At 66.4% G+C, this 460,077-nt stretch carries 438 protein-coding genes, 1 tRNA gene, 2 pseudogenes and 5 riboswitches (2 of these 446 cut by a window edge); of the genes and pseudogenes, 170 read left to right on the forward strand and 271 right to left on the reverse strand.

Annotated features, from left to right (window positions below; translation table 11 throughout):
- The 5 genes from ACZY0X_RS01945 to ACZY0X_RS01965 all read right to left on the reverse strand — a co-directional run.
- Positions 1-312, reverse strand: the 5' portion of a protein-coding gene (locus tag ACZY0X_RS01945) for a type II toxin-antitoxin system VapC family toxin (protein ID WP_463767910.1). Its footprint begins 78 nt before the window's first position; 312 of the gene's 390 nt are visible here — the first part of the coding sequence; it begins with the start codon at positions 310-312; its stop codon lies off the left edge, out of view.
- Positions 312-566, reverse strand: coding sequence for a type II toxin-antitoxin system VapB family antitoxin (locus ACZY0X_RS01950; RefSeq protein ID WP_463767911.1), 255 nt, complete (start codon positions 564-566; stop codon positions 312-314). Before ACZY0X_RS01950 ends, ACZY0X_RS01945 begins: the two co-directional genes overlap by 1 nt.
- Before the next feature lie 205 nt (positions 567-771).
- Positions 772-1,899, reverse strand: coding sequence for a hypothetical protein (locus ACZY0X_RS01955; protein WP_463767912.1), 1,128 nt, complete (start codon positions 1,897-1,899; stop codon positions 772-774).
- A 172-nt stretch (positions 1,900-2,071) separates the two neighbouring features.
- Complete coding sequence (locus ACZY0X_RS01960) at positions 2,072-2,455, reverse strand: type II toxin-antitoxin system VapC family toxin (protein ID WP_463767913.1); 384 nt, start codon at positions 2,453-2,455, stop codon at positions 2,072-2,074.
- Positions 2,452-2,667, reverse strand: coding sequence for an antitoxin (locus ACZY0X_RS01965; RefSeq protein WP_463767914.1), 216 nt, complete (start codon positions 2,665-2,667; stop codon positions 2,452-2,454). The genes ACZY0X_RS01960 and ACZY0X_RS01965 overlap by 4 nt, the downstream gene beginning before the upstream one ends.
- A gap of 109 nt (positions 2,668-2,776) precedes the next feature.
- Here ACZY0X_RS01965 and ACZY0X_RS01970 point away from each other — a divergent pair, with 109 nt between their 5' ends.
- Positions 2,777-5,329 carry an SEC-C metal-binding domain-containing protein gene (locus ACZY0X_RS01970; protein WP_463767915.1) on the forward strand — a complete coding sequence of 851 codons (2,553 nt, stop codon included), beginning with the start codon at positions 2,777-2,779 and terminating at the stop codon, positions 5,327-5,329.
- A 197-nt stretch (positions 5,330-5,526) separates the two neighbouring features.
- Here the strand turns inward: ACZY0X_RS01970 and ACZY0X_RS01975 are convergent, their stop codons facing one another.
- The gene (locus tag ACZY0X_RS01975; protein WP_463767916.1) at positions 5,527-5,916 is read right to left on the reverse strand and encodes a hypothetical protein; all 390 of its coding nucleotides are present in this window, start codon (positions 5,914-5,916) and stop codon (positions 5,527-5,529) included.
- A gap of 76 nt (positions 5,917-5,992) precedes the next feature.
- On the opposite strand from ACZY0X_RS01975, the gene ACZY0X_RS01980 reads away from it, so the two are divergent.
- Positions 5,993-6,361 carry a hypothetical protein gene (locus ACZY0X_RS01980; protein WP_463767917.1) on the forward strand — a complete coding sequence of 123 codons (369 nt, stop codon included), beginning with the start codon at positions 5,993-5,995 and terminating at the stop codon, positions 6,359-6,361.
- Positions 6,362-6,377: 16 nt separating this feature from the next.
- Here ACZY0X_RS01980 and ACZY0X_RS01985 read toward each other — a convergent pair.
- A pseudogene (locus tag ACZY0X_RS01985) lies at positions 6,378-6,476 on the reverse strand (antitoxin); the annotation flags it as partial.
- Positions 6,477-6,590: 114 nt separating this feature from the next.
- Between ACZY0X_RS01985 and ACZY0X_RS01990 the strand changes: the two are divergent.
- Complete coding sequence (locus ACZY0X_RS01990; RefSeq protein WP_463767918.1) at positions 6,591-8,516, forward strand: ABC transporter ATP-binding protein/permease; 1,926 nt, start codon at positions 6,591-6,593, stop codon at positions 8,514-8,516.
- A 52-nt stretch (positions 8,517-8,568) separates the two neighbouring features.
- A complete protein-coding gene (locus tag ACZY0X_RS01995) occupies positions 8,569-9,189 on the forward strand; it encodes a cutinase family protein (RefSeq protein ID WP_463768731.1) in 621 nt (206 codons plus the stop codon).
- Positions 9,190-9,230: 41 nt separating this feature from the next.
- Here ACZY0X_RS01995 and ACZY0X_RS02000 read toward each other — a convergent pair whose 3' ends face one another.
- The 12 genes from ACZY0X_RS02000 to ACZY0X_RS02055 all read right to left on the reverse strand — a co-directional run bounded on the left by ACZY0X_RS02000 (position 9,231) and on the right by ACZY0X_RS02055 (position 32,812).
- A complete protein-coding gene (locus ACZY0X_RS02000; RefSeq protein WP_463767919.1) occupies positions 9,231-10,040 on the reverse strand; it encodes a hypothetical protein in 810 nt (269 codons plus the stop codon).
- A gap of 72 nt (positions 10,041-10,112) precedes the next feature.
- Positions 10,113-10,640, reverse strand: a complete 528-nt coding sequence (locus ACZY0X_RS02005; protein WP_463767920.1) for a hypothetical protein — start codon at positions 10,638-10,640, stop codon at positions 10,113-10,115.
- A riboswitch (SAM riboswitch) is annotated at positions 10,597-10,708 on the reverse strand. It overlaps the preceding gene by 44 nt.
- Positions 10,709-10,739: 31 nt before the next feature.
- On the reverse strand, positions 10,740-12,389 hold the full coding sequence (locus ACZY0X_RS02010; protein WP_463767921.1) for an ATP-binding domain-containing protein: 1,650 nt from the start codon (positions 12,387-12,389) through the stop codon (positions 10,740-10,742).
- A 407-nt stretch (positions 12,390-12,796) separates the two neighbouring features.
- Entirely contained in the window at positions 12,797-13,894 is a 1,098-nt protein-coding gene (locus ACZY0X_RS02015) for an EcsC family protein (protein ID WP_463767922.1), read from the reverse strand.
- A gap of 412 nt (positions 13,895-14,306) precedes the next feature.
- The gene (locus ACZY0X_RS02020; protein ID WP_463767923.1) at positions 14,307-17,687 is read right to left on the reverse strand and encodes a TM0106 family RecB-like putative nuclease; all 3,381 of its coding nucleotides are present in this window, start codon (positions 17,685-17,687) and stop codon (positions 14,307-14,309) included.
- Between the two features lie 87 nt (positions 17,688-17,774).
- The gene (locus tag ACZY0X_RS02025) at positions 17,775-20,867 is read right to left on the reverse strand and encodes a type III restriction-modification system endonuclease (RefSeq protein WP_463767924.1); all 3,093 of its coding nucleotides are present in this window, start codon (positions 20,865-20,867) and stop codon (positions 17,775-17,777) included.
- A gap of 5 nt (positions 20,868-20,872) precedes the next feature.
- Entirely contained in the window at positions 20,873-22,738 is a 1,866-nt protein-coding gene (locus tag ACZY0X_RS02030; RefSeq protein WP_463767925.1) for a site-specific DNA-methyltransferase, read from the reverse strand.
- Positions 22,739-22,741: 3 nt separating this feature from the next.
- Positions 22,742-23,407 (reverse strand): DUF4391 domain-containing protein, encoded by a 666-nt coding sequence (locus ACZY0X_RS02035; RefSeq protein WP_463767926.1) that lies wholly within the window; start codon positions 23,405-23,407, stop codon positions 22,742-22,744.
- Positions 23,404-26,667 carry a helicase-related protein gene (locus ACZY0X_RS02040; protein WP_463767927.1) on the reverse strand — a complete coding sequence of 1,088 codons (3,264 nt, stop codon included), beginning with the start codon at positions 26,665-26,667 and terminating at the stop codon, positions 23,404-23,406. The genes ACZY0X_RS02035 and ACZY0X_RS02040 overlap by 4 nt, the downstream gene beginning before the upstream one ends.
- 761 nt (positions 26,668-27,428) lie before the next feature.
- Entirely contained in the window at positions 27,429-28,979 is a 1,551-nt protein-coding gene (locus ACZY0X_RS02045) for a serine/threonine-protein kinase (protein ID WP_463767928.1), read from the reverse strand.
- A 335-nt stretch (positions 28,980-29,314) separates the two neighbouring features.
- A complete protein-coding gene (locus ACZY0X_RS02050; RefSeq protein ID WP_463767929.1) occupies positions 29,315-31,168 on the reverse strand; it encodes a serine/threonine-protein kinase in 1,854 nt (617 codons plus the stop codon).
- Positions 31,169-31,267: 99 nt separating this feature from the next.
- Complete coding sequence (locus tag ACZY0X_RS02055) at positions 31,268-32,812, reverse strand: alkaline phosphatase D family protein (protein WP_463767930.1); 1,545 nt, start codon at positions 32,810-32,812, stop codon at positions 31,268-31,270.
- Between the two features lie 184 nt (positions 32,813-32,996).
- Between ACZY0X_RS02055 and ACZY0X_RS02060 the strand changes: the two genes are divergently transcribed.
- Positions 32,997-33,473, forward strand: a complete 477-nt coding sequence (locus ACZY0X_RS02060) for a hypothetical protein (protein ID WP_463767931.1) — start codon at positions 32,997-32,999, stop codon at positions 33,471-33,473.
- 1 nt (position 33,474) lies between these two features.
- Here the strand turns inward: ACZY0X_RS02060 and ACZY0X_RS02065 are convergent, their stop codons facing one another.
- From ACZY0X_RS02065 to ACZY0X_RS02115, 11 genes are all read right to left on the reverse strand, one after another.
- Complete coding sequence (locus ACZY0X_RS02065; RefSeq protein WP_463768732.1) at positions 33,475-34,827, reverse strand: alpha/beta hydrolase domain-containing protein; 1,353 nt, start codon at positions 34,825-34,827, stop codon at positions 33,475-33,477.
- Between the two features lie 130 nt (positions 34,828-34,957).
- Positions 34,958-35,686, reverse strand: coding sequence for a hypothetical protein (locus ACZY0X_RS02070; protein ID WP_463767932.1), 729 nt, complete (start codon positions 35,684-35,686; stop codon positions 34,958-34,960).
- Positions 35,687-35,739: 53 nt separating this feature from the next.
- A complete protein-coding gene (locus tag ACZY0X_RS02075) occupies positions 35,740-36,405 on the reverse strand; it encodes a hypothetical protein (RefSeq protein ID WP_463767933.1) in 666 nt (221 codons plus the stop codon).
- Positions 36,406-36,515: 110 nt separating this feature from the next.
- Positions 36,516-37,898, reverse strand: coding sequence for a WXG100 family type VII secretion target (locus ACZY0X_RS02080; RefSeq protein ID WP_463767934.1), 1,383 nt, complete (start codon positions 37,896-37,898; stop codon positions 36,516-36,518).
- 3 nt (positions 37,899-37,901) lie between these two features.
- Complete coding sequence (locus ACZY0X_RS02085) at positions 37,902-38,186, reverse strand: type VII secretion target (RefSeq protein ID WP_463767935.1); 285 nt, start codon at positions 38,184-38,186, stop codon at positions 37,902-37,904.
- A gap of 130 nt (positions 38,187-38,316) precedes the next feature.
- Positions 38,317-39,198 (reverse strand): formylglycine-generating enzyme family protein, encoded by an 882-nt coding sequence (locus ACZY0X_RS02090; protein ID WP_463767936.1) that lies wholly within the window; start codon positions 39,196-39,198, stop codon positions 38,317-38,319.
- Positions 39,199-39,235: 37 nt separating this feature from the next.
- A complete protein-coding gene (gene stpK7 / locus ACZY0X_RS02095) occupies positions 39,236-41,041 on the reverse strand; it encodes a serine/threonine protein kinase StpK7 (RefSeq protein ID WP_463767937.1) in 1,806 nt (601 codons plus the stop codon).
- 182 nt (positions 41,042-41,223) lie between these two features.
- Positions 41,224-42,744 carry a purine-cytosine permease family protein gene (locus ACZY0X_RS02100; protein WP_463767938.1) on the reverse strand — a complete coding sequence of 507 codons (1,521 nt, stop codon included), beginning with the start codon at positions 42,742-42,744 and terminating at the stop codon, positions 41,224-41,226.
- A gap of 10 nt (positions 42,745-42,754) precedes the next feature.
- Positions 42,755-43,432 (reverse strand): gamma-glutamyl-gamma-aminobutyrate hydrolase family protein, encoded by a 678-nt coding sequence (locus tag ACZY0X_RS02105; RefSeq protein WP_463767939.1) that lies wholly within the window; start codon positions 43,430-43,432, stop codon positions 42,755-42,757.
- Complete coding sequence (locus ACZY0X_RS02110; RefSeq protein WP_463767940.1) at positions 43,429-44,811, reverse strand: glutamine synthetase family protein; 1,383 nt, start codon at positions 44,809-44,811, stop codon at positions 43,429-43,431. The genes ACZY0X_RS02105 and ACZY0X_RS02110 overlap by 4 nt, the downstream gene beginning before the upstream one ends.
- 62 nt (positions 44,812-44,873) lie before the next feature.
- Positions 44,874-46,133, reverse strand: coding sequence for a YlbE family protein (locus ACZY0X_RS02115; protein WP_463767941.1), 1,260 nt, complete (start codon positions 46,131-46,133; stop codon positions 44,874-44,876).
- A 217-nt stretch (positions 46,134-46,350) separates the two neighbouring features.
- On the opposite strand from ACZY0X_RS02115, the gene ACZY0X_RS02120 reads away from it, so the two are divergent.
- The gene (locus ACZY0X_RS02120; RefSeq protein WP_463767942.1) at positions 46,351-47,406 is read left to right on the forward strand and encodes a LacI family DNA-binding transcriptional regulator; all 1,056 of its coding nucleotides are present in this window, start codon (positions 46,351-46,353) and stop codon (positions 47,404-47,406) included.
- Here ACZY0X_RS02120 and ACZY0X_RS02125 read toward each other — a convergent pair.
- From ACZY0X_RS02125 to ACZY0X_RS02150, 6 genes are all read right to left on the reverse strand, one after another.
- Entirely contained in the window at positions 47,403-47,918 is a 516-nt protein-coding gene (locus ACZY0X_RS02125; protein ID WP_463767943.1) for a hypothetical protein, read from the reverse strand. The two genes, ACZY0X_RS02120 and ACZY0X_RS02125, sit on opposite strands and share 4 nt — an antisense overlap.
- A 165-nt stretch (positions 47,919-48,083) precedes the next feature.
- The gene (locus ACZY0X_RS02130) at positions 48,084-48,416 is read right to left on the reverse strand and encodes a hemophore-related protein (RefSeq protein WP_463767944.1); all 333 of its coding nucleotides are present in this window, start codon (positions 48,414-48,416) and stop codon (positions 48,084-48,086) included.
- Between the two features lie 250 nt (positions 48,417-48,666).
- Positions 48,667-49,137, reverse strand: a complete 471-nt coding sequence (locus ACZY0X_RS02135; RefSeq protein WP_463767945.1) for a GreA/GreB family elongation factor — start codon at positions 49,135-49,137, stop codon at positions 48,667-48,669.
- Between the two features lie 78 nt (positions 49,138-49,215).
- Positions 49,216-50,469, reverse strand: coding sequence for an NAD(P)/FAD-dependent oxidoreductase (locus tag ACZY0X_RS02140; protein WP_463767946.1), 1,254 nt, complete (start codon positions 50,467-50,469; stop codon positions 49,216-49,218).
- Between the two features lie 82 nt (positions 50,470-50,551).
- Positions 50,552-52,066: a PucR family transcriptional regulator gene (locus ACZY0X_RS02145; RefSeq protein ID WP_463767947.1), complete on the reverse strand. Its 1,515-nt coding sequence runs from the start codon at positions 52,064-52,066 to the stop codon at positions 50,552-50,554.
- 90 nt (positions 52,067-52,156) lie between these two features.
- The gene (locus ACZY0X_RS02150) at positions 52,157-53,506 is read right to left on the reverse strand and encodes an MFS transporter (protein WP_463767948.1); all 1,350 of its coding nucleotides are present in this window, start codon (positions 53,504-53,506) and stop codon (positions 52,157-52,159) included.
- A gap of 262 nt (positions 53,507-53,768) precedes the next feature.
- Between ACZY0X_RS02150 and ACZY0X_RS02155 the strand changes: the two genes are divergently transcribed.
- The 6 genes from ACZY0X_RS02155 to ACZY0X_RS02180 all read left to right on the forward strand — a co-directional run bounded on the left by ACZY0X_RS02155 (position 53,769) and on the right by ACZY0X_RS02180 (position 60,326).
- Positions 53,769-54,641 carry a DeoR/GlpR family DNA-binding transcription regulator gene (locus tag ACZY0X_RS02155; RefSeq protein WP_463767949.1) on the forward strand — a complete coding sequence of 291 codons (873 nt, stop codon included), beginning with the start codon at positions 53,769-53,771 and terminating at the stop codon, positions 54,639-54,641.
- The gene (locus ACZY0X_RS02160) at positions 54,638-55,732 is read left to right on the forward strand and encodes an alcohol dehydrogenase catalytic domain-containing protein (RefSeq protein ID WP_463767950.1); all 1,095 of its coding nucleotides are present in this window, start codon (positions 54,638-54,640) and stop codon (positions 55,730-55,732) included. The genes ACZY0X_RS02155 and ACZY0X_RS02160 overlap by 4 nt, the downstream gene beginning before the upstream one ends.
- Before the next feature lie 51 nt (positions 55,733-55,783).
- Positions 55,784-56,626, forward strand: coding sequence for a class I fructose-bisphosphate aldolase (locus ACZY0X_RS02165; RefSeq protein ID WP_463767951.1), 843 nt, complete (start codon positions 55,784-55,786; stop codon positions 56,624-56,626).
- Between the two features lie 63 nt (positions 56,627-56,689).
- Positions 56,690-58,252, forward strand: a complete 1,563-nt coding sequence (locus ACZY0X_RS02170; RefSeq protein WP_463767952.1) for a xylulokinase — start codon at positions 56,690-56,692, stop codon at positions 58,250-58,252.
- A 5-nt stretch (positions 58,253-58,257) separates the two neighbouring features.
- Positions 58,258-59,208 carry a 2-hydroxyacid dehydrogenase gene (locus ACZY0X_RS02175; RefSeq protein WP_463768733.1) on the forward strand — a complete coding sequence of 317 codons (951 nt, stop codon included), beginning with the start codon at positions 58,258-58,260 and terminating at the stop codon, positions 59,206-59,208.
- On the forward strand, positions 59,205-60,326 hold the full coding sequence (locus ACZY0X_RS02180; RefSeq protein WP_463767953.1) for a glycerate kinase: 1,122 nt from the start codon (positions 59,205-59,207) through the stop codon (positions 60,324-60,326). The genes ACZY0X_RS02175 and ACZY0X_RS02180 overlap by 4 nt, the downstream gene beginning before the upstream one ends.
- 87 nt (positions 60,327-60,413) lie before the next feature.
- Here the strand turns inward: ACZY0X_RS02180 and ACZY0X_RS02185 are convergent, their stop codons facing one another.
- Both ACZY0X_RS02185 and ACZY0X_RS02190 read right to left on the reverse strand, forming a co-directional pair.
- Entirely contained in the window at positions 60,414-61,817 is a 1,404-nt protein-coding gene (locus tag ACZY0X_RS02185; RefSeq protein WP_463767954.1) for a hypothetical protein, read from the reverse strand.
- Between the two features lie 797 nt (positions 61,818-62,614).
- Complete coding sequence (locus tag ACZY0X_RS02190; protein WP_463767955.1) at positions 62,615-63,607, reverse strand: acrylyl-CoA reductase family protein; 993 nt, start codon at positions 63,605-63,607, stop codon at positions 62,615-62,617.
- 144 nt (positions 63,608-63,751) lie between these two features.
- On the opposite strand from ACZY0X_RS02190, the gene ACZY0X_RS02195 reads away from it, so the two are divergent.
- The gene (locus ACZY0X_RS02195; protein ID WP_463767956.1) at positions 63,752-65,818 is read left to right on the forward strand and encodes an acetate--CoA ligase family protein; all 2,067 of its coding nucleotides are present in this window, start codon (positions 63,752-63,754) and stop codon (positions 65,816-65,818) included.
- Between the two features lie 47 nt (positions 65,819-65,865).
- A complete protein-coding gene (gene kal, locus ACZY0X_RS02200) occupies positions 65,866-66,273 on the forward strand; it encodes a 3-aminobutyryl-CoA ammonia lyase (RefSeq protein ID WP_463767957.1) in 408 nt (135 codons plus the stop codon).
- A gap of 3 nt (positions 66,274-66,276) precedes the next feature.
- Here kal and ACZY0X_RS02205 read toward each other — a convergent pair whose 3' ends face one another.
- From ACZY0X_RS02205 to ACZY0X_RS02245, 9 genes are all read right to left on the reverse strand, one after another.
- Positions 66,277-67,899, reverse strand: a complete 1,623-nt coding sequence (locus ACZY0X_RS02205) for a PucR family transcriptional regulator (RefSeq protein WP_463767958.1) — start codon at positions 67,897-67,899, stop codon at positions 66,277-66,279.
- 46 nt (positions 67,900-67,945) lie between these two features.
- Positions 67,946-69,445 carry a gamma-aminobutyraldehyde dehydrogenase gene (locus ACZY0X_RS02210; RefSeq protein ID WP_463767959.1) on the reverse strand — a complete coding sequence of 500 codons (1,500 nt, stop codon included), beginning with the start codon at positions 69,443-69,445 and terminating at the stop codon, positions 67,946-67,948.
- 115 nt (positions 69,446-69,560) lie between these two features.
- On the reverse strand, positions 69,561-70,274 hold the full coding sequence (locus ACZY0X_RS02215) for a YoaK family protein (protein WP_463767960.1): 714 nt from the start codon (positions 70,272-70,274) through the stop codon (positions 69,561-69,563).
- Between the two features lie 7 nt (positions 70,275-70,281).
- Positions 70,282-71,886, reverse strand: coding sequence for a gamma-glutamyltransferase family protein (locus ACZY0X_RS02220; RefSeq protein ID WP_463767961.1), 1,605 nt, complete (start codon positions 71,884-71,886; stop codon positions 70,282-70,284).
- 84 nt (positions 71,887-71,970) lie between these two features.
- Positions 71,971-72,675 (reverse strand): ABC transporter ATP-binding protein, encoded by a 705-nt coding sequence (locus ACZY0X_RS02225; protein WP_463767962.1) that lies wholly within the window; start codon positions 72,673-72,675, stop codon positions 71,971-71,973.
- A complete protein-coding gene (locus ACZY0X_RS02230) occupies positions 72,675-74,576 on the reverse strand; it encodes a branched-chain amino acid ABC transporter ATP-binding protein/permease (RefSeq protein WP_463767963.1) in 1,902 nt (633 codons plus the stop codon). The genes ACZY0X_RS02225 and ACZY0X_RS02230 overlap by 1 nt, the downstream gene beginning before the upstream one ends.
- 2 nt (positions 74,577-74,578) lie before the next feature.
- Positions 74,579-75,481: a branched-chain amino acid ABC transporter permease gene (locus tag ACZY0X_RS02235; RefSeq protein ID WP_241401007.1), complete on the reverse strand. Its 903-nt coding sequence runs from the start codon at positions 75,479-75,481 to the stop codon at positions 74,579-74,581.
- 45 nt (positions 75,482-75,526) lie between these two features.
- A complete protein-coding gene (locus ACZY0X_RS02240; RefSeq protein ID WP_463767964.1) occupies positions 75,527-76,603 on the reverse strand; it encodes an ABC transporter substrate-binding protein in 1,077 nt (358 codons plus the stop codon).
- 68 nt (positions 76,604-76,671) lie between these two features.
- The gene (locus ACZY0X_RS02245; RefSeq protein WP_463767965.1) at positions 76,672-77,175 is read right to left on the reverse strand and encodes a RidA family protein; all 504 of its coding nucleotides are present in this window, start codon (positions 77,173-77,175) and stop codon (positions 76,672-76,674) included.
- Between the two features lie 239 nt (positions 77,176-77,414).
- Here ACZY0X_RS02245 and ACZY0X_RS02250 point away from each other — a divergent pair, with 239 nt between their 5' ends.
- Positions 77,415-79,142: a PucR family transcriptional regulator ligand-binding domain-containing protein gene (locus ACZY0X_RS02250; protein ID WP_463767966.1), complete on the forward strand. Its 1,728-nt coding sequence runs from the start codon at positions 77,415-77,417 to the stop codon at positions 79,140-79,142.
- A gap of 6 nt (positions 79,143-79,148) precedes the next feature.
- Here ACZY0X_RS02250 and ACZY0X_RS02255 read toward each other — a convergent pair whose 3' ends face one another.
- The 3 genes from ACZY0X_RS02255 to ACZY0X_RS02265 all read right to left on the reverse strand — a co-directional run bounded on the left by ACZY0X_RS02255 (position 79,149) and on the right by ACZY0X_RS02265 (position 80,977).
- Positions 79,149-80,414: a type II toxin-antitoxin system HipA family toxin gene (locus ACZY0X_RS02255; protein ID WP_463767967.1), complete on the reverse strand. Its 1,266-nt coding sequence runs from the start codon at positions 80,412-80,414 to the stop codon at positions 79,149-79,151.
- Positions 80,411-80,701 carry a helix-turn-helix domain-containing protein gene (locus ACZY0X_RS02260; RefSeq protein ID WP_463767969.1) on the reverse strand — a complete coding sequence of 97 codons (291 nt, stop codon included), beginning with the start codon at positions 80,699-80,701 and terminating at the stop codon, positions 80,411-80,413. The genes ACZY0X_RS02255 and ACZY0X_RS02260 overlap by 4 nt, the downstream gene beginning before the upstream one ends.
- Before the next feature lie 193 nt (positions 80,702-80,894).
- Positions 80,895-80,977, reverse strand: a tRNA-Tyr gene (locus ACZY0X_RS02265).
- Between the two features lie 107 nt (positions 80,978-81,084).
- Between ACZY0X_RS02265 and ACZY0X_RS02270 the strand changes: the two genes are divergently transcribed.
- The 3 genes from ACZY0X_RS02270 (at position 81,085) to ACZY0X_RS02280 (ending at position 85,519) form a co-directional block, all read left to right on the forward strand.
- Positions 81,085-81,576, forward strand: a complete 492-nt coding sequence (locus ACZY0X_RS02270; protein ID WP_241401021.1) for a YajQ family cyclic di-GMP-binding protein — start codon at positions 81,085-81,087, stop codon at positions 81,574-81,576.
- A gap of 69 nt (positions 81,577-81,645) precedes the next feature.
- Complete coding sequence (locus ACZY0X_RS02275) at positions 81,646-82,671, forward strand: NAD(P)H-dependent glycerol-3-phosphate dehydrogenase (RefSeq protein WP_463767970.1); 1,026 nt, start codon at positions 81,646-81,648, stop codon at positions 82,669-82,671.
- Positions 82,672-82,723: 52 nt separating this feature from the next.
- On the forward strand, positions 82,724-85,519 hold the full coding sequence (locus ACZY0X_RS02280) for an AAA family ATPase (protein ID WP_463767971.1): 2,796 nt from the start codon (positions 82,724-82,726) through the stop codon (positions 85,517-85,519).
- 1 nt (position 85,520) lies between these two features.
- Here the strand turns inward: ACZY0X_RS02280 and ACZY0X_RS02285 are convergent, their stop codons facing one another.
- From ACZY0X_RS02285 to grcC1, 4 genes are all read right to left on the reverse strand, one after another.
- Positions 85,521-87,260, reverse strand: a complete 1,740-nt coding sequence (locus ACZY0X_RS02285) for a hydroxysqualene dehydroxylase (RefSeq protein ID WP_463767972.1) — start codon at positions 87,258-87,260, stop codon at positions 85,521-85,523.
- Positions 87,261-87,331: 71 nt separating this feature from the next.
- A complete protein-coding gene (locus ACZY0X_RS02290; protein WP_463767973.1) occupies positions 87,332-87,871 on the reverse strand; it encodes a hypothetical protein in 540 nt (179 codons plus the stop codon).
- A 69-nt stretch (positions 87,872-87,940) separates the two neighbouring features.
- Positions 87,941-88,822 (reverse strand): zinc metalloprotease HtpX, encoded by an 882-nt coding sequence (gene htpX / locus ACZY0X_RS02295; protein WP_241401026.1) that lies wholly within the window; start codon positions 88,820-88,822, stop codon positions 87,941-87,943.
- Positions 88,823-88,900: 78 nt separating this feature from the next.
- Entirely contained in the window at positions 88,901-89,908 is a 1,008-nt protein-coding gene (gene grcC1, locus ACZY0X_RS02300; protein ID WP_463767974.1) for a nonaprenyl/(2E,6E)-farnesyl/geranylgeranyl diphosphat synthase, read from the reverse strand.
- A gap of 20 nt (positions 89,909-89,928) precedes the next feature.
- On the opposite strand from grcC1, the gene menJ reads away from it, so the two are divergent.
- Together menJ and ACZY0X_RS02310 are read left to right on the forward strand one after the other, a co-directional pair.
- Positions 89,929-91,179 (forward strand): menaquinone reductase, encoded by a 1,251-nt coding sequence (menJ, locus tag ACZY0X_RS02305; RefSeq protein ID WP_463767975.1) that lies wholly within the window; start codon positions 89,929-89,931, stop codon positions 91,177-91,179.
- 153 nt (positions 91,180-91,332) lie between these two features.
- Positions 91,333-94,086 carry a helix-turn-helix transcriptional regulator gene (locus ACZY0X_RS02310; RefSeq protein ID WP_463767976.1) on the forward strand — a complete coding sequence of 918 codons (2,754 nt, stop codon included), beginning with the start codon at positions 91,333-91,335 and terminating at the stop codon, positions 94,084-94,086.
- Positions 94,087-94,095: 9 nt separating this feature from the next.
- On the opposite strand, the gene ACZY0X_RS02315 is transcribed toward ACZY0X_RS02310, so the two are convergent.
- Positions 94,096-94,782: a demethylmenaquinone methyltransferase gene (locus ACZY0X_RS02315; protein WP_463767977.1), complete on the reverse strand. Its 687-nt coding sequence runs from the start codon at positions 94,780-94,782 to the stop codon at positions 94,096-94,098.
- A 94-nt stretch (positions 94,783-94,876) separates the two neighbouring features.
- Here ACZY0X_RS02315 and ACZY0X_RS02320 point away from each other — a divergent pair, with 94 nt between their 5' ends.
- Positions 94,877-95,701, forward strand: coding sequence for an SDR family oxidoreductase (locus tag ACZY0X_RS02320; RefSeq protein ID WP_463767978.1), 825 nt, complete (start codon positions 94,877-94,879; stop codon positions 95,699-95,701).
- A gap of 59 nt (positions 95,702-95,760) precedes the next feature.
- Here the strand turns inward: ACZY0X_RS02320 and ACZY0X_RS02325 are convergent, their stop codons facing one another.
- Positions 95,761-96,888: a glycosyltransferase family 4 protein gene (locus ACZY0X_RS02325; protein ID WP_463767979.1), complete on the reverse strand. Its 1,128-nt coding sequence runs from the start codon at positions 96,886-96,888 to the stop codon at positions 95,761-95,763.
- A gap of 105 nt (positions 96,889-96,993) precedes the next feature.
- Here ACZY0X_RS02325 and ACZY0X_RS02330 point away from each other — a divergent pair, with 105 nt between their 5' ends.
- The gene (locus ACZY0X_RS02330; protein ID WP_463767980.1) at positions 96,994-97,686 is read left to right on the forward strand and encodes a DsbA family protein; all 693 of its coding nucleotides are present in this window, start codon (positions 96,994-96,996) and stop codon (positions 97,684-97,686) included.
- Here ACZY0X_RS02330 and ACZY0X_RS02335 read toward each other — a convergent pair.
- From ACZY0X_RS02335 to ACZY0X_RS02370, 8 genes are read right to left on the reverse strand one after another with little or no spacing between them, the layout of a single operon-like run.
- Positions 97,647-98,183 (reverse strand): DUF3592 domain-containing protein, encoded by a 537-nt coding sequence (locus tag ACZY0X_RS02335; RefSeq protein WP_463768734.1) that lies wholly within the window; start codon positions 98,181-98,183, stop codon positions 97,647-97,649. The genes ACZY0X_RS02330 and ACZY0X_RS02335 overlap by 40 nt on opposite strands.
- The gene (menD, locus tag ACZY0X_RS02340; RefSeq protein WP_463767981.1) at positions 98,183-99,832 is read right to left on the reverse strand and encodes a 2-succinyl-5-enolpyruvyl-6-hydroxy-3-cyclohexene-1-carboxylic-acid synthase; all 1,650 of its coding nucleotides are present in this window, start codon (positions 99,830-99,832) and stop codon (positions 98,183-98,185) included. The genes ACZY0X_RS02335 and menD overlap by 1 nt, the downstream gene beginning before the upstream one ends.
- Before the next feature lie 34 nt (positions 99,833-99,866).
- Positions 99,867-100,649, reverse strand: a complete 783-nt coding sequence (locus ACZY0X_RS02345) for an alpha/beta fold hydrolase (protein WP_463767982.1) — start codon at positions 100,647-100,649, stop codon at positions 99,867-99,869.
- A 54-nt stretch (positions 100,650-100,703) separates the two neighbouring features.
- Positions 100,704-101,441, reverse strand: a complete 738-nt coding sequence (locus tag ACZY0X_RS02350; protein ID WP_463767983.1) for a DJ-1/PfpI family protein — start codon at positions 101,439-101,441, stop codon at positions 100,704-100,706.
- 13 nt (positions 101,442-101,454) lie between these two features.
- Positions 101,455-102,468, reverse strand: coding sequence for a GlxA family transcriptional regulator (locus tag ACZY0X_RS02355; RefSeq protein ID WP_463767984.1), 1,014 nt, complete (start codon positions 102,466-102,468; stop codon positions 101,455-101,457).
- Positions 102,469-102,484: 16 nt separating this feature from the next.
- Positions 102,485-103,717, reverse strand: coding sequence for a TetR/AcrR family transcriptional regulator (locus tag ACZY0X_RS02360; RefSeq protein ID WP_463767985.1), 1,233 nt, complete (start codon positions 103,715-103,717; stop codon positions 102,485-102,487).
- Between the two features lie 34 nt (positions 103,718-103,751).
- Positions 103,752-104,711 (reverse strand): o-succinylbenzoate synthase, encoded by a 960-nt coding sequence (locus tag ACZY0X_RS02365; RefSeq protein WP_463768735.1) that lies wholly within the window; start codon positions 104,709-104,711, stop codon positions 103,752-103,754.
- Positions 104,712-104,765: 54 nt separating this feature from the next.
- Entirely contained in the window at positions 104,766-105,863 is a 1,098-nt protein-coding gene (locus ACZY0X_RS02370) for a tartrate dehydrogenase (protein WP_463767986.1), read from the reverse strand.
- A gap of 132 nt (positions 105,864-105,995) precedes the next feature.
- Between ACZY0X_RS02370 and ACZY0X_RS02375 the strand changes: the two genes are divergently transcribed.
- A complete protein-coding gene (locus ACZY0X_RS02375; RefSeq protein WP_463768736.1) occupies positions 105,996-106,886 on the forward strand; it encodes a LysR family transcriptional regulator in 891 nt (296 codons plus the stop codon).
- Between the two features lie 29 nt (positions 106,887-106,915).
- Here the strand turns inward: ACZY0X_RS02375 and pdxS are convergent, their stop codons facing one another.
- From pdxS to gcvP, 6 genes are read right to left on the reverse strand one after another with little or no spacing between them, the layout of a single operon-like run.
- The gene (pdxS, locus tag ACZY0X_RS02380; RefSeq protein ID WP_463767987.1) at positions 106,916-107,815 is read right to left on the reverse strand and encodes a pyridoxal 5'-phosphate synthase lyase subunit PdxS; all 900 of its coding nucleotides are present in this window, start codon (positions 107,813-107,815) and stop codon (positions 106,916-106,918) included.
- Between the two features lie 11 nt (positions 107,816-107,826).
- Positions 107,827-109,212 carry an L-serine ammonia-lyase gene (locus ACZY0X_RS02385; RefSeq protein ID WP_463767988.1) on the reverse strand — a complete coding sequence of 462 codons (1,386 nt, stop codon included), beginning with the start codon at positions 109,210-109,212 and terminating at the stop codon, positions 107,827-107,829.
- A gap of 4 nt (positions 109,213-109,216) precedes the next feature.
- Complete coding sequence (glyA, locus tag ACZY0X_RS02390) at positions 109,217-110,485, reverse strand: serine hydroxymethyltransferase (protein WP_463767989.1); 1,269 nt, start codon at positions 110,483-110,485, stop codon at positions 109,217-109,219.
- Positions 110,482-110,883 carry a glycine cleavage system protein GcvH gene (gene gcvH / locus ACZY0X_RS02395; RefSeq protein ID WP_463767990.1) on the reverse strand — a complete coding sequence of 134 codons (402 nt, stop codon included), beginning with the start codon at positions 110,881-110,883 and terminating at the stop codon, positions 110,482-110,484. Before gcvH ends, glyA begins: the two co-directional genes overlap by 4 nt.
- 34 nt (positions 110,884-110,917) lie before the next feature.
- Positions 110,918-112,030, reverse strand: a complete 1,113-nt coding sequence (gene gcvT, locus ACZY0X_RS02400) for a glycine cleavage system aminomethyltransferase GcvT (RefSeq protein WP_463767991.1) — start codon at positions 112,028-112,030, stop codon at positions 110,918-110,920.
- A complete protein-coding gene (gene gcvP / locus ACZY0X_RS02405) occupies positions 112,027-114,834 on the reverse strand; it encodes an aminomethyl-transferring glycine dehydrogenase (protein WP_463768737.1) in 2,808 nt (935 codons plus the stop codon). Before gcvP ends, gcvT begins: the two co-directional genes overlap by 4 nt.
- Before the next feature lie 259 nt (positions 114,835-115,093).
- Positions 115,094-115,184, reverse strand: a riboswitch (glycine riboswitch).
- A 282-nt stretch (positions 115,185-115,466) separates the two neighbouring features.
- Between gcvP and lipA the strand changes: the two genes are divergently transcribed.
- On the forward strand, positions 115,467-116,390 hold the full coding sequence (gene lipA, locus ACZY0X_RS02410; protein WP_463767992.1) for a lipoyl synthase: 924 nt from the start codon (positions 115,467-115,469) through the stop codon (positions 116,388-116,390).
- Positions 116,391-116,402: 12 nt separating this feature from the next.
- Here lipA and ACZY0X_RS02415 read toward each other — a convergent pair whose 3' ends face one another.
- The 3 genes from ACZY0X_RS02415 to ACZY0X_RS02425 form a co-directional block, all read right to left on the reverse strand.
- Positions 116,403-116,564 (reverse strand): SDR family oxidoreductase, encoded by a 162-nt coding sequence (locus tag ACZY0X_RS02415; RefSeq protein WP_463767993.1) that lies wholly within the window; start codon positions 116,562-116,564, stop codon positions 116,403-116,405.
- 173 nt (positions 116,565-116,737) lie between these two features.
- Positions 116,738-118,330 carry a long-chain-fatty-acid--CoA ligase gene (locus tag ACZY0X_RS02420; RefSeq protein WP_463767994.1) on the reverse strand — a complete coding sequence of 531 codons (1,593 nt, stop codon included), beginning with the start codon at positions 118,328-118,330 and terminating at the stop codon, positions 116,738-116,740.
- Between the two features lie 30 nt (positions 118,331-118,360).
- The gene (locus ACZY0X_RS02425) at positions 118,361-119,968 is read right to left on the reverse strand and encodes an amidohydrolase (protein ID WP_463767995.1); all 1,608 of its coding nucleotides are present in this window, start codon (positions 119,966-119,968) and stop codon (positions 118,361-118,363) included.
- Between the two features lie 140 nt (positions 119,969-120,108).
- On the opposite strand from ACZY0X_RS02425, the gene ACZY0X_RS02430 reads away from it, so the two are divergent.
- Complete coding sequence (locus tag ACZY0X_RS02430) at positions 120,109-120,561, forward strand: YciI family protein (protein ID WP_463767996.1); 453 nt, start codon at positions 120,109-120,111, stop codon at positions 120,559-120,561.
- A 110-nt stretch (positions 120,562-120,671) separates the two neighbouring features.
- Positions 120,672-122,273, forward strand: coding sequence for a fatty-acid--CoA ligase FadD8 (gene fadD8, locus ACZY0X_RS02435; protein WP_463767997.1), 1,602 nt, complete (start codon positions 120,672-120,674; stop codon positions 122,271-122,273).
- Here the strand turns inward: fadD8 and ACZY0X_RS02440 are convergent.
- Together ACZY0X_RS02440 and ACZY0X_RS02445 are read right to left on the reverse strand one after the other, a co-directional pair.
- Complete coding sequence (locus ACZY0X_RS02440) at positions 122,270-123,109, reverse strand: GNAT family N-acetyltransferase (RefSeq protein ID WP_463767998.1); 840 nt, start codon at positions 123,107-123,109, stop codon at positions 122,270-122,272. The two genes, fadD8 and ACZY0X_RS02440, sit on opposite strands and share 4 nt — an antisense overlap.
- A 43-nt stretch (positions 123,110-123,152) precedes the next feature.
- Positions 123,153-123,821 carry a FadR/GntR family transcriptional regulator gene (locus tag ACZY0X_RS02445; RefSeq protein ID WP_463767999.1) on the reverse strand — a complete coding sequence of 223 codons (669 nt, stop codon included), beginning with the start codon at positions 123,819-123,821 and terminating at the stop codon, positions 123,153-123,155.
- A gap of 107 nt (positions 123,822-123,928) precedes the next feature.
- Here ACZY0X_RS02445 and ACZY0X_RS02450 point away from each other — a divergent pair, with 107 nt between their 5' ends.
- From ACZY0X_RS02450 to ACZY0X_RS02460, 3 genes are read left to right on the forward strand one after another with little or no spacing between them, the layout of a single operon-like run.
- Positions 123,929-125,140, forward strand: a complete 1,212-nt coding sequence (locus ACZY0X_RS02450) for a CynX/NimT family MFS transporter (protein ID WP_463768738.1) — start codon at positions 123,929-123,931, stop codon at positions 125,138-125,140.
- A gap of 16 nt (positions 125,141-125,156) precedes the next feature.
- Complete coding sequence (locus tag ACZY0X_RS02455; protein WP_463768000.1) at positions 125,157-126,419, forward strand: RNA polymerase sigma factor; 1,263 nt, start codon at positions 125,157-125,159, stop codon at positions 126,417-126,419.
- Positions 126,416-127,096 (forward strand): HAD family hydrolase, encoded by a 681-nt coding sequence (locus tag ACZY0X_RS02460; protein WP_463768001.1) that lies wholly within the window; start codon positions 126,416-126,418, stop codon positions 127,094-127,096. The genes ACZY0X_RS02455 and ACZY0X_RS02460 overlap by 4 nt, the downstream gene beginning before the upstream one ends.
- A gap of 13 nt (positions 127,097-127,109) precedes the next feature.
- On the opposite strand, the gene ACZY0X_RS02465 is transcribed toward ACZY0X_RS02460, so the two are convergent.
- The gene (locus tag ACZY0X_RS02465) at positions 127,110-127,385 is read right to left on the reverse strand and encodes a hypothetical protein (protein WP_463768002.1); all 276 of its coding nucleotides are present in this window, start codon (positions 127,383-127,385) and stop codon (positions 127,110-127,112) included.
- Positions 127,386-127,486: 101 nt separating this feature from the next.
- Between ACZY0X_RS02465 and ACZY0X_RS02470 the strand changes: the two genes are divergently transcribed.
- The 7 genes from ACZY0X_RS02470 to ACZY0X_RS02500 all read left to right on the forward strand — a co-directional run bounded on the left by ACZY0X_RS02470 (position 127,487) and on the right by ACZY0X_RS02500 (position 132,836).
- Positions 127,487-128,413 (forward strand): 1,4-dihydroxy-2-naphthoyl-CoA synthase, encoded by a 927-nt coding sequence (locus tag ACZY0X_RS02470; RefSeq protein WP_463768003.1) that lies wholly within the window; start codon positions 127,487-127,489, stop codon positions 128,411-128,413.
- 105 nt (positions 128,414-128,518) lie between these two features.
- On the forward strand, positions 128,519-128,953 hold the full coding sequence (locus ACZY0X_RS02475; RefSeq protein WP_463768004.1) for a hypothetical protein: 435 nt from the start codon (positions 128,519-128,521) through the stop codon (positions 128,951-128,953).
- 64 nt (positions 128,954-129,017) lie between these two features.
- The gene (locus ACZY0X_RS02480; protein WP_463768005.1) at positions 129,018-129,893 is read left to right on the forward strand and encodes an SDR family oxidoreductase; all 876 of its coding nucleotides are present in this window, start codon (positions 129,018-129,020) and stop codon (positions 129,891-129,893) included.
- 30 nt (positions 129,894-129,923) lie between these two features.
- Complete coding sequence (locus ACZY0X_RS02485) at positions 129,924-130,886, forward strand: ATP-binding cassette domain-containing protein (protein ID WP_463768007.1); 963 nt, start codon at positions 129,924-129,926, stop codon at positions 130,884-130,886.
- The gene (locus ACZY0X_RS02490; RefSeq protein WP_463768008.1) at positions 130,883-131,626 is read left to right on the forward strand and encodes an ABC transporter permease; all 744 of its coding nucleotides are present in this window, start codon (positions 130,883-130,885) and stop codon (positions 131,624-131,626) included. Before ACZY0X_RS02485 ends, ACZY0X_RS02490 begins: the two co-directional genes overlap by 4 nt.
- Complete coding sequence (locus ACZY0X_RS02495; RefSeq protein WP_463768009.1) at positions 131,623-132,414, forward strand: ABC transporter permease; 792 nt, start codon at positions 131,623-131,625, stop codon at positions 132,412-132,414. The genes ACZY0X_RS02490 and ACZY0X_RS02495 overlap by 4 nt, the downstream gene beginning before the upstream one ends.
- 35 nt (positions 132,415-132,449) lie before the next feature.
- Complete coding sequence (locus tag ACZY0X_RS02500) at positions 132,450-132,836, forward strand: VOC family protein (protein ID WP_463768010.1); 387 nt, start codon at positions 132,450-132,452, stop codon at positions 132,834-132,836.
- Between the two features lie 12 nt (positions 132,837-132,848).
- Here ACZY0X_RS02500 and ACZY0X_RS02505 read toward each other — a convergent pair whose 3' ends face one another.
- Genes ACZY0X_RS02505 through ACZY0X_RS02515 form a run of 3 tightly spaced genes read right to left on the reverse strand, consistent with a single transcriptional unit; the run spans position 132,849 to position 134,752 of the window.
- Complete coding sequence (locus ACZY0X_RS02505) at positions 132,849-133,154, reverse strand: DUF3349 domain-containing protein (protein WP_463768011.1); 306 nt, start codon at positions 133,152-133,154, stop codon at positions 132,849-132,851.
- Between the two features lie 11 nt (positions 133,155-133,165).
- Positions 133,166-133,450 (reverse strand): hypothetical protein, encoded by a 285-nt coding sequence (locus tag ACZY0X_RS02510; protein ID WP_241401080.1) that lies wholly within the window; start codon positions 133,448-133,450, stop codon positions 133,166-133,168.
- 36 nt (positions 133,451-133,486) lie between these two features.
- Entirely contained in the window at positions 133,487-134,752 is a 1,266-nt protein-coding gene (locus ACZY0X_RS02515) for an anion permease (RefSeq protein ID WP_463768013.1), read from the reverse strand.
- A 252-nt stretch (positions 134,753-135,004) separates the two neighbouring features.
- On the opposite strand from ACZY0X_RS02515, the gene ACZY0X_RS02520 reads away from it, so the two are divergent.
- The 7 genes from ACZY0X_RS02520 (at position 135,005) to ACZY0X_RS02550 (ending at position 141,230) form a co-directional block, all read left to right on the forward strand.
- A complete protein-coding gene (locus ACZY0X_RS02520) occupies positions 135,005-135,313 on the forward strand; it encodes a DUF3349 domain-containing protein (protein WP_463768014.1) in 309 nt (102 codons plus the stop codon).
- 50 nt (positions 135,314-135,363) lie between these two features.
- Positions 135,364-136,461, forward strand: a complete 1,098-nt coding sequence (gene menE / locus ACZY0X_RS02525; RefSeq protein WP_463768739.1) for an o-succinylbenzoate--CoA ligase — start codon at positions 135,364-135,366, stop codon at positions 136,459-136,461.
- A gap of 7 nt (positions 136,462-136,468) precedes the next feature.
- Positions 136,469-137,083 carry a pyridoxamine 5'-phosphate oxidase family protein gene (locus tag ACZY0X_RS02530; protein WP_463768015.1) on the forward strand — a complete coding sequence of 205 codons (615 nt, stop codon included), beginning with the start codon at positions 136,469-136,471 and terminating at the stop codon, positions 137,081-137,083.
- Between the two features lie 138 nt (positions 137,084-137,221).
- Positions 137,222-137,377: a hypothetical protein gene (locus tag ACZY0X_RS02535; RefSeq protein WP_170314468.1), complete on the forward strand. Its 156-nt coding sequence runs from the start codon at positions 137,222-137,224 to the stop codon at positions 137,375-137,377.
- Between the two features lie 14 nt (positions 137,378-137,391).
- Positions 137,392-138,516, forward strand: a complete 1,125-nt coding sequence (locus tag ACZY0X_RS02540; protein WP_463768016.1) for an AI-2E family transporter — start codon at positions 137,392-137,394, stop codon at positions 138,514-138,516.
- Positions 138,517-138,639: 123 nt separating this feature from the next.
- Positions 138,640-139,749, forward strand: a complete 1,110-nt coding sequence (locus tag ACZY0X_RS02545; protein ID WP_463768017.1) for an Rv2629 family ribosome hibernation factor — start codon at positions 138,640-138,642, stop codon at positions 139,747-139,749.
- Between the two features lie 32 nt (positions 139,750-139,781).
- On the forward strand, positions 139,782-141,230 hold the full coding sequence (locus ACZY0X_RS02550) for a lipase maturation factor family protein (protein ID WP_463768018.1): 1,449 nt from the start codon (positions 139,782-139,784) through the stop codon (positions 141,228-141,230).
- A gap of 27 nt (positions 141,231-141,257) precedes the next feature.
- Here the strand turns inward: ACZY0X_RS02550 and ACZY0X_RS02555 are convergent, their stop codons facing one another.
- On the reverse strand, positions 141,258-141,566 hold the full coding sequence (locus ACZY0X_RS02555; protein ID WP_463768019.1) for a hypothetical protein: 309 nt from the start codon (positions 141,564-141,566) through the stop codon (positions 141,258-141,260).
- A gap of 130 nt (positions 141,567-141,696) precedes the next feature.
- Between ACZY0X_RS02555 and ACZY0X_RS02560 the strand changes: the two genes are divergently transcribed.
- The 3 genes from ACZY0X_RS02560 to ACZY0X_RS02570 all read left to right on the forward strand — a co-directional run bounded on the left by ACZY0X_RS02560 (position 141,697) and on the right by ACZY0X_RS02570 (position 144,170).
- Entirely contained in the window at positions 141,697-142,692 is a 996-nt protein-coding gene (locus ACZY0X_RS02560) for an NAD(P)/FAD-dependent oxidoreductase (protein WP_463768020.1), read from the forward strand.
- A gap of 73 nt (positions 142,693-142,765) precedes the next feature.
- Positions 142,766-143,449 carry a phosphate signaling complex protein PhoU gene (gene phoU, locus ACZY0X_RS02565; protein WP_463768021.1) on the forward strand — a complete coding sequence of 228 codons (684 nt, stop codon included), beginning with the start codon at positions 142,766-142,768 and terminating at the stop codon, positions 143,447-143,449.
- Between the two features lie 163 nt (positions 143,450-143,612).
- Positions 143,613-144,170, forward strand: coding sequence for a hemerythrin domain-containing protein (locus ACZY0X_RS02570; protein WP_463768022.1), 558 nt, complete (start codon positions 143,613-143,615; stop codon positions 144,168-144,170).
- Positions 144,171-144,192: 22 nt separating this feature from the next.
- Here ACZY0X_RS02570 and ACZY0X_RS02575 read toward each other — a convergent pair whose 3' ends face one another.
- Positions 144,193-144,837, reverse strand: a complete 645-nt coding sequence (locus ACZY0X_RS02575) for a PAS and ANTAR domain-containing protein (RefSeq protein WP_463768023.1) — start codon at positions 144,835-144,837, stop codon at positions 144,193-144,195.
- Positions 144,838-144,924: 87 nt separating this feature from the next.
- A complete protein-coding gene (locus ACZY0X_RS02580) occupies positions 144,925-145,710 on the reverse strand; it encodes an endonuclease/exonuclease/phosphatase family protein (protein WP_463768024.1) in 786 nt (261 codons plus the stop codon).
- A gap of 48 nt (positions 145,711-145,758) precedes the next feature.
- On the opposite strand from ACZY0X_RS02580, the gene ACZY0X_RS02585 reads away from it, so the two are divergent.
- Positions 145,759-146,319: a hypothetical protein gene (locus ACZY0X_RS02585; protein ID WP_463768026.1), complete on the forward strand. Its 561-nt coding sequence runs from the start codon at positions 145,759-145,761 to the stop codon at positions 146,317-146,319.
- Positions 146,320-146,326: 7 nt separating this feature from the next.
- On the opposite strand, the gene ACZY0X_RS02590 is transcribed toward ACZY0X_RS02585, so the two are convergent.
- On the reverse strand, positions 146,327-147,853 hold the full coding sequence (locus ACZY0X_RS02590; protein WP_463768027.1) for an FAD-dependent monooxygenase: 1,527 nt from the start codon (positions 147,851-147,853) through the stop codon (positions 146,327-146,329).
- A 209-nt stretch (positions 147,854-148,062) separates the two neighbouring features.
- On the opposite strand from ACZY0X_RS02590, the gene ACZY0X_RS02595 reads away from it, so the two are divergent.
- The gene (locus ACZY0X_RS02595; RefSeq protein ID WP_463768028.1) at positions 148,063-148,260 is read left to right on the forward strand and encodes a hypothetical protein; all 198 of its coding nucleotides are present in this window, start codon (positions 148,063-148,065) and stop codon (positions 148,258-148,260) included.
- Positions 148,261-148,295: 35 nt separating this feature from the next.
- Here the strand turns inward: ACZY0X_RS02595 and ACZY0X_RS02600 are convergent, their stop codons facing one another.
- Positions 148,296-149,477, reverse strand: coding sequence for a zinc-dependent alcohol dehydrogenase (locus tag ACZY0X_RS02600; RefSeq protein WP_463768029.1), 1,182 nt, complete (start codon positions 149,475-149,477; stop codon positions 148,296-148,298).
- Between the two features lie 220 nt (positions 149,478-149,697).
- On the opposite strand from ACZY0X_RS02600, the gene ACZY0X_RS02605 reads away from it, so the two are divergent.
- The gene (locus ACZY0X_RS02605; protein ID WP_463768740.1) at positions 149,698-151,017 is read left to right on the forward strand and encodes a hypothetical protein; all 1,320 of its coding nucleotides are present in this window, start codon (positions 149,698-149,700) and stop codon (positions 151,015-151,017) included.
- Here the strand turns inward: ACZY0X_RS02605 and ACZY0X_RS02610 are convergent.
- Genes ACZY0X_RS02610 through ACZY0X_RS02630 form a run of 5 tightly spaced genes read right to left on the reverse strand, consistent with a single transcriptional unit; the run spans position 150,943 to position 154,462 of the window.
- Positions 150,943-151,410, reverse strand: a complete 468-nt coding sequence (locus ACZY0X_RS02610) for a hypothetical protein (RefSeq protein WP_463768030.1) — start codon at positions 151,408-151,410, stop codon at positions 150,943-150,945. The two genes, ACZY0X_RS02605 and ACZY0X_RS02610, sit on opposite strands and share 75 nt — an antisense overlap.
- The gene (locus ACZY0X_RS02615; protein WP_463768031.1) at positions 151,410-152,516 is read right to left on the reverse strand and encodes a molybdopterin-dependent oxidoreductase; all 1,107 of its coding nucleotides are present in this window, start codon (positions 152,514-152,516) and stop codon (positions 151,410-151,412) included. The genes ACZY0X_RS02610 and ACZY0X_RS02615 overlap by 1 nt, the downstream gene beginning before the upstream one ends.
- A complete protein-coding gene (locus ACZY0X_RS02620; protein ID WP_354524930.1) occupies positions 152,513-153,139 on the reverse strand; it encodes a class I SAM-dependent methyltransferase in 627 nt (208 codons plus the stop codon). The genes ACZY0X_RS02615 and ACZY0X_RS02620 overlap by 4 nt, the downstream gene beginning before the upstream one ends.
- A gap of 1 nt (position 153,140) precedes the next feature.
- On the reverse strand, positions 153,141-153,809 hold the full coding sequence (locus ACZY0X_RS02625; protein WP_463768032.1) for a TIGR04282 family arsenosugar biosynthesis glycosyltransferase: 669 nt from the start codon (positions 153,807-153,809) through the stop codon (positions 153,141-153,143).
- A complete protein-coding gene (locus ACZY0X_RS02630; protein ID WP_463768033.1) occupies positions 153,806-154,462 on the reverse strand; it encodes a glycosyltransferase in 657 nt (218 codons plus the stop codon). Before ACZY0X_RS02630 ends, ACZY0X_RS02625 begins: the two co-directional genes overlap by 4 nt.
- 102 nt (positions 154,463-154,564) lie before the next feature.
- Between ACZY0X_RS02630 and ACZY0X_RS02635 the strand changes: the two genes are divergently transcribed.
- Both ACZY0X_RS02635 and ACZY0X_RS02640 read left to right on the forward strand, forming a co-directional pair.
- The gene (locus tag ACZY0X_RS02635; RefSeq protein ID WP_463768034.1) at positions 154,565-155,254 is read left to right on the forward strand and encodes a response regulator transcription factor; all 690 of its coding nucleotides are present in this window, start codon (positions 154,565-154,567) and stop codon (positions 155,252-155,254) included.
- The gene (locus ACZY0X_RS02640; RefSeq protein WP_463768035.1) at positions 155,241-156,269 is read left to right on the forward strand and encodes a sensor histidine kinase; all 1,029 of its coding nucleotides are present in this window, start codon (positions 155,241-155,243) and stop codon (positions 156,267-156,269) included. Before ACZY0X_RS02635 ends, ACZY0X_RS02640 begins: the two co-directional genes overlap by 14 nt.
- Positions 156,270-156,276: 7 nt before the next feature.
- Here ACZY0X_RS02640 and ACZY0X_RS02645 read toward each other — a convergent pair whose 3' ends face one another.
- The 3 genes from ACZY0X_RS02645 to ACZY0X_RS02655 form a co-directional block, all read right to left on the reverse strand.
- Positions 156,277-157,404 carry a nitronate monooxygenase gene (locus ACZY0X_RS02645; protein WP_463768036.1) on the reverse strand — a complete coding sequence of 376 codons (1,128 nt, stop codon included), beginning with the start codon at positions 157,402-157,404 and terminating at the stop codon, positions 156,277-156,279.
- 76 nt (positions 157,405-157,480) lie between these two features.
- The gene (locus ACZY0X_RS02650) at positions 157,481-158,512 is read right to left on the reverse strand and encodes an NAD-dependent epimerase/dehydratase family protein (protein ID WP_463768037.1); all 1,032 of its coding nucleotides are present in this window, start codon (positions 158,510-158,512) and stop codon (positions 157,481-157,483) included.
- The gene (locus ACZY0X_RS02655; protein ID WP_463768038.1) at positions 158,509-159,303 is read right to left on the reverse strand and encodes an S-methyl-5'-thioadenosine phosphorylase; all 795 of its coding nucleotides are present in this window, start codon (positions 159,301-159,303) and stop codon (positions 158,509-158,511) included. Before ACZY0X_RS02655 ends, ACZY0X_RS02650 begins: the two co-directional genes overlap by 4 nt.
- Before the next feature lie 69 nt (positions 159,304-159,372).
- Here ACZY0X_RS02655 and ACZY0X_RS02660 point away from each other — a divergent pair, with 69 nt between their 5' ends.
- A complete protein-coding gene (locus ACZY0X_RS02660) occupies positions 159,373-160,245 on the forward strand; it encodes a 1,4-dihydroxy-2-naphthoate polyprenyltransferase (RefSeq protein WP_463768039.1) in 873 nt (290 codons plus the stop codon).
- A 125-nt stretch (positions 160,246-160,370) separates the two neighbouring features.
- Here the strand turns inward: ACZY0X_RS02660 and ACZY0X_RS02665 are convergent, their stop codons facing one another.
- The 3 genes from ACZY0X_RS02665 to ACZY0X_RS02675 form a co-directional block, all read right to left on the reverse strand.
- Positions 160,371-160,937 (reverse strand): Clp protease N-terminal domain-containing protein, encoded by a 567-nt coding sequence (locus tag ACZY0X_RS02665; RefSeq protein ID WP_463768040.1) that lies wholly within the window; start codon positions 160,935-160,937, stop codon positions 160,371-160,373.
- A 2-nt stretch (positions 160,938-160,939) separates the two neighbouring features.
- The gene (locus tag ACZY0X_RS02670; RefSeq protein WP_463768041.1) at positions 160,940-161,155 is read right to left on the reverse strand and encodes a helix-turn-helix domain-containing protein; all 216 of its coding nucleotides are present in this window, start codon (positions 161,153-161,155) and stop codon (positions 160,940-160,942) included.
- Positions 161,156-161,284: 129 nt separating this feature from the next.
- Positions 161,285-161,593: a DUF4229 domain-containing protein gene (locus tag ACZY0X_RS02675; protein WP_241401112.1), complete on the reverse strand. Its 309-nt coding sequence runs from the start codon at positions 161,591-161,593 to the stop codon at positions 161,285-161,287.
- 49 nt (positions 161,594-161,642) lie between these two features.
- On the opposite strand from ACZY0X_RS02675, the gene ACZY0X_RS02680 reads away from it, so the two are divergent.
- Positions 161,643-161,804 carry a hypothetical protein gene (locus ACZY0X_RS02680; RefSeq protein ID WP_463768042.1) on the forward strand — a complete coding sequence of 54 codons (162 nt, stop codon included), beginning with the start codon at positions 161,643-161,645 and terminating at the stop codon, positions 161,802-161,804.
- 3 nt (positions 161,805-161,807) lie between these two features.
- Here ACZY0X_RS02680 and ACZY0X_RS02685 read toward each other — a convergent pair whose 3' ends face one another.
- From ACZY0X_RS02685 to ACZY0X_RS02720, 8 genes are read right to left on the reverse strand one after another with little or no spacing between them, the layout of a single operon-like run.
- Positions 161,808-162,959: a MinD/ParA family ATP-binding protein gene (locus tag ACZY0X_RS02685; protein WP_463768043.1), complete on the reverse strand. Its 1,152-nt coding sequence runs from the start codon at positions 162,957-162,959 to the stop codon at positions 161,808-161,810.
- A 1-nt stretch (position 162,960) separates the two neighbouring features.
- Positions 162,961-163,944, reverse strand: coding sequence for a c-type cytochrome biogenesis protein CcsB (ccsB, locus tag ACZY0X_RS02690; RefSeq protein WP_463768044.1), 984 nt, complete (start codon positions 163,942-163,944; stop codon positions 162,961-162,963).
- A complete protein-coding gene (locus ACZY0X_RS02695; protein ID WP_463768741.1) occupies positions 163,941-165,455 on the reverse strand; it encodes a cytochrome c biogenesis protein ResB in 1,515 nt (504 codons plus the stop codon). Before ACZY0X_RS02695 ends, ccsB begins: the two co-directional genes overlap by 4 nt.
- Before the next feature lie 56 nt (positions 165,456-165,511).
- Positions 165,512-166,315: a cytochrome c biogenesis CcdA family protein gene (locus ACZY0X_RS02700; protein ID WP_463768045.1), complete on the reverse strand. Its 804-nt coding sequence runs from the start codon at positions 166,313-166,315 to the stop codon at positions 165,512-165,514.
- Complete coding sequence (locus ACZY0X_RS02705; protein WP_463768046.1) at positions 166,312-166,911, reverse strand: TlpA disulfide reductase family protein; 600 nt, start codon at positions 166,909-166,911, stop codon at positions 166,312-166,314. The genes ACZY0X_RS02700 and ACZY0X_RS02705 overlap by 4 nt, the downstream gene beginning before the upstream one ends.
- Before the next feature lie 4 nt (positions 166,912-166,915).
- Entirely contained in the window at positions 166,916-167,530 is a 615-nt protein-coding gene (locus ACZY0X_RS02710; RefSeq protein WP_463768047.1) for a histidine phosphatase family protein, read from the reverse strand.
- Complete coding sequence (gene hemL / locus ACZY0X_RS02715; protein WP_463768048.1) at positions 167,530-168,846, reverse strand: glutamate-1-semialdehyde 2,1-aminomutase; 1,317 nt, start codon at positions 168,844-168,846, stop codon at positions 167,530-167,532. The genes ACZY0X_RS02710 and hemL overlap by 1 nt, the downstream gene beginning before the upstream one ends.
- 58 nt (positions 168,847-168,904) lie before the next feature.
- Positions 168,905-169,291 carry a nitroreductase/quinone reductase family protein gene (locus ACZY0X_RS02720; RefSeq protein ID WP_463768049.1) on the reverse strand — a complete coding sequence of 129 codons (387 nt, stop codon included), beginning with the start codon at positions 169,289-169,291 and terminating at the stop codon, positions 168,905-168,907.
- 22 nt (positions 169,292-169,313) lie between these two features.
- Between ACZY0X_RS02720 and ACZY0X_RS02725 the strand changes: the two genes are divergently transcribed.
- The gene (locus ACZY0X_RS02725; RefSeq protein WP_463768050.1) at positions 169,314-169,697 is read left to right on the forward strand and encodes a nitroreductase family deazaflavin-dependent oxidoreductase; all 384 of its coding nucleotides are present in this window, start codon (positions 169,314-169,316) and stop codon (positions 169,695-169,697) included.
- Positions 169,698-169,731: 34 nt separating this feature from the next.
- Here ACZY0X_RS02725 and ACZY0X_RS02730 read toward each other — a convergent pair whose 3' ends face one another.
- Both ACZY0X_RS02730 and ACZY0X_RS02735 read right to left on the reverse strand, forming a co-directional pair.
- Positions 169,732-169,974 carry a hypothetical protein gene (locus ACZY0X_RS02730; protein ID WP_463768051.1) on the reverse strand — a complete coding sequence of 81 codons (243 nt, stop codon included), beginning with the start codon at positions 169,972-169,974 and terminating at the stop codon, positions 169,732-169,734.
- 44 nt (positions 169,975-170,018) lie between these two features.
- Positions 170,019-170,426: a hypothetical protein gene (locus tag ACZY0X_RS02735; RefSeq protein ID WP_463768052.1), complete on the reverse strand. Its 408-nt coding sequence runs from the start codon at positions 170,424-170,426 to the stop codon at positions 170,019-170,021.
- A gap of 814 nt (positions 170,427-171,240) precedes the next feature.
- On the opposite strand from ACZY0X_RS02735, the gene ACZY0X_RS02740 reads away from it, so the two are divergent.
- A complete protein-coding gene (locus tag ACZY0X_RS02740) occupies positions 171,241-172,770 on the forward strand; it encodes a hypothetical protein (RefSeq protein WP_463768053.1) in 1,530 nt (509 codons plus the stop codon).
- A gap of 150 nt (positions 172,771-172,920) precedes the next feature.
- On the opposite strand, the gene ACZY0X_RS02745 is transcribed toward ACZY0X_RS02740, so the two are convergent.
- The gene (locus ACZY0X_RS02745; protein ID WP_463768054.1) at positions 172,921-173,355 is read right to left on the reverse strand and encodes an ester cyclase; all 435 of its coding nucleotides are present in this window, start codon (positions 173,353-173,355) and stop codon (positions 172,921-172,923) included.
- Between the two features lie 99 nt (positions 173,356-173,454).
- Here ACZY0X_RS02745 and ACZY0X_RS02750 point away from each other — a divergent pair, with 99 nt between their 5' ends.
- The gene (locus tag ACZY0X_RS02750) at positions 173,455-175,665 is read left to right on the forward strand and encodes an AAA family ATPase (RefSeq protein WP_463768055.1); all 2,211 of its coding nucleotides are present in this window, start codon (positions 173,455-173,457) and stop codon (positions 175,663-175,665) included.
- On the opposite strand, the gene ACZY0X_RS02755 is transcribed toward ACZY0X_RS02750, so the two are convergent.
- The 5 genes from ACZY0X_RS02755 to ACZY0X_RS02775 all read right to left on the reverse strand — a co-directional run bounded on the left by ACZY0X_RS02755 (position 175,652) and on the right by ACZY0X_RS02775 (position 179,833).
- On the reverse strand, positions 175,652-176,494 hold the full coding sequence (locus tag ACZY0X_RS02755; protein ID WP_463768056.1) for a bile acid:sodium symporter family protein: 843 nt from the start codon (positions 176,492-176,494) through the stop codon (positions 175,652-175,654). The two genes, ACZY0X_RS02750 and ACZY0X_RS02755, sit on opposite strands and share 14 nt — an antisense overlap.
- On the reverse strand, positions 176,494-177,507 hold the full coding sequence (locus ACZY0X_RS02760) for a hypothetical protein (RefSeq protein ID WP_463768057.1): 1,014 nt from the start codon (positions 177,505-177,507) through the stop codon (positions 176,494-176,496). Before ACZY0X_RS02760 ends, ACZY0X_RS02755 begins: the two co-directional genes overlap by 1 nt.
- On the reverse strand, positions 177,504-178,841 hold the full coding sequence (locus ACZY0X_RS02765) for a Dyp-type peroxidase (RefSeq protein WP_463768059.1): 1,338 nt from the start codon (positions 178,839-178,841) through the stop codon (positions 177,504-177,506). Before ACZY0X_RS02765 ends, ACZY0X_RS02760 begins: the two co-directional genes overlap by 4 nt.
- Positions 178,838-179,398, reverse strand: a complete 561-nt coding sequence (locus ACZY0X_RS02770; protein WP_463768060.1) for a hypothetical protein — start codon at positions 179,396-179,398, stop codon at positions 178,838-178,840. Before ACZY0X_RS02770 ends, ACZY0X_RS02765 begins: the two co-directional genes overlap by 4 nt.
- Before the next feature lie 210 nt (positions 179,399-179,608).
- Positions 179,609-179,833, reverse strand: a complete 225-nt coding sequence (locus ACZY0X_RS02775) for a hypothetical protein (RefSeq protein WP_463768061.1) — start codon at positions 179,831-179,833, stop codon at positions 179,609-179,611.
- Between the two features lie 274 nt (positions 179,834-180,107).
- Positions 180,108-180,172, forward strand: a riboswitch (guanidine-III (ykkC-III) riboswitch).
- An 11-nt stretch (positions 180,173-180,183) separates the two neighbouring features.
- Between ACZY0X_RS02775 and ACZY0X_RS02780 the strand changes: the two genes are divergently transcribed.
- Positions 180,184-180,501: a DMT family transporter gene (locus tag ACZY0X_RS02780; protein ID WP_463768062.1), complete on the forward strand. Its 318-nt coding sequence runs from the start codon at positions 180,184-180,186 to the stop codon at positions 180,499-180,501.
- Between the two features lie 24 nt (positions 180,502-180,525).
- Here ACZY0X_RS02780 and ACZY0X_RS02785 read toward each other — a convergent pair whose 3' ends face one another.
- The 15 genes from ACZY0X_RS02785 to ACZY0X_RS02855 form a co-directional block, all read right to left on the reverse strand.
- The gene (locus ACZY0X_RS02785; protein ID WP_463768063.1) at positions 180,526-180,885 is read right to left on the reverse strand and encodes a DoxX family protein; all 360 of its coding nucleotides are present in this window, start codon (positions 180,883-180,885) and stop codon (positions 180,526-180,528) included.
- 91 nt (positions 180,886-180,976) lie between these two features.
- Positions 180,977-181,549, reverse strand: coding sequence for a TetR/AcrR family transcriptional regulator (locus tag ACZY0X_RS02790; protein WP_463768064.1), 573 nt, complete (start codon positions 181,547-181,549; stop codon positions 180,977-180,979).
- Positions 181,550-181,612: 63 nt separating this feature from the next.
- Positions 181,613-182,098 (reverse strand): pyridoxamine 5'-phosphate oxidase family protein, encoded by a 486-nt coding sequence (locus tag ACZY0X_RS02795; protein ID WP_463768065.1) that lies wholly within the window; start codon positions 182,096-182,098, stop codon positions 181,613-181,615.
- A gap of 29 nt (positions 182,099-182,127) precedes the next feature.
- On the reverse strand, positions 182,128-182,370 hold the full coding sequence (locus ACZY0X_RS02800; protein WP_463768066.1) for a hypothetical protein: 243 nt from the start codon (positions 182,368-182,370) through the stop codon (positions 182,128-182,130).
- 42 nt (positions 182,371-182,412) lie between these two features.
- A complete protein-coding gene (locus ACZY0X_RS02805) occupies positions 182,413-183,006 on the reverse strand; it encodes a TetR/AcrR family transcriptional regulator (protein WP_463768067.1) in 594 nt (197 codons plus the stop codon).
- Entirely contained in the window at positions 182,993-183,862 is an 870-nt protein-coding gene (locus ACZY0X_RS02810; protein ID WP_463768068.1) for an oxygenase MpaB family protein, read from the reverse strand. The genes ACZY0X_RS02805 and ACZY0X_RS02810 overlap by 14 nt, the downstream gene beginning before the upstream one ends.
- A 52-nt stretch (positions 183,863-183,914) precedes the next feature.
- Entirely contained in the window at positions 183,915-184,154 is a 240-nt protein-coding gene (locus ACZY0X_RS02815; protein WP_463768070.1) for a hypothetical protein, read from the reverse strand.
- Positions 184,151-184,639 carry a DUF3093 domain-containing protein gene (locus ACZY0X_RS02820; protein WP_463768071.1) on the reverse strand — a complete coding sequence of 163 codons (489 nt, stop codon included), beginning with the start codon at positions 184,637-184,639 and terminating at the stop codon, positions 184,151-184,153. Before ACZY0X_RS02820 ends, ACZY0X_RS02815 begins: the two co-directional genes overlap by 4 nt.
- Entirely contained in the window at positions 184,636-185,031 is a 396-nt protein-coding gene (locus ACZY0X_RS02825) for a hypothetical protein (RefSeq protein WP_463768072.1), read from the reverse strand. Before ACZY0X_RS02825 ends, ACZY0X_RS02820 begins: the two co-directional genes overlap by 4 nt.
- 11 nt (positions 185,032-185,042) lie before the next feature.
- A complete protein-coding gene (locus ACZY0X_RS02830) occupies positions 185,043-185,468 on the reverse strand; it encodes a hypothetical protein (RefSeq protein WP_463768074.1) in 426 nt (141 codons plus the stop codon).
- On the reverse strand, positions 185,465-186,397 hold the full coding sequence (gene hemB, locus ACZY0X_RS02835) for a porphobilinogen synthase (protein ID WP_463768742.1): 933 nt from the start codon (positions 186,395-186,397) through the stop codon (positions 185,465-185,467). The genes ACZY0X_RS02830 and hemB overlap by 4 nt, the downstream gene beginning before the upstream one ends.
- A 66-nt stretch (positions 186,398-186,463) precedes the next feature.
- On the reverse strand, positions 186,464-188,116 hold the full coding sequence (locus ACZY0X_RS02840; RefSeq protein ID WP_463768076.1) for a bifunctional uroporphyrinogen-III C-methyltransferase/uroporphyrinogen-III synthase: 1,653 nt from the start codon (positions 188,114-188,116) through the stop codon (positions 186,464-186,466).
- Between the two features lie 3 nt (positions 188,117-188,119).
- On the reverse strand, positions 188,120-189,082 hold the full coding sequence (gene hemC / locus ACZY0X_RS02845; RefSeq protein WP_463768077.1) for a hydroxymethylbilane synthase: 963 nt from the start codon (positions 189,080-189,082) through the stop codon (positions 188,120-188,122).
- Positions 189,083-189,085: 3 nt separating this feature from the next.
- Positions 189,086-190,453 carry a glutamyl-tRNA reductase gene (locus ACZY0X_RS02850; RefSeq protein WP_463768078.1) on the reverse strand — a complete coding sequence of 456 codons (1,368 nt, stop codon included), beginning with the start codon at positions 190,451-190,453 and terminating at the stop codon, positions 189,086-189,088.
- Between the two features lie 77 nt (positions 190,454-190,530).
- Positions 190,531-190,785: a glutaredoxin family protein gene (locus tag ACZY0X_RS02855; protein ID WP_463768079.1), complete on the reverse strand. Its 255-nt coding sequence runs from the start codon at positions 190,783-190,785 to the stop codon at positions 190,531-190,533.
- A 33-nt stretch (positions 190,786-190,818) separates the two neighbouring features.
- Here ACZY0X_RS02855 and ACZY0X_RS02860 point away from each other — a divergent pair, with 33 nt between their 5' ends.
- Positions 190,819-191,688, forward strand: a complete 870-nt coding sequence (locus ACZY0X_RS02860) for an HAD family hydrolase (protein ID WP_463768080.1) — start codon at positions 190,819-190,821, stop codon at positions 191,686-191,688.
- 62 nt (positions 191,689-191,750) lie between these two features.
- A complete protein-coding gene (locus ACZY0X_RS02865; RefSeq protein WP_463768081.1) occupies positions 191,751-192,341 on the forward strand; it encodes an FAS1-like dehydratase domain-containing protein in 591 nt (196 codons plus the stop codon).
- 35 nt (positions 192,342-192,376) lie between these two features.
- Here ACZY0X_RS02865 and ACZY0X_RS02870 read toward each other — a convergent pair whose 3' ends face one another.
- From ACZY0X_RS02870 to ACZY0X_RS02910, 9 genes are all read right to left on the reverse strand, one after another.
- On the reverse strand, positions 192,377-193,444 hold the full coding sequence (locus ACZY0X_RS02870) for a lysophospholipid acyltransferase family protein (RefSeq protein WP_463768082.1): 1,068 nt from the start codon (positions 193,442-193,444) through the stop codon (positions 192,377-192,379).
- A 53-nt stretch (positions 193,445-193,497) separates the two neighbouring features.
- On the reverse strand, positions 193,498-194,613 hold the full coding sequence (locus ACZY0X_RS02875; protein WP_463768083.1) for an SDR family oxidoreductase: 1,116 nt from the start codon (positions 194,611-194,613) through the stop codon (positions 193,498-193,500).
- A gap of 29 nt (positions 194,614-194,642) precedes the next feature.
- A complete protein-coding gene (locus ACZY0X_RS02880) occupies positions 194,643-194,744 on the reverse strand; it encodes a 30S ribosomal protein bS22 (RefSeq protein ID WP_003402602.1) in 102 nt (33 codons plus the stop codon).
- 128 nt (positions 194,745-194,872) lie between these two features.
- Entirely contained in the window at positions 194,873-195,151 is a 279-nt protein-coding gene (locus ACZY0X_RS02885) for a helix-turn-helix domain-containing protein (protein WP_241401149.1), read from the reverse strand.
- A gap of 138 nt (positions 195,152-195,289) precedes the next feature.
- Complete coding sequence (gene proC / locus ACZY0X_RS02890; protein WP_463768084.1) at positions 195,290-196,162, reverse strand: pyrroline-5-carboxylate reductase; 873 nt, start codon at positions 196,160-196,162, stop codon at positions 195,290-195,292.
- Between the two features lie 23 nt (positions 196,163-196,185).
- Positions 196,186-197,028: a thioesterase family protein gene (locus ACZY0X_RS02895; RefSeq protein ID WP_463768743.1), complete on the reverse strand. Its 843-nt coding sequence runs from the start codon at positions 197,026-197,028 to the stop codon at positions 196,186-196,188.
- Between the two features lie 65 nt (positions 197,029-197,093).
- On the reverse strand, positions 197,094-197,939 hold the full coding sequence (locus ACZY0X_RS02900; protein ID WP_463768085.1) for a sugar phosphate isomerase/epimerase family protein: 846 nt from the start codon (positions 197,937-197,939) through the stop codon (positions 197,094-197,096).
- A gap of 19 nt (positions 197,940-197,958) precedes the next feature.
- Positions 197,959-199,044 carry a hypothetical protein gene (locus ACZY0X_RS02905; RefSeq protein WP_463768086.1) on the reverse strand — a complete coding sequence of 362 codons (1,086 nt, stop codon included), beginning with the start codon at positions 199,042-199,044 and terminating at the stop codon, positions 197,959-197,961.
- The gene (locus ACZY0X_RS02910; protein WP_241401153.1) at positions 199,041-200,027 is read right to left on the reverse strand and encodes a Ppx/GppA family phosphatase; all 987 of its coding nucleotides are present in this window, start codon (positions 200,025-200,027) and stop codon (positions 199,041-199,043) included. Before ACZY0X_RS02910 ends, ACZY0X_RS02905 begins: the two co-directional genes overlap by 4 nt.
- Before the next feature lie 78 nt (positions 200,028-200,105).
- Between ACZY0X_RS02910 and ACZY0X_RS02915 the strand changes: the two genes are divergently transcribed.
- Positions 200,106-200,900 carry a DUF3109 family protein gene (locus tag ACZY0X_RS02915; RefSeq protein WP_463768744.1) on the forward strand — a complete coding sequence of 265 codons (795 nt, stop codon included), beginning with the start codon at positions 200,106-200,108 and terminating at the stop codon, positions 200,898-200,900.
- Positions 200,901-200,906: 6 nt separating this feature from the next.
- On the opposite strand, the gene ACZY0X_RS02920 is transcribed toward ACZY0X_RS02915, so the two are convergent.
- The 6 genes from ACZY0X_RS02920 to ACZY0X_RS02945 form a co-directional block, all read right to left on the reverse strand.
- A complete protein-coding gene (locus tag ACZY0X_RS02920) occupies positions 200,907-201,593 on the reverse strand; it encodes a response regulator (protein WP_463768087.1) in 687 nt (228 codons plus the stop codon).
- Entirely contained in the window at positions 201,590-202,801 is a 1,212-nt protein-coding gene (locus ACZY0X_RS02925) for a sensor histidine kinase (protein WP_463768088.1), read from the reverse strand. Before ACZY0X_RS02925 ends, ACZY0X_RS02920 begins: the two co-directional genes overlap by 4 nt.
- 154 nt (positions 202,802-202,955) lie before the next feature.
- Complete coding sequence (locus ACZY0X_RS02930; protein WP_463768089.1) at positions 202,956-203,705, reverse strand: phosphoglyceromutase; 750 nt, start codon at positions 203,703-203,705, stop codon at positions 202,956-202,958.
- 17 nt (positions 203,706-203,722) lie between these two features.
- The gene (locus ACZY0X_RS02935) at positions 203,723-204,250 is read right to left on the reverse strand and encodes a type III secretion system chaperone family protein (protein ID WP_463768091.1); all 528 of its coding nucleotides are present in this window, start codon (positions 204,248-204,250) and stop codon (positions 203,723-203,725) included.
- A complete protein-coding gene (gene mshA, locus ACZY0X_RS02940; RefSeq protein WP_463768092.1) occupies positions 204,247-205,554 on the reverse strand; it encodes a D-inositol-3-phosphate glycosyltransferase in 1,308 nt (435 codons plus the stop codon). The genes ACZY0X_RS02935 and mshA overlap by 4 nt, the downstream gene beginning before the upstream one ends.
- A 46-nt stretch (positions 205,555-205,600) precedes the next feature.
- Positions 205,601-206,806 (reverse strand): ROK family protein, encoded by a 1,206-nt coding sequence (locus ACZY0X_RS02945; RefSeq protein ID WP_463768745.1) that lies wholly within the window; start codon positions 206,804-206,806, stop codon positions 205,601-205,603.
- 298 nt (positions 206,807-207,104) lie between these two features.
- Between ACZY0X_RS02945 and ACZY0X_RS02950 the strand changes: the two genes are divergently transcribed.
- The gene (locus tag ACZY0X_RS02950; protein WP_463768093.1) at positions 207,105-207,854 is read left to right on the forward strand and encodes an SDR family NAD(P)-dependent oxidoreductase; all 750 of its coding nucleotides are present in this window, start codon (positions 207,105-207,107) and stop codon (positions 207,852-207,854) included.
- Here ACZY0X_RS02950 and ACZY0X_RS02955 read toward each other — a convergent pair.
- Both ACZY0X_RS02955 and ACZY0X_RS02960 read right to left on the reverse strand, forming a co-directional pair.
- Positions 207,838-209,133 carry a L,D-transpeptidase gene (locus tag ACZY0X_RS02955; RefSeq protein ID WP_463768746.1) on the reverse strand — a complete coding sequence of 432 codons (1,296 nt, stop codon included), beginning with the start codon at positions 209,131-209,133 and terminating at the stop codon, positions 207,838-207,840. The genes ACZY0X_RS02950 and ACZY0X_RS02955 overlap by 17 nt on opposite strands.
- Before the next feature lie 21 nt (positions 209,134-209,154).
- Complete coding sequence (locus ACZY0X_RS02960; RefSeq protein ID WP_463768095.1) at positions 209,155-210,210, reverse strand: UDP-N-acetylmuramate dehydrogenase; 1,056 nt, start codon at positions 210,208-210,210, stop codon at positions 209,155-209,157.
- A 26-nt stretch (positions 210,211-210,236) separates the two neighbouring features.
- Here ACZY0X_RS02960 and ACZY0X_RS02965 point away from each other — a divergent pair, with 26 nt between their 5' ends.
- Genes ACZY0X_RS02965 through ACZY0X_RS02980 form a run of 4 tightly spaced genes read left to right on the forward strand, consistent with a single transcriptional unit; the run spans position 210,237 to position 213,341 of the window.
- Positions 210,237-210,746 (forward strand): DUF2505 domain-containing protein, encoded by a 510-nt coding sequence (locus ACZY0X_RS02965; RefSeq protein WP_463768096.1) that lies wholly within the window; start codon positions 210,237-210,239, stop codon positions 210,744-210,746.
- Positions 210,747-210,781: 35 nt separating this feature from the next.
- Positions 210,782-211,564 carry a class I SAM-dependent methyltransferase gene (locus ACZY0X_RS02970; RefSeq protein ID WP_463768097.1) on the forward strand — a complete coding sequence of 261 codons (783 nt, stop codon included), beginning with the start codon at positions 210,782-210,784 and terminating at the stop codon, positions 211,562-211,564.
- Positions 211,565-211,584: 20 nt separating this feature from the next.
- Complete coding sequence (locus ACZY0X_RS02975) at positions 211,585-212,412, forward strand: carbon-nitrogen hydrolase family protein (RefSeq protein WP_463768098.1); 828 nt, start codon at positions 211,585-211,587, stop codon at positions 212,410-212,412.
- On the forward strand, positions 212,409-213,341 hold the full coding sequence (locus ACZY0X_RS02980; RefSeq protein WP_463768099.1) for an LmeA family phospholipid-binding protein: 933 nt from the start codon (positions 212,409-212,411) through the stop codon (positions 213,339-213,341). The genes ACZY0X_RS02975 and ACZY0X_RS02980 overlap by 4 nt, the downstream gene beginning before the upstream one ends.
- A gap of 13 nt (positions 213,342-213,354) precedes the next feature.
- Here ACZY0X_RS02980 and deoC read toward each other — a convergent pair whose 3' ends face one another.
- From deoC to ACZY0X_RS03010, 6 genes are all read right to left on the reverse strand, one after another.
- Positions 213,355-214,041: a deoxyribose-phosphate aldolase gene (gene deoC / locus ACZY0X_RS02985; RefSeq protein WP_463768100.1), complete on the reverse strand. Its 687-nt coding sequence runs from the start codon at positions 214,039-214,041 to the stop codon at positions 213,355-213,357.
- The gene (locus ACZY0X_RS02990; RefSeq protein WP_463768747.1) at positions 214,041-214,436 is read right to left on the reverse strand and encodes a DUF2599 domain-containing protein; all 396 of its coding nucleotides are present in this window, start codon (positions 214,434-214,436) and stop codon (positions 214,041-214,043) included. The genes deoC and ACZY0X_RS02990 overlap by 1 nt, the downstream gene beginning before the upstream one ends.
- Before the next feature lie 31 nt (positions 214,437-214,467).
- A complete protein-coding gene (locus ACZY0X_RS02995) occupies positions 214,468-214,758 on the reverse strand; it encodes a DUF2516 family protein (RefSeq protein WP_354524852.1) in 291 nt (96 codons plus the stop codon).
- Between the two features lie 87 nt (positions 214,759-214,845).
- Complete coding sequence (locus ACZY0X_RS03000; RefSeq protein WP_463768101.1) at positions 214,846-215,466, reverse strand: heparin-binding hemagglutinin; 621 nt, start codon at positions 215,464-215,466, stop codon at positions 214,846-214,848.
- Between the two features lie 77 nt (positions 215,467-215,543).
- Positions 215,544-215,960, reverse strand: coding sequence for a helix-turn-helix domain-containing protein (locus ACZY0X_RS03005; protein ID WP_463768102.1), 417 nt, complete (start codon positions 215,958-215,960; stop codon positions 215,544-215,546).
- Between the two features lie 87 nt (positions 215,961-216,047).
- Positions 216,048-217,358 (reverse strand): DUF445 domain-containing protein, encoded by a 1,311-nt coding sequence (locus ACZY0X_RS03010; RefSeq protein WP_463768103.1) that lies wholly within the window; start codon positions 217,356-217,358, stop codon positions 216,048-216,050.
- A gap of 108 nt (positions 217,359-217,466) precedes the next feature.
- Here ACZY0X_RS03010 and ACZY0X_RS03015 point away from each other — a divergent pair, with 108 nt between their 5' ends.
- Entirely contained in the window at positions 217,467-218,171 is a 705-nt protein-coding gene (locus ACZY0X_RS03015; RefSeq protein ID WP_463768104.1) for a TetR/AcrR family transcriptional regulator, read from the forward strand.
- 4 nt (positions 218,172-218,175) lie between these two features.
- Positions 218,176-219,039, forward strand: coding sequence for a polyphosphate kinase 2 family protein (locus ACZY0X_RS03020; RefSeq protein ID WP_463768105.1), 864 nt, complete (start codon positions 218,176-218,178; stop codon positions 219,037-219,039).
- A gap of 24 nt (positions 219,040-219,063) precedes the next feature.
- On the opposite strand, the gene ACZY0X_RS03025 is transcribed toward ACZY0X_RS03020, so the two are convergent.
- The 4 genes from ACZY0X_RS03025 to ACZY0X_RS03040 form a co-directional block, all read right to left on the reverse strand.
- The gene (locus ACZY0X_RS03025; RefSeq protein WP_463768106.1) at positions 219,064-219,936 is read right to left on the reverse strand and encodes a cyclopropane mycolic acid synthase family methyltransferase; all 873 of its coding nucleotides are present in this window, start codon (positions 219,934-219,936) and stop codon (positions 219,064-219,066) included.
- A gap of 105 nt (positions 219,937-220,041) precedes the next feature.
- A complete protein-coding gene (locus tag ACZY0X_RS03030; protein ID WP_463768107.1) occupies positions 220,042-220,899 on the reverse strand; it encodes a 3-hydroxybutyryl-CoA dehydrogenase in 858 nt (285 codons plus the stop codon).
- Positions 220,900-221,046: 147 nt separating this feature from the next.
- A complete protein-coding gene (aceA, locus tag ACZY0X_RS03035; RefSeq protein WP_463768108.1) occupies positions 221,047-222,333 on the reverse strand; it encodes an isocitrate lyase in 1,287 nt (428 codons plus the stop codon).
- Positions 222,334-222,582: 249 nt separating this feature from the next.
- Positions 222,583-223,359 (reverse strand): acyl-ACP thioesterase domain-containing protein, encoded by a 777-nt coding sequence (locus ACZY0X_RS03040; RefSeq protein WP_463768748.1) that lies wholly within the window; start codon positions 223,357-223,359, stop codon positions 222,583-222,585.
- 134 nt (positions 223,360-223,493) lie between these two features.
- On the opposite strand from ACZY0X_RS03040, the gene ramB reads away from it, so the two are divergent.
- Both ramB and ACZY0X_RS03050 read left to right on the forward strand, forming a co-directional pair.
- Positions 223,494-224,909 carry an acetate metabolism transcriptional regulator RamB gene (ramB, locus tag ACZY0X_RS03045; protein WP_463768109.1) on the forward strand — a complete coding sequence of 472 codons (1,416 nt, stop codon included), beginning with the start codon at positions 223,494-223,496 and terminating at the stop codon, positions 224,907-224,909.
- 10 nt (positions 224,910-224,919) lie between these two features.
- On the forward strand, positions 224,920-225,498 hold the full coding sequence (locus ACZY0X_RS03050; protein ID WP_463768110.1) for a carboxymuconolactone decarboxylase family protein: 579 nt from the start codon (positions 224,920-224,922) through the stop codon (positions 225,496-225,498).
- A 16-nt stretch (positions 225,499-225,514) separates the two neighbouring features.
- Here the strand turns inward: ACZY0X_RS03050 and ACZY0X_RS03055 are convergent, their stop codons facing one another.
- Genes ACZY0X_RS03055 through ACZY0X_RS03075 form a run of 5 tightly spaced genes read right to left on the reverse strand, consistent with a single transcriptional unit; the run spans position 225,515 to position 228,502 of the window.
- Positions 225,515-225,784, reverse strand: a complete 270-nt coding sequence (locus ACZY0X_RS03055; protein ID WP_241405852.1) for a hypothetical protein — start codon at positions 225,782-225,784, stop codon at positions 225,515-225,517.
- 16 nt (positions 225,785-225,800) lie between these two features.
- Positions 225,801-227,195 carry a dihydrolipoyl dehydrogenase gene (gene lpdA, locus ACZY0X_RS03060; RefSeq protein ID WP_463768111.1) on the reverse strand — a complete coding sequence of 465 codons (1,395 nt, stop codon included), beginning with the start codon at positions 227,193-227,195 and terminating at the stop codon, positions 225,801-225,803.
- Positions 227,196-227,225: 30 nt separating this feature from the next.
- On the reverse strand, positions 227,226-227,699 hold the full coding sequence (locus ACZY0X_RS03065) for a hypothetical protein (RefSeq protein WP_463768113.1): 474 nt from the start codon (positions 227,697-227,699) through the stop codon (positions 227,226-227,228).
- Entirely contained in the window at positions 227,692-227,970 is a 279-nt protein-coding gene (locus ACZY0X_RS03070; RefSeq protein WP_463768114.1) for a putative holin, read from the reverse strand. Before ACZY0X_RS03070 ends, ACZY0X_RS03065 begins: the two co-directional genes overlap by 8 nt.
- 28 nt (positions 227,971-227,998) lie before the next feature.
- The gene (locus ACZY0X_RS03075) at positions 227,999-228,502 is read right to left on the reverse strand and encodes a DUF779 domain-containing protein (protein WP_463768115.1); all 504 of its coding nucleotides are present in this window, start codon (positions 228,500-228,502) and stop codon (positions 227,999-228,001) included.
- Positions 228,503-228,550: 48 nt separating this feature from the next.
- Here ACZY0X_RS03075 and ACZY0X_RS03080 point away from each other — a divergent pair, with 48 nt between their 5' ends.
- On the forward strand, positions 228,551-230,578 hold the full coding sequence (locus ACZY0X_RS03080) for a prolyl oligopeptidase family serine peptidase (protein WP_463768116.1): 2,028 nt from the start codon (positions 228,551-228,553) through the stop codon (positions 230,576-230,578).
- A 4-nt stretch (positions 230,579-230,582) separates the two neighbouring features.
- Here ACZY0X_RS03080 and ACZY0X_RS03085 read toward each other — a convergent pair whose 3' ends face one another.
- A complete protein-coding gene (locus ACZY0X_RS03085) occupies positions 230,583-231,632 on the reverse strand; it encodes an NAD(P)H-dependent amine dehydrogenase family protein (RefSeq protein WP_463768117.1) in 1,050 nt (349 codons plus the stop codon).
- A gap of 68 nt (positions 231,633-231,700) precedes the next feature.
- Between ACZY0X_RS03085 and ACZY0X_RS03090 the strand changes: the two genes are divergently transcribed.
- Entirely contained in the window at positions 231,701-232,030 is a 330-nt protein-coding gene (locus tag ACZY0X_RS03090; RefSeq protein WP_463768118.1) for a hypothetical protein, read from the forward strand.
- A 44-nt stretch (positions 232,031-232,074) separates the two neighbouring features.
- A complete protein-coding gene (locus ACZY0X_RS03095) occupies positions 232,075-232,974 on the forward strand; it encodes a crotonase/enoyl-CoA hydratase family protein (RefSeq protein ID WP_463768119.1) in 900 nt (299 codons plus the stop codon).
- On the opposite strand, the gene ACZY0X_RS03100 is transcribed toward ACZY0X_RS03095, so the two are convergent.
- From ACZY0X_RS03100 to ACZY0X_RS03125, 6 genes are all read right to left on the reverse strand, one after another.
- Entirely contained in the window at positions 232,954-233,943 is a 990-nt protein-coding gene (locus ACZY0X_RS03100) for a DUF2889 domain-containing protein (RefSeq protein WP_463768121.1), read from the reverse strand. The two genes, ACZY0X_RS03095 and ACZY0X_RS03100, sit on opposite strands and share 21 nt — an antisense overlap.
- Before the next feature lie 82 nt (positions 233,944-234,025).
- A complete protein-coding gene (locus ACZY0X_RS03105; RefSeq protein ID WP_463768122.1) occupies positions 234,026-234,874 on the reverse strand; it encodes a hypothetical protein in 849 nt (282 codons plus the stop codon).
- A gap of 55 nt (positions 234,875-234,929) precedes the next feature.
- Positions 234,930-235,793 carry a polyphosphate kinase 2 gene (ppk2, locus tag ACZY0X_RS03110; protein WP_463768123.1) on the reverse strand — a complete coding sequence of 288 codons (864 nt, stop codon included), beginning with the start codon at positions 235,791-235,793 and terminating at the stop codon, positions 234,930-234,932.
- Between the two features lie 79 nt (positions 235,794-235,872).
- Positions 235,873-237,402 carry an aldehyde dehydrogenase family protein gene (locus tag ACZY0X_RS03115; protein ID WP_463768124.1) on the reverse strand — a complete coding sequence of 510 codons (1,530 nt, stop codon included), beginning with the start codon at positions 237,400-237,402 and terminating at the stop codon, positions 235,873-235,875.
- A 9-nt stretch (positions 237,403-237,411) separates the two neighbouring features.
- A complete protein-coding gene (locus tag ACZY0X_RS03120; RefSeq protein ID WP_463768125.1) occupies positions 237,412-237,984 on the reverse strand; it encodes a phosphatase PAP2 family protein in 573 nt (190 codons plus the stop codon).
- Positions 237,981-238,502: a mycothiol transferase gene (locus ACZY0X_RS03125; protein ID WP_463768126.1), complete on the reverse strand. Its 522-nt coding sequence runs from the start codon at positions 238,500-238,502 to the stop codon at positions 237,981-237,983. The genes ACZY0X_RS03120 and ACZY0X_RS03125 overlap by 4 nt, the downstream gene beginning before the upstream one ends.
- A gap of 30 nt (positions 238,503-238,532) precedes the next feature.
- Between ACZY0X_RS03125 and ACZY0X_RS03130 the strand changes: the two genes are divergently transcribed.
- Both ACZY0X_RS03130 and ACZY0X_RS03135 read left to right on the forward strand, forming a co-directional pair.
- Positions 238,533-238,988: a hypothetical protein gene (locus ACZY0X_RS03130; protein WP_463768127.1), complete on the forward strand. Its 456-nt coding sequence runs from the start codon at positions 238,533-238,535 to the stop codon at positions 238,986-238,988.
- Between the two features lie 66 nt (positions 238,989-239,054).
- On the forward strand, positions 239,055-239,558 hold the full coding sequence (locus ACZY0X_RS03135; RefSeq protein WP_463768128.1) for a ClbS/DfsB family four-helix bundle protein: 504 nt from the start codon (positions 239,055-239,057) through the stop codon (positions 239,556-239,558).
- A gap of 12 nt (positions 239,559-239,570) precedes the next feature.
- On the opposite strand, the gene ACZY0X_RS03140 is transcribed toward ACZY0X_RS03135, so the two are convergent.
- Positions 239,571-239,960: a VOC family protein gene (locus ACZY0X_RS03140; RefSeq protein WP_463768129.1), complete on the reverse strand. Its 390-nt coding sequence runs from the start codon at positions 239,958-239,960 to the stop codon at positions 239,571-239,573.
- A gap of 47 nt (positions 239,961-240,007) precedes the next feature.
- On the opposite strand from ACZY0X_RS03140, the gene ACZY0X_RS03145 reads away from it, so the two are divergent.
- The gene (locus ACZY0X_RS03145) at positions 240,008-241,738 is read left to right on the forward strand and encodes an N-acyl-D-amino-acid deacylase family protein (protein WP_463768130.1); all 1,731 of its coding nucleotides are present in this window, start codon (positions 240,008-240,010) and stop codon (positions 241,736-241,738) included.
- A gap of 62 nt (positions 241,739-241,800) precedes the next feature.
- Here the strand turns inward: ACZY0X_RS03145 and ACZY0X_RS03150 are convergent, their stop codons facing one another.
- A complete protein-coding gene (locus tag ACZY0X_RS03150) occupies positions 241,801-243,153 on the reverse strand; it encodes a hypothetical protein (RefSeq protein ID WP_463768131.1) in 1,353 nt (450 codons plus the stop codon).
- Positions 243,154-243,275: 122 nt separating this feature from the next.
- Between ACZY0X_RS03150 and ACZY0X_RS03155 the strand changes: the two genes are divergently transcribed.
- The gene (locus ACZY0X_RS03155; RefSeq protein WP_463768132.1) at positions 243,276-243,650 is read left to right on the forward strand and encodes a pyridoxamine 5'-phosphate oxidase family protein; all 375 of its coding nucleotides are present in this window, start codon (positions 243,276-243,278) and stop codon (positions 243,648-243,650) included.
- 75 nt (positions 243,651-243,725) lie between these two features.
- Entirely contained in the window at positions 243,726-245,051 is a 1,326-nt protein-coding gene (locus tag ACZY0X_RS03160) for an MFS transporter (RefSeq protein WP_463768133.1), read from the forward strand.
- A 74-nt stretch (positions 245,052-245,125) separates the two neighbouring features.
- Here ACZY0X_RS03160 and groL read toward each other — a convergent pair whose 3' ends face one another.
- Positions 245,126-246,751 (reverse strand): chaperonin GroEL, encoded by a 1,626-nt coding sequence (groL, locus tag ACZY0X_RS03165; RefSeq protein WP_463768134.1) that lies wholly within the window; start codon positions 246,749-246,751, stop codon positions 245,126-245,128.
- Positions 246,752-246,965: 214 nt separating this feature from the next.
- Between groL and ACZY0X_RS03170 the strand changes: the two genes are divergently transcribed.
- Together ACZY0X_RS03170 and ACZY0X_RS03175 are read left to right on the forward strand one after the other, a co-directional pair.
- The gene (locus ACZY0X_RS03170; protein WP_463768135.1) at positions 246,966-247,793 is read left to right on the forward strand and encodes a DUF5995 family protein; all 828 of its coding nucleotides are present in this window, start codon (positions 246,966-246,968) and stop codon (positions 247,791-247,793) included.
- A 30-nt stretch (positions 247,794-247,823) separates the two neighbouring features.
- On the forward strand, positions 247,824-248,327 hold the full coding sequence (locus tag ACZY0X_RS03175) for a cupin domain-containing protein (RefSeq protein ID WP_463768136.1): 504 nt from the start codon (positions 247,824-247,826) through the stop codon (positions 248,325-248,327).
- Between the two features lie 9 nt (positions 248,328-248,336).
- On the opposite strand, the gene ACZY0X_RS03180 is transcribed toward ACZY0X_RS03175, so the two are convergent.
- Entirely contained in the window at positions 248,337-250,886 is a 2,550-nt protein-coding gene (locus ACZY0X_RS03180) for an excinuclease ABC subunit UvrA (protein WP_463768137.1), read from the reverse strand.
- A 184-nt stretch (positions 250,887-251,070) separates the two neighbouring features.
- Between ACZY0X_RS03180 and ACZY0X_RS03185 the strand changes: the two genes are divergently transcribed.
- Entirely contained in the window at positions 251,071-252,759 is a 1,689-nt protein-coding gene (locus tag ACZY0X_RS03185) for a DEAD/DEAH box helicase (RefSeq protein ID WP_463768138.1), read from the forward strand.
- A 13-nt stretch (positions 252,760-252,772) separates the two neighbouring features.
- On the opposite strand, the gene ACZY0X_RS03190 is transcribed toward ACZY0X_RS03185, so the two are convergent.
- Positions 252,773-253,249 (reverse strand): SRPBCC family protein, encoded by a 477-nt coding sequence (locus ACZY0X_RS03190; protein ID WP_463768139.1) that lies wholly within the window; start codon positions 253,247-253,249, stop codon positions 252,773-252,775.
- Between the two features lie 136 nt (positions 253,250-253,385).
- Here ACZY0X_RS03190 and ACZY0X_RS03195 point away from each other — a divergent pair, with 136 nt between their 5' ends.
- Positions 253,386-254,735 (forward strand): FAD-dependent oxidoreductase, encoded by a 1,350-nt coding sequence (locus tag ACZY0X_RS03195; RefSeq protein ID WP_463768140.1) that lies wholly within the window; start codon positions 253,386-253,388, stop codon positions 254,733-254,735.
- Positions 254,736-254,744: 9 nt separating this feature from the next.
- Here the strand turns inward: ACZY0X_RS03195 and ACZY0X_RS03200 are convergent, their stop codons facing one another.
- From ACZY0X_RS03200 to ACZY0X_RS03210, 3 genes are all read right to left on the reverse strand, one after another.
- Positions 254,745-255,554 carry an HAD-IIA family hydrolase gene (locus ACZY0X_RS03200; RefSeq protein WP_463768141.1) on the reverse strand — a complete coding sequence of 270 codons (810 nt, stop codon included), beginning with the start codon at positions 255,552-255,554 and terminating at the stop codon, positions 254,745-254,747.
- 74 nt (positions 255,555-255,628) lie between these two features.
- Positions 255,629-257,050, reverse strand: a complete 1,422-nt coding sequence (locus ACZY0X_RS03205) for a PH domain-containing protein (protein ID WP_463768749.1) — start codon at positions 257,048-257,050, stop codon at positions 255,629-255,631.
- Between the two features lie 32 nt (positions 257,051-257,082).
- The gene (locus tag ACZY0X_RS03210) at positions 257,083-257,565 is read right to left on the reverse strand and encodes a PH domain-containing protein (protein ID WP_354524936.1); all 483 of its coding nucleotides are present in this window, start codon (positions 257,563-257,565) and stop codon (positions 257,083-257,085) included.
- A gap of 25 nt (positions 257,566-257,590) precedes the next feature.
- Between ACZY0X_RS03210 and ACZY0X_RS03215 the strand changes: the two genes are divergently transcribed.
- From ACZY0X_RS03215 to ACZY0X_RS03235, 5 genes are read left to right on the forward strand one after another with little or no spacing between them, the layout of a single operon-like run.
- On the forward strand, positions 257,591-258,508 hold the full coding sequence (locus tag ACZY0X_RS03215; protein ID WP_463768142.1) for an SDR family NAD(P)-dependent oxidoreductase: 918 nt from the start codon (positions 257,591-257,593) through the stop codon (positions 258,506-258,508).
- A gap of 2 nt (positions 258,509-258,510) precedes the next feature.
- Entirely contained in the window at positions 258,511-259,698 is a 1,188-nt protein-coding gene (gene moeA / locus ACZY0X_RS03220) for a molybdopterin molybdotransferase MoeA (RefSeq protein ID WP_463768143.1), read from the forward strand.
- A gap of 40 nt (positions 259,699-259,738) precedes the next feature.
- A complete protein-coding gene (locus ACZY0X_RS03225) occupies positions 259,739-260,455 on the forward strand; it encodes a phosphatidylserine decarboxylase (protein ID WP_463768144.1) in 717 nt (238 codons plus the stop codon).
- Positions 260,452-261,336: a CDP-alcohol phosphatidyltransferase family protein gene (locus ACZY0X_RS03230; protein WP_463768145.1), complete on the forward strand. Its 885-nt coding sequence runs from the start codon at positions 260,452-260,454 to the stop codon at positions 261,334-261,336. Before ACZY0X_RS03225 ends, ACZY0X_RS03230 begins: the two co-directional genes overlap by 4 nt.
- Before the next feature lie 56 nt (positions 261,337-261,392).
- Positions 261,393-263,579 (forward strand): AAA family ATPase, encoded by a 2,187-nt coding sequence (locus tag ACZY0X_RS03235; protein WP_463768750.1) that lies wholly within the window; start codon positions 261,393-261,395, stop codon positions 263,577-263,579.
- A 22-nt stretch (positions 263,580-263,601) separates the two neighbouring features.
- Here the strand turns inward: ACZY0X_RS03235 and ACZY0X_RS03240 are convergent, their stop codons facing one another.
- The 3 genes from ACZY0X_RS03240 to ACZY0X_RS03250 all read right to left on the reverse strand — a co-directional run bounded on the left by ACZY0X_RS03240 (position 263,602) and on the right by ACZY0X_RS03250 (position 265,750).
- Complete coding sequence (locus ACZY0X_RS03240; RefSeq protein ID WP_463768146.1) at positions 263,602-264,654, reverse strand: methyltransferase domain-containing protein; 1,053 nt, start codon at positions 264,652-264,654, stop codon at positions 263,602-263,604.
- 71 nt (positions 264,655-264,725) lie between these two features.
- Positions 264,726-265,166 carry an SRPBCC family protein gene (locus ACZY0X_RS03245; RefSeq protein WP_463768751.1) on the reverse strand — a complete coding sequence of 147 codons (441 nt, stop codon included), beginning with the start codon at positions 265,164-265,166 and terminating at the stop codon, positions 264,726-264,728.
- Between the two features lie 5 nt (positions 265,167-265,171).
- The gene (locus tag ACZY0X_RS03250) at positions 265,172-265,750 is read right to left on the reverse strand and encodes a TetR/AcrR family transcriptional regulator (protein WP_463768147.1); all 579 of its coding nucleotides are present in this window, start codon (positions 265,748-265,750) and stop codon (positions 265,172-265,174) included.
- A gap of 21 nt (positions 265,751-265,771) precedes the next feature.
- Here ACZY0X_RS03250 and ACZY0X_RS03255 point away from each other — a divergent pair, with 21 nt between their 5' ends.
- The 8 genes from ACZY0X_RS03255 to mnhG all read left to right on the forward strand — a co-directional run bounded on the left by ACZY0X_RS03255 (position 265,772) and on the right by mnhG (position 272,907).
- Positions 265,772-266,146, forward strand: a complete 375-nt coding sequence (locus ACZY0X_RS03255; RefSeq protein WP_463768148.1) for a hypothetical protein — start codon at positions 265,772-265,774, stop codon at positions 266,144-266,146.
- Positions 266,143-266,667: a hypothetical protein gene (locus ACZY0X_RS03260; protein WP_463768149.1), complete on the forward strand. Its 525-nt coding sequence runs from the start codon at positions 266,143-266,145 to the stop codon at positions 266,665-266,667. The genes ACZY0X_RS03255 and ACZY0X_RS03260 overlap by 4 nt, the downstream gene beginning before the upstream one ends.
- Positions 266,668-266,775: 108 nt before the next feature.
- Positions 266,776-269,646, forward strand: coding sequence for a Na+/H+ antiporter subunit A (locus ACZY0X_RS03265; protein WP_463768150.1), 2,871 nt, complete (start codon positions 266,776-266,778; stop codon positions 269,644-269,646).
- The gene (locus ACZY0X_RS03270) at positions 269,643-270,107 is read left to right on the forward strand and encodes a Na(+)/H(+) antiporter subunit C (protein WP_463768151.1); all 465 of its coding nucleotides are present in this window, start codon (positions 269,643-269,645) and stop codon (positions 270,105-270,107) included. Before ACZY0X_RS03265 ends, ACZY0X_RS03270 begins: the two co-directional genes overlap by 4 nt.
- Positions 270,104-271,711, forward strand: a complete 1,608-nt coding sequence (locus ACZY0X_RS03275; RefSeq protein ID WP_463768152.1) for a Na+/H+ antiporter subunit D — start codon at positions 270,104-270,106, stop codon at positions 271,709-271,711. Before ACZY0X_RS03270 ends, ACZY0X_RS03275 begins: the two co-directional genes overlap by 4 nt.
- Positions 271,708-272,256, forward strand: coding sequence for a Na+/H+ antiporter subunit E (locus ACZY0X_RS03280; protein WP_463768153.1), 549 nt, complete (start codon positions 271,708-271,710; stop codon positions 272,254-272,256). The genes ACZY0X_RS03275 and ACZY0X_RS03280 overlap by 4 nt, the downstream gene beginning before the upstream one ends.
- Positions 272,257-272,287: 31 nt before the next feature.
- Entirely contained in the window at positions 272,288-272,569 is a 282-nt protein-coding gene (locus tag ACZY0X_RS03285; protein WP_463768154.1) for a monovalent cation/H+ antiporter complex subunit F, read from the forward strand.
- Complete coding sequence (gene mnhG, locus ACZY0X_RS03290) at positions 272,566-272,907, forward strand: monovalent cation/H(+) antiporter subunit G (RefSeq protein ID WP_463768156.1); 342 nt, start codon at positions 272,566-272,568, stop codon at positions 272,905-272,907. Before ACZY0X_RS03285 ends, mnhG begins: the two co-directional genes overlap by 4 nt.
- Positions 272,908-272,931: 24 nt before the next feature.
- On the opposite strand, the gene ACZY0X_RS03295 is transcribed toward mnhG, so the two are convergent.
- Genes ACZY0X_RS03295 through ACZY0X_RS03315 form a run of 5 tightly spaced genes read right to left on the reverse strand, consistent with a single transcriptional unit; the run spans position 272,932 to position 276,211 of the window.
- Positions 272,932-273,567, reverse strand: coding sequence for an LON peptidase substrate-binding domain-containing protein (locus ACZY0X_RS03295; RefSeq protein WP_463768158.1), 636 nt, complete (start codon positions 273,565-273,567; stop codon positions 272,932-272,934).
- Positions 273,568-273,571: 4 nt separating this feature from the next.
- Complete coding sequence (locus ACZY0X_RS03300) at positions 273,572-274,708, reverse strand: glutamate--cysteine ligase (RefSeq protein WP_463768159.1); 1,137 nt, start codon at positions 274,706-274,708, stop codon at positions 273,572-273,574.
- A complete protein-coding gene (gene sodC / locus ACZY0X_RS03305) occupies positions 274,689-275,381 on the reverse strand; it encodes a superoxide dismutase[Cu-Zn] (protein WP_463768160.1) in 693 nt (230 codons plus the stop codon). Before sodC ends, ACZY0X_RS03300 begins: the two co-directional genes overlap by 20 nt.
- 10 nt (positions 275,382-275,391) lie before the next feature.
- A complete protein-coding gene (locus ACZY0X_RS03310; protein WP_463768161.1) occupies positions 275,392-275,862 on the reverse strand; it encodes a LytR C-terminal domain-containing protein in 471 nt (156 codons plus the stop codon).
- Positions 275,863-275,902: 40 nt separating this feature from the next.
- Positions 275,903-276,211 (reverse strand): DUF3263 domain-containing protein, encoded by a 309-nt coding sequence (locus ACZY0X_RS03315; RefSeq protein WP_241405858.1) that lies wholly within the window; start codon positions 276,209-276,211, stop codon positions 275,903-275,905.
- Between the two features lie 124 nt (positions 276,212-276,335).
- On the opposite strand from ACZY0X_RS03315, the gene ACZY0X_RS03320 reads away from it, so the two are divergent.
- From ACZY0X_RS03320 to ACZY0X_RS03330, 3 genes are read left to right on the forward strand one after another with little or no spacing between them, the layout of a single operon-like run.
- On the forward strand, positions 276,336-276,929 hold the full coding sequence (locus ACZY0X_RS03320) for a peptide deformylase (protein WP_463768162.1): 594 nt from the start codon (positions 276,336-276,338) through the stop codon (positions 276,927-276,929).
- A 2-nt stretch (positions 276,930-276,931) separates the two neighbouring features.
- Positions 276,932-277,828, forward strand: coding sequence for an N-acetylglutamate synthase, CG3035 family (locus tag ACZY0X_RS03325; protein WP_463768163.1), 897 nt, complete (start codon positions 276,932-276,934; stop codon positions 277,826-277,828).
- A 3-nt stretch (positions 277,829-277,831) separates the two neighbouring features.
- On the forward strand, positions 277,832-278,632 hold the full coding sequence (locus ACZY0X_RS03330; protein WP_463768164.1) for an exodeoxyribonuclease III: 801 nt from the start codon (positions 277,832-277,834) through the stop codon (positions 278,630-278,632).
- Between the two features lie 73 nt (positions 278,633-278,705).
- On the opposite strand, the gene ACZY0X_RS03335 is transcribed toward ACZY0X_RS03330, so the two are convergent.
- Positions 278,706-279,032 carry a hypothetical protein gene (locus tag ACZY0X_RS03335; RefSeq protein ID WP_463768165.1) on the reverse strand — a complete coding sequence of 109 codons (327 nt, stop codon included), beginning with the start codon at positions 279,030-279,032 and terminating at the stop codon, positions 278,706-278,708.
- A gap of 67 nt (positions 279,033-279,099) precedes the next feature.
- Here ACZY0X_RS03335 and ACZY0X_RS03340 point away from each other — a divergent pair, with 67 nt between their 5' ends.
- Both ACZY0X_RS03340 and ACZY0X_RS03345 read left to right on the forward strand, forming a co-directional pair.
- Positions 279,100-280,695 carry an HNH endonuclease signature motif containing protein gene (locus ACZY0X_RS03340; protein ID WP_463768166.1) on the forward strand — a complete coding sequence of 532 codons (1,596 nt, stop codon included), beginning with the start codon at positions 279,100-279,102 and terminating at the stop codon, positions 280,693-280,695.
- 122 nt (positions 280,696-280,817) lie between these two features.
- Positions 280,818-281,030, forward strand: a complete 213-nt coding sequence (locus ACZY0X_RS03345; RefSeq protein WP_463768167.1) for a hypothetical protein — start codon at positions 280,818-280,820, stop codon at positions 281,028-281,030.
- A gap of 30 nt (positions 281,031-281,060) precedes the next feature.
- Here the strand turns inward: ACZY0X_RS03345 and ACZY0X_RS03350 are convergent, their stop codons facing one another.
- Positions 281,061-282,818, reverse strand: coding sequence for an MFS transporter (locus ACZY0X_RS03350; RefSeq protein ID WP_463768168.1), 1,758 nt, complete (start codon positions 282,816-282,818; stop codon positions 281,061-281,063).
- A 115-nt stretch (positions 282,819-282,933) separates the two neighbouring features.
- Positions 282,934-283,045: riboswitch (TPP riboswitch) on the forward strand.
- Here ACZY0X_RS03350 and thiC point away from each other — a divergent pair.
- The 8 genes from thiC to ACZY0X_RS03390 all read left to right on the forward strand — a co-directional run bounded on the left by thiC (position 283,037) and on the right by ACZY0X_RS03390 (position 291,133).
- Entirely contained in the window at positions 283,037-284,623 is a 1,587-nt protein-coding gene (gene thiC, locus ACZY0X_RS03355; protein WP_463768169.1) for a phosphomethylpyrimidine synthase ThiC, read from the forward strand. It overlaps the preceding riboswitch by 9 nt.
- Positions 284,620-285,459 (forward strand): bifunctional hydroxymethylpyrimidine kinase/phosphomethylpyrimidine kinase, encoded by an 840-nt coding sequence (gene thiD / locus ACZY0X_RS03360; protein WP_463768170.1) that lies wholly within the window; start codon positions 284,620-284,622, stop codon positions 285,457-285,459. The genes thiC and thiD overlap by 4 nt, the downstream gene beginning before the upstream one ends.
- On the forward strand, positions 285,449-286,063 hold the full coding sequence (locus ACZY0X_RS03365; protein ID WP_463768171.1) for an alpha/beta hydrolase family protein: 615 nt from the start codon (positions 285,449-285,451) through the stop codon (positions 286,061-286,063). Before thiD ends, ACZY0X_RS03365 begins: the two co-directional genes overlap by 11 nt.
- Positions 286,064-286,093: 30 nt before the next feature.
- Positions 286,094-286,765, forward strand: a complete 672-nt coding sequence (locus tag ACZY0X_RS03370) for a septum formation family protein (protein ID WP_463768172.1) — start codon at positions 286,094-286,096, stop codon at positions 286,763-286,765.
- 35 nt (positions 286,766-286,800) lie between these two features.
- The gene (locus ACZY0X_RS03375; protein WP_463768173.1) at positions 286,801-288,285 is read left to right on the forward strand and encodes a flavin-containing monooxygenase; all 1,485 of its coding nucleotides are present in this window, start codon (positions 286,801-286,803) and stop codon (positions 288,283-288,285) included.
- A 16-nt stretch (positions 288,286-288,301) separates the two neighbouring features.
- Positions 288,302-288,574, forward strand: a complete 273-nt coding sequence (locus tag ACZY0X_RS03380; RefSeq protein WP_463768174.1) for a DoxX family protein — start codon at positions 288,302-288,304, stop codon at positions 288,572-288,574.
- 57 nt (positions 288,575-288,631) lie between these two features.
- Positions 288,632-289,777 carry an APC family permease gene (locus ACZY0X_RS03385; protein WP_463768175.1) on the forward strand — a complete coding sequence of 382 codons (1,146 nt, stop codon included), beginning with the start codon at positions 288,632-288,634 and terminating at the stop codon, positions 289,775-289,777.
- A gap of 42 nt (positions 289,778-289,819) precedes the next feature.
- A complete protein-coding gene (locus tag ACZY0X_RS03390) occupies positions 289,820-291,133 on the forward strand; it encodes a uracil-xanthine permease family protein (protein WP_463768752.1) in 1,314 nt (437 codons plus the stop codon).
- Positions 291,134-291,150: 17 nt separating this feature from the next.
- Here the strand turns inward: ACZY0X_RS03390 and ACZY0X_RS03395 are convergent, their stop codons facing one another.
- From ACZY0X_RS03395 to ACZY0X_RS03405, 3 genes are read right to left on the reverse strand one after another with little or no spacing between them, the layout of a single operon-like run.
- Entirely contained in the window at positions 291,151-292,731 is a 1,581-nt protein-coding gene (locus ACZY0X_RS03395) for a diol dehydratase reactivase ATPase-like domain-containing protein (RefSeq protein ID WP_463768176.1), read from the reverse strand.
- On the reverse strand, positions 292,728-293,087 hold the full coding sequence (locus ACZY0X_RS03400) for a diol dehydratase small subunit (protein ID WP_463768177.1): 360 nt from the start codon (positions 293,085-293,087) through the stop codon (positions 292,728-292,730). Before ACZY0X_RS03400 ends, ACZY0X_RS03395 begins: the two co-directional genes overlap by 4 nt.
- On the reverse strand, positions 293,084-295,366 hold the full coding sequence (locus ACZY0X_RS03405) for a propanediol/glycerol family dehydratase large subunit (RefSeq protein WP_463768753.1): 2,283 nt from the start codon (positions 295,364-295,366) through the stop codon (positions 293,084-293,086). Before ACZY0X_RS03405 ends, ACZY0X_RS03400 begins: the two co-directional genes overlap by 4 nt.
- Positions 295,367-295,594: 228 nt before the next feature.
- Here ACZY0X_RS03405 and ACZY0X_RS03410 point away from each other — a divergent pair, with 228 nt between their 5' ends.
- Both ACZY0X_RS03410 and ACZY0X_RS03415 read left to right on the forward strand, forming a co-directional pair.
- Positions 295,595-297,025, forward strand: a complete 1,431-nt coding sequence (locus ACZY0X_RS03410) for an APC family permease (protein ID WP_463768178.1) — start codon at positions 295,595-295,597, stop codon at positions 297,023-297,025.
- 126 nt (positions 297,026-297,151) lie between these two features.
- Positions 297,152-298,219, forward strand: a complete 1,068-nt coding sequence (locus tag ACZY0X_RS03415; protein WP_463768179.1) for a PucR family transcriptional regulator — start codon at positions 297,152-297,154, stop codon at positions 298,217-298,219.
- A 29-nt stretch (positions 298,220-298,248) separates the two neighbouring features.
- Here the strand turns inward: ACZY0X_RS03415 and ACZY0X_RS03420 are convergent, their stop codons facing one another.
- The 8 genes from ACZY0X_RS03420 to thiO form a co-directional block, all read right to left on the reverse strand.
- Positions 298,249-299,685 (reverse strand): M28 family peptidase, encoded by a 1,437-nt coding sequence (locus ACZY0X_RS03420; protein ID WP_463768180.1) that lies wholly within the window; start codon positions 299,683-299,685, stop codon positions 298,249-298,251.
- On the reverse strand, positions 299,682-301,178 hold the full coding sequence (locus ACZY0X_RS03425) for a M28 family metallopeptidase (RefSeq protein ID WP_463768182.1): 1,497 nt from the start codon (positions 301,176-301,178) through the stop codon (positions 299,682-299,684). The genes ACZY0X_RS03420 and ACZY0X_RS03425 overlap by 4 nt, the downstream gene beginning before the upstream one ends.
- 14 nt (positions 301,179-301,192) lie before the next feature.
- Entirely contained in the window at positions 301,193-301,960 is a 768-nt protein-coding gene (locus ACZY0X_RS03430; RefSeq protein ID WP_463768183.1) for an ABC transporter permease, read from the reverse strand.
- Complete coding sequence (locus ACZY0X_RS03435) at positions 301,957-302,868, reverse strand: ATP-binding cassette domain-containing protein (protein ID WP_463768184.1); 912 nt, start codon at positions 302,866-302,868, stop codon at positions 301,957-301,959. Before ACZY0X_RS03435 ends, ACZY0X_RS03430 begins: the two co-directional genes overlap by 4 nt.
- 13 nt (positions 302,869-302,881) lie before the next feature.
- Entirely contained in the window at positions 302,882-303,652 is a 771-nt protein-coding gene (locus ACZY0X_RS03440; protein ID WP_463768185.1) for an SGNH/GDSL hydrolase family protein, read from the reverse strand.
- Complete coding sequence (gene thiG, locus ACZY0X_RS03445; protein ID WP_241405863.1) at positions 303,649-304,356, reverse strand: thiazole synthase; 708 nt, start codon at positions 304,354-304,356, stop codon at positions 303,649-303,651. The genes ACZY0X_RS03440 and thiG overlap by 4 nt, the downstream gene beginning before the upstream one ends.
- A gap of 88 nt (positions 304,357-304,444) precedes the next feature.
- Positions 304,445-304,642: a sulfur carrier protein ThiS gene (gene thiS / locus ACZY0X_RS03450; protein WP_241401250.1), complete on the reverse strand. Its 198-nt coding sequence runs from the start codon at positions 304,640-304,642 to the stop codon at positions 304,445-304,447.
- Positions 304,633-305,685, reverse strand: a complete 1,053-nt coding sequence (gene thiO / locus ACZY0X_RS03455) for a glycine oxidase ThiO (RefSeq protein ID WP_463768754.1) — start codon at positions 305,683-305,685, stop codon at positions 304,633-304,635. Before thiO ends, thiS begins: the two co-directional genes overlap by 10 nt.
- A gap of 9 nt (positions 305,686-305,694) precedes the next feature.
- Positions 305,695-305,807, reverse strand: a riboswitch (TPP riboswitch).
- Between the two features lie 27 nt (positions 305,808-305,834).
- On the opposite strand from thiO, the gene thiE reads away from it, so the two are divergent.
- Entirely contained in the window at positions 305,835-306,497 is a 663-nt protein-coding gene (gene thiE / locus ACZY0X_RS03460) for a thiamine phosphate synthase (RefSeq protein WP_463768755.1), read from the forward strand.
- Here the strand turns inward: thiE and ACZY0X_RS03465 are convergent.
- Positions 306,481-306,987 (reverse strand): NUDIX hydrolase, encoded by a 507-nt coding sequence (locus tag ACZY0X_RS03465; RefSeq protein ID WP_463768186.1) that lies wholly within the window; start codon positions 306,985-306,987, stop codon positions 306,481-306,483. The two genes, thiE and ACZY0X_RS03465, sit on opposite strands and share 17 nt — an antisense overlap.
- A 133-nt stretch (positions 306,988-307,120) precedes the next feature.
- Between ACZY0X_RS03465 and glnX the strand changes: the two genes are divergently transcribed.
- The 3 genes from glnX to ACZY0X_RS03480 all read left to right on the forward strand — a co-directional run bounded on the left by glnX (position 307,121) and on the right by ACZY0X_RS03480 (position 311,678).
- Positions 307,121-308,440 (forward strand): protein kinase G-activating protein GlnX, encoded by a 1,320-nt coding sequence (gene glnX, locus ACZY0X_RS03470; RefSeq protein WP_463768187.1) that lies wholly within the window; start codon positions 307,121-307,123, stop codon positions 308,438-308,440.
- Between the two features lie 41 nt (positions 308,441-308,481).
- Complete coding sequence (locus tag ACZY0X_RS03475; protein WP_463768756.1) at positions 308,482-309,396, forward strand: glutamate ABC transporter substrate-binding protein; 915 nt, start codon at positions 308,482-308,484, stop codon at positions 309,394-309,396.
- 95 nt (positions 309,397-309,491) lie between these two features.
- The gene (locus ACZY0X_RS03480) at positions 309,492-311,678 is read left to right on the forward strand and encodes a serine/threonine-protein kinase PknG (protein WP_463768757.1); all 2,187 of its coding nucleotides are present in this window, start codon (positions 309,492-309,494) and stop codon (positions 311,676-311,678) included.
- Here the strand turns inward: ACZY0X_RS03480 and ACZY0X_RS03485 are convergent.
- The gene (locus tag ACZY0X_RS03485; RefSeq protein WP_463768188.1) at positions 311,675-312,808 is read right to left on the reverse strand and encodes an acetate kinase; all 1,134 of its coding nucleotides are present in this window, start codon (positions 312,806-312,808) and stop codon (positions 311,675-311,677) included. The genes ACZY0X_RS03480 and ACZY0X_RS03485 overlap by 4 nt on opposite strands.
- Positions 312,809-312,828: 20 nt before the next feature.
- On the reverse strand, positions 312,829-314,922 hold the full coding sequence (gene pta, locus ACZY0X_RS03490) for a phosphate acetyltransferase (RefSeq protein ID WP_463768189.1): 2,094 nt from the start codon (positions 314,920-314,922) through the stop codon (positions 312,829-312,831).
- A gap of 255 nt (positions 314,923-315,177) precedes the next feature.
- Between pta and ACZY0X_RS03495 the strand changes: the two genes are divergently transcribed.
- Positions 315,178-318,258, forward strand: coding sequence for an ATP-binding protein (locus tag ACZY0X_RS03495; protein ID WP_463768191.1), 3,081 nt, complete (start codon positions 315,178-315,180; stop codon positions 318,256-318,258).
- A gap of 6 nt (positions 318,259-318,264) precedes the next feature.
- A complete protein-coding gene (locus ACZY0X_RS03500; RefSeq protein WP_463768192.1) occupies positions 318,265-319,503 on the forward strand; it encodes a glycosyltransferase in 1,239 nt (412 codons plus the stop codon).
- Positions 319,504-319,511: 8 nt separating this feature from the next.
- Here ACZY0X_RS03500 and fgd read toward each other — a convergent pair whose 3' ends face one another.
- Positions 319,512-320,522 carry a glucose-6-phosphate dehydrogenase (coenzyme-F420) gene (fgd, locus tag ACZY0X_RS03505; protein WP_463768193.1) on the reverse strand — a complete coding sequence of 337 codons (1,011 nt, stop codon included), beginning with the start codon at positions 320,520-320,522 and terminating at the stop codon, positions 319,512-319,514.
- 63 nt (positions 320,523-320,585) lie between these two features.
- Between fgd and ACZY0X_RS03510 the strand changes: the two genes are divergently transcribed.
- The gene (locus tag ACZY0X_RS03510) at positions 320,586-321,314 is read left to right on the forward strand and encodes an MBL fold metallo-hydrolase (RefSeq protein ID WP_463768194.1); all 729 of its coding nucleotides are present in this window, start codon (positions 320,586-320,588) and stop codon (positions 321,312-321,314) included.
- Between the two features lie 244 nt (positions 321,315-321,558).
- Here the strand turns inward: ACZY0X_RS03510 and ACZY0X_RS03515 are convergent.
- The 4 genes and pseudogenes from ACZY0X_RS03515 to ACZY0X_RS03530 all read right to left on the reverse strand — a co-directional run.
- A pseudogene (locus ACZY0X_RS03515) lies at positions 321,559-322,047 on the reverse strand (LLM class flavin-dependent oxidoreductase); the annotation flags it as partial.
- Positions 322,044-323,177 (reverse strand): LLM class flavin-dependent oxidoreductase, encoded by a 1,134-nt coding sequence (locus ACZY0X_RS03520; RefSeq protein ID WP_463768195.1) that lies wholly within the window; start codon positions 323,175-323,177, stop codon positions 322,044-322,046. The pseudogene ACZY0X_RS03515 and the gene ACZY0X_RS03520, both read right to left, overlap by 4 nt.
- Entirely contained in the window at positions 323,174-324,085 is a 912-nt protein-coding gene (locus ACZY0X_RS03525) for an LLM class oxidoreductase (RefSeq protein ID WP_463768196.1), read from the reverse strand. Before ACZY0X_RS03525 ends, ACZY0X_RS03520 begins: the two co-directional genes overlap by 4 nt.
- Entirely contained in the window at positions 324,082-324,597 is a 516-nt protein-coding gene (locus tag ACZY0X_RS03530; protein ID WP_463768758.1) for a GNAT family N-acetyltransferase, read from the reverse strand. The genes ACZY0X_RS03525 and ACZY0X_RS03530 overlap by 4 nt, the downstream gene beginning before the upstream one ends.
- 131 nt (positions 324,598-324,728) lie before the next feature.
- Here ACZY0X_RS03530 and ACZY0X_RS03535 point away from each other — a divergent pair, with 131 nt between their 5' ends.
- A complete protein-coding gene (locus ACZY0X_RS03535) occupies positions 324,729-325,583 on the forward strand; it encodes an SDR family oxidoreductase (protein WP_463768198.1) in 855 nt (284 codons plus the stop codon).
- Here ACZY0X_RS03535 and ACZY0X_RS03540 read toward each other — a convergent pair.
- Genes ACZY0X_RS03540 through ACZY0X_RS03565 form a run of 6 tightly spaced genes read right to left on the reverse strand, consistent with a single transcriptional unit; the run spans position 325,580 to position 329,534 of the window.
- Positions 325,580-325,990, reverse strand: coding sequence for a hypothetical protein (locus tag ACZY0X_RS03540; protein WP_463768199.1), 411 nt, complete (start codon positions 325,988-325,990; stop codon positions 325,580-325,582). The two genes, ACZY0X_RS03535 and ACZY0X_RS03540, sit on opposite strands and share 4 nt — an antisense overlap.
- Positions 325,991-327,235, reverse strand: coding sequence for an O-succinylhomoserine sulfhydrylase (locus ACZY0X_RS03545; protein ID WP_463768200.1), 1,245 nt, complete (start codon positions 327,233-327,235; stop codon positions 325,991-325,993).
- The gene (locus ACZY0X_RS03550) at positions 327,232-327,645 is read right to left on the reverse strand and encodes a rhodanese-like domain-containing protein (protein ID WP_241401268.1); all 414 of its coding nucleotides are present in this window, start codon (positions 327,643-327,645) and stop codon (positions 327,232-327,234) included. Before ACZY0X_RS03550 ends, ACZY0X_RS03545 begins: the two co-directional genes overlap by 4 nt.
- A gap of 19 nt (positions 327,646-327,664) precedes the next feature.
- Positions 327,665-328,120 (reverse strand): Rv0361 family membrane protein, encoded by a 456-nt coding sequence (locus ACZY0X_RS03555; protein ID WP_463768201.1) that lies wholly within the window; start codon positions 328,118-328,120, stop codon positions 327,665-327,667.
- A complete protein-coding gene (locus ACZY0X_RS03560; RefSeq protein WP_463768202.1) occupies positions 328,117-329,202 on the reverse strand; it encodes an ATP-grasp domain-containing protein in 1,086 nt (361 codons plus the stop codon). Before ACZY0X_RS03560 ends, ACZY0X_RS03555 begins: the two co-directional genes overlap by 4 nt.
- Entirely contained in the window at positions 329,199-329,534 is a 336-nt protein-coding gene (locus ACZY0X_RS03565; RefSeq protein WP_463768203.1) for a UBP-type zinc finger domain-containing protein, read from the reverse strand. The genes ACZY0X_RS03560 and ACZY0X_RS03565 overlap by 4 nt, the downstream gene beginning before the upstream one ends.
- Positions 329,535-329,602: 68 nt before the next feature.
- Between ACZY0X_RS03565 and ACZY0X_RS03570 the strand changes: the two genes are divergently transcribed.
- The gene (locus ACZY0X_RS03570) at positions 329,603-331,201 is read left to right on the forward strand and encodes a Na+/H+ antiporter (protein ID WP_463768204.1); all 1,599 of its coding nucleotides are present in this window, start codon (positions 329,603-329,605) and stop codon (positions 331,199-331,201) included.
- Positions 331,202-331,210: 9 nt separating this feature from the next.
- Here ACZY0X_RS03570 and ACZY0X_RS03575 read toward each other — a convergent pair whose 3' ends face one another.
- Positions 331,211-331,729 (reverse strand): MarR family winged helix-turn-helix transcriptional regulator, encoded by a 519-nt coding sequence (locus tag ACZY0X_RS03575; protein WP_463768205.1) that lies wholly within the window; start codon positions 331,727-331,729, stop codon positions 331,211-331,213.
- A 100-nt stretch (positions 331,730-331,829) separates the two neighbouring features.
- On the opposite strand from ACZY0X_RS03575, the gene ACZY0X_RS03580 reads away from it, so the two are divergent.
- The 4 genes from ACZY0X_RS03580 (at position 331,830) to ACZY0X_RS03595 (ending at position 335,945) form a co-directional block, all read left to right on the forward strand.
- Positions 331,830-333,881, forward strand: a complete 2,052-nt coding sequence (locus ACZY0X_RS03580; protein ID WP_463768206.1) for an MMPL family transporter — start codon at positions 331,830-331,832, stop codon at positions 333,879-333,881.
- Positions 333,882-333,963: 82 nt separating this feature from the next.
- The gene (locus tag ACZY0X_RS03585; protein ID WP_463768207.1) at positions 333,964-334,431 is read left to right on the forward strand and encodes a DUF222 domain-containing protein; all 468 of its coding nucleotides are present in this window, start codon (positions 333,964-333,966) and stop codon (positions 334,429-334,431) included.
- A 100-nt stretch (positions 334,432-334,531) separates the two neighbouring features.
- Positions 334,532-335,737, forward strand: coding sequence for a cytochrome P450 (locus tag ACZY0X_RS03590; RefSeq protein ID WP_463768208.1), 1,206 nt, complete (start codon positions 334,532-334,534; stop codon positions 335,735-335,737).
- A 19-nt stretch (positions 335,738-335,756) separates the two neighbouring features.
- The gene (locus tag ACZY0X_RS03595) at positions 335,757-335,945 is read left to right on the forward strand and encodes a ferredoxin (RefSeq protein ID WP_463768759.1); all 189 of its coding nucleotides are present in this window, start codon (positions 335,757-335,759) and stop codon (positions 335,943-335,945) included.
- On the opposite strand, the gene ACZY0X_RS03600 is transcribed toward ACZY0X_RS03595, so the two are convergent.
- Positions 335,908-336,645 (reverse strand): hypothetical protein, encoded by a 738-nt coding sequence (locus ACZY0X_RS03600; RefSeq protein WP_463768209.1) that lies wholly within the window; start codon positions 336,643-336,645, stop codon positions 335,908-335,910. The two genes, ACZY0X_RS03595 and ACZY0X_RS03600, sit on opposite strands and share 38 nt — an antisense overlap.
- Before the next feature lie 385 nt (positions 336,646-337,030).
- Here ACZY0X_RS03600 and ACZY0X_RS03605 point away from each other — a divergent pair, with 385 nt between their 5' ends.
- Positions 337,031-339,634 carry a helix-turn-helix transcriptional regulator gene (locus tag ACZY0X_RS03605; RefSeq protein ID WP_463768210.1) on the forward strand — a complete coding sequence of 868 codons (2,604 nt, stop codon included), beginning with the start codon at positions 337,031-337,033 and terminating at the stop codon, positions 339,632-339,634.
- 18 nt (positions 339,635-339,652) lie between these two features.
- Here ACZY0X_RS03605 and ACZY0X_RS03610 read toward each other — a convergent pair whose 3' ends face one another.
- The 3 genes from ACZY0X_RS03610 to ACZY0X_RS03620 form a co-directional block, all read right to left on the reverse strand.
- The gene (locus tag ACZY0X_RS03610) at positions 339,653-341,773 is read right to left on the reverse strand and encodes an Ig-like domain-containing protein (protein WP_463768211.1); all 2,121 of its coding nucleotides are present in this window, start codon (positions 341,771-341,773) and stop codon (positions 339,653-339,655) included.
- 445 nt (positions 341,774-342,218) lie between these two features.
- Entirely contained in the window at positions 342,219-342,869 is a 651-nt protein-coding gene (locus tag ACZY0X_RS03615) for a PaaI family thioesterase (RefSeq protein ID WP_463768212.1), read from the reverse strand.
- 34 nt (positions 342,870-342,903) lie between these two features.
- The gene (locus ACZY0X_RS03620) at positions 342,904-344,199 is read right to left on the reverse strand and encodes an adenylosuccinate synthase (protein WP_463768213.1); all 1,296 of its coding nucleotides are present in this window, start codon (positions 344,197-344,199) and stop codon (positions 342,904-342,906) included.
- 120 nt (positions 344,200-344,319) lie between these two features.
- Here ACZY0X_RS03620 and ACZY0X_RS03625 point away from each other — a divergent pair, with 120 nt between their 5' ends.
- From ACZY0X_RS03625 to ACZY0X_RS03635, 3 genes are read left to right on the forward strand one after another with little or no spacing between them, the layout of a single operon-like run.
- Positions 344,320-344,997, forward strand: a complete 678-nt coding sequence (locus ACZY0X_RS03625; RefSeq protein ID WP_463768214.1) for a peptidase M50 — start codon at positions 344,320-344,322, stop codon at positions 344,995-344,997.
- A gap of 25 nt (positions 344,998-345,022) precedes the next feature.
- Positions 345,023-345,802 carry a site-2 protease family protein gene (locus tag ACZY0X_RS03630; RefSeq protein ID WP_463768215.1) on the forward strand — a complete coding sequence of 260 codons (780 nt, stop codon included), beginning with the start codon at positions 345,023-345,025 and terminating at the stop codon, positions 345,800-345,802.
- Positions 345,803-345,847: 45 nt separating this feature from the next.
- Complete coding sequence (locus tag ACZY0X_RS03635) at positions 345,848-346,747, forward strand: cation diffusion facilitator family transporter (protein WP_463768217.1); 900 nt, start codon at positions 345,848-345,850, stop codon at positions 346,745-346,747.
- 9 nt (positions 346,748-346,756) lie between these two features.
- Here ACZY0X_RS03635 and ACZY0X_RS03640 read toward each other — a convergent pair whose 3' ends face one another.
- Entirely contained in the window at positions 346,757-347,173 is a 417-nt protein-coding gene (locus ACZY0X_RS03640) for a DUF3151 domain-containing protein (protein ID WP_463768218.1), read from the reverse strand.
- 99 nt (positions 347,174-347,272) lie between these two features.
- Between ACZY0X_RS03640 and ACZY0X_RS03645 the strand changes: the two genes are divergently transcribed.
- Positions 347,273-348,070, forward strand: a complete 798-nt coding sequence (locus ACZY0X_RS03645; protein ID WP_463768219.1) for an Rv0361 family membrane protein — start codon at positions 347,273-347,275, stop codon at positions 348,068-348,070.
- A 64-nt stretch (positions 348,071-348,134) separates the two neighbouring features.
- Here the strand turns inward: ACZY0X_RS03645 and fbaA are convergent, their stop codons facing one another.
- Together fbaA and ACZY0X_RS03655 are read right to left on the reverse strand one after the other, a co-directional pair.
- On the reverse strand, positions 348,135-349,172 hold the full coding sequence (fbaA, locus tag ACZY0X_RS03650) for a class II fructose-bisphosphate aldolase (protein WP_241401286.1): 1,038 nt from the start codon (positions 349,170-349,172) through the stop codon (positions 348,135-348,137).
- Positions 349,173-349,247: 75 nt separating this feature from the next.
- On the reverse strand, positions 349,248-350,267 hold the full coding sequence (locus ACZY0X_RS03655) for an alcohol dehydrogenase catalytic domain-containing protein (RefSeq protein ID WP_463768220.1): 1,020 nt from the start codon (positions 350,265-350,267) through the stop codon (positions 349,248-349,250).
- A gap of 124 nt (positions 350,268-350,391) precedes the next feature.
- Between ACZY0X_RS03655 and ACZY0X_RS03660 the strand changes: the two genes are divergently transcribed.
- Positions 350,392-351,048: a VTT domain-containing protein gene (locus ACZY0X_RS03660; protein WP_463768760.1), complete on the forward strand. Its 657-nt coding sequence runs from the start codon at positions 350,392-350,394 to the stop codon at positions 351,046-351,048.
- Here the strand turns inward: ACZY0X_RS03660 and ACZY0X_RS03665 are convergent.
- The 3 genes from ACZY0X_RS03665 to ACZY0X_RS03675 are packed head-to-tail and all read right to left on the reverse strand — an operon-like array spanning position 351,045 to position 354,087.
- The gene (locus tag ACZY0X_RS03665; protein ID WP_463768221.1) at positions 351,045-351,950 is read right to left on the reverse strand and encodes an LLM class F420-dependent oxidoreductase; all 906 of its coding nucleotides are present in this window, start codon (positions 351,948-351,950) and stop codon (positions 351,045-351,047) included. The two genes, ACZY0X_RS03660 and ACZY0X_RS03665, sit on opposite strands and share 4 nt — an antisense overlap.
- 9 nt (positions 351,951-351,959) lie before the next feature.
- Positions 351,960-353,039, reverse strand: a complete 1,080-nt coding sequence (locus ACZY0X_RS03670) for an NAD(P)H-dependent amine dehydrogenase family protein (protein ID WP_463768222.1) — start codon at positions 353,037-353,039, stop codon at positions 351,960-351,962.
- 7 nt (positions 353,040-353,046) lie between these two features.
- Positions 353,047-354,087 (reverse strand): Rieske 2Fe-2S domain-containing protein, encoded by a 1,041-nt coding sequence (locus ACZY0X_RS03675; RefSeq protein ID WP_463768223.1) that lies wholly within the window; start codon positions 354,085-354,087, stop codon positions 353,047-353,049.
- Between the two features lie 108 nt (positions 354,088-354,195).
- Here ACZY0X_RS03675 and ACZY0X_RS03680 point away from each other — a divergent pair, with 108 nt between their 5' ends.
- A complete protein-coding gene (locus tag ACZY0X_RS03680; protein ID WP_463768761.1) occupies positions 354,196-354,807 on the forward strand; it encodes a TetR/AcrR family transcriptional regulator in 612 nt (203 codons plus the stop codon).
- Here ACZY0X_RS03680 and ACZY0X_RS03685 read toward each other — a convergent pair.
- On the reverse strand, positions 354,798-355,565 hold the full coding sequence (locus tag ACZY0X_RS03685) for an IclR family transcriptional regulator (RefSeq protein ID WP_463768224.1): 768 nt from the start codon (positions 355,563-355,565) through the stop codon (positions 354,798-354,800). The two genes, ACZY0X_RS03680 and ACZY0X_RS03685, sit on opposite strands and share 10 nt — an antisense overlap.
- Before the next feature lie 213 nt (positions 355,566-355,778).
- Between ACZY0X_RS03685 and ACZY0X_RS03690 the strand changes: the two genes are divergently transcribed.
- The gene (locus ACZY0X_RS03690) at positions 355,779-356,546 is read left to right on the forward strand and encodes a CoA transferase subunit A (protein WP_241401291.1); all 768 of its coding nucleotides are present in this window, start codon (positions 355,779-355,781) and stop codon (positions 356,544-356,546) included.
- 47 nt (positions 356,547-356,593) lie between these two features.
- Positions 356,594-357,214: a 3-oxoacid CoA-transferase subunit B gene (locus ACZY0X_RS03695; RefSeq protein ID WP_241405870.1), complete on the forward strand. Its 621-nt coding sequence runs from the start codon at positions 356,594-356,596 to the stop codon at positions 357,212-357,214.
- Between the two features lie 8 nt (positions 357,215-357,222).
- Here ACZY0X_RS03695 and ACZY0X_RS03700 read toward each other — a convergent pair whose 3' ends face one another.
- From ACZY0X_RS03700 to clpB, 6 genes are all read right to left on the reverse strand, one after another.
- Positions 357,223-358,434, reverse strand: a complete 1,212-nt coding sequence (locus ACZY0X_RS03700; RefSeq protein ID WP_463768226.1) for a glycoside hydrolase family 76 protein — start codon at positions 358,432-358,434, stop codon at positions 357,223-357,225.
- 15 nt (positions 358,435-358,449) lie between these two features.
- Positions 358,450-359,103, reverse strand: coding sequence for a TrmH family RNA methyltransferase (locus tag ACZY0X_RS03705; protein WP_463768228.1), 654 nt, complete (start codon positions 359,101-359,103; stop codon positions 358,450-358,452).
- Positions 359,096-359,998, reverse strand: a complete 903-nt coding sequence (locus ACZY0X_RS03710; protein ID WP_463768762.1) for a hypothetical protein — start codon at positions 359,996-359,998, stop codon at positions 359,096-359,098. The genes ACZY0X_RS03705 and ACZY0X_RS03710 overlap by 8 nt, the downstream gene beginning before the upstream one ends.
- 10 nt (positions 359,999-360,008) lie before the next feature.
- Positions 360,009-360,785: an SDR family NAD(P)-dependent oxidoreductase gene (locus ACZY0X_RS03715; protein ID WP_463768229.1), complete on the reverse strand. Its 777-nt coding sequence runs from the start codon at positions 360,783-360,785 to the stop codon at positions 360,009-360,011.
- A gap of 71 nt (positions 360,786-360,856) precedes the next feature.
- Positions 360,857-361,660, reverse strand: a complete 804-nt coding sequence (ttfA, locus tag ACZY0X_RS03720; protein ID WP_241401295.1) for a trehalose monomycolate transport factor TtfA — start codon at positions 361,658-361,660, stop codon at positions 360,857-360,859.
- A 148-nt stretch (positions 361,661-361,808) separates the two neighbouring features.
- A complete protein-coding gene (clpB, locus tag ACZY0X_RS03725; RefSeq protein ID WP_463768230.1) occupies positions 361,809-364,355 on the reverse strand; it encodes an ATP-dependent chaperone ClpB in 2,547 nt (848 codons plus the stop codon).
- A gap of 161 nt (positions 364,356-364,516) precedes the next feature.
- Here clpB and ACZY0X_RS03730 point away from each other — a divergent pair, with 161 nt between their 5' ends.
- The gene (locus ACZY0X_RS03730) at positions 364,517-365,158 is read left to right on the forward strand and encodes a CYTH domain-containing protein (protein WP_463768231.1); all 642 of its coding nucleotides are present in this window, start codon (positions 364,517-364,519) and stop codon (positions 365,156-365,158) included.
- Positions 365,159-365,187: 29 nt separating this feature from the next.
- Here ACZY0X_RS03730 and ACZY0X_RS03735 read toward each other — a convergent pair whose 3' ends face one another.
- Entirely contained in the window at positions 365,188-366,099 is a 912-nt protein-coding gene (locus tag ACZY0X_RS03735) for an alpha/beta fold hydrolase (RefSeq protein ID WP_463768232.1), read from the reverse strand.
- A gap of 86 nt (positions 366,100-366,185) precedes the next feature.
- Between ACZY0X_RS03735 and ACZY0X_RS03740 the strand changes: the two genes are divergently transcribed.
- From ACZY0X_RS03740 to ACZY0X_RS03760, 5 genes are all read left to right on the forward strand, one after another.
- Positions 366,186-366,917, forward strand: a complete 732-nt coding sequence (locus ACZY0X_RS03740; RefSeq protein ID WP_463768233.1) for a hypothetical protein — start codon at positions 366,186-366,188, stop codon at positions 366,915-366,917.
- The gene (locus ACZY0X_RS03745) at positions 366,914-367,540 is read left to right on the forward strand and encodes a winged helix-turn-helix transcriptional regulator (RefSeq protein WP_463768234.1); all 627 of its coding nucleotides are present in this window, start codon (positions 366,914-366,916) and stop codon (positions 367,538-367,540) included. The genes ACZY0X_RS03740 and ACZY0X_RS03745 overlap by 4 nt, the downstream gene beginning before the upstream one ends.
- A 97-nt stretch (positions 367,541-367,637) precedes the next feature.
- Positions 367,638-368,462 carry an FAD binding domain-containing protein gene (locus ACZY0X_RS03750; protein WP_463768235.1) on the forward strand — a complete coding sequence of 275 codons (825 nt, stop codon included), beginning with the start codon at positions 367,638-367,640 and terminating at the stop codon, positions 368,460-368,462.
- On the forward strand, positions 368,459-371,179 hold the full coding sequence (locus ACZY0X_RS03755; RefSeq protein WP_463768236.1) for a molybdopterin-dependent oxidoreductase: 2,721 nt from the start codon (positions 368,459-368,461) through the stop codon (positions 371,177-371,179). Before ACZY0X_RS03750 ends, ACZY0X_RS03755 begins: the two co-directional genes overlap by 4 nt.
- A gap of 2 nt (positions 371,180-371,181) precedes the next feature.
- On the forward strand, positions 371,182-372,153 hold the full coding sequence (locus ACZY0X_RS03760; protein ID WP_463768237.1) for an antibiotic biosynthesis monooxygenase: 972 nt from the start codon (positions 371,182-371,184) through the stop codon (positions 372,151-372,153).
- A 31-nt stretch (positions 372,154-372,184) separates the two neighbouring features.
- On the opposite strand, the gene ACZY0X_RS03765 is transcribed toward ACZY0X_RS03760, so the two are convergent.
- Together ACZY0X_RS03765 and ACZY0X_RS03770 are read right to left on the reverse strand one after the other, a co-directional pair.
- Entirely contained in the window at positions 372,185-375,355 is a 3,171-nt protein-coding gene (locus tag ACZY0X_RS03765) for a multicopper oxidase family protein (RefSeq protein ID WP_463768238.1), read from the reverse strand.
- A gap of 108 nt (positions 375,356-375,463) precedes the next feature.
- The gene (locus ACZY0X_RS03770; RefSeq protein ID WP_463768239.1) at positions 375,464-376,345 is read right to left on the reverse strand and encodes an alpha/beta fold hydrolase; all 882 of its coding nucleotides are present in this window, start codon (positions 376,343-376,345) and stop codon (positions 375,464-375,466) included.
- Positions 376,346-376,586: 241 nt separating this feature from the next.
- Here ACZY0X_RS03770 and ACZY0X_RS03775 point away from each other — a divergent pair, with 241 nt between their 5' ends.
- Together ACZY0X_RS03775 and ACZY0X_RS03780 are read left to right on the forward strand one after the other, a co-directional pair.
- The gene (locus ACZY0X_RS03775) at positions 376,587-378,938 is read left to right on the forward strand and encodes a GGDEF domain-containing protein (RefSeq protein ID WP_463768240.1); all 2,352 of its coding nucleotides are present in this window, start codon (positions 376,587-376,589) and stop codon (positions 378,936-378,938) included.
- 488 nt (positions 378,939-379,426) lie between these two features.
- Positions 379,427-380,497, forward strand: a complete 1,071-nt coding sequence (locus ACZY0X_RS03780) for a GGDEF domain-containing protein (protein WP_463768241.1) — start codon at positions 379,427-379,429, stop codon at positions 380,495-380,497.
- A gap of 132 nt (positions 380,498-380,629) precedes the next feature.
- Here ACZY0X_RS03780 and ACZY0X_RS03785 read toward each other — a convergent pair whose 3' ends face one another.
- A complete protein-coding gene (locus ACZY0X_RS03785) occupies positions 380,630-381,916 on the reverse strand; it encodes a hypothetical protein (RefSeq protein WP_463768242.1) in 1,287 nt (428 codons plus the stop codon).
- A gap of 101 nt (positions 381,917-382,017) precedes the next feature.
- Between ACZY0X_RS03785 and ACZY0X_RS03790 the strand changes: the two genes are divergently transcribed.
- A complete protein-coding gene (locus ACZY0X_RS03790; RefSeq protein ID WP_463768243.1) occupies positions 382,018-383,043 on the forward strand; it encodes a polysaccharide deacetylase family protein in 1,026 nt (341 codons plus the stop codon).
- A gap of 9 nt (positions 383,044-383,052) precedes the next feature.
- On the opposite strand, the gene ACZY0X_RS03795 is transcribed toward ACZY0X_RS03790, so the two are convergent.
- Positions 383,053-384,333 carry a carbohydrate-binding domain-containing protein gene (locus ACZY0X_RS03795; RefSeq protein ID WP_463768244.1) on the reverse strand — a complete coding sequence of 427 codons (1,281 nt, stop codon included), beginning with the start codon at positions 384,331-384,333 and terminating at the stop codon, positions 383,053-383,055.
- Between the two features lie 772 nt (positions 384,334-385,105).
- Between ACZY0X_RS03795 and ACZY0X_RS03800 the strand changes: the two genes are divergently transcribed.
- On the forward strand, positions 385,106-385,621 hold the full coding sequence (locus ACZY0X_RS03800; protein ID WP_463768245.1) for a hypothetical protein: 516 nt from the start codon (positions 385,106-385,108) through the stop codon (positions 385,619-385,621).
- Between the two features lie 43 nt (positions 385,622-385,664).
- On the opposite strand, the gene ACZY0X_RS03805 is transcribed toward ACZY0X_RS03800, so the two are convergent.
- The 5 genes from ACZY0X_RS03805 to ACZY0X_RS03825 all read right to left on the reverse strand — a co-directional run bounded on the left by ACZY0X_RS03805 (position 385,665) and on the right by ACZY0X_RS03825 (position 392,467).
- Positions 385,665-386,810 (reverse strand): glycosyltransferase, encoded by a 1,146-nt coding sequence (locus ACZY0X_RS03805; RefSeq protein ID WP_463768246.1) that lies wholly within the window; start codon positions 386,808-386,810, stop codon positions 385,665-385,667.
- Positions 386,807-388,732 carry an O-antigen ligase family protein gene (locus ACZY0X_RS03810; RefSeq protein ID WP_463768247.1) on the reverse strand — a complete coding sequence of 642 codons (1,926 nt, stop codon included), beginning with the start codon at positions 388,730-388,732 and terminating at the stop codon, positions 386,807-386,809. Before ACZY0X_RS03810 ends, ACZY0X_RS03805 begins: the two co-directional genes overlap by 4 nt.
- A gap of 74 nt (positions 388,733-388,806) precedes the next feature.
- A complete protein-coding gene (locus tag ACZY0X_RS03815) occupies positions 388,807-389,301 on the reverse strand; it encodes a hypothetical protein (RefSeq protein WP_463768248.1) in 495 nt (164 codons plus the stop codon).
- A 271-nt stretch (positions 389,302-389,572) separates the two neighbouring features.
- A complete protein-coding gene (locus ACZY0X_RS03820) occupies positions 389,573-390,832 on the reverse strand; it encodes a glycosyltransferase family 4 protein (RefSeq protein WP_463768249.1) in 1,260 nt (419 codons plus the stop codon).
- A gap of 72 nt (positions 390,833-390,904) precedes the next feature.
- Positions 390,905-392,467 carry a sugar transferase gene (locus ACZY0X_RS03825; protein ID WP_463768250.1) on the reverse strand — a complete coding sequence of 521 codons (1,563 nt, stop codon included), beginning with the start codon at positions 392,465-392,467 and terminating at the stop codon, positions 390,905-390,907.
- 399 nt (positions 392,468-392,866) lie between these two features.
- On the opposite strand from ACZY0X_RS03825, the gene ACZY0X_RS03830 reads away from it, so the two are divergent.
- The 5 genes from ACZY0X_RS03830 to ACZY0X_RS03850 all read left to right on the forward strand — a co-directional run bounded on the left by ACZY0X_RS03830 (position 392,867) and on the right by ACZY0X_RS03850 (position 398,599).
- Positions 392,867-393,940: a GNAT family N-acetyltransferase gene (locus tag ACZY0X_RS03830; protein WP_463768251.1), complete on the forward strand. Its 1,074-nt coding sequence runs from the start codon at positions 392,867-392,869 to the stop codon at positions 393,938-393,940.
- Complete coding sequence (locus ACZY0X_RS03835; protein WP_463768252.1) at positions 393,937-394,767, forward strand: JmjC domain-containing protein; 831 nt, start codon at positions 393,937-393,939, stop codon at positions 394,765-394,767. Before ACZY0X_RS03830 ends, ACZY0X_RS03835 begins: the two co-directional genes overlap by 4 nt.
- Positions 394,764-395,831, forward strand: a complete 1,068-nt coding sequence (locus ACZY0X_RS03840; RefSeq protein ID WP_463768253.1) for a GNAT family N-acetyltransferase — start codon at positions 394,764-394,766, stop codon at positions 395,829-395,831. The genes ACZY0X_RS03835 and ACZY0X_RS03840 overlap by 4 nt, the downstream gene beginning before the upstream one ends.
- Positions 395,828-397,300 (forward strand): lipopolysaccharide biosynthesis protein, encoded by a 1,473-nt coding sequence (locus tag ACZY0X_RS03845; RefSeq protein WP_463768254.1) that lies wholly within the window; start codon positions 395,828-395,830, stop codon positions 397,298-397,300. Before ACZY0X_RS03840 ends, ACZY0X_RS03845 begins: the two co-directional genes overlap by 4 nt.
- Before the next feature lie 66 nt (positions 397,301-397,366).
- On the forward strand, positions 397,367-398,599 hold the full coding sequence (locus tag ACZY0X_RS03850) for a glycosyltransferase (RefSeq protein WP_463768255.1): 1,233 nt from the start codon (positions 397,367-397,369) through the stop codon (positions 398,597-398,599).
- An 18-nt stretch (positions 398,600-398,617) separates the two neighbouring features.
- On the opposite strand, the gene ACZY0X_RS03855 is transcribed toward ACZY0X_RS03850, so the two are convergent.
- The 4 genes from ACZY0X_RS03855 to ACZY0X_RS03870 all read right to left on the reverse strand — a co-directional run bounded on the left by ACZY0X_RS03855 (position 398,618) and on the right by ACZY0X_RS03870 (position 404,365).
- Entirely contained in the window at positions 398,618-399,805 is a 1,188-nt protein-coding gene (locus ACZY0X_RS03855) for a glycosyltransferase family 4 protein (RefSeq protein ID WP_463768256.1), read from the reverse strand.
- A 39-nt stretch (positions 399,806-399,844) separates the two neighbouring features.
- Entirely contained in the window at positions 399,845-400,879 is a 1,035-nt protein-coding gene (locus ACZY0X_RS03860; protein ID WP_463768257.1) for a hypothetical protein, read from the reverse strand.
- Positions 400,860-402,305 carry a lipopolysaccharide biosynthesis protein gene (locus tag ACZY0X_RS03865; protein WP_463768258.1) on the reverse strand — a complete coding sequence of 482 codons (1,446 nt, stop codon included), beginning with the start codon at positions 402,303-402,305 and terminating at the stop codon, positions 400,860-400,862. The genes ACZY0X_RS03860 and ACZY0X_RS03865 overlap by 20 nt, the downstream gene beginning before the upstream one ends.
- A gap of 170 nt (positions 402,306-402,475) precedes the next feature.
- Entirely contained in the window at positions 402,476-404,365 is a 1,890-nt protein-coding gene (locus ACZY0X_RS03870) for a hypothetical protein (RefSeq protein WP_463768259.1), read from the reverse strand.
- Between the two features lie 403 nt (positions 404,366-404,768).
- Here ACZY0X_RS03870 and ACZY0X_RS03875 point away from each other — a divergent pair, with 403 nt between their 5' ends.
- Both ACZY0X_RS03875 and ACZY0X_RS03880 read left to right on the forward strand, forming a co-directional pair.
- Positions 404,769-405,785 (forward strand): alkane 1-monooxygenase, encoded by a 1,017-nt coding sequence (locus ACZY0X_RS03875; RefSeq protein ID WP_463768260.1) that lies wholly within the window; start codon positions 404,769-404,771, stop codon positions 405,783-405,785.
- A 64-nt stretch (positions 405,786-405,849) separates the two neighbouring features.
- Positions 405,850-406,500 carry a GAP family protein gene (locus tag ACZY0X_RS03880; protein ID WP_463768261.1) on the forward strand — a complete coding sequence of 217 codons (651 nt, stop codon included), beginning with the start codon at positions 405,850-405,852 and terminating at the stop codon, positions 406,498-406,500.
- Positions 406,501-406,503: 3 nt separating this feature from the next.
- Here ACZY0X_RS03880 and ACZY0X_RS03885 read toward each other — a convergent pair whose 3' ends face one another.
- The 16 genes from ACZY0X_RS03885 to ACZY0X_RS03960 form a co-directional block, all read right to left on the reverse strand.
- On the reverse strand, positions 406,504-407,133 hold the full coding sequence (locus tag ACZY0X_RS03885; RefSeq protein ID WP_463768262.1) for a TetR/AcrR family transcriptional regulator: 630 nt from the start codon (positions 407,131-407,133) through the stop codon (positions 406,504-406,506).
- A gap of 17 nt (positions 407,134-407,150) precedes the next feature.
- The gene (locus ACZY0X_RS03890; RefSeq protein WP_463768263.1) at positions 407,151-408,338 is read right to left on the reverse strand and encodes a M20 family metallopeptidase; all 1,188 of its coding nucleotides are present in this window, start codon (positions 408,336-408,338) and stop codon (positions 407,151-407,153) included.
- Entirely contained in the window at positions 408,335-409,246 is a 912-nt protein-coding gene (locus ACZY0X_RS03895) for a DUF1028 domain-containing protein (RefSeq protein WP_463768264.1), read from the reverse strand. Before ACZY0X_RS03895 ends, ACZY0X_RS03890 begins: the two co-directional genes overlap by 4 nt.
- A gap of 4 nt (positions 409,247-409,250) precedes the next feature.
- Complete coding sequence (locus ACZY0X_RS03900; RefSeq protein WP_463768265.1) at positions 409,251-410,063, reverse strand: alpha/beta fold hydrolase; 813 nt, start codon at positions 410,061-410,063, stop codon at positions 409,251-409,253.
- The gene (locus ACZY0X_RS03905) at positions 410,060-410,518 is read right to left on the reverse strand and encodes a Cif family virulence factor (protein ID WP_463768266.1); all 459 of its coding nucleotides are present in this window, start codon (positions 410,516-410,518) and stop codon (positions 410,060-410,062) included. The genes ACZY0X_RS03900 and ACZY0X_RS03905 overlap by 4 nt, the downstream gene beginning before the upstream one ends.
- A 38-nt stretch (positions 410,519-410,556) precedes the next feature.
- Positions 410,557-411,576 (reverse strand): LLM class flavin-dependent oxidoreductase, encoded by a 1,020-nt coding sequence (locus tag ACZY0X_RS03910; RefSeq protein WP_463768267.1) that lies wholly within the window; start codon positions 411,574-411,576, stop codon positions 410,557-410,559.
- Positions 411,557-411,775 (reverse strand): ferredoxin, encoded by a 219-nt coding sequence (locus ACZY0X_RS03915; RefSeq protein ID WP_463768268.1) that lies wholly within the window; start codon positions 411,773-411,775, stop codon positions 411,557-411,559. The genes ACZY0X_RS03910 and ACZY0X_RS03915 overlap by 20 nt, the downstream gene beginning before the upstream one ends.
- Before the next feature lie 12 nt (positions 411,776-411,787).
- On the reverse strand, positions 411,788-413,029 hold the full coding sequence (locus tag ACZY0X_RS03920; protein WP_463768269.1) for a cytochrome P450: 1,242 nt from the start codon (positions 413,027-413,029) through the stop codon (positions 411,788-411,790).
- Between the two features lie 196 nt (positions 413,030-413,225).
- Positions 413,226-414,677 carry an MCE family protein gene (locus ACZY0X_RS03925; RefSeq protein WP_463768270.1) on the reverse strand — a complete coding sequence of 484 codons (1,452 nt, stop codon included), beginning with the start codon at positions 414,675-414,677 and terminating at the stop codon, positions 413,226-413,228.
- A 1-nt stretch (position 414,678) separates the two neighbouring features.
- Positions 414,679-415,809, reverse strand: a complete 1,131-nt coding sequence (locus tag ACZY0X_RS03930; protein WP_463768271.1) for an MCE family protein — start codon at positions 415,807-415,809, stop codon at positions 414,679-414,681.
- Entirely contained in the window at positions 415,806-417,068 is a 1,263-nt protein-coding gene (locus ACZY0X_RS03935; protein ID WP_463768763.1) for an MCE family protein, read from the reverse strand. The genes ACZY0X_RS03930 and ACZY0X_RS03935 overlap by 4 nt, the downstream gene beginning before the upstream one ends.
- Positions 417,068-418,312: an MCE family protein gene (locus ACZY0X_RS03940; protein WP_463768272.1), complete on the reverse strand. Its 1,245-nt coding sequence runs from the start codon at positions 418,310-418,312 to the stop codon at positions 417,068-417,070. Before ACZY0X_RS03940 ends, ACZY0X_RS03935 begins: the two co-directional genes overlap by 1 nt.
- Positions 418,309-419,337, reverse strand: a complete 1,029-nt coding sequence (locus ACZY0X_RS03945) for an MCE family protein (protein ID WP_463768273.1) — start codon at positions 419,335-419,337, stop codon at positions 418,309-418,311. The genes ACZY0X_RS03940 and ACZY0X_RS03945 overlap by 4 nt, the downstream gene beginning before the upstream one ends.
- Entirely contained in the window at positions 419,334-420,662 is a 1,329-nt protein-coding gene (locus ACZY0X_RS03950) for an MCE family protein (RefSeq protein ID WP_463768764.1), read from the reverse strand. Before ACZY0X_RS03950 ends, ACZY0X_RS03945 begins: the two co-directional genes overlap by 4 nt.
- A 2-nt stretch (positions 420,663-420,664) precedes the next feature.
- Positions 420,665-421,519 carry an ABC transporter permease gene (locus ACZY0X_RS03955; RefSeq protein ID WP_463768274.1) on the reverse strand — a complete coding sequence of 285 codons (855 nt, stop codon included), beginning with the start codon at positions 421,517-421,519 and terminating at the stop codon, positions 420,665-420,667.
- A complete protein-coding gene (locus ACZY0X_RS03960; protein WP_463768765.1) occupies positions 421,516-422,226 on the reverse strand; it encodes an MlaE family ABC transporter permease in 711 nt (236 codons plus the stop codon). Before ACZY0X_RS03960 ends, ACZY0X_RS03955 begins: the two co-directional genes overlap by 4 nt.
- Positions 422,227-422,671: 445 nt before the next feature.
- On the opposite strand from ACZY0X_RS03960, the gene pdhA reads away from it, so the two are divergent.
- From pdhA to ACZY0X_RS03985, 5 genes are read left to right on the forward strand one after another with little or no spacing between them, the layout of a single operon-like run.
- The gene (gene pdhA, locus ACZY0X_RS03965) at positions 422,672-423,757 is read left to right on the forward strand and encodes a pyruvate dehydrogenase (acetyl-transferring) E1 component subunit alpha (RefSeq protein WP_463768275.1); all 1,086 of its coding nucleotides are present in this window, start codon (positions 422,672-422,674) and stop codon (positions 423,755-423,757) included.
- Entirely contained in the window at positions 423,754-424,773 is a 1,020-nt protein-coding gene (locus ACZY0X_RS03970) for an alpha-ketoacid dehydrogenase subunit beta (protein WP_463768276.1), read from the forward strand. Before pdhA ends, ACZY0X_RS03970 begins: the two co-directional genes overlap by 4 nt.
- A gap of 15 nt (positions 424,774-424,788) precedes the next feature.
- The gene (locus ACZY0X_RS03975; protein WP_463768277.1) at positions 424,789-426,000 is read left to right on the forward strand and encodes a dihydrolipoamide acetyltransferase family protein; all 1,212 of its coding nucleotides are present in this window, start codon (positions 424,789-424,791) and stop codon (positions 425,998-426,000) included.
- A gap of 31 nt (positions 426,001-426,031) precedes the next feature.
- Positions 426,032-427,402 carry a dihydrolipoyl dehydrogenase gene (gene lpdA / locus ACZY0X_RS03980; RefSeq protein ID WP_463768278.1) on the forward strand — a complete coding sequence of 457 codons (1,371 nt, stop codon included), beginning with the start codon at positions 426,032-426,034 and terminating at the stop codon, positions 427,400-427,402.
- Between the two features lie 34 nt (positions 427,403-427,436).
- Positions 427,437-428,522, forward strand: a complete 1,086-nt coding sequence (locus ACZY0X_RS03985) for a Glu/Leu/Phe/Val dehydrogenase dimerization domain-containing protein (protein WP_463768279.1) — start codon at positions 427,437-427,439, stop codon at positions 428,520-428,522.
- Between the two features lie 13 nt (positions 428,523-428,535).
- On the opposite strand, the gene ACZY0X_RS03990 is transcribed toward ACZY0X_RS03985, so the two are convergent.
- Genes ACZY0X_RS03990 through hxlB form a run of 3 tightly spaced genes read right to left on the reverse strand, consistent with a single transcriptional unit; the run spans position 428,536 to position 432,161 of the window.
- Positions 428,536-430,863: an ATP-binding protein gene (locus ACZY0X_RS03990; RefSeq protein WP_463768281.1), complete on the reverse strand. Its 2,328-nt coding sequence runs from the start codon at positions 430,861-430,863 to the stop codon at positions 428,536-428,538.
- A gap of 42 nt (positions 430,864-430,905) precedes the next feature.
- Complete coding sequence (gene hxlA / locus ACZY0X_RS03995) at positions 430,906-431,535, reverse strand: 3-hexulose-6-phosphate synthase (RefSeq protein ID WP_463768282.1); 630 nt, start codon at positions 431,533-431,535, stop codon at positions 430,906-430,908.
- Between the two features lie 44 nt (positions 431,536-431,579).
- A complete protein-coding gene (gene hxlB, locus ACZY0X_RS04000) occupies positions 431,580-432,161 on the reverse strand; it encodes a 6-phospho-3-hexuloisomerase (protein WP_463768283.1) in 582 nt (193 codons plus the stop codon).
- 158 nt (positions 432,162-432,319) lie between these two features.
- Between hxlB and ACZY0X_RS04005 the strand changes: the two genes are divergently transcribed.
- Complete coding sequence (locus ACZY0X_RS04005) at positions 432,320-433,561, forward strand: helix-turn-helix transcriptional regulator (protein ID WP_463768766.1); 1,242 nt, start codon at positions 432,320-432,322, stop codon at positions 433,559-433,561.
- A gap of 134 nt (positions 433,562-433,695) precedes the next feature.
- Positions 433,696-434,700, forward strand: a complete 1,005-nt coding sequence (locus ACZY0X_RS04010; RefSeq protein ID WP_463768284.1) for an ABC transporter permease — start codon at positions 433,696-433,698, stop codon at positions 434,698-434,700.
- Positions 434,701-434,739: 39 nt separating this feature from the next.
- Here ACZY0X_RS04010 and ACZY0X_RS04015 read toward each other — a convergent pair whose 3' ends face one another.
- On the reverse strand, positions 434,740-436,011 hold the full coding sequence (locus ACZY0X_RS04015) for a hypothetical protein (protein ID WP_463768285.1): 1,272 nt from the start codon (positions 436,009-436,011) through the stop codon (positions 434,740-434,742).
- 200 nt (positions 436,012-436,211) lie between these two features.
- Here ACZY0X_RS04015 and ACZY0X_RS04020 point away from each other — a divergent pair, with 200 nt between their 5' ends.
- From ACZY0X_RS04020 to ACZY0X_RS04030, 3 genes are all read left to right on the forward strand, one after another.
- On the forward strand, positions 436,212-436,379 hold the full coding sequence (locus ACZY0X_RS04020) for a hypothetical protein (protein WP_463768286.1): 168 nt from the start codon (positions 436,212-436,214) through the stop codon (positions 436,377-436,379).
- Between the two features lie 76 nt (positions 436,380-436,455).
- The gene (locus tag ACZY0X_RS04025) at positions 436,456-437,610 is read left to right on the forward strand and encodes an FAD-binding oxidoreductase (RefSeq protein ID WP_463768287.1); all 1,155 of its coding nucleotides are present in this window, start codon (positions 436,456-436,458) and stop codon (positions 437,608-437,610) included.
- Positions 437,611-437,628: 18 nt separating this feature from the next.
- Positions 437,629-438,531: an aldose 1-epimerase gene (locus tag ACZY0X_RS04030; RefSeq protein WP_463768288.1), complete on the forward strand. Its 903-nt coding sequence runs from the start codon at positions 437,629-437,631 to the stop codon at positions 438,529-438,531.
- Here the strand turns inward: ACZY0X_RS04030 and ACZY0X_RS04035 are convergent.
- From ACZY0X_RS04035 to ACZY0X_RS04060, 6 genes are all read right to left on the reverse strand, one after another.
- Positions 438,528-438,917: a heat shock protein transcriptional repressor HspR gene (locus ACZY0X_RS04035; protein ID WP_463768289.1), complete on the reverse strand. Its 390-nt coding sequence runs from the start codon at positions 438,915-438,917 to the stop codon at positions 438,528-438,530. The genes ACZY0X_RS04030 and ACZY0X_RS04035 overlap by 4 nt on opposite strands.
- On the reverse strand, positions 438,917-440,092 hold the full coding sequence (gene dnaJ, locus ACZY0X_RS04040) for a molecular chaperone DnaJ (RefSeq protein WP_241401352.1): 1,176 nt from the start codon (positions 440,090-440,092) through the stop codon (positions 438,917-438,919). Before dnaJ ends, ACZY0X_RS04035 begins: the two co-directional genes overlap by 1 nt.
- A gap of 188 nt (positions 440,093-440,280) precedes the next feature.
- Positions 440,281-440,886 (reverse strand): nucleotide exchange factor GrpE, encoded by a 606-nt coding sequence (grpE, locus tag ACZY0X_RS04045; RefSeq protein ID WP_463768290.1) that lies wholly within the window; start codon positions 440,884-440,886, stop codon positions 440,281-440,283.
- The gene (gene dnaK, locus ACZY0X_RS04050; protein ID WP_241401354.1) at positions 440,883-442,739 is read right to left on the reverse strand and encodes a molecular chaperone DnaK; all 1,857 of its coding nucleotides are present in this window, start codon (positions 442,737-442,739) and stop codon (positions 440,883-440,885) included. Before dnaK ends, grpE begins: the two co-directional genes overlap by 4 nt.
- Before the next feature lie 46 nt (positions 442,740-442,785).
- Entirely contained in the window at positions 442,786-443,295 is a 510-nt protein-coding gene (locus tag ACZY0X_RS04055; RefSeq protein ID WP_463768291.1) for a hypothetical protein, read from the reverse strand.
- 36 nt (positions 443,296-443,331) lie between these two features.
- The gene (locus tag ACZY0X_RS04060; protein WP_463768292.1) at positions 443,332-443,670 is read right to left on the reverse strand and encodes a hypothetical protein; all 339 of its coding nucleotides are present in this window, start codon (positions 443,668-443,670) and stop codon (positions 443,332-443,334) included.
- A gap of 615 nt (positions 443,671-444,285) precedes the next feature.
- Between ACZY0X_RS04060 and ACZY0X_RS04065 the strand changes: the two genes are divergently transcribed.
- The 3 genes from ACZY0X_RS04065 to ACZY0X_RS04075 all read left to right on the forward strand — a co-directional run bounded on the left by ACZY0X_RS04065 (position 444,286) and on the right by ACZY0X_RS04075 (position 449,696).
- Positions 444,286-445,686 (forward strand): hypothetical protein, encoded by a 1,401-nt coding sequence (locus tag ACZY0X_RS04065; protein ID WP_463768293.1) that lies wholly within the window; start codon positions 444,286-444,288, stop codon positions 445,684-445,686.
- 604 nt (positions 445,687-446,290) lie between these two features.
- Positions 446,291-447,733, forward strand: coding sequence for a hypothetical protein (locus ACZY0X_RS04070; protein WP_463768294.1), 1,443 nt, complete (start codon positions 446,291-446,293; stop codon positions 447,731-447,733).
- A 214-nt stretch (positions 447,734-447,947) separates the two neighbouring features.
- Positions 447,948-449,696, forward strand: a complete 1,749-nt coding sequence (locus ACZY0X_RS04075) for a hypothetical protein (protein WP_463768296.1) — start codon at positions 447,948-447,950, stop codon at positions 449,694-449,696.
- Here ACZY0X_RS04075 and ACZY0X_RS04080 read toward each other — a convergent pair.
- Positions 449,693-450,202 carry a hypothetical protein gene (locus ACZY0X_RS04080; protein WP_463768297.1) on the reverse strand — a complete coding sequence of 170 codons (510 nt, stop codon included), beginning with the start codon at positions 450,200-450,202 and terminating at the stop codon, positions 449,693-449,695. The genes ACZY0X_RS04075 and ACZY0X_RS04080 overlap by 4 nt on opposite strands.
- A 6-nt stretch (positions 450,203-450,208) precedes the next feature.
- Complete coding sequence (locus ACZY0X_RS04085) at positions 450,209-450,514, reverse strand: type VII secretion target (RefSeq protein WP_463768298.1); 306 nt, start codon at positions 450,512-450,514, stop codon at positions 450,209-450,211.
- A 204-nt stretch (positions 450,515-450,718) separates the two neighbouring features.
- On the opposite strand from ACZY0X_RS04085, the gene ACZY0X_RS04090 reads away from it, so the two are divergent.
- Complete coding sequence (locus ACZY0X_RS04090) at positions 450,719-450,946, forward strand: hypothetical protein (protein WP_463768299.1); 228 nt, start codon at positions 450,719-450,721, stop codon at positions 450,944-450,946.
- Positions 450,947-450,964: 18 nt separating this feature from the next.
- Here the strand turns inward: ACZY0X_RS04090 and ACZY0X_RS04095 are convergent, their stop codons facing one another.
- The 3 genes from ACZY0X_RS04095 to ACZY0X_RS04105 form a co-directional block, all read right to left on the reverse strand.
- Positions 450,965-451,645 (reverse strand): helix-turn-helix transcriptional regulator, encoded by a 681-nt coding sequence (locus ACZY0X_RS04095; RefSeq protein ID WP_463768300.1) that lies wholly within the window; start codon positions 451,643-451,645, stop codon positions 450,965-450,967.
- Between the two features lie 261 nt (positions 451,646-451,906).
- Positions 451,907-452,713, reverse strand: a complete 807-nt coding sequence (locus ACZY0X_RS04100; RefSeq protein WP_463768301.1) for a class I SAM-dependent methyltransferase — start codon at positions 452,711-452,713, stop codon at positions 451,907-451,909.
- Between the two features lie 58 nt (positions 452,714-452,771).
- On the reverse strand, positions 452,772-453,797 hold the full coding sequence (locus ACZY0X_RS04105; RefSeq protein WP_463768302.1) for a LacI family DNA-binding transcriptional regulator: 1,026 nt from the start codon (positions 453,795-453,797) through the stop codon (positions 452,772-452,774).
- 118 nt (positions 453,798-453,915) lie between these two features.
- Here ACZY0X_RS04105 and ACZY0X_RS04110 point away from each other — a divergent pair, with 118 nt between their 5' ends.
- From ACZY0X_RS04110 to ACZY0X_RS04145, 8 genes are all read left to right on the forward strand, one after another.
- Positions 453,916-455,229, forward strand: a complete 1,314-nt coding sequence (locus ACZY0X_RS04110) for an aryl-sulfate sulfotransferase (RefSeq protein WP_463768303.1) — start codon at positions 453,916-453,918, stop codon at positions 455,227-455,229.
- A 2-nt stretch (positions 455,230-455,231) separates the two neighbouring features.
- A complete protein-coding gene (locus ACZY0X_RS04115) occupies positions 455,232-455,996 on the forward strand; it encodes an ABC transporter permease (protein WP_463768767.1) in 765 nt (254 codons plus the stop codon).
- 1 nt (position 455,997) lies between these two features.
- Positions 455,998-456,777 carry an ABC transporter ATP-binding protein gene (locus tag ACZY0X_RS04120; RefSeq protein WP_463768304.1) on the forward strand — a complete coding sequence of 260 codons (780 nt, stop codon included), beginning with the start codon at positions 455,998-456,000 and terminating at the stop codon, positions 456,775-456,777.
- Positions 456,774-457,733: an ABC transporter substrate-binding protein gene (locus ACZY0X_RS04125; RefSeq protein ID WP_463768305.1), complete on the forward strand. Its 960-nt coding sequence runs from the start codon at positions 456,774-456,776 to the stop codon at positions 457,731-457,733. Before ACZY0X_RS04120 ends, ACZY0X_RS04125 begins: the two co-directional genes overlap by 4 nt.
- A gap of 105 nt (positions 457,734-457,838) precedes the next feature.
- A complete protein-coding gene (locus tag ACZY0X_RS04130; protein ID WP_463768306.1) occupies positions 457,839-458,555 on the forward strand; it encodes an oxygen-binding di-iron domain-containing protein in 717 nt (238 codons plus the stop codon).
- 61 nt (positions 458,556-458,616) lie between these two features.
- Complete coding sequence (locus ACZY0X_RS04135; RefSeq protein ID WP_463768307.1) at positions 458,617-459,165, forward strand: hypothetical protein; 549 nt, start codon at positions 458,617-458,619, stop codon at positions 459,163-459,165.
- A gap of 29 nt (positions 459,166-459,194) precedes the next feature.
- Entirely contained in the window at positions 459,195-459,818 is a 624-nt protein-coding gene (locus ACZY0X_RS04140; protein WP_463768308.1) for a TIGR03085 family metal-binding protein, read from the forward strand.
- A 10-nt stretch (positions 459,819-459,828) separates the two neighbouring features.
- Positions 459,829-460,077 carry the beginning of a TIGR03560 family F420-dependent LLM class oxidoreductase gene (locus ACZY0X_RS04145; protein WP_463768309.1) on the forward strand. The gene runs 684 nt beyond the window's last position, so only the first 249 of its 933 coding nucleotides appear in the window; it begins with the start codon at positions 459,829-459,831; its stop codon lies off the right edge, out of view.

Consider the following 460,077-nt stretch of genomic DNA (forward strand, 5'->3'; position numbering starts at 1 on the left):
CGCGTAGGAGAAACAGTCGCCGTAGTTCAGGCCTGCTCGATGACGGCCTTTGCCATAGCGCCGGTAGGCCGCTCGGGCGACCTCGGCTTGGTCGGCGTCGACGGCGACAAGACTCACCGAGGCCCGGTGCAGCCACAGGTCCAGTTCACGGCCACCGGATTCGCCGAAGCGGCTCTCGATCACGATGGCGGTCTCCAGGTATGACGCCGTGGACATGGTCCGCACGGGATCGTCTGCCACCCTCGCCTCGAAAAGCTCGGCATCAGGGGCGTCGGTCAGCATGGCGACCAGCGCGGAGGTGTCGATGACCATCAGGACGGCAGCCCGCGGTCGTCATAGCCCACGATCTCCTCCGCGGACCGGTCGTCGGCGACCGGCAGCGCCGCGCACCGACGACGGATCACCGCGAGTTCGTCGCGCAGGGGGATCACTGCGGTGCGACCGGCCTGGCGCGCCAGTCGCTCACGCAATGCGACCATCACCGCCTCGGTCAGCGTCTCCCCGGTTCGCGCGGCGAGTTCCCGGGCAAGGCGGTCAGCCTCGGGATCCTTGATACTAAGAGCCATATCTAGATTATAGATAGGTGTAGTGATTCTAGAAACCGTCATCTGCACCTTCCCGGTCAGGGCTGGCCATTGAGCGGGCAATCGACCCGATTTTCTGCGCGCCCTCACCGGCCAGACCGAGGCGACTTCCTCCATGATCGGTGCCGATCTTGTTCTCGACGAACTGGAGGATTCTCGGGATGCGGATCGCTGCGGCGGTGCGGCGCTAGACCACGTCGTCGAGGCCCCAGTACTTGGCGTGCCTCAAGACCTCCCGCTTGTAGCTCGTCCTCAGACCCTCGACCATAGCGAGCGTTCGCGCCGTCAGTTCGTCGCGAATCCCACTCTGCGCGTGAGCGTATGGGATGAACGCGCGAAGTAGATCGGGAGCGTCTAGCGCGACCTCCAACGGAATGCTGTACTCGCTGTGAGGCGTGCCGCCGATCGCCTGTTCGACGCGCGCCGCGCTCCACCGCAATGGGTCACCCGTACCAGTCTCGAAGAGTTCCAGCAACAGCCCCCGATGGCTGGAGTCGGTGAACGGCGCCGCGGAACTGGTCGCGAAGAACCCATCGCACAGCTCCTTGTCCGACTTCCAATCCCCGAGCGGTGACCGGTGTTCACCACCTTCGGGTAGCCGACCTACCAGCCACCGAACCAGTGCCCGGTAGAGCGGCCATTCATCGGTCATCGGCGAGAGTGTCGGCTTGTTGAGGGCATCCTCGGTCCACACCCGCGCGTCGGCAAGCGTCATCTCGAAAATGTCGGTGTCGGTGCTGGTTTCGGCGACCTTGGCAAGCGCTTCGTCGATCGGTTCCGGTACAGCGGCTGCATCGGTGACGGTCGAGAGCATGTTGTGATCGATCCCGATGGCGACGGTCAGCTCGTGGCCACCGTCGAGTCGCATACCGATGACTACTTCGTCGACGTCACGGAACACATGGGTTCTGCGGACCGCGCGGTAGACGTCGACCTTCGACAGTGCGGTGATCCATCGCGGTAGATGCTCGCCACGTTCGGCCACTTCGCGGCGGCATCGGAGCTGTCGCGCTGGATCGTCGACGAGAAGTTCGGCGACGACGGCCAGTAGCACCGTCGTCTCCCGATTCCGTACACCGATCAATCCGGTCAGGATGTTGTCCAGGTGCGTCTCATCGCGGCGCCTGTCAGGTTTTCCCACGTGGATCACCATGCTGGCCATAGTGAGCAGGTTGAGTGGATGCCCACCCGCCAGCGCACTGCGTATCGCGTCCGTGAGTTCCGTGTCGGAAGAAGTTCCCGCGGTGCGCTTCTTCGCCCGCCGCGCGTCACGTCGGGCCTGTTTGGCCCTGTGTGCTCGTCGCTTGTCACTCATATCGCGGACGCTACTGACGGGGAGTGACAAACGCCGCCCGCGGTTCAGAGCTTCTTCGCGTTCAGTGCCTTCATCAGCGACGGTCGCCGGTTGTCGGCTCGTTCACACGAACCCAGTCCCCCTCGAGCGCCGCGGCCCGTCGATGGGTTCCGGCGTCGACCCCGCTCGGCTTTCACCGTGGCACGACAGTGATGGCACAACGCGGACCGCTTGCCCTAGCCAACCGCGAGTCGGCAGTCGTCAGCGCGCAGCCGAGATTCTCCGCGAGGGCGACATACATTGCGTCATTTGGAGTTACGGTGGCTCGAAGTTCCCAAACGCGTTCCAGCAGCGGCGGTGCGGCGTAGCGAATCAGCCCCAACTGTCTCCAAACATCTATGGCGCGGTGTGCATCCTCGGCCGTCAACACGCCGCCGAGAACCTGTCGCCTCACGGCGCTCACCACTTCGATATCCACAAGGTGCGGGACGTGGATGGTCTCGGCAGCGACCAGGCGGCGAGCCTGACCGTCGTTCAGAAGTGCCGACACCGCCGCCGAGGCATCGAGAACTATCACCTGCGATCGGCGCCGACGTGCTCGGCAATCGCGTCCACCGCGATGTTCAGGTCGGGCAGGGTGGCGATCAACGCGGCGTTGTCCACTCTGCGCGTCGCAGCGTCGAGTTCGCGGATGGCGACGGCGGTGACTGACGTGCTCGCGGCACGCGCCAGCCGCTCGAGCCGGTCCATCACGTCGTCGGGCACATTGCGCAGATGCAGAGTTCGCATGACACGATTGTATGCGGCAAGCTTGCGAGGTGCTAGCGCTCAGCTAGCTGAAGGGCCGAGGGGTCGGGACATCGCGAATCCCGCCACCCCGCCACATAGGGTGGTCGCCATGGCAGATGCATCCGATTCGATGCCGACCCTGGCGAGCATCCTGGCCGAGCATGGCCCACTGCCCGAGGTCGACGTCATAGCGCGGCTCGAGCAGGCCGGCGTGGCGGACGCAGACGACACATTCGGCGAGCTCATCAGCGAAACCGGCTGCGCAGCAGTACAGCTGAACGACGATCGGTGGGTCTGGCTGCCGACGCTGCTCACCGGGAGGGTGTTCACTCACTGGCTCAGCGCCGACGAGTTGGCCCACGACATGCTCACGGTCACCCCCGACCTGAACCCGGTCACCATGATGTGCGAGGACGCGCAGTACGCCCGGTTCGCCGACGGATCGCCTGTGGCTATCGCGCTGCCCAGGTTCGACGACGAGGTGCTCGACGAGCGACAGATCCCACCGGAGCTGGTTGACGATTCTGGGGCGTTGCTGCTCGCGCCGGGCACGCTGGCCGCGTTGGATGTGGCCGAGGGCGACCTGGTCGGGCTGCGCCTGACCGCACAGGGATTGGCGCTCGAGCCGGTCGACGCGATCGCCGATGCCGCGGTCGGCGCACGGTTCTCCGCGATGCTCGACGCCGAGCAGCCGTCATTGTTCGACGGCGTGGTGTGGACGGCATGCGCCGAGGATCCGGAACTGTTCACCCAGCCGCTGGCACCTCTGAGCGAGATCGCCGACGCCGCCGGTCTGCAACACCACGGGGACTGGCTTGCGCCAGCGGGTTTCGACTTCGACGTCTGGCGGTTCAAACTCAGGAGCGCTCGGCTGGTCCAGCGATATGACGTCGACCCCGACGACGCCGCCGCGCTCAGCATCCTGCTCAAAGTGCATGCCCAGACGGCGCTGATGCTCGAAAGCGCCGAACCCGACGAACCGCTGGAAGAGACATCGCCCACCCGCGAGGAAGCTGTGGCGAAAACGGGTCTGGGCGAACTGACCGCTGAAGTCGGTGGCATCCTCGCCGACCCGGTGTTGGCGGAGATCCTGGTGGCCGAGGCGGCCGGTGATCGCATCGGCGCGGCCGCACTCGGCTTGATGGCTGAGACGCTGGAGCCCAGAGTCCCCCGCCCCGCACGGGTGGCATATCGCTGGCTGCGCGCGATCGCGTTGGAACGCACCGGCCATGTCGAGGAAGCCGAACAGGAGCTGCTGGCCGCCGAGTCGATGGATACCGACTGGGCACCAACACTATTCGATCTGGCACGCTTCGCATCCGATCGGAGTGACGCCGAGCGTGGGCTGTCGCTGCTGCGCCGCGCCGGCGCACCACCGGACGACGGGATGGTCCGGCTTCTGGAGCGACACCGGGCCAACCCACGCTCGGACGTTGGCCGCAACGACGTCTGCTGGTGCGGGTCGGGCCGCAAGTACAAGAAATGCCACCTCGGGCGCGAGCAGCTGCCGCTGGCCGAGCGAGCCGACTGGCTGTACTCCAAGGCCGCTCAGCACGCCCTGCTGAGCGGCTGGGAGGAGCTGCTCGACGAGGTGGGCCTCGAGCGCATCCGCTACTTCGACGACGATGACGACCCCGATATCGCCGGGCTGGCCGACCCCCTCGTGATCGATGCGGTGCTGTTCGAAGGCGGTGCATTCGAGGACTTCCTGGCGGTGCGCGGTGCGCTGCTGCCCGAGGACGAGCGGACGCTGGCCGAGCAGTGGGCCCTCACGGACCGGTCGGTGTTCGAGGTCGACGCCGTGCACCGCGGCCAGGGCGTCACCGTGCGCGACGTGCGCACCGGCGACCGGCACGAGGTGCGTGAACGCACCGGCAGCGGTCAACTCAAACCCGGACAGCTGATCTGTTCCCGCGTTCTGCCGGCCGGGGACACCATGCAGTTCTTCGGCGGCATCGAGCCGGTGGCGTTGCACGAGCGCGACACCCTGATCGCCCTCCTCGACGCCGACCCCGACCCGGTCGAGCTGGTCGCATTCCTGAGTCGACGGTTCGCACCGCCGACGCTGGTCAACACCGAGGGCGACCCGCTGGCGATCTGCCAGGCCACCGTGCGGGTCGGAGATCCGGACGGGATCGAGTTCGCGCTCGACGACGCCTACGACCGGCTCGACGGTGAGGAGCCGCCGCACTGGCTGGAACATGTTGTCACGCACGGTATGCCACGGGTCCGCGCCACACTCGTGCTCGACGGAGGCACCCTGCGGGTGGAGACCAACAGCGAGAAGCGGATGGACCGAGTGCTGGCCACCGTGGCGCGTGTTGATCCGGCGATGACGGTGCTCGACGACACCCGCCAACCAATGCGTGACACTCGTGAGGCTGCCGAGTTGGCCAAGCGGATGCCCGGTGGCGGCGGTGGCGGGCTCGACCCGGATGACCCCGAGGTGGCCGCCATGCTCAACGGTTTCATCCACGAGTACGAGACGAAGTGGCTCGACGAGCAGATCCCCGCGCTCGACGGCCACACGCCGCGCCAGGCCGCCAACGACCCCACCCGGCGTGCCGACCTGATCAGGCTGCTCGACAGCTTCCCCGCGGGTGAGTCCGCCCGCGACGGCATGGACGCCGACCGGTTACGCGCGGCGCTCGGGTTGACGTAGCCCGCGGAGCCTCTCCGCGGATCGAGTGCGGTCAGCGCGCATTTGAAAGTCTCGGTCGGGGCGACAGCCGGCTCACCTGTCAGGAGCTGCTGATCGAGCAGGCCGTCGAGCGCTACACCGACGGCGTGCCGCTCTCCGAGCACTATTTGGCGGTGCGGGACGTGCGGCGAGACAGGCGCCACAAGACCTGCTGCAGCCTAGTCGGATTCCTGCCGCAGGCCGATCAACGCCTGAATGCGTTCCCCAGTGACGAGCTTGCGCTGCAGAGATCGAAGCGCGGGTAACGCTCGATCATCGGACAGGTTCGTGCCGAACTCGCTCGCCGCACCGAGAATGTCGCTGGCCCAACAGATTTCAGTGAGCATCAAAGCGCGCACCCAGTCCAAACCGGATAACGGTTGACCGTTCCTGATCGCCGCACCCAGCCGATCGGTGAGCTGAAAGAACGCGTCCGCGTCTTTCGCGCCGACGAGCGGGGCCAGTACCCCCGCACCGGCGGCCGGGCCGCCGTATTCCATTAGTCCGGCCAGCAGCAGCCGACGTTCGTCGTCGGTGAGATCGACATCCGCGAGGTCGCTGGTCGTCATCGTGAGACCCTATCGACGTTGGCCGTGCGAGGGATCGTAGACAACGAGTGATCAAAATCGGTATAGCTTTCATCCCATGACCGAGCAAACTGAGTGGCGTCCTATGTCACCCGAAGAGGCCGGGGTCATCCAGGCAATCGTGTCGGCTGCCGGCGTCCGCCGCGGCGACGCACTCATCGAAGACCTCGACGGCGCACTCGTCTCCAACTCGCCTTGGCTTCTCGACGTGAAGACATCCGGGACGGGCGAGGGATCCAAATTGCCTGACGGCCCTTTTCCCGCACGGGCATTCGTGCCCAGCAGTGCGGCTTACCAAGGCGAGATCCTCATCTGGCTCACTGATGGGCACGTGTCCGGGCTTGAATACGCGTGGATCACCGACGAACCGCCCACCAGATGGCCGCGACCCGACGAGATGGAAGTAGTGTCCGAAGCTGGCCTCTGATCAACGCGACGTCCACGGAGGATGACCCGCGGTCGTGATAGCCGACGATCTCGTCTGCAGATCGGTCGCCTGAGGCCGGTAGCGCCGCGCACCGGCGGCGGATCGCCCCCGTTTCTGAATATTCGACAGGTTTAAAGACTCCAGAAGCCCCGTTGGCCTCCGATTTCCTGGCTCCCTGCGGTAGCTTTCGCCGCGAGCGTGTCCGCTGACGCAGGACTGGGGGTTCTGAATGGACGAGCTGAAACCGTTCTCGCCGTCGATCGACTGGAGCCACGGCCTTGTCGATTCGCTGATCTGGATCGGCGAGGCCTGGGCGATCACCGCGCTCGGCGCGCTGGCAGTGCTGACGCTCATCGCCCGGTTCACCGTCTGGGGCCGACAGTTCTGGGCGGTCACCGGCGCCTACTTCACCGGACGGCACAGCATCAAGCCGTGGATGTCGTTGAGCGCCATGCTGTTGTCGGTGATCATCGGGGTGCGCCTGAACGTTCTGTTCAGCTATCAGAGCAACGACCTGTACTCCGCCGCGCAGATCGCGGTGCAGGGTCACGCGGTCGGCAACCAGGCGGTGAAAGACTCTGGCGTCTGGGGATTTTGGCTGTCGCTGATGCTCTTCGCGCTGTTGGCGGCGATACTCGTCACCCGCATCATGATCGATCTGTTCATCACCCAGCGCTTCATGCTGGCCTGGCGGGCGTGGCTGACCGACCGGCTCACCGGCGACTGGCTGGACGGGCGGGCCTACTACCGCGGCCGGTTCATCGACCAGACCATCGACAACCCGGATCAGCGCATCCAGTCCGACATCGACGTCTTCACCGCCATCTCCGGGCCACAACCGAACACCCCGCATCAGACGAGCAACGGCACACTGTTGTTCGGGGCGATCTCGTCGATCGTGTCGGTGGTCTCGTTCACCCAGATCCTGTGGAACCTCTCCGGTTCCGTGTCGCTCTTCGGTGTCGAGCTGCCGCGCGCCATGTTCTGGACGGTGTTCGTCTACGTGGCGGTCGCGACCGTCGTCGCGTTCTGGCTTGGCCGTCCGCTCATCCGGCTGTCCTTCAACAACGAGAAGTTCAACGCCGCGTTCCGTTACGCGCTTGTGCGGCTGCGGGATGCCGCCGAGGCCGTCGCCCTCTACCGCGGCGAGAAGCCCGAGCGCCGTCAGCTGCGCAGCCGGTTCGAGCCGGTGCTGTCCAACTACAAGCGGTTCATCAACAGGACCATGGTGTTCACCGGGTGGAACCTGTCGATGAACCACATCATCCTTCCGCTGCCGTGGCTGCTGCAGGCGCCCCGGCTGTTCACCGGCCAGATCCAGCTCGGCACGGTCATCCAGTCGGGGGCGGCGTTCGGCTCCATCCAGGAGGCGCTGTCGTTCTTCCGCAACTCCTACGACGTCTTCGCCGGCTACCGCGCGTCCATCCTGCGCCTGCACGGGCTGGTGACCGCCAATGAACAGAGCCGAGCGCTGCCCAAGCTGACCGTCGCCGCCGATGCGGACGGTGCGGTCGAGCTCGACGCCGTCGAGGTCCGCGACCCGGCCGGCGCGCAGTTGATCAGCGACCTGCAGCTGCGGCTGGATCCCGGTGAGTCGCTGATCATCACCGGGAAGTCGGGCACCGGCAAGTCCACGCTGTTGCGCAGCCTGGCCGAGCTGTGGCCGTACACCTCGGGCACAATGCGCTACCCGGGTGGCGAGCACGAAACGATGTTCCTGTCCCAGCTGCCGTACGTTCCGCTCGGCGACCTGCGGACGGTGGTGTCCTATCCGCACGAGCCCGGCGAGATTCCCGACGATGTGCTGCGGGCCGCGCTGGAGGCGGTGGCGTTGCCGCGCTACACCGACCGGCTCGACGACGAGGCCGACTGGGCCAAGGTGCTCTCCCCCGGCGAGCAGCAGCGCATCGCGTTCGCCCGGGTGCTGTTGACGAAGCCCAAGGCGGTGTTCCTCGACGAGGCGACCTCCGCCCTCGATGAACCGCTGGAGTTCATGATCTACAGCCTGGTGCGCCGCGAACTGCCCGACACCGTGTTCGTCAGCGTCACCCATCGCAGCACCGTCAACCGGCATCATCGACAACACCTGGAGCTGCTGGGCGAGGGAGCGTGGCGGCTGGGTCTCGTCGACGGCGCCGAGCCGATGCCGGTCTGACGTCCGAGTTCCGTGTGAGGATGCAGGCGTGATCCTTCGCTTCGTCGCCGCCATGGCCATCAGCGCTGCTGCCGTGATCGGTGTGCCGGCGACGCCGGCGTCCGCCGATCCGTGTGCCGATGTCGAACTCGTCTTCGCCCGCGGCACGGCGGAGCCGCCCGGCCTGGGACGGGTGGGCGACGCGCTGGCCAACACGCTTCGACCGCAACTCGGCGGCCGCACCCTGGGCACCTACGCGGTGAACTACCCCGCGAGCTACAACTTCCTGTCCACCCGAAACGGAGCCGACGACGCGGCGGGCCACATCGCCTGGTTGACGGAGCAGTGCCCGGCCACCCGAATTGTGCTGGGCGGCTTCTCCCAGGGTGCGTCCGCGGTGTCGATGCTGGCGGGGGTGGCGCCCGTCGGGGATCGCATCGGCTCGATCGGGTCGGCCCCGCCGCTGCCCATAGAACTCGCCGGCAATGTCGCTGTCGTCGCGGTGTTCGGAAACCCCGGGGCACGGTTCGGCAGCCCGTTGTCGACGACCGGCCAATTCGCGGGCCGCGCAATCGACCTGTGCAGTCAAGGGGATCCGATCTGCTCGGCGGGCCGAGATCGGTCGGCGCACAGCAATTACGAGCTTCCTCCCTACCCGGATGAGGCTGCGCGGTTCATTGCGGGGCTTGTGTAGGGCGGCAGGTTTGCGCCGTTAGCCGTGCCGCGGTCAGAAAGTCACCATTTGTGGTAACAAGCTCCGCAGCACCATCTTTCGGGTGAGATACAGCATCCTCCGGCATGCGACCACGGTGGGATGTTCGCGTGATCTGAAGGCATCCCGTAGAAGGTCTCACAGGTGCGGCGCTCGCCACACTCCGGGCACATCGGATGCATCGCGAACTTGAAGGCCACGACGCTCGTGTAGCCCTCGCCAGCCATACGATCGTGACAGTGGAGGCACAACACCGCCGGCCAGTCGGCAGCATCCGTCCATGCGGATTCGGGCTCAGGCCTCACGTACGAATCGACGGTGTGCACGAACACCTCGTCGCGAGCATTCGGGACCGTGAGATCGATGTCCTGCTCGCAGCCGTCGCATTGCCCGTCAGAGCGAAGCAATGTGCGCGCGGCGGCCATCGAGTTGTGGCCGAAGCGGCTATCCGGGTCGCAGCCATATCGGCATTCGGCGAGCGCGAATTCCAGCTTGATGGCGTCGTCTCCATCGAAACGCCATCCTTTTGCGGCTAGCCACTGGAGGTCGAGCAACTTCGCCAAGGTCGACAACTCCACTAGGTTCGGCTGGCGAAGCTCTCGTTCAAAGGCTGCGGTCCGCGGGTGACCGCCGGTCTCGACGTGCGCGAAGTCGGCTAGCACCGAGGGTGGGTCCGTGTTCAGAACGAATGCCACGGTGTCGCCCGCTTCGGCCTCAGCCGTCCCGTAGCGCCACGGCTCATGTCGCGATCGCGGCTCGATGAGTGCGATCACCGCGTCTTTCCAGTCAGTCGATTGGGCGATGTGCAGCCGATGACTCAGAGGTTGCTCCATCGGACAATTATCTTAGGAGGGTATGACAATTCATTGATCTAGATAGTTGCTGGAGTGACCCACCAGTTTGAATCATCCAGTCGACTTCGAGTCACAGCCACCGTTCTCATGCTGTCGTGCGATCGCGGTCGCCAGGTCGCGCGAGATCGCCAACTTCATGGATGAGCCCGGCGTGGCGAGCCACTGGCAACCTAGGCATGCCGGGTGAGCCACCCACCGGGCCGATTCAAGCACCACACCTGGGTGACGAGCCGGCCACTTCTCGGGGTCGTCGCCGTGAGAGGCTTCGTAGTCGAGACGCATGGCTTCACGTTCGTCCCACAACCTGCGAGCAATGGTCACGCCAGTGGTCATGCGTTTGAACTTGATCCAGGGGGTGACGCGTTGGGGCTGAAAGAAGGCCTCGTAGTACGGCCCCCAGGATTCCAAGAGGCCGCGCCCCGGCACCCAGGCATCGACCAGCTCACTATTCGAACGCGGTCCGCCGGGGCCCCAATTCAGGGAAGTAGACGCAACATCTCTCATTGGTCCGGTCCATTCGCCGGCCTCCGCCGCGGAGGCGCTCTTGCCGACGACGGTTGGCGTCGACCGCTTCGTCATCCGAGCCACCCCCGAGCGTGGGGTTGGCGCACCGTCAAGTCGGAGCTTGGCGACGGCGTCTCGTGAAGCTGATGTCAGACTAGCGCGGTCGACTGACAATCACATGACGCCGAATCGTCGTGCGAGATCCGGGCCGCCCACCTCCCGGATGAAATCGGGGTCACCGCAGACGATCAGTTGATCCCTGGCTCGGGACAGTCCGACGTAGAGGCGTTCGCGGGAGCGTTCAAACGCGCGTTCCTCGTTGACCACGACCACCACCGCACGCCGCTCGAGGCCCTTGAACCCCAGGACGTGGCCGTAGAAAACCTGGTCAGTATCCCAGAAGGTGTCCCAGTAGGCCTTGTGCCCATCACGCTGACGCTCAGTCTGCTCGGGATGACGGCTACCGGTGGTCAACAACGCGACATCCTCTGGCCGCCAACCCTGCTCGAGGATAAGGTCGATCTGATCGTCGCCCTCCCCCAAGGCCTCACCGCTGGAGCAGGGCACGAATGTCACCGCGGGGCCTTCGCCGCCGAGGAATCGCATTGGATGGTCGACGAGGGGTTGGAAGGCGTTGGCGATCTGGCGGGTGTTGCGAAGGTTGTGGTCGAGGATCAGCGGGACCAGAGGCACCGGCGGCGAGCCGTGCCGGTTGAAGACGCGCTGGCCCTCATCGCTAAAGACATAGATGCCGCCCTCGACCGGGTCCTTCAACGCGGCCAACAACGGATCCCACCAGGCATCGGCGAAATCCTGAGCCTCATCGACGACGATGGAGTCGAACCGGTGACCGGGTTCGAGTTGAGCGGCGAGATCGGCCATCTGCAGCGGGAGATCGTGCTCCCAAAACTGGACCGTCTGATCGGTGCGCAGCGACTCGTCCGGTCCAGCGGGGGCACCCCACCGCTTGCCGAGATCGTGGAACTCACCGACGTACGCGGGCTGGTGTCTGCGCGGCCAAGTGTCGGCGATGCGCTCCAGGTAGGACGCCAGCCCGTGCGAGTAGCAGACCAACGCGACACGCTGACCGCGTTGGGCGAGCCGGCGGGCCTGCTCCATCGCGAGGAAGGTCTTGCCACTGCCGGCGCCGCCACGGATCTCTACACGGTTGAGCAGCCTGATGGCGTCGAGGACGACGGCCTGGTGCTCGGTGAGCGCATCGGCGGCATCGTCATTGGCCAGCGCGCGGGCGACGACGTCGCGCTGCGGTAATCCCCTGCCGCTCATGGCCGTTGCGAGCTGCTCGATACCCTGTTGGCTGAGCAGCGGCCGGTCGAGTTCCTGCCTGACCAGGATCTCGCGGAGCCTGTCGACTAGGTGGGGCAGGTCGGTGCGGTCGATGACCTTCCAGCGGGGGCAGTCGGGCAGGTCGAAGTCGGCAGGCAGCTCGGTATGGGGCAGGACGATGACGTGGTCCCAGCGCAGCCGACCCTGCGTCCAACGCGGGTCCTTCTCGATGAAGTCGCGCAACGCGTAGCAGGCTTCGCGGGCCTGACGAGCCGGCTCGATCGGATGGTCCCTGCCGCCTCGCTTCTGCCACCATCCGTTGCCGTCGTGCCAGACCTCGCCGCCCTTGACCTCCAGACACATGATGCCCGCGCCCTCGATACCCGCGACGAAGTCGACCTCATGATCCTTGAGGTGATCGGTGACTCGCTGACCCGGCACCACCAGGTCGTTGGGTTCGAGCTGGTCGACCAGGGCCCGCCACGTGCTGCGTTCGCTGCTGTTGAGGCGCGGTGTCTCGGTGACGGTGATGGTCATGAGTGCTCTCCGGAAATCATCAACGCCATTCCTCCCCTGGTTGAGTCGACCTCGAAGGGAAGGCTAACGCCACCGACTGACGAACCAGCCGATGTTGGGTTACACCCCGACCACATCGCTTGACGTTCAGTTCGTCGAGTAATTCAACCTGGCTCAACCTCATGTTCCTACGCACACGCTCCCACGCCACCGCAATCCTCCACGCCGGAATGAGCTTCGGACCCGAGCCGCTCGCCATAGGTCGTTCGGTTTCCCCATATTCCGGTGCGGCCGATCGCGGTGATGTAATTGGGGCGCTTGACTCTTAGTGTCCGGACCTCGTCACCAGGCTGGGCCACGGCAACGATCCGCTCGAACAGGTCGTCATCAAATTCAGCCGCGTTCGCACAGCACGACAGCCAAATCGCTCACGCGTCGGCCCCTCTCGTATCGGTCCGAGTTTCACCGTTACTTGCGCCGAGGTCGATCCCCTCAGATTTCAGAATGCCTAGAACATCGATCGTCGCATCGGTATCGCCAAAGCCCTCGGCGCCTTCAGTATCTTCCGCAATCTCTACATCGATTACGGTCATCGCCGCGTTCCCGTCCTTGCCCAAGAGGAACCGCTCGCGGTAAGCCCAGTAGGCGGCATCAGCGATGTCACTGACAACCTTCCAGTTCAACGCTGCACCCAGGCCAATGCCCGCAACCGGGACAAATTGTCCGAGCTTCTTTTTCGTCAACTTCTGGCCGAACTGAGTCGCGAATTTCTGAGCGACCTTGACGAACGTCTGCTGATTCAACTGCCGCCAAGCTGCGTTCGTCGCAAGACTGCGTGTTAGAACGGCTAGCTGTTGGTACGCGGCGGCCTTCGCAGGCGCAGTAGTGGCGAGTCCTAGCCCAATGATCTGCATCATGAAGACTTCTTCCGCGGGATCGCGGGGGTCGTAGCCGTAATACAGGGCATCGTGGGCCACCACGCGACTGCAAAGTGTAAGCAGTGCCGCGGCGTCAACACCCATCGCAGCGGCGATCGTGCCCAAGCCAGGAGCTGCGCCAGCGCCCGCACCCACAACTCCTCCTGCAACAACGACCGCCTGGCCGCCAGCGACTGCAAGCCCGGCTGCCGCGCCTTCTGCTGCCGCCGACAGCGAGTACGCGTAGTGCAGACGACTGAAGGAGGCGACGTTGTCAATCGACCGGAGATCGAGCGTTCTAATGTCATCAAGATGCTCTACGGAGTGGCCCTTCTTGACGTACGCACGAACCACCCGGGTATCAGATGTCGTGAGCTGACCCGTCCGGGTCATGGCCTTTCCGGCGCCCTCGGCAGCCGCCCCAAAAACCGCTGCACCGGCATCTCTTGCTTTGTCTACCCCCGGCACCGTCTGCAGCCTGCCGAAGATGCTCGCACCTCTTGCCTGGACAGCCGCTGGAACCAACCGCCGCGGTGACCGGCTGAGGGCGCGCTCCTTATGAGCGTTCACCTTGTCCAGCTGTTCCCGCTCGTACTCGGACAATCCCATATTGCACTACCTCCTGGCGATGTTCAGCAACATCAGAGCACATACCTCCGACGGCCAAGTGCGATATGCCGTACTCCTGAGCGTCCTCGGCCTGGTGCCGTGCACCATCGCGATCCAGCATGCCGACGATATCCGGCACGTAGCCGTCCCTCACTCGTCGAGTCTCAGACCCCGATGTCGAAGAAGACTCGCGCGCGTATGCCCTTCGGGATAGCCGTACAACGGTACGCACGTTTCGGACAGCGGTTGCGGGACTCAGGAACTCAACGTCCAAGCCTCAGCGACCGAGCGAATTCGTTGAATCAGTCTCCAAAGGCGTCGAGGCTGTACCGAACGTCGGCGTTTGTGCATGGGTTGCCGATCAGCGTCAAGCTCTGCAGGATGCCATCGACGCCTTTCATTCCCGTCCCAGTCATTTCCCCGCCCCCGCTACCTCGAAGCGTGCAGTCTGAGTCTCGGCGTGCTCGACGAAGGCGTTGAGGGTCGCAAGCAGTCTCATGCCTGCGACCGTGCGCGCACGCGTATTAAGCAGCTGCTCCGTGCACACCAAGTAAGCGAGGCAGCGAGCACGACTGACGGCCACGTTCAGGCGGTTGCGCGAGAAAAGGAATTCCATTCCGCGGACAACATCTTCGCCGCTCGAAGTCGTCATGCTGAAGAAGACGACCGCTGCCTCCTTGCCCTGAAAGTTGTCCACGGTCCCAACAGGTACCCGCGCTATTCGGGGGTCCACGGCGAGGCGCTCCCGGATGGTGCGGACCTGATCGTTATAGGGCGCGACCACCATGAAATCGATGGCAGTCAATTCCTTCTCGACTCCCTCGAAGTCGACCCAAGTGGTACCGACAAGCTTAAGCAGTTGTTCAGCGACCAAGTCAGCTTCCTCGACGGAGAAGGTCGTGTTCCCGACGTGCTTGGCCCGCAACCAGCGCAAACCCGTTCCTGCGGCAGTTGTTTGGCGGGCGCAGTCTGGGTGGTAGGTCAGCCGCCCCTCGTAGATCTGTTCGGAGATGAAGCCGCACACGTCGGGGTGCATCCGCCACGTCGTCGACAGGAACACTCCACGGTCATCTGCAAGGGTGACGCCCTCTCCCACGATGTGCTCGAGGACGCTGCGTCCGCTGTCCCGTGGGTGCGCAGCCTGCGCGACCTGAGGCAGCTGCAACGGGTCGCCCAGCAGAATCAGATTGTGGGCTGCACGCGACGCGGCCAGTGCGTCGGCGAGTGACAACTGACCGGCCTCGTCGATGACGAGAACGTCGACCGGCGCGTCTGCCATCGCATTGGACGAAAACAGCCATGTCGTTCCGGCGACGAGGTTGAATTCCCCTCGTGCGCATGTCAGATTGTCGCCTGCGCGAGTAACCCCGGCAGGCACCGCGACGCCCTCTGCCGGTTTCTGAACAGCACGGAGGTCATCGCTGTGTCCGAATTCGGCGAACACCGCGATCACCTTCTCCAAGAGATGTGTGATGGCCACATGACTGGTCGCCGTGATCCCGACTCGCCGCCCAGCGGTGATCAAGGTGTAGATCAGGTGTGCCGCGTTGTGTGTCTTTCCGGCACCGGGTGGCCCCTGGATAGCGACGAAACTGTGGTCGAGCTGGGTCACCCACTGCGTCATCTCGTCGAGGTCGTCGCTGAAGACGCCACCCGCGGGTCCGGCGCCCAGGAACCGCGGCAACTGACAGTCAAGCAAGGAGAATGTTAGGGGGTTGGGTGGACGTCCGTCGAGAACGTCGTCCGCAAAGGCCTGCAGGGCAAGAGCCTTCGGCGTCCCGTCCACCCATTCGTCAAGCACGACCGACCCTGGAGTGTCGGGCAGCTCACGCAACTTTTCACCCCAGACCAACTCGACCTCGTTGCCTATCCGATCAAGTCGCTCGATGGTGGAATAGAGCCGATTCCCATCCTGATCAACGAGGATTACCCGGCCACCGTCGCGAGGAAACCGCTCCAAAGTCTGGCTTGGGAACCTGAACCGCATCAGCGGGCTAATGGGCTGGCCGCGTTTTCCCGTCCGCTCGATCTGGTCAACGACGGCCAACTCCGCCAACACCTCGGGGTCCGCCAGTAGGTCAGCAGGGTCGGCCTGCAGTTTGAGCGTCCGCGGGACGATGTAGGCCTGCCACTCTCTCCACCAATAGCCCAGCAGGTCGCCAAGGAAGAACTTGGCTGTTTCCTCGCCAAACTCATGAAGCCGCACAACGCGTTCGTTTAGTTCCGGGATGCCCGGCTCGGGCTCGGTGACGGCATCGCGGAAGGGCATGTCGGCGGGGCGCTGCGATAACAACCAGTCCCGCAGGGCAAGCGTGGCTCGGACGTCGTCTTCGTTGTACGCGGCGATTGCCCCGAGTTCATGTTCGTCGCATTCAGTCATGTAGCGCTCGTACTGGACCACCGCACCTGCGCCTTTGTCGATGTCGTGGCTGCGCTGGAACTCAGTTAGTCGCTCCACTGATTTCAGCCCGTAGGATTCGGTGCCGATCTGAAAGCCATTGAGGATTACGAGATAAAGGTCAACGAACCCACCCGTGCTGACCAACTCGTCAAGTTCAGACTCGACGACCCCATGTGATGCCGCCATGCGCTGCAATGCTGAACGCTCGGTGTGGTTGTAGTGGTACACGTGCATGCTCGGCCACTTGTCACGGCGCCGAGAGAGGTATCTCACCAACTCTCGGACGGCATCCGACTCCTGCTCGAGGTTGTGCGCCCACCACGCGTGATACACCCACACACCGTTGTCGCCGCGCTCGATCAGTCCGAATAGAAAGAACAGACCAGCGTCGGCGCGCCAAAAAGGATGGCCTTCGAAATCCAGGAAGACGTCCCCATCGTCGGGTGCTGGCAGCTGCTCGAGGCCTCGACCCCAGACTGGCTCCTCACTAGCGTCGACAATCGAGAACGGCGGCGGAATAACATGATTGGCACGTGCCTGGAGCTGAAGCGCCGCCTGAGTGACCAGCCGAGCAAGCCTTGTTGCGTGCATTCCGTCAATAGGTCCTGACGCGCCTGCCAGCTGAGTCAGGGTCGGCAAGTCGGCACCCACCACTGTCGCGATCTCGAGTTGGCGGATGCCGGCGACATAGATCAGCGAGTCTTCACTGCGCCAGCGCTCCTCGCAGACGCCGTTGAACTCACAGAACGGGCAATGCGCGCACGGCTGCGGGATGGACGCCGCATCAGGTCCGACATCGATGGCAGCGGGTAACTGGGTTCGGAGCCGACGCCAGTACGGTCGAAACTCGTTTACTCGCAGGGTCTCTACTTCACCGGATCCCAACCAGATGTGCATTCGCTCGACGGGAGTTCCAGTCAGTGCTTCGATGGCTTCGGCGTAGAAGCAAAGCTGCAACACGTGGCCCGGCTTGGCCTCGGTGCGGGTCAGCTTCGCATCAACGGGCTCATACGTTACGGCGCCGGACTCTGAGTCGCGGACGCGGATGACGAAGTCCGCGATCCCTCGAATACCGTCGTGAACGAAGGGCATCTGGTAGAGCACGTCGAAGTCGCCATCGAGCGGATTGCCTATGCGACAAACCCAATCGGAGAACAGCTCGCCCTTGGGCCGATCCTCGATCTCGAGGATGGAGAGGCTGTCCCGCCGGTAACCCTCAAGGCAGTCCCGCTCATGAGCTAGTCCCTTGTCGGCGAGGAGTCGGGCGAACGAGCTAAACACCGGCTTGGGGTCATCGATGATTCCGGCATCGACTTGGCCGCGCAACGTTAGGTAGTGGGGACATTCAAGCCACGCAGTTACCTTCGATGGTGTCATCAATCGTTGTGGCATATGCCTCCCTTGACAATCGCCTTCTGGGAAAGCTAGCCAATCGGCCGAGCGCCCAGCATCTCATCCGTCATGTGGTCACTCCTTCACTCAAACTGTTACGAGCTGCATCAGCTTGGTGTAGTCGGTAACAACGTCGTATTTGACGTCCTCACCGTTCCTTTCGTTCACCGCAGCGAAGAACTTCTTGGCGCATTCGATCTTGGCATCCTCGGCTCCCTTGAGTTGAAGAGACGAGAGTGAACCCTTGGTTTCGGCGACGAAGTAGATGTGCTTTACGGTCCCCTCGGTGAAGGCGATCGCCCAGTCAGGGTTGTAGTCACCGACGGGGGTAGGGATAAAGAACCCTCGTGGGAGTTTGGCGTAAACGGCAACCTCTTCACTTGTGTCGATCTCGGTTACGAAGGCTCGCTCCACCTTCGAGTCAGTGACGACGTAGTCGTAGATGTGCTTCGTCAGTTTCTTGCCGGCTTGGGTGAGATCTTGCTTGGTCTGGTTCTCCGTGAAGATGGCTGTGTCGAACCGGTCCTCAAGTGTGTCGTAGGTCAGGTGCTCGATGATCGCCGTTGCCTTCTGCTCGTTAATGAGTCGAGCGGCCTCCGTGATGAATTGCTCCGGATTGAGCCGGAACCTAGCGAATGTCTCCGGCGTGACTCCGCTGAGGATCGCCGCTGCGGTACTTCGGGTGAGCTTGGTCTTCTCGGTGATTTCACCAAGCAAGTCGTACTTGACCTGCGAGCCGGACGAGACCGTCTCGGTGTGGGTGGCCATGCTCGTCACGTCAAATCCGGTTCCGGAGGTGAGGTCTTCGGCTTCCAGCGAATCGCGCTGGGTGCCAGCTTGGACTACATACTGCATCGCCGCGACGTTGAGGTGCTTATCGAGCGCGTGAATGCTCTTACGGATTAGCTCAGATGAGTCGAACTTGACCTGATAGACAGCCTTGTGGTTGATCCGGCTCCATAGGGTCTGGAACTCTTTCTTGGCGAAGTTGGCTTCATTAAGCGGGATCCTTTTGGGCTTGCGGGCATCGGTCGGATCCGGGAGATTGCTGTACAGCGAGTCGACCAACGGCAAGACGAACTCGAGCAACGGTTTCAGAGCCTCAGATGTAGGCTCGGCGAGACTTCCTGTCTCCCTGGCTTTCTTGTACACCTCGGAGAGGGTGTCATCCTCGTTGACGTAGTCATTCTTGACGAGATACTTGTAGAGCGCCTGCGCGAGCCCTTCCTCCACGACAGACTCGCCGTCTTCCGTATTGAATGTCTTGCCAGTGAAGAATTTGACGCTCGCCTTGCGTGGCCGGGCGGCGAGGGACTCGGAGATTTCTTTCTGGAGCCCGTCCACAAAATCGGTGTAGGACTCGTCGGTGACGACGGTTAGTTCGTTGATGTCGTGCACCGTAACGGGGTTGTCCATGCGTTCGCCGTGCTGGTCGACTGCCAGACGTAGGCCGCGGCCGATCTCCTGGCGCCGGGACACGGTGTTGTCGCTCTTCTTAAGCATGCCCATCACGAATACGTTGGGATTATCCCAGCCTTCGCGAAGGGCGGAGTGCGAGAAGATGAACCGGACGGGTTCGGCGAACGAAAGCAGGCGCTCCTTGCGCTTGAGGATCAAGTCGTACGCTGCGACGTCCTTCGACTGGCCCTTCTCGTCCCCCGACTTGTGCACTTCTCCGTCGATCGCTCGTGTGGTCTTCTTGTCGATGGAGAAGTAACCCTGGTGTACCGCACGTACGTCATCGCGACGCAGGTAATCCTGGTACGCCGCGGTAGCGGCATCGAGTATGAGTTCACCGAGGATCTCCTCGACGATCGCGACGTATTCCTCTTCAAAGACCCGCGCATAATCGCCGAGGGTGTCTTCGCGTTCGTAGTCTCGATACTTCGCGACCTCGTCGATGAAGAACAGCGACAGGACTTTGATGTCCTGTGCGAACAACTCCCGTTCCTTGTCGAGGTGTGCGCGGACCACCTCGCGGATCTGGATGCGACGCTTCGTTTCCTCGGTGACGTCCCGGTCTGCGAGCTGACCAGCGGTGACGATGTCACCATTGCTTAGCTCGATGACGTCCCGGTTGGCGTCGATGTCAGTGACGATAAGCGGGCGCCCGTCAGGTTTATACGCTTCAATTCCGTTTGAGAGCGTATGGAGATTGGTTCCTTGGTCAACGCGTTTGACCTGCCGCCTGATCGGACCACCCTTCGTCTGCACCTCAATCTCAATGCGGGCATGGGGTTTGGCGCCCTTGGCGATCTCGATCGCATCGAGGTACAGATACGCCGTCGAGCCGGCAAGTCCTTTCACCGTGATGCCGCGTACCGCGATTTTCTTAACCAGCTTCTGGTTATAGGCGTCGAGCGCATCCAGGCGGTGAACCTTGGTGTGCTCAACCTTGTGGGTAGCCGAGTAACGCAACACCATGAGCGCGTTGAACCGCGACAGCGCCTCCAACGACTTGGGCGCGCCGATCTTTTGGGGTTCATCGATGATCACGATGGGCCGATTCGCCCTGATGACATCAATCGGCCGGCGCGACTGGAAGTCGTCGAGGACGTCGTAGATCCGACGGTTGTCCTTGCCGGTGGCATTGAACGCCTGGATGTTGATGACCATCACCTGCACCCCCGCATCGGAGCTAAACCGCTCCACCTCATGGAGTTGCGATGAGTTGTAGATGAACGTCCGCGGCTTGGTGCCGTACATCTGCTGGAAGTGTTCGGCCGTTACGTCGAACGACTTCTTGACGCCCTCGCGGATCGCAATTGACGGGACCACGATGATGAACTTCGACCAGCCGTAACGCTTGTTCAGCTCCATGATCGTCTTGATGTAGACGTAGGTCTTGCCCGTGCCGGTTTCCATCTCGATGTCGAGGTTCGGGGCGCCCGGGGCCGCCTTGCTGTCCTCCAACTTGTTGGATAGCGGCAGGTTTCGGGAACGCTGGACCTGATGAACATTGTCGAGCCTTTGCATCGACGTCAGCGCGATCTCAGCGTTCCGCAGACCCGCATCCGGTGTCGCGCTCGTCTCGAACAGCGCGGGGGCCGTAGGTGGCTTCTCCTTACCCGGATCGATCCGGTAGGAAATACCGTCATGCTTCGGCTGCCCGGCAAAGACCTCCACCACAGCATCAACTGCATCAGTTTGATACTGCTGGACCTTGAACTTGAGCTTCATCTGCGTCAGATCGCCTTTACGTCCGTGGACGGGGAAATCTCGCGGAAGATCTGCTCCGCGTTGATCCGAGCGGCATCAGATTCAAAGCCGGAGTCGCGGAACACCGCCCGCAGCGGCTGACGCTTTGCGATGGCCCGCACCAACTCAGCGCTCACCTCCGAATCGAAGCAGGCGACAAGCGCATTATCTTCGACGACCAAGACCTCCTGACCTTCGAGCCTCTCGACCGAAAGAGGCATGGTCAATTCGAGGCCCCAGTCCAGCAGCACCTGGAACAGCAGATCTTCGCCCGATCTTCCAGGTTTCACGCTGTTCTCAAGTTCAGTGAGTGCTTGCTGGCCAGTATCGTCCGGGGTTCGCAGGACGTCCGCCATGTTGGTTGTGTCTACCCGGAGACTTCGGAAGCCGACGTCGAGAAGACCGCCTTCATACCCTGCCTCTTCAACAGTCCTCTTCCCGCCGCGTCGAAGGCGTTCCCGCGCGATAGCGGCGATTGATGCATGACCAGCCGCCGCCGCCTCGGATTTCTCATTCGGCTTCTCGTCCAGCTGCACGAGAATGAATCGCCGGGACCCTCCATCCTCGGCGTTTAGCTTCGCCACCGCGTGACCGGTAGTTGCCGACCCCGCGAAGAAATCCAAAATAATGGAATCGCGGTCCGAACCCTGTTGGATCAGTTGCTTGATTAGCCCACTCGGTTTAGGGAATGTGAAGACCCCGTTGCCCAACAAATCCCGACTTTCCTGGGTGCCATCGGAAGTGTGTATTCCGTCGATAATAGACCGGAACGCAATGAAGTCGGCCTGCATATCGGATCGGAATTTCTTCTCGCGCGGCCGCCCGCCTTCACGTGAGGGGAAGATTATTCGGCCTTCAGACACCAGCCCTACCATCTTCTCGCGGGAGTATCGCCAGCCAGTGCTGGGGTTTGGCGGATAGACGATGCTGGTACTGGGGTCAATTAAGTCATAGTGAAGATTTGGTCGCTGTTCTCGCGTAGCAAGACCGAGGATGCTGCGGCTCATCCATGGACCGCGCGGATCAGTGTCCGGGTTGGTGAATTTGGACTCGTCGCGTTCAACTCCCCGGAGTGTAAGTTCCGAACTCCTTGAGTACGCTAAAATATACTCGTGATCGGTTGAAACGTTCGTAGTTGCTCGCGCATCTGTAAACTTACGCGCTCTCCAAACGAATTGTGCGGTGAAGTTCGCCTCACCGAATATCTCATCGCACAGCTTCCGCAGGTTGTCGACCTCGTTATCATCGATCGAAATAAAGATCACCCCGTCGCGTGTAAGCAGGTTCCGGGCGAGCTTCAGTCGCGGATACATCATGCTGAGCCAGTCTGAGTGGAAGCGCCCATTAGCCTCTGTGTTAGCTATTAGACGATTTCCAGCGTTGTCGATCTGGCCGGATTTAGCCAAGTACGCAGCAGTTGTTTCCGCGAAGTCATCGTCATAGATGAAGTCCCCGCCGGTGTTGTACGGCGGATCGATGTAGATGAGCTTGACCTTGCCGAGGTACGACTCTTGGAGCAACTTCAGGGCTTCAAGGTTGTCGCCTTCAATGAACAGGTTTTGGGTGGTGTCGAAGTCGACTGATTCCTCACGAATTGGTCTGAGGGTCTTAGCGATCGGTGCGTTGGCAGCGAAGGCTGCCTCTCTCTTGCCGGGCCAGTCGAGCTGGTAGCGCTCCTGCGGCCCTTCGACGACGTGGTCAGACAACTCCTGGCGCAACAAATCGAAGTTAATTGCCTTCTTGGGGGTGCCGTCGGCGTCGAGTGTCTCGGTGACGACGCTGGGAAACAGCTCGGCGAGCTTGTCGATGTTAGTGTCGGCCAGATTAAGTGACGTCATGCGAAGTTTCTCCACCGGTTACCTTTGCTGTTCCAGTTCTGCTTTCTTGGCTTTCAACGTGCGTCGTAGCTCGACCTTGCGGTTGAGTTGCGCCTCGGTGCGTAGCTTCCGCTCCAGCATGGCGACCTCGCGTTCGAGCTTGCGTATCGCGTCTAGTCGTGCGGCAACCTCCGACACGTCTTCCCCCGGGCGGGCCGATACCGGAGTAAGCGGCTGCAGGAGCGCCGTGTACAGGGCGGGGAGGGCAATAGCCGCCGGAAGTGGTTGCCGCTCGACGTCTTCTGGTTGCCAGCCGGTCGTGTAATACGCGCCAATTCTGAGCGCGGTGGACGCGACCTGCTTGTGCGCTGCAGTCATACGTGTTCGCCGGTCGGCATCCACACCCACCACAATCTCGAAGATAATTGGCGTCTTGACGGCCTTGTCAATGGCGGCAAGCACGGGCTCGCTGACGTCCGTGCCCTTCGCATCGATCTGGAAGACCTGGATCTCCGGTACAGCAGTGTTGCCGGGCAGATTGATCGTGGCTTCGGCAAGCTTGTGGGTCCAGGTAATCCGATGGACCTCCGCGACGAACCTCTCGCGCACAGCAGCCGAAACGGTGCCGTGCTCATAGAACTTAGATTTTGGGACTACGCGTCCAAACGCAGAGGCCGCAGGCCATCCATATAACAAGTCTGTCATGCGTCCCCCGTGTCGGGGTCAACGATCACGATGAACGCAGTCAATTCGAAATCGTCCAGGCCGGCGATCGTTTGGGTGAGCGCGGTTGTCCCCCCGCCAGTGAAGAGGCTGTCGATGTCACGCTCCTCGGTGACGTCAATCATCGAACCGATTGCCGCCGTGAGCAGTTGGGAGTACTTACCCATCTCTGCACCTTCCCTTGTGGCGGCGTTAAAAATGGTGGTGACTTCGGCGACGGGCTCGTCGCGAGGTCGGCAACCTGCCCGGATCAGATCGAGCAGGTGCTTGACCTTGGTGTAGTCGGCGATGACGTTGCCGTCGTCGTCAAGGTAGATGAGGTAGTGCGGGTGGAGACGGTTGCCGCGGTTGATGTTTTCGTCGGCATTGATGTTGCGGAGCGCAAAGAGCACACCGGGGCACAGTCCCTTTGCGTGGTCAGCGGGTACAACGGCATGGAGACCCTTTGGGGCGGTCGCGAGGTCGCCGTACTCATTGAGGTAGCCCAAGAGGTCCATCCGGAAATCGTTGAGACCGAGGTCTGTGATGGAGACACCGGTGCGGACGTCCTCGAGTTCGATGACGTCGTCCTGGAGCTTGCGGAGCTGTTCCTTGCGGAACGCAGCATCGCTGCTCTCGGGAGTGAGGACATTGTCATCGGCGGTGCCGGCGAGATCAGCGATAACCATGCGGTTCTCGACGCGTTCCTTGAGGTTGATGTACTCGTCGAGAGAGATATCCGGCCAGAAATTCACCAGCTGTATCTGCGCATTAGTTGAGCCGATGCGGTCGATGCGGCCGAAGCGTTGGATGATCCGCACCGGGTTCCAATGGATGTCGTAGTTGACGACGTAGTCGCAGTCCTGAAGGTTCTGCCCCTCGCTGATGACGTCGGTGCCGATGAGCACATCCAGCTCAGCGGTTTCCTTCGGCATGGTCAGGTGACGCTGCTTGGACTTCGGAGAAAACAGTGTCAGGACTTGCTGGAAGTCGTAGCCGGTGCCCAGAGTGGTCCTCGCAGCTTGGCTGCCGCCGGTGACGAGGGCGGTCTCCAGTCCGACAATGGTCAGGGACGGCGCCAATTCGCGGTATAGGTAGTGGGCGGTGTCGGCAAAGGCAGAGAAGATCAGTGCCTTCCGGTTGCCAGGATTGATGGGATTGGCGGTCTTTGCCTCGATGAGCCGCTTCAGCGATTGGAGCTTGAGGTCTCGTTCGGGCGTGACTTTGCGCATCTCATTGAGGAGCTCTCGCAGGGTCTCGCGATCATTCCACAAATCGCGTTGCCAGGACTCGATGTCGATGTCATCGAGGTCGATCTTGATCTTGTCTCCAAACGAGAACGCCTCGACATTGGCGTCGTCTTCGTCGTCGACGTCCAAGTCGAGCCCGGTGAAGTCGAGGTCGGTCAGGGGTCCGGTGCGCGATTCGATGCGGCTCAGTGTCTCGTTGACCGTTCCTTCAATCTTGCCGAGGGTGAGCCGGAATGCCTCGACCGAACTCTCCAAGCGCTTGAGCAGGTTGACGGTCATGAGCTTCTTCAAGCCCTGCTCACGGCCGAACTGCCCGAGGTTGGAGCGTGCTGTGCCGCCCTTGACGTTGTACAAGTCTTCGTACTTGCTAACCCGGCTCGGGAACACATAGGCCAATGGGGTGTAGACCGCGAGTGTGAGTGCCTGGAGCTGCTCGAAGATTTCGTCGAAAGCGGGCACGTTGGGCAAGTCAGAGAGGGGCTCGCGGATCGACTTTGGTGGCAACCTTTCTGGGAACGCACCGATCTCACTGGTGTCATAGAACGCCTGGATGTGTTTGCGGGACCGCGCGATGGTGACCGAGTCGAGCAGCTCGAAGAAGTCGAAGTCGAGCATCTGCAAGATGCGGTCCGTGGTGCGCGACTCGGGCGGGAGCTTGGACCACTCGTTGAAAACACGCTGCGCGTCGCTGAAAACCTTCTCAACGGTGGTGGAGAGGTTGAGCTGCTGTGCGAGGTTCTCCGACTCTCCCTCATAGGCGAGCTGGAGCTGGTTCTTCAAGTCGTTGAACCGGTTGTTGACCGGGGTGGCCGACAGCATCAACGCCTTGGTCTTCACGCCCTCGCGGATCACTCGACGCATCAGCCGCTGGTAACGCGACTCCTTCTCGTCGGCGTAGTCCGCATTCCGGAAGTTGTGTGACTCGTCGATCACGACCAGGTCGTAGTTGCCCCAGTTGATACGGTCGAGCCGCAGTCCCATTGACTCGCCCCGCGTACGCGACAAATCGGTGTGGGCAAGGACATCGTAGTTGAACCGGTCGTGGGCAAAGATATTCGTCGTCAGGTTGGCGTTGTAGTTCGTCCAGTTCTCGGCGAGCTTCTTGGGCGCCAGGACGAGGACCGACTTGTTGCGTAGTTCGTAGTACTTGATGACCGCCAGCGCTGTGAATGTCTTACCCAGGCCGACGCTATCGGCGAGGATGCAACCGTTGTAGGTCTCCAGTTTGTTGATGATCCCCGTCGCGGCGTCGCGCTGGAAGTTGTACAGGCTCTGCCAGACCTGCGTCTCCCGATAGCCAGTGCGATCATTGGGCAGGACGTCCTCGCTAATGTCATCGAGGAACTCTGAGAACAAGTTGTACAGAATCAGATAATAGACGCGCGCCGGTGAATTCTCCGCGTACACAGTCGCGATGTGGTCATACACCATCTGTGTAACGTCTTCGAGCTGATCGGGGTTGTTCCAGATCTGGTCGAACAGCGCGGCGTACTGCATGGCCAGGGGCGACTCGTCCAGCTTAGTGACGATGTTCGACACCGCGTTCCCGCGCTCGTAGCCGAGATCAGCCGAAGTGAACCCCTGAATTGGCTGGTAGGCGGCCGCCTCGTCCACGACCGCGAACTGCTGCATCGGAGCGCCGGTCCGGTTCGAGCGGAAGCGAACCTTACGGCGCACCCAATCGGCGCACTCCCGGGCGATGGCCCGCTGAGTCAGTTTGTTTCGCAACCGAATTTCGAACTGTGAACCATAAAGGGCTGATTCCCCATTCATGCCGGATGGAATGAAGAACTGCCGACGCTCCTTCGGCAGCTGATCCGTGGCCTTCGTGGCGACAAACGACGGCGAGGTGAAGACAAACTGAAGCTCCTCGACACGCTCCAACTCCTTGTGTAGCGCCTCGAACGCAAAGATTGAAAACGTGGCGGCCGCGATGCGTAACTTCGTTCCCGGTCGCACCTCGGCCTTCAGGTCGTCACCCAAGAGATCATTGATGTTGTCGATGATCTTCACGTTCAACCCTTTGGTCGTGTCATCGGAAATCTCTCCTCAGCAACGAGCCCGATCGCGACGTCAACGCGCTGACCAGATTGCCTCATAGTTCGGGGAGGTCCCCGAACCACATAGTTTTCTTGAAAGAGTCCATGGTGTGGACGGGCTCCGCGAGCAGCTGCTGGGTCCAACCCAGGAAGGTAATGGGGTTGACCTGTCGGCGCACCAGCCGCTGTTGTCGGACTCTTGCCCCGCACCCATCGATCCCCCTCGCATGACCTCTTGTAGGCAATGGACGGGATGTTAGCCGCCGCCCCCGTCAATTTGGCTCGATTGTTGTCCAAGTGCTCGACATCTCAGCAAATCTCTCTACCAAAGTTGGTCAAGCCGGCCTGACCTCTGAGGAATCGCAATCATCGTCGCGCCATACGGATGCTGTCACGGGTCTCGTCAGCTAGTAGACGTCACCGAACAGCACGGCCACGTTCCGAAGCCACCAGTCGACCCAAGCGGGCGGTGTTCCGCTGGCGGTGTGTCCGTCCTGCCCGGTGGGCTGATGCAGCGGTCCCAGGCTCAGCTCAGGCAGTTCCCGGACCCAGGCCGGCGCCCGGCACAACAAGAGTCACGTATATCGATCAAGACAGGGCAGTGTCGCAAGACCAGACCGAAGTTAGGTACTCAAGCTTCGCCCATCGACGCCGATCTCAATCTCTCTAGCTGCCGGAAGTGTTTGACGCGATGGTCAAGTCGCCAAGTAGCCGCGAGGCGCACGCCCGCAACCACTACCGCGACCCGTACTCCAAAGCAGGGTCCGTCTCAGACCCCCGACTACTCGAGATCGTCAACTGGTCCGGCCGCACCTGATACCGCGAACCATCGTCCGGATTCAAGGCGTCAAACCCACCGCCGGCGGGCACCGCGTTCTGCAGCACCAGCTGAGCCCCGTCGCGCAACCGCTCGCCGCGGTAGTAGTAGCTGCCCGGCGACGTCTCGCACACGATCGCCAGGGAGTTTGCGGTCTTGATCATCGCCGCGGGCGAGCTGCCCGCGTCGCAGCGCGCCGAGTGACCGACGAACCCCTGCGAATCGATCCCCGACAGGCCCGCGATCGGCGCCGAACTCGTCGTCGTCGTGGGTGACGTCGACGTGGTGGACGGCGTCGTGGTCTCCTCCGACGCCGACGGCGCAGGCTCTTCAGAAGACAATGGCGGCGGCACGGCCAGCGTGCTCCGCGGCTCGGAGCCCCCGCCACTGCCTCCAGTGGACGCCACCACCGCGGCCAGCACCCCTGCCAAGGCGAACATCGCGGCGATCCCCGCCACCAACGCCAACTGCGTCCGGCTGAACCGCGACTTCCGGACCGGCGCCGAAGGCGGAATCGGAGCATGCGGCACGTAGCCCGTCACGGACGGCCTCGGATCGACCGCCGTGAACTGCCGCGTCGGGGGCGGCGAACTCGGCCGAGCGGGTGGGGCCGGCGCCGCGGCCACCGGCCGCTCGTGCGCGGCGGCCGTCGCGGCCCGAGCCAGCTCACCCGCCGACGCGTATCGCTTGGCGGGGTCCTTGGCCATGCCCTTGGCGACGACGTCATCAAACGTTGACGCGATCCCGCGGCGCATAATGCTCGGCCGCGGCGGCGGTGAGAACAGGTGCGCGCTCATCACCTGCCGCAGGTCGCCTGCCTCGAACGGCGCCCGACCCGTCAGGCACTCGTACAGCAGGCACGTCAACGAGTACACGTCCGACGCCGAGCCACCGGACTGTCCGTTCAACCGCTCCGGCGCCATGTAGGCGCACGAGCCGATGACCAGACCCGTCTTCGTCACCGTCGCCTCACCGCCGCCGTAGGCGATGCCGAAGTCCACCAGGTAGGCGAAGTCCTCCGGCGTGAGCAGCACGTTCTCGGGCTTGATGTCGCGGTGGACCAGGCCGCTGGCGTGCGCGGCGTCCAGCGCGGACGCGACCTGGCCGATGATCGCCGTCGTCCGGGCTGGCGGCAGCGCGCCGTTGACCCGCAGCTCGTCCTTCACGCTGGTGCCCTCGACCAGGCGCATGTCGATGTAGAGGACACCGTCGATCTCGCCGAAGTCGTGCACGGGGATGACATGCGGCTCCTGAAGGCGCGCCGCGATGCGCGACTCGCGACGGAAGCGCTCCTGAAAGCTCGGGTCGGCCGCCATGTCGGGCCGCAGCACCTTGAGTGCCACCTCGCGCTCACGCACGGTGTCGTACGCGCGATAGACCTCGCCCATCCCGCCGACACCGATCAACGAGTGCAGCTCATAGGAGCCGAATCGCGAGCCCAGACGCGGGCCGACATCCGGAGAACCCATATGCGTTCGTCCTGCCCTTCCGCGATAGATCTCATGGTGACCGCGCAGGTCACACCGTCAACCCTGACGGTGTTCCCGCATGCTGCTGCGCTCAACCCGCTCCCCGCGGCAGGCGACCTGCTGTGACACCGAAGTCACAGCAGCACAAGCCAATTGCTCGCAAGCCAGAGTACACACGTCGTCACGCTGCAGTTGATCGACGACGACGGTGACGCTACCTCGCCCACCTACGTTCTTTGCCGCGTGGCACTCGACGGTGGCCCGGGGACCGGCGGGTGTAGCCGCCGTCCACGCCACTCGTGACACCGCTCACAAATCGGATTCCAGCGACGCCACTATGGGTTCAGCTTCGTGCTTCCCTCGATGGGGTGCGTCGTACTGACGATCTTCGCGATGCAGTTGTCCCTGTCGAAGCCCTGATCGGTACACCACCCGAGGACTTGGTAGGGGTTGTTGGAGAACAGCCCGACGATGGTGACCCAGAAGTTGGGACCGTCGTAAGTCGACCAGTCCCCCGACCACAACAGTCGAACGTCGGGATAGATATTGCGTAGCCGCAGATGTTCCTCGAGGATCGCCTGGTTGTCCCAGATGATGCCTTTGGCCTCGATGCCGACGCGCTTCGAGCTGATCTGCGGAACCCAGATATCGGCGAGGCGGGCGGCGACGTAGCCGCGATCTTCGCCCGCGAGGTTCTGCAGCCTGGTCAGGCTCATCTTCTCCACGTCCGGCGTCGGCGACACCGAGACCGTCCGCGTGGGTGTGGACGGTCTCGGCCGCGGGGTGGGCGTCGGATCGTCGGTGCCTCTCATGAGGAACTCGACGCCGGCCTTCGCCTCCTCCTCCGTGAAGCTCATCTCGTGGCCCTCTCCCACCTGTACGCGGTAGAACCGAGCCCCCGCGGGGACGTCGCCGACCTCGAACTGCATGACGCAACCGTCGTCGCTGCTACTGCTCTTCTGGATGCTGCCCTTGGCCAGAAGCTTGCCCGACTCATCCTCGACGGTGATCGGGGAGTTGGGCGCGATGTCGCCGAAATCCCTTGCTCCAGCGCACTTGTAGCCGGTGGGCAGGTCGACCGTCTTGATGATGTCCTTGGTCAGTTGCACCTTTCCCGCGAGCGTGAACGCGTCGCCAGGAGGCGCCTCGTTGGCGGGCCCCAGCGCGAAGTACGCGACCAGGGCGATCGCCAAGACGATTGCCGCCGCTCCGATCAGGAGGGCACTCCGACGGCGACGGTTACCAGGCACTGACGCTTCCGGTGTACGCGCAGCGGGAGTGACCACGGGCGCCACCATGGTGTCAGCGGTGTGCAGAGTGGGTGTCGTCACCGATTCGTCTGGTGTCTCGGTGGGCGCCTCCAACGCGCTGACGAACTCCATGCACGTCGCGAATCGATCCTCTGGGTCCTTGGCCAGCGCCCGCGTCAGCGCCGCGTCCAACGCCGCCAACTCGGACCGGATGTCGCCAAGCTTGGGCGGCATCGCGTTGAGTTGGTTGCTGATCACCACGGCCGGATTCGAGTGCTGGAATAACTGCGTTCCGGTCAGCAGGTGATAAGTCGTTGCCGCCAGCGAGTATTGGTCGGCTCTGCCGTCAACGGGGAGTCCCATCAGCTGCTCGGGCGCGGCATACGCCGCCGTCCCGACGGTCATGTTGGTGGCCGTGAGCCCGCCGCTACTATCCTCGGCTAGGTCGCGTGCGACACCGAAGTCGCCGAGAAGGATTCGTCGTTCCCCATGCTCGGCGTCGGCCACCAAGATGTTGGCAGGCTTCACGTCACGGTGCAGCAAGCCCTTTGCGTGGGAGTAGTCCAGCGCCGATGCCACCGCCTTGGCGATGGCGAGGGCATCGTGAAGCGGCATGCCATCGGGATACTGCTCCTGAAGCAGACGGGCCACGTCGGTGCCGTCGACGAAGTCCATCGTGATCCACAGTCGCCCGCGGTACTTGCCGCGGTCGAGGATCCCGACGATGTGCGGGTGCCACAGCTTGGACGCCAGATCTGCTTCCCGATTGAACCGCTCCATGTAGTCCGGGTCCGACGAGATGTCGGACCGCAGGACCTTGATGGCGTCGTGCCGGGGCAGCCTGGGGTGCTGGGCGAGGTAGACCTCGCCCATCCCCCCTGAGCCAAGCCGCCGCTCAATGGTGTAGCCGGCAAACTTCGCACCGTTGGCAAACGGCATAGCCGGACGGTACCCAGGAGTCGAGCGCTTGATACCCCGAATGCGGGTACTTCGGTGCCTGCGCCAACCCGGCGTTCGACCGTCCCGCGACCCCCACCCTCACAAGGACCGAAGCACCGGCTCCCGATCCGTCACCACGAACGACGCGTCGGTGCGCACCGGCGCCCCCGGCCGCGACACGTACGGCACCACCCGGAAGTCCGCCCGCATCTCGTCGGGTGTCACCCGCGCCCGCACATATCCGCGCCGATTGCTGAAGTACCGGATGTGCGGGTTCTCCGGCAGTACCGCCTCAATTTCGGCCCGGGTGTCCGATCCGTCACCGCCCGACGTGATCGAGGACGTCACCAGCTCCGTCGCGACCACGGGTGACGACGGGTCACCGACCCGCTCGCGCACCTCGGCGGCCCAGTGCGAGTGCACGTCGCCGGTGAGCACCACCGCGTTGCGCACCGGCGAGTCGACCAGCCCGGCGATGATCCGCTCCCGATTGGCGGTGTAGCCGTCCCACCCGTCGGGGTTGATGCCGTCCTCCGGTCCGGGTTTCAGCTCTACCCCACCGAAGAACACCTGCTGTCCCAACACATCCCACCGCGCCGACGACCGCGCGAACCCGTCCAGCAGCCACCGCTCCTGCTCCGCCCCGGTCAGCGTGGCCGCCGTATCGAACCGCTGCGCGCAGTCAGATTGAAACTTGTCACCACACGGCTGATCGGTGCGGTACTGCCGGGTGTCGAGCATGTGGAACGTCGCCAACCCGCCCCACGACACCCGCCGGTAGAGCTGCATGTCGACACCCCGCGGCCGCGCCGACCAGCGCAGCGGCATGTTCTCGTAGTACGCCTGCAGTGCCGCGGCGCGTCGGGCTAGGAAACCGGGCTCGGGTTTCGCGGGCACGTCGTCGGCCCAGTTGTTGGCCACCTCGTGGTCGTCGAACACCACCAGCCACGGCGCCACCGCGTGCGCGGCCTGCAGGTCGGGATCGGTCTTGTACTGCGCATACCGCTGCCGGTAGTTGGCCAGCGTCACCGTCTCGGGCCCGATGTGATCGCGCACCCGCTCCCGACTCTGCCCGGTGGCGTACTCGTACTGGTAATCCCCTAGGTGCACAACCAGATCCGGCTGATCCTCGGCCATGCGCCGGTACGCAGTGAACCAGCCCTGCTCGTAGTGCGAACACGACGCCACACACATCGTCAGCGGCCTCAGCGACCCCAATTCCGGTGCGGTGCGGGTGCGTCCGTCGCGTGAGAGATGACCGCCGGCACGGAACCGGTAGAAGTACTCCACACCGGGACGCAGCCCCTCGAGTTCGATGTGCACGCTGTGCGCGGCCTCAGGCACCGCCGTGGCACTCCCCCGCCGCGCGATCCGCGTGAACGACTCATCCTCGGCGAGTTCCCATTCCACGTCGACCGGCCGCGCCGGCATGCCGCCCAGACCGTCGTCGGCCAGCGGGTCGGGCGCCAGCCGCGTCCACAGCACCATGCCGTCCGGGGCGGGTTCACCGGAGGCCACACCCAGGGTGAACGGGTCCGATGACAGGAGGCCGCGTCGGCGTTCCCCGGAGAATCCCACGACGGGCAGAACAGCCAGGACGGCCGCTCCCTTGAGTACGGCGCGGCGACTCGGACGATGAGACACGGCCGAGTGTCCGAGCCCCACCTTTCCAGTCGGTGACGGACAGCGGTCCGGTGTCTCCCCGGAGCCAGGACATCAGCCGAACAGGTTGTGTACGTGGCGTTTCCTGATGGAGGCCAGCGCGTGTCTGACCTCTACTTTTGCAAACCCGAACTGAAAGGACGCGGCCCGTGCTTACTGTGGCGACATGCCTGCTGCCATAGAGATGTCCCATCCTCCCGAGGCGCTGCTGCGCGCCGTCAACCCCGCCCTGCGAGTCCTGATCGGTGTCCCCGGGGTCGGCTCGGCACTCAAGGACTTCATGGTCGTCGAGTTCACCGGCCGCAAGTCGGGGCGACACTTCGCCGTGCCCGTCAGCGCGCACCACCTCGACGGCGACCTGTACGCGATCCTCGAAGCCGGGTGGAAGTACAACTTCGCCGACGGAGCACCCGCTGAGGTGGTGCACGCCGGCAAGAAGACGCCCATGCAGGGTCAACTCATCAAGGATCCGGCGACCGTCGCCGACATCGCCCACCGCGTCGCGACCGCCTACGGTGCCAAGAAGGCGCAGCGCTCGATGGGCTTCAAGTTCACCACCGGAACGGTCCCCTCACTCGCCGAGTTCACCGAGGCCGCCACGCGCCTGAAGATCGCGGCGATTCGGCTGACCCCGCGCGCCTGACCTACGGGTACGCCGCGGCGGCGAGGTCCAGAATCTCCAGACGATCCGCCGCCAGCAGGAAGCCCGCCTCGATCGCCGCATCCAACGACCGCGTGAACCTTTCGAGGTACTCGGCGGCACCACCCGGGTAGAGCCGCCCGAGGGTGTCGGCGTCGAAGACCTCACCGGACCCGAAGAGCATCGCCATCAGCGGTTCCGCGCTGCCGATGCCCGAGGTCCGGGCGATCGGCACGTCGACCCACGGCGTGCGCACCCCGCCCGTCGCGAGGCCGTTCGCGTCGAGCACCAGCTGTGGTGGCTCGGCGTCGGTCAGATCCATCCGCTCAGCGGTCGGCGGCAGCGCGCCCGTGCGGACCCACGCGACGAGACCCACCAGTGCGGCCTGCAGCACGTAGTGGTGCTGCGGCGCGAAGTTGATGCAGTGCGGCAACTCCTGGCCCATCAGGGTGGTGGTCGGCTGGTAACCCGCGACGAGGTCGGCCAGCGGCGCCGAGCCGGAGTCGATGAACCCCACCTTGATCGTGTAGTTGTCGGCGTGCGCGGTGCCCGCGACCTCCCAGGCGCGCAGCCGGTCCCCGTCGGGCTGCCTGGCCAGGTGATAGCCCGCCCGCACCCCGCCGACGAGGTCGGTCTCGGTGATGACCGTCATAACCGGCACCCGCAGGTCCTCGGCGAACGGCACGGGTTGCGGATCGGCGGAGTCGTCGTCGAAGATCGACGAGCCGTCCAGCGGCGCGGCGGGCCCGAATCGGGAGTGCACCAGGAACCCGTCGTACACCTGCGCGAGCGGATCGACGACGTTGACGTAGGTCGTCAGGAACAGCGCCGACTGCGATTCGCCAGTCGCCAGAACAGTTTCCGGCTGGAGGCCGCCCAGAAGGTCATCAGCGCGGTCCCGGACCAGTCGGCCGACCTGGGAGTAGATGTCGTAGGAGTACGCGTCGCCGGGATGTTTCAGCGCGCCGTAACGCGCCGCGTCGAGCGTCTTCAGCGACATGTCCATGCCCATGCTGGCGCCGCCCTCGATGCCGACGCGCTGCGCCGAGACCGCGACGTAGGCGTGGCCCGCGCGGACGATCTCGCGGTGCGCCATGAACCACACTGCGGGAGCGTCGATTCCGCCGCTGACGTTGAGCCACTCGACGACGACCGTGCCACTGAACCGCGCCGGATCGGTCGGCGTCATGACCACGATGCGCGTCGCGTACTCCGCGGTGGACGGCTGCGCCACGTGACTGGTCGCGGTTCCGGAGAGGAAGTACTCCTGGGCCGCGTAACCCAAAGTTGACGCGTCGTAGGCGCCGAGCAGAAGGTTCGGCGTGCCTGGCACGCGCTCAATCGCCGGACTGGTCACTTGATCGCGTACTGCATCATTGGCCACCGGCCCACCGTACGTCGCCGACCTGAGGGACAGTGGCGTTGTCGCTCAGAGGTGGGCAAGTGCAACATGAGCTCGGCGGCACATCCCCCCTCGGCGCGAGAGGTCAGGCCTTGGAATCGCCCGTCTCGACGTCGAATCGCCCGGCCTTCAACCGCTCCAACGCCCGCCCGTCAACAAGTTCGGTTCGATCGTCCGGATGGAGCCAGTAATGCCGGATCATCCAGTACAAGCCGACTCCCCTAGGCACATAGAAGTCCAGCCCATCGATGACTCTCTCGCTGCCGTCCCTCAGACTGAGTACGGCCGCTTTGCGGCTTTTCTTCTCCTCGGAGTGGTCGGCCACCTTGACGACGTCGTCCCACTCGACGATGTCGTTGGCGATGATGTTGGCGATGTCCAAGCCGGCCGGCGTGAGCTTGACGTAACCGACGCCGCCGCGCTTGTACGCGGTGAGCAACCCGCGAACCGCGAAGATCACCGCGGGCACAAGCGCGATGGATGTGGCGAGTCGCCAACCGCGGGTGGCGGAGAGGTCGATCATGTCCCGCGGCAGGAAGATCGCGAGCACCGCTCCTCCGACGATGAACAAAGCAAGACCGAAGTACCCGCACCATTCGAAGATCTTGTCGGCAACCAACTTCGTTCCAGTCGCATCACGTCTCGCACGCAGCGAAGTCCATCCCGCCGCAACGTATCCCAGCACGCCAACGAGCACGATCGGGAAACCGACGAACGAGCCCACTCCAACAGCCGTCAGGTAGTCACCTCTGACAGCGGCACGGCCGGCCACGTAGACGAACCAGGCCACGAAGGCCACAGTTCCGAGGCTCAACCACGCCAAACGGTGCCAGCTATCACGCCAGTTCAGCGGCTCCGGCAACGGCATCACATTCGCGAATCGTCCGTGTCATCGACATTGAACCGCCCGGCCTTCAACCGCTCCAACGCCCGCCCGTCGACAAGTTCGGTTCGATCGTCGGGATGTAGCCAGTAATGCCGGATCATCCAGTACAAGCCGCCGCCGGGAACGTAGCCGGTTAGGCCCTCAACGATCTCTTCATCACCATCCCTCAGACACAGCACGGCTGCTTTTCGTGTTGGCTTCTCTACGGAATCCTTGACGCCGATCACGTCATCCCATGCCACGAACGTTGTGACTTTGGCATTTGCGTTCTCGAGACCGGACGGGCTCAAGCGAAGGAACCCCGCACCTCTGCGACGGACGATCGAAATGAGGCCACTAACAACGATGAACAACGCACAGGCCATCAATATCGGCGAGAAGAGTTGCATGCCGCGCGACATTGGTATGTCGAGCGCACCGCGAGGAGCGAAGATCACGAAGAGTGCGGCAGAAGGCACGAAGAACGCCGCCGCCACAGATAAGGCGATTCCCATTCGGATATCTGCCCTAAATGTCGTGCCGGTCGGGTCGACACGCGGCCGCAACGCAGTAGGTCGCCACGACACCCAGGCAAGTGCAACGAGTGGTATCCAGAAAGTCGCAATCCATCCCGCCAGGACAGCAGTCGTCAGGTAGTTACCACTCATTGTGGCCTGGGTACCCCGGAAGAGCATCCATGCCGTAGCCACAATCAAACCGACCACGGACCACATGAGTTTGCGCTGGCCGCTCTTCCAGCCGTGCGGTTCAGGGACAGTTAGTACGGACACACAACCTCCCCTACAAACTTGCCCAGATCTGCGCCGAGGACTGCTCCGATGACCCCGCCCGCGAACGCACCAACGGGCACCGACAAGGCCAAAAGGGGAGGAACAGCGGCCCCAACCGCTGCGCCTCCCGCCGCACCGAGTTCCGCTCCGCCCCAACCGCCACCGCCACCGGCAACACCAGCGACCAATGCGATACAGCGATCCTTGCCCGAGTCCGCCATCGCCATGTCGAACACCGTCGTCGCAACACCGAGCGCGGGCCCTCCGAACTTGGCGGCCTTGCCGATGTCGTCGATCGACGAGGCCGTGATCATGGGCAGGCTCCCGCCGTTCACGATGTGCTTCTCCAGCCCTGAAAGTCCGGCTCCCGACACCAATGAGATGTTATCGATGAGCTCCACAGGCACAGCCGAATGCCTGCCATCGGCCGTCGTGAAACCGGCGGTCCGATATCCGGTCGGATCCATCGACATCGTCCAGTGCGATCCGTCAGGCCAAGAGACGGTCGTGTAGTCGCAGTCAGTTCCGAAGTCATGCCACGAACTGGATTCCGACACCTCGTTGCCGTTCTTGTCGAACTGCTCGACGGTGATGAAGTTCTGCTTGCTAGGCCAGTCGAACGGATCGCGCTTGGTGATGACCTGCCTGCTGCCGTCCTGCATGTACACGGTCGTCACCTCCTCGCCGTAGGAGTTCTCGGACTCGACGACCTCGCGAACCGCAATCGACATGTCCCCGTTGCGAATTGCCTCCTGCGCGACCACACCTACTGGGTCGCGGGGATTCGGCACCTCATCGCCGGGACGCTGCGCGACCGGGACCATCATCGAGCCCAGGTCCGTCGGCGGGCCAGCCTCGACGAAGCCGAACTCGGCTCCCGCCGCCACCACCGCGTTGGCCGTCGTGTCATCGGCATCACCGACGGCCATCAACATGCGATTGATCGTCTCCTGCTCCGAACGCGCCAGCTTCTCGAGTTCAGCCATGTCCTCGGCCGACATCTTGACCGGGTCGATCAGGACCACCCACTGGTCGGTGACATTGAGCGGACCCGCGTCGACCTGGTCTGCCGCGTTGAGCAGTGCAGTTCGCGCCGGTCCGATCGCATCGGCACCGGTGCGCAGCGCCGACGCGACGCCATTCGCGTACGCGGAGAACGTCGACGCCTGACGGCTCGCCCGGCCGAACATCGCCGACGCCGCGTCATGCGCACGCCCCGACCATGCCTTGGTCTCGGGCATGCGCTGGCACGCGTCATCCATGCCCGTCACCGCATCCGACACCGCGCGGGCCTTGGCCGTGATCGACTCGGCCGACGTCGTCAGGGAGTCCGGGTTCCACCCCCGCAGGGTGGGACGCGACGGCAGCATCGCTCAGAACAACCCGTCCAGGGTGCCCGCCAACGCGTCATCGGTCACCTCGTAGGTGTCACCGGCACCGCGCACGGCCTGCCCGAGCTTGGTGACATTCTGCGCGAGTTGATCTGCCACGGTGGAGAAGTGCTCGCCGACGGCGCGCACCCCCCACTGTGTCGTGGAGCCGGGCAGTCCCTCGGCGGCCTTGGATGTGGTCCCACCGACATCGGCCGCGGTGATCACCCCGGCGGCGCTGTCGACCTGGCCGGCCAACGCTCGCAGTATCTCCGGATCTACCTGCACCTGTCCCCCTCAAGCACTCCCTCACCCCATTCTGCTGCATGCAGAGAGTACGGATGCGCACGTCTTTTAGGGCCAAGGTGAGGAAATCCCCGCGCCAAGTGTTCCGACCATCACCGGCCGCAACTGCCCCTCAGGCGATGCAGCGAAACCCGATGTGGGTGGTGGCACTGTCCTGGGACTGCGACGAGCGCGCGGCAGGGCGGTAGCGGTGGCAGTACTCGGGCGCGCACAGGTGTGACCCGCCCTTGAGCGCCTGGTTGATGGCCGGGTCCCCGGACGGCGACGGCGGCGGGGGCGGCGGACAGCAGGCGGGCTGGTCCGTCCGGTGTAGTGGCGTGTAGCGCGTGGTGGTCCACTCCCAGACGTTGCCGATCATGTCGACCAAGCCGAATCCGTTGGGCGGGAACGTCCCCACCGGGGAGGTGCCGACCCACCCGAGGGCGCCGTCGTTGCGGTACGGGAACCGGCCCTGCCAGGTGTTGGCCATCAACTGGCCATCGGGTGCCACCTCGTCGCCCCACGCATAGGCGGTCTCAGCCCCGGCCCGCGCGGCGTACTCCCACTGCGCCTCACTGGGCAGGCGTCGCCCCGCCCAGGCCGCGTACGCGGCGGCGTCCGGGTAGGCGACCTGCACCACCGGGTGATCGAGTCGATCCTCGATGGAGGACTCCGGCCCGAACGGGTGCCGCCACGACGCGCCGGGCGCCCAGGTCCACCACTGCCGCCAGTTGCGCAGATCGACCGGTCCGTCCGTGGGCTGGAAGACCAGCGCCCCCGGAAGCAGATCGGCGGGTGGAACACCCGGGAAGTCCGCTGGGTCCAACGGACGCTCGGCGACGGTGACATGGCCGGTGTCGGACACGAACTCGGCGAACTGCGCGTTGGTCACCGGATGACGCTCGATGGAGAAAGCCGCCACCGACACCGAGTGGACGGGGGCCTCCTCGGGATAGAAGTCGGTCGAGCCCATCCGGAATGAGCCGGCCGGCAGGTCCAACAGTTCGGTGAGCATCAAGCCAGGCTAGATCCACTTCCCGGCGAACGTCGGACTACCCGCGCGCCCCGTTCACGACAGGTGTGTCGATCATGCCCTTCTCAACACCCCACATCGTGGCGATGGTGCGGTACTCGCCGGTCTTCATCAGGTGCTCGAGCGCCAGTCGCAGCGACTCCGACAGCGCCGAACCCTTCGACACCGGCCAGCCGTAGGGCGCCATGTCGAAGATCTCGCCCGCCGTATCGAGTTCTCCCGCACTGAGTTTCACCGTGAACCCGGTGACCGGCGAATCCGCCGACATGGCCTCGATGTCACCGGCGATCAGCGCCGCGGTCAGGTCGTCCTGCCGGGTGTAGACCACCATGTCGATCGGTGCCAGACCCGCCGCGACACACGTGGCGCTCTTACCCGGAACCTCGGTGGTCTCCTGGATCGTCGCGAACGTGACCCCAACCCTCAAGCCGCAGGCCGCATCCGGGTCCACCGCACCGCCGGCACGCTTGGCCCACTGCGTGCCCGCCTGGAAGTAGGTCACGAAGTCGACGGCCTTCTCCCGCTCGGCGGTGTCGGTGACCGACGACATGCCGACGTTGAAGCTCCCGCCGGTCACCGAGGGAATGATGCTCTCGAACCCGGTCTCGCGATAGTCGGGCGACAGACCCAGGACACGGGCCATGGCGTTCATCAGGTCGACGTCGAAACCGACGATCTTGCCGGAGGAGTCCTTGAACTCGTTGGGCGCGTAGGGCGTATTCACGCCGACCACCAGCCGACCAGTCGAGCGAATATCAGGGGGAACCGTCGCCGCGATCTCGGGCACCTCGCCGTCGGGCGTGCCCGGCGGGACCGTGGACTCGGCCACGCTCACTGGCCGCGCGCCGTCGCGGCCCGGCGGTCCCCACACCTGCCACGCCCCGAACGCGCACAACCCGGCCAGCACCACCGCGGCACTGGAGGCGGCCAGCGCCCGCCAGGGCACCCGCCTCGTCGACGTGACCGGACGTGCGATGTGCCGTCCGCTGGTCCGGCCCGACCGCGGCACCGGCGCGGTCAACGCCCGCCGCGCCGCCCCGGCCAGCTCGGCCGCGGTCTGATAGCGCTTCTCCGGCTTCTTGGCCATGCCCTTGGCGATGACGTCGTCGAACGCCCCCAGCCTCGCGGCGGTGGCCGACGGTCGCGGCGGCGGCGACATCATGTGCCCGGCGATCTGCTGCTCGAGGCTGTCCGCCTGATACGGCCGCACCCCGGTCAGCAGTTCGTAGAGCACGCACGTCAGCGCGTAGATGTCCGCGCGGGAGTCGATGGGCCCGCCCTCGAACCGCTCCGGGGCCATGTATCCCAGCGTGCCCAGCGTGTTGCCCGCCGTCGTCATACCGGCCTCACCGGCCGTGCGGGCCAGCCCGAAGTCGATCAGATACGCGAAGTCGTTCGGCGTGAGCAGGATGTTGGACGGTTTGACGTCGCGGTGGATCAGACCCGCCTTGTGCGCGGCGTCCAGCGCACCGGCGACCTGTTCGATCACCGCCACCGCCGACGCCGGATCCAGCGGCTTCTTGTCCTCGGCCAGGATCTCGCCCAGCGTGCGACCCTCGATGAGCCGCATGTCCAGGTAGAGCCTGCCGTCGATCTCGCCGTACCCGTGAATCGGCACCACGTGCGGATCGTTCACACCGGCAGCGGCCTGCGATTCGCGGCGGAACCGCTGCTGAAAGACCTCGTCGGTGGCTAGGTGTGGCGGGAGGACCTTGAGCGCGACGATGCGATCGGTGTTGGTGTCGTAGGCCTGGTAGACCTCGCCCATTCCGCCCCGGCCCAGCAGCTTCTGCAGCTGGTAGTGCCCGAAAGGTGTCGCATCCACCGTGAACTCCTCGGCTGCGGCCAGTCGGTGTGTGTCGCATGCAAGTTACCGCACCATTTGCACGATTGACGAAAAATGTCGGCAGACGATGCCAGTTTTGTGCGGCTTCACGCAGTCCACCGCCCCACGACCGGGTGGTCATGGGGCGGTGGCCCGGGGTGCCGGTACGGCGGGGGACGGTGCTATCCGACCGTCTCCGACTCGGGGCTCGGTACGGCTTCCTTCACGCTCCGGGGCTCAGCCGCCGGACCGAAGATCTCGGGCCGATCCGGCCACAACCTGTCGATTATCGGACAACCAATGAGCGCGGTGAGACCCGAGGCGACGAGCCCACCGTCGATGCCGCCCATCAGCGGCACCAATGCGCCGGTGAAGGCGTCGTTGAGTGAGAACAACATGCCGATCGCCGCCGAAAGGGTCCACAGGGCCAGCGTGCGTGGGTTCAGCCCGCGCCGGTACCAGTAGATGCCGCCCTTCTGCCGGCGGTTGAACACCTGCAGATCGTCGACGTTGTAGTAGCCGCGGCGACGCAGGTGGCCGTAGACGATGATGACGACCCACGGAATCGAGAAGCACACCAGCAGTTGCAGATAGACAGCCATCCCGCTCTCAACTGCGTCATAGAAGTGCCCAACGTAGACCAGCACGGTGGCCAGGGCGCAGGCGAGCAGAGTCGCCTGAACACGGTTGAACCGAGGAATGATGGCGCTGGTGTCCAGCCCGGTCCCGTAGGTGTTGATGACGGCCTGCGTCGTGCCCGATGCCAGTCCCAGGTACAGCAGGAACGGGATGTACCACAGCGGCACGATCTCGACGATGCCGAAGACGAATGGGGTTTCGGCGTCGGCGGCCGCGGCGTTGAACGCGGCGGCTGATGTGAAGGCACCCCACAGGAAGCACACGCCCATACCGAAGATGCCACCCATGAACAGCGTGAACACGATCCGGCGGTCGGAGAACTTCTTCGGCGAGATGTGCCGCGTCCAGTCACCGGAGTAGGCGGCATACGACGACACGGTGGCCGCGCACAGCAGCGCGGAGATCAGCCACGTGACCAGGTGCGAGTCGAACGCGTAGCTCCCGGTACCTTGGTACGAGGCGTCGAAATCCTTGCTGTAGACGAACAACCCGATGATCATGCACAGCCCGGCTGTGGGCAGGATGAACTTCAGCGAGCTCATCATGATGTGGTGGCCATAGACGGAGATCACGGTGACGATGATGCTGAGAACCGCATACGCGCCCAGTCGTACCGCCTCGTTGTCCTGGATGGCGAAGTAGCGGATCAACGCCGACGCCAGGGCGTCGCCACCGGTCCAGATCGAGATGGCCGCGAACGCCAGGCTCGCCGTTGCCTCGAGGAACGAGCCGATCAATCGCCCCGCGACCCCGAAGTAGGCACCGCTGGACACCGGGTTGTTGGTTCCCGAATGTGGGCCCATCAGGCCGGACAGCCCAAGGAATACCGCTCCCACGGCTGAGCCGAAGACGATGGACGTCGCCGCCGACCACCATCCCAAACCGAAGGCGATCGGGTACCAGCCGATGATGAACAATCCGAACGTCATGCTGCCGCCAAGCAGCAGGACGTACAAATTGCTAGGGCGGGAACGTCGCTCGTCTTCGGGGATGTACTCGATCCCGTGCTTCTCTACTTGTAAGAATCGGTCCTTGATCGCAGTCTCGACGCCTTTGTCTTCCATGCCGTTGTTGTCACTTTCGGACGAGCCATTCGAATGGCTTGAGGTGTTCTGAATTTTCGGTGTAGATCAGTTCGGGATGCCACTGCACACCGAAACAGTTCTCGCCTTCGACTGCCTCGACAACTCCGTCGGGGCTCCACGCGGTCGCCAGCAGCGAACCGGTGTCAGAGATGCATTGATGGTGCTGCGAATTCACTTTGGTGAGATTGGGGAAGATCGAGCTGGCGAGAGTGCCCTCCTTGATTTCAATGGGGTGAATTATCGATGCGTACTCACCGTCGATGGTGTCGACCATGTGCTTGTTCATCCCGAGGGCCAACAGGTCCTGGGCAAGCCGGCCCCCGTGCGCGACCGCGAGTAGTTGCGCCCCACGACACACTCCAAAGGCCTTTATCCCCCGTCGCATTGCCGCCTGCGCGATGGCTAGCTCGACGCCGTCGCGTTGCTCGTCGACGCCGTGCAGAGTGGCACGTACTGTGTCGCCGTAGCGGCGGGGATGAATATCCCCGCCGCTAAGCAACAGCAGGGCGTCGATTCGCTCGGTCAGCTTCAACGCGTCGTCCGGATCCACCATGGCGGGGATCATGATCGGTGAACCACCGACAGCGACGATCGCATCGATGTAGTTCCGGTGGCTCATCAGGAAGCCATCGGGACCCAACCCAGAGACAACGCCGACGACTGTCATAGCTCCAGCAGGTACCTTCCGCGCTCGGCGTCCGACACCAGCAGGTGGTCGCCCTCCCACTCCTTGAGCTTCATCTCGGTGTACTCGCGGACGAACGCCGCCGGGAACGTGTCGTGCACCAATGGATCTTTCTGGAACGCCTCGATCGCCTCGAGAAGCGTCCGCGGCAGTGACGGCGCGTCGGTGTTATGCGATGCGTTCTCCATTGGCGCACCGGGATCGAGGCCCTCCCGGATTCCCTCGAGCCCCGCGGCGATCATCAACGCCGAGGCGAAGTGGTAGTTCGCGGCGCTGTCTGCGGCGCGGTACTCGATGCACGGCCGGTTCTGTGGCAGGCGGACCGTGCAGGAGCGGTTGTTGGAGCCGTAGCTGACCCGCGTTGGCGCCCAGGAGATCTGACCATCCGCCAGCCGCGGGGTCAGCCGGCGGTAGGAGTTGGTGGTCGGATTGCCCAACGCGGTGAAGGCCGGTGCGTGCTTGAGCACCCCCGCGACGAACTGGTAGGTCTCCTGAGTCCACTGCCCGGCGGTGTCGTCAGCGCGGAATGCGTTGCGACCGGTGTCCAGGTTGACCAGGCTCATGTTGAGGTGCGCGCCCGATCCCCACATGCTGGCATATGGCTTGGGCATGAAGGTCGCTAGCAGTCCGCATTCCTTGGCGACCTGTTTGACCGCGAACCGGAATAGGGTCATCCGGTCGGCCATCTCCATGACCGGCGCGTGTCCAATGCTGAGTTCGTACTGACCGTCACCGCCTTCATGGCCGAATGCGTAAACGCCGAAGTCGAGTTCGCTTAGGTAGCCGACGAGCTTGTCCAGGAATTCCGAGGCATCCAATGTCGCCTCGACGTCATAGGCTGGCGACGGCTTGAGCGAACCGCTGGGCGAGATCGGGATGAGACGGTCGTTGTCGCCCTCGAGTGACTCCGGGCGGAACACGTAGAACTCCGGTTCCACCCCGAGATGCACGGAGTAGCCCATCTTGGCGGCCGCCTCGACCTGTGACCGCAACGCCGCACGAGGGCACAGCGCGAATGGTTCACGCCCACCGAAGCTCATATCGGCGAGCATCCAGGCGTACTGCCGATCCCAGGGGAGGATCTTCAGCGTGCTGAGGTCCGGCACCGCGATGACCTCATCCTCGGTGGGGTTCATGCTGCCGATACCACCGAACCCACGTGGCGTATAGCGCTCGGCACCTGCGACCAGATCCGCGAAGTGGGTCAGCGGCACGATCTTGGACTTTGGCCGGCCGAGCACGTCAATCCAGTTCGCCATCGCGTACTTGACGCCCTTGGCACGGAGCTCCTCCGCGACCCGCGTGTGCTCCGGGTCAAGGCCATACAGCGTGTCGTTACGTTCGAACACGGTGTCAGTCATGCAGCTATCTCCTTGTGATATCGAGTCCCACAGCGATGTGGCTGAGGGCATTGCTGAATTGGCTATTGCTTGGCGAGCGCCTCGGCTGCCAGTAGGAACGGCTCAAGCGGCGCGCGAGCGACGCCACCGCCGATCTGTCCTCCGCCCACACCGGCGATCCCGATGTCGAGGACGGGGGTAATGCCCGTCTCGGCGATCACACGAACGTCGAAACCCACTGGTGTACCGCGATAGTCGAGCACTGGGATGCGAAAGTCGGGATGCTCGGCGACGCAGATGTCATACATCTGGGTCGTCCGCGCGATCATTGCTGCGGCACTGCCTCCGCTGGATCGCTGCAGCGGAAGTGCCGCCGCCTGCGCGACTCCGCCTAGCCCGACGACCTCGGTGATGACACTCTCGCCACCCATGAACTCCATGTCATCCGCGGTGAAACCCGGTTGGAGCTTGGTCGCCTCGAAGGTGGGAAGCGGACCGCAGAACCACTGATCCCCGGTGCCGGCGACTTGGACGCCAAACTCCGCACAGGAGAACGCCATCGCGGTGACCACACTGGAGCCGCGAACCCCGCGCATGGTGTTGGCCATGACCTTGGCCGCGGCCATCGCGAGACGCAGGAAGAAGTAGTCGCCAGTGAAGAGGTACCGGGCGAGTACGCGGGCATCGTCCGCAGACAGGTCGGCGAGCACACCAAGGAGTTCGCGGACGAAGAGCGTAGTGGCTGCGGTGTTGCGGCTGTGCAGTTCATCGCCCATGGTCAGTGCGCGGGCGATGATCGGATTGAGTTCGACGCCCCCGCGCATCCGGACCGCACGGTCGAGGGCCGGCCCGACGTGGTCGTGCAGGTAGTCCAGATTCTCGCGGGTGGCCGCGGTGTAGACGCCGTAATTCAGGCGGTCAACCGCATCGCCCTCATACAGCGTGCAATAGGCCCGGTCGCCGGTCATCGGATCCTCGACGACCACAACCGGCATGGACGCCGTGGTCACCCCGGCCAGTGAGCCGACCGCACCGAGTTGCTGACAACCGCTGACCACGACTTCACCAGCGGCGTAGGCACGTTCGGCTTCGGCACGGTTGGAGGCGTATCCCTCGTAGATCGCCGCGCCGAGCAGGGCTTCGCGTTGCCCCCCGGTGTAGCGCTCGAACGGCAACGTCGGACCTGACGTCAGGACCTGGTTGCGCTGCATCCCCGGGATGGCGTGCAACGCCGATTCCACGGCGACGAGCCGCGGCTGGCAGGCAAAGAGCCGGCGCACTGCCTCGGTGTTCGCATCCAGCGCCGGCACGGTGTGGCCGCTCACGCTGATCCCACTGCTCATCACGTCGCTCCTCAAGTTTGGCAAAACCTTTTGGCATCGGCCAGAAAAAGAGGTCCGCATTCGACTGACACCACTAGGGGCCGGTTGCGGACCGACTGACGAGACGGAGTTTGACAAAAGGTTTTGGCTCTGCTGGTATGAAACCATAATGCAGTGATCTGATGCGGGTCAAGACCCAAATGTGACGACGAGCACCAGAGCGGATTCAGGGAGGCACGTGGCGAACATCAAGGACGTGGCACGCGAGGCCGACGTCTCAATGACAACGGTGTCCCACGTGCTCAATGGCCGTGGCCGCGTGGCAGACAAGACGCGCAAGCGTGTCCTCGAGGTCGCCGAGCGGCTCGGGTACACCGCCAATCCCCATGCCCAACAATTAGTTACGCGCCGCAGCCGAATCCTCGTCATCCAGATGCCCGATCTCGACGGTGACGCTGGAAGTGGTGGCCTGGTGCCGACATCCGAGTCGGAGTACTTCCTGGAACTGATCAACGGTGCCGCCGCGGCCGCCGCCGCCGCCCGGTACGCGTTGATCGTGACGTCGGCGGGCGTTGACCCCTCGTCGCTGGGCGGATTCGGGCTCGACGGCATGATCATCGTTGACCCCAAGGGCTCCGAACAGGCGCTGCAGTCCTCCTTCGCCGCCAAATACCCGGTCGTCACCACCGGTGAGCCTGTGGTCGCAGCGGGCGCCCCCTCGTTCGTCATCGACAACGACCATGCGAACGCCACCCGGGAGGTTATGAATCACTTTGTGGCCCAGGGTTGCTCGCGTCCCGCGCTCATCATCGACACGTCCTCACGGTCCTTCATCCGCGATATCGTCGACGCTTACGGTCAGTGGTGCACCGAGCACGAGGTGCCCCCGGCCGTGTTCGCGGTGTCGGACATGTCGCCAATGGAGATGGACCGAGCACTGGATTCGCTGCGTGCCGGGCCGTTTCCGGCAGACGCCGTCTACACCAGCTCGGATGGCTGCGCGATCGCGCTACTCAACGCGGCGCGGGCGGCTCACGTGTCGGTGCCCGGCGATCTTGCCCTGGCAAGCGCAGTCGACAGCACGATCCTTCGCGTCACGAACCCACCGGTGACGAGCGTTCATCTGCATCCGAGGGATATGGGCGCTCAGGCAGTGCGCATCCTCACCGAACTGATCGCCCGCGAGGAGCCAGACTGCGATCTCCCTCCGTTGGAGGGCACCCGTCTGCTGATCCCCACCCGGCTCATGCTGCGTGCGTCGTCGGCAACCGAACCCGAACCCGCACAGACCTAGAACAGGCGGCAGTTGGGCTTCATACCGGAGAAGTGCACCGCGGGCATGCCGTCGATGGTCACGAAGTCGGTTCCGACATCCCACGTCGTGTCGGGTTTGATCCACGGGGGCACGCCATCCGGATAGGCGATGGTCATATCGGTGTAGAACAGGAACCCGCGTGGGCACTTGGAGGAACTGGCTGCCGGCTGCGGGTTCCACGCGTGCACGACGACGGGGTTGGTCAGTCGGGTGCCCTGCGCGCAGTTGGGCTGGCACTCCAACGAGTCGTCGGTACCCTTACCCTTGGCGCCCTTGGCATCCCACGACGTCCACACCATGTCTTGCAGCACACCGGTGCTGTCGCAGTTGTAGTCGAATCGCTCGGGCTCGGGCTGAGCGGGCTGTTCGGCGGTGATGCACTTGCCGATGGCGTAGGTGGTGGGCCTGGGTTGCGGATCTGCCGCTGCGATCACCGCGCTCGACATCGCGATTGCGGCGACAGTCACGGAAAGTGCCAGAGCGCGGAGCACACGGCTCTCCTTCGTCACGGGTGGGCGGCAATTGCGATGTTATCGGACGCAAATATCCCCGAAGTGGCCACATAGCGCACCCGGACAGCGAAACGCGCCCGGCAGCGTCGTCAAGTATGACGACGCCGCCGAGCGCGCATCAGCACTCAGGCGTGGAACTGCCTGTCAGAAGTTGTTGCAGGAACCCGCGACCGAGTTGATCAACCCGGTGTAGGAGTTGAGCTGCGGGTACGCCTGGATCTGCGCGATCATGCTGCGACGACCCTCCGGCGGCGAGGCAACGAGCTTCTGCAAGAAGCCCACAGCCATCGGGCTACCGGTGAGCTGGCCCGCCGCGGCGGGATCCTGCGACTGCAGCGCCGCCATCACCTGCGGGTAGGTGCATGTGGAATTCACGATTGCCTCGACATCGGGGGCCGCGGAGGCAATTCCTGCACTCGCGAACACCGACACCAGCGCGCCGCCACAGCCAACAATGACCTTCGTCGTCAACGACATTCTCTATCACCCTCCGACGGCACCGCCGACATTCAGCGAAGTCTCGTCACTCGTTTGGCAGCGACGTTATTCGCCGAGCCTCTGCGTTACAACAGTAAGACAAGCTAAAAGCTTACCCGTTCCCGTTGCGGGAAAAGTTTGTCTCTCCCCTGGCTTAGTCTTCGCTCGGCGCTCGCTGCGCGTTACTGCGCATGCGATGTGAGCGTCGTCTCAGCCCACCGCGTGACGGCCTCACCACGGAAAACCCACGCTACGCCGAGCGCGGGCCCGCGGTGTCGTGCAGCCCGTACGGCACCGCCCGCAGCAGTGTGACGTCCTGTGTCGCCAGGTTGGGCAGCTGATAGCTGCGGGTATCGCCCACCCGCGCACCATTGATCGCCGCCCCCAGCGGGGAGTTCAGCGAGTACACCTCGATATCGCCGTAATCCGCGCCGCGGGTGCCGAGCAGGAAGGTGTCGGTGTCGTCGGTGCCGGCGTAGCCCACCGTCACGACCATGCCCGGTTCGGCGATCCCGTCGTTCGGCGGCTCCTCACCGATCACGGCGCTGACCAACATCTCGTGAATCTGCTGGATCCGAGCCTGCTGCGCACGCCGTACCGCGACCGCATCGGTGTCGGCGGAGTCGGTGACGTCGACGGCCCACTTCTGCAGCGTCGTGAGTTCTTCGCGCAGGCGATCGTGTGCCGCGGGGGTGAGCCAGACGCCTTGAGCAGTGGTCATTGAAATCTCCTTGTTGTAGGGGTTTGCCGTCAGGGGCGGGTGTTGTGCACACCGCCCCTGACAGCTGTGGGTGAGGTCCTACCGGAGGGGCTCGAACGCGGCGAGCGCGTCGGACTGCTTTCCGGTGGTGATTTGTTCGGCCAGTAGACGGCCGGTGATCGGGCCGTGCGCCAGGCCCCACATGCCGTGGCCGCCTGCGACGTAGACGCCCGCGTCCACCTGCCCGATCACTGGCAGGCCGTCGGTGGTGACGGGTCGTGGGCCGACCCAGACGTCGTGCATATCGTCCCAGCGCACGCCCTCGAGCAGCCCGGCGGCCGAATCGGCGATGGCACGGACCCGCGCCGGCATCACCGGGTCGTCGGGGTCGCGGAACTCCATTGTTCCCGCCACCCGCAGGGCGCCCTGGTACGGCGTGCAGGCCACGCGCACGGTGGGCAGGTAGACCGGTCCAAGCATCGGGCGGTCGACGGGCACCGTGAAGGAGTAGCCGCGGCCGGCCCGCACCCCCACTCGCACCCATCGCCGCGCCAGTGCCGGCAGCCACGCTCCGGTCGCGATCACGGCGGCGTCGGCATGCAGCGTCGCTCCGCAGAGTCCGTGCACGGCGACTCGATTGCCGACCGGATACACATCGGTGACCTGCAGCTGGCGGATCTCGGCACCGCGTTCGGCGACCGCGTCTCCGAGCGCCGTCACGAACCTGCCCGGGTCGACGAAGCGTTGATGGTCGATGGACAGCCCGACGTTGACCGCACCCGAGGCCAGCGGAACCCGTTCGCGCAGTTCATCTTCCGTCAGCTCGGTGACCTCGACGGACTGACCGGCGTGCCGCAGGTCCTGCAGCTCACGGCGCAGCTCGTCGGCCTGGTGGTCGTTCTCGAACAACGCGGTGATCGACGCCTCGGTCCGGGGCGCGTCGACACCGTTGTTGGTGAGCACGTCGAAGGCCTCGAAGCACTCCTCGTTCAGCGGCAGGTTGGCGCGAATCACCTGTTCAGCGCGTGAGGTCCGGCAGTTCAGCGCGAAGCGGCCAAGGAAGCCGGCCAGCCCAAGGTCGGCCTTGAGCGGAATGTGCAGCGGCGCAGCGGGATCCAGCAGCGAGCGCAGTCCATGTCGCAGCACCGCCGGCTGGTTGAGCGGAATCGTCAGCGCCGGTGACAGCCAGCCCGCGTTACCCCAGGACGCACCCGCGGCCACACCCGCGCGATCGACGACCGTGACCTCGACGCCACGCTCCTGCAGGAACCACGCCGTCGAGAGGCCCACGATGCCCGCGCCCACCACGATTACCGACCGGGGTCCCCCGTCGATACGCTCGGCGCCCGCCACCACGAACCTCCCTGTTCAGCCAGTACTCCTTCCAAACCATGATGGTCCTAGTTGAGCAACGCCGACTGGGCTGGAGCGACAATCAGGCGGTGGGGTTTTGTGGCGATGCCACAGTTGCGAGCTGGATGATCATCGCGAGCCGCTTGTCCGGGTCATCGAGGTCCAGCGGAGCGATCTCCAACATCTTGCGCAGCCGATTCCGCACGGTGTTCTCGTGAACACCCAGCCGGATGGCGGCCTGCGCGGCGTCACCCTGAGCCTCCAGCCAGCCCCGCAGCGTCGCGACGAACAGCGTGCCGTGCTCCTCGTCGTAGCGGACCAGCGCGGCGACCGGCCCACGCGTCGGGCTGCGCCCAGATCCCGCCGCCGTCCGTAGCCGCTGCAGCAGGATGTCGTCCCACGACTCGTCATAGGCCGGCGGATCGATGCGCGAGGAGTTCGCCTCGTGCAGGCCCAGGCACTCGTCGGCCTCGCGACGCGCGGTGGCCAGTTCGACCGCCGTCGCCTCGCCGCTGATGCCCGCACACAACGTCGCAGCCGGGGGCAGCGCCGTCGCCAGTCGCGTGGTCCAGAGCCGGGCCTGGGTGGCGGACTCCGCAGGCAGCACCGTGTAGACGGCGTTGTCGACAACCGCGCTGCGACCGGGTCGCGACCACCCGAAACCCGCCGTTGCCTGCTCGAATGCCACCAGCAGCGCGGTGTGCGGCTCGGCGGCGATGCGGGGCCGCACGGCGATCACCCGCAGCCGCTCCTGCGGCAGCCCCAGCCTGCTGACCACGGTGGCGGCGTCCGCGGCGCCCTCCAGGAGCCGGATCACCGATTCGGACTCGACCTGGCGTTCCAGGTCCGCGCTGGCCCGCGAGCGCAGCAGATGCAGGGCGACCGTGCGCGCACCGTCGGCCAGCGCGGTGCGCGGCGTGCCGTCCAACTCCGCCGAGCACGTCACCCACACCGAGCCGAGCAGTTCGCGCCCGACGCGCGCCGCGACCACCATGCGTCCGGTCAGCCCATGCTCGGTGACGGGTTCGACGAAGAAGGGTTCGTCCGACGTCGACAACCGGGTGTCGACGCCGCGCCGTTCCAGCGCCGCGCGCAACGGTTCGGGTGTCGCCCGCGCCAGGATCGTCTGGATGCGGGCGAGGTCGGCATCGGTCTGCATCCGCGAGTACGCCAGCACCCGGGCGCGGCGGTCCTCGATGACCACCGCGCCGCCGATCGCATCGGCGAGGCTGTCGGCCAGGGCGAACAAGTCGGTGGGCCCGCGGCCCGATTCGGTCTCACGACCCTCGAGGACCAGGCCGTAGACGACGGCCGCCAACTCACTCCACGGGACGGCCGGGTCGACGTACAACACCGCGACGCTGGTGGCTGGCGGTTGATCGGCGGCGCGGACCAGTACCGCCTTGGCACCCGCGGCCACCGCCCACTGCAGCGCCTCCTCCACCGTCCGCGCCCCGATGCCCAGCACGACGTCCCCGAAGACGCCGGCCTCGGGGATCACGACGCTGCGCAGCTCGGTCGATCGCGGCACCGAACCCAGCTGCGATACGACGCCGTACCCACCCAGCACGTTGACGAGCCGGTCCAGGGTGATCACGATCGGAGCCTATCGACCCGCCTGGGAAGACCTAGACAAGACGACGGCCCCCGCCACAGGGCGAAGGCCGTCGTCCACTCTTTGTCAGCTTCAGGTCGTCGCGGCGTCCCACTCGGGGCGACGGATCGGCTCGACCTTCTTGATCATCAGGCCGAAGCACAACGCACCGGCGACGACGACCGCGGCGGTCAGCAGCAGTGGCACCGTGAACGATCCGGTGGCGCCGTAGAGCGCACCGATCACGATGGGGCTCAGCGCACTTCCGATGTTGGAGAAGAAGTTCTGCGTCGAGCCGAGGCTGGCGACGGTGCTGGAGTCGACCACGTCAGCGGGCAGGCACCAGATGGAGACGATGGTGAATGCCGCCGCCGCATACGAGATCGACATCAGCACCAGCGCCTGCCACGCCTCGGGTGCGACCGCGGCCAGCGCGATCACCGAGCAGACGAGCATGCCGCCCACCAGGCAGGTCTTGCGAACCTTGTTCAACGACCATCCCCGTTCCAGCAGGTAGTCGCCGACCAGTCCGCCGGCCCAGCTGCCCAGGATGGCGGCCAGTGGCGGGATCATGCCGAAGGCGCCGAGCTTGAGGAGGTCGAATCCGCGCTCCTCCACCAGGTATGACGGGAACCAGGTGAGGAAGAAGGTGATCATGAAGTTCAGGCAGAAGAAGCCGAGCATCATGCCCCACACGGTGCGCTGCTTGAACAGCTCGGCGATGCTCATCGGTTTGGCGTCGGGGTTCAGGTTGTTGGCGCTCTGCTCGCGGTGGCTCTCGTGGATGATCTCCATCTCGAGTTCGTTGACCCCGGCCTTGTTCTCCGGCCGCCGGTACCAGGCCCACCAGCCGATCGCCCACAGAATGCCGATTCCACCGGCGAAGAGGAACGCCGCTTGCCAGTTGAACACGCCGATGATGAGCGCGATGAGCGGCGTCGCCGCGGCGCTGCCGATGCGGGCACCACTGTCGTAGACCGAGGTGGCACGGCCACGCAGTCGCAGCGGGAACCATTGCGACACAGTCTTGGCGGCGGCCGGGTAGGCACCGGCCTCGCCCACGCCCAGGCCGAGCCGCAGGCCAAGCAGTGCGGCGAAGCTCGAGACGCCCGCGGTGGCGGCGGTGAACAGCGACCACACCAGGACCGAGGCGCCGAACATCACGCGCTCGCCGAACCTGTCGATGAGCCGGCCCGCCGGAATCTGCATCAACGCGTAGCTCCACGAGAAGGCGCTCAGGATGAGGCCCTTCTCGGTGGGCGTCAGATGGAAGTCCTCGGTCATGAACGGCAGGCTGACCGAGATCGCCGACCGGTCGATGTAGTTGATCGCGAGGCCGACCGCGCAGAACACCGCGACAGCCCACCGCACCTTGGTGGCGCGGGTCATGCCTGCGGGGCCGGGGTCGGCGGGTTCCGATTTCGTAGCGGGAATGCTAGTCATCTGTGTCTCCAAGTTGGACTGTTTGATTGTTTCGCTCACCGCGGGGTGAGAAGCGGACGCTGGTTGAGCGTGGCTGTGGTGCGCGACACAATCAGGATCCTCGTCGTACATGATTGAACCAATCATTTCTATTGTCAAGACCCGATCTTTTGCGTGCTTGCATGCGCACTCGATCACAAGGTGGGGGCTTCGTGTTCACAAGATGATCGATTCACGCATCTAAGGTTGACTTGCGCACATCGCGCATGTAACTTCGGTCACTGTGAGCAACGAGGATCTGACGAACGACACGGGTGACGACGAACTGGTCGCGCGTCGCCGGGATGTCCGCGGCGCGAAGCGGCGGGAGCAGATCCTTCAGCTGCTGCAGACCGTCGAGTCCGGCGCACTCAGCGTGGAGGAGATCGCCGACCGGTTCGGCGTCTCGTTCGCCACGGTCAGGCGAGACCTGAGTCGGCTGCACCAGGACCGCCACATCACCCGCACCTACGGCGGTGTCGCCCTGACCGGCCCGGCCGAGCTCTCGATTCACCAGCGGCATCTGGAGTTCACCGCCGAGAAGGACGCCATCGGCCGGCACGCCGCCGAACTGGTCGACGACGGCGCCGTGGTGATCCTCGACGCCGGCACCACGACCGAGTTCGTCGCACGCCACCTCGACGCCGCGGACGTCACGGTGTTCACCAACGGCATCGGAGCCATCAACGTCCTGCTCGGCAACGAGGACGTCTCGGTCGTCGTCCTCGGCGGACGGCTGCGCGCCGTGAACCAGACAGTCAGCGGACCCGAGGCCGAGCACATGCTCGGTTCCGTCGTCGCGGACTACGCCTTCATCGGCGCCGACGCCGTGCATCCGGAGTACGGCGTCGCATCACGAACACTCGAGCAGAGCCGTCTCAAGACCTTGATGATGCAGCGGGCGCGCCAGATCGTGGTCGTCGCCGATCGCCGCAAGGTCAGCACCGACCAGTTCAACTACTGGTCACCGACACCGGCGCGGTGGCGCTTGATCACCGACGACGACGCCGACCCGACATCCCTCGACGAACTGCGCAAGACCGGGGCACAGGTCGAACTCGTCCAACCCCTGCGAGCTCTCGCCGAGCCCACCAATGTGAAAGGCAACCAACCGTGACCACCACGTCGGACACCGCCACCGCAACGCAGTCGGCGCCGCTCTCCGGGCAGACGACGATGCGCCAGGCCGTGCTGCACCAGCCGAACGATCTGCGGATCGAGGAGGTGCCGGTCCCCACCCTGGAACCCGGTGACGTTCTCCTTCGCGTCGACGCTGCACTGTTGTGCGGCACCGACGTTCGCATCTACGAGGGCCGCAAGCAGAAGAACGTCACCTTCCCGACCGTGTTGGGTCACGAGTTCGCCGGCACCGTGGTCGACGCGAACGGCCCGCTGCCCGACGGTGTGGCGATGGGCGATCAGGTCGCCGTCTACCCGTTGGTCACCTGCGGTGAGTGCGCGGCCTGCCGCAAGGGACACGAGAACATCTGCCGCAACCGAAAGGCGTTCGGCTACCAGCTCACCGGCGGCCTGTCCCAGTTCGTCCACGTGCCGGCCGTCGCACGACAGAACCTGGTCCCGGTCCGCGGCGTCTCGGCCGCTGAGGCCGCGATCATCGAACCCGTCGCGTGCGCCTACAACGGACAGAAGCTCGCGAACATGTCGCGCGCCGAGACCGCGCTGATCGTCGGCTGCGGCCCGCTCGGACTGATCCACACCGGGCTGGCCAAGAGCTTCGGCGTGGAGAGGGTCGCCGCCATCGACCCGATCGCCGGGCGACGCGCGATGGCAACCCGTTTCGGAGCCGATCTGGTCCTCGAGCCCGGCCCGGACGCGGCCGAGCAGCTCAACGCGTTCAGCGACGGCGGTATCGACGTGTTGGTCATGGCGATCGGCCGAATCGATGCGCTGACACCGTATCTGGGCTGCTTGGCACCCGGCGCCAGCGTGTCGGTCTTCGCCGGGTTCGGCGCCGACGCCGACCTGGCCGTCTCGGCCAATGATGTGCACTACAACGAATGGAACATCGTCGGCGCCTCGTCGTGCCGACTCGACGGCTTCCACGCCGTCGCGCCCATGGTCGCAACCGGACAGCTACCGGTCGCCGAACTGATCGGCACCCAGCTGCCGCTCGACCAAGCCGTCGAGGCCCTCACCCTCGCAGGCTCCGGCGCTGACATGCGTGTCGGCGTCAATCCCTGGGCCTGACCCGCAGACCCAACCCTCGGCCCGTCCCACCACACAAGGAGAGCAGTAGGCATGACCGCCACCTTCACCCCCGCCTTCGACATCAACCCGACGGGAACCACCGCCGGACTCGGACGAAACCTCCGGCTGCGCCGGCTCTTCGCCGCAGACGGCCGCACCGTCACCGTCGCCCTCGACCAGGCCGTGCCCCGCGGCGTCGCGCCCCGGCTGGCCACGATCGGTTCGACCTTCGCCAGCATCGCCGACGGTGAGCCCGACGCCGTCACCATCACCAAGGGCCTGGCCGGTCCGCTGCTCGGTGGCAACCGCGCTCCCCTGCCCTGGATCCTCAAGGCCTCGATGTTCTCCGTCGAGTTCCACCCCACCTACGACGCCACGATCGCCACCGTGCAGGACGCCGTGCGACTCGGTGCGGACGCCGTCGCGGTCGGCATCTCGGCCGGTTCCTCCAACCAGGTCGCCATGTTCGAGATGCTCACCCGCGTCGTGGAGGAGGCGCACACCTGGGGCCTTCCCGTCGTGTGCCACGCCTACCCCTCGGGCGAGATGTGGGGTGACCGCAAGGGTTCCACCGAATCGGTGCTCTACGCCTCCCGCGCCGCGGCCGAGCTCGGCACCGATATCGTCAAGACCTGGTACACCGGCTCCACGGCCGAGTTCGCCAAGGTCGTCGAGGGCACCCCGGCCATCGTGGTCGCGGCCGGCGGCGCGCCCGCCAACAGCCCCCTGGACGTGCTCAAGCAGGCAGCCTCCGTCGTCGAGGCTGGCGCCCACGGTATGACCGCAGGCCGAAACATCTGGCAGGCACCGGATCCCGGCAAGATGGTCGCCGCACTCAAGGCCGTCATCCACGGTGGCGACAGCCCCGAGGTCGCCGCCAAGCTGCTCGACTGACCGAAAGCCATTTCCGCACAGCCGATCAGAACCGTGCGCAACCCTCGAAGGAGTGGGTTTCGAATGCCTTGGGAACAGCATCATCAGGACGCCGATCCGGTGACATACCTCGGAATCGACGTCGGCACATCGGCCACCAAGGCTGTGGTTCTCGCCTCTGACGGCACGGTTGTCGCCCGGTCCCGGGTCCCGCATCCCGCAGCACGCGGGGCCGGGGCCGGGCGGGCCGACCCGTCGGCATGGCGAACCAGCGTCACTGCAGCGGTACGCGAACTGGCCCCACACACCGCAGACGTGCGCGGTGTCGGGATGGACACCCACTGCCCGACCGCGCTGCTGCTCGACGCGGCCGGCGAGCCACTGGTCGCCGGCGTCACCTGGGATCACCCCGGGCTCGCCGAGCCCACCGAGCAGCTCATCGCCGCGCTGTCCCCCGCGCATCGTCGGCTGCTGGGCAATCACCTGATGCCCGCCACCGCGATGGGGGCGGCGCACCGACTGCTCCAGAGCATCGAGCCCCAAGCTGCCGCAGCGGCAGCCACATTCGGCCTCGCCGGCACCTGGCTCGGGCAGTGGTTGACCGGGCAGCGCGCGATCGACCCCACCCAGGCCTCCTACACCGGGCTGATGGCCAGCACCGACGGATCCTGCCGCTGGCTGACCGATGTGGTTGCGCAGCTGGGAATTCCACCCGAGCAACTACCACCGGTGCTGCCGTCGCTGAGCGTTCTGGGCCCGCTGACCGCTGCTGCCGCCGCGAGGCTGGGCCTGCCCGAGAGCATTCCCGTGCTCGTCGGGTCCGGCGACACCCCGGCCGCGTCCTATGCGCTGGGAACGGAGCCCGGGGGCCGCCCGCTGCTCATCATGGGCACTACACACGTGGTGTCCAACGCGCTCGCGGTTCCCGACCCCCGCGCCAAGGCGCTGCAACGCGTCGACGTCCGGGCCGGCCGGTGGCTCATCAACGGTGTCATCAACGGCGGCGACGCGCTGGCCGACGGCGCCGCACGACTGGGCTACGGCCAGGGCGATATCGCGGTGGCGGCGTTGGTGGGGACCGCCTTCGGAGCCCGCCCCGATCAGATGGCCGACGCCCCCGTCTTCATCCCGCACACCCGCCCGGAACGCGGCCCACTGTGGTTCGCCGAGCCCCGAACCGCGATGCGCGGTGACATACCCGATCCCGCGACACCGGCCGCCGCCCGCGGTGTCGTCGAGGGGGTGTTGTTCGCCGACAGGATGATCGTCGAGTCGTGTATCGGGGACCAGCAGCGCACGCTGTACGCCAGTGGCGCCTTCGGCTTCGAACCCGAACTCCCGCAGCTACTCGCAGACGTGCTGGACCGCGACATCCTCGTTGTCGACGAGAGTCACCTGCCCGCCATCGGCGCGGCCGCGATGTGCGTCGAGATGCTCGAGGGCACCGTCGTCGCGCCACCGCAGGCCCGGCTGGTGCGCCCCCGCCCGGAATGGCGGCCCATCGTGGCCCAGCGCTGGCAGCACTACCGACAGGTCTGGTCCGACGTCACGGGGACGGTGCCGCTGAGCACCCTGGATGAGTCCATCGACACGTTCGCACCGTCGACCCAGAAACCACGAAGCACTACAAGGAGAGTCCTCACGTGACCGGAATGATCTATGTGTCACGGCTTCTCACCGACCGCGCGATGGATCACCTGCACTCACTCGGAGCGCCGCTGCGGATCGGGGCCGAGGCGCCGCCGAGCCGCGCAGAACTCGAGGCGGGTATCGCGGGCGCCAGTGCCGCCGTCATCACCCTGACCGAGCGCGTCGACGCGCAGCTGCTCGCCGCAGCCGGACCGCAACTGAAGGTCATCGCCAACGTCGCGGTTGGCTTCGACAACATCGACCTGGCGGCCACCGATGACGCGGGTGTCATCGTCACCAACACTCCCGGGGTCCTCGACCGCGCGTCGGCCGATCACGCCTTCGCGTTGATACTCGACTGCACCCGCCGAATCAGCGAGGGCGACAGGCTGATCCGCAGTAAGCAGCCCTGGGTGTGGGGTCCGCGAATGCTGGTGGGCCTCGACATCAGCGCAGGCGCCACGCTCGGCATCCTCGGTTACGGCCGGATCGGTCAGGCCGTCGCGCGCCGCGCGCAAGCGTTCGACATGAGGGTCATCGCGTCGGCGCGCAGTCGAACCCCCGGCAGCGTCGAGAACGGTGTCACGTTCGTCGACAACGCAACCCTGCTGGCCGACAGCGATATCGTCACCGTCCACACACCGCTCACACCCGAGACCCGCCACCTGATCGACGCCGCCGCGCTGGCCGCCATGAAGCCCACCGCGTACCTGATCAACACCGCCCGCGGTGGCGTCGTCGATGAGGCCGCGCTGATCGAGGCCCTGCACTCCGGCCAGATCCGCGGTGCCGCACTGGATGTCTTCGAGGGTGAGCCGCAGGTGAACCCCGCCCTGCTGGACGCGCCGGGGCTCGTTCTGACCCCGCACACGGCCAGTGCGGGTGAGGCGACCCGCGACACCATGGGCATCCTCGCGGTCGACAATGCCGCCGCGGTGCTCGCCGGTGAACCGCCACTGACCCCCGTCCGGTGAAGTTCGTCCTCGCTCCCGACTCGTTCAAGGAGTCCATGAGCGCGGCGCAGGCCGTCAGCGCGATGCGCAGCGGCGTCCTGTCCGCCATCCCGGACGCGGAATGTGTCGGCGTGCCGATGGCCGACGGCGGAGAGGGCACCGTGGACGCCGTGGTCGATGCGCTCAACGGCGAACGTGTGACGGTGGAGGTCCGCGATCCACTGGGGCGCCCCACACCCGCCACGTACGGCTACATTCCGCACCGCCGCCTTGCCGTGATCGAGATCGCGGCTGCCGCCGGGATTGCGCTGGTCGCGCGGCATGAGCGAAATGCTCTCGACGCCAGCAGCTTCGGTGTGGGTGAGCTGGTGATCTCGGCGCTGGATCACGGTGCAACCGACCTTCTCATTGGCCTTGGCGGATCGGCGACCAATGACGGTGGCGCGGGCATGCTGTCGGCGTTGGGCGCCGAGTTCACCGAAGCCGACGGCACTCGCCTCGCTCCGGGCGGCGTCGCCCTGGAGCACCTCCACCGGATCGATCTGGATGGGCTGGACCCGCGACTCGCGGACACCCACATTCGGCTTGCCTGCGACGTCACGGCCCCGCTCCTCGGCCCCGACGGGGCGAGCAGCGTCTTCGGGCCGCAGAAGGGTGCGAGCCCGGCCGACGTGGATCGTCTCGAGGCGGCATTGACGCGGCTGGCGGATGTCACCTCCGTGACCCTCGGCAGTGCGCGACCGCAGCGTGCCGGCGCCGGAGCCGCCGGTGGGCTGGGGTTCGCGTTCCTGGAATACCGGGGGGCTGACGCCCGACCCGGCGTCGAGGTCGTCGCCGAGACCGTCGACCTCGACGGGTTACTCGCCGACGCCGACTGGGTCTTCACCGGAGAGGGCAGCGTCGATGCCCAAACCGTGCTCGGAAAAACACCTTTCGGCGTCGCGCAGGTCGCGCGCCGCCACCACACGCCCGTCGTCATCTTCGCGGGCCGCGTCAGCGCCGACGCCTCAGTCCTGCTCGACCACGGCGTCGCCGAACTCATCGAGATCACGCCCCGCGGGACGCCGATCGAACAGGCCCTTCGCGGTGGGCCCGCCGCTCTCACTCGCGCAGCCCACGAGTTCTGCAGCCGGCTCTGAAAACGACACGGTCGCCGCAACCTCTCATATCGAGAGTGTTGCGACGACCGCGTCTACCCGCCAAGCGGGACTAATCGATTCCTGGTGTCAGCTGTCGCCTCCTCCGCCACCGGTATTGCTGCCGCCACCGGTGTTGTCGCCGCCTCCGGCGCCGGCACCCGCATCACCCTTGGGCGCTTCGTTGGCGTCGACATTGACGGCCGGGTCGCCTGCGGTGGTGGGGGTGGTGGTGACCTGCGACGGATCGTTGTCCTGGCGAGTGGACGTCGTACCGGTCTTGCCGGGCTCCGCTTTGTTGCCCTTGGTCAGGTCGGTGCCACCGCCTGGCTTGCCCTTGACCTCGCCCTCGTCACCGGCGTCGCCCTCAGGCGTGCCGGCACCTTCGCCAGCGCCTTCACCGGTTCCGTCACCCTCGCCAGCGCCGCCACCGAGGTCGGTGCCACCTCCGGGCGTGCCGGCGCCCTCGCCACCGGCACCAGCATTATCGCCAGCGCCACCGTCAGCGCCGCTCTCCTCAGCCGCAGGTCCCGCCGGCGCATCGACGGCCGGACCGGATTCGGATTCGAGGGACGCGTTCTTGGCGTCGAACGACGCTGCGCCACTCAGCTCGTCAACCCCGCTGCGCAGAGCCGCACCGGAGAAGGGCACTTGAGAAACCGGTGCCAACTGCTGCGCGATGAGCTTGCGAATCGCCAGGGCTGCGGCAATAGGACCGGAACTATCGACAGCGGACAGAATGCCCGGAGCTGGGATGTAGCCCAGCAGTAACGGCCCGTATCCCCCGTTGAGGAAGCCGTCGACGACCACTCCGGGAGCGTTGACGAACGCTTGGACGACCTTCACGATGTCGCCGGTCCCCGCGGCGTCGATGACGCCCTGTACCGCCGTACCAATTGCGCCGATGGTGCTGATCACCGGACCCATGATGGCGATGGCGCCCGCAAGAATGATCGTGCCGGGCGTGTTCTGAATGACGTTGTTGATCCGGTCTGCCGCCAGCATGATCGGCGTGACGATCGCGTCATAGATCGTGTCGAGAATCGGGAACGCAAGTGCGGCCGGGATATCCAGAAGAGCGTTCACCGCGCCCTCGACATCGCCATTGGCGAGAGCGGCGGACGCCGTGCGGAGCTGTTGGGGAATCAACACGGTCACGGCATACGCGAGGTTGCCAGCGCCTTCGGCCAACCTGAGGATGAGAGCATTGGCATTCGCGACCTGGTTCTTAATGACCTGGGTGAGGATCGGCGCTGGGTCCCCGATTAGGGTGCCGGCGAGCGTCCCAAGGTTGACGGTCGTCCGCGAGAACACCTCGGTGTAGAAGTCGACCGGACTCGCCACCAGGTTCACCGCGGCCGACGACACGGCGTGCGCAGGTGCGTAGATGTCCGGTAGCGCCGTCGACACCGGGCTGATCGGACTGATGGCGATGGCGCTGGCCCCCACCAGTGAGATCCCCGCCGTGACATATGGACGCAGCATTGCGTGCATGAACCACTCCCTCAAAGTTGTGCTGTTGTGACGCTTTTGTGATGTACGACGAAGAGGAACGTAGCCTGAGAGCAATCTGAGCGGAGTCATTTTCCGCAAACAATTGACGCTGCCGTCGAGGTAGCGAATCCCGCCCCTGCACATTTGTCAGGTAATTGCAGATCAAATAATCGATGAAGCGTCGCCAGCAAACGCAGTCGATGCGGTAGGCGCTTGCTAATGCAACTAATATTTTCCAGTTTTAGAACTTGTTTCATACTTTGCCAGCACACGGCGAATCGTTGATAACGGCGCGCTTACGTGCCCAGATCAAGAAATTTACCTTTGCTCACGGAGCAGTAGACAAATATTCTTCGGTGTCTACTACTGGTAGCCGAGTGAGCTTTGGGAATACCAGCGACGATGTTGCGGGCAAGTAAGTTCGACCTAAGCCCCTCGCCAACCCACTGGTTGATTTAGCCTGTTCGCCGAGCCACAGAGCCGGGCGCTAGCCTCTGGCAAATTTAACCCGACTTGCCTATTCGTCGCCCTGGAGCGAATGCTCCCGCTGCTGCGTCCGTCATGTGATGCCGAGGCCGATGGCCTGTCGGCGCCACGGCCCTCCCGAGAGCGCAACACGCCCACCGCGCCAGGGAGATGCTTGGCATAAGTGACCAAAGTGACTGGCCGACAACGACATCCTGCACAACGCGTTGACTGAGGCCGGCAGCCGACTGTGATCGGACACCTGTGAGGGATTCTCCGCGTGCGGCGGTCGGCCATAGCAGCCGACCGCCGCACGTGCGGGTGTGCGTGTGTCAGCCGACGCGCACTACCGTGCGTCCCACGGTCTTTCCTGCCAGGACCTGCGACAGGGCAGCCGGCACGTTGTCCAGCGTCGTCTCCTCGGTACCGATGGTGCTCAGGGTGTCGGAGTGCAGATCGGTCGCCAGCCGGTTCCAGATGTGCTGGCGCCGCGACATCGGGCATTGCACTGAGTCAATACCCAGCAGTGCCGCACCGCGGAGAATGAAGGGAAAGACGGTGGTGGAGAGGCTGGCGCCGCCGGTGTTTCCGCTGGCCGCGACCGCGCCGCCGTATCGCAGTGTGCTGAGCACGTAGGCCAGCGTGTCGCCACCGACGCAATCCACTGCGCCAGCCCACTGTTCCTTCTGAAGCGGCTTGGCTGCGGCCGCGGTCTGGGAACGCTCGATCACCTCGTGCGCACCGAGTTCAAGCAGCCAGTCGCGTGCGGACGCGGTGCCCGTCGAGGCCACGACCTGGTATCCGAGGTGTGCGAGCAAGGCGACAGCGGTACTGCCGACACCGCCGCTGGCGCCCGTCACCAACACCTGGCCCTGGTCGTTGCGCAGGCCGTGCGCTTCGAGCGCATCGACGCTGAGCGCTGCGGTGAACCCCGCCGTCCCAATGCTCATCGCCTCGCGCGCGCTCAATCCGTCCGGCAGACGTACCACCCAATCTCGTGGCACGCGCGCGTATTCGCTGTAGCCACCGTGGTGCGCCACACCCAGTTCATAGCCGTGCACCACCACCGGCGTCCCAGCGACCAGATCGGTGTCCCCCGCGTCGACAACCGTGCCGGCCAGATCAATCCCGAGCACCAGTGGCGAGATGCGGGCCACCTTGCCATCTGGCTTGGACGCCAACCCGTCCTTGAAGTTCACGCTCGACCAACTCACCTTGATCACGACGTCACCGTGACCAAGCTGATCGACGCTCAACTCTCGGACACCTGCGCCAGTCTCACCATCGACGACATACGCACGGAAGCTCTCCGGAATCGCGTTCATAACAACCCTTCTCGACTTGGACATTCCTTTGAAGCTTGCTGGGCGCACCCGGGTGTGACCATGGGCACTGTGTCCACTCTTGCCGTTTCGTGTTGACACGTTGACGCTGTACTCCCCTCGACAACCGCGGCAATCATTGTCGGCATGTCGCTTTCATCGATATTGCGTCCGCGGTCGATCGCGGTCGTCGGAGCGTCGCCGCGCACGTTCGTCGGTCAGATCGCCATCCGCAATTGCAGGCAGACCGCCTTCACAGGTGCGTTGTACGCCGTCAACCCAAAGCCCAGCGTCATTGACGGAATGAACACAGTCGCCAGTTTGTCTGCACTGCCAGAGGTTCCAGACGTAGTACTGGTACAGGTTGCGACCGAACGCGTTAGCGCGGTGGTGGAGGAGGGCCTGCGCATCGGCGTCGGCGGATTCATCATCCCCGGTGGGGGGCACACCGATTCAGGGGCGGACGCCACGGCATTGTCGTCTCACCTGTCGCAGCTACGCAAACGGCACGACTTCGAGGTCATCGGGCCCAACTGCATGGGCGTGCTGGATCTCGTGACCGGCGCTGCGCCCTATATCGGCACTGTGCCGGCTGAGGCCCGCCGCGGTTCGGTCGGCGTGGTCGCCCAAAGTGGCGCGATCATCGAGGCTGTCATCAATTCCGGTGGAAGGGTGCCACTTTCGACGGCAGTATCCTCGGGTAGCGAGGTGACCACGTCACTCGGCCAGATTCTGGACTTCTTTGCCGTGGACACCGAGACCACCGCCGTATTGGCCTTCGTCGAGACGGTGACCGACGCCGACGCAACGCTATCCGCGGCGCGCCGGCTCGCCGCCGCCGGCAAGCGACTGGCGGTGTGCATCGTCGGCCGTTCGCCGACGGCATGCGAGGGTATCGCGGCGCACTCAGGCAAGTTGGCATCCGGCGCGCGCGTGACCGCTGCGGCGTTTCAGCAGGCCGGGGCCATCATCGCCCAGGATCTCGACGAGTTGCTCGCCATTGGCGAACTGTTCGGCGCCGAGCGACCCCTGCCGCGCGGGCGCCGGGTGCACGTCATCACCAATTCCGGTGGCGAGGGCAACTTGATCGCGGACATCGCTCACGACGTCGGTCTGGAGTTGCCTGCGGTGAGCGAGGCGGGAACGGCAGCCCTGAATCGGCAATGGCCACGTTTCCAGGTCCGAAATCCGTTGGATCCGTGGGGAACCGACGATTACACCAAGATCTATCCGGCAGCGCTCGCCCAGGTGGCTCAGGAATCCGGTGACACATTGCTGGTCTCCATCGACAGCCAACGGACATCTGGCGACCATGAGAAGCAACTCGCACTCGACCTGGCCCGGTATCTGGTGGATGCGGTGTCCGGGTCCAGCAGGTTCCCGGTCATGGTGAGCCCGACCAGTCAGGATCCCGACCCGCTCCTGATGGACTTCTGTCGCTCACACCGCGTCCCGCTGCTCCGGGGCGTCCGCACCGCGTTGTCGGCATTGGCCGGTGTCTCCGCTGCGCCATCGGCACTGGCGGTCACAGCAGCTCACGGTGCCGTGCCACAACTCGCCGACCTTCACAGCGAGGACGCCATCCTCGCTGCGCTGGCGTCTCTCGGCGTGACGACGCCGCGTTGCATTCGAGCCCGCAGCGCTGCCGAGGCGGCTGCCGCGGCGCGCGAAATCGCTGCTCCGGTGGTACTGAAGGGCAGCGCGGCCGGCGTGCTGCACAAGACCGAACTCGGGCTCGTCCGCACGAACCTCGTCGATCCGGAAACCGTTCGCGGAGAGGCACAACGAATGCTCGACTGGGCCGCGAGCGCCAGCGTGGACTTGGAGCTGCTGGTCGCCGAGATGGTGCGCGGCGAACTCGAGGTCATTGTCGGCTACAAGCGCGACGCGGTGTTCGGGCCGACCACCCTGGTCGGTCTGGGTGGGGTGTGGGCCGAGTTCTTCGACGACGTGGTGCTCCACGTTGGGCATCTCGACAGGGCAGCCGCTGCCGAACTGATAGGTCGATCCCGGGTATCGGACATGATCAGTCGATCTCGTACTGGGGCGCTGTGCCTGGAAGGCGTCGTGACCGCGTTGTGCGCGGTCTCCGCGCTTGGCGCCGGCAACCCGGACGTACTGAGCATCGACATCAACCCCCTCATCGTTGGCGTCAGTCACGCCACGGCGGTCGACGCGGCGGTGGAGCGCACCTGCGCACTCCAATCCGCGTGACCAATCCATCAACACCAAACACAACACCAAACACCAAAGGAGAGAACATGTCAGAGAACATCACGGCCACCTTGCGGGTTCGTATCGGCCAGGAGGAGGCGCACTACGGCGGCAACTTGGTTGAGGGCGCCCGGATCCTCAAGTTGTTCGGTGACATCATCACCGAGATCGCCATCCAGACCGACGGCTCAGAGGGGTTGTTCGTCGGTTACTCGACGATCGAGTTCCTCGCGCCGGTCTACGCCGGTGACTTCATCGAGGCCACCGGAACAGTGGTCCGCATGGGTAAGACGAGCCGCACCGTGGAGTTCGAGGCCCGCAAGGTGATCGCCTCGCGCTACGGCATCGCGCCCGACGCCGCCGACGTGCTCGATGAACCGATCGTCGTGGTTCGGGCCACCGGCACTACCGTCATTCCCGTCGAGAACTCCCGCGGGTCGGCGGTCAGCGCCTGAGTGCTACGCGGCACCGTCGAGGCCCATCAGCGCCGCGTGCAGTGACGTGCACACCTCCGCCGATTCGAGGTCGACAGCCAGGATGCGCTCGATCGTGGCCAGTCGCTGATAGAAGGACTGTCGGGACACATGGGCAGCGCTGGCCGCCCCGGACTTGTTGCCGCGGTGCTCAAGATAGATGCGCAGAGCGCCGACGAGATCTGTGTCATTGCGGCTGTCGAAGTCCAGGAGTGGTCCGAGCATGCGTTCGACGAACGCCTGCAGCCGCGGATCGTCTGCCAGAGTGTAGAGAAGGCCGCGCAGTTGCACATCGGGCATCTCGAAGTAGCCGCGGCAGACATTGAGAGCACGTGCCGCGGCCAGGACGTGTCGAGCCTCGGCGAAGGAGCGCGGTAGGTCCTGCAGCGACAGGACCGGTGAGCCGACCCCGATAAGCACCGCCTCCGCCGAGGACTTCTGCAGCGCTTCGGCCAGCACGGTCAGCACGGCGTCCTTGTTGGCAGTGGCGTCAAGCGTGACCAGGACGTCAACGACGCCGTCTGAGGCCGTGGACGCCAGGTTCGGCACACCGGAGGCCCGGATCATCGCGGCGATCCGGTCGGCGTCTCTACTTGAGCGGTATGGCCTACCTCCTCGGCGACCGCGGTCGTCTTGGCGTTGCACTGCCACACCGAGCAATGTGCGCCGCGCCGTCGGGACGCCGAGCGCCGCTGTGCGGACATGCATTTCGCGTTCGTTGGGATATCGCCGTTCAACGATGTCCGACAGTAGAGACGCGTGTGCGCGGCCCTCGAGGACGGCGCCGTCACGGGCCAGCAGTCGGCTCAGAGTCAACGCGGTGGCTGCCCGCTCGGCGATCATCAGCTGCTCATTCGTCAGCGAGTCGCGGGCGACGACGATGAGCCGGCCGAACAGCTCGCCGCGCGCCTCGACCGAGGTGACTGCCCACCCCTCCGGCTCGGCGAATCCGCTGCGCTGCCCGACCCGCACGGCGCGTGACCGATTGGCCCAGTTCGCCAACAGATCGGCCAGCGGGACGTCGAGGGCGTCGTAAGCCAGCACGCGGTACATCAGATCCTCGAACACCACTGGTGCATCGACCATCTTGGCGGTCTCACGGACGATCTCCTCGGCCCCCGCACCATCGATGCTGAGTGCTGTGAAGACCTCGTGCGCACGCTGCAACGTAGTCAGCGCGCCGAACTGCTTCTGCACGATGTCCGCGTGGACTGCCTCGGTGAGTTCAACGAACGGCAGCTGACGGCGCAGCTGAACCAGGGGCAGGCCAGCCCGGTCACACGCCCGGATCATCGCCTCGGGCACTTCGGTGAAGCGCCGCCCGGTCTCGATCAGCAGGCCGCTGGCGTCAGCGTCGACCAGCGCGTCGACGTATGCCCGCAGACGAGACGCGTCGTCCGGCAGGCCAATACCGGTAGTCAGGATCAGCTCGCCGCCACGCAGCAGAGTGGTGATGTCCTCCAACTCCAGCACATGCAGCCACCGCACCAGACGGTCGAGTCGATCACGACCCGCGAGCACCAGCGGGCGCCCGGACTGCAGCGCAGGCATGGCGAGCACGTTGGCGACCGTGGGCAGCGGCCCACCCATGGCAGCCAACGGCGTCATGGGCTATGCGGTGCGGGCACGACGCGCTCGCTGGGACCTCCCAGTGCTAGCCGCGGAAGATGGTGGAGTGCCATGGCTTTCGGGCCTCGCCGGTGATCTCGGACATCACGTGTTTGACATTGGTGTACTCATCGAAGGAGTACTTGGACATGTCCTTGCCGTAACCGGACTGCTTGTACCCGCCGTGGGGCATCTCCGAGGCCATCGGGATGTGGTCGTTGATCCACACACAACCAGCCTGGATCTCACGAGACGCGCGCTGCGCCCGAAGGATGTTCGACGTCCACGCCGAGGCAGCCAAGCCAAACGGTGTGTCGTTGGCCAGGTTGATGGCCTCATCGTCACTGTCGAAGGGATGGACCACCAGCACCGGGCCGAAGATCTCGGTCTGCATGATCTCACTGTCCTGGCTGGCATCGGCGATCAGCGTCGGCTCGTAGTACGCGCCATGCTTGAGCGACCCACCGGGCACCGAACCGCCGGTGACAATCTTCGCGCCGGTGCTACGCGCCCGCTCGACAATCGCCGACACGCTCTCCTGCTGACGCCGCGAGATCAGCGGACCCAGATCGGTGTCCGGGTCGGTCGGCTCACCCAGACGCACCGTCTCCATCAGCCTGGCCACACCGTCGAGGAAGTCGGAGTAGTACGCGCGGTGCACGTAGGCGCGGGTGGCTGCCGTGCAGTCCTGCCCGGTGTTGATCAGCGAACCCGCGACCGCACCCCGAATCGCGGCCTCGAGGTCGGCGTCGTCGAACACGACAAACGGCGCCTTGCCACCCAGTTCGAGATGCACGCGTTTGACGGTCTCGGCTGCGGTCGTGGCGATGCCCTTGCCCACACTCGTCGAACCCGTGAACGACACCATCCGCGGCACGGCATGACGCATCATCGCCGCACCGACCGAGCGCCCGGGTCCGTTGAGAACGTTGATGACGCCGGCGGGAACCCCCGCCTCGACCGCGGCCTGTGCCAGCATCAGCGACGTCAGCGGCGTGACCTCGGCGGGCTTGAGGACGATCGTGTTACCCGCGGCGATCGCGGGCAGGATCTTCCACCCCGCCATCTGCAGCGGGTAGTTCCACGGCGCGATCGAGGCGATCACACCGAGGGGCTCACGCCTGATCGACGACGTGTGCTGACCGGAGTACTCCGCACTCGCCGCACCCTCCAGATGGCGTGCCGAACCGGCGAAGAAGTCGGCGTTGTCGATCGTGCCGGGCACATCGAACTCACGCGACAACCGGATCGGCTTACCCGCCTGCGCGGTCTCTGCCTGCGCCAGTTCCTCCGCGATGACCCGCATCCGGGCCGCCAGTGCATGAATGACGGTGGCCCGCTCACCCGGTGTCGCGCGCGACCAGTCGCCGAAGGCATCCTGAGCTGCCGTCATCGCGGCGTCGACATCGTCTGACGATGCCGCCGGGAACCTCACCAATACCTGATCGTTGGCGGGGTTGACCACCGTCGTGAAGGTGTCCCCGCGGCCCTCGCAGTACCGGCCCCCGATGAATTGGCCACCCTCAATAGTCCCGTACACCGTCATGTCTGCCTTCCGTTTCCGTCACCGTTCAGCCTCAGCCATCGAACCGTCGACGACAAAGGGACACTGTGTAGCTTTTTGGGCCCGCCTCTTGACACATTGCTTGCGGGACGTCCTACTAACCAGCACGTTCCCAATAGATGTGGCCGACCGCGGCAACCACCGCGGTCGTGGCAGCCGACAGGTACACCGGCACGCTGATGTGGAGCTTCATCAGCAGCGCACCTGCGACGGCGCCGCCCAGAATCGCCAGGATGGCCCACAGGCGTCGGTGGGTGAACGGTTTGCGACCCCGCTGATGAAGCGTCTCGCTCGCATAGGCGGTGATCGTCGACGTCACGACGACGGTGGTCATGTCGGTCACCGACAGGAAGCGTGCGTTGGCGGCCTGCGCTCCCATCACCGCAGCGATCGTCGCAGCGATCGCAATGCCGACGGCAGATCCGCCTCGGATGTCGACGACCGCGAGAGCCGTCGCAGCCGCGGCAAGAAGCGCGGCGCTGGCCGCAAAGGCCGCCGTCACGGTTGTGTTCCAGGCTCGCTGCCGACCGCGCAACAGCCGGCCGATGATCGCCGCGCCCACCACATACGCCCCAAGCGCGACCAGAGGGCCCGCCACCGGCAGACTGTCCTCCCCGGCTACACCCATCCCGAGGATGACGATGTTGCCCGTCATGTTGCCAGTGAAGATTCGGTCAAGACCGAGATACCCGACGGCGTCCAGGGCGCCCGTGACGAACGTGAGCACCATCATCAGCCAGAGCCGCAGGTGTCCGGCAACCAACGGTCTGACTGCTGCGGCACGGCGCCGGACAGCGTTTGGCGATTGCACTGTGCCCCTAGCCATTTCCACGGTGGCGGGCAAACTGGGCCACGACGGCCGCACCGTCTGCGCGTGGATCGGACGCTGCGGTCATCGCACCGTCCGTGCCGATGAACACCACGTTGGACTGCCCCAGGCCCTCAGTGTGTGGCGGTACGTCAAACACTGGCAGGCTGCTCGACTCGAGCGACCGCCGACCGAGGGCGGCGACGTCGGCCTCAACCGCGACCGAGTCAGGGGTGCACCCGTAGACCTGCTTGCCCACGATCGCACGCGGAGCACTGACAGCGGCCTCCGCGCTTGCACCCGTGACCGCGCGCAGAAGCAGCTGGGCGATGATCTGCGGCTGCCCTTGGCCTCCCATCGTCGACAGCACGTGCCGGACCCGGCCATCGTGTGTCGTCATCGAGGGCATGAGGGTGTGCAGCGGTCGCTTTCGCGGCGCGATGACGTTCGGTACGGCGTCATCAAGCGAGAAACTGGTACCGCGGTTGTGAAACAGAATGCCCGTCTGCGGGTCGATGAGTCCGGACCCGAAGGCGAAGAAGACACTCTGGATCAGAGACACCGCGTAACCGTCACTATCCGCGGCGGCAATGCCCACGGTGTCCCCGTGCGGCACCGCGCGAGGGCCGGCCGAGTCGGCGCCACCCACCTCGGCCAGCTCGCGGAGCCCGCCGTGCACCAGGGCGTCGACGTCCACCGCAGCCAACCGCGGATCGGCCAACGCGTTGGCGCGCAACTGATTACCTCGGTGGAAGATCCGCATCAGGGTCGCAAGGTCCGCGCCCACGGGATCATCAACCCCGAGTTCCTCGATCGCGTGCAGTGCGCGCAACAACAGGAAGCCATGCGTGTTGGGCGGACTCGTCAGCACCGTCAATCCCCGGAAGGACGCTGCCAGCGGGTCCGTGATCTCCACCTCGAACTCCGCGAAGTCGCTGGGCTGCAGAATCGATCCGTGCGAGCGCAGATACTCGACGATCCGGTCGCCGAGCGCGCCCGTGTAGAAGGCGTCAGGTCCCTGCTCACGAAGAACACCGAAGGTGTGCTCGAGTTCACGTTGGCGCAGTTCATCACCGATCTGCAGAGCACACCCGTTCGGACGGAAGACGCGGTCGAAGTCCTCGGTGCCGAACAGGTCTCGGTTCTCCGGGTCCGCGACGTGCGCCGCCAGCGACGCAGGCACCGGTACGCCATGACCAGCAGCATGCTGGGCGGGCTGCAGCGTGCGCTCCCAGGACAGCTGAGAGCCGAAGCGACGCAGCGCCTCCCAGCCTCTGACTCCACCGGGGACGGTGACGGTCTGCGCGCCTCGCAGTGGCAGGGAGTCACCGCATCGGGCTCTCAGCGCCGTCGCATCGACGGCCGGGCCCGCCCACCCCGACGCGTTGACACAGTGGACCGTGCCCTCGGGGGTGCGGACCAGCGCGATCAGATCACCGCCCAACGCGACGTTGTGCGGGTAGATGACGGTCAGCAGCGCCGCAGCGGCGATGGCGGCGTCGATCGCGTTGCCGCCGTCGCGATACACCTGTATACCGGCCTCAGTGGCCAGGGCATGCGGCGTTGCCAGTGCGGCGGTGAATGAGGTCGAACTTGATGACGCCGAAGGCGACATGTGCGTGCTCCTAAACAGATTCATGACGACAGCACAGTCGGACCGATAGGTGTGACGCTGTGCCGACCGCGGCGTCGGCCGCGCCTACGAACTGCGCTTGCCCAGGTACTTTGCTTGCAGATCGGTGCTGTCGAGAAACTCTGCGGCTGAGCCACCACCTGACGTCTCGCCGTGCTCCATAACGTATGCGCGGTCAGCTATCTGCAGTGCTCGAGTCGCGTTCTGCTCGACCAGAAGGACGCTGGTTCCTCGGCTGTGCACTTCGGCGATCAGGTCGAAGATCTGTCCGACGATGATGGGAGCCAGCCCCATCGACGGCTCATCGAGCAGCAGCATCGACGGGTGCCTGATGAGGGCACGTGCGAGCGCCAGCATCTGCTGCTCTCCCCCGGACAGGGTGCCGGCCATCTGGCGCGCGCGCGTCTTGAGGATCGGAAACAGGTCCAGCACATAGTCTGCCTCCTGTTTGAAGGACTTCCCCGACGCCCATGTCGCGGTCTGCAGGTTCTCGGTCACCGTCATTCGCGCGAAGACTCGGCGCCCCTCGGGGACATGGCACAGACCTGCCCGCACCCTCTTCTCCGCTGGCAACCCGCTCAGGTCGCGCCCGTCGAACTCCACGAGACCGGTGTAGTCGTGCAAGCCGGACACGGCGCGCAGGAGAGTCGTCTTGCCCGCGCCGTTGGCGCCAACCAACACCACCAGCTCGCCCTTGGCGACCTCGAGCGACGCCTGGCGAACCGCAGCGATGGGTCCATAACGAACTTCCACCCCGGAGATCTTGAGCATTACCGTTGCTCCTGTCCCAGATACGCCTCGATGACGCCGGGATCTGACCGGACATCGTCGGGTGTGCCGTCGGCGATCACCTTGCCGTAGTTCAATACAACGACCCGCTCGGAGACTGACATCAGGATGTCCATGTCGTGTTCGATGATGATGACGGCGATACCGGCCCGACGAATCTCCATGACAAGCTGCCCCAACTCTCGGGACTCCGATTCGTTCATACCCGCGGCGGGTTCGTCGAGAAGCAGCAACGACGGGTTCGTCATGAGCGCTCGCGCGATCTCGAGCCTGCGCTGATAGCCGTAGGACAGCGTCGCCGCCTCTCGGTCCCGAAACTCGTCCAACCTCACGAACTGCAGGATCTGGTTGACATCGTTCATCGCGGCCTGCTCACGGTGTCGAAAACCCGGACTGCGCAATATCGTTTGGCCAACACCCGCCGCAACACGCCGGTGTGCGCCGACGAGGAGGTTCTCGCTCACAGTCATGCGCCCGAACAGCCGGACATTCTGGAAGGTGCGCGCGATGCCGTGCGCGTTGACGGCTGCGGCATCCTTGCCGGTAACGCAGGCCCCACCCACCGTCACCGTCCCCGACGATGGGGGGATGACGCCGGAGATGATGTTCAGCAGAGTGGATTTCCCCGCACCGTTCGGACCGATCAGTCCGACGATCTCACCCTGGTCGACGTGAAACGAGGCGTCGTCGATGGCGCACACGCCGCCGAAGGACTTGGTCAGGTTGCGACACTCCAGCAGGTGCTGTCCTGCCACGGCTGGCGGTTTGAGAACCGAACCGACCGCTCCATTGGTATCCGTTGCCGTGTCAGTGTCCCTTGAAACGGCAGTGTCCCTTGAAACGGCAGCGGCCTTCGGGATGGTGCGGCTCAACTTCGCCTTACTACTCACCAGCCCCGCCGGCCGCAGAATCAGAACGAGGATGACCACCAGCGCGAGGATGGCCGGCTGAATCTCCGGATGACTCTGCACGATCGGTTGATCCCGCGACCAGTTCGACAGGAAGATCCAGACCACAGCACCGACAACGGGGCCCCAGAATGTACCCGCGCCGCCGACGATCACCAGGCTCAGGATGATGAAGTTGTCTTCCAGTGTGAAGTTGTCGGGGTTGATGAACTGCTGCATGTGGGCGAAGACGACACCGGCGGCGCTGGCGATGCTCGCCCCGCAGACGTACGCCAGGAGCTTGTAGCGTCGCGTCCGAATGCCAACCGATTGGGCCACCAACTCGTCTTCACGCACTGCCACCCAGGCCCGCCCGATCGAGGACGCCACGATCAGCGTAATCACCAGCAGCAGAACGGCTACCACCGCCAGCACCGTGTAGTACACCGATGTGGGTTTGACGAACTCCGCGCCGAGCAGCCCCAGCGGACTGATCTCCCGGATGCCGGCCGTCCCGCCCGTCACCCCGGTGGCGTTGATCACGACGATGCGGATGATCTCGCCAAACGCCAGGGTCATGATCGCCAGATAGTCGCCCCGCGCACGCAGCGTCGGATAGCCGAGGACAACCCCGAACGCCATCGCCACCGCAATGGCGACCGGCAGCGTGCCGATCGCGATCCATTGCGCGACCGAGACGCTGGCCATCTCATTGGTGCCGAGGATCTTCACGCTCAGTATCGACGTCGTGTACGCACCGACGATGAAGAACGCGATGTAACCCAGATCCAGCAGTCCGGTCATGCCGACCAGAAGGTTCAGACCGCTGGCCAGCGCCACGTAGATCAGCGCGACAGCGCCGACTCTGATCCACTGCCCTTCGGCGACGATGAACGGGAAGAGCAGCGCCACAAGAAGTACCGCGATGGCGACAATTGGACGGTGGGCGAGTCGCTGCCGGGCGGTGCTGGCCCACGAACCGAGTGAGAGTTGCACGGTTACACCTTCTCCACTTCACGTCGTCCGAGGAGCCCCTGCGGTCGAAGCCAGAGAATCAGCGCGAGCAGGGTGAACGCGACAACGTCGCGATAGGCCGATCCCTGCGGCACGTAACTTGCCGCGAGTTCCTCGGTGACGCCGATGAACAGCCCGCCGAGAAAAGCCCCGGGAATACTCCCGATACCGCCGAGGACCGCAGCGACCAGCGCCTTGAGTGCCGGGAGGAATCCCATGGTGGCGGCGGCGTACCCATACCGCTGTGAGAACAACGTGCCCGCCAAGGCGGCCATCAGTGATCCCATCAGGAACGTCGTCGCGATCATGCGGTCGACGCCGATGCCCATCAGACGTGCGGCGTCGCGATCCTCGGCCAGCGCCCGGATGGCTCGGCCGGTCGACGATCGCTGAACGACGAACGCGAAGGCGATCGTCGCGGTGATCGCGATCGCCAGGATCACGATGTCGAGCCGCTGGATGGTGACGCCGAATGCGACGATCGCCCCGCCCATCGCTGGGGGAACACCGGTCTGGGCCGCACCGAACAGAAACTGTCCCACCGCCCGCAGCAGCATCGACACCGCGATCGCGGTGACCATCATCGACAGAATCGGAGCCGATCTCAGTGGCTTGTAAGCGAAGCGCTCGATCAGTACGCCCAGCGCGCCGCCGATCACGCAGCCGATGACAGCGGCCACCCATGCGGGCAATTCCGGCATGGGTGTCGGGTAACCCGCGATCACTGCATTGGCTTGCGAGAACAGAAAGGATCCGAACGCGCCGAACATGAATACTTCACCGAACGCGAAGTTGACCATTCGCAGCACGCCGTACACGACGCTGAATGCCACCGCGAGCAGACCGTAGATGCCGCCCAGGGCCAAGCCGTTCATAAGTGTTTGCATCGTCATCTCCTGCAGAAGCGGAGGGCGGGGACCAGGTAGCGGTCCTTAGGGATTGAGCACCGCGAACTCGCCGTTGTCGACCCGCATGAAGACCAGTCGACCGAGTCGATCGCCGTGATCGTCGAAGGAGACCGGACCGCTGGCACCCTCGATACTGACCTTCTTGAGGCCACTGTCGATCTCCTCGCGGCTCGTTCCACCACCGGCGGTCGCTGCTTCCTTGATCGCGTACACGGCGTCGTACGCCAAGGCGGCCCACGACGTCGGCTCCTTGTTGAACTTCTTGCGGAACGCGGCAACGAAGCTCTGTGCCCGGCCCGCAGGCGAATTCGGTGCGAACGCGGCGTAGAAGGTCAGACCGTTGACAGCTTGTTCGCCGATGCCGACCAGGTTGGGGCTCAGCGCACCGTCGGATGCATAGATGGGCAGCTGGGAGCCAGCTGACCGGGCCTGTCGGGCGATCTTGGCGATCTCGGTGTAGAACCCACCGATGAAGATGGCCTGCGGCGCACCGGCGTTGGCGTTGTTGAGAAGGGTATCGAAGTTGTAGGTGCCGAGGTGGTACGCCTGCGAACTCGTCACCTTCGCCCCACCCGATTCCAGAGCCTGCTTCACCGCGTCGGCGACGCCCTGACCGTAGTCATCCTGTTGGTACATGACCGCCACCGACTTGATGCCCTGATCCAGCAGGTACTCACCCATCTGCGTGCCCTGGAACTTGTCGGTGAACGACGTGCGGTAGAAGTACGGGCTGATGCCGGTGAGCTGTGGCGAGGTGACCGACGCCGCGACCACCGGCAGCTGACACTGCTCCAGGACGGGCGCCGCCGACAGCGCGACGCTAGAGAAGCTGAATCCAAGAACAGCGTTAATCGAACTGCTGTCACAGAACTTCTGGGCGATGACTGGGCCATTCGCCGGTTTGCCCTGGTCGTCTTGAGACTCCAGCACGACCTTCTTGTTTAGGATGCCGCCGGATGCGTTCACCTCGTCGAGCGCGACATCGATGCCCTCGCGCATCTCCAGGCCGAAGCTGGCGAAATCGCCGGTGAGGGTGGCCACGTAGCCGAGCTGGAGTTCACTGTCGTCTGCCGTCGTTCCACACGCGGTGGTCGCCAGCACGGTAACCGCCAGAACCGCACCAAGAAGTGGTGCGAGTGGCGGCCTTCGCCGCCACTCAACCCCTTTCATCACAATGAGTCGACCGTTTCGACGACCATCCAGTTCTCGAAGCAGTGATTGTGGGCAAGCGACGTCACGCCGATGGTGGCCCGTCCACCCAAACCTGCCGCGTCCCCGAACACCTCCTTGAACAGATCCGTCGCGCCGCTGGACACCTTGTTGACATCAACGAAGTCCGGCGCGGACACCACGAAGTTGAGCGAGTTGACCAAGCACTTGACGTTGTCCAGGCTGCCGACCGCCAGTCGCATGGTCGCGAGGCAGTTGATCGCGGTGATCCGCGCCGCCTCGTAGCCCTCCTCGATGGTGACCTCGGCGCCCAGCTTGCCTGCGTGGATCGGCGGATCCTCACGACCGGGGATGTCCGGGACGTGGCCCGACAGGTACAGAGCGGTTCCCAGCCGGTGGTACGCCTTCATCGAGCCGTAGTTGAGGCCGTGATACGAACCATCGGTGTAATCGGGGACCTCCAGCCCGAGTTCGCGGACTTTGTCTTCGGGCGATTTTGACATAGGGGTGTCCCTTCCTTTTTGCTACTGCTCGGATGCGTGTGATGCCCTTGACCTGCCGCGATGCGCGGCCGGCCGGCTAGGCACAACAGAAGTATTGCGTGGCGCCAGCGCCTGCGTTGGGGTCACAATGTGCGTCTTAAACCCGTAATGTGACCAACATGTGCAAATCACTCCGGTGTGAGGGCTGACACAGAAAACGATGCGACACTCAGTCCCTTGCCGCCCCCTAGGAGGTTGAAATGGCACCAGAAGAAGGCCTCCCTCCGGTGCCGCTGGGGCTGAACTCCACGCTCGCCCAGATCCTCGAACTGCCCGAAGCGCGGGTCGGTAAGCCGGAGGTGGTAGCTGCCGGCGACCTATTGGACCGCTGCGTGCGCTGGGTACATGCCTCCGACTCACCAGAACTGGCCACCCAGCTGGAGGGTGGCGAACTCATCGTGACGACGGGCGCCGCAATCGGAGACTCAGCCACAGACCAGCACAACTACGCGAGGAGTCTCGCCGCGGCCGGAGCGGTCGGAATTCTGTTGGAGCTGGGCAACAAGTTCGACAGCCCGCCGGAAGGACTCACCACGGCGTGCACGCGAGAGCATTTGCCCCTCATCGTCTTTCGCCGCCCGGCCTCGTTCGTAAAGTTTGTCGAAGCCGCGCAGTCAAACCTGATGACACAGCAACTTTCCGACCTGCGCTTCGCCGAGTTCGTGCACCACACCTTCATGCATCTGTCGCTTGAAGAGGCGACGATGTACAAGATCGTCAAGACCGTCTCGGGGTTGGCGGGGTGTCCGGCGGTCTTGGAGAATCTGATGCACCGCGTCTTGGCCTACGAGCCGACGGCCGACGTCTCGACCGAGGTTCTCCTCTCCAGCTGGGAGGCGCGTTCCCGTGCGGCTCCCATGTCTCAGACCACCGAGGTCGTGGGCCGTGAGGCCTGGTTGACCACGCCGGTGGTCGTGCGCACCGCTCCCGTCGGCCGACTCGTCCTGCTGACCAAGAACGCCCCGACACCGACCCAGATCAAGGTGCTGGAGCGTGGCGCGTCTGCACTGATGATCCGGCTGTCCTATCAGCGCACCCCGGATCAATCCGAGGGTGACGCCGACAAGGCCGTTATCTACGACCTGATCCACCGCCGACACTGCGGGGAGCGGCAGATGTCCACCCGACTGGGGGCGCTCGGGCTACCTGTGCGACATCGCAGCCTCGCCGGGGTGATAGTCGAAATACGCAGCGGCGGTGAGAATTTGAGCTGGAAAGGCCTGGAGGAGAACGCTTTGTCGATCGTGCGCACCTGCAGCTCCGTGCACGACGCGAAGGTCGTGGCGGCAACCCTGCCCGACAGCCGGCTCAACATCGTGGCGAGCGTGCCACCCAGGTCGACTCCCGACAAATTCCTGGATGCCGTACACCACAAGCTCAGTGAGCTTCTGCCTCAGGCCAGAGTGATCATCAGCCTCGGTCCGCCTGCCGAGGACATCACCGGAATCTGCCGTTCCCTCGAAGAGGCCGCGCAAGTGGCAAAATCAATAACCGATCATACTGTCGAACGAATTTACTACAGCACCAATGATATTCAACTCCGCGGATTGTTCGCACTGCTTCGAGACGATCCCGAGGTCCACACCTTCATCGAACGCACCATCGGGGCCCTGCTTGACTACGACATCCGAAACGGCAGTGAGCATCTCGCCATCCTGCATCTGTACCTGAACAACGGCCGCAACAAGGTACTGGCCGCACAAGCCGCTGGTATCTCCCGACGAACCGTGTACGAACGGCTGTCTGTCGTCGGCCGGATCCTTCAGGCGGACCTCAGCGACGACGAGACATGCACGTCAATCCACGCCGCGATCATCGCGCGTGAGTCAGTGATGGCCAACCACCACGGTCCGACAAGAGTTCCCCAAGCACTGCGTGTGACGCACCCGACACGCGGCACGACATTCGCACCACCGCAAGCCATCTGACTCTCCTCAGCCGGCGGCGTCCCCTGACTCTGGCTCAGGGGCGCCTTTCAGGCTGGCGATTCTTTTTCGGAGCATCTGCGCAAGAAGCTGGGTTTGTCGATCATCGAAGCCGATCTGATCGCACCGCTCCGGCCAGACGCCTGCGGCGTCGACAAGAGCGTCGATCATCGCGACTGTCGCGCGTGGCCGTAAACCGAGGCGTTCGCCTGCATCGATCCAAATCGCGCGAGTTAGCTTGTTCGCACGTCCGAAGAGGTTGAGCGCCATCGGGTCCTTCCAACCTGCATAGGGCTGGGTGCAGAGCAAGTCGTAGGCCGGAGTCGGTTGCCATATCCCGTTCGGGTTGTAGACCGACAGATTCTTACCGTGCAGATCACCGTTTCCGATAAGCCAGGAGAAGACAACGGTTTTGAACAGCTCTGCGACGGCGGCCACTCTGGAACCACCACCGCGGGCGCACGCCTCGGCAAGGTCGGTGATGGCCGTCTCAGTTGTGATGCGGTACTTCGAGGCGGGATAGACATCTGCGACTTGGCATGCGTCTTCTTGTGCGATGCGTGTCTGTCCCTGACGGTCGAAGCGGGTTACGAGTAATGCGCTTCGACCGTCAGCATCGTGAAGCAACGACGTTTTGGCAACCCTCAAACCGCATGCGGCAGCCATCGTCATGAAGAAGTGCTCATTTTCGGCAAGCAGCGGGAGACGCACTGGAGCGAGTTTCAGGATGGCTGGTCCCGATCGTGTCTGCGTGGGCGTCGACAGCACGCCGGCACTGACTTTGGGTTGCACGCCCGCCAGACCGACGGGGTCGGCGTCTACGGAGCCAGTCAACTTCGCAAAGACTGCGCGGAAGTCAGTGTCGCGCTCGGGTTCAAAAAGCGGTAGCGGTTGAACCGGAGCGACTCCGGTCGGGAACACCCGGACGTTGCCAATCGTGTCGGCACCGATCGCAAGCAGCAGAGTGAGGTGATCGTCGGCAGAGGTTTTCGTCGATGATGTCACCACTCCAAGCCGGACCCCCTCCGGAAGAAGCCCCGCGAAGCAGGAAGGAACGGCGCCACCTGTCGTGGTCACTGGATATTCGCCGGAGCGCAACAGTGACCATGAGACCGATCGGTCACGCACGCGACGATCTGTCGGATGTGCGTCGCCGACATAGTCGAAGCTAACGTTGTCGCCGCGTTGTCGTACGAGGTGAGCAGCGAGCTCGTCGCCGATATAGACGTCGGCTTCACCGATGCCCCGTAAGTCGAGCCTGCCCGGATCCGTCATTCAGTCGCCGCGCTCACGTCGATGTGCAGGCCCAAAACGTCAGCTATCTCGATGACGGAGCCGAACTTGATCGAACCGCTCCCTCGCTCGAGTGACTGGACGCTGGAGCGGGACACGCCCGCCAAGTCGGCCACGGTTTGTTGCGTGAGTCGCAGTGCGATCCGCCGCTCAGCGAAGACATCCCCTATGCGTGCAATTTCAGGCATAGGCTCTTCGCGTTGCACCCTCCTTCGCCTTGGACCCACCACTCGCTCCTTATGCTTGCAATCACATGCATTAAGTAGCATGCTGCACACATGGGCGAGCCGTCAAGCCCCTATGCTTGATAATTCGTGCTTAAGCAATCGTCTAAGTATCTGACTTTGACACCCTCTCGGTGGCGGACATGGATCACGCCCCAGCAGCCTGTACAGCGCGGTGAAGATCATTGGCGTCCCCACAAACGCAGTCAGGCCCCCTCGAAAGGGGGCCTGACGTGTGTGGCAGATGCAGGATTCGAACCTGCGTAGGCGTAAGCCGACGGATTTACAGTCCGCTCCCATTGGCCGCTCGGGCAATCTGCCGGGGTGCATCCATTCCCTACCCGGGTTTGGACCGTAAGCAGGGTACAACGAGGATGGTCCCAAGACGAAAACGCACCACCAACGTGCACCGACAGAAGGAGGGTCCAATGGCGGATTCAAGTTTCGACGTCGTCAGCAAGGCCGATCGTCAAGAGGTCGACAACGCGCTCAACCAGGCCGCCAAGGAGCTGTCCACCCGCTTCGACTTCCGCGGCACCGACACCACCATCGAGTGGCAGGGCGAGGAGGGCATCATCCTGGTCTCCTCCACCGAGGAGCGCGTCAAGGCCGCGGTCGACGTGTTCAAGGAGAAGTTGATCCGTCGCGACATCTCGATGAAGGCGTTCGACGCCGGCGATCCGCAGCCTTCGGGCAAGACCTACAAGGTCATCGGCAGCATCAAACAGGGCATCGACAGCGAGAACGCCAAGAAGATCACCAAGCTCATCCGCGACGAGGGGCCCAAGGGCGTCAAGGCGCAGATCCAGGGCGAGGAGATTCGCGTCAGCTCCAAGAAGCGTGACGACCTGCAGGCCGTCCAGGCGCTGCTGCGGGGTGCCGATCTCGAGGTCGCGCTGCAGTTCGTCAACTACCGCTAGGTCGACACCGCGGCAGCGCGGCTCCCAAAGCAGCCTTTCGACACGTCCCTCGGCCATACCCTGAACGGCATGGCAGCAGCGCAACGCGAACCCAACGTCGTCGTCCTCGGTGGAGGGTCCTGGGGCACCACCGTCGCCTCCATCTGCGCCCGGCGCGGGCCGACGCTGCAGTGGGTGCGCTCGGAGGAGACCGCCGCCGATATCAACGACCATCACCGCAACCGCCGCTACCTCGGTGACGACGTCGAGCTGAGCCCCACGCTGCGCGCCACCAACGACTTCTCCGAGGCCGCCGAGTGCGCCGACGTCATCGTCATGGGTGTGCCGTCGCACGGCTTCCGCGGTGTGCTGCAGCAGCTGGCCAAGGAGCTGCGGCCGTGGGTCCCGGTGGTGTCGCTGGTCAAGGGGCTCGAGCAGGGCACCAACTACCGGATGAGCCAGATCGTCGACGAGGTGCTGCCCGGCCATCCGGCGGGCATCCTGGCCGGTCCCAACATCGCCCGCGAGGTCGCCGAGGGGTACGCCGCCGCGGCCGTGCTCGCGATGCCCGACACGAAGCTCGCCGCTGATCTGGGAAAGCTGTTCCGCACCAAGCGCTTCCGCACGTACACTACCGACGACGTGGTGGGTGTCGAGATGGCGGGCGCCCTCAAGAACGTGTACGCCATCGCCGTCGGCATGGGCTACTCGCTGGGCATCGGCGAGAACACCCGCGCCATGGTCATGGCCCGCGCCGTGGCCGAGATGTCCAAGCTCGGCGTGGCGATGGGCGGGCACCGCGACACCTTCGCGGGCCTGGCCGGCATGGGCGACCTCGTCGTCACCTGCACGAGCCAGCGCAGCCGCAACCGCCACGTCGGTGAACAGCTCGGCCAGGGCAAGACCATCGAGGAGATCATCGCCTCGATGAACCAGGTCGCCGAGGGCGTGAAGGCCGCCAGCGTCGTCATGGAGTTCGCCGAGAAGTACGGCATCACGATGCCGATAGCGCGCGAGGTCGACGGCGTCATCAACCACGGCTCCACCGTCGAGGACGCCTACCGCGGACTGGTCGCCGAGAAGCCCGGTCACGAAGTACACGGCTCGGGATTCTGATGGCACCGCTCCCGACCGACGCGACGGTCTCCACGCTGCGATGATCTAGCGCATGGACGCGGGGACGTTGAAGGGCCGGGCTGCCGAACGCAGCGCCTGCACCGACCTGCTCACCGCTGCCGAGACCGCGCCCGCCGCCCTGATCCTCGAGGGCGACGCGGGCATCGGCAAGACGACGCTGTGGCGCTCGGCCGTCGAACAGGCCTCGCGGCGCGGCTTCCGCGTGCTGAGCGCCGCGGTGGGTGAGGCCGAGACGGTCCTGGCCTACACGGCCGTCGGCGATCTGCTCGGCAATATCGAGTCCGACGTGCTCGACGCGCTGCCCGGCCTGCAGCGTCTCGCCGTCGATCGCGTCCTGCTGCGCGCAGGTAGCGACGGCCAGGTCACCGACCAGCGGGTGGTCGCCGCGGCATTCGTGTCGGTCGTCGAGACGCTCGCCGCGCACGGACCGGTGCTGCTCGCCATCGACGACGTGCAGTGGCTGGACCCCTCCAGTCACACCGTCATCGCCTTCGTCGGGCGGCGCCTGCGCGGACGCGTCGGTGTCCTGCTCAGCGAGCGGTCCGACCCCGACAGAGGCGCCGCGGCGTCGCTGCTGCAGCTCGGCCGACCCGAGGACGTCCGCCGGATTCGTGTTGGCCCGTTGACCCCCGGCCGCCTGCACGAGGTCGTCTCGGCGAGGCTCGGCCGCGGTCTGTCGCGGCCCATCATGGGGCGTATCAGCGAGATCTCAGGCGGCAACCCGTTCTACGCCCTCGAGTTGGCCCGCGCGATGGCCGGCCGCCCGCTGAGTCCCGAACCCGCATTGCCAGGTTCCCTGGCCGAGCTGGTGCGGTTGCGCATCGGAGGCATCGACGGCGACGTTCGCGACGTGCTGCTGGCCGTCGCCTCCGTCGCGGCCCCGACGGTGGAGCTACTAGCCCAGGTCCGGCAGACCACCACCGAGCAGATCGTCGACGCGCTCGAGGCAGTCGAGACGGCAGGCATCGTCGGCATCGACGGTAACCGCGTCCGGTTCACCCACCCGCTACTGGCCCGCGGCGTCTACAACGATGCGACCCCGGCCAGCCGCCGCGCCATGCACCGCGCGCTGGCCGAAGTCGAGACCGAGCCCGAACTCAAGGCCCGCCACCTCGCGCTGGCCACCGCGAGCACCGATGACGCCACGCTGGCCGCGCTGGACGCCGCCGCCGACTCCGCCCGCAGCCGCGGCGCACCGGCCGCCGCCGCCGAGCTTCTGGACCTCGCCATCGGCCTCGGCGGCGACAAGTCGTGGCGCCGCGTCCGAGCCGCGGGAGATCACTTCCAGGCAGGCAACACCGAGCACGCCCGCAGCCTGCTCGAACCCCTGATCGATGAACTGCGCCCCGGCATGCTTCGTGCCATCGCCCTGAACCTTCTCGCCGCGATCTTCATGTACGAGAACAACTTCAAGCAGGCCAACGACCTGCTGACCCGTGCCGTCGAGGACGCCGCGGACGTCCCGCCGGTGCTCGTCACCACGCTGATGAACCTGTCGTTCACCCAGGGCCTGGGATCCTTCGCCGAGGGCACCCCTGAGTCGGGCATGCTCGAGGAGTCGCTGAACAGCGCGCACCAGGCGATGCTCGTCGCCGACGAGGTGGGCATTCCCGCGCTGCGCAGCCAGGCCACCGCCATCTGGGTGCACGCCAAGTTCAACTTCGGTCATGGCGCCGACTACGAGGCGCTGGCCCGTGCGGTGGAGCTGGAGAACACCGCCGACGATGTGCCGATCCCCTTCAACGCCAGCGCCGTCGAGGCCCTCATCTACGCCTACACCGGGGACCTGGACCGAGCCCGCGCCAAGATGCACGCACTGCGCGAGCGCTGCCTCGAGCGCGGCGCCGACCGAAACATGATGGGAGTCTCGGGATATAGCGCGCTGATCGACATGTGGAGCGGAAACTACCCCGCCGCCATACGGTTCGCCGACGAGGCGGTCGAGCGCGCCCGGCAACTCGGCAGTGGCCACGTCGACATCATCGCGCTGTCGATTCGGTCCGCCGTCCACGCGCACGCAGGCCGCGACGCCGAGGCCCGGGCCGACGCCAACGAGGCACTGGCGGCCACCCAGGTGTGCGACGCGCCCCGGATGGCGGAGTGGCCGATCATGTCGCTGGCCTTCCTGGAGGTGTCCCAGGGCCGGTTCGCGCAAGCCCTGGACACGTTGGCGCCCATGCTCGCCCGCTTCTCCTACGTGCCGGGCACCGAGGTCATGAGCCACTGGTACATGCCCAATGCCGTCGAGGCCATGATCGCGCTGGACCGCCTGGACGAGGCCGAACCGTTGATCGCGGCCCTGGAGACCAACGGGGCGCGGCTGGACCGGACGTGGAACATCGCCACGGGTGCGCGATGCCGGGCCATGATGCAGGCCGCGCGTGGCGATGTGGAATCCGCCATCGAGTCGGCCCATCACGCGATGGCCGCCCACGAGCGGCTGCCGATGCCGTTCGAACGGGCCCGCAGCAGGCTGCTGCTGGGCAAGCTGCAACGTCGCCGTCGGCTCAAGGACGCTCCGACCAGGACGCTCACCACAGCGCTGGCCGAGTTCGAGACCATCGGAGCACCGTTGTGGGCCAAACAGGCTCGCGACGAGCTGGCGCGCACCAACGTCCGCCCCACCCACACGTCCGAACTCACACCGTCCGAGCAGCGGGTGGCCGAACTCGCCGCGTCCGGGATGTCCAACAAGGACATCGCCGCGACGCTGTTCGTCGGCACCAAGACCGTCGAACACAACCTGACCCGCGTCTACGCGAAGCTCGGCATCCGCTCCCGCGTCGAACTCGCACGGCGCATCGACCACGCGGACGAAGGCCCCTGACTCAGCCGGGCAACACCCTCGACGCCAGTCGCAGGCTCAGCGCTAGCACCGACGAGATCGGATCCGTGCCCGCCAACTCGCCCGCGTCGTTGAGCGTGAACGGCGAGCGCCTCCGCCCGCGCCTGCCCATCCGCCACGCGATCGCATCGGCGACCCGCAACGGCTTCAACAACGGCGGCTCGTCGAGATCGAATACGTCGCAACGATCCTCGGGGTCGAACTCCTCCTGCACGAGGATCCCGTTGACCGCCCTTCTGGCTGCCTCGTTGGCACCCTCCATGGTGGCCAGGTCGGTGTTACTGCGGACGAAGTCCGACGCGATGAAGAAGTTCGGGATGCGGGTCACGGCGTCCGGTCGATGACGCCACGAGCGCTTGGTGTTGATCAGCAGCGGCTCGTCGTTGCCGAGGTTCGCCGGATCGCGAAAGTCGATAGCCGGATCGAGGAACCGGTGCAGCAGGTTCTCCTCGGCGATCTCACCTTGCTCGAGATGGTCGGCCAGCTGCTCCCAGACCTCGTCGAGGATCTCCCTCTCGCTGCACTCGCGGGCCGGCCTGCCGAGCCGCGGACTGGGAGTGTCCCAATCCGAGATATCTACGGAGAGGACATCTCTCACGCGTCCGTCGCCCCGGTCGGTGAGCTTGACGTCCTTCCAGAACTGCCCCTGGGCGATCGACGTCAGCGCCCACTCGGAGTCGACGTAGATGGCATGGCCGCGCGGGAAGTCGGTCAGCTCCTTGTCGAAGTAGAACATCGCGCCGGTCATCCACCGCGTCGTCAACCTCTCGAGGTATCCCAGCCGGGGTTCTGCGGCCCGAAGTTGGTCGGTGAGTAGGCGGTTGAGCTTCTCGACCGGTATCGCGGCGATGTAGTAGTCAGCCGTGACGGGTTTGAGCCGGTCCCCGATCGAGACGCCCGTGATGGTCTGGCCGTCGCAGTGAATCGCTGTCACCGGAGAGCCGCCCTCGAACGTGACGGCCGTCTTGGACGGCGTTGCCCCGCGCAGGTACTCGATCCAGGGGTCTATCCACACCTCGCTCGTCGGGCCGTTCAACACGCGGTCGACCTTGCCGTCGACCTGTGCCATGTCCTGCATGAGCTGCGTCAGGATGGCGCATCCGGTCTTGGCCGACATCTCCTCGGCGCGGGCGGCCACCAGTGAGCGCGTCATCCCCTTGGCGAGGAACTTCTGGAACTGGCTGGAGCGGTGCTCGGCGTCGACGAAGTCCCACCAACTCTGTCCCTCGAACTCGGCCAGGCGGCGTTCGTCGCAGGCTGTGAGGTAGGCGAGGATCCGCTCGACGAAGGCCGCGTACTCGGGCAGTGGGACGGCGAGGTCGACGGCGATCATGCGCATGAACCGGACCATCTTCACGATGTCACCGACGCTCGACGGGAACTTCATGGGCGCGATGATCTCGTTCTTCGACCCGGCCGCCTGCGCCATCAGCATGTCGGTGGCCAGCACCAGGTTGTCCTTCACCCAGCCGCCGCCGAACGGGATCTCGGCCATCGTGGCGTCGATGTGCCGGTAGAACCCGGGGAAGAACCGGAAGCCGTGCTCGCCGGGCAGGTCTGGTCTGCCACCCTTGCCGGTCCCGGGCACGGGTATCGAGCGGGCCTTGCCGCCGAACACCGCGCGCGCCTCGTAGACGGTTACGTCGAATCCCCGCTTGGAAAGCTCGTGGGCGGCACTCAGGCCGCCGATCCCACCCCCAAGCACCACAACGGATGCCCCCATGGGCCGATCATATGACTGGGGGTCGGGTTTCGGCAGGCAGAAGGTGCGCCGCGGTTAGTTGAAGGTCGCGGTTAGTTGAAGTACGGGTTCGTGCCCTCGGGGCGATCCAGCAGCGGGTTGGTCGCGTTCAGGATGTGGCTGCCGGCCGGGCTCAGCACGAAACCGGCCTGATCGAAGTTGTTCTGACACGTCGTGATGACGCCGTCGAACCCGCAGGTGACGTTGCGGAAGCTGATCCGTGAACCCGGGGGTAGCGGCTTGGCATCCGCGGTGACGCCGGCATAGATCGGTGCGGCAGCGTTGGCGAAGCCCGGTGCACCCACCTGGCCACCGCTGACGGTGTTCGCACCGTTGGGGGCCGCGGGGATCGCACCGCTGCATCCATAACCGCCGGTTGAGCGGCTCATCACGCAGGTGACGCCGTCAGCGACGGTGAATGCGTAGAAGGTGCCGTCCTTGGAGGAGAACTCCGAGGGCTTGACCGACACGAAGGTGTTGACGTTGGGCGGGGGTGGTGGCGGCACCGGTTCCGGATCGGCGACCGCCATGGCGGACGTACCGATCGCAGCTGCCCCCGCAGCAACCAGGCCGATCAGGATTCTGCTCAGCACGGGCTCAGCGTAGAGCAGGTGTTTGCTGAGTGCATCACTGCGGTGGAAACCGCAGGTCACACGGGCCGCTCAATACTGGCCCGGGCCGCGACCGGCCATCTGCTCCAACCGCGCGATGCGCTCAGCCATCGGCGGGTGGGTGGAGAACAGCTTGCCGATCTTCTCGCCGGCCCGGAACGGGTTGGCGATCATCAGGTGCGCCTGGTCGGCCAGCTGCGGCTCGGGCGGCAGCGGGGCCGCCTCGACACCACTGCTGATCTTGCGCAGCGCGCTGGCCAACGCCAGCGGGTCGCCGGTCAGCTCGGCACCGGACTGGTCGGCCTGGTACTCCCGCGACCGCGACACCGCCATCCGGATCACCGTGGCCGCAATCGGGCCCAGCATCGAAACCAGAAGGATGGCAAAGGGATTGGCTCCACCGTCGCGATTTCCGCCGAACGCGCTCATGATGAACGCGATATTGGCCAGTGCGGTGATCACCGAGGCCATGGCGCCGGCCACGCAGGAGATGAGGATGTCGCGGTTGTAGACGTGGCTCAGCTCGTGCCCGAGCACCGCGCGCAGCTCGCGCTCATCGAGGATGCGCAGGATCCCGGTGGTGCAGCACACCGCGGCGTTGCGCGGGTTGCGGCCGGTGGCGAAGGCGTTGGGCGCATCGGTGTCGCTGATGTAGAGCCGCGGCATCGGCTGGTGCGCGGCGTTGGCCAGTTCTCGCACGATCCGGTACATCGCCGGGGCCTGCAGCTCGGTGACGGGCTGGGCGTGCATCGCCTTCAGCGCCATCTTGTCGCTGTTGAAGTACACGTACGCGTTCATGCCGAGCGCGAACAGGACGGCCAGCCCGAGGATGGCGGTGCTTTGGAACAGTGCGCCGATGAAGACGATCAGCGCAGAGAAACCCGCCAGCAACAGGAACGTCTTGAATCGGTTCGCGTGCGGATGCCAGGTCATTGGTTTGCTTCTTCCTACGAAACTCTCGGAGTCATCGCTGATACCAACGCCCGGGGAGGCCCCCCGGGTTCCAACGCGTCAACCGTGACGGTGGACGGTGTAGTCGATCAGGCCGAGCAGGGCGTGCCGACCCGGACCGTCGGGCAGCTTCTCCAGCTCAGCGCGGGCGTCGGCGGCATACTTGCTGACGGTCTGCTTGGCCTCCACGATGCCGCGTGAGGAACGCAACAGCGCCAACGCCTCGGCCAGCTCGTCGTCGTCCTCGACGGGACCCGCCAGCAGCACCCGCAGCCGGTCAGCCTCGGGGCCGCTCTCGCGCAGGGCGTACAGCACCGGCAGGGTGTGCACGCCCTCGCGCAGGTCGGTCCCGGGAACCTTGCCCGACTCGTCGGGGTCGCTGTCGATGTCGATGATGTCGTCGGAGATCTGGAACGCCGTGCCGACAATGCCGCCGATCCGCGCCAGCCGCTCGATCTGCTCGTCGTCGGCGCCGGAGAACGTCGCTCCGAAACGGCCAGATGCCGCGATCAGGCAGGCCGTCTTCTCGTAGACCACCTTGAGGTAGTGATCCACGGAGTCGACATGCTCGACCGAACCGCGCGTCTCGCGCATCTGGCCCGTGACCAGTTGCGCGAACGTGTCGGCGATGATGGCCACCGCGTCCGGGCCAAGGCGCGACACCAACCGCGACGCCGTCGCGAACAGGTAGTCACCCGCCAGGATCGCGATGTTGTTGCCCCACCGGGCATTGGCACTCTGTGCGCCACGGCGAATCTGCGCCTCGTCCATGACGTCGTCGTGGTAGAGCGTCGCGAGGTGCACCAGCTCGATCACGGCGCCTGCGACGGTGACCTGCCAGGCGTCCGGCTCGGGCCCGAGCTGCGCGGAGAGCACCGTGAACAGCGGTCGGAACCGCTTGCCGCCCGCCTTGAACAGGTGCGAGACGGCCTCGGCCATCAACTCGTCGGCCTTGCCCAGCTCGGTCGACATCAGGTCCTCGACCCGTGCCACTCCATCGCGCACTTGCGCGGCGAAGTCGGGGTCGCCGAAGTCCACGCCCGCGACCACAGTCGCTGGTGTCTGCATTGCTCCAACATACTGGGTAGGTGGAACCGGATACGGAGGGCAGGAGCGTAGCGACCCGATCAGCTGATGTGCTGGTGATCGGGGCGGGACCGGCCGGTTCCGCGGCCGCTGCCTGGGCGGCTCGTCGTGGCCGCGACGTGCTGGTCATCGACTCCGCCGAGTTCCCCCGGGACAAGGCATGCGGAGACGGCCTGACACCGCGTGCGATCGCCGAACTGCGCCGGCTGGGCCTCGGCCAGTGGCTCGACGGCCGGATCGCCCACCACGGGCTGCGGATGTCGGGCTTCGGCGCCGACGTCGAGGTGCCCTGGCCCGGCCCGTCGTTCCCGTCGACCAGCAGCGCGGTACCGCGCACCGAACTCGACGACCGCATCCGGTCGGTCGCCGCCGACGACGGCGCCAAGATGTTGTTGGGTACCAAGGCCGTTGGCGTGCGCCACCATTCGGATGGCCGTGTGGCTGCGGTCAAACTCGATGACGGCACCGAGGTCACGTGTACGGAGCTGATCGTCGCCGACGGCGCCCGCTCCACGCTCGGGCGGGCCCTCGGGCGGGCCTGGCATCAGGAGACCGTGTACGGCGTCGCGATCCGCGGCTACATCGCCTCGCCCCGCGCCGCGGAGCCGTGGATCACCTCGCACCTGGAACTGCGCGCGCCGACGGGTGACGTGCTGCCCGGCTACGGCTGGATCTTCCCGCTGGGCAACGGCGAGGTGAACATCGGCGTCGGCGCGCTGGCCACCACCAAGCGTCCCGCCGACACCGCGCTGCGCCCCCTGATGTCGTATTACACGAGCCTGCGCCGCGACGAGTGGGGCTTCGACGGCGAGCCACGCGCCGGGCTGTCCGCGCTGCTCCCGATGGGCGGCGCGGTGTCGGGGGTCGCCGGACCCAACTGGATGCTGATCGGTGACGCCGCGGCGTGTGTCAACCCGCTCAACGGCGAGGGCATCGACTACGGGCTGGAATCGGGCCGGCTCGCCGCCGAGATGCTCGGATCGGGCGACCTGACGCAGGCGTGGCCAGCCGAGCTGCGCGCGCACTACGCCCATGGCTTCTCCGTCGCCCGCCGGCTCGGACTTCTGTTGACGATCCCCCGGTTCCTGCCCGCCGTCGGCCCGGCCGCGATGCACTCGCGGTTCCTCATGGGCATCGCTGTGCGGGTGATGGGCAACCTGGTCACCGCCGAGGACGCCGACTGGATCGCCCGCGTCTGGCGCCGCGCCGGCGCCGGTTCCGCGCGCCTGGATCAGCGCCCGCCATTCAGCTAGCGCCACCGCAGTAATCCCGTCGCACGCGTTACCGAGCGCGTCGTTGACGCTTACGATAATTTCTCGTCCTATAGGCATGGCGACTTCATCGGCGGACACTTGACATAGCTGCCCATTTGTTTGCCGAGAGAATGGAGGGGGAACATTGCTGGGGTGGTGCACCGTGTCGCGGAATTACGCGCCGTTGCCGAATTCCTGAAATCCGCCCAAGTACATCCGGCGGTGCTGGTCATCGAGGGTGAGGCCGGCATCGGTAAGACGACGATGTGGCGGGAGGCTGTGGAGCAGGCACGCGAGCGCGGATTTCGCGTGCTCACAGCACGGGCTGATCAGGCCCAGTGCGGCCTCGCGTACAGCGCGCTCGCCGATCTGCTGGACGGCATCGAACCCGAGATCCTCGACACCCTGCCCCGTGTGCAACGGGTGGCCTTCGATCGCGTGCGGTTGCAAAAGGACGACGGGCACACAATCAGGCCCGCCACCGACGAACGTGTGGTTGCTGCGGCGTTCCTGACGCTGGCCGAACGGCTGTGCGCTCATTCGCCGGTGCTCGTCGCACTCGATGACGTGCAATGGCTGGACCCGGCGAGCCGGTCGGTCGTCGCGTTCGGGGTGCGCAGGCTGAGGGGCCGCATCGGGGTCATGGTGGCCGACCGCATGGACCCCAAGGCCGGCTACAGCGCCGCCTGGCTGCAACTCAACGGCCTCGACGGTGTGGAACGTGTCCGGATCCAGCCGTTGAGCGAGACAGGCCTGCGCTCGGTGCTGCGTGAACACCTGGGTCGAGCGCTACCGCGGACCGCGCTGACGCGCATCACAGAGCTGTCCGGCGGCAATCCGTTCTACGCGCTCGAACTGGCCCACGCCATGGACGAGCAGCCCGTCACCGCCGACTTCGGCCTACCGGGATCGCTGGCTGACCTGGTTCGGTCACGTCTCGATCGGATCAGCGGCGCCGGCCAGGACGTGTTGCTCGCCGCCGCCTCGGTCGGCGCACCCACGGTGGACTTCCTGGCCGAGGCCACTTCGCGCAGCACCGACGTGGTCGTCGAACTGCTCGAGGAAGCAGAGAACGACGGCATTGTGGTGATCGAGGGCAACCGGGTCCAGTTCACCCACCCGCTCCTGGCCCGTGGCGTGCACGGCATGGCCAGCATCGACCGGCGGCGTGAGATGCACCGGAGGCTGGCCGACCTCGTCGAGTTACCCGAGCTTCGGGCCCGCCACCTCGCGCTGGCCTCCGCGCATGCCGACGCCGCGACGCTCGAGGCGCTCGACGACGCCGCCGAGAACGCCCGGTCCCGAGGCGCACCGTCAGCGGCGGCCGAACTCCTCGACCTGGCGATCAGCCTCGGCGGCGACACCCCAACGCGACGAATCCGTGGCGCAGAGCATCACTTTCGAGCGGGCGACTCCGAACAGGCCTACCAGCTGCTCGGCCCCGTGATCGAGGCCCTGCCGACGGGTCCATTGCGCGCCGAGGCCGCCAATCTGCTTGCCGCCATCCACACCGTCGACGATCGTTTCGTCGAGGCCACGGCCCTGCTCGACGGAGCCCTGATCGACGGCGCGGAGGACCCCGCGCTGGTGGTGCAGAGCCTGCTCCTGCTGTCGTACGCACATTTTCAGGAGGGCGACTTCACCGGCTCACAGCGCCGTGTCCGCGAGGCCGTCGACATCGTCAACACACTGAAGGCTCCCGGGTTGACCAGCCAGGTCCTTGCGATGTCGGTGATGTCGGAATTCATGGCGGGCAATGGATTCAGCGAGGACACGATGCGACGTGCGCTGGAGCTCGAAGACCGCGACACCGACGTCCCAGTTCAGTTCCAGGCCAGTGCCGTCAACGCCATCGTGCTGGGCTGGATGGGTCGGCTAGACGAGGCACACGCCGGCGCCGCCGAGGTCAGACAGCTCAGCTCCGAACGCGGCGCCGAGAGCGATATGACGGCCGCGGCGGGCCATGCGGCGTTCATTGCCGTGTGGCGCGGAGAGTTCGAGTCGGCGGATCAACTCGCCGACGAGGCTGTGGAGCGCGCCATCCTGGCGGGCGGTCAACACATCAGGATGACCGCGCTCGTCATACGGGCCGTCGTATCGTCTCACCAGGGCAGAATGGATCGGGCGCGAGCCGAGGCGAACGAGGCCATTGCCATCGCATTGCACTGCGGCTCACCGCAGTTCGCAGTGTGGCCGACCGCGGTTCTCGGCTTCATCGAGGTGTCATTGGGCCGTTACGCGGAGGCACTGTCCTTCCTCGAGCCCTTCATCGGGGTGTTCGATCAGCTACCGGGCAGCGAGATCACCACCATGTGGTACGTGCCGGACGCCGTAGAGGCGATGATCGGCTCAGGCCGCAGTCACGAGGTCGAACCACTCATCGCGAGGCTGGAGGACGAGGGGAACCGGCTCGACCGGGCCTGGCTCATCGCCACCGGCGCCCGCTGCCGCGCGATGTGGCTGGCGGCGCAGAACGACCTGCCGGGCGCGGTCCGCGCGATCAATCGCGCGATGACCGAACACGACCGTCTGCCAATGCCGTTCGAGCGTGCCCGCACCCTACTCGTGCGCGGACAGCTGCTGCGGCGTCGACGGCTGATCTCGGCCGCGGCGCAGACGTTCAGCGAGGCGTTGCAGGCGTTCGAGCAGATGGGCGCGTCGGTGTGGGCAGACCGGGCGCGTGCCGAGCTGACCCGCACACCGTTGGGCGGCGGCGCCACCGGGCTCACCGCCGCCGAGCGCCGAGTCGCCGAGTTGGCAACGTCGGGTATGACGAATCGTGATGTCGCACAGACATTGTCTGTCAGTCACAAGACCGTCGAGGCGAATCTGACACAGATCTACCGCAAGCTCGGCATCCGGTCGCGGGCCCAGCTCGCACAGCGGCTGCGCTCGTCGGGGTGGTAGCGCCGGCGATCAGGCCTTGACGGCCGCGTGCAACGCGACAATGCCGCCGGTGAGATTACGCCACCGCACCGATGACCATCCCGACGCCGAGATTCGCTGCGCCAGTTCGGCTTGGTCAGGCCAGGCACGGATCGACTCGGCGAGATAGACATAGGCATCGGGGTTGGACGACACCGCTGTCGCCATCCTCGGCAGCGCCTGCATCAGGTATTCCTTGTAGATATTCGCGAACATCGGGTTCGTCGGCGTCGAGAACTCACACACCACCAGTCGGCCGCCGGGCTTGGTCACCCGTGCCATCTCGCGTAGTCCGGCCTCGTGGTCAACGACGTTGCGCAACCCGAAGCTGATGGTCACGGCGTCGAACGTGTCGTCTGGGAACGGCAGTTTGGTGGCATCCCCCGCGACCTTCGGCACCGGGCGTGATGCACCGGCGGCCAACATCCCGACCGAGAAGTCACACGCCACGCACCACGCACCGGAGCGTCCCAGCTCCACAGTCGAGACCGCGGTGCCGGCGGCCAGGTCGAGCACCATGTCCCCCGGTCCGATGCCGAGGGCCGATTTGGTGGCCCGCCGCCATGACCGGTCCTGCCCGAGCGACAGCACTGTGTTGGTGACGTCGTAGCGTCGCGCGACGCCGTCGAACATCGACGCGACCTCGTGCGGGTCCTTCTCCAACGACGCCCTGCTCACGACATTAAAGCTACCTGTGAGGTTTTGCCTTGTGGGAATGGGTCGACGTGATCGACGTTGAACAGCGCAGGCACCACGATGAGGAGAAGACGACATGGCAGGAAAGACCTGGTTCATCACCGGAGCGTCACGGGGGTTCGGCCGCGAGTGGACCATCGCGGCCCTGGAGCGCGGGGACAGGGTGGCGGCGACGGCACGCGACACAGCGACGCTCGACGACGTGGCGGCCAAGTACGGCGACGCGCTGCTGCCGATCAAGCTGGACGTCACCGACCGCGAGGCCGACTTCGCCGCCGTCAAACAGGCACATGAGCACTTCGGGCGGCTCGACATCGTCGTGAACAACGCCGGGTACGGGCAGTTCGGCTTCATCGAGGAACTGTCGGAGGCCGACGCCCGGGATCAGATCGAGACGAATGTGTTCGGCGCGCTGTGGGTGACCCAGGCGGCGCTGCCGTTCCTTCGCGAACAGCGCAGCGGCCACATAATCCAGGTGTCGTCGATCGGCGGCATCACGGCATTCCAGAACGTCGGCATCTATCACGCGTCGAAGTGGGCGTTGGAGGGCTTCTCGCAGTCGCTGGCGCAGGAGGTCGCATCGTTCGGCATCCACGTCACGCTTATCGAGCCCGGTGGCTTCTCCACGGACTGGGCCGGGTCGTCGGCCAGGCGCGCGACCCCGCTGCCCGCCTACGCCGAGGCGCACGCCGAGGCCGACCGCATCCGCGGTCAGCGCTCCGCAGATCCCGGCGACCCGAACGCCTCGGCCGCGGCGATCCTGAAGGTCGTCGACGCCGAGAAGCCGCCGCTGCGGGTGTTCTTCGGCTCGTTGCCCTTCTCCCTGGCCAAGGCCGACTATGAGAGCCGGCTGGCGAACTGGGAGGAATGGCAACCCGTCGCCGAGTTGGCCCAGGGCTGAGCGATTTCGGCGCGTTTTCGTTCGGTGAGCGACGGTTAGCGCGCCGAAATCGCGGGGAGTTAGGCGGCCTTGGCGCTGCGCGTGCCCAGCACTGCGTCGTAGTGATCGACCAACTGCGCGCAGACCGCGGGCCAGGTGCGGCTCAGTACGCTGCGGCGTGCGGCGACCGAGTAGCGGGGGCGCTCGGCGAGCAGGTGTGCGACGGCGGCGGGAAGCCTCGCCTCGAAGTCGTCGACCTCCAGCAGCAGGCCGGTGTGCATCGGGGACACCAGATCCCGGGGCCCGCCCGCGTTGGGCGCCACCACCGGAAGCCCCGAGGCCATCGCCTCCTGCACGGCCTGGCAGAACGTCTCGTGCTCACCGGGATGGACGAACACATCCATGCTGGCGTAGCCGGCGGCCAGCTCGGCGCCGTACAGTGCACCGGTGAAAACCGCTGAGGGCATGAGGGTTTGGAGTCTGCCTCGGTCGACACCGTCGCCGATGACCACGACCTGCAGGTCATCGCGGCGGGCCAGCGCCGCGAGCCGCTCCACGTGCTTCTCCGGTGCGAGCCTTCCGACAAACCCGACGATGGGCTTACCCGCAGGCGACCACGCCGCTCGCAGCACCTCATCGCGCGCCGACGGGACGAAGCCCGTGATGTCGACGCCGCGTCCCCAGTGATGCACGCGCGGCACGCGGTGCGCGACCAGATTCTGCATGGCCGACGTCGACGGGGCCAGCGTGCGGTCGGCCATCGCGTGCAGGTGACGTGTCCACGCCCACGCGGCGCGCGATGTCACGCCGACGCCGTAGCTCTCGGCGAATCCGGCGATGTCGGTCTGGAACACCGCCACGGTCGGCACATCCAGGTGGCGGGCCGCGTGCAGGCCGCCGTAGCCGAGCAGTGCGGGCGAGGCCAGGTGCACGACATCGGGTGCGAACCCGCGCAGCACGCCGACCATCCGCGGGCGCGGCACCCCCAACGGCAGCGATGTCACCTTCGGGAACATCCGCGAGGGCACCCGGTGGATGCGGACACCGTCGTGCACGCGGTCGGCGGGGGCCTGCTTCCTCGGAGTGTCCGGGGCGATGACGAGAACCTCGTGGCCGGTTCTGCGGAGATGCTCGATCACCCGAAGCACCGAGTTGGTGACGCCGTTGACATTCGGGAGGAAGCTCTCTGTGACGATCGCAACGCGCACATCAGGAGCGTGGCAGTGGCGCCTGTCCACGAGGTTGCGGGCAGGCATACGCAACGCGAAAACGTGACGATCACCGGTAGGCTGACGTCCTCGGAAGGGGGCCTCATGCGGCGATGGCGCAGCGCACTGGTCGCGGTGGCCCTGGTGTCACTGACATCGTCGGTGGCCGGGTGCACCAAGGCCGTCACCGGCAACGCACAACCCGATCCGGCCACGGCGGCCGTCGAGATCACCGAGGACGGCTACGGCATCCGCGCGGGCTTCGACGATGCGCCCGTCGAGATCGAGATCTTCACCGAGCCGCAGTGCAGCCACTGTGCCGACCTGCAGACCGATTTCGGCGACCAGATCGCGTATTACATCGCCGCTGGGCAACTGGCCGTCACCTACCGACCGGTGACGTTCCTGGACAGCGTGGCCGACGGACACTCGGCCCGGGTGTCCAATGCGATGTTCGTCGCCGCCTCACCGAGTCCCGACGGCGATACACCGACCGGGCCGGCGTTCCAGCGGTTCGTCGAGGAGCTCTGGGCCGCACAGGATCCCGGCGGATCCGGCCCCTCCGATGACGAGATGGCCGATATGGCAAGGACGGCTGGCATTCCCGACTATCAGGCCGGCGAGATCGCCTCGGGGGATCTGACCTTCGACACCGCCGCCATGTCGGACACCAACCTGATCTATCTACTCGACATCGATCCACTCGAAAGCGGCACACCTACGGTCTACGATCTGACCAACGATGAGAAACTCGATGTCTACGACAACGACTGGCTCTCAACGCTGATGGCCTCCTGAGCTGCCACCCTTCGCCCCAGGAACGCCAGCACCGCCAGCAGGAGGCCGGCAATCAACCAGCCCAGCACCGCTATCGACCCGGCGGGAATCAACGCCAGCGCCGCGTTTCGGTCCCGAACCCGAACCACATCGGGATCGTTCTTGTCGTACTCAACGTAAATCCGCATGCCCGTGTCCAATTCGGACGGATAGAGCACGCCGAGTTCCGGCCGATAGGTGACCCTGTCCGGCGTGACGAACTCGATTGTCGAACGTCGCGGACCCGCGTCGAGAACCTCGGCCGCGGCCACTCCCATATTGCGCTCGATCTGCTGATCGTTGCGCCACGCTCCGGCGACGAGTAGCACCGACATCAGTGTCACCAGGCAGGCGAACAGGACCACGCCGAGGCGCGTCCAGCGCAGGATGCGTTGCCTGCGTGACTCGTTCGGCTCGCCGTACAGGTGCGGGAAGAGAACCCCCCAGAAGGCGTTGGCGCGCCGGATGATCGACGCGATCACGGGGCGTCCCTCAGTGCCGTGCGGATCGACGCGTGCAACGCCCGCAGCGATGAACGGTCGGCCTTCACCTCCAACACGCGCATGCCCTCGAACGGCTGGGCCAGAACCTCGGTGAGGTTCTCGGCCTCCACCTGCGCGCAGTCGATGTGATACGCCCGGCACAGTGCCGCGATGTCGACATCGTGCGGCGTACCGAAGATCCGCGCCGACACGTCGGAGAATCGCGGGTCGCCCTGCTCGAGCAGTTCGAAGATGCCGCCGCCGTTGTCGTTGGACACCACGATGGTCAGGCTCTTGGGCCGCGGTTCGGTGGGCCCGATCAACAGCCCGGAGCTGTCGTGCACGAACGTCAGGTCGCCGATCAGCGCGACGGTGCGGCCACCTGTGCGGTCGTGCGCCAGCGCGGCACCGATCGCCGTCGACACCGTTCCGTCGATACCCGCGACGCCGCGGTTGGAGCGCACCCTGATACCGGGCCGATTCAGGCCGACCAGTGCCGCGTCGCGCACCGGGTTGGACGCGCCGAGCACCAGCTGGTCACCGTCGAGCAGACCGCCCACGACACCCGCGGCCACGTGCAGCCCAGTCGTCAGCGGATGCGCGGCGAGCTGGGCGCGAACCGTCTCGACGGCGGCCTTGTTGGCCGCGCGGCAGCGGCTCAGCCAGTCCGGATCCGATGTGCCGTGCAGTACCGCCCGCGTGCCGGTGGCCTGCGAGTTCCCCGAGACGTCAGGCCAGCGCGGGCCCGTCGTCAGCGCGTACACCGGCACCGCAGGGTCAGCCAGCAGCGCCGAGACACCCCTGTGCAGCGTCGGCCGGCCCAGCATGATCACCTGACGCGGGGTCACCGATGCCAGGGCCAGCGGATGCAGCGGGTTGGCCGGCGGTGGCGCGGTGGGCTCGGCGACCGTCGGCAGGTGCGCGAGGTTGGGGTGCGCACCGGCGCCGTGCCCCGCGATCACCACCGTGTCGGCCGTGACGTCGATGTCCAGCGGCTGGTCGAACGTGACGGGCGGGGTGTAGGTCCACGGCATGCCATCGGGTCGGCCCGGCGGGGTGTCGTCGTCCCCCGGCGCGTCGACGTCGGGCACCAGCGGCTCGCGCAGTGGGATGTCGAAATGCACCGGGCCGGCATTTGCGCTACGAGATCCCTTGGCGGCCACCAGAACCCGGCACGTCGCCGAACGCCACTGGCCGTTGATCGCGTCGATCCGGTCGGGTGCGTGCTCGGCAAGGCCGAGGCTGATGGTGGCGCGCACCTGGCTGCCGAAGTAGCCGAGCTGTTCCATCGTCTGGTTGGCCCCGGTGCCCAGCAGTTCGTACGGCCGGTTGGCGCTCAGCACGATCAACGGCACCCGGGCGTAATTGGCCTCGATCACCGCGGGTCCGAGGTTGGCCACCGCGGTGCCCGACGTCATGGCCACGCACACCGGCGCCCCGGCCGCGACGGCCAGGCCCACGGCCAGGAAGCCCGCCGTGCGCTCGTCGATGCGCACGTGCAGCCGCAGCCGTCCCTGCCGGTCGGCGGCCTCCAGCGCGAAGGCCAGGGGCGCGTTGCGGGAACCGGGGCAGAGCACCACATCGTGGACGCCGCCGCGGATGAGTTCGTCGACGACGACGCGTGCCTGAGTCGTCGACGGGTTCATCGGTCCTTCACTACTACAGCCTGTCACACGCGAACTAGACGCCAGCGGCGAAGAACTCCAGCGCCGCAGCGTTGACGGCCTCGGGGCGCTCGATGAAGCCGAGGTGACCCGTATCGGGAATGCGCAGGTAGCGGCCGTTCGGCATGGCGTCGGCGACCTCGCGGCCCAGATGTGGCGGGAGCATCATGTCGTCGGCGAAGCCGATCACCAGCGCCGGCGCCGCAATGCCGCGGTAGGCGGGTAGCCGGTTGCCCTCGGGCGCGACGTCGATCTGGGCCAGCACGCCCGGCGTCAGCTTGTTGGGCCACATGGTGAACATGTCGATCCAGTCGCGCACGGCCGCGTCGTCATTCAGCGTCTTGGGCGAGAAGTTCTCCAGCAGCCGGTTCTTCGCGTCGTAGGCGGGCGGCAGCTCGATACCCGCCGCGATGAGATCGCGTTCCGCGCTGCGGCAGAACTCGCGGGTGCGGTCCTCACGTCCCCGGGTGGCCATGAGCACCGCCGATGACACCAGCTCCGGGCGGGCCAGCATCAGTTCCTGGGCGATGAATGACCCCATCGACACCGACATGATCCGCACCGGGCCCAGATCGAGCTTCTCGATGAGCGCGGCGGTGTCGGCGACCATCTGTTCCGTGGTGAAGCCCGTCGCGTTCTCCGTCGCGCCGATACCGCGATTGTCGAACGTGACGACGCGGTAGCCGGCCTTCTGGAACGCCGGGACCTGGTGCAGGTGCCAGGTGCGGCCCGCGCCCCCACGGCCGGCGATGAACAGGACGGGCTCACCGGAGCCGCGGTCTTCGTAGGCCAGGTTCACGCGGCCGACCCTACCGAGTGCGAGTTCGGCGCGCTAAGGCGCGGTGGGCGATCCTCAGCGCGCCGAAGTCGCGCTCTTGCGGGTGCCGCGCCCGCGGGCAACGTCGATCGCCCGGTCCCACAGCAGCCGCACCGGAGCGGTGAGCTGACCCGCCTTGACCATGTCAGCAGTGAGGAAGGCCGCGGCCGTCGCCTTGGTCGCCGCGGACGCCTTGGACATGTGGCCCGAGTCGAACGGCGGTTGCGGGTCGTACTCGATGGCGAGCTGGATGGCCTTGGCCCTGGCCTCCCCGCCGATCTGGCCTGCCAACCACATCGCCATGTCCAGCCCCGCCGACACACCTGCGGCCGTCACGAGCTTGCCCTCGTCCACGATGCGCTCGTCGCCGACCGGGGTGACGCCGAAGGCCTTGAGCATCGGCAGCGTCCCCCAGTGCGATGTGGCGCGCTTCCCCTTCAGCAGACCGGCGGCCGCGAGAATCAGCGAACCCGAGCACACCGAGGTGGTCCACGTTGACGTCGCGTCGGCCCGGCGCACCCAGTCGAGCACCCTCTCGTCGCGCGCGTGCTCCATGGTCGACGGCCCCCCGGGCACGAGAATGACGTCGGGCGAGGGGGTTTCGTCGAACGAGTGCGTGGCGCCGACGATCAGCGCGCCGGAGTCGGCGGTGACGGGGCCGGGCTCGTGCCACACGAATCGGACCTCGGTGTCGGGCAGGTTGCGCAGCACCTCATACGGTCCGATGAAGTCCAGTGCGGTGAAACCGGGATAGAGCACTATGGCGAGCTGCATTGCTACTCCTCTGTCAGGTGAATGATCTGCGGTACTGGTCGGGCGAGATGCCCATCCGGCGAACGAAATTGCGTCGCATGGTCTCGGCGGTGCCGAACCCGCAGCGCGCGGCGATCACGGTGACGGTGTCGTCGGTCTCCTCGAGCTGACGCCGCGCCGCCTCGGTGCGGACCCGTTCGACGTAGGCACCGGGCGCCTCGCCGACCTCGCCGGTGAAGACGCGGGTGAAGTGGCGCGGGCTCATCGCCGCGCGGCGCGCCAGATCTGTGACACCGTGCGCGCCACCGGGTTCGGACTCGATTTCCTCCTGCACGGCGCGGATGGGTTCGCGTTTGGCGCGCGGCATCCACACCGGTGCGGCGAACTGTGTCTGCCCGCCGGGCCTGCGCAGGTAGAGCACCATCCAGCGGGCCACCGTCTGCGCCACCTCGGTGCCGTGATCGGCCTCGACCAGGGCCAGCGACAGGTCGATACCCGCCGTGACCCCTGCCGCGGTCCAGACGGTCTCCGAGCTCCGCACGAAGATGGGCTCGGGATCGACGTTGACGGCGGGGAACTCGTTGGCCAGTTGCGCCGCGAACGCCCAGTGCGTGGTGGCCGTGCAGCCGTCGAGCAGACCGGCCTGCGCGGCGAGCAACGCCCCGTTGCAGACGCTGACGACGCGGCGGGCGGTCTTGGCGACCGCCTGGATCCAGGCGATGACCTCGGGGTCGCGGCGTGCGGCGTCGGTGCCGAACCCGCCCGGGAGCACGACGGTGTCGATACCGCGCCGCGGATCCGGCAACAGGTGGGTGACGAGCTCCAGGCCCGTGCCGGTGCTGACGGGACCACCGCGCAGCGATACGACGCGCACGTCGTAGCCCTCGTCGACTTCGCCGTGGGACAGCAGGATGCCCGTCGCCGCGTTGAGCACGTCGAACGGACCCACGAGGTCCAGGGCCTGAACGCCGTGGAAGCCGAGGATCACCACCGAGCGCTTCACGTGTTCAGTGTCGGCTCCCGTGGCGATGGCGTCTATGCCATGCATCCCACAGATCAGGACATCACGGGTTGTGTGCGGCGCCGAGCAGGGTGATGCGCAGCAGCTGGCGTACCACCGCCTGGGACTGCTCGGTGTACTCGTAGCCCATGAGTCGGCCCAGGTCGACCACGAGGGCGAACGCGGCGTGCACGGCGAACCGGGCCTCGGCCGGGGTGATCTCGGGCACCGCCTCGCACACCTGCCCGCCCCAGGCCTCCGTCGTCGCGCGTTGGATGTTGTGCAACGCCGCCTGCTCCTCGGCGGGCACGTTCATCCGCTCCGCGTAGTAGACGTAGGCGATCTCCGGATTGGCGAACGACCGACGGACATACGCGTCGACCAGGCGGCTGACGGCGTCGGCGGGGCCGTCGGACTCGGCCAGGACCGTCGAGACGTCACCGGACACCCGGTCGGCGGCTCGCCGATACGCCGCGGCCAGGATCGCGCCCTTGCCCGTGAAGAACCGGTACAGGCTGGTGGTGGGCAAACCGGCGGCGGCCGCGATGTCATCCATTCCGGTGTCCCGGTAGCCCCGCTCGTCGAACAACAGCATCGCCGCGCCCAGGATGCGCTCGTAATCCCCCGCTGCCGGCCCCACCACGGTCCGACTGAACACGCGATCCCGCGGTCCCGCCTCAGCCGGCAGGTCGGTGTCCCGGATGTCACGGGCGATCCGGGTCAGCGTGGCGTGAATCTCGTTGGCGGGCAGTTGAGCCCGGTGATCGGTGATGCTGCCGATGACGCTGAGCACGGCCGAGGACAGCGTCCAGCGCTGCCGAGAACTGAGCTTCGGCCGCAGCAGCGACAGCGGGCGTTGCAGTCTGCGGTTGACCAGCTTGATCTGCGAGTTGAGGACCACCTGGTCATCGTCGGTGAGATAGCGGCCCTCCCACCGGTACAGGCCGCCACTGGTCCGATTGCGCAGCGTCGTGTCGATGAGTTCGGTGACGATGCGGTCCCACAGCTGCTCCGGGTCGGCACCGGGCTCACCCTCGGACACGTCGTCGACGAATGCCGTGCACTCCACCAGTTGCTGGCCCAGACCCAGCACCGCGACCCGAAACAGGTCGTACTTGCGGGAGTAGTGCCGATACAGCGACGCGGCCGTGACGCCGACGCGGCCGGCGATGTCCTCCATGCTCACACCGTGATAGCCGAGTTCGCTGAACGCCTCGGCGGACGCCCTGGCGATCTGCTCCTTGCGATCCTTGGGCCGCCTGCGCCGCTCCGCGCCCACCTCTGGCGTTGCTGGCATGCCGTCAGACTAGGTCAGCGAGGTCGTGCTCTGCTCAGCGTGCCAGCGGTAGACACTCGGCGATGCGGTCGATCCACCACTGCCGCCGATCGGGCGTTGCGGCCAGCGCGTGCAGGCGGGCGGGGTCGGGCACCGTCGGGCCGACGGGCAGATGACCGTCCACCCCGGCGAGCGGTTCGGCGACGTCCTCGGTGAACAGTCCGCCGGTGCCCAGGCCGCACGCATAAGGCAGGTCGGGGAGGCAGGCCGCGGCCAGCAGTCCACGCGACATACCCACCGCGGAGTCCAGCGCACTGGAGACCACGATCGGAATGTCGATCTGGGCTGCGATGTCCAGCAGCGGCCGCACCCCACCCAGCGGTGCCACCTTGACCACCGCGACGTCGGCGGCCCTGGCCCGCACCACCCGCAGCGGGTCCTGCGCCTTGCGGATGCTCTCGTCGGCGGCGACCGGCACGTCGATGAGCTCTCGCAGTTCGGCCAGCTCCGCCACCGAGGCGCAGGGCTGCTCCAAGTACTCCAGCGGGCCGTCAGCGGTCAGCGCGGCCGCTGCGGCGACGGCCTGCCGCACCGTCCACCCGCCGTTGGCGTCGACCCGCACGGTCGGAATCAACGCGCGCACCGCGCTGACCCGCGCGACGTCATCGGCCAGGGTCTGCCCCGGCTCGGCCACCTTGACCTTCGCGGCGCGGGCGCCGGGAAACCGCGCCAGCACCTCGGGGACTCGAGCCGCGTCGACGGCGGGCACGGTCGCGTTGATGGGGATGCGGTCGCGCAGCGGGGTCGGGGGTTGGGTGTAGGCCGCCTCGATCGCCGAGGCCAGCCAGTGCGCCGCCTCGTGCGGACCGTATTCGAGGAACGCACCGAACTCGCCCCAGCCGCAGGGCCCCTCGATCAGCGCGACCTCGCGAACCTCGATACCGCGGAACCGCACCCGCATGGGGAGCGCGACGACGTGCAGACCGTCGAGAACGTCATCGATGCTTGGCTGCACGCCTCCATACTGCCCCGTGGCGCTCGTCACGATTCAGACGGTGGGCGACTCCTGTCAGGCACCGGACATCGAGGTGGCGCGGACGAGTTCGTCGCGCACGGCGTCGCCGAGGTCCGAGGTGCTCGACGACCCACCCATGTCGGGGGTGAGAACCGAACCGCCGCGAGCCAGCACAGTTTCGACTGCCTGCAGCACCGCTACGCCCGCCTCGACCTCGCCGAGATGCTCGAGCATCATCGATGCGCTCCAGATCTGTCCGACCGGGTTGGCCACGCCGCGCCCCGCGATATCCGGCGCTGATCCGTGCACCGGTTCGAACAGACTCGGAAACTGCCGTCCCGGGTTAATGTTCCCGCTCGGGGCGATGCCGATGGTGCCGGTGCACGCTGGCCCTAGGTCCGACAGGATGTCACCGAACAGGTTGCTCGCCACCACCACGTCAAACCGGTCGGGATGCATCACGAAGTTAGCCGCCAGGATGTCGATGTGGTACTTGTCGACGCGCACGTCGCCGTACCCCGCAGCCATCGCCTCCACACGTTCGTCCCAATAGGGCATCGTGATCGAGATTCCGTTGCTCTTCGTTGCCGACGTGAGATGCCTCTTTGGCCGGTTCTGGGCAAGATCGAAGGCGTACTTGAGGATTCGATCCACGCCGGTGCGCGTCATCACCGTCTCCTGCATGACGATCTCGCGGTCGGTGCCTTCGAAGATCTTGCCACCGATGCTGGAGTACTCGCCCTCCGTGTTCTCCCGGACCACGTAGAAGTCGACGTCACCCGGTTCACGGCCGGCCAGCGGGCTGCGCACTCCCGGAAGCAGTTTCACCGGACGCAGGTTGACGTACTGATCAAAGTGACGCCGGAACTGCAGAAGGCTGCCCCACAGGGAAACATGATCAGGGACCACGGCGGGCCACCCGACCGCTCCGAAGAAGATGGCATCGAATGCCCTCAGTTCGTCGAACCAGCCGTCGGGCAGCATCTGCCCCGTCTTGCTCCAATAGTCCGCACTTGCGTAGTCGAACTGCTCGATGTCGACGGCGAAATCGAATGCTGAGGCCGCGGCTTCGAGCACCTTGACGCCCTCGGGCACGACTTCCTTGCCGATGCCATCACCCGCGATGGTGGCGATTCGATGGGTTGCACCCATGGTGTTGCGCTCCGATCTCGGCCGTACCGTGTTGTCGATTACCACCGTATTCGGCAACAAGCCAGAGCGATAGGACGCCGAGTGCAAGATAAAGTTGCCTGATACGACATAAGCCGAGGAGCCGCAGTGAGCATGTCCGATGACGTCGGGTTCTTCGAGGTCGTCGCCCGATCACCCAGTCTCACCGAGGTGGGCCGGGAGATGGGGATCTCGGTCTCGTCGGTCAGCAAACGACTGGCGCACCTCGAGAAGCGGCTCGGCGTGCGCCTCGTGCAGCGCAGCACCCGACGGCTGACCCTCACGATGGAAGGGGAACGGTACGCCGCCGGCGCGGCGGTGATCGCAGCGCAGCTGGCCGAGCTCGAGGAGTCCGTCACGGGTAACTTCTCGCAACTGCGTGGGCGCATCCGGATTCATTCGTCGGTCGGCCTTGGCAGAGCGCATATCGCTCCACTGCTGGCGGAATTCGTCGAGCAGAACCCGCTCGTCCAGGTCGACGTCGAACTATCCGCCAAACCCCTCGCCATAGCGGGTACGCCATTCGACATTGCGATTCGCGTTGGTGCTCTGCAGGACTCGCGGTTGACGGGAAGGAAGCTGTACCCGAACCGACGGGTCGTATGCGCGTCCCCGGAGTATCTGCTGCGAAACGGAACTCCTGAGTCGATCAGCGACCTCGAACACCACAACTGCATCGTCCTGCGTCAGGATGACGGCGACTTCGCGTTATGGCGGTTCGGCAGCGAGGGGAACGAGATGTCAATTCGCGTGGCGGGAAACATGATCAGCAACGACGGTGACGTCACGACGCAGTGGTGCCTGGAAGGTCGCGGTCTGTTGATGCGCTCCTTGTGGCACGTTCAGCCGATGCTCGACGCCGAAACGCTCGTCCAGGTGCTTCCAGACCTCGAGACACCGCCCGCCGACATCCACGCCGTCTACTCGGCCACCCCGGAACCACCCCGCAGAGTGCGAGCGGCGGTGGACTACCTGCAGGACCGGCTCTGTGACCGCCTCCGCTGACAACGTGGATTCCGCTGCCGCACACACACTCACCAGCCGCGTTCGGCGAGCCGGTGCGGCTGCGCGATGTCCTCGACGTTGATGCCGACCATGGCCTCACCCAGCCCGCGCGACACCTTGGCCAAGGCGTCGGCGTCGTCGTAGAAGGTGGTGGCCTTCACGATTGCCGCGGCCCGGGCGGCGGGGTCACCGGACTTGAAGATGCCCGAACCGACGAAGACACCCTCGGCGCCGAGCTGCATCATCATCGCGGCATCGGCCGGGGTGGCGATGCCGCCAGCGGTGAACATCGTGACGGGCAGCTTGCCCGCGCGAGCCACCTCGACCACCAGGTCATAGGGCGCCTGCAGTTCCTTTGCGGCGACGAACAACTCGTCGGTCGACAGGGAGCTGAGCCTGCGGATCTCACCGAGGATGGTGCGCATGTGGGTGGTCGCGTTGGAGACATCGCCCGTGCCGGCCTCACCCTTGGAGCGGATCATCGCCGCCCCCTCGGTGATGCGTCGCAGCGCCTCGCCCAGGTTGGTCGCGCCACACACGAAGGGAACCGTGAACTTCCACTTGTCGATGTGGTTGGCGTAGTCGGCCGGGGTCAGCACCTCGGACTCGTCGACGTAGTCCACCCCGAGGCTGCCCAGGATCTGCGCCTCCACGAAGTGACCGATGCGGGCCTTGGCCATCACGGGGATGGTGACCGCGGCGATGATGCCCTCGATCATGTCCGGATCACTCATCCGCGATACGCCACCCTGGGCGCGAATATCGGCGGGCACACGCTCAAGCGCCATGACAGCGACCGCGCCAGCGCCCTCGGCGATGCGCGCCTGCTCAGGGGTGACGACGTCCATGATGACCCCACCCTTGAGCATCTCGGCCATACCACGCTTCACACGTGCCGAGCCGACTGTCTTATCCTCTGTAGCAGTCATTTTCACCCTCATCAGCATTCGACGAAACTCACCGGAACATTGATCGCAAGTCCTCCGGTGGAGGTCTCCTTGTACTTAGTGAGCATGTCCGCTCCCGTGCTGCGCATGGTCTCCAGAACCTGGTCGAGACTCACCCGATGGGTACCGTCCCCGCGCAGCGCCATCCGGGCGGCGTTGATGGCCTTGCCCGCCGAAATGGCGTTGCGCTCGATGCAGGGCACCTGGACCAGTCCGGCGATGGGGTCACACGTCAGTCCGAGGCTGTGTTCCATGGCGATCTCAGCCGCGTTCTCGGTTTGTTGAGGCGTGCCGCCAAGTATTTCGGCCAACCCGGCGGCTGCCATCGACGCCGCCGAGCCGACCTCGCCCTGACAGCCGACCTCTGCTCCGGAGATCGACGCCCGTTCCTTACACAGGGAACCGATCGCGCCGGCGGTCAGGAGGAAGCGCACCGCGGTGTCGTCCGGGTTGCGGCGGCCAGACTCGGTGTAGTGCAACGCATAGTGCAGTACTGCGGGGATGATGCCCGCCGCGCCGTTGGTCGGCGCGGTGACGATGCGACCGCCGGAAGCGTTCTCCTCGTTGACCGCCAACGCGACCAAGTTGACCCAGTCCTCGGCGAACTCGGGCTTGCGGTCGGGATCCTCGGCCTGCAGTTGTTCGAACCACCGGTGGGCCCGGCGGCGCACCCGCAGTACGCCCGGCAGCAGTCCGTCGCGTTGCATACCGCGGTTCTGGCACTCGACCATCACGTCACGGATGTGTAGCAGCCTGTCGCGAATCTCGGTGTCGGTGCGCAGCGCACGCTCGTGTTCGAGCATGACGCTGCTCACCGAGGATTCGTGTGTCTCGGTGAGCGCGAGCAGTTCTGCGGCGGACCCGAACGACACGGCGTCAGCGCTCGGTGCGGCGGGCTGCTGATCACTCTCCGTCTCGGTGACGACGAATCCGCCACCGACCGAGTAGTACGTCTGCCGATGCATCTCGGCGTACTCCCCCGAGTAGGCGGCGAGACGCATCCCGTTTGGGTGAAACGGCAGACAGGTCAGCGGGTGCAGTGTGATCTCGTCTTGGGCCAGGGCGATCGAGCGCGCGCCGCCCAGCATGACCCTGCCGCTGTTTCGCATGGCCTGCAGACGCAGTTCCATGTCGTCGGTGTCGATCTCCTCTGGACGGCAGCCCTCGAGGCCGAGCAGGACCGCAGGCATGGTGCCGTGTCCGGCGCCCGTGGCTGCAAGCGATCCGTACAGATCGACGCTCACGCAGGTGACGTCGTCGATTGCCGCCATGACCCGTAGATCGTCGACGAACCGCGCCGCTGCGCGCATCGGGCCCACGGTGTGGGAGCTTGATGGCCCGATGCCCACCGAGAACAGATCGAACACACTGATGGTCATGGCCTTACAGCTCCGGATAGAGCGGATAGTCGTCTGCCAGCGATCGCACTCGAGCGGCGAGATCGGAAGTGTCGGTGCCCTCCTCGGCGACGAGTGCCTGCGCGATCAGGTCTGCGACGATCGTGAAGCCGTCGGCGCCGAAGCCCCGGGCAGCCAGCGCGGGGGTGCCGATACGCAAACCCGACGTCACCATTGGCGGGCGGGGATCGAAGGGCACCGCGTTGCGGTTGACCGTGATCCCGATGGCGTCGAGGCGATCCTCGGCCTGCTGTCCATCGATGGCGGCGTCTCTCAGGTCGACCACGACCAGATGGACGTCGGTGCCGCCGGTGACCACGCTGACCCCGGCCTCCTTGGCGTCGGCGCCGCTGAGGCGTTCGGCGATGATCTTCGCCCCGTCAAGGCAGCGTTGCTGCCGTTCGACGAACTCGGGCTCGGCGGCCATCTTGAATGCCGTTGCCTTGCCGGCGATCACGTGTTCCAGAGGCCCTCCCTGTTGGCCGGGGAACACCGCCGAGTTGATCTTCTTGGCGATGTCGGCGTCATTGGTCAGGATAATGCCGCCGCGCGGACCGCCGAGGGTCTTGTGCGTCGTGGAAGTGACCACGTGCGCATGGGGCACCGGCGAGGGATGCAGACCAGTGGCGACCAGGCCCGCGAAGTGGGCCATGTCGACCATCAAGTAGGCGCCGACCTCATCGGCGATCTCACGGAACCGGGCGAAGTCCAGATGTCGGGGGTAGGCCGACCAGCCAGCGATGATGAGCTGCGGGCGCCGTTCGCGCGCCACGGCAGCGACCTCGTCCATGTCGATGAGATAGTCCTTCTCCGAGACACCGTAGGCCGCGACGTCGTAGAGCCTGCCGGAGAAGTTGATCTTCATGCCGTGGGTGAGGTGGCCACCGTGTGCCAGGGACAGGCCCAGAATTGTGTCGCCGGGCTTGATCAACGCGTGCATCACCGCAGCGTTGGCGGTGGCGCCCGAGTGCGGTTGCACGTTGGCGTACTCGGCGCCAAAGAGTGCTTTGACGCGGTCGATCGCGAGTTGCTCGATACCGTCGATGTGTTCGCAGCCGCCGTAGTAGCGCCGGCCCGGGTAGCCCTCGGCGTACTTGTTGGTCAGCACTGAACCTTGTGCCTGCATGACCGCCAGCGGCGCGTGATTCTCCGACGCGATCATCTCCAGGCCGGTGCGCTGGCGCTCCAGTTCCTTGTCGATTAGCGAAGCGACGTCGGGATCGTATTCTGCCAGTGGTTGATCCAGGACGCTCATGCCGTCGCCTCGTTCTTGGCCGCGTACTCGGCGGCGGTCAGCAGCGTTCCGGTGGCGGTTGCGTCGACGGTGAACAGCCAGCCCTCGCCGTACGGGTCTGCGGTGATGATGCTGGGGTCGTTCTGCACGGCTTCGTTCACCTCGGTCACCCGGCCGCTGACCGGCGGATACAGTTCAGACACCGTCTTGGTGGACTCGACCTCCCCGCACGACTCGCCCGCGACGATCTCACTACCCACCTCGGGCAGCTCGACGTAAACGAGTTCGCCGAGAGATTCCGCCGCGACCGAGGTGATTCCGACCCTGACCGGCACATCCGGCAGATCGGCGCCAGGCAGCAGCGAAACCCATTCGTGCTCTTCGGTGTAGCTACGGTCGTCGGGAATGGTGTTGGACATGCGGTCTCCTTGAAGGGGTTGTGGACGTCGGTCGTCAGGACCGGCGGTAGAACGGGGTGCGCACGACGGTGAAGGGCTGCCTGGCGCCGCGGATGTCGACGCTGATTTCGGTGCCGGGTTCAGCGAGCGCGGTGTCCACGTAGGCCAGTGCGATGGGGTAGCCCAGTGTCGGGGACAGTGCGCCCGACGTCACGGTGCCGGCCGGCGCGTCGCCGCTGCCGAACACCGAGTAGCCGGCGCGCGCGGCGCGCCGGCCAGTGCCAGTGAGCCCGACGAGTCTCTGAACGATCGGCGCCTCGGAGGCTTGCTGCAATGCGTCCCTGCCGACGAATGGCTTGTCCAGCTTCACCACTCGCCCCAGTCCGGCTTCGAAGGGGTTGGTGTCGCGGGTCAGTTCGTGACCGTAGAGCGCCATGCCTGCCTCCAGGCGGAGACTGTCGCGGCACGCGAGCCCTGCCGCGGTGCCACCGTGCTTGGTGGTGGTCGCCAGCAGTGCCTGCCACAGCGGGACCGCCTGGTGGTTAGGCACGTACAACTCGAAGCCGTCTTCGCCGGTGTAGCCGGTGCGGGCCAGCAGGACGTCGATCCCGGCCACCGTCGCCGGTGTCGAGGCGTAGTACTTCAGGTCTCCGACGAGCTCCGCCTGCTCCGACGGCATGAGTTGGGTGACGATGTCCTGGGACTTCGGCCCCTGCACCGCCAGCAGCGCGGTCTGGGACGACTGATCGTCGATCTCGGCCGCGAACCCCTTCACCCGGTCGGCTAGTTCAGCGGACACCACGGCGACGTTCGATGCGTTTGCGACGACGAGGAATTCGTCGTCGGCCAACCGGTAGACGACGAGATCGTCGACGACTCCGCCCGCGGCGTCGCACAGCAGGGAGTACTTCGCCCTACCGACGGCGACCTTGGACAACTCACCGGCCAAGGCGTGGTCGAGCATGGCGTCGGCTTGGGCGCCCCGGATGTAGATCTCGCCCATGTGCGACAGATCGAACAACCCTGCGGTGGATCGGACGGCTCTGTGCTCGGCGAGCTCGCTGACGTACTTCAACGGCATCTGCCAGCCGGCGAAGTCGGTGAAGTGGGCGTTCAGCGCCTGGTGTTCGGCGAGCAACGGGGACGCTGGTGAGGTACTAGTGGTCATACGAGGACTTCCTCGAGGTCAGAGGTCGGAGTCGAAACGGTATTGCTCTCAAACGCTTCCGGCGCCGGGCAGGAGCAGACCAGGTTGCGGTCGCCGTGCACGCCGTCGATGCGCCGCACCGGCGACCAGTACTTCGCTGCCCGCAAGGACGTCACGGGAAAGGCGGCGAGTCGGCGCGAGTACGGCAGATCCCAGTCATCGGCCACGATCTGCTCCGCGGTGTGAGGTGCCTGCCGCAGGGGGCTGCGTTCCAGTGGCCACACGCCATCCCCGACGCTGTCGATCTCGCCGCGGATCGAGATCATGGCGTCGATGAACCGATCGAGCTCGCCGAGATCCTCGGACTCGGTGGGTTCGACCATGAGCGTCCCGTTCACCGGGAAGGAGAGCGTCGGGGCGTGGAACCCGTAGTCGATCAGCCGCTTCGCTACGTCCTCGGCGGTGACGCCGGTCTGCTTGGTCAGTGCGCGCAGATCCAGGATGCACTCGTGCGCCACCAGACCGGTGGGCCCCGTGTAGAGCACCGGGAAGTGTGGATTGAGCCGCGCGGCAACGTAGTTGGCGGTCAGCACCGCCATCTTCGTCGCGTCGGTCAAACCGCCCGCGCCCATGAGCGCGATGTAGGCCCATGTGATGGGCAGAATGCCCGCCGAGCCGTGGTTCGCCGCCGAGATCGGACTCCCCGCAGTGCCGTCGCCCAGCGGGTCTCCAGGCAGGAATGGGGCCAGGTGCGCGCGCACGGCAACCGGGCCCACGCCTGGTCCACCGCCGCCGTGGGGTATGCAGAACGTCTTGTGCAGGTTCAGATGTGACACATCGCCGCCGAACTGACCCGGCTTGGCCAGACCCACCAGGGCGTTGAGGTTGGCCCCGTCGACATAGACCTGCCCGCCGGCCCGGTGGACGAGATCACAGACGGTGCGGACGTCCTCTTCGTAGACTCCGTGCGTCGACGGGTAGGTCAGCATGATCGCCGCGACGCGGCCCTCGCTAGCGGCAAGTTTGGCCTGCAGGTCGTCCGAGTCGATGTTGCCGTTGGCGGCGGTGGCCACCACGGCGACCCGCATTCCGGCCAGGACCGCCGAGGCGGCGTTGGTGCCATGCGCCGACTGCGGGATGAGGCACACGTCCCTGTCGAATTCACCACGGCTGTCGTGGTAGGCCTTGATCGCCAGCAGCCCGGCGAGTTCGCCTTGCGAACCGGCATTCGGCTGCAACGACACGTTGTCGTATCCGGTGATCTCGGAAAGCCAGGTCTGCAGGTCGGCGATCAGCTTCTGGTAGCCCAGCGTCTGATCCCGAGGTGCATGCGGGTGAACACCGGCGAAGCCCGGCCAGCTGATCGGCTCCATCTCGACGGCGGAGTTGAGTTTCATCGTGCACGAGCCCAGCGGGATCATCGTCCGATCCAGCGCGAGGTCCTTGTCCGACAGCTTCCTCAGGAAGCGCATCATGGCGGTTTCGGAGCGGTGTGCGTGAAACACGTTGTGCTGCAGGTAGGCCGTGGTGCGAAGCGCGGCGCTCGGCAGCTGCCACTCCGGGGCGAGCGGCTCGCGGCCACCGAACACGGCGTTGACCTTGGCCACGACCTGATCGGTGGTGCACTCGTCGCAGGCGATCGCGACGTGGTTCGCATCGACCAAACGCAGGTTGATACCGGCGAGTTCGGCACGTTCGACGATGTCACGTGCCTGGCCGGCCACGCGAACCAGGACGGTATCGAAGAACGCGTCGTGCACGATGTCATGTCCCGCAGCATGCAGGCTCGTCGCGATCGACCTAGCATGGTGGTGCACCCGTTCAGCAATGGCGCGCAACCCTTCTGGGCCGTGGTAGACCGCGTACATCGCCGCCACGTTGGCCAGCAGGGCCTGCGCGGTGCAGATGTTGCTGGTCGCCTTGTCACGTCGGATGTGCTGTTCGCGAGTCTGCAGAGTGAGCCGGTAGGCCGGGGCTCCGTCGGCGTCGATCGAGACACCCACCAGCCGTCCTGGCAGCATCCGCTCAAGACCGTCGCGCACCGCCATGTAACCCGCGTGCGGTCCACCGAAGAACAGCGGCACACCGAAGCGCTGCGCTGAGCCCACCGCGATATCGGCGCCCTGTTCGCCGGGCGGGACCAGCAGGGTCAGCGACAGCAGATCGGCGGCGACGGCCGTCAGCGCGCCACGCTGGTGAGCAGCGGTGATCAGCGGCTCGAGGTCTCGGACCACCCCGCTGGCACCAGGAGCCTGCAGCACGAGGCCGAACAGGTCCCCATCGGGTAGGCCGTCGCCGAGGTCGGCGACGTGGACATCGATGCCGACGGCGGCGGCTCGGCCACGGACCACGGCCAACGTCTGGGGCAGGCATTCGGCGTCGACGACGACCCGGGCCACGTTGGATTTGGCCTTGTTGGCGCGACGCATGAGCAGGATCGCCTCCACCACGGCGGTCGCCTCGTCGAGCAGCGATGCTCCCGCCAGCGGCAGTGCCGTCAAATCCTCGATGACCTGCTGAAACGTCAACAGTGCCTCGAGGCGGCCCTGCGAGATCTCCGGCTGGTACGGGGTGTAGGCGGTGTACCAGGCCGGCGATTCCAGCATGTTGCGTCGAAGAACTGCCGGGGTGATGGTGTCGTGATAGCCCAGCCCGATCATCTGCACGCGGGAGCGGTTCTGCTCGGCCAGTGCGCGCAGATCCTCCAGGACCTGCTGTTCTGATCGCGCCGCGGGGAGGTGCATGACCTCGCGGTTTCGGATCTGCTGAGGTACGGCGGCGTCGATCAGCTCATCGAGGGACGGGTAGCCCAGCGTGTCGAGCATGTAGTGCGTCGCCGACGCGGACGGACCGATGTGCCGGGAGGGGAAATCGCCTGATGAGGCGGTTATTTGCGCCGTGTGGCGAGAACTGGCTGACACGAGGTGGCTCCGGTTTCGACAGTGCCCGGACCGCACCGGACATCGCTAAAAGGACACCTCCCCGCTCTGTCCTGAAACCTGAGAGTCTGCGCGCGCCGTCTCGGCGGGCTCTACACCTTCGGTAAGTACCGGCCGTGAGACCGGTGCTGTTCTCCAGAGTTGCCTCTGCGCGGCGGTGCTGGGGCCTGAGAGATTCCTGGGGAGGAAATTGCTCCTACGGCGCCTCCCGAAGGAGGTTCTCCCGCTGCGCATCAACGGCGTATTCAGTTGTGGTGCGTGACGCTACACACCCCGCCATAGTTTGTCACTACCGAACTTCAGACACCGTCGACGCTGCGCCCAACCTTGCCAAGAACGTTGATCGTTTGGCATCCTGCATGGTGTCGTCGCCGTGACCGCACACGCGCGATCTTCCTAGGGCCCCTCTGGCAACCGTGTGATGCCCCGCCCAATTCAACTGTCTCGCTGAGACTTCCAATCCCGATGACGTGCGCCCATTCGACGTCCGCCACCACATCTTCCGCGCAAGGAGCACCATGTCGGTCAACAATGAAGGGCGTCGACTTCTGCGCCTGGAGGTCCGCAACGCCCAGACACCCGTCGAACGCAAGCCCCCGTGGATGAAGGTAACGGCACGCACCGGCCCGCAGTACCAAGAGCTGATGAGCCAGGTGAAGGAGCGCAAACTCAACACCGTGTGCCAAGAAGCGGGTTGCCCCAACATTTTCGAGTGCTGGGAGGACCGCGAAGCGACGTTCCTGATCGGCGGTGACCAGTGCACCCGGCGGTGTGACTTCTGCCAGATCGATACCGGCAAGCCGACGACGTTGGACCTCGACGAGCCCAGACGCGTTGCCGAGTCGGTGGCCACCATGGGCTTGCGCTACGCCACCGTCACCGGAGTTGCGCGCGACGACTTGCCCGACGGCGGCTCTTGGCTGTACGCCGAGACGGTCCGACAGATCAAGAGGCTCAACCCCGGAACCGGTGTCGAGTTGCTGATCCCCGACTTCAACGCCATCCCCGAACAGCTCGGAGAGGTCTTCGATTCACGTCCGGAGGTATTGGCACACAATGTCGAAACCGTGCCACGCATCTTCAGGCGGGTACGGCCTGCCTTCCGCTACCAGCGCAGCCTCGACGTCATCACCGCTGCCCGCGACTTCGGCCTGGTCACCAAGAGCAACCTGATCCTTGGCATGGGTGAGACCACCGAGGAGGTGATCCAAGCCTTGACTGACCTGCACGGGGCGGGATGCCAACTCATGACCATCACCCAGTATCTGCGCCCCTCGGTGCGCCACCATCCGGTGGAGCGGTGGGTCACACCCGACGAATTCGTGATGCTCGAGTCGGCCGCGCGCGAGATCGGCTTCCTCGGCGTGATGTCGGGCCCGCTGGTCAGATCGTCCTATCGCGCAGGTCGCCTCCACGCGCAAGCGGTAGCCGCGATGCAGTGACGTCGTCCGTGTTCAACGCGCCAAGTATCCGCCGTCCACAGCAAGGACTGCTCCGGTGGTGAAGGAGGCATCGTCCGAGGCCAGATAGACAACGGCACCGGAGATCTCGGATACATCGGCACGGCGCCCCATCGGGGTGCGCTCGAGGACGCTGCCCCGTGGGTCTGGAAGCACGGCTACTCATCCGCGGCCAGTGGCGCGAGGCAGAGTTCAATAAGACTCTGACCGGCACGCCGCAACAATCAAGAATTTTCAGCGTCACCCGGATGACGCTGATGAATAGCTGCCAGGCACTGACGGAGGTGCAGGGTCAGCGTCGGTCCGAATCCCCGTTATCTCAACGTGATTCAGATGGTGGCGCGGTCGCGGCCCTCCCAGTGCCGCTTGCGGAGGTCCTTCTTGAGGATCTTTCCGGTGGGGTTGCGCGGCAGCGCATCGACGATGTCGACGGTCTTCGGGCACTTGTAGGCGGCCAGTCGCTCGCGCGCCCAACCGATGATCTCCTGATCGGTCGCCTCACCCTCAAGTGCGACAATGGCTTTCACCGCCTCGCCCCACTTGTCGTCGGGCACACCGATCACCGCGACCTCGACGATGGCGGGATGCTCAGCCAGCACGCGCTCCACCTCGATGGAGTACACGTTCTCGCCACCGGTGATGATCATGTCCTTGAGCCGGTCCTCGACGAAGATGAAGCCGTCGGCATCGACCCGGCCGATGTCACCGGTGCGAAACCAGCCCTCGGATGTGATCGCCTCAGCGGTCGCCTCCGGCTTACCGTGGTAACCCTTCATCAACTGCGGTGTCCGGAACCATAATTCGCCTTGGGCACCATCGGCGACATCCTCGAGAGTGTCGGGGTCGACAACCCGAACCTCCGCGCCGGAGATGACCTTGCCCGCGCTGACCATCCGGTCCTCGTCCCCGGAGCGGTGGTCGTCGCCACCGAGAAGGCTGATCACGCCGGACACCTCGGTGAGCCCGTACACCTGGATGAACTCGGTGTCCGGCCACGCCTGCAGCGCGGAACGCAACAGCGGCAACGGCATCGGCGACGCGCCGTAGGCGTAGGTCTTCAACGCGCCGAAGAGCTTCACCGCGTCCTCACCCGACTCCAGCACCTTCGCCAGCACGGCGGGAACCAGGAACGTCCGGTTGGCGCCAGCCAGGATGCCGCCAGCCAGTGCGGCGCCGTCGACGTCACGCGTCATGTACGTCGGCGCGCCGTTGTGCAGGCCGAACTGCATGTAGGAGGTGCCGCCGACGTGGAACAGCGGCATCGCGACGAGGCTCTTGTCCTCGGGCCCCAGCGTCCAGCCCTCGAACGCGTTGATGGTGTGCGCGATGACGTTGGCCTGGGTCAGCGCAACACCCTTCGGCCGGCCTGTGGTGCCCGAGGAGTACATGATGATGGCGACGTCATCGGACTGCACGTCGGGTGAGCGATCGACCGGTGTTGCCGCCGCCAGCATCGCCTCGTACCCGTCGCCGTCCTCACCCTCCGGGCTCACCACCACGATCTCGGTCACCGCCGTGAGCTTGTCGCGAATCCTGTCGATGCCCTCCGCGAACTCCGACCCGACGATAAGCAGCTTGGCGCCGGAATCGTTGAGCACGTAGTCCATCTCGTCGGCCGCCAGCCGGAAGTTGATGATGGCAGTGGCCGCGCCGAGCGAGGCCGCGGCGATCGTCAGCTCGACGCAGGCGGGGTGGTTCTTGTCGAGGAATGCCACGACGTCGCCACGCGAGATGCCACGCTGCGCCAGCGCACCCGCGAGCCGCCGGATGCGGTCGTGGAACTGCGACCACGTCCACGTGCGACCCAGGTAGGTGATCGCGTCGTCATCGGGTTTGGTCTTGGCCCAGTGGGCCACGCGCTCATCGAGGAATCGGGGTTCTGGGAGCGCACGCGAGGAGCAGTTTGGGTCCACGTCCGACATGGCCGAGAGCGTGCCAGAACTACGTCGCGATCAGGCGGTTTTAGCAAAAACCTGTTTGCCCGCGAGGTAGGTCGCGACGACGTCGAGATCGGCGATGTCCTGCGCAGGCACCGCGCGCGGGTCGGCCGACAGCACCACCAGATCGGCGTACTTGCCGACCTCCAGGGAGCCGAGGACGTCATCGGCGAACAACTGCCACGCCGCGTCGATCGTCTGCGCACGGATGGCCTGCTCGACGGTGATGCGCTCTTGCGGGGCCAGCACCCGCCCGCTCGGCGCCAGCCGGGTGACGGCGACGCTGATATTGCGCAGCGGCTCCTCAGGTGTCACCGGCGGATCGTTGTGCAGTGAGATCCGCATGCCGGTGGCCACGGCCGAACCCGCCGGCATCCACGTCTCTCCGTGCTCGGGACCGAACAGCCCGTCGACGAGAACGTCGCCCCAGTAGTGAATGTGGTCGACGAAGATGCTGCACGTGACACCGAGGTCGTGCGCGCGCTGCAGCTGTGCGGGCGTGATGGCGCCGACGTGTTCGAGGCGCAGCCGATGGTCGTCACGCGGGTGCTTGGCGATGGCCTGCTCGTACACGTCGAGGATGGTGTCCACGCCACGGTCACCGTGCACGTGGCACGCCATCTGCCACCCGAGCGGGTAGTAGGCGGCGACGATCTCCTCCAACTGCTCGCGGGTGTAGTTGGCGTGCCCGCACGATCCGGGCGTCACCCCGATGGTGCGCACGGCGTCGGTGTCGAGGTAGGGGAACGTCAGGTCGATGTTGCCGATCCACGGCGACCCGTCGACCCAGATCTTGATGCCGATCTGCTTGACCATGTCGTCACCGTTGGCCAGTGCCTCGGTGGTCGTCATCTGCTCCGTCGACATCTCGTAGGTGCGCAGCCGCACCGTGACATCGCCCCGCAGCTTCGCCAGCATCGGCCGGAACATCGGATCGAAGGCCATCTCCGAACACGTCGTCAGCCCGGCGCGGTTGAGCCGCGCGCACTCGGCGAGCAGCATCGCCGGGTAGCCGTTCGGGTCGACCGCGTCACCGATGAGTGAGAACACCGCGCCGGTCTCGATCGCCGTGCCGTCGAGTTCACCGTCGGCATCGCGTCCGAACGACGCGCCCTTCGGGTCCGGGGTGTCGCGGTTCAGTCCGTTGCGCTGCGCGGCCGCGGAGTTGAAGTACGCCTTGTGCCCGGAGTTGTGCACGATCACGAGCGGGGTGTCGGGTGCCTGCCCGTTGAGCCACGCCAGCGTCGGCTCTGGCAGACCCTCCTGCAACAGCGGATCCCAGCCGTTGAGGTAGGCGCCGTCCGCCCCGCGGGCGGCGACCTCTCGCGCGATGGCGGCCACGACGTCATCAGCGCGCGCCATCGTGACGGGCCGGATGTCGACGATGCGGTCGGCGAGCACGATCGCCTCCATCAGCGGGTGCCCGTGCGCCTCGACGAACCCCGGCATCACGCACCGCTGGCCCAGGTCGACCACCTCGGTGTCGGGGCCAACCAGGTTCTCGACGTCCGCCCGCTCCCCCACCGCCACGATGCGGCCGTCGGTGACAGCGAGCGCCTGCGCGGTCGGTCGGGCGTCGTCGACGGTGAGCACGGTACCGAATAACACCAGGTCAGCGGGCATTGGGTGATCCTATCGGCGGCATTGGGAAAATCCTTGCGAAACAAAGTTCACCGCCGTGTCGATTTCGAGTGTTGCCGTTCGACGTAGTCACGAGGGCACGATGGAGATGCCCCTTCAACCGAGCAGAAGGAGACAGAAGAATGTCGCGCTACATGCTGATCATGCGGTCCACCCCCGAGGCCGAGGCCGCCTACGAGAACGTCGACTTCAACGAGATCATCGAGTCGATGGGCCGCTTCAACGAGGAACTCGTGAAGGCCGGTGTGCTGCTGGCCGGTGAGGGTCTGACCGGACCCGAGGAGGGTTTCGTCGTCGACTTCAACGCCGACCCGCCTGTCATCACCGACGGCCCCTACACCGAGGCGAAGGAGCTGTTCAACGGCTTCTGGATCCTTGACGTCTCCTCGAAGGAGGAGGCCAAGCAGTGGGCGCGCAAGGTGCCGCTGGGCCCCGGCGTGAAGCTCGAGGTGCGTCGGGTGTCGGAGACCGACGAGTTCCCGATGGACAACCCGTGGATCGAGAAGGAGATCCAGTGGAAGGCCGACCTGGCCGAGAAGATCGCCGTCCAGGCTCGCAAGGCTGCCGGTCGCTGAGTGATTTCGGCGCGCAAACCCGCGGTGAGCGCGGGTTTGCGCGCCCAAGTCGACGTCTGACGCGGGGCGGCCCTTGTAACTATTTCTGTAACACGTTCTAATCTGAAGCCATGACCGACGCGTTGCTGAGACATCCCCTGCACTCCGGACACCTCACGGTCGGCGCGCTCAAGCGCAACCGGGACAGGCCGGTCCTCTTCCTCGGCGACACCACGCTCACCGGCGGACAGCTCTCCGAGCGCATCAGCCAGTACATTCAGGCATTCGAGGCGCTCGGCGCGGGCACCGGAACCGCGACGGGTCTGCTATCGCTGAACCGCCCCGAGGTCATCATGATCATCGGTGCCGGCCAGACGCAGGGCTACCGCCGCACCGCACTACACCCTCTCGGTTCGCTCGACGACCACGCGTTCGTGCTCTCCGATGCGGGCGTCACGTCGCTCATCATCGACCCGACCCCGATGTTCACCGAGCGCGCGCTTGGCCTGCTGGAGAAGGTGCCCTCGCTCAAGCAGATCCTGACCATCGGCCCCGTGCCGCAGGCGCTGGCCGGTGTGGCCGTCGATCTGGCGGCCGAGGCGGCCACCTACGAGCCCCAGCCACTGCAGGCCGCGGACCTGCCGCTCGACCACATCGGCGGTATGACCTACACCGGCGGCACCACGGGCAGGCCCAAGGGCGTCATGGGTACGACGCAGTCGATCACCACGATGACCACCGCTCAGCTCGCCGAGTGGGAGTGGCCGGAGAACCCGCGGTTCCTGATGTGCACGCCGCTGTCGCACGCGGGCGCGGCGTTCTTCACGCCGGTCATCGTCAAGGGCGGCGAGATGATCGTGCTCTCCAAGTTCGACCCGGCAGAGGTGCTGCGGACGATCGAGGAGCAGAAGATCAGCGCCACGATGCTGGTGCCGTCGATGATCTACGCGCTGATGGACCACCCCGACAGCCACACCCGCGACCTGTCGTCACTGGAGACCGTCTACTACGGCGCATCCGCGATGAACCCGGTGCGCCTGGCGGAGGCGATCCGGCGGTTCGGGCCGATCTTCGCCCAGTACTACGGCCAGTCCGAGGCACCCATGGTCATCACCTACCTGGCCAAGGGCGATCACGACGAGAAGCGGCTCACCTCGTGCGGGCGCCCGACGCTCTTCGCGCGGACCGCACTGCTCGGCGAGGACGGCAACCCGGTACCCCAGGGCGAGGTCGGCGAGATCTGCGTCTCCGGGCCGCTGCTGTGCGGCGGGTACTGGAAGCTGCCCGAGGCCACCGCCGAGACGTTCCGCGACGGCTGGATGCACACCGGCGACCTCGCCCGCGAGGACGAGGACGGGTTCTGGTACATCGTCGACCGGACCAAGGACATGATCGTCACCGGCGGGTTCAACGTGTTCCCGCGGGAGGTGGAAGACGTTGTCGCCGAACACCCCTCGATCGCACAGGTCTGCGTGATCGGCACACCGGATGAGAAGTGGGGCGAGGCCGTCACTGCCGTTGTGGTGCTCCGCCCCGACGCGGCGACCGACGACGCGGCCGTCGCGATCATGACCTCCGAGATCCAGGCCGCCGTCAAGGACCGCAAGGGTTCGGTGCAGGCGCCCAAGCAGGTGATCGTCGTCGACTCCGTGCCGGTGACCGCGCTGGGCAAGCCCGACAAGAAGGCCGTCCGCGCGCAGTTCTGGGAGGGTTCCGGCCGCGCGGTGGGCTAGTGCGCTTCGGGCGCCTTGACCATCACGGCGCGGGTGTAGAGCAGCTGGAAACCCTTGTTCTGCACGTTCTTCTGCGACCGTGAGCCCGGGGCGGTGGTGACCACGGCGATATCGCACTCCGCCGCAGCGGCGTCGCGCAACCTCGCGGTCAACAGCGCTGACTGCGCACCACGGCGCCGAAACGCCGGAGCGGTGGCAGCACCGGTGAGCTGAGCGATGCCGTCGGTCAGACGCACGCTGCCGACTCCGGCGATCACCCCATCGCACAGCGCGACATAGTTTGTCGCGCCTGCCTTCTCGATGTCGCGCATGGCATTCGCGACGACATCTCGGGGGAAATCGTCGAGGTCGGGCACGCCCTCGCCGTCAGGATTGGCGAAGCCCTCGGTGAAAATGGCGACCCACGCGTCGAATTCATCGTCGGTGCGCTTCCGCACGTCGATGTCGAGTGGCGCCTCCGGCTCGATCAGCAGGGAACGCCCGAGTACGTTCTCGAACCCGATCAACCGGTAGCCGCGATCGGACAGCACCGCTGCGACCTCGGGGTCGGCGAGATTGGACAGCTCGACCTGGACGGGAACGCCACAATCGGACAGCGTCCGTTCGATCTGATCCAGCTCCGCGGAGTCGGGAACTCCGTTGAAGCCCACGCCGACGACCTTGTTCATCGGCGAGCCGTCATCGGCGAAACACGCGAAGCCGCCGGCCACGGGCAGCACCATCCCCTGGGCGCCCCGCCGGCCCGCGGCCTCGGTCGCGGCGACGATGAGCTTGGCCTCGGCTACTTCGATGCGCTGCGCGAGTGCCGTGCCGCAAAACAGGGATGTGTTGTTCACGCGCCGATTGTCCACGCTGGACACGCGGCGGGAAACTGATTATTCAGGCGCCGCAGAGCCCCGCGAGGATGCAGTCGAGCAGCTCCCCCGCCGTGTGGGCGGCCAGATCCACGTCGCCGCCCACGATGTGGTCGAGCAGCACGCCGTGGTCGACGATATGCACCGGCGTCTCCTGTGTGCTCGCAATGCTGGCCGTGATGACCTCTATCAGCCCGCGGTACAGCTCGGTCAGAATCGGGTTGTGCGAGCTGGCGACGACAGCCAGATGGAACTCCACGTCGGCGCGCGCGAACTCGTCGGTGCGCCCGTCGCGTACGCACTCGTCGCGGTAATCGAGCAGGGTCCGCAGTTGCGCGATGTCGGCGTCGGTGCGGTTGGCCGCGGCGAGTCTGGCGCCCTCGACCTCAAGGCCACGACGCACCTGGAGGACGTCGCGCAGTTCGGCGCCGCAGAGCCGGCGCAGCGCGCCCGACACCTCGCTCGTGGCCCTGACGTAGGTGCCGTCACCCTGTCGGACCTCGAGGATGCCCGCGTGCGCCAGGGCCCGGACCGCCTCACGCACGGTGTTGCGGCCCACCCCGAGGGACTCGACCAGCACGGCCTCGTTCGGGATGCGCCCGCCGACCGGCCACTCCCCGGCGGCGACCGTCTGCCGAATCTGCTCGATGACCTGGTCGACCAGGCCCGAACGGCGCGCAGTGCTCAATGCCACAGGGACATCCTTTCAACCAATCATGGGATGTATGCGATCCTAGCAGCGTGCACGGTGACAAGCAGGGCAAAGGGACAGACGGCGGTCACGACGACTACGCGACCGAGCTGACCCTCCAACTCGACGGTGCCTCGGAGATCGAGACCAGCCGGGTCCCCGCCATCGCCGGCGGCGTGCTGCTGGCCGTCGCCGTCGTCCTCACCGCACTGAACTTGCGACCCGCCGTCACGAGCGTCGCACCGCTGCTCGACGATATGCGCGCGGACTTGGGCGTCTCGGCGACGTGGGCGGGCCTGCTCACCACGCTGCCCGCGCTGTGCTTCGCCGCCGCAGGCCTCGCCGCCCCCTGGCTGTCGTCACGGATCGGCCTTGGCCGCACCATCTCGGCGGCGCTGGTGGCACTCTCCACGGGCCTGGCATTGCGCGTCGCCGACGGGCCGCACCTCATGATCGGCGCGACGCTCATCGCATGCGCGGGCATCGCCCTGGTCAACGTGCTGATCCCCGTCGTCATCAAGGGATCTTTTCCCGCCCGGGTCGGGCTGATGACGGGCATCTACACCGCCGCCCTACAGGGTGGTGGCGCGCTCGGGTCCGCGGTGACACCCGGTCTGGAGGAACCGGTCGGCGGTTGGCGCCCAGCCCTGGCGCTCTGGGCCGTCGTCGCAATCATCGCCCTGGTGGCGTGGATACCGGCCTCGCGACGCCACCGCGGCGCGTGGGTCCTCAGCACCCAGCCGTCAGGTGAGCGCCGGTCGCTACTGCGCAGCCGGCTGGCCTGGACCGTGACCCTGTTCTTCGGCTGCCAGTCCTTCATGGCCTACATCGTGATGGGTTGGCTGCCACAGGTTTTCATCGACAACGGGATCGACAAGTTGCAGGCGGGAATCCTGGTAGGCCTGTCATCGCTGATCGGGGTGCCGGTCGCGTTGGTGCTCACGCCGCTGGCCGCGCGCAGCTCCAGCCAGAGCGGATGGATCCTCGGACTCGGCGCACTCGGCATCTCCGGGGCCGTCGGCCTGATGATCGCACCGGCGGCACAACCGATCCTGTGGAGCATCCTGATCGGCATCGGTATGAGCGTCTTCTCGATGGCACTGGCGGTGATCGCGCTGCGCTCGCGAAACGCCGGGGACACCGTGCAACTGTCCGGAATGGCACAGGGATTCGGCTACCTGATCGCGGCCATCGGCCCCTTCCTGTTCGGCCTGCTTCATGACGTCTCACACGGGTGGACGCTGCCCTGGGCGATGTTCCTCTCGGTCTACGTCGTCCAGATGTGCGCAGGCGCCCTGGCGGGACGCAACCGGTACGTCTAACCGCCTGCGCGGCACAATGGTGGGCGTGAGCGCCGCCGACGTCCAGCAGACCGTGGACGCGGTGTGGCGCATGGAGGCGGCCAAGATCGTCGCAACGCTGACCCGCGCTGTCGGCGACGTCGGCCTCGCGGAGGACCTGGCTCAGGAAGCGCTCGTCGACGCGCTCGCGCAATGGCCCACATCCGGCGTGCCGCGCAATGCGGGTGCCTGGCTGACCACCGTCGCCAAGCGCAAGGCCGTCGACCAGTGGCGCAGGCAGGATCGCCTGGATACCAGGTACACCGCGCTGGCCCGCGACCTGCAAACGCAAAGCCACACGGAACTGGCATGGGATCCCGACCGCATCGACGATGACGTGCTGCGGCTGATCTTCATCTCGGCGCACCCGGCGCTGTCGCGAGAGAATCAGATCGCGCTGACGCTGCGCGTCGTCGGCGGTCTGACCACTGAGGAGATCGCGCAGGCATTCCTGGTGCCGAAGGCGACCATCGCCCAGCGCATCGTGCGGGCCAAGAAGACCCTGCGCGACGCGGGCGCCCCGTTCGAGGTGCCCGACCCATCGGAGTACCCGACACGATTGTCGGCTGTCCTGAGCGTCATCTACCTCATCTACAACGAGGGCTACTCGGCGTCCTTCGGCCAGCGCTGGATTCGCGACGAATTGTGCACCGAGGCACTGCGTCTGGGACGTGCACTCGCCGCCCTGGTACCCGAGCGCGCCGAGGCGCAGGGACTGGTCGCGCTGATGGAGTTCCAGTCCTCACGGTTCGCCGCCCGCACCGATGCCGGTGGCAGGCCGATCCTGCTCGAGGATCAGGACCGCACCAGGTGGGACCGCGCGCAGATCAACCGGGGCGTGGCGGCACTCGAGCGGGCCGCTACGGCGTTGCAGCGCAACGGCACCGGCTGGGGCCCCTACGCACTGCAGGCCGCACTGGCCGAGTGTCATGCCGTCGCACCGACCACGGCCGACACCGACTGGGCGCGCATCGTCACACTGTACGACGGCCTGCTGCAGATGTCGCCGTCCCCGGTGGTCGAACTGAACCGGGCGGTCGCCGTCGCGATGGACTCCGGCCCCCAGACCGCGCTGGCGATCGTCGACGGCATCACCGGACTCGACGGCAGCTACCTGCTGCCCAGCGTCCGGGGCGAACTACTGGCGCGCATCGGACGACGCGATGAGGCCGCCGCCCAGTTCGACGCGGCAGCGGCGCTCACCGACAACGAAGCGGAACGAGACATCTTGGCGGACAAGGCGAATAGGGCAAGGGCATGATCAGCGCGGTACTCTTCGACTTCTCTGGAACGCTCTTCCGACTTGAGGAGGACGACAGCTGGTTCGCCGGCATCAAGGTCGATGAGCAGGTCGTCGACGGTCATGTGCAGGCCGAGTTGATGCGGCGGCTGACCGCACCCACCGGACGCTCCGTCGACATGAACGATGAGCAGTACCGCAACTGGATGAACCGGGATCTGGAACCGCATCTGCACCGCGAGGCCTACCTGCATGTGCTTCGCGAGTCCGGGGTCGCCGATCACCAGGCCGAGGCGCTCTACGAACTTCTCATCGACCCGGCCAGCTGGACGGCCTACCCCGACACCGCCACGGTGCTCACCGGCTTGCACCGCAAGGGCATCCGGATCGCGGTGGTGTCCAATATCGCCTTCGATGTGCGGCCGGCGTTCGCGCGGCTCGGCGTGCTCGAGGTCGTCGACGAGTTCGTGCTGTCATTCGAAGGGGGTGCAGTCAAGCCGAATTCGGAGATCTTCCAGACGGCACTCACGGCGCTGGGGGCGCCAGCGCAGGACACGCTGATGGTCGGTGACAGTGAGGAGGCCGACGGTGGCGCCCGCGCGCTCGGCTGCCGGTTCGCACTCGTCGACCCCCTGCCCACCGATCAGCGACCCGACGGCCTCGTCAGGGCGCTGACCTCGGCGGGCATCGCACTCTAGCCCCGGCCTGCACTCAGAGGTGCGGGGCCTCCTTGATGGTGCTGTCCTGCTTGCCGGTCGTCTGACAGAACGCCTGAACCGACAACCGTGTGCCGGTGATCTCCAGCGATGCCGGGTCCGCACCCTTCTCGTCCTTCAGCATCTTGTTGATCGCCTCGTTCTGGGTCTTCTCGTCGGCACCCACGAAGTCCTTGCACTTGGTGTCTCCACCCTGGACCGACGGCGAGCATCCCACCAGCATCAGGCCGGCAATCACGCCCGAAACCAATACCCCTGCTGACCGCTTCATCCTGGTCCTCCTAGTTCGTGGCGCGACGTACGCGCCGTTGCGGCCAGTTAGTACCCCTAGGAGCTTCCTGTGAAACCCGGACGGCCCTTAAGGTCGTCTTCGTGAGCGACACCGCAGGCACCGACAATCCGTTCGACCCGTCACAGTGGCGACCCGTCGCAGGTTTCGACCTGACCGACCTGACTTACCACCGGCACGTCGCCGACGGCGTCCCGCAACCGACGGTCCGCATCGCGTTCGACCGCCCCGAGGTGCGCAACGCGTTTCGGCCGCACACCGTCGACGAGCTCTACCGGGTGCTCGACCACGCCCGCATGTCACCGGATGTCGGCGTGGTCCTGCTCACCGGCAACGGCCCGTCGCAGAAGGACGGCGGCTGGGCGTTCTGCTCGGGCGGCGACCAACGCATCCGCGGCCGCACCGGCTACCAGTACGCGTCGGGCGAGACCGCGGAGACCGTGGATCCCGCCCAGGCCGGCCGGTTGCACATCCTCGAGGTGCAGCGCCTCATCCGGTTCATGCCCAAGCCGGTCATCTGCCTGGTCAACGGGTGGGCCGCCGGCGGCGGGCACAGCCTGCACGCGGTGTGCGATCTGACGCTGGCCAGCCGCGAGCATGCCCGGTTCAAGCAGACCGACGCCGACGTCGGCAGTTTCGACGGCGGCTACGGCAGCGCCTACCTGGCCCGGCAGACCGGTCAGAAGTTCGCCCGCGAGATCTTCTTCCTGGGCCGCCCCTACACCGCCGAGCAGATGTTCGCGATGGGCGCGGTCAACGAGGTGGTCGATCACGCCGAGCTGGAGAACGTGGCGCTGCAATGGGCCCGCGAGATCAACGGCAAGTCGCCGCAGGCGATCCGGATGCTGAAGTTCGCGTTCAACCTTCTCGACGACGGCCTGGTGGGCCAGCAGATCTTCGCCGGGGAGGCGACCCGGTTGGCCTATATGACCGACGAGGCCGTCGAGGGCCGGGACGCGTTCCTAGAGAAGCGTGACCCCGACTGGTCGCAATCACCCCGCTACTTCTAGCGATTTCGGCGCGGTTTCGTTCGCGGAGCGACGGAAAACGCGCCGAAATCGCTCCAAGCTTGGAAGGGTCCGAGCATCGAAATCGAAACCACCGTCACCAAGTGGGTGATCGCCGTCCTCGGCGTGGCCATCATCGTCGCGGGCATCGCGCTGCCGTGGTTCCACGCCGCCGGGGTCAACGGCTCCGCCGACATGGCGGGGTGGGGCGCGTGGACGCGCTCGGGTGAGGTCGACGCGAGCCTGCGACCGCTGCCGCTGGCGCTGCTGGTCCTCATACCCGCGGCCGTCATGATCTGGGGAGCACTGCGGGAGTCGTTCGGCATCGCGGTCATCGGTTCGATGGCCACGTTCGCCGGCGGACTCATGCCGTTCATGCTGATGCCCGTCGCGGACCGGCGTGCACCCGGCCGTGATGCCGTGGGCATCGCGGTCGCGTCGGGGCCGCAGGTCGTCGTCGCGATCGCCCTGGTTGTCACGACGATCTGCTGGATTGGCTACGCGCGCTGCGTGTTACGTCCCGCACCGCGCGCCGAGTCATGACGGTGCGCCGCTGGCGGGCACCGCGAGCAGGTGGTCACGGCCCAACGGCCTAAGCTCGGTGGCCGTGAGCAAGAACCCGCTGCGCCGCCTCTCCGAGAGCCTGCTGCTGACCAGCATGCGCCCTTCGATCACCGAACAACTGCTCGGGCCAAGACGCGATATCGAACTGGCGGGCAAACGCATTCTTGTCACCGGCGCCTCATCGGGTATCGGCGAGGCGGGTGCGCGCAAGCTGGCGCAGACGGGTGCCACCGTGATCCTGGTGGCCCGCCGTCAGGAACTTCTCGACGGCGTCGTCGATGACATCACCGCCGCGGGCGGTCAGGCGTCGGCGTATGCGTGTGACCTGTCCGACCTCGACGCCGTCGATGACCTGGTGGCAGGAGTCGAGAAGCGCTATGGCGGTATCGACGTGCTGGTGAACAACGCCGGCCGCTCCATCCGCCGGCCGCTGGCCGAGTCGCTGGAACGCTGGCACGACGTCGAACGCACGATGACGCTGAACTACTACAGCCCGCTGCGCCTGATCCGGGGGTTCTGCCCCGGTATGCGGGAACGCGGCGACGGCCACGTCATCAACGTCTCGACATGGGGCGTGCTGAGCGAGTCCTCTCCCCTGTTCGCGGTGTACAACGCCTCGAAGGCCGCGCTGACCGCCGTGAGCCGGGTGATCGAGACCGAGTGGGCCGCCGACGGCGTGCACGCCACCACGCTGTTCTATCCGCTCGTGAAGACGCCGATGATCGCGCCGACGCGTGCCTATGACGGGCTTCCCGGGCTGAGCGCGGAGGAGGCCGCCGACTGGATGGTGACCGCGGCGCGACACCAGCCGTTGCGGATCGCACCGCGGATGGCGCTCACCGCGGGCATCGTCAACAGCTTCGCGCCCGCCGCCGTCGACGCGGTGATGAAGCGCCAGCGCGTCCAGCCCGGGGGATGATTAGTTAGGTTAGGCTGCCATACTCTTCGCGTGCCTGACCTAGCGATCCAACTCGACGCCGTCACCAAGCGGTTCGGCGACCATCAGGCTCTTCGCGGCGTCACGTTCTCCGCGCCGATGGGTTCGGTCCTCGGCGTGCTTGGTCCCAATGGCGCGGGCAAGACCACCACGATCAACATCCTCTCGACATTGACCCAGCCGTCCGGCGGTACGGCCACGGTCGCCGGGTTCGACGTCGTGAAGCAGGCCAAGAGGGTCCGTGCCGCTATCGGCCTCACCGGTCAGTACGCCGCCGTGGACGAATTGCTCACCGGCCGCGAGAACCTCGTCCTGTTCGCACGGCTGCGCGGTATGGACCGCCGACAGGCCCGCGAACGCGCCGACGAGATGCTGGCGACGTTCAGCCTGTCCGACGCCGGCGATAAGCGCGTGACGACGTACTCCGGCGGTATGCGACGGCGCGTCGACATCGCCTGCGGGCTGGTCGTGCCGCCGAAGGTGGTGTTCCTCGATGAGCCGACCACAGGCCTGGATCCCCGGAGCCGCCGCGAGGTCTGGGACCTGGTCGGCTCGCTGTCCGACCAGGGCATCACCACGCTGCTGACGACGCAGTACCTCGAGGAGGCCGATGCGCTGTCCGACAGCATCGTCGTCATCGACCGCGGCCAGGTCATCGCCGACGGCACCCCCGAGGAGCTCAAGAACAAGGTCGGCGGCACCTTCTGCCAGGTCACCCCGGCCAACCTCGCCGACGTGCCGCGCATCGCCACCGCGCTGGCCGGCTTGGGGGTCGCAGGGGCCGGGCTGGAGACCGACGAGGACGGCGGAACCGTGTCGGTGCCCGCTCCCGACGGCGTCGCGACGCTGACCGATGTGCTGCGGCGGGTCAACGACATTGGCGTCGAACTCAACGACGTGTCGCTGCGTAAGCCATCGCTGGATCAGGTGTTCTTCACGTTGACCGGGGCGCCAGTGCAGGACACAGGAGCGTGAGCGCTCTTCGCGCCCTGACCGAGCGGTCGGTGCTCGACACCGTGCGCGACGGCGACCTGATCTTCGCCATAGGCGGTCCGATCGCGTTCTTCCTGTGCTTCAACGTCACGCTGCGCAACGTCATCGATACGGGCGACATCGGCTACCCGCAGTACATCCTGCCGGTGATCGTCGTGCAGGCGATGATCTTCACCGCGATGACGACGGCCGACCGGGCCGCGCGAGATCATCTGAGCGGCATGGGCATTCGACTGCGCAGCCTGCCCATCTCGGCACTGGTCCCTGTCACCGCGCGGATGCTGTCGGCGCTGATCCGCGCGAGCGCCGCACTTATCGCGTCGATTGCCATCGGCTACGTGTTCGGCTTCCGGTTCGAGGGCCACCTCGGGCACGCCCTGGCGTTCTGCGCCATCGCCCTTGTGCTGTCGTTGGCGCTGTCACTGGGCGCCGACGCGCTGGGATCGGTGGCCACCAATGCCGAGGCTGCCGGGCAGACTCTGCTGATCCCGCAACTGCTGCTGGTGATGCTCTCGACGGGTATCGCACCCACCGCGGCCTTCCCGGGCTGGCTGGGATGGTTCGTTTCCTACCAACCGGTCTCGAAGATCGCGGGCACTTTGCGCGATCTGGCTGGGGGCGATGTGCAGGGCGGCGCACTGCTCGTCACCCTGGCGTGGTGCGCAGGCCTGCTGGTGGCATTCGGCGGGATCGCGCTACGGATGCAGCGGAGGAACGTGTGAGCACCCAGACCGAGTACGCGAGCACGTTCGCCCAGCAGAATCGCCTGCAGGCCGGCCGGCTGCTGCGTCGCTGGACACGCGAACCCGTCGTCCTGGTGCAGGCGCTCATCTTCCCGACGTTCCTGTTGGTCGTCTACAAGTTGGTGATCGGCGAGTCCGTCATCAACCTCACCGGCAGCAACAGCCTCTACGGGCTGGTGCCCATGTGCGCGATCGTCGGCGCGATGTTCGGTGCGATCGGCGCGGGTGCATCGCTGCCCGACGAACGCAGCTCGGGGCTGATGAGCCGGCTGTGGGCGCTGCCGGTGCACCGGGCCAGCGCACTGTCGGGTCGCCTGCTGGCCGAGGCGGGACGCGCGCTCGTCGGCGCGATCGCCATCACCGCCGTCGGTATCGCAATGGGGCTGCGCCTGAACCAGGGTTGGCTTGCCGCAATCGGATTCGTGCTCATCCCGGTGCTGATGGTGATCGGCTTCGCGACGGTCATCATCGCCGTCGGTGTGCAGGCGGGCGGCAAGAACATCATCACTGGCCTGTCGGCGGTGTGCTTCCTGCTGCTGTTCTTCAACTCCGGCATGGTGCCGATCGATGTGTTCCCCGGCTGGTTGCAGCCGGTGGTGGCCGCTCAGCCGATGTCGCCGGCCATCGAGGCGATGCGCGGCCTTTCCGAGGGCGGGCCGACGCTGTGGCCCGTGCTGCAGTCGGTGGCCTGGGTTATCGGGCTGATGGCGGTGTTCGGGCCAATCGCGGTGCGGGGCTATCGCATCGCCGCCGAATCCGGAGCCTGACACGCGAGCCGCGACCGTGTGTTAGAACCGACGGTGTGGAGATTCTCGCCAGTCGCGTCCTGTTCCGGCCGGCGGACTACCAGAGGTCGGTGACGTTCTACCGCGACGACATCGGTCTGGCCATCGCCCGCGAATACGGTGGCGGCACGGTGTTCTACGCCGGGCAGTCGTTGATCGAACTGGCCGGCCACGGTGAGCACAACCACGACGCAGGACCGTTCCCCGGCGCGCTGTGGCTACAGGTGCGCGACGTCTACGCGACGCAGACCGAACTACAGAGCCGCGACGTGCCGATCGCCCGGGAGGCCCGCCAAGAACCGTGGGGTCTGCACGAGATGCACGTGACCGACCCCGACGGCGTCACCCTGATCTTCGTCCAGGTCCCCGAGACCCATCCGCTGCGACGCGACGCCAGGAGCTGACCGGGAAAGTGCTCAGCGAGCGGGCGTGGCCAGCGGCCATCCCACCGAGGCGAGCCGCGACGCGACCTGATGGATCTCCTCGGGGTTGGGTTCCTTCTCGATAACGGCGTGCACGGCCCTGCGGATCTCGGCCTCGGTGACGGTGTCGGCGTCGGTGGACCTCAGAATCGACTGCGCCGCACTGATGACCTCATCCTCCGTCAGCGACCGCTTCAGCAGCGCGAGCAACGGGAAGTAGTCCTTCTGCGGCACACCCTCCGGATAGCCCTCGTGCAGCCACGCGAGCACGTTGTCCATGAGGCCCTGGTTGTCTGCCATCGATTACGCCTTTACTTCGCCGGGATGAAGGGGACGGGATTGAATCCGAAGTGGTGCTCGATGGTGGTGCGTGTGATCCACAGCAGCGCGATCACGATGACCGCCGCGACCAACGCGAACAGCAGCAGCCCCAAGTACTTCAGCACCGGGTTGGGAGCGTGTGTGGTGCCGTCGGCGTCGGTATTGCCCGCACCCGCCGAATAGGCCACCAGGCCGTAGGCGAACATCGCCGGCAGCCCCGCCCCGAGGATCAGGCCCACCACGAGCACCGTGAAGACGCTTTCCAGATAGATCACTTCAACGCTTCCTTCATTAGTGGGTGGTCAGCCGGATCAGACGGCGGCCGAGTCCTTCGGCGTGACGGCGGGGTCCTTGGGCGGGACGGCGGCCTCGCGGACATCGGCGGGGATCACCGAGTTGGTGGAGTCATCCCAGTCGGCGTTGACGTTGGAGCTGTCCACCTTCTGCTGCTGGGCGCGCCACCACATGTAGAACGACAGGCCCACCAGGATGAGGAAGATCAGCCCGTCGCCCACCAGCTGCGTGGTGAAGCCGGCCACCGAGTGCGACAGCCAGAAGGCCAGCGCGCCGACGATGCCCGCGGCGGGCAGCGTGACGAGCCAGGCCAGCGCCATGCGGCCGGCGACGGCCCAGCGCACCTGGGCGCCGGGCTTTCCGACTCCGCTGCCCAGGATCGAGCCGGTCGCCACGTGCGTGGTGGACAGCGCCATACCCGCGGCGCTGGAACTCAGGATGATGGCCGCGGAGGACGCCTCGGCGGCGAAGCCCTGCGGGGACTCGATCTCGACGAGCCCCTTGCCCAGCGTGCGGATGACGCGCCAGCCACCGAGGTAGGTGCCGAGTCCGATGGCCAGCGCGCAGGACGCGATGATCCAGAACGGCAGGCCGTCCTCCTTGACATCACCCGTCAGATGGCCGGTGGTGATGAGCGCGAGCGCGATGACGCCCATGGTCTTCTGCGCGTCGTTGGTGCCGTGCGACAGCGCGACCAGCGATGCCGTGGCGATCTGCCCCCAGCGGAAGCCATCCTCACGGCGCTTCTTCACGACCTTGCGAGTGATCCGGTAGACCAGCCACGTGCCGCAGGCCGCGACGAGGCCGGCGATCAGAGGGGCCGCGACGGCGGGGATCAGCACCTTCTGAGTGACGCCCGCCCAGTTGACGCCGGCCAGCCCGACGGCGGCCATACCCGCGCCGATGAGGCCGCCGAACAGGGCGTGCGACGAGCTCGAGGGGATGCCGAACAACCAGGTCAGGAGGTTCCACAGGATGCCGCCGATCAGGCCGGCGAAGATGATCGTCAAACCCGTCGAGGCATCGATGTTCGGCAGCAGCGTGCCGGTCTTGGTGTCCTGGATCCTCAGCACCGAGGTCGTCACGGTCAGCGCCACCTCGACGGAGAGGAAGGCGCCGACGAGGTTCAGCACGCCGGCGAGCAGGACCGCCGTCTTCGGCTTGAGCGCACGCGTGGCGATCGACGTCGCCATGGCATTCCCCGTGTCGTGGAAGCCGTTCGTGAAGTCGAAGGCCAGTGCCGTGGCGATCAACAACACGAGGATGATCAGCTCTGCGCTCATGGCGCTCATTCTGTGCGATTCTCAGCAAGTTTGACCAGCCGACAGGCGGGCAAGTTCGACGGGTTACCTGGGCAAACGCCGGCTGACAGAATCCGTTCATCCACTGTTCATCTAGGCGGCCCGATGCGTTCGCCGATTGCGCTGCCTTTCGTCGGCCCGCAGCGCTCGAGGAGGCCCATCCTCGGGGTCACCATTACGATCGATCTGTCATGAAGCCGGGCGGAACCGCCGCCCGGCGGGGAGTTCTGAGAAGTGAACGGATTTCTCGCCAAGATCGTGGCGTGGCTCAATGCCGGGTACCCCGAGGGAGTGCCCGGCGCCGATCGGGTGCCGCTACTGGCCCTGCTGACCCGCAGGCTCACCAGTGACGAAGTCAGGACGGTGGCCCAGGATCTGATGGATCGTGGTGAGTTCGACCACGTCGACATCGGCGTCCTCATCACCGGAATCACTGACGAGTTGCCGCTGCCGCAGGACGTCGAGCGGGTCCGGGAGCGCCTGGCCGTCGCCGGCTGGCCACTGGACGATCCGCGTGACGATGAACCGGAGACCTCGCCATAGCTGTCCTACGCGCCGTCGTCGTACCGCCCGCGCCGTCGGCCGCCGCGCTGATCGCCGCCCTCGAGGGCGTCCTGGACGGCCGGGAGTCCGGGATCGCGCTGGTGCCCGCCGCCCAACAGGAGGCCGAGCTGCTCACCACGGCCCTGCGGGTGGGCGAGGATGTCGACGACGACGTCGCGGTCATCGTGTCGACATCGGGCACGACGGGAATTCCCAAGGGGGCCATGCTGACCGCGGCCGCACTGATCGCGAGCGCGGATGCCACTCACGAACGGCTCGGCGGTCCAGGCACGTGGCTGCTGGCATTGCCGGCCCACCACGTCGCCGGGCTTCAGGTGGTGGTTCGCAGCATCATCTCCGGGACCGTTCCCGTCGTGCTGGACCCGAGCTTCACCGCTGCCGAGCTGCCAGCGGCTATCGACGCCATGGGATCCGGACGCCGGTATGCCTCGCTGGTGGCCGTGCAACTGGACAAGGCACTGAGCGATCCGGAGGCGACGTCGGCGCTGGCGAAGTTGGACGCCGTGCTGATCGGCGGCGGGCCGCTGCCCGGGACGATTCGCGAAAGAGCAACGGCGGCAGGTATTTCAATAGTTCGCACCTACGGCATGAGCGAGACCGCGGGCGGATGTGTGTACGACGGCGTGGCGCTGCAGGGGGTCCGGGTACGGGTCGGCGACGACGGCCGCGTGGCGCTCGGCGGCGACACCATCGCCAAGGGCTACCGGAATCCGACCGATCCCGACCCGTTCGCCGAGACCGGCTGGTTTCAGACCGATGATGTTGGTGTGCAGGATGATTCGGGCGTACTGCAGATAGTCGGCAGGATCGACGACGCCATCAGTACCGGCGGGCTCACGGTCATGCCCACGCTGGTCGAGGCCGCACTCGCCACTCATCCCGCCATCGCCGACTGTGCTGTGTTCGGCGTCACCGACGCGCGCCTCGGGCAGCGGGTGGCGGTCGCGGTGGTGCTGGCCACAGGCGCGGGTGCGCCGACGCCCGCCGAACTGCGCGCGCATGTCACCGCGACGCTGGATGCCACCGCGGCGCCGCGCGAGGTGCACGTCGTCGACCAGGTGCCACGCCGGGGCATCGGCAAGGTGGACCGACGGGAGCTCACAAAACGATTCGACACCGGTGGATGATGGAATCATGCGCCGTGACGTCACCACCGCCGAGGAACTCCGCGCGATCGTCGGGCAGCCCGTGCCCGCCGTCGCGAACAAGGTGAAGAGCAGGCTCTCAGCCGCACAGCAGAACTGGCTGTCGCACTCACCGCTTGGCTTCATCGCCACCACCGACGCCGACGGCCGCGTGGACGTCTCCCCCAAGGGCGATCCGCCGGGTTTCGTGCACATCATCGACGACGTCACCATCGCGATTCCCGAGCGGCCCGGCAACAAGCGCGTCGACGGCTACCTCAACGTGCTGCAGCGCCCGCACGTCGGCACGGTGTTCGTAATACCCGGCCGCGGGGACACCCTGCGGATCAACGGCACCGCACGGGTCCTGGCCGACGCCGACTACTTCGACCAGATGGTCGTTGACGGCAAGCGGCCGATCCTGGCATTGGAGATCGCCGTCGAGGAGGTGTTCTTCCACTGCGCCAAGGCCTTTCTGCGCTCAGACGCGTGGAGGCCCGACACCTGGAACCCGACCGCGGTGCCCAGCGTGGCGCAGCTCGCCAAGGCCATCAAGCCCGATATGAGCGACGAACAACTCGAGGAGTACTACGCCGAGGACAATTTGCGCAGGATCCTCTACTAGGGGCCGGTGCCCCAGGACGCGAAGGAGAGCGCTGAGCTTTCTGTGAAACCAGATAACCAGCGCGGGTTTGAATTTGACGGATTGGGTAATTCCGTCATGGCAAAACGCAACTCATCACGTCTAACGATAGGAACGGCCATGATCGTCCTTGGCGTCATTCTCCTCCTGATCGGCTACTTCACCAGCCTGTCAATCCTGTACACGATCGGCGCGATCCTCGTCGTCGTGGGCGTAGTCCTCTGGATCCTGGGCGCGGTCGGCCGTCCCGTCGGCGGCCGAAAGGTCTGGTTCTAGCGCAGCCCCCTGATATGACCACCGCCGCGGGGCGCGACGATCGGGCGGTCAGCCCGATCGTTCGCGCCGCCGCGGCTTGGTCGTGGCGACTGCTGGTCATCGCCGCGGTCGCACTGGTCGCCCTGGAGGTCATCAGCCGCCTTGGCGTCGTCTTCGTCCCCATCGCGCTCGCCCTCGTCTTCACCTCACTGTTGTTACCCGCCGTCGACTTTCTCGACCGGTACGGCGCGGCGCGCGGGGGCGCCGTTGCGTTCGTCCTCGTCCTCGGCCTCGCCGTACTGCTCGGGGTCCTCACCTTTGTGGTGAACCAATTCATTGACGGTGCACCACAACTCGTCGACGAGGTCACCCGAAGCATCGACAGCACGCGGGACTGGCTGATCAACGGTCCCGCCGACTTGAGTGCTGACCAGATCAATCGCGCCGGTGACACCGTCATCGACGCGCTGCAGAACAATCAGACGCAGCTGACGTCAGGGGCGCTGTCGACCGCGGGCACCATCGCCGAGATCCTCACCGGCGCACTGCTCTGTCTTTTCACCGTCATCTTCTTCCTCCTCGGCGGCCGCGGCATATGGGAGTTCGTGACCCGGCTGATCCCACGCGATCAGCGATCCCGTGTTCGGGAGGCTGGAGCGGCCGGATTTCGCTCGCTGACCGGTTTCGCACGAGCGACATCACTGGTGGCCCTCGTCGATGCTGTCGCCATTGGCAGCGGCCTCGCGATCATGGGGATTCCCCTCGCGCTGCCGCTGGCCTCGCTGATCTTTCTCGGCGCGTTCGTCCCCGTGGTCGGCGCGTTGGTGACTGGATTCCTGGCGGTTATCGTCGCGCTACTGGCCAAGGGACTGGTGTACGCGCTGATCACGCTTGCCCTGATCATCGCCGTGATGCAACTCGAGGCTCACGTCCTGCAACCACTGGTGATGGGGCACGCGGTGTCACTGCACCCACTGGCCGTGGTCATCGGCATCACCGCCGGTGGCGTTCTCTACGGTGTGATCGGCGCACTGCTCGCGGTGCCCGCCATCGCCTTCTTCAACAGCTTCGTGCGCGTCCTGGTCGCCGAGGACCCCGATGCACGGGCCGAGGCTCTCGAAGCCGATGACGGTCCGCTCGTCGATGCCGACGCGGGTTGACGCTCGAAGCGCCAAACGCCCCGCCACCCGCGTCTCTCGGCCAGCCGTACAGCGCCCCCAAACCCGGTTTGTCCGGGCAGCGAGCGGGCACCCATCAGGGGTTAAACGAGATGAGGCAGAGACATGAAATCCGATCGCTTCCGGATGCTCGCGAAGGCGCAGGGACCGTTCGCGTCCGTCTATTTCGACGACTCACACGACACCCCGGACGCCCGCGCCCGCCTGGAGCTGCAGTGGAATCACCTAGAAACCCAGCTCACCCGTCACGGCGCCCAAACGGCACTGGTGCGCCGCATCCGCCGGGCCTATGACGGTGTCCCGTCAGCTGTGGGCAGAAGTGGCATGGCCATTGTCGCCGGCGATGACGTCATGGTCACCCAACGACTGGACCACGTTCCGGAGTACATGACCGTCCGCGTCGCCGAGTGGCCGTACCTGATCCCGATCGTCGAGCATTCCGCGGCGCCGGCGACCTACCTCGTGGCGATCGTCGATCACGTCGGCGCCGATATCGCCGTCCACCACGCGGGGCAGGTTCACACGGAGAGCATCGAGGGCGGTGAGTACCCCGTCCACAAGGCATCGGGAGCGGAGACCCCCGGCTTTGGCGATCCACAACCACGCGCCGAGGAGGCCGCACGGAGAAACATCCGCACAGTCGTCGAGCGTGTCACCACCCTGGTCGACGAGTTCGATCCCGAGGCGGTGTTCGTGGTTGGGGAGGTGCGCTCGCGCAACGACTTCGTCACCGCGTCGCCCAAACGCGTCGCCGAGCGCGCCGTCCAGGCGAACATCGGCGCACGGCACGGTGTCGACAACGCCGTGTTGAACGAGTTCGTCACACAGTACTTCGAAATGGACCACGCCGAGTCCGATGACGCTGTACTGCAACGCTTTCAGGCGGAACTCCACCGTGCCTCCGGCTTGGCGACCGAGGGCATCCCCGGGGTATGCGCCGCGCTGCGGGACGGTGCGGTTCAGACCCTGCTCATCGGCAATCTTGGCGATGCGACCGTGCTGGTCGGAGACTGCAGGTCCATAGTGGCGCCGGACGCGGACGTGCTGTCGGAGCTGGGTTCGAAGTCCGCGACGACTGTTCGCGCCGACGAGGCGCTGCCGCTCGCCGCCATCGCCATCGACGCAGATCTCGTCGCGGTGGGCGACAGCGCGACACCGCGAGACGGCATCGGCGCGGTGCTGCGATACGCGCCCCGGACCTCGGCGGCGACGTGATGTCCATCATCGGGGAGACCCGGGGTTGACCGATGGACTGGCTCGCGGCGCCGGAGTCATGGTGGGCCAGACTCGTCATGGAGCGAGGTATCGCAGCCGTGTACGTCGTCGCGTTCCTGTGCGCCGCGCTCCAGTTCCGGGGCCTGATGGGCAGCCACGGCATGACACCGGTGCCGAGATTCCTGTTGCACCGACGCTTCCGCGCCACGCCGAGCATCTTTCACCTGTTCTACTCGGACCGCTTCTTCGCGACCGTGTGCTGGACGGGTGTTGCCGTCTCCACCGCCATGGTCCTGGGCCTGGCTGACGCGGTGCCGCTGTGGGCGGCGATGGCACTGTGGCTGGCCCTCTGGATGGCGTATCTGTCGATCGTCAACGTCGGGCAGGTGTGGTACTCGTTCGGCTGGGAGTCGCTGCTGTTGGAAGCCGGGTTCCTCGTGATCTTCCTCGGCAACGACGAGACGGCGCCTCCTGTCCTCGTGCTGTGGCTCGCTGCGTGGCTGTTGTTCCGCGTCGAGTTCGGCGCGGGCATGATCAAGGTCCGCGGCGACAGATGCTGGCGTGATCTGACGTGTCTGTACTACCACCACGAGACCCAGCCGATGCCGGGGCCGCTCAGCTGGTTCTTTCACCGGATGCCGAAACCGTTGCACCGCATCGAGGTTGCGGGAAACCATGTGGCGCAGTTGGTAGTGCCGTTCGGTCTCTTCTTCCCGCAACCCGTGGCTACCGCGGCGGCGATCGTCATCGTGGTCACCCAGTTGTGGCTGGTGGCGTCGGGGAACTTCGCCTGGCTCAACTGGGTGACGATCATCCTGGCATTCAGTGCGATCGATGATGGGTTCTTCGCCACCGTGCTCGGGGCGACACCGCCGCCCGAGCACCCGGAAGCTCTGCCGACCTGGTTCGCCGTGGCGGTCATCGCCTACACCGCGCTAGTGGCGGTGCTGAGCTGGCGTCCCGCCCGAAACCTGGTGTCACGTCGGCAGCGGATGAACAGCACGTTTGACCCATTTCACCTGGTGAACGCCTACGGCGCGTTCGGGAGCGTGAGCAAGGTCCGCCGGGAGGTCGTCTTCGAGGGCACCGTGAGCACCCACATCGACGGGCACACCGAATGGCGAGAGTACGGGTTCAGAGGCAAGCCCGGCGACGTCGCACGGACACCGCGGCAGTGGAGCCCCTACCACTTGCGACTGGACTGGTTGATGTGGTTCGCGGCGCTCTCTCCGTCCTACGCCGACCCCTGGATCGGACGCTTCTGCCAGGGCCTCCTGACCAATGCCACCGACATCGTGAAACTGCTGCGCGACAACCCCTTTCCCGACGACCCGCCGACATACGTCCGCGCCGTTCTCTACAGGTATCGCTTCACCACAGCGCGCGAGTTGATCGAGGAGCGCGCCTGGTGGCACCGCGAACCAATAGGCGAATACCTCGCACCCGTCGGCATCGACGAGTTACGGAGGTTGGTGCCGTGACGGCTCCCGGCCAGCCGCTCATGCCACCTATCCGAGAATGGCCGCCGCGGGAACCCCGAACGTCAGCATGGACGCCGTGAGAAGAAACCAGCCGGCGCCCTGCCAGATGGGCCACGTGCGCTGCGCCCGCCAGTCCCGATACGTCTTGACGAATGCCCCCAGCGCCCCGAGGAACAGGACCGCGGGCGTAGCCACCGCGACAGCGATCCGGTCGCGATCACCGAGCGCGTAGATGGCGAAGACGACGCAGGCGCAGGCCACAACCGTCGCCACATAAGTGATCGCCGACCCCACCGCGTGGGGATCGTGCCATCGCTTCTCGACATCATTGGTCACCTAACACCACCACCTCGATGGTGTGCAGCGTCGACGAGGGCGTCGACTAGAGAAGTCACTGACTGATCCATGTTCATCGGATACCCGACTGGCATCGTTATGAAGCCCCACCTCGGGGTACCCGCCAGCCATGCCGGTTCCTGGATTGATCGTCATCGGCAGCGGGCCTGCGGGGGTCGCTGCCGCGGAAGCCTTTCGCGACGGCGACCCCGACACCCACCGCGTGATGATCGACGGCGTGCCCCGCGAGTACACGGCGCTGGTGCTGGCCACCGGGTCGGCTCCCACACCGCTGCCGGTGCCCGGCGGCGAGCACGCGCTGTCACTGCGGTCCTTGGCCGACGCTCGTCGACTGCGCCAGTCGGCGATGTTCGCGAAGTCGGCAGTTGTGATCGGATCCGGTTTCATCGGCTGCGAGGCCGCCGCATCGCTTGCCATGCAGGACATTCCGGTCACGGTGATCGCACCCGAGCGGCTACCCCAGCAGAAACGTCTCGGTGCCGCGGCCGGAGATCGGCTGCGCCAACTCGTCGAGCAGGCGGGCGCGCGTCACGCGGGCGGCGCCTCCGTGCAGGGAATCGAGCGGAGAGATGACCGGCTGGTGGTCAGTGTGAGCGATGGCGTCACGATCGACTGCGAGTTGGTGCTCGCCGCCACCGGAGTGCACCCGCAGTCCGGCCTCGCGACGTCAGCGGGGCTGAAGGTCGACGACGACGGCCGGATCGTCGTCGACGCCGACGCCCGCTCGTCGGCGCCTGACGTGTATGCCGCCGGGGACGTCGCGCTGATGGGAAACGATGCGGCGGGCCGTCACATCGCGGTCGAGCACTGGCAGGACGCCGAGGATCAGGGTGCGATCGCGGGGACTAACGCGGCCGGCGGGCAGCGGCGCTGGGCGGACGTGCCCGGCTTCTGGTCCACCATCGGCGACGCGACCATCAAGTACCACGCCTGGGGCGACGGGTATGACGCAGAACGCCTCGTCGACCGCCACGACGGGTTCGCCGTCTGGTACGTGCGGGGCGGGGTCGCCGTGGGCGTCCTCACCTGCAATTCCGACGACGATTACGACGAGGGCGAAGCACTCATCCGGGTGGGCAAGCCACCGCCGCTGGCGGTCTCGTGATTGTCGCTGTGATCGACGTTTGAAATGGGGCGCGGCGGGTACCTTCCGCTATCACGGCACAGACGGGAGGCTCATGCGTACCGAATTCCATGCCGAGCTGGACCGTCTGACGGCCGAACTCGGTGAGATGTGCGGCGCAGCGGGCACCATCATGCAGAGTGCGACCGTGGCGCTGGTGGACGCCGACCTGCCATCCGCGGAACGGGTCGACCGCGAACTCGCGCACCTTGACGTTTTGGACGCCCGGGTCCAAGACCGCGCGTTCGCGTTGCTGGCGCTTCAGGCGCCCGTCGCGCGGGATTTACGGACCATCGTGTCGGGGATCCAGATCGCCGCGGACGCGGACCGCATGGGCGGCCTCGCTGCCCACGTGGCCAAGATCGCGCGGCGGCACCACCCCGCGTCGGCCGTGCCGCACCCTGCCGGCGAGTACTTCGTCCAGATGGGCGGTATCGCAGTCGGATTGGCCGAGCGCGTGCAGACCGCGGTGTTGACCGGGAACGTCGAGCAGGCCCGTCTCATCCAGGAGGGCGACGAGGTCATGAACGACCTGCATCGCCGCCTGTTCGGCGTGCTGACCGACCATCGGTGGCCGCATGGCATCGCGGCGGCGGGCGACGTCGTGCTGCTCGGCAGGTTCTACGAACGCTTCGCAGACCATGCCGTGGCGATAGCGCGGCGCATCGAGTTTCAGACCACGGGTCGCACGCCCAATCGTTTTGACGACACCTCACCCGTTGTCCAGATCCACCGCTGACAGGGAGAACCACGCCGACTCGGAATACGTTGCGGCCGCGATATTTTGCACTTTGGGCCTCACTTCGGTTTCCGCCGCGACGCTCGCGGGTAACTCGGCAGATGTCGGTACACAACTCGGTGCCGCTCACCAAACATCACCGCCCGCGGGAGGAAGATCTGCCATGGCCATCACCACGCCCGGTGACGTTGTCACCTATCTCACGGATCAGCACGAGGCGATCAAGGCGCTGTTCATACAGACACTCGACGCGAAGAACGCAGCAGATCAGCAGGCGTCGTTCACACGGTTGCGCACACTGCTGGCCGTGCACGAGACGGCCGAGGAGATGATGATCCACCCCCGCGTCCGGCGCAAGATCGAGGGTGGCGAAGCGGTGGTCGCAGCCCGACTCACCGAGGAGCACGACGCCAAGATCGCTCTCGGCAACCTGGAGCGAATTCCGTGCGGCACCGCCGAGTTCAGCAAGGAACTCATTCACCTGCAGAGAGCTGTGATCGAGCACGCCGAACGCGAGGAAGCCGAGGAGTTCACCCTGCTGGGCGAGCAGCTCGACGCCGACGAACTCGCCAAGCTCACGACCGCCGTCCAGGTCGCAGAACGTATCGCGCCGACACATCCGCATGCCGGCGTGGAGTCCGGCTTCGCCAACTTCGCGGTAGGCCCCTTCGCATCACTAGTCGACCGGGCCCGCGACGCGCTACGCGGTAGTGCCGTCTGAGTTCCGGCCTGCGCTGGATGGGTCAGTCTGGTGTCCGCTCGTGCACCGTGAGCAGCACGTGATCGACGGCCGATCTCGTTCTGCGATCCATGGGCTGCTCGCAGAGTTCCTGAACGAACCCCTCCGCGATCTTTCGGAGCTTGACGTTGGTCACCTGCGAGCGCCAGGTCAGCACCTTGAATGCCTGATCGGCTGACACCCGATAAGCCATCCGGATGATGCCGATCGCCTGGTTGATGATCGCGCGGCGCTCCTCGACCTCAGCGACAGCCTCCGTGACCGAGCGTTGCACATCGGCGTCCAAACTCTCGGTGATGTCGATGTAGAAGCCCGTCGTCCCGAGAACCTCGCCGGACGCGCCGCGCAGTTGATCGCCCACCACCACGACGACGTGCTCGTTTCCCGCCGTGTCGATGATGCGGTGCCTGCTGCTGAAGGCCGCTCCGTGCTGCAGGACCCGGTCGATCACCTCTGCCACGGCAGGCTTGTCGTCAGGATGCTTGTGGGACAGGATCAGCTCGGTCGTCGGAGTGATCTCACCTGGCGCATAACCGTGCATGCGGGCCACCGCGTCCGACCACTCCCAGCGCCCGGCAGCCGTCAGGTATTGGAAGCTTCCGACGCGTGCGAATCCATCCGTGTCGGAATTCGACGATCCGTTGCCCACGGCAGAAGCAATACCACATCGACCTGGGCACCATCCGCGATCGTGTTTACCGGCGGTAGCTCGGGCCCCATCGCAGCACCCCGCTGCTCAACCCGAGGTGCTCGACCGAGAGGGAGACAAAACGTCGACGATGAGTGGCCGGTGATCGGAGATCGGCATCAGCGGTGCGGTGCAGCCCGCAGCGACGAACCTCGGGTCGTCGGTCAGCACGTGATCGAGTTGGCGGTTGGGTTCGTTGGCGGGAAATGTCGGCGCCGTGGCCAGGGCCCGCATACCCGACCAGCGCGTCACCGACCCCTCAGTCATATTGAGATCGCCCACCAGCAGGCGCGGCCCCGGCATGCCGCGTAGGTCACGGACGAGGCTGCGCAGCTGACGGCGGTTCCACCCCGGGACGAACGACAGATGCGTGTTGGCCACTGTCACCGGGCCGATCGGGGTCTCGAACTGGCCGATAACCGCAGCGCGCGGCTCCTCGTCGACGATCATCACCCGACGCGGCCCGGGCAGATACATCGGGAACCTCATCGGTATCCGCGGCAACCGCACCACCTGCCACGACGCTGCAGGGTGGCGCGACAGCAGCGCTATGCCATAGGCGGCCGTGCCGGGCTGCTCGTCCCCGGTGGCTGCCATCCAGGTGGCGCCGGGTGTGCCGGAGATGGCGGCGACGAAGCGATGGCTGGTCGCACCCATCGCCTCGGCGGCGACGGCCGTGAGGTCCGCCATGCCGGACCGCTCCTGCACATGGTCAACCTCTTGCAGGGCAAGGATGTCGGCGTCAATTCGGCGCACACAGTCGGCCAGCCTGTCGACGTCGACACCGTCACCGACGGTTCTGCCGTGAAGGATGTTGAATGTCGCGATCCGCACGGGGTATTACGTACCCACGATGACGCCGACACACCCTCGGGAGACACGATGCTCGCCCATGAAGACGCCCTTCGCGACGCCCTGCGCCTAGCGGCGTCCGCACTGCGCGCCCACGGTCCCGAGTTCGCATTGGCGGGCAGCTACGCCCTGTGGGTGCACGGCGCACCGGAGCCCGTCCACGACGCCGACGTCGTGGTGGCCGAGGCCGACGTGGAACACGCCGTCGCCACACTCGCCGACGCCGGCTTCGAGATCATCCGCACACCCGAGGACTGGTTGTTCAAGGCCACGATGAACTCGGCACTCGTCGACGTGCTGCACCGCGTGAACGGGGTCGTCGTGGACTCCGCCCTTATCGCCGCGGCCGACGTCCTCGACGTGCTCGCCATCCCCATGCACGTCCTGCCACCGACCGTCGTCCTCACGCAGAAGCTGAAGTCATTGCACGAACACCACTGCGATTTCGAAGCGCTACTGCCCGCTGCGCGTGCGGTCCGCGAACGGGTGGACTGGTCGACTCTGCGGGCCGAAACCAAGGACAACGACTTCGCGTCCGCGTTTCTGTTTCTGCTCGACCGTCTCGGCATCACCGAAATGCCGCCCGGCTGAGGCTCCTTCAGCCCACTGGGGCGCCGAACCAGTCCGACAACGCCTGCCGCAGTGACGGCACTGCGGTGACTGTGGCTTCGCCTGTGCCTGCGGCCCAGGCGATCTGGGCATCCGGCCGGATCAGCAGCGCATCAGCCGGTCGACCATCGGACGGCGCCGGGTGCAGATCAACCCGATGCGCCCAGTCCCCTGCGGCCTCGCGCAGGTCCGCGCGGTCGGCGAAGTCGACGAGAACGGGCCGCGTCGTGCGCACCAGTTCGGCGACGCCGGTGGTGTCGGGCCCGAACGTGCCAGCCAGCGCGTGGTGACCGGATCCGGGCACCGGATAGCGGACGTCGCATCCCGCAAGGAGGGCGCTCATCCGGTGCAGTGGCGCTTCGTCAACGAGCAACTCGGAGAAGAGATCCCGCAGCGCCACGGCGGCTGGATCGTGTCCACGCCGCAGCGCCACCTGGGCCTGGGTGTGCAGCAGCGTGCGGGTGCCTGCGAGATGACGCTCGTCGTGATAGGTGTCCAGCAGTCCTGCGGGTGCCCAGCCATCGATGTCGGCGGCCAGCTTCCAGGCCAGGTTGACCGCGTCCATCATGCCCGCGTTGACCGCCACGCCCGGTGCCGGGAACAGATGGGCCGCATCGCCTGCCAGAAATATCCTGCCGTCGCGGTAACGCTGCGCGTGCCGGGCATGGAAGGTGAAGCGCGTCAGCCGAGTCGGCTCGCCAAGGGGCACGTCTGCCCCGAGCACCCGGCGGATGCTGTCCCGGAATTCGGTGACTGTCATCGGCGTGTCTGTCTCATCCTCCGCGGCATAGTCGCGGTTGTCCTCCTCGTTGGTGTAGACGCCCAGATCACCTGGTGTGTAGGAGGCGATCGCGAACTCACCGCGCTCCGTTCGGGTGAAGCCCGAACGGAGCCGGCCGAGACCTGGGATGTCATAGTCGCCGTCGTCGCGCAGCGTCACCGAATCGGGCATGGTGAACTGGCCCAATCGGTTCACCTCCGGATAGGTGAGGCCAGGAAACCCGATGCCGACCATCTCGCGTACCGGGCTGTGCGCGCCGTCGCAGCCCACGAGATAGCGCGCGGTCACCCGGTATGGGCCATCAGGCCCACGTACGTCCGCGATCACCGCGTTCGCGTCCTGGTTCACCGCGACCACCTCATGCCCACGACGGATGTCGGCGCCGAGTTCGGTGCCGATGTCCGCGAGCAGCCGTTCGAGATCGGGTTGCGGGAGACGCAGCGCCTGCATCGGGGACTCGGTGAGCGAGGTGAAGTCCATGTGCAGACCGCCGAAGGGGAATCGGGGAGTCGGGCGGGGATGTCCACTGGCGGCCTCGAAGCGCTCGATCAGGCCTCGATAGCGCAGCAGTTGCAGAATCTGCCCGCCCAGACCGCCGGCCTTCGGGACCTCTCGGACCCGGGGCAGCCGGTCCAAGACCAGCGGCCGCACACCCGCCGCGCCCAGTTCCGCTGCCAACGTCAGGCCGGTCGGGGCCGCGCCCACGATGATCACGTCGGTATCGAAATCTGGCATTCACACACTCCATTTCCGCAGGTTCTGGCTTCGGCGTGCGATTCTGCGGCACAACCGGGGTCTTGCCGCAAGCCCCCCGGTGAGCTATAAGTTGAAGGTGAGGGCAAGACAGCTCCGCCCCCGTACCCCGTTTCTGCACCGATTGACAGGCCGCGAAACGGGGTAATCGGAGCCCACATCAGGCCGTGAGGCCAGGGAGGGCGGAAGCTATGACCACGAGAGGCACAACGGTCACCGTCGAGTACGGCATTCAGACACCGAACAGCAAGACAGTCCTGGTGGTCACCGAGGATCTCAGCGAGGCTGTGAGCACCCTCAATATGCTCGGATCCGGCACACTCATCCGGCGCACGGTCCGATGCAGCCCGTGGCGCGCCGTCGACGACGGGTTGCACGAAGCGGTCTGAGATCTGCTGCGTTCAGCCCGAACCCACTGTCGTGGTTAGGGTCTGAGCATCACCTTGACCGCGCCATCGGCCTTCTTCTGGAAGATGTCGTAGCCGTGGGCGGCATCGTCGAGCGGTAGAACATGACTGGCGAACGTGTCAACGCCGAGCGGGTCCTCATCGGTCAGCAGCGGCATGATGTCATCCACCCACCTCTTGACGTTCGCCTGACCCATCCGCAGTTGTATCTGCTTGTCGAACAACGTGAGCATGGGCAGCGGGTCGGCCATCCCGCCGTACACGCCGATGAGTGAGATGGTTCCGCCGCGACGGACGATGTCGATCGCGGAGTAGAGGGCGTCGAGGCGGTCTACGCCCGCCTTCTGCAGCATGGGCTTGGCGAGGGCGTTGGGGAGCACGGACGTGAGCTGCTGGGCCGCCTTGGCGATCGGCGAGCCATGCGCCTCCATCCCGACCGCGTCAATGACCGAATCGGTTCCCCGCCCGTCTGTCATGTCCCTGATCACATCCCCGACCGGGGCATCGAGTGATCTCAGGTCGAGCGTGCAGATACCGAATGCCTCTGCCCGGGTCAGCCTTTCGGTCACCCGATCCACCGCGATGACGCGGTACCCGAGGTGGTGAGCGATACGGGCCGCCATATCCCCGATCGGGCCGAGCCCCAAAACCGTGACGGACCCGCCATCGGGAACGTCGGCATACGCGACCGCCTGCCACGCGGTCGGAAGCACGTCGGAGAGATACACGTACCGCGCGTCGGCCGGCCCGACCGGAACCTTGATGTGGGTGAACTGCGCCTGCGGGACGCGGAGCAACTCCGCCTGCCCGCCGGGCACTGAGCCGTACAGCTCCGAGTAGCCGAACAGCGCGGCGCCCATGCCCTGATCTCGCACCTGAGTCGTCTCGCACTGGGTGTACAACTGCATATCGCACATGAAGCAGTGGCCACAGGACATCTGGAACGGGATTACCACGCGGTCACCAACCTTTAGGTTCTCCACGTCAGACCCCACGTCGGCAACGATGCCCATCGGTTCGTGTCCGAGGATGTCACCGGGACGCATGAACGCCCCCAGTATCTCGTACAGGTGCAGGTCGGACCCGCAGATGTTGGTCGATGTCACCTCGATGATGGCATCGGTGCCCACTTCGATCTTGGGGTCCGGCACCGTCTCGACACGTACATCGCGTTTCCCGTGCCAGGTGACTGCCCTCATCATGCGCTCCTGTCCTTCGGTCGGCACCTCACAGGTCGCCATACCCGGTGCGGGGCAACGCAAACAGCCTTGACTCGCCCGCCCAACGTGAAGACGATCGCGAGATCGGTCGAGTTCTTCGCAAACGAGCTCACGCTCGGCTTGGTCCTACTCAACCTAGGGTGAGGGTGTGAAGCACTCCGGCCGCGCATTCGCCCGCCGCGACGTCGTGGCCGTCACGATGGCCCTCCTGCTGGTGGTGGCGGCGTTCGTCGTACCCCATCTCAACCTGGGCATCGTCACGCCTTTGATCAATGCCACACCCCAGCGATTGCGGGCCTTCGCAGACACCGCCCCGATTTTCGGCTGGTGGAACGCCCACGTCGGATGGGGCACCGCGCCTGCGATCGTGATCGGTGCGGCCGCCGTGCTGGCCGGCCAGTCGGTCGCGCAGCGACTGCCCTGGCGCACCGTGCCCTGGGTGACGTGGGCGACGTCGTGCGCGTGGGCGTTCTCGCTGGCGATGATCGACGGCTGGCAGCGCGGATTCGCCGGCCGCCTCGCCGCCCGCCACGAGTACCTGCGCCAGGTCCCGACTGTCGACGATATCCCCGAGGCGGTCCGCACCTTCGCCGGCCGCATCCTCGACTTCCAGCCGGACTCGTGGATCACCCACGTATCCGGTCATCCCCCCGGCGCACTGCTGACATTCGTCTGGCTGGACCGCATCGGCCTCGGTGGTGGAGCGTGGGCGGGTGCGCTGTGCCTGCTGGTCGGCTCCAGCGCGGCCGCCGCAATCGTGGTGGCGGTGCGAGCGCTGGCAGATGAGTCCACCGCCCGGCTGGCAGCGCCTTTCGTCGCCGTTGCGCCGACCGCCATCTGGATCGCGGTCTCGGCCGACGGCTACTTCGCGGGCGTTGCCGCCTGGGGTCTCGCACTGCTGGCACTGGCCGTCCGCGGCACGACGCGCCTGCCGGTGCTCACCGCCGCGGGCGCCGGCCTCCTTCTGGGCTGGGCCATCTTCCTCAACTACGGCATCGGCCTCATGGCACTGCCCGCCGTCGCGGTTCTGCTGTCCGCCAAGGACCTCCGCGCCGCGCTGCGGGCCCTCATCCCCGCGGTGCTGATGGCGCTCGCCGTCGTCGGGGTGTTCGCCCTGGCCGGTTTCTGGTGGTTCGAGGGCTATCACCTGGTGCAGGAACGCTATTGGCAGGGTATCGCGTTGGACCGCGCATTCCAGTACTGGTCGTGGGGGAACCTGGCGGCGGTGGTCTGTGCGATCGGACTGGGCACGGTGGCCGGTATCGGCCGGGCGTTCGACATCGCGGCGATCAGACGCCGCTCGGGCCTGCACCTGGTGGTCCTCGGCGCGCTGCTGGCAATCGTGTGCGCAGATCTGAGCATGCTGAGCAAGGCCGAGGTAGAACGCATCTGGCTGCCGTTCACGGTCTGGTTGACGGCGGCGCCCGCCCTGTTACCGCCGCGATCACACCGGTGGTGGCTGGCTCTCAACGTCATCGGCGCGCTGGCGCTCAACCATCTCATCCTGACGAACTGGTAGTACCCGCGTGAGCAGGTAGTACAGCGGCACGCACGCCCATACGACGGCGATCGCGATCCAGAATCCCCGCGGATAGTCGCGGTCGAGCACTGTCATGTTGTCGGCGTGCGCGCCGGGCCTGGTGTAGACCGGGATCGCCAGCAGCACAAGCACGCAACTGCACAGTCCGGCCACTGACACCGGCGTCCACCACCGGCCGCGAAAGAGCCGGCGACCCGCAAGGCCGAGAGCCGCGGCCACCGGCGCGAACACGAAGTCGTGCAGCACCGCACCGACCACCGCCCAGACCGCGATGCGCACCATCACCTCGATGGGGTTCTCGAAGAGCAGCACCACACCGTAGGCGCCGATCGCGATGCCGATGACGACCAGCGCCGCTCGCGCCGTTCGCATCAGAGCACCTCGATCCGGGACAGCCACTTCGTCTGCAACACACCGGGTCTCGTCGGCGCGATAAGCCTGCAGGGGTAGCCGTGATCGATGTCGAGTACCTCGCCGTTCAGTTTGAGCGCGATCAGGGTCTGCTCATCACGTGAGTGGCGGGCGGGCAACGTGGTCCGCGAGTATGGACCCGGCGGTTCCAAGGAGATCATCCGGACGTCGGAGTCCGGATCGGCATCCACCGCCCGAATCAGCTCGCCCAGTGTCACTCCCGTCCACTCCGCGTCGGCACTCCAGCCCTCGACGCACGAGATCGGCAGCCGGTGCGTCGTCTGCGGCATGGCCTGCAGGTCACCGAGGGAGAACGCCCTGGTGGTTGATCCGTTGGCGACCGTCAGCCGGTACTCCGGCGCCCGCGCACTGGCCAGCACACCGGCCGCGAATGCCGACCGGTTGATCGGAACCCCCTGCGGTCCCTCGCCGGAACGCGGGGCCAGGACCGACACCCTGCGCAGCCACGGGACGGTCTGACCGACGGTGACCAGCGTTGCCAAACCCGCAGCCAGGCCCGCGCCCACGAGCACGGTGCGCCTGCTCGGCCCGATGGCGCCACCACTTGGCACGTCGCTCTCCAACGGTTCACCGAGCGCCTGGCGGATCACCGGGAGCTTCACCCCGATGTGTACGACGAGCGCACCGAACGCCACCCACGCCATCGCGTAATGACTCGTGGTGAAGAAGAACCCGAAGGGATACCAGTGCGCCGTGTTCACCAGGCCGGTGCTGAGCTGAAAGACCATCGCCGCGACAAGCACCAGAATGGAGCCACGCTCGAGCACGCGGGCCGGCCCGCCGATGATCGGCCGCTCGAACAACTTCGGCCACACCGACCACAGCTTGACGATGAGCAGCGGGATCGCCGCGATCCCGGTGGCGACGTGCAGACCCTGAGTGAGGCGGTACAGCCACACCGGCCGCGTCGGCCAGTAGAACCACGGTTGGGGGTGCTGGATGAAATGGCTTATCAGACCGGTGAGAAAGCACGTCGCGATCGCGACGCCGAGCGCGACCCCCACCCGCGCCGTCACCGCGGTGCGGCGTGACGCCGACGGAGTCACGCCGCGGCCAGCGTGGCGAGCACCCGTCCTCCGATGCGGTCCACGGCCGACAGGGTCAGCCCGACCTCGTCTGCGACCCGCCGTGCACCGTCGAGGCCCACCGTCGCCCAGCGAAACCACGGCCCGATGGTGCGCGATGACTCCAGCCGAACCCACCGCACGATGACGTCCTCGGTCTTCTCATCGATCTCGGTGACGCAGCGGCCGCCGGCTCTGAGGAGTTCACCTGCCCGATGCAGCACGCGGCGGGGATCACCGGTCAGCCCGACGTTTCCGTCGGCGAGGAGCACCGTCGACCAGCGACCTGTGCCGGGCAGCGGGTCGAAGACGTCTCGCCGCAGCGCGGGTGCACCACGGCGGCGGGCCAACTCGACGGCGGTCGCCGACTGATCCACACCGAGCGCGGGCACGCCGCGCCTCACCAGATGTGCGACGAACCGCCCCGGCCCGCAACCGAGGTCGATCGTCGGGCCGTCGCACAGTCCCAGGACCGCGTTGTCGAACGCGTTGTCAGCGCGTCGGCCCAGCCAGCGGTGCACGGGCAGCCCGTGCACGCTGCCGTCGTCATGCCGGAGCCAACATCTCTCACCTGTCAGTGCCTCGTCGTAGAGATTGCCGAACATGTCATACCCCCGCTGCTTGCGATGCGCGATGGAAACGTCCATCCGGCCTGCACACTCGTCGCACGGCGGCGAGATCCTCGATGGTGTCGACATCGGCCAGTTCGGGCACCAGTTCCACCTCAGCCCCGGCGTCGCGCAGGGCGGCAAGCGTGAGCGCACCGGTGTCCGACGTCGACATCGGTACGTTGCGAAGGCACTGGGCCAGGCTCGGCGTGGAAACGCCAAGCACCCACCACCCACCGTCGGTCGCCATGCCCAACACCGCGTCGGTGCCCAGCAGCGTCACCGCCGTCTCGGCGAGGAGATCATCGCTGACCTGCGGGGTGTCCATCCCGATCTGCAGGACGGGCAGGCCGGGGCAGATCCGCGCGGCGTCGGCGTGGGCGTTGGCCAGGCGTTCGGCGAAATCGGCTCCACGCTGTTCCACCACCGTGAAGCCGGTGAGCCGCTGCGTGATCTCGACCCCACGGCATGCGGCCGACAAGTCCCCCGTCAGCGCCACGACCCGGCTCACCACGGGCGTGTCCGCCACGGCGTCCAGGGTGTCCAACAGGGCCGCCGCGGCGACGTCAGCCGCGAGCTGCGCACCGAGGTTCCTGGCCAGGCGGGTCTTGGCCAGGCCAGGCACCGGGGCCTTGGCAACCACCAGCACGGTCACCTGAAGCGTCATGAGATCACCCGCCAGAAGTCAAGGGCCGCAACCACACTGCCTCGCAGCGAGCCACTGACCTTCGACTTGCCGCCGGTGCGCGAGCCGTAGGGCACGTCGCGCTCCACCACACTCCAGCCCGCGGCGGCCGCCCGGACCAGTAATTCCAGCGGGTACCCAGACCTCCGGTCGGCTACACCCAGCGCCAGCAAAGCGTCCCTGCGGGCCACCCGCATGGGTGCGATGTCGTGCACATCGATGCCGTGCCGCTGGCGCAGCCGCCAGCACACCGCGGCCGTGCCCAGCCGCGCGTGCCACGGCCATCTAGTGGTCGGCAGGGGCCTGCGCCGCCCCACCGCCATATCGGCCCCGGCCACGACCGCGGCCACCAATGCGGGGAGATCGCCGGGGTCCATCGAACCGTCCCCGTCGATGACCGCCACCAATGGCGTGTTCGCGGCGACGACCCCGGCGTGGACGGCGGCGCCGTAGCCGGGCTGCCTCTCGCGGACCACCTCGGCACCGCACCGTCTGGCCACCTCAGCGGTGCTGTCGGTGCTGTTGTTGTCGACGACCAGCGGCACATAACCCTCCGGGATGGCGGCGAGCACGCCGGGCAACGACTGCGCCTCGTTGAGGCAGGGCAGCACCACCGTGACCTGACACCGGTTCACAAGCCCGAGGCTAGCCGCGCTGCCCGGTGTGCAAACCCCTGACCGCTGACGAATCCGTGACGTCCATGCAGGTGGTGGCCATGCGGGGCTAGGTTGGACGTTGTGACCCGTGTGCTGATCGCCGACGACGACATCGTCGTGCGCGATGTGGTGCGCCGCTATCTCGAGCGGGACGGCCTCGCCGTGACGGTCGCGAAGGACGGTCACGAGGCGCTACGCGCACTCGGTTCGGAGCAGATCGACGTAGCGGTGCTCGACGTGATGATGCCGGGTCCCAGCGGCCTCGCGCTCTGCCAGGCACTGCGCGAACGCGGCGGCTACACCGTCCCCGTCATCCTGCTGACCGCACTCGGCGAGGAGGACGACCGCATTGCCGGTCTCGAGGCCGGCGCGGACGACTATCTCACCAAACCGTTCAGCCCACGCGAGTTAGCGTTGCGGGTCCGCTCGGTGCTGCGCCGCTCCCCCGGCTCCGCCGATGCCCCGCAGGTGGTGGTGAGCGTGGGCGATATGACGGTCTCGGCGGCGGCGCGGTCGGTGCTCATCCGGCAGCAGCCGATCAGCCTGACCAACCGTGAGTTCGACCTGCTCCTGTTCTTCCTCACCCACACCGGCACCGTCTTCAGCCGCGAGGAACTTCTGAAGCGGGTGTGGCAGTGGGACTTCGGTGATCTGTCGACCGTCACGGTGCACGTCAAGCGGCTGCGCTCGAAACTCGGTGACGAACACCGCGTGCAGACGGTCTGGGGACGTGGCTACATGTGGAGCCGGGCACCGGATGCAATCGACTGACCTGTGGGGGATCGTCGTCATCGCGCTGGCGTGCTCGGTGCCGGTCGTCGCGGTGGGCGCCATAGTGATTCGTCTCGCGCGGTCGTGGTCGCTGGCGGTCAGCATGGTGGTCCTCGCCCTGATCCCCACGGTGGCCACGTTCACCGGATTCCTCGGCGCCAGCGGCTTCATGTTGTCGGACGGTTTCGAGCGCATCGTCGTGGTGCTCGTCATCGTCTCGGTCGTCACCATTCCGGCCGCCATCATGCTGGCGCGTTATCAGGCCCGGCGGATGGTGTGGGAGCGGGAGATCCGCGACTCCGAGCAGGCCGCCGAGCAGTCCCGGCGCCGCCTGGTCGCCTTCGTCAGCCATGACCTGCGCACGCCGCTGGCCGGTATCCGCGCGGTGTCTGAGGCCATCGCCGACGGCGTGGTCGCCGACGATGAGGTGCGCGCGCACGCCAAGCACATCGAACACGAGACCATCCGGCTCTCGGAGATGGTCGATGACCTGTTCGAGATGTCGAAGATCAACGCTGGCGCAGTCCAACCCGCCTATGACCGAGTCGCACTCGACGAGGTCGTCGATGACGTTCTCGCCGCGCATCGCATCGCCGCCGAGCGGGCAGGCGTCATGCTGCGCTCCGACGTACCCGCCGATCCCGTCCGGGTTATTGGCAGCGACAGGGCCCTGGTGCGGGTGCTGTCGAACTTCGTGGCCAACGCCATCGCGCACACCCCGGAGGGCGGCACCGTGGAACTCGCGATCGGCGCCGACGAGCGCGGGGCCTGGGCGCGGGTCGACGACACCGGCGTCGGCATCGACGAAGCCGACCTGACCCGCGTCTTCGACATCGCCTACCGGGGCTCCAACGATCGGGTGCCCCGTTCGGACGCCTCACTGCCCAGCGGCTCAGGGCTCGGCCTGGCGATCGCCGCGGGCCTGGTTCAGGCGCACCACGGCACGGTGTCGGCCTACAACCTGGACACGGGTGCCCGGTTCGAGGTTCGGCTGCCGCTGGCCGGCGGCGAGTGAGACATATCTAGTCCGGCAGTGTGCCGCTCAGCCGCTCGGCGGCCGCCAGGTAGTCGTCGATGAACTCCAGCACCACCTCGCGCGCGGGTTTGACCTTGTTCATCATCCCGACGCCCTGCCCGACGAAGTAGGTGGCCAGCTCCTGCGCACCGGGGTGGCCCTGTTCGGCGAGGGTGTCGATACGGCGCAGCACCGGCTCGGCCAACATCGACTGCAGCGGAAGCGGTAGCGGCTGGCGGCCATCGGCGTGGGGTTGCCACGCATCGGTCCAGTCCGAAACCAGCTGGCGCGAGGGCTTTCCCGTGCGTCCCGCGGAACGCACGGTGTCGCGGGACGTGGCGGCGAGCATCTTCTGCACGGTGTGCGGTGCGGTCTCGGCCTCCTCGGTGGTCAGCCAGACCGAACCGGTCCAGGCGCCCGCGGCACCCATCGCGACCACGGCGGCCATCTGTCGGCCGGTGACTATCCCGCCCGCGGCGAGGACGGGCACATTCGCACCAGCCTGCTCGATGGCGTCGAGTACTTCGGGGATCAGCACCAGGGTGCTCACCTCACCGCAGTGTCCGCCGGCCTCGGTGCCCTGGGCCACGATGAGGTCGACGCCCGCGGCCACCTGTTTGAGGGCGTGTTCCTTGGCGCCGACCAGGGCGGCGACCGGGACGCCGCGCTCGCGACCCGCCTCGATCATGTAGTCCGGCGGCACCCCGAGCGCGTTCGCAATCAGCTTGATGGGGTGGCTCATCGCCACGTCGAGAAGTTCGGGGCCGGTATCGCCGGACAGCATGGTGCCACCCAGCCGCGGCGACGCCTCGGGCTCGATACCGTGCGCCGACAGCAGCGTCGCCACGAACTGGCGGTCGTCATCGGAGATGCGGCGGGCGAGGTCGTCACGGGTCAGGCCTTCGCCCTTGCCCTCGAACTTGGCGGGCACGATGATGTCGGCACCATAGGGCTTACCGTGCACGTGGTCATCGATCCAGGACAGCTCGCGGTCCAGCTGCTCGGGGGTGTACGCCGTCGCACCCAGCACACCGAAGCCGCCGGCGTTGGTGACCGCGGCGACGACGTCGCGGCAGTGGCTGAACGCGAACAGCGGAAAGTCGATGCCGAATTGTTGACAGATGTCGAGTTTCACATCGTCAGTATGCGCACCCCGTCGCTTCGCTCGCCCAGAATGCGCACCCCCTCGCTTCGCTCGCCCAGAAAATGCCTCAGCCCCGCAACGGCGCGAACGCGAACTCCGCCAGTCCGTCGCGCGGATCGATCGCCGCGCGGAATCCCAGCACGTCAGCGGCCCGCTCCGGGTCGGCGACGATATGCCTGACGTCACCGCTGCGGTAGTCACCGGTCACGACCGGCGGTGCCGCGTCGCGGGCCTCACAGAGCCTGCTCGCCACATCGAGGATCGACACGGGCCTGCCCGAGCACACGTTGAATGCGGCGAACCCATCCCGCTGCGCCGAGACGGCCGCGACGTTGGCCGCCGCGACGTCGTCGACGTGCACGAAGTCGCGCATCTGGCCGCCGTCCTCGAAAACTCTTGGCGGCTCACCTCGTTCGATGGACGACCGGAAGATAGCCGCGACGCCCGAGTACGGGGTGTCGCGCGGCATGTGAGGTCCGTAGACATTGTGATAGCGCAGTGCGACAACGGAACCGCCGGTCGCCTCGGCCCACGCCAGCGCGTAGTGCTCCTGGGCCACCTTGCTGGCCGCGTAGAGGCTGCGCGGCCGCAGCGGGGCGTCCTCCCCCACCAGCCGCCACTGCAGTGGCTCACCACCGATGGGGCACCGATGATCGAAGGCCCCGGCGTCGAGGTCGGCGCGCGTGCGCGGTAGCGGGTCGACGGCGCCGTGCTCGGGACAGTCGTAGCCGCCCTGGCCGTAGACCACCATTGACGAGGCCAGCACCAGCCTGCGGCAGCCCGCCGCGAACATCTCGGCCAGCAGCACCGTGGTGCCGAAGTCGTTGTGGCTGCCGTAGTTCGGTGCGTCGGCGGCGTCAACGCCCGCGCCGACCACGGCCGCCTGGTGACAGACCACGTCGACCCCAGGAAGCAGCGAGGCCAGACCCGACGGGTCCCGGACGTCCACCTCCAGCACGCCGTCGGGCGGTGCCGAGGTATCGCCGTGCGCAGCGCTGAGCATGGCGTCCATCGCGATGACCTCGTGCCCGGCGGCGGTGAGCGCGGCGCGTATCCGCGACCCGATGAACCCGGCGGCGCCGGTCAGCAGGACCCTCACGGCAGTTCGAACGGAAGGTCCACACCGTCGTGAGCAAGACAGTGCGTGCAGGTGCGCTCCGCATCCACCTGAGCGATGGCCTCGTGCAGCAGCTGTTTGAACGGCACCAGGTTCCGTTGGAACTCCGCGAACACATCGACGGTCGTGACGCCCGACCCCGCCTCGATGCCCGCATCCAGATCAGTGACCAATGCGATGGCGGCGTAACACATCTCGAGTTCGCGGGCGAGCACTGCCTCGGGGTATCCGGTCATGTTGACCAAGCTGAAGCCCTGATCGGCGAACCACTTGCTCTCCGCACGGGTGGAGAACCGGGGACCCTGGATGACGACCATGGTGCCGCCGTCGATCACCCCGGGCAGGCCGGTCGCGGCCCCTCGCAGCGTCGGGCAGTAGGGGTCGGCGAACCCGACGTGAATGCCGCCGGAGTCGAAGTACGTGTCCAGCCGTGCCCTGGTGCGGTCGACGAGCTGGTCGGGCACCACCATCGCGCCGGGCCCCAGCTCGGGGGTCAGGCTGCCGACCGCGCACGGGCCGAACACGCGTCGCACGCCGAGCGCTCGCAGCGCCCACATGTTCGCGCGGTACGGCACGGTGTGCGGGGAGTACTCGTGACCGACGCCGTGCCGCGGCAGAAACGCCACCTCGTGCCCGCCGACCTCGCCCACCGTGATGGGCGCACTCGGCGCCCCGTACGGGGTGTCCAGGTCGACACTGCGCGCCTCTGGTCCGAAGAACGAGTAGAAACCACTGCCACCGATGATTCCAAGCACCCGATTAGCCCCTCGCATCCGCGGTCATTGGTCCATTGTCCTGCATCCCCGGCGTCGACGGCCCGCCCGCAATGCGAGGATGACGCCGTGGCCAGTATCGCGCAGTGGATCGAGGGCGCCCGTCCCCGAACCTTGCCCAACGCCGTTGCCCCTGTCCTCGCCGGAACGGGCGCGGCCGCATGGTTGGGCTCGGCCGTCTGGTGGAAGGCACTGCTTGCTCTGGTCGTGTCGCTGGCCCTGATAGTCGGCGTCAACTACGCCAATGACTACTCCGACGGCATCAGGGGCACCGATGACGTGCGGACCGGACCGCTGCGGCTCGTCGGATCGAAGCTGGCGTCACCGCGCGCCGTCCTGACCGCGGCCATGACCAGCCTGGCCATCGGCGCCGCGGCGGGCCTCGCTCTGGCCCTCGTGAGCGACCCGTGGCTGATCGCGATCGGTGTGGCATGCATCGCGGGCGCGTGGCTGTACACCGGAGGGTCGACGCCGTACGGATACCACGGACTCGGCGAGGTCGCGGTGTTCGTGTTCTTCGGTCTGGTCGCCGTGCTCGGCACGCAGTACACCCAGGCGTTGCGCGTCGACTGGGTCGGCGCCGCGCTGGCCGTCGCGACCGGCGCGCTGTCCTCTGCGGTGTTGGTGGCCAACAACCTTCGCGATATCCCCACCGACAAGACGTCGGGCAAGATCACGCTGGCCGTCCGCCTCGGTGACGCCCGCACGCGGGTGCTGTTTCAGGCGCTGGTGGTGCTGGCGTTCGCGCTGACGCTGGTGCTGATGCTGGCGACACCTTGGTGCGCGGTGGGACTTGTCGCGCTGCCGTTGGCGGTGCGCGCCGCAGCACCGGTGCGCAAGGGTCTCGGTGGCCGCGACCTGATTCCCGTGCTGCGCGACACCGGCTTGACGATGCTCGTGTGGTCGATCGCCGTCGCCGCCGCGCTCACCCTCGCCGGCTAGCCCCCACCACCCGCGAGTGCGCGTGTCTGCGGGCGACACGCCGGTGTCGGATACGAGTTTGCGCGGGCTCGCTGAATTGGTGAAAACTCTTCTGCCCCTGTGGTTTCACTAGCCTTCGCACCCACTCACGCCGCGTCGTCGAGCAGGTGGAGGATCGAGCCGCGCAACTGCGATATCTGCACGTGTTCACCGATGAGCCCGATAGCCCTCTCATCCGCGCCGCGCAATATGCCCAGTAACAGATGCTCGCTGCGGATCTCCTTGTCTCCGTGGTGGATCGCTTCCCGCAACGCTAGTTCGAGCGACTTCTTGGCGGACCGGGTGAACGGGATGTGTCCGCGGCGCCCCTTGCGCCGACCGGAGCGATGGAGCGCATTGTCGAATGCGTCCGCGCCGAATCTCCGGGCAACGCTGTCTCGAACGGCGCCCAGGTCGATACCGATCGATCGGAGGGCTTCCGCGTCCTCGTCGAACGACTGCTCGTCGCCGCCCAGCCCTGACATCAACCGTGCGCGGACGGCATCGGCTGTGAGGCCGAAACCGCCGAGCAATGTCGACAGGGCGTGATCCGAGCTCTGCAGGACTCCTACGAGAAGGTGCTCGGGCTTGATCTCTCGCGCCTCGAGTTCACGCGCATCCTCCTGCGCCAGGACGACGGCAACCCGAGCGCTGCGAGTGAATCGCTCGAACATGATCATCTCCTCCGGTTGTACTTCTGATGGACCGCCTGCCTGCTCACACCGAGTTCGTCGGCGATCGCCTGCCAGCTCCATCCCTGCTCACGGGCATTCAGGACGTGGACGGCCTCGAGTCGCTCCTGCAGTCGCTGTAGGGCGCGCACCGCCCGCAGGCCCTCGGCAGGGTCAACTGCGCTCATCGCGTCGGCGTCGAGACCCTCGATTCCCGTCATGCTGTCAATCTAGGTTGACATCGTGGAGGCGTCAAGAAACATTGACAACATGAGGTAGGAGTACCGCGGGGTCGCTGAATTCAGCGCCGAATGCCCCGGCGCAACGTCATGGTTTGGTCAGGCGTCGACTCAGGCGTCGGAGGGGCCGTCTCCACGCAACCGGGCGCGCAGCTGTTCCTTGTCCGATCGCCTGCGCTCATCGAACTCCGCGACGCTGGCAGTCGCGCGCCGCCGCAGCGGGGCGAAGAGCCAGATACCCAGCGGCAGGGCGACGACGATGGCAAACAGCAGCGCCACGACCACCGGAAAGTCACCGACGCCGATCAGGTGGCCGACACCGACGATCACACCGGTCAGAGCGGCGACCAGGGCCAACCGCGCACCGGCGTACGCGGCCATGTCGAGCAACATTCGGGTTCCCGGTCGACCTTGACTCATGGGAACGAGCGTACCGACGACGCGTATATTCGGGTGAAGGAGGTTCTCTGTGGTTTACCTACTCGTCGTCTCGATGTTGGCGGGGCTGGCCTATGCGGCCTGGCGGCTTTACCGAGCCTCTGCCAATGCTCCGCGGACCCGGGTGGTTGGCCCGGACGACGACCCCGAATTCCTGCGCAGGCTCAATCACCCCGACCCCGACGCCCGCTGAGGTTCAACGCGTGGCCGGAAACCCGGCTGCCACCGTGGCCGCCAGTTCGACCAGCGCGTCACGGGTTTCTGGCCGCAGCCGATCAAGGCTGATCTCGGCGCCCTCCTCCAGATGCGCATCGAACGGCACCTCGTGCACCGCGCGAGTCCGCCGGGCGAAGTGATCGACGACCTTGCCCTGATCGACGCGAGGACCGCGCCTTCCCGACCGCGGCCGGACCGCATTGACCACGACGATCGCGTCCTGCACCAACTGCTGGTAGCCGTGCGCGTCGAGCCAGTCCAGCGTCGCCGACGCGCTACGGGCGCCGTCGACCGCACCGGAGCTGATGACGATGAGCACGTCGGCCTTGTCGAGCACAGCCGACATCGCCGAGTGCAGCATGCCGGTACCGCAGTCGGTGAGCACGAGGCTGTAGAAGCGTTCCAGGACCTCGAGCGTCCGGGCGTAGTCGTCGCTGCTGAACGCCTCCGACACCGCGGGGTCGCTCTCCGAGGCCAGCACCTCGAGCCTGCTTGGCCCCTGCGACGTGTAATTGCGGACGTCGCTGTAACTCTCGATGCCCTCGGCGTCGCGCAACAGGTGGCGCACCGTCGACGGCGTCTCCAGCGGCACCTTCTGGCTCAGCGTGCCGCGGTCGGGGTTGGCGTCGACGGCGATCACCCGGTCACCGCGGACCGACGCGAATGTCGCACCCATCGTCGCGGTGATCGTCGTCTTGCCCACGCCGCCCTTCAGCGATAGCAGCGCAATCCGATAGCAGCCACGCAACGGACGGCTGGCTTGCGTCGCCATGGCTCTGCGGTGAATCTCGCGGGGTCCCTCGCCGAGGTTGATCAGCGTTCCCGACGTGAGGTAGAGCCACCGTCTCCAGCCCTGCGACGGCTTGCGCTTGGGCTGGCCGAGCAGCGCGATGGATGACAGGTCGGCACCAGGATCGAAGAAGCTGGCAGGGACCGCAGGTTCGACGGGCACGACCGTCGGGACCGGCCCCGCCTGAGCAGCCGCGGCCAGCAGTGGGGCCAGCGGAATGCCCCGCGGCGGGGTCGGCGCGGTCCACTCCGGGGGCACCGTCTCCGATGGGTCGCTGAAGCGCTGTTGCGCCCGGAACCCGGTCGGCGGATCGGACGCTGTTGGCGACCCCGAGTAAGCCAAGTCAGCCCACCCCGGCGTAGGAGTGCAGTCCGACCGTGACGAGGTTGATGAAGAACAGGTTGAACACCATCGCGATGAACCCGGCGACGTTGATCCAGGCCGCCTTCTTGTCGCGCCAGCCCGCCGTCGAACGGGCGTGCAGGTAGGCGGCGTAGATCACCCAGGCGATGAAGGACACCGTCTCCTTGGGGTCCCAACCCCAGTAGCGGCCCCAGGCCTCCTCGGCCCAGATGGCGCCGAAGATCACGCCGAATCCGAATACCGGGAACGCGAAGATCGTCGTGCGGTACGCGATGCGATCGAGCGTCTGCGCGTCGGGCAGCCGGGACACGATGCTCGCGACCACACCCTCGCGTCCGGGCGCGCCCAACGAGGACATCTTGAGCAGGAACAGGATGCTCGCGACACCGCCGACGAGGAAGACCCCCGAACCCAGGCTGACCACGGACACGTGGATCGGCAGCCAGTAGGACTGCAGCGCTGGCATCACCGGCGCGGCGTGGCTGTACAGCCACTGGCCCGACACCGTCAGAAGGATCAGTACCGGCAGCAGGACGAAGACCCACAGCGCGCGGTACTGCGGCCGCCGCAACACCACCGCGGCGGCGACGAGGCCGCAGAAGCAGGTCAGGTTGATGAACTCGTACATGTTGCCCCACGGCACGCGTGAGGTGGCCAGGCCGCGCAGCACGATGCAGACCAGCAGCATCGCGATGCCGACGTAGACGAGGGCGAGCCCCGCCCGACCGATCCGCTCGTCGACTGGGCGGCGCGGCACATCGGCGACGACGCCGGGCCGGGCGCTGTCGGCGGCAACCGAGCCGGCTGCGGCGCCGACGAGTTCACGCTCCTCAACCTTGCGGCTGCGGCTGTAGGCCAGTTCGACGGCCAGCAACAGCATCGCCGCAACCAGGATCAGGGTCGACGATGTGAATGCCCAGTCCGAGTACCGGGCCAGATCAATGTCGATGTCATAGGTGTTCATGTGCGATCCAGCGCCCTCTCTCCCGCGTGCGGCACCAGCCGCGCGGTCAACTTCTCGAACTCGTCACCCCAACCGGAGTTGTCAGTGCGCGCGAGACCGCCCAATTCCAGGCTCACGGTACCCGGCTGCGCGGGTCCGATACGAACCCAGATGCGGCGCCGGCGCACCACCAGTGAGACCAGCAGTCCGGCCATCATCGACATCGACCAGATCAGCACCCACACCTGCGCCGGATCGTGGGAAACCTGCACGTTGATGAACGGCACCGCGCCGTCGAATCGGACGATCGTGCCGTCGGCGAGCCGGGTCGACTCGCCCTCCCCGAGGTTGACCCGCGCCTCCTTCTTCAACCGGTCCTGGCCGATGAGCCGCGAATCAAGGGAGAACACCGACTGCGGCCGGCCCGTGTCCAAGCCCGCGTCACCGCGGTAGACGTCGATGGCGACGGCGGGATCGTTGAGCGCGGGGAAGCTCGATGACAGCAGCGTGCCGTCCAACTGCTCCGTCGGTGCGAACAACCCCTGGATGGCGATCTGATTCTTGCGCCGGTCCCCCGCGTCGGGATACGTACCCGCGGGCGGGTCGAACCGCATCGCGCCCGAGGACAGCAACGTCTGTGGGTCGTCCGGGCGAAACTGCAGCGTCTGGGTTCGGGTCTGCCCGTCGGGGAAGATGACGGTGAACGTCGGCGCGTAGCCATGGCCCTGCAGGTAGAGCCGGTCACCGCCGAGCCGCAACGGGTGGTTCACCTCGAGCCGGTAGGGCCGCCAGGTGTTGGACTCGAGGTCCTCGCCCGCCTGGTACTCGACGTTGGCGGCGAAGCTCAGCGCCTGACCCGTCGGCAGGTAGGTGGCGTCGAAGTCGTTGACCTTCACACAGATCGGGTTCAGCGACGTGCCGTCGACGGTGTTACCCGCCCGGAACGAGTCGAACGCGGCGGGCGAGGCCGAGCAGAAGCCGGGTCCCCCGTTGGCGATGACGATGACATTGCCCTCGTACCCGAACAGCTTGCCGACGGCGATCGCGACCAGCAGACCCAGCAGTGAGAAGTGGAAGACGATATTGCCGAACTCGCGCAGATAACCCTTCTCAGCGGAGATCTCGATCTGTTCACCCTGGCGCCTGGTGGTCTGCCGCCAGCCCTTGAGCCGCTGCGAGGTCTGCTGCGCCACAGCCTCGACATCGCCCGGGGTCTCACCCTCGAAGTGCTTGGGCAGCCTCGCCAGATTGCGCGGCGCCGCGACCGGTGTCGTGCGCAGGCTCCGGACGTGCTCGGCCAGCCGCGGTGTCAGACAGCCCACCAACGAGATGAACAGCAGCACATAGATCGCGGTGAACCAGAAGCTGGAGAAGACGTCGAAGGCCTGCACGCGGTCCAACCACGGCCCCAGCACCGGGTGATCGGCGAGGTACTCGTCGACCTTGGCCTCATTCAGACTGCGCTGCGGCACCAGCGCGCCCGGGATCGCCGCCAGCGCCAGCAGGAACAGCAGGGCCAGCGCGGTACCCATCGAGGTCAGGGTTCGCCACGTGTTGCGGACGTACGCGGCGAGGCGTTTGACGGGTTTCACAGAGGCAGCCTCGTATCGGTGATGAAGGCATCGCGGACCCAGGACACGAAGTCAGCCCACAGCCCGGTCAGCAGCGCCGTACCAACCAGGATCAGCAGCACGCCGCCGAAAACCTGGATGGTCCGGGTGTTCCGGCGCAGCCAGCCCAAGCCCCGCATCGCACGCGCCGATCCGAACGCCAAGAGCACGAACGGGATTCCAAGACCAAGGCAGTAGGCCACCACCAGCGCCGCGCCGCGCGCCACATTCGCCCCCTCGGTCGCCGAGGACACCGCGATCACCGCCGTCAGCGTCGGGCCGAGGCACGGCGTCCAGCCCAGACCGAACACCGCACCCAGCAGTGGCGCCCCGCCAATCGTCGACACCTGCCGCGGCGTGAATCTCGCCTCACGCTGCAGTGCCGGGATGAAGCCAACGAACACCAGGCCCATCACGATCGTCACCACGCCGCCGATGCGTTGCAGCAGAAGCTGATTGACGATCAGCGTGGTCGTCATCCCGAGGACGGCCACAGTGCCGAGCAAGAACACGACCGTGAATCCCGCGACGAAGAGCGCGGCCGCACCCGCGACGCGCCACCGCGCCGTGCGAAGGGCCACACCGCCGTTCTGCCGGCCCGGTTCGTCGTCCACACCGACTACGGCCGCAAGGTAGGACAGGTAGCCGGGCACGAGGGGCACCACGCACGGCGACGCGAAGGAGATCAGGCCCGCCAGCGCGCTGACACCCAGGGCCAGCAGGAGGGGTCCGGTCGACACCAGGTCACCGACCTGTTCGAGGCTCGCTGCCAGAACACTCATGTCGCCGGCTCGCCTGCCAGCCGTTCGACGACGGGCAACAGATCCTCGGCGAGCAGTTCTCGCAGGAACACCGCCGCCACCCGGTGCTGGCGGTCCAGCACTATCGTCGACGGGATCACCGTGGTGGGATATCTGCCGCCGAACGCGATCATCGTCCGCATCGACGGGTCGTAGATCGACGGGAAGGTGACGTTGCGGTCGAGCACGAAGTCCACCGCGGCCTGGCGGTTGTTATCGCGCACGTCGATGCCGAGGAACGCGACGCCTCGCTCGCGCGTCTCGTCGTAGACCCTCTGCAGTTCCGGGATCTCCGAGCGGCATGGCGCGCACCACTGGCCCCAGACGTTAATCACCACGACCTTGCCCTCGAAGTCGGTGAGTGACACCGTTTTCGCCGGGTCGGTCAGCTCGGGCCCGGAGATCGGACCGGGTTTACCGCGGTTTTCCGGCGGGTCGTAGAAGATGTCGGTCTTGCCACCGGGAGCGACGAACTCGAATGAGCCGCCCTGGGCGACGGCGTCGTTACCAGTGGAGCATCCGGTCAGCAGCAGTGTTACCGCCGCCACGCCGATCGCCAGCCACTTCCCGCCAATCATCGCGCTACAGGCCCCACGGTTCGGTGTAACCCCACCTGACCAGGCGATCACCGGAAAAGGTGAACGACGTGATCGAGGCCAGGTTGCACAGCCGGCTGTGTGGCAGCGGCAGGTGCGGCAGCTTGCGTCCCGTCATCGCGCGACGCAGCGTCTCGACGGGCAGCTGATGACTGACGCAGACCGCCTCGTGGCCTTCGGCATGCACTCGGGCCCGGTGCAGAGCCGCGGTCATGCGAGGCGCGATCTCCTCATAGGGCTCACCCCACGACGGCTTCATGGGATTGCGCAGCCTGGGCCAGTTCCGTGGGTCGCGCAGCGCCCCGTCCCCGGGTGCGACCCGCTCCCCCTCGAACTGGTTCCACGACTCGATGAGATCGGCGTCGGTGTCGATGGGCAGCCCGTGGCTCTCAGCGATGGGCGCCGCGGTCTCCTGCGCCCGCTCCAACGGCGAGGCCACCACGTAGACGACGTCGTTGCGCGCCAACCAGTCCGCCGCGGACTGTGCCTGCGCCCGGCCGCGCTCGGAGAGGTGGTAGTCGGGCAGCCGTCCGTACAGCACCTTCTCGGGGTTGTGCACCTCGCCGTGCCGCATCACGTGCACGGTGGTCGTCTCTGCCATCAGGTGGCCGGCCGGTCGGCGGCCGCGGCGGCACGGGCGGCATCGGGCAGCGCGGTGGCGATCCGGTCGAACGCCTGCTCGTTGAGCGCCGTCGAGACGAACCACGTCTCGAAGGCACTGCACGGCGGGTACACCCCGGCGTTGAGCAGTGCGTGGAAGAACGGCGGGAAGCGCCAGGTGTCCGTCGCCTTGGCCGTCGCGAAGTTCGTCACAGGAGCATCGGAGAAGAAGACGCTGAACATATTCGCGGCTCGCGAGATCTGGTGCGCCACACCGGCTTCTGTCAGCGCATCGGATACCAGCCCGGACAGCCGGGCGGAGTTGGCGTCCAGTGTCGCGTAGGCGGCGTCATCGGCGGCCCGCAGCGTGGCCAGACCCGCGGCCGTCGCCACCGGGTTACCCGACAGTGTGCCCGCCTGATACACCGGCCCGAGCGGGGCCAGCCGGTCCATGACCTCGGCGCGGCCGCCGAACGCCGCGGCGGGCAGGCCACCGCTCATCACCTTGCCGAACGTGAACAGGTCGGCATCCACCGGGTCGACGCCGTACCAGCCGGCGCGGCTCACCCGGAATCCCGTCATCACCTCGTCGAGGATCAGCAGTGCGCCATGCTCGGCGGTGATGCGACGCAGCGCAGCGTTGTAGCCGGGCTGCGGTGCGACCGTGCCCATGTTGCCCGCGGCGGCTTCACTGATGACGCAGGCGATCTCGTCGCCGAAGGATGCGAACGTCTCCTCCACCGCGGCGACGTCGTTGTAGGGCAGCACGATGGTGTCGGCGGCGGCAGCGCCTGTGACACCCGGCGAGGACGGCAGGCCCAGCGTCGCGACACCCGAGCCGGCGTCGGCCAGCAGCGCGTCGCTGTGGCCGTGGTAGCAACCGGAGAACTTGATGATCTTGGCGCGGCCGGTGAAGCCGCGAGCCAACCGGATGGCACTCATGGTGGCCTCGGTTCCCGAGTTCACCAACCGCAGCTTCTGCACCGCTGCGACCCTGCCGATGATCTCGGTGGCCAATTCCGTCTCGGCCGGCGTGGGCGCTCCGAAGGACAGACCGTCGACGGCGACGCGTTGCACGGCCTCGACCACCGCCGGATGGGCGTGGCCAAGCAGTGCGGGTCCCCACGAGCACACCAGGTCGACATACTCGTTGCCGTCGGCGTCGGTCAGCAGGCAGCCATTGGCCTTGGTGATGAACCTCGGCGTGCCGCCCACGGAGCTGAACGCCCGGACCGGCGAGTTCACGCCACCGGGGATCACTGCGGCGGCCTCGGCGAACAAGCGCTGCGATGTCTCGGTGCTCGGGGGGACGGACATGGGCACCAGTGTTCCAGCCGAATCGCCAGCGACCAACTACAGGGTGTAGTGGGAGCGACTACGGCGCGGGTGTCAGCGCGAAGACCGGGTGGTCGGCGTCGCCGGGCAGCTTGCGCCAGTAACCGTCGACGACCCTTCCGGCCAACGGTCGGTACTCGGCGATGATCGGGGCCCGCTGCTCGACGGGGACTTCAGCCGCCACGTAGCTGACGTCGCCGACCCGCACCGCGGCGTCGGCCCGCACATTGCGCACCCAGTCCGTCTCACCGCGGGTCGAGACCAGGTACTTGACGCCGGCAACCTCGGGCACGACGACCGGGATCTGCTGCGGCTGCCCACTCACACGCCTGGTGACAGTCAATGTCTCGCTGTTGCCGACACCCGTCGCCATCGCCACCCTGTTGAAGATCACGCGGGTGAACCACGGGGGCTTGAGATAGGCCATGAGCTAAGAGTTTGATGGTGTGATGCAGCTACCGCAATGGTTGGCTCGGTTCAACCGTCACGTGACAAACCCGATCCAACGGCTGTGGGCCGGCTGGGTGCCGACGATGGGAATTCTCGAACACGTCGGCCGCAAGTCGGGCAAGCCCTACCGCACCCCGCTCACGGTTTTCAGCACCGACGACGGCATTGCCATCCTGCTCACCTATGGCCCGGACCGGGACTGGCTCAAGAACGTCATCGCCGCAGACGGCGGGCAGATCCGCCGCTACGGCAGGACCTTCGCGGTCACTGCGCCCCGGGTCATGTCGAAGGCCGAGGCGGCGCCGTCGGTGACGGGGCTCTGGCGGCCGATCTTCACGCGATTGCCGTTCGCCGAGGCAGTCCTGCTCACAAGAGTGGGATGAGGTTCACCGACGCGCAGGCCCGGTTCGCGATGCGTCACCAGGACAGGACGATCCCCGACCTGTTCCTGTTGCGCTGATTGTTGTTGATGTCCGCCACGGTGGGTGCCCGGGGCGTCGGTACCGCCTTGATCGACACGCTGCCGCTGGTCTCACATCTGGTCACGCTGCCGCCGTCCTGACAGGTCGGCACAGCGCTGGCGACGGGAGCCGAGATGAGCGCCCCCACAACCGCACTCGCCAACAGCAGCGAATTCACGTACTTGTTGCGAACCGTCATAGCCCCCTCATTCCCGCCGAGAATCCTGTCCACCGAATCGCCACTCACGGGCAGGACGACGCAAGAACCCGGGCTCCTGGATCGAGCACCAGGTCGGCCTGACCAACGTGCTGGAATGCATCAGCACGGGCCGCTTCGACGGTTTCTCCGGCGCCACCCGACACGATGCCGCTACCGTCGTCGGCGCCCACGGACACCACGCAGAAGACGTCGTTGGTCACCTCGTCACTGCTGCACTGCTCGGCGCCTGCGTTCTGACAGGCCGCCACCACGGCTTCCGCTGCCGACGCGTTGGTGGGACCGGACGCGGCGAAACCCGTCAGCGCTCCGTCGAGTACGCCGGAACCGACGGCCCTGGACATGTCGCTGTCCTCGACCACTCCGGCGGGGCCACCCGCCCACGCCGCACCCGCCGAGACCATCGCGACCGCCAGCACAGAAATCAAAATCACAGAAACCCCACGGATGGCCGCCATACCGTCCCTTCGAGTCGACAAGTTGAATGCATGCTATCGACCTAGGCGCGGTTCTCGCCGAGTTCAGGAGGCCGCCTTGCCGTCGTCGACCCTCGGATCGTGCCGACGAGGGGCTGGGTCGCACACATTTCCGGCGGTCAGATGGCAGCGGTGCCCCGATAGATTCTGGCGGCCCTCGACATGAGAGCTCCGTTCTCCACAAAGTTTGCTGGAACCGAGTTGGTCGATTGCTGTTCGCGCTGCGACCAGCCGGTTTCCGCAGTGCTAGCGTCCGATTTCTTGCAGCACTTTCGGACCCACGCGGCTTGCCCCGCGGTTCCTCCGAGCCAGGCAGATCGCACCGATTTCAGCCGCACAGACACAGGCCGTTCTTGATTTGCTGTTATCTACGGAATCTTAATGAAACACCAATGATGATCGTTCATAAAGCGATGCCAAATCTCCAGTTCAGGAGCGGATAAACATCCAGCAAAAATCGGTTTGGGACACGAGGCTCACCGCTACCCATCACGGGCAGGAACTGGTTCCAGTTCCGCCGAAACTACTTTCCACTTGAAGCAATAGCCCACAAAGATCAGTTTGCTTCAGGACGAGATGCACCCTTGGCGACCAGCGCCGGAGCACATCGTCTCGGATTGCCGACAAACGGCGCTTCTGCACTGGTTCACGACCAGCTTCATTCGGGCGGCTTACCTGAGAATTTCCTCAGGTAGCTTCTACAGCGTCCAAGATCACGCGCAGAAACGAGCCCCACATGCAGTTAGCTATACGATCAACCTTCACTGCCGGTGTGGCTCTAGCCAGTGCCGCTGTCATAGCAGTGAGTCCGATCAGCCCGGTCGCACCACGACTGGCCGACGCGACGGTCTCGGCGATTCATACCTCGTCGGCCGCGGTGGAACTCACCGCCCTCACTGACCCCATCACTGCATGGATGGAGGTCTTCGGGACGACGTTCAACAACATCTCGCATATTGGCGGCGACATCGCCGCCAATCCCTTTCCGATCCTGCAGCAGGTCATCGCCAACCAGGTCGCCAACGGGCAGTTGCTCTTCAGCTCAATCGACGCCGCAGCCATGAGCTACATTCGCTTCTTCACATCGGCAGAGGACTATCAAGGGGCGTACTGGTTCCGGCAGGCCGTCAACAACCTCGCGACTGGCAACATCACCGGCGCAGCGGCCAATCTCAGCAATGTCGTGTTCCGCCTGTTTGCTTTCGCGAATCCGCTGATCAACATCATGCAGATCCCCATCGGCATGAGTCAGAACCTGGTGAACGCTTTCGCCGTGGTGCCGGAGATATTGATGCCGCTCGGGCTGAGTGTGTTGAATCCGATTGAGGGTGTCATCAATGCGTCCGGCGATATCGCCCAGGGTGTTCTCGACGCGATCAACGCTGGCGATCCGGTAGGGGCATTGGGCGCTGTCATCAACGGTCCGGCCCTACTCGCTGGCGCGATCCTGAATGGCTACTACAACGGAGTGGCGGCAGGGACATCAGGCCTGTTCACCACTGGGACTTCGATACTCAACAGGGGCCTGATCCAAACGCTGTTGGTAACCATTCCTCAGATGATTGCGACCGCAATTGGCTGGCATGCGCCGGCCGCCGCCCGCGAGTTGTCAGCAAACGTCGTCGAGGAAGCACCAGCGGTCGAGGCCGATGCGGAGACCAGTGTTGCCGAGGTGCTACCCGCGGTCGAGCACGATGCCGTCAGCAGCATTTCGGACACCAGCGCCGCGGTGACCCATGCGATCAAGGCCCTCACGGCATCGTTCTCTCCGCAGCCCGAGGCAACTGGGACGCCAACGGCCAGTGAGCCGTCCGAGGTAGACGGCGCCGGCGCCGATGGCGGCGAAGCCGGCACGGTCATCGAGGAAGAAGCACCTGCGACGGAGACGCCCGCTTCCAACAGCACCGATGTCGTCGACGGCACCGACGAGACCACGGGGTCCACGGACACCGAGGGCTCCACCGGCTCCGCGGGATCCACGGACACCGAGGGCTCCACCGGCTCCGAGGGCTCCACGGACCCCACGGGCTCCGAGGAATCGACCGGCTCGAAGCCATCGCGCAACGGATCCACCGATCTCAGCGGCGGCAACAAGGCAGTACCCGGCAAGACCGGCTCGGGCACCAACGCAGGCACGGGCTCGGGATCTGCGTCCACGGATGAGTCGTCCAGCCCGGCCACCGGTAGCGCGAGCGGCACCGGCAGCACCAGCAACAACGCCGGCACCGGTTCGGACACCAACGGCTCCGGCAATGACGCCGGGGGCTCAAACGATGGCTCCGATGGCGGCAGCGACAGCTGACCCGCTCCTGAGTCAACGGATGTAAGCGAATCGGCCCCTCACTCCCTGGGAGGGGCCGATTTCGCTTGTCAGCCAACGAAAGAAATGCGTCAACCGCCGTTTCGGCCGTGCCGCCCCTCAACCTGGCGCGGTACCGGCTCAACAGATCGGCTAGGTGGGAATCACCCCGAGTTGGCGCAGCTGGGAGTAGACGTCGACGACGCCCCAGACTTCAGCGATCTTTCCCTCGGCGAATCGGGCGATGAAGATCTCGTTGTAGGTGATGGTTCTTCCGGTGGGTGCCAGACCGCGGTAATCGCCTCGATGGGTCCCGGTGACCGTGTTCCGGAGGACCACTTTGTCGTGCTGCGCGATTGCGTCGTTGACGGTGACGTGGATATCGGGGAAAGCCTGCAGCAGGACGGTCCATACCTGCTTCATCGCTTGCGGTCCCGATTCGTTGGTGGGTGCCTCTGTGTGAAAGATCGCGCCTGGTTGGAAGGTCTCGTCGATCAACTCAGAGATCCGCTGTAAGTCACCGCTGTTGGCGGCGTCAGTGAACCGCTCGAAGGTCGTGATGTTGGCGCCTTCTTCGGATGTGACCATGGTGCTCTCCTTAGGGGTCTAGGGGCGCGAGTGCACCTGAGCTGAACACTGCCAGTGCGGCCGCGAGAAGCGCGAGGATGGAGGGCCTACGATGCGCAGGTGGTAGCGGTGGGCTGGCAGGCGCACATTCCGGTGACCACCTTCGGGCGACCGAGGGTGCCCGACACCGTGATTGCACGACCGGCGGTGACCCGGACGCTGGCCGAGGCCCACGACGGGCTGGTCGTGGTGACCGCGCCGGCAGGGTACGGGAAGACCACCTCGGTGGCACAGTGGGACGACATCGACGATCGTCCCTTCGCCTGGGTGCGTCTCGATCACCTCGACAACGATCCCGCGCACCTGCTGTTGCACCTGGCCACCGCGGTGGACCAGGTCCGCCGGGTCGACCCTGTGGTCCTCGATTACCTGCGCGGTGCAGGCCGATCCGCAGAGACACAGCTGGTACCCGCATTCGTGGCCGCGCTCGAGGAGTGCGGGCCGATGGTGCTGGTGCTCGACGACGTCCACGAGCTGGTGGCGGCCAGCGTCGACGCGCTGCGGGCGCTGGTGGAGGTGGCCCCCACCTCGGCGACCCTGGTGCTCGTCGGCCGTCACGTGCCGTCACTCGACTTGGCGCGGCGTCGACTGCAGGGCGGCGTCGTCGAAATCGGAGTCCCGGAGCTGAAGCTGTCCGGTCCGGAAGGCGCGGCGGCATTCGCCGCGATCGGCGGCACCATCGACAAGACCACCGTGGCCAAGGTGCTCGACAAGTGCGAGGGCTGGGCCGCCGGTGTTGTCATGGCCGCTCTGGCGCTACGAGACGGCGCAACCGCCGATGCGCTCACCGGTCGCCACCGATTGGTGGCCGGATACCTGATCGAGGAGGTGCTCAATCACCTCGACCCCGGGACCGCGACGTTCCTCGTAGAGTCGGCGGTGCTCGACCGATTCTGCGCGGCCGAGCTGAATGCCGTGCTGGGGCGCAACGATTCCGCCGCGATGCTCGACGCGATCACCCATTCGGGCAATCTGTTTCTGGTTTCCCTTGACGCGCAGGGTATCTGGTACCGCTATCACCAGCTGTTCGGCGACCTGCTGCGCGCGCGACTCCGCGATCGGGATCCAGCCAGGTATCGGAGTCTGGCGATCAGGGCCGCCGACCGGCTGGCGCGCGGAGGTGACATCGACGCGGCGCTAGTGCAGGCACTGGCGGCTGCGGACGGGGCGCGCATGGCGGCTCTGGTGGGCGGTGACGCGGTTCGACTGGGTTTCGACGGTCGCGCGGGCATCCTGGCCCGGCGACTCAGCCTGATCGATGAGCAGACGTTCACCGAGTACCCCGACGCCGCCATCGCGAGGGCCTGGCTGGGGGTGACCACCGGTGACGCCGACCTGATCCAGCGGTCGCTGTTGATGGCGAGCGCGGCCGACCACGGCGAACCGCTCGCCGATGGGACGCCGTCGGTGGAGGTGGCAGCGGCGCTGATCGGCTCGCTGGTCGGGGTCGGTGGCGTGCTGGAGGTCATTCGTCATGCCGACACCGTGCGCGATGCGGGCGACCACCTGGTCAACCCATGGTGGGGCGCGGCCACCACCATGAAGGGTGCTGCGTTGTCGATGCTGGGCGAACCGGCACAGGCGCGGACGCTGCTGGAGTCGGTCCTGCCGGTGATCGACGACCTGCCAGGGTTTCACGCCGCCGCACTGGCACATCTGGCACTGCTCGACCTCGACGACGGCGACCTCACCGCGGCTGCCGAGCACAGCAGCACCGCACGCGCGATTGCCGACGCGCGGGACCTGTCCGACGACGTCCCGATGGTCGTGGTCTATGCCGTCGACAGCCTGATTCGTGCGCGACGCGGTGACATACCGGGGGCGAGGGCAGCCGTACGCGCGACCGAGCGGCTCCTCGACCGACTGGGCGATCTGTCGGCCCGCACCGCACTGCTGGGGCATGTGCTGGTGGCCGGTGCCGCCGTGGATGTCGACGACACCGAACTCTGCGAGCGTCACCTCGACGCCGCGGAGCGCGCGCACCGGCGCGAACCCGACGCCATTGGTGTGGGACACCGGCTGGACCATATCCGCGCGCTGTCTGCCGCGCGGGCCGCACGTGGACGACGGCCGTCCCTGACTGCCGCAGAGCTGCGATTGTTGCCCCACCTGGCGACTCACCTGTCGCTACAGCGGATCGCCGGGGAGTTGACTCTCGGCCGTGAGACCGTCAAGAGCCAGACCAAGTCGATCTACCGCAAGCTCGCCGTCTCCTCGCGCGCGGCTGCGGTGGCCGAGGCCAGGCGTCTCGGCCTGCTCAGCGACTCCTAGCGATCATCCGAGCGAATGGCAACAGCATCAGGAACTCGGCGATCAACACCACGGTGATCATCACGACGACCTTTGGATCATCGAAGTTCTGCCCGGCCACCACGAACGCCGCTGCGGCGTTGCGCTGAGCGGTCCCCAGCGCCAGCACCTCCCGTGTCCCGGGACCGCCCATGAGCCAACCGATTCCGGCGCAGATCACTGTGTACACGATGGCCGCCAGGATGCCGAATGTGCCGAAAACCGATAGCACGCTGTTGAAATGGGCGGAGATCGTGAACACGATCACGAGAATCATGCTGACGGTGGACACCTTCGCGATCACGGGCTGGAGTCGGATGGCCACACCGGGACCGCGGGCCCGCAGCAGCAGACCCGCGGCGAGCGGGATGAGCATCAACACCACGAGAGACGTAGCGATCTGGGCCGGGTTGACCTCCGCGCCCGAGACGAAGATCGGCAGGATCAGCGGCACATAGCCCACGGTGACCACCATCAATAGCACCATCAAGCCCACTGCGAAGGCCACATCGGCCTTCGCGAACTCGGCGAGCTTGATCAAGAACGGCGCGCCGGCCGCGAGCCCGCACAACAACAGCCCGATCCCGAGCGGATCGTCCAGATCGAACACCTGCCACAGCCCGAACGCGGCCAGCGGCGCCAGCACGAAGTTTGCCGCGAGGGCCAGCGCGACCAGTCGAATGTTCTTGAGCGGGGCCAGGATCTGACTGACGGTCAAACCCAGACCGACCGCCAGGGTGCTCGATACGACGAAGAAGACGACGGCGACACTCGAACCTCGCAGCAGGAGATCGTTCAATCCTCCCCCCATTACGCCATCGTTACAAGGTTGCGCCAGAAGGACTTCAGGCTGTCACTGGCACCGAATAGTGTCGTGAAATGGGTTGAGTCGACCAACACGATGTCGCCGGCGCGGTCACCGGACGGCGGCATGTGGATCATTGCGTTGAACTCGGTGTTGCCTGCCAACGTGAACGGATGCGGCCGGGTCTGGTCGATCAACTGGCGACCCAGCACCCGCAGGTCCGGGCCCTCGGGCGCGGTCAGCTCATAGTGCGGCAGGTGTGGATGCAGGGCCAGCGTCGTGACGTCCCGCAGCAGGCCGGCGGAATCCAGATCGTGGAATCGCGTGAGCGGCACAATCTGTTTGGTGCCCTCGACCGTGGCCGGACGCAGGCCCCAGGTGTTGTGCACCGGGATGTTCAGTCCGGTCAACAGCGACCGGGCATAGCCGCTGAAGCGCTGGATCCGCGGCGTCAGTGGATCGCGGTGGTGCAGGTACTCCATCTGCTGCTGCTCTTTGTCGTCGGTGAACCCGACGTCATGGTGCGGTGCCAGCATCAGGCAGGTGCCCTCGCGCTTCAACCACTGTTGGATCGCGGCGATCTCCTCTTCAGTGGCGGCCTCGTCGCCGAGCAGGTGGTCGAGGCCGAAGATCATCAGGGTGTCGGTGTCGTCCAGGATGCGCTCATCGATCGGTAGCCGGTACCCGGCCTGATCGACCCGCTGAAACACCGCCACCGGATGCCCGGTCGCTTCACCGGCGACATCCTGAAAAGCCAAGGACGAGCGGTGGAACAGTTCCAACGTTCCGTCGACGCCCTGCAGGAACTCCTTGGGGCTGTACTCGGGCGTCTCGTAGGCCGGCCACGTCGCGAGTCGCACCTCGGTGACCGTGGAGAACCGGTTGTACAGCTCCGCCGGGTCGCGCTGGGCCTCCCAGGGGTAGCTCCACGACCAGTAGATGCTGACGCGTCGTTTGCCGTTGTGCGGCCGCGCGATGTGCGCCTGGTTGTAGGTGCGGGCGAATGGCTTGGTGGTCATGGTGTCTCCTTCGTTCCGATTGTGGTCAGGTAGCGCAGCGCGTTCAGGCCGGGCAGGAAGAAGTACGCCCCACCGCGCAGCGTGGTGAATGCGGGCAACCCCTTGTGCACCTTTCGGATCGGCCGCTTGGGGATCGTGAAGTCCAGCGTGCCGTCCTGGGTGCCGCAGATGGGGTCGTGTTCGTTGCCGAGCTCTTTGAACGATGTGTCGTTGATCCAGACGTTCTGGACGAACTCGAACTGCCGCACCAGGCTGGCGCAGATCAGGAACATCCCGACACCGCGCTCGACCCCGTCGTCGGCGACGCCCTCGGGCAGTGCCGGTCCGTAGGTGCCGCTGCGCCGAATCAGCCTGCGCCGATTCGGATTCGGATCGGTATCGCGCGGGTTGAGCCGGCGGGCATGGGCGCCGAGCGGGCAGGCGTAGCCGTGCGGATCCATCTCGCCGTAGTCGAAATCGTTGTTACGCATCGGATCCGCGCCCAGCTCCGGATCGTCGTGTTCGGGTGCCAGTACCAGCGGTGCACCGCTGCGCCAACGGCCCATGAATTTGGCGGCCAGTAGCTCCTCACTCTCGTCGCCCTCGGCGTTCTGCCTCAGGTGGTCGCGGAAGACCCCGACATGTTCCTCCAGCCGGCGGTACGCCAGGTAGCTGCCGTTGCGCGAAAGCACCTCTGGTGTGGGCTGATCCGCGACGATTCCCTCCTCGTCCGGATAGCCGAGGATGAACTCGCCCGGTTCGAGCGCCCCGCCCGAGCCGGGTATCAGCACCTCCCCGGAACCCTTCATCTGCGGTTGAGACACCGGATCGCGGTACCCGAAGTGATCGTGGTCGTACTCGAACGGCGCGGTGGCGGCCAGATCCAGATGTGACAGTGACCGCACGCCGGGGCAGCGGGCCAGCAGGGCATCGTGTTCGCCGACGCACCGCACGCGTTCCTCCTCGTCCCGGGCGAACAGAATGACGATGGCGTGCAGATCGTCATCCGCGAGCCCGCCGACCCAGTGTTCGGGTGCGGCAGCACCGGTGTCCCCGAGGATGTCGGCCCGGGACGCCATCCCCTCCCGGAACTCGTCGGGGAACGTCGCCAGCGACTCGTCATCCAGCCCCAGGGCGCGCAGTCCGGTCCAGGTGAAGGCCAGGTTGACCCACCGCTTGAAGACGTTGACCGTCTCGCGGACATCGGTGGCCGACTGCACGAGCGGAACCATCTCGGCCAACCAGGCTCGCCCCGCTTCGGGGGTCTCGAACGACAGGAACTCATACCGACCGGTCAGGTGGGGCGTCCCGGTCAGCATGATGTGCTGGATATCGTCGAATTCGAGATCGGTCATTGCATCTGGTCCAACATGTCGGAGAACGCGGACTTGAGCCGCAACGCCTTCTTGACCTCCTCAGACGTGACGTACGGGTACTCGCCATACTCCAGGAAGCTGGGCACCTGGTGGTCGCGAACGAACATGATGAAGGCCTCGGGATTGGTCTTCCAGTCCTCCGGGAAGCCCTCCAGGTGGGTGAACGCCGTCGTGATCCCGGTCGAGCTGAACAGCTTGACGGCATCCTCGGTGTACTTGTCGAAGTCGGTGTCGAAGATCCCCTGGTACTGGAAGTGCAGACCGGATCCGACGTCGAACAGCTGCCAGCGCAGGTAGTGCAGCTTCAGTGGGGCGAGCACGTCAGGTTGCGCGGCGACTGCCGCCTCGAGCTGCTTGCCGTAGTCGCGGATTGCCTGCCCATGGCCTTCGAGCACTTTGGCGATGATGTTGAAGCCATAACATGCGGGCGTGCGGGGATAGACGGGGCCGTACCGCCCCCGCTTGAGTTCGAAATAGCCTTCCTCCGGGATCGCCATCGCGGCCGGCCGCGACCAGACAGCGTCATTTTCCGTCATTGCCGCACCATTCAGATCTCTGCTGTGACTCATGGCAACGACGCTAGGCCCGGAAAACTCCCACGTCGTCCCCCAGATGAGGGGAAATCTGACGACGCGCGGACTGCGGTTCTGGCATGCGAAAGCGGGCTAGCGTCGGCGTGTGATCATTCTGATCGCTGTTCAGAGGGCCTCGAGCGGGACTATCGCGTACTGCGGGACGGCAGTTGTTCAGATTTCGCAGAGACCCGCCAGCTCCTCATGGAGCCCTTGTAGCGCGGTGTGGTCATCTGCGTTCCCGGTGTGCGGACTGGAGAACCATTGGGTGTACTCAGCGATCTCCGCCAAACACCATTCGAGCACGAACAATTCGACCAGCCTGCTGTCGACGTCAAGCCGATCGGCACCGGCCGGCTCGACGGGGTCAACCAGGTCACGTTCACGCGGCGCGACCATCAATGACTCACGCTGAGCACTCCCGAGCCGCAGCCACTCTCGCCAGCCAATCCCGACTGGTCGGATCACTTCAGCACCCAATGATGGTTGGTGACAACGCGAGAGTCGCCGCAACCCTGAGGGCGCTGGCACCCACCTACGACCAACTGCGCACCGAACTTGAGGCGGATGGTCCCCTGCAGCACTGATATCGCACTGCAACAACGGCATTCATCGGCGGGCTGGCGTGGTTGCCAAAGTCACACCTGGCCGAGGCTCAGACGTTGCTATGCTCGGATGGTCATCACATGACACCGGACGAGCCACACCGTACCCGGCCAGCGACAAGACGGTTGTGTTGGAGGTGTGTGATGTCCTGGCTCATTCTCTTGGCGTCGGGTGTTCTGGAAGCAGTCTGGGCGACGGCACTGGGCAGGTCCGAGGGCTTCACCAGGCTCGGACCATCCGTGGTTTTCGGTGTGGCCCTGTTCTTTTCGATGGGCGGGCTGGCGATCGCGATGCGTGATCTGCCGGTGGGTACCAGCTACGCGATATGGGTTGGCATCGGCGCGGTGCTGACCGTCGCATACGCGATGCTGACCGGCAGCGAGACGGCATCACTGGTCAAGGTGCTGTTGATGCTTGGCGTGGTCGCGTGTGTCACGGGCCTGAAGATGGTGGGCCACTGAGGCTCCGGACACCGATCGCAGGCCTCACAGGACGAAGCAGTAGAGCGCTGTGGCGACGCAGACGAGCAGCATTCCCGTCGCGTTGACGAATAGTTTGGAACTGAAGTCCCGGGCGATGATGTGCGCGGCGATGGCGCACACGAAGTACACGACAAGCGCCGCGCACGTCACTGCTCCGAGATAGGGAATCCACAGGCCCGCAATGAGCCCCGCTGTCGCGGCGAACTTGACCGGCGACAGCAGCCACCAGTGGCGCCGCGGCAACTTGACACCCTCCAAGCACCCGACGATGTACGGAACCGGCTTGATGCACATGATCCCGTCCACCAACTGGACGAGGGCCAGCGCGATGATCGGCCATTGCGGATCGGGTAGCGCAGTCATGGAACCGCCCTTTCACTCATCAACCAAAACAAACCATACCGTACAGTCTGTTTTGACTGAAGCCAAGGGGCTTGGAGACGGCACTACCCCGTCACTGGGGGATTTCAGGGACCAGTGGCAGCAGGATGTCGTAAACCCGCTGGAGTTCGTCGGGCGCAATCGGCGGCACGATGGCCGCGGCCCCGATGGCCATCAGGTAGGGCAGCAGCGCCGCCACCCGCGCCTCGTCATTGTCGGCGACGGCGGGCCGCCAGACGCGCTGCAACACAGCGAGGCGAGCCTTGTCGATACGCCCCTGCACAGCCCGGACCTCGGGATCCCAGGTCGACCACGCGCGCACGGCAACCTCGAGTTCAGGCTGGTAGATGCCACCCTCGGCCGGTGCGACGAGGTGTGTCAGCCGGGCCAGGACCGCACGGGCATCCGCTGGCGGGTCGACCTCGTCGACGGCTCGCTCCAGTGCGTCGATGGAGATCGCCTCGAAGTGTGCGAGCAACTCCCGCTTGTAGGCGTCCGCGCCGTCGAAGTGGTGATGGAAGGAACCCTTCGAGAGCTTGAGCCGCGCCGCAATTCGGTCGATGCGCACCCCGGCCGCGCCCTCAGCCGCCAGGACACTCAGTCCGGCGTCGAGCCACTTGTTCCTACTGTCGTTCCGGTTGACCATACCGCTCCTCCGCCTGCCTTCATGGCGTACTGTACGGTACGGTTTGCTGCCGCCGGCCCTGCGTCAGGCCTCGTGCCACAACAGCGGCGCGCCCTGACCCTTCGTCATCACCGTGCCCGCCATCACCCGCAGCCGGTATGGATGCAGCCTCAGCACCGCGAACTCCTCCGACGTCGGGCCATCGCTCCACATCGGGATGATGCGCGGGTCGTAGCCGACGGGTTCGGGAGCGTTGGCGAACTTGTCCCACACCGCTTTACACGTCTCATCGTCGACGTAGAACTGGGCCGTGCACTCCGCACTGCAGGTGTCGTGGCTAGTCGTCCAGTAGCTCAGCGACACCTCGGGGTGGGCGTGTAGGTGCGCGTGCTTGAGCGGTGTCGGCACGGTGGCGATCCAGCCCACCAGATCGGTGCCGTCCCACTCCCAGATCGGGTGCAGAATTCGGCTGCGGGGCCTGCCGTCGCGGTCGACCGTCGCCACCGAGGCCCACACGATGGAGTGGGCCATATCGACGAAGGCGGGTGCGATCTGTTGCAGTGGCGTCACACCGACCCACCTTAGTTGCGCCAGCAGGCCTAGGAGTCGTCCTGTGCGCCGCCTTTTTCCACGTCGCCGTACTTGGGGTTACCGTCGTCGTCGACCCATTCGTTGACCGCGGTACCCGCGACCGTGCCACCGCTTCCGGGCAGCGTGATGGTGGGGCGCTGATCGTCGTAGGCGTCCATCATCTTCTTGGCCCGGTCATGGTGCTCTTCGGTGACTTCAGGCTTCTCTGTGATGCGCTGGTCTTCGTTGGCCGCACGCTCGTCATTGGACATATCCCTGGCTGCCCGAATGTGCGGGACACGAAACAGGGCGAGCTAGACCGGTACCGCTCGGAGCGCCGCGGGCAGGCTCGGCAGGAAGTGCCGGGTGGCGTACGCGCGGATGTCCTCGGCCGCCTCGAGCGGCTGCGCACTGGGCAGCAGCAGCAACGACGCCGCATACCGCAGGATGGTGTCGGCCAAGTCGTCGACGACGTCGGGACCGATACGATCGGCGAAGCCCGGCGGGAAGATCACCCGCAGCGCCTCGCCCATCCGCTCGATCGCGGCGGGCCAGTGCCGGTGGGCCAGCTCGAGCACCAGCGCGGGTTCATCGGTGATCATCTGGTTGAGCACCCGATGGCGGCGGAACGCCAGGATCGACCATGTGAACGCCTCGACGTAGTAGCTGGTCCGCGGCTTTGCGCGGTTCAACTCGTCGGCGATATCAGCGAACAGTGCCACATTCTCGCGTTCGACCACCGCGCCGACCAGTTCGTCACGGTTGGCGAAGCGCCGGTAGATCGTGGTGCGACTGACTCCTGCCCGTCGCGCGACGTCATCGAGTGCGACGCGGCGGTAGCCGTGCCGTTCGAACTCGGCGAGCGCAGCATCGAGGATTGCCTCGGTGGACGCGTCAGACCCGGCCATAGCCCTCTTGCGCGAACTTGTTGTAGCGCACCGTCATAGGTAGACGATCCCACAACCAGTTCACCGGTTGTGACCGCCATAGCGCCGCGAACCCCTGATACGCCTTCTCCTTGCGGTCACTCCAGGGCAGCCCGAGCATGTCCCGGGCGCGCGGCGGCATACCGCCGGTGGTGATGAAGGCGGCCGCCGGGTTGAACAGCGGCGACACCAGCCGCCACGTCAGCTCGGAGACACCCTTCGGCCGCGGGAATCCCTTGGTGACATAGCCGACGCCGTACTTCGCCGTCTGGTGGGGCACCAGGATCTCGTCCATCATCCGGTCCCAGTACCTCTCGAAGTCGGCATAGGTTGCCGGCATCGGCCGGTCGCTGACGCCGTAGCGGCGGTACCAGGTCTTGGACTCGAGGTAGATCTGTTCCCTCTCGGCCTCGGTGAGACGTTTGACGAAGGTGTCCGCGAAGTACAGGACCTGCTCGACGAACGTCGCGTGCGCCCAGAAGTAGGTCTCCGGATCCAGGGCGTGATACCGCTCGACGGACCCATCCGGGCCGGCGGGCATATCGCCCTTGATATCGCGGTGGAAGTCGCGCACCCGCATGCCCTCGTTGGCGTCGTCGCTGCCGTAGACGGTCCGGTAGATCGGCGGGAGCGAGCGCTTGATCCGCGCGGCGGTGTCGGAGAAGAACACCGAGTGATCCAGGACGCCCTGGCCGAGTTCGGCGAGCATGTTCTGCAGGACGGCGGGACGAGGGCCGATCAGGTACATCCGGTTGTCCCCGAAGTACCGCCAGACCAGGGATTCGGGGCCAAGTGGAAGGGCGTCCGCCTGTTGCGCGTTCTCGGCGAGTTCTGTCATGGGAACAGTGTTACAGAAATCGCACTTTGTACCAAAGGTGGTGTGAGCAGGCTCACTCACTGCCACGAAGCCGGGCGACGCCGATCACGACGAACACCCCGGCGACCGTGACGAGCAGCAGGGACAGCACTATCAATGGCGGGTAGTAAACAGCCGTGACCTGCGACGGCTCATTGGGCAACACCGGCGGGGCCATCTCGGTGGTCCGCGCCGCCACCCAGAAGTACACACCCGCTGCGCCCGCGGCGGCGGCCAGAATCAGCTCCAGCACCGCGCGGATACCAGCCCTCATGGCGTGTTCTCGATGACCAGCGCGCTCAGCGCCGCCCGCAGCGCGCGATGCTTGCGCGCCCAGGCCTGCGCGGTGCGGCCATTCGTCATCTTCAAGCCGATACCGGTACGCCCCCGCGGCACCCCGGTCAGCTCGCCGAGCGCCCGCGCAGACTGCCACTTCTCGGTCTCCTGGCCCGAGGGCTCCGGATAGATCCTGACGATCTCACTGATGCGGATCGTCTCGGCGCCTTGCCGCAGATACTCGGCTGTCAGCTCGACTGAGGTGTGAATGCGCGCAGCCTTCACCTGGATGGACAGGAATCCGGTCACCAGCAGGAGGAACACGATGGGCACCAGAAAGTCGATGCCGTAGCCGGTCCAGACCTGGATCAGCAGCATCGCCACACCCGACACGGGCCCGGCCGCCACCCACCACCAGGTCGCGCCGGGTTCACGAAAGAGAACATCGGGGGCCGCCACGGACGGCTGGGACTCGGTGTTCAAGATGCTCCTTCGAACCATTCCTGCGCCACCCCACGCTGCACGAGCACCGAACCGGTGATCAGCAGAGCCATAGTGACGGCGACGATGCAGATGACCACGGCGCCCGCGCCGAACAGCAGCAGCAGCGCCAGAAACGCAACCGATGCCATCGCCAGGCCAACGGCTGCACCCGCGAACTTGCCCTCACGCCTGCGCGCCCGACCGGCGAGATAGCCCTGCCCGAGGCCTGCGGCGATCAACAACCCGCCGGCGGCGTAGATGAACGGATGCCCGCCCTGGCTCAGCGTCAGCATCCCGAGCGCGGCAGTCAGGACCGCGCCGGAGACCCAGCACCAGAACGCGATGTCGACGATTCGGGGCCGGGTCGACGGATTCGGCGGCGTAGCGGACATATCGGGCCAGCCTAACGGGTGAAGAAGGCCTGAGCGTCCTTGCGGTGCAGCAGGTAGATACCGCCGATGATCAGCACCGAGCCGACTATCGCGCAGGCCGCGTACAGCAGTGCGGCCGCCGGCGGACGGTCCACCGTGAACAGGTTTCCGATCACGTACACCACCGACGCGGCGCCACCGCCGCTGAGCAACGTCCGCGCCCACGCGTAACCCTGGCGCATCAGCAGCATGAAGGTCAGCGCCACCGCGGCGATCACCACCACGAAGAAGCCGGCGAAAGCGGTGACGAACCACGCGTCGACGGACACGGCGACGAGGTCCACGACGTATGCGGTCACCAGCAGCGGCAACGCAACGAGCCAGAGCCAGAAGCCCGTCGCCACGTCATCTGGCCGCTCCCCGAGTGGGGCTTCGGCCGAGTCGTTCGGTTCGGTCACGCCAGCCAGCCGGCGGCGTCGACCGCCCAGTAGGACAGCACGATGTCGGCTCCCGCGCGCCGGATGCCGACCAACGTCTCCAATGCGACGGTGGGCAGGTCGATCCACCCGTTGGCGGCAGCGGCGCTGATCATCGAGTACTCACCCGATACCTGGTAGGCGGCGACTGGCACCGGCGACACCTCGGCCGCCGCGCGCACCAGATCCAGGTAGGCCATGGCCGGCTTCACCATCACGATGTCGGCGCCCTCGGCGATGTCCAGTTCGATCTCGTGCAGCGCCTCGCGGGCATTACCCGCGTCCTGCTGGTAGGTGCGCCGGTCGCCGTGCAGGCTCGAGCCCACCGCCTCGCGGAACGGGCCGTAGAAACCTGATGAGAACTTCGCGGCGTACGCCAGGATCACGACGTCGGTGTGCCCCGCGGCGTCCAGGCCGTCCCTGATGGCCGCGACCTGGCCGTCCATCATGCCGCTGGGCCCCACCACGTGGGCACCTGAATTCGCTTGCGCGACAGCAAGTTCGACGTACCGATCATTGGTGGCGTCGTTGTCGACCCGCCCCGAGTCGTCCAACACACCACAGTGCCCGTGGTCGGTGAACTCATCGAGGCAGGTGTCCGCCATGAGCACCGTCGCGTCACCAAGATCGGCGGCGAGGTCAGCGAGTGCGACGTTCAGAATGCCGTCGGGCGCAGAGCCCACCGATCCCGCCGCATCCTTGTCCTCTTCGCGGGGCACCCCGAACAGCATCAGCCCACCGACTCCTGCGGCCACCGCTTCTGCGGCGGCACGACGCAGGGAGTCGCGGGTGTGTTGCACGACACCGGGCATCGACGCAATCGGGCGTGGTTCATCGATGCCGTCAGCGACGAACATCGGGAGAACCAAATGCCTTGGCTCCAGCGATGTTTGCGCCACCAGGCGACGCATCGCCGGAGTGGTGCGCAGCCGTCGGGGCCGATGCCTGGGGTACGCCACTGGAGAAGTCCGGCAGACCTAGCGGCGACGGCTCTTCTTGCGCGGCGGCGGCAGTGCACCCTCGGCGCGCAACCGGGCCGCGTGCTCGGCCAGTGCCTCGACCAACGGTCCCACCGCTGCGCTCTCGGGCTGCACATCAACGCGCAGGCCGAACTCCGCTGCGGTCTCAGCGGTCTTGGGCCCGATGCACGCCACGATGGTCCGTGCGTGCGGCTTGCCCGCGATGCCGACGAGATTGCGGACCGTCGAACTCGACGTGAAGCACACCGCGTCGAAGCCACCGGTCTTGATCATCTCGCGCGTCTGCGCTGGCGGCGGGGCCGCGCGCACGGTGCGGTAGGCCGTGACGTCCTCGATCTCCCAGCCGCGTTCGCGCAGACCCTCGGCCAGCGTCTCGGTGGCGATATCGGCACGCGGCAACAGCACCCGGTTGACCGGGTCGAAGATGTCGTCGTACGGCGGGAACTCGTCGAGCAGGCCCAGCGAGGACTGCTCGCCCGCGGGCACCAGTTCGGGGTTGATGCCGAACTCGCGGACGCGGTCCGCGGTGGCCTGACCCACGCATGCGATCTTGACACCGGAGAACGCGCGGGCGTCGAGACCGAACTCGTTGAACTTCTCCCACACCGCGCGAACCGCGTTGGTGGAGGTGAAGACGACCCATTGGAACCGGCCGTCAACCAGGCCCTTGACCGCACGCTCCATCTGCGCGGGGCTGCGCGGCGGCTCAACGGCGATGGTCGGCACCTCGACGGGCAGTGCGCCATGGCCGACCAGTCGGTCGCTCATCTCGCCCGCCTGGTCCTTGGTACGCGGGACGAGCACGGTCCAGCCGTACAGTGCCCGGCTCTCCCACCAGTTCAGCTTCGCGCGGTTGGCCACCGTCTTGCCGATGGTCGCGACGAGCGGCCCGGCCAGCGGCCCGGCGGGCTCGCTACCGGCCAGCGTGGCCTTGTCGAGCAGACCGGACAGCGTGGTCTCCACCGAACGCTGTTGGCAGGTGGTGCCATTGGCGGTCACGACACACGGCGTGTTGTCGGTGAGGCCGAACTCGATGAGCGTGCGTGCGGCATCCGGCAGATGCGATGCCGTGGCGTGCAGGATCAGGGGTCCGGGTGCGGCCGCGAGGGCGGCCCAGTCCACGTCGCCGCGGACGTCGGCCACGGTGTGCGACGAGCCCAGCGGCAGACCGGCGTAGGTCGGCACCGCGGTCGTGGCGGGCAGGCCCGGCACGATCTCGAAATGGGTCTGCGTGCGCGCCACCGCGCTCACCTCGGCCAGCACCGCGTCCACCGACAACGGGTCGCCGGCCACCAGCCGCACGACGTCCATGCCTGCGCGAGCCTCGTTGACCAGGGTCTTGGCCACCTCGGCCGGATCGCCCAGCGCGGGACGCACATCCACCCCGTTGGGCAGGCCAGGCGCGGCGCCGACAACCTCGGCCGCCGTATCGCCGTCATCGCCCGGCTTGGCCGGCTGCGGCCCGGACTGCGGAGGCAGTTCCGTACCGACCAACGTCAGTACCGCCTCCGGTACGTCAGGGTCGACGAACACCATCGCGGCGTTGGTCAACACAGCACGCGCACGCGTCGTCAACAGGCCGGGGTCACCCGGGCCCGCGCCAACGAACGTGATGCGGCCGGGCTTGTGCTTACGCCCTCGGGTCGTCATCTCTCACTCCCGCTCTTCAGTCCGCTGCACCAACAGATCTCGCGCTCCCAGCTCGAACAACTCCGCGGCCACCGAGAGCCCTAGCTCTCGTGCCCGATCGGGAGTCCCGATGCCGGACGCGCGGATCACATCGGATCCGTCCAGCGCCGCCACGCATGCGCGCAGCGACAGCTCTTCGAAGACATTGCCCTCCTCGTCAATGGACTCGACCACTTCCGCGATCGCACCCACTGGCGCGGAGCACCCCGCCTCCAGTTCGGCGAGCAGGACACGTTCTGCGGTGACCGCGGCGCGTGTGTCAGCGTCATCCAATGCCGACAGCAGCGCGGCAAGCTTGGAATCACCCGCGCGACATTCCACCGCGAGCGCTCCCTGAGCTGGTGCTGGCAACATCTGCACCGGCTCGATCGTCTCGGTGATATCGCCTACACGTCCGATGCGAGCCAAACCCGCTCGGGCGACGACGACACCGTCGAGATCACCGCTTGTAACCCTGTTCAACCTGCTGTCTAGGTTGCCTCGTAGGGGGCGAATTTCCAAACCGAGACCCAGTGCTCTAAGCTGCGCGGCCCGCCGCGGGGCCGATGTGCCGATGATCGAGCCTGCCGGCAACTCCCCCAGCACCAGTCCGTCACGCGCCACCAGGGCGTCGCGGGCGTCCTCACGCGTGGGTATAGCCGCGATGACGAAGCGGGGGTCCTGAGCGGTGGGCAAATCCTTGTAGGAGTGCACAGCCGCATCCACGGTTCCGTCCGCTACGGCCTCACGCAGCGCCGCGACGAAGACGCCGACGCCGAGCTCGGCTATCGGAGCGCTCGACTGGTCGCCCTTGGTCGCGACGATGACGAGTTGCGCGCGGTGCCCCAGCGCGATCAAGGCGTCTCTGACGAGACCGGCCTGAGTGGTGGCCAAAAGGCTGCCCCGGGTTCCGATCCGGATGACCGCTTCACTGCTGGTATTTGGCAAGCGTTACTCAGTCTTATCTACATCGGGCAGGAGTCCCAGAGTGGAATCGCCTGCAATCAAAGGCATTTCGCCGCCTGCGACGGCATCGACAGCCTGCGGGTCGAGTTCGAACAGTTCGCGTAGCGCCTCGGCATAGCTGTCGCCGCCCGGCGCACCGGCGAGCTGTTTGACCCGCACCGTCGGGGCGTGCAGAAGCTTGTCGACGACGCGACGCACGGTGCGCGCCACCTCGTCCCGGTGGGTGGAGTCCAGCCCTGGCAACCGATTGTCCAGCCGCAGCAATTCGGCCTCGACGACATCGGCCGCTCGCTGCCGCAGTGCGGTGACGGTCGGGGTGACCTCGGCCATGCGCTGGCCCGCGAGATAGTTGGCTACCTCGGTGGCGACGATGACGCGCGCCGCCTCGGCGTCGGCTGCCGCGGCGCGCGCCGACGGCTCACGCTGGATCCGGTCCATGTCGACCATGTAGATGCCCGGCAGTCCGGCGACGGCGGGGTCGACGTCACGCGGCATGCCCAGATCGCAGATGACCAACTGGGCGTTCTCCGGTCGGCCGACCAGGCCTCGGTGCGCATCGGCCAGCGACACGACGGGCCGGACGGCCCCGGTACAGCTCACGACGACGTCGGTGTCCGTCAGCGCATCCGACAAGTCGTCCAGCGAGGCCGCGAAGGCCTCCACGCCCTGTTCGGTGAGGTTCTGTGCCAGCCGCTGCGCACGGGGCAGCGAGCGGTTCACGATGTGGACGCGGCCGATGCCGGCGCGCATCAGGTGGGCCGCGGCCAGGGCGCCCATCGAACCGGCGCCGACGATGGTCGCCGTCCGGCCCGCGAGCCCGCTCAGCTTGCCGTCGGCCATGTCCAGGGCAACCGACACCACCGAGGCTCCTGCGGCGTCGATGCCGGTCTCGGAGTGCACGCGCTTGCCGACCGACAGGGCCCGCTGGGACAGCTCGTGCAGCGTCCGGCCGACGGCCTGGTTGGCCTCGGCGGCGGCATAGGAGCGGCGGACCTGGCCGAGCACCTGCTGCTCGCCGATCACCGCGGAGTCCAGGCCACTGGCGACGGCGAAGAGATGCTCCACCGCGGCTTCGGCGTACCGCACGTATGCGTACTTGGTGAGATCGCTCAGCGACATCGCAGCGTGCTCGGAGAGAACCTGGCCGACGACCGACAGGCCGCCGTGGAAGGCCTCGACGACCGCGTACACCTCGACCCGGTTGCACGTCGAGAGAATCATGGCCTCGCTCACCAGCTCGGACTGCAGGAGCTGGTCGACGATCTTCGCCTGATCGGACTCGCCGGTGCTCAATTGCTCAAGCACGGACACGGGCGCACTCCGGTGCGAAACCCCGAATAGCAGAACGCTCATGGCCTCGTCACCACGCCCTCGAAGGTAGTCGTTGCCATGCCTTTGCACCAAATTTGCTGAGCGGTAACTCAGCCGCCTCAGCCAGCGAGGTCAGCGCGCAGTCGCTGCTCGTCGACCTCCCAATAGCTGTGTTCGCGGCCGTCGAGCAACACCACCGGCAGGCGGTCCCCATACTCCGCGCGCAGCGCGCCATCACCGGCATCCGCCGCTGCGTCGACATCGGTGGTCGCCAGGTCGAAACCCAACTCGTCGGCGAGGCCCGCGAGTTGCAGCCCCGCCTGCGCGCACAGGGTGCACCCGGCGCGGGTCAGCAACGTCACAGCATGGTCCACGCCCTCCATTATCCCGTGACCTAGTGTTGAGGGGTGCCCGAGCCCGGTGACATCGCCGACGAGGCTGGTTCGGAGGTCCTCGTCGACGAGCACGGCGTAGTCGCCGAAGCGTCCAGTCCCCAACCGCCGCCCCCCGACCTGACCGCGGCGGCGTTCTTCGACGTCGACAACACCCTGGTGCAGGGTTCCTCGCTGGTGCACTTCGCCAGGGGCCTTGCCGCGCGCAAGTACTTCACCTACGGCGACCTGGCCCGGTTCGGATACGCGCAGGCGAAGTTCCAGCTCACCGGCAAGGAGAACAGCGACGACGTCGCCGAGGGCAGACGGAAGGCGCTGGCGTTCATCGAGGGGCGGCCGACGGCCGAACTTGTCTCCCTCGGCGAGGACATCTACGACGAGATCATCGCCGACAAGATCTGGTCGGGTACCCGGGCACTGGCCCAGATGCATCTCGACGCCGGCCAGCAGGTGTGGCTGGTCACCGCGACGCCCTACGAGCTGGCCGCGACCATCGCCACCAAGCTCGGGCTGACCGGAGCACTGGGCACTGTGGCCGAATCCGTCGACGGCGTCTTCACCGGGCGACTGGTCGGCGAGATCCTGCACGGCGCGGGCAAGGCGCACGCGGTGCGGTCGCTGGCCATCCGGGAGGGCCTGAACCTGCGGCGCTGCACGGCATACTCGGACAGCTTCAACGACGTCCCGATGTTGTCGCTGGTGGGCACCGCCGTCGCCATCAACCCCGACGCGGCGCTGCGCGATCTGGCGCGCAAGCGTGGCTGGGAGATCCGCGACTTCCGAACGGCGCGCAAAGCCGCCCGGATCGGCGTGCCGTCGGCGCTTGCCCTCGGTGCCGTGGGCGGCGCTCTGGCAGCCGTGGTGTCCCGTCGAGATGGCCACTGACCCCAGCGCTGATAGTCTCAGCCGCCGGACCACCGGAGACACGAGCGGGAGCGAATCCGACCATGAGCATCGCCGAAGACATCATCGGAACCCATTTTCGGTACCCCGATTACTTTGAGGTCGGCCGCGAGAAGGTCCGCGAGTTCGCCCTCGCCGTCAAGGACGACCATCCGGCTCACTTCACCGAGGAGGGCGCCAAGGAGTGCGGGTACGACGCACTCATCGCGTCCCTGACGTTCGTCGCAGTCGCGGGCCGCCGGGTGCAGGAGGAGATCTTCAATCAGTTCGACCTCCCGTTCAACATGGAGCGCGTGCTGCACCGCGACCAGAAGCTGATCTTCCACCGCCCCATCGTGGTCGGCGACAAGCTCTGGTTCGACTCCTACCTCGACTCGGTCATCGAGTCGCACGGCGCCGTGCTCACAGAGGTTCGCGGCGAGGTCTCCGACGACGACGGCCAGCCGGTCATGACGAGCATCATCACGATCCTCGGCGAGGCCTCCCCGTCTGAGGAGACCGACGAGATCACGGCGCAGATCGCGGCGGCGCGTGATGCGGCGATCACGAAGATGGTTGCTGGGCAAAGCGCTAGCACGGCGGCGAGCCGCCCATTGGACACGGCGGCGAGCCGCCCATTGGACACGGCGGAGTAGCCACCCACCCGGCGCAGTAGCCGCCGGTCCGCAGCTCAGCCGAGGAAGGTGTTGCCTCGGTTGGCGAGCAGTTGGTAGAGCGTCTGCTGGATGGTCTCGCGCACCCGGTCGGTCAGTTCGAATGTGACCATCGGATCCTCCCCCATCGCCTCGTCGTACTCGTCGGTGAGGATCGGTTCGCCGAACTGGATGTGCCACTTCGAGGGCAGCGGCACCAGTCCCAGCGGCCCGGCCAACGGGAACAACGGCGTCACCGGGAAGTACGGCAGCCCGAACAACCTGGCCAGCAGCTTCACGTCGGCGAGCATCGGGTAGATCTCCTCGGAGCCGACGATCGAGCACGGCACGATCGGCGCGCGGGCGCGCAACGCCGCCGAGACGAAGCCGCCGCGACCGAATCGCTGCAGCTTGTAGCGGTCGCGGAAGGGCTTGCCCAGGCCCTTGTATCCCTCGGGGAACACCGCTGTGAGTTCACCGGCGGCAAGCAGGCGATGGGCGTCCGAGGTGCACGCCATCGTGTGCCCGGCCTTGCGCGCGGCCTGCCCCATCAGCGGCATGTCGAAGACCATGTCGGCGGCCAGTAGGCGCAGGTCACGGTTGGCGGGATGGTGGTCGTGGACGGCGACCGAGGCCATCAGACCGTCCAGCGGAAGCACGCCGGCATGGTTGGCCACGATGAGCGCCGGACCCGTGTCGGGGAGGTTCTCGATACCGCTCACCTCGACCCGGAACCACGATTTGAAGAGCCCTCGCAGCAAAGGCAGGAAGATTGCGTTGTTGATGTGTGGGTCGAACCCGAACTCATCGACCGAGTAGTCGCCGGACATCCGCTTGTGGACGAACTCGGCGATCGCGGCGATGCGCTTGGCGAGTTCGTTGGGCGACTCATCGACACTGCCCGCACCGGCGACCGAACTGCGTTTGTCGTCGATCTCGCGGACCACCGCGGCGATCTGCTCGGCAGATGCACGACTACCCGGATCGCCCATCACCGATGGATGTCGACGCGCGCTCTCCGTGCGCGCCGCAGCTCGTCGCGCCGCCGAAGAGCGACTCGAATTCGAGTGCAGTGGAATCACTTTCGCCTTTGATTCACCTGCCACGTCGTCAACCCTCCACCCCTAGACCAACCGAACTCCCGACCGGTCACCTCGCCCTACCGGCCACCCCACCGCTGCGCCGCCACCACTGCACGACTCTCAACCGAGCGTACCCAGCGCGGGTCGATGATCGGCGTCAAACCTCGACCGCGCACGTAATCGTCAAAAGCCTCCGCCGTGGTCCACTTCGGGTTATAGCCTAGGTCGCTACGCATCCGCGCGGTGTCCATGACCCGCCCGAAGCTCAGGTAGTTCAGCTGCTCACGATCGAGTTCACTGTACCGAGTTGCGCGGCTCAGCGAATCAACGACAGAGAGTGCCGACCTCAGGACGGGAAGCCGGATCCGGCCGGATCGACGGATCGCCTGACTCATCATGATGACGCCCGAGGCGCCGACGTTAAACGTGCCAGCGCGGCCGGCGACGGTGGCGCGTTCCAGCGCACCGAGGGCGTCCTGCTCGTGCAGCAGTTGCAGTCGAGCATCGCGGCCGAACACCGACGGCACGACGGGCGCGGCGAGGTACCGCGATAACGCGGTGTCCATCGCCGGACCGATCATGTTGGCGAGACGCAGAATCGTGACGGCGATATCGGGCCTACGCCGCGCGAGTCCGCGCGCGTAGCCCTCGATATCGATGCTGTCGCGGGCGAACCCCTCACGGGGTGGTCGCCGCGAACTGCCGTCCTCGGTGAACATGACCGGGTCGTGTGCGCTGGACCCGTACACCTCAGAGGTGGACTTGAGCACCACGCGAGCGACCGACGGAGCCTTCTGGCACGCCGCGAGGAGCTGCATCGCCCCCATCACGTTCTGTTCCTTCAGCGCCGCCCTGCCGCCGGAGCGCGGGGCATAGGAGGCCGCAGCGGCGTGGACGACGGTGTCGACGTTGCCGTTGCGGATCACCTTGGCGATGAACGGATTTCGAATGTCAGCTCGGACGAACTCGGCCCGCCCCATTCGGCGTTGGAGGTCCTTGCTGGGAGTGATGGCATCAACCGCGATGACGTGGTCGATCAGCGGATTCTGCGCCAGCCGGGCCGTCAGGTAACCCCCGAGGAACCGGCATGCGCCAGTTACCAGCACCACCTTGGGGTGGTGCACGGTGTCCTGTGAGTCAGAGCCGACGGAACCCGTTGCGGGGCGACCGCTCGAGGGCCCGTCGGATTCCATCGGGCCAGCCTAACGGCTGAAGCTGAAAGCTACTTGCCGAGTTTTCTGCGCTGCACTCGTGTGCGGCGAAGCAACTTGCGGTGCTTCTTCTTCGACATGCGCTTGCGACGCTTCTTGATGACTGAACCCATGGACTCCGCTACCTAAAGACAATCAAGGCCGAACGAGAACTGGAGATCTCGAATACGCCTCGTTAACTGACCCGGTTACCTTACCCGGCCAGCAGGGGCGGAACGAAAACGCCTGTTGATCGGGCGAACTAGCCCGCGTCGAAGTACGACGTCTCCAGGAGATCGTGCACGGCCTTGGCGTGCACACGGAAGGACCGGCCGACCCGCACGGCAGGCAGTTCGCCGTTGTGGACCAGTCGGTAGACCGTCATCTTGCTTACTCGCATCAAGCTCGCGACCTCGGCGACGGTGAGGAACTGCTGAGCACGCGCCGGTTGGCCACTATCCCCGGCACTGCCGGCGGCTGCGTCGCGCGCAGCCTTGCCGCTCGCCGAATCACGCGCCGATGGACCGTTCATAGACGTCATCGCAACCCAATCAATCAGGCACGGCCTTGCCAGCGGCTTCCCCACCGTTGGCGCAGGTGCGTGCATACAACGAGGAGAATAGCGTGGCTACTGGGGTTATTGCGACGGGTGTGGGCTAATCCGTTGGAAATTCATGAACTACTCAGATGTAATTCCGAGCTGCTCAGAGCGTGTTTTCGCGGCGAAAACGGCCTCGGTGACAGCCGCCCGCAGGCCACCGCGCTCGAGTTCTCGCAGACCAGCGGCGGTAGTGCCACCCGGGGACGTCACCGTGGCACGCAGCTGGGCCGGGCTGGTGTCCATTCCGAGGCCCTTCGCCGCATCCCCGCCCGACGGTTGATCGTCGAGCCGATCGAGCAGCATGGCCGCCGAACCCGCCATCGTCTGGGAGACGAGATCGGTCGCCACCTGACGGGATAACCCGGCCGCCACACCCGCGTCGACGAGTGCCTCGGCCATCAGGAAGAAGTACGCCGGACCCGAGCCGGACACCGCGGTCACGGCATCCAACTGCGATTCGGGCACGGCCAGGACCCCACCGACGGCGGCGAAGATCGCCGACACGTCCTTCAGCTGCTCGACGGTGGCGAAGCTGCCACGCGACAGCGCGCTGACACCCCCTCCGACCACCATCGGCGCGTTCGGCATGACCCTGATCACGGGGGCCCCGGCAGGCAACTTGGACTCGTAGAAGGCGGTGCTGACGCCCGCGGCCACGGAGACGATGACCTGTTCGTCGCTGCCGTTGTCGGCCTGAGCCACGGCCTCGGCGATCTCGGCGACGACGGACTCCACATCCGCCGGCTTGACGGCGACGATGACGTAGGCGGCGTTCTCGGCCGCATCGGACGGTGATGTCAGCAGCACCGAGTACGTCTCGGACAGGTACTTCGCGCGCCCCGGATCCTTCTCCGAGACAGCTAGGTCCTTGGCCTGCCGGCCGGCCCTGATCAGGCCCGCCAGCAGCGCCTCTCCAATGCTTCCACCACCGATAATCGCGATTCTTGCCACGGGGTGAAGCATTGCACGTCGGCTCAGCTGTGCAGTGGAGGCACCATGGCCAGCTGGCGGGATTGCACGATGATGCGACCGTCGCTGTCGACGACCACATGGTCCTCGTCGAACCACTCCTGGCCGATCTGCATCGTCGTGCACAGCACCCGGAGCCACCCGTCGACCGGGACAGCACGCAGATAGGCCGTCAGTTGGACCGTGGGCGCCCAACCGAACCGGTTCACCCCGAATGTCACCGGCGCGGACACATCGCCGCACACGAGGGCGAACAGGACGTCGGGCGGGCAGTCCCGCGGCCGCACCCAGTACTCGATGACCGGCGGCCCACCGTCGGACCTCGGCTCCATCGTGGTCAGCGATGGCCGGATATCGATACCGCGGGCGAGATGGACGATATCGGCCATCGGGTGACCGGGGCCGATCGATTGGAGGCCCGGCGGCGGATCCGGCGTCATCAACGGCACCACCGGATTGGCCACAAGCAGCGGCGCCGCCTCGTGCTCGGGGTCGCCCAGCGTGATCGTCGCGCGGACAGCCGTCTTGCGCCCCGACCCCTGCCCCTGATTCAACTCAACCGTTTGATTCAACTCAACGTCGACCAGGCTCACCCGCCTGCCGCGCTTGCGGATGGTCGTGACCACCTCGACCGCGCCGGGATCGGGTGCCCACAGGAAGTTGCCGGACACCGCAACGGGCTGCACACCCTCACCACCGTGCGCGGTGCGGGCCGCGTTCGCGCACAGCGCCAGCATCATGCCGCCGTGCACCTTGGGGCCGATCGTCCAGTTCTCGTTGAGGACGCCTGTGAAGACATGCTGGACCACGCCGTCGGCGTCATCGACTGACACCGGCTCCAGAGCCATGGCTTCGGTGAACGACGTGGATTCGGTGAACGAGACGGATTCGGCCACGGGACTCTCCCAGATCCTCAGCGCAACAGGTGTTGTCGCGCGAACTCGAGTGATTCGGTCAGCAGCTGCTCGCGCTCGGCGGCGTTGCGGGCCCGCGACGTGGTGACCTCCAGGATCACGTGACCGGTGAAGTTGCTCGCGGCGAGCATCTGGCAGAGCTCGGCCGCCGGCTGGCCGCCGCGTCCGGGCACCAGATGCTCGTCGGTGGCTGCCCCGCTGCCGTCACACAGGTGCAGGTGCACCAGTCCCTCGCCCATGCGACGCGCCATCTCAAGGGCATCGGTGCCCGCGGTCGCGGCATGCGAGAGGTCCAGCGTGTAGTGCGCGTGCTCGCCGTCCAGCGGGTCATACGACGGGGCGAACGCGGAGATGGCCGCGCCCGGCGATCCGCCGCGCTTGCGCATCCGCTCGATTGACGGCTGCCCCGAACCGAAGAAGCGGTCGGTGCGGAACGGGAACATGTTCTCGACAGCGACCATCACGTGGCTGGACGCCTCGAGTTCGACCACCTGATCGGAGAACCCCTCGGCGTAGCGACGCTGCCAGCGGAACGGCGGGTGCACCACCACGGTCTGGGCGCCCAGGTCCTCGGCGGCCCGCACGCTGCGCGCGAGCTTCGAGATGGGGTTGGCCCCCCAGACCCGCTGGGAGATCAACAGACACGGCGCGTGGACGCTGAGCACCGGCATGTCGTAACGCTGCGAGAGCTTCGCGATGGCGTCGACGTCCTGGCTCGCGGTCTCCGCCCAGACCATGAGTTCGACACCGTCGTAGCCAAGCTTGGCCGCGTATTCGAAGGCTGCCTCGGTCCGCAGGGGATAAACCGAGGCAGTCGACAGACCAACCTTGATGGCGGGGCGCACTGATATCTATTCTGCGGCGTCAGTGCGACTGCAGCAGGGCGAGGGGACCCAACGTGACCAGGGCACCCACCGCCACGGCGATCAGCGTGCTACCGATGTCCTCGGTCTTGCGCACCACCCGCACGCCGACGACCAGCCCGAGGATCACCAGGACCGACAGGACCAGGGCGACGATGTTGTTCCACTTCCACAGCTGATCGAAGGCGATGAACAGCGCCGCCCCGAACGCGACCGCGAGGATGCACTGGGCAACCACCCACACACCGCGCAGGAACCCCGAGCCAGTCGTCTCGGTGACGGTCTCGGCCGGGAGCTTCGTCGTCTCGTCATCGCGCTGGTCCTCGCCCAGGTCGATGTCCTCGGGACCCGGCTGCCGTCCGCGACGGGCCAGGTCGTCGGCAACAGACTGACCGCCGAACAGCGTGTCGCTGTTCGACCGCAATAACGAGGGTGCCGGCTCGAATCCCTGGGACTCCCTGACTTCAGCTGCGCCGCTGGCGATCTCGGCGAGGTCACGATCGATATCGTCGTCGCTGGGCGACAGGTCGTCGTCGAAGAGCGGGTCCGGGCTCATCTGCTCGGCACCACCCGCTGACGTGAACCCCGTGGGTGCGGGCGCTGCCGGGCGCCTCGTCGGCGGCGTGAACTCGATCGGTTCCGGTTCGACGTCACGCGCTTGCAGGTGTGCGGCGTAGTCGGCCTCCGCCTCGTCGACCTCGGCGTCAGTCTCGTCGACCTCGACTACTGCGTCGTCAACTTCGACGTCGTCAACTTCGACGTCGTCAACGGCTAGGTCGGTGTCATCGGCTAGGTCGGTGTCATCGGCTAGGTCGGTGTCATCGGCAAGGTCCGCGAAGTCCTCATCGACGGATACGGGCTGCGGCTCCGCCTCGACCGATTGCCTCGGCTCTGCGACGGTCTCGACGGTGTCGGTTGCGCGGATGATGGGGATCTCGCCGGTGAGTTCGGCGACGGTGACAGAGTCGCTGTTGCCACGCCTGCGCCGGCGCCGTCCGCCGACGGGCGGAGCACCGATGGTGCCGTTCTTCGCGAGCAGCTCGGCCACCGAGATGGGGCGGGTGCCGCTGTCCTGTGGTTCTGTCATCGTCTGCTGCCTCTGGCCTTGGCTAAGTCCGCTGACGTCTCCACCAGCGCGGTCCCGTCAGCTTCACTGTCGAGTTTCCGCAAAATCAAACCCTCTCGCAACGCCCAGGGGCAAATGTCGACTTTGTCGATCGCAAGCGCCCGCATACTCGCCTCCGCCACCAGTGCACCCGCCACGATCTGTGGCGCGCGATCGGCGCTCACCCCTTCCAGCTCCGCACGGTCCGCGGCGGTCATCCTAGAGATGAAGGCTATGAGCTGTCGCAGGCCCGCTGCTGTCAGTGTCCTCTTCACCCGCGGCCCCGCACCGGAAGGCGCGGCACCGGTGAGTCGTGCCAGGGATCTAAAGGTCTTCGACGACGCGACGGTCAGGTCCGGAGCGCCGGCGTCGAGGACTTTCGCACCGGCATCGGCCACCTCATTGGCCAGCCAGTCCCGCAGCATGGCGACCCGGCGCCGGCCGGGCGGGTCCTCGGGCAGCCACTCGCGGGTGAGCCGACCGGCACCCAGCGGGAGCGACAGCGCCACGTCGGGTTCCTCGTCGACACCGCTGGACAACTCGAGCGAGCCGCCGCCGATATCGATATTGATGATGCGGCCCGCGCTCCAGCCGTACCAGCGGCGCACCGCCAGAAAGGTGAGTCGGGACTCGTCGACACCGCTGAGCACCTTGAGTGCCACGCCGGCCTCGGCCTGCACGCGAGCCAGCACTTCCTCGGAGTTGGTGGCGTCCCGGACCGCGGATGTGGCGAAGGCCATCAGTTCCGCGCAGCCCGAACTCGTGGCGATCTTGGCGAACTCGTCGATGGTCTCGACGAGCTTGTCGGCACCCTTGCGGGTGATATTGCCTGAGCCGTCGATGGCCTCGGCGAGACGTAGCGACGCCTTCGTCGAACTCATCGGCGTCGGATGCCCACCACGGCGCGCATCCACCACCAGTAGATGAACTGTGTTGCTGCCCACGTCTAGCACGCCCAATCGCACGCAGCCCACGGTAACGGGTCTACCGTTGGATTCCATGAGTGGATGCACGATGAGCGCTTGCGCGCGCAACCCCGCACGATGAGCGCTGGCGCCGAGAACAATCGGGGCACGCCCGGTGAGGTGGAACTGGACTTCGCCCGCGAGTGGGTTGAGTTCCTGGACCCGGAGAACCCCGAACACCTGATCGCCGCTGACATGACGTGGCTGCTGTCGCGCTGGACGTGCGTGTTCGGCACTCCCGCCTGCCAGGGCACGGTCGCCGGCCGGCCCGACGACGGCTGCTGCTCGCACGGCGCGTTCCTGTCTGACGACGATGACCGCGCCGGACTCGACGACGCGGTCAAGCACCTGACCGCCGACGACTGGCAGTTCCGGGACAAGGGACTGGGCCGCAAGGGCTACCTCGAAATGGACGAGTACGAGGGCAAGAAGAACCTGCGAACCCGTAAGTACAAGGGCGCCTGCATCTTTCTGAACCGGCCCGGATTCGCCGGCGGTATCGGCTGCGCTCTGCACAGCAAGGCCCTCAAGCTCGGTGTCGAACCGCTGACCATGAAGCCGGAAGTGTGCTGGCAGTTGCCGATCCGGCGCACTCAGGACTGGATCACCCGGCCCGACGGCACGGAGATCCTGCGCACCGTGATCACCGAGTACGACCGCCGCGGCTGGGGTGAGGGCGGCGCAGACCTGCACTGGTACTGCACGGGTGATCCGGCCGCGCACACGGGCTCGCGGCCGGTCTGGCAGTCCTACGCCCCCGAGCTCACCGAGTTGCTGGGCGACAAGGCCTACAACGAGCTCGCCGCGATGTGCAAGCGACGCGGTGTGCTCGGGTTGATAGCCATCCACCCGGCAACCCGCGCCGCGCAATAGGCGCGCTCAGCCCTCGAGCTTGTAGCCCAGCCCCCGCACCGTGACCAGGTGCACCGGGTTCGCCGGGTCGGACTCGATCTTGGAGCGCAACCGCTTGACGTGAACGTCGAGCGTCTTGGTGTCGCCGACGTAGTCGGCCCCCCACACCCGGTCGATGAGCTGACCGCGGGTCAGCACCCGTCCGCTGTTGCGCATCAGGTACTCGAGCAGGTCAAACTCCTTGAGCGGCAGGGTAATCAGATCACCGCCCACCGACACGACGTGACGCTCGACGTCCATCCGGACCGGTCCGGCCTCCAGCACGCCATCACCGATCCCCGGATCATCGACCTCGACACCGCGGCGCAGCACCGCGCGGATGCGCGCGATCAGCTCACGCGCCGAGTACGGCTTGGTGACGTAGTCGTCGGCACCGAGTTCCAGGCCCACCACCTTGTCGATCTCACTGTCTCGTGCGGTGACCATGATGACCGGCACCGTGGACTTCGACCGCAGTTGCTTGCACACGTCGGTGCCGCTCATGCCGGGCAGCATCAGGTCCAGCAGCACGATATCGGCACCCGCACGCTCGAACTCGGCCAGCGCCGACGGCCCGTCGGTGACCACCGTCGCCTCAAAGCCCTCCTTGCGCAGCAGAAACGCCAGGGGGTCAGCCAGGGACGGCTCGTCCTCCACGATCAACACATTCGTCATTTCGGTGGGTGGTCCTCTCGTTTGTGTGACCCGTCGCGCTCGTCTGGGTCGTCCAGGTCGTGATGGGGGTAGGTCGGTATGGACAAGGTGAAGGTCGATCCGGTGCCCGGCTGACTCCACAGCCGAATGGATCCGTTGTGATTGGCCGCGACGTGCTTGACGATGGCCAGTCCCAGTCCCGTGCCGCCGGTGGCCCGGGATCGCGCCTTGTCGACGCGGAAGAAGCGTTCGAAGACCCGTTCCTGGTCGGCGCTGGCAATGCCGAAACCGCGATCGGTGACCGCGATCTCAACGAAGTTGCCCCGTCGCCTACGGCTGACTGACACCTGCGATCCCTCGGGCGAGTAGGCGATCGCGTTGGACACCAGGTTGGCGATCGCGGTGACCAGCAGCGGTTGATCGCCGTACACTCGGTAACCGGTCGGTGCGTCGGTGTTGATCGCGATGTCGGCGTTGTCGGCGGCCACCTTGTGGCGCGACAGTGCCTCGGTCACCACGGTGTCGACGTCGACCGCCTCAAGGTCGGGCAGCGGTTCGGCACCCTGCAGCCGTGACAGTTCGATCAGTTCGCCGACCATATTGGCCAGACGCTTGGACTCGGTGCCCATCATCTCGGCGAAGCGGGCGACCGTCTCAGCGTCGTCAGTCGAGGCGAGCAACGCCTCTGCGAGCACACCCATGGCCCCCACCGGGGTCTTCAATTCGTGACTGACGTTGGCGACGAAGTCTCGGCGGGTCGCCTCCATGCGGGCGTGTTCGGACTGGTCGTCGACATAGACGACGGCGAAGCGGCGGTCGTCCTCGGTCAGCAGTCGCACGTGGCCACGCACGTTCAAACCCGACCGGCCGGGGTTCTGCTTGCGGGTCGGCGACAGATCGACCTCGATGTCCTCACCGGTGGCCAGCGTGCGCTGTGCCGCCGACCAGGCGCGCTCGTCGAGCAAACGGTCCCGGACCAACCCCAACTCCTCGGCCTGTGCGTTGGTGTAGACGACGTCGCGGTGGGTGTCGACCACGACTATGCCGACCGGGGACATCGCCACGACGTGCTGCAGCATCTGCGAGATGGTGATGCCGTCCTGCTCGAGCGAGCGGCGTTCCTGGCGTTCACGGAGTCGCGGCATCAGCACCGCTCCGACCGCTGCGCCGAGCGCCAGCGCGAACAATGCCACGACCGCTGTCAGCAGCAGTGCGGACCCCACACTCACGGGCAAATCGTACGCACCCGGTGAACGTCATCCCAGCAGCGTGCGGCCAATTCGGGACAAGTCACACATTCAAAGACAGGAGTTTGTCCGGTGTTCACTCGCGTTCACCCGAGTTCACCGGAATTTTGCTCCGACAGCCCTTATCGGCCTTGGGCTACTTGGCGCCCTGGGCGGCGACAGCCGCGGCACCGGCGGCAGCGGCGTCTGGATCGAGGTAGCGCCCGCCCGGGACCGTGGGCCTCAGATCACCGTCCAGGTCGTAGACCAGCGGGATACCGGTGGGGATGTTCAGCCCCACCACGTCGGCGTCGGTCATGTCATCGAGGTACTTCACCAGGGCACGCAGTGAGTTCCCGTGCGCGGCGATCATCACGGTCTTGCCTGCCCTCAGATCGGGCACGATCGCCTGCTCGAAGTACGGCACGAAGCGGGCGACGACGTCGGCGAGGCACTCGGTCAGCGGGCCACCTCCGATATCGGCGTAGCGCGGGTCGGCGTCCTGGCTGTACTCGCTGCCCTTCTCGATCGGGGGCGGCGGCGTGTCATAGCTGCGACGCCACGCCATGAACTGCTCTTCGCCGTACTTCTCCTTGGTGGCGGCCTTGTCCAGCCCCTGCAGCGCACCGTAGTGCCGCTCGTTGAGCCGCCAGCTGCGGTGCACGGGGATCCAGTGCCGGTCGGCCCTGTCCAGGGCCAGGTTGGCGGTGGTTATCGCGCGCCGCATCAGCGATGTGTACAGCACGTCCGGCAGCACGCCCTCAGCGGCGAGCAGCTCGCCACTGCGGGCCGCCTCGGCTCTGCCCTTGTCCGTGAGGTCGACGTCGACCCACCCGGTGAAGAGATTCAGCGCATTCCATTCGCTCTCGCCGTGACGGAGCAGCACCAACGTCGCCATGGCGCTCATCCTTTCACGTACGAGTCTCAGGCCGGGTCGGAGTCCTGTGTGTCATCGGTGTCGTCGGCGATGAGGTGCTCGAAGGCCTCGAGATTCTTGAGCGACTCGCCCCGGGCGACCCGCCACTCCCATTCCCTCTGGATCGATGAGCGAAAGCCCAACTCCAGCAGGGTGTTGAAGTCCGAGTCGACGGCTTCGAGCACCTGACCGAGGACACGGTCGACCTCGTCGGGTGTGACGGCGTGCAGCGCCATCCGGCCCACCAGGTAGATGTCGCCGACGTTGTCGAGCGTGTAGGCGACCCCGTAGAGCTTGCGGTTGCGGCGCAGCATGAACCGGTAGACACCCTCGGCGTTCTCATCGGGTCTGCGGCACACGAACGCCTCGACCCGCACCGCGTGATCTCCGACGCGCAGGATCGTGTTGGTCTTGAGCTTGCGCTCCCCCGGCAGCGAGACGACCACGCCGGGGCGGCCGTCATGCTCACCCTGGTAGACGGTGTACTCGAGATCGTGTTCGGCCAGCGTGTCCTCAATGACCTGTTGGACGTTCAAGCGCGCACACCGCGCCGCACCGAGAACCGCCTGCCGTTGCGTCGCGCCTTGGCGTCGTGCCCGTGGTGGCGCGCGTGGTAGTCGGTGATGGCGCGGCCGTAACTGTCCAACAGCGCGTCGACGGTGTGCGCCCAGGAGAACGTCGCGGCATGCCGGTGCGCGGCCTCGCGCATGGCCTTCGGATCCCGTGCGAGCAGGTCGCCGATGGCCGCTGCCCAGTCGTCGGTGTCGTGAGTGGGCACCAGGGTGCCGCTGACCCCGTCGCGTACCGCGACCGGCAGTCCACCAACCGCCGCCGCGACCACCGGGGTGCCGCAGGCCTGGGCTTCGACCGCCACCAACCCGAACGACTCGGCGTAGCTCGGCACCGCGACCAGATCGGCGGCCCGGTACACGTCGACGAGTCCGTCGCGGGCCTGCGGCGGTAGGAATGTCACGCGGTCGGTGATACCCAACTCGGCGGCCAACCGAACCAGTCCATCGGGATTGGCGAGGCCGGTGCCCGAGGGGCCGCCCGCGATGAGCACGCGCACGTTTACCTCTTTTGCTCCTCGCGTGCGCGGTGGCAGCTTGGCGGCGGCGCGGAGCAGGACGTCGGGCGCCTTGAGCGGCTGAATCCGGCCGACGAACGCGACCACCTGCTCGTCGGGCGACAGGTTCAGCGCGCGCCGCGCGGCGGCCCGGTCACCGGGGGTGAACGTGGCGAGATCAACCCCGGGATGGACGACGTCGATGCGGTCGGGGTCCGCGTGGTGCAGTGAGACCAGTTGACCCGCTTCGTATTCGGTGTTGACGATCAGCCGGTCGGCCTCGTCGGTCACCTGCTGCTCGCCAACCGCGCGCAGCGGCGGTTCGGGGGCGTCACCGACGGCCAGCGATGCGTTCTTGACGGCGGCCAGGGTGTGCGCGGTGTGCACCAGCGGCACCGCCCAGCGGTCCCGGGCCAACCATCCGACCTGGCCGGACAGCCAGTAGTGCGAGTGCACGATGTCGTAGTAGCCGGGCTCGTGGGTCGCCTCGGCACGCAGGACACCCGCGGTGAACGCACACAGCTGGGTGGGCAGGTCGTACTTGTCGAGGCCCTCGAACGGACCGGCGACCACGTTGCGCACCAGAACGCCCGGGGCCACCCGGACCACCGGCTCATCCGATGACGACGTCGCCCTGGTGAATATCTCGACCTCGACACCGCGGCGGGCGAGTTCCAACGCGCTCTGCAGCACGTAGACGTTCATCCCGCCCGCGTCGCCGGTACCCGGCTGGGCGAGCGGCGAGGTATGGACCGACAGAACGGCTACGCGCACCACCCCATACTTACACCGCGCCCGAAGCTCGCCACGTCGACCCTCATCAGGCGGTGCGATCGCGGGCCGCTCGTCGCATCGCGCCGATCGGATCGGCGTAGAGGCCACCGAGGGACACCACCCCCGCACCGGCCTCCTGGATTCGGTTGCCGAATGAGGTCACCCGGATATCGCGCGGAGCGAGCACGGAGCGCGCGGCGAACGCGGCCTCCACGAGCGGCACACCCTCGGGATACTCCGTGAACGCCTGCCCACCGACCACGAGATCGTCGGGGTTGAGCATGTCGCGCAACAGTGCGACGGCCTCGCCGAGCACCCGCGCACGCTCCGCCAGTAGGCCGGCGGCCTGCGCATTGCCCTGACGGGCGGCGCGGAGCACCGCGCCGATGGTCGACGATGATCCGTCGGCGGGCACGATGCGCAGCCTGCGGGCCGCCGACAACACCGCCTCGTCGCTGACCGTCGACTCGAGTTGGCCTGTGCCACCCAATAACTCGGAATGAGCGGGCAGTGCGGCAATGGTGCCGGGTCCGCTGGTGGGCGAGTGCACCCGACCGCCGATCGACAATGCGTAGCCGACGGTCTCGCGGGCGTACAGGTACAGGCTGGTGGACGTCTGGGCCGCCGACCGGCGTGACCCCAGCAGAAGCTCGGCGCCCGCCATCGCGTCGACGTGGCTTGCGAGCGAGACCGGAAGACCGAGCGTCTCGGCGAGCACGGGGCCGACCGGTGCTCCCGACCAGCCCAGCCGGGCGTGGTCGATTTGCCCCGTGACGCTGTCGACCACGCCGCCGGCGGTCACGCCAACCCACAGCGGACGGCGCCGGTGCCAGCGGCTCAGGTAGCGCCGGGCACTGCCGGCCAGCGAGGCGAGAGCCGCGTTCTGCGTGCCCAGCGGGGTGGGGGTCTCGACGACGTCGAGTGTCCGTCCCAGCAGGTCGGTCGCGGCGATGCTGGTGGTGCGGGCGCCGATGTGTACGGCCAGGGTGAGGAACGGTTCGTGGTTCACCTCGACGGGGACCCGCGGACGTCCGATGGCACCGGACACCGCGAGATCGGCGCGCTCACGCAGCACGCCGGCGTCCAACAGCGCTGTCACCTGCCGGTTCACGGTGGCGATGCTCAGGCCGGTGACCTTGGCGACGACGTCACGGGCGATCGGGCCCCGCACGCGGGCGGCCCCGAAGACGGCGGCAGCGGCGGCGTCGGCGACGCGCAGCGACGGGGCCACGATGTGGTGGCGGGCGAGCAGTGCGCGCTTGGCATGTGCCGCCGCGGTCTGGCGGGCGGCGGTGCCCGAGGCTGAGACGCTGCTCGAGGCGGTGGTGCTGGGGGCGGAGATGGTGGAAGTGCTCACGGGAACGGTCCTTTGGAAGAAGTCGGCTGGTGGGTGCGGGCCACACCTGCGACTCAGCCGGACGTTCTAAGGAGTCCGCGATTCAGTCAGGCGCGACGAGTTGCGCAACAACAACACGCACGCCGAGTGGCGATACGGGAAGCCTGACCTGAGGACACGTCGTGAACCTAGCACGCTGACTAGGGTTGGTGCGATGACGGCAGCAGAATCGAATCAGCGCGTCGCGGTGGTCACCGGCGCCAGCTCTGGGATAGGCGCAGCGACGGCTAAAACGCTTGCAGCCCTTGGCTTTCACGTCATCGTGGCGGCCCGTCGGGCGGACCGGATCTCCGCCCTGGCCGACGAGATCGGCGGTACCGCCATTGTGACGGACGTCACTGATGACGCCTCGGTGAATGCGCTGGCAGCAGGCCTGGAGCGGGTGGATGTGCTGGTCAACAACGCCGGTGGCGCCAGAGGCCTGGCGCCAGTCCTCGACGCCGACCTCGAGCACTGGCGGTGGATGTGGGAGACCAACGTGCTCGGCACGCTGCGCGTGACCCGGGCCTTGCTGCCCAAGCTGGTCGAATCCGGCGACGGCCTGGTGGTCACGGTGACCTCGATCGCCGCCTTCGAGACCTATGACGGTGGCGCCGGCTACACCGCCGCCAAGCATGGACAAGGCGCGTTGCACCGCACGCTGCGCGGCGAGCTGCTTGGAAAACCCGTGCGGCTCACCGAGATTGCCCCCGGGGCGGTGGAGACGGAGTTCTCACTGGTCCGCTTCGATGGCGACCAGGACCGCGCGGACGGGGTGTACCAGGGGATCACACCACTGGTGGCCGACGACGTCGCCGAGGTCATTGGGTTCGTCGCGTCGCGGCCGTCGCACGTCAATCTCGATCAGATCGTGATCAGGCCGCGAGACCAGGCACCCAACGGCAGGTTCAACCGCCGGGTCTAGCGCCACCCGGGGCAGCACTCGGCGTGGTGGACCCCGACGGGGTCGGCGCGCCACTGGGCGTCGCAGGTGCGGTGTCGGGGATATTGGTCGGCGACTGCGCGTCCGACAGCGCCGACATCGCGGTCCACTCGTTCCAGTCGATGACCCAGTCCCAGATGTCGCCGTCGGCGTAGGACAGCTCGATGCGAGTACCGGTGACCTCGACGGGGTCGCCGTACATCGCGGTGTTGAAGTACTGCTCGGCGTCCGCGGTCGACAGGTTGATGCAGCCGTTGGTGACATTGGTGTTGCCCTGCGCGTCCGCGCTGTTCGGGTTGGCGTGGATGAACTCGCCGTTGTTGGAGATCCGCACCGCGAACCGCTCGTGCACGTTGGCGTAGCCGGCGGCCGGGTTGGTCATCCAGAAGTCCTCGTACTTCTCGGTCACCACGTGGATACCGCTGCGCGTGACATTGCGGTCCAGGTCGCCCTCGCCGTAACTGCACGGCAGAGTCATGATCACGCCCGCATCGGTGAGCACCTCGATCTGGTGCGACGACGCCTCGGCCTTGACCAGCTGGTAACGCCCGACGGTGAAGTCCAGCGTCGAGTCCGCCGCACCGAACGCCCCGGCGCCGAACGGCACACCGTAGAGGTTGGCGGCGACGTGGACCTTGGTGCCTGCCGGGTAGTACTCCCTGGTGCGCCAGTGCACCCGCGAACCGCCGACCTCATCGGGCAGCCAGGCCCAGCCGCCCTCGACGGGCGGCGTGGTGGTGACGGTGAGGGCCTTCTCCACCCGCGCCCTGTCCTCGTCGGCGATCGCCGCGTCGAACTGCAGGATGATGGGCGCCGCCACGCCGACGGTCTGCCCGTCGGCCAACTGGAACTGGCCGTTGACCTGCACCTGCGGATCGACCGTGGTGAAACTGCCCGCCAGCGGTACGGCCTTGCCGTCGTGGCCGACGACCGAGCCGCCCCAGGTGTACTCCGCGCCGTAACCCAGCGGCTCGCTCACCGTGAACGCCGTGCGGTCCCGGTTCACCGCGCCGGCGACCACCCTGCCCTCGGAGTTGGTCAGCGTGACGCGCTGGAACCAGCCGTTATCGACCTCGACGCCGACCTTGGCCGTCGGCGCCACATCATCGGCCGCATTGGCGGGATTGAAGGTGATCTCGGGAGCCTTGGGTGACTCGGCGGTCGGCGACCCGTCCGGCCCGGTGACCGTACGCCCGGCGCATGCGGCGAGGACGCCGGAGGCCCCCACCGCAATCGCGGTCATCGCTGCACGCCGGTTCATGGTCACGTCGACCAAGGGTACCTAGAGGGTCGCCCCAATCAGGCATGGCTCGGGTGTGAGATCGATCCCGAACGCCGCACGCACACCGTCGCGGACCGTCCTGGCCAGCGCGATCACATCGGCGGTGGTCGCGGATCCGCGGTTGGTCAGGGCCAGGGCGTGCTTGGTCGACAACGTGGCAGCCGCACCCGCACCCGGGTAGCCCTTGCCGAATCCCGCTCGCTCGACCAGCCAGCCCGCGGCCAGTTTGACCCCGTTCGGTGCCGGATAGTTGGGTACCGGCGCCCCCACGGTGGCCAGGATCCTCTCGAAGTCGGCCTTCGTGACCACCGGGTTGGTGAAGAAGGAGCCGACGCTCCACGTGTCGTGGTCCGCAGCGTCGAGCACCATGCCCTTGGCGGCACGCAGCCCCAGCACCGCCTCACGCACCCGTGCCGGGTCGGTCCGAGCGCCGGCCTCGGCGGCCAGGGTGGTGGCCAGTTCGCCGTAGCGCAGCGGTGCACTGAGACCGGCGGCGTCCAGGGTGAACTCGACCTCCAGCACAACGGCGTGATCGGAGTTCTTCAGCACGCTGTGCCGGTAACCGAAGCCGAGCGCATCGGGCTCGACCCATTCGTCGGCACCGGTCCTGCGGTCGAGCAGTCGCACACGGCTGATGGTGTCGGCCACCTCGGCGCCGTATGCGCCGACATTCTGCACCGGCGTGGCACCCGCGGACCCCGGTATCCCCGACAGGCACTCGAGCCCACCAAGGCCATGTTCCAGCGATGTCACGACGACGTCGTCCCACACCGCGCCCGCCTCGGCCCGCAGCACGCGCCCCTCGACACTCACCCCGGAATTGCGCAGGTGCACGACGGTCAGGTCGGTCAGATCATCGGCGATGACCACGTTCGAGCCACCGGCCAGCACCAGGGATCGTTCGTCGTCGGGGAGTTCGCGCAGCACCGCGATGACTTGTTCGGTGCGCTCGCACGTGATCAGGCGGCGGGCCACGGGGCCGACACGCAACGTCGTCAGCGGCGCGAGCGGCACGAACTCGCTGACCGCTGCGCCTGCGATATGCGAACCGACCACGGGGCGTAACGGTAGCCTGAGCGGCTATGTCACGTTCTTTCGACGTGTCCGCGCGCTACGACGGCAGCGTCGAGCTGGTTCACCGGGCATTCGGGGACCGGCAATACTGGCTTGCGCGGCTGGCGGATTCGGGCGCTGATGACGCCACCCTCGACTCGATGACCGTCGGATCCGACGGCAGCATCGACGTGATCACCACACAGACCCTGTGGGCGAGCCGGTTACCGGGTCTGGTGTCCCAGTTCCACCGCGGCGACCTGAGTTTCGTGCGTGAGGAGACGTGGTCGCCGGTGCGCGACGGGCAGGCAGGCGCGACGGTGCGCGGCTCGATTCCCGGCGCCCCCGCATCGCTGTCGGGAACGGCGACGCTGAGCCAGAGGGGTGCCGGTTCCCTTCTGGACTTCGCGGCCACCGTCGAGGTCCGCATCCCCCTGGTCGGCGGCAAGGTGGAGAACTTCATCGGCAGCCAATTGGTCGAACTCCTCACCGCCGAGCAGCGCTTCACCACCAATTGGATCTCCGCCGGCGCCTCCTAACGCACTTCGGGCCGACCGGGGTGGACAATCAGGCCATGAGCGGCCCCATCGGACAGCTCACCCGGGGCACCACCGGCTACAACCGGCTGCGGCGCAGCGACCGGTGGCTGGTGCACTCGCCGCGGGTGCGCGCGGCACTGCAGTCGGCCGCCGATCCCCTGGTCGTCGACCTTGGCTACGGGGCGCTTCCGGTGACCACCCTCGAACTGGCGTCGCGTCTGCGGAGTGTGCGCGACGATGTCCGCGTCGTCGGCTTGGAGATTCACCCCGAGCGGGTCGACGCCGCCCGATCGGCGGCCCTGCCGGGTGTCGAGTTCGGCCTCGGCGGTTTCGAATTGGCCGGTCTCACACCGGTTCTGGTGCGCGCCTTCAACGTACTGCGACAGTACGACGTCGACGCGGTGCCCGAGGCGTGGTCGATGATGAGCAGGCACCTGGCCGCAGGCGGCCTCATAGTCGACGGGACGTGCGACGAACTGGGCAGGCGGTGCTGCTGGGTGCTGCTCGACGCGCAGGGTCCTGTCAGCCTGACGCTGGCGTGCGACCCATTCGCCATCGACAAGCCCTCAGACCTCGCCGAGCGACTCCCCAAGGTGCTGATCCACCACAACGTCGACGGGCAACCGATAGGAGCGCTACTCGCCGCGGCGGACCGGGCCTGGGCCAGTGTGGCCGGCCACGGGGTGTTCGGCCCGCGGGTGCGCTGGCGCGCGATGCTCGACATGCTCGCCGAGCAGGGAATCCCCGTCGATCCCCCGCGCCGCCGACTGCGCGACGGCGTGCTGTCGGTGCCCTGGGACACCGTCGCACCCAGGTAGCCCCGCAGTAGGCTCGAGTCATGCGAATCGCCCTCGCGCAGATCACGTCCAGCACCGACCCCTCGGCCAATCTCAGCCTGGTCGAGGACTACTCACGCCGCGCCGCCGACGCGGGCGCGCGCATGGTGCTGTTTCCGGAGTCGACGATGTGCCGGTTCGGCGCCCCCCTGGCTCCAATCGCGGAACCGCTCGACGGACCGTGGGCGTCGGGGGTGCGTGCGATCGCGCAGCGCTACGGCATCGTCGTGGTGGCGGGTATGTACTGCCCAAGCGGCGACGGCCGGGTCACCAACACCCTGATCGCCGCGGGCCCCTCCACGGAGGGCGTCATCGACGCGCACTACGACAAGATCCACCTCTACGACGCGTTCGGGGTCACCGAGTCCCGCACCGTCGCACCGGGTTTCGAGCCGACCATGATCACCGTCGACGGTGTCCGGGTTGGCCTGACCACCTGCTATGACATCCGGTTCCCCGAGCTCTACGTCGAGCTGGCCCGGCGCGGCGCCCAGATCATCACGGTGCACGCGTCCTGGGGTTCGGGTCCGGGCAAGCTCGACCAATGGACGCTGCTGGCGCGCGCCCGGGCGCTGGACACCACCGCCATCGTGGCGGCGGTCGACCAGGCCTACCCGGGCGATGAGATCGCGGCGACCGGCCCGACCGGTGTGGGCGGCAGCGTGGTGGCCTCGGCCACCGGCGATGTGATCGCCGCGGCGGGCGCTGACGTGCAGTTATTGGTCACCGACGTCGACCTCGCCAGCGCCGAGAAGGCACGGGCGAGCATCGCGGTGCTTGACAACCGCACAGCGTTCGCCTGGTCGAGTAAGGCACAATCGCTGGGGTGACCGATCCGTGGGCCCGTCCGGCCAACCAGCCACCGCAGGAGCCGACCCCCCCGACCGGTGAGCCGCCGACCCAGCAGCTTCCTCCGCAGACAGCCCCACCCCCACCGCCGCAGCAGGCTCCGCCGACGGAGCAGGCTCCCGCAGCTCAGCCACCCGAACCGCCAAAGCCGCCCAAGTCCGGGTCAGCCTTCACCAGGTTCATTCGCGACCCGCTGTCGATCACGCTGGTCATCGTGATCGTGGCCGCCCTCGGGCTGGCAGGCCTGGTCGGCGGCGAGCTGTGGGCGCGCAGCAAGGGCAGCGAGGTCGTCGCCCAGTCCACGCAGTGCATCGTGCAGGACGGTGTGACGGTGTCGTTCGGCGCTCGCCCGTTCCTGCTGCAGCACTTCACCGGCCACTACAGCGGCATTCACATCACCACGGCGGGCAACAACATCCGCGAGGCCAAGGGCATGAAGGCCGATATCGTCATCGACAACGTCACGGTGGCCAACGACGGAAGTAACCGCGGCACCATCGGAAACCTCAACACGACCGTCACCTGGTCAGCCGATGGCATCAAAGAGACCATCAAGAAGGCGATCCCGCTGATCGGTAGCTTCGTCAACGGTGTGACCACCAACCCGAGCAACGGCACGGTCGAACTCGACGGCATGCTGGGTTCCATCATCGCCAAACCCCAGGTCGTCGACGGCAGTATCTCGCTGCAGGTCGTTGAACTGACGGGGCTGGGCTTCACGTTGCCGCGTGAGACCGTGCAGCCGGCACTGGACGCATTCACCAGCCAGCTGACCAAGGACTACCCGATGGATCTGCGGGCCGACAGCATCGAGGTGACCGACACGGGCGTGACCACCAAGCTCTCGGCGCACAACGCGACCATGGATACCGGTGCGCCCCAGAGCGGCGACTGCTTCGCCGGCATCTAGGGCCCACCGCGGATCAGTCGGGCAGGCCGTCCAGCACGGCGCGCGTGCCAGATAGGCCCAGCCGGGTGGCACCGGCGTTGAGCATCGCGATGGCATCGGCCGCGGTCCGGATCCCGCCGCTGGCCTTGACCTCGACGGTCGGGCCGACGGTGGCTGCCATGATCTCGACGGCCCGCACGGAGGCACCGCCCGCCGGGTGAAAGCCCGTCGAGGTCTTGACGAAGTCAGCGCCGGCGTCGGCCGCCGTACGGCACACGTCGATGAGGGTCTGTTCGCCCGCCAGTTCCAGCAGTGCGGCGGACTCGACGATCACCTTGAGGACCACGGCTTCGGGGAGCGACTCGCGCACCGTCGCGACGTCGGCGCGGATGGCGTCGAGATCACCGGCGACTGCGGCGCCGACGTCGATGACCATGTCGACCTCCTGCGCGCCGGCATTGACCGCGATGACCGCCTCATGCGCCTTGACCGCCGAATCGTGTTTACCCGAGGGGAATCCGACGACGGTGGCGATCGCCAGGCCCAGTGCGTCCGCACGTTTGGCTGTGGCCACCATCGACGGAGAGACACACACGGCGTACACCTCCAGGTCGACGGCCTCCTCGGCCAGGGCGGTCACATCCGCCATCGTGGCCTCGGGCTTGAGCAGCGTGTGATCGACGAGTTCGGCGACTGCGCCTCGTGTCCAGCGTGTACCCATCAGAACGGCTCCTCAGTACCACCGGGATTGCAGCCGGTGGAGAACATCGTGGCGTCATCGACCTCGGGCCGCCAGGGTTCGAGATTCCAGCTGGACTTACCCGGATCGGCGATCTCGGCGAACTGCCAGTGGCACATGAACTGCTGCCGCATGCCCGGGATGTCGGCATCCGGGGAGATCGCGAGCACCTCGGCCCACGCCTCCTCACCCTGCGCGATGGTGCCGGGCTGACCTGCCACCACGCGGCCTGCGTACGTCGGATAGACGCGAAGGCTGGACAGGTCTCCCCACTTGACCCACTCCGTGTGCACGATGAACGGCGGGCCGGTGACGGGATCCGCGGAAGCGGCCGGTGTGGTGACGGGCATCAACGCGGCTGCGACGGCGACCGCCATCAGCGAGGCGGCGATCAGACGGGGCACGCCGCTACCGCGACTTTCCCTGAACGTCGAGGATCTTGGGGCGAACGTCGACCATGTAGACGCCGGCCGCGCAGATGACGATGGCGGAGCCGACAGGGGCGCCCAGCAGGTAGGGCAGCGCCAAAAGCGTTGTACCGCCGAGGATCGCGAGCCATATCGGCTTGCTCAACTTCTCGGCGGCGGTGAATGCGTCCGGGCGTTGCATCGCGGCGTGTATGAAGCAGTAGGCCCCGAAGACCAACGCACCAACCATGATGACGAGGAGGACGTAACCCACCAGGCTCTGAGACTGCACGCCTCAAGCCTAGGCGGGGTACGTCCTCCTGTGCCAAATTGGGCCGCCCGCGGCCGTGCCAAATCGGGCCAGGTGACCCGATCGGGATTACTTCTGGGTGACCTTCTTGGCGGGAGCCTTCTTGGCCGGGGCCTTCTTGGCGGGAGCCTTCTTGGCCGGGGCCTTCGCCGGAGCCTTGGCAGCAGCCTTCTTCACCGGCGCGGCGGCGTTCTCGGCCTTCTTGGGCAGTTCGACACCGACCAGCTTGGCGGCGCGCTCACCCACGGCGCGGGTCTGCGAGGCCACAGTGCCAAGCGCATCCTGTGTCAGCTCGACGGCCTGGTCGGTGACGGTCTCGACGCGGTGAGCCGCCTCCTCGAGGGCCGGCTGGCTACGCAGACGCTCCAGGGCAGCCTCGCCCCGCTCGACGAGCCGGTTGTAGGTCGCGGTCGCGGACTCGGCGTAGCCCTCGGCGGCCTTGCGCAGCTCATCGCCATTGAGGCGCTCGCGGAGATCGCCCACCTGGCTCGGCAGCTCCTCCTGCAACTTGTTCAGGTTCGCGCGGGCCTCCTCGACGCGGGCCTCGGCGTCGGTGCGGGCACCCTCGGCGCGCTCGCGCAGCGCGATGACGATCTCGTTCACGGTGGCGAGCGCCAGGTCGGCGGCACCCACGGCGGCGAGCAACGGAGCCTTCAGGTCTTCAATGGTGGGCTGATTCTTCTCGGCCATGTCAATTCATTCCTCTCAGGATGTTCATGCGTTGTTTTGGTGTGTGTTCGTGATTTCAGTTCGCGGTGAGGCGGATGTCAGTCAGTAGTTGGCTCCTCATCACTGTCCGCGGCAGCTTCATCAGCTGCCGCTTCGTTCTGCTGGCGAAACGAGGCATAGATGTCGAGCAACACCTGCTTCTGCCGCTCGGTGATCGCGGTGTCGGCCACGACGGCGTCGCGCACCTCGCTGGGTTCACTCGGCTCGAGGATTCCGGCTTGGACGTAGAGCACCTCGGCCGACAACCGCAGCGCCTTCGCGATCTGGTTGAGCACGTCCGCGGACGGCTTGCGCAGTCCCCGCTCGATCTGGCTGAGGTAGGGATTGCTGACACCAGCCTTCTCAGCGAGCTGCCGAACCGATACCTGCGCGGCCTCGCGCTGGGCGCGGATGAAGCTGCCGATGTCGGACGCGGCGTTGCTTACGACTGCGGTCAGCTTCTCGTCTTGCGACATGTTTCACCCCCTCCGTCAGTAACCGATTGGCTTCGAAATCAACCGTAAGACGGGGTGCTAACTTTTGCAAGCACTAGTTAGCGCAGGTCAGAACAGCAGCTGGGCTATCGAATAGATCACGAGGCCCGCGAGCGCACCCACCACGGTGCCATTGATTCGGATGAACTGCAGGTCACGGCCAACATGTAGCTCGATCCGGCGACTCGCCTCGTCGGCATCCCAGCGCTCGATGGTCTCGGTGATGATCGCTGTGATCTCCGTCCCATACTGCGTCACCAGGTGCTGAGCCGCTCGAATGATCCAGTTGTCGACCTTGTCTCGCAGGTCGGCGTCATCACGCAGCGACTCCCCGATACGCACGACGGAGTCGGCGATACGCGCGCGCAGCGTCGAGGACGGATCCTCGACCGACTCCAGGATGATGCGCTTGGCCGCACCCCACGCCGTCTCGGCGGCGCGGGCCACCTCGTCGCGGGCCATGATCTCTTCCTTGACCTTCTCCGCACGCGCGATCGTCGTGTCGTCGTGTTGTAGGTCGTCAGCGAACTCGAAGAGGAACTTGGTGGCCGAGCGCCGCAGCTCGTGGTCGGGGTTGCGGCGCACCTTGTCGGTGAAGTCCATCAGCTCGCGATGGATCCGGTCCCCCACCAGATGGTCGACCCACCGCGGCGACCACGTCGGCGAGTCACGCTCGATGACACGCTCGATAACCTCACCCGAATTCAGAGACCACTGGAACGCGCGATCGGCGAGCAGTTGGATCAGGGCCTCCTGGCGCCCGGCCTCCAGTAGCGAGGCCAGCACCCGACCGATCGGCGGTCCCCACTGCGGGTCGGCGATGCGTTTGACGATCATCCGGTCCAGGAGCTGTTGGATGTCCTCGTCGCGCAGCATCTCGACCAGAACACGCAGTACCGTCGACGCCTCCGCGGCAACCCGCTCGGCGTGCGCGGGCTCCGACAGCCACTTGCCTGCGCGGCCCGACACCTGGGCGTCGCGGAGCTTCGTCTCGACCACTGCAGGAGACATGAAGTTCTCCCGGACAAACGCCCCGAGACCCTCACCCAGCTGGTCTTTCTTGCGCTTGATGATCGCGGTGTGCGGTATCGGGATGCCCAACGGGTGCTTGAACAGGGCCGTCACGGCAAACCAGTCGGCGAGTGCACCCACCATGCCCGCCTCCGCGGCGGCGCGGACGTAACCCACCCAGGGGTCCGCACCGCGCGACTGGGCCCACGTGCACAGCAGAAACACGATGGTCGCGCCCACCAGAAACCCCAGGGCAACGACCTTCATTCGACGCAGGCCACGGCGCCGTTCGGCGTCAGCAACGGAGTCGATTCCGGCCAGAGTTTCGGCGAAGCTCGCCCGCGGCTGCGCGGTGGGTCGGTGTGACACTCCACCATCATGCCGTCATCACGACAGGGACCCGTGCGTCCCATCGTCCGGCCGCGAGCCATCGGCCGTATCATCGGGGGCAACAAAGGAAACGGAATACGGGGATACGTGGCACAGCAGACCCCAGCCGGGGCGGTGAAGACCGATGGCCGCAAGCGACGCTGGCACCAGCACAAAGTCGACCGCCGCAATGAGCTGGTCGACGGCACGCTGGTAGCCATCCGCAGTCGCGGCAGCAACGTGAGCATGGATGAGATCGCCGCCGAGATCGGCGTGTCCAAGACCGTGCTCTACAGGTACTTCGTCGATAAGAACGACCTCACCACCGCGGTGATGATGCGATTCGCCCAGACGACCCTGATCCCCAACATGGCCGCCGCCCTGACATCGAACCTCGACGGCTACGCGCTTACCCGGGAGATCATCAGGGTGTATGTCGACACCGTCGCCGCCGAACCGGAGATCTATCCGTTCGTGATGGCCAACAGCTCGGCGAGCAAGAGCAAGGCCGTCGCCGATTCCGAGCAGATCATCGCTCGCATGCTCGGTGTCATGCTCCGGCGACGGATGGCCGAGGAGGGCATGGACACGCACGGCGCGCAGCCGTGGGCGTTCATGATCACTGGCGGCGTGCAGCTGGCCACGCACTCCTGGATGTCGCACCCCCGGATGACCGCCGACGAACTGATCGACTACCTCACGATGCTGTCCTGGAACGCGTTGCGTGGAATCGTCGAGGTGGGCGGATCCCTGGAGAAGTTCAACGCGCTGGCGCATCCATCCCCAACCCTGCCGCCAGAGCTGCTTGACTGATGCGGTGACGGACACCGACCTGCCCGAGTTGTGGACCCACGAGCCCCACATCCAACTGGAGTTCAAGGCCGGTGACCGCGTCGCCGACGTCGACACCAACGCGACCCCGGGATTCAAGGGCAGTAAGAGCGACTCCCCCGCACTGCAGGAGGAGCGCAACGCGCGCTTCGCCGAACTGCAGGAGATGCTTTACGCCAGTAGCCGCGGCGGCGACCACCGGTCGGTGCTGCTGGTACTTCAGGGCATGGACACCGCGGGCAAGGGCGGCATCGTCAAACACGTTGTGGGCGCGGGCAATCCGCAGGGAATCCGGTACACCAGCTTCGGCCAGCCCACCCCGGAGGAACTCGCCCACCACTACCTGTGGCGGATACACAAGGCACTGCCCGCGGCCGGTCACATCGGAGTGTTCGACAGGTCGCACTACGAGGACGTGTTGATCGTGCGGGTGCACGACCTGGTGCCGCCCGACGTGTGGGGCGCCCGCTACGACGAGATCAATGCCTTCGAGAAGGAACTTGTCGACACCGGCACCACCATCGTCAAGGTGGCGATGTTCGTCTCACTCGATGAGCAGAAGAAGCGCCTGACGGAGCGACTCGAGCGACCCGAGAAGTACTGGAAGTACAACCCGGCCGATATCGACGAACGCCTGCTGTGGCCGAAGTACCAGGACGCCTACCAGGCGGTTCTGGATCGCACGTCCACCGAGTACGCGCCGTGGCATGTGATCCCCTGCGACCGCAAGTGGTACAGCCGACTGGCCATCACCGAATTGTTGATCGAGGCACTCAAGGGACTCGAATTGTCTTGGCCGCCAGCCGACTTCGACGTGGAAGCCGAGAGGCGCAGGCTAGCGCAGGCCTGACTCAACCTCGAGCGATGACCGACGCTACTTGACCAGGGTGAACTGGCCGATGTTGGTGATACCGCGGTGGAAGAAGTCCGCGCAGCCGGTCAGGTACTTCATGTAGCGCTCGTAGATCTCCTCGGAGGTGATCGCGATCGCCTTGTCCTTGTTGGCCTCGAGGTTCGCCGCCCACATGTCCAGCGTCCGGGCGTAGTGCGGGCGCAACAGGTGCGTGCGCTCCAGCGTGAACCCCGAACCGTCGGCGAGTTTCTCGATGTCCTCCACCGCGGGCAGCTGCCCACCCGGGAAGATCACATCGCCGATGAACTTCATGAACTTCAGATCACTGATCGTCAGCTTGATGCCGTTCTCACGGAAGAACTCCTGGGTATGAGCCAGGATCGTGTGCAGCAGCATGCGGCCACCGTCGGGCAGGACGCTGTAGGCACGCTCGAAGAACGCCGGGTAACGCTCCTGCTTGAAGGCCTCGAATGCACCGATCGAGACGATGCGGTCGACGGGCTCGTCGAACTCCTCCCAGCCCTGCAGTCGCACCTCCACCTTGCGCGACGTCGGGATCTTGGCGAGCCGGGCCCTGGTGTACTCACTCTGGTTCTTGCTCAGGGTGATGCCGATGACGTTGACGTCGTACTTCTCCACGGCGAGGGCCAGCGCGCCACCCCATCCGCAGCCGACGTCGAGCAGCGTCATCCCCGGCTCGAGGTCGAGTTTGCCCAGCGCAAGGTCGAACTTGGCGAGCTGGGATTCATCCAGCGTCATGTCGTCGCGTTCGTAGTATCCGCAGGTGTAACCCATGGTCGTACCCAGGAACAACGCGAAGAATTCATCCGAAATGTCGTATATCGACTGAGACTCTTCGTAATACGGCGACAGATCGGAGTTGCCTTGTGACATTCGCTGACTAATCCTTGCTTTCCCTACACGCGGCGCATGCGCCGGCGTCTGCCCCAAACGTCAGGTTAACTAATGACCTAATCAATTGCCAATGATGCGATGGGCCTAGTACTTGTAGAAACCCTGGCCCGACTTCTTGCCGAGCTGACCTGCCTCGACCATCCGCTGCAACAGTGGAGGCGGCCCGTACAGCGGCTCCTTGAACTCCTCGAACATCTTGTCCGCGATCAGCTTAAGCGTATCGAGTCCGATCAGATCGGACAGCTTCAACGGCCCCATCGGATGCGACAGCCCGGCGACGATGGCGGTGTCGATGTCCTCGACCGTCGCGACACCGGCCTCGGCCATGCGCACCGCCGACAGAAGATAGGGCACCAGCAACGCGTTCACCACGAAGCCGGACCGATCCGAGCACCTGACGACCTGCTTGCCCAGCACCGCGCTCGCAAACTGCTCGGTACGGCTCAGAGCCGCATCGGTGGTGACCAACGTGGCCACCAACTCGACCAGTGGCAGCACGGGAACCGGGTTGAAGAAGTGCAGACCCAGTACGCGACCAGGATTCTTGGTCGCGGCAGCAATCTTCATGATCGGGATGCTCGACGTGTTCGACGCCAGGACGGCGTCGGGGTCGGTGATGACCTCATCGAGTTCGGCGAACAGTTTGGCCTTGACAGCCTCGTCCTCGATGATCGCCTCAATCACCAGCTGACGATCCGACAGGTCGGAGAGCTTGGTGGTGAAACTCAGCTTGGCTAGTGCGGCGTCGAACTCGTCCTGGGTCAACTTGCCCTTGTCGACACCCCGCTGCAGGGACTTGGTCAAGCGGTCGCGACCAGCGGTGGTCAGCGCCTCGGTCGGCTCGTAGACCAGCACGTCCACGCCGGCGCGCACGGACACCTCGGCGATCCCCGCGCCCATCTGTCCGGCGCCAATGACGCCCACCCGCTCAATCTCAGTCACGTTCACCGTTTCTACTATGTCGGAAAATTGCGACAGGCCCCGCCCCGTGGAAAACGCGGGCGGAGCCTGTGCTGCCTTCGCCAGCAGACGCAGACTCGCACGCACGGAGTGCGGTTCACGCGAGTTTGCGTCTGCCGGGCGTCTAGCTCAGTGGAACTGACCCTCTTCGGTCGAACCCGCAAGCGCGGTGGTCGAGCTCGTCGGGTCGACCGTGGTGGCGATGCGGTCGAAGTACCCTGCGCCGACCTCACGCTGGTGCTTCGTCGCGGTGTAGCCGCGCTCCTCTGCAGCGAACTCGCGCTCCTGCAGCTCAACGTAGGCGCTCATCTGGTTGCGGGCGTAGCCGTGGGCCAGATCGAACATCGAGTAGTTGAGGGCGTGGAAGCCGGCCAGGGTGATGAACTGGAACTTGAAGCCCATCGCGCCGAGCTCGTTCTGGAACTTCGCGATGGTCGCGTCGTCCAGGTGCTGCTTCCAGTTGAACGACGGCGAGCAGTTGTAGGCCAGCATCTGGTCGGGGAAGTCAGCCTTGACCGCCTCGGCGAACTTCTTGGCCAGCGCCAGGTCCGGGGTGCCGGTCTCCATCCAGATCAGGTCGGAGTACGGGGCGTAGGCCTTGGCGCGGGCGATGCACGGCTCGACACCGTTGGTGACGTGGTAGAAGCCCTCCTTGGTCCGCTCGCCGGTGATGAACGGCTGATCGCGCTCGTCGACGTCGGAGGTGAGCAGGGTCGCGGCCTCGGCGTCGGTGCGGGCGATGACGAGGGTCGGCACGTCGGCGACGTCGGCCGCGAGGCGGGCCGAGGTCAGGGTGCGGATGTGCTGCTGCGTGGGGATCAGCACCTTGCCACCGAGGTGGCCGCACTTCTTCTCCGACGCGAGCTGGTCCTCCCAGTGCGAACCGGCAACACCGGCGGCGATCATGGCCTTCTGCAGCTCGTAGACATTCAGCGCACCACCGAAGCCTGCTTCACCGTCGGCGACGATCGGGGCCAGCCAGTTCTCGATCGAGGTGTCGCCCTCGACCTTGGCGATCTGGTCGGCGCGCAGCAGGGCGTTGTTGATCCGGCGGATGACCTGCGGCACCGAGTTGGCCGGGTAGAGGCTCTGGTCGGGGTAGGTGTGGCCGGACAGGTTCGCGTCACCGGCGACCTGCCAACCCGACAGGTAGATGGCCTTGAGGCCTGCGCGGACCTGCTGGACGGCCTGGTTGCCGGTCAGTGCGCCAAGCGAGTTGACGTAGTCCATGCTGTGGAGCTGCTCCCACAGCACCTCGGCGCCGCGGCGGGCGAGCGTGCTCTCCTCGACCACGTGGCCCTGCAGGGCGACGACGTCCTGGGGCGTGTAGGTGCGCTCGATGCCGTTCCAGCGGGGGTTGTGATCCCAGTCGTGCTGGATCTGCTCGGGGCTCTTGGGTGTGCCAACGGTGGACATTGCGGCTCCTTCGGTTGCTGATCGCCGCGCGCATCGTTGCTAACGTCGCCGCAGCTTCACTCTTTTGCTAACACGACCATGGCACATGGCATATCCGCAGGTCCACCCGTTTGACTTGCCAATTTCCGCCAACAATGTGGTTATTCTGCAAAGGTTGCGAAGGAGGTCCGGAGCTGAACCGGTTCAGAGGTTACCGTGGGGTAAACGATCTCCGCAGGTCAGTACGCTCGTACTGTTAAACCCGGCAAATCAGAGCGAGAAGATGCTCGCGACGGCTTTCGTCTCGTCGCCGACGACGTATGTGAGCGTTGTAACAGTGCGATCCGTGAGCTCCGGACCGAACGCATCGGTGGAGCCCGCCGGATGCACGTGCCGAACAATCTCCAACTCGTCGCTCAGCGCCACCGGCAGGTCGTGCTCGATGGTGACGCGCAACGGTGCCGCCATCAGCGCGGGCTGGGTGGCGAGGTAGTCCTCGACCACACTCCAGTACACCGAGTTGTTCACGTGATCGAAGATGTCGATATCGCTCACCCGAAGGGGAAAGGGGCGGACATCCTGGGCGTCCTCGCGGCTGCCGGCCTTCAGGTAGGCCTTCCACCTCAACCTGTCGACGTCAGTCGTGCGCTGCAGACCCGAGAGGAAGTCGTCGGAGATGCGCGCCGGGCCCTGCGTCTCCCGGTTGATGTTGATCCAGAACGCCTCGGACTCGATGAGCCCGCCCTTGCGACCGTCGATGCGCACCCGCATCTCGCACCACCGGTTCGAGGTTCCAGAACACCACCGCCGCAGCCGCAGCATGTCCTTGAACTCGATGGGCCTGATCACGTCGACCATCGTGCGCCGCACGATCCACAGCGGATGGGTCTCCTCGTAGCCCATCTCACGCAGCTGGTCCGAGCCGATGTCCTGAATGTGGCGAGTGGCCGCGTCCAACTTCAGCCTGCCCTCGCGGTCGACGTCGGCAACCCGCAGCGGCCACTGCACGTCGAACACGTCGGGGTGGGGGTCGGGGACGGGCAGCATCTGCTTGGCAAGACCCGTCACGGCCTGCGTTTTGGCCGTCGCACCGCTGGTACTCACGAAGTTCGATACTGCCACAGGGTGGCCGGTGCAAAGGCTGCGAAGTTGGCATTCACAGCGTTGTTAGGCTGGTTCACGTGGCCAAGACCTTCGTCGGATCGCGGGTACGTCAGCTACGCGGTGAGCGCGGCTTGAGCCAGGCCGCGCTGGCGCAGATGCTCGACATCTCGCCGAGTTACCTTAATCAGATCGAGCACGACGTGCGTCCGCTCACCGTCGCGGTGCTGCTGCGCATCACCGAGGTGTTCGGCGTCGACGCCACATTCTTCGCCCCCCATGACGACACCCGGCTGGTCGCCGAACTTCGGGAGGTGACACTCGACCGCGATCTCGGTATCGACGTCGACCCGTCCGAGCTCGCGGATCTGGTCAACTCGCATCCGACCCTGGCACGGGCGATGGTGAACCTCCACCAGCGCTACCGACTCACCGCCACACAGTTGGCGACCGCCACCGAGAGCCGCTACGCCGACGGCAGCGGCAGCGGGGCCATCACGATGCCGCACGAGGAGGTCCGCGACTTCTTCTACCAGCGGCAGAACTACTTGCACGAACTCGACACCGCCGCTGAGGATCTCACCGTCCGGGTGCGGATGCACCGCACCGAACTGGCCCGCGAGCTCTCCGACCGCCTGCGAGCGGTGCACGACGTGCGCATCGTCACGCGCAGCGACCTCGGCGACACCGTGTTGCACCGCTTCGACCCGGAGACCAAGACGCTGGAGATGAGCGCGCATCTGTCCTCGGGGCAGCAGGTGTTCAAACTCGCCGCCGAACTGGCCTACCTGGAGTTCGGCGATCTGATCGCCAAGCTCGTCGACGAGGGAAACTTCACCAGTGCCGAGTCCCGGACGCTGGCCCGCCTGGGGATAGCCAACTACGTCTCCGCGGCCATTGTGTTGCCCTACAGCCAGTTCCACCGGGTCGCCGAGAACTTCCGCTACGACGTCGAGCGGCTGTCTGCGTTCTACTCGGTGAGCTACGAGACGATCGCGCACCGGCTCTCGACGCTGCAACGCCCGTCGATGCGAGGCGTCCCGCTGTCGTTCGTGCGGGTCGACCGCGCGGGGAACATGTCGAAGCGTCAGTCCGCCACCGGTTTTCACTTCTCCTCCAGCGGCGGCACGTGCCCGCTGTGGAACGTCTACGAGACATTCGGCAACCCCGGCAAGATCGGTGTGCAGATCGCGCAGATGCCCGACGGCAGGCATTACATGTGGGTGGCGCGCACGGTCGAGCGGCGCGCGGCGCGGTACGGCCAGCCCGGCAAGACGTTCGCGATCGGGCTGGGCTGCGAACTGCGCCACGCCCACCGTCTCGTCTACTCAGAGGGCCTCGACCTGTCCAGCGAGATCGCCACCCCCATCGGTGCGGGTTGCCGGGTGTGCGAACGCGATAACTGTCCGCAGCGCGCATTCCCGGTCCTCGGCGGCGCGCTCGACCTCAACGAGCACCGCAGCACAGTGTCCCCATACCTGGTCAAGCATCCCTAGACTCGCTGTTGTGAGCGCTCCCGACGATGACAAACTGGCCGCTCGCGGCCCCGCCCCGGCACGCATCCAACCCGGAGGGTTCCGCGAACTCGGGCCGCTGAACTGGGTGATCGCCAAGCTCGGCGCGAGGGCCATCCGCGCGCCGCGGTTCGCCCTGTTCAACGTCATCGGCCAGCACCAACTGCTGTTCCTGGCCTGGCTGCCCTACTCCGGTGTACTGCTCGGCCTTGGCAAGTTGTCGCGCCAGGAGGCCGAACTGGTGATCCTGCGGGTCGGTCACCTGCGCAACTGCGAGTACGAACTGCAGCAACACCGCCGCCTGGCCCGCAGTCGCGGCGTCGACGCGCAGACCCAGGCCCTGATCTTCGAGGGTCCCGACGCCGATGGGCTCACCGACCGCCAACGGGTGCTGATCACCGCGACCGACGAGTTCGTCATCACACGTTCCATGTCGGCCGAGACGTGGACGGCGCTCGCTACCTACCTGAACAAGAAGCAGCTCATCGAGTTCTGCATGCTGGCAAGCCAGTACGACGGCCTGGCGGCGACGATGGCGACGCTTCGCATCCCGCTCGACTTCCCGGACTAGACCTCAGCGCCGGCCTCTACAGGTAGGTGACGCCCAGGACGATCACCGACAGCAGCACCGGAGCCATCGGCAGGCACCACGCGAACCACGCCTTGGCGTAGGCCTTGGCTTGATGGAACCGTCGGCCCAGCAGTCCGCCGATCACGGCGGCGACCAGGGACACCGCGGCGACCACGAGGACCCAGGTGCTCACCTCGGTGGTCGCCATGGCCAGCGAGATACCGACCAGCCACAGCACGTGGCCGACGATCAGTCCGCCGATCCCGGCGACTACCACTGCTCTCACGGGCAACGGAGGCAGATCAGAAGTTGATCATGTGGCCGGCCAGGCCGTGGAAGCATTCCTGCAACGCCTCCGACATGGTCGGGTGGGTGTGCACATTGCGGGCCAGCTCGTTGATCGTCAGATCCCACTTCTGCGCCAGGGTCAGCTCGGGCAGCAGCTCGGAGACGTCATGCCCGATGAGGTGGCCACCGATCAGCTCGCCGTACTTGGCGTCGGCGATCAGCTTGACGAAACCGCTCGGGTCGCCGAGACCATGTGCCTTGCCGTTGGCGGTGAACGGGAACTTGGCCACCTTCACGTCGTAGCCCTCGGCGCGGGCCTGTTCCTCGGTGAGCCCAAAGCTGGCGACCTGCGGCTGGCAGAACGTGGCGCGGGGCAGCATCCGGTAGTCGCCCAGCGGCAGAGTCTCGGCGCCGGCGATGGTCTCGGCGGCCACCACACCCATCGCCTCGGCGACATGTGCCAGTTGCAGCTTGGCGGTGACGTCGCCGATGGCGTAAATGTGGGGCACGTTGGTGCGCATGAAGTCATCGATGTCGATCGCCTTGCGATCGGTCAGCTCGACGCCGGCCTTCTCCAGCCCGAAGCCCTCGACGTTGGGAGCGAAGCCGATGGCCTGCAGCACCTTGTCGGCCTTGAGTTCCTCGGTCTTGCCGTCCTTGCTGACCTTGACCGTGACCTGCGTGCCATCGTCGTCGATCGACTCGACCTTGGTGCCGGTGAGGATCTTCACGCCGAGCTTCTTGTACTGCTTCTCGATCTCCTTGGAGACCTCGGCGTCCTCGTTGGGCAGTGCACGCGGCAGGAACTCCACGATGGTGACGTCGACGCCGTAGTTCTTCAGGACGTAGGCGAACTCCATGCCGATCGCGCCCGCGCCTGCAATCACGATTGAGCCGGGCAGCTCACGGGTGAGGATCTGCTTCTCGTAGGTGACGACGTTCTCGCTCAGCGACGTGCCCGGCACCAGCCGGGTACTGCTTCCGGTGGCGATGATCGCGTTGTCGAATGTCACCGTCTCCGTGCCGCCGTCATTGAGGTCGACGGTCACGGTGTTGGCGTCGGTGAACTTGCCGTAGCCGTGGATCTCGGTGATCTTGTTCTTCTTCATCAGGAAGTGCACGCCCGCCACGCGGCCGTCGGCAACCTTGCGGCTGCGGTCGAAGGCGGCGCCGAAGTCGAAGCTCGCCTCACCGCTGATGCCGAACTGCTTGGCCTCCTTGGTGAAGATGTGCGCCAGCTCTGCGTTGCGCAGTAGCGCCTTGCTCGGGATGCACCCGACGTTGAGACAGACGCCGCCCCAGTACTTGGGTTCGACGATGGCGGTGGTCAAGCCCAGCTGCGCTGCGCGAATGGCCGCGACATATCCGCCGGGACCTGCTCCGATTACGACGACGTCATAGTGAGTCACGCCCCCAGCCTAGTGGGCGACGAGGCGGCGCTAACGGCCGAACCAGTCAAAGACGTAGGCACCGTAGAGGACCCCTGCGGCGGCCGTTGATGCCAGCGGTGCCGACATCAACGCGACCGCCAGCGCCGCGAGCAGCGGCTTGTTGACGATCATGGCGATCAGCAGGCTCGCAACCGTGCACGCGACGACATAGACGAACACCACGAAGACCGGTGCCGTCTTGTCGACCGAGGAGAACCACCACTCGTAGAGCGCCACCCCGATCCCGGCGCCGACGATCCACACCCCGGCGACCACGAGCACGAAGGTCCAGCGTTTGACGTAGGCGTAGGTGCCCGGCACCACCTCGGGCGGTGCGAACGCGGGAATCGGCTCGGACGGACTGTCGCCGGGCGGTTCGGTGGCGGTGATCGGTTGTGCCTCGACGCGTTGCGCCTCGATCGCGTCGGTGTCGAAGAGCGGCGTCCAGTTCCCAGTCGGCTCGCCCACCGCGTGCTCAGGCACCGGAGACCGCCTCGATCGCGGCCAGCACGCCGAACCAGCCGGGGGCCATCGAGAGGACGACGACACCGAACGTCGTCACCCACCGGCGAGCCGACAACAGCACCAGCAGCATGCCGGCCGCACTGGGCACACCGACGACGAGTCCGATGACGACGTCAGGTCGGATGGTCGCCGTCACCAGCGCACTCGATGCGACACCCGCGACCATGCCCGTGGCGACGCCGATGAGCATCGCACTGGTCAGGAGCCACGCCCGTGGGAGCGGAATCACCTCTTCACGGTAACTCCGCGCGTCGCCGCTAGTCGTGCACCTGCGCGGCGCGTCCCGCCGGTATCGGGCAGGCGTCCACGGCCTCGGCGACGATGTGAGAGCCCGTTGCGACCGGTCGCTCCCCCGCCTCGAATCGTCTCCCGGTGACCGGTGGGTGCTCGTCGAGCAGCGCGTTCTCGGCCGCGGTGAACGCGCGTCCGCGCGACAGGAACCGCATACCCTCGGGCGATTCGAGGCTGAACCCACCACCTCGGCCGGGGACCACGTCGATCACCAGTTGGGTGTGCTTCCACGCCTCGAACTGCGACCCGGATATCCACACCGGTACGCCGTCGCCGTCGCCCACATCGAGAATCGACAGCAGGATGTCGCGGTCACCGACGATGAAGTCCCCATCGGGGTAGCACATCGGCGATGATCCGTCGCAACAGCCGCCTGACTGGTGAAACATCAGCGGGCCATGTCTGTCCTGGAGTCGACGCAGGAGTTCAGCGGCGGGCGCGGTGATGAGTGCTCTGCTCGGCACGGCCATCACTCACCCTATCGCCGCACGATTACCGCCGATAGCCACAATGGAACCGTGGATCCAAGCGCTGATACCGACCCCAACCTCCAGGACCCCTACCTCTGGCTGGAAGACGTCACCGGCGATGACGCTCTGGCATGGGTGGCCCAGCACAACGAGCCGACCCTGGCCGAGCTCGGCGGCGAACGATTCGAACAGATGCGCTCCGAGGCCCTGGCGGTGCTCGACACCGACGCCCGCATCCCGTACGTGCGGCGGCGCGGCGAGCACCTCTACAACTTCTGGCGTGACGGCGCCAACCCTCGCGGCCTGTGGCGGCGCACGACGTTGGAGAGCTACCGCTCTCAGGAGCCCGACTGGGACGTCGTCATCGATGTCGACGCGCTCGCGGAGGCCGATGGCGAGAACTGGGTGTGGGCCGGCGCCGAGGTCATCGAGCCGGACCTGACGCGTGCGCTCATCAGTCTCTCCAGGGGCGGTTCAGATGCCACCGTGGTCCGCGAATTCGACATGCGGACACGCGAATTCATTGCGAGCGGATTCGAGCTACCGGAGGCGAAGACCGATATCGGCTGGGAGGGAGCCGATGCCGTGATCGTGGGCACCGACTTCGGACCGGGCTCGCTGACCGACTCCGGCTACCCGCGCGTCGTCAAGCGGTGGCGACGGGGTCAGCCCCTCACTGACGCCGAGACGGTGTTCGAGGGCGAGGTCTCCGACGTGAGTGTCGGCGCTGGCTACGACCCGACGCCGGGGTTCGAGCGGCTGCTGATCTCGAGGTCACTCGACTTCTTCAATCGTGACCGCTACGAACTGCGCAACGGCGAGCTGCTCAAGTTCGACGTCCCCACCGATGCCGGCACGTCGATACACCGCGAGTGGCTGTTGATCCGGCCGCGCAGCGACTGGACGGTGGGCGGCACGACACACCCGACCGGCACGCTTCTGGCCACCAAGTACGAGGAATTCCTCTCCGGCACGGCCGATCTCACTGTTGTCTTCGAACCGGACGAGCACACCAGCCTGCAGAGCTACACCTGGACGCGTGACCGGCTGATTCTGGTGACGCTGGTGGACGTGGCGAGCCGCATCGAGGTGGTCACCCCAGGGACCTGGACACGCGAGCCCGTCGAGGGCATCCCGCCGAACACCAACACCGTGGTGGTGGCGGCCGATGAGTACGGTGACGAGATATTCCTGGACTCAAGCGGATTCGATACGCCGTCGCGACTCCTGTGGGGCCGGGTCGGCGACGAACTCTCCGAGATCAAGAGCGCGCCTGCGTTCTTCGACGCCTCCGACATCGAGGTGAACCAGCACTTCGTGGCGTCGGCCGATGGGACGATGATCCCGTACTTCGTGGTCGGGCATCGCAGCGCGAGCGGCCCCGGCAAGACGTTGCTCGGCGGCTACGGCGGATTCGAGAACTCCAGCACCGCGGCCTATGGCGGTGTGCTCGGCCGGTTGTGGCTGTCGCGCGGCGGCACCTACGTGCTGGCCAACATCCGTGGCGGCGGTGAGTACGGGCCGCGGTGGCACACGCAGGCGATGCGCGAGGGCAGACACCTGGTGCACGAGGACTTCGCCGCGGTTGCCGCCGATCTGGTCGCGCGCGGCATCACGACCGTCGATCAGCTCGGCGCCCAGGGCGGCAGCAACGGCGGACTGCTCATGGGCATCATGCTGACGAAGTACCCCGACCTGTTCGGCGCCCTGGTGTGCAGCGTTCCGCTGCTCGACATGAAGCGCTACCACCTGCTGCTGGCCGGCGCGTCGTGGGTGGCCGAGTACGGCGACCCCGACAACCCGGACGACTGGGAGTTCATCTCGGAATACTCGCCGTACCAGAACATCTCGGCTGACCGACGGTATCCCCCGCTGCTGATGACGACGTCGACGCGCGATGACCGGGTGCATCCCGGGCACGCCCGCAAGATGACCGCCGCACTGGAGGCCGCCGGGCACCCGGTGCAGTACTACGAGAACGTGGAAGGCGGTCACGCCGGCGCCGCCGACAACGCCCAGACCGCGTTCCGGTCAGCGCTGATCTACGAGTTCCTGCACCGCACGTTGGGCGAGTAGAGGCTCAGCTCAGAACGCCTCGGCCGATGATGGTCGGCAGATCGAGGAACGTCCGGATGCCCGGTGCCGCTTCGCATACCGGTGCGATGGCGTGCACGGCATGCATCGCGGTGCCGAGGCAGCCCTGATCCGTCTCATCCTCACCATGGGCCGCGATGCGCGACTCGAGCACCATCGAGGGACTGCCCTCGACGGTCACCTTCCAGCCGCGTCCGGTCGGCCAGTCCGGAGCCTGGTCCTCGCGCAGGCGGGTGATGTGCTCGATGGTCAGCGCGGGTCGGCCGCCGATGATCGCGGAGCAGCTGAACCGCTGCGCCGAGACGGTGCCCACCTCGATCCGCCCGGCCGTGACGTCGAAGGCCTCGGCGGTGACGGCCACACGGCGGTCGTAGGCGAAGTCGTCGATCGAGGCGCCGAGGCCGTCGGCGACCAGCATGAGTGACGCCTTGAACGTCGAGCCGGCGAGCACCGGATCGGCCAGCGGGACCGGCGCATCGGGTGCCCTGCCGAAGCCCATGATGTCGAACAGCATGTCGGCACTGCCATAGGTGCTGTAGTCCAGTAGTTCCTGCACCAGCAGCGAATCGATGCGACTGAACAGGCTCGACATCGTGAGCGGCAGAACCTCTGCGGCCCAACCGGGTTCGATACCCGTGGCGTGGAAGGACGAGCTCCCCTCGGCGCACGCCGCCTCGAGCTTGTCGACCACGCCCTGCCCCATGCTGACGGGATAGATCAGCGCCGTCACCGCCGTGGATACGACGTTCTTGCCCGACGCGAGCAGGGCACAGATGTCCCGCAGTGCACCCATCGGGTTCATCTCGCCTTGCGGCATGTACAGCACGCAGTCGGCGTCCAGCGCGATGATCTCGTCGCGGTCACGCGTTGCGGTGACACCGATTTCGCCGATGCCGCAGACCTCCCCGACGTCCCGACCGACCTTGGACTCGCCGTAGACCAATGCCCCGACCAGTTCGAGGTCGGGATGACGGTGCACCGCGGCGACCGCGTGGCGGCCTACGGTTCCGGTGGCCCACTGAATGACACGCAGCATGCCGACGAACTTACGGTAATACCAACGGCATGTTGGGCGGGTTGGTCGAACCGCCATAGAGTGGAGCCATGAGCACCACGTCCCTGATCCTCTTCTACGTCGGTCTGGCGCTTCTGGTCGTCGGACTCGTGGTGCCGGGCTGGGATACGAGCCGGCTGCCGAAGCGGGCGGTGAAGCGCCGCATCTACTGGACTGCGACGGCCGTTGCGATCCCGGTGCTGTTCGCCGCGGGCCTGCCGGATCTTCAGAGTTCCATCGCGTTCGTTGCGATGGCGGTAGTCCTCATGGTCGGGTGGGCGTACTTCCGCACACCGAACATCAAGATTGGCGGGGAGGTCCGGGCCGCAGACCCGTCCCACCGTGGGCCGGACCCGTCTCCGCGGGGTGACCGGTTCTAGCGGAGGTTCTTGACTTCCGGTCCGGCAGTGACTCGACTTCAGTCATGGCCCAGAGTTTCGAGACCCTGCTCTACAAGGCGCAGTCGCCGGTGGCCACCATCACGCTGAACCGGCCCGACCACCTCAACACGATCGTGCCGCCCATGCCCGACGAGATCGAGGCGGCGGTCAGCCTGGCCGAGCGCGACCCAGAGATCAAGGTGATCGTGCTGCGCGGCGCGGGGCGCTCGTTCTCCGGCGGCTACGACTTCGGCGGCGGCTTCGCGCAATGGGGCGACGCGATGAACACCGACGGCCGCTGGGATCCGGGCAAGGACTTCGCCATGGTGTCGTCAGGTTCGACGGGACCCACGCCGAAGTTCATGGCGATCTGGCGGGCATCAAAACCGGTGATCGCCCAGGTGCACGGCTGGTGCGTCGGCGGGGCCAGCGACTACGCGCTGTGCGCCGATATCGTCATCGCCAGCGACGACGCCGTCATCGGCACGCCGTACAGCCGGATGTGGGGCGCCTACCTCACCGGCATGTGGATCTACCGCCTCGGCCTGGCGAAGGCCAAGTGGCACGCGCTAACCGGGGAACCGCTGACCGGTGTCGAGGCCGCGGCGGCCGAGTTGATCAACGAGTCGGTGCCGTTCGAGCGCCTGGAGGCCCGCGTCGCCGAGGTCGCGGGCATGCTGGCCCGAATCCCGTTGTCGCAGTTGCAGGCTCAGAAGCTCATCGTGAACCAGGCCTACGAGAACATGGGGTTGGCGTCCACCCAGACCCTCGGCGGCATTCTCGACGGGCTGATGCGCAACACTCCCGACGCGCTCGAGTTCATCGACGTCGCAGCAACCGAGGGTGTGCGCGCCGCGGTGCAGCGCCGCGACGGGCCGTGGGGCGACTACAGCCAGGCGCCGCCGGAGCGCAGGCCCGACCCGTCACACGTCATCGAGCCCTAGCCTCGCCTCCAGCAGGGCGTCGAGGTCGCCCAGGCAGCGCAACGTATCGTTGAGGTGGGTGCAGGTGCTGGTGCCGACCAACTCACCCTTGATGCGGTGACGCAGATCCGACAGCGCCATACCTCGTATGCGCAGCGCGCTGGTGATCGCGCTGGGGCACTCCTGCCATGGCAGCACGTGCACTCTCGCATCGACCGACACGACGGTGCGGGCAGACACGTCCACAACGCCCGCCACGGTGTACTCGTGCAGGATGGTCTCGATCCCGGCACCGTCGACGTGCGAGTCGCGGAAGTGGGCGTCGAACTCGGCCGAGTCGGCATCGCCGGGCTGCAGGTCGATGCGTCGGTGTCGGCGCATGCCGTGCGGGCGCAGCGGTTCGACGTCGCGCAGCGCGTCCAGTGCCGGCGCGACCGGGCCGCGCACCGTGGGGATGACCCCGTTGCTCTGGGCGTAGGTGACCATGAAGGCGTCTTGGGCGAAGCCCGCGCAGATCGGGGCCAGGTTGTCGGTGACGCTGACGGGCAGCCGCTCCTCGTCGCCTCGCGTTGCCGCCTGGGCCATCAGTGCGTAGCCGGATACCAGCGCGGCACCGGCCCAGTCGTCGAGCAGCAGGTGCAGCAGGCTGGCGCGCGCCGCGTCGGCTGGTACGACTCGCGCTACCGCGGAGCGAAACCCCGGCCCGACGCGGTTGCCCGTCAGCTCAGTGAGGCGGCCGTCGTCGATGACGTCGACAATGTCGATGGCGTCGATGACGCGGTCGGTGAGATGCGCACGCAGTTCGACATGGTCGAGCACCTCGACGCCTGATGCGCGCGCCACCACGTCGCGGCCCCGCAGGGTGACGTCCGATCCCCCGGGTTCAGTCTGATGAGTGTCGATGACACTGATCCGCCGAAGTGCGCCCGGCACGAGTGACGGTGTCGTGGTCACCGGCTGTTGCGGCCCGACGTCCGTGAGGAATGGCATGGTCCAACGAGACTGACAGTCGCGGTCACGAATGGCAAGCTTGGCTAAGCGTTCTTCGCACGCGGCCGCGCAACAAGCCAAGTCAGTCGCGCCGGCGCAACCCGCCGAGCATCGCCACGACGACCCCGAACGCCACCAGCGCGACGCCCGCGGCCAACGTCAGGTTCAGCCACAGGTGCAGACTGTCCACGGCGTGACCGACCATCGCGTCAGCGACCTGCCGGATCCCGCCCGAGGTGGCATCGAGCGCCTTGTCGATGTAGCGGCGTCCCACCTCGATGGCCGCCCAACCGGCTGCACCGACCACCAGCGCCGAAACCCCCAGGGCCGCAAGGGCCTTACCCCGTCGCCGCGCAACAGCCAGCGTCAGCAGCGCGAAAACGCCCGCCAGGACGGCCGCCCCGACGCTCGCCCACGGACCCCATGTGGACAGCTGGCGCAGTTGTCCCGGCCGCAGCGAATCGGACACGTTCTCCGTCAACGGCACCGTCAGCGTCGACGGCGCGCTGATGCCGAAGTCACTCAGGGTCTGCTGAAACGAGCGATCGGCGAGCATCGGCGACAGGTCGATCTCCCAGCGCCCCGACTCATCGGACTGCGACACCACATCGGTGAACATCCACCGGTGGGCGATCCGGTTGGCCGTCGCGAACTGGCCGGGGAACGCGGCGCTGCGCGTGTAATTCGTCGCCGCACCGCGCAACAGATCGGGGGTCACGTCATAGCCGCTGTTCCCCGCGAGGTTCACCAGCTGGTCGGTCAGCTCCAGGGCCATCGCGTTCTGCAGCGGCGGTTCGGTGGCCGCGGCCTGTGCCAGCGCGACGTAGCCGCCCTCGTCGACGACGTTGTGCTGGGCCCACATCGCGGGCACCGCCACCGCGAGCGCCACCGTCGTCAGCAGCCAGAAGAGGAGCGCAGCCACGAACCGCACGGCGCGTCCTCCTCTCCTGGACGCGAGCCGGCGAGCCGATGGCCAGTGCCGGGTCTCAATCCGCCAGTGCGCGTCCCACGATGAGCGGATCGGCGCGGCCGACCACCTCGTGATCCTTGTTGTCGTAGTCGAACTTACCGAGGACGTAGCGCATCGCGTTGATCCTGGCGCGTTTCTTGTCGTTGCTCTTCACCACGGTCCACGGTGCCGCCTCGGTATCGGTCCAGGCGAACATGTCCTCCTTGGCCGCCGTGTAGTCCTCCCACTTGTCCAGCGACGCGAGGTCGGTCGGTGAGAGCTTCCACTGCCGGACCGGGTCGACCTGGCGGATGGTGAAGCGGGTGCGCTGCTCGGCAGCGGTCACCGAGAACCACAGCTTGGTCAGGCTGATGCCGTCGTTGACCAGCATTTGCTCGAACAGCGGCGCCTGCCGGATGAACTCCGCGTGCTGCTTGGGCGAGCAGTACCCCATCACGCGTTCGACGCCCGCGCGGTTGTACCAGGACCGGTCGAACAGCACGACCTCCCCCGCCGCGGGCAGGTGCGGAACGTAGCGCTGGAAGTACCACTGCGTGCGTTCCCGCTCAGTTGGCTTCTCCAGCGCGACGACGCGCGCACCGCGCGGATTCAGGTGCTCCATGAACCGCTTGATGGTGCCGCCCTTGCCTGCGGCGTCGCGACCCTCGAACACGATGACGTGCCGGTGCCCGTTGGCCTGACTCCACTTCTGCAGCTTGAGCAGTTCGATCTGCAGCAGACGCTTCTGCTGCTCGTACTCGTCGCGGCTCATCCGCTCGTCGTACGGGTAACCCTCGCGCCAGGTGTCGACGACCTCGCCGGTGCGCCGGACCAGCAGCACGGGATCATCGTCATCGTCGTCGCGCACGGTGTAGTCATCGAGGGCAGAACCGTCCAACATCACCGGCGCAACGTATCGACCCCCGCATACACGGGGGTGACGGCCAGATGAACGTACGGTGCCGTGCGCTACCCGGCGACTACTTGGCGACCCGCCTCGGTCGACGCAGTGCCAGCTTGGTCATCAGCGTGTTCATCCGCTTGAGCGCCTTGAGCGAGTTGTTGTAGTAGTTCCCGCCCGCGCCGACCGTGGTCCGCGGCACGACGACGGCCTCCTGACGACAGAACTTGCGCACACCGTCCGCGCCGCCGAACCTCGCGCCGATGCCTGAGGTCTTCCACCCGCCCATCGGGGCCGTGGTGCACATCAGGTTCGAGATCACGTCATTGACATTCACTGCGCCGCAATCCAATTCAAGCGCAACATCCTTTGCCCGGTCGATGTCACGCGAGAACACCGACGCGCTCAACCCGTACGGGCTGTCATTGGCCAGGCGCACCGCCTCGGCGACGCTCGACACCTTCATAATCGGCAGGGTCGGGCCGAACGTCTCCTCTGTCATACAGAGCATCGAGTGGTCGACGTCGACGAGCACCGTCGGCGGGTAGAAGCTCCCGACGCCCTCGTGGCGCTGCCCACCGGTGAGCGCCCTGGCACCCTTGGCAACGGCATCGGCGACGTGCCGATCGGTCACGGCCACCTGACTGTCGTCGATCAGCGCGCCGAAGTCGTGGCCCTCGCCCGCGCCCATCTTCAGGTTCTTCACGTCGCGCACCACGGCGTCGACGAACTGGTCATACACCTGGTCGAGCACGTAGACCCGCTCCACCGACACACACGTCTGGCCAGCGTTGAACATCGCACCCCACACCGCGGCGTGCGCTGCCAGATCGACGTCGGCATCCTCGAGCACGATCATCGGATCCTTGCCGCCGAGTTCGAGGCTGACGGGCGTGAGCCGGCGCGCGGCCCGCTCCATCACCTTCGCGCCCGTTGCGCTGGAGCCGGTGAACTGGATGTAGTCGGCGTTGTCGACGACGGCCTCGACGGCCTCGCGGGCGCCCTGAACGATCGCCATCACCTCAGGCGCACCCGAGTCGAGCCAACCCTTCAGCAGCAGCTCGGCGGTCAGCGGTGTGCGCTCCGACGGCTTGAGCAGTACGGCGCAGCCCGCGGCCAGCGCGGCGATGCCATCCATCAGGAGGTTGGCGACGGGGTAGTTCCACGGCGCGATGATCCCGACGACCGGACGCGGCCGGTAGTGCACGGCGATCTTCTTGATCGACAGGAACGGCAGCGGTGCCGGCCGAGTCTCCGGCGCCAGCGCCTTCTCCATCGTCTTGATGTAGTACGACGCGATCATGATCAGCAGCGGGACCTCTTGGGCGGCGTCCGTCGCGGACTTGCCGGTCTCGGCGATCAGCAGTGACTCGATCTCGTCGCGGTGCTCACCGAGCCAGACGGCGTAGCGCGCCATCACCTTCGCTCGGCCCGCGGCGCCCCGCGCCTCCCATTCCCGTTGGGCGACGCGCAGGCCTGCGGCGATGCGGCTGACGTCGGCCGGGTCGGTCCAGCGCACGGTGCCTGCGACGGCACCTGTGGCGGGGTTGAGGATGGCGCCCTCCGGGAGGCCGGAACCTGGCGCGGAAACTTCGGGCGTTGCTGTCATGGCCCCATGTTAACCACAGCTGTGATCCACGTCGCACTCGGGTTGACACCTGTCAAGTCCGGCCGCCCAGACCGCCAGACACACCACGGCCGTTCCGAGCAGAACAGCGCCGAGGGTGTCGGTGAAGTAGTGGTAGGTGAACGACTGGCCCAGCATGCCGAGCAACACAGCGATGACGGCACCGGCCACCACCCACGCGGTGACACCGGCCAGCACCACCAGCAGACAGATCACCACCACGGCCAGCGTGGTGTGACCACTGGGATAGGCCAGCGCGCCGCCCTTGGTGCGGCCGAACAACGGCTTGACCAGGCGCACCGCCACCATGGCGACCAGCGGCGCCCCCAGCATGACCACGACCAGCCGCCCGCGTCGCCGGTAGGCCGCCACAGCGATGCCGATCGCCAGCACGACGGCCTGCGTCAGGCCCGCGGTGAAGAACAGCAGCCAGCCCAGCGCCGGATGGGCGTCGCCGGTCCGGATGAACCAGTCATCGACCCGGGTGGATTCCGTGCCGACCGCAAGCCCCAGCAACACCATCAGCGGCAGCGCGATGAACGGCCACCATCGGACCTGCCTCATTCAGGCGCGATGCCCTTGACGTAGGCCGCCTGACCGAGGTGCTGCGCGCAGTCGTCGATGATGCTGACGAGGCGGGCACTTGCCGTGACGGGCGGGGTCCAGTTCTGATCGACGATGCGCTCGAGTTCCTCGGCCGTCACACCCGCGACGAACTCGAGCGTGATCCGGTGCACCGCGTGGTAGTAGCCGGCCAGCAGTTGCGCCGACGCACGAACCTTGCCGACCTCCTCGGGCGTGTGCCCGTAGCCATGCGCGTCGCGCGGGAGATCGAGGGCGAACTTGTCGACCCAGCCGTCGCGCAGCCACACCTGCTCGGTCCCGGCGATATCGCACAGCTGGGCGTCCTGCACACGCGCGCTATGCCAGAGCAGCCACGCGATGCTGTTGGCCTCCGGTGTCGGACGGTACGACGACACCGCGTCGGTCAGTCCGTCGGTGATGTCGTCGGCGTGCTCGATGAGCCGGGTGAAGGAGTCGCGGAGCAGTTCGCGCGCCGCGTCGATGTTTACTTGCGCCATGTCCGCCAAAGTTACGCCTACGGTGCGGTGATGGATCGCCTTCGCAACTCGGTGCTGTGGTGCAGCATTCCACTGAACGTGCTGCTCATCGCGTGGGTGTGGCTGGGGCGCGGCCTATTCGGCGTGGAGTGGGGCTGGATGTTCATCATCATGATGGTCACGGTCGTACCGGCGTTGGTGGTGCTGCTCGGGCTGACGACGGTTCTGGCGTATCGCCAACCCGGCCGTCCAATCCGGCTGACGTCCGGCCAGGCCGCCGCACAGATCGTCATATGGCTGGCGATGGCCGCCTTCGGTTTCGCGATCGCGGACTTCGACGACGCAGGCCGGACGGAGTCGGTGCTGAGCCGATGGTTCGGCGAGGGCGCGCTCGGGGTCAGCGAGCTCATTGCGAAGGTGTCGACGGGCGTGGGTGTCATCGCGTGGTTGGCTCTGCTGGTACTGCTGCTCGTGGGCTGGCGCCGTACCCCGCGCAACATTGCGTGAGAGTCATGCGACTTGCAAGTCCTGAGACAGGATCTGATCTGCTGGGAAGGGAAACAGACTTTGGCTGTGCCGTCTTCAAAGGAAGAGCTAGTGCATGCCATCACCGGCGAGTACGAAAAGTTGATGCGCGACCTCGGGCGAGTGCCGGCCGAACAGGTCCGCGAGAAATCTCTGCCAGGACACAAGGCGAACACGCTTATGAGTCCAGCGGATCTTCTGGCTTATCTACTCGGATGGAACGAACTCATACTGACGTGGCATGAGCAACGCAACGCAGGCGTTGAGCCCTCATTCCCAGCGTCCGGATACAACTGGAATCAACTTGGGGATTTAGCGCAGCAGTTCTACCGCGACTACGCCAGCCTCAGCTGGACCGAACTGCTCGACCGTTTCACTGCAGCTGAGTCCCGTGTGCTCTCTCTGGTCTTGAAGATGAGCGATGAAGACCTGTATGGGAAGCCCTGGTACGACAAGTACACCGCAGGGCGAATGATCCAGCTCAACACGTCGTCGCCGTATGCCAACGCTCGTCGACGCATCCGCTCCTGGCTGCGAGAGAACAACCTCTGACCCGGGAAGGGTCTAACCCTTCGGGCCGCCGCCGTGGAACACGGCCTCGACATTGTTGCCGTCGGGGTCGCGGACGAAGGCGCCGTAGTAGCTCGCGTGGTACTCCGGCCACAGCCTGGGCTCGTGCAGTGGTTCCACTCCCAGCGCCACCGCGGTGTGGAAGAAGGTCTGCACCGCCTCGGGGTCCTTCGCCACGAACGCGATATGCACCTCGCGATTGGGACCCGCGGCGTCACCCGCCGACGCATCGCCGATCCAGAAGTGCGGATGGCCGTCCACGCCGTAGCCAATGGCCACGCCGTAATCCATCTGACGGGTGAAACCGAGCACGCCGAGAACCTTGTCGTAGAAGTCCTTCGACTTCTCCCAATCGCTGCAGTTGATGCCGAAGTGATCGATCATCGATCCATCGTGGCATGTGGGTGCGACACCGTCGTAGATTCAGGTGTATGGCCTACGACTTGCTCATCCGCAACGGAACCATCGTCGACGGCCTCGGTGGTGAGCCATACGTCGGCGATGTCGCGATCGCCGACGGGGTCATCGAGGCGGTGGGCGCTGTCGAGGGTTCGGCAGCGCGCGAGATCGACGCGACGGGGCTGCTCGTCACCCCGGGCTTCATCGATCTGCACACGCACTACGACGGGCAGGCCATCTGGTCTGATCGCATGTCGCCGTCGTCGTCTCACGGCGTGACGACCGCGGTGATGGGCAACTGCGGTGTCGGTTTCGCCCCGTGCCGGGCCGACGACCACGAGACGCTCGTCGACCTCATGGCCGGCGTGGAGGACATCCCCGGCGTCGTGATGGTCGACGGGCTGCCGTGGACGTGGGAGACGTTCCCGGAGTTCCTCGACGCGCTGGAGGACCGGCGCCGGGATATCGATGTCGCGGCGTTCCTGCCCCACTCCCCGCTGCGGGTGTACGTGATGGGCCAGCGCGGCGTCGATCGCGAACCCGCGACCGACGAGGACCTGGCGCTGATGCGCAAGCTCGCCGAGGAGGCCGTTCGAGTCGGAGCGCTGGGCTTCGCATCGTCGCGGCTGACTCTGCACAAGTCCGAGAGCGGCAATCCCATACCGAGTTTCGAAGCCGGTCACGCCGAGATCGAGGCCATCGCCCGGGGCGTCAAGGACGCCGGCGGTGGACTGATCCAGTTCGTTCCCGACCTGGTTGCCGGTGACTTCGCGCCCGCGTTGCAGACGGTGTTCGACGTCGCAGAGGACGTCGGTCTGCCGGTGACGTTCACCCTCGCGATCGGCAATGCCGGCGACCCGTTCTTCGAGGACGGGCTCACGATGGTCGAGAAGGCGAACGCCGCGGGTGGTGAGGTCACCGCGCAGGTCTTCCCGCGCCCGATCGGTCTGGTGATAGGCCTGGAGCTGAGCGGCAACCCGTTCGTGCTCTATCCGAGTTACCGCGAGATCGCCCACCTCCCGTTGGCCGAGCGCGTCGCCGTGATGCGCAAACCCGAAGTCCGGGCGCGCATCCTGGCCGACACACCGGCAAGCGACGGCCACCCACTGATGTTCGCGGTGCAGGCGTGGAATTGGATGTTCCCGCTGGGTGATCCGCCCAACTACGAGCCCGACCCGTCGCAGAGCATCGGCGCCCGGGCGCAGGCCCGCGGGGTCAGCCCGCTTGAGGAGGCCTACGACCGGCTGCTCGACGATGACGGCCACGCCATGCTGCTGATCACGCTGGCCAACTTCCGCGACGCCTCCCTGGACACCGTGGCTCGCCTGCTCCGCCGCGAGGACGTGGTCCTTGGCCTCGGCGATGGCGGCGCACACTACGGAATGATCTGTGACGCAAGCTTTCCCACCTACATGCTGGCGCACTGGGCACGCGACCGCGCAGCTGGTCGACTGTCGGTGGCCGAGGCGGTCCGCGAACTGACGTCGGTTCCCGCCCGCGTCGCAGGGCTGGCCGACCGGGGCCGAATCGCGGTGGGCCACAAGGCCGACCTCAACGTCATCGACCACGCGGCCGTGCATCTGCACAAGCCCGTCATCGCCCATGACCTGCCAGGCGGCGGGCGTCGACTCGACCAGAGCGCCGACGGGTACGTCGCGACGATCGTGTCGGGTGAGGTCATCGCCGAGCACGGTGTGCCAACCGATTCGCTGCCCGGCAAGCTGGTGCGCGGCCGTCAACCGGCGCCGAGCGTGCGCACATGAGAGAGGCCCGGTCTTCGCGAGAAGACCGGGCCCCCTTCTATGCCAACCTATGCGACGTCAACCTATGCGGCCGCAGGCGAGTCAGCGGCTCCTGAATCCGAGTCGGCGGGACCCTCAGGCCCGCCGGCCTTGACATCGCCGGCCTTGACATTGCCGTCGACCGGGGTCGACGTAGCCTTCGGTTCCTCGACCGTCTTACCCTTGGCCAGCGCCCCCTTGATCTGGTTGACGAACTTATCGCCGGGGCTGACCTTGTTACCCGACTTCACCGTGTCCGTCACCGGCTTGTCGTCCTTGACCTCGGGGACGTCCGTGTCCGTGGCGGGTGTCTCATCCGCAGCGACACCACCGGCCGCCGGAGGCGTGTCCTGCGGTGTGTCCAGAGGCGTGTTCAGGTCGGAATCCGTTGCCTCGACCTTCTTCTCGACCGGATCGACACTCGCCAACGCGATAGCGCCGGGGACCTCGAGCGATGCCTCCGGCAACGCGTTCGGCTCGTCCGCCGTGACGGTGAACTGCGCCGAACTCTGGCCCAATAGGGACTGGTTCGGCGAGATCGGGTCGGGCAGCCGCGACAGCAGGTGGTCGACGCTGTCGGAGATGGCCGTGAAGACGCTGCTCGCCAGCTCGCCAATCGGCCCCGGCAGAGTGTTGAACGGCCTGGCGGCGGCGTCCAGCAGACCCCCGAGTAGCCCGTAACTCGGCGACAGCAGCCCGTACACCAGATTGCTCACCAAGCCGGGGATCTCACTCGGATTCCGAATCGCCGACTCGAAGGTCGCCTCCAGGTCTGCTGGCAGATAGCCCAGGTAGTACACGGTGTTGTACAGCATCCACACGGGCGCGGTGACGGCGTAGTTAACGGCAGCGAGCGTGCGGCCGATGTCGGTGCCCCAGAACGCATCCGTCGCATCCACTCCGGGAGCCGAGCTGGGTAGGTGGGAGAGTGCGGTGCCGATCGCATTGGAGATCTGCTCGACGGCGTTGATGATGGCCGGCCCGAACGGATTCGGCAGCAGTTCGGCCAGCGGCTCAATCGAGTACGCCCTGATGTCCCACGCGTATGTGTAGGGCATGTAGCTGGCGGACGGGTTGACGTACCGCTGAACCAGCCAGGACAGCACGTTCGGGCTCAGAGCCGGGTTCTGCGCGGCGGCGGCGATGGCCGTGAGGGCATCGAACGGCAACGAGAACGCACCATCCAACGCGATGGTCACGCCTGCCGCGACGCCATTGACGGCGTCGCCCAGCTTGTACAGCGCGTCCGTGACCACCGACGCGTTCGCCACATCCGTGGTGATAGCTGGCAGGCCACGGTACTCCGGCACCCCGACGATCGATGCCGCCGAGACCACACCGGCGGCCACCAACGCGGCGGCGAACTTCGTCTGCGGTCGAACAGAAACAGCGTTCACAAAATCCCCCTCAATGGCGGCCCCCTGCCGCACGGCGAGTATATGGGTGTCATTGACGTCTGCGTCAATGGTTTGCTGATGCTTAATTCAGAATTCACGAGTGTGGCCCGTACCCTCGCCACATGAGCATCAAGGTGGATCTCGACCGTCTGTCCGATGCGCTGAGCGACTTCGGGCTCGGCTACCTCATCACGGTCGGCGACGATTTCCGCGCGCACACCGTCTCCATCGACACGGCCGTCTCGGACGGCGTGTTCAACATCGGCTCCATCGGAAACACCACTCGCCGCAACGTGATTGAGCATGCAGGTGTCACACTGCTATGGCCGCCCAACGAACAGGGCGGCTACTCGCTCATCGTCGACGGGCGCGCCGAGGTGCACGGCGACGGGCTGCGCGCGACGCCGACGCGAGCGGTGCTGCACCGGTCCGCCACGCCCCGCACCCCCTCCGCATCGGGCTGCGGAGAGGACTGCGTGCCACTCTCCGAGGGCTGAGCCAGCGCGATCAGTTGCGATCATCACGGTTGCAACCCTGTGAACACCGGCTCGCATGTGGCCTAGCTGTTCGATGTGACTGTCACCAATGCGCCCGTCGTCACCGACGATCAGAGCGCCACCATCTCACCGCAGGCCCGCACGGCGCTGTGGGCGAGCCTGGTCGGCACGACAATCGAGTGGTACGACTTCTTCCTCTACGCGACCGCTGCCAGCCTGGTCTTCAACCATGCGTTCTTCCCGGACCAGTCGACGTTCGTCGGGACCCTGCTGTCGTTCGCGACGTTCGCGGTCGGCTTCCTGGTGCGGCCGATCGGCGGCTTCGTCTTCGGCCACGTCGGAGACCGGATCGGGCGCAAGAAGACGCTGGCCTTCACGATGCTGTTGATGGGCGGCGCGACGGCGCTGATGGGTGTGCTGCCCACCGCAGCGCAGATCGGCGTGCTGGCGCCCATCCTGCTGTTGCTGCTGCGCATCGTGCAGGGCTTCGCACTGGGTGGCGAGTGGGCGGGCGCAGTCCTGTTGGCGGTCGAGCACAGCCCGCCGAAGCGCCGCGGCCTGTTCGGCAGCATCCCGCAGGTCGGCCTGGCGCTTGGCCTCGCGCTGGGCACCGGTGTCTTCGCCCTGCTTCAGATCACCCTTCCCGATGACGCCTTCCTGACGTACGGGTGGCGAATCGCGTTCCTGCTCAGCATCGTGCTGGTGATCTTCGGCGTCGTGGTGCGTCTGCGGGCCAGCGAGACACCGTCCTTCGAGCGGGTGCGTGACAGCGACGACCGCGCCGCGGTTCCCCTGCGTGAGATCTTCAAACCGCCCGTGCTCCGCTCGACGGTGCTCGGCATGCTGTCGCGATGGGGCGAGGGAGCCGCCTTCAACACGTGGGGCGTCTTCGCGATCGCCTATGCGACGAGCACCCTCAAACTCGACAAGGTCCCGGTTCTGATCTCCGTCACGGCCGCCGCACTGCTGATGGCGGCGCTCCTGCCGGTCTCGGGGTTACTCACCGACCGGTTCGGCGCAAAGCGGGTGTACACCACCGGAATCGCGGCATATGCCATCGCGGTCTTCCCGGTCTTCGCCCTGTTCGGCACCGGGAACATCTGGCTCTACGCGCTGGCGTTGCTCGTGGTGTTCGGCGTCATTCACGCGCTGTTCTACGGCGCGCAGGGCACGCTCTACGCCTCGCTGTTCCCGGCCCGGATTCGCTACACCGGGCTGTCGACCGTGTACCAGCTGTCCGGTGTGTACGCGTCGGGCCTGACGCCGCTCATCCTCACGGCGTTGATCGGTGGGGCCGGTGGCTCGCCCTGGATCGCATGCGCCTACCTGGTGACGACGGCCACCATCAGCGTGATCGCGACGCTGCTACTCAAGCCGACGCCGCTGCGCGAGCTCGAGTAGGTCCCCCGGCACACGAAAAGGCCCGGCTCGCAAGCGAGCCGGGCCTTCCGTGTAGAACTAGGAACTTCCAAAAATCAGAAGTCCATGCCGCCCATGCCACCGGTCGGGTCGCCCGCAGGTGCGGCGGCCTTCTCCGGCTTGTCGGCGACGACGGCCTCAGTGGTGAGGAACAGCGCCGCGATGGACGCTGCGTTCTGCAGCGCCGAGCGGGTGACCTTGACCGGGTCGGCAACGCCGGCGGCCAGCAGGTCCTCGTACACGCCGGTCGCGGCGTTCAGGCCGTGACCCGAGGGAAGGTTCGAGACCTTCTCCGCGACGACACCCGGCTCCAGGCCACCGTTGAAGGCGATCTGCTTGAGCGGAGCCGACAGCGAGACCCGGACGATGTTGGCGCCAGTGGCCTCATCGCCTTCGAGCTTCAGATCGTCCAGCGAGGGAGCGGCCTGCAGCAGCGCCACGCCACCACCGGCGACGATGCCCTCTTCGACGGCGGCCTTCGCGTTGCGAACGGCGTCCTCGATGCGGTGCTTGCGCTCCTTGAGCTCCACCTCGGTGGCAGCTCCGGCCTTGATCACCGCAACGCCACCGGCCAGCTTGGCCAGGCGCTCCTGCAGCTTCTCGCGGTCGTAATCGGAGTCGCTGTTCTCGATCTCGGCGCGGATCTGGGCCACCCGGCCGGCGATGGCGTCGGAATCCCCGGCGCCCTCGACGATGGTGGTCTCGTCCTTGGTGATGACGACCTTGCGGGCCTGGCCCAGCAGTGCGACGTCAGCGGTCTCCAGCGAGAGGCCAACCTCTTCGCTGATGACCTGGCCACCGGTCAGGATCGCGATGTCCTGCAGCATGGCCTTGCGACGGTCACCGAAGCCCGGAGCCTTGACGGCGACGGACTTGAAGGTGCCACGGATCTTGTTGACGACGAGCGTGGAGAGCGCCTCGCCCTCGACGTCCTCGGCGATGATCAGCAGCGGCTTACCGGACTGGATGACCTTCTCCAGCAGGGGCAGCAGATCCTTGACGGTCGACACCTTGGAGCTGACCAGCAGGATGTAGAGATCCTCCAGGACGGCTTCCTGACGCTCTGCGTCGGTGACGAAGTAGCCCGAGATGTAGCCCTTGTCGAAGCGCATGCCCTCGGTGAGCTCGAGCTGCAGGCCGAAGGTGTTGGACTCCTCGACGGTGATGACACCCTCGTTGCCAACCTTGTCCAGAGCCTCGGCGATCAGGTCGCCGATCGACTGGTCACCGGCGGAGATGCCCGCGGTCGCAGCGATCTGCTCCTTGGTCTCGACCTCCTTGGCCGAGGCAAGCAGCGTCTCGGTGATCTTCTCGACGGCCTTCTCGATGCCGCGCTTCAGGCCGAGCGGGTTGGCGCCGGCAGCGACGTTGCGCAGACCTTCGCGAACCAGGGCCTGGGCGAGCACGGTGGCGGTGGTGGTTCCGTCGCCAGCGACGTCGTCAGTCTTCTTGGCAACTTCCTTGACCAGCTCAGCGCCGATCTTCTCGTAGGGATCCTCCAGCTCGATCTCCTTGGCGATGGACACACCATCGTTGGTGATCGTGGGGGCGCCCCACTTCTTCTCCAGAACGACGTTGCGACCCTTGGGCCCCAACGTCACCTTTACGGCGTCAGCGAGGGCATTGAGGCCCCGCTCGAGGCCGCGACGGGCCTCTTCGTCGTACGCAATCATCTTGGACATTGCGAGTGATTCCTCCGAAATTAGGGGATCGCACGTTTGTTGGTCGGGTTCAGTGCCCGCGACGGACGACCATGGCTGTGCGGCCCAGTCTCACCGTCCCGACCTAGCACTCACCGATCGCGAGTGCCAACGTCATTTTTAGCACTCGGCCATGGCGAGTGCAAGGTTGGTGGAACTGTCCGCTTACAGCGCAAAGGTCAGAGAACATGTCCAGGTGCCCGCGACTCCGTCCGCTCCACCGCGAATCCGACACGCCGAGACCTTCACTGAAGCCACGACGTCACTCGACAGGTTGATCGACTGGTCCCACGACGCGTGCAGCCGGGTGGGCTACTTCGCCGCGCTCTACAAGCGCATCAACCTCGCGATCGAGGCCGCCGCCGACGGCGACAGCTTCTCCGACGCCGAGCGGATGCAACGCCTCGACGTGGCCTTCGCCAACCGGTACTTCGACGCCATGAACGGCTACTTCCACCGCGACCACTACCCCAAGCCGACGCACTCGTGGCGGATCACGTTCGACCGCGCCGAGCAGGACGAGCCGATCCTCACCCAGCACCTGCTGGCCGGGATCAACGCCCACATCGCCCTCGACCTCGGCGTCGCCCTCGACACACTCTGCGGCGGACGCAACCTGAACGCCGTGCGGGAGGACTTCCTCAAGGTCAACGCCGTGCTGGCCGGGCAGGCCGACGATGTCCTCGATCAGGTCGAGGATCTCTCCCCCACCCTCAAGCGGGTCCTGGACTTCATCCCCGGCGAGGAGTCCTCCCTCATCGGCGTGAGCGTGAAGGTGTGGCGCGACAGCGCGTGGCGGTTCGCCAAGGCACTGGCCTTCTCACCGGCCGCCCTGGACCCCTATGCCATCGGGGTTCGGGACCGGGTGGTCGCACGACAGGGATCGTTCACGTTCATCCGCGGCCCGTTCGCCCTGGCGTATGACCTCATCGCCGACGAGGAGTGCCGCGACGTGAAGCGCAACATCGCCAGGCTCAGCGAGATCGCGGCGACACCCGCGCCACCGAAGTTCAACCTCGACTGAGGCGTGAGATCGCCGACGTAATGTGGCGTCATGTCGCTGTGGACCCGAGAGGTACCGCCGTATCCGCCCGTACGCCACACCGGCGAACCCGAGGTCAGCGCGACCCTGCGCCGCGGTGACGAGCCAGCCGACTACGACTCGTTCGGGCTGGTGCAGTACCACTATCTGGCCAACCAGCAGAAGACCGACGGCGACTACGGACTGTTCCGCGTCGACCTCGCACCGCGGGCGGGCGGACCGGGTCCGCACTTCCACCGCGCCATGTCGGAGGCGTTCTTCGTGCTATCGGGATCGGTGACGATCTACGACGGCACCGAGTGGACACGCGCCGGGCAGAACGACTTCGTGTTCGTACCGCCGGGCGGTATCCACGGCTTCCGCAATGAGGTCGACGACCCGGCCTCGATGCTGATGCTGTTCGCCCCGGGCGCACCGCGCGAGCACTACTTCGAGGGCCTGGCCCACCTCGGCGACCTGACCGACGCGGAACGCGCCGAGTGGTTCGCCGCCAACGACAACCACTTCGTCGACTAGGCCCCTCGCCTAGTTGCGTAGCCGCGCAGCCAGATACGGCGCGGTGCGGCTCTGTCCGGCAGCCGCCACGTGCTCGGGGGTGCCTGCGGCGACGACGCGCCCACCCGCCTCGCCCGCACCCGGGCCGAGGTCGACAACCCAGTCCGTGCCAGCCACCAGCCGCATGTCATGTTCAGCGACGACGACAGTGTTGCCCGCGTCGACGAGGCTGTGCAGCTGGCCGTCGAGCAGGTCCACGTCAGCTGGATGCAGACCGGTTGTCGGCTCGTCGAGCACATAGAGCGTGTGGCGACGATGTCTGCTCGCTCGGCGAGCCTCGCTCGGCGCCGCGGACGTTTGCAGTTCCGTGGCCAGCTTGATCCGCTGCGCCTCACCGCCGGACAGTTCCGTCGCGGGTTGCCCGAGGCGAAGGTAGCCGAGCCCGACCTCCGTCAGCGTCGTCAGGGAACGCACCGCACCGGCGACGTCGGCGAAGAACACCGATGCCTCGTCCACGGTCATCGCGAGAACGTCGGCGATCGTGCGGTCGCGGTAGCGCACCTCGAGCGTCGCCTCGTTGTAGCGGGCACCGTGGCACGTCGGGCACTGGCCGTAGGTGCCCGGCAGGAACAGGAGTTCAACGGATACGAAGCCCTCGCCCTGGCAGGTGGCGCAACGCCCCTCGGCGACATTGAAGGAGAACCGGCCCGCGGTCCAACCGCGGCGGCGAGCCTTGGGCGTGGCGGCGTAGACCTTCCGCACCGCATCGAACAGTCCGGTGTAGGTCGCCAGCGTCGAACGGGGCGTCCGCCCGATCGGCTTCTGATCGACGGCCACCAGCCGGTCGATCAGCTCGACTCCGTCAGCGGTGACACCGACGCTCGCGTCACGGTCCAGGTCGATCATCTCGGCGTTGTCGTCAGCGTCTCGGTCCGGCTCCGCGGCGTCGCCGCCCAGATGGCGCGCGACGACGTCGCCGAGCACCTTGTAGACCAGGGTCGACTTGCCCGAACCGGACACCCCGGTGACAGCGGTGTAGGTCCCCAACGGAATGTCGACGTCCAGGCCGCGAAGGTTGTGGAAGGTGATACCGCGCAACCGCAGCATCCCCGATGGCGTGCGCGGAACCCGCGGCGCGGGTGGTGCCTCGTCGAACAGGTACCCACGGGTGATCGAGGCGGGCACGTCGGCCAGGCCGGGCACTGGACCGCTGTAGAGCACCTCGCCGCCGAGTTCACCCGCGCCGGGTCCGACGTCGACGATCCAGTCCGCCCGCCGGACCACGTCCATGTCGTGCTCGACGACGAACAACGAGTTTCCAGCCCGTCGAAGGCGGTCGAGCACGTCGAGCAGCGGTTCGGCGTCGGCGGGGTGCAGCCCGGCCGAGGGTTCGTCGAGGACGTAGAGGACACCGAAAAGGCCCGCCCGCAACTGCGTGGCCAGGCGAAGGCGCTGCAACTCACCGGGTGACACCGTCGGCGTGCGGCGATTCAGGGCCAGGTAGCCAAGGCCAAGGTCGACTAGCACCTGGATCCTGGCGACGAGATCCGCGGCGATCATCGTGGCGACCTCGGTCAGCTCGCCTGACTCGGTGGACTCGTAGGCGGCCTCGAAGTCGGTGCGCTCCGCGGCCGGCCGGAGCACGTCGGCGAGATCGGCGAGCGTCAGTGCCACCAGTTCGGCGATGTTGCGGCCCGCGAAGGTGACGGCCAGCGCCTCGGGTCGGAGTCCGGAGCCGTCGCAGACCGGGCAGTCGACGCTGTCCACGAACTTCAGCACCCGTCTGCGCATCATGGCGCTCTGCGAGTTGGCCAGGGTGTGGCGGACGTGGCGCTCGGCGCTGGAGAAGGTGCCGTTGTAGTAGTAGTCGGCGGTGACGGGATGCTGGCTCGGGTCGATCTCGACGGTCGGCTGCTCGTCGGTGAACAGGATCCAGTTGCGGTCGCGCTTCGGGAGCTTGTGCCACGGCTTGTCGATGTCGTAGCCCAGCGTGATGAGGATGTCGCGCAGGTTCTGGCCCTGCCATGCCCCGGGCCACGCGGCGACGGCGCCCTCGCGGATGGTCAGCGACGGATCCGGGACGAGCGTCTGCTCGGTCACCTGGTGAATGCGCCCCAGCCCGTGGCACTCCGGGCAGGCGCCGACGGCGGTGTTCGGCGAGAACGCGTCGGAGTCGAGGCGCTCGGTGAAGCCCTTCGGGAACGTGCCCGCGCGGGAGTAGAGCATCCGCAGCAAGTTGGACAGTGTCGTGACCGTGCCGACCGATGACCGCGACGACACCGACCCACGCCGCTGCTGCAGGGCGACGGCCGGTGGCAGTCCGGTGATGTCGTCCACCTTGGGCGCGCCGGTGGGCAGCAGCAGTCTGCGGGCGTAGGGCGCCACCGACTCGAAGTAGCGCCGTTGCGCCTCCGCGTAGATCGTGCCAAACGCCAGCGACGACTTGCCCGAACCCGATATGCCCGTGAATGCGACCAGCGCGTCCCGCGGCGCGCTGACGTCTATCCCCCGTAGGTTGTGCACGCTGGCGCCCAGGACCCGAACGAACGGATCATGATCGGCATTCTGTGTCGCAGGCATGCTATGAGTTTGCTCTCATTCATCCTTTCGAAACCCGATGACGCAACTGGACGCGTCGTCCGTCGGCGGCGGTGATACCCACCCATGACACTCCGACACGCTAGTTCCCCAGACACGCCCGGCGGATGTGCGCTGCCGGAACCGCTTGCCCTAGAGTGTGCTTCGACCAGATAGGAGTCTTCGGGTGCGGGCATACGAAGCGCCCAGCACCCAGACTTTACGGGGCTGGCAACGTCGGGCATTGGTGAAGTATCTGACGGCCGCTCCTCGCGATTTTCTCGCGGTGGCGACCCCGGGTTCGGGTAAGACCACGTTTGCACTGCGCATCGCGGCCGAGCTGTTGTCCGAGGGCGTCGTCGAGCGGATCACCGTGGTGGTTCCCACCGAACACCTCAAGATCCAGTGGGCGAAGTCCGCGATGAATCAGGGCATCGCGCTCGACCCCAAGTTCAGCAACTCCTCGGCGCAGAACTCCGATGAGTACCACGGCGTCGTCGTCACCTATGCCCAGGTCGCCAGCCATCCGGGACGTCACCGCGTGCGCACCGAGAATCGGCGCACGCTGGTCATCTTCGACGAGATCCACCACGGCGGCGACGCAAAGAGTTGGGGCGATGCGGTCCGCGAGGCGTTCGACGACGCGACGCGGCGGCTCGCGCTGACCGGTACGCCGTTCCGCAGCGACGACAGCGCCATCCCCTTCGTCACCTACGAGCGCGGGCCCGACGGTTTGGAGCGCTCGCAGGCCGACCACACCTACGGCTACGCCGACGCGCTGGCCGATGGCGTCGTTCGCCCCGTGGTGTTCCTGGCCTACTCCGGCGAGTCGCGCTGGCGGGACAGCGCAGGCGAGGAGCACGCAGCACGCCTCGGCGAACCGCTCAACGCCGAACAGACCGCCCGCGCCTGGCGAACCGCCCTGAACCCCGCGGGTGACTGGATGCCCGCGGTGATCGCGGCGGCCGACACGCGCCTGCAACAGAAACGCCAGCACGTGCCCGACGCCGGCGGCATGATCATCGCCTCGGACCAGACGGCGGCGCGCGCCTATGCCGAACTCCTGACGAAGATCACCGGTGAGGCACCCACCGTCGTGCTCTCGGACGACAAGGGCGCGTCGGACCGAATCACGGAGTTCTCCCAGGGCACCAGCCGCTGGTTGGTTGCGGTGCGCATGGTGTCCGAGGGCGTTGACGTGCCGCGCCTGTCGGTCGGGGTGTACGCCACCAGCGCGTCCACGCCACTGTTCTTCGCGCAGGCGATCGGCCGCTATGTGCGCCTGCGCCGCCGGGGTGAGACCGCCAGCATCTTCCTGCCGTCCGTGCCCAATCTGCTGCAGCTGGCCAGCGAGATGGAAGCCCAGCGCAATCACATTCTGGGTAAGCCGCACCGCGAGTCCGACGGCGAGTTCGACGAGTACGAGGAGAAGGCGAAGTCCGAGCCCAGCGAGCTGGACAACGGCTTCGAGATGCTCGGCGCCGAGGCCGAACTCGACCAGGTCATCTTCGACGGCTCGTCATTCGGGACGGCCACGCCCGCGGGTAGCGACGAGGAGGCCGACTACCTCGGCATTCCCGGGCTGCTCGACGCCACCCAGATGCGAGATCTGTTGCGGCGCAGGCAGGAAGAACAACTCGACAAGCGCACCGCAGCTGGCGGGACACTGCCGGTGACGTCAACCACCCACGGACAGTTGCGCGATCTGCGCCGTGAGCTCAACGCGCTGGTGACCCTCGCCCATCACCGAACGGGCAAGCCGCACGGCTGGATTCACAATGAGCTGCGGCGAATCTGCGGTGGCCCCGTGCTCGCGGCGGCGAACTCCGAACAGATCAGCGCGCGCATCGAGGCCGTCCGCACGTTGAAGACCTAGTCGCGAATTGGGCCTAGCGCTGCGCGGCCAGCTGCGCCAGGTGCCCCAACGAGTTCTCCAGGTGCGCCAGCGGGAAAGGCGGGAACTGGATCTCGTCGCGCAACTCCTGCGGCACCGCCGACCAGTCGTAGGTCAGCGTGACGTCAGTGCGGTCGGCTCCGGCGGGAGCCAGGTCGTAACGCCAGATCCACCCGCCGTACTCGATCTCGCCGTCGGGCCCGGCCTGGCCCGGCTCCCAGGCGATGACGCTGGGTGATTCCAAGGCCACCACCTTGTTGGCCATCTCGTAGGCGCCATCGGGGTGGTTGCCGTGGTGCATTGCCATGCGGAAGATCTGCCCGTTCTCGGTCAGGGGCTTCCCATCGAGGGACTCCCGCACCCATCCGGTGCCGTCGATGGCCTGGTGCGACGACGGGTCGGCAAGCACGGCGAACACGTTCTCGACGGGCGCACCGACGGTGGTTTTCACGATTACCAGTTCATTGCTCATACCCGTACCGACTCGGCCGGACCGGACAACTCATCGCGGCGAGGCGACTCCGAGCGTGACGCGGATCTCTCGAGGGAGCCCGCACGGCCAAGCCCAATCTACTTAGGCTTGCCTCACCTAACAGGAAAGGTGAGCGATGCGAGACATCAAGGTCGCGGTGATCGGGGCGGGTCCGGCGGGAATCTACGCCGCTGACATCCTGACCAGCGAGTACGGACACGCCCGAGTCGACGTATTCGACCGGTTGCCCGCGCCTTACGGGCTGGTCCGCTACGGCGTGGCACCCGACCACCCCCGCATCAAGGAGATCGTCAAGGCGCTGCGCCGGGTGCTGTCCCGCGACGCGATCCGGTTCATCGGCAACGTCCACTACGGCACCGACATCAAGCTGTCGGACCTGCGCCGCATCTACGACGCCGTCATCTTCGCCACCGGCGCGCGAGCCGACCGCAACCTGGACATCCCCGGCGTCGACCTGCCTGGCAGCCACGGCGCCGCCGACTTCGTGTCGTGGTACGACGGCCACCCCGACGTGCCCGCGGACTGGCCACTGACCGCGAAGAACGTCGCCGTACTCGGTGCGGGCAACGTGGCCCTCGACATCGCGAGGATGCTCGCCAAGCCCGCCGACGAACAACTCTCCACCGAGATCCCCGGCAACGTCTACCGCGGCCTCTCCCTCAATCAAGCCACCGACGTGCACGTCTTCGCCCGGCGCGGCCCGGCCCAAATCAAGTTCACGCCAATGGAATTCCGCGAACTGTCACACTCCCCGAGCGTCGACGTCATAGTTCACCCTGCGGGTTTCGAGATCGACGAGGGCAGCCAGCAGGCCATCAACGCGAGCAAGTCGACGCGTCTCGTCGTGGACACGATGTTGCGCTACCTCGAGAAGGAGCCGACCGGTGCGCCGCACCGGATTCATCTACACCTGTGCCAGGCTCCCGTGGCCATCCTGGGCACCGACCGCGTCGAGGGGCTGCGCACCGAGCGCACCGAGTTGATCGGTGACGGCACCGTGCGGGGCACCGGTGAGTACGTCGACTGGCCCGTCGAGGCGGTCTACCGGGCGGTGGGCTATCTGCCGTCGCACCTGGCCGACCTGCCGTTCGACCATCACGCCGGGGTCGTCCCGCACGACGCCGGCCGAATCCTGGACATGGATGGCGTGCCAATCGAGGGAACGTACGTGACCGGCTGGATCAAGCGGGGACCGATCGGGCTGATCGGCCACACGAAATCCGATGCCTCCGAGACCATCGTGAGCCTGCTGGCGGATCTGCCCGGCCTCCCGAGACCCGAGCTCAGCGACGGCAGCGACGGTGACGCCATCCTGGAACATCTGCGGGACCGGGGCGTGGACTACACCACGTGGGACGAGTGGGAGCGGCTCGACGCGCACGAGATCGCGCTCGGCACCCAGCAGGGTCGTGATCGGGTCAAGGTTGTCGCGCGCGACGACATGATCCGCGCGGGCCGCGGTTGACCACGCGCGCTACAACCCGAGCAGCGCAGGCAGGTCCGCCACCGAGTCGATGACGTGATTGGGCTGCATCGCGAATTCGTCGGCGGCCCAGCGGTCGAGCGTGTCCTGCCGGAACTTTCCGGTGCGCACCAGCACGCCTGCCATACCGACCACCTGCGCCGCCAGGACGTCGTTGTTGAGGTCATCGCCCACCATGTACATCTCCTCGGGGTCAACCCCGAGCCGGTTGGCCGAGGCGAGGAATCCCTCCGGGGCGGGTTTGCCCACACCCACTGCCTTGCGGCCTGAGGTCTCCTCCATCCCCAGCAGGTACATGCCCGTGTCGATGCGCAGGCCGTCGGCGGACTTCCACGCCGTGCTGCGGTGCATCGCCACCACCGGAACGCCCTGTGCCATCCAGTCGTAGACCCGGCTGAGCGTGACGTGGTCGTACTCCGGGCCCGCGCCACCCATCAGGACGACGTCGGGAGTCTCGGGTGAGTCACCGGCCTCATGGGAGTAGACGACGTCGACGCCGGCCATGTCCTCGCCGATCTGCCCGCTGTTCACCAGGAAGCACCGCGCGCCGGGGTAGCGGTCCCGCACGTATTCGGCCGTGAGCACCGCGGCCGTGACCACCTCGTCGGCGGCGACGGCCATACCGGCCCCAGTGAGCAGTTCGGCGATCTGGACGCGGGTGCGCGTGGTCGTGTTGGTCAGGTAACTGCGCGCGATCTGGTGATCCGCCAACACCCGCAACGTCTCCGCCGCACCCGGAATCGGCTGCCACGAGGTCACCAGGACACCATCGATGTCGAAGAGCACACCACCGATAGCCATGGTGCCGACAGTAAACGGCGACCGTGTGGGCGCAACTCGGGCCTCCCCCGTCTCGCTCAGGACCCCGGTCTCACTCAGGTCGACGACGTGACCCACTCGGTCCGTTCCACCCACGGCGTCGCCTCCGCGGCGATCGACCAGGCCGACTCGGCGGGCACATCGAGTAACCGGTAGCCCTTGACTCCCGCGGCGGTGGCCGCGACCAACGTGGCAACCCCGGCCCGGCGCTGAAACCAGCTCTGGCGCACAGTCCAACCGATGATGCCCGCGGCGGCGATGCAGTCGCGGCGCCGGTCCAGGCTTCCCGACCGCGCGACCAGCCACCCGTCACCGACGCGGTGCCCAAGGGATCGGGCCCGGTCGAAGCCGAGGAACGCACATGCCGCCGTCCCCACCGCGAGAAGAGCCCACGCCCACGGCGGTGCCGACCAGACCACGGCGGCCACCGCGGCGACGGCGGGCAGTGCTAGCGCCCGCGTCCACCGTCGGCGCGCCGCGGCCCGCCCGTGACGCCGCAACACCCCGCCGACCTCGGCCGCCGTCAGGTCGAACAGAACCCTCTCGGCGGTGCTCCGCGGGCACGGCGGCAGCAGCAGCGACGCCTCGCCCGACCCGTCCACACCCGTCATCACCGCGTCCAGGCGCGCACCCCCGAACGCTCGGACCAGCAGTGGTTCGCGCAGCGTCCCACCGCGTAGACGACGCATATCGTAGGTGTGCTCGCGCACTCGCAGCAGGCCGTGAGTCAGGTGCAGCACACGGTCCCCGCCCTCGCCGTCATCGCGCCGCGACAGCACCAGATTGCCGAACGTGACGAGTGATCGCAGCACAGACAGCGTCACTGATGCCATCAGCACCGCCAGCGCTGCCGCCGCGACGGTGACGACGACACCGAGCCGCTGCGCCGTGTCCAGTCCCGCCTGCGCCAGCTCCGAGTCCTCGAGCGCGGCAACGGCTCCCGTCTGATAGATCACGCCCACCACCGCGGCGATCATCGCCAGCCCGGTGAAGCTCAGCGGGCTGTAGCGCAACCACGACGGCTCCCAGCGGGCCAGCACCAGCGCCGGTGCCGGCGCGGAACCGGGCCCGGGTCCGGGCGCATCGGCGAGCAGCATCGCGCGCAGATCGGTCACCTCCTCGACCCGGACGGCGTCGAGCGCGAACTCCGTGTCCCCCTTCGCCTCCTGACCGGTACTCACCTTGACGACGGTGAGCCCCAGGAGTCGGTGCAGCAATCGCGCGTCGGTCGAGACCGATCGGATCCTGTTGCGCGGCACCGACAGCACCGTCCGTTGCAGCACCCCCTCGCGGCGCTGGATCTGCTCGGCGTCGATGCGGTAGGTGGTGGTGAACCATCGGGCGATGCCGTAGGCCACCAAGAGCACCAGCGCCGCCACCGACCACAGCGGGTTGCCGGTCGCGGTGCCCAACACCACCGAACCGATGAGCAGCGGCAGTTGGCGCAGCACCTCGTGGATCGGGTGCACCAGCAGCATGCGGGGGCTGAGCCTGCGCCACTGCGTCGGGGTCACGTCGCGTCCTGCTCACCGATCGAGGCGATGTCGGTGAGTTCCGCGGCGATCCGGTCTGCGACATCGGAGTCCAGCGCCACGATCCGCACCGCGCCCGCCGACGACGCCGTCGTCACCGTGACGGTGGCCAGGCCGAACAACCGATCCAACGGGCCGCGCTGGGTGTCAACGGTCTGCACGCGCGAGATCGGGGCGATGCGGCGCTCCTGCACCAGCCAGCCGGTCCGCGTGTAGACGGCCTGCGCCCCGATCTCCCACCGGTGCACCCGGTATCGCCACATCGGGACGACGAACACGAACAATGCGATGCCGAGCACCGTCGCGCCGGCTGCGGCGGCGTGCAGCGCGACATGTCTGCCGTCGACGGAGAACCACACCACCTGTGCCACCGCAAGCACACCCCACGGGATGGCCGCGCCGATCGCCCACACCAGCGGTGCCCTGCGGCTGGGCGGGTTCGTGGGGTCGATCAATGTCAGCACCCCTCTGAGTATGGTCGTGCCTATGAGCACGAAGTGGACAGAGCACGACGTTCCGAGTCAGGAGGGCCGCGTCGCCATCGTGACCGGCTCCAATACCGGCCTGGGGTTTCACACCGCCAGGGTGCTCGCCGAACGTGGCGCCCGGGTGGTTCTCGCGGTGCGCAACACCGACAAGGGCCGGGATGCGGCCGTCGAGATCGCCAAGACCGCGCCCGGGGCTGACGTCACGGTGCGCGAACTGGACCTCGGCTCGCTGGCCTCGGTCCGCGACGCGGCCGAGAAGCTGAAGGCGACTTACCCACTCATCGACCTTCTGATCAACAACGCCGGCGTGATGTACCCGCCCAAGCAGACCACCAAGGACGGCTTCGAGCTTCAGTTCGGCACCAACCATCTTGGCCACTTCGCGTTCACCGGGCTGTTGCTCGATCACATTCTGCCCGTCGAGGGTTCGCGGGTCGTAGTGGTCGCCAGCATGGCGCACAACATCCGAGCCGGCATCCACTTCGACGACCTGCAGTCGGAGCGCAGCTACAACAGGGTGTCCGCCTACGGGCAGTCCAAGCTGGCCAACCTGATGTTCGCCTACGACCTGCAGCGCCGCCTGGCGGCAAAGAACGCGCAAACCATCGCGGTCGCCGCACATCCGGGCCTGTCCAACACCGAACTCATGCGCCACATCCCCGGCGCGAACCTGCCGGGTGTCATGAAGGCCGCGGGTCTGGTCACCAACAGCCCGGCCATGGGTGCGCTGGCCACGCTGCGCGCCGCGACCGACCCTGCGGTCAAGGGCGGGCAGTATTACGGCCCCGACGGATTCCAGGAGCTGCGCGGATATCCCGTACTCGTCAAGTCCAGTGCGCAGTCCCACGACAAGACGGTTCAGGACAAGCTGTGGGCCGTGTCCGAGGAACTCACCGACGTCACCTACCCGGTGTGACGATGCGTTCAGTAGAAGAACACCAGCGTGTGGTCGCCGGGCTCATCACCGCACGCACCGCGATCACGGTCCCGCTGGCCGAGGCGCTCGGCCTCGTCCTGGCCACCGATATCGTGGCCCCGCTCTCCCTGCCCGGTTTCGACAACTCCGCCATGGACGGGTACGCCGTCATGGTCGATGACATCGCGGGCGCCACGTCAAGCAATCCGGTGAGACTCCCTGTCGCCGAGGATATCCCGGCTGGCCGTACGGATCTGCTGACTCTCGCACCCGGTACCGCGCATCGCATCATGACGGGAGCACCGCTGCCGTCGGGTGCCACCACGGTGGTTCCGGTCGAGGCCACCAACGGCGCCATCGACGTCGTCGAGATTCGCTCGGCCACCGCACCCGGCCAACACATTCGGCGGGCGGGCGAGGATGTCAGCGCAGGCACCACGGTGCTCACCGCGGGTCAGGTCCTGACCCCGCCGGCACTCGGACTGGCCGCAGCTCTGGGGCTGGCGGAGTGCAACGTCATTCCGCGACAACGGGTTCTGGTGATGTCGACGGGTTCGGAACTCGTCTCCCCCGGCACCCCGTTGCAACCCGGACAGATCTACGAGTCCAACGCCACGATGCTGGCCGCCGCGGTCCGAGACGCGGGAGCCGAGGTGTCAACCGTCGCAATGTGCTCCGATGACGTCGACACCTTCCGCGATGTCCTGGTTCGCAACTGTGTCGACGCCGATCTCGTCATCACCACCGGCGGTGTCAGCGCGGGCGCCTACGAGGTGGTCAAGGACTCGCTCGGCGAGGAGGTCGAGTTCGCCAAAGTCGCGATGCAGCCCGGGATGCCGCAGGGCGCGGGCCGGGTTGCGGGCACGCCGATCATCACGCTGCCGGGCAACCCGGTGAGCGCACTGGTGTCGTTCGAGGTTTTCATTCGCGCCCCACTGCGCGCGGCCATGGGCCTACCCGATCCCGGACGCAAGCGGCGCACCGCGACGCTCACCGAGTCGCTCACCTCACCGCAGGGCAGGCGCCAGTTCAGACGTGGTGTCATCGACGATGACGCCGTCACCAGTTATGGTCCGCCGGCATCGCATCACCTGCGCTGGCTGGCGTCGGCCAACTGCCTCCTCGAGATCGGCGAGGAAGTCACCGAGCTGAGCGCCGGCTCGGCGGTGCGGGTGTGGGACTTGAGCTAGCCGTCCCGGCAACAGCTGTCCGTACGTAGAATCGAGCCCAATGGCCAGACCAGCGCGACCATCCGACGCACCCGCCCAATCCGAGATCGCTCGGCTGGTTGAGCTGGTGCAGATGACCATCCCTCCAATCCACCCTGCCGGCCTGCCGTTCATCGCAGGCGGGCTCGGGATCGCGGCCGCGGGCCGCCGCCGCCGTTGGGTGCGCAATGCGGGGCTGAGTGCCGCGGGCGCGTGTGCGCTGTTCTTCCGGCACCCGCCCCGCGTGCCACCGACCCGAGAAGGGGTCGTCGTGGCACCGGCCGACGGTCGGGTCACCCTGATAGAGAGGGTCGTGCCACCCGCCGAGCTCAACCTCTCCGATCAGCCGATGACACGCATCAGCATCTTCCTGTCGGTGTTCGACGCCCACGTCCAGCGCGCGCCGGTGGCCGGGGAGGTCGTCAGCATCAAGTACCAGCCGGGCCGGTTCGGTTCGGCCGAACGCGATGAGGCCAGCGCGGAGAACGAGCGCAACAGCGTGTGGATCCGTACCGCCGACGGTGTCGACGTCGTGGCCGTGCAGATCGCGGGTCTCATCGCCCGCCGCATCGTGTGCTCGGCGAAGGTCGGCGACAAAGTCGCACTCGGCGACACCTACGGCCTGATCCGGTTCGGCTCGCGGCTCGACACCTATCTGCCCGCCGACGCGACGGTGCTCGTCGAGATCGGTCAGCGCGCGATCGGCGGCGAGACGGTCCTGGCGGAGCTGCCCCGATGAGACCCCGCATCAAGAAACCACCCCAGCTGTCGGTGCGCATTCTGCCGAGCGCACTGACGGTGGCGGCCATCTGCCTTGGACTCTCAGCAGTGAAGTTCGCGTTGGAGGGGCGGCCCACCGAGGCTATGGCGCTGCTCGCGGGTGCCGCGATCCTCGATGCGCTCGACGGGCGGGCGGCCCGCATGCTCAAGGCGACGTCGCGGATGGGCGAGGAGATCGACTCGCTGGCCGACGCCGTGAACTTCGGTGTGGCACCGGCGTTCATCGTGTACGCGACGCTGTTGGAGCATTCGCAGCTGGGGTGGATCGTGGTGCTGGTCTACGCGGTGTGCATCGTGCTCCGCCTGGCGCGCTACAACGCGATGCTGGACGCCGACGGTCCCGCGTATGAGAAGGAGTACTTCGTCGGCATGCCCGCCCCGGCGGGTGCGATCGGCGCGATCGGCCCGATCGCCGCCAAGCTCCAGTTCCCCGGACCCTGGTGGGACACGCCCCAGGCCGAGTGGGCGGTCATCGCCTGGATGATCGGCGTCTCGCTTCTGGTGGTCAGCGCGATCCCGATGCGCAAGGTGCACACGTTCGCGGTGTCACCGAACATGGTCGCTCCGCTATTGGCACTGCTGGCCATTCTCGTCGCCGCGTCGATCCAGTACGGCTACATCGTGATCATGGTGATCATCGTGGCCTACGTCATCCACATCCCGTTCGCCATCCGGACCAGGGCCTGGCTCGCCAATCACCCCGAGGTGTGGGACGACAAACCGAAGGTGCAACGTCAGACTCGGCGCGCGATCCGACGGGCACAGCCCCACCGGCGCTCCTCGGCCCGTCTCGGCCTGCGCAGGCCGGGCTCGGGGACTGGACCCGGTCCGCGCCGGTGACGCAGAGCAACGGATTCGACGGCCCTGGATTCGACGCCGAGTCCGGCGACCGCCCGATGACCCACCTGCAGTTGACCGCGCGGTTGAACACCTCGGCCCTGGATGCGCGCCGCGGCGTGGTCCGTCTTCATCCTGAAGTGCTTGCCGCGCTGGGAATCCGGGAGTGGGACGCGGTGTCCCTGACCGGTGCCCGCACCACCGCCGCAGTCGTCGGCGTCGCGCCGGCCGGCACAGCGACGGGTATCGCACTTCTGGACGACGTCACGATGTCGAACGCCGGGCTGCGGGAGAGCACGATGGTGATCGTCGCCCCGGTCACGGTGTATGGCGCCAAGTCGGTCTCGCTGACCGGGTCCAAGCTGGCGAGCCAGTCGGTGTCCCCGGCGACACTGCGAATGGCGCTGCTGGGCAAGGTGATGACCGTCGGTGACACCGTGTCGCTGTTACCGCGCGACCTCGGCCCCGGCACCTCCACGTCGGCTGCCTCCTCCGCGCTGGCGTCCTCGGTCGGCATCACGTGGACATCCGAACTGCTCACCGTCACCGGCGTCGACCCGGCCGGGCCCGTGAGCGTGCAGCCGAACTCGCTGGTCATCTGGGGTGACGGCGTCGCCACCGCGAGCGACTCCCCCACGGCGGGGCAGTACACCGTGACCGGCCCCAGCCAGCACGATCTCCAGCCCGAGCGGCCACCGATCCCTATCGACGACATCAGAGGTGCGCACGCCCAGGTCGGCAGGCTCACCGAGTGGCTCAAGCTCGCGCTCGACGAACCCGAACTGCTTGCAACGCTGGGCGCCACACCGAATCTCGGTGTCCTGGTGTCCGGGCCCGCGGGCGTCGGCAAGGCCACCATGGTGCGGGCCGTGTGCGCCAAGCGTCGCCTCGTCGAACTCGACGGCCCCGAAGTGGGGGCGCTGCGCGCTGAGGATCGACACACCAGCGTGGCGGCGGCGGTCGCCACGGTGCGCGACGGTGGCGGCGTGCTGCTGATCACCGACGTCGACACGCTGCTGCCCGCGACGGCCGAGCCCGTGGCCACGCTCATCCTGTCCGAGCTGCGGACGGCGGTCGCGACACCGGGCGTCGCGTTCATCGCGACCTCGGCCGTGCCCGACGGCGTCGACGTCCGGCTGCGAGCCCCCGACCTGTGCGATCGCGAACTGGGCATGAGCCTGCCCGACGGCGCCACCCGCAAGGCGCTTCTGGAGGTACTGCTGCGCGGCGTGCCGACGGTGGATCTGAACCTCGACGAGATCGGCTCGAAGACACCGGGTTTCGTGGTAGCCGATCTCGCAGCGCTGGTGCGCGAGGCCGCGCTCCGGGCCGCCGCGCGCGCAAGCGAGGACGGCAAACCACCCGCGATCACCCAGGCCGACTTCTCCGGAGCACTGTCGGTGATTCGCCCGCTGTCGCGCTCGGCCACCGAGGAGGTGGCGGTCGGCGCGGTGACCCTCGACGACGTCGGCGACATGGTCGAGACCAAGCAAGCCCTCACCGAGGCGGTGCTGTGGCCGCTGCAACACCCCGACACCTTCGAACGTCTCGGTGTCCAGCCACCCCGGGGCGTGCTGCTCTACGGTCCGCCCGGATGCGGTAAGACGTTCGTTGTCCGCGCCCTGGCCAGCACCGGCCGGCTGTCCGTGCACGCCGTCAAGGGTGCGGAGCTGATGGACAAGTGGGTCGGCTCATCGGAGAAGGCCGTGCGCGAACTGTTCACCCGCGCACGCGATTCCGCGCCATCGCTGATCTTTCTCGACGAGATCGACGCACTGGCCCCGCGACGCGGGCAGAGCTTCGACTCCGGTGTGACCGACCGCGTGGTCGCCGCGCTGCTCACCGAGCTCGACGGTATCGATCCCCTGCGTGATGTCGTGGTGCTCGGCGCCACCAACCGGCCCGACCTCATCGATCCGGCGCTGCTGCGCCCGGGACGGCTGGAGAAGCTGGTCTTCGTCGAACCCCCCGACGCCGACGCGCGCCGCGACATCCTGCGCGCATCGGGAAAGTCCATCCCGTTGAGTGCTGACGTCGACCTCGATGCGCTCGCCGACGATCTCGACGGCTACAGCGCGGCCGACTGCGTGGCGCTGCTGCGGGAGGCGGCGCTGACCGCGATGCGGCGTTCGATCGACACCGCCGACGTCACGGCCGAGGACGTCGCCAAGGCCCGCGAGGCGGTGCGACCATCGCTTGATCCCGTGCAGGTGGCCGCGCTGCGCGCGTTCTCCGAGGGCCGATAGCGGCTGGTTCAACGCGGTGCGACTACGGGCGGGCCTCGAGCACCAGATTGAACGGGGTCTCGGTGGCGCGCCGGAAACGGGTGAAGCCACCGCCGTCGACGACGACCTCGCGCAGCCGGGCCTCACCCGCCTGAGCACCCAGTGCCGGGCCGTTGCGCGCAAGCGATACGGGCACGCATATCTGTGTCGAGGCGCCGTACATCACCCGGCCAACCGGGTTCAGGTTGTCGGCCACCGCATCACCCGCGAACGGTTCCACGATCATCGCGGTGCCATCGGAGCTCACCGCCGCCCTGGCGTGCCTGGCCACACTGACCGGATCGGCCATGTCGTGGAGGCAGTCGAAGAACGCGATGAGGTCGAATCCCCTGCCCTCGTATCCGACCGCGTCTGCGACCTCGAACCGCGCATTGTCCGCACCGGCTGCCGCCGCCTTCTCGGTTGCGACGTCGATCGACTCGGCGTGATAGTCGTACCCGACGAACTCCGAGTCGGGGTAGGTCAGCGCCATCAGGATGGTGCTGGCGCCGTGCCCACAGCCGATGTCGCCGACCTTCGCGCCGCGCTGCAGCTTGTCGACGACGCCGTCCAGGGCGGGCAGCCACGACCCGATCAGGTTGGTGTTGTAGCCCGCCCGGAAGAAGCGCTCGGTGCCCTCGAACAGGCACGGATGGTGTTCGCCCCACTCCATGCCGGCACCCGACCTGAAGTTCTCGACGGTGTGGCCAAGGGCGTGGAAGGTCGCCTCGACGATGTTGTATGCGCCGGGCAGGTCCACCGGGCCGTTCGGATCTGTCAGGCACAACGCCTGTTCCTCGCTCATGGACCACAGATCAGTCGCCGGGTCGTATTGCACGTAGCCGCCCGCACCCTGATTGCGCAGCCATTCGCGGACGTAGCGTTCGTTGGTCCCGGTACGGTCGGCCAGTTCGGCGGAGGTGACCGCACCCTTTGCCAGCTCTCGGTACAACCCGAGCCGATCCCCGACGAGCATCAGGGCCGAACTCATCGCAGCGCCCAGATCCCCTACGGCCTTGCCGAGGAACTCGTTCAGCTTTGCTTCGTCGACAGCCATGGCTGCCTCTTTTCATTGCCGGGGTTTGTCCTGATCCCAGCGTGGACCTCTCGCCGGTCCCGCATCGGCGATTAGCCGGAATCGGCGCTCTCGGCGAGTTCGGCCAGTCGCTCGATCGACGCCGCCAACTTCTCGGGGGTGGTGGCCCGGGCCCGCACCAGCCGTTTCTCATCGGTGAGCCGTGACCAGTCATAGGTGTGCGTGACCAGCGTCCGGTCGTCATCGAGCGGTTGCAGTTCCCACCGCCACAGGTGCCCCGGTGGCTCGGCGCCCTGCTCGGAGGGCAGCCACGCGATACGTCGGCCCTCCTCGAATTCCACGACATGATTCTCGCGGACGGTGCCCAGCGTCAGCATCATCGTGAACACATCGCCGACGGCGTGCACCCGCTGGCCGGTGGGGGCCTGGGCCAGGTTGTCGTTACCGTCCCAGCTGGGCTGCTGCGCCGGATCGGCGATGAACTCGAAGATGGCCGCGGCAGGGGCGGCGATCTCCCGGCCGACGCTCACAATGTGGTTCACACCAACAGTTTACGGACAGCGTCGGCCAGATCATCCTCCAGCCACGGAGGCAGTTCGCCGTCGTGGGCGTGCCTGCGCACCACCGCATACGGCAGGTCGACCACGGCCCGGGCGACGGCGTCCAGCGACCGCGGGCCGTCATCACCACGCAACGCCCGCGTCAGCTCCCGTAGCCGTGCGATCAGCGGTGCGTTCATCTGCGCCCGTCGCGCCCCGAAATCCTCATCGGGTTCACCGTCGAGCAGGTCACGGGGCCGGATCGTCAGCAGCAGCCGGGCATCCTCGGGCAGTGCCCGCGCGAACCGGACCGCGGCCACACCCATCGCCACAGCGACATCCACCGGCGTCTCCCCCGACGCCTCCAACGCCTCGGCCTGGAACCGTTGCAGCGCCCGCAGCCAGGCCGCGGTGAGGATGCCATTGCGATTACCGAACCGGTGATACAGCGTGCCGGCCGGGGCGCCGCTGGCCTTGGCGATGGCCGCGACGCCTGCCGCACGCGGTCCGTCGGCGAGTACCAATGCGCGCGTCGCGTCGAGGATCGCGTCGGTTTCATGCTTCCGCGGAGGTGCCACGATCTAGTACAGTCCTTCTATATGGAACAGTTGCCCTATATCGATGAGCATGCCATAGACATCGATGCCAACCGCGCCGACACGTGGGCGGCGATCACCGCACGCCTGGGCGGACCGCCACCGGGCTTCCGCATCGGCGAGGCACGCGAGCCCGAACGGTTCACGCTGGCGGGCCGGCACCCGTTCGCGATCTACGAGTGGGTCTTCGAACTGGACCGTCTCGACGCCGAACACACCCGGGTGCGGTCCCAGACCTGGGCGGCCTTCCCGGGTCTGCACGGCAGGATCTACCGCGCCCTCGTCATCGGCACCGGATTTCACAAGCTGGCGGTGCGCCGGACACTGCACCGCATCGCCGGGGCAGTGCCGCGCACGCGAGGAGCAGACAACCGATGATCCTCAACTGGGGAGCGACCGCCGAGGAACGATTTACAGCCCTGCCGTGTGACGCCATCGCACCGCACGCCGCGACACGGGCGGACCGGGCCATCAGCATCGCCGCGTCACCGTCGGTCACATTTGGCTGGCTGTGCCAGTTGCGGGTGGCCCCCTACAGCTATGACCTGCTGGACAACGCCGGCCACCGCAGTCCGCGAACACGCAACCCAGAACTGACGAAACTTGCTGCCGGACAGCGTTTCATGCACATTTTCTCGCTTGCCTCCTTCGCCCCCGACGAGCACATCACCCTGCAGACCGGACGGGTCGCGGTCACGTACGCGACGCGTGCGGCGGGCGCAGCGACCCGACTGCACGTGCGGGTGCTGTTCGGTGGACCTCGCGCGCTCGGATGGGCGCTGGCCCTGGGCGACGTGGTGATGATGCGCAAACAACTGCTCACACTGCGCGGACTGGCCGAGCGGGAGGCTGCGCCACTTCTGAGCGAACCTCCGGACCCAACCCGTCGGGGCGGCTGATCTGCCATCCGTAGAATGGCAGAAGACCAAAGCCCGGACGGCCTGCGATGTGCTTCGTGATCCACGCGTCGGAAGTGGCTGACACCCCGAGAACCGGATCGGAGTGCCATGCTGGCCATCCTGTTCGCCCACGCGGTTGCCGCCGCGGTGGCGCCGGTGCTCGTGCGCCGGTGGGGACAGCAGGCGTTCTACCCGCTGGCGCTCGTCCCGCTCTGCTCACTGTTCTGGGTCGGCGCGCACTGGCCGGGTCACGGCGCCCAGACCGTCGACATCTCATGGGTTCCCGAGCTGTCGATGAACATCACACTGCGCTTCGACGCGCTCGCCGCCGTGATGAGCGTGCTCGTCCTCGCTGTCGGCGCACTCGTCCTGTTCTACTGCGCCGAGTACTTCCACCACCGCGACGGTCACACTGAGAAGCGCCTGCCGAGCTTCGCCGCCGAACTCGTCGCATTCTCCGGCGCCATGTTCGGCCTGGTGGTCAGCGACAATCTGCTGCTGCTGTACCTGTTCTGGGAACTGACCACGGTGTTGTCGTTCCTGCTGGTCGGCCACTACGCCGAGCGCGCCACCAGCAGGCGCGCGGCAATGCAGGCGCTGCTCGTCACCACCGCAGGCGGCCTCGCGATGCTGGCCGGCATCATCATCCTGGGCGAGATCTCAGGCACCTACCTGCTGTCCGAACTGGTGCAATCCCCTCCGACCGGCACAGCCGTGACGGTCGGCGTCCTGCTGGTACTGGTCGGCGGGCTGTCGAAGTCGGCGATAGTCCCGCTGCACTTCTGGCTCCCCGGTGCGATGGCCGCACCGACACCGGTCAGCGCCTACCTGCACGCCGCCGCCATGGTCAAGGCCGGCGTCTACCTCATCGCGCGGATGACTCCCGGCTTCGCCGACTCCCCGGGATGGCGGCCGACGGTCGTCGTGCTCGGCCTCGTCACCCTGGTGATGGCCGGATGGCGTGCCATTCGCGAGTACGACCTCAAGCTCATCCTGGCCTTCGGCACCGTCAGCCAGCTCGGTCTCATCACGATCATGGTCGGCACCGGCGGCGGCGACCTGATGCTCGCCGGCCTGGCGATGCTGTGTGCGCACGCCATGTTCAAGGCCGCGTTGTTCATGGTGGTCGGCATCATCGACCATGCCACCGGCACCCGCGACATCCGGCGGCTCGCGTGGCTCGGCGACCGCCACCGCCCACTGCTGGTGATCTCGGTCGGTGCCGCAGCCAGCATGGCGGCGCTGCCGCCGTTCCTCGGCTTCGTCGCCAAGGAGGCCGACTTCGAGACGCTGGCGCACAGTGCGTCCCTCGGCGCCGCCGCACCATGGGTGCTGGCCGGTGTGGTGTTCGGCTCGGTGTTCACCACGATCTACAGCCTGCGCTTCGTCTACGGGGCGTTCGCACGCAAGGGGCGGGCCGAACCAAGCCAGCGCGTCGCGGAGATGCACCGCCCGACCGCGACGTTCCTGTTCGCGCCCGCGTTTCTGGCCGCAGCTGGCCTGGTGTTCGGGGTGTGGCCCACAGTCCTCGACGATGTGCTCGGCGACTACGCCGACACCGTTCCCGGTGAGTCCGACTACCACCTCGCGCTGTGGCACGGTGTGAACCTGCCGCTGCTCCTGTCGGTTGCGGTGCTGGCCACGGGCACGGCGGTCTTCTACCTCCGCACGCGGTTACGCCGGGTGCGGTTGGGCTTCCTGCCACTGGCCAACGCCGACCACATCTACGACAGCGTGGTCCGCGGCACCGATGCGCTGGCCGTCCGACTCACCTCCGTCACGCAGCGCGGTTCCATTCCCGCGACACAGGCCGTCATCCTCTCCACGCTGGTCCTGCTGCCCAGCGCGATGCTGATCCTCGGTGCGCGGGACCGGCCGGAGATTGCACTGTGGGAGTCGCCAGTGCAGGCCGTCGTCGGCCTGATAGTCCTCGCCGCGGCGATCAGCGCCACGGTGATGCGCAACCGGTTGGCCGCGGTGCTGCTCGTCGGCGTGACGGGTTACGGCTGCGGTCTCATCTTCGTCTTCCACGGCGCACCCGACCTCGCGCTCACGCAGTTCCTCGTCGAGACCCTGACCCTGGTGATCTTCGTTCTCGTCCTGCGGACGCTGCCCGCCGAGGCGGAGCGGTCAAGCATGAATCGAAACCGGTTGCCGCGCTTGGCCCTGTCGTTGGCAGTGGGCGCATCCGTCACCGCGCTGGCGGCGTTCGCCGTGTCCGCGCGCAGCACTAGGCCCATCGCCGATCTGCTGCCCGACGCCGCCTACTACCGCGGGCACGGTTCCAACACCGTCAACGTGCTGCTGGTCGACATCCGAGCGTGGGACACCCTCGGCGAGATATCAGTGCTGCTGGTGGCGGCCACAGGTGTCGCGTCAATGGTGTTCCGCAACAGGCGCTTCGGTGTCGCACCGCGCGTCGCCGACGCCGGCCAACCCGATATCGGCCGTATCCCGGTGCTCGCGACGAGCCCCGCCGTCGGCGACGTCACCTGGTTGCGCGGCAGCGAACTGCGTGACCCGCGCTACCGGTCCCTGGTCCTCGAGGTGGCAACGCGCATCATCTTCCCGCTGATCATGGTGCTGTCGGCGTACTTCTTCTTCGCCGGCCACAACACACCCGGCGGTGGCTTCGCCGGCGGACTGACTGCGGGCCTGGCACTGGTGCTGCGATACCTCGCCGGCGGCAGATACGAACTCGGCGAGGCACTGCCACTGGATGCCGGCAAGATCCTCGGCGCGGGTCTCACCCTCTCCGCGGGTACCGCCATCGCCTCCCTGTTCCTCGGCGCACCAGTGCTGTCATCGGCGGTGTTCCAGTTCGACGTGCCCGTGCTCGGTTCGATCAAGCTCGTGACGGCGTTGTTCTTCGACCTCGGCGTCTACCTCATCGTGGTGGGCCTGGTGCTCGACGTGCTGCGCAGCCTCGGCGCCCGGCTGGACACCGAGATGATGCAGAGCGCGCAGGCGGCCCGATGAACATCACCTACATCGTCCCGCTGATCCTCATCGGCGCGCTCACCAGCACCGGGGTCTACCTGCTGCTCGAGCGCAACCTGACGCGAATGCTGTTGGGGCTTCTGCTCGTCGGCAATGCAGTCAATCTGCTCATCCTCACGATCGCCGGACCGTCGGGCAATCCGCCGATCCGCGGGCGTTCCACGGAGGGCGAGACAGGCACAGCGGATCCCCTGGCCCAGGGCATGATCCTGACCGCCATCGTCATCACGATGGGTATCGCCGCCTTCGTCCTTGCGATGACGTACCGGTCCTACCGACTATCACGGGCCGAGGAGGTCTCCATCGACTCCGAGGACGCCCGCGTGTCCGAGCGCGGAACGGCACCGCTCGACGAGGATCGTCCCGAGCACGTGCCCTCACGCGATACCGATGCCCCCGACGAGCTGGACGCGTTGCCCGGACACGAGGGTTCCCGGTGAATTTGGCCGCGGTGCTGACGCCGCTGCCCGTCCTGATCCCCACTCTTGCCGCCGCGGGAACATTGTTCGCCAGCCGTATGCCGCGACTGCAGCGCGCGATCGCCGTGGTGGCGTTGATGGCGGTCGTCGTGGTCTGCGCGGTCCTGGTCTACCTCGCCGATCGTGACGGCACCATCGTCGTGCACGTCGGCGGGTGGGAACAGTCCATACCCGGTATGGGCCCACTGGGTATCTCGCTCGTGGTGGACCGGCTCTCGGCACTCATGCTCGTCGTGTCGGCGATCGTGCTGCTCGCCGTCGTCTTCTACGCCATCGGCCAGGGCATCCGCGACGGCGACGAACGCCAGCCGGTGTCGATCTTCCTGCCCACCTATCTGGTGCTGTCGGCGGGTGTGTGCATGGCGTTCCTCGCGGGCGACCTGTTCAACCTGTTCGTCGGCTTCGAGGTGCTGCTGTCCGCGAGCTTCGTGCTGCTGACCATCGGCGCGAGCGCGGAGCGGGTGCGCGCGGGCATCGCCTACGTCATGGTGTCGATGGTCAGCTCGCTGATCTTCCTGATCGGCATCGCGCTGATCTACGCGGCGACCGGCACGTTGAACATGGCCGAGCTGGCGATCCGCCTCGACGATGTGCCGTCTGGCACGCGCGCCGCGCTGTTCGCGGTGCTGATGGTGGCGTTCGGCATCAAGGCCGCGGTGTTCCCGCTGTCGGCGTGGCTGCCCGACTCGTATCCGACCGCACCGGCGCCGGTCACCGCGGTGTTCGCCGGCTTGCTGACCAAGGTCGGCGTGTACGCGATCATCCGTGCTCACACGCTGTTGTTCCCCGGCGGCGTACTCGACGAGGTCCTGCTGGTCGCCGCACTGCTGACCATGGTGGTCGGCATATTCGGCGCCATCGCGCAGACGGACATCAAGCGGTTGCTGTCGTTCACACTCGTCAGCCACATCGGCTACATGGTCTTCGGCATCGCGCTGTCCACCGAACTCGGCATGTCCGGTGCCATCTACTACGTGGCACACCACATCGTCGTCCAGACGACACTGTTTCTCGTGGTCGGTCTCATCGAGCGCCAGGCCGGCGCGTCGACGTTGCAACGCCTCGGCGGCCTCGCCGCGGCCAGTCCGCTACTGGCCTTCGTCTTCCTGGTCCCCGCGCTGAACCTCGGCGGCATACCGCCGTTCTCGGGTTTCATCGGCAAGGTGGCACTACTGGAGGCGGGCACGCAGACCGCGTCGGTGCTGGCGTGGCTGCTGGTCGGCGGCGGCATCGTGACGAGCCTGCTGACGCTCTACGTCATGGCGCGGGTGTGGACCAAGGCGTTCTGGCGCTCACGTGCGGACGCCCCTGAGGGCGACATGTCGGCGGCCATCCCGTCGGCCCTGCTCGACGAGAGCGAGGACGCCGATGACGTCTCCTTTGTCGATCGCGACGACGTGGGCAAGATGCCGTTCGGCATGCTGGTGCCGACCGCCGCGCTGATCCTGGTCGGTCTGGCGCTGACGGTTTTCGCCGGACCCATCTTCGCCTTCAGTGAGCGTGCCGCAGCCGAGGTCATCGACCGCGGCCAGTACATCACCGCGGTCCTAGGTGGTGGATCGTGAGGTGGCTGGCGCTACGCGCCTGGATTCTGTGCTGGCTGATCCTGGTGTGGATGTTGTTGTGGGGCGAGGTTTCCGCGGCGAATGCACTCAGTGGTCTGGCTGTCGCACTGCTGATCACGGTGCTGCTGCCGTTGCCGCCGGTACCCGTCGAGGGGCGATTGCATCCGCTGTCGCTGCTGCGCCTGGTGTTCACGATCTGCTACTACCTCTTGTTGTCCTCAGTTCAGGTCGCCTGGCTCGCGATCAAACCCGGCCCACCCCCGCTCACCGCGGTACTGCGCGTTCAGCTTTCAGTGAAGTCGGATCTCGTCCTCGCGCTCATCGTCAACGCCATGAACCTCATCCCGGGTGCGATCGTCCTGGAGATCGACCAGACCCGCCGGATGATCTACGTGCACGTGCTCGACGTCGGCTCGGACACCTCGGTGAAGCGGTTCTATCAGCAGGCCGCGGAACTTGAGCGACTGATGATCGCGTCGTTCGAGCGCGATGAGGACTGGAAGCCATCCAGGGCGAGCGACCAGGAGAGCGGGGACCGCGCATGAAGGCCCAGCGAGAAGCGAAGCGGGATCGCGCATGAACGTCGTGTGGACGATATCGGCGGTGATGCTGACCGCGGCCGCCGCCATCACCATGTTCCGGCTGCTGGCCGGGCCCGGCACACTGGATCGCCTTGTCGCACTGGACACCTTCATCGCGGTGATGATGTGCGCCATCGGCACATGGGCCGCATATAGCCTGGACACCACCGTCACCTACAGCCTGACCGCGCTGGCGCTCATATCCTTCGTCGGCTCGGTCGCCGTGGCGCGCTTCCGCGTTCGCGATACCGCCGAGGTCAAGCGGGGTGTCAAGTGAACACACTCGATATCGTCGCCGGGGTGCTGGTGCTGGCAGGCTCGCTGTTGGCGCTGACGGCCGCGATCGGTGTGGTGCGCTTCCCCGACACTCTGTCGCGGATGCACGCCGCGACCAAACCGCAGGTGCTGGGACTACTGCTGGTACTGCTCGGCGCGGCGATCCGCCTGCGCGGGCACGCCGACGTCGGCATGCTGATTCTGGCCGGCCTGTTCGCCGTCATCACCGCACCGGTGATCGCCAACCGGGTGGGCCAGCTCGCCTACCGGGAGCAGAGCTTTCGCGATGACCTGCTGCTGAAGGACGAGATGGCCGAGCGGGATCCCTCCGAATACTGACCCGGCGTACTGATCCTGGCGGGGCTACTCGCCGGCCAGCTGGAACTCGACCATCGCCGCGACCGTCTCCACAGCGTCGCTCAGTGCGTCCAACCGCGCGCTCGCCGAGGGTGCGGCGAGCACTGCGTATCGGTCGGCCTGCCCCATGGGCACCCGAGAGGCCAATGCGTACAACCGCTTCCCCGCATCGTCACCCGGCTCGAGCTCGCCGAGCAATTCCCCACGCGCCGGTAATCGCGCCTTCTTGGCCGCCGCGATGCGCTCGAACAGTGCCATCACGCGGTCCTCCACGTCGACGATCTCGTCACCCGTGACAAGCCTGCCGGCCTCATCGGGCCATGGCTCGACGGTGGCGCGCGGGTACGGATCGTCGTCGTGCCACTGCTCCACGCGGATTCGTTCGCGCATCTCACACATGATCCGGTATCGGCCTTCGCCGTGTTCCTGGGCAGAGACGATCTCGGCCAGCGAGCCGACGTCACAACGAGCCTCGCCGCCGCCGACCTCACGGCCCGCCGCGATCAGCACCACGCCGAACACCTTCGCACCGGCCAGGCAGTCCCGGACCAGTGCGCTGTAGCGCGGCTCGAAGATGCGCAACGGCAGATCCTCGCCGGGCAGCCTGACGGACTCCAACGGGAACATCGGCGTGATGGTCATGCTGCTACAGAACCAGTTCACCGATCAATGCATCGACAACGGCGCGCAGATCCCCGTCGTGTTCCTCGGCGACGCGGCGCTGCCGCTGATAGGACGCCCCATGCCGACCGATATCGGCGACCCTGGCGAGTTCATCGGCGCATCCGAGTGAGACGGCGACGGGCTGCAACCGATTGAGCAGCTCGTCGAGATCCTCGGTAACCAGCCGCTCATTGCTGTCATCGTCGAGGATGATCACAGCGTCCAGGCCGTAACGCGCTGCGCGCCACTTGTTCTCCTGGACGTGCCAGGGTGGCATGTGCGGAAGCTGCTCGCCTGCGTCGAGCCGTCGATCCAAATCGACTATCAGGCAGTGTGTGAGCGCGACCAGCGCGCCGAGTTCGGCGATGTTGGACACGCCGTCGAAGATCCGGACCTCGATGGTCCCCAGGTGCGGCGAAGGCCGGATGTCCCAACGGATCTCGTTGATGTGGTCGATGATGCCGGTCTTCTTCTGGTCATGAACGAAACCCTCGAAGTGCGACCACTCCTGGAAGTGAAACGGCAGACCAGCGGTCGGTAGCTGCTGGAACATCATGGCCCGGTTGCTCGCGTAACCCGTGTCCTCGCCGTCCCAGTACGGCGAGGAGGCCGACAGCGCCAGCAGGTGCGGGTACTGGTTGAGCAGTGAGGTGATGATCGGCATCACCTTGTGCGCCGACGAGACGCCGACGTGAACGTGCACACCCCAGATCAGCATCTGGCGGCCCCACCACTGCGTGCGCTTGATCAGTTCGGCGTACCGGGGGGCATCGGTCAGCTGCTCGACCGACCACTTCGCGAACGGGTGCGTGCCCGCACAGAACAGCTCCATACCGCGCTCGCGCACGACCTTGCGCACAGGCTGCAGCGTGGACCGCAGGTCCTCCATCGCCTCGCCGGAGTTCTCGCAGATACCGGTGACGATCTCGACGGTGTTGCGGAGCAGTTCCTTGTGGACGTGTGGGTTCTCGCCGATCTCGGCGATGACCTCGGCGGCCTCGTTGGACAGCTCACGGGTCTCGTGGTCGACGAGCGCGAACTCCCATTCGACGCCGACGGTCTGCCGGGGTGACCCGGCGAAGTCGATGCGTTGCGGCCGGTTAGCCGTTTCCGATGACACCGCACGCCACGCGCTTGCCGGCGTCCCCGGTGGCCATGGTGGTCTCATCCGGCCCGGGGGTGCCGTTGACCTGCTGGTACCGCTCCGCCGGGATGTTGGCGAAGTTGTCGGACTTCTCGTGAATGATGATGGCGGTCTTGGCGCCAGACAGGAGTTCCTCGGCGGTGAAGCCGTCGGTGGTGGTCACCAGCTTGGCCGAACCGTCGCCACGAACCTGCAGCGAGCTGAGGTCACCGCTGGCCGGGTGTCCGGTATGGCCCGCGACCTGGAGGTGACCGCCCGCGGAGTTGAAGTCGCCGGGGGCGCCGCCGGTCGGCGCGACCGAATTCGCCTCACACTTGCCCACCGAGTGGAGGTGCAGGCCGTGGAAGCCGGGGCTCAGCTGGCCGGGCGCGGTGGTCTCCACCGTCACCGTGGCGTAGCCATCGGAGAAGACGAACTCGGCGCTGGCAACCGACGTGCCGTCCGGGGTCTTGATGTCTGCGGTGAGCGTCTCACCCTCGGCGGACGCCCCGGGCTCGGTCTGTCCCGCCGACGGCGCCGGTGAACCCGTCCAGACGGGCGGGGTGGTGCCAGGCTCCGTGGCGATGGGCTCATTGGGAGCGCACGCGACGGCGATCGGGATGACAAGCGCCGCAGCGGCGAGGAGGCGAAGCGAAGCGGAGGTCGGCATGCCAGAGAGCCTAACCGGTGACTACCACGATGACGCCGGGCGGTTGCTCTGCGACCGCGGGGGCTCTCGGCTCGACCGGTGCCGCCAGCAGCTTGCCCACTTCGTCTGCGGCTTCCCGCTCGCCCGGGGTCTCACCGAAGTACACGGTGGTGACCGGCACGCCCTCGATGGTCAGGTTGCCCGTCTCGGTGACGTTCCAGTCCGCGTCACGCAGCCGGTTCGCGGTGGCCTCGGCGGCGCCGGCGATCTCGGAGATGTTGAAGACGCGAACATCAGGTCTGGCCGGCTCGGCCTCCTCGGACGCCCGGGCCGTGGTCGTCGAGGTAGAGGTGATGGTGCTGACCACGGTCGATGAACTGCTCGACGAGTCCGAGTCGGATTTCATCGCCTGGAATCCCACCAGCAGGAAGACCACACCGAGAAACAGAAGCACCATGACCATGGCGCGCAGTGGCAACCCGGAGGACTCTCGCTGATTCATCGAACCCACTGTATTTCACCCAGCCGATCGGGAGAAAAGCTCAGGTGACGTCGAACCCCAGCCGACGCGCGGCACGGGCCTTCTGCCTGCTGGCCCGCAGCCGACGCAACCGCTTGACCAGCATCGGGTCAGCAGCCAGCGCCTCGGGGCGGTCGACAAGTGCGTTGAGCACCTGGTAGTACCGGGTGGCCGACATCGAGAACAGCTCCTTGATGGCGTCTTCCTTGGAGCCTGCGTATTTCCACCATTGCCGCTCGAACGCGAGGATGTCGTGCTCGCGACGGGTTAGCCCGTCAGCAAGCGCAGAGTCGTCCCCGGATTGGCCAGTCCGCGCGATGGCGCCGTCCATTTCTATCCTGGGACCCTTCTGAAGCGTGAAATACATTGCGGTGGTTTCGGCGATATTCAACCACGGCAGCCGGAGTTGAGACGTGATCGTCGCCCGCGAGTCGGCTGACTTAAGCTTGCTCACCGTGGCCGTCGTACCTATTCGCATCGTGGGAGATCCCGTCCTGCACACCGCGACCAGTCCCATACCCGTCGGCGACGACGGCTCCCTGCCCGCAGAGCTCGCCGATCTCATCGCCGATCTCTACGACACGATGGACGCCGCGCACGGGGTTGGCTTGGCAGCCAACCAGATCGGCGTGGGCCAACGCGTGTTCGTCTACGACTGCGCCGACGAACGCGGCCGGACGGCTCGGCGACGCGGCGTCGTGGTGAACCCGGTGCTCGAGACCTCCGAGGTTCCCGAGACCATGCCCGATCCCGAGGACGATGACGAAGGTTGCCTGTCGGTGCCGGGCGAGTCGTTCCCGACGGGGCGGGCGAGTTGGGCCCGCGTCACCGGACTGGACGCGGACGGCACCCCCATCACACTGGAGGGCACCGACCTCTTTGCTCGCATGCTGCAGCACGAGACCGGCCACCTCGACGGGTTCACCTATCTCGATTGCCTGATCGGCAGGCATGCCCGCGCGGCCAAGCGCAGCGTCAAGTCGCACGGCTGGGGCGTGCCCGGGCTCAGCTGGATGCCGGGCGAGGACCCCGACCCGTTCGGACACTAGGCATGCGACCACCGCCGGTGGGCGCCCGGGTGAGCCTGCGCTATCGGCTGCCCGCCGGTTCCGTGCCACCCCTGACCGATGTCGTCGGACACGTGATCGAGACCGGCAGCCAGATCCTCATCCGCACCCGCAGGAACGAGGACGTGGCCGTGGCCGCCCCCGACGTCGTGGCGGTGCGGATCATTCCCGAGATACCCGTCAGGACGTCACAGATCCGCAACCTGGAGCACGCCGCGGCTCTCGCGTGGCCAGGCGCCGAACACGAGGTGCACGCCGGTTGGCTGATGCGATCCGGGCACGGCAGCACCCGTCGCGCGAATTCGGCGGTGCCGATCGAGTTCTCGGCGACACCACCGCTGGCCGCGATCATCGACTGGTACGGCACGCGGGGTCTGCCGCCGCTTCTGGCGGCACCCGACCGATTGGTGCGCGTTCCCGAAGGGGTGCCCGTCGACGGTGAGAACATCGTCTTGGTTGGCGACGTCTCGGTTGGCGACGTCGATCCGTCGCCGGACGTGGCGATCACATCGCGGCCGGATGCCGCGTGGCGCGACGTCGATCAGCGCGGCGTCCCCGACGACGTGTTGACCGCCGTGATCGACGGCGAGGTGGCGTTCGCGAGGCAGGCCGACGTCGCGGTGGCGCGCGGGGCGGTCACCACCGCACCCGACGGGACTCGGTGGCTCGGCCTGTCGGCGGTGCACGTCACCCCTGGTGCGCGGCGCAACGGCGCGGGGCGTGCGATCTGCGAGGCTCTGCTGGCGTGGGGCGCCGACCACAGCGCCACCGGCGTCTACGTGCAAGTCCTGCCTGATAACACTGCAGCCCTGGCGCTGTATGAGGCGATGGGATTGCGACCCCATCACCGATCCCGCTACGTCGACGCCCGTAACCTCTAGCGCGTGCGACTCGCCACCTGGAACGTCAACTCGATCAGAACCCGCGTCGACCGCGTCACCGACTGGCTGGAGCGTGCCGACGTCGACGTCCTTGCCATGCAGGAGACCAAGTGCAAGGACGACCAGTTCCCCACCATGCCGTTTGCGGCACTGGGCTACGAGATCGCCCACGTCGGACACAGCCAGTGGAACGGTGTGGCGATCGCGTCGCGGGTGGGCCTGGAGAACATCGAGGTCGGGTTCGGGGGCCAGCCCGAGTGGAGCGAGGCCGTCGAGGCACGCGCGATCGGCGCGACATGCGGCGGGGTCCGGGTGTGGAGCCTGTACATCCCCAACGGCCGAACCCTCGCGGATCCGCACTACGCGTACAAGCTGGAATGGCTTGCCGCGCTGCGTAACACCGCATCCGGATGGCTTGCCGACGATCCGACGACACCCGTGGCACTCGTCGGCGACTGGAACATCGCGCCCACCGACGACGACGTCTGGGATATCGAGGTGTTCCGCGACAGCACCCACGTCACCGAGCCGGAGCGCGCGGCATTTCGGGCGATCGAGGCCGAGTTCGCCGACGTCGTACGGCCATTCACACCCGAGCCCAAGACGTTCACGTACTGGGATTACACCCAGCTGCGCTTCCCCAAGAAGCAGGGCATGCGCATCGACTTCATTCTCGGCTCACCCGAGTTCGCCTCGCGTGTCACGCACGCCGAGATCGTGCGGGACGAACGCAAACCGGGCAAGAAGGGCACCAAGGCACCGAGCGATCACGCACCGGTGCTGGTCGAGTTGTCGGACGGGTAAGACCTTGGGCCGGCGGATAACCCCTCCGCCAGCCTGTGGATAACCTCCGCGCGTGTCGGCCTGTTGCCTCACGTCAAGATGCGCGCGTAGGTGGATTCGTTGCCTCACGTAAACGTGCGCGCTTGTTGACCGGCGCTGTGGTCGGCATACCCAACACCGTCCAGCAGACGCTCAGCGCCGCGATGACATCGTCGCCGTACTTCACCGGCCGCGGACTACGCGCAGCGACAATCTTGGGCTGCAGCACGGCTTTGAGCGCGTTACGGGCATGGCTGCGATGCCAGCCCGTGTTAGCGCACAACTCGTCGTGGATCAGACCCTTACTGCACTTACTCGCCGCCCGGTAACGGGTCGCGGTCGTCTCGGTGATTGCTCTGCGCTCTGCCAACGTCAACCCCATCTACTGGGCGTACGCGCGCATTTTCAATGAGTCAACGCGGTCGGTGCGCGATGGTATAATCGAACACATGTTCGAACGCCGATCGCCGGATGCTCTGCTCTCCGAGGTCGAACAGTGCCAGCGCGAGGAGTCGATGGACATCGCGCGCCGGATGTCAGCGGTCGCGGGATTGCTGTGGCATCGGACCGCGGAGGCCGAGGGGTTCGACGCCGACGACCCGTCGTACGCGCTGATCACCGGGTTCGCCCGCACCTGTGCCGAGGTGGGCGCGGCGATGAACCTGTCCGCTAAGGGCGCCGGTCAGCTGGTGGGCTATGCCGAGGCGCTGGACACCCGGCTGCCCAAGGTTCTTCGACTGCTCGCCGAGGGCAAAGCCGACTGGTCCACGGTGGAGCTGATCATCACGCGCACCGATCTGGTGAGGGACGACCTGATCGCGCAGCTGGATCAGTCGATGGCCGAGCGAATCATCAACTGGCAGTGCTGGTCACGACGCCGGGTCATCAACGCGGTGGACGCCGCGGTCCGTGCCATCGATCCGGAGGCAGCCAAGGAACGTCGTGTCACCGCCGACAACGCGCGGCACGTCACCTTCACCGCGCAACCCAACGGCGTGGCGAAGCTTCGTGGTGCGCTGCCGGCCCACGCCGCGGCGATCGTCGACAAGCGACTGGCCGATATGGCCACCTCGGTGTGCGCGAGCGACCCTCGCACCATTGTCCAGCGTCGCGCCGACGCACTGCTCGCGCTCGGCGAGGGCCGCGCGCTCACCTGCGCATGCACCTTGGCCGACTGCCCCGCCCGAAACGCCGTGGGGCCGCCCGCATCCGGTGCGGCACGCTTCGTCATCAATGTGATCGCCAGCCAGGAGACCGTGGAGGGACGCAGCGAGCAACCGGGTTACCTCGAGGGCTACGGCGTCATCGATGCCGAACAGGTACGCCAACTCGCCAAGACCGCCGCCCAGCGACTGCTGAGTGAACCCACCGTGACCGACGCCGAGGCGCACCGCTACCAGCTGTCGGCGGCCCTCGAGCGCTGGATTCGCTGTCGCAATCTGACGTGCTGCTTCCCCGGGTGCGATCGTTCGGCGTGGATCGCCGACATCGACCACACGGTGCCCTTCAACCACGCGAAGCCGAGCACCGGCGGGCTCACCGTCCCCGGGAACACCAAGTGCTACTGCCGAGAACATCACCGGGTCAAGACCTTTCACGGCGGTCCGGGTGGCTGGCAGGACCAACAGCTTCCTGACGGCACCATCGTGTTGACGTCCCCGACGGGACGCGTCTACCGCAACACACCTGCCGGGGACGACCTGTTTCCCCAGCTGCGCCCGGCATGCGTCGAGCCGATACCGCGAAAACGCAACCGGCGCCGCGAGAAGGCGGCACGAACCGCACTCGCGCGAAACAAGTGCACGGTATTGCGGACGGTCAACGCCGAACAGCTGCGAGTCAATCGCGCGCGCAGCCATGAGATCGATATCCGGCAGTGGCGCAACAACATGCGGAAGACGCTCTTCCTCCTCAACGGTCGGCCGAGCACTAGTCCGTGGTGCGGCTGGGTGAACGATCCACTCGAGGACGAGAACATCACCGCCGATTGGTTACCGCCACCCCCGCCACCACGGGAACCGGGCGATGACGTGCCACCGTTCTGATCAGCGGCCAGGTGGAAATCCCCTGACAACACTTGTCGCGGCGCAATTCACCTCCCGGCCCACTCGACGCCAGTAGAGTGCCTCAGGCATCGCGCGAAGGGTCCGTGCGAGGAGGGTTATTAATGAACTCGTGGCGCAAATTGATACTGCTCGGCGCTGCTGCAGCCGCCCTGGCGATGGTTGACGCTGCGGTGGCCAACGCCGATTACATCGACTATGGGACGAATCAATCGGCGTGCAAGAGTGCAGCAAAGCAGGCAAACGCAGCTGGCTACAGCGGTTCTCACTGCTACGAGACTGGGCCCGGGCACTACACGCTGTACATCGACAACTGACTGCCCGCCTGACTCACCACCATCGCAGCGCTAGGACTCGTTGTCAGCGCCCGGCGCGGTCGCGTACTTACCTGCGTTGAACAGGGAAGCAACCGCGCCGATCAGCATCATCACAGCGGCGGCGATGAAAACCACCGTGAGTCCGGAGTGGAACGGTTCGGTGATCAGCTGCGGGAAGAACGTCTTGCCGGTCAGTACGTCGGCGTTGACCCCGGGGGCGTGTAGTGCGCCCGTGGAACCCAAGAGTTCCTCGATCGGGTTGTAGCCAAGGAAGGCGGCGAACAGGCTGCCGACTGGGGGCAGGTTGGCCACATCGTGTGCGACCGATGCCGAAACGCCCTGCGCCTGCAGGCCACTGCTCATCGCGGACGGCAACGTGTTGGCCAGGCCAACGATCATGAGCGAGAAGAAGACGCCGATCGACAGCGAGGAGCCCGCGTTGAAGAACGTCGCCCGCACACCTGAGGCCGCGCCGCGCTGGGCGGCGGGCACGCTCGACATGATGGCGGCGGTGTTCGGCGCGGTGAAGATACCGCCGCCGAGCCCGTTCAGGAAGACCAGGATCGCGAACACCCAGTAGTCGAAGTTGACCGGGATCATCACCAGGGCAATGAATGTCGCTGCCATCAGCAACATGCCGCCGACCGTGAACGGCCGCGCGCCGAAGCGGTCGGACAGCAAACCGGCAACGGGCCCGGCCACCAGGAAGCCGACCGTGATCGGAAGCAGGTAGATGCCCGCCCACAACGGGGTGGACTCGAAGCTGTACCCGTGCAAGGGAAGCCAGATGCCCTGCAGCCAGATGATCAACATGAACTGAAGGCCGCCGCGGCCCATCGACGACATCAGCCCGGCCAGGTTGCCCATCCCGAACGAGGCGGACCGGAACAGCCGGATGTCGACCATCGGCGACTCGACGCGCAGTTCAATGAAGCAGAACGCCACCAGTGCCAGCAGACCGAAGCCGATCGACCCCATCACCCACGGGTTGGTCCACCCGGTGGTGGCGTCACCGTAGGGCTGGATCCCGTAGGTGATGCCGATGAGCAGTACGGTCAGACCGATACCGAAGGTGAGAGTGCCCGCCCAGTCCAATCTTCCGGGTGTGCGGGCGCCGAGTTCCTTGAGCGATCGATAACTCCAGATGGTGCCGACGATGCCGATGGGCACGCCGACCCAGAAGATGGCCTGCCAGTGCCACTCGGACAGGAAGCCGCCGATCAGAAGGCCGAGGAACGATCCCGCGACGGCCGAGACCATGTTGACGCCGAGCGCCATGCCGCGCTGGTTGGCCGGGAACGCATCAGTAAGGATCGCCGACGAGGACGCCATGAGCATCGCGCCGCCGACACCCTGGATGACCCGCCAGGCGATCAGCCACACCGCTCCCCCGCCGAGGTGGAACGGGTCGAAGGACAGCGCGACGGCCGCCACGGTGAAGACGACAAAGCCCAGGTTGTAGATGCGTACCCGGCCGAACATGTCGCCGAGTCGGCCGAATGGCACCACCAGCACCGCGGTGACGACGAGATAGCCCATCAACATCCACAGCAGGTAGCTCACGTTGCCCGACGACAGCGGGTTGAGCCCGATACCGCGGAAGATGGCGGGCAGCGAGATCAGCACAATCGATGCGTTGACGGTGGCCAGCAGTGTGCCAAGCGTGGTGTTGGACAGGACGATCCACTTGTACGAGGGGTGGTCGTGATCCATCCGGGTGCGCCGACGGGCGGTCTGGGCCATGTCCGCCTCGGCGCGCGCCTTCGCCATTTCGGTCTCAGTCGTCATCAGCCATCGCTTTTCGCATATAGATACTCAAAACACATATGTTAGCTATACAAAAGATCTCCCGGCAATTCGTATTCCGCCGGGCCGGGGTCAAACCGTTGGGGTACGTTGGGCAGCGTCCACACACGGGAGCGCACCCAAGTGCGCTGAGAGGACGGCTAGCGGGCCGTCGACCGTACGAACCTGACCGGGTAATGCCGGCGTAGGGAGATGAGTAGATGAGTCTGTCCATTTCTAGTGCAACTGTGACCACGGGCCCCATCACCGGCAGTTCGAAGGTCTACCGCGAGCTGCCCGACGGTGCCCGGGTGCCGTTCCGCCGGGTGCACCTGACCGACGGCGACCACCTGGACCTGTACGACACGTCCGGTCCGTACACCGACGAATCCGCGGTGATCGATCTCGCCGCCGGGCTGGCGCCGCGGCGCGGCGTCGTCGCCGACCGCGGCACCCAGTTGCAGCGCGCCCGCGCCGGGGAGATCACCGCGGAGATGGCCTTCATCGCGGAGCGCGAGGGCGTGCCCGCCACCCTGGTGCGCGACGAGGTGGCCCGCGGCCGCGCGGTGATCCCGGCCAACCACAACCATCCCGAGAGCGAGCCGATGATCATCGGCAAGGCGTTCTCGGTGAAGGTCAACGCCAACATCGGCAACTCGGCGGTGACGTCGTCGGTCGCCGAGGAGGTCGACAAGATGGTGTGGGCCACCCGGTGGGGCGCCGACACCATCATGGACCTGTCCACCGGCCGCGATATCCACCTGACCCGCGAGTGGATCCTGCGCAACTCCCCCGTCCCGGTCGGCACCGTGCCGATCTATCAGGCACTGGAGAAGGTCGACGGCGACCCGACCAAGCTCACCTGGGAGGTGTACCGCGACACCGTGATCGAGCAGTGCGAGCAGGGTGTCGACTACATGACGGTGCACGCGGGGGTGCTGCTGCGCTACATCCCGCTGACGGTCAACCGCGTCACCGGCATCGTGTCCCGCGGCGGAGCGATCATGGCCGCCTGGTGCCTGGCTCACCACACCGAGTCGTTCCTGTACACGAACTTCGCGGAGCTGTGCGAGATCCTGGCCCGCTACGACGTGACCTTCTCCCTGGGCGACGGCCTGCGGCCCGGCTCGATCGCCGATGCCAACGACGAGGCGCAGTTCGCCGAACTGCGCACGCTCGGCGAGCTGACCGCGGTCGCGAAGAGCCATGGCGTGCAGGTGATGATCGAGGGCCCCGGCCACGTGCCGATGCACAAGATCGTCGAGAACGTGCGTCTTGAGGAGGAACTCTGCGACGAGGCGCCGTTCTACACACTGGGGCCGCTGACCACCGACATCGCGCCGGGCTACGACCACATCACCTCCGCCATCGGCGCCGCCATCATCGCGCAGGCCGGCACCGCCATGCTGTGCTACGTCACGCCCAAGGAGCACCTCGGGCTACCCGACCGCAAGGACGTCAAGGACGGCGTGATCGCCTACAAGATCGCCGCCCACGCCGCCGACCTCGCCAAGGGTCACCCGCATGCCCAGAATCGAGACAACGCACTGTCCAAGGCGCGCTTCGAGTTTCGTTGGTATGACCAGTTCGCGCTGTCCCTCGACCCCGACACCGCGCGCGAGTTCCACGACGAGACACTGCCCGCCGCGCCGGCCAAGACCGCGCACTTCTGCTCCATGTGCGGCCCGAAATTCTGCTCGATGCGCATCACCGCCGATATCCGCGAGGCCTATGAAAAGGGGATGGCGGACAAATCCGAGGAGTTCGCGCAGCACGGCAACCGCGTCTATCTACCCTTGAGCTCATGAACTACCTGCCACTGACGCCGCCCGGTCAGACCCCGGCTCGGGTGATGACCATCGCCGGGTCCGATTCCGGCGGCGGCGCCGGCATCCAGGCAGACATGCGCACGTTCGCGATGCTCGGTGTGCACGGATGCGTGACCGTGGTGGCGGTGACAGTGCAGAACTCGGTGGGCGTCAAGGGCTTTCACGAGATCCCGCTCGATGTCATCAGCGGCCAGATGGAGGCGGTCGTCAGCGATATCGGCATCGACGCCGCCAAGACCGGAATGCTGGCCTCCTCGGAGATCATCACCACGGTCGCGCAGACGTGGCGCAGCCTGGACATCACCGCGCCGCTGGTGGTCGACCCGGTGTGCGCGTCGATGCACGGCGACCCCCTGCTGCACCCGTCGGCACTCGACGCGCTGCGCAACGAGCTGTTCCCGATCGCCACCCTCGTCACACCCAACCTCGATGAGGTCCTGCTCATCACTGGCATCGAGGTCGTCGACACCGCATCCCAGCGCGACGCGGCGCGCGCGCTGCACGATCTCGGGCCCCGCTGGGCACTGGTCAAGGGCGGGCACCTGCGGTCGTCCGCGCACAGCCCCGATCTCCTGTTCGACGGCACCGACTTCTACGAGTTCGACGCCGAACGCATCCCCACCGGCCATGACCACGGCGCAGGCGACACCCTTGCGGCGGCAACCGCCAGCGCGCTCGCCCACGGCTACCCGGTGCCCGACGCGGTGGCGTTCGGCAAGCAGTGGGTCACCGAATGTCTGCGCGCGGCATACCCGTTGGGGCACGGTCATGGTCCGGTATCGGCGCTGTTCCGGTTGACGAGCCATGAGTCTTGACGCCATCGCGGGCATTGCCCACGAGCCCGTCGGCGACGTGCACGGCGCCGTCGTGCTCACCCATGGTGCGGGCGGCAACCGCGACGGCGCGCTGCTGGTGAAGCTGTGCGACGAGTGGGCCCGCCGTGGCTGGCTGGCCATCCGCTACGACCTGCCCTACCGGCGGCGCAGGCCGAAGGGACCACCCTCGGGTTCGGCCAAGGCCGATCAGGAGGGCATCGTCGAGGCCGTCGAGCTGGCTCGCGGGCTGGCCGGTGGCCGCGTCATCGCGGGTGGCCATTCCTATGGTGGGCGCATGACCTCGATGGCGGTGGCCGACGGGCTCGCGGTGGATGTGCTGGCGTTGTCGTCCTATCCCCTGCACCCGCCAGGCAAGCCCGAGCGCGCCCGCACCGAACACCTGCCGCGGATCGCCGCGCCCACGGTTTTCACGCATGGCACATCGGACCCGTTCGGCACCATCGACGAGCTGCGCGATGCGGCCGGACTCATCACGGCGCCCACCGAGATCGTCGAGATCACGGGCGCTCGCCACGACCTGGGTTCCAAGACACTCGACGTGCCCACGCTCGCGGTGGACGCCGCCCTGCGATTGCTTGCGTGAGCTGCGCGGCAAGCCTGCTATCTTCCGGGGATGACGTGGCCCACGGGAGACCCGAATCAGCCCTACGGGGCCCAACCCCCAGCCCAGTCTCCCCCGCCACCTCCGCCTCCTCCGGGCAGCTATCCACCGCCGCCCCCGGGCAGCTACCCGCCCCCGCCTGCGGGCAGCTACCCACCCCCGCCTCCCATGCCCTATCAGCAGCCGCAGTACGGCCAGCCCTACGGTCAGCCCGGCTACCCGCAGCAACCGCCCAAGAAGTCGAAGAAGGGCCTCATCATCGCCCTGGTGATAGTCGGCGTGCTCGCCCTGGTCGGGTTGGCCGTCCTGGCCGTCGTCGGCATCGTGGTCGGCAATGACCGGGTCATCGCGACCGACGTCAAGGTCGGGAGTTGCATTGCCGACGTGCCCACGGCCGCGCGGGTCGTCTCACTGCCCACAGTGGACTGCACCGAGCCGCACGGAGGTGAGGTCTACGCGGTGCTCACCATGCCCGACGGTGACTACCCGGGCGCCGAGACCATCGACGAGTGGCAGTCCAAGTGCCCCGACGAGCTGGCCTCCTACTCACCCGAGGCCATGCTGGACGACTCCGTTGGCGTCTACGTGTTGTACCCGACACAGGAGACATGGGACGCCGGCGATCGCGCCGTGACGTGCATCGCAACGCTGGAACCCAAGCGCACCGGCACCCTCAAGGAGTAAGAAGTGCTATCCGATACCCCTGGTACCGTCTAGCCATGTCTACCGAGCATCACGACGCAGTAATCGTCGGCGCCGGGTTCGCAGGCATCGGCGCAGCCATCCAGCTCAAGCGGTTGGGCATGAATGACTTCGTCATCCTCGAACGCGAGGACGACCTCGGCGGTACGTGGTACGTCAACCACTACCCCGGCCTTGCCGTCGACGTGCCAACCACCACGTACTCGTACTTCTTCGAGCCCAACCCGAACTGGTCACGGCTTTTCACCCCTGGACCCGAGATCAAGCAGTACGCGGACGACGTCGCCGACAAGTACGACGTCCGAACCCACATGCGCTTCGGCACCGTTGTCGAGGGCGCCCGCTGGGACGAGGACGCGTCGCTGTGGCGCATCGCGCTGGCCGGCGGGGACACCCTGACCGCCCGCTACCTGCTCACCGCAACCGGCTTCCTCTCCCAGCCAAGGGTTCCCGATATTTCGGGCATCGAGAGCTTCGAGGGCAAGGTCATCCACACCACCGAGTGGGAGGATGACTTCGATGCCACCGGGCGGCGCATCGCCGTGATCGGTACCGGCGCCACCGCGGTTCAGCTCATCCCCGAACTCGCCAAGCGCGCAGCGGATCTCACGGTGTACCAGCGCACCCCGATCTGGGTTGTGCCCAAGATCGACCTCCGTTTCGGCGAGCGGGCCAAGCGGTTGTTCGCACGTGTTCCGTTCACGCAACGGGCGCTGCGCTGGCTCACCGACTCGATCTACGAGGTGATGATCAACACCGCGGTGCTGCGTCACCGCAAGTTCTCACGGCTCAACGTCGCCGCCGCCGATCTGTCGAAGGTGCACCGGTTCTTTTCCATCCGGGACAAGGAGCTGCGGCACCGACTGACGCCGGACTACGACTTCGGTTGCAAGCGACCGACGTTCAGCAACGGCTACTACCGCGCCTTCACCAAGCCCCACGTGCACCTTCAGGACGCGGGCATCGATCACATCGTCGCCGACGGCATCGTCGGCAAGGACGGCGCCAAGGTCACCATCGACACCCTGGTCCTGGCCACGGGCTTCGACCTGTGGGAGGCCAACTTCCCCGCCATCGAGGTCATCGGCCGCGACGGCCGGGATCTGGGAAAGTGGTGGCGGGACACCCGGTTCCAGGCCTACCAGGGCGTGTCGATGCCGTACTTCCCGAACTACCTGAGCCTGGCCAGCCCCTATGCGTTCCTCGGGTTGAACTTCTTCAACACCATGGAGTACCAGATGCGGCTCATGGACCGGCTGTTCACCGAGGTGAAGCGGCGCGGTGCGACGACATTCGAGGTCACCGAGGAGGCGAACACCGCGTTCCTCGACCGGATGACCGAGCTGCTCGGCGACTCGCTGTTCACCATCGGCAACTGCGCGAGCGCGAATTCGTACTACTTCAACCCCGCGGGAGAGCCCACCCTGCTGCGTCCGTCGTCGACAGAGACGGCGGTCAGGGAAGCCTCGGCGTTCCCGCTCAGTGATTACCGGATTGCCTGACCAGAAAGAGAACTCAGTGCCTCAAGATTCGAAGAACTCCATGGCGGCCACGCTCGTCGGTCTGTCGTTCGCGGGCGCGGGTATCGCGCACTTCGTCCGCCCGCAGCTGTTCGAGGGCATCACGAAGTCGGCGTTCCCGCGTGACACCGCGCGGCACATCAAGACCAACGGCGGTATCGAGACCGCGATCGGCGTCGGACTCCTGGTGCCGAAGACCCGCAAGCTGGCGGTCCTCGGCACGGTCGGCTATGCCGCCTACCTGGCCGTGAACTCCGTCCGCAATCGCTGACATCCCCTGAAGCGCACCCTCGGGACCGCTGACGCGGTAGTCGTCGGGCTCGGCGCGATGCTCGGCGCTGGCATCTTCGTGGTGCTCGCGCCCGCGGCCGCCGCGGCGGGTTCGGGCCTGCTCCTGGGTCTCGCGATCGCCGCGTTCGTCGCCTATTGCAACGCAACGTCGTCGGCGCGACTCGCGGCGCTCTACCCGCAGTCCGGTGGCACCTATGTCTACGGCCGGGAGCGACTCGGCCCGTTCTGGGGATACACCGCGGGTGCGAGTTTCATCGTCGGCAAGACCGCGTCATGTGCGGCGATGGCGCTGACGGTCGGCTACTACGTGTGGCCCGGGCACGCGCATGAGATCGCGGTGGCCGTTGTGCTGGCGCTGACGGCGGTCAACGTTGCAGGCGTACAGAAGTCAGCGCTTCTCACCCGGGTGATCGTGGTCGTCGTGCTCGCCGTGCTGTGCACCGTGATCGTGGCGATTCTCGCGTCCGGCGACGTGGACACCGGCAGGCTCGCCCTCGGCGACGACGCCAGTGCGTTCGGCATCCTGCAGGCGGCGGGTCTGCTGTTCTTCGCATTCGCCGGGTATGCGCGGATCGCGACCCTCGGCGAGGAGGTGCGCGATCCGGCCCGCACGATCCCGCGGGCCATCGCGGTGTCGCTGGCCATCGCGCTGCTGGTGTACGCGGTGGTTGCCGTCGTGGTGCTCGCGCAACTGGGTGGCCCGACACTGTCATCGGCCACCGCTCCACTGGCCGACGCCGTTGCGGCCGCCGGGCACCCCGGGCTGGTACCGGTGGTGCGGGTTGGTGCGGCAATCGCCGCGCTGGGGGCGCTTCTCGCGCTCATCCTCGGTGTCTCGCGCACGGTTCTGGCGATGTCGCGGGACAGGTACCTGCCGAGCTCGCTGGCAGCGGTGCACGACCGGTTCGACAGTCCGTACCGTGCCGAGATCGCCGTGGGAGTCGTGGTGGCCGGGCTCGCCGCTGTGGCCGACGTGCGCACGGCCATCGGATTCTCGTCGTTCGCCGTGCTGGTGTACTACGCGATAGCCAATGCGGCGGCGTTCACGTTGGGACGCAAGCTGATTCCCGTGCTCGGGATCATCGGATGCGTGGTTCTCGCGGTGACGTTGCCTGCAACCTCGGTGCTGGCGGGCGTCGCGGTGCTCGTGCTCAGCGCCGCGGTATACGCACTGCGCCGGTGATTGGGCTGCGCCACAGCGCCCAATGGTGTGTAGTTCGTGCTTGTGATTCCCGCCAAATCAGCACTCACCTGGAAGGCCGTCCCGCATGACGCGGCGGTCGTCGCGCCCGACGAACGGCTCAGCTGGCCCCGCACGATAGGTATCGGCGCCCAGCACGTGGTCGCGATGTTCGGCGCCACGTTCCTAGTGCCGGTGCTCACCGGGTTCCCCCCGGCAACCACGCTGCTGTTCTCGGGCATCGGCACGGTGCTGTTCCTGATCATCACCGGCAACCGGCTGCCGAGCTATCTGGGGTCCAGCTTCGCCGTGATCTCACCGGTGATCGCCGCGGTCGGCTCGAACGGCGCGGGCAGCGCGCTCGGCGGCCTGGTGGCGCTGGGCCTGACGCTGATCGTCATCGGCGTCATCGTCCACCTGGTCGGCACGCATTGGCTCAACGTCGCGCTGCCACCGGTGGTGACGGGCGCCGTCGTCGCGTTGATCGGCTTCAACCTCGCGCCCGTCGCGAAGCAGAACTTCGAGAAGGGCCCCGTGGTCGGCATCATCACGCTGGTGCTGCTGGTCGCCACGTTGGCGTTCTTCCGCGGCATCATCGGCAGGTTGGCGATATTCCTGGCCGTCGTCATCGGATACGTGGTGGCCTGGCTGCTGGGTGGCGTCGACGAGGCCGCGCGGGCCGCGATAAGTGCCGCGCCGTGGGTGGGGCTGCCCGAGTTCCAGACGCCGACCTTCACCTGGGCGGTACTACCGCTGTTCCTGCCCGCGGTGATCGCGCTGATCGCCGAGAACATCGGGCACGTCAAGTCGGTCGGCCAGATGACGAACACCGACACCGATCCGCTTATCGGTCGCGCGCTGGCCGCCGACGGGGTGGCCACCACACTCGCGGGGTTCGGCGGCGGAACGGCCACCACCACCTACGCCGAGAACATCGGCGTGATGGCCGCCACGCGCGTGTACTCGACCGCCGCGTACTGGGTGGCAGCCCTCGTCGCGATCGTGCTGGCGATGTGTCCGAAGATCGGCGCGCTGATCTCGGCGATCCCACCGGGCGTGCTGGGCGGAGCCACCATCGTGTTGTACGGCCTGGTCGGCGTGCTGGGCATCCGGATCTGGCTGACCAATCACGTCGACTTCAGCCTGCCGGTCAACCAGATGACCGCCGCCATCCCCCTGATCATCGGCATCGCCGACTTCACCTGGACCGCTGGGGATCTGACGTTCACCGGTATCGCGCTCGGATCCATCGCGGCGCTGCTGGTGTATCACGGTATGCGGCTGTTGGGCTTCCGCAGCTCTGATCGCACGGCGGCAACGACCGACGATCCTGCCGATGAACCGAGCCCGCTGCCCTAGCCGGCACGCGCAGGTGTTCAGGCGGCCAGGACGACGAGCCCGTACGCCACGGCGAAACGATGGCCCAGCTGCCCGCACACGTTGCCACGCCCGACGGTGACCTCGTGGCCCAGCTGTTCGCTGACGGCCCGGACCAACTCGTCGTCACTCGCTCCGCCACCGACCAGCAGAACCCCGGCCGCGCCGGGGGCCACCTGCTCGACACCCCGCATCACGTTGCCGCCGATGACCAACCGCTTGGCCGCGAGCCGCCAACTGCGCCACTCCGCGCCGGAGAGCCGCGACGTGAACGGCAGCAGACCACTCGGAGCTGAGGTCAGCAGCCATCCTGTGCACCGGCCGTCGATCGGCTTGTCGAGGAACTGTCGCCGACTGTGCTCGTCCTCGACGAGCTGCGGTGTGATGGCGGTGACCGCCTCCGCACGCTTCGCATACTCGGCGGCACTCCTGGAGATCTCCAGTGCGGTGGCGGTGGCCGTGGTCAGGAGCTGCCCCGCACCTGGCAGGACCACGCGAGAACCCTCGGTGACGACGTCGACGGTCCCCCCGCCGACGTCCACGACGACGACGTCGGACGTGACACCCGGTGTGGTGAGCGCGCCGACACGCGCCGCGGCGGCCTCCGAGTCGATCTGCGTCACCGGAACCCCGAGGGCGCTGCCGAGCGCATCGGCGTCGGCAGGTGGTTCCTCTCCACCACCCATCGCGGCCATCACGAGACTGTCCACCACAACCGACCCGCGGCGCGAGTTAGCCTGCGCCGCAATGTCGGCCAGGTGAACGACGTAGCGCTGGTCGTCCTGGACACCTGACGGCACGACGGGCTGCTGGATCTCCCGCGGCGACGTGTCGTGCGCCGGTGAGGTGCCATCGAGGTACACCACCGCGCACGCGCTGTCGAAGAGCTGGTCGGCGATAACGCGTGCGTCGACGCGTTCGCCGTCGTGCAGGCCGAACACGTCGGCGAGCCAGAACGGGTCGGTGAGCTTCTGCAGTGGTGCCAGCCCGTCGCGCACCTCCACCGCGACCAGTGCTGCCGACATCAGCGGCCCCACGTCGATATCGTCGATCACCGGCAGGGCAGTCCGCAGCCGGTTGGACACCAGCACTGCCTCGTCGTTTGCCGTCAACACCGCGACCACGTTTCGGCCGTCCTCGACTGCCGCATTCACCAGGTGTGCCACCTCGAGGTAGCCCCACTCCCGGGTCGCGCAGGCGACTATCGGACGGTCGCGGTCGGTGTGGTCGAGGTGTTCGACCGGCACCGGAGCACCGACGCCCGCGGCGTCACCCGCGGTGGTCGCCGCCGACCGGGTGGCGATGGTGAGCCGCCCGGTTCTGCGGGTCTCCAGTTGGACGCGTCCGACGGTCGAGTGCACAGGCGGGGTCGGAGCGAACGCGGCGCGGTCGATCACCAGTCCACGACTATCGGCCAGCCGCCGTGCGAGCTGCGCGGCACCCTGCACGGCCCGCACGGATCCCTTGCCACCGCGCGTCGGAGTGCGGGCGCTGGCAAGCACCTCGAGCCCGTCGGCCCCGCCGCAGAGGACCACCTCGGTGGTGGCGTTACCGATGTCGACTCCGGCCCAGATGGTCATCGCAGCAGGCCGCGCCGCCGATACACCGAGGCGGCCTCACGCACGAATTCCGCGCAGGTGTGCGCCTTTTGGTCGGCTAACCGCTGCGCCAGCTCCTCCAGCTCGGCGAACGTGGAGCGTCCCGGTCGCAGCGCCTCATACGCCGCGAGCATGTCCTCGGAACTCAGTGCGGTCATCTCGGCCGCACGGCGGAGGTTCATCGCCAACTGAATGGAGCCGCTGCGCTGCGCGGTGTCCGCCTGAGCCAACAGCGTCTCCCGGCTGATCCGGATGTCGTCCAGAGTCAGATCGCCGGAGCGGGCTGCCTCGACGGTCACCTCGCTGATGCTGCGACCCGAGTGTGAGGTGATGGTCATCGCGTGTACTCCATTTCGACGTGCGTGCTGCCCTCATCGCCTGTGCGGGGTGCGAACTGCCCCCGTTCGATGGCGACCATGGAAACGACCTGGGTGTGGTATCGAGCGGTGATCGCCTCCTCGGTGTAGGCGTTGCGCATCGGGGCGGGCGTCGTGCCCTTGGCATGCCGCCCGGCATTGATGCCGACCAACCGATACATCTCCGGGGTGATCAGCGGCGCGATGCTGAGCAGTTCGAGGTTTGCCAACGGAGAAAGGTCGCGACGGTGAATGATCGTGGTGCCCTTGGCCTGTAGTCCGACCGAGATCCCGGACCCTGACAGCTGCGCCGCGGACTTCCCGATCGCGCCGAGGTCGATGCTGTCGGTGATGCGCACCAGCCGCGCCACGCAGTGTTCCTCCTCCAGGCCTGCGAGAATCTGGTCGAGCACGTCGTAGATGGTCAGACCCGAGAGGGCACGAAACAGCTTGGTACCGAACGCGGGTGAGACACCGATGACGACCTCCCGCGGATCCTCTCCGACCCCGGCCGGACCAACGTCCACCAGGCGGTCTGGCCTGGCGAAGGTCGCCTGTTCCCTGACCAGGTCGGCGACCGACCGCGCCTGCCGCACGGCATCGATCTGGGCCTGACGCTCCGGCGTCGGCCGGTACCCGGTGCCCGGCCCGCGGTAGTCGTTGGGATCCGTCAACGCCGACAGCACGTTCATCTCCTCGTCGAAGATCGCGGCGGTCTGCAGGTAGTCACCGGCGACCCGGGCCGTGGCCATGCCCAGAACCCGATCGGCGATATCCCCGAAGCCGGTCTCGGCGAGCGCACCGACCACGTCGAGCACCGTGAGACCCGACTGCTCGATCATCCTGGCCGCACTCAGCACCTTCACACCGTCGGTCTGCGGCAGGTCCTTCGAACCCGCCGCTCCGACAACGGCTTCCACATGTTCGTCATCGAAGTCCGCGAGACCCAGGTACTCGAAGACCGCACGCGTGGCTTCGGCGGCCTGCCGACGCATCGACTCCAGAGTGGTCGGATCGACCGACCGCAAGCCACCATCGACACCCCAGTCGCGCTGCAGGACGAGGTAGTCGTCAAGATCGCTGGCGTTGAAGTTCGATGGTCCGAACATGTTGTCGTAGGCCTCAACCGAGCCGAATCCGGAGAAGATGAAGTCCGACCCGGACAGCAGCACCGGCAACGTCCGGCTGGTCCGGCGCATCGTGGACTCGGACATCAGACTGTCGTTACCGCTGCAGGACTCGAGCCCACGGAGCATGACCATGAGGTTCTCGGCGATCAGCTCTCGGACGCCGCCTGGCACCGACGCCGTGATGCCGGCACCGTCGATACCGCCGTTCTGCACGCCCTGTGCTCCGATGCCCTTGGCCAGGGCCACACACCGAGACTCCAGATAGTTCATCGACTTGCGCTCGGCCTGCCCCATGAGCACCTCGGAGCCCGCCCCGCTGGACAGCCGCATCTTGATCCCGCGGGAGGCGTAGGACGACGTCAGGAACGCCTTCGACCACGGGGTGTCATCACCGTCGGTGAAGACCTGCTCGGTGCCGTAGACCGAAACCGTCTCGGCGTAGGAGACCAGTCCGCGCACGCCCAGCTCCAGTTCACGGGCCTCCTCGACCGAGCACTGCGTCAGCGCACCGGGGGCGGGCACCTGCGAGCCGATCAGCAGTCCCACGGCGACGGCTGGGGCATCGTCGAGAACCGGGACCGTCGCCTCCAGTTCCCGGAAGCCGTAGACCACGGCGGTGGCCGCGTCGGCCGCAATCAGCAGTGGATCGTCGAGGCGATTGGTGACATGGGCCTGGTTGGCGGGAGTCCGACGGGAGCGCATCTTCATCATCGCCATCTGGATCTCGACGGGCTGCAACATCGCGACAACGCGGGCCATCTTGGCCGGGGTGAGGCCCGCACAGACAGCAAGCACATCCTCGCGGGGCACGCTCGAGTCGACGATCAGCCGCGCCAGATCGACCTCACTCATCGCCATCGACCGGGGAGCCTCGGTGTGGTCGATGGCGTATCGCACGATGAACTCGTCGATCGTGTCGAAGTCTGCGGCCGCGGTGGAGTCCATCTCGAGCACAGTGCCGTCCTCGGCGACGACCCAGGACGGTTCCGGGTCGTGCGGTGAGAGGTGCGAGATCATTCCCAGTTCCGGGTCCGCCTCGGCGAACCCGTCGAAGTTGACGCGCTGCTCGTCCAACACCCGAATGCGTCCCAGCCGGTGGTCCTGTTCGATCTCAGTGCTGCTCAGATGCATGGCGCCCAGCATCGACTGAACTCCAAGGTGAGACAACGACGCGTGCCCAGGTTCCAACAATGTGTGTGACGCGGACGCCGGTTGTCGGCACCTGTGTGACCTGGCCTACAACAAGGTGTTGGAAAGTGCCGGACCGCTCTGGCAGATTGCCCGTCCTTCTCGTAAGACTTGCCCGGAATTCGACGGAGCCGGCGATATGCGGTTCCGCTGGCAGAGGAGGATCACCCCATGTCTGACGTCGTCAACGCGGACGCCGCACGCGCCCGCGAAATGCCACCGGACGGGCGTTCCGGAAAGCTACGCGGGAACCTCGGCGTCCCGGCCATCGTCCTCATGGTGGTGGCCGCTGCGGCACCGCTGTCGACCATCGGTGGAAACGTGCCGATCGGCATGGTCCTCGGCAACACCACGGGCATCCCTGTCGCGTTCCTGATCGCGGGTGTCATCTTCCTGCTCTTCGCGGCCAGTTTCGTGGCGATGTCGAAGTACGTCACCAATACCGGCGCGTTTTACGCGTACATCCAGAAGGGGCTCGGCCGTGCCGCCGGGACCGGCGCTGCTGTGCTCGCGCTTCCGGCGTACATGTGCACGCTGCTCGGTGTAGCGGCGTACGACGGTGTGATCCTCGCCGGCTTCATCGAGCGCTTCGGCGGACCGGCCATCCCCTGGTGGCTGCTAACCGGGGTGGTGCTCGCGATCGTCGGGTGGCTGGGCTACCGCGACATCGATCTCAGCGCCAAGGTCCTTGGCATCTTCCTGGTCTCCGAGGTGGCCATCCTGGTCGTCCTCGACCTGGTCATCGTTCTTCGGGGCGGCGAGCAGGGCATCACCGGTGACTCCTTCACACCGCAGGGCCTCGCCGGCGGATTCTCGATCGCCCTGCTGTACGCACTGTGGGGCTTCGTTGGTGTCGAGGCGACCGCCGTCTTCCGGGACGAGGCCAAGGACCCGGACCGAACCGTCCCCCGCGCCACCTACTGGGCGGTGGGAATCGTGGCCAGCTTCTACGCCTTCTCGAGCTGGGCTCTCATCGAGGGCAACGGCGGCCCTGACGCCATCCAGGCGGCCAAGGACGATCCCGACAACTTCATGGTGAACACCGCCCAGCAGTACCTCGGCATGCTGGGGCGCGATCTCACCACGGGCTTCTGGTTCATCAGCGTGTTCGCCTGCGCGTTGGCATTCCACAACATCAGTTCCCGCTACGCGTTCGTACTGGGTAAGAGCGGCGTTCTGCCCAAGCGCTTCGGTGATGTCCACGGACGCCACGGCTCACCTGCGAACGCGTCGGTTCTGATCAGCGTCTTGTCGTTCGTGATCATGGCTGTGCTCGCCGCACTGCAGCTGGACCCGGTACTGCAGATCTTCGGCCCGCTGGGTGGCCTCGGAATCCTGGCTCTGGCGATCCTGTGGCTGATGACGACGGTCTCGGTCGTGATCTTCTTCACACGCCGCGGCGGCTCGACGCGCATCGTGATCCTGGCATCGATCGCCACGCTTGCCCTGGCCGCGGCCCTGATGCTGGTGCTGACGAACCTGACGCTGGTCGTGGGTGGCTCCGTCACCCTCGCGTGGGTGTTCGGCGTTCTGCCGTTCGTACTCCTGGGGCTGGGCATGCTGCTGAGCCGACGATCGACGGAGGACCTGTCCGCGCCCTGATCTCCCGTGCGCACACCACTGCGGAGCGCTGATACCGTCGAATCTGGCGGTGTCGGCGCTCCGCCGCGGTCTCTCTACACAGGAGTGACCAACGGGGCAGAGGGGTCGATCAGGAGAAGGTGCGATATGGCTCGGGAATCGCCGCTGAGCGTTGCGGCGGCCTTGACCGTTCCGCCACTGGATCAGGGCTCAGTCATCGCGGGGCACCGTGCGTTGACCCGTGAGGTGCTGTGGGTCGACATCATCCACGCGCCAGCCGAGTCCTTCGTCCGCGCGGGCGACCTGGTGCTGACCACCGACGCCGACATTCGGCAAGCCGATGTACGGGAGTTCCTCGCCTATCTCGTGGCCTCCCCGGCCGCCGGGTTGATAATCAGCCCTCCACCCGAACTCGCTGCCGGCACTGTCCGCGATCTCCTCAGCTCGCTGGTCGCGCTCGCTGATCGCCATGAGTTCCCGGTGGTACTCCTGCCATGGGAGATAGCCTTCGCCGATGTTCAGAAGAGCCTGCTACCACTGTTGACCCCATCGGTTCCCGGCGCACAGGTGGAGATGGCCATCGGACGCCGCGAAGGTGACGCGGGCGGCCGGAACGCCGACGGTTGGGAAGAATTCGCCGACGCCTTCGTCAAGGCGCTCCACGAGTTGGCCCGCGCGGCCGGTGTGACGGTCCGATCGTCTGTCACCGACGACCTCGTGATGTGTCATTTCTCCGCCGCCCTGTCGGCGTCCACGGTGTCCGGATTGATCGCGTCTGCCCAGCGACTCAGCGGCATTCCGGAGAACCTCGTGAGTTGGGTGCTGCTCCCACCTGCGCACGGCCAGACCGTCACAGTGCCAGCGTCGGTGCCATCGTCCACACCTGATGGCCCGGTGGATCCGCGGCAGTTCGCCGAGGTGCTCAGGCAGGATCCACGGAGTATGGCGACGATCCTCCAGACCCTGCAGCCGCTCGTCGACTACGACCGGACCCGCCGTGGGCAGCTGGTCCACACCTTGGAGATCCTCCTCAACGAGGCCATCAACACCAGCGCAGCTGCGAGAGCGCTGTACCTGAACCGACACTCGTTGCTGTACCGGATCAAGCTCATCGAGGACCTCACGGGTCTCTCGCTGAAGAATCCCGCGGACCGCTTCCATCTGGAGGTGAGCGTTCGCGTCCACCAGATCGATGCGGCGCACATCGGCTCTTGAGGTGACCAGCGAAGCGGTGTTCATCGGCGTCAGCCCCTAGCCGGCACGCCGTTCACACCGTCGGTCGACTTCGCGTAGGTGCCGACGACATACGCCACCGCCGGGCCGGTGACGCCCAGCGCCTCGCGGTTGATGTTGGCGATGGTGTCGTGCGGTGTGCGGTACGCGGGATCGAACGGCTTGCCCGCCTGTCCTCCCCACAGTCGCGCCTGCACTTCGGTCTTGCGCCCGGGGACCCAGGTGGTGAGCCCGCCAATCGGCACCCCGGCGGTCAGGAACGGGCTGTAGTCACCGGTCAGGCCCAGTGGCGAGTCGGCGGGGCGGATGCCCGCGAGGTTCAGGTAGCCCGCCAGCGTGCGCTCGATACCCGCGGAACCCTTCGGGACGGACGCCGCGGGCACGTCGGGATTCGCCAGCCCCGACTGGTCACCGTCGTAGGTGAAGTAGCCCGCGTTGCGCGAGCCAAGCATGTCGAAGTCCAGGTACAGCGCGACATCAGACAGGCCCTCGCCCCCGAGGCTCTCGACGTAGTTGCGCGATCCCTCTCCGCCCACCTCCCCCGCGCCGAAGAATGCGAATCGCACGGCGTTGGTGACCTGAGGTGAACCCCCAAGCGCGACGGCGGTCGCCAGCACGGCGGCCACACCCGATGCGTTGTCGTTGAGGCCGGGGCTGCGCACCGGCGAGTCCAGGTGCGCACCCGCCACGACGACATTGTGCTGATCACCGGTCTTGGTCTGCGCCACGATGTTTCGCGACGTGACGGTGCCCGCGCGGGCATCGAGAACGAGGCGTACCGGCGCGTTGGTGCGGCGCAGTTGCGCATCGACATCGCGGCCGATCACCGCGACCGGCGCCTTGAGCTGCTGGTAGTAGCCGGGGGTGAACAGCCCCTGGGCCCCGGAGTCGCTGACGACGAGCAGCCCCACCGCGCCCTCCGCCGTTGCGGCGGACTGCTTCTCGACGACCGAGCAACCCTGGTCGTCGACGACGGCGATCGCGCCGCGCACGTTCGCATCGCCGTAGTCGGCGGCGGTGCAGCCTGCGGGCTTGCGTGGGCGCAGGGTGGGCGCACTCAGACCACCCTTGGGCGTGTTGACGAGCAGTGACGCCTGGTCCACGGGTTGGCTGCGGCCCGCGACGGTCAACATGGGCTTGCCCGGTTCGGCGACGACGAGACGGTCGAACTCCGGTGTCGTCACATCGAATCCGTTGTCGCGCAAGATGCTCGCGACGTACTCGACGCTGGCGTCATAGCCCGCGGTGCCGTCGGCCCGGGTGCCGTTATTGGCCTCCGCGACGTCAGCCAGACGCTGCAGGTGACCGAACATGTCGTCGACGGTGACCTGCTCGGCCAGGTCGGTGGGGTCGGTGGCCGCCTCGGGTGCTGAGGATCCGCACGCCGCGAGCACCGCCACCACGGTCAGCGCCACGACGGCGCGCGCACCCGCGGCGGCACGCGTCACGGCTCGGTCACCACGTGACGGACTCGGTCCTCGCGGATCGGCACGCCGTTGCGACCGGTCTCATTCTGGGCATAGAGGCCGACGGTGTATGCCACTCCGCCACCCTGGATTTCGAGTGCGGTGCGATCGATGTTCTCGATGGTGTCACCTGGCTTGTGGTAGTTCGGGTCGAACGGCTGCTCGGCCTGCCCGCCCCACAGGTCGGCCTCCTCCTTGCTCTTCTTCGTCTCGGCACCCGCGAACAGGCCGCCTGCGGGGACGCCGGCCTGGGTGAACCCGTCGTAGTCGGAGCGGCCGTCGAAGTCGGTGTCCTCCGCGGTCTTGTCCTCACCGTCGAGGTAGTCCACGAGCGTGCGCTCGATACCCGCGGAACCCTCTGGTACGCGTGGCACGCCGTTGGCGGGCGGTGGTGTGGACTGATTGCCGTCGTAGGTGAAGTAGCCGGGGTTCGGCGAGCCGAGCATGTCGAAGTTGAGATAGAGCGCGATGTCCTTGAGCTCCTCGACATCGAGCCCGGCGATGTACTCGTTGGACCCGACCAGGCCCATCTCCTCGGCACCCCAGAACCCGAATCTGACCGCGTTGCGCACGGGCGGCGAGCTGCCCAACTGCACGGCGGTCTCCAACAGCGCAGCCACGCCCGAGCCGTTGTCGTTGATACCGGGCCCCTCCGGCACGGAGTCCAGGTGTGCGCCCGCCATCACGACATTGTCGGTGGCGCCGGTCTTGGTCTGGGCGATCACGTTTCGGGTGCGCTCCACGTTGACACCCGCCTTCAGCTTGATGGTGGTGGCGCCCGGATTCTCACGCAGGCGCGCGCCGTCGGACTTCGTCACACCGACCACCGGAATCTTGACGTCGGTGTCCTCGCCCAGCGTGCCGCCGAACTGCTCATTGTCGCTGTTGTTCACGACGATCATCGCCACGGCGCCGCGGTCGGCAGCGACCTGTTGCTTGATCCCGAAGGCGCAGGCCCCACGATCGACCAGCACGATCGCGCCGTCGACCGGCAGACCGTCGTAGTCCGCGGGCTCACAGCCCGGCGTGTCCTCGACGCGGACGGGCACTAGCGGAGCGGTCAGCCCCTGCGGCGGTGTGCCGATGGTGTAGTTCAGTGGCGCCGCCTTAACGCCTGCCCCGCCGACCGTCACCGACGGCTCCTCGGCGAAGGGCAGGCGCACATCGAACTCGTCGGTGGTGACGTCGAAACCCTTGTCCCGCAACATGCCCGCGACGTAGTCGACGCTGGCGGCGTAGCCCTTGGTGCCGAGTGCCCGGTTCCCGTCGTTGGCGTCGGCGATCTCCTGCAGCTTGCCCAGGTGCGCCATCATGGCATCGATGGTTACCTTGTCCCGCTGCTGCGTCGCGAACTCCAGGGCGGCCTCATTGGACGGCGCCTCGGTCGGCTCCGGTTCCGAGGACCGGCCGCACCCGGCAAGCACCGTCGCCGAAACCGCCAGGACCACCAGTGCCGTTCGTGACATTCGCCGCATCGTGCCCACGTTAGTCAAGCATCACGCTTGACGATCACGACGGTGGCCGCGATGAAGATCACCACGACGATGGCGGTGAAGTAGACGAGCGACCCGAACGGGCCCCACAGCATCACGTAGGTGGGGAACAGCCACTGCACGTCGGCGAACAGGAACGCGTTGGCGAACGGTAGATAGGGGCCGATCTCCGGACCGATGCTCGGCAAATTGCCCACTATGGGCTCGACCACCAACGGCCACATCAGCAGAACGGCGACAGCACCCGCGGCGTGGCGCAGCAGTGCCCCGACACCGACACCGAGCACCGCGGCGACTGCGGCGAACAGCGCCAGCGCCGCCACCACTCGCCACACCGCCGTACCGGCCAGCGACAGCCCCGCACCGACGAGGGGGTCGGCGGCCAACCGCGCCACCGCGACCGCGGCAACCACCAGGACCGCGGTGAACACCGCCGAGAACACCGCCATGACGACGGCTTTCGCCGCGAGCACCAGCGGGCGGTTCGGGACGGCCGCGAACGTGGCGCGAATCATGCCGGTGCGATACTCGCCCGTCACCGTCATCGCCGCGAGCACCATCATGATCGGAACGCCGAACACCGCGACACCCATCGCGGCCCGCTGCGGCGACAACCCTGCCGCTCCGTATGCGGTGGCACCCTGAAGCGCCGCGACGCCAATACTGAGCACGGCGGCGGCCAGCGCCGACCACAGCGGGGAGCGGATGGTCGACAGCTTGATGCGCTCGGCGTGCAGCGCGGCGAGCGCGGATGCGGCGCTCATCGGCCCGCCGTCCGGTACTCGACCTGGTCGTCGGTCAGCTTGAGGTAGGCCTCCTCGAGCGAGGCCCGTTGTGCGCTGAGCTCGTGCAGCGCGATGCCGTTGCGCGCCGCCAGCTCACCGACCACCTCGATCGCCACGCCCCGTACCGCCAGCGCCAATCCATCGGCCTCGGCGCTCGTGTCGATACCCGCATCGTTGAGCAGCCCGGCCAGGGAGTCGAGCTGGGGGCTGCGGACCCTGACGGCGTCGGCACCCGAACTCGCGACGAACTCGGCGACCGTGGTCGAGGAGATCAATCGGCCCCGGCCGATCACCACCAGGCGGTCGGCGGTGTTGGACATCTCGGCCAGTAGGTGACTCGACACGAACACCGTGCGCCCCTCGGCGGCCAGCGCCCGCATGAGCGTGCGCACCCAGCGGATGCCCTCGGGGTCGAGCCCGTTGACCGGTTCGTCGAACAACAGCACCGGCGGGTCGCCGAGGAGGGCGGCCGCGATGCCCAGGCGCTGGCCCATGCCGAGCGACAGCGTGCCCGCGTTCTTGTCCGCCACCGAGTCGAGGCCGACGACGTCGAGCACCTCGTCGACGCGGGTGAACGGAATGCGGTTGGTAGCCGCGATCCAGCGCAGGTGGTCACGGGCGGACCGGTTGGGGTGCACCTGTTTGGCGTCCAGCAGCGCGCCGACCGTCCGCAGCGGGTCGGACAGTTCGCGGTACCGCTTGCCGCCGATTGTCGCGGTGCCCGCACTCGGATGGTCCAGGCCCAGGATCATGCGCATGGTGGTGGTCTTGCCAGCACCGTTGGGGCCGAGGAACCCCGTGACGACACCCGGCTCGATCGAGCAGGTGAGATCGTCAACGGCGCGCTTCGCACCGAAGTCCTTCGTCAGACCCGCCAGCTCGATCACGTGACACATGATTTCAGCTCAACGCACCGACGATCAGATCGGCGACGGCGCGCATACCCGCCGCGTTGGGGTGCAGTGGAGCGGGGCGGCCGGGCACCGGCAAACCGAATCCGGTCGTCCACGCCTCGGCTGACCACGGGTGATGGTCGAGGCTGGCGTCGCCCGCGCGGACCAACCCACAACCCGTGTCCGCCGCCGCGGTTTCGGTGTGGAGCTTGAGCGTGTCGGCGATGTGCCTACCCACCTCCGCGCGGGCGTCCGACAGCGGCGGGGCTGCGGTGCCCCGTGGCGGCAGCAGCGTGAGGTAGTCCACGAACATCACCGCGGCGTGCGGTGCGCGGCTGCGTAGCTCCGCACCGACGGCCCGCAGGGACGCGCCCACGCTGGCGAGTGCCTCATCGCGCGCGACCGGATCCAGTGCCTCGCGCAGCACGCGGCCCAGCAGCGGGAGCGACGTCGCGAAGCGCGGCAGTCCCGCGGCGAACAGGTAGGGGACGTAGCCGACGTCGTTGCCACCGATCGTCACGGTGACCAGGCGCTCAGTGCCATCCAGCGCGTCGACCTGTGCGGGTTGGCCGCGCTGCGACTCGGTGAGCACGTGCGCGGTCGTCGCTCCAGAGAACGTGACGTCGACGAGGTCGTATCCGAGTCGCTCGGCGACCAGGTGCGGGTAGTTCACGGCGGAGCGTCCGGAACCGAACGGCGCTCCGGAGGCCTTCGGCCTGATGCCCGGTCCGGCCGCCATCGACGAACCGAGTGCGACGTAGCGGCCCCCCTGGGTCACGGGGCTGTCGGACTGGAGGCCTGGGCCCAGAACCGCTTGGGGATTCGGCCCGCCTGCCTGGCCAGGTACCCGGCCTCGACGGCGGCGGCCATCGCGGCCGCCATCACGGGCGGATTCGACGCCCGGGTCACCGCGGTGGCCAGCAGCACGGCCTCGCAGCCCAGTTCCATCGCCAGGGCCGCGTCGCTGGCCGTGCCTATGCCCGCGTCGAGGATGACGGGCACTCCTGCGCGGTCCACGATCATCTCGATGTGGTGCGGGTTGGCGATGCCCAGGCCCGTGCCGATGGGTGACCCCAACGGCATGACGGCCGCGCAGCCGACGTCCTCGAGGCGCCGCGCCAGCACCGGATCGTCATTGGTGTACGGCAGCACGACGAAACCGTCGTCGACCAATTGCTCTGCGGCCCTGACCAACTCGATGGCATCGGGTAGAAGGGTGCGATCGTCGGCGATGACCTCCAGCTTCACCCAGTCGGTGTGCAGGGCCTCGCGTGCCAACTGCGCGGTCAACACCGCCTCCGCGGCGCCACGACACCCCGCAGTGTTCGGCAGCGGGGTTATGCCGAGTTCGGTGAGCAGGTCCAGCACGCCGGTGCCACCCTCGGCGTCAACGCGCCGCATCGCCACCGTGGTCAGCTCGGTACCCGAGGCGACCAGAGCCTCACGCAGCACTGCGAGGTTCGCCGCACCGCCGGTGCCCATGATCAGGCGAGAGCGGAAACTACGGCCCGCAATGGTCAGCTTGCTATCCCCGGTCGCTTCGCTCCTGCCCTCCGGATCCCCGGCTTGCTCAACCACCCTGCACCGCCGTCACCACTTCCACCTTCGCGCCGTCGGACAGCACGGTGTCCCACTCCGAACGCGGCAGCACCGACCAGTTCAGCGCCACCGCGATGCCCTTGTCGGGAAACCCCAGCGTGTCGAGCATCGTTGTCACCGTGGCGTTCTCGTCGATCTGGACGTCCTCACCATTGACGATCACCAACATGTCGGCACCTCACCTTTCAACGCGGCTACCTTCAGCTCGGATTCGTTCAACTCGGCCGCGATCCGATCGGCCGTCCACGGCGCCAGCAGAAAACCCGAGCGACCGTGGCCCGCAGCCACCAACGTGTTCTCGTCGAGCCTGCCCACTAGCGGCACGCCGTCCGGCGTCATGGGGCGCAGGCCCGCGGCACACTCGGCGAGTTCGTACTCACCGAGCGCGGGCATGACCTCGCACGCGTCGTCGAGCAGGTCGCGCACACCCGATACGGCGGGGGCGGTGTCACGGCCGTGCTCGTACTGCGTCGCACCGATCACCAGCCCATCCGGACGCGGCACCAGATACACCTGCCTGCCGTGCACCCGGGCGCGGATAACCCTCTGCGGCAGCGGCATACAGCCCTTGCGCCACCGCAGACGCAGCACCTCACCCTTGACCGGCCGGATCGCCAGACCGGGCCACAGGGCCGGGGCGTCGATACCGTTGGCGATCACCGTGGTGTCCGCGTCACGCGTCTCGTCGAGGGACTCCACCGGCGGCGCCCACTGGACGCCGAGGCCCTCGCACGCGGCCGCGAGCGCGGCGACGAGCGCTCGGTTGTCAACGGCGAGTTCGGTATCCGCGATGAACCCGTGGCGGATACCTTGGGCAAGCAGGGGTTCGACATCCCGGGCAGATCTGGTCGGCGTCACGGACTGCCCCTGCGCGCTAAGCCACTCACACACCGTCCGCAGGTCCTCGGCATCGGCGCGGTCGACTGCCACCACCAACGACTCGCGGGCGGTGACCACCTCGGCGGGCAGGCCGTCAAGGAAGCCCTCGTGCCACAGCCGCAGCGACTCCAGGCCGATCTGCAGCAGCGTCTCCTCACCCGGCCAGCCCTCGCTGTGCGGTGCGAGCATCCCGCCTGCCACCCACGACGCACCGTGATCGGCGGTGCGGTGCAACCGCACCGACCACCCGTCGAGCGCGGCGCGGCGGGCCACGGACAAGCCGATGACACCGCCGCCGACGACGGCAAGACTTCGCGCCGACGAGCCGGCCATTGGATCCGGAGACATCCTCTTCCTGCTCCCTTCGCCGGCATGACCCGGATCAGGTGTGACGGTAAGGGCAGGATGCGTGCCCACTCTCAGTCCCCGATCCCGGGACTCCCGTGTTGTCCGGTCCACTTTACTCTCGCGGTGTGCGTGAAATCCGTGAGCGTCTCAACACCGCCCTGCTATACCTGTGCACCGACGCGCGCCGGGAGCGGGGTGATCTGGCGTCATTCGCCGATGCGGCACTGCGCGGTGGCGTCGATCTCATCCAGCTGCGGGACAAGGGCTCGGCGGGCGAGCAGCGGTTCGGCCCGCTGGAGGCGGCGGCCGAGATAGCTGCCCTGGAGATTCTCGGCGACGCGGCCCGACGCCACGGCGCACTGCTGGCGGTGAACGATCGCGCCGACATCGCCCGCGCCGCCGGGGCCGACGTGCTGCACCTCGGACAGGACGATCTGCCGCTTCTGCTGGCCCGCGACGTCATCGGTCCCGGCCCACTGATCGGGCGGTCCACCCACGATGAGACGCAGGTGGCGGCTGCGATCTCCGAGGAGGTCGACTACTTCTGCGTCGGCCCCTGCTGGCCGACACCCACCAAGCCGGGCCGGTCCGCACCGGGCCTGGACCTGGTCCGCTACGCCGCCGAATCGGGTTGTGAGAAACCGTGGTTCGCGATCGGCGGAATCGACGCGCAGCGGCTGCCCGATGTGCTCGAAGCCGGTGCACGACGTGTCGTCGTGGTGCGTGCGATCACCGCCGCCGATGACCCGGAGGCCGCGGCGCGCGATTTGAGTTCGGCGCTCAGGGCTGCCCGTTGACCAGCATCGGGATGGACGCAGCAACGCTGCGCACCTGATCCCAACTGGCCGCGAAGCCGGGGTGCAACGGCAGATCGGCGACGTCGGCCTCGGCGACCCAGCGCAGTTCTGCGCTCTCGCCGTTGGGTCGGGTGGCCAGCGGTTCGGCCGCGTCCGCGATGACGGTGGTGTAGGTCCAGGCCGGTCCGTCAGGTCCGCGCACCTCCGAGGTCACCACCGATGTCCGCACCGTCATCAACTCAGCCGTCACGCCCGCCTCCTCATGGGCCTCCCTGACAGCGGCCTCCTCGACCGACTCGTGGCTGTCCCTGGCTCCGCCGGGCAAACCCCATGTGCCGCCCTGATGGCTCCACGCCGCGCGATGTTGCAGCAGCACGGCCGCGCCGCCATCCCCCCACGGGGCACGAAGGAGAAGACCCGCGGCACCGTGCCTGCCCCAGTAGTGGGCACCGCTGTCTGACAACACCCAACCGTCTCCGTCGCCTCGCACCCCACAAGGATAGGAAACCCACGTCGATACTGGTCGACCTGGAATCCCCCGAGTCGGTCCAACAACTCTTAGAATTTTTTTATAGAATCGATTTCCCGAGACAGCTCGCCGGAAAGTTGAGGTCCGCGCACAGGTGACCGTGGAGTTGGCGCACCCATCGACCGAGCCGCTCGCGTCACGGTCGCCGACCACTCCAGCGCATCCGCGCTGGTGGTTCCTCTGGACCACACCTGGCCGAATCCTGACCATCGGCGTCGTGCTGTCCACTCTGGTGGTCCTCTCCGCGTTCGCGACATCGACCACGATCAATGATCGACAAGAGGCGCTGACCCGGGTCCTCAACCACACCGAGCCGCTCGCCTTCGCAGCGGGCGAGTTGTACACAACCCTGTCGGTGGCCGACGCCGCAGCGGCAACCGCCTTCATCGCGGGCGCCGAACCGCGCCCCGTCCGGCAGCGCTACGAGCAGGCCATCACCGATGCTGCCGTCGCAGTGACCCGCGCGTCGAGCGGGCTGACCGATGAGCCGATGATCGAACTGCTGGGTCGCATCAACGCGCAACTGGCGGTGTACACCGGCCTCGTCGAGACTGCCCGGACCAACAACCGGGCCGGCTATCCCGTCGGATCGTCGTACCTGTCCGAGGCGTCATCGCTGATGCAGACCCAGATCCTGCCCGACGCACAGCGGCTCTACGAGGAGACCTCCCGGCGGGTGGACGTCGAGACCACCGCATCCACCCGAATTCCCGCGCCGGTGATCCTGGTGGTGCTGGCGACCCTGCTGTTCGGCGCCTTCGCGAACCGGTGGCTGGCGCGGCACACCCGACGCCGCGTCAATGTCGGCTTCGTCGCGGGCGGGATGGCGGTCCTGGTGATGATCATCTGGGTGGGCACGGCGCTGATCATCTCCACCGCGGACAGCCGCAGCGCCAAGAGCACCGCCGCCGAGTCGCTCAAGACCGTCACCACGATGGCGATCACCGGGCAGCAGGCCCGTGCCGACGAGACGCTGTCGCTGATCCGCCGCGGCGATGAGGGGGTGCGCAAGCAGTCCTACTATCAGCGCATCGACACGATGCAGCAGCAACTGGCGGACTACCTCGGACGCGAGGACGCGATCGACAAGAGCGATCTGGCCGATGCCGAACAGCTGCTCAGAAAGTGGCGTGCCGCCGACGACCGGATCAACGCCTACATCGCGGTCGGCAACTACTCGGCCGCCACCCAGGTCGCGCTCGGCACCGGCCAGGACGACTCGACGCCGGCGTTCGACAAGTTGGACGCCGCACTGAACAAGGGCATCGCCGAGAGCCGCAAGCAGTTGCGCAGCGATATCGTCAACGCGCGTCGGGTGCTCTCGGGTGCGACGGTGGGAGCGGCGCTGCTGAGTGTGACGGCGGCGGTCGCGGTGGCGCTGGGCCTGTGGCCCCGACTCAGCGAGTACAGATGATGAACATGAAGACCTTGTTCGCGGCGCTGAGCGCGGTGGTGATGCTCGCGGGTTGCAGCGAGTCGGCGCCCGAACTCGCGGTGCCCAGCGTGACGCTGGCCCCGCCCACGCCTGCGGGCATGCGGGAGGCACCGCCCGAACCCGTGCAGTTGCCGATCACCGAGGACGACTGCAGCGCGAGCCTGCGCCCCTTCCCCACCAAGGCCGACGGGGCCGAGGCCGTCGAGAACATCCGCAACCGGGGCAGGCTCATCGTCGGCCTCGACATTGGCAGCAATCTGTTCAGCTTCCGTGACCCGATCACCGGTGAGATCACCGGTTTCGACGTCGACGTCGCCGGTGAGGTGGCGCGAGACATCTTCGGCACCCCGTCACAGGTCGAGTACCGCATCCTGTCCTCGGCCGACCGGATCACCGCGCTGCAGAACAATCAGGTCGACATCGTCGTCAAGACCATGAGCATCACCTGCGAGCGCAAGGAACTGGTCAACTTCTCCACGGAGTACCTGTCGGCCCATCAGCGCATCCTGGCTCCACGGGACTCCGCCATCACACAGGCCTCCGACCTGTCCGGTAAGCGGGTGTGCGCGGTTACCGGCACGACGTCGCTGGACCGGGTCCGGCAGATCAATCCCTCGCCCGTGGTCGTGGAGGTCGTGACCTGGGCCGACTGCCTCGTCGCGCTGCAGCAGCGTCAGGTCGACGCCGTCAGCACCGACGACACGATCCTGGCGGGCCTGGTGGCCCAGGACCCCTATCTGCACATCATCGGGCCGAGCCTCAACGAGGAGCCCTACGGCATCGGCATCAACAAGGAGAACGACGATCTGGTGCGGTTCGTCAACGGAACCCTCGACCGGATCCGACGCGACGGCACGTGGAACACGTTGTACCGCAAGTGGTTGACGGTTCTCGGGCCGGCACCCGCCCCACCCGTTCCGAGATACGAGAACTGATGGCCGGCGACCCGAAACCCGATGAGGGCACCGCGCTCCCCAACGACGCCGTGCCCGACGATGACGATTACCCGAGCACCCAGCCGGCCGACGCCATGACGTACGACTCGCTGGCCACCATGCGGCCGATGGCCACGCAGGCCGTGTTCCGCCCAGACTTCGACGACTCCGGTGGCGGCTCGGTCAGCACCGCCGACACCGAACCGCAGACGACGATGATGACGCGCCGGTGGTCACCGATCCGCCGACTCGGCGGCGGTCTGGTCGAGGTGCCGCGGGTTATCGAGCGCGATCCCCTGGCAGCCCTGATGAAGAACCCGGTGGTGGCCGAGTCCAAGCGGTTCTGCTGGAACTGCGGTAAGCCGGTGGGCCGCTCGTCGGCCGACGGCAAGGCGCTGTCCGAGGGCTGGTGCCCACACTGCGGTAGTCCGTATTCCTTTCTGCCGCAGCTGAGCCCAGGCAGCATGGTGGCTGACCAGTATCTGATCAAGGGCTGCGTGGCCCACGGCGGCCTTGGCTGGATCTACCTGGCGCTGGACACCAACGTCAACGACCGGCCGGTGGTGCTCAAGGGCCTGGTCCACGCGGGTGACGCCGAGGCGCAGGCCATCGCGATGGCCGAGCGTCAGTTCCTCGCGGAGGTCACCCACCCCGGGATCGTGAAGATCTTCAACTTCGTCGAGACCGATGACAAGCACGGCGATCCCGTCGGCTACATCGTGATGGAGTACGTCGGCGGCACCTCACTCAAACCGGCCAAGGGCACCAAGCTTCCGGTCGCGCAGGCAATCGCCTACATGCTCGAGATCCTGCCCGCACTGGGCTATCTGCACTCGATAGGCCTGGTCTACAACGATCTCAAGCCCGAGAACATCATGATCACCGAGGAGCAGCTCAAGCTCATCGACCTCGGTGCGGTGTCGCGGATCGGATCCTACGGATTCCTCTACGGCACACCGGGTTACCAGGCTCCCGAGATCGTGCGGACAGGCCCGACCGTGGCCACCGACATCTACACCGTCGGCCGCACGCTGGCCGCGCTGACCCTGGACATGCGTACCCGCGACGGACGCTACGTCGACGGGTTGCCCGAGGACGATCCCACTCTGACGCAGTACGACTCCTTCGGCCGGCTGCTGCGTCGCGCCATCGACCCCGACCCGCGCCGCAGGTTCGCCAGTGCCGAGGAGATGTCCTCTCAGCTGCTCGGTGTGCTGCGCGAGGTGGTGGCCAGGGACACCGGAGTTCCGCGCGCCGGCCTGTCGACGGTGTTCAGCCCGTCCAGGTCGACGTTCGGCATCGACCTGCTCGTGGCGCACACCGACGTCTACCTCGACGGTCAGGTGCACTCCGAGAAGCTGACGGCGCAGGAGATCGTACGCGCGCTGCCGGTGCCGATGGTCGACCCGGCCGACGTCGGCGCGACGATCCTGTCCGCGACGATGCTGAGTCAGCCTGTGCAGACCCTTGACTCGCTGCGCGCGGCCCGGCACGGCACGTTGGAGGCCGAGGGTATCGACCTGTCGGAGTCCATCGAGCTGCCGCTCATGGAGGCCCGTGCGCTGCTGGATCTCGGCGACGTGGCGAAGGCCAACCGAAAGCTCGATGATCTGTCCGACCGAGTCGGCTGGCGATGGCGGCTGGTGTGGTACCGCGCGGTGGCACAGCTGCTGTCCGCCGACTACGACGCGGCGATCAAACACTTCACCGAGGTGCTCGACACGCTGCCAGGCGAGCTGGCGCCCAAGCTGGCGCTGGCCGCAACCAGCGAGCTGGCGGGGGCCGCGAGCGCCGAGGTGTTCTACAAGACGGTCTGGAACACCGACAACGGGGTGATCTCGGCGGGTTTCGGGCTGGCCCGATCACAGTCGTCGGATGGTGAGCGCGACGCCGCCGTCAAGACTCTCGACCAGGTTCCGCCCACCTCAAGGCATTTCACCACCGCACGGCTCACCAGCGCGGTGACCCTGTTGTCGGGGCGCTCGGGCAGCGAGATCACCGAGGACCAGATCCGCGATGCTGCCCGCCGCGTGGAGGCGCTGCCGGACACCGAGCCGCGCGTCCTGCAGATCCGGGCGCTGGTGCTGGGCACGGCGATGGACTGGCTGGCTGACAACACGGCCAGCACCAATCACATCCTCGGTTTCCCCTTCACCGAACACGGGCTGCAGTTGGGGGTGGAGGCGTCACTGCGCGGACTGGCCCGGTTGGCGCCGTCGCAGGCGCATCGCTACGCCCTGGTGGATCTGGCCAACAGCGTCCGCCCGATGAGCACGTTCTAGATCGCAGCCACGCAGGCCCGCGCGATCGCGAGTTCCTCGTCGGTGGGGATGACGAGAACCGCGGTGGGTGAGTGCTCCGCCGAGATCCGACGCGGACCTCGAGCCGGGCTGTCGTTGAGGTGCTCGTCGAGTTCGATGCCGAGTGGCGCAAGGCCACTCAGCGCGTCGCGGCGCACCATGGCGTCATTCTCCCCCACCCCTGCGGTGAAGGTGATGACGTCGGTGCGGCCCAGCAACGCCAGGTAGGAGCCGATGTACTTGCGCAGCCGGTGGATGTAGACGTCATAGGCCAGCTTGGCATCGGCGTCGCCGGCCTCGATATCGCGGTGCAGGACCCGGAAGTCGATCGCCCCGCCGAGGCCCAGCACTCCGGATCGGCGGTTCAGCATCGACTCGATGTCCTCGACGCTCATCCCCGCCTCACGCCAGAGATACACCAGCACACCGGGATCCACGTCACCCGAACGCGTGCCCATCACCAGACCCTCCATCGGAGTCAGCCCCATCGAGGTGTCCTGAGGTCGGCCGCCGACGATCGCCGAGGCCGACGCTCCGTTACCAAGGTGCAGCACGATCTGACTGAGGGACTCCAGCGGCGCCTTGAGGAAGTCGGCGGCCTGTTCGCTGATGTACTGGTGCGACGTGCCGTGGAACCCGTAACGCCGAATCCGCCACTGCTCGGCGACATCCCGGTCGATGGCGTACGTGGCGGCCGCGGCAGGCAGATCATGGAAGAAAGCCGTGTCGAACACCGCGATATGCGGCAGATCGGGCAGCACCCTGCGTGCCACCTCGATGCCGAGGATCGCAGGCGGGTTGTGCAGCGGCGCAATCGGTGACAGCGACTCGAGCGTCGCGATCAGCGCGTCATCGACGACGGTGGGCTGATAGAAGTCGGGGCCACCGTGCACCACCCGGTGGCCAACGGCCACGAGGCCGAGCTCGTCGAGCCGGTGACCCTGTTCACCCAGGACGTCGAACGCCGTACGCAGCGCCGCCTCGTGGTCGGGGATCTCCCCCTCGCCGATCCGCTCGACGATTCCATCGGTCACCTGACGGCCCGATTCGGGTTCCACGACGGCGTACTTGAGCGATGACGATCCGCAGTTGAGGACGAGGACAGTGGGCACCGGCGATCCGGTTGGTCCGTTCACTTGCCCTGCGCCTGAATTGCGGTGATGGCCACGGTGTTCACGATGTCCTGGACGAGCGCACCCCGGGACAGATCGTTGACGGGTTTGTTGAGCCCCTGCAGGACCGGTCCGATGGCGATCGCCCCCGCGCTGCGCTGTACGGCCTTGTAGGTGTTGTTGCCGGTGTTGAGGTCGGGGAAGATCAGCACGGTCGCCCTTCCGGCCACGGCAGACTCGGGCATCTTGGTGGCCGCCACCGAGGGTTCCACGGCGGCGTCGTACTGGATGGGCCCCTCGACCAGCAGCGACGGTTCCCGTTGTCGCACCAGTTCGGTTGCCGCCCTGACCTTGTCGACATCCGCCCCGGTACCGGACGTGCCTGTCGAGTACGACAGCATCGCCACCCGCGGATCGATGCCGAACTGAGCCGCGGTGCGCGCTGAGCTGATCGCGATATCGGCCAGCTGCTCCGAGGTGGGATCGGGCACGATAGCGCAGTCACCGTAGGCCAGCACCTCGTCGGCCAGACACATCAGGAAGATGCTGGACACCGTCGAGACGTCGGGCATCGTCTTGATGATCTCGAACGCGGGCCGCACGGTGTGCGCGGTGGTGTGCCGAGCACCCGACACCATGCCGTCGACCATGTCGTTGTGCACCAGCATCGTGCCGAAGTAGGAGACGTCGTGGATGACCTCGCGGGCCTGTTCCACGGTCACACCCCTGTGCTTGCGCAGTTCGGCGTACTGGGTTGCGAACTGATCGCACAGATCGCTCGTCTGCGGGTTGAGCACGGTGGCCGCCGACAGGTCCACGCCGAGTTCGGCGGCCCGGGCTCGCACGGCGGGCTCGTCGCCGAGGATGGTCAGGTCGGCAACCGCCCGCTGCAGCAGCCTTCCGGCGGCCCGCAGGATTCGGTCGTCCTCTCCCTCGGGGAGCACGATCCGCTTGCGATCCGAGCGTGCCTGGTCAAGCAGCTGGTAGGTGAACATCTGCGGCGTGACCACTGACGGAATCGGAATCGACAGCTGCGCAATGAGTTCCGCAGTGTCGACATGTTGGTCCATGAGTTCGAGCGCGGTGTCGATCTTGCGCTGCGAGCTGGTTGTCACGCGGCCGCGCGTCTGGGCGACCGAACGCGCGGTGTCGTAGGTGCCGAGGTCGGTGGCCACGATCGGCAGGCGCAGGCCCAGACCCGCCACCAGCGCCGCGATCGACGGGTGCAGCGGCAGCCCGCCGTTGAGGATTATGGCCGACAGGGACGGAAAGCCCTCGGCGGCGTGCGCACTCGCCATGGCGAGCACGACGTCGGAGCGATCACCAGGGGTGATGACGGCCATCCCCTCGACCAGCCGTTCCAGCACGTGTTCGGCGGTCATACCGGCGACCAGCACGCCCATCGCCTCGCGGGTCAGCAGATCCTCGTCACCGCTTAGGAGAGTCCCGTTCACTGAGGTCAGGAGCTCACCGACCGAGGGCGCAACGAGCAGCGGCTCCTCCGGAATCACATAGCACTTCACGCCGTCGGAGGCGGCGCGCTTGAGCGCGGCGGCGACAGCGTCGAGTTCAGCCGGTGCGCAACGGTTCGCCACCACCGCGGCGGTGTGGGCGTGTTGTCCGGCGATCTCAGCCAGGCACAGTTCCACGACATGGGTGACCTCGTCGGGCGTGCGGTTCGCGGCGCGCACTGTCAGCACTACCGGTGCGCCCAGATTCACCGCGATACGGGCGTTGACGCTCAGCTCGCTGGGCGAGGCGACGTCGGTGTAGTCGCTACCCACGATGAGCACGACATCGCACCGCTGCGCGACCTGGTGGTAGCGGTCGACGATATCGGCCAGCGCGCCGTCGGGATCCTCGTGCAACTGCTGGTAACCGACGCCGACGCACTCCTCGTAGGTCAGCCCGGCCGTGGTGTGAGCCAGGAGTAGCTCAAGGATGTAGTCCCGGTCCTCACCCAATCGTGTGATGGGCCGGAACACCCCGACCTTTGCGACGGTGGCCGTCAGCCGGTGCAGGATTCCGAGCGCAACAGTCGACTTACCTGTGTCGCCCTCGGGTGAAGCGATGTAGATGCTGGATGCGAAACCGGGGCCGTCGGGCACGCCCATAGCCTTTCACCATCGGCTCTCGCGCCGCCAGCCCGCACCCGACTTGAAGGGGTGATCCGGGTCATGCCCAGCCTGTGAGGTGCGGATTTGCAGATACGGGCCGCGCTGCCGCCTCGTGCGCGACCATGGAGTGAATTGACGGTCGGGAAGATTGCGGGGATGGCCAGTCCAGTCGGTGATACAGCAGATCGGTGCGGCTCATGCGGCAACGATCTGCGGGCAACGTCGCGCTTCTGCGATGCGTGCGGCTCACCGGTGTCGCCACAGACCACCCCGGGCGAGCACAAGCAGGTGACGGTGCTGTTCGCTGACGTCGTCGGGTCGATGAAGCTCGCGGCGACGCTGGACGGGGAGCGCCTCCAAGAGATCATGCACGAGCTGTTCAATCGGGCTGCGGCGGTCGTTCAGTGCTACCAGGGCACGGTCGACAAGTTCACCGGTGATGGGTTGATGGCACTGTTCGGCGCGCCGGTGGCGCTCGAGGACCACGCGCTCCGGGCCTGCATCACCGCACTTGAGATTCAGTCGATGGCCCAGCGCTACGCTGCCGAGGTACTGCGCCGTGACGGCGTGTCGCTACAGCTTCGGGTCGGCCTCAACTCGGGTGAGGTGATCGCAGGCGAGATCGGCTCCGGCCCGGGCCGCTACACGGCAGTGGGCCACCCCGTGGGAATGGCCCAGCGCATGGAGGCTGGCGCGCCTCCGAATGGAATCCTCTGCTCGCACTCGACGACACGGCTCGTCGAGGATGCCACGCGTCTCGGGCCTGCCGAGACCATTGCTGTCAAGGGCATGGACGCATCCGTGCCGGCACGGCGGCTGCTCGGGGTCGAGGCTGATCGGATGCTATTGGGTCGCAATGAGGGCACCATGCTGGGGCGCGATGCCGAGATGGCCCGGTTGCGTGCCATTTTCGCGGCGAAGCGGGGTTGTCTTGTCGGAATCGTCGGTGCGCCCGGCCTTGGGAAGAGTCGACTGATCAGTGAACTCACCGCGATCGTCAGCCCGGAGTGGGATCTGGTGCTGGCCCGCTGTGAATCCCACACCACAACGCATGCGTTTCGTGCGTTGTCGCGATTGCTCCGGGCCATGTTCAAGGTGGAGGGCCTCAGCGCGGCCGAGGCCCGTGATCACACGTCAGCACAGTGTGGGGGGTTGTTCTCACCGACGTCTGCCGATACCCACATCCTGTTCGAGGCCATGCGTATCGCCGACAGTGACGGCCAACCGGTGCAGGTCAACGTTGACGGCCGACGCCAGCATCTGGTCGAGATCATGGCGCAGTTTGTGCTCGCACGAACTGTACCAACCGTGTTCGTGCTCGAGGACGCGCATTGGATCGATGCGCCCAGCGATGACGTCCTTGCCGGTTTCGCCGCCAGACTTGACGCGACGACATCGGTGTTCGTCACGACGTATCGACCCGAGTTCCGCGGGGCGCTGGACCAGAACACCGCCGACACCATCGCACTGCAACCACTTAACGATTCGACCACCAAACGCCTGGTCTGCCAGCTCCTCGGCGACCATCCCTCGCTAACGCAACTGGTCGATCGGATTGCGGTTGCGGCGGTCGGCAACCCGTTCTTCGCCGAGGAGATCGTTCGAGATCTTGCCGGGCGCGGCCTGCTCTCGGGTGGTCGAGGTGCCTATCGCCTCATGGCCGATATCAATGACATCGCGGTTCCACCAACGGTAATGGCGGTGCTGGCCGCCCGTATCGACAGGCTGCTCGCGCAGACCAAGGCGGTCCTCAACACCGCCGCGGTGATCGGAAGCCACTTCGACATCGACACTCTGAGCGCCCTACTCCCAGAACCACTGGCACCTCGGCTGGCCGAGCTGGTTTCGGCGGAACTCATCGATCAGACGGAATTCCTGCCACAGCAACGCTATTGCTTTCGGCATCCACTCGTGCGGGCCGTCGCCTACGAGTCGCAGTTGAGCACGACCCGTGCCCACGTCCATCGCAGGCTCGCGGCCGCACTCGAGGCGCGCGATCCGCGAACGGTCGACGAGTACGCAGGTCAGATCGCCACTCACCTCGAAGCGGCCCACGAGTTCACCGAGTCCCATCGCTGGTATCTGCGCGCGGCCGACTGGCTGCGGTCTCGAGATCTTCCCGCCGCCCGCGCGAAATGGGAGAGCGCACAGGTCATCGCCGATCACCTACCGGACGATCATGACGGTGTCATAGCCATGCGGATCGTGCCCCGTTCCATGCTGTTGTCGACACAGTTCTACGTCGGCGATGATCCCGCGGCCGACGAACGCTACCGCGAGCTAGCAGACCTCGCGCGCGGAAACGGGGATCTACGGTCGCTCGCGATCGCCATGGCGGGGCGGATCTGGTCGTTCACCGTCAACGAGAATCGCATTCGCGAAGGCTCTGCGCTGGCAGCAGAACTCACGGAGTTGATCGCCGCCGTCCCCCTCGACGCGGGCACCATGGGCATCGTTCTCAACTCGGTGGCCTTCGCGCGATTCGCCGATTGCGAGTTCGATGCCGCACTCGATGTGATCAAGTCACTCGAGGCGCTGGCCGGAGATGTCCCCACAATGGAACTGGCCCCCGCCGTCGCACTACGAGGTTTGGTCGAGTGCTTCCGCGGCGACGCCGACGAGGGTTGGCGGCACATGCGCGAGGGCATGGCACAGGCGCGGTTGCTGCCGCCCGTGAACTACGCTGCCATATCGGTCTATTGGGGCATCCTGGCCGGGTCCGGCATGTGCGTGGCCGACGATCTTGTCGATGATGTCGGCGAGGTGTTGCGGCGCGCCGAATCGTTGGGCGACATCCTCGGACTCGTCGCCGCGCAGTTCTCGTACGGAACGGTGCTGCTGCGCGCCGACACAGCGTTCCACGATGACGCGATCGCGGAGTTACAACGCGCGCGCACCAGCATTCTCAAGCGCCGGCTGAGCGAGATGATGTTGCCGTCGATCAGTGCCGACTTGGCGATACACGCCACCACCGACGAGGAACGCGACGACACAATCGATGATCTTCGTCAACTGGTTTCACAGGGGATCGCCAGCTGCTCAATGCTTCTCGTGGGTTGTCCGAGTGAGGCGCTGATCGAACTGCTCATTGCGCGGGGATCGATTGGCGACATGCAAGAGGCCCACCTGATTCTCGACCGATGGGAGGTCTGCCGGCCGGGGATCGCGATGCTGGACCTGTGGTGGCTGCGATCACGCGCCTTGATGGCTCGGGCGGAAGGCGACTCGACTCGCTTCCGCGAGCTTTCCGGGCAGTATCTGACGCTGTGCGAGAAGGTCCACGCCCGCGGCAGGCTTGCCGGGGCCCGTCAGCTGGTCGACATGACGAGTTGAGCAGCGATGGCAACGATTCTGGCCTACACATCGCCCGCACTCGGTCACCTGCTGCCTATGAGCGCGCTGCTGTCAGAGCTGAGCGGCCGCGGCCATTCGATTCACGTGCGAACGCTGGCGGTCGGTGTCGGCCTCGCGGAGACACTGGGTTTCGCCGCGACGGCGATCGATCCGCGAATCGAGGAGATCGAACTCGACGACTGGAAGGCCCCCAATCCCCGCGCCGCGCTGCAGGTGGGGGTGGCGGCGTTCGGCCGACGGGCCAGCCACGAGATCGGCGATCTGACCCGCGCGATAGCAGCCGTGGAACCGGACGCAGTCCTGATCGATGCGAATTGCTGGGGAGCCCAATCACAGGCCGAGTCCAGCGGAATCCGATGGGCGTCGTTCCTGCCGTATACCCCGCCGCTGAATTCGGCTGGTGTCCCACCATTCGGGCTCGGGCTGAAACCGCTGCCCGGTGTGGTCGGTCGGGTCCGTGACGCCGCCGTTCGCCGCACAGTCACCCGCCTGCTGGAGAACGTCATGCTCGGCCCGATCAACGATGTTCGTGCGGATGTCGGCGTGGCGCCGGTGGCATCGATGGACGAGTTTCTGCGCCGGGCGGAACTGATCCTGGTCGCCACCGGCAAGCCCTTCCAGTACCCGCAGACCGACTGGGGCGATTCGGTGCAGATGATCGGGCCGTGCGTGCTCGATGAGGGCTCGGGCGAAACCCCCGATTGGATCACCGCGATCGAGGAACCAATCGTTCTCGTCACGACATCGTCGGAGAGACAAGCCGACACGAAGCTGGTTCTGACCGCGCTGGCCGCGCTCGCCGATGAACCGGTGCACGTGGTTGCCACCATGCCGGCCGGGCAACCCGGCGACATTGTGGCGCCACCCAACGCGACGGTGCGCCGGTTCGTCCCACACAGCGTGGTGCTGGACCGCGCAGTGTGCGCGGTGACGCACGGCGGCATGGGCGCGACGCAGAAGGCGCTCGCCCGTGGCCTCCCCGTCTGCGTGGTGCCGTTCGGCCGCGACCAGCTCGAGGTGGCACGCCGCGTCGAGGTGGCGCAGTGCGGCACGCGGCTGCCCGCCAGGAGGCTGTCGGCTCCGCGGCTGCGGGCAAAGGTGCAGCAGGCGATGACGATGACCGCGGGCGCGAAGCGGGTGGCCGCGGGGTTTGCGAGCACCGGTGGGGTCGCGCGTGGCGCCGATCTCTTCGAGCGGCGCGTGCTCGGCCTCACCCACGACTGATCGTCCAGTTAGCCCAGCTTGCGCAGCCGCGGCTCCAGATCCCTCTTGAACAGTTCGAGGAACCGGCGCTGATCGTGGCCGGGCGCGTGGAACACCAGGTGATTGAGGCCCCAGTCGACGTAGTCCTTGACCTTGGCGACCGCCTCGTCGGGATCTGAGGCAACGATCCAGCGCTTGGCGACCTGCTCGATGGGCAGCGCGTCGGCGGCCTTCTCCATCTCGATCGGGTCGTCGATGGAGTGCTTCTGCTCAGCGGTCAGCGACAGCGGCGCCCAGAACCGGGTGTTCTCCAATGCAAGTTCGGGATCGGTGTCATAGGAGATCTTGATCTCGATCATCCGGTCGATGTCATCGGGGTTCTTACCGGCGGCCTCCGCACCCTCCCGCATCGCCGGGATGAGCTTGTCCTTGTACAGCTCCTCGCCCTTGCCGGAGGTGCAGATGAAACCGTCGCCCGCGCGTCCCGCGTACTTGGCCACCTGGGGCCCGCCCGCGGCGATGTAGATCGGGATACCGCCCTCGGGCACGTCGTAGATCGAGGCGCCCTTGGTCTTGTAGTAGTCGCCCTCGAAGTCGACACGGTCACCGAGCCAGAGCTCACGCATCAGCCGCACCGACTCGCGCAGCCGCGCGTAGCGCTCCTTGAACTCGGGCCATTCCCCCTCGTAGCCGGTGGCGATCTCATTGAGCGCCTCACCGGTACCCACACCGAGGAATATGCGATCGGGGTAGAGGCAACCCATCGTGGCGAACGCCTGCGCGATCACGGCGGGGTTGTAGCGGAATGTCGGCGTGAGCACCGACGTGCCCAGGACGAGCCTCTTCGTGCGCTCGCCGACGGCCGTCATCCACGCCAGCGAGAACGGGGCGTGGCCACCCTCGTGCCGCCACGGCTGGAAGTGATCGCTCACAGTGGCGCTGTCCATGCCATGTGCCTCGGCCTCAACGGCCAGTTCGACGAGTTCGCGCGGGGCGAACTGTTCTGCCGACGCCTTGTATCCCAACTTCAGTTCAGCCATTTTCCGTCCCTGCTCCTCGCGTGCGCACCCCTTAGTTTCTACTCCTGCCCTTACACTCGTCGCATGGCGGCTCTGACGGCCATCACCGATACCGTGCACTTCGCGCAGACCGACTTGGTCAATTGGACGCTGGTCACCGACGGCAGCGGTGTGGTGATCATCGATGCCGGGTTCCCCGGTCAACGTGACGAAGTCCTGGACTCGGTGCGTGAACTCGGGTTCGGCGTGGACGATATCCACGCGATCCTGCTCACGCACGCTCACGTCGATCACTTCGGCTCGGCGATCTGGTTTGCGAAAACTCATGGCACTCCGGTTTTCTGCCACGCCGATGAGGTGGGCCACGCCCATCGGGAGTATCTGGAACAGGTCTCGCTGATCGACCTGGCCACTCGTATGTGGCAGCCGCGGTACGTGATGTGGTCGGCGACCATCGGGTTGAAGGGTGCGCTGGTCCGCGACGGCATACCGACCGCCCATGCCCTGACCGAGGAGGTCGCGGCGGCGCTGCCCGGCACGCCGATGGCCATCCCCACCCCCGGCCACACCGGCGGGCACTGCTCCTACGTTGTCGACGGAGTGCTCATCAGCGGCGACGCACTGGTGACGGGGCACCCGGTGTCAACGCGCCGGGGACCGCAACTTCTGCCCGGTCTGTTCAATCACGACCAGGACGGCTGTGTGCGCAGCCTCGCGGCGCTCGGGCTTCTCGACACCGAGGTGATGCTGCCGGGGCACGGCCCGGTGTGGCGTGGGCCGATCCGGGAGGCAGCCGAGCGGGCCGCTCAATGAGTACAAGAGCGGGCCGCTCGATGAGTGCTGCTGGGCGACAACGCATGTCCTAGCGGATGAGGACTCCGCTGGACTGAAGCAGGGGTACCACCTCGTTGACGAAGTCATCGAGACCGTGTTCGGGCTCCGGGCTCAGGATGAATCCGTCGCAGGCGCCGGATCGCACGCGCAGTTCGATATCGTCGGCCAGCCGCTTCGGGTCCTCGCATCTCCCGACGCTCATGGCGAGTAGCGCCGTCGTGTTCTGCAGTCGGGCTCCTCGCCCCTGCGGTCCCGCGGGCAGCGTTGCGACACCGGAGCTGGCGAATCGGGCGCCGCGATGGGTGACCGTGCGAATGCGCTCGGGGGCGACGTAGGTGCCCGAGGCCTGGTCTGCGATCACCGCGTCGGGTGCCCAACTGTCCCAGAAGGCCGCGGCCACCACGAGAAACTCGTCGGTGTGCGTGCCGGATCCGACCGCACGCCACCCGGCCCGACCGTCGGAGAGGTGATCGAGGGTGGCGAGCTGTCGGGCCACCGTGAACGGTTCGGCGGAGTCGGTGTCGACCGAGCCCACCAGGCCGATGGTCTCGGTGACCGCGGCCAGCGCAGCCAGCACGGTGAAGTCATCGAACAGAACGAAGTCGAACATGCCACGCTCGGCGGTCTGCGCCAGCTGCACGACGGATGCGAAGCTCACCTCGCCCGGGTCGGGTAACTGCGCCGCGAGGTGAACACGCCCGGCCCTGATCAAGGTGCTCCGTTCGGCTGCTCCGGCGCCCAGCGTTGCGCGAGCAACTCATGCGAGCGCAGCCGGTCTGCGTGCCGGTGTGTGACCGAGGTGATCACCAGTTCGTCGGCGCCGGTATGCCGTTGCAGCGCGTCCAGGCGGTGCGCGACGTCGTCGGGATCGCCGACGAACTGCGTTGCGGTGCGGTCGCGAACCACCTCTTCCTGCTCGGGTGTCAGCGGTGCGCACCCGTCCGGGTCTGGATAGGGCACCGCACCGTCACCGGCCCGGATCGAGTACACCCAGTGGCCGTAGCTCGACGCTAGATGCTCTGCGGTGCAGCGGTCTTGGGCAACCACTACATCGGCCGACACCACGACGTAGGGCTCCGGCAGCGATGCCGACGGCACGAACGACTGGCGGTAGACCTCGACGGCCTCCAGCGCTGTCGCGGGCGTGAGATGGTAGCTCGCTACGAACGGCAGCCCGTGCGCGCCGGCGACCCGCGCACTCTGGCCCCTGCTGCTGCCGAACACCCAGGGCCGCAATGGAGCCCGCTCCCCGGGGACGACGTGGCTTGGCACCCCGCCGGGGGCATAGGTGCCGTCGAGCATCGCCAGGATGTCGGCCACCTGGTCGGCGAAGTCGGGTGTCACGGCCTCGGGCTGTTGCAGCGCTGACATGCGCGCCACCAGACGCGGGTTGCGCATCAGGGCACTCACGTCGAACGGTGTCGGCACCACCACGCCGTCCACCTCGTGCCAGACCCGTGGCGGACGCGGCGGCCGGGCCTCACCCTGCCGGTTGGCCTCACGGCGCTTCTGGCCGGACCGCCCGACGCCGAGGTCGATGCGACCGGGATGGAACGCGTCGAGGATGCCGAAGCTCTCGACGACGGCCAGGGCGGTGGTGTGGCCGAGTTGGACGGCGGCCGCTCCCACACGGATATGCTCTGTCTCGGCGGCGATCTGACCGATCAGCACAGCGGGCGACGAGCTGGCGACCGCGACGAAGTGGTGCTCGGCTATCCAGTACCTGCGATAGCCCCACCGTTCGGCGTGCTGAGCCAGGTCCACGGTGTTGCGCAGCGCCGTGGCGGCATCGCCGCCCTCGGGGATCGGCGACAGATCGAGTATCGACAGTGGGACGTTCATCGGTCGACCCCGAGTCGGCTGCGCAGCGTCTCGGCCTCGGCGTAGGCGTCGCGGAATCGACCCGCGGACTGCAGCAGCGGGACCACCTCGTCGACGATCCAGGCCAGGTCGACGGCGTTGACCGACGGCCGTAGCCGAAACCCGTTGACGCCAAGGCCGTCCCAGCGCAGCAACAGGTCGACGAGTTCCTCTGGGCTGCCGCTGAAGACGTATGCGTCTGACCGGGGGTCAGCCGGCGATGTCGTGCACACGAAAACGTCAGCGTAGACCGCCAACCCGCGGCCACCCACCTCTGTGATCTCGTTCAGGATCGCCTGCACGTCGTCATCGTCGGCCGGGGTGATGAAGACGAGATCAGCGCTCGTGGCCGCGAACTCGTAGACCCGCCGGTTGTGCGCGAGGGCAGCGACGACCGCCCGACCGCGTATCGCGTCCACGAATCCGGATGCCGCCGTGAAGAGTTCGTCGGGGCTCGCGACTGCGCGTCTGCCGAACAGCGCGGCCTCATGGGCGGTCGAGCTGATCCGCGGCTGCCAACCCGCCCGACCGTGCGATATGACGTCGAGCAGGGCAATGGCCCTCGACACCTGGTCCGGCTCGCTGTGCGTCACTCCCGCGACGGGCACCAGACCGATGTGCGTGGTGGTCGGCGCCACCCGCGACGCGACGAGCACCGCGTCGGGCCTGCCCGCCAGCCAGCGCGAGTCGATCTCGGGCCTGCGGCGGCGCTGGGGTGTCAGGCCGTCGTCGAAGGTGACGAAGTCCAGCAGGCCGCGCTCGGCGGTGGCCGCCAGTCCCGACCAGTACGGCCCGCCCAGGACCGACTCGCGGTTGGGCGTGTGCCGCCATGCCTCGGGGTGCCAGCCGTAGCCCTCGAGAGCGACCGCCACCGGCAGGTGGCCGGTCACGCCAGCTCCTTGAGGAAGGCGACGGGGTAGGCCTCCCCCTCGGCGGGCAGCGGACCGTCAAGCCTGCGGTAGCCGGCCGCCAGGTACAGGGCCGCCGCCTCGGGCTGGCGGTCACCGGTAGTCAGGTAGATGCGTCGGTAGCCGCGGGCGGCGATATCGGCCTCGAGCACCTCCAGCAGCGCCCTGGCGAGGCCGCGACGGCGATACCTGCCATCGGTCCAGATGCGCTTGAGCTCGGCCGTTTCGGCGTCGAACCGTCGGAAGGCACCACCGGTCACCGCGACGTCGTTGAGCAGACCCACCACCATGGCGCCCCATGGTGCCGCGAATTCGCCGCGCGGGTACTGGCGCAGCCATCGTCCGACGCCCTCGGCGGTGCCGCCGTAGCGGGTGGAGTACTCGACCGCCAGCTCGGCGAGCAGGGGTTCGGCGAGCGCATCGGCCTGCCCGACCGGCACGAACACGACGTCAGAGCGGGCCACCACCACAGTCTGTCGCGCCGCCGCCCGCATGCCCATGACTGGGTCCAACGCGGGCGAGCCAATCACATTCCCCGTCGCCGACTTCGCATCACGATGATCGGAACCCGGCCCCGATACCGACCGCTTCACATCAAAAATTGACAGGTGTAAAGTTTCGCCGCATGGACAACATCAGGGGCAAGACCATCGCGATCACCGGAGCGGCCCGCGGCATCGGTCATGCCACCGCCAAGGCCCTGCTGGCCCGGGGTGCGCGAGTGGTCATCGGCGACCGCGACGTGGCGGTCCTGGAGACGGCGGTGACGGAACTGGGCCGGTTCGGTCAGGTCACCGGCTACCCGCTCGACGTCACCGACAGGGAGTCCTTCGAGGTGTTCCTCGACAAGGCCCGCACCGACGGTGCGGGCCACATCGACGTGCTCATCAACAATGCCGGCGTCATGCCGATCGGGCCCTTCCTGGCGCAGTCCGAACAGTCGATCCGCTCATCGATCGAGGTCAACCTCTACGGCGTGCTCGCAGGCTGTCAGCTGGTGCTGCCCGAGATGGTCAAGCGACGTCGCGGTCACGTCATCAACATCGCGTCCATGTCGGGCATGATCCCGGTGCCCGGCCAGGTGGTCTACGTGGGCTCCAAGTTCGCCGTGGTGGGGCTGTCAGTGGCGCTGGCCGATGAGATGGCGCCGCACGGTGTCGAGGTGTCGGTGATCATGCCGCCGTTCACCAACACGCAGCTGATCTCCGGCACCAAGGAGACCGCGGGCACCAAGCCCGTGGAACCCGAGGACATCGCCGCGGCCATCGTCAAGACGCTCGACAAGCCCAAGACACAGGTGTCGGTGCCCACCCCGCTGCGCTTCACCGCCGCGGCGTCGTCGATGCTGGGCCCCCGCGGCCGGCGCTGGCTCAACAAGAAGCTGGGGCTGGACCACGTGTTCCTGGATTATGACCAGACCGCACGCAAGAGCTACGAGGACCGCGCACAGGACGCCCAGGGCGTCATCGAGAAGAGCTAGTAGGCCTCGGGCAGCGGATCGCCGGCGCGGAATGCCTCGATATCGTCGAGGCTTCCGGCCAGGTCCGCGATGGCGAACTGGTAGTCCACCCCGTCGGCCTCGCTCGAGCCGACCAGGATGACGTGCGGCTGCGCGGGATCGGTCAGCCACACTCGCGTCACGGGCTCGATCGCCTCGTCGTCTTTGATTTCTGGGGGGACCTCGATACCCGACGGCGGGTAGAACCAGCTGAGGAACTCATCAGAGCTGAAGTCCTCATCGAACTCCCACCCGCGCGCGGTCAACGTCTCGTCGAGACCGGTGACACCGGACAGGTCGGCGTGCACGTCGGGCGGCAGCCAGCGGTCATTTCGGGTGGCGACCCGCCTCTTGCGCCGAGCCTTCTTGGCAGCACTCGACTTTGACATCTAGCTCAGCGCCTCGCCCAGGTCCGCGATCAGGTCATCGGTGCCTTCGAGTCCGACCGACAGCCGGACCACCGCGTCACCCAGTCCGATCGCCGCACGACCCTCCGGGCCCATCGCCCGGTGCGTCGTGGTGGCGGGATGGGTGATGAGCGACTTGGAGTCACCGAGATTGTTGGAGATGTCGATGACGCGCAGCTTGTCGAGCACCTCGAACGCACGCTGCTTGCCCTGCCCGTCGGCCGCCGCGAGTTCGAAGGTGACCACGGTGCCGCCGCCTCGCATCTGCCGCTTGGCCAGGTCGTACTGCGGATGCGACTCCAGGAAGGGGTACTTGACCCACGACACCGACGGATGGGCTTCGAGGAACTCCGCCACGCGCTGAGCCGAGGCGTTGGAGTAGTCGACCCGAACCGAAAGCGTCTCAAGGCCTTTGAGCATGGTCCAGGCGTTGAACGCACTCATCGCCGGACCGGTGTGGCGCATGAGCTTCTGCACCGGGCCATCGATGTACTCCTTGTCGCCCAGGATCGCACCGCCGAGCACGCGGCCCTGACCGTCGATGTGCTTGGTGCCGGAGTAGACCACGACATCGGCACCGAGCGGCATCCCCTGCTGCAGCAACGGGGTGGCGAAGACATTGTCCAGCACCACCTTTGCGCCGGCGGCGTGGGCCAGATCGCATACCGCCGCGATGTCCACCAGCGACTGCATGGGGTTGGACGGCGTCTCGAAGAACACCGCCTGCGTGGGAACCGACAGCGCCTCCTCCCACTGCGCCAGGTCCTCACCGTCGACGAACACCGTCTCCACACCCCAGCGCGGCAGGATCTCGTTGCACACCACGAAACACGAGCCGAACAGGCTGCGCGCCGCGACCAGGCGGTCCCCCGCGCCAAGCAGCGCGCCCAGCGATGTGAACACTGCCGCCATGCCGGTGGCCGTCGCGAACGCCGCTGGCGCGCCCTCGATCAGGCGTAGTCGCTCCTCGAACATCGAGATGGTCGGATTGCCGTACCGCGAGTACACGTAGCGGTCGATCTCACCGGTGAACGCCTTCTCCGCGTCGGCCGCTGACGAGTAGACGTAGCCCGACGTCAAATACATCGCCTCGGAGGTCTCCTCGAACTCCGACCGCAGCAGCCCGCCGCGCACACCGATGGTGGCCTGGCTGACTCCGTCTGGCAGTTGAGCGGGGATCCGCACGCTGGGCACCTGGCTGTCGGCGCCGTGTTCGGGGGAACTCATGACTGCCTCCAGGGCAGGCCGACTGCCTTCCAGCCCGTCGCACCGCGGTGCCCCTGCTCGTCGAGGTTGCCCTCGAATCCGTCCAGCACGTTGTAGGAGGGCGCGATGCCCGCCTCGGTGGCCGCCTCGGCGGCGCCGATGGATCGGTTACCCGAGCGGCACAGGAAGACGACCGGGCGCTCACCCGGTGTCACGCCCGCCGCCCGCAGCTCGTCGACGAAACCTCCGTTGCGCGTGCCGTCGGTGCGGCTCCACTCGATGTACACGACATCGCGCCGCAGCGACGAGATGTCGGGCACGCCGACGAAGCGCCACTCCGCCTCGGTCCGGCAGTCGACGAGCACGGCCTCGGGATTGTCGACCAGCACCTGCCATGCCTCTTCAGGCGTGATGTCTCCCGCGTAGCTCACGATCGCGAGTGTCCCATACCTAGCTGGGGCCGGGCGAACACACCTTCCATGCCTGCCCGTCGCGCGCGAACTTCATCTCGGCGGGCACCTTGGTGTCGGGTGCCTTGTCGAAGTGATAGGTCACCGTGGCCGTCGCGACATCGTCGTCGATCTGCACGTTGGACACGCCGTCGACGTAGCGCTCGCCGCGCGAGGCGGCCGAATCACGTTGGCGGGCAAGCACTTCAGCTTCACTCCCGTGCTGCTCGGCACAGGTGTACGTGACGAAGTCCGGATAGGCGGCACGCTGCAGCGCGTCGTTCTGGGCGACCGCGGCGCGGCCCACCTCCTGCTCCGGGGTGGGCCCGTCATCGTCGAAGGCGCCCAGAGCAACGATTCCACTCACGACGAGCACGATTATCGCCAGCGCCCCGAGGAACGGCGCCATGGTGGGCCGGTCGGACTCGGACTCGTCGTCCGGCTCATTGCCAGTCATGGCGCCCGCAGAACGCTGGACACCCGGTGCGCACGGTCACGCGCCCGCACCACATCGGGTGCGGTGGCGATGGCGATCGCCCCTCTGTCGCTCACTCGGACGTCGCTCTCGGGGACCTCCAGGGCCTCGCCGAGCGCACCAACTGTCGTCGTCCCACCCTCGAGCACCTCGGCGGCGGCCGGCGAGATCATGATGGTGTCGAGCGAGAGCCCGAGGATCGCCCTGGCGTGCAGCTCGAACTGCGAGAGCCGCTGTGAGCGCAGCGTCAGCAGGCCCACGTCCTCCGGGCGCGGCCGGACACCGGAGAAGTAGACCTCGTCACCGCGCACCAGCAGCTCGACGCTGAACACACCGCGCCCGCCCAGCGAGTTGACGATGCGCGCCGCGATCGAACGCGCGGCATCCAGCGCGGCGGGCGACATCTGGTGTGGCTGCCAGCTCTCCAGCGGACCACCGTCCGACCGGCGGTGGCCGATCGGTTCGCAGAAGGCCACGGTCGGCCCGGACGGCGCGATGCTGCGTGCCGTGAGCAGCGTGACCTCGTCATCGACCTCGACGACGGTCTCGGCCACCACGCGCTGCGGCGAACCGGCTCCGGCCGTCGCGAGCTTCCAGGCCGCCTCGACGTCCTCGGGCCGGGTCAGGACCGAGGTACCCGCTGTCGACTGACCGGCGACGGGCGACACCACCAGGGGGAAACCCGCATGGCGCGCCACGGCGTCGAGTTCCTCGGCCGAACCGGCGAACCAGAACGGCACCGTCGGCAGCCCGAGTTCATCGGCGGCCAACTTGCGCAAACCCTCGCGGTCCAGGCTCAGCCGTGCGCCGCGCGGCGTCGGAAACACGTCGACGTTCTCGGTCTCCGCGGCGGCGATCAGGATCTCGGGTGGCACGTCGGGCGACGCCGCGACCACGTAGCGCGGCTTCACCTCGGTCATCTTGGCGATGACGGCCGCGGCGTCCAGGGTCTCCACCAGGGCCACCCCGACTCCCAGCCGCTCGAACGCGAGGGCCAGCTCGCCTCCGGCCGGCGTCGTGCCGAGAACCATCACTACAGGTGGGTCCGCGCGTGTCTCACTCATCGGTTGTCCACCCTGCCAGACCCCGCGTCCAGCCGGATGTCGACGTAGCACCAACGCCACGTCTCACCGGGTTCGACCGAGCGCATCACCGGGTGATCGCTGGCGTGGAAGTGGGCGGCGGCATGCCGGTACGGGCTGGAGTCGCAGCAGCCCACGTGTCCGCAGGTGAGGCACATCCGCAGGTGTGCCCAGGTACTCTCGCCGAGTTCGTGACACTCCTGGCACACGCCCGGGGTGAGTGGCTCCGGTTCGGCGAGATCGGCGGCGGCCGACAGATGCTCGCAGGTCTGTGGCGGGGAATTCGTGTCGCGCCCCCGCGTTCTCCTCCGCATGCTGATCAGGATAGGTCGGACCGACCGCGCAGACGGCATAGGTGTGATGGGCAGGGAGGTGGGACCACGTGGCTGTATCACTGCTCGCAGTGCTTGTCGTGTCGGTGTTGTTGGCGGCGGTGGCGCGACGGTATGACGTGTCGGCGCCGCTGGCGCTGGTGGTGGCAGGCCTCGGGGCGGGCATGCTGCCCGGCCTGCGCGGTATCGAACTCGAGCCGGAGCTGGTGCTGTTCGTGATCCTGCCGCCGCTGCTGTGGTCGGCGGGGCTGGAGAGCAGCTACGTCGCGCTGCGCAAGAACCTGCGGCCGATCGGGCTGCTGGCCATCGGACTGCCGTTGGCGACGACGTTCGCGGTTGGCGTGGTCGCCTTCCACACCGTGCCGGAGCTGACCATCGCGGCGGCGCTGACCCTTGGCGCGATAGTCGCCCCTCCCGACGCTGTATCGGCGACGGCGGTGGGACGCAGGCTCGGCCTGCCGCGCCGGATCATGACGCTGCTGGGTGGCGAGAGCCTGCTCAACGACGCGACCGCGCTGACGGCCTACAAAGTCGCCCTGGCCGCGGCGATCGGCACCGCGGCGACGTGGGGCAGCGGGCTCGGCACGTTCGCGCTCGCGGCGGTCGGCGGTGTTGCCGTCGGCGGCGTGCTCGGTTTGATCATCGACCACATCCGGACATGGTTGAACGATCCGCTGGTCGAGAGCGCGATCGGTCTGGTGGCGCCGTTCTTCATCTACTTCCTCGCCGAGCAGGTGCACGGTTCTGGCGTGATCGCGGTGGTGATCGCCGCACTGCTCCTCGGCCAGCGCTCCACGCGGGCGAGTTATGCCACCCGGCTGCAGGACACCGCGGTATGGAAGGCCGTGCAGTTGGTGCTGGAGTCCTTCGCGTTCCTGCTGATCGGCCTTCAGCTGCCCACCGTGATCGGCGAGCTGGCCGGTATCAGGGCCTCGGTGCTGGCCACCGCATCGGTGGCGGTGCTGGCGACGGTCATCGTGGTGCGCATCGTGTGGGTGTACGCGTTCGCTTATGTGCCCCGCATGCTGTCGGCCCGCATCCGCGAGAGGGAACCGAGGCCGACGTCGGCGCAGGTGTTCATCGTCGCGTGGGCGGGCATGCGCGGCGTGGTGTCGCTGGCCGCTGCGTTCGCGGTGCCGATGACGACGCTGTCCGGTGACGCGTTCCCCGGTAGGCCCCAGCTCGTCTTCCTGACGTTCGTCGTCGTGGTCGGCACGCTGCTGCTGCACGGGCTGACGCTGCCGTGGTTCATCAGGGTTCTCGACGTGCCGAGCGATGACAGCGCACGCGATGCGCTCGAGGCCGCGGCGGCGCAGACCAGGGCCACACAGGCGGCGTCACGACGGCTCGACGAGCTGCTCGCGGAGGATAGGCCAGGGGTGATCATCCACGAGCACACGCCCAAGATCCTTCGGGCGTGGAACGAGCGGCGCAGCGACGCCGCGTGGGAGGAGCTGGGCCGCGGCGACGACGAGATCGGCGAGAGCCCGGCGGCCACGTTCCGCAGGCTTCGCCTGGCGATGCTGGCGGCCGAACGTGAGTCGTTCATCTCCCAGCGCGACGAGGGCTCGATCGATGACGAGGTGTTGCGCGCGCTGCTCCGGGGCCTGGATCTGGAGGAGGCCGCGCTCAATCGCGACCGTGAGTAGGCCGAGACTTCAGTCCTGGCCGACCACGTCCTGACCGATTGGGGCCGGCATCTCGGCACGGTAGCTCCGCATACCTGCCACCAGCGCCCCGAAGGTGCGGTGGGCGGCGCGCAAGTCCTCATCGGGCAAATCCGCGAGTGCGGCGTGGGTGTGCTCACCGAGCTGGGTGAAGAACTCGCGGGCAACGTTCCAACCGTGGTCGCCGTACCGCAGGATCACCTTGCGCCGGTCGGTGGGATCCATCTCTCGTCGGAGGTGCCCGTTCTCGGCCATCCGCTCCACCAGGTAAGTGATCGCGGCCCCCGACAGTCCCATGTTCTTGCGAAGGTCGCCCGCTGTCATCCGAACCCCCGTGGACTCCGCGATCATCACGAACAGCAATGCCCGAAATTCATTGGCGGACACATTATTACGCACCGCGAAGGCACGCGATATCCAATCGGACTCCGACGTCAGTTCTCGGAGGTCGGCCGAGATGACGCGTTCCATTCGGAGCCGCTCATCTCCTGGCGGGCCTGATTCCGGCATTGCGATTGCGGTTCCTTTGGCAGAGTTGGCTTTCCAACATATTCCGCTGATTCAACCACCGAACCTTGATCCATTGTTTGAATACTGAAAGATTGAACTGATGTCCTCACGTCTGCACGGCCTGATCGCCCTCGTGGTTCTGCTCGTATCGGTGGCGGCCCTGGTCCTGCTCGGCGGATCCGACACCGATTCAACATCTCCCGTATCCGTTCCAGCGAACTCCGAATCGGCCCGGGCAGATAGCACACGCCCACAGTTCCCTCAGGGCGATGCAGTTCCAGCAATTCTGGTGGTCACGCGGCCCGACGGTGCCGCACTGTCGCCGGCCGACCTCGCCGCAACCGATGCGGCGCGCGCCCGGGTGCTGGCCGCGGGTGACGTCGATGGCGCGCCGCCGGTCGTGGTCTCTCAGGACGGACAGTCCGCGGTCGCGACGATCCCGCTTCGGGGAGACCTGTCGGGCTTCGCCCTGAACGACGCCGTCACATCGCTGCGGGCAGCGGCCGCAGACGGTCTGCCATCAGATCTGCGCACCGAACTCACCGGCGGACCGGCGTTCGGCGCCGATATCGCGAACTCGTTCAGCGGTGCCAACATCACCCTGCTCGCCGTGACCGCAGCAGTCGTCGCGCTGCTGCTCATCATCACCTACCGATCCCCCGTGCTGTGGCTGGTGCCGCTGTTGGTGATCGCACTGGCCGACCGCGTCGGATCGGTGATCGGTTCGGCGATCGCCACCGGGGTGGGGACGACGCCCGACGGCTCCACGTCGGGTATCACCAGCGTCCTGGTGTTCGGCGCGGGCACCAACTACGCGCTACTGCTCATCTCCCGGTACCGCGAGGAACTCGGGCGCGAGAGCGATCACCGTGCGGCCCTCGCGACGGCGCGGCGACATGCCGGACCCGCCATCATCGCCAGTAACGCGACGGTGGTGCTTGCACTTCTCACCCTGCTGCTGGCGTCATCTCCGAGCACCCGCAGCCTCGGCGTGCAGGCCGCCGCGGGCCTGGTGGTCGCGGCAGTGTTCGTACTCCTGGTGCTGCCGCCGGCGCTCGCACTCTTCGGCAAGCGCTTGTTCTGGCCGTTCGTGCCGGAGGTCGGCGCCGAACCCCTGACCACGACGGGCTTCTGGCACCGCATCGCCGACGGCGTGGCACGGCGACCAGCCCAAGTCGCCGGTGTGTCGATCGCCGCGCTTGTACTGCTGTGCACCGGCCTGATCGGCACCCCGATCGGGTTGTCGCAGACCGAACAGTTTCGCGTGCAGGCCGAATCGGTGACGGGGTACCAGACGCTAGCCGCGCACTTCCCCAGTGGCCTGACCGATCCCACCCGTGTCGTCGCGGCGACCGCATCCGACGACGCGATCCGCCAGGCCATCGTCTCGACTCCCGGCGTGGTGTCGGCCCAGCCCACGGGGCAGTCGCCATCAGGGGCGAGCGCAGCGACGGGGAATGACACAGGCCTCACGCAGTGGTCGGTGGTGCTCGATGCCGCACCGGGATCGGATGAGGCCTTCGACACCATCGACTCGCTGCGGGCCTCGGTGCACGACGTCGACGGCGATGCACTCGTCGGTGGGTCCGACGCGTCGGCCCGGGACGCACGGGCGTCGGCCGAGCGCGACCTGCGCGTCGTGGTGCCCGCGATCCTGGTGGTTGTGCTGGTGGTGCTGTACGTGCTGCTGCGCGCGGCACTGGCCCCGCTGGTGCTCGTTGCGGTCACCGTCCTCAGCGCGCTCGCCGCGCTCGGCCTCGGCGGCTGGGTCAGCGTGCACGCCTTCGGATTTCCCGCGCTGGACAACACGACGCCGTTGTACGCGTTCCTGTTCCTGGTGGCCCTCGGTGTGGACTACACGATCTTCCTGGTCACCCGGGCCCGCGAGGAGACCCCCGAGCACGGCACCCGCGACGGCATCGTGCGCGCCGTGTCGGCCACTGGTGCGGTGATCACGAGCGCGGGAATCGTTCTGGCAGCAGTGTTCTGTGTACTGGGCGTGCTGCCATTGATCGTGCTGACCCAGATCGGCATCATCGTTGGCCTCGGCATCCTGCTGGACACCTTCGTGGTCCGGACCGTGATCATTCCCGCACTGTTCACGTTGATCGGTCCACGCATCTGGTGGCCGGCGCTGCGTCCAGGCCCCTAGTCCGAAAACTCTTCTGCCCCTCTGGTTTCACTAATCACAATCCAGGCCAAACCTGTCGGTGCATCGAACTAGTGTTCGAAGTATGGAATCGGGTCGCGTCGCCACCGCAGTAGCGGCGCTCGAGGCTGCGCGTGACGCGATGGCCGCCCTGAACATCGACGCCCTGTCTCATCGGGAACTGCTCGAACTACTCGATCGCCTCGAACACGACACCCGCCGCGCCCCGGTCACCGAGCAGCGCATCCTCAACCGGTTGGCCACTGAGGCCAGCCCGCTGGAGTTGGGTGACACCACACTGCGAAAGCTGGTGGCGTTCTGGTTGCGGATCAGCGACAACGCGGCCAGTGACCGTATCGACAGCGCCGCCGACCTGGGCCCCCGCCACACCCTCGGTGGCCAACCCCTGCCACCAGTGCTCGAGCACACCGCCGCCGCCCAGGCCCGCGGACAGATCAACACCGAGCACCTCGACACCGGCCAAGCCCGCACCAACGACCTGCACCACCCCGAACGCATGCTGCGCCCACCCGAGGACGACGACCCCGTCTAGCCGACGCAACATGGACCGAAATACACCCTGTTGGACCGCCTCGGGCAGCGCTGACCGCGGTTTTCACCGGGCGATCAACGGCGTCGGTACCGTCGAGAGCATGACCCAGACGACCCCGCCGCCCCCGGTGCACATGCGGCGCAACAGCTTCGACCCGATACCGGAACTCGGCGAAATCCGCGTCCGCGAGGGTGTCAAGAAGGTCGTCAACTCCTTTGGCATGCAGGTCTACCTCGTCACCCGCCACGACGACGTCAAGGCCGTGCTGGCCGACCACGTGCACTTCTCCAACACGCGCCCGCCGGGATTCGTCCTGCCCGGCGCACCCGACATCCCGGCGCAGGACCAGGAGAGCCAGCGCGCAGGCAACCTGCTGGGACTCGACCCGCCCGAGCACCAGCGGCTGCGCCGGATGCTCACCTCCGAATTCACCATCCGTCGCATCAAACGGCTGGAACCACGGATCACCGAGATCGTCGAAGATCACCTCGACGCGATGCAGGCCGCGGGATCGCCCGGGGATCTGGTCGAGTCATTCGCCCTGCCCATCCCATCGCTGGTGATCTGCGAACTGCTCGGTGTGCCCTACGCCGACCGCGACGACTTCCAGAGGCGCGCCAACCGCCAGCTCGACCTGTCGCTGCCCATGCAGGAGCGGATCGATACGCAGCGTGAGGCCCGCGACTACATGCACACGCTGGTCGCCAGCGCACGCCGCAGTCCGGGCGAGGACATCCTGGGCATGCTGGTCCGTGACCACGGCGACGAGCTGACGGATGACGAACTCGTCGGCATCGCAGGCCTGTTGCTGCTCGCCGGTCACGAGACCACGTCGAACATGCTCGGGCTGGGCACCCTGGCACTCCTGCGCCACCCCGATCAGCTCGCCGCGGTGCGCGACGACCCGGATGCGGTCGGGCCGGCTATCGAGGAGCTACTGCGCTGGCTGTCCATCGTGCAGACGTCGATTCCGCGAATCACCACGGCCGACGTCGAGGTGGCCGGCGTGCCGATCCCGGCAGGGCAGCTGGTCTTCGCATCGCTGCCGGCAGGCAACCGCGATCCCGAATTCATCGACGCGCCAGACGTTCTCGACGTCGGCCGCGGGGCTCCCGGACATCTCGCCTTCGGCCACGGCGTGCACCACTGCCTGGGCGCACCCCTGGCCCGCATGGAGATGCGGATCGCCTGGCCCGCACTGTTTCGCCGATTTCCCAACCTGGCGCTGGCAGACGACTTCGACAACGTCGCGTTCCGCGAGTTCCACTTCATCTACGGGCTACGTTCATTGTTGGTCAGCTGGTGATTGAGGTGGTGATGTGGTGATGAAGCTGAGCGCCGATCGAGACGACTGCATCGCGTCAGGCAACTGCGTGATGATCTCGGATGTGTTGTTCGATCAGGACGATGACGGTGTGGTGGTCGTCCTGGCCGAGGATGTGCCCGAGGCGGAGCAGGACCGGGCCCGCGAGGCCGTCAGGACCTGTCCGGCCTCGGTTTTGCACCTGGAGTGACGTCGTTGTTCTCCTGATCGTCGTCATGACGCAGGTCGATGACCCCCGCCCGCACCAGTGCGAGCAGGCTGACCAGGAGCACCCAGATCGGGAACGCGATGGTGACCCAGATGCTGATGTCGCTGGCGATCAGAATCGCAACCGCGGCAACGTAAGTCACAGTTATCAACCAGGTCGGCATGAGTCGCGTCTTCAGCCAGATCGTGGCGAGCGAGAACATGAAGACCCCGGCCATGCGCAGCGCGTAGGTGTTGCTCAGAGCGACCAGTACGTGCTCGCCGAACACCGCGACGTCGCCCGTGGCCGCCGCGTCGGGCTTGGTGGCCCTGATCGCAACCAGGCCGGCACCGACCGCTGACGAGGCGAACATCATCGCAAGGAACAGCAGACCGCTGCCGAAGAACACCGTTGCGAAGAACTTGTCCTCGTACTTGCCGAGTCCGTCGCGCACCACACCGATGAACCACAGGAACGCGATCCCCGCGAATGGCATCAACACTGCCGCGACCCTGAGCTTGCCGCTGGCACCCTCGATCCACTGCGACCCCGGCTGGCCGCCCTCGGGCAGTGCGGTCTTGATGAGCACCAGCGCGGCGCCGAACAGGAGCGCGAACAACACGCCCGCCAACGCCGCCGCTCGGGGAGTCGACAGCTTGCGGATATGACGCTGCGCGGCGTGTTCGGTCCTGTTTTCGGTCACCGTCTCATGGTGACAGAGCGATGACTCGTTCATGCGCGAAGCAGTCCTCAAGACGACAACTCGTTAGCCTGAGTTTCCGGGGGTGCCGCCGTGTCCGGTCACTGCGACAAGCTAAGTCGCGCCGACGATAGGTCATTCCCAGAACGGTGGCTCGCCTTGGGCGAGCCAGCCTGTGCGGGTGTCATGCCACCAAGTCGGATCTAGGGCGCGAAGATCGTAGACCGGCGCAAGCCCTATTCACCGCCGAAATCCTCGAGCGAGAGGGGAATACAAAGAGCGCGTGGCCCACCGCCAACGCGACGGGCTGGCCCCGACCCGGGTTGAGCACCAACCAGGCGACGGGGATAACCACCATCGATCAGCCGCGGGCCATACGATCAGCAACGTGAATGCTGGGTGGCCGCTAACCGGCCGACACGAGGAACTGCGCAGCGTAGTCGACACCGTCCTCGGCGATGCGCACCGCGGCGTCCTGATCGCGGGCAACGCCGGCGTGGGCAAGACACGCCTGGCCCGCGAGGCAGCCACCGACCTGGCCGCACGGGGCTGGGCCGTACGGCGCGTCGCCGGAACCTCGGCCGGTCGTGCGATCGTCATGGGAGCGTTCGCGAGGTGGACCACTTCCGCAGGCACGTCCAGATCGGCTCAACTGGCCGAGGTCGTCAACGGGCTGAAGAGCGAAGCGGGCGGCGCACCCTTGCTGGTGATCGCCGACGACGTGCAGTGGCTCGACGAGCTGTCGGCCCTCGTCCTGCACCAACTCGTCGTGCACGAACTCGCCAACGTCATACTGACCTTGCGCAACGGCGAGTCCGCGTCGGACACGGTGTTCGCGATGTGGAAGGACGACCACCTGTTCCGGTTGGATCTGCGACCGCTCACCCGACCGGAATCGGATCGCCTGGTGCAACTCGCGTTGACCGGACAGGTACCCGCCGACTTCCTCGACCGCGTTTGGCGGCTGACAGCGGGCAACGCCCTGTTCCTGCGCCACCTCGTCGAGCAGGAACAGACCTCGCAGCGGTTGACGGCGGACGGTGACGCCTGGCGGTGGGTCAGCGGCCCGGTGGCGACGCCGTCCCTGGTGGACCTCATAAAACTCCAAATCGGTGACTTACCAACCGAACTGCGAGACGTCGTCGACCTGGTCGCCGTCGCCGAGCCCATCGAGTGGTCCTATTTGAGCACGCTCGTCGAGTCGGAGCTCGTCGAGGCTGCCGCCGACCGCGGCCTGATCGAGGTCACCCCCGACGGCGCGATCATCCGGGCCGGCCATCCGCTCTACACCGAGGTCCGCTGGGAGGAGTGCGGCCCGGTTCGTCTGCGCAAGCTTCGCGGCGTTGTCGTGAAGGCCATGTTGGCGCAACGAACCGGGCGGCCGGCCGATCCGCTGCGGCTCGGGACGCTCTGGCTGGATTCCGATCTCGATCCCGATCCCGATGTCTTCGCGGCGGCAGCCCAATGCGCCTGCGCACGACTGGATCTCGCAGCCGCCGAACGACTGGCACGCGCAGCGTTGGCCGCCGACCCCAACGACGACGCGCGGATGCTGCTCGCCTACGTGCTTCACCTCAGCGGCGACGGACCCGAGGTGGAAGCGCTCCTCACCAACGTAGAGCCGAGCTATCCGACAACGGGATTCGTCAACGCGGTCACCCTGCGCGCCGCCAACCAGCTGTGGGTCCTGCGTGAGCCGGTAGAAGCTCGCGACATCGTCGAACGGGCCCTTGGGAACAGCCAGGGCGACACCTCCCACGTGCTGCGTGTCTTCCATGCATTCCAGGAGGCCATGGCCGGCCAACCCGCAGCGGCCCGTCGGGACGTCGAGGCCTCCGACCTCAGCCGGCTCGACCCGTTCGGGCAGGTGATGGGTCGCTGCGCCGAGACTTTGGCCGCCGGCGACATGGGACATGTGCGAGACGCCAGCGCGTCCGCCGCGGCCGGCTACGCCGTCATCGAGCAGGCACCCCAGGATTCGATCCACGAGTTGGGGCTCGCCGAACTGCACGCCCACGCCCAACTCCTGGCGGGATACCTCGACGCGGCTGCCGCGACCGCGGATTTGCACTACGTGAGGTGCGCCGACGTACCGGGTTTGACCAGAGCGATGGCCCTGGCCATGGTCGGCGCTACCGCGCTCGGACGCGGAGACCTCCCTAGGGCGCTCCACCACCTGGACGCGGGCGGAGCCGAAGCAGACGACAGCGACATCAACGGTACGTTCTACCGGTTTCGGGTCACCCACGTCGAGACGCTGGCGCGGGCGGGACGGGTGCGCGCCGCCGTCGCCCTCCTCGACTCGACGACCGCTGGCCGCCACGCCGCGTACGAGTACGTAGACCCCGCCCACCAATTGGCGAGGGCCTGGGTGGCAGCGGCCCGAGGGCGGATCGACGAAGCACGCAACATCTGCTGTCGCGCAGCTGAACTCGCGCGCGAGCGGGGCCAGTGGGCGAGAGAAGTGCTCTGCCTGCAGACCGCCGTGCAGTTCGGGTTCACCGCCGCCGAGGAGCGGCTGACCGCGCTCACCGGACTCGTAGAGGGCCCGCGGGCACAGCTGGCCACCCGCTACGCCGCGGCGTTGGCGGCTGCAGACGGAGTGGCGCTGGACGCGTCGTCGGTGGAGTACGAACTGATGGGCGACCGGCTCGTCGCTGCCGACGCGGCCGCGCAGGCCGCCGCCACGCATCGTCTCGCCGGCCGCCGAGGCAGCGCGTTGACGGCGAACTCGCGCGCGCAGCAATTGGCCAGGCAGTGCGGCGGCGCCGATAGCCCCGCACTCCATTCGTCCCGCATTGCGCTACCGCTCACCCAACGCGAGCATGAGATCGCTCTCTTGGTGGCCGCGGGCATGTCGAACCGCGAGATCGCCATCGCGACGTCGCTCTCTATCCGCACCGTGGAAGGTCACGTGTTCCGCGCGACCGTCAAGGCAGGGGTCAGCGGGCGGTCGGAGTTGTCGGCGCTGATCAGCGCCGACAACCCGTGACAGCCTGACGAGCTGCGGTCAGTCTGGCGGCGGCGTGACGGTCACTGTGACGGTGGCTTCGGCGTCGTTGCCTCTGAAGCCCTTGCTGTCCCACACGTCATACGAGAAGGTGAACACGCCGGTCTGCCCCGCAGGTGGCGTGTACACGATCACGGAGTCTTCCAGGCTGATGTTGCCCTGCGTCAGATTGATAGTGGCCGCGACCACGCCCACTGAATCCCCGTCCGGGTCGGAGTCGTTGGCGGTCACGTGGATGGTGATCGGCGTGTCTCGGGTGGTCGTGACGTTGTCGGGGTTGGCGACCGGCGCATGGTTGATGTTGACGTGGACGGTGCCCGTGGTGCTAATGGCGCCCTCGGAATCCCTGACGGTGTAGGTGAAGCTGTCGGTGGACGCCGGCCCTCCGGTCGACCGGTACGTCACGCTGCCGTTGGGATTGAGCGTGGCAACGCCGTGCGCGGGCTGCGTGATCTCGACGCTGGTCCCAACGATGGTCGAATTGCCTTCTGCATCAGTGTCGTTGAGGAACGTCCGGATGCTTCTCGTACTGCCCTCGTTGACCTCGATCGTGTCATCGACCGCGACGGGAGCGTCGTTTACGGGGGCGATGCTCACCGTGACGGTGGCGGTATCGCTGAGCGCACCCAAGTCGTCCCTCACGGTGTAGGTGAAGCTGTCGGACGTCACCTCGTCGCCGTTGGACTGATAGGTGACGGTGCCGTCTGCGTTGACCGTGACGGTGCCGTGTGCCGGTTGGGTGACCTCCACCGACGCGGGGTTCAGAGTCGAATTGCCGTCCGGATCCGTGTCATTGGCCAGCACTGCGATGACCACCGAGTCACCCTCGTCGACCGTCGCAGTATCCGGATTGGCCACGGGCGCACCGTCGTTGACGGGATCAACGGTGACGGTGACCGTTCCGGTGGCAGTGTGCCCCTTCCCGGTCAACAGGCCCAGCAGACCGTGCACGTGAAATGGGCTCGAGGTGTCGGTGATGGTGTAGCTGAACGTGTCGGTGCCGTAGAAGTTCGCATTCGGGGTGTACGTCACCGTGCCGTCGGAATTCAGCACGGCGGTTCCGTTCCCCGGCTGGGTGACGCTGGTGACGGTCACGTGCCCGTCATCGTCCCTGTCGTTGACCGCCACGTCGATGGTCGTCGAGGTGTCCTCCGAGGTGCTGACCTCGTCGACCACCGCGGTCGGGGTGTGGTTGAAGAACGTGCGGTGGATCTCGCGGCGCACCCAACTCAGCATCGCCCACAACAACGGCGGTTGGGCTGGAGCCGTCGGCCCGGGTGCGATGAACGGCGAGAGAAAAAGGGACACCAGGCTGGACGCGAAGTGAACGATCGTTCCCGTCGGGGCCAGAGGCGCAGCGGGGGCCAGTGCGAAGGAGGTGGCGATCTGGTGGTCGGTGTCCGACGCAGCAATCTCGGGTACGGCCACCTCCTCTTGCGCCGCGGTGAGTCGCGCGACGAAGGGCGCCGGTGCTGCCGACTCGGGTTCGGTCTCCACAGGCTCTGATTTCGCGGCCGCGGCCTCCGTCGCCGCGTGGCGTGCCACCACGACGGGATCGGAGGCTGAATCCCGCTTCGCCGCTTCAGTTTCCAGTGCGGGCACGGGTTCCGTCGGCGCGGCTTCCGGCGCGGTGTTCGGCTCGGGTGTGCTCGGATCCAGCTCGTCGGCACTGCCGTCGTCGGCTTCGTCCTCGTCGAGGTCGTCGCCAGCCCCGTCGTCACCGGGCGGCGGGGCGCCGGCGTCGGTGGACTGCCCGTGGTCGTTGACCGACGTGTCCGCACCTCCCGAGCTACTTACCTTCATTTCGCCGGTCGACGGCGGCTGCGTGGGCTCCCCGGCAGCTCCCGGGGACCCGCCCGCGGCCGATGGCGGATTCGGTTGCACATCTGGCTGGTCGGCCGCGCTGGGCGCCGACTCGCCTGACGAGGTGTTGACGGCAGCCACGTCGTCGTTGGCCCCAGAGTCGTCGGCGCGGGCCACACCCACACCGTGACCTGTGGCGATCGCGACACCCACACCCAGGGCGACCGCCAACGCACCGACCCGGCCGATGTAGCGGCCACAGCGTCCCAGCGTTTCCGTGTCGGTCGACGTTCCTATCGCAGGCAAGGCACCGCCCATTTCTTGCTACCTCAACTCACCATCCGACTACCTGGGATCTCCCGGCGCGTGTGAGTGATTCTCGAACCGCTGGCAGCAAACAGGACCCGGTGCCGACTACCTAAATATCGCCGCGTGGACTACCTAGCCCCCGTCCACCTACCTAGCGCCAAACCGGGCTGGGCCGGATACAACGGCCGCGCAAGCTGGTGGCCGCCGCCGGGCCGGCCAGCAGATCCGCCCGAAATCGGCGCATTCTGGACCCGATGAACTACAGGAACGTGATGCCCACGAACGGGATCAGGACCGAAGCCATCTTGATGCGACCGTCGCCGCACGCGGCGTCGAAAGCCTACGCAGCTGAGGGGCAACCACGCGGTCACGTGTCATTGATCCACCCGAAACTGCGGTGAGATCGCGAATTTTCGCGACAACGCGATCTGTCCGCAGTTTCGACGCGTCAGACTCAGGGCTGGCCGGGCAGAAGTCGAATCATCAGTCCGTTCGCCTCGGCGAGCAGCGTGCCGTCGGGATCGCGGAGTTCGGCGTTCACGAACGCCTTGCGGCCCTCGGTCTCGCGGATCCACCCGCGTGCGGTGAGCGTCGTGTCGATCGGTGTGACGTTGCGGTAGTCGACGTGCAGGAAGCCGGTGCGGCTGATCGGCCGCCCCGCGGCGTGGATAACCATGCCGAACACCGAGTCGAACAGCAGCGGAAGCACACCGCCGTGCACGGCGTAGTTGCCGCCGACGGAGAAGCGGCTGAACTGCACGCTCAGTTCCACGCCGGCCGGCTCGAACTTGATGACCCGGTACGGCGGCATGAGCAGGCTGCCGGAGCCGGGCAATGACGGAACGCGGTTGGCCGGGCCGACACCCTCGGCGGCGTCGAACGGGTCAAGCAGTTTGACGAGTTCCTCCGCGCGGTCGGCGGCCTGCTCCCAGGTGTCGACGTCCGGATTGGCAGACACCGCGAGGTCCTGCGCCCGGCGCATCGCGGTCAGGAACCGCCCGAATCCCGGCCCCGGCTCAGCAGCCTCGAAGTTGGGGAATCCGCCGTGTTTGTCGTATTCCGGGTCGACTAGCCGTGGGTCCTCGCTGGTCTGCTCTTCGCTCATTACCGGAGTCTTCTGTTCTTCGCGCAAGCGCTCATCACCGGGGAGCCAACACGTCGCGTCGCACGATCGTCTGGTCCCGACCCGGGCCGACGCCGATGCACGAGACCGGCGCACCGGCGAGTTCCTCGAGGCGCAGCACGTAGTCGCGGGCCTTGGCCGGAAGATCGTCGAACTCACGCGCGTCGGAGATGTCCTCCCACCAGCCGGGCAGTTCCTCGTAGATCGGTTCGGCGCGGGCGATGTCGCTCTGGGTCATCGGCATCTCGTTGGTGCGCTTGCCGTCCACGGTGTAGCCCACGCACACCGGCACCGTCTCCAGGCTGGACAGCACATCGAGCTTGGTCAGGAAGTAGTCGGTGATGCCGTTGACCCTGGTGGCGTAGCGGGCGATGACGGCGTCGAACCAGCCGCAGCGACGCGCGCGGCCGGTGGTCACGCCGACCTCGCCACCGGTCTTGGCCAGGTAGGCGCCGTGCTCGTCGAAGAGCTCGGTCGGGAAGGGGCCGGATCCGACACGGGTCGTGTAGGCCTTGAGGATGCCCAGCACCGTGGTGATGCGGGTGGGTCCGATGCCCGAGCCCACCGACGCGCCGCCCGCGGTCGGATTCGACGACGTGACAAAGGGATACGTGCCGTGGTCGACGTCGAGTAGCGTGCCCTGAGAACCCTCCAGCAGCACGGTCTGGCCGTCCTCGAGAGCCTCGTTGAGCAGCAGCCGGGCGTCGGCGATGCGGTGCTTGAAACCCTCGGCCTGCTCGAGCAGTGCGGTGACGACCTCGTCGGGGTCGAGCGCCTTGCGGTTGTAGATCTTGACCAGGACCTGGTTCTTGAACTCCAGGGCGGCCTCGATCTTGTGGGCCAGCTGATCGGGATCCAGCACGTCGGCCACCCGAATGCCGATACGCGCGATCTTGTCCTGATAGCAGGGCCCGATACCGCGCCCCGTCGTTCCGATCTTCTTGTTGCCCAGGTAGCGCTCGGTGACCTTGTCGATGGCCACGTGATAGGGCATCAGCAGATGTGCGTCGGCTGAGATCAGCAACTGCGATGTGTCGACGTCGCGGTCCTCGAGCCCCTTCAGCTCGGTCAGCAGAACACCCGGATCGACCACCACGCCGTTACCGATGACGTTGGTGACGCCGGGCGTCAGGATTCCCGAGGGGATGAGGTGGAGTGCGAAGTTCTCACCCGTGGGAAGTACGACGGTGTGGCCGGCATTGTTGCCGCCCTGGTACCGCACGACCCACTGCACTCGGCCGCCGAGTAGATCGGTGGCTTTTCCCTTGCCCTCGTCGCCCCACTGGGCGCCGATGAGGACGATTGCCGGCATGACATTTTCTCCCGCTGTCTCCCGCACGTACTGGTTTCAGTACTGTGTGCAGCCGGTGAGCTACCTTATCCGACCTGATGCCCGAGTGTTTGCACGGAGCCTTCAGACGCGAGGAGCGAGTTGATTCCCGATCCGAGTGACCCCGAGTTCGCGGTGTTGCGATTCGGCGACCGGCGGGTCCCGCGGGCTCTGCGCGACATCCCTGCCTCGACGGTGACCGCACCGGCCGATATCGACGCCGCGACCGGGTGTCGACGTGTCATCGTCGTGGGCTCCGACGCCGATCTGGCCGCAGTGCTGACCCGTCTGCTCCGCACCGACCGCCTCGACGTCGAACTCGCCTACCTGCCACGATGGCGCACCGCCGCGACCCGCGCCTACGGGTTGCCCACGGGGCGGCGGGCCGTCCGGCTGGCCCGAGGGGGCACCGCACAGCGGGTGCCGCTGATCCGCGACGACGGCGGCCACGCCCTGGTGGGCGCGGCACTGTGGGTGGGTGCGACCGAGTTCGACAACGGTGCGCCGACGGCGAGGCTGCACGGTGAGGCCGTCGTCGACGACACCGTGCTCTTCGATGGCGAGGTGACCGCCATCCGCGTCGAACCGATGCGGGTGCAGCCGGGGCTGCGAGCCGCCGCACTCAGCGGACGCATGCGACCCACGCGGTGGGTGAGCGGGCGCGCCGCGCAGCTCGGGACGCCAGGAGCGTTCGTGGTGCGCGACGGCGAGACCGTCACCCGATCGATGCGCCGGTCGACGTTCTACCGGCACACGACCGGCTGGCTGGCCGTCCGGTGACGATGCGCTGACGTAGCTTCGTGTGGTGAACATCCGCCCGCTGCGCCAGTCGGTGCGCCCAAGCCCGATCTTTCTCGCGATCGTGGGGATCACGGCGATCGGCGGTGTCATCGCCTGGTTCGCGGGCATGTACCGGACTCCCCTGGCCTATGTCGGCGTGTTCGTCTTCGTCATCTTCGGATGGCTGGTGTCGTTGTGTCTGCACGAGTTCGGCCACGCGTTCACGGCGTGGCGCTTCGGCGACCACGATGTCGAGATGCGCGGGTACCTCACCCTCAACCCGCTGAAGTACTCGAACCCGCTGCTGTCACTGGGCCTGCCGGTGCTGTTCATCGCGCTTGGCGGGATCGGCCTTCCCGGCGGGGCGGTGTACGTGCGCACATCGTGGATGACCAAGCGCCAGCGGACACAGGTGAGCCTCGCGGGCCCTGCGGCCAACGTGGCGCTCGCCGTGCTGCTGCTCGCCGTGACCCGGCTGATGTATGACCCCAACCACTCGGTGTTCTGGGCCGGTGTGGCGTTCCTCGGCTTCCTGCAGGTGACCGCGGTGATTCTGAACCTGCTGCCGATTCCGGGGCTGGACGGCTATGGCGCGCTCGAACCGCACCTGGCGCCCGACACGGCCCGCAGGCTCGAACCCGTCAAGGCCTGGGGTTTCATCATCCTGCTGGTCCTGCTGATCACGCCGCTGCTCAACCAGTGGTTCTTCTCGGTGGTGTTCTGGTTCTTCGACCTGTCCGGCGTGCCAAGCCCCCTGGTCGCCGCGGGTAGCGGACTGACCAGATTCTGGTCTGCCTGGATGTAACCGGGACGTTTGCAATACATGCGACTTCGCGCATATATTGCTGACATGAGCGCGGGTCACGATCACAGCCACGGCGGCGCCGACGTCCGTGTGAGCAGGATGCTCATCGCGGCAGGCGTCCTGGCCGTCTTCTTCGTCGTCGAACTGAGCACCGCGCTGCTGATCAACTCGATCGCGCTGCTCGCCGACGCGGGCCACATGTTGACGGACCTGGTCGCGATGTTCATGGGGCTGACGGCCGTTCTGCTGGCCAAGCACGGCCCCGCATCGGCCGCCAGGACGTACGGCTGGCATCGCGCCGAGGTGTTCACCGCCGTCGCCAACGCCGCACTGCTGCTCGGCGTCGCCGGTTTCATCCTCTACGAGGCGTTCGAGCGCCTCGGCGACGCACCCGACGTGCCGGGCGTCCCGATGATCGTGGTGGCCCTGGCCGGCCTGGCCGCCAACCTGGTCGTCGTCCTGCTGCTGCGCTCGCAGTCCGAGAGCAGCCTCGCGGTCAAGGGCGCCTACATGGAGGTCATGGCCGACACCGTCGGCAGCATCGGCGTCCTGATCGCGGGCATCGTCACGGTCACCACGGCCTGGCCATACGCCGACATCGTCGTCGCCGTCCTGGTCGCGCTCTGGGTGCTACCGCGAGCCTTCTCGCTGGCCCGGGCGGCCCTGCGAATCCTGTCGGAGTCCTCACCGAGCCATATCGACGTCGACGAGCTGCGGACGGCCCTGGCCGCCGTCGACGGCGTGACCGGCGTGCACGACCTGCACGTGTGGACGCTGGTGCCCGGCCGCGATATGGCGACCGCGCACGTCACGTGCAGCGGCGACGCGGTACAGGTCCTGGAGGGCGCGCGCGCCGTGCTGGCCGCACGCGGCCTGGAACACGCCACGGTTCAGGTGGAGCCGCCCGAGAACGCGGGCGACTGCGACGAGCACACCCACTGCTGACCGGGTCGGTCAGGCGAGGCCCAGCTGCGCACGCGCGCTCGGATCGCAGTCGTCCAGCAGGTCGACACACCGCGCGACCTCATCGGTCTCACCGATCGCATCTGCGGCCCGAGCCAGGGCCGCTACGCAGCGCAGGAAGCCACGGTTGGGCTCGTGGGCGAACGGCACCGGGCCGAAGCCCTTCCATCCGTTACGGCGCAACTGGTCCAGGCCTCGGTGGTAGCCGGTCCTGGCATAGGCGTACGCCGTGATTGCCCTGTCGTCGTCAAGGGCTTGTTCGGCCAATATCGCCCACGCCACCGATGCCGTCGGATGCGCGGCCGCGACGATCGATGGGTTCTCGTCTGCGGCCAACGCCGCCTCTACCTCGATGTCGCCAGGCAGCAGCACCGGCTCTGGCCCCAGAAGGTCACCCATTCGCGTCATGGGCCTATTGTGCCGTGCGGGCCCAGGCGTGGTCACAGGCGATGCCCGATGCGGGTGGATAAGCTCAGCTGGACCGTTTCGAGGAGGATTGAGACTCACATGTCGAACCCATCGGGGCCCGGCGGGGACCAGCAGTCCCCCTCGGACGACGAGCCCACCGCCGCACGCGAATCCGAGGCGATGACTGAGGCCTTCCCATCCGCCGAAACTCACGCCGCCGACGCCACACCGGGCGAGACCCCGGAGCGGCGCTTCACCGCGCCGTCACCGTCGGATGCCGGACAGACCCAGATCATCGGCACGGTGCACGAACCCGCCACCGAGATCATCTCCATGCCCGAACAACCCGCGGACGTCGCCGCCGCGTCGGCGTTCACAGAGCCGATCGCGCACTCGAACGTGGCTGGGCCACAGGTCATTCCGGGACGCGGCGGCACGCCCAAGTCGCCCGGCAGTCGGCGCAGCTGGGGTTGGGTCGTCGCGGTCGTCCTGGTGATCGGCGCGCTGGTGGCGCTCGCGATCCTCGGCACCGTCCTGTTGACGCGCGACGAGGCTCCGAAGGTGTCGCAGCAGGACATGGTGAAGCAGACGATCCAGAACTTCGACACTGCCATCCAGAAGGGTGATCTAGCGGCGCTGCGCAGCATCACCTGCGGCGACACGGCCGTCAGCTACGTCCAGTACAACGACGCACAGTGGCGCGACATCCACGGCAGGGTGGCCGCGGCGCGTCAGTACCCGGTGGTGGCCAGCGTCGACCAGGTGGTGGTCAACGGGTCGCACGCCGAGGCGAACGTGACGTCGTTCATGGCGTACGACCCGGCGACCCGATCAACCCGGTCCTTCGATCTGGAGTTCCGCGACGAGCAGTGGAAGATCTGCCAGGCCCCCCAGTAATCCCCGCGATTTCGGCGCGTTTTCGTTCGCCAGGCGACGGTTTCCGCGCCGAAATCGCTAGGGACTAGCCGGCGGAGACGCTGCGGCCGCTGCTGTGCAGGTCGTTGCAGGCTTCGATGACGCGCTCGGTCATCGAGGCCTCAGCCTTCTTCAGGTAGCTGCGCGGGTCGTAGACCTTCTTGTTGCCGACCTCGCCGTCAACCTTCAGGACGCCGTCGTAGTTGGCGAACATGTGCGCGGCGATGGGCCGAGTGAAGGCGTACTGCGTGTCGGTGTCGACGTTCATCTTCACGACGCCGTACTTCAGCGAGTCCTCGATCTCGGACTTCAACGAGCCCGAACCCCCGTGGAAGACGAAGTCGAACGGCTTGGAGCCCTCGGCAAGTCCGAGCTTGGAGGCGGCCACCTGCTGGCCCTGCTGCAGGATGTCGGGGCGCAGCTGCACGTTGCCCGGCTTGTAGACGCCGTGGACGTTGCCGAACGTCGCGGCCAGCAGGTACTTGCCGTGCTCGCCGACGCCGAGCGCGTCGATGGTCTTCTCGAAGTCCTCGGGTGTGGTGTAGAGCTTGTCGTTGATCTCGGCCTCGACGCCGTCCTCTTCGCCACCGACCACGCCGATCTCGATCTCGAGGATGATCTTGGCCTCGGCCGACAGCTTCAGCAGCTCCTTGGCGATCTCGAGGTTCTCATCGATCGGCACCGCCGAGCCGTCCCACATGTGCGACTGGAAAAGCGGGTTCTGGCCCTTGGCGACGCGCTCGGCCGAGATGGCCAGCAGCGGACGGACGAAACCGTCGAGCTTGTCCTTGGGGCAGTGGTCGGTGTGCAGCGCGACGGTGATCGGGTACTTGGCGGCCACCACATGCGCGAACTCGGCCAGCGCTGTCGCACCCGTGACCATGTCCTTCACCCCGAGTCCGGAGCCGAACTCGGCGCCACCGGTCGAGAACTGGATGATGCCGTCGCTGCCCGCGTCGGCGAAACCCTTGATCGCGGCGTTGATGCTCTCGGATCCGACACAGTTGATGGCCGGGAACGCGAAGGAGTGCTCCTTGGCACGGCCCAGCATCTCGGCGTAGACCTCGGGCGTGGCGATGGGCATGGGGATTCCTCCTGGAGTTCCAGCGTCGACCGTGTGACAAGGGCAGTATCTCAACACCCGCAAGTGGGCGACACCTCAGGGTGAGACCGTCAGCACCATCCGGTAGCGGGCCCTGCCGGTGTCCATCGCCTCATACGCCTCGGCGGCCTGAGACAGCGGCCGTTCCTCGATGACAGCCCGGACACCCGACAGCACGGCGAAGGCCATGGTCTCCTCGACATCGCGCGACGTACCCGACGGGTGACCCGACACCGATAGGCCCGAGGTGATCAGCTGCAGCGGACTGATCGGCAGGTTGTCCGGAGTCACGCCGATGATGACGAGTTCACCCTGCGGCCCCAGTCCCCCGACCGTCGCGCCCATCGCCGCCGAGTTCGCGGCCGTCGCGAGCACCACCGCGGCACCACCCAGCTTCTGCAGCTCCGCCGCGACGTCGGACGCCTTGGAGTCGATGTAGTGATGGGCGCCGAGCGAGCGCGCGTCCTGCTCCTTGCCAGCGCCACGGGCGATGGCCACGGTCTCAAAGCCCATCGCGCGGGCGAACTGCACCCCGAGGTGGCCCAGCCCGCCGACGCCGAGCACTGCGACGAGGTCGCCGGCCTTCGCCCGGGTGCTCCGGAGCCCGTTGAACGTCGTCACACCCGCGCAGCCCATCGGTGCGGCCTCCACGAACGACAACCCCTCGGGGATGCGGGCCAGTGCCGTGGCGGGCGCGGTCAGCGATTCCGCGTAGCCCCCGGCGTAGTGCAGACTCGGTATCTGGAGTCGCTCACACTGCATGAACTGTCCCTTGCGGCAGGGCACGCAGCGGTTGCAGTTGCCGCCGAACCAGCCCACCGCCACGCGGTCGCCGATCTCGAAGTCCTCGACACCGTCACCGAGCTCGGCGATGGTTCCGGCCACCTCGTGCCCGGGTGTCACGGGCCAAACCATGCCGGGAAAGCCCCCGTTGACGATGCCGTGATCGGTGCCGCACACGCCGCTGGCCAGCACGGCGATTCGGACGTGACCCCTCGGCGGCGAGCTGGTCTCGACATCGGTGAGCGTCAGCGAAGCACCAGCTGAGGCCACGTGGACGGCCTTGTGTGTGGGCATTCGTCGATGCTATTCCCGTCGGCCCCGTCGCGGACCGCAGTTTGCACGACGGCCGAGCATTCACTGGCCGCCGGTATCCTTGGGCCCCGTGACCACCACGAACCTCGCGCTGCTGCCGGACTACATGGATCCGCTGAACCTCATCGGATACTTCGGTGCCTGGGCGCTGGTCGGCATCCTCGTGGTGATTTTCGTCGAGTCGGGCGTGCTGTTCCCGATCCTGCCCGGTGACTCGCTGCTCTTCGTGGCCGGCATGCTGGCCGCCGGCAACGCCGCCCAGGACGTCGCGGCGCAGGCGAACTTCCAGCTGTGGCAGCTGCTGGTGTTCATCCCCATCGCCGCCATCCTCGGCGGCCAGGTCGGCTATTGGATCGGTCGAAGCGTCGGCACCTCGATGTTCAAGCCGGACGCGCGGATCCTCAAGCAGAAGTACCTCGACGAGGCACACGTCTTCTTCGAGGAGCGTGGCCCCTTCGCCATCGTGCTGGCGCGCTTCGTCCCCATCGTGCGGACCCTGGCGCCCATCACGGCGGGTGCCGCCAAGATGAGCTACCCCAAGTTCGCGCTGTTCAACATCATCGGCGCCGTCGTGTGGGGCGTTGGCCTGACCCTGCTCGGCTTCTGGCTGGGCAGTTTCGAGATCATCCAGAAGCTGCTGGAGCCGATCTTCATGCTGATCGTGCTGCTGTCGGTGCTGCCGATCTTCATCGAGTGGTTCAAGCGGCGCAGGGCGGCCAAGCGCGCCGGCATCGTCGGCGAGCCGGCACCCGAGCAGCCCTAGAGTTCGAGCGCGACGGCCAGCTCCCGCAGCGCCGGCCGCGGGTCGATCACCGGGCTGTCCCCCAACACCTGCAGCACGACGTGATCGGCCCCCGCGTCGAGGTGCGCCTGGACTGACGCGGCCGCCTGCTCAACCGAGCCCATGCCGACGAGCGCGCGTGCCAGCTGGTCGGAGCCACCCGGAACCAGGTCGGACTCGTCGAAACCCTGGCGCAGCCATGAGTTCCGGTAGTTCGGCAGGGTGCTGTAGACGTTCAGATGTCCGTGCGCCCATGCCAGCTGTTCCTCGGCTGTGCCACCGACTGCCACGGCCTGCTCGGAGACGATCCACTTGTCGGGCCCCAGGATGTCGCGCGTGACGCGGGTCTGGGAGGGCAGCACCAGGTAGGGATGGGCTCCGTCGGCGTCTGTGCCGGACAGTTCGATCATCTTGGGACCCAGCGCGGCGAGCAGTCGGACAGGCCTGCCCGCGCCGGGCTCGATCGCCTCGGGGACGGCCGCCATCTTCTCCAGATAGCCGCGCATGGTCGCCAGCGGCTTGGCATACGTGCCACCCATGCCGTGTTCCACCAGCGGGGCGTGGCTGACGCCGAGTCCGAGAATGAACCGCCGCGGGAACAGCGCGTTGATGGTGCGGGCGCCCGTCTCGGCGGCCGAGGGGATGCGGACGTGAATGTTGGCGATGCCGGTGCCGACGACCAGCCGCTCGGTGGCGTTCAGGAACGCCATCGACTGGGTCAGGCACTCCTTGCCCGTCACCTCGGGGATGAAAAGCGAACCAAAGCCCAGGGATTCGATCTCACGGGCCACCTCGAGTGCATCAGGCATGGCCCACGTCTCACTGGCCCACCAGACACCGACGCGGCTGGGGAAGTCGATGTCAGGGCGCGAAGGGGTCGTCATCCCCCGATGTTATGCCTTGAACCTTCCGGCGAATCCCCGCAGTGGCACGTCGGCGCTGGTGAGGAGTCCCGGCGGTGCCGCCACCACCGAGGCGATGGCGTTGAGCGCGGGCAGACCGGTGACGGTCATGCCGATCGAGGCGAAGTTCTCGGGGTTGGACAGGTCGACGCCGGGCTTGGGGAAGATCATGTGCTTGTTGTAGATGCACGGGTCACCCTTGATCTGAGTGATGTAGCAGCCCTTGATATCCCAGCTCGGGTCGGTGTGCGGGGTCATCTGCCACTCCAGGTGGGTCTCGACCCTCGGCACACCGTTCACCATGCCCTGGTAGCGGATGTAGTTGCCGCCGAGCGACCCCTTGGGCAGGGTGTACCAGCCCAGGTCGACGTCCTTGGTGCAGGCGCCGAGTTCGTAGCTGAACTTGACCTCGTCGAGTTCCAGGCCGAAGCAATCGGCCATCATCAGCACGCTGTCGGCGAAGACGCGGGTGTACTTCTCCAGCTTGCCCGGGATCGACGGATCGTCAACGGGCAGTCCGTAGCCGACCTCGATCCAGGTGTCCTTGCTGTGGTGACACGAGACGTCGACCGACTCGATGGTGGTGACGTTCTCGATCTCGGCGACATCGGCCGAGCACACGACGCCGAGGATCTGGTTGACGCCCGGGTTCATCCCGGTGCCGTAGAAGGTGGACCCGCCGCGCTCACACGCCTGCGCCAGCAGCTGCGTCACCGGCATGCCCGAGGGATGTGGATGGTTGGTGTCGCGATGCCAGCCGGTGATCCAGTCGGCGGTGGTGACGATGTTGATACCGGCATCGAGCACCTTGACGTAGAGGTCCTCATCAGGAAAGACACCGTGGAACGTCAACACATCGGGTTTGGCGTCGATGATCTCCTGCACCGAACCCGTGGCGACCACCCCGATCGGCGGTAGACCGACGATCTCACCGGCGTCACGACCGATCTTGTCGGGCGAGTAGCAGTGCAGCCCAACCAGTTCGAGGTCGGTGCGGTTGCCGATCCGCTTGATCATCTCGGAGCCGACGTTGCCCGTCGCCACCTGGAAGACACGTATGGGTGAGTTCATCTGACCCTCAACTATTCTCGTTGGTTGACGCGAGGTCTGCGGCACCGCCGCCGCGACCGTCCGGATAGAACTGCATGGCCCACTTGCGGATCGCGGTGAAACCCTCGTACTCCGATGTCGACAGGGCCGGCGGATCCGAGTAGCGCTGGTGGCTCCAGATGTGGATGTCCTGGGCGAACTGGCGGATGACCTCGTCGCCGAACTCCACGGCCTTCGCCTCGTGACGAGCTTGGTGTTTGGGATCGACGGACTTGCCGGGCGTGCGCCCGATGTAGACCATGAAGCGCACATCGGAGGTGGCATCGTCGACCGGCGTGACCGCGGAGATGGTGCGGTTGTCGATCATCCCCCAGCTCTTGGTCACCGCGATGCCCAGACCGCCGTTGATGGCCTCGACGCCACTGTTGATGTCCTCGATCCGCTGGCCGTCATCGCCCTCGAAGGTGATGGTGAAGTCCACGTAGGACACCGCGTCGGCGAAGTCGTGGCGGGTGAACACCGGCACGATCGGCGTCTTGTGCACGAACTTGAAGTGCGCGAAGTCGACACCGTTCTCGAGCACGTACTGCGGGTGCATCTCGAGGGTCTCGCGGTACAGGCGCTGTTGCGGGTAGTAGTCGGCGGCGCTGCTGCCGTCGGAGAAGCTCGCGAAAACGTCGGGTGCCTCGAAGAACGGCTCGCGACCCGCCACGTCGTGCCAGATGTAGATCGCCTCGTTGCGCTCTGCCACCGGGTAGGTCCGCATGCGGCGGCCCCGGTTGGGGCGCGACTCGTACGGGATACAGACGTTGCGGCCCTCGCTGTTCCACTGCCAGCCGTGGAACGGGCATTCGATGACCTCGCCCTCGACGTGGCCGCCGAAACCGAGATGGGCGCCGAGGTGCTCGCAGTAGGCGTTCATGACGGTCACCTGGCCGGACGCCGAGCGCCACGCGACCATCTCGGTGTCGAAGTACTTCATGGCGTGCACTTCGCCGACGCCGACCTGGTCTGACCACGCGACCTGAAACCAGCCGGTCGGCTTCATCGAGAGTGGCGGTTTGGCCATTCGACAAGAATCACAGAGGGCTCTACGATTCGTCAAGTGCCTGGGAAGATCGTGGAGCCGACCGAGCCCCGACGGACAAACCGTCGCGGCGAGGCGACCCGCGATGCCATGCTCGACGCTGCGCTGCGGGCACTGGCCACCGGCGACGCGTCCGCCGCGTCAGCCAACCGCATCGCCAAGGATGCCGGCGTCACCTGGGGCGCGGTGAAGTACCAGTTCGGCGATATCGACGGGTTGTGGGCCGCCGTGCTGCGCCGCACCGCCGAGCGCCGTGGGCAGGTCGACTCGCTCTTCGCCCAAGCGCTCATCGGCACCCACTCCCACGCCAATCCCGCTGCGCCCCTTGCCGAACGCGTAGCGGCGATCATCGACCTGCTGTTCGACGGGCTCAGCGCGCCCGACTCACGGGCCATCGAGACACTGCGCGCGGCGTTGCCGCGTGACGGTGACGAACTGGAGCGACTGTTCCCGCAGACCAGCGCCGAGCTGCAGTCGTGGGGCCGCAGCTGGATCGAGGCCTGCCAGACGGCGTTCGCCGGCGTCGACGTCGACCCCGAGCGCGTCCGCGAGGTCGCCTCGTTCATCCCCGGCGCGATGCGCGGCCTTGCCTCGGAACGTCAGCTCGGTTCCTACTACGACCTCGAGCTGGCCCGGCGCGGGCTGACCAGTGCGATCGTCAACTACCTACGGGACTCGCGGCCCCAAGCACCTCAGACCTGAAGCCGGCCCGACAGCAGGTGAGCCTGCTCGAGCAGCAGCGTGCCCAACTCGTGGTGACGCTCCGGCTTGAACCGCGTCTCGACGCCGGTGAGGCTGAGCGCCCACGCTGGCCTGCCGCCTCTGTCGAACACCGCCGCGCCGATGCCCCAGCTGCCCTCGACGATCAACGCCGGGTTCACCGCATAACCGGTGTGCCGTGCGGCAGCTATGCGCGCACGGATCGCCGCCTCGGAATGCGCGGGCCCCCAACCTGATTCCGGCTGGACACGGCTGAAGTACCCGTCGACGTCGCGGTCCGGCAGATGGGAGAGGATCGTCAGACCTGCACTGGCCACGCCGAGCGGGAACCTGATCCCGACGTGCAGCACGTGCGAACGCAGCGGGAAGCTGCCCTCCTCACTGAGCACGCAGACCGTCTCATCGCCACGCCTGGCCGAGAAGAACGCGCTCTCACCGGTCTCGCGAGCCAACCGCGTGATCGCGGCACGGGCCTGGTCTGTCACGTCGTACCGATAGGCGGCGCCCACCCCGAGGAGGTAGAGCTCGGGCCCCAGCGACCAGCGTCCCGACTTGGGGTCCCGCGCCACGAGGTGTTCCTCGGCAAGTGACACCAGCAGTCGGTGGGCCGTCGGGCGCGCGAGGCCCGCCTCCTTGCCCAGTTCGGTCGTGGACGCCCCCGCGGGTTCGGCGGCGGCGACCGCCCGCAGCATGGCGCCTACCCGCGCGACGACGTTCGCCCCCGGCGATTGTGCGACCACGGCCCCGATCCTAGACGTTCACTGAGTGAACACCAAGGCGGTGGGCGCTCACTCTGCGAGCACTTTGCAGCTCCCCGCCACGCTGGGCTTGATTCCACTCAAATGTTCGTTGTTCAGTAGCTATCAAGCGAATCGATTGGCAACGCGATGCCCGCGCCATGAGAATTCGAGCGTTTGCAGAATGAACGTGACAGTCGCGCACGAAGGAGAGCCATGTCCTCGAAGGTCTACTCATCGGCCGCCGATGCCGTCTCCGACATCACCGACGGCGCAACCCTCGCGGTCGGCGGCTTCGGATTGTGCGGCATTCCGGACCAGCTGATCGAGGCCATCGCAGCATCGTCGGCAACCGATCTCGAGGTGTTCTCGAACAACTGCGGCGTCGACGGTGTCGGTCTCGGTGTGCTGCTGGGCCTCGGCCGCGTACGACGTGTCACCGCGTCCTACGTCGGCGAGAACAAGGAGTTCGCACGGCAGTACCTCGCAGGCGAGCTGGAGGTCGAACTCACCCCGCAGGGCACGCTCGCCGAGCGCATGCGCGCGGGCGGCGCCGGCATCCCCGCGTTCTTCACCCCCGCAGGTGTAGGCAGCCCGGTCTCCGACGGCGGCCTGCCGTGGCGGTACGCGCCCGACGGATCGATCGCCGTCGCGTCACCCCCCAAGGAGATCCGGGTGTTCAAAGGCAAGCGCTACGTACTCGAGGAGTCGATCAACGCCGACTTCGCGCTCGTGCACGCCAAACTCGGTGACACCAGCGGCAATCTCGTCTTCAACAAGACGGCCATGAACTTCAACCCGCTCGCCGCGATGGCGGGCCGCATCACCATCGCCCAGGTCGAGGAGTTGGTCGAGCCGGGCGAGATCGACCCGGCCGCAGTGCATCTCGCGGGTGTCTTCGTGCAGCGCATCGTGCACACCGGACCGCAGGACAAGAAGATCGAGAAACGCACCGTCAGCGAATCGAAGGGAACCGCCCAGTGAGCAGCCCCGAGAACAACGTCGCGACCGCAGGTTGGAACCGCAACCAGATGGCCGCCCGCGCCGCCGCGGAGATGATCGACGGCGAGTACGTCAACCTCGGCATCGGGCTTCCGACGCTGATCCCCGGCTACCTCAGCGGTGACGTGCACGTCACGCTGCACTCGGAGAACGGCATCCTCGGGACGGGTCCCTATCCAGAAGATGACGCCGTCGACCCCGATCTGATCAACGCTGGCAAGGAGACCGTGACGGTCAATGCCGGTGCGGCGTACTTCGATTCGTCACTGTCGTTCGGCATGATCCGCGGCGGGCACATTGACACCGCCGTGCTGGGTGGCATGGAGGTGTCCAAGAACGGCGACCTGGCCAACTGGATGGTGCCCGGCAAGATGGTCAAGGGTATGGGCGGCGCCATGGACCTCGTGCACGGCGCGGCCCGCGTCATCGTCGTGATGGAGCACACCGACCGCGCAGGCCACCCGAAGATCGTTCCCACCTGCACGCTGCCGTTGACCGGTCAGGGTGTCGTCGACCGCATCATCACCAATCTCTGCGTCATCGACGTGCCCGGCGACGGACGGCTCATCCTGCGCGAACTCGCGCCGGGAGTCAGCGTGGACGACGTCGTCTCCGCGACCGGTGCCGAGCTGACCGTCGACCTGGACTGAGTGGCGGTTCAGTCGGTGATGTCACCTTCGGTGACGTCGTCCTTGGCCGCATTGTCGTCGGTGGCGTCGTTTTTGAGGACGTCGCCTTCGGGGGCTTCGGTGACCTCGCCCTCGGTGGCGTCACCGGCGCTCAGTGTGTGGGCGGCCTCCATCAGCATCCACCCGGACAGCTGAACCGACAGATCCTTTTCCGGGATCGCGGAGGCGTTCACCGCGCCCGCAACGAACTGCGCCTCCTGACCGCCCGCCGTTGGCAGCTCGGCGGTTCGGTCCCAGAACGCGCCGAACAGCGGTAGCCCGTCGACCGTCTGCCGGTTGTCCCATGCCGCCTCGGCCGACTTGAGCACCAGGTCACTGGCCGTGGCCCGTGTCTCGGCATCCTCGGGTGTGATGTCGGGCAGCGTCGTCGCGGTCAGCGCCAGATAGCGCGCGGTGATGCCGTTGAACAGCCCGCCGTCTCCGCCGCCCGCGCCCTGGATGACGCCGTCGGGGGCCATGTTGTCCCGGATCGCCGCGACCAGCCGGTGCACGCGCAGCGCGTGGCGAGTGTCCTGGGTGCGCGCGGCGAGTTCGGTCTCGAGGCCAAGCACCACACCCTGGCAGTAGGTGTACTGCGCGCGGACCAATGAGCCCGCCTTGATGCCGTCGAACACCAGGTGGGTCTCGGGATCGATGAGCGTCTCGTCGATCCAGTCGGCCATCTGCTGGGCGCGGCGCAGCCGGTCGTCATAGCGGGCCAGAAAGATGCCCGCCGGACCGTTGGCCGGGGCGTTGAAGAACTGGTCCTGCTTGCGCCACGGGATGCCGCCGCCGTCCTCGGGCACCCACGAGTTGAGGAACTGATCGGCCAGCTTGTCGAGCGCCTTGTGCCGCTCCACGCCGCACAGCCGGCCCGCCCGCTCCAGGGCCAGCGCCAGCCACGCCATATCGTCGTAGTAGTCGTTGGTCCATCCGGTGTTGCGCAGCCAGTGGGCGCGGATCTGCCGTTCGATGCGCTTGAGTCGCTCGGGCTGCGGGTCGCGGACCTGGGCGTCGACCAGGCAGTCCAGCAGGTGGGCCTGCCACCAGTAGTGCCAGGTTCCATACAGCAGATACTTGCGCGCCCACGGCCAGGCGACGACACCGAGCTGCGTGCCCGGCAACTGCCACAGCTTTCGAAGGTGGCGCTTCTCGATCGCGGCTTCTGCGCTAGCCGCACGGTTGGCCCAGAGCTGATCCATGACGTTGATCCTGCCTTACCAGGCCCGAGCGAGGTCGGCATGTTGCGCTATCCAGGTGTGCATCGCAATGCCCGCCGCGACGGCCGCGTTGACGCTGCGGGTGGAACCGAACTGGGCGATCGACACCGTTGTGGTGGCGCCGTCCCTGGCGTCGTCGGTGATACCCGGTCCCTCCTGGCCGAACACCATCAAGCAGTTTCGCGGCAGCGCCGTGTGCTCGATGCGCACGGCGCCCGGCACGTTGTCCACCGCGACCACCACCAGACCCGCGTCCGCGGCGAACGCCAGCAGGTCGGCCGTCGTGTCGTGGTGCGCCAAACGCTGATAGCGATCGGTCACCATCGCACCGCGTCGGTTCCATCGGCGTTTACCGACGATGTGCACGGTGTCGACGGCGAACGCGTTCGCGGTGCGCACCACCGTCCCGATGTTGGCGTCGCTGCCGAAGTTCTCGATCGCGATGTGGAGCGGGTGCCTGCGGGTGTCGATATCGGCGACGATCGCCTCTCGCGTCCAGTACCGGTAGGCGTCGACGACGTTGCGGGTGTCACCGTCACACAACAGGTCCGGGTCGTACCGCGGATCATCGGGTAGCGGCCCGCGCACCTCGATATCCCACGGCCCAACACCCGGGGCAGCGCCCCATTCTGTGGGACCCGACTCAGTCACGCGTGGTCCACACCGCGGCATGCGTCCCGATCACCGACACCGTCGGATAGAGCAGCGCGGCGTTGATCTCCCCCTGCGTGCACAGCGACGCGCGCACGGAGATGGCGTCCAGGGCGTCGTCCGGGAGGACCAGCAGTGACGCACCGTAGGCCGAGCACGCGTGCGACAGCCCTCGTCCGGGCAGCGTGGGTGCCACCACGATCATCAGGGGACCGCCGCGTGCGAGCGCCTCATCGCGATATCTGGCTGCCACGCCACCGATCTCGAGACCGAGCAGCATGTAGCCATTGCCCTCGAATGCGGTCGGATCGCCGAGTGCCGTGGGTTCCAGCTTTGCGCCGTCCGCGCGGAAGGCATCGACACTCGTGGTCTGCAGCCGCAGGCCCGTGTCGTTCTCGTTGATGGGCGGTAGTCCGACCGGGAAGGAAGCCGGATAGGCCACCGTCGTGCCCGGGATCCGATCCTGTGGGGAGTACGCGTACACGCCACGCACCTGCGCCTGGTCCCGCATCGGGCCCAGGCACACCGTGCCGGAGAGCGTGTTGTCGGGGCCCGCGGTGGCGGGTTGGGTGCTCAGGCTGGTGACGTCGGCGCACCCGCCGATGGCGTTGGACTCGATCGGATGGACCAGCGCCCCGTAGAGGCCGAACCGGATGCTCTCCGGTTTGGCATGGGGTGCAGCGGGATCCGTCGGGGCGGCGTCGACGTCGACGAGTACGTAGTCGCCCTCGAACCGAAGATTGGCCACCGACAGGTTCCAGCCCAGGACCGCCTGGGACTCACCGATCTTGACCGACTGCGCCCCGTAGGGGCCTGCCGCATCGGCGTCGCCCGAACAGGACACCAGAACGGCTGTTGTGACGACGGCCAATACGGTCGCGACTAGTGCCCGCACTGCGCGCACGTCAGGTTCGCCCACGGCCGCGGCCCACGACCTTGGTCATGGCGCGCACCAGGTTTCGCGGAACCATCCGCCCGCCTGTGGTGAGCAACTTGTACTGCAGACCCGGCACGATGACCACCTGACCCTTGGCGACGCCGGCGAGCGTGTCCCGGACGACGTCGTCGACCTCGAGCCACAGGATCGACGGGGTGCCAGCCATGTCGATACCGGCCCGTTCGTGAAACTCGGTGCGCACGAAACCCGGGCACAGTGCGTGCACGCTGACCCCGGTGCCACCGAGGCCGTTGGCGAGTCCCTCGGAGAATGCGATGACCCAGGCCTTGGATGCCGAGTAGGTCGAGCCCCGGCCCGGCAGCAGGCCGGCGACGCTGGCGACGTTGATCACCGTGCCCGCGCCCTCGGCGAGCATTGGCGGCAGTGCCGCGTGGGTCAGTGCCATGACGGCCGTGACGTTGACGTCGAGCTGCGACTGCAGGACGCCGAGGTCAGCCGACCAGAACTCGCCTGACGTGCCGAATCCGGCATTGTTCACCAGGATTCGCACACCGCGGGAAAGCCGTTCGGCGACCTTCGCACGATCGGCCTCGACGGCCAGGTCAGCCGGCAGCACCTCGACGTGCGCACCTGCCTCGTCGTGCAGTTCGGCGGCGAGCAGCTCAAGTCGTTCGACGTCGCGGGCGACCAGGACCAGGTCGTAACCGTCGGTGGCATAGCGGCGGGCGAACCCCGCGCCCAGCCCGGACGTCGGCCCGGTGATCATGGCGACGGGACGTGGCATTCCGACAGGCTACTCAACGTCTGGATGCTCGACGACCAGCGCATGCCCCCGCGGCGGTGACGCCGTCGGGGCTAGCGCTGATAGTGCGGCGACTGGCGGATGTTGCGGGCCGGCGGACGCTGCTGCGTGTAGCGGCCCACGTCGGCCCGACTCGGCGGCTGGTCGCCACGGCCTGCGGGCAGCGCCGGTGCCGCCGCGAGCGGGCGGCCGGGTGAGCCTCCGCGCCGGGCCAGGGACGGACCCGTGACGCCGTTGGGGCTGGGCTGCGGGACGGGCGGAAGCACGCGGAGCAGATCGTTGAACTGCCGCACGGTGAGCAGGCCCTCATCCCACTGCGCGCGGGTGCTGGTGACCGGCATGGCCACGAGCGTCCAGTTCTGCTCGTTCCACATGATCTCGGCGCAGTCCGGGGCGGCGTGGGCGAACGTCACCATGCGGCGATCGCACGCGCGGCGCGCGGCGTCGAGGTTGGTCGAGTAGACCATCCGCGGGCCGATGGCGCCGAGCAGCCACACATCGCTCTCGCGGGGCTCCTTGATGTCCTTGAGCCGGACATCGACGACGACGTTGGTGCCGACCTTGCGGTGCAGCGCGATAACGGTCGCGACGTCCTCGAGATCGAAGATGAAGACGGCCTCGCCACGGATCTGACCGAGGACCACGTTCTTGGCTGACACATCGCCGACGGTGGACATCACGCCGCGCTTCCAGCGCTTGACGATGTCACCTGATTCCTGCTCGTAGTCGAATCCGTGCGACTTGGCCCAGGACTTACGGCGACGGCCCAACCCGCGTCGACGGTCAACGTCGACGTACAGCAACACGGCCGCACCCACGAAACAGAGTGCGGACAACGTGAACCAGAGAGGAACCATTGCCCCCAGCCTACTTGTTGGTAGCGGTTTCGTTCGAACTCGAACAGATCACAACCCGGTCACGTGGCGACTCGTTTTGCCGAGCAGACGCAAAGTCCCCTCATCCGGGCTGAATGAGGGGACTTTACGTCTGGTGGCGGGGGATAACTCAGCTCAAGACGAGGCCGTCGCCGTCGGCTGTGACGTCGACCCGAACGGTGTCGCCGTCGTACACCTCACCGGCCAGCAGCATCTTGGCCAGCTGGTCACCGATGGCCTGCTGCACCAACCTGCGTAGCGGACGAGCTCCGTAGAGCGGGTCGAAACCGCGCTCTGCCAGCCACTGCTTGGCAGGCAGCGACACCTCGAGGGTGAGGCGGCGCTGTGCCAGCCGCTTCTGCAGCTGATCGAGCTGGATGTCGACGATGCGGACCAGCTCGTCGGGCTGCAGCGCGTCGAATATCAGCACGTCGTCGAGCCGGTTGATGAACTCCGGCTTGAACGCCGCGCGGACCGCCGCCATCACCTGCTCCTCGTTGCCGCCCGACCCGAGGTTGGACGTCAAGATGAGGATGGTGTTGCGAAAGTCGACGGTGCGCCCCTGCCCGTCGGTCAGCCTGCCCTCGTCGAGCACCGCCAACAGCACGTCGAACACGTCGGGGTGGGCCTTCTCGACCTCGTCGAACAGCACCACCGTGTACGGACGCCTGCGCACCGCCTCGGTGAGCTGGCCACCCTGGTCGTAGCCGATGTAGCCGGGAGGCGCACCGACCAGACGCGCGACGGAGTGCTTCTCGCCGTACTCGCTCATGTCGATGCGAACCATCGCGCGCTCGTCGTCGAACAGGAAGTCCGCGAGCGCCTTGGCCAGCTCGGTCTTGCCGACGCCGGTGGGGCCCAGGAACAGGAACGAGCCCGTCGGGCGGTTGGGGTCGGCGACCCCGGCCCGGCTCCGGCGCACGGCATCGGACACGGCCTGCACGGCCTTGTGCTGCCCGACGACGCGCTTGCCAAGCTCCTCCTCCATGCGCAGCAGCTTGGCGGTCTCGCCCTCGAGCATCCGCCCGGCGGGGATGCCGGTCCACGCCGCCACCACCTCCGCGATGTCGTCGGGGCCGACCTCCTCCTTGAGCATGACGTTCTCCTGAGCCTGCGCCTGGGGCAGCGCGGCTTCGAGCTTCTTCTCGACCTCGGGGATCCGCCCGTACCGCAGCTCGGCCGCCTTGGCCAGGTCGCCGTCACGCTCGGCCCGCTCGGACTCACCGCGCAGGTGGTCCAGCTGTTCCTTGAGGTCGCGGACGACGTCGATGGCGCCCTTCTCGTTCTGCCAACGCGTCGTCAGTTCGGACAACGTCTCCTTGTAGTCGGCGAGTTCGGCGCGCAGCTTCTCCAACCGGTCCTTGGACGCGTCGTCCTCTTCCTTGGCCAGCGCCATCTCCTCGATCTCGAGGCGACGGACCAGCCGTTCGACCTCGTCGATCTCGACGGGCCGGGAGTCGATCTCCATGCGCAACCGCGAACCGGCCTCGTCGACCAGGTCGATGGCCTTGTCCGGGAGGAACCGAGAGGTGATGTAGCGATCGGACAGCGTGGCTGCCGCCACCAACGCGGAGTCGGTAATCCGCACACCGTGGTGCACCTCGTAGCGATCCTTGAGACCGCGCAGGATGCCGATGGTGTCCTCCACCGACGGCTCACCCACCAGCACCTGCTGGAAGCGCCGCTCCAGGGCGGCGTCCTTCTCGATGTACTTGCGGTACTCCTCGAGCGTGGTGGCACCGACCATCCGCAGTTCACCGCGGGCCAGCATGGGCTTGATCATGTTGCCCGCGTCCATCGCCGACTCGCCACTGGCGCCCGCACCCACGATGGTGTGCAGCTCGTCGATGAACGTGATGACCTGACCGGCCGAGTTCTTGATGTCATCGAGGACAGCCTTGAGGCGCTCCTCGAACTCGCCGCGGTACTTGGCGCCCGCCACCATGGCGCCCATGTCCAGCGAGACAACGGTCTTGTCCCGCAGGCTCTCCGGCACGTCGCCGGCGATGATGCGCTGGGCCAGCCCCTCGACGATGGCAGTCTTGCCGACGCCGGGCTCGCCGATGAGCACCGGATTGTTCTTGGTGCGTCGGCTAAGCACCTGGACGACGCGACGAATCTCGTTGTCGCGCCCGATAACCGGGTCCAGCTTGCCCTCCCGGGCGGCGGCCGTCAGATCGGTGGAGTACTTCTCCAACGCCTGGTAGGTGGCCTCCGGGTCGGGGCTGGTGACCCGCGCGCTGCCACGGACCTTGACGAACGCCTCACGCAGAGCCTGCGGGGATGCGCCGGCGCCGGTGAGCAGCTTGGCCACGTCGCTGTCCCCGGTGGCCAGTCCGACCATCAGGTGTTCGGTCGAGACGTACTCGTCGTCCATCTCGGTGGCGAGGTGCTGCGCTGCGGTGATCGCAGCGAGCGACTCACGGGACAGTTGCGGTGTCGAGTTGGCACCGCTGACACTCGGCAGCCGTTCGACCATGCGCTCGGCCTCGGCACGGATGATGGTGGGATCGACACCGACCGCTTCCAACAGCGGGGCGGCGATACCGTCGTTCTGGGTCAGCAGTGCCATCAATAGATGGGCTGGGCGGATTTCGGGGTTGCCTGCAGCGGTCGCCGCCTGCAGTGCTGAAGTCAGCGCCGCCTGCGTCTTGGTGGTCGGGTTGAAGGAGTCCACAACACCTCACCTTTCTTTGTTTCATACGGCTGGGGAGAAATGCTTCTCGCGTTGTTCAACGCAGTCAAGGTTGAGTCTGTTCCGCTCAACTCTAGTCAATTTTTGGCGACACCGCACCTCACCCGCGGCGTCATGCGACGCGGCAGGGCTACCGTCTGCATATGTCCGAGTCCGGCTTCGGCGATTTCGAGTTCGAACGGAAGTTCTTCCTCCACGAAGTTCCTGCCGTCGCAACCTCTGATCCCAGTCCCATGCTGATCGTGCAGGCCTACCTGTTCGCGTCCGACGGCTACGCGGTACGGGTCCGCCTGCAGGGACCCGCACCCGGCGAATGGGACACCACCGCCGGCGCGCTCGTGGAATCCCTCGGCGACGACGCGATGGGCACCATGACGGCGAAGGGCCCTGCCACTGGCGGCACCCGCTATGAGGCCGAACGCAGCCTCGATCCACTGATCGTCGGGCAGATCATCGCGCGCGCGGAGCATGTCGTCGCCAAGGTTCGCTACTCGGTCTGGCTCGGTGAGGACGGCTGGATCATCGACCGGTTCCTGGCGGGCAACGCTCCCCTCGTGCTCTCCGAGGTCGAGCGCGGCAGCCCCGTGACCGATCTGGTGATACCCGAGTTCTGCGCCACCGAGGTGTCCGAGGACGACCGGTTTCGCAATGAGTTCCTGGCGCACCACCCGTTCGGCGCCTGGGCCGAGGACTACCGACGCGAACTCGATCTGCTCGGCCCGACCTTCGTCGACACCCTGGGCCGCAACCAGTTCGAGGCCCGACGCACTGGAGAGCACCTGTGAGACCCGAAAACTGTTGGGCCCGCATATTTTTATGAGGCAGTGCCACCCTGGTCAGCCAGTCCGGCCCACCACGTCTCGATGGTCTCACTGAACTCTGCTGGCGCATCGGATTGCGGAAAGTGGCCGGCTCCCTGGAGGACTGCCGTGGTGTGATTGGGGAAGGTCGCCTCCAATCGCGCTCGATACTTGTCGGTGAAGATCGGATCCGCGTCGGCCCACACGATCAGGGTGGGCATCTGCGCGGGTGCGCCGAGTTGGCCGGCGAGAGTGGTGAAGAACTCGCGCGCCCCGACCAGTTCACCGGGAAGTGCGGCGCAGGCCTGGCGACGCTCGGGCGTGGGCATCGCCTCGCGGTAGTGCGCCATCTCGGCTTCGGAGAGCTTGCGGCGCTTGTGCCCTGATGGGATGAAGAAGTTGACCAACGGGTTGAACCGCCTGATCAGCGCGCGTCCCATAGACCCTCCCATACCGCGGGAGAACACCTCGCTGCTCAGGTCTCCGTTCAACGGCCACGCCCACGTGTTGCTCAAGATGAGGCGTTCGAACACCTCGGGCCGCTGCTGCGCGGCGTACAGGCCCAGCGGCCCGCCCCAGCCGTGCCCGACCAGGGTCAGTTCTGACAGGTCCAGGCGATCGAGGAAGGACACCAGCAACTCAGCGTGGTCCTGAGCCAGAAACCGATATCCGGGGGCGCCGGTGGACAGGCCGAATCCTGGAAAGTCCAGGGCGATGCACCGGAACCGGTCCCGCAGGGCCGCAATGACTTCGCGGTACACGAAGGACCAGACCGGATTGCTGTGCAGCATCAGCAGGATCGACCCCGAACCCTCGTCGACGTAGTGCACGACGTTCCCGTCCAGCTCCACGAAGCGGCTCTCGAATGGGAACAACTCGTCGTCCACCCACGCCGGACGCTCGCCTACAGGTTGCGCAGTTGTCATACCCCAGCCTTCCTTGACGTGGCTTGATAATCTCAAGTGAGGATGACATTAACAAGCCTCACCGACCAGAGGACCGGAGCGGCCACATGAACGGAATTCTGGGCGAGGTCCTCGCCGCACACGGCGGCGCCCCAAGCTGGCAGTCCATTTCCGTGATCAGAGCGCGGGGACGCCTGGGTGGCCTGCTGCCCAAACGCTTCCCCGGCAACAAGCTGGCCGACTTCACCGTTGAGGTCCACGTAGCCGAGCAATACACGGTCCTCCACGACTTCCCGCACGCCGGTCAGCGCGCCGTGTTCGACCGCGGCGACGTCCGGATCGAATCCCGCGACGGCGAGCACCTCGACACCCGAACCGACCCACGTTCGGCCTTCCTCGGGCTCAGCGGAATTCGCCGCAATGTCGCGTGGGACCCGCTCGATACCGCCTACTTCGCCGGGTACGCGTTCTGGAACTACCTGACCGCACCACTGCTGCTCACTCGCGAGGACGTCACCGTCGCCGAGGGCCAACCCTGGCGGGAGTCCGGACAGCTTTGGCGACGACTGGAGGCAACGTTCCAGGCGCCACTGGACACTCATTGCCCGCAGCAGACGTTCTACGTCGACACCGAGGGAATGATCCGCCGCCACGACTTCGTCGCCGAACCAATAGGCAACTGGGCCAGGGCCGCCCTCTACTGCGGCCAGCACCGCGAGTTCGACGGGCTTGTCTTCCCCACCCGACGGCGCGTACTCCCGCGTGGCCCCGGCAGCCGAGTCCTATCCCGGCCAACCCTCCTGGCGCTCGACTTCGACGATATCGAGATCGAGCGATGACCACGCGCTCCTATCGCCAGTACTGCGGTTTGGCGCGAGCACTCGACGTCGTGGGCAACCGGTGGAGCCTGCTCATCGTGCGCGAGCTTCTCGGGGGCCCGGCCCGCTACGGACAACTTCAGGCCGGGTTGCCCGGGATCGCCACCAACCTGCTGGCCGAGCGCCTGCGCGAGTTGGAGGAAGCGGGCGTGGTCCAGCGCCAGCTCGACACCGACAGCAATGGCGTCGCCTACGCGCTGACGCCGTGGGGTGGTGAACTGCGCGGCCCAATCGCGGCCCTGGTGAGCTGGAGTACGCCGCTCATGGTTTCCGGCCCGCAAGGCGATAGCTTTCGCACGCACTGGTTGGTTGTGGCGCTCGAGTCGCTATTGGGTGACAGACGAAACAGGGTCGCGACGACCATCGGCGTGGAAGCCGACGGCGCAACCGTCACGGTGCGCGTCGACAGGACTGGTACCCACGCCGTGCTCGACGGCGGTGCGCAACCCGAGACTGTGCTGCGCGCAGAGCCCATGGTTGTACTCGGCCTGGCGTCGGGCATGCTGACCGTCGAGCAGGCGATCTCCGCGGGGGAATTCCGCGGCAACAGGCAGGATCTCGCCGCGGTACTGGGCCGCGACTGACGGGCCGCAGGTTCCGCGCGCCACGTCCCCGCTGCGTCAATCGTGGCCGCGCGGGTACCGATTTGTCTAGAGTCAGGCATGTTGCTGAGGGGGGCTCGTGGACATCAACACCGTGACGGAGGTCGTTCGGCGACCGGCCGAGATCCCCGGCTCCGAATGGCGATCCGGGGACGCGTGGTTGGCCGGGGGGACGTGGTTGTTCTCCGACCGGCAGCCCGACGTCCGCCGCCTCATCGATCTGGTGCCGCTGGGCTGGGACGGCATTTCGGTGACCGACTCCGGTCTGGAGATCGGCGCCATGTGCACCATCCGCGACCTCTACGAGTTCAGCGCGCCCGCGCAGTGGCCGGCCGCGTCGCTGCTACCCATCAGCTGTGAGGCGTTCCTCGCATCGTTCAAGGTCTGGAACTCCGCAACCGTCGGCGGCAACATCTGCATGTCGTTGCCCGCGGGGCCGATGATCACCATGGCCGTCGCGCTCGATGCGACCTACACGTTGCAGGACACCGATGGTTCCCAACGCACCGTGGACGCAGCCGATTTCGTGACCGGTAACCACACGAACATCCTGCGGCCAGGGGAACTGTTGCAGCGGGTGAGCATTCGCCTCGACGCGCTGCGCAGGCGGCACGCTCACCGCAGGTTCACCCTTACCCAGCTCGGCCGCTCGACGATCTTCATGGTCGCCACGCAGTCGCCGGGCGTCTCCGATCTCGCACTGACCATCACCGCGGCCACCACGCGTCCGGTCACGCTGACATTCGACACGATGCCCGACGCCGAGACGCTGACCCGACGTATCAACGGGCTGGACGACGCGCTGTGGTTCGCCGATCCGAACGGGACACCGGCGCATCGACGCCATCTGGCCAGGCACTTCGCCGAGGAGATCCGCGCCGAACTCAGCATTGGGGATTCATGACCTACACGGTGAATGGGAGGACGTTCGACGACGAGCCGAGACCCGGCCAGTGTCTGCGCACGTTCGTCCGCCAGCTCGGGTGGCACGGCGTGAAGAAGGGCTGCGACGCGGGCGACTGCGGTGCGTGCACCGTGTGGCTCGACGGCGACCCCGTGCACAGCTGCATCACCCCGGCCTTCCGCGCCGAGCACCGCGAGGTGACCACGATCGAGGGCCTCGGCTCACCCGAGGACCCGCACCCGTTGCAGCGGCAGTTCCGCGACGCCCCCGGATTCCAGTGCGGCTTCTGCACTGCCGGGATGATCATGACGGCGACGACGTTCACCGATGCGCAGCGGGCGAATCTGCCGCGGGCGCTGAAGGGAAACCTCTGCCGCTGCACGGGTTACCGCGCGATCGAGGACGCCATCAACGGTGTCGCCGAGATCGAGGAGGCCGCACCGGGCGAGGCCGTCGGCACCAGCGTCGGCGCACCCGCAGGGATGGACGTGGTCACCGGCCGCGCCGAGTTCACGATGGACGTCGCGATCGAGGGCATGCTGCATCTGAAGGTGCTGCACTCACCGCACGCGCATGCGCGCATCGTCTCGATCGACAAGACGAGGGCGCTGGCGGTGCCCGGCGTCCACCGCGTCTACACGTGGGAGGACGTGCCGCGTAAGCACTTCAACACCGCGATCCACACCGACCACCTCGTCGACCCCGATGACACCTTCATCCTCGACGATGTCATGCGCTTCGTCGGCCAACGCGTCGTGGCGGTGCTGGCCGACTCGGTCGCGGCGGCCGAGGAGGGCTGCCGCAACGTCTTGATCACCTACGACGTGCTGCCCGCGGTGTTCGATCCCGAGGAGGCGATGGTCCACGGGGCGCCGCAGCTGCACGGCTCCCACGACCCGTTCGTCCACGATCCCGAGCACAACATCCTGCTCGAACTACACGGTGAGATCGGCGATGTGGAAGCGGGTTTCGCCGAGGCCGACGTCGTTCACGAGGGCACGTATCTCTCGCCTCGAGTTCAGCACGTGCACCTCGAGACGCACGGTTCCATAGCGTGGATGGAGGACGGCCGGTTGCACGTGCGCACCAGCTCGCAGTCTCCGTCGATCTGCAAGGGCAAGCTCGCGCACCTCTTCGACCTGCGGCCGGATCAGCTCCGGGTGTTCTGCAAGCGGGTCGGCGGTGGCTTCGGCGGCAAGCAGGAGGTGATATCGGAGGACCTAGTCGCGCTGGCCACCCTCGACACCGGAAGACCCGTGTGTTGGGAGTACACCCGCGAGGAGGAGTTCACCACGGCATCCCCGCGGCACCCCATGAAGATCACTGTACGGCTCGGAGCCAAGGCCGACGGCACGCTGACCGCCATCGGTTTCCGCAACATCTCCAACACCGGCGCCTACGGCAATCACGGCGGTGAGACGCTGTTCGCCGGGGGTGCCGCCATCATGGCGTACCGGTGCGCCAACAAGAGGTTTGACGGCTACTCGGTGTACACCAACACCGTGCCCAGTGGGGCGCTGCGCGGTTACGGCATGACCCAGCCCACCTTCGCCGTCGAGTCCGCGATGACCGAGCTGGCCAGGGCACTGCGCATCGACCCGCTGGAGTTGCGCCGCCGCAACGTCATACAGCCCGGGGATGCGCTGGAGGCGCTCGGCCACCATCCCGATGACGTCTGCTTCACCGAGGACTCCCTGACCGAGTGCATCGACACGGTGGACGCCGCGCTGGCACGCACCGCTGCCGACACAGAGGACCTTGGTCCGGACTGGCTGACCGGCACGGGAACCGCGTGTTCGATCCATGAGACGGCGCCCCCGACGGAACACATCTCCGACGCGTGGGCCACGCTTCGCGACGACGGGGTCTTCGAGATCGCGGTCGGTACCGTCGAATTCGGTGAGGGCACGTCCACCGCACACGTACAGATCGCCGCCACGGTGCTCGGGACCACCCCGTCGCGGGTACACCTGGTGCAGTCCGACACCGACCGGACCGGCTTCGACACCGGCGCGTTCGCGAGCGCGGGCCTGTTCGTCTCCGGTAACGCCGTCCACAGGGCCTCGACCGCCCTGCGCGAGGCCATTCTGCGCTTCGCCGCGCGCCATACCGGGGTCGACGTCGCGTCATGCGTGATGGACGATGACGGTGTGCGGTGTGGTTCCGCCCGCCTCACCCTCCTCGAGTTGCTCGCCGCCGCCATGGCTCGAGGCATCCGATTCACCGAGTCTCGCAAGGCATACGGATCACCGCGCAGCGTCTCGTCGAATGCGCACGGGTTCCGGATCGCCGTGCACCGGGTGACCGGCGAGATCCGCGTGCTCTACAGCGTGCAGGCCACCGACGCCGGCGTCGTCATCAACCCGGCACAGGTGCGCGGCCAGATTGAGGGCGGTGTCGCCCAGGGCATCGGATTCGCGCTCACCGAGAACTTCCACGTCGACGAGGACGGCGTGATGACCAACCCAAATCTGCGCAACTACCGCATCCCCACCTACGCCGACATACCTCGCACCGAGGTCCTGCTGGTGGAATCGCACGATTCACTGGGGCCGATGGCGTCGAAGGGTATCGCCGAATCCTGCATCAACCCGGTAGCTCCGGCGCTGGCCAACGCACTGCACGACGCCACGGGAGTGCGCTACCGCGACTTGCCGCTGACGCCGGAACGCATCTACGCCGGGCTGTCGAACCAACTGTCGCAGGCGAACTCGTAGCCATGGATGCTCCGAAGACCACCGGCGCCGCGGCGACCGTCATCATTGGCCAGCGGGTGCGGGAGGGTTGCGAGCAGTCATTCGAGAGCTGGCAGCTGGATATGAACTCGCGGGCCGCGACGTACCCAGGATTCCTTGGCGCCGAGATCAATCCGCCATCGCACGTGCAGCCCGACTGGGTGGTGGTGTACCGCTTCGACTCGGTCGCGCACGTCCAGGCCTGGATCAACAGCGCCACCCGACAGGAACGGCTGACCGTCGGTCAGCAGTTCTTCGATGGCCCGGGGACGCAGCAGGTGATCAGCGGTGGCACCCGGCCGACCGACCCGCTGGTGACCGTGGTGGTCACCCATCGCGTCGACCCGGAGTCCGTCGACGACTTCCTGGCCTGGCAGGATCGACTTCGACTGGCCGAGAGCATGTTCGATGGATTCCGCGGCACCGAGTTGTTCCGTCCGGTGGAGGGCGTCCAGGACGAGTGGACCGCGCTGTACCGCTACGACAACGCGGACAATCTCGACAAGTGGCTGATCTCGAAGGAGCGTCAGGCATTGCTCGCCGAGGGGGAGAAGTTCTCCGACTTCCACTCGCGGACCATCGACAACTCGTTCGGCAGCTGGTTCGCGTTCGACGAGCGCGGACAAGAGGCGCCTCCCCCGTCGGATCTCAAGACCTCGATAGCGGTCTGGGTTGGCCTGTATCCGACGGTGGTGATGATCGCGCTGGTGCTGTCGCCACTGCACATGCCGCTATGGCTCGGCATGCTGATCGGCAATCTGATGTCGAGCTTCGCGATGAGTTTCGTGACCATGCCGTACTACGTCAACCCGCTCCTGAAGCGCTGGCTGCGACCGCCGCCGGACGTGCCACTGGCCAAGACGAACCTGCGCGGCACCTATATCGTGATCGGCGCGCTGGCGGTCTGGACGCTGGTCTTCTATCTGGTCACCAGGGTCTTCTGGACATTGCCCTAGCAACCACCCAAGCCCTAACAACCGCCCAGCCCTAGCGCCCGCCGAGCGAGGCCGCCGCGGCGGACCCCGCGATGACGGCCGCGGTGACCAGCGGTTTGGGGACGAGGGTCTTCGCCTCGGGCGCGGCGCGGACGAGGCCGATCTTGCGGACCTCGGAGCCGTTCGGGGTGGCGGCGCTGACCAGGAGGTCGGCGCCGGTGGTCGTGCTGGTGGTCGCCACCGTCACCGCCTTGGCGCCGGGAATCGGCGCGAACGAGGCGATCTGGGCGAACGCGATGGTCGAGTCGTGGTGATTGGGATTGTCCAGGTACATCTTGGGTTGCCCGTCCAGCCGTGAGCCCGCCGACCACACCCGTACGGTGTCGCCGTCGGCCTGACCCGTCACGATGCTCTGGGCGCCACCCTCGGCACCGGCCACCCAGCCGGTGGCCAGCGTGACACCGCCGGTGTAGGTCTCGTCGAATGCCAGGAACTCCGAGGTGATCTCCGGTTCGTTGGGCTTGCGATGGTGCCCGGCCGCGGCGGTTCCGTCGGCCTGGGCGCGTGCGGTCGGGGTGAACAGGTCATAGCGGAAGCTCTTGATCCGGGCCGGCTCGCCGGGGCCTGGCGCGGTCACGATGCTGTGCCGTCCCGACCCCGTGTCGACCAGGCCGGTGGACAGGGTCACACCGCTGCGGGATCCCGGATACGGCGTGAACGCCGAGAACACCTCCGGCGCCGCACCCGGTTCGGGCAGATCCGAGGAGTACACCGTGACCTGCGAGTCGACCCCGGGCCCGGTCGCCACGATGATGTTGTCGGCCATCGCATTTCCGTCAATATCGGCGCCCGCGACGCTGATCCCGCCGGTGAAGTCCGCGTCGAACGGTGCGAACCGCGCGAGTTCGGTCTTGAACACGCCGTCCAAGGTGTCGTTTCCGTCGTAGACGGCGACCTCGGGTGAGGCACCCGCTCCGGTGCCCGCCACCAGGTCGAGGATCATGTCGCCATTGACGTCGGCCATCGCGACACTTGGCGTGCCCTCGAAATCAGGGAACGGGACGACGGTCTGCAACACCCTGTCGCCATTGCCATCTCGCACCTGCACGGTCGCGGGTCTGCCGTTTGCCCCTGGTAAGGCGACGGCATACGTGGACACCTCGGGGATGACGCTGATGAGCGCCATGAGGCCGTTGTCCTCGTGATTGAGCCGGTGGCAGTGGATGACGTACGTCCCGGTGAACTCCAGGAACTCCTGACGTAGGGTCAACTTCGCCGGGGTGCTGACGACATGCATATCGTTGAATATCGGGGCGGGCACGTTCACGTTGTCTAGCCCCCACGCTTGCACACCCGTCACTCCGCGATTCGGGTCATCGATCGACATCACCTGAAAGTCGTTGACGTGTATGTGCATCGGATGGGCATCGTTGTTGAAGTTGGTGATCTGCCACTCCTCCACGGAGTTCAGTCGCGGCTGAATCAGCGGGATGTTCGGAAACGAGTTGCCCTCGAACATGTAGGTGACGGCCTTGGGATCATTCTTGCTGAACCCCTCGGCTCCGATTGCGTCCGTGATCGTCAGCGCCCGATTGACCGTGGGTGTCATCACCGACGTGTCGACGAATGATGTGTACGCGTCCAGGTTCTGCCCCGGCTCGAAGACAGTGGCCTGCCCTTGGCCGCTGGTATCGGGTGTCGCGCGAATCAGGGTCTGAGTGGGGAACACGAAGAAACCGTCGGCGAAGCTGAGGTACTTCGGATCCACAGTGAGGGTGCCAAGCACCGCCGGCGAGTTCTCCGTGCCGTTGTTGGTATACAGAACACCGGGGTTCACCAATGGCTTCGCATGCGGGTCGGGCGGGAAGTCTAGGACTAGGTCGCCTTCCTTGGGCATCGTGACAGCGATTGCGTACCGCGACCCCGGCGGAACGTTGAGTGTTGTTCCGTCGCCGTAGACCGGCCTGCCGACCTGCGTGTACGGGTTTCCGTCCTGCCCGACGATCGTGAACTTCGGATGGTTACCTGTCGCGGTCTCAGTCAATCGAACTGTCATATAGGCGATATCGCTGACGTTGGCCACCACCCAGATCTCCGTTTGGCCTGGCTTGATCTTCAACTCCGGTTGAAACTGGCCGTTGACGGTGAACTGCAGATCGCGCTCGTTCTCCGGCAGCGTGGGGTTCTCGGCGACCTTCTTCGACGGGCTGTCGAAGCTGATCAGGTTCGACGGGATGAACTGGGTCTGTCCGCGGTTGTTGTGCGGTGACAGCGGCCCGGCCCACCAAGGCGTGATGTAGTGGGCGCCTTGGGTCGTCTCGGCGAAGTTCACTGGCGCCAGGCTCGGCCGGTATGTGCCGTCGGCGAGTTGCGAGCCCTCGGGTGGTTTCAGCGTGCTCACCCACTGCGGCCACGTCAGGTTGTTCAGCTGATGGCCGGTACCATTGCGGTCGAAGATGTAGTTGTACTGAATCGCCATGGTGCGCACCGGAATGTCGTTCTTCGTCACCAGTGGCAGGTTGCCGTCGGGTCTGCCGATTTCGAGCAGACCGGCCAGTCCCATGTAGGTCTGCTGCGCCGTCATGGTGTGGCGGTGGCTGTGGTACCAGTACAGCCCGTTGGGCATGTTCTTCGGTACGTCGTAGGTGTAGGCGTTGCCCATCCCGGCGGGTATCGACAGCAATACGTTGTCGGCGTTGCCGTCCGGGCTGACGTGCAACCCGTGCGTGTGCAGGTTCAGCGGTGACTCGGTGAGCATCGGCGGGTAGATCGGCACCTGACCACCCACGGGCGTGAACGCTGGATCGTAGAAGTCCTGGATGGACAGGTCCCGAAGGTCGTTGTCGTAGTAGATGATCAGACGCTCGCCGGGCTCGACGCGAAGGGTTGGCGCGGGGTACAGGTTGTCCCCCTTGGTCGAGCCGTCCGAACTTGTCCCCTTGATGAGATCGAATCCGTAGACCAGGAAGTTCGTCACCGGTTCCTTGACGGTGTCCAGGTTCACCGTGCCCTGATGCGCCGAGAGTCGTACCTCCAGCACACCGTCACGGCTCGCCAGGCGGACCGGCTCACGGAACGGCGCAGGTTTTCCGTCGGGTCCCGCGAAGACACCCGATTGCGGGTTGGTAGACACCTTCTGCTCGGGTGAGCAGCCTGCGAGCGTCACCGTCATGACCACGACGACCATCGCGGCGAAAACCGATGTGATGCGACCAGCCGACATCCGTGCCCCCTGCGACGATGGCGCTCAGCGACATCGCCGAGGAACTCAAACGGTACCGAGGCGCAGGGGCACAGTTGCCACTTTCGCCCATTGTCGCGGTCTAGGTGATCAGCGACCGGACCTGCGCAGCGGTTCGAGTAGGCGCAGGATCTCCGCGACAATCACGTCTGGCTCGGTGAACATCACGTAATGGCCCGAACGAGTTGCCTCCACGAGCCGCGCATCGGCCAGGTTCTTGGCCGTGAGGCGATGAGCGCTGTTGAGCTTGGATCGCATCGATCGCTCACCCCAGCGCGGTTTCGTCCCAGTGATCACCGAGACGGGGATGCCCTCGAACATGCAGGGGTGCTGTAGAAGTCGGCGGAGGTCCGGAATCACCTCGCGATTCTCGGATGCCATGACTCGGGCCCCACGCACGGTGAAGTCGTTACGGAGGTCGGCGTAGACGTCGGCGGGGAGGTCGCGGCCGATCCGCGCGAACAATCGGTAGAGTCCCGTCCGCGCGAGAGCCATGGTCATCCGGCCGCTCAGTGCGAATTGTCGTTCGGCTTGTGGTGTGAACAGGGCCGCGGCATTCTCGTCGGTCTGGTCGACGAGAACCAGTCCACGGACATCGAATTCATCACGGGCGCTGAGGTTCCGGATGATTGGTCCGCCCCAACTCGCGCCAACCAGGACGAAAGGACCGTCCAGTGTGCTCAGCAGTTGGGCGAGATCATCGGTGATGCGGTCGAGCGTGCGGAGCGCGTGATCCTCATCGCTGCGCCCCATGCCGGCGCGGTCATAGACCACCGTGGTCGCCTGCTCCGAGACGCGGGGGGCGACAAGGCCCCAGATGGCGCCGGAGATGCCGATGCCTGACTCGAAGACCACGGTCGGGCCGCCGACGCCCAGTCGCCGGTAGTGGATTCGTCGGCCGTCTCGCAGAACGAGGATGTGGGATACGCCCAAGGTGTGCCGAGGAGAATCGCCACTTCTCACACGTGCCATCTCATAGGCTCCCACCTGCAGAAAGCTAATTCCCGCAGCAAGGGGCCAGCTCCGCTACCTTCAGGACCGCAGAGCTTACCCGGTTGATCGGCAGCGTGGCATCTCACCGAGATCCCGCCGTTGGGTATCGATTCGGGTAACCTATGGTCCCCGCGATGCGGGGTTGGGCCCGCGGTGCTTGCTCGCGGAGAGTCGAACGGAAACGATGGTGAGCTACCTACGACGGACCTGGTCTAGGGTGGTGAGCCCGATTCGTTTCGACGGTCCGCTCGAGGCCCAGTTCCGGGCGTATTTCGACCGTATGGGGCGCAGTTCGAGGTCAGAGCTGTGGCTGATCATGCTCGTGGTCATCACGGTCGTACTGATCGGCAATCGGGTGCTTCTGGATGTGCCGCACGACGTGCTGCCGCTGGGCCGTTTCCTGGTCATCGGTGTGCTGGTTCCGATGGTTTTGCGCTGGCTCAGTGGCGGTCGCAGTCCGCTACGCAGGTGGTCATCGATATTGTTCATCACGTCGGTGTACATCGATATCGGCGCCATGATGGCGCTACGAATTGTCGGCCTGGACAACGGTATCGACGTCGTTCCGTTGGTGATGCCCATCGCAGTGCTCATGAGCCTGATCGTCGTGCAGATCCGGTTCATGGTCCTGGCGCCGGCGATCCTGCTGGGACTGGCCGCCTTGATTGGTGTCGAGTTGTGGGCGTTCGAGACCGACAGTAACGGACTCTTCGATGTCGCGGCCGCTACTGCATTGGTGACAGTCGCTCTCACCGCCGCCTACAACCTCGAACGCTGGACCCGCATCGGCTGGCTGCGTCAACGCGAGTTGGATGTCTTGACCAAAACCGATCCGCTCACCGGCCTATCGAATCGGCGGCATTTCGGTGAAGTACTGCGGTCGACGATCGAGTCCGCAGGGCAGCGCGATAGCGCAGTCGCACTGATGATTCTGGACCTCGACCACTTCAAGTCCTACAACGACCGGTACGGGCACCCCGCCGGGGATCGGTGCCTGGCCGCCGTCGGCGAGTATCTCGCGACAGCAATAGGAACCTCCGGGTTCGTCGCCCGCCTCGGCGGCGAGGAGTTCGCCGTCCTCTGGTTCGACGACTCGCGCGCCGCCACACGCGGCGAGGAACTACGTCGCGGCCTGTCCGACATCACGCTGGAACCGCTGCCCGGCGTCATGGTCACGATCACCGCATCAGCTGGACTCGCGAGTATGAGGCCCGGCAACAGTGCTGTCGACAGCGTCGTGAGTGACCTGTTCGCGCGCGCGGACACCGCGCTGTATCAGGCCAAACATGCCGGACGTGACTCGTTGGCCGTGTTCGCCGGACAGCGACTTCGCGGCTCTCGTGATCGACACCGAGCCGCAGCTGACCAGCCGCCACCTGACAGCGGCGTCTCGCTATCGCGGTCACTGCGCTTTGAGGAGGGCGCCGAAACGGACTTCCAGAAAGTGTTCGCCGACGAAGGACGCAGCGCACGCCGGCTCGTCATGATCGGCCTGCTCGCTGTGATTGTGCTGCTGCTGACGTTTCAGACTCCGCTGTTGAAGATTCCGCCGGAAGCCGACCGACTTGGCCGACTAACGCTCATCTTCGGGCTGACACCGGGCGCTCTGCTGGCATTGGTGGGCAACACGTGGACCCGTCTGAGTCGTTGGGCGCCACACCTGTACATCGCCGGGGTGGCGGTCATCCTGTGCGCCCAGATGACCGAACGGGTGATGCAGCTGCCGCAGGGTTACGACGTGGTGCCGCTGATCATGCCGCTATCGGTGCTGTTGAGCCTGACCGTAGTCCAAATCCCCTTCACCATGGTGGCTCCCGCTGCGCTGGTAGGACTGACTGGGATCGTGGCCGTCGAACTCATTGCCTTCCCCATCACCAGTAATCGACTGCTCGCCGTCAGCGCATGCATCGTGATGGTGTCGGTGACACTGCGCTTCTCCTACAAATCCGAGCGCTCCAGACGGATCAGCTGGCTCGCCGAACAACGATTGGACGAACTCGCCCGAGAAGACCCCTTGACCGAACTGGCCAACCGCCGACAGTTCGATGAGTCGATATGCGATCTGCTCAGCTCGGCGGCGCAGGAAGATCTGCAGGTCGTGTTCATGATTCTTGATATCGACCAATTCAAGGGCTACAACGATAGTTTGGGCCATCTCGCCGGCGACGAGTGCCTGCGCACAGTGGGCCGCTATCTCGCCGAGATGATGCTCCCCCTGAACGGTTTCGCAGCGCGGCTCGGGGGTGAGGAGTTCGCAGTCGTCTGGATCGACACCAACGGCGACGGTGTCGAACGAGCCGAACAGATACGACGCGGTGTCCCGCATCTGGGGATACCGCCGGCGCCAGGGAGCTCAGCGGTGACCGTCTCGGCAGGCATCACCGTGGCACCCGCATACGGCGATCCCGCCACGCGGGCACACGAACTTCACCAACGAGCCGACACCGCACTCTATGCCGCCAAACGCGCAGGCCGGGATCGCGCACACGTCACTGACATTCAGTCAGACGCCGTCGTGGAGGCACTCGATCCGTTTTCAGGCCCAAAGGGAAAGACCCTCGACAACCGCTGATGTAGCGCTTCCCGGACGCCCCTACTGCCAACGGCTATCTGGGGACCTCCATTCTGCCGGGTCGACGGTTCTTATCACCAACCGATTTCACGCCAAAATCGCGGAAATGGCTGGTGCGGTTCAACACTCGTACAGTCAGATCCATCAGTGCGTGGGCCGAGCGACCTGTTCGAGACGGACTGTCAGGGAATGCGCACTTCCCTCAGGTCAAACCCTGGAGGACTTCAACCTCGATCACCCGCTACCGATCGACCGTTGACGCGGTGATGAAACCAGTTGTGCGACTCGACTTTTGTGTCGGTATCGCTTCGCCGTGGCTGATGCCGCCAACCGGGCGAGCACGCTCGAAGTAGCCCGACTAGTCTGTTTGCCATGTCGGCGGTGTCAATGGTTGCGAAGGAACGCTTGCGGTGATCGGCGCCTCGACTTGGTCGTCTGGCAAGCGGAACTACAGATTTGCCACCGCCGCGCTACGCGAGGGTCGGTTCATGCGGTTGTTCACCCGCATCGCTGCGGCGAGTTGCTTCGCCCTCGCCGTCCTGGTCGCCATGGTGCAGGTCCACCCGGCCGGGCCCAGCGGCATGGCTGCGCGGGGCGCACAGGCCGCCGTACTGCTGTCGGCCGTTGCGGTGGGAGCTCGCTGGCGGTGGGGGTTATGGCCGTCCTATCGGCAAGCAGTGTTCTTTGCTGTGTGGCTGGACGTGTCGATTGCTGTCCTCGCGGTCACGATGTCGACCCCTGTGGCCGGACTCTGCGTCGTGTTGTTCATGGGGCTCAACGGGGTGTTCGTCGCCTTCCTCATGGGCTGGCGGACGCAGGTGGTGCATCTCGCGTTCTGTTGCGCGGTCATCGCGGCGATCGTCACGGACGCGGCCTTCGGTGCGCGCGAGGACCTCGCGACGGTGACCCTCCTGCTCGCCCCCACGCTCACCTGGGTGCTGGTGGTGGGGCTGTGCGGCTCCATGCTGGTCGAGTACGGGCGCAAGGCGGTCCGCAAGACTGCGCGCTCAGCCCATTACGACCCACTGACCGGTCTGCGTAACCGACGCGGCATGTACGCCGCGATCAAAAGCGCTCTGAACCGGACGGGCGTCCCGATCACCGTCGTGGCAGCGGTCTGCGATATCGACAGGTTCAAGCAGCTCAACGACCGCGACGGGCACGCGGCTGGTGACACCGCACTGGTTGCGAAAGCCGAGCAGCTGAGATTACTGGCGGCTCGTACCGAACTGACCGCCCGTATCGGCGGTGATGAGCTGGTCCTGGTCGCCTTCGCGGCCGACACCGAGACCGACGCCGCGGTAGCGGAGTTGCTCAACAGGCTTGACCCGCTCACCCGCTCCGGCACCGACGTTCCCCTGACCGCCAGCGTCGGTATCGCGGCACACAGCACGAGCGACCCGCATTTCAGCCTCGATGATGTCCTGCGGCATGCCGATGCCGCCATGTATGACGCCAAACGCGGCGGGGGCGGGGCGTGTGCCGTCTACCGGCCCGGACTCACGCAGGCCGCCAGGAACACAGCGGCCACACCCCTGGTGCAGCTGCGCAACAACTGATCCCCCAGCAATATGTCAAATTCCGAACAGAATCCCTCGAAAAACACTTGTGGCGATATGACACCAATATGCCCGGTCGCTTTCTGATCCTGGATTCGTCGTACCCAGGCATCAATTCACTGATCTAGTGCTCTAGTTCAGGTCGGGCGGGAAGTACCACGCCACGCCCCACGCATTCACCAGCACCCCGCATCCCACCAGTGCCCAGAACCATTTGCTGGTGTCCTTGTTCACATAGGTCGCAAGCAGGACCAGCAGGCACGGCATGGCATCCAGAATGAAGCGGTATCCGAACTGCACCCAACCGGTGTTGTAGTAGAGCAGCAACGGAACCAGCAGCAGCGCAACCGAAATCCACGCGCCCACATTCAGGGTCGTCTTCCTGAACGTGAACACCAGGAATATCAGCGCGGGGGTCGTGAGCAGGATACTCATTCCGTCGACGTGCGGATGCATCGTTCCCGTCGTCGGTTCCCAGACTGGTCCGGCGAGAAACATCGACCACAGATTGTGCGGAACGTAGTGCAGGTCGAACTGTCCGTATTTGTCGAGGACAGTACGCAACACGAAATCGACATTCTGGTCGAAATATCCGAAGTCGGTGGGGTCTCCGAACCTGGCGTAATTGTAGGCAGCCAGCAGGCCGACACTGACGGCCGCCGGAGCCAGCGCGGCAGCGACACGGCGCAGCACTGCCGAGCGGTCGGTTGTGCCGGTTCCGCGGCTCGCGATCACGCACAACGCGATGAGCAGCGGCGCCATCAGCACCATCGTCGGTCTGCCGAGCATTGCGATTGCGAGCGCGACACCGGCCCATGTGGTGGCACGGAATTCAACCGCAAGCCACACGGCCAGCAACGCGAACATCAGGGCGCAAACCTGGCCGAGGAACCAGACCGAGCCCTGGATCGACATGTACCAGTGCACGGTGCCGAACCCGACCATAAGGGCGAGCAGCACCGCGTGCAGCTGTGTCGCCTGCGACAGTCCGCGACGGCTCAGTGCCCGAACGATCAAGTACGCCAGTGCCACATTGGCGCCACCGATCGCACATTCGAAGGCCGTGGTGTAGGTGTGCTCGACACCGAGAAGTGCGACCGCAGGAAGCAGCATCAGCGCGGGCAGCGGAGGGAAGGGGACGTACCACTTTCCGCCGCTGCCAGTCAGATCATGCGTCGTCGATGGATTCTCGATATTGAGGTGTCCCTGTAGGAATGCCTGCGCCAATTCGTCGAACTGTGAGATCGGGGTGTAGTACCGCCCGATCGTGAAGATGGACAACACGTACGCGCATGTGACCCCGACCGCGAGCAACAGTGCGCGGATCAGGTCACGCTTGATCTCAGCTCTCGCGGGTTTGCTCGAATCTTCTGAGGGCGGGCCCTCGACATCGTCCAATACGGGTTGCCGACCGATCACCGGCTAATGATGACAGAGATGTGGGCGCTCGTGGACACTCGCGAGAATCGCCGAATTTCCGTGTGATTGGAGTGGCCGGAGCCACCTACTAGGGTCAAGTTATGGCATCTAGCGCTGCGCTGGCACGCTGGCGTCCTCTCGCCGGGGAAGCCGTCGATCGATTGCGGTGCGCCGCGGGGGCACCGGCGTTGGCTCGGCGCCGCAACCGCGGGCGGCTGACCATCCTCATGTTCCACGGCGTCGAACCGAAGCCGCTGACACCGGCATGCTGGCATGTGACGGACAGCGATACCCTGCGGCGCCAGCTTGACTACGTTCGTAGGCATTTCACGGTGCTGCCCCTCGCCGCGGCCCTAGACCAGATGCAGTCCGGTCGGCTGCCCGACAATGCGGCGGCATTGACCTTCGACGATGGCACCCGAAATCTGCTGACGCACGCCTCACCGATACTGCGCGACCTTCGGCTACCCGCCGCAGTCTTCCTGGCCACCGGGCCGATGGGCACGCCGACCACCTTGTGGCCGGATCGGCTCTGGTTGGCCTTCGCCCGCACGACCGCGACGCAGGTCGATCTCGGCCCGATCGGGCTGGGAGTCATGCCCCTGAGTTCCACTGCCGACCGAGAGACGAGCTACGCATCGGCGGTGCACCGATTCAAGGACCTGCCCGACGCGCAACGTTTGGAACGGCTCGATGATCTCGTCGCCGCACTGGGTCAATCGGGGCACACCGATCCCGGCCCGTTTCAACTTCTCTCCTGGGACGAGGCCGAAGCACTCGCCGACGATGGGTTGATCAGTCTCCACCCGCACACGGCAACCCATCCGATTCTGTCGCGCTGCCACGACGACAAGGTCGACATCGAAATCACCGAGTCGTGCGCAGCTGTCGGTCATGCGGTCGGCAGTCCACCTCGAATCTTCGCCTATCCCAACGGTCGCGCGCAGGACTTCGATGACAGAGCCAAGTCGGCGCTACGCCGCTGCGGTGTGCGGTGGGCGTTGTCGACGTCATATGGATTCGCCGATGCAGGCGACGATCCGCTGGCGCTCCCGCGCGTACCGATCGGCAGTGACCTTTCGTGGCCGGCATTCAAACTCTTGGTGTCCGGCCACCCGCTCGGCTGACGGCTGGGGTTATTCGAGGACCTGCAACCGGTTGTAGGGCAGCCCCGGCAGGCCGTCGTAGTCCCAGCGCAACCCAGCTTGTTGGTAGGTGCTGCCGATCGACGCTGACGTGGCACCAGGCACCATTTCGAAGCTGACGCTCAGCGGCGCACCGCCGTTATCAACGATGTAGGCGCCATATGTTTGCAAAGCGCGCCCGACGGCCCGCACCGCGGGTGCCAGATTCAGTGCTCCGAGATCGACAGCCGGATCGAGTCGAACACGGGCACCTTCCGGTATGCAGTCGGCGCGATCGGAACCTCCATCTGTCTTGATGGCCGGCGGACGGAAGACCGTCCGACAAGGATTGTCGGTCTGCAGCGCCAGTGCATGCGGGATCTCACCAGCCGCGATCTCGGCAGTTCTGATCACCCCGCCGAGCCGCGATGCGCCCGATGCGGTTCCGGCACCGGTGCCGCCCCACCCCGAACCCGCGAGGTTGTGGACAGCCCCCCAACCGGCCGTCCACGTCCCACCGATGAGCCGACCCTGCCAGAACTCGTAGGTCCGCTGGGCAGCCTCATCGACCACCACCATGGCGCCGTCGGAACCCGGGCTGGGCTTGGCGCCGGTCGGGATCGGCACCTGCAAGCCCTTGAACGGGCATGGACCCCAGTTGGTGACGGTACAAGTCACGGTGTACCGCGGCGTCGTCGAGGTGGCGGTGTAGACCGGAATACCAAACTCAACGAGATTGGCGTACATGGCGTTGTCCCGAGAGATCCGGGCGACCATCGCCGCGCTTTTCGGGTCAATTTGAGCATTCTGGGAAATCGGAGTCCGGAACGGGCTGGTCGCGCTGAAGGGAACGCTTGCCGTCGCGCCGGATCCATCGGGTGGCGTGGTGGTCGTCGTCGGCGTGGTCGTCGTCGGCGTGGTGGTCGTCGGCGTGGTGGTAACGACACTGGAGATCGTCTCGACGGTGTCCACCATCAGGTTTCGATCGCACACGTTGCCCACCGCAAGATCGTTGTTAAATCCGATACCCAGCTGCTGGGAGCCACTCGGAATGGCCACATCCACGGTGTAGTTCGTCCACTTGGTGGCAGTGACGTTGAAGCCGGCGACGCTCTTCCCTGCGACGTACACAGTCATTCGCGGTGCCCCCAGGCACTGGCTGCCTCTGGCGCGAATCACCACCTTCGATACGGAGTCCGGTGTCAGTCCGATCGAGGCGGTGCCGTTGCGAGTTAGTCGCAATGCGCTTCCGCCGGAGGCCGTCGAATCGGTGATGACGGAACCGCTACTCACCGGTAACACCGTGAAGGTATCGGCCTCCAAAGGGGTTGCCGCAGTGGCCGTGCCGGGGTACTGAAAGGCAACCACGACAGCGACAGTCAGCGAAAGCAGCGCGGCAACTCGGGCAATCGGCACAGACACTCCCGGTGGTGGCGGTGGTTCTTCCAGTCGGAAGACAGCTTCCACTTGCCCCACTCTTTTAACAATGACCTTCGGGCATCACTTCGGTAACAACCTGACGGTTGTCGGCATGAAGGCCGTTTGGCAGCGTTGAGGCGAAAACGTCTCTCTCGCAATACATCTACGCGAACCCGACGCCATCACTATGCTATCGAGAAGGAACCCGGCGCATATATCATGCTTGCCACGAGAGCACCGCAGGAATCGGCGACCACTCCGCGGACATACGATGGGGTTGGCCGTGGCCACCAGTACTGCGGATGCCGGCGGGTGCCGGCCGGAAAGGGAGCGCGCGATGCAGACTTGCGCCAACGGGCATCAGAACCCCGAGAACCAACCGTTCTGCGGGGAATGCGGCTCGTCGACGCAGACATCCGTGGCAATCTGCCCGAACGGCCACACAGTGCCGTTGCGACAGAAGTTCTGCGGACAGTGCGGGGGCCCCGCCGCCTCTCCACTGGCCGGGTCAACACAGTCGCCCTCAGGACGTTGGACCACGGACCCCTTCGACCGTCACCAGTATCGGTACTGGGACGGCTCGAAGTGGACGGCACACGTCGGCGACGTCGGAAGCCTGGGAGTCGATCCACCACCAATTCGAACCATGTCCCGTTCCGACCGATGGATCGGTGCGATCGCGGGCGTCGTGACGGTTGTGTTGTTGGTCGGCGCCATCAGCGCGATCCTGACTCGCTACGCTCCGGACACCGCGCAGGACCAGGCGGCCGCCCCGGCAATCAGCAGCGTGGCCGTCGAGCCACCCGCCCCGGCAATCAGCAGCGTCCCCGTCGAGCCACCCGCCGCCCCGGACATCAACGCCGCGCCCCCACCACCCGGCAATCCGTGGCCGGTGGCGGTGGTCGGCACGCCCTGCCATCCCGAAAGCAGCAACTCGGTCGCCGTCGACGGTTCGGTCACGTACTGCGTCAACCTCTGGGATACCGACACCTACTTGTGGTCGCTGGTCCCAGATCAGGGAGTGGTGACCAATCAGGCGGCAGCCGGCACCAACCCGTCAGTCGCCCTGTGCATCGCGCAGACAGGCCGCTCCCCTGATGACTGCGCCGAATACCTGTCGCGTCCCAGCACCCCCGGGGACGGCGCGGTACCCCCCGCATGACCCTGGCGGTGGATCGGGCACTCGCATCGGAAAGTCGGCCGCCTCAACGGGATTCGTCGATCACCTCGCGGTAGAGACCACCCAGTCGGGCAACCCACGCCGGCAATGAATAATTCTCCTCGGCCATGGCCCGAGCCTGCGCGCCACAATCTCGGGCGAATTCGGCATCTCCGATCGTGCTCACCAACGCCTCGGCAAGGGCGTCGACGTCACGCAGCGGAACCAACCTGCCGTTGACGCGGTCCTTGACGATCTCGCGGGTCCCGCCGGCGTCGGCCGCGACCACCGGTAGTCCGCAGGCGCCGGCCTCGATGAGCGCTGTCGGCAACGCCTCGTCCACCGAGGCCGAGACCACGCCGTCCACGGACCGCAGAATCTGCGGCACGTCCTCGCGGCGGCCGAGAAACTCGATCGAATCACCAAGCCCACCCGCGAGCACCTGCTGCTCGAGGGCTGGGCGGGTCGGCCCATCGCCGACGATCAGCAGGCGCGCATCGGGGAACGCTTCCACGACACGCTGCCAAGCGGCGATGAGATCTGCGTGGTTCTTGTCCGGACGCAGTGCAGCGACGACCGCCCACACCGGCGACGACTGTGGCTGTTGACCCCGTCGGCCCTGGTAGCGCGCGAGGTCCACACCGTTGGGAATGACCCGCCACGTCTGTCGAGCCGGCCCGTATCTATGTGCGTACACGTCGTGAATGTGTTGGGAGACAAAGGCCAATCGGCCCAGCCGCGCGGGGATCCGAACCGACAGCCGCTCCTTGAGCCGCCCCGCCCACCCAAGACCCGGCTGCGGACTCACATGAAGGGTGGCGACCACCGGCTTGCCCGCTATTCGCGCGGCCACCGGCACCAGAATCGCCGAGTAGTCGAGGTGCGCGTGCACCACATCCACCGGCGCCCGCCGCAAAGCGCGGACCAGTCTCACGAACCCGGGTACGTCTAACAAGCGACGGACCGTGAGATAGTGCGGACGCATCCCGACCTCAGCGAGTCGGCCGGCCATCGCGTCACGATCTGGGCGTTGTGGAGACAGGCTGGCCACCGAGATGTCGAGGGCCCGCGGACCATAGCGTGCCAACTCGACTATGAGGTTCTCCGCGCCACCGAAGCTGAAGGTGTCGAGGACCATCAATACGCGGATGGGAGTGCGGTTGGCACTGCCCGCTGGTTCATCGCCGGTCATACCCGCTGCCCTTTCAGTCGATGTCCGCCAGAGGTCTGGCGATGCCACAGGCGCAGCATCAGTCCGGTTGCCGCCGCCGTCGCCACGCCCGCAAGCAGAGCCCCGACTATCCAGACCGGCGCGACGCTGCGATCGGTCACCTCGGTGGCCTCGCCAATCCGGGTTATGGAGTACCAGGAGTCAGCCTCTAGGTCAGCCAGGTTGACCCGCCCTTGGATCAGGGCGGTATCCAAGGCTGCCGATGCCGCCACGGGATCCGGGTCCGTGACGCTGATATCGATTATCCCGCGGACCGTGTCAGCCACCGCCACCACTGCGGGTTGCCCTCCGACGATCATCGCCGCGTAGCTGGGTAGCACCGCAGTTCGCGACCGGACGTCGAGTGCATACGCGTAGTAGCCGGACATCTGTGCGGTGGGTAGCAGTGTGACGTGCTGACTGGCAGTCGTTTGAGCACGTACTGGCGCCAACGCGAATACCCCCGCAGCCGCGGCAGTCCCGAGCAAGATCGCGGCCGTCGCCCGCTGAACCTGTGCTCGTTCCAAGGGGATCCGCGTGCGCAATCCCGGCAGCGCGCTGCTGCCAAGGGCGCCAGCGAAGGCGAGGCAGATGGCAAAGGTCCGGAAGTAGGCGAGATGCAAGAACACACTCGCAATCGACCAACCCACGATGGCGGCCAACGCTGCGGCGGCCAACGCGCGCTCGGCCGGGAATCGTTCCGGCGGTATCCGCAACGCCCGGAGGCCGATACACCCGACGAACCCCAGCACCATCACCGCCCAACCCACGAGTCCGACAATCCCGGTCTCCGCGGCGATCTGGGCGTAGAGGTTGTGCGCCCCGTCGGTGGGCTCCAGGACTGCGGTGGCCACCATGCCGGCAAAATTCGGCACCTCCAGCGGATACGCGCCGGGTCCGAATCCGAACCAAGGTCGATCCGCAAACATCGCCCAGGCGATCTCCTGGGCTGCCATGCGTCCCAACACCGAAGGATCGACAACATAGGTCGCCCCAGCGCGTGTGACATCAGCGACCAGGGCAACCAATCGGTTGCCCACCCCTGGAATGACCAACACGAGTGTCAACAGCGGCAGACTCCGCAACCCGTACTTGCGGGCGCTGGGACCGCTCATGATCACCCAGATGGCCATCGCGATACCCGTGGTGATGATCGTGCCGCGGGATTGGGTCAGATAGATGCCGGCGAGCAGCAATACCACCGCAGTAGACCACCCCCAGATTTGCCAGCGGCGCGCCGATCGGACAGCGCGACCGAGCAGCGCGGCTGCAAATGGGAGGCCCAGCACCAGATGTCGGCCCCAGAAGTTGGAATCGGGCAACGGTCCCCCGAATCGCAGGGTGGTAACCAGTTCACCAGATGCCTCCGTGACCGTGGCAAACCCGCCGAACGGCTGGGCACCGCCGAACACGACCTGGTTGAGGACCGTGAGCGCGGAGATCACAGCCAGCGGTATCACGACGGAACCGGCTATCGCCCACCAGGATCGGCTCATCTGAATGAGCAGGAGCATGACGATCAGAAACGCGCAGTCCGACACCGAGCCGAGCACGACCGATATCGAGGTGGAAACGTCCTGGCTACCGAGCACCGCCAGGCACTCGACAAACAGGTATATGCCCACCAAGCCGATGCATATCGCGGTGCCGCGGTTGAGCCGGTGACGCAGCGGCGCCTGGCTCAGGGCAATCACCACCGCGATGACGCCCATGGCCAGCGATGCCTGAAATATCGGCACCGAGCTGTGCGAAGCGGCCACACCGGAGAGGTTCGTGACCTCGATGACAACCATCGTCATCGCCGTCACCGCGGGCCGTCGCACTACATGCCAGGCCGCCCACACACCACACACGCCGGCCACCGCGATGGCGGTCGCCAGTGGCCCGACGAGGGCGACGCTCATCGCTACCAACCCACACCCCATTGCGGAGATAGCTAGGAGCCGGCCGGGTTTGACCGTCGTCAGCGTCCCGGAGTTCATCGTCGCGATGTCTGCCCAACGGGCCCTTCTGCAGCGCGACTGCGCGCGGTCTCGCCGGCCTCGTTGCTGCTCTGCCCTCGCCGCGATGCCGTTCTGCTGACCAACATCCCCAGCCCTCCACCCAGCAGGACACCGGCGAACCCGAGTGCGACGAGAATCTGGGCACGGGTGGGCTCTGATCCGCTGTCACTGACCGTGGATCTCACAGCTTCCAGCCGGAACGGACCCGATGCGCTGGCCGCCGGGACGATCGCCTGCGCAACCACGCTGTCGAGTGCTCGCTGCGCCGACAGGGCGGAATTGGCCTGAACAGTCACACTGACCAGCGTGGTGTCCACGATCGCGCCGGCGGCCAGGCTCAGCTCGGACTCCGGAACACCTGCCGCAGCCGCCGCGGCGGCCAACCGCTTGGGATCCGCAAGGACGATCGCCGCTGAGCGAGTTGCCTGTCCACGGCTGAGCACTTCCCAGAATCCGGGCGCCTGGGTCACTGGAACCTGAGGGGAAGGCAGCATCGCCAGGCTAACTTCGGCCGTATAGCGTTGCGATTCCCGCCCGATCAGGACTGACGCCGCGAGCAAGCCGACCAGCAAACCGAGCAGTGCGAATCCAGTTGTGATTAGCCACATCCGCGCCAACAGGGATCTGTCCACACCCGTTCCCTTCCGGACTTCTCTGCGCGCCGTGCGGTTCGAGGCGCCGCCAACGCGATAACACGCAGGCAAGCTCCACCTCCGCGCCTGGGTACACTCTAATCCACAGCTAACTCCCGCCGAAGGCCCTGTCGTAGCAGTCATATACCGCCGTCCGTCCGTAGCATCGGCGGAAGTGGTCGTGCGCGGCAGCGGCGAGTTCGGTGTTTCGGTCCAGTCGCGTCAGATCGAGTAAAAGGTCGGCCATCTCGTCGTTGTCGTCGGACACCAGAACCCCCTGGTCGGCACCGACAGCGACGCCATCGGCGCCGATCGTCGTCGAGACAATGGGAACCCCGCGGCCGAGACCCTCGATGATCTTCAACTTGATACCCGAGCCGAATCGCAGCGGGTTGATCAATGCTGCCGCTCGACCCAGAAGCGCTCCCAGGTCATCGACGTAGCCCTCCAAGACCACACTGTCGCCGTGCCGTGCGACTTCGTCGAGCAGACCGGGCCGCGGGTCCTTTCCGATGACGCGCAATACGGCTTGCGGTTGGGCGGATCTCACCTTGGGCCACACATCGGTGAGGAACGCTCGGAGTCCGTCATCGTTGTGCGGAAGACTCAACAGCCCCAGGAAGACGAACTCGGGCGCACCGCGATAGTCACGAAAGAATTTGGGCTCGTTGATAAGTGGAGGTATCGACCGCACCCGGCCGTCTGGACTGGCGGTGCGGCCGCGCAGCAGTGCGGCCTCCGACTCGTTCATCAAGAGAACAGAGGAAAACTGTGCTGCGCTAGCGTCCTCGCTGCACCGTACTAGCCGCTGCTCAGCTCTCAACAGCAGCTCTTGGCTCACCTTGTTGGTCGCCAACGGCCGCAATCGCGCCGGGACGTGGGTGGCGAAATTTCCCAGTGGGGCGATGTCTACATCAGGAAAGGTCCGCGTGGCTTGAAGCATCGATTCGTACCGCTGCGAGAACAGGTCATCGAGATAGCAGATCTGCTGGGCCGATGCCGAGGTTTGCGCATACTGACCCATCCGGATGGTGTCGTAGATCTCCAGATCTGCCCGAACCCCATCGAGGGTACGGCTGATCATGGTGCCGACGGTTCGGCTACGCAACAGGGACTCCTGCAGGCTCGCTCGCCCGATCGCCGCCCTGCTCATGACATTGCCGAGGGCGGCAGCCACGCTGGGCCCGGGAATCCGGTGCAGCCGGGTGGGAAATTTGGGGGCAGGTTCACCACCGATGAGAATGTAGTGAACATTCTCGGATCCCAGCCGGTCGACCAGGTACTCGACGAAGCCGGCGAGAACGACTTTCTTCCCGGCGTCGGCCGGGTAGGGCTGTACCGCACTCAGCAGAGCGGCCGACTGTGGCACGTGGACTCCATTCGATGTGCTGACAAACTTGCGCGCTGCGCAGCGAAACCTGTTCTGAGGCAAGCCCGGCCGTCAGTAGGCTCCCTCACGTTTGAGGACTGTGCGGATCGTCCGAAAGATGATGATCAGGTCCTGCACTCCAGACCAGTTGTCGACATAGGAGTGGTCGAGCCTGATTCGCTCGGCCTCCGAGACATCTGAGCGCCCGCACACCTGCCACAGGCCTGTCATACCGGGTTTGACCAACGCCCTGCGCTGTACGAAATGCACAACTGACTCACCCTCGCCGGGCGCCAGTGGCCTCGGCCCGACGATGCTCATGGAACCACCCACGACGTTGAAGAGCTGTGGCAGCTCATCGATGCTGGTGGCTCTCAAGAAGCGGCCCACACGGGTGATCCGGGAGTCTGCGGCGGACTTGAAGAAGATCTCATCGCCGGACTGTGTCGCGGCGCGTTCCTTGTCCTGCACCGACTCCGCGCCGACCACCATCGTCCGGAACTTCAGAATGCGGAATCGCTTGCCGTGCTGACCAACTCGCTCCTGTCGGAAGATCACCGGTCCGGGACTGTCCAACTTGATCGCGACCGCAACGACGATCATGATCGGAATGATCGCCACCAGGGCCAGAATTGCGAAGACGAGGTCGAACACTCGTTTGCCCAGCGATGACGGCCCGTCGTAACGCGGACGGGCGATGTGGAACAGCGGCAGATTGTCGATCGGCCGCAGCTTGAGCCGAGGACCGGCGACATCGGCCATTCCGGGAACCACGATCATGTCGATGTCAAGTGAATCTAGTTGCCAGGCAAGTTTTTTCATGTTGTCCTGACCCAGCTGCTCAACCGCGGTAACCGCTAGGGCGTCGGCATTGGTCAGTCGTAGCGCAATCTCCACCGAATGCTGGTCACCGAGCACCGGAAGCGAGCCGCCTGGGACGGTGAGGAACTGGCCTGGCGCACCCTCGAATTCGGGAATGCAGACGCCGACCACCTGGTATCCGGCGGGCGTGGAACGCGACAGGTAGTCGCAGAGCACCGAGATCGAATCGGGCTTCCCCAGCACGACGACACGCGTCATGAACTCACCGCGCGCGCGCCTCTTGCCAAGGTTGCGGCGCAGAATGTGCCGTCCGCCAATCAGGCCCACCAAGCCGACCGGGAGTGCAATGACCAGGTAGCCGCGGGAGAACTGGGTCTGCGCGATCAGGCTGCACACCGCGACCAAGCCGAATACCCACGCGGTGGCTGACACCACCCTGCGGTACTCCTCGCTACCCACTCCAACCAGCGAGATGTCCCGGGACTGCACCACATCCAGTGCAATGAACCATGCCGCGGCCAGCAGTACCGACAGCACTGCGGCCTTGGCCGAGGCGGAATCGGCCCGTGGGCCATCGCCGGCCAACAGCTCGAACCGGCCCACATGGGCGAGCAGAACAGCACCGATGATGGCCACGGCGTCGACGATGACCATCCGCCTGCGGTACTGCCGTCGCCACAGGCCGCCGTCGACGACACCCGCGCTCGCACTGCTCAGCAGGCGGCCGACCGCGCCGTCTGCTGACGCACTAAAGGGGTGCGGCACATCCACGGGCAAAGCCGCGGGCAGACCAGTGGGCAGGCCTGTGGACATCGACGATCACTGTGCTTTCTTTTGTTCCCGGTGGTGCAGTTTCAGCTAATTTTCATAAATTAACCCATCGGACAACAATGCCCTAGCGCAACTGAGCGTGATCTACGTCATAGTGCAGATTCAGTTAGTTTGCAACTACTTGCTAATCAGGTCCCTACATCTCTAGATACTCGCTTGATGTGCAGCTATCCTCAGATCGTGAAGTTTCGTGACGTTGCCTTGACTGTCTCAGCAAGATCCAACCCACCATGTGACGAGCACGGATGCGCAGCATCATTTGCTCCCGATCGTGCAGAATGAGCAATCAATGGGGCTCGGCGCATCATTATTGGGTCGGTTCCCCGCGAACAGTGAGCCGCCAACTCTCCGCACATGCTCCGATCGGGTAGCTTGACCCTGGTGCGTGGTCGCATCGTCCCCTTCGAACAGATCACCCCGCGCCTCGTCGATGCCTGGGCGGAACTAGCAACACGAGCGACAGAGCCCAACCCCTGCCACGAGCCAGAGTTCTTCCTCTCGGCAGTCCGACACCTCCGGGCGCCTGACTCGCTGGCGCTGGCCGTGTGCGGAGACGAGGTGCGAATCGATGCCTGCCTTCCGGTATGGCGCGGCCGCTACTGGAAGAGGCTTCCGCTGCAGACCATCCGCACCTGGCAGCATCCCTACGCCTTCCTTGGCGCGCCTCTGCTCGACGGCTCCGATCCCGCCGGAGCCGCCCAAGCTCTGATCACCGTGCTCGCCGATTCCCATCGGGGTGACCTGCTGGTGCTCGACGACTGCCCGGTGGACGAAGGCCTACACTCCGGACTCGCGGTAGCCGCGCAGCGCTGCGGCACCCGTGTGCATGTTGATCGCCCCTATCAACGTGCCGCCATCCGGAACACGACCGACGCGATCGGGCTGCGCGGTAAGCATGTGAAAGACCTACGACGAATGCGACGACGACTGGAAGAGGAACTGGGCGCCCGCCTGACCCTCGCCGACCTGAGCGCCGACTCTGCCACCGTCGCTACCTTTCTGGACCTCGAGGCGTCGGGCTGGAAGGGCGCCAGAGGCAGTGCGCTCGCCTGTGCACACGGAGGGTTCTTCCGCTCGATGTGCGATGGAGCGGCGCTCGGTGAACGAATCCGGTTTCTCTCACTGCAGGCCGATGGCCGTGCCGTCGCGATGCTTTGTGTGCTGCAATCCGGTGGGCACCGGTACTGGTTCAAGACCGCCTACGACGAACGCCTTGCCACGTACTCCCCGGGCCGCCAGCTGATGATCGAAGCCACGACACTGCTCAACACACCCCCGGCTTCGGGATTGGTCGACTCCTGCGCCGATCCCGACAATGAGACCATTAACAGAATGTGGACCGGCCGCCGCAGACTGGCCACCTTCCTTGTGCCGTTACCCGGCCGAACACGATCGCCGATCGACGCGCTCGCAGCGATGTCCACACGCCGGCACTCCTCCGGGGAGGCCAAGTGAGTCGAATCCTCGAAATCGATGCCGAACAGTGGCGGATCCACCTCGACCGCGACCCGTTCCGGGTTCGACACCACCTGATCGGTAACGACTTGCTGGGCGCCGAGGCGCTGGCGCAGCTGACCGATCAGCTACCGGCGGATGCCGTCGAACACAACTTCGGAGCACTGCCCACCTTGCACTACGCCGCGCCGACGGCGAGAAGTGACGCGTCTGCCGCTGAAATCCTGCGCACACCGGGGTTTCTCGGCACCTGGATGGCGATCAAGAACATCGAACAGGCCACCCGTTACCGCGGGTTGCTGCTGGATTGCCTGGCCGCTGTCCCAGACTCACAGCGCGATGGCGATACCCCGCACAACCAACAGGGATTCGTCTTCGTGTCGGCGCACCGGTCGATCACACCAACGCACTATGACGCCGAGCAGAACTTCCTGCTGCAGATTCGGGGAAGCAAAGCGATCACGATCGGCGGCTGGCCGGACAGCGCTTCGCAGCAGCGCGAGATGGAACTCAAGCAACGCGGTGGACACCGCTATTTGCCATTCCTCCCGAATGAGCCGCAGACGTTCCACCTCGAGCCCGGGGACGGGGTGTACGTTCCGCCGAACTGCCCGCACTACGTCGAGGTCTTCGACGAACCGTCGATTTCGCTATCGGTGACGTTCCGCACCAACCGCAGTGACACCTTCGACAACGCGGTGTTTCTCAACGCCCGGCTCCGCAGCCTCGGACTCAACCCCCGCCCACCCGGCACAAACGCTCGTATCGACCAGACGAAGTCGCTGGCAACGCGCGCTCTGCAACGAGCGATGCGGGGGCGGAGGTGACGGACGGGTTGGCGACTCTGCAGGTGGAGCGCCTTCCCATCGGGGGTCCGGTACTGGCCGACTGGGGTCGGCTGCAGTCTCGCGGAGCGGTCTCCACCCCGTTTCTGTCCCAGCAGTGGTATACGACGATGGCCGGGGTGGCAGGACTCGTCGAATCTGCCGAGGTGCTGTTGTGCCGGCGAGCTGGCGCGGTGGTCGGATTGCTGCCGATCGAGGTCGTCAACATCGGCGGGCTTCGCACCCTCGGCGTCGCTGGATCGCAGTGGAGTTGCCCCGATCACCTTGATGTCGTGGCGGTTCCCGAGGATCGCCACGCGGTGGCCGGTGCGATCGCACGACATCTCGCAGAGCGCCGCGATTGGGATCTACTGGATCTGGCGGTGATGGCCGCAGACAGCCCCCTGCCTGCCGCGCTGCGTTCGATCATGCATCGGCCCCGGTTCGTGGTTCGCGCCGACCAACCCGTGCCGATCCGGACCACCCGGGTGACCGAGGGCGCACCCGCGCTCGGAAAGTGGGCCCGCCGACGACTACGACGAGTTCAGCACATCGTCGAGAACAACTGCGGCACTGTCGAACTGGTGTCCGACCCGCACCGTGTCCCGGAACTGCTCGATGAACTGATGACCCTGCACCAGCAGCGGTTCGGTGACCGATCCATGGTCTTCGCCACCGCCGAACGCCGCCAGTTTCACCGCGCCGTCGCCCGCTCGCTCAGCGAGGGCCGTCAGGCGCATATCGCCCGGCTCTCGGTCGGCGGTGTCGACGCAGCACTGTTGTACATCCTGACGTGGCGTTCAACGGCGCACCTGTACTGCAGCGGACTGCGTCCGAGCGTGTTGCAGTCGGCCGGCACCGTGTTGCGCGACTGGATTCTCTGCAATGGCGTCGAGGACTGCGACACGATCGACTTCCTGCGCGGCGAGCAAGAGTGGAAGGCGCTTCGCGGCGACAGGGTGCTGAACGACACCCGGGTGCGCGTCGCGCGGACCACTCCCCGAGTTGCCGCCGAAGCCGTTAAGCGGCTGCTGGACAGTGACAGGTCCGAGGCTCGGCTCTCATGAGATCAGAGCTCCCGGAGCCGGCCTCGGACCTCGGTCGCACCGCCGTGAAGAGCCTGCTGTGGGCCGGCCTGGGGTTCGCCTCCACCCGCATCACCGTTTTCGTGACAACACTGTTGTTGGCAAAGCTGTTGGTTCCCGAGGATTTCGGCGTCGTTGCCGCCGCACTCGCCGTGGTGGCGTACATGGAGATCATCCTCGACCTCGGGATTGGTGCGGCGGTGATCTACGAACAGGAAGATGGGGTTACCGAACGACTCAACAGCGCATTCACCATGGGAGTCATCGGCTGTGTGGCGCTGACCATCCTCGGCTGGGTTGCGACGCCCTGGCTGGCCGCGTTCTTCCACACCCCGGGTCAGGAATCGATATACCGGGCACTGTTTCTGTTCTTGCTGCTCCGCGGGGTCTCCCAAGTACACGATGCAATCCTCAAGCGGGATCTGCGTTACCGTCGGCGATCCGCGGTCGAGATCAGCCGAGGTATCGCTCGGGCAGCAGTGTCGATTCCGCTGGCTCTCACCGGCTTCGGAGCCTGGGCCATCGTCTGGGGGATATTGGCCAGTGAAGTAACCGGTTCGGCATTGAACTGGATGCTGGTCCCGTTTCGACCCAGGCTTCGTCTGGATCGCACCGTGGCAAAGGCCATGCTGCAGTTCGGCCTCGCGGTCACCGCACTGAAGGTGGTGTCCGAGATCGGCATGAACTCGGACTATCTCGTGGTCGGAAACCGCTTGGGTCCCACCGAGTTGGGGTATTACAACCTTGCCTACCGGATACCCGAGATGATTTTGGGCGTCGCGTACTGGGTGTTCTCCAGCGTTGCGTTCCCGGTGTTCTCCAGAACTCACCGCCTCGATGCCAGCGATCTTGGCGAGACGATGCTCAAGGTGCTGCGCCTGTCGTGTTTGTTCGGGTTCACGGTCGGCACTGTGCTGGCCTTGATCTCGCGTGACGTCGTCACCAGCATTCTTGGACCCCAATGGCTCCCGGTGGTAGCACCGCTGACGATACTGAGCCTGGCGATGGCACTCGACTCAATCGGCTACGCCTCGGGAGACATCTTCCCGGCCGTGGGGCGCCCCGGCCTGCTTCTGGCCATCAACCTGCCGTTGACCATCCTGCTGGTCGGCGGTTTCGTAGCCGCATCCCCACACGGCATCGCGGCAGTCGCCACGGTGCATCTGATGTTCACCGTGCTATACGGTCCGACGCGGCTGGTCCTAGGCTGCCGATTGGCGAAAACCTCTGTGCGAAATGGAATCTCTGCCATGCGGCCGGCGCTGTGCGTAGCGGTGGGAATCGTGGCGCTGGCACTTCCGGTCAGGCTGTTCACCGACGCGGGGCTGGGATCGCTGGCGGCAATAGTGGCCGCCAGCGTCGTCGGGGCCGCCGCGGGTCTGGTGATCGGTGGCCGAGACGCGATTCCGGAGGTGCGCGCCGTTGTTCGTCACGCCCTCAGTCGGTCATGACCCGAGTCGATTCGTACACTTATCCACTGTGGTCACCGCGATGCGTCACTCACGTAGGCACTCAGCATGACGAATAGAACGTGTATCGCGTACCTGGTATCCCGGTTTCCCCAAACGTCCGAGACGTTCATCGTGCGCGAACTCGACGCCCTCTCCCAGCGGGGGACGTTCGACCTGGAACTGTATTCGCTCTTCCCCTCACCCGATACCGTCGAACACGACGTTGCGCGGCGATGGACCGCGATGCTCCGGCGACCCGACCTTCGGGCGGGAATCGGCGGCCTGATCTGGGCACTGCGCCGTCGGCCACGCGCGTTACTCGACGTGGTCACCACAGTGCTGCGCGAACACTACCGGCGGCCGAGCATCCTCGCCCGGGCAGTCATCACCCTGGTGCTGGCGTGCGCCCACGCACGGCACATCACGGGGAATCCCGCTATCTCGCACATACACGCCCACTACGCCACCTACCCCACCCTGGCCGCATGGGTCTGCCACCGCCTCGCCGACGTCGGGTACAGCTTCACGGCCCATGCTCATGACCTCTATGTGGATGATTCGATGCTCCGGACAAAGGTCTCGGATGCCCGATTCGTGGTCACGATCTCGCGTTTCAATGAGGAGATTCTGCGCGGCCTCAACCCCAGTGGCACCTCGATCAAAGTGGTCCACTGCGGAATTGACCTGTCCCGATACAAGTTCCGCGAACGCACAGTTCCTCAGAGCGGCCCCGTGACCGCGCTGTGTGTGGCCTCACTGCAGGAGTACAAGGGACATCGATTTCTGCTGGAAGCGCTCGCCACGGGTGGCCCACAGACATCGCGCATCCGGCTCGACCTCATCGGGGCCGGCCATCTGGAGACCCAACTCCGCCAGCAGGCAGCCTCTCTCGGATTGACCGATCGGGTGCGATTCCTCGGCGCCCGCGACGAGGCGTATGTGGCTCAGGCCCTAGCCGATGCCGATCTTTTCGTACTTCCCAGTGTGATCGCCAGGGATGGCCAGATGGAGGGCCTACCGGTGGCGCTCATGGAGGCCCTGGCCTCCGGTGTGCCCACCGTCTCCACCGAGTTGTCGGGCATCCCGGAGATCGTCGTCAACGAGGTCACCGGATTGCTCGCAGCTGCAGGCGATTCGGCGGCACTGGCCGATGCGCTGGAAACGATGATGACCGATCCCGATCTGGCGCAGCGCTGCACCCGCAGCGGTCGCAACCTCGTCGAGAAGGAGTTTGACCTACGAGTCAACGTCGGGACGCTGGCCGAACTCTTCGAACACTTCGTCACCGACACCCGATAACTTCGGCCGGCGTCGACGTCAACAGACAGGTGGCTTGCGCTCCGGCAGCCCGGCACGAAAGGCAGCCGCCACCTGATCCCAGGACGCCCGATCGGCAAGCGCGCGACAGCCTTCCCGCCCCAATCCGTGCGCATACTCCTGATCGGTGAGGAGTCGAACCACCGCAGCTGCCAGCGACACTGGGTCCTCCGGCTCGACCAGCAGACCAGATACTCCGTCGATGACGACAGACGGTATGTCGCCCACGCGGGAAGCGACCACCGGCCGCCCCAGGGTGTGGGCTAGGTGGGCAACTCCGGATTGGCTACTGCGCTTGTATGGCAAGACAACACAGCGTGCACGCGCGAAAAGGCTTGAGACCTCCGCCACGGGGATGTAGCCGGCGTGCAACTCCGCGCCGGCCAACCGGTCGACCTCATTGCGCAGCCCGGTCTCGTCGACATCCGCACTGAGCGCTCCCGCTATCACGAGTTGGGCGGCGGGCACGCGGGCGCGCACCGCCGGCCACGCGGCGCATAGAGTGTCGATCCCCTTGTAGTTCGTGATCGTGCCGAACACCAGCGCGACAGGTTGGGTACTCGACACCTCCGGCAGCTCGGCTCCGGCGAAGATTCCTTCGTCGCCATGCGGCATGACCCGAACCCTCGCGGTGGTCGGCCAGACCTCAGTTACCACCTGCTTCGCGGAATCACCGAGTACATAGACAACATCGAGAACGGCATAGGCTCCGGCCAGCGCACCGCGCGTCGCCGCCGAGGCCTTGTACATGCCGTCATGTCCGGGTTGTTCGACAAGAGGTCGGGGCTCGTGGGCTACGAGCACCAATGTCGCCCTGGGCAGCAGTCGCCGAACCACCTGCACTCCCCACCCGTCAACCGGGAACCGCCATGAGGACCACGCCACGATGTCGGGCCGGGTCACGGACAGGTAGCCGATCAGAATCAGCCACGCCAGGGCATGCTGAACGCCGCGGACCGCGCGGCGAGCCTTGCGCCACCACTCGGGCGCGCCCGCCCCCGCTGTGGGATGCCAGGTGGGCAGAATACTGCGTACCCGGCATCCAGAAACGCGGGAATCCAGTTCCGGTGACGGTCCTGTGATCACATCCACCCGGTCGCCGTCCTTGGCCAGCGCCTCACCCAATTGCAGTGCGAACTGGAACAAGCCGCCGGACGGTGGAAACTCCACCAAGACGATGCGTTTCACAACCACGCCCCATTCAGTGGGTAGCACCTCGGCGAGCCGTCAGGCAGGCGCCAAGACACGGAGCCGACTCCAGGGAATGCCCGGCATATCATCGTAATCCCATCTGAAACCCGCTTTTTCGTACACCGAACCCAGTGCCCCTTGGTCATTGTGATCGAGTTCGAAGCTCATGCTCAACGGCGCCTCGGCCTTGTCCACAATGTATGCCCCGTACTTCTGCAACGCGCGAGCCACCGTCCGCTCGCCCGGCGTCAATTCCAATTGGTCGAGGGCAATGGTGGGGTCGAGCTGGAGGCGGGCGCCCTCTGGCACACAATCGGGCCGATATGACCCACCGTCAGTCTTCATGGCGGGAGACCAGAAGACATCGGCGCAGGCGTTGTCGGTCTGCAGTGCCAATGCGTGTGGGATGTCATCAGCAGAGATCTCCGTCAACCTGATGACACCCCCGAGCCGTGACGCTCCGGATGCCGTTCCGGCTCCGTCGATGCCGGTGCCGGTGCCCGGTGAGCCTGCATCGCCTTCGCCCCAGCCCGATCCGCCCAGCGGCGCCACCGCCGCCCAACTGGTCTTCCAGCCTGCGCCATCGTGCACCGCCTGCCAGAATTCGTAGACTAGGCCAGCCGATTCGTCGATGACCACCAGCGCGCCGTCCGAACCATGATGGGGGCGTGCCCCTTCGGGGATAGGCACCGAACGCCCATCGAACGGGCATGGCCCCCATGTCGTTACGGTGCACGGCACTTCGTAGCGCGGGGTTTCCGCATTCGCGTAGTAGATGGGAATCCCGAATTCCACCAGGTTTGCATAGACACCGTTGTCACGTGTCAGGTGCGCCACCATGGCATCGCTGTCCGGGTGGACCGAGGGATTCGCCGGTAACGGCGAACGCCAGGGACTGGCCGCGTCAAACGGCTGCGGTGCCGTGCGCAGCAAGACCTCCTCGGTCTGGCATCCGAGCGCTGGCGACGCAAGCAACATCAATCCGAACGCGAGCAACATTGCGATCCGGGGAACCCTCAAACATGCGTCCATCACATTTCTCATATCGCGGTCAGCACTCCGGTTCGCCACCACGCGAACGTACGATCGTTCGCACCAAAGCGATCACATCGGGTGCCGTCAGCCTGAGCACGGTGATATAGGTGATCAACCCCACCAGCGACACGACCAGCACGACCGCGAACGCGGGCCAGACAGAGATGACCTTCATGGCGCCGAACATCGCTGCGGCCGCTACTGCGGTCGCGGGCATCGGCTTGACGACTGCCCCGAGCACCAATCCCACTGGAACGTCGGCCAGTGCCCGGACGATGGCGATGCGGATACAGAAGTGCACGAATTCCACCGCGACCACTACCCACGCGACCATCATCAGGCTGTGCCCCGCCGCCCACCAGATCGGACCGATCATCACTGCCAGCTTGGCAACATTGATCACCGTAAGGACGGTTGGTCTGCCAATTGCCTTCAGCACATCGCCGGAGTGGAACGACGCGGAATACAGGAGGGTGTAGAGAGATATCACCGCCAGCGGCGCGGCGACTCCGCTGTATTTGTCGCCGTACAGCACCTCGACCACTGCCGGCGCTGCCACTGCGAGCGTGATACTGATCGGAGCTGTCAGCGTGACGACCATCGTGAGCACCTGGCCGTAGTGCTCCGCCAGCGCCGGCCTGTCGTGTTGCATTCGGGACAGTGCGCTGAAGAGGACGTCGCTGATCACGACGCACAGATTCAAGACCACCAGTTCTGGGATCCGATAGGCCAGCGTGTATAGCCCGAGTTCGGTGTCCCCGAGACGGGATCCGATTGCCAGGTAGTCCACGTTATAGATCGCGTAGGCAACCAAAGTCGCTGCCGTCGCAGGCAATCCGAATCGAACCAGCGCGGCGGCCTCACGACGATCGAATCCGCATGTCGCGGTCATCGGCTTTGCCACCCACCAATAGCCGACGCACATCACGAGTACGGCGGCGAGCTGGCCGTACACCAAACTCCAAACGCCATGCCCCGACAGCGCCAGGCCAATCGTCAGCACCGTTTTCACGATCGCACCGGAGACCTCGGGGATGAGGCGTCGTCGGAAATCGAGATTCCGGCGCAGCAGAGCTGACGGGACCGTACTCAGGGCATTGAGCACCAGCGCAATGGCGAGAACCCGAATCAGCGGGGTCAGCTCGGGGTTCCCCAGCACGGCAGCGCTCAGCGGTGCGGTCAGTGCCAACACCGCGCCGGCAACCACCCCGAACAGGATTGACAGGGTCAGGCCCGTGGGCGCCAGCCGCCGCCAATCGGACGGGCTCTGGACCAGCGCGGCGCCGACACCCATGTCCTTGATGTAGTCGAACAGGTTGACCACCAACAACGCCAAGGCGAAGAACCCGAACTCTGCGGGTGTCAGCACTCTGGCGACGACGACCGTCATGATCAACGTCGAACTCTTGCTCAGTCCGAAGACCAGATAGTTCCACGCCGCCTGCCGGCCGGAACGAGCCACCGAGCCTGCTGAGTCCGTCTCCTCAGAAACGGTCTCGGCATGCCGAGCGGCAAGCTCCGTACTGTCCGAAGACTCCGCAGCCGCCACGGTTACTGCCCACTTTCCTCGCCGATCACGGCGCCACGGTACGGGAGCACGGTCACGTTATGGCCGGCACTCCCGTATCGGAATCAGGCAGCCTTATCGCCGTCGGCCTTGCCCTGCGCACCATCGCTGCTCTTCGACGTGCCGGTCCCGGGATCACTCTTCACCGCGCCGCGCTCAGCGTCGGCCCCCGGTTGGCCCGCGCTCAGTCGGTCACGAACCTGGACCCGCTTGGCTTCCCGCTCGGCCTGCTTGGCTTCCCGCTCGGCCTGCTTGGCCTCGCGCTCGGCCTTCTTCGCTTCCCGTGCTTGCTTCAGCAGTGAATCCACCGAGACGCCGCGGTCGTTGGCACCGATCCGGTGCCGGCCCGTGGGTGCCTGCCCCTCGGTCGCCGTGTCATCGGTGGCTGCCGCAGACCCGGCAGGGTCGTTGTTCGTGTCCGACACACCCGATTCAGCGGGGGCTGCCACGACATCGCCCGGCGTGGGTGCCACTTCCTGCTCGGTTCCTGGAACCTCCGAAATCGCAGCTACGGGCAGTGCATTCAGCTCCGTATCGACGGCCTGCTTGTCGTCGACGACCTCCTCCTCGGCGGCCTTCTGCTCGACGGCCTTCTGCTCGGCGGCCCAGGAGAACGGCTTGTAGCCCCAGTCGGTGCGGGTGTCCGAGTCCGGCAGGTCAGTCGCTCCCAGGACCTTGTTGACGGCATCCTGGATGGTGGACGACGCGCCGAGCAACCCGTGTTCAACCTTGTCGATCAGTCCGTCAACGGACGAGAGGAGGTTGGTGTCGACGAATTTCTGCGTGGCACGGACTGCCGCCGTGACCTCGGTGCTCAGCTTCGTGGGCAGCGCCGCCACATCCGCAGGCAGGCCGGCTGCGTGAAGGACGGCGGTGGCCATCTCCCCGACCGCGTTGGACAGGCTCACGATGGTGTCCGCGATGTTGGTGTTCAGATCAGAGGCAAACCGAACCGGCAACGTGAGCAGATCGGCACCGGCGGTAACCAGCTTGTTGCCGACGTTGAAGCCGCCACCGATGAGCTGAGCCAGCGCCGTGGCGTAGGACGCCGGGTCCAACGGCTTGCCGCCGATCGTCTTCAAGGCGTCCTGCGTGGCGTAGATCGGGTACGCCAACACCCAGGCGCCCGACTTCATCACGGTCTCGAATCCATCGACACCCACATTGACGACGCTGGAGGCCAGGCCCAACGCGGCGTTGGAGAGGGCCGCGGCGGGCGCGATCGCCAATCCCTGAACCGCGGCGATGACGGCGTCCACGACGGCGCTGTCCGACTGGTCAGCGGCACGGTAAAGCACGTCATTGAGCCCGTATAGAGCCCCTGGAATCTGCTCCCACAGCCCGTCCACAACGGCATTGGCCGTGTTGAGAACGGCCTGCCCGGTCCAGTCCACGGTCTGCAGCACACCCTGGCCCACCACAACCACTTGCTGCAGGGCCGAGCTGGCCAGCCCGGTGTAGCTGGACGCCGCCAGCGGCTGGTTGATCAGGTTTGTGATGGCACCCAGCGCCGCGGTCAGCGAGCCGGTCACCGCGTAGCCGATGGTCTCGGCAATCTGCGCGGGAAGCATCGCAATATCGCTATTCAGGGCGCCGACAGTGGTTATGAGTTCGCTGAAGTTGCTAACCGAGTTGGCGCTGAGCGCGCTGAGCAGTCCGCGTAGCTGCACGGAGTCAGTTGCGTTGATCAAGCCGTTCCACAGTTCGGCGTTCACCGCGTTGGCGCGCGTCAGCACGTCGACGAGCGAATTCCCGGGAGCCAGGGACACGGCCTCGACCGTCCGCGTGACGTCGTTGAGCGTCGCTTGCAGGTTGGCGATGAGCGCCTGGACGTCCGCCGGATCGATGGCGGCGGTGAGCCGAACATTGGGCGAGGAGACGATCGGTAGCGCCCGTTCACCGCCAGGTAGCACCAATGGTGCAAACGCGAGGGTGCTGGCTGTCGTAAGCGCCATGCCGGCTGCGAACCAGGAACGTGCAGAGATCTCCATATTTGGCTACTTTTCCCATCGAGCTGTGTCCTTGTTTGTCGCAGGGACTATACAACGCGCTCAATGATTACGGCGAGCAGACTCATAGGATCTTGACCAGTGATTCTTGTCTCAGGTGCGATTCGCTGTAAATGCACGCTCCGGACTACTGACATAACTAACATCACCGCCAATTGCACTTTTCGCAAAGTTTCTAGACGGGCAGGCCCAAACAGTGTCATCTCTTCGTGGCGTAGCCGCCAACCCGCGGCATGGGGACGCGCAGCAACTTCGCGGAGAAGCTCGACCCGGACCTGGGCCGCGGTATTTGTGGCTGCTCGGTGCGACGGTGCCCGGAATGATCCCGCTGTCGTGGCTCCTGGTTCGCATGACCGACCTGAGCGTGTTCTGGTGGACCGGGCTGGTGATTACCTTCGGGGTCATTCCGCTACTCGATCGCCTTGTCGGCTCCGACTCGGAAGACCGACCCGAGGAAATCCTGGAACGCATCGAGCACGATCGGTTCTACCGGTGGGCTACCTACTGCTATCTGCCAAATCAGTACCTGGCGTTAATATTTGCCTGCTGGCTCTGGGCCGGCGGGGGCTGGCTATCGATGACCGTCGTCGACAAGTTCGGGCTGATGGTGACGGTGGGCATCGTCGGCGGTATCGCAATCAACACCGCACACGAGCTGAGTCATAAGCGAAGCCGCACCGAGCGGCGGTTGGCCACGCTCGCACTCGTGCAGACTGGTTACGCGCACTTCATCGTCGAGCACCAGCACGGTCACCACATTCACGTTGCGACACCCGAGGACACCACCACGTCCCGATTGGGTCAGAGCTACTACCGTTTCGTTCCTCGATCGGTCTTCGGCGGCATTCGCTTCGCGTGGACATACGAGCGGAAACGGTTGGCGCGCAGAGACAAATCTGTCTACGGCTCAGGGAACAGGATCCTGCGGGGTTGGCTGTTGTGTCTGGCGACGGGCGCCGTCCTTGCGGCCTGGTTCGGTCCCACCGTATTGCCGTGGCTTGTCGGCCAGGCCATTGTCGGTGTCTGCGTATTGGAGAGCGTCAACTACGTGGAGCACTACGGACTCAGGCGGCGAAAGCTGCCCGATGGCCGCTACGAACGGGTGACCCCGTCCCACAGCTGGAACAGCAACGCGATCGTCACCAACGTATTTCTCTACCACCTGCAGCGGCACTCCGATCACCACGCCAACCCGATGCGCCGCTATCAAACTCTGCGCCACCACGAACAGGCGCCGCAGCTACCGTTCAGCTACGCCACGATGATCCTGCTCGCACTGATACCGCCCGTGTGGCGACGCGTGATGGACCCACGCGTCGCCGAGGTGAGCCAGTTCCCCCGCAATCCGCTGAGGGCCGAAGTGTAGGCACGGTCGAGAAAGTAGTCCCGGCTTCGCCAAGAACCTCGATCCGCTTGTTACGTTGACCGCAATGCTCCCCGAACTGATACCGCTCGCACTGGTCGTCGCGCTGTCGCCGCTGACAATCATCCCGGCGGTGCTGGTGCTGCACTCGCCGTCGCCCAGACCGACTGGTCTCGCGTTCCTCGTTGGCTGGGTCGTGGGACTGGCCGTGCTGACTCAGATCTTCGTCGAGGTGTCGAGCCTGCTCGGCGGCGGATTGGACAAGCCACCGAGTTGGGCGTCCTACGTGCGCATCGTCGCGGGCGCCGCCCTTATCGCGTTCGGCGTCTACAGGTGGCTGACCCGTATGCGCTCCGAGCACTCACCCAAGTGGATGAGCAGCTTCGCGAAGATCACCCCCGGCCGCGCCGCCGTCACAGCGATGGTGTTGGTCGTCGTCAACCCCAAGGTGCTCTTCATGTGCGCCGCAGCAGGTTTGGCGATCGGCACCGAGGGTCTGGGCCGGGCGGGTGCCACGCTCGGCGTCGTGTACTACGTCGCGATGGCCGCCTCCACCGTCGCGCTACCCATCCTGGGTTACGCGGTGTCCGGTGACCGCCTCGATCAGCCCCTGTCTCGTCTCAAGAACTGGATGGAGGCCCAGCACGCCACCCTCATCGCGGCCATCCTGGTGATCCTCGGTCTTCTGGTGTTGTACAAGGGCATTCACGGCATGTAGCCCTCACAGGTCCGGCAGCCCAAGCTCGTCGGCATCGGCGGTGAGGTATCGCGTCACGGTCGGCGCCAACACCCTGATCACATCCTCGACGGGCAGCGTCGCAAGGGGCGGCACCTTCATCACGTAGCGCATCAGCGCGGTGCCAACCAGGCTCGTCGCGGCAAGCATCGCCCGCAAGCGCGCCTGCTCGCCGCCACCGATCACCTCTGCGACCGCGGTCAGAACGTAGGAGCGCATGAACGTCCGAAACGCCTCATTGGCATCGGAGTTCGAGGTCGCCGATGCCAGCATCGCGGCCATGCTCGACGCCGTCTCGGGCGCCTCCCAGATACGCAAGTACTGCGTGACCAGGCGTTCACCGATTGTGCCCGCATCCCCTGCCATGGCCGCCGCCAACTGGGTGGGGTCCACGATCAGCCGCAGCGACTCCCGGAAGAGATCGGCCTTGGAGCCGAACAGGTAGAGCACCATCGACGGGTCGACGTGGGCGTCGCGGGCAATCGCGCGAAGCGTCGTCTTCTCATAGCCGTCGCGGGCGAATCGCTCCTTGGCGGCGGCCAGGACCACGTCGCGTGATACCGGCTCGCCTTGACGCCTGCCCCTCTTCCTCGTTGTCTGTGCTGGTGAGGCCATATCCCGACGGTATCATTTCAATCTTTGTTGAATAATCGCTCACCAAAGCGAGTGAAGACTCCTGCGAAGGTCCGTGACGCCTCCACGAGTTCGGCCACCGCGACGTATTCGTCATGGCTGTGTGCCACCGCCATCGAACCGGGGCCGTAGACGACCGTGGGAATGCCCAGTTGGTTGCGCAGGAACCGGGCGTCGGTACCCAGGAAGAGGCCGCGCACGGGCCTGGTGGACTCGGCCGCGGACTGCACCAGGCCGACGAAGGGGTGGTCAGCCGCCAACTCAGAGGCCTCCGCGAACGCCAGTGCCTCGACGGTGCACTCCACATCGGGTACCAGCCGGTGCATCAGGGCGGACAGTTCAGCGAGCGCCTGCCGCTCGGATTGCCCTGGCAGCACCCGCCGGTCCACCCGCAGAATGCACGAGCTGGCGACGATATTGGGCGCGGTGCCGCCGCGGATCACGCCGACATTGCAGGTCGGACTGCCCAGCAGCGGATGCGGTGCACCGCCGAAGTCGGCTTGGTGCAGTGCACTTGCCAGCCGTGCCGCGTCGACGACCGCCGACCGGCCCACTGCCGGATCGCTGCCGTGCGCGGCACGACCGGTCACGGTGATCTCAGCCAGCAGCACACCCCGCTCGGCGACACAGACCCGAAGCTCGCTGGGTTCCGGCACGATCGCGGCATCTGCGGCTATTCGGTCGGCCCTCATCAGGGCCTCGGTACCCCAGCGACCGCCTGTTTCCTCATCGGCCACGAGGTGAAACACCACATCGCACCGCGGCGGCTCGCCGGCGTCGAAGCAGGCCCGCATCCCCTCGATGGCCGCGGCGATACCGCCTTTCATATCGCAGGCTCCTCGCCCGTACAGGAGGCCGTCGCGAAGCACACCGCCGAACGGCGGCAGCGTCCAGTCGTCCTCGACCACGGGGACGACGTCGAGGTGGCCGTTGATCAGCAGTACCGGCCGCCGTCCCACCGCTGGGCGGCCGGCGCCAACGACCGTTGCCAACACCGATGTGCGTCCTGGCGCCGGCTCGAAGACCTCGGTGCGTGCGCCGAGGCCCGCCAGCACGTCGGTGAGCAACGGAACGATCGCCGTCTCATCCCCTGGCGGGTTTCGGGTGTCGCACCGGACCATCGCCGCGGTCAGCTCCGCGCAGCGCGACTCGTCCACGGCCGACGCCGCCGCGCACGCGGTCGTCACAGGTAGCCCGCCACGTCATCGAGGAAACCGAGAGGCCCGATGCCCACTAGGAACTCTCGCAGTGCCGGCCGATGGGTGAACAGCTCGGCGAACTGTACGCGCGCGCCGTCGCGGTCACCGCTGCGAGCCATCAGCACGGCCCTCCAGAACTGCGCCTCTCGGTTGTCGGGACCGAGTAGATCAGCGGCATCCGAGAGACTGGACAGCTTGTCGTGCAGCCTGTCCGGCGTGACGTTCCGATAGGAACCGATCATCAGATCCTGCGCGAAGATGACGTCGCCGATGACGTCGAACGCCCGCTGCCGGGGCAGCAGGCGGGCCAACTCGGCGACCGGGTCGGCGTGATCGTCCACCCGGATGTCGACCAGAACGTGCTGCCACGGGCGCTCGGAGCGTTGGGCGCCGAACACGGTGAGCACCGCCGACTGGGAACCCCTGATGTCTCCACCGGCGGCCTCGGCGGCCGCCATCGCAGCCAGGATCCGGTCCGCCAGTTGCCCTTTGGAGTCCTCATAGGCCGACAACATGTCGCGGTACACCTGCGGGCAGGCCAACATGTTGCCCTGCACCGCAACCCCGTCGCCAACCAGACCGCCCGCCGCGGGCGCGCATCGCCCGCCGGTGAACGACACCGCCAAACCCGTTGCGTCCACGACGCCCAGTTGCCGGTAGGCGCTGAGCGGGTCAGCCGCCGTCACTGTGTCGACAGCCTCCTGCGCCGACGAGCCAGATCGCATGGCGGCGACTGCATGTGGCCCATAGTCGACGTTCACGAACGCCTGGGTCGCGACGACTCCAACGCCGGTCTCTCCCCAGCCGACCAGCCGGCCCACACCGAAGAAGTGGGACTGCGAGCCGATGCCGAGTTCGCCGGTCGAGGGATCGCGGGCCACAATCGAGTACGTCACGGGTTCACCTGTTCGGTTGGTCGGTGTTCTGGTCGGTGTGTTGGTTGATCAACTCGGCGACGCGCGCCGGCGCCTCGACCATCGGTAGATGCCCGATACCGTCGAGGACCACCGGGACACCCCCTGTGGCCGCCGCGATCTCCTCGGTCATCTCCGGTGGACACGTCGGGTCCGCCGTGCCGCCGACCGCGAGCACCGGTGCCTGTACCCGGCTGGCCAGGTGGCGGATGTCCGCTGCGAACGCGGCCCGCAGTATCGCGGCGACGGTGGGTTCTGGGCGGCCGCCCGCCGCGCTGATCGTCTCGTCCAGGCAAGGTGCGCCGCGGTGCGCGGGCCCGACGACCTTGGGCACCAGGTCCGCGAAGTACCGCTGTGAACCAACCGCTGCCAGCTCGGCGACCATCTGCTCGATCGCCGCCTGCGGCACGCCTGTGCCGAGCGTCGAACCGAAGGTGGTCACGCTGTGCACTCGTTGGGGGTGTAATGCCGCCAGCGCCAGCGAGATCGAACCGCCCAGCGAGCCACCCACCAGGTGCACGGTGTCGAGCCCAAGGGTGTCCAGCACGGCGAGCACGTCTGGGACGTAGCCCTCCTCGATGGTGAATGGGCCGCGCAGTCCGGACCGACCGTGCCCACGCAGATCGAGTGCGACAACCGGTAGGTCCAGCGCAGGCATCACCTGGCGCCAGACCACGCCCGCGGTGTTGATGGGGTGCACCAGTACCACCGCAGTGCGCCCAGCATTCCCGCCCGACTGGGTGACGGCCAGCGGTCCGGTCGGCCCGGCCACCGTTCGGGACTCGAACACGGCGGTCATTCGGTGGCGTACTTCAGCGCGTCCGCGGCGGCGGCCTCACTGACGTGCATGTGCCAGATCCGCCAGTCCGGCGAGCCCTCGCCGTCGTCGCGGCGGTAGAACTCGGTGTTGCGGAACCTGACCACACCGGAGTTCTCGAGGACACCGCTCGGGGTGGGGAGCATGACCTCGCACTCCCCCTCCGACGTGAGGAGCGCGACGTCGCCGAAGACCTGCACGGTCGGCTCGGCGGTGTCACCGATGCGGCTGATCTGCGCCCCGATCCCCTTTAGGTTGCGCCACAATCGCGCCTTGTCCGCTGCGCCGTGATAGGTGAATCCGTTGAGGTTGAACTGGAGATAGGTGTCATCGCCCGATGGGAAGAAGCCGAGCATCGACTCGGCGACGAGGTCCACGTTGGCGGCCAGCCAGGCGTTGTGCACCGCGAGTATCGCGGCGGAATCCGACTCAGTCATACCGGTTCCCTCTCTTGTGAGTTAGAGATCTGCGTGAGTTAGGAATTGGACAGGATTGACGCGACAGCGGCCAAAGACTCCCGGCCTGATGCCTCCACGATCGGCACCACGATCACCTTGTCGGCGCCCGCGTCGAAGAGGCGGCCGAACGCCGCGGCGGCCTGCTGCGGCGTGCCGGTCACCGATAGCGCGTCCACCCAGTGCTCGGGCATCTCGGCGAGCACCACCTCAGCCCCGCCGCGAGACAGCATTTCAGAGAGCTGATCGTTACCGCCGATCGAACCAAGCAGCGGATTGGGCCCGGAGGCGGCCAGATAGAAGGCCAGCGCAGGTTTGATCTGCTCGCGTGCGGCAGTGGCCTCGGCAGCGTCGCGAGCAACGTTGATAGCGCACAGCACAACGACTTCGGGCCTTTCCTGACGACCCGCCTCGGCGGCCGCCGCGTCGAGCTTGGCACGCGTCGCAGCGACGTACTCGGGGGTGGCCAGCACGCTGACCACCAACCCGTCGGCCAGCGCTCCGGTCAGCGCGATGCCCTTGTCGCCGAGCACACCGGTGTAGATCGGCACCCGTTCGGCCGGGGGGTGGGTGAGGGTCACCTCCGCGAAGGAGTGCACGTTGCCATCCGCGCTCACAGTCTCGCCGTCGAGCAGCGCGCGCAGCCCCGTCAGCGTCTCGCGCAGCGCGCTCATTGGCGAGCGCACCGTCAATGCCATCTGCGCGGTCCAGGCCGGCACACCGTGTCCGACGCCGGGTGCGAAGCGACCGGGGAAGGCCCGAGCCAGCGTGGCGACCTCCATGCCGAGCAGCGCGGGGTGCCGCACCATGGAGGACACCACCGCGATGCCAACACGGATTCGCTCGGTGGCGCTCAGCGCGATCGCCGAGGCCGCGATACCGCCGAGGAAGAAGTAGTCCTCCGGGATCCACAGCTCGCCGAATCCGTTGGCCTCCACCCACTGCGTCAGCGACGCAATATCTTCCGGGGGCGTGGTACTGCCCAGCAGAACTCCCAGCCGCCTGCCGTCGACATCGGTGTTAGCGCTCAACGTTGTCATCTCCTGCTTCCTCGACGATCTCAATTGCTCCAACGGGACATGTGTCAGCCGCGCGCACAACAGCGGCGTGCAGCTCCGCTCTCGGCCGTTCGTCGAGCAGCGTCACCCAGCCCTCGGGCGTGTTTCCGAAGACCTCAGCCGCCGCGCGCTGGCAGCTTCCATTGGCCATGCAGTGTTCGGATCGGACTATCAGACGCACGATTTCAGCTCCCTACAGCGTCACTGGGCGGCTCTGCCAGCCACGGGCCAGGATGTTGTTCGCCCGGCGTACCGCGGGTTGGTCACCACCGGTGAAGTCGGGGAAGCGTTCCAGAATCTTCTCCAGAACCACGAGCCCCTCCATGCGAGCCAGCGGTGCACCCACGCAGAAGTGGATGCCATGGCTGAACGAGAGATGTTTGGAGGCATCGCGGGTGATGTCGAAGACGCCCGGATCGGAGAACTGCCGCGGATCGCGGTTGGCTCCGGCGATCACCTGGAAAACCATCTGACCGCTTCGTATCTGCTGACCGCCGTACTCGACATCATGAACCGCTTTGCGGAAGTTGAGGTGAAACGGCGGATCGAACCGCAGCATCTCCTCAATGGCGACGGGAATCAGCGACGGGTTCTCCCGCAGCTCGTGTTTGACGTCCGGGTTGTCGATCAGGATTGACATCGCGCTGCCGATCAACGACGTCGTGGTGTCGTTACCCGCAGCCAGCAGAAGCGTGACCTGGGAGATGATCTCCTCGTCTGTCAGCAGCTCTCCGCCGTCGGCCTCAGTGGTCGCGATCAGCGTGATCAGGTCGTCCTGGGGGTCGGCCTTGCGACGGGCCACCAGGTCCGCGAGGTAGTCCATCATCTCCAGTGAGACGCGGATCGACTGGTCACGAAGCTGGCCCTGCACACCGGGGTCGAGCGTTCTGCCGTACGCCTCGGACCACTCCCGCAGCTGAGTCCACTTGTCCTTGGGCACACCGAGAATCGACGCGATCACCGCGACCGGAATATCGGCGGCAAGATGGGGCATGACGTCCACCACCTGGCCGGGGCGGTATCTGTCCAGCACCTCGTCGGCGACGTCCTCCATCGACGATCGCCACCGCTTGATCGCAGGTTTGGTGAATGCGTGCCGGAAGATGGAGCGGATCCGGGTGTGAACGGGCGGATCCTGAAATATGAACTGGCGGGAGCTGATTGAGATGAATCGACGATGCTCTGCGTCATCGGGGTCGTGAACCCCTGGCGCACCGTCGAAGAACGTGTCGCTGGAGAACGCCTCGTGCCGGGAGACCATGGAGCGGACGTCGTCGAATCGGCTGACGACCCACCCACCCAACACGTCCGACCAGTGCACTCCGGTGCCGATCTCGCGCAACTGCTCATAGAGCGGGAACGGATCGGCGACACCGCCGAGAACCAGATCTCGCACTATTGCCGCAGCATCGGCGTCCTCAACCGCACTTACCACTGAAACCTCCACGACTGTGCCTGAAACCGTTCTGCCCATGCGGGTTACGTCAAGAGTCCCTCGCGACGGCGCCGACCCGCATCCGTAGAGTCCGCAGATTCGCTACGTATGTAGGGGGTGTCGACGTTGTGTACGGGGCGTGAAACGTCAACGGCGACCACCCGATGTCGGGTGGTCGCCGTTGACGCACGGGATGTCAGCTGCCTGCCGGGACCAGCATCTCCTGCCAGGTCTGTTCGGTCGCGCCCTGACCCAGATTCGACTGGGTGTAGACCCGACCGTCGGGGCCGACGTAGCTGCCGGTGGCAGGATCGTAGGTGGCGGCCGCAATGGGTTGCGGCGGCTGCGGCTGCGGCTGCGCCGGCGCCGGGTTGATCGGCATCTGCGGAACCGCTTGACCCGAGAGCGTGGCGTTCGGGTCGCCCTTCCAGTTGGCCCCGTCGTTGAGCGGGACGTACTCCTGGTCGCTCTCGCACATGTCCACGGTCGGTGCACGCTTACCGGGAACGGTCAGACAGGGAGTGTTTCTCGCGCCACGCACGGCGAGGTACGGATGGTCCTGCGGCACACGGCAGTACAGCGCCCCCGTGGTGCGCTCGGGATAGTCCTCGTGAGCCGGAGCCCGCTGCTGCTGCGCGGGCAGATACCCCGTGTTGCACGGCGGCGGCAGGTTGAGGTTCAGGTTGAAGTCCAGATACATACCCCGATAGTCCTGTTTGGTGTGCAGGTTGCCGACGGCTAGCGCACCCATCATCGCGGTGGCCTGCGGCAGCAACACCAAGAGCTGCTCGATCGCCGGTTGGTAGGCGATCGCCACCTGTTCCAGGCTGACCAGGTTGGCCAGCAGCACCGGCAGCGTGGGGCGAACGCGCTCGAACAACTGCCTAACCTCGTCGGCTGTCACCGCGCCATTGCGCAGGACACCCTCGACGGAGTCGTTGTGATCGCGCAGTTCACCGGTGATGGCAGCCAGGTTCGCCGCCCACGATTGAATCGCACCTGATGTCGCACTCTGCGAGTCCAGGACCGGTTTGGACTGTTCGATCAATGTCACCATCGGTTCGAGTTCCCGACGAGCGTCGATGGCCAGCTGGGTGCTGCCCTTCACGATCCGGGACAGCTCCGGACCCAACCCGCCTATCGCCGTGTAACTCTCGTCGATCACGGTCTTCAAGTTGTCCTGCGGGATCGCAGCCAAACCACGGTTCGTCGCCTCCAACAGGCTGTTGATGCTCGGCGGCACCGAGGCTCGGGACGCGGGGATCACATCGCCGTCCCGCAGCGGTGCGGATGCGCCGTCGCGTGGCAACAGAGCGACATAGAGTTCCCCGATGGCCGACTGACTGTGGACCTCGGCATCCACATCCGAGGGAATCCGGAACTGCGAGTCGAGAACCAGCTCGGCCTCCGCACCGCTGTCGGTGAGGCGTACCTCCCCAACTCGGCCCACCTCGGTTCCGCGATACGTGACGTTGCCGCGCTCGTACAGTCCGCCTGCCTGAGGCAGTTCGACGGTGACGGTGTAACGACCGATGCCGAACAGCTGCGCCGGCAGGTTCATGTAGCCCCCGGCCATCAGGGCGACCGACGCGACGGCCAGCACCGTGAAGATCGCCAGCTGAATCCTGGCAAGACGATTCAGGTGCATGTCAGGGCCCCTGGTCGGCTTGGTAGGGAACGATGAGCGGATTGCCTGCGGTGGCCGGGCTGGGCAGCTGACCGATCGTGCGCCCCCATTGCATCTCCAGCCTCGTGAGGGCACCCTCGAAGCGCGTGCCGGTGAGCAACGATGTGTCCAGCCGGCTGAGCGTCAGGTCGAATATCGCGGTGAGGTTTGCATAATCGCCCCGCAGCCAATTGCGCACACCCTCCTTGGGCCACGGGAACGTCGAGAACAGCGACAGCGAGCGGGTCAGCGCAGGACCGGCATCGGCAAGGGCGGCGAGCACGGGTCCGATATCCGCCAGCTCGGCCACCAGCGACTCCTCGGTCCTGGTGATTGAATCCGCTGCCAGCGCGCTGAACTCGCCGAACTGGTCCAGCGCCTCGACCAACAGCTCGCGGTCGTCCTTGAGCACCTCCAGAGCTTGCGGGATCGTTTGTAACGCCCTGTCCAGCACCGCCTTCCGTGCCGCGAACCGGCCGGTGAGCTGGTTCAGGCTCTCGGTGGCGGCGAGGATGTCGTCCTTCTGACTGTCCAGATGGCCGATGAATTCGTCGAATTGCTCGATGAAGCCGCGTAGCTCCTGTTCCCGGCCGGCGAAGGCGACACTGAACGCTCGCGTGATGTCATGCACCTGGCCCAGTCCCCCACCGTTGAGGAGCATCGACGCCGCCGCCAGCGTCTGTTCGGTGCTGGGATACGCACCGGTGCGGTCGAGCTGGATCAACGATCCCTCGTGGAGTTTGCCCCGTGGCGGTTCGTCGACGGGCGGGGCGATCTCGATGTGCAGTGAACCGAGCAAGCTGGTTTGTCCGACCCTCACCGTGACGTTCTCCGGCAGGGTGACACCGCCCTCGAGCCTCATCGTGACGAGTGCATGCCAGCCCTGACGCGCGATTCCGGTGACGCTTCCCACCGTCACGTCCGCGACGCGTACCCGGGAGTTCTCCGCGATGTTCGAGACGTTGGCCAGTTGCGCCTGCACTTCGAAGGAACCAGGCCCCCAGCCCTGCGTACCTGGCAGCCGAACAGAGTTGAGCCCTCTCCAGTCACAGCCAGTCGTCACCACGAGGATCACCGCGAGCACCGCGCTCAGGAACCCGCGTGTGCCGCTCACGAGCCACCTCCCGGCGCTGGCACCATCAAGCCGGGCAGGCCGTCGGCGGGATTGGTCGCCACCGATTCCGCTACGGGTGGCGGTGACACTGGGCGGTGATCGGGGCGCATCCAGTCCTCGCTGTAGGTCAGCTCGTTGGGACGGGCCGCCGCGTTGACGAACGGGTTCAACCCGATCGGCGGAAAGTTGAACTGCCGGTTCTTCATGATCGGGGCCAGATACTGCACACAGAGTTTCGCCGATTGTTCGGCACCCATACGTGACGCGGCCTGGACCGCGCCGCAGATGAACTGAATCGGATTGGCGAAGTTGTTCAGCGCCAATGCCCCTGTGAGCGCCGAATGCGTGGGCTCATAGATGTTGATGAGGTTCTGAAACGTGGTCGGCGCGAGGTGCAGCACCTGCTTGATGTCGCCGGTGCTGTCGGCCAGAGTCTGAGCGACAGAGCCCAGCTTCTCCGACGAGACACCCAGCGCCTCACGATGTTCGGCCACGAACGACGCCACATCCCGGGTTGCCGCGTTCAGACCGTCGACGGCCTCGCCGATCTGGTCAGGCTGGTCAGCCAGAAGCCCGGTGGCTGCGGCCAGGTTGACGTTGAGTTCCATCATGAGCTCGGTGCTCGACTGCAGCGCCGACACCAGGGCAGCCAGATTCTTGACCGTGCCGAAGATGTCGGTGCTGTGATCGCCGAGTGCGGAGAGTACGCGAGACAGCTCGACGACCGCCGCCCGAATGTCCTGGCCACGCCCGCGCAGGTTATCGGCCGCGGTGTCGATGAACGCGCCCAGCGGGCTGACACCGTCAGGTCCCGGCTGCAGGCTGGCGCTGAGCCTCTCCAGCTGGATCCGGAAGTCATCCCACTCCACCGGTACCGCGGTGCGGTTCTGCGGAATGACCGCACCGTCGGTCATCTCGGCACCACCGGTGTACGCGGGAGTGAGCTGGATCGCCCTGGAGGTGATCAGCTGTGGTGACAGGATGACCGCATTGGCCTCGGCGGGCACTTTGTGCCTGCGGTCGAACCAGAACGTGATCTTGGACCGTTCCGGCTGCGGCTCAATGGTTTCGACACTTCCGATCCGCACGCCGAGCATCACGACGTCGTCGCCGGGAAAGATCCCGTTGCTGTTGTCGAAGTACGCTGTGACCTCCATGCGGCCATTTGTGGTCATCGCCCCGATCAGCGCCACCGACCCGGCCATCAGGGTGACCGCGAGCAGCGCGGCCAGGCCGGCACGCAGACGACGACGCGTGATCACGGCGCACCGCCGGTGCTGAGCGGGCCGTGTTCTGCCGGTGGGCCCGGTGGCGGACCACCTGGGGGCGGTGCGGGAAGCGGCTCCCGATACGGAGAGCGGGGGTCACCGGGGTTCCCGGTGATCGCCTCGGGCAGCGTCATATTCGGCGGTCCACCCTGACCGGTCCGCGGATACGGCACCGGCAGTGCCGGTGTGCCGGGCTGACCGACCTGCGGGTCGTGAAGTTCGGTCGGCGCCAGCACGTTCGGGTCGAGACCCAGATCCGAGAATGCCGCGTCGATGAACGGTTGCACGAACTGGCCGGGCAACAGGTTGGAGAGGTATGCCTTGAAGAACGGGCCTGAGGCCACCGAGTCGCCGAGCGACATGGCGTACCGGTGCAACATCGGGATGACCTGTTGGATCTGATCCCTGTGCATGTCGACGATCGCCAACACGCCGTTGATCCGCTCCAGTGCAGGTCCCAGCTCGGCCTTGTTGTCTGCGACGAATCCGGACATCTGGCGGGTCGCGACACCGATGTTGTTGGCCACCTGGTCCAGCGCCGCGCTCTGGACTCGCAACGCAGCCAGGATGGCGTTGGTCTGCGATATGAGGCGTACTACCTGGTCGGCGCGCTGGGCGAGTACTCCGGTGGCAGCCTCGGCGTTGTCCAGCAGGCTCCGCAGCTGCTCATCGCGTTCGCCGAGCGTGCGCGAGAAGCGGGCCACGCCATCGACGGCGATCCGAAGTTCCGGCGGGGTGTCACGAAAGGCGTCAGTCAGGGTCGCCAGGGACTGGTTGAGTTGGTCGACATCCAATCCGCCCACCACGTCGGCGAGGTCGCCGAGCGCCTCCGGAAGTTGGTAGGCGGGGGTCGTGCGATCCATCGAGATGGGCCCAGTCAGGGATCCGTCGCCGCGGGGTGTCACCTCCAGAACCTTCGAGCCGAGCAGGCTCTTGGTCTTGACCGCGGCCTCTGTGCGCTCGCCCAAACGGATGCCCTCCTCGACGTCGAACTCGACCAGTACCCGGGGCCCGTCCAAGGCGATGCTCGACACCTCACCGACCTTGTAGCCCGCCACCTGCACCGGGGCCCCGGTCTGCAGACCGCTGGCCTCCGCGAAGTAGGCGGAGTGGCGAACGCCCGGGGCGAAGAACGGCAACTTCTTGTACTGCAGCGCGCCCGCGACAATGGCGGCCACCACGACCAGTCCGATCACGCCGATGACCATCGAATTGCGCTCCGAGAACGACTTCATTTCGGGGCGCACCGCCCGGTGTCCTGACCAGCCACCTTCACATACACCGGCTGCCCGCCCTTGCCGTTGAGTTTCAGGATCGCGTCACAGAGGTAGAACGAGAAGTAGTCGCCGTAGAGCGCCATCCGGTTAAGCGCCCGGTAGGTGTCGGGCAGCGTGTTGAGTAGGTCATCGACGTAGTCCTTGTCGGCGAGTACCGTGCTCGTCACCCGATCTGCCTGAGCGACAACGTTCTTGACACTCGGCCGCGCGCGGCTGAGTAGGTCCCCGATGCCCGCCGCGGCGGCGTTGGTGGAGGCGATGCTGTCACTGATGTCGACCTTGCGCGCAGCGAGCCCATCGACCAGTTGCGAGAGTGAGTCGACCGCGCTGTCGAACTCGCCACTGTGCTCGCCGAGCGATCCAAGCACCGTGTTCAGGTTCGCGATGACCTGACCGATCAGTTCGTCCCGGTTAGCCATGGTGTCGGTCAACGACGCCGTGTGTGCCAGCAGCGAGCCGATGGTCGGCCCCTGCCCCTGGAGCGCCTGAATCAGCTGGCCTGTCAGCGCGTTCATCGCCTCGGGGTCCAGCGCGCGAAACAGCGGGCGAAACCCACCGATGAGCGCGTCGAGGTCCAGCGCAGACTCCGTCCGAGTCACCGGAATCGTCTGTCCGACATCGAATCGCTGCAGGCTTCCCGGCCCCTCCTGCAGTTCCATGTATCGTCCGCCGATCAGGTTGTCGTACCGAACAAGCGCTTTCGTGCCATCGGTGAGCACAACCGAGTCGTCGACCGAGAACTCGACCACTGCGTGATTCTCGACGTTGACGGAGATGTCCCTCACCTTGCCCACCTCGACTCCGGCGATGCGGACGAAGTTGCCGCTCTCCAGCCCGCTGATGTTGACGAACTCCGCGCGGTAGGTCGCCTGATCGTTGAACCGCAACTGAGCGAACACGATGAGGAGCGCGAATGCTCCAACGCCGCACGCGGTCAGGAACGCGGTCAGGCGCCACACGACGCCGGTCAGATTGGCCTTCACGGTTGCGGGCCCTCCTCGATTGGAGCCGTGCTCGGATCTGTCACGGGTGGCGGCGGGAGGGGTTCATATGGTGGCGCACCCGGGTATGGCACCGGTCCGATCGCCGGCGGACCCTCACCGCGAATACGAGGGGGTTCGGGCACAGCCTTGGTGGCGGGGAAGAAGTTCGCAAACCACGGATGACCGATGCCCGGGTTGGGTCGCCAGTCCACGCCCGTTCCCCAGCCCGTGTTGGTGATCAACTGCCGCACGGGGAACTGCTTGGAGACATCGGGCAGCGAACCACAGCCCGGTTGTCCACCCGGCCCGCCCCTGGCGGCGACGATCGGGAGATTGTCGGGATAGCGGTAAGGGTCATCGCCCAGATTCAGCCCGCTGTCAAGCACGATGCTTCGGCCGTTGCCGCCCACCTGCTCGTGCCCGCCGTTGTCGAGGAACCACTTGGCCCCCAACAGCATGCACGTGTAGCTGGGCTCATACTTCATCAGCAGCGATGTGGTCGGCTCCAGGCTGTTGATCGCATCCACCAGGTTGTCCTGATTCGGACCGATGAGACTGGTCCCGGATTGGGCGAGTCCAATGACGCTGAGCAGCAACGTATCGATCTCCGAGGCATTGCGCGTGACGGTCTCGCTCAGTGTGCTCGAAGCGTCGAGAACGTCCAGGATATCTTCGGCCGCAGCGTTGTACGTGTCACTGAACTCCCGCACGGCACGCCAGTCCTCCTGCGCGGTCTGCATCCGCGGGTTGAGCTCGCGCAGAACCGTGTTGGCTGCCGTCGTCGCCTCACCCATGCGTTGCCCCTGCCCGCGCACCCCTTCTGCCAACGCGGTCAACGTGGCGTTCAACTTCGGCGGATCGACCCGGTGAAGGACCTCAACGAGGTTCTGAAACACCGTGTTCACCTCGGCAGTGACGTTGCGCGAAACCACCACCGTGCCCGCCACGATCCGATCCGCACTGGGATCGGCCGGATAGATCAGATCCACGTACTTCGCGCCGAACGCCGTGGTCGCCTGTATCTCCGCCTGCACGTTGGCGGGTATGAAGGCGGTCATCTCGGGGAGGAGTTCCACTTTCAACCGGACCGGGTCGGTGCCCTCGACACCGGCGACGCGACCAACCTTGACGCCGCGCATTCTGACCTTGGCGCCCGACTCCATGACCAGCCCAGAGCGTTCCGCGGTGACCGTCACCGGCACAACCGAGTTGAACTTCCCGGTGAACAACAAGGCCGTCATCATCACGAGAGCCACGATCGTGAGCATCAGGAACAGCGCCCATAGCGCAGGTGGGATGCGGCGTTGTCCGGGCCTGGTGTTCATGGTCATCCCGCGAGGTTGAAGTTGCCGGACTGGCCGTAGACGGCGAGCGACATCGCGGTCACCACGAACGCCGCCACGACCAGCGAGGTGCGCACCGCTCTACCGACCGCCTCCCCGACTCCGGCCGGCCCGCCCGTCGCGTTGAACCCGTAATAGGTGTGGACGAGCATGATGACGGTGGCCATGGTGATCGACTGGACGAACGACCAGATCAGGTCGGTGGGGTTCAGGAACGTGTTGAAGTAGTGGTCGTACACGCCGGTTGACTGACCGTAGATCACCGTCGTGCCTACCCTTGCCGCGGTGAAAGACATTGCGACGCCGACGCAGTAGAGCGGCACGACAACGATGACTCCCGCGATCACCCGGGTCGACGCGAGGTAGGCGATGCTGCGAATCCCGATGACCTCCAGTGCGTCGATCTCCTCGTTGATTCGCATTGCGCCCAACTGTGCGGTCGCCCCGGCACCGATGGTGGCTGACAGCGCGATCGCCGTGGTCCCTGGTGCGATGATGCGCACATTGAGGAAGGCGGACGCGAATCCGGTCAGGGCCTCCACGCCGATGTTGGCGAACTGGTTGTATCCCTGGACGGCGATGACGGCACCGGTGGACAGCGTCAGGAAGCCGACGATGGCGACGGTGCCGCCAATGATCGCCAGCGCCCCGACACCCAGTCCCATCTGCGCGATGAGCCGGAGCACCTCTTTGCGATAGTGCAGTACGGCGTCACCGATTGAATGCAGTGTCCTGAAATAGAACTCGGCCTGCAGCCCGATCTGATTCCACCCCTGGCCACAGCCCCGGATCAGGTTGACCACTCGTGCCCGCGGTGCGGTGATGGCTAACTGGCTCATAGCGTGGCCTGCACTCCGACGGCGGTCACAATGATGTTGATCGCGAACAGCGCCATGAACGTGAAGACGACCGTCTCGTTGACCGCGTTCCCCACACCAGCAGGCCCACCGCCGACGGATATGCCCTTGTAACAGGCGATGAGGCCAGCGACCATACCGAAGATGGCTCCCTTGATCAGCGCGATGACGATATCGGTCACACCCGTCAAGAGCGTGAAGCCAGCGACGAAGTCGCCGGGCGAGACGTGCTGGACGTAGACACAGAAGAAGAAGGCGCCGACCAGACCGACCAGGATCACCGTGGAGGCCAGCACTGTGGCGACCGTGGTCGCCGCCAGGACGCGTGGGACCACCAACGCCTGGATCGGGTTGATCCCCATTACCCGCAACGCGTCCAACTCTTCCCGGATAGTGCGTGCCCCCAGGTCAGCGCACATTGCTGTCGCCCCAGCACCGGAGATGACGAGAACCGTTGCCAACGGTCCGATTTGGGTCACCGTTCCCAGCGCTGCGCCAGTGCCGGATAGGTCGGCCGCGCCGAACTCGATCAGGAGGATGTTCAGCGTGAAGACCAGCAGCACGGAGTAAGGGATGGTGAGCATCAACGCGGGAAGCAACGACACCCGCGCGACGAACCACGTTTGGATCAGATACTCGCGCCACGCGAACGGTCCCCGGAAGGTCTGCACGAAGGTGTCCAGCGACATCGCAAAGAACTCGCCAGTCGAGCGCACGGGTTTGGACAGTGTCTGCACGGCACTCAAGAGGCTTCGTCACCCGCCTAACGTTGTGCGGTCGCCGGTCGCTGCGACCGGTGAGGTGGATCCAGCAAGGATGTCGGCGGCGGCGGAGCGGCGCATCCGTATGAACCGCAGACTTGCTACGTAGGTACGTGGTGTCGACGCTGTGGCGGCGGTGTCCAGCAACGCACTCGACCTAGCGTCTCCACCGTTACGGGGAGCCGGTCGAAACGCGATGTCAGCGCAGCGATATGCGCCTAGTTGATGCAATACGCATCTCGCGAATCTCCGACTTTGGGCATATTGCGCAATATGTCGGACAGCACTTGTGCATGTTGCGAGTCGCTGGTTGTGTGACGCGTCAACGCCGCCAGCCATCCGCTGATCGCGGTCTGTCACCCGGAGGCATCCCGTGTTCAACCCTGATGAGTTCGTCCAACTGGTCACCGAAAGCGGTGAGAGACAGAGTCATCCGATGTTCTCGCCGTTTGTCGACGATATCGACGTCGCCGCACTGCGCCGCCTGTATGAGGACCTCGTCGTCGTCAGGCGCATCGATGCCGAGGCGACGGCACTGCAGCGGCAGGGCGAACTCGCTCTGTGGGCGCCGTGCCTCGGGCAGGAGGCGGCGCAGGTCGGTTCGGCACGAGCGCTTGGCGCCGAGGACTTCGTCTTCGCCAGCTACCGCGAACACGGTGTCGCCTATTGCCGCGGCGTCGACCCCACGCACATGCTCAGGTTCTGGCGCGGCTCCACCCACTCGGGCTGGAATCCGTTCGACTATCGAATGACCACCCCGGCGATCATCGTCGGTTCACAGGCCTTGCACGCCACCGGATACGCAATGGGCATTGCGCTTGACGGTGCCGATGGCGCGGCGATCACCTACTTCGGCGACGGCGCGACGAGCCAGGGCGACATCTCCGAGGCCCTGGGATTCGCCGCGAGCTTCTCCGCGCCCGTGGTGTTCTTCTGCCAGAACAATCAGTGGGCGATATCCGAACCGGTGCGGCTACAGTCACCGACCGCCCTGGCCCACCGCGGGCCGGGGTTCGGCGTCCCCGCGGTACGCGTCGACGGCAACGACGTGCTCGCCGTGATGGCCACGACACGCGCCGCACTCGAACGCGCTCGCAGGGGAGACGGTCCAACCCTCATTGAGGCCGTCACCTACCGGATGGGACCGCACACCACCTCCGATGATCCCACCAGATACCGGCCGGCGGACCTGGATGAGCAGTGGAGACAACGTGATCCACTGGATCGGATCTTCAGACTGCTCGACGCGCATCGGGCGATCGACGACGACTACCTCGCCGCGGTGACACAGCGCGCCGATGACACCGCCGCTGCGCTGCGCCGGGGATGCCTGGAGACGGTCGAACCCACCGCGCTGTCGATGTTCGACAACGTCTACGCCGAGCCCCATCCCCTGGTCGACGACGAGCGTCGCCAGTTCACGTCCTACCTCGCCACGCTGGAGGGAACGCCGCAATGAGCATCGCAACCACACTGGCCGCACCGGCCGCTCCCGTCGCGCCGGACACGCTTCCGCTGGGAAAGGCCATCAACGCCGGCCTGCAACGCGCACTGAAGGGCGATCCGAAGGTTGTGCTGATGGGCGAGGACATCGGCAAGCTCGGTGGTGTCTTCCGCATAACCGATGGACTACAGGAGGAGTTCGGCCCGCACCGGGTGATCGACACTCCGCTGGCTGAGTCCGGGATCATCGGCACCGCAATTGGACTGGCAATCAGGGGCTACCGTCCGGTGTGCGAGATCCAGTTCGACGGCTTCATCTACCCCGCCTTCGACCAGATCGTCTGTCAGGTCGCCAAACTGCACTACCGGACCGGCGGGAATGTGAAGATGCCCATCACCATTCGGGTTCCCTACGGCGGTGGTATCGGCGCGATCGAGCACCACTCCGAGTCACCCGAGGGCTACTTCGCGGCCACGGCGGGCTTGCGGGTGGTCACCTGCAGCAACGCCTCTGACGCGTACACGATGATCCAGCAGGCAATCGCCTCCGACGACCCGGTGCTGTTCTTCGAACCCAAGCGGCGGTACTGGCAGAAGGGGCCGGTCGATACCAGTGTCGACGCCTATCCCCTGCACAGAGCCCGGGTGCTCACCGACGGAACCGACGCCACGTTGCTGACCTACGGCCCGTTGGTCCCGACTGCGCTGCAGGCGGCGCAGGTCGCAGCGCAGGACGGCATCAGCCTCGAGGTGATCGACCTCCGCTCCATCTCGCCCCTGGACATCGATACCATCGCCGAATCCGTCGAGCGCACAGGGCGTCTCGTCATCGTCCATGAGGCGCCGGTGTTCCTGGGCATCGGTGCCGAGATCGCCACCCGGATCACCGAGCGGTGTTTCCATCATCTCGAGGCGCCGGTGGCCCGGGTGGGCGGATTCAGCCTGCCCTACCCGCCGGCCAAGCTCGAAGCGCACTACCTGCCCGACGTCGACCGCATCCTCGACGCCGTGGACTCCACCCTCGGCTCGTGAAGACAGGACCACAGCATGCCCACCGTTAGGACCTTCCTGCTGCCGGATCTCGGCGAGGGACTCACCGAGGCTCAACTGCTCACCTGGTCCGTCCGGGTTGGCGACACCGTCGCACTGAACCAGATCATCGCCGAGGTCGAAACGGCGAAGGCGATGGTGGAGCTGCCGTCACCGTACGCCGGAACGGTTGTCGCCCTGCATGCCGAGGAGGGCGCCACCATCGACGTCGGCAACCCGTTCATCGATATCGAGGTGCCCGAACCAACAGAGAGCGGCGAACGCGTGCCGGTTCTGGTCGGCTACGGCGTCGCCGAGGACAGCCCCCGGCGTCACCGGCGTTCCCAGGCTCCCGCCACTGCGGCCGTGCCAAGAACCGGACGGGCGCTGGCCTCACCGCCAGTGCGATTCATTGCGCGACAGCGTGGTATCGACCTCACTGACATCGAGCCGACCGGCAGACGAGGCGAGGTGACGCGGGCCGACATCGAGGGATTCCTCCGCACTCCGGACGCCGGATCACCCACACGCCAAGAGGAACGGACCCCGATCAAGGGAGTGCGGAAGCACACCGCCCAGGCGATGGTTCGCAGCGCGTTCACCGCTCCGCACGTCACCATCTTCGTCGATGTCGACGTCACGCCGACAATGGAGCTGCTGGACCGGCTGCGCGCCACCGAGCACTTCTCGGGTGTCCGGCTGACACCACTGGCGTTCGTGGCCAAGGCGTTGCTCGTCGCACTGCGAACCAATCCGGACCTGAACACGTTCTGGGACGAGGACGCCCAGGAGATCGTCACCAAGCGCTATGTGAATCTGGGGATTGCGGCCGCAACCCCGCGCGGACTGATGGTGCCCAACATCAAGGATGCCCACACCCTGGGCCTGCGTGAGCTGGCGGTCGCCCTGGCCGAACTCACCTCCACAGCCAAGGCCGGTAAGACACAACCCGCCGCACTGACCGAGGGAACCATCACGATCACCAACATCGGGGTGTTCGGGATCGGCTCGGGCACACCGATTCTCAATCCGGGCGAGGCGGCGATCCTGTGTTTTGGTTCCATTCGAACACGCCCGTGGGAGCACCGGGGCGACATTGCTCTTCGCTCGATCACGACGTTGAGCCTGGCATTCGACCACCGCCTGGTCGATGGCGAACTGGGCTCGAAATTCCTTGCCGCCATTGCCGACATCCTGGCCGATCCGATGACGCTGATCGCGCTGGTCTGACTGGTGCCATGGCGAGACGAAGGAGCACGATATGACCGATAACCCCGACGTCCTGATCCTCGGCGGCGGTTCGGGCGGATACGCCTGCGCTCTGCGAGCCGCGCAGCTCGGCAAGACCGTCACGCTGATCGAGCAGGACAAGGTCGGTGGCACGTGCCTGCACCGGGGTTGCATACCGACCAAGGCGCTGACACATGCCGCGGCGGTTGCCGACACGGTCACGAACGCGGCCTCCATCGGGATCGGCGCAACGCTCGGGCAGATCGACATCGACGCCGTGCACCGATACCAGGGCGAGGTCGTGGAGCGCCTGTTCCAGGGTCTGCAGGGGCTCATCCGACACCGCGGTGTCGAGGTCGTCACGGGCACCGGACACTACGGCGGTGACACCACCGTCGTGGTCGGTGACCGCTCCATCACCGGTGCACAGTTGGTGCTGGCCACCGGATCCCGAGTCAGCACGCCGCCCGGACTGGACGTGGGCGGCCGCATCCTCACCAGCGATGAGGCACTGACGTTTCCCGACCTGCCGCGGCGGGCCATCATCCTCGGCGGCGGTGTCATCGGCGTTGAGTTCGCCAGCATCTGGGCCTCCCTGGGGGCCGACGTCACCATCGTCGAGGCGCTACCCCGCCTGGTGCCGGCTGAGGATGACTGGACCTCCAGACAACTCCTCCGCGCATTCCGCAAGCGCGGCATAACGATCAAGACCGACACCCGGTTCGTCACAGCGGTCGACAACGGCGCTGATGTCAGCGTCACGGTGGAGTCCGGCGAGACCGTACAGGCCGACCTACTGCTCGTGGCTGTCGGTCGCCATCCCCGCACCGACGGGATCGGGCTCGCCGAGGGCGGTGTCGACATCGACGAACGCGGCTTCATCCGGGTCGACGAACACCTGCGCACGTCCGTCCCCGATGTCTACGCGGTCGGCGATATCGTCGCCGGCCCCCAACTCGCGCATCGCGGGTTCGGGCACGGTGTCTTCGTGGCCGAGACGATCGCCGGCCTAAGCCCCATTGCGCGTGACGATGTCGAGGTCCCGCGTGTCGCGTACTGCGCGCCGGAGATCGCCTCCGTCGGATTGACCGAATCCCAGGCCCGCGAACGATATTCCGACATCGAGATGGCCGTCTATGACTTCGCGGGCAACGGCAGGAGCCAGATCATCGGCACAGGCGGGGGAATCAAGGTGATCCGCGTGGCCGACGGCCCCGTTGTCGGCATACACATGGTCGGCGAGGGGGTGGGTGAACTCGTCGGCGAAGCGCAGCTGATCGTCAGCTGGGGGGCCCATCCCGAGGATGTCGCCGGCCTCATCCACGCACATCCCACCCAGAACGAGGCAATGGGCGAGGCCCACCTTGCGCTGTCTGGCCGGCCACTGCACACCCACAACTGATCCCGACTTCGACGCCCCCAATTGGAGACCATTCATGACATCGACCGTCACCAGCAGCGCCGTGTTCGATCGAGCCGACGCTATCCCGGGCCTGCCACACGAGCAGGTGATCTTCTGCGAGGACCAGGAGACCGGGCTGCAGGCCATCATCGGTATCCACTCGACAGCTCACGGGCCCGCCCTCGGCGGTACTCGGTTCTACCCCTACGCCAGCCACACCGACGCGCTCACCGACGTTCTTCGGCTGTCGCGTGGGATGACCTATAAGGCGGCCATTGCCGCGGTGCCGCTCGGCGGCGGCAAGGCGGTCATCATCGGCGACCCCGAACGGGCGAAAACCCCTGCGCTGCTGCGGGCTTACGGCCGATACATCGACACCCTCGGTGGCCGGTACATCACCGCCGGGGATATCGGCGTCAGCGCCGACGACCTTGATGTGATCGGGGAGACGACCGGGCACGTGGTGGGGCGCACGTCAGAGTCCGGCGGATCGGGTAACAGCGGGCCTACAACGGCGCTGGGTGTCTATCAGGCCATGCGGGCGGCCGCCACGATCGTGTGGGGTGAGCCGGCGCTGACAGGGCGCCGGGTCGGCGTGGAGGGCGTCGGAAAGGTCGGATCGGAGCTGATCGCACTACTACTCGCCGAGGGAGCCCACGTTACCGCCGCCGACGTGAACCCGGCAGCGCTGGCCGACCTCGCCGGGCGGCTACCCGGTGTCACCGTCTGCGACCACATCCTCGGCGAGCAGATCGACGTCTACGCACCGTGTGCGCTCGGCGGCACGCTGAGCGCCGACTCCGTTTCCCACCTGAGTGCCGCGATCGTCTGCGGCGGGGCCAATAACCAGTTGCAGACACCCGATGTCGATCAGCGGTTGCACGACCGCGGGGTGGTGTGGGTCCCCGACTACGTCGCCAACTCCGGTGGACTCATCCAGGTCGCAGGCGAACTCGCCTCCGCAGGCAGTGGCTGGGTACGCGACAAGGTCGAGGGAATCTACGGCACAGTCCTGGCGATTCTCGACCGTTCGCGAGCCGAGTCGATCGGTCCCGGCAGTATCGCCGACCGCATCGCCGAGGGTCGGCTGTCCGAGGCGCGAGCTGACCGGTTCGACTGACCCGCGGGCGCACTCACGCCAGGTCGCGAGCGGCGTTCTGATGTGCGACCCACGCGGCGACCTGGCTGCGTGAGTTGAACCCCAGTTTGGCCATGAGGTGCTGGACATGCGCTTCGACGGTGCGGCGGGACAACACCAGCTCGTCGGCGACCTCCTGGTTGCTCCTGCCGAGCGCGACGAGTTCGGCGATCTCACGTTCCCGCTTGGTGGGCCTTGCGGCGTCCGCCGAGCCGCGGCTCTGCGCGGACTCCTCCAAGGCGAACGCGATCGACTCGTCCAGTGTCATCTGGCGCCCCTGGCGATGTGCGGCCTGGAACGGCCGCTCGCCCAGTTTGCGCGCAAGCTTGGCGCTCTCCTCACGGTGCCGATAGAACCCGGGCACCGTCTCGGCGGACATCCCCATACCGTGCCAGATGCTGTCCGCCGCACCCAGCAGCACTGCGGCACGCTGCAACTCGCCGCTCGTCGCCGTGACCCAGGCGATGCCCTCGATACACTCGGCGATCCCCAGGTGATCCTGCAGTGGTCGCTTCAGGCGTAGGGCTGCGGTGAGCAACTCGAAGCTGACCGTCAACTCGCCACGGTTCCACGAATCCATCCCGGAGACCCACAGGGAGAATGACCAGATCCACGACTCCCCATACGGAACCGTCATCTCGCGAGCTCGGTCATGCGCCTCGGCCACGCGGTCCGAGTCGCCGCGCAGCATCGAGACGATGCCGTACAGGACCGTGGTGAACGCCGAACCGGTGTTGTCGTCGACGGCCTCGAACTTGTGCATCGAGTCCGTCAGCAGCCGCACCGCCTCGTCGGTGTCATCCTGGACCAGGGCCATCAGTCCTTGCGCCTGCACCACGTACGCGCGCCCTGCGACGTCACCGTGCTGGTCGCACATGTCGGAGGCCTCCGCGAGCATGCGTGCGGCGGAATCGACTTCGCCTCGCAGGGTCGCCAGGCACGCGGCGACGTAGAGTCCCCGGATGCGCACGGGCCCGGACTCGGTCACCACGGCCAGTAGCCGATCTATCCAGTAGCTGCCCTCACCCAGCAGGCCATTGAGCAGCCAGTAGTGGTACAGCGAACTCGCCATGCGGAGACCCACCGTCGACTCCCCGGGCTGCTGCACGCAGAACTCCAGGGCCGCACGCAGATTCGCGATATCGTCCCGCAGAAGTCCCAGTCGGTCGACCTGGCCTGCGGTCCGCCAGTCCGTCATCGTCTTGTCGATGATGTCTAGGTACCAGTCACGGTGCCGTCGGCGCCCTTTCGCCACTTCCTCGGTTTCCCGCCCCAGGATGGTGAGCCCGAACTGACGGACCGTTTCCAGCAGTCGGTACCGGACGCGTTCGCCGCGCTCCTCGCGGATCAGGATGGACTTCTCGACCAACGACGACAGCAGCGGCATGACGTCGGACCGTGGCAGCAGCTCGTCAGAACAAATGCCCTCCGCCGCATCGAGTTCCACACCACCGGAGAACACCGACAGCCGTGCCCATAGCAACTGTTCGGACGCCGAGCACAGGTCATAGCTCCAGCCCATCGAGGCACGGAGGGTGCGCTGACGGGTGGGGCCGCCGCGGCGTCCACCGTCCAGCAGATCCGGTCGGGCCGAGAGGAGCTGCACGATCTGCTCAAGCGATAACGCGCGCATTCGGACGGCGGCCAACTCGAGGGCAAGCGGTAACCCATCTAGCGTTCTGCAGAGGTCGGCCACCGCCTTGTGGTTGGACTCATTGAGCGCGAAGTTCGGCACCACCGAGGTCGCGCGTTCGACGAACAGACCGACGGCGTCGTACTGCGCGAAGGCATCCAGCGGGCAATCCGGCGCAGGCACCCCGAGAGGCAGGACGGGGAAAGTGTTCTCACCGGCGACGGCGATCGATTCCCGGCTGGTTGCCAATACCCTGACGTGCGGGCAGCCACTCAACAGTGCATCGATGAACTCGGCGCACGCACCCACTATGTGCTCGCAGTTGTCGAACACCAGCAGTCGATGGGAATCGGCGAGGTACTCGACCAGTGCGTCGACATCCCACCGACGAACCGCACCACGCAGTCCAAGCGCTCCGGCCACCAGCTGCCCGAGCAGCTCGCCATCCTGGAGGTCGGCCAGCGACAGGTAGGTGATTCCGTCGGGAAACGAGGTGCGCGCTCGACGCGCAACCTGAATCGCAAGGCGGCTCTTACCCGCTCCGCCGGCCCCGATGAGCGTGATCAGCCGCGCGCGAGTGAGAAGGTTGGCCAGTTGCTTGAGTTCGCGGGATCGCCCCACGAAGCGGTTCGCCTCCGCTGGTAGGTCGTCCGCAGGGCCGCGCGGCGCATCAGGTTGGTTGGGGCCCATCTGGGCCATCCTAGTGAGGCTCGCCCTGGGCGGCCATGGAAGTTAGTTCGCAAGCGCGTCTTTGAGTGCCCTCGCAGCTGCCGCCGGATCCGCGGCGCCATAGATGGCACCACCTGCGACGGCGACGTGGGCTCCAGCGGCGCGGACTGCGGCGATTGTGTCCACGGTGATCCCGCCCGCGATCGCGAACGGGACCCCAGCCGTCTTCCCGTCCTCGATGAGGGTACGGATCGAGTAGCCGGGCTGGGCCTGCTCATCGAGTCCCGCGTGGAGTTCGACGAACGCGACGCCGAGTTTCGTGACCTCGCGCGCACGCTCGACCCGGTCGTCGACCCCGATCAGGTCTGCGACGACCTTCTTGCCATGCTTTCGGCCAGCTTCCACAGCGCCTTCGATGGTTGGGTCGCCGGCGGTGCCGAGGACAGTCACCAGATCGGCCCCCGCGGCGAAGGCGAGGTCGGCCTCCAGGAAGCCGGCATCGGCGGTCTTGAGATCGGCGAGCACCTCCTTGTCCGGATGTGCGGCCTTGATCGCGCTGATGACGCTCATCCCGGCGCACTTGATCAACGGCGTGCCCAGCTCAATCACGTCGACGTACTCGGCGACCTTGTTGGTGAGCGCCAGCGCGTCTGCGGTGGTGAGCAGATCGATGGCAACCTGAAGCTTGGTCATTCGGTGCTCCTCTGTGAGTTTGTGATTGCGTGTTTTGAGGGGTGTCAGCCGAGATTTGCGTGCCGTGCCCAGAGACGCTCGGCTGTCTGGTTCGTGTTGGCCCACAACGCGTGAAACTGGGCGTCGAACGCCAACAGCACCATTTGTTCGAAGAGGCTTCCCGCGTACTGGCGACTGGCCGAACCCGTGTGATCCTGTTTGTCGGCGGCAGGCAGGATCACGACGACATCGGCCCGCTGAGCAAGCGGCGATGTCGACGCCGTTGTGACGGCGACGACGTCGGCACCGTGCTCGCGCGCGATGTCGGCCGCTTGTACTACCGACGGCGTGGTCCCGGATCCAGAGACCGCGATCAACGTGTCCGCGGCACCGATCGCCGGTGCGGTGCTCTCACCGACGACGTGCACGCGCAGGCCCAGATGGACCAGGCGCATGGCCGCCATCTGGGCGGCGAGACCACTGCGGCCGTTCCCGATGACGAAGACCGATCGTGCACCGGTGATCAGCGTCGCCGCGCGGTTCCACGCTTGCTCGTCCAGGGACGTCATCACTCGTCGGGTCTCGTCGAGCACGATGCGGCAACCATCGCTGAACTGCGCGAGCAACGGCTCGACGGTCTCGGTCATGATCACAGCGTGCCGTTGGCCTTTCGGCCTGACACCTGGCCGCTTGGCGGGTTCTGACTAGACGATCGATCAGTGCGGACGATCCGAGCGGGCCCTATGGTGAACGGGTGGCGAGCGTGGAACCGACCCTCCATGCCACCGCGGCCGCGTGGAACGACATGCGGGATGTCATCGCCGGCGCGCTACCGGACATCGCGGCGCGGTTCTCCCGCCTCCTGAAAGACGCCGCCGCCCACGACGCGCTGGTGATCTTCACCCACGAGTGCACGGGTCGTCCTCGCAAGGTGTCGGGAAGCCGAGACGTCGTCGATCGAGTGACCATCGCCGAACTCGAGGAACTCCGCCAGTCCGTCAGCCCGGGCCAGCACGTCACCGACATTCGCAGGATCGCGGGCACGGACCGGCGGGTCTGGGCACGCCGCGACATCAGTGACACATTGCTGGTGCTGGTGTTGCGGCAGGCCGACGTGATTGAGCCCGACACCGCCGAGCAGGTTGCGGCGATGTTCGGGCTGGTCGCGACGTCAATCCAACAACAGGTCTCGCAGGCCAGTCCCGACTACCTCGCCGAGTCGCGGGCCGCGTCGAGTGAGCGCGCCCGCACGACGGCGCAGCTCACCGAGATGCACGAGGCAACACTGTCATCGATCCTCAGCACGCTGCGATCCCACCACCTCGATGACCGACGGGCACGCATGATCGCCCTTGAGAGCGCCTCGGACGCCCTGATCGCCGCTCGATCGGCCAGCGCCGCTGACCGGGATCTCTCCGAGGAGGCGGTGTCCACCGCATTCGCCCGACTACGAACCGAACTCGACACCCTCATGTACCCCGGCGATTTCGACGTCGAGTTCGTCGAACCACCGGTCGATGGACGACCGCTGCCCGGCGAGATCGCTTACGGAGCACGGGCTTTGGTGCGCACGATCGTCCTTGCCTTCAATGCCCGGCCAGGACTCACCCGGTTGCGAATCGCATGGGACTGCGACGGTGAGAACGTGTCGATCGAAGTCCGGGACCAGAGTTCCGGCAACGTCGACCACAGCGCGCTGAGGCGCCAGCTCGCCGGGCGACTACACACCTTGGGTGGTCACGCCGAGATCGAGACGATTCCCGGCTGGGGTAACCGGGTGGTGGCCACCATCCCCCTCGATCCCCCAGCCGTGAACCCCGATGAGCGAGTGCTGTCCACCTTGAATCCGCGCGAGTATGAAGTGCTCGGATATCTGGCCGTCGGTCGACGAAACAAGGCCATTGCCGCAGACCTCGGAATCAGCGAGAGCACCGTCAAGTTCCACGTCGCCAGCTTGTTGCGGAAGCTCGAGCTCACCAATCGCGCCGAGGCGGGCGCGGTCGGCATCCGCGCCGGGATCATCCCCCGCGGCAACGCACAGCGCTGACCCCAAGACTCACCCCTTCGTTGTCTGCACAGGTGGGGCAATGCGCTGACAACAATATTTCAATGGCTGTTGAAAAGATCCCAACGCGGCGTTACGCTCGGACTAGAATTCAACGGCCGATGAAAAGGATCGTCATGGACACCGACGCGCCAACGCGGAACACCCCTCACACCGAGGCCGGCCACGAAGCCCCCGCCGCCGCGCGGGCCACCGCCATCGTCGTCGCCCTGACCACACTGATTGCCATCGTGGCGATCGCCTTCGCTCTGCCCGCATCCCGATCGGCACCACACGACGTGCCGATCGGTGTCGCAGGCCCGCCCGCGCTGACCACCCAGATCACCGACCAGGTCGGGCGCGCCGTCCCCGGCGCCTTCGCCGTCACCGTCTACTCCGAGGCCGCCGGGCTGCGCGAGGCGATCCTGAATCGCGACGCCTACGGCGGCATCGTCGTCGACCAGCAGGGCCCAACGCTGCTGATCGCCACCGGCGCCAGCCCTGCCGTCGCCGCCACGCTCGGACAACTGGGCAGCGGTATGGCCCAGGCCACCGGGATGCCCTTGCGCACAGAAGATCTCGCGCCACCGACCGCCGACGACCCGCGCGGCGCAGGGCTAGCGGCCACCGCTCTGCCGATAACGCTCGCGGCCATCCTGCCCGCGATCGCCCTGGTTCTCGCCCTGAGGCGCGAGGTCTGGACCCGCCTGGCGGCGGCCTTCGTGTTCGCCCCCGTCGCGGGCATCAGCGTGGCGGCCATTCTGACCTACGTACTGGGCTCGGTCGACACCAACCTCTGGGGCGTGGCGGCCGGCCTGACGCTCGGCATCGCCGCCGCGCTGTTGCCAATCCTGGGCCTTGGCTCGCTGTTCGGCCGGACCGGCCTGGCCGTCGGCGCGGCGCTCGCGCTACTGCTTGGCAACCCGCTCTCGGGCATCACCGGGGCCCCAGAACTACTGCCGGCCGGATGGGGTGCGTTCGGCCAACTGCTACCGCAGGGCGCGACCGCAACCCTGCTGCGCTCGACGGCCTACTTCTCCGGGGCGGGTGCGACGAGCGCGGTCGTGGTCCTTGCCTGCTGGGCTGTGGTGGGCGCGCTCTTAATCGTGATCGCCGCCATCCGCGGACAGACGAGGCAGTAGCCCCCTCCAACGGTGAGGGGGCTACCGGCCGGACTGGGTTTACTCCCCGGAGCCGCTCTCCGAGCTGGACCCTGTTGAACCACTGGATGTTTCGCTCTTCTTCTGCTTGCCACCCAGGCCTGCGGTGACCTTCTTGATCCCGTCGGTGACCTTCTTGACCGAGTCACGCACGCTGTTGCTGAGCGCGTCGCGTGATTTCGACCCCTCGGTGGCCGTACCGGTGACCCCTGGAACCGCAATCGGGCTGGGCCGGACCTGCGTGACGAGTTCAGTCTCCTCGGCTGCCGGAACCTCAACCGGCGTCACCACTACCTCGGTCGCCGGAGTCGGAACCTCGACCGGCGTGACAACCACCTCGGTTGCCGGAACCTCAACGGGTGCAACAACCTCCTCAGCCGCCGGGGTCGGGGACTCCGGCGTGACAACCACGTCGGTCGCCGGGGCGAGGGCCTCAACCGAGGACAGCGTCAACGAGGTCGCCGCAGCCGGCAGGGCCAACGTCTGCACATTCGCGATGTCCGCGGACGCCAGCAACTCCTCGGGAGCGGGCGGCGGCGGGTTGAGGATGTCGCGAATCACGGTGCGCTGGTAGTCGAACGCGGAACGCATACCATCGACGAGGTTGAGCGTCGCGATTGTCACGTTGGCCATGCCGTGTTGGATCGCGTTGACGATCTGACCGAGATCGCCCGACGGAACCGCCTTCCACAGTTCGTCCAGGCCACCCGCTACTGCGTTCATGATTGAGAACAAGTTCAACGCCTGTCCCGGCACGATTGCCCAGCTCGCCATCATGACCCCGCCCACCAGTTTCCCCGCGAGGGCGAAGCGATCCTGGACGAATGTCTGCAGCTTGATGAACTGCATGAACGTTTGAAAGAACGGCCCCATGAACACCGGAGTGAACGCCTGGACCGCGCCGGTGAAATTGCCTCTGAATGCGCGATAGGCCGCGGTTCCGAGGGCCGCCGGGAACTTGTTCGCCAGGGTCGTGATGATCTGACCCATCGAGTTACCGATCTCGGCCAGGGCTTTGGCATCGATCGCGGCCCTGCCGATCAAGCCATTGATGATCGGGAACGGGTTGTCGAGCTCAGCTTGGATCGCGCCTTGTACGAGGGCGCCCGCCTTGTCGACGACCGGGCGGAACACATCGAAGGGGTTGTCGATGGCGGCGGTGAGCTGAACCGCGTGGGATTCGATACGGGACTGCATCTCCGGCGCTGGCGCGAGCACCGGAGTGGCGGCGATGGCGCCGGCAGCAACCAGTGCCACACCGGCGGTCACATACGGCCTCAAGGCGAGTTGCAAGGGGGTCTCCTCTGTCGAACTGACGTCGGCGGGTGGACCGACGGCGGAACAGTAATTGACGAGGAGATGCGGACCCGAAGATTTCTGCAACGCGTTTCAGTCCGGGTTTTAGAGCCGACAATGGGCATTTCGTTTCATCCGCGAATCGTAAACCGCTACCTTCGTACATGAATTAGCTGAATGGTACGCATTGATGGCATATGCAATGGCAGATCGCGCCCGGTGCGTATGAATCCATCGCCAGGAGCATTGCTGATGACGATAATGACCCTGTCGATCAGCTCGGCAGTTCAGCTAATGGCAAATTATTTGAAACATTACAGATTCAAGTAAATTATGTGAATGCTTGGGCTGCGTCAGTAATTTGAATGCCGCTGGCCTCGGATCCTATCCCCCGGGGCGGCAGGCATGGGCCCAGCCGCACCTCACTTAGACTCGAACGGCGTGGGGCTAGACGATCGCGACGCGCTGGTTACTCTGCGTGCCGCGATCGACCCGGATGAGCTCATCAGCGACGTCTACACCCGGTGGTTCGCCCTCGACATCTCCGTCCGCGATCTGTTCCCTCCCGACCTCGCCCACCAGCGCGCCGCCTTCGCCAAGGCACTGTCCTGGCTGCTGGGTGAGATCATCGAACAGCGCGCCGAGGAACCCGTGGCGTTCCTGGCGCAGCTGGGCCGCGATCACCGCAAGTACGGTGTGACACAACTGCATTACAACGGCCTGCAGACCGCCCTGCTTGGCGCCCTGTCCCACCACTTCGGCGGCCGCTGGGACCACACGCTGGCCGGTACCGCACGCGACGTGGTGGAGCTGATCGTCGGGGTGATGCGGGGGGCCGCCGACGCCGAGAAGGGCCCGCCCTACCGCGACGCAGAAGTCATCGACCACATCCGCGCCACCCGCGATGTGTCGATCGTGCGACTGCAACTCGACCAGCCGCTGTTCTATCACCCGGGTCAGTACGTCACCGTCGAGGTTCCGCAGTGGCCGAGACGCTGGCGCTTTCTCACCCCGTCGATACCCGCCGACCGCGGCGGCGCCATCGAGTTCCACATCCGGTCGGTAACCGGCGGGATGGTGAGCACCGCGATCGTCGGCGAGACCCGGATCGGCGACCGCTGGCGACTGTCCAACCCGCACGGGGGCCTGCACGTGGACCGAGACGGCGGCGACGTCCTGATGGTCGCGGGCAGCAGTGGGCTTGCCCCGCTGCGGACGCTCATCATGGACCTGTCGCGGTTCGCCGAGAACCCGCGGGTGCACCTGTTCTTCGGCGGCCGCTACCCGTGCGACCTCTACGACCTGAACACGCTGTGGCAGATCGCGTCGACCAACCCCTGGCTGTCGGTGACACCAGTCTCGGAGTTCTCCACCAATCCGCCATGGGCCGCTGACTTCCCTGTCACAGATCCACCGCGTGGCCTGCACGTCCGGCAGAGCGGGCTGCTGCCCGAGGTCGTCACCCGCTACGGCAGCTGGGGTGATCGCCAGATTCTGATCAGCGGCGGCCCAGCGATGATCGAGGCCACCAGGGCCGCGCTCCTCGCCAAGGGCGCAGACGCCCAACGGATCCAACACGATCCCGTGGTCGATTGAGCGTGATTGAATCGAACGATGCCTGAGTTCGAGTCGGTCATACTCAAGGATCCGGCGTCGCCGCTCACCGCGACCTTCGTGCCCGCGGCGGGCATGATCGGTACCTCGCTCGCCGAGGATGGCGTGGAGTATCTCGGTCAGCGGCGCGGCCTCGACGCCTACGTGAGCGCGGGCAAGACCATGGGGATTCCCATCCTCTATCCGTGGGCAAATCGCCTGAGCACCAGCAACTATGAGGTCGACGGCACGGAAGTAACCTTGACCCCGGGGGTGGGCGGTGTGCGCACCGATGACCACGGCGCGCCAATGCACGGCGTGCTGGCGGCCCATCCCGGCTGGGTGGTGACATCGCGTTCGGACAACTCGTTGTCGGCCGTCCTGGACTTCGGCGACGAACCGACACTGCTGGCGTCGTTCCCGTTCCCGCACGTGCTGACCCAACGGGTCACGCTCGCCGACCGCACACTGACGATAGAGACGACGGTGACAGCGACGACGGCCGCATCGGTACCGCTGTGCTTCGGGTACCACCCCTATCTGAGGATTCCGGACGTACCGCGCGAGGAGTGGATGCTCACCACGCCGTACATGCGACACCTGCCCGTGGACGACAGGGGTATCCCCACCGGGGAGCACACCGACTGGATCGGCGGGAGCGAAGCGCTGGACGACATCGCCTACGACGACGGCTTCGACCAGGTGCCCGACGGAGCGGTGTTCGCGCTCACCGGCGGTGACCGGCGGGTCGAGGTGAGGTTCGAGAGCGGCTACCCCGCAGCGCAGTTGTTCGCACCGCGCAACGACGACGTCGTGGGCATCGAGCCCATGGCGGCACCCACTGATGCACTGCGGCGCGGCAGCTACCGTGTCGCGCTAGCGGGAACGCCTGCGACCGCGCGGTTCTCGATCAGGATCGGCTAGCTGGAGCGGCGCGCGCCCCGGCGCGGCTGCCACAGCACCAGCGCGGTGCTCGGGCCGGCGTCTCGCCGCTGCCCGGAGCGCAATAGCTCGACCTCATCGGCGACCTCCGCCAGCCGCGACTGCAGCGCCTCGACCTGATTGGTCAGCTCGATGATGCGCTTGATCCCCGCGAGGTTGACGCCCTCGTCCTGAGACAGCCGCTGCACCTCACGGAGCAGGTCGACGTCATGCTGCGAATAGCGCCTGCCGCCACCGGAACTGCGTTGCGGGCTGACCAGGCCGAGCCGGTCGTAGGTACGCAGCGTCTGCGCGTGCATACCCGCGAGCTCGGCAGCGACCGAGATCAGGAAGGTCCTGGCATCGTCTCCACCGCGCTTGCCGGCCATCAGTTTCCGGCCCATCCTGCCCGCGGATCGAATCCGCTGGCTCGTTCTGCCTTGGCGTAGGCCTCAAGCGCCTCGGCCGCCTCGCCCTCGAGGTTGGGCGGTACGGCGACCTTGACGGTGACCAGGAGGTCTCCGTGGCCGCCGTTGCGCTTCGGCACTCCCCGCCCGCGGACGCGCAGGATGCGGCCATCCGATGTACCCTTGGGCACCCGGACACCGACCTTGCCCTCCAGTGTCGGAACGGAAAGCGTTGTCCCCAAAGCGAGTTCGTGGAAGCTGACCGGGACGCTGACGGTCAGGTCGTCACCGTCGCGACCGAACACCTTGTCGGGCCGCACGTGCACGGTGACATACAGGTCACCCGACGGTGCACCCCGCAGACCGGCTTCACCCTGCCCAGCCAGGCGGATGCGCTGGTTGTCCTCGACACCCGGCGGAATCCGGACGTTGATGGTGCGGGTCCGGGTGATCTTGCCCTCGCCGTGGCACTCGTCGCACGGTTCGTCGATGAGTGACCCGGTGCCGCGACACTCGGTGCAGGGCTCGGAGAACCCGAACGCACCCTGGTTACGGCTGATGACCCCGGCGCCGTTGCACGACGGGCAGACCCGCGGGCTGGTGCCCGGACGGGCGCCGCTGCCATGGCAGTTCGTGCACGGGGCCGGGCTGGTGAGCCGCAGCGGCATCGCCACGCCCTTGGTGGCCTCGAGGAAGGACAGTTCGGTCTCGGTCTCGAGATCGTTGCCCCGGCGCGGTCGGCTGGGTCGCGGCTGCTGTGCGCCGCGGCCGAACAGTCCACCGAACAGGTCGCCGATGTTGGCGCCGCCGGTCTGGCCCGCAGCACCGAAGAGATCGCCGAGGTTGACGTCGCCGTCGGCGCCGTAGCCACTGAAGCCGCCGTCACCGGCGCTGTACCGGCGACCGAAACCGCCGCCACCGGCGAAGAGCCGACGGGTCTCGTCGTACTCCTTCTTCTTCTTCTCGTCGGTCAGGACCTCTTTGGCCTCGGAGGCCTCCTTGTACCGCTCCTCCGCAGCGTGATTGCCCGGGTTGCGGTCGGGATGGTTCGCGGCGAGCAGCTTGCGCGCGGCACGCTTGATCTCGTCGGTACTGGCATCGGAGGAGACGCCAAGCACCTTGTAGAAGTCCTTCTCAACCCACTCGCGTTGGGCCATTCGGCATCACCTCCTCACCGTTGTTCATCGTTGTTGTCTACCTACTCTGATTCTGCGGCCTGTAAGCCGATTGAGCGTGTTTTGTCGACGATTTCGCGCCCGGTGTCGGCACTGGCGACGTGGGAGGCGACACGCACCAACCCATTGGGTCAAGTGCACATCGCCTCCCCACGCCACCATGCGCGACCTCAGTCCGCGTCGGCTTCGGCCTGCGCCGCCGTGGAATTCGCGGCGTCCGGTTCCTCGACGGAATCGACCACCCCGACCATGGCGTGCCGCAGCACGTAGTCGCCGAGCTTGTAACCCTGGCGCATGACCGTCCCGATTACGGGATTGGAGCCGTCACCCTCGTGCTGCACAGCCTCGTGCAGCGATGGGTCGAACACATCGCCCTCGGCACCGAAGGCCACCAGTCCGATGCCCTCAAGTGCCCCGGAGAGCTTCTCGGCCACCGACTTCAGCGGACCGGACTCCAGATCGCCGTGGCCACGGGCCCGGTCGAGATCGTCGAGCACGGGCAACAGCTGCATGACGGCGGAGGCCTTCCCCCGCTCGGCGGCAACCTGCTTCTCGCGGTCGGTGCGCTTGCGGAAGTTGTCGTACTCGGCCTTGACCCGCTGCAGCGTGGTCTTCAGTTCGGCGGCTTCGTTGGACTCGTCCGGCGTGACCGCCTCCGGCTCCGACCCACTGGGGGCCGGGCCGGAGGCAGCGTCACGGACTGCTCCGGTGTCGGGGTCGATACGCCGCTTGTCGGTGATGGTCACCGGTTCGTCGTGCGGATCTCCCTGCGTCACTTGTTCTCCTGGGTCTCATCCTCGTCGACGACCTCTGCGTCGACGACGTTGTCGTCGGCTGCTGTGGCGGACCCTCCGTCAGCCGACTGCTCGGCCTGAGTGGCCTCGTAGATCGCCTGACCGAGCGCCTGGGACTCGACTCCGAGCTTCTCCATCGCGGCCTTGATCGCCGAGATGTCGGTGCCCTCGAGTGCCGTCTTGGCCTCGGTGACGGCCGCCTCGACCTTGCCCAGCGTCTCCTCGGGAACCTTGGAGCCGCCCTCGGCCTCTCGCTGCTCCTTGACGAACTTCTCCGTCTGGTAGACAAGCGATTCCGCCTGATTGCGGACGTCAGCCTCTTCGCGACGCTTGCGGTCCTCCTCGGCGTGCGCCTCGGCGTCCTTGATCATCCGATCAATGTCCTCCTGGGAGAGGCCGGAGCCCTCCTGGATCTTGATCGTGTTCTCCTTGCCGGTGCCCTTGTCCTTGGCCGTGACGTGCACGATGCCGTTGACGTCGATGTCGAAGGTGACCTCGATCTGCGGGACTCCCCGCGGAGCCGGCGGGATGCCGGTCAGTTCGAAGGAGCCGAGCAGCTTGTTGGCCGAGGCGATCTCGCGCTCACCCTGGAAGACCTGAATCTGCACCGACGGCTGATTGTCGTCGGCCGTGGTGAAGGTCTCGCTGCGCTTCGTCGGGATGGTGGTGTTGCGCTCGATGAGCTTGGTCATGACGCCACCCTTGGTCTCGATGCCGAGGCTCAGCGGGGTCACGTCGAGCAGCAGCACGTCCTTGACCTCGCCGGCCAGCACACCGGCCTGCAGCGCGGCACCCACGGCGACGACCTCGTCGGGGTTGACGCCCTTATTGGGCTCCTTGCCGCCGGTCAGTTCCTTGACCAGTTCGGTGACCGAGGGCATACGGGTGGAACCGCCCACCAGAACCACGTGGTCGATCGCGCTCACCGAGATGCCGGCGTCGGCGATGACCGACTGGAACGGCTTGCGGGTGCGGTCCAGCAGATCTTGGGTGATCTTCTGGAACTCGGCCCGAGTGAGCTGCTCATCGAGGAACAGCGGGTTCTTGTCGGCGTCAACCGTGATGTAGGGCAGGTTGATCGATGTGCTCTGGCTCGAGGACAGCTCGATCTTGGCCTTCTCGGCCGCTTCACGGAGCCGCTGCAGGGCCATCTTGTCCTTGGTCAGGTCGATGCCCGCCGAGGCCTTGAACTTGTCGACCAGCCACTCGACGATGCGATCGTCCCAGTCGTCGCCACCGAGGTGGTTGTCGCCTGAGGTCGCACGGACCTCGACCACGCCGCCGCCGATGTCGAGCAGCGAGACGTCGAATGTGCCACCGCCAAGGTCGAAGACGAGGATCGTCTGCTCCTTGTCGCCCTTGTCGAGGCCGTAGGCCAGGGCCGCGGCGGTGGGCTCGTTGACGATGCGCTGCACCTCGAGGCCGGCGATCTGGCCGGCTTCCTTGGTGGCCTGACGCTGGGCGTCGTTGAAGTACGCCGGGACGGTGATGACCGCGTCGGTGATGTCCTCGCCGAGGTAGGCCTCTGCGTCGCGCTTGAGCTTCATCAAGATGCGCGCGCTGATCTCCTGGGCGGTGTAGTCCTTGCCGTCGATCTCAACGGACCAGTCGGTGCCCATGTGGCGCTTGACCGAACGGATGGTCCGGTCGACGTTGGTGACCGCCTGGTTCTTGGCGGGCTGTCCGACGAGAACCTCGCCGTTGCGCGCGAACGCGACGACGGACGGGGTGGTGCGTGAGCCCTCTGAGTTCGCGACGACCACGGGGTCGCCGCCTTCAAGGACTGCGACGACGGAGTTGGTGGTCCCGAGGTCGATTCCGACCGCACGAGCCATAGTGTTGCCTCCTGAATAGCTTTATTGGGGTCTGAGTGGACCACGCTCAAGCTTTCCTCGGCGACGGTGTCTTGTCAACCAGAGTTGAGCCTGATCCACTCAAGTGTCGAACCTTCCAACGGGGTGCCCTGCGGATTTGTTCCCGTCTACTCCGGGATTCCTCAAACGACACTCGCGCCGCAGGCTCGGCCACTATCCATATGGCTATGTCTGCACCGGTGCACCTGGCTCGGGTCGGCGGCCTCGCGACGTCACTGGCGACGTCACTGGGGATCGTGGCGGTGGTGATGGCCGGCGTCGCTGTGGCGGAACCATCGGCGCAATCGGGATCCGAGCCGCCGTCGGGGTCTGAGTCGTCATCGGAGTCGTCGGCGAGTTCATCGACTACGACGGGCCCGACAACGCCGAGCGATGACGCCGCATCGACACCGACGTCGTCACCATCGTCGACGGAGAGTGCCTCGTCGGGCTCACCGTCGAGCACGGTGTCCTCATCATCGGGGACGACCTCCCCCGCGGCACCTGGCGTCGTGGTGAGCAGCGGTGGAGCGAACACCGGCTCTTACTCGACGTCGGGCCCTCGATCGGCGGATCAAACACCCTCTGTGGCAACGATTCCCAGCGTGACCGTGCCGCTCCTGGATGACGTCACCCCGCAGCCCCCAACATCATCCAAGCGCCGTGACCGGTCGAAACCCACGCCTTCGATCCGCTCCGCCGGCGATACCCGTCCCCGGGCCGAGACGACAGACGCGACCGAGACGACCGGCGCGGACGAGCCCTCCACGGCGCCCCGGCCCGTCCGCAGCGATGCCAGCGCACCGCCGACGTCCACCGTGACGGTCTCGTCCGAGACGGTTCCGTCAGCTGCGGGGCTCGAACCCGAACCGGATGCGCCGGCCACTGTGCCGCACAAGCCAGCAGATTCCATGGTGTCGTCGTCGTCCACGCGACAGCTGGCGAGTGCTGCATAGCCAGCCCCGGATCCAGTCCCCTCGCGAACAGGAATGACACACGCCTGAGCAGGATGAACGTGTTGCACTTCTCGCCCGGTCACCTGGAGGCGACGGGAGTGGGTTCGCCCGTCAACAGCAAAAAGATCTCGGACATATCCCTTGGCCTCAGCACCGCCCCACGCATCAAATCGCGCTTGCCAGAAATTGGCGATCTGTCGCGCAAAGCAGCGAGATGACGGACGACGACCATTCGTGCCGCACAACCGCTGGCCGGTCCGAGACGACCCCGCTAGAGGTGTACTGGCCGGTAACACGGTGTGTCCAGTGCCCTGAAGGAGAGCGGTCTCAGTAGTGGAACCGGTTCCAACTGCCCTCCTATGTAGTAGGTACCAAAAAGAAGCTTGATTCTTCCGAGTTTGCCGCACTGGACACAAACCGCCGCCGGCCAGCTATTTCTTTCAATTGACAAGTAACGGAGCCCTCATGCCGCTACACAGCAGTAGAACGAGTTTCAAATATTTGCGATTTCACAGTCTCCTCTCAGATATGGTCACGATCGTCAATATCGTTGCGGTACATCAAGGAGATTCGTGCAGATCAGCGTTCGCTCTTACCTGACGGCGGGTGTCGCACTGGCCGGTGCCAGCGCCATCGCCATCACCCCCATCAGCCCCGTCACAGCCGCCGCGCCGGAAGCCCTGATGTCCCGCGCCGCAGTGTCCACCGCCTCGGTGCAACTCTCGGCCTTCTCGAACCCCTTCACGCCGTACGTGGACCTCGTCGGGAACACGATCGGCAACGTCGCGTACATGGCCAACTCATGGCTCTCCCAGCCCTTCCCGCTGTCGGGCCAGATCATCAGCAACGGTCTCGGGTACGCCGAGCAGTACGTGACCGCCATGACAGGATTCGTCAAGGGGATGGCGCAGTGGGCCACCGGGGACGGGTTCGGCACTCTGCCGACGGGACTGAAGGAGGCAGTCGCCGCGCTCAAGACGGGCAACATCGAAGCCGCCGTGCAGGCGCTCAACATGTCTTTCGTCACGATGTTCCTCAGTGGCCCCATCGCCTTGATGAGCCTGTTGGAAATCCCGGTCGCCATCTCGAAGAACGTCACCGCGGCACTCGAGGCGGTCAACTTCCAGGTGATGTTCCTCGGTCTGGGCTTCCTGCAGAACACCCTGGGCGTCAACATGCAGATGGGCGCCAGCGCCCAGGCGATCTTCGACGCGGTCCGGGTCGGCGACCTGGCGGGGGCCGTGGGCGAGGCCATCGGCACGCCCGCCAAGGTCCTCAATGCCCTGATCAACGGTTATTCGACTGAATTCGTCACGATGCCGGGGCTCATCTCCCATGGCCAAAATGGCAGCGTCCCCGGCCTGCTCTACTCACTGTTGGTGAATCTGCCTCGGGCAATCGCAGCGGCGATCAAGCCTCCGGCACCGGCGCCGCGGGCGCCGCTGGCCGACGTTGCCTCGCTGCCCGACGCGACCGCAACGCTGGTCTCCTTCGAGGCCGCACCGGCCCCGGCCGTCGAGGCACCCAAGGTCGAGGTCGAGCCGGGATCCGCAACACCCGCGCCGGAGACGACCGTGGAAACGCCCGCCACGACTCCGGTGGTCGAGGTGACCGCCCCCGAGGTCGCACCGGAACCCACAACACCGATCGAGGCGGAAACTCCGGCCACGGCCACCGAACCGGTGTCGACCGAGCCGAGCACGACGGCACCGGCCGAGGGTGAGACCACCGACCCCGACACCACCGTCACGCCCGTCGATACCAAGGACGGCAACAAAGTGGTGCCAGTCGTCAAGGCCGGGGCCAACAACAAGTCCGGCAATCAGACCCAGGCGGGGCTCAACGCCCTCAGCGATCAGGTCGGGGCCGCAGCCAAGAACTTCGGCGACGGCATCAAGAAGGCCCTCGGCGGAAACCGCAGCACCTCCAGCTCGAGCAGCAGCACCGGCAGCGACGCCGGCGGCAGCAACTAGTAACCGCACCAACTAAACCCGCGGGCCCCCTCCTTCCACCAGAAGGAGGGGGCCTTCGGTTTCAGTACCCAGAGCCATGTCGGCGCCACATGCCGCAACTGAATCCGTAGATTCCTTGAGTGGCCGGGACTGCCAGTTCGTTGCAGGATTCGCCTGACCGGAACGAGCTGTTGAATCGCATGACCACCCCCACGGGACCAGGCTCACAACGCGCAGTCGCGGGCATGCACAGGCTGACCGGGACGCCCACGCGCGAGCCCGAAGGCCCGCGCGCGAATCCAGTGTTGCGATAGCGAACGAACATTACCGCTGAGTAACCTAACCGCGCTTACGGCGCGACGGACCCGCTGGCAACGCAATGTCGACTCTCGTCAAGATTTTGCCGCATGCGCAATGAATCGAATGCGAACGCGCCGTTGACCGCCGTGCTGACGATGCAGCGACGGCAGTGAACAGGACATTTCCAAACTCGATCACCAAATTTGCGGGGGCCGCGCAGCCCTTGACGCCCGTCAAGCGAGGTTCTCCAATTTGCGGACGGACGAACTTACTCCTGGGTAACGTCTGCGCGGTCATAATTCACGGCCCCGTAAAAGGAGATCAAATGCACGTTGCTGCCCGGCCCTATCTGGCTGCGGGTGTGGCGCTGGTGGGCGCCAGTGCCCTCGCGCTCAGTCCCATCGCTCCGATCCCGGAAATCCAACTTCCGGAGATGCACGCCTCGTCCGCAGCGGTGGAGCTCTCGGCGCTGACCAACCCCCTCGAACTGTGGGGACAGGTCATCACAACTGCGTCCCAGAATGTGGGCAGCCAGTTCGAGACGTGGCTCGAGGACCCCGCCCCGATCCTCAGGCAGATCATCGCCAACCAGCTGTACAGCGCAAATGTCCTGATCACCACGATGCAAGGGCTGGGTGACGCCTACGCCTCGGCACTGTCCCCCGACAATCCGTTCGGCGCGCCCGCGACAATCCAGCAGGCGTTCGGTCAGATCGCGGCCGGGCAGGTCGAAGCCGGGATCCTCACCCTCTCATCGCTCGGCTTGGTTCTCGGACTGCCGCTGATCAACGCCAGCTTCCCCATTGCGGGCGTTCTCGCTCAGCCGTTCACGAACCTCGGGAAGCTGGTCAACATCATCCCGTCGGTGTTGCCGGCAGTGCTGCTGTACGGGGTGATCGGCCCGATGAACTCGTCGCTCGTTGCCACTGGTCACGTCATTGACAGCCTCGGGAGCGCCCTGCGCACCGGCGATCTGGCAGGGTTCGTGAACGCCATGGTGAACGCCCCGGCCACGGTCACCGGCGCATTCCTCAACGGATTCGTTTCCGGCGGCTTCGACCAAGGCGGTTTCCTCGGTAACAGTGGCGGCGCCGCGTTCTCCGCTGTCGGCGCCATACTGGGCGCGATCAAGACCTTGGCCAACGCGATCGCGACACCCGGTGCGGATCGCGACAATCTGTTGGGCAACTTGTCTGGGTTGTCGGCCTTTGGATTGAGCACCACGACCGCCGAGAAGTCCGCAACGGACGTGACTGCCACGCCGAGTCTCACCGCCACGATGGTGTCGCTGAACGGAACGTCGCAGAAGGACACCGTCTCGGCCTCGCCTGACAGCGCCCCCGTGGAGGCCGCGACCGAGCCCACCGTGGACACGCCCGCCACCGCGCCGGTGGTCGACGTGACCACTCCGGAGGTCACACCGGAACCGGCAACACCGATCGCGGCGGAAACTCCGGCCGACGTCACGGAAACTGTGCCATCCGAGGCGAACCCGGCCGCACCGGCCGACGGTGAAGCCACCGACACCACCGCCACGCCCGTCGATACCAAGGACGGCAACAAAGTGGTGCCAGTCGTCAAGGCCGGGGCCAACAACAAGTCCGGCAATCAGACCCAGGCGGGGCTCAACGCCCTCAGCGATCAGGTCGGGGCCGCAGCCAAGAACTTCGGCGACGGCATCAAGAAGGCCCTCGGCGGAAACCGCACCACCTCCAGCGCCAACTCGAGCAGCAGCACCGGCAGCGACACCGGCGGCAGCAACGAGTAACCGCATCGGCTAGTTAGCCAGATAGGCCCCTCCTTCAACCCGAAGGAGGGGCCTATCCGCGAGTTCTTCCCACCCGAGCGCTCATTGAGACTGCATCCAGGGTCGTGAATCGCGCTGGATCACGACCCTGGTTGCAGTCTCACCGCCGCGCGGCCGGCCACGCATCACGGCCGAATGGGCACGCAGAATGCTTGCGCTGGGCAATAATGCCGCGGTGGAATTGACACCTGAGCTGCGGCCGCTCGCGCAACGCCTGTGGGACGACGCCCGGCGCCGGCCGACGCATCTGCGCCCCGGCGCACTCCCCGGACCGTTGCGTGCGCTGGCGATCGTCAGTTGGATCGGCGCGGCGATCATGCTGGCATTCGGCTTCATTCCCGGGCTCTTCGTTCCCGAGGAGCACTCGCTGTTCGACGGCGAACTGGTCTTCAAGTACTCGCCGACTTGGCCTCTGCTGTGCGGTATCGCCATCGGTTCCGGCATCGCGGCCGTCGGCTATGTGTACACGGCCACCAGCGAGAACGCCCCGCGACACCACGCCGCCCTGGCCTGGTGCGCCGGTATCGCCACTCCGCTGATCCCCGTCCTGGTTCTGGCGATCGACCGTTCGTGGCAGGCGATTCCGGCGGCCGCCTCATGGCTCGCCGCTGCCACCATCGTGATCACCTGTGTCCACGTCCTCCGCCGGCCGGCCGGACCGTGGCTCAGCATCTTGCTCGCCTGCTTGGTCGCCGCGCCGTGGATCCCGTCCATTTACGCGAACATCACGTTCGGGCGCGCCCTGAACGCCGACGTGCCAGCAGATCCCAACGATCTGCTCGTCATGCTAGGCGCGGACATCTCGACGCAGATATATGTTCCCGGCATTGCGCTCGCGTTCATCGCCGCCATGGCCACCGGCGGTGTGGCGCTCGCCGCGCACTCGCGGTCCGCCATCGCCCACCACGTCTCCCGACATCGCGCGGGCTGGGGATTCACCGCGGTCCTCTGCGTGATCGCGCTCGTGGTCGTGGTGCTCGAGGTCAACAACGTTGCCGGTATCTCCTCGGGCTTCCTCGAGAACTACTGGGCCCTCGGAGACCTGGGCACGTGGCCGCACGCCATCGCGGTCTCAGTCGCGATTGCCTACGTGACGCAGCACTCGTTCCAGGCACCGCTGAGCCAACGTGGCGATGTGGCCACGACATTGGCCATCGGCGTCAGCGCCCTGTCAATCCAAATCGTCATCGCCATCGTTATGGTCGTGAACCTGACCGCGAATGCGATCACCGGGCCGGTACGGGACACCATCGCCCCGCCAGCTGAAGCCGGGCTGTTCATTATGTGGCTGGCGCTGCTGACGTTGGTTCCCATCGCGGTACGAGCGGGATGGCGCGGCACGGTAGGCCAGATGGTCGCCAGGGTTGGTCTGCTGTTCCTGGTTCCGGTGTACATCGCCGTCACAGCAGATCAGTTGGGTTTCGTCTGGACCGTGCCATTCTGGGCGAAGCCATCCCAGATCGTCATATGCCTGACGGTAATTTGTTGCGCTGCAACGATATTAGGTCTGCTTGGGCGACCGACACCGATCTCGCCCGAGATGGCGAACCGGTTGGTGCTGATCCCCCTGCTGATCGTTGTCGGAGCATCTTGGCTGCCGAACGTCATTGCCACCCCACTGACGCCGATCATCGCGGTCACGGCTGCACTGTTCGCGCTGCTGTGGGCGATGCCGCCGGGGGCCGGACATGCGCACACCGGCGTGGTCCTCACGGTGTCGGCACAGTTATTCCTGGTCGCCGCCGCTGCGGGGATCGTCACCATCTATCCCGGCATCTCGGCTGGCGACACGACGCTCGCACTGCTGCTCTTCGCCGTTCCGTTAAGCGCCCTGCTGTGTGCCAACGTGAGACCCGCTGAGGAGCCAACCTCCGATGAGCCGGACGACATGCCCGAGGAGGTGTCGCCGGCAAGGGCGATCTAGGCAGCCGCCGCGGCCCTAATCTGGGCCGCGACGCTGACATCGTCGCTTTCGAATTGCGCCAGTAGCGTTTTCAAGTTCACGGTGTGCTCCGCCGCCAGCTGGCGGACATGCATATCGTTCGTCGGGCTGATCTTCGCGTACCCGGCGAGCGGGCTGCCGGGCACTAGGCTCACCGTCCCGTCGTCGGCCACCCCCCACCCCTGACCCTCTAGTTTGGCCACGCACTCCAGGACTTGCGAGCGACTGTTCGTGAAGCGGGACTTCGCCTGGTCGAGCGCCTCCCCCAGCCTGTTCAACTCTGCCGTGAGTTGTTCCAACTTCACTACGATCTCATCGCTACGGTTCTGCGCCTCGTCCCCGGCGTTGCCCAAGACAGCACGCGTCATGTCCTGTTGCCTCTGCAGAGCGATCGAGGCCGACGTCACGAGGGCGCGCTCACTTACGATGAGGATCGTCGCGTCGATCCACTTCGTGTCGGTCGCCTCGACCTGACTGATCGTGATCATCGTGGGCTAGAGGTTCGTCGGGTCGGACAGGTTCGCGGCGGCGTCGGCATCGGTCGCCTCGTAGCGCTCCGCGGCCAGGCTAAGGGCCGCGGCCTGCTTGTTCATATCGCGGACGACGTCGTCGATGAGGGCGTCGAAGGCCTCTCCCGCGACGACACACGCGTCGGCGGTATCTAACCCGGCAAGCGCGCCCGGCGCGCTTCCGAGGTCCTCACCCAGCCTTGTCGCTGCCGTCCGATCGGCAATTTCCTGCTGTGTGCGCGAGAGTCGCCGCAACTCGTCGGGATCGAACTTCAGGGGGCGAGCGGGCACAGCAGTGATCCTATTCCTCGTGCGTGGTCCGTCGACGCACCAAATTGCGAACCGAGGCTGTCCCCCGATCGGTGGACAGCGGATTCACCCCCTGTCTCCACCACTCACCCGACATACACCCGCCTGGAACCGCGACATAGTTATCTCATCGCCGATAACACCGACAGAGAAACCAAAAGCACACCCAGACAGAAGGATTCAGAAATGACCAGCATCGCACGCCTGATCGCACTGCCCATCGTCTCCGCCGGCATCATTGGCGGCGCCGCCCTCGGACTGGCCGGCATGGCCAACGCCCAAACCGCACAGGCTCCCACCGGCCCCGGCTACTCCTACGCCCCCGTCGTCAAGGCCCACCCCGCACCCACCCAGACCCCCGGCTGGCACAACCACCACGGCCCCCAGCACGTCGCCGGCCTCTCCACCCGCTAAACCCGAACTCTGAGGCCGTCAGCCGTTTCGGCGATAGCCGCTCGGTGAGACACCCACCCGACGCCTGAAGGCGGTCGCGAAGTGGTTCGGTGTGGAGAATCCGACAGCGGCGCTGATCTCGGTGATGGTGAGCGAGGTACTCAGCAGCTGCGACTTGGCCCGATCGATGCGCCGGTCCAGCAGGAACTGATACGGCGTGGTGTGGAACGCGGCGGCGAACGCCTTGATGAACTTGCCCACGGACATCCCGGCGAGATCCGCGAGCGCCTCCAGCGTGATCTCCGAGTCCAGACCGTCCTCGACGAACTCGAAGAGTGCGGATCGAGTCGCGGCGTCCAGAACGTCGGGCTCCGGCCTGAGTCGGCGCTGAGGCCGAGACCGGGCGTAGGTGCAGGTGACCACAATGTGCAGCCGCAGTGACTCTGCCAGCGAGTCCCTGAGCAACCGGGACATCCCGTCATCGCGACCGACGAGCGTGGCCAAACCCTCAGTCAGCTGATGGATGAGTGGATCGCGCTTCTTGACTCGCGGCAGTGCCGCACTACCGACTGCTTGAGCGGGAATGGCGATCTCGCAGAATCCCGTTGGCTCGCCACCCTGGACAACCGACGCACGCCGCTCCCCTGCGGGCACCACCCAGACATCGCCAACCTGAGGTGGGCCGCCGCCCGTCGGCCCCCAGTCGACATCGGTATCCATCGATCGCAGACTGCCCTGGCGATGCACATAGATCAGGTGCCGTGAGTCGTCGAAACAACTCCAGTCGGTAGGGGTCTGAACTTGCTCGGTGTCGAACCGAAGACGTAAGCCACGTGCCGCCAGATCTTGCCGAGCCAGCACGATCCGCGGTGTCAGAGGCTGCTCACCGTTCAGCGACACGGCGGAAGCCTACAAGCCCAGCGGGCCTGCGCTTCCCGTTATGGGACAAGTGAACCACTATCGAGCATCCGAGCGTCGACCTCAGAGACGTGCGCGCCGGCCCGCGGCGACCAAAGCGGTGGAGGCCACCCGCACTGAACCGTCCGGGCCGGAATTCTCCGCCGCGAGACGCAGCGCCGGGGCCAGCCGGTCGCGGTCGGCTGGTGTCAGCGCGGCGTAGCCCGGCATGAACCCGTAGAGCCGATCCCGGTCGGCGACGAACTCCTCCAGCGACGGGCTGGTCCAGATCACCTCGACCTCGCGAACCTCGACATCCTCGAATCCGACCGCACCCATCTCCGCCAGCAGGACAGCCGGTGACCGCAGCAGCGTGACACCCTCCTCATCAGGTGGGAACAACGCGATGTCGGGGAACGTCGTGCGCAACGCCTCGACAAGGACGGGCACCGGTCCGACCGTGCGTGGATCCCTCCAGGTGCTGATGCAGCCGTGGCCACCCGTGCGCGTGACGCGCGCCAGCTCGCGAAGGCCTTGGCGCCAGTCCGGGAGATTCACAACCCCGAACATCGAGAAGACCGCGTCGAAGGCACCGTCATGCACCTCGAGTGCCTGGCCGTCCATGACCTGGGCGGTGCAATTCGAGTAGGGGCCGAGCCGTTGCGATAGTCGGGCCACCATGGCGGGTGACAGGTCTGTCGCCAGTACCCGCGCTCCGGTCTGCGCGGCAGCCACACTGAGGCCCCCGGGCCCCGCCGCGACGTCGAGGACGCTCGTGCCCGACGTGATCCCGCCCACCATCGCGAAGGCCGTCGAAACACATTGCCGCGTCAGAGGTTCAGCGGTGGCCTCATAGAACTCGACCATTCCCGATTGCATGGTCTCGTCCATCCGCCGATTCTGCATCCATTCCGCTTCGCTCGGCAACCATGTTTGCCGTCCCGGCAAATCACGGTGCGGGACGCTGGTTGCAGCCGCAGCTGTCGGCGACGGCCAGCACCACCTCCACCGGCACCGGTGCCACACCGTCCGACGGCACCGCATTGAGCGCACGATCGATACCGCGCCGAGCGATCTCACCGATGTCCTGCTGGACGGTGGTCAGCGCCATCTGCGCGTACTCGTTGCGGGCGTCACCGTCGAAAGCGACCACGGGCACGTCATCGGGAACGCGCAGTCCGGCGTCAGTCAGCGCGCGCAGCGCCGCACCGGACTGCAGAAACGTGCTGACCACCAGTCCGTCGGGGACGCCGTGCTCCTCGATCGACGCCCGCACCGCACGGTAGGCGCCGGCCAGGGTCAGATCCGTCGCGATGTGGCGGCCCGAAGCACCCGCGACGGATTGATAGCCCTCGAATCGCTGCCGCACGGTGTCGCGGTCACCGTGTTGGACATGCTGATCGGTGAAGCCGCCGACGAAGGCCGTCGACGTCCGTTCGTGCGCGCCGATGAGATGCTTGGCCGCCAGCGCACCCGCGCGGACGTGGTCGGAGCGCACGATCTGCGTACCCGTGACGCCCCGGTTGCTGTGCACCCACACCAGCGGGATGCGGGACGCCTCGCACACCTGGCCGACCGCGGCACCGTCTACCATCCCGGCGACGAGCAGGCCGTCGACGCCCGCATCGGCGAACGACCTCGCCAGTTCCACCTCGGCCGCCGCGTCGAACCCGGTGCTGCCGGTCAGGATCAGCTGGCGTCGGGAGCGGGCCTCGCTTTCGATCGACCCGGCGAGCATGCCGTAGAACGGCAGCGTCACATCGGGAATCAGCAGCCCGAGCTGACCCCACCTCGTCCTGCGCCGCAGTGCGCGGGCATGGCGGTCGGGCCGGTAGTCCAGATCGGTGACGGCCTCAATCACGCGGGCCCGCAAGGCATCCGACACGCGTTTGCCGCCGGGGTTCAGCACATAGCTGACCACAGCCGTCGACGTCCCCGCCCGGCGTGCGACGTCGACGATCGTCACCCGTTTCACGTCATCCCCTCATCGATAGAACGCCGAGCCTACGGATCTCAGCCGTGCTGCTAATCGTTTAGATCCGCCCGATCCGAACCCTGTCTCGGCACGAACATCGTCCGTAGAAATGTCGTTCATGGCCTTAGCTCAACTCAGCGGTGTCACCTACCTCGACCCGGACCGTGCCCACCCGAGCTTCGTGCTCTACACAGCACCCGACGGCGTCACGCGATTGATCGACCTCAACGGGGAGGTCCGCAACGAGTGGCCCTTCGCCGGTGTACCGGCCCGCGTCCTCGACCCGGCGATCAACGGCGGCCGACTCGGCGATATCGGCGTGCAACTGTCCGACGCACCCGATTCCCGGGGCGGCATCTACGCCAACCGCACCGTCGGGCAGGTGTCGTGGACCGGCGAGACGCTCTGGGAGTGGGGTGCGCAGGCACCCGGTGGCGCGGCACGCCAGAACCACGACTGGGAACTGCTACCAAACGGCAACTTCCTGCTCCTGGTCACGATCCCCCGCGTGGTTCCCGGGCTCGGCGACGAACCCGTCGGCGACCAGGGCCTCTACGAGGTGACCCCGGCGGGCGACATCGTCTGGGAATGGCTTGCGGGCGATCACCTCTCGGAGTTCGGCTTCTCCCCCGAAGGGTTGGCCTCGCTGCGAGCGGCGGCCGTCCGGGACCCCAGAAATCCATGGGGCTACCTGGAGATCAACAGCGCCAAGACAATCGGTCCGAACAAGTGGCACCGCGCGGACCCGCAGTCGGTGTTCGGACCGGACAACATCCTGATCGGCGCCCGCAAGGCCAATGTCATCCTGCTCATCGACAAGCGCAGCGGCGCCATCACATGGCGGTTGGGGCCCTATTTCGAGGCCATTCCCGGTTCGGAGCATCAGCGGATCAACACCCACCACGTGCCGCGTCCCCTCGATCAGATCTCGGGTCAGCACAACCCGCACGTCATCGCCGACGGTCTGCCGGGGGCGGGCAACGTGTTGATCTTCGACAATCAGGGCGGCGCCGGCTATCCGCCTGCCCCCCTGGGCATTTACGCGGGTTCCCGTGTCCTGGAGGTGAACCCGGTCACGCGCGACATCGTGTGGCAGTACACCGCGGAGGACTCCGGCCAGCCGACGTGGACGTTCTTCAGCTCGTTCGTCAGCAACGCCCAACGCCTGCCCAACGGCAACACGCTCATCACCGAGGGCATGCAGGGCCGACTGTTCCAGGTGACGCCGGACGGCCAGATCGTGTGGGAGTACTTCACCCCCTCCACCGGGCTCGGCGTGGCGGGCGAGCCGGAGGTCAAGACACCCCGCGTGCCAGGCGTCGACCGGCTGAGCGAGACAAGAATGATCTACCGCTCACAGGCTGTCCCCTTCGACTGGGTGCCCGCAGGAACGCCCCACTCGCAGAAGCCGATCGACAGAAGATTCGGTTGAGCGTGCGGAGCCGGGGCGGACGCGCGGCCGCGCTGGCGGTAGGGCTGGCGATCGTCGTGCTGCTGTGGTCGGTGGTCGCCGCGGCGGGCGTCTTCCCGCGCGCGCTCTTCCCCACCATCGGAGAGATCGGCAGCGCCGGCTGGGGCATGATCACCCGGGGCGACCTCGGGCCGGACATCCACGCCAGCCTGCTGCGCGCCGCGGCGGGATTCGGCATCGGGGCCATCACGGGTTTCGTGCTCGCCGTGCTGACCGCCGCGACCACGGCGGGCCGACTGCTCATGCAGCCGATACTGCGACTCTTCGCGCCCATTCCGACGATCGGCCTGGTGCCGCTGGCGATCCTGTGGTTCGGCCTCGGCGAGGAGAGCAAGGCGATCGTCGTGGCGCTCGGAGTGTTCGTCCCGGTGTGGATCAACAGCCACGCAGGGCTGTCGACGACCCCGGTCGACTTCATCCAGGCCGCCCGCTGCCTCGGCGCATCACGGTGGCACACACTGACCAGGGTCGTCATCCCCGAGGCCGCCCCCGATATCGCCGCGGGCCTAAGAGTCGGCGCAGCAATGGCATTCGTGCTCATCGTGGTGGCCGAGATGACCGGCACCACCAACGGGCTCGGCTATCGCATCTACCAGTCACAGCTCTTCTCCCAGGCCGACCGACTGATCTTCTGCCTCGTCGTCCTCGGGATCCTCGGTGCCGTCGTCGATCAACTGCTGGTCCGGATCACCGCGCCGGCGACCCGGTGGGCCGAACAGGAGCGATGACGTGACACTGCGTGCGCACGGCCTGAGCGTCCGCCACGTCGGTCAGACGGAACCCTCGCTGCGTGATGTCGACCTTGAGTTCCCCGACGGATCATTCACGGTGCTGGTCGGCCCGTCCGGCAGCGGAAAGTCCACCCTTCTGTACTGCCTGGCGGGCCTCCTGCAGCCAACCGAGGGACACGTCACCGACGGTGATGAGGTCGTCACCCGCCCGGATCCGCGACGTGGCATGGCCTTTCAACGCGACATCCTGTTTCCCTGGATGAGCGTCGAGTCGAACCTGAACTTCGCGCTCCGAGCCAGGTCACTACCCTCGCGGGAACGCCCGGCCAAGGTCAGGGAGCTACTGGCCGCCGTCGGACTCTCCGAAGACGTTGCGCGGCAGAGACCCAACCAGCTCTCGGGTGGGATGCGCCAACGCGTGGGCCTTGCGCGTGTGCTCGCAGGCGAGCCCGACGTCATGCTCATGGACGAGCCGTTCGCCGCGCTGGACGCCCAGACCCGCTTGCGCATGCAGGATCTGGTGGTCGAACTGTGGTCTCGGCTGCGGCGGACCGTCGTCTTCGTCACCCATGACGTCGATGAGGCGATCCGCCTGTCCGACAGGATCGTCGTGCTGTCCGACGGCGGTGTGCGCAGCTGTGTGGACAACCCGCTCCCGAGGCCCCGGCCCGCTGACAGCCTCGCCGAGCTCGACGGCTACAGCGCGATCAGACGATGGCTACACCACGAACTGGATCCCACCCCAACCACTCTCACCCCCATAGGAGATCACCGATGAGACACCTCAAGCGCCGCACCGCCGGTGCACTACTGGCCGCCGCGGCGATAATCGCAGCCGCCACCGGATGCACATCGAACTCGAGTGCCGAACGCGAACTTACCGTCGGTTTCGTCGTCGACCCGTCGTGGTCACACATCCCGGTTGCCGCGCAGGAGGGCTACTTCGAGAAGCAGGGCATCAAGGTCAACGTCATCAACTTCTCCACCGGTGTCGAGGCGTTGCAGGCGCTCACCGCGGGCCAGGTCGACGTCACCACCGCGGCAGCGGTGCCGTCCTCGGCGGCCCTGGTCAAGACCCCGTCGCTGCGGGTCGTCGCCGACGGGTCGCGGTGGAACGGGTCGCGCATCGTCGCCCGCAAGGAGTCGGGCATCACCAGCCTGGCCGACCTCGGCGGCAAGAGCATCGGCACACCGCTGGGCACCAGCGCCGCCTACTTCGCCACCAGCGTGCTCGAGAGTTCGGGCGTTGACGCCAAACTCGTCCAGGTCGCACCGTCGGCGATGGTGACGGCGGCGACGCAGGGCAACGTCGACGCGATCTCCATCTTCCAGCCGTATCAAGCGCAGACCATCGCGGCACTTGGCGAGGACGCCGTGTTGCTCAAGCCGGGGACGGACGCCTTCGTCGACCACTGCCTGTATCTGACCACCGAGTCGGCGGCCAAGGACAAGACCGCGGATCTCGAGTCGTTCTTCACCGCACTCGGCGAGGCGAGCAAGGACCTCACCAACCAGACCGATGGCGCCGTGTCCGCCGTCGCCGAAGCGACTCAACTCGATCCCACACTGGTCAAGAGCGTGCTGTCGGAGTACGACTTCACGCTGCAACTGCAACCGACGCTGGCCGACGACCTCGCCAGGCTCGGTGCGTGGGCCAAGGCCAACGACAAGATCGACGCCAACGCCACGCTGCCCGACTACGCGCAGCGTCTCGACAATCAGTTCGTCAAGTAGCGGCTACGATCGATCAGATTGCACTGAGGGTTGCCAATCTCGCCGAAACGCGACCCTCAGTGCAATCTCGGCGCCAAGACGCCGCGACCGGCGCACCATGAATTGATGTACACCGCGGTCGACGAGATCGGTGCTGGCGTGTTCCGGTTGTCCACGTGGATTCCGGACATTACCGAGCACGGCTTCACCTTCAATCAGTTCCTGCTCACCGGTGACGAGCCCTTTCTCTTCCACACCGGTCAGCGATTCCTCTTCCCCCACGTGAGCGCGGCCATCGAACGGGTCATCCCGCTCGAGGCTCTGCGCTGGATCTCATTCGGCCACCTGGAGGCCGACGAGTGCGGCGCGATGAACATGTTCCTGCACGCCGCTCCGGACGCCGAGGTGATCCACGGCCCGTTGGCGTGCGGGCTCTCGCTGACCGACATGTGCGACCGGCCGCCCGTGGTGGCCACGGCCGAACCGCACGACATCGGCGGCCACCGGCTGCGCTTCATCGCCACCCCGCACGTCCCGCACAACTGGGAAGCGGGTCTGTGGTTCGACGAGACCACCTCGACGCTGCTGGCCGGCGACCTGTTCACCCACGTGGGTCGGTGCCCACCGCTGACCGAGGGTGACGTGGTCGCCCCCGCGCTCGAGGCTGAGGGCATGTTCCACGCCACGGGCCTCACCACCAATCTGGCGCCCACACTCGAGTTTCTCGCCCGGCTGGAGCCGACGACGCTCGCGCTCATGCACGGCAGCTCCTTCCGCGGCGACGGTGCAGCGCAACTGCGGGAGCTGTCGAGGGGCTACGCGGCAATGAACACGGCTTCATAACCATCGCCGGTCACGAGTTTCACACCAGGAACCCCCTGGGTACCGTGGCGGAGTGCGGGTAATGAGTCGGGGAGCGCTACGGGCGCTGACGTGCGCGGCGCTGCTTGGCATCGCCACGCTGACCGGCTGCACCTCCACGACCGACGGGAATCCCCGCTCTGCGGCGCAGAACCCCACCGAGCCGACCTTCCCGACGGAACGGCCGAGCAGGACGTCCGCGACGCCCCCGCCCACTTTCACGCCTCCGCCGACCCTCACCCCACCTGCCGGCGCCGAGGCGCTGCCGCCGCAGAACGGCTACGTGTTCATTCAGACGAAGTCGGGCAAGACGCGCTGCCAGATCAGCGCGGAGGAGGTCGGCTGCGAGGCACCCTTCACCAACTCGCCGAAGGTCGACGGGTCACCGGCCAACGGTGTCCGGCTGACCGCCGACGGTGACGAGCAGTGGGTCCTGGGCAATCTGGGCGACATTCCCGCTGTAACCCTGGATTACCGCGCCTACACCGCGGTCGGGTGGACCATCGAGGCCAGTGAGGCCGGCACCAAGTTCGTCAACAACACCACCGGCCGCGGCATGTTCGTGGCCATCGAGAATGTCGACGTGTTCTGACCAGCACAGTTTTCTAACGGGGGATTCAGATGTCAGTTGCCCAGTCCGAGCGGGCGGGGCTCGTCACCACGATGCGTGGCGTCGGCCCCGATCACCCCACACTGTGCGGTGACTGGACCACCCGGGATCTCGCAGCGCACCTTGTGATCCGCGAGCGTCGCATCGATGCCGCGCCCGGCATCCTCATTCCGAAACTCGCCGGGTACACCGAGCGCGTACAGAATCAGGTGGCCGCCGAGAACGACTGGAATGTGCTGCTCGACCAGATCGCCTCCGGCCCGCCGACGCTGTCGCCGTTCAAGCTACTCGATCCGCTGATCAACGCCGGCGAGATGTTCATCCACCACGAGGACGTCCGCCGGGCCGCAAGCGGTTGGGAACCAAGGGATCTCGATGACGCGACGACCGCCGCAGTGGCACGTCAGGTGCCGCTCATGGGGCGCATGACGATGTCGAAGACACCCTTCAGTGTGGCGCTGCGCACCCCGGAGGGTAAGACGCTGGCCAACTTCGGGCGCGGACCCAGCGTGACGGTCACCGGGGAACCGGCCGAGCTTCTGCTGTTCGTGTCCGGCCGCGACCAGGTTCGCGTGACCTTCTCCGGCGATGACGACGCTGTGCGCGCCGTACGTGAAGGGCGCGCGGGGCTCTAGGCTGGCCGCCATGGACTTCCGGGTATTCGTCGAACCGCAGCAGGGCGCCACTTACGGAGATCAGCTCGCCGTCGCTTCGACCGCCGAGGCGGCGGGCTACTCGGCGTTCTTCCGGTCCGATCACTACCTGGCGATGAGCGGTGACGGCCTGCCCGGCCCCACCGACTCCTGGGTGACGCTGGGCGGCATCGCTCGCGAGACCTCGACCATCAGGCTCGGCACGATGGTCACCTCCGCCACGTTCCGGCACCCCGGCGTG

It is taken from the genome of Mycobacterium sp. IDUB_39 (genome assembly GCF_055419205.1).

Bases quoted from the DNA above. Each gene is read 5' to 3' on its own strand.
- ACZY0X_RS03850 (WP_463768255.1), top strand. From the start codon at position 397,367: ATGACGAATAGAACGTGTATCGCGTACCTGGTATCCCGGTTTCCCCAA.
- ACZY0X_RS03215 (WP_463768142.1), top strand. From the start codon at position 257,591: ATGAGCACGAAGTGGACAGAGCACGACGTTCCGAGTCAGGAGGGCCGC.
- ACZY0X_RS02465 (WP_463768002.1), bottom strand. From the start codon at position 127,385: ATGAAGCGGTCAGCAGGGGTATTGGTTTCGGGCGTGATTGCCGGCCTG.
- ACZY0X_RS03660 (WP_463768760.1), top strand. From the start codon at position 350,392: ATGGATCCGCTGAACCTCATCGGATACTTCGGTGCCTGGGCGCTGGTC.
- ACZY0X_RS02015 (WP_463767922.1), bottom strand. From the start codon at position 13,894: ATGGGATTGTCCGAGTACGAGCGGGAACAGCTGGACAAGGTGAACGCT.
- ACZY0X_RS02915 (WP_463768744.1), top strand. From the start codon at position 200,106: ATGAGCGCTGGCGCCGAGAACAATCGGGGCACGCCCGGTGAGGTGGAA.
- ACZY0X_RS02270 (WP_241401021.1), top strand. From the start codon at position 81,085: ATGGCGGATTCAAGTTTCGACGTCGTCAGCAAGGCCGATCGTCAAGAG.
- ACZY0X_RS03510 (WP_463768194.1), top strand. From the start codon at position 320,586: ATGGCGGCTCTGACGGCCATCACCGATACCGTGCACTTCGCGCAGACC.
- ACZY0X_RS03325 (WP_463768163.1), top strand. From the start codon at position 276,932: ATGCGACCACCGCCGGTGGGCGCCCGGGTGAGCCTGCGCTATCGGCTG.
- ACZY0X_RS02745 (WP_463768054.1), bottom strand. From the start codon at position 173,355: ATGGTCACATCCGAAGAAGGCGCCAACATCACGACCTTCGAGCGGTTC.
- fgd (WP_463768193.1), bottom strand. From the start codon at position 320,522: ATGGCTGAACTGAAGTTGGGATACAAGGCGTCGGCAGAACAGTTCGCC.
- dnaK (WP_241401354.1), bottom strand. From the start codon at position 442,739: ATGGCTCGTGCGGTCGGAATCGACCTCGGGACCACCAACTCCGTCGTC.
- ACZY0X_RS03005 (WP_463768102.1), bottom strand. From the start codon at position 215,960: ATGTCGCAAGACGAGAAGCTGACCGCAGTCGTAAGCAACGCCGCGTCC.
- ACZY0X_RS03745 (WP_463768234.1), top strand. From the start codon at position 366,914: ATGACCACGCGCTCCTATCGCCAGTACTGCGGTTTGGCGCGAGCACTC.
- ACZY0X_RS03190 (WP_463768139.1), bottom strand. From the start codon at position 253,249: ATGAGCAATGAACTGGTAATCGTGAAAACCACCGTCGGTGCGCCCGTC.
- ACZY0X_RS03345 (WP_463768167.1), top strand. From the start codon at position 280,818: ATGAACTCGTGGCGCAAATTGATACTGCTCGGCGCTGCTGCAGCCGCC.
- ACZY0X_RS02790 (WP_463768064.1), bottom strand. From the start codon at position 181,549: ATGGTCAACCGGAACGACAGTAGGAACAAGTGGCTCGACGCCGGACTG.
- ACZY0X_RS04125 (WP_463768305.1), top strand. From the start codon at position 456,774: ATGAGACACCTCAAGCGCCGCACCGCCGGTGCACTACTGGCCGCCGCG.
- ACZY0X_RS03115 (WP_463768124.1), bottom strand. From the start codon at position 237,402: ATGACAGCAACGCCCGAAGTTTCCGCGCCAGGTTCCGGCCTCCCGGAG.
- ACZY0X_RS03025 (WP_463768106.1), bottom strand. From the start codon at position 219,936: ATGTCACAAGGCAACTCCGATCTGTCGCCGTATTACGAAGAGTCTCAG.
- ACZY0X_RS02320 (WP_463767978.1), top strand. From the start codon at position 94,877: ATGGCAGGAAAGACCTGGTTCATCACCGGAGCGTCACGGGGGTTCGGC.
- ACZY0X_RS04130 (WP_463768306.1), top strand. From the start codon at position 457,839: ATGTACACCGCGGTCGACGAGATCGGTGCTGGCGTGTTCCGGTTGTCC.
- ACZY0X_RS02865 (WP_463768081.1), top strand. From the start codon at position 191,751: ATGAGCATCGCCGAAGACATCATCGGAACCCATTTTCGGTACCCCGAT.
- ACZY0X_RS03120 (WP_463768125.1), bottom strand. From the start codon at position 237,984: ATGAGGCAGGTCCGATGGTGGCCGTTCATCGCGCTGCCGCTGATGGTG.
- ACZY0X_RS03095 (WP_463768119.1), top strand. From the start codon at position 232,075: ATGGCCCAGAGTTTCGAGACCCTGCTCTACAAGGCGCAGTCGCCGGTG.
- ACZY0X_RS03620 (WP_463768213.1), bottom strand. From the start codon at position 344,199: ATGCCGGCAATCGTCCTCATCGGCGCCCAGTGGGGCGACGAGGGCAAG.
- ACZY0X_RS03560 (WP_463768202.1), bottom strand. From the start codon at position 329,202: ATGAGTGAGACACGCGCGGACCCACCTGTAGTGATGGTTCTCGGCACG.
- ACZY0X_RS02105 (WP_463767939.1), bottom strand. From the start codon at position 43,432: ATGACAGTCGTCGGCGTTGTCTCTGGGTTGGGTCCCGATGGCTTCCTG.
- ACZY0X_RS01990 (WP_463767918.1), top strand. From the start codon at position 6,591: ATGGACGAGCTGAAACCGTTCTCGCCGTCGATCGACTGGAGCCACGGC.
- ACZY0X_RS03960 (WP_463768765.1), bottom strand. From the start codon at position 422,226: ATGTCGCTGGACACCTTCGTGCAGACCTTCCGGGGACCGTTCGCGTGG.
- ACZY0X_RS02990 (WP_463768747.1), bottom strand. From the start codon at position 214,436: ATGGCGGTCGCCGTCGCAGCCGCGTTGATGCCCGTCACCACACCGGCC.
- ACZY0X_RS03545 (WP_463768200.1), bottom strand. From the start codon at position 327,235: ATGAGTTCCCCCGAACACGGCGCCGACAGCCAGGTGCCCAGCGTGCGG.
- ACZY0X_RS03370 (WP_463768172.1), top strand. From the start codon at position 286,094: ATGACGTGGCCCACGGGAGACCCGAATCAGCCCTACGGGGCCCAACCC.
- ACZY0X_RS03155 (WP_463768132.1), top strand. From the start codon at position 243,276: ATGAGCATCAAGGTGGATCTCGACCGTCTGTCCGATGCGCTGAGCGAC.
- ACZY0X_RS02505 (WP_463768011.1), bottom strand. From the start codon at position 133,154: ATGGCAGACAACCAGGGCCTCATGGACAACGTGCTCGCGTGGCTGCAC.
- ACZY0X_RS03885 (WP_463768262.1), bottom strand. From the start codon at position 407,133: ATGGCCTCACCAGCACAGACAACGAGGAAGAGGGGCAGGCGTCAAGGC.
- ACZY0X_RS02535 (WP_170314468.1), top strand. From the start codon at position 137,222: ATGATCGTCCTTGGCGTCATTCTCCTCCTGATCGGCTACTTCACCAGC.
- ACZY0X_RS03590 (WP_463768208.1), top strand. From the start codon at position 334,532: ATGACCCAGACGACCCCGCCGCCCCCGGTGCACATGCGGCGCAACAGC.
- ACZY0X_RS03845 (WP_463768254.1), top strand. From the start codon at position 395,828: ATGAGATCAGAGCTCCCGGAGCCGGCCTCGGACCTCGGTCGCACCGCC.
- ACZY0X_RS03770 (WP_463768239.1), bottom strand. From the start codon at position 376,345: ATGGCACGTGTGAGAAGTGGCGATTCTCCTCGGCACACCTTGGGCGTA.
- pta (WP_463768189.1), bottom strand. From the start codon at position 314,922: ATGGGCGTGCCCGACGGCCCCGGTTTCGCATCCAGCATCTACATCGCT.
- ACZY0X_RS03475 (WP_463768756.1), top strand. From the start codon at position 308,482: ATGCTCGCGGGTTGCAGCGAGTCGGCGCCCGAACTCGCGGTGCCCAGC.
- ACZY0X_RS01995 (WP_463768731.1), top strand. From the start codon at position 8,569: ATGGCCATCAGCGCTGCTGCCGTGATCGGTGTGCCGGCGACGCCGGCG.
- ACZY0X_RS02695 (WP_463768741.1), bottom strand. From the start codon at position 165,455: ATGGGTACCGCGCTGGCCCTGCTGTTCCTGCTGGCGCTGGCGGCGATC.
- ACZY0X_RS02260 (WP_463767969.1), bottom strand. From the start codon at position 80,701: ATGCTACTTAATGCATGTGATTGCAAGCATAAGGAGCGAGTGGTGGGT.
- ACZY0X_RS03500 (WP_463768192.1), top strand. From the start codon at position 318,265: ATGGCAACGATTCTGGCCTACACATCGCCCGCACTCGGTCACCTGCTG.
- ACZY0X_RS03700 (WP_463768226.1), bottom strand. From the start codon at position 358,434: ATGGATCAGCTCTGGGCCAACCGTGCGGCTAGCGCAGAAGCCGCGATC.
- ACZY0X_RS01955 (WP_463767912.1), bottom strand. From the start codon at position 1,899: ATGAGTGACAAGCGACGAGCACACAGGGCCAAACAGGCCCGACGTGAC.
- ACZY0X_RS02895 (WP_463768743.1), bottom strand. From the start codon at position 197,028: ATGGCTCTGGAGCCGGTGTCAGTCGATGACGCCGACGGCGTGGTCCAG.
- ACZY0X_RS03255 (WP_463768148.1), top strand. From the start codon at position 265,772: ATGGAACAGTTGCCCTATATCGATGAGCATGCCATAGACATCGATGCC.
- ACZY0X_RS03740 (WP_463768233.1), top strand. From the start codon at position 366,186: ATGAACGGAATTCTGGGCGAGGTCCTCGCCGCACACGGCGGCGCCCCA.
- ACZY0X_RS02560 (WP_463768020.1), top strand. From the start codon at position 141,697: ATGCCGGTTCCTGGATTGATCGTCATCGGCAGCGGGCCTGCGGGGGTC.
- ACZY0X_RS04020 (WP_463768286.1), top strand. From the start codon at position 436,212: ATGCAATGGCAGATCGCGCCCGGTGCGTATGAATCCATCGCCAGGAGC.
- ACZY0X_RS02050 (WP_463767929.1), bottom strand. From the start codon at position 31,168: ATGCCGTTTGCCAACGGTGCGAAGTTTGCCGGCTACACCATTGAGCGG.
- ACZY0X_RS02170 (WP_463767952.1), top strand. From the start codon at position 56,690: ATGCCTTGGGAACAGCATCATCAGGACGCCGATCCGGTGACATACCTC.
- ACZY0X_RS01965 (WP_463767914.1), bottom strand. From the start codon at position 2,667: ATGCGAACTCTGCATCTGCGCAATGTGCCCGACGACGTGATGGACCGG.
- ACZY0X_RS02595 (WP_463768028.1), top strand. From the start codon at position 148,063: ATGACCACGAGAGGCACAACGGTCACCGTCGAGTACGGCATTCAGACA.
- ACZY0X_RS03790 (WP_463768243.1), top strand. From the start codon at position 382,018: ATGGCATCTAGCGCTGCGCTGGCACGCTGGCGTCCTCTCGCCGGGGAA.
- fadD8 (WP_463767997.1), top strand. From the start codon at position 120,672: ATGACCGACGCGTTGCTGAGACATCCCCTGCACTCCGGACACCTCACG.
- ACZY0X_RS02605 (WP_463768740.1), top strand. From the start codon at position 149,698: ATGGCCCTCCTGCTGGTGGTGGCGGCGTTCGTCGTACCCCATCTCAAC.
- ACZY0X_RS03970 (WP_463768276.1), top strand. From the start codon at position 423,754: ATGAGCATCGCAACCACACTGGCCGCACCGGCCGCTCCCGTCGCGCCG.
- ACZY0X_RS03675 (WP_463768223.1), bottom strand. From the start codon at position 354,087: ATGGCCAAACCGCCACTCTCGATGAAGCCGACCGGCTGGTTTCAGGTC.
- ACZY0X_RS03955 (WP_463768274.1), bottom strand. From the start codon at position 421,519: ATGAGCCAGTTAGCCATCACCGCACCGCGGGCACGAGTGGTCAACCTG.
- ACZY0X_RS02210 (WP_463767959.1), bottom strand. From the start codon at position 69,445: ATGACGGTGTACGGGACTATTGAGGGTGGCCAATTCATCGGGGGCCGG.
- gcvP (WP_463768737.1), bottom strand. From the start codon at position 114,834: ATGCTCGACACGCTGGGCTACCCGTCCCTCGATGAGCTGATCGACGCC.
- ACZY0X_RS03430 (WP_463768183.1), bottom strand. From the start codon at position 301,960: ATGAGCGCCGCATCCGCGCTCGCCGCGCTGCACGCCGAGCGCATCAAG.
- ACZY0X_RS02150 (WP_463767948.1), bottom strand. From the start codon at position 53,506: ATGACTAGCATTCCCGCTACGAAATCGGAACCCGCCGACCCCGGCCCC.
- ACZY0X_RS01980 (WP_463767917.1), top strand. From the start codon at position 5,993: ATGACCGAGCAAACTGAGTGGCGTCCTATGTCACCCGAAGAGGCCGGG.
- ACZY0X_RS02920 (WP_463768087.1), bottom strand. From the start codon at position 201,593: ATGACGAATGTGTTGATCGTGGAGGACGAGCCGTCCCTGGCTGACCCC.
- ACZY0X_RS03225 (WP_463768144.1), top strand. From the start codon at position 259,739: ATGGCCAGACCAGCGCGACCATCCGACGCACCCGCCCAATCCGAGATC.
- ACZY0X_RS03535 (WP_463768198.1), top strand. From the start codon at position 324,729: ATGGACAACATCAGGGGCAAGACCATCGCGATCACCGGAGCGGCCCGC.
- hemB (WP_463768742.1), bottom strand. From the start codon at position 186,397: ATGCGTCGCCTGGTGGCGCAAACATCGCTGGAGCCAAGGCATTTGGTT.
- ACZY0X_RS02840 (WP_463768076.1), bottom strand. From the start codon at position 188,116: ATGACGACCCGAGGGCGTAAGCACAAGCCCGGCCGCATCACGTTCGTT.
- ACZY0X_RS03130 (WP_463768127.1), top strand. From the start codon at position 238,533: ATGGATCGCCTTCGCAACTCGGTGCTGTGGTGCAGCATTCCACTGAAC.
- ACZY0X_RS03520 (WP_463768195.1), bottom strand. From the start codon at position 323,177: ATGAACGTCCCACTGTCGATACTCGATCTGTCGCCGATCCCCGAGGGC.
- ACZY0X_RS03180 (WP_463768137.1), bottom strand. From the start codon at position 250,886: ATGCCTGCGACACAGAATGCCGATCATGATCCGTTCGTTCGGGTCCTG.
- ACZY0X_RS03595 (WP_463768759.1), top strand. From the start codon at position 335,757: ATGAAGCTGAGCGCCGATCGAGACGACTGCATCGCGTCAGGCAACTGC.
- lipA (WP_463767992.1), top strand. From the start codon at position 115,467: ATGTCGGTCAACAATGAAGGGCGTCGACTTCTGCGCCTGGAGGTCCGC.
- thiC (WP_463768169.1), top strand. From the start codon at position 283,037: ATGAGTCTGTCCATTTCTAGTGCAACTGTGACCACGGGCCCCATCACC.
- thiO (WP_463768754.1), bottom strand. From the start codon at position 305,685: ATGGCCGGCTCGTCGGCGCGAAGTCTTGCCGTCGTCGGCGGCGGTGTC.
- thiD (WP_463768170.1), top strand. From the start codon at position 284,620: ATGAACTACCTGCCACTGACGCCGCCCGGTCAGACCCCGGCTCGGGTG.
- ACZY0X_RS02090 (WP_463767936.1), bottom strand. From the start codon at position 39,198: ATGCTCACCGAACTGTTGGACCTGCCGGCCGGCTCATTCCGGATGGGC.
- ACZY0X_RS03690 (WP_241401291.1), top strand. From the start codon at position 355,779: ATGTCCTCGAAGGTCTACTCATCGGCCGCCGATGCCGTCTCCGACATC.
- ACZY0X_RS03755 (WP_463768236.1), top strand. From the start codon at position 368,459: ATGACCTACACGGTGAATGGGAGGACGTTCGACGACGAGCCGAGACCC.
- ACZY0X_RS02190 (WP_463767955.1), bottom strand. From the start codon at position 63,607: ATGAACGCGATTCCGGAGAGCTTCCGTGCGTATGTCGTCGATGGTGAG.
- ACZY0X_RS04010 (WP_463768284.1), top strand. From the start codon at position 433,696: ATGGACACCGACGCGCCAACGCGGAACACCCCTCACACCGAGGCCGGC.
- ACZY0X_RS02115 (WP_463767941.1), bottom strand. From the start codon at position 46,133: ATGAGCAGTGGGATCAGCGTGAGCGGCCACACCGTGCCGGCGCTGGAT.
- ACZY0X_RS02785 (WP_463768063.1), bottom strand. From the start codon at position 180,885: ATGACTGCGCTACCCGATCCGCAATGGCCGATCATCGCGCTGGCCCTC.
- ccsB (WP_463768044.1), bottom strand. From the start codon at position 163,944: ATGAACACCTATGACATCGACATTGATCTGGCCCGGTACTCGGACTGG.
- hxlA (WP_463768282.1), bottom strand. From the start codon at position 431,535: ATGACCAAGCTTCAGGTTGCCATCGATCTGCTCACCACCGCAGACGCG.
- ACZY0X_RS02515 (WP_463768013.1), bottom strand. From the start codon at position 134,752: ATGAGCGCAGAGCTGATCATCCTCGTGTTGTTGATCGCCACGGCACTG.
- ACZY0X_RS02330 (WP_463767980.1), top strand. From the start codon at position 96,994: ATGCGGCGATGGCGCAGCGCACTGGTCGCGGTGGCCCTGGTGTCACTG.
- ACZY0X_RS02730 (WP_463768051.1), bottom strand. From the start codon at position 169,974: ATGACGGTTCGCAACAAGTACGTGAATTCGCTGCTGTTGGCGAGTGCG.
- ACZY0X_RS02725 (WP_463768050.1), top strand. From the start codon at position 169,314: ATGCAGCTACCGCAATGGTTGGCTCGGTTCAACCGTCACGTGACAAAC.
- ACZY0X_RS03340 (WP_463768166.1), top strand. From the start codon at position 279,100: ATGTTCGAACGCCGATCGCCGGATGCTCTGCTCTCCGAGGTCGAACAG.
- ACZY0X_RS02825 (WP_463768072.1), bottom strand. From the start codon at position 185,031: ATGTCCGCTACGCCGCCGAATCCGTCGACCCGGCCCCGAATCGTCGAC.
- ACZY0X_RS02780 (WP_463768062.1), top strand. From the start codon at position 180,184: ATGTCCTGGCTCATTCTCTTGGCGTCGGGTGTTCTGGAAGCAGTCTGG.
- ACZY0X_RS03200 (WP_463768141.1), bottom strand. From the start codon at position 255,554: ATGGCTATCGGTGGTGTGCTCTTCGACATCGATGGTGTCCTGGTGACC.
- ACZY0X_RS02130 (WP_463767944.1), bottom strand. From the start codon at position 48,416: ATGTCGTTGACGACGAAGGTCATTGTTGGCTGTGGCGGCGCGCTGGTG.
- ACZY0X_RS03900 (WP_463768265.1), bottom strand. From the start codon at position 410,063: ATGACCGCCGTGTTCGAGTCCCGAACGGTGGCCGGGCCGACCGGACCG.
- ACZY0X_RS03195 (WP_463768140.1), top strand. From the start codon at position 253,386: ATGCGAGACATCAAGGTCGCGGTGATCGGGGCGGGTCCGGCGGGAATC.
- ACZY0X_RS03800 (WP_463768245.1), top strand. From the start codon at position 385,106: ATGTCCCGTTCCGACCGATGGATCGGTGCGATCGCGGGCGTCGTGACG.
- ACZY0X_RS02700 (WP_463768045.1), bottom strand. From the start codon at position 166,315: ATGAGTGTTCTGGCAGCGAGCCTCGAACAGGTCGGTGACCTGGTGTCG.
- ACZY0X_RS02805 (WP_463768067.1), bottom strand. From the start codon at position 183,006: ATGGCCGGGTCTGACGCGTCCACCGAGGCAATCCTCGATGCTGCGCTC.
- ACZY0X_RS03315 (WP_241405858.1), bottom strand. From the start codon at position 276,211: ATGGACGGCGCCATCGCGCGGACTGGCCAATCCGGGGACGACTCTGCG.
- lpdA (WP_463768278.1), top strand. From the start codon at position 426,032: ATGACCGATAACCCCGACGTCCTGATCCTCGGCGGCGGTTCGGGCGGA.
- ACZY0X_RS03295 (WP_463768158.1), bottom strand. From the start codon at position 273,567: ATGACCATCACGCCGATGTTCCCGTTGGAGTCCGTCAGGCTGCCCGGC.
- ACZY0X_RS02720 (WP_463768049.1), bottom strand. From the start codon at position 169,291: ATGGCCTATCTCAAGCCCCCGTGGTTCACCCGCGTGATCTTCAACAGG.
- ACZY0X_RS02045 (WP_463767928.1), bottom strand. From the start codon at position 28,979: ATGGGTTCTCCGGATGTCGGCCCGCGTCTGGGCTCGCGATTCGGCTCC.
- ACZY0X_RS02975 (WP_463768098.1), top strand. From the start codon at position 211,585: ATGCGAATCGCCCTCGCGCAGATCACGTCCAGCACCGACCCCTCGGCC.
- ACZY0X_RS03140 (WP_463768129.1), bottom strand. From the start codon at position 239,960: ATGATCGATCACTTCGGCATCAACTGCAGCGATTGGGAGAAGTCGAAG.
- ACZY0X_RS03230 (WP_463768145.1), top strand. From the start codon at position 260,452: ATGAGACCCCGCATCAAGAAACCACCCCAGCTGTCGGTGCGCATTCTG.
- ACZY0X_RS03730 (WP_463768231.1), top strand. From the start codon at position 364,517: ATGTCCGAGTCCGGCTTCGGCGATTTCGAGTTCGAACGGAAGTTCTTC.
- ACZY0X_RS02235 (WP_241401007.1), bottom strand. From the start codon at position 75,481: ATGCAAACACTTATGAACGGCTTGGCCCTGGGCGGCATCTACGGTCTG.
- ACZY0X_RS02370 (WP_463767986.1), bottom strand. From the start codon at position 105,863: ATGGGTGCAACCCATCGAATCGCCACCATCGCGGGTGATGGCATCGGC.
- ACZY0X_RS02540 (WP_463768016.1), top strand. From the start codon at position 137,392: ATGACCACCGCCGCGGGGCGCGACGATCGGGCGGTCAGCCCGATCGTT.
- ACZY0X_RS03040 (WP_463768748.1), bottom strand. From the start codon at position 223,359: ATGCTGCCCGTCCCCGACCCCCACCCCGACGTGTTCGACGTGCAGTGG.
- ACZY0X_RS03950 (WP_463768764.1), bottom strand. From the start codon at position 420,662: ATGAACACCAGGCCCGGACAACGCCGCATCCCACCTGCGCTATGGGCG.
- ACZY0X_RS04140 (WP_463768308.1), top strand. From the start codon at position 459,195: ATGTCAGTTGCCCAGTCCGAGCGGGCGGGGCTCGTCACCACGATGCGT.
- ACZY0X_RS03350 (WP_463768168.1), bottom strand. From the start codon at position 282,818: ATGACGACTGAGACCGAAATGGCGAAGGCGCGCGCCGAGGCGGACATG.
- ACZY0X_RS03565 (WP_463768203.1), bottom strand. From the start codon at position 329,534: ATGCGGAGGAGAACGCGGGGGCGCGACACGAATTCCCCGCCACAGACC.
- ACZY0X_RS02220 (WP_463767961.1), bottom strand. From the start codon at position 71,886: ATGTCGCCTTCGGCGTCATCAAGTTCGACCTCATTCACCGCCGCACTG.
- ACZY0X_RS03480 (WP_463768757.1), top strand. From the start codon at position 309,492: ATGACGTACGACTCGCTGGCCACCATGCGGCCGATGGCCACGCAGGCC.
- ACZY0X_RS03805 (WP_463768246.1), bottom strand. From the start codon at position 386,810: ATGACCGGCGATGAACCAGCGGGCAGTGCCAACCGCACTCCCATCCGC.
- ACZY0X_RS02280 (WP_463767971.1), top strand. From the start codon at position 82,724: ATGGACGCGGGGACGTTGAAGGGCCGGGCTGCCGAACGCAGCGCCTGC.
- ACZY0X_RS02375 (WP_463768736.1), top strand. From the start codon at position 105,996: ATGTCCGATGACGTCGGGTTCTTCGAGGTCGTCGCCCGATCACCCAGT.
- hemL (WP_463768048.1), bottom strand. From the start codon at position 168,846: ATGTCCGTCCCCCCGAGCACCGAGACATCGCAGCGCTTGTTCGCCGAG.
- ACZY0X_RS03100 (WP_463768121.1), bottom strand. From the start codon at position 233,943: ATGCCATTCCTCACGGACGTCGGGCCGCAACAGCCGGTGACCACGACA.
- ACZY0X_RS03235 (WP_463768750.1), top strand. From the start codon at position 261,393: ATGACCCACCTGCAGTTGACCGCGCGGTTGAACACCTCGGCCCTGGAT.
- ACZY0X_RS02255 (WP_463767967.1), bottom strand. From the start codon at position 80,414: ATGACGGATCCGGGCAGGCTCGACTTACGGGGCATCGGTGAAGCCGAC.
- ACZY0X_RS02010 (WP_463767921.1), bottom strand. From the start codon at position 12,389: ATGACCATCACCGTCACCGAGACACCGCGCCTCAACAGCAGCGAACGC.
- ACZY0X_RS02110 (WP_463767940.1), bottom strand. From the start codon at position 44,811: ATGACTGACACCGTGTTCGAACGTAACGACACGCTGTATGGCCTTGAC.
- ACZY0X_RS02020 (WP_463767923.1), bottom strand. From the start codon at position 17,687: ATGCCACAACGATTGATGACACCATCGAAGGTAACTGCGTGGCTTGAA.
- ACZY0X_RS03555 (WP_463768201.1), bottom strand. From the start codon at position 328,120: ATGACTGGCAATGAGCCGGACGACGAGTCCGAGTCCGACCGGCCCACC.
- ACZY0X_RS03875 (WP_463768260.1), top strand. From the start codon at position 404,769: ATGACCGACCTGAGCGTGTTCTGGTGGACCGGGCTGGTGATTACCTTC.
- ACZY0X_RS02080 (WP_463767934.1), bottom strand. From the start codon at position 37,898: ATGCTGCCGTCGCGTCCCACCCTGCGGGGGTGGAACCCGGACTCCCTG.
- ACZY0X_RS02875 (WP_463768083.1), bottom strand. From the start codon at position 194,613: ATGGAATCCGACGGGCCCTCGAGCGGTCGCCCCGCAACGGGTTCCGTC.
- ACZY0X_RS02640 (WP_463768035.1), top strand. From the start codon at position 155,241: ATGCAATCGACTGACCTGTGGGGGATCGTCGTCATCGCGCTGGCGTGC.
- ACZY0X_RS02955 (WP_463768746.1), bottom strand. From the start codon at position 209,133: ATGAACCGGCGTGCAGCGATGACCGCGATTGCGGTGGGGGCCTCCGGC.
- ACZY0X_RS02175 (WP_463768733.1), top strand. From the start codon at position 58,258: ATGATCTATGTGTCACGGCTTCTCACCGACCGCGCGATGGATCACCTG.
- ACZY0X_RS02100 (WP_463767938.1), bottom strand. From the start codon at position 42,744: ATGGAAGACAAAGGCGTCGAGACTGCGATCAAGGACCGATTCTTACAA.
- ACZY0X_RS02675 (WP_241401112.1), bottom strand. From the start codon at position 161,593: ATGAGTCAAGGTCGACCGGGAACCCGAATGTTGCTCGACATGGCCGCG.
- ACZY0X_RS02970 (WP_463768097.1), top strand. From the start codon at position 210,782: ATGAGCGGCCCCATCGGACAGCTCACCCGGGGCACCACCGGCTACAAC.
- ACZY0X_RS03640 (WP_463768218.1), bottom strand. From the start codon at position 347,173: ATGACGCGAATGGGTGACCTTCTGGGGCCAGAGCCGGTGCTGCTGCCT.
- ACZY0X_RS03385 (WP_463768175.1), top strand. From the start codon at position 288,632: ATGCTCGGCGCTGGCATCTTCGTGGTGCTCGCGCCCGCGGCCGCCGCG.
- ACZY0X_RS03645 (WP_463768219.1), top strand. From the start codon at position 347,273: ATGTCGAACCCATCGGGGCCCGGCGGGGACCAGCAGTCCCCCTCGGAC.
- ACZY0X_RS02420 (WP_463767994.1), bottom strand. From the start codon at position 118,330: ATGTCGGACGTGGACCCAAACTGCTCCTCGCGTGCGCTCCCAGAACCC.
- ACZY0X_RS03870 (WP_463768259.1), bottom strand. From the start codon at position 404,365: ATGGCGCTTACGACAGCCAGCACCCTCGCGTTTGCACCATTGGTGCTA.
- ACZY0X_RS02950 (WP_463768093.1), top strand. From the start codon at position 207,105: ATGACGGCAGCAGAATCGAATCAGCGCGTCGCGGTGGTCACCGGCGCC.
- ACZY0X_RS02025 (WP_463767924.1), bottom strand. From the start codon at position 20,867: ATGAAGCTCAAGTTCAAGGTCCAGCAGTATCAAACTGATGCAGTTGAT.
- ACZY0X_RS03615 (WP_463768212.1), bottom strand. From the start codon at position 342,869: ATGAGCGAAGAGCAGACCAGCGAGGACCCACGGCTAGTCGACCCGGAA.
- ACZY0X_RS02075 (WP_463767933.1), bottom strand. From the start codon at position 36,405: ATGAGTGGTAACTACCTGACGACTGCTGTCCTGGCGGGATGGATTGCG.
- ACZY0X_RS02800 (WP_463768066.1), bottom strand. From the start codon at position 182,370: ATGTCCAATGACGAGCGTGCGGCCAACGAAGACCAGCGCATCACAGAG.
- ACZY0X_RS02755 (WP_463768056.1), bottom strand. From the start codon at position 176,494: ATGGGGGGAGGATTGAACGATCTCCTGCTGCGAGGTTCGAGTGTCGCC.
- ACZY0X_RS02880 (WP_003402602.1), bottom strand. From the start codon at position 194,744: ATGGGTTCAGTCATCAAGAAGCGTCGCAAGCGCATGTCGAAGAAGAAG.
- thiG (WP_241405863.1), bottom strand. From the start codon at position 304,356: ATGGGCACCGGCGGTGCGGCGAACCTCGCAGTGCTGCGTGAGGCTCTG.
- fbaA (WP_241401286.1), bottom strand. From the start codon at position 349,172: ATGCCCATCGCCACGCCCGAGGTCTACGCCGAGATGCTGGGCCGTGCC.
- ACZY0X_RS02205 (WP_463767958.1), bottom strand. From the start codon at position 67,899: ATGACGCCGTTGGCTGCCATGGGTGGGCCGCTGCCCACGGTCGCCAAC.
- ACZY0X_RS02225 (WP_463767962.1), bottom strand. From the start codon at position 72,675: ATGCTCAAGATCTCCGGGGTGGAAGTTCGTTATGGACCCATCGCTGCG.
- groL (WP_463768134.1), bottom strand. From the start codon at position 246,751: ATGTCCAAGATGATTGCGTACGACGAAGAGGCCCGTCGCGGCCTCGAG.
- ACZY0X_RS03310 (WP_463768161.1), bottom strand. From the start codon at position 275,862: ATGAATCAGCGAGAGTCCTCCGGGTTGCCACTGCGCGCCATGGTCATG.
- dnaJ (WP_241401352.1), bottom strand. From the start codon at position 440,092: ATGGCCCAACGCGAGTGGGTTGAGAAGGACTTCTACAAGGTGCTTGGC.
- ACZY0X_RS02425 (WP_463767995.1), bottom strand. From the start codon at position 119,968: ATGCCCGCTGACCTGGTGTTATTCGGTACCGTGCTCACCGTCGACGAC.
- ACZY0X_RS02350 (WP_463767983.1), bottom strand. From the start codon at position 101,441: ATGCAGCTCGCCATAGTGCTCTATCCCGGTTTCACCGCACTGGACTTC.
- ACZY0X_RS02250 (WP_463767966.1), top strand. From the start codon at position 77,415: ATGGCACCAGAAGAAGGCCTCCCTCCGGTGCCGCTGGGGCTGAACTCC.
- ACZY0X_RS02705 (WP_463768046.1), bottom strand. From the start codon at position 166,911: ATGATTGGCGGGAAGTGGCTGGCGATCGGCGTGGCGGCGGTAACACTG.
- ACZY0X_RS02455 (WP_463768000.1), top strand. From the start codon at position 125,157: ATGGTGGGCGTGAGCGCCGCCGACGTCCAGCAGACCGTGGACGCGGTG.
- ACZY0X_RS02000 (WP_463767919.1), bottom strand. From the start codon at position 10,040: ATGGAGCAACCTCTGAGTCATCGGCTGCACATCGCCCAATCGACTGAC.
- ACZY0X_RS03810 (WP_463768247.1), bottom strand. From the start codon at position 388,732: ATGAGCGTCGCCCTCGTCGGGCCACTGGCGACCGCCATCGCGGTGGCC.
- ACZY0X_RS03375 (WP_463768173.1), top strand. From the start codon at position 286,801: ATGTCTACCGAGCATCACGACGCAGTAATCGTCGGCGCCGGGTTCGCA.
- ACZY0X_RS02430 (WP_463767996.1), top strand. From the start codon at position 120,109: ATGTCGCGCTACATGCTGATCATGCGGTCCACCCCCGAGGCCGAGGCC.
- thiS (WP_241401250.1), bottom strand. From the start codon at position 304,642: ATGTTGGTGATCGTCAATGGTGAGGACGTCCAGATCGACGAGAACGCC.
- ACZY0X_RS02550 (WP_463768018.1), top strand. From the start codon at position 139,782: ATGGACTGGCTCGCGGCGCCGGAGTCATGGTGGGCCAGACTCGTCATG.
- ACZY0X_RS03540 (WP_463768199.1), bottom strand. From the start codon at position 325,990: ATGTCAAAGTCGAGTGCTGCCAAGAAGGCTCGGCGCAAGAGGCGGGTC.
- ACZY0X_RS03655 (WP_463768220.1), bottom strand. From the start codon at position 350,267: ATGCCCACACACAAGGCCGTCCACGTGGCCTCAGCTGGTGCTTCGCTG.
- ACZY0X_RS02460 (WP_463768001.1), top strand. From the start codon at position 126,416: ATGATCAGCGCGGTACTCTTCGACTTCTCTGGAACGCTCTTCCGACTT.
- ACZY0X_RS02590 (WP_463768027.1), bottom strand. From the start codon at position 147,853: ATGCCAGATTTCGATACCGACGTGATCATCGTGGGCGCGGCCCCGACC.
- ACZY0X_RS02775 (WP_463768061.1), bottom strand. From the start codon at position 179,833: ATGGTCGCGCCGCGTGAACGTGACCTGGTTGACCCCGTCGAGCCGGCC.
- ACZY0X_RS03985 (WP_463768279.1), top strand. From the start codon at position 427,437: ATGACATCGACCGTCACCAGCAGCGCCGTGTTCGATCGAGCCGACGCT.
- ACZY0X_RS03990 (WP_463768281.1), bottom strand. From the start codon at position 430,863: ATGGGCCCCAACCAACCTGATGCGCCGCGCGGCCCTGCGGACGACCTA.
- ACZY0X_RS02195 (WP_463767956.1), top strand. From the start codon at position 63,752: ATGTCGCTTTCATCGATATTGCGTCCGCGGTCGATCGCGGTCGTCGGA.
- ACZY0X_RS04090 (WP_463768299.1), top strand. From the start codon at position 450,719: ATGACCAGCATCGCACGCCTGATCGCACTGCCCATCGTCTCCGCCGGC.
- sodC (WP_463768160.1), bottom strand. From the start codon at position 275,381: ATGCCGACCTCCGCTTCGCTTCGCCTCCTCGCCGCTGCGGCGCTTGTC.
- ACZY0X_RS03175 (WP_463768136.1), top strand. From the start codon at position 247,824: ATGTCGCTGTGGACCCGAGAGGTACCGCCGTATCCGCCCGTACGCCAC.
- ppk2 (WP_463768123.1), bottom strand. From the start codon at position 235,793: ATGTTGGACGGTTCTGCCCTCGATGACTACACCGTGCGCGACGACGAT.
- ACZY0X_RS02285 (WP_463767972.1), bottom strand. From the start codon at position 87,260: ATGGGGGCATCCGTTGTGGTGCTTGGGGGTGGGATCGGCGGCCTGAGT.
- ACZY0X_RS02810 (WP_463768068.1), bottom strand. From the start codon at position 183,862: ATGACAGAACTCGCCGAGAACGCGCAACAGGCGGACGCCCTTCCACTT.
- ACZY0X_RS02670 (WP_463768041.1), bottom strand. From the start codon at position 161,155: ATGACGGGAATCGAGGGTCTCGACGCCGACGCGATGAGCGCAGTTGAC.
- ACZY0X_RS01975 (WP_463767916.1), bottom strand. From the start codon at position 5,916: ATGACGACCAGCGACCTCGCGGATGTCGATCTCACCGACGACGAACGT.
- ACZY0X_RS04135 (WP_463768307.1), top strand. From the start codon at position 458,617: ATGAGTCGGGGAGCGCTACGGGCGCTGACGTGCGCGGCGCTGCTTGGC.
- ACZY0X_RS03400 (WP_463768177.1), bottom strand. From the start codon at position 293,087: ATGACCATCACCTCACACTCGGGTCGCAGCATCAGCGAGGTGACCGTC.
- grcC1 (WP_463767974.1), bottom strand. From the start codon at position 89,908: ATGCAGACACCAGCGACTGTGGTCGCGGGCGTGGACTTCGGCGACCCC.
- ACZY0X_RS02620 (WP_354524930.1), bottom strand. From the start codon at position 153,139: ATGTTCGGCAATCTCTACGACGAGGCACTGACAGGTGAGAGATGTTGG.
- moeA (WP_463768143.1), top strand. From the start codon at position 258,511: ATGCGTTCAGTAGAAGAACACCAGCGTGTGGTCGCCGGGCTCATCACC.
- ACZY0X_RS02385 (WP_463767988.1), bottom strand. From the start codon at position 109,212: ATGACCATCAGTGTGTTCGATCTGTTCTCGGTGGGCATCGGGCCATCA.
- ACZY0X_RS03090 (WP_463768118.1), top strand. From the start codon at position 231,701: ATGAGCACCACGTCCCTGATCCTCTTCTACGTCGGTCTGGCGCTTCTG.
- ACZY0X_RS03910 (WP_463768267.1), bottom strand. From the start codon at position 411,576: ATGACAACGTTGAGCGCTAACACCGATGTCGACGGCAGGCGGCTGGGA.
- ttfA (WP_241401295.1), bottom strand. From the start codon at position 361,660: ATGGTTCCTCTCTGGTTCACGTTGTCCGCACTCTGTTTCGTGGGTGCG.
- ACZY0X_RS04030 (WP_463768288.1), top strand. From the start codon at position 437,629: ATGCCTGAGTTCGAGTCGGTCATACTCAAGGATCCGGCGTCGCCGCTC.
- ACZY0X_RS04060 (WP_463768292.1), bottom strand. From the start codon at position 443,670: ATGGAATCTGCTGGCTTGTGCGGCACAGTGGCCGGCGCATCCGGTTCG.
- ACZY0X_RS02885 (WP_241401149.1), bottom strand. From the start codon at position 195,151: ATGACGTCTATGAACGGTCCATCGGCGCGTGATTCGGCGAGCGGCAAG.
- menD (WP_463767981.1), bottom strand. From the start codon at position 99,832: ATGAACCCGTCGACGACTCAGGCACGCGTCGTCGTCGACGAACTCATC.
- ACZY0X_RS04070 (WP_463768294.1), top strand. From the start codon at position 446,291: ATGCACGTTGCTGCCCGGCCCTATCTGGCTGCGGGTGTGGCGCTGGTG.
- ACZY0X_RS03585 (WP_463768207.1), top strand. From the start codon at position 333,964: ATGGAATCGGGTCGCGTCGCCACCGCAGTAGCGGCGCTCGAGGCTGCG.
- ACZY0X_RS03240 (WP_463768146.1), bottom strand. From the start codon at position 264,654: ATGGCTGTCGACGAAGCAAAGCTGAACGAGTTCCTCGGCAAGGCCGTA.
- ACZY0X_RS03075 (WP_463768115.1), bottom strand. From the start codon at position 228,502: ATGGCCGTGCCGAGCAGAGCACTCATCACCGCGCCCGCCGCTGAACTC.
- ACZY0X_RS03425 (WP_463768182.1), bottom strand. From the start codon at position 301,178: ATGCGGCGAATGTCACGAACGGCACTGGTGGTCCTGGCGGTTTCGGCG.
- ACZY0X_RS03270 (WP_463768151.1), top strand. From the start codon at position 269,643: ATGAACATCACCTACATCGTCCCGCTGATCCTCATCGGCGCGCTCACC.
- ACZY0X_RS03085 (WP_463768117.1), bottom strand. From the start codon at position 231,632: ATGCTGCGTGTCATTCAGTGGGCCACCGGAACCGTAGGCCGCCACGCG.
- ACZY0X_RS02165 (WP_463767951.1), top strand. From the start codon at position 55,784: ATGACCGCCACCTTCACCCCCGCCTTCGACATCAACCCGACGGGAACC.
- ACZY0X_RS02905 (WP_463768086.1), bottom strand. From the start codon at position 199,044: ATGACAGAACCACAGGACAGCGGCACCCGCCCCATCTCGGTGGCCGAG.
- ACZY0X_RS03735 (WP_463768232.1), bottom strand. From the start codon at position 366,099: ATGACAACTGCGCAACCTGTAGGCGAGCGTCCGGCGTGGGTGGACGAC.
- ACZY0X_RS03760 (WP_463768237.1), top strand. From the start codon at position 371,182: ATGGATGCTCCGAAGACCACCGGCGCCGCGGCGACCGTCATCATTGGC.
- ACZY0X_RS02770 (WP_463768060.1), bottom strand. From the start codon at position 179,398: ATGACGGAAAATGACGCTGTCTGGTCGCGGCCGGCCGCGATGGCGATC.
- ACZY0X_RS03285 (WP_463768154.1), top strand. From the start codon at position 272,288: ATGAACGTCGTGTGGACGATATCGGCGGTGATGCTGACCGCGGCCGCC.
- ACZY0X_RS02245 (WP_463767965.1), bottom strand. From the start codon at position 77,175: ATGTCAAAATCGCCCGAAGACAAAGTCCGCGAACTCGGGCTGGAGGTC.
- ACZY0X_RS02545 (WP_463768017.1), top strand. From the start codon at position 138,640: ATGAAATCCGATCGCTTCCGGATGCTCGCGAAGGCGCAGGGACCGTTC.
- ACZY0X_RS03905 (WP_463768266.1), bottom strand. From the start codon at position 410,518: ATGACTGAGTCGGATTCCGCCGCGATACTCGCGGTGCACAACGCCTGG.
- ACZY0X_RS03665 (WP_463768221.1), bottom strand. From the start codon at position 351,950: ATGACGACCCCTTCGCGCCCTGACATCGACTTCCCCAGCCGCGTCGGT.
- ACZY0X_RS02665 (WP_463768040.1), bottom strand. From the start codon at position 160,937: ATGTTCGAGCGATTCACTCGCAGCGCTCGGGTTGCCGTCGTCCTGGCG.
- htpX (WP_241401026.1), bottom strand. From the start codon at position 88,822: ATGACCTGGCATCCGCACGCGAACCGATTCAAGACGTTCCTGTTGCTG.
- ACZY0X_RS03940 (WP_463768272.1), bottom strand. From the start codon at position 418,312: ATGAAGTCGTTCTCGGAGCGCAATTCGATGGTCATCGGCGTGATCGGA.
- ACZY0X_RS02185 (WP_463767954.1), bottom strand. From the start codon at position 61,817: ATGCACGCAATGCTGCGTCCATATGTCACGGCGGGGATCTCACTGGTG.
- ACZY0X_RS02035 (WP_463767926.1), bottom strand. From the start codon at position 23,407: ATGACAGACTTGTTATATGGATGGCCTGCGGCCTCTGCGTTTGGACGC.
- ACZY0X_RS02965 (WP_463768096.1), top strand. From the start codon at position 210,237: ATGTCACGTTCTTTCGACGTGTCCGCGCGCTACGACGGCAGCGTCGAG.
- ACZY0X_RS02600 (WP_463768029.1), bottom strand. From the start codon at position 149,477: ATGAGGGCAGTCACCTGGCACGGGAAACGCGATGTACGTGTCGAGACG.
- ACZY0X_RS04100 (WP_463768301.1), bottom strand. From the start codon at position 452,713: ATGGACGAGACCATGCAATCGGGAATGGTCGAGTTCTATGAGGCCACC.
- deoC (WP_463768100.1), bottom strand. From the start codon at position 214,041: ATGGGTACACGCTGGACACGAGGCGCAGTCGCCGAACTCGTCGATCAC.
- ACZY0X_RS03610 (WP_463768211.1), bottom strand. From the start codon at position 341,773: ATGGGCGGTGCCTTGCCTGCGATAGGAACGTCGACCGACACGGAAACG.
- kal (WP_463767957.1), top strand. From the start codon at position 65,866: ATGTCAGAGAACATCACGGCCACCTTGCGGGTTCGTATCGGCCAGGAG.
- ACZY0X_RS02530 (WP_463768015.1), top strand. From the start codon at position 136,469: ATGCGCCGTGACGTCACCACCGCCGAGGAACTCCGCGCGATCGTCGGG.
- ACZY0X_RS03695 (WP_241405870.1), top strand. From the start codon at position 356,594: ATGGCCGCCCGCGCCGCCGCGGAGATGATCGACGGCGAGTACGTCAAC.
- ACZY0X_RS03260 (WP_463768149.1), top strand. From the start codon at position 266,143: ATGATCCTCAACTGGGGAGCGACCGCCGAGGAACGATTTACAGCCCTG.
- ACZY0X_RS02625 (WP_463768032.1), bottom strand. From the start codon at position 153,809: ATGACGCTTCAGGTGACCGTGCTGGTGGTTGCCAAGGCCCCGGTGCCT.
- ACZY0X_RS02275 (WP_463767970.1), top strand. From the start codon at position 81,646: ATGGCAGCAGCGCAACGCGAACCCAACGTCGTCGTCCTCGGTGGAGGG.
- ACZY0X_RS03780 (WP_463768241.1), top strand. From the start codon at position 379,427: ATGCGGTTGTTCACCCGCATCGCTGCGGCGAGTTGCTTCGCCCTCGCC.
- ACZY0X_RS04035 (WP_463768289.1), bottom strand. From the start codon at position 438,917: ATGGCCGGCAAGCGCGGTGGAGACGATGCCAGGACCTTCCTGATCTCG.
- ACZY0X_RS03925 (WP_463768270.1), bottom strand. From the start codon at position 414,677: ATGCACCTGAATCGTCTTGCCAGGATTCAGCTGGCGATCTTCACGGTG.
- ACZY0X_RS02655 (WP_463768038.1), bottom strand. From the start codon at position 159,303: ATGCGAGGGGCTAATCGGGTGCTTGGAATCATCGGTGGCAGTGGTTTC.
- hxlB (WP_463768283.1), bottom strand. From the start codon at position 432,161: ATGACCGAGACCGTCGAGCCGTTGCTCGCGCAGTTCAGCGATGGTTGC.
- ACZY0X_RS03825 (WP_463768250.1), bottom strand. From the start codon at position 392,467: ATGTCCACAGGCCTGCCCACTGGTCTGCCCGCGGCTTTGCCCGTGGAT.
- ACZY0X_RS03000 (WP_463768101.1), bottom strand. From the start codon at position 215,466: ATGGCCGAGAAGAATCAGCCCACCATTGAAGACCTGAAGGCTCCGTTG.
- ACZY0X_RS03530 (WP_463768758.1), bottom strand. From the start codon at position 324,597: ATGCGGGCGGCGGCGCGACAGACTGTGGTGGTGGCCCGCTCTGACGTC.
- ACZY0X_RS03975 (WP_463768277.1), top strand. From the start codon at position 424,789: ATGCCCACCGTTAGGACCTTCCTGCTGCCGGATCTCGGCGAGGGACTC.
- ACZY0X_RS03395 (WP_463768176.1), bottom strand. From the start codon at position 292,731: ATGACCATCTGGGCCGGAGTCGACATCGGTAACGCCACCACCGAGGTG.
- ACZY0X_RS02930 (WP_463768089.1), bottom strand. From the start codon at position 203,705: ATGAGCGCCATGGCGACGTTGGTGCTGCTCCGTCACGGCGAGAGCGAA.
- ACZY0X_RS02710 (WP_463768047.1), bottom strand. From the start codon at position 167,530: ATGGCAGAGACGACCACCGTGCACGTGATGCGGCACGGCGAGGTGCAC.
- ACZY0X_RS02585 (WP_463768026.1), top strand. From the start codon at position 145,759: ATGCTCGCCCATGAAGACGCCCTTCGCGACGCCCTGCGCCTAGCGGCG.
- ACZY0X_RS03670 (WP_463768222.1), bottom strand. From the start codon at position 353,039: ATGAACTCACCCATACGTGTCTTCCAGGTGGCGACGGGCAACGTCGGC.
- ACZY0X_RS04080 (WP_463768297.1), bottom strand. From the start codon at position 450,202: ATGATCACGATCAGTCAGGTCGAGGCGACCGACACGAAGTGGATCGAC.
- ACZY0X_RS03880 (WP_463768261.1), top strand. From the start codon at position 405,850: ATGCTCCCCGAACTGATACCGCTCGCACTGGTCGTCGCGCTGTCGCCG.
- ACZY0X_RS04095 (WP_463768300.1), bottom strand. From the start codon at position 451,645: ATGGATACCGATGTCGACTGGGGGCCGACGGGCGGCGGCCCACCTCAG.
- ACZY0X_RS03405 (WP_463768753.1), bottom strand. From the start codon at position 295,366: ATGCATCTGAGCAGCACTGAGATCGAACAGGACCACCGGCTGGGACGC.
- ACZY0X_RS04110 (WP_463768303.1), top strand. From the start codon at position 453,916: ATGGCCTTAGCTCAACTCAGCGGTGTCACCTACCTCGACCCGGACCGT.
- gcvH (WP_463767990.1), bottom strand. From the start codon at position 110,883: ATGTCCAACACCATTCCCGACGACCGTAGCTACACCGAAGAGCACGAA.
- ACZY0X_RS01970 (WP_463767915.1), top strand. From the start codon at position 2,777: ATGGCAGATGCATCCGATTCGATGCCGACCCTGGCGAGCATCCTGGCC.
- ACZY0X_RS03415 (WP_463768179.1), top strand. From the start codon at position 297,152: ATGGCTCGGGAATCGCCGCTGAGCGTTGCGGCGGCCTTGACCGTTCCG.
- ACZY0X_RS02360 (WP_463767985.1), bottom strand. From the start codon at position 103,717: ATGCCAGCAACGCCAGAGGTGGGCGCGGAGCGGCGCAGGCGGCCCAAG.
- ACZY0X_RS04005 (WP_463768766.1), top strand. From the start codon at position 432,320: ATGCGGGATGTCATCGCCGGCGCGCTACCGGACATCGCGGCGCGGTTC.
- ACZY0X_RS03125 (WP_463768126.1), bottom strand. From the start codon at position 238,502: ATGGCGCAAGTAAACATCGACGCGGCGCGCGAACTGCTCCGCGACTCC.
- aceA (WP_463768108.1), bottom strand. From the start codon at position 222,333: ATGTCCACCGTTGGCACACCCAAGAGCCCCGAGCAGATCCAGCACGAC.
- pdxS (WP_463767987.1), bottom strand. From the start codon at position 107,815: ATGACTGCTACAGAGGATAAGACAGTCGGCTCGGCACGTGTGAAGCGT.
- ACZY0X_RS02850 (WP_463768078.1), bottom strand. From the start codon at position 190,453: ATGAGCGTTCTGCTATTCGGGGTTTCGCACCGGAGTGCGCCCGTGTCC.
- ACZY0X_RS03205 (WP_463768749.1), bottom strand. From the start codon at position 257,050: ATGCTGCTGGTGCACCCGATCCACGAGGTGCTGCGCCAACTGCCGCTG.
- ACZY0X_RS02570 (WP_463768022.1), top strand. From the start codon at position 143,613: ATGGCCATCACCACGCCCGGTGACGTTGTCACCTATCTCACGGATCAG.
- ACZY0X_RS03765 (WP_463768238.1), bottom strand. From the start codon at position 375,355: ATGTCGGCTGGTCGCATCACATCGGTTTTCGCCGCGATGGTCGTCGTG.
- gcvT (WP_463767991.1), bottom strand. From the start codon at position 112,030: ATGACCACTAGTACCTCACCAGCGTCCCCGTTGCTCGCCGAACACCAG.
- ACZY0X_RS02135 (WP_463767945.1), bottom strand. From the start codon at position 49,137: ATGACCACTGCTCAAGGCGTCTGGCTCACCCCCGCGGCACACGATCGC.
- ACZY0X_RS02760 (WP_463768057.1), bottom strand. From the start codon at position 177,507: ATGACCACCAAGCCATTCGCCCGCACCTACAACCAGGCGCACATCGCG.
- ACZY0X_RS01950 (WP_463767911.1), bottom strand. From the start codon at position 566: ATGGCTCTTAGTATCAAGGATCCCGAGGCTGACCGCCTTGCCCGGGAA.
- ACZY0X_RS03335 (WP_463768165.1), bottom strand. From the start codon at position 279,032: ATGGGGTTGACGTTGGCAGAGCGCAGAGCAATCACCGAGACGACCGCG.
- ACZY0X_RS03635 (WP_463768217.1), top strand. From the start codon at position 345,848: ATGAGCGCGGGTCACGATCACAGCCACGGCGGCGCCGACGTCCGTGTG.
- ACZY0X_RS02005 (WP_463767920.1), bottom strand. From the start codon at position 10,640: ATGACGAAGCGGTCGACGCCAACCGTCGTCGGCAAGAGCGCCTCCGCG.
- ACZY0X_RS02610 (WP_463768030.1), bottom strand. From the start codon at position 151,410: ATGCGAACGGCGCGAGCGGCGCTGGTCGTCATCGGCATCGCGATCGGC.
- ACZY0X_RS02815 (WP_463768070.1), bottom strand. From the start codon at position 184,154: ATGAGGGCTGGTATCCGCGCGGTGCTGGAGCTGATTCTGGCCGCCGCC.
- ACZY0X_RS03580 (WP_463768206.1), top strand. From the start codon at position 331,830: ATGTCCTCACGTCTGCACGGCCTGATCGCCCTCGTGGTTCTGCTCGTA.
- ACZY0X_RS03145 (WP_463768130.1), top strand. From the start codon at position 240,008: ATGGCCTACGACTTGCTCATCCGCAACGGAACCATCGTCGACGGCCTC.
- ACZY0X_RS03680 (WP_463768761.1), top strand. From the start codon at position 354,196: ATGCTCGACGCTGCGCTGCGGGCACTGGCCACCGGCGACGCGTCCGCC.
- ACZY0X_RS03410 (WP_463768178.1), top strand. From the start codon at position 295,595: ATGTCTGACGTCGTCAACGCGGACGCCGCACGCGCCCGCGAAATGCCA.
- ACZY0X_RS02765 (WP_463768059.1), bottom strand. From the start codon at position 178,841: ATGACCGATCTCGAATTCGACGATATCCAGCACATCATGCTGACCGGG.
- glyA (WP_463767989.1), bottom strand. From the start codon at position 110,485: ATGAGCGTCCTGGATCAACCACTGGCAGAATACGATCCCGACGTCGCT.
- ACZY0X_RS03715 (WP_463768229.1), bottom strand. From the start codon at position 360,785: ATGCCACGTCCCGTCGCCATGATCACCGGGCCGACGTCCGGGCTGGGC.
- ACZY0X_RS03365 (WP_463768171.1), top strand. From the start codon at position 285,449: ATGAGTCTTGACGCCATCGCGGGCATTGCCCACGAGCCCGTCGGCGAC.
- ACZY0X_RS03575 (WP_463768205.1), bottom strand. From the start codon at position 331,729: ATGCCGGAATCAGGCCCGCCAGGAGATGAGCGGCTCCGAATGGAACGC.
- ACZY0X_RS02355 (WP_463767984.1), bottom strand. From the start codon at position 102,468: ATGCATGGCATAGACGCCATCGCCACGGGAGCCGACACTGAACACGTG.
- ACZY0X_RS03265 (WP_463768150.1), top strand. From the start codon at position 266,776: ATGCTGGCCATCCTGTTCGCCCACGCGGTTGCCGCCGCGGTGGCGCCG.
- ACZY0X_RS02060 (WP_463767931.1), top strand. From the start codon at position 32,997: ATGCCTGCTGCCATAGAGATGTCCCATCCTCCCGAGGCGCTGCTGCGC.
- phoU (WP_463768021.1), top strand. From the start codon at position 142,766: ATGCGTACCGAATTCCATGCCGAGCTGGACCGTCTGACGGCCGAACTC.